This window comes from Sphingobacterium sp. HMA12, assembly GCF_002933815.1.
Lineage (GTDB): Bacteria > Bacteroidota > Bacteroidia > Sphingobacteriales > Sphingobacteriaceae > Sphingobacterium.
In genome coordinates, this window is sequence record NZ_BEYR01000002.1 from 1 (window position 1) to 461,373 (window position 461,373).

Below are 461,373 nucleotides of genomic sequence, written 5' to 3' on the forward strand. Positions count from 1 at the left end.
AGGTGGGAGAGTAGGTCGGTGCCTTTTTTTACACGGAAGCCCTTGCTGGAAACAGTCAAGGGCTTCTTTCGTTTATATCCTTTTTACAGGGCTTCTCTGGTTCAACAGGGCTATCGGCTCCGGGGGAAGTCCGGGGATAGCGGCCCGGAACAGAGGCCTAGAAACCAGTCAGTGCCGACGGAAACGTTTAATTAAAATAGGATATTTTATAGGGACAATCCATCGTGCTGAATGTGCCTACTTATTAGGTATAGCTTATCCAAATAAACATACTCTGATTTGCTCTGGGAAATGCTGAATTTTGGGAATACTATAACCTTCAACGTATCTAGCCTATATGAGGCTATTTGCTTTAGTATCCTGGCCCACTGGCACCTCCTGACCTACTATGGTGATACGCCCCGAATGAATGGCAATCTAGAAATTGGAAGGTATAAATGGATGAAACTAAACTATTCTTTTGGAGTAGGTCGTTAAGAGATACTGTATAATGAAATACTAAAGTTGTTAAAAAGGACTTATTGTAAGGAAACTTTTCTGTTTATGGCATTAGTATAACCATTCAGTAATGACTACAAGTTTTTTCATTAAATAGAGCAACAAAAAAGAGCCTAGCTTTGAAAAAACTTGGCTCTCTAAAGATATTCATTAAAATTAATCTTCTTCCGTATAGAAATCAATTAAAGACGATATATAGGGGTCTTCCCAGCCTTCAGTAATATTTTCGTAATCTTCATCCGGTATATTGGTTTGCCTAATCTCCAGTGAAGTTCCTTTTTTGTGCTCGTGCAACTTTAATGTAACAATTGAAGGGCTGTCAGTTTCTCCAAAATACCATTCCTGTACAATTTTCGTAGAAGGTTCTAATTCTAGGAATCGACCTGTAATCGCCCCATCCCACAAGGAAAATTCACCATTTACTGTCGCATCTATCGAGACAAGATCGCCAGTCCAAAGACGGGCCGTAATTTCGGTTGTTAGGGCGAGATACAGTTCTTCTGGTGTCGCCGGGATAATAGCGTATTTCTTGAGATCTTTCATGGCACAAATTTACTCTTTCCCGTAATTTACTACTTATTTTGACTTCATTTTTATTTATATTAATTTTAGCACAAACTATTAGGACACATGAGTAATTTTCTGCCAAATTCATTAGTAAAAAAACTGGGTGTAAATCCATTATTCGATACAGCTGAATTTATTAGAGTACATGAAGAGGCCAAGAGGGCAACGGCGATACGGTTAAACCGACGAAAATTGAAGGAATGTCCTTTTCCCAGTAGTGGGATAGTGCCCTGGTGCGAGAGTGCCTTTTACCTCGAGGAACGCCCCGTATTTACGCTTGATCCTTTATTTCATGCTGGGGGGTATTATCCCCAGGATGCATCGTCTATGTTTATAGACTATATTATCCGTAAATTGGAAATAGGAGCTAAACCTGTTTATGCGCTGGACCTCTGCGCAGCTCCCGGGGGGAAGTCTACCTTGCTAAACAGTAGCTTACATCCAGAAAGTCTACTAGTTGCCAATGAGATTATCAGGACGCGTGTTAATATCTTACAGGATAACTTAACAAAATGGGGAAATGCGAATACGGTGGTGACAAATAATGATCCTTCGGCTTTTGACCGATTACCAGGATACTTTGATCTTATGGTTGTGGATGCTCCTTGTTCTGGATCGGGAATGTTTAGAAAGGATACGGATGCAATAGACGAATGGTCGGAAGCGAATGTTAAACTATGTAGCGAAAGACAACAACGAATATTGGCTGAGAGTATTGCGGCTTTGAAAACAGGTGGATACCTCTTTTACTCAACTTGTTCTTATTCTGAGGAGGAAAATGAAGAGATAGCAGATTGGTTAATAGGAACGGGAGATTTTGAATCCATTGAGATTGCCATTGAGGATAATTGGGGCATAGAACAGACAAAATCGGCTCAATATGCAGCACATGGGTACCGGTTTTATCCGCATAAGTTAGGGGGCGAAGGTTTTTTTATTACTGTTTTGCGAAAAATAGCCGAGCAATCTACATTTAACAGAAAGCGGATAAAACCGGAAAAGTCAGATATACCGAAAGGAATTCTGGACACTTGGGTATTAGATGATGATGAGTTTTTTCCGTTTATCCATCACGATGATCTCTATATATTCCCCAAAATATATGAAAATGATTTAAAGTATCTTCAGAACGTGCTTTATCTCAAGAATGCTGGAATTAATATTGGAAAACTTAATCGAAAAGAACTCATACCAAGCCACGCATTGGCTCTAAGCAATGTGTTGAATCCTAGCTTTCAAAATCTTGAACTTTCGCTTGAGGAAGCTCAAAACTACCTTAGGAAGGAGAATGTGATCCTAGAGAATATTTCTACTGATATCAAAGGCTGGACACTTGCGAAATATAAAGGGATGTCATTGGGATGGATGAAGGTATTGCCGAATAGGATCAATAATTACTACCCTAAAGAATTAAGAATTGTGAATCTCTAGGGGGAGGGAATTCAGATACCGCTTCGAATTACAGGAGTAATTTATATTTTCGAGGGAATATGTTGTAAGATGAGCGAACAAATATCTTTTGCCACATCTTCCTTCGATTTCAAAGGGAATACACTGCTCTCGCCTGAACGATTGATAATCGTGATTTTATTGGTATCTGTAGCAAATCCGGCTCCCGGATCCTGCATGGAATTGAGAACGATAAAATCAAGATTTTTTCGAACTAATTTGTCTTTTGCGTTTTCGAGCTCGTTGTTGGTCTCTAAAGCAAATCCGATCAGTAATTGTTCTTTCTTCTTTTTGGTCCCTAAAGTGGCGAGAATGTCCGTTGTTTTCTTTAAAGCAATCGAAAATTCATTCTCCTTCTTTTTTATTTTCTGAGACGCGACTTCACTGGGCGTATAGTCCGCAACTGCGGCACTCATAACAATTATTGTTGCATCAGCAAAATACTTCTCACAGGCTTGAAGCATTTCGGCCGCAGAAGTAACAGGAACAACAGTTATTTGATCAGGGCTTGGTAGCGCAGTAGGTCCCGAAACTAACGTGACATCCGCACCAAGTTTTTTTAATTGTTGGGCAATAGCATAGCCCATCTTTCCACTGGAATGATTTCCAATAAAGCGGACGGGATCAATAGCTTCATAGGTCGGACCTGCTGAAACGAGCGCCTTTTGTCCTGTTAAGGGAAGTTTTTGGCTAGAGAAATCTGCTAGGAAACGAAAGAGTTCCTCTGGTTCAGCCAAGCGTCCTTCGCCGACTAATCCACTGGCCAATTCACCTTTTCCAGGTGGGATGATTATATTGCCATAAGTACTCAGCTTGGCAATATTTGATTGCGTGGATGGGTGTTTCCACATATCCAGATCCATTGCTGGAGCAAAGAAAACGGGACATTTTGCTGATAAATATACAGCCATCAATAAATTATCACAGAGCCCATTTGCCATTTTAGCAATGGTATTCGCTGTTGCTGGAGCTACAAGTATATAGTCTGCATTTAGTGCAATTTCTACATGATTATTCCATTCACCTGTATCTGGCTGATAATAGTCAATTAAAACAGGATTTTTAGACAGTGTAGAAAGTGTAAGCGGGGTAATGAACGCTGTGGCATCCTTTGACATAATCACTTTAACTCGGGCCTCTGCTTTTACGAGCAGACGAATGAGATTTGCAATTTTGTATGCGGCAATACTGCCGCATACAGCAATTACAATATTTTTCCCAGCTAAAGCCATCGTTGATTTTTGGGATTAATCTTGCTCTTTCGAAGGATTTCTATAGTACACTTTATCGTGTAAAAACTCATCGATTGCTACCAAAGTAGGTTTTGGCATGCGCTCGTAGTGTTTAGAAATCTCTATTTGTTCGCGGTTTTCGAATACCTCTTCCAAGTTATCGTTATTGCTTGCAAACTCAGCAAGTTTTCCGTTTAGTTCTTCTTTAATATCTACTGCAATTTGATTCGCGCGTTTAGAAATAACTACAATGGATTCATAGATATTGTCAGTTCCTTTGTCCAATTGTCTCAAGTCACGTGTGACTGTAGAATTTGGAATTGAATTGTTATTTTTTTGACTCATCTTTTTGGGTATTTTCTTTTTCTTTTTTCGCCTTTTGTTCTTTTATATAAGCTTCTTGCTCTGCAACTGCTTTGTTATATTCCTTCATGTGGGAAGCGGCTGTTTTAATTCCTTTTTCCGAATCTTCACGAATAGATTCCGCTTCTTTCATATGTTTGCTATTGGGATAAGCGCTAGCAAAGCTACGGTAATAATCCAATGTTTCGTCATATCTGCTTTCCTGTTTTTGCAGAATACTTTTGGAAGCAAAAATGTATTGTGCTTTTAGCGTTAAGAATTCAATTTCTTCAGCGTATTTTGTATCAGGATATTCTTTTAATACATTTTGTAACGCAATGACAGCAGCTCTATAATCATCATTCAATCCCATGTCATAGTAGAGCCTAGCATTCGCAAAAGCCTTGAGCTCGAGTTTGTCCCGTAATTTTTGAATAAGATCTGCAGCTTCTTTGGAGCGTTCAGATTCAGGATACAGGTTAACAAAAAGCTGAAGTGCATCTATTGCCTTCTTCGTGTTTGCCTGATCCAGTGTTGACCGAGGTGAATCCAAATAGTAACAATAAGCATGCATGAAACGACATTCTTCTGCCCGTGCGCTATTCGGGTAAACATCAGCAAAGTCCTTAAAGTGATATGCCGCTGAAGTATAATCTTTTAGACGGTAATTGGCAAAAGCCAAGTAGTAGTAGATATTTTCTGCTTCAGCTTGTCCACGGAATTTTGTCCGCAAATCATCAAACAAAACTAATGCCTTTGTATATTTCTTTTTCTCATATAGTTTTACGGCTTCTTCATACTTTTGAGCGATATTATTGCTTGCGCGCAATTTCTCAAATTTACTCTTGCAACCAGTAAACACCAATAGAAACATCATGCCGGCACAGATAGCCGCTATACGCCTATTTAAAAACATTTTACAAAGATAAGTGAATTTGTTATACTAATCAATTAAATTTTACTGCGCAATATAGTTTAATAATTATTTGATCCCAAAAACAACATTTTTTATTAACATTCTTTAACTCGTTGGATGCAATTTAGTAGCAGTATTGTCATGATCTTGTTGTTTTTCTATTGCGTAAGAAGAGGAAAAATACAGATTTTAAAATATTTGATTATCTTTACATATACAATCATTGAATTTAATAAAGAGTATGACTTTAAAAGAAAAAGTGGAGCAAGCATTGGATACCTTGAGACCTTATTTGGAAACTGATGGCGGAAATGTGAGTGTTGAAGAGATTACAGCAGATAATGTCGTGCGATTAAAATTATTGGGCGCTTGCGCTTCATGTTCAATGAGCATCATGACTTTTAAAGCCGGATTGGAACAAGCAATCAAAAAAGCTGTACCCGAAGTTACTGCGGTAGAAGCAATCAACCTTACCGATCCGGATTCTCCTGATGCGACGATGCCTTCGGCCAATTAGTTTATCTATTAACACAATTTAACTGCTTACTCAGCTGGTTTTGTGTAAATTTGTTCTATGAAGTTGCTGATCCCTATATTATTATTAGTTCTATCTGTTTTTTTTGATTCCTCGGCTTTGAGGGCACAAGAAAGGAAGATTATTCAATATTCCGGTATTGTGACTACCGTAGGATCTGGCCTTCCTGTTGGTTATGCTACGGTTACCAATTTATCTTTCCGTAACGAGGCTATCGCAGCAAATAATGAAGGTTATTTTTCTTTTGTGGCTCACGTGGGGGATACAATTCGTTTTACTTCCGTCGGATTTGACCCGCTCATCATAACTATTCCTGAAGTCTCCGGCGACAAATACACCGCGAATATTGTCATGCAAAATTTGGTGACGGAATTGCCTATGGTAACCCCCTATCCTTGGGCAAGTATCGAAGAATTTAATATCGCATTTATGAATCTGGATGTATCTGAGGATAATATCGTACGTGCAAGAAGATCGCTTTCCTATGAATCGTTGTCTGCTATGGCCGCTGTCGTACCTCGTGATGGTAATGAGATGCGCTCGATTAATAACGCACAAAGTTTTAACACGATGAATAATAAAGTGATCAACCAGCGTTATGCAAATCCATTGTTAAATCCTTTTGCGTGGGGAAGTTTAATCCAACAGATTACCAAAGGTAGTCAAAGCCGTTCCAAAAGTACCCGTTTTTAATCCGTTGCTTTTAGTTTGTTCAATTCTTTTACGCTCACTTTTGCAGAGAAATAGGAAACTAATCCTGAAATACTGGTAACAGTGGTGAAGACCAAAGCATAATCACTCCATCTGCTGACCATAGGGTAGCTGTCTAAAATTGTGTTCGCTCCATCTTCAACCCGTATTATACCGTAAGTTGACTGAATATAATTGAATATTGCGCCGATCAATAAACCCAGAACGCAACCGATAATTGCAATCATTAATCCTTCATAAAAGAAAATACGTTGAATTAAATTATTGTTTCCGCCTAGACTTTTTAAGACTGTCATGTCTTTTTGTTTGTCTAATACCAACATCGTCAATGAACCTACAATATTAAAAATGGCGATAACACTAATCAATGTTAAAATAAAAAATACAACCCATCTTTCTACGCGGACATTTTTATATAATGTTGGATTTTGTTCTTCGCGATTCTTGACGATGTAATCTGTGCCCAGCTTTTTTTGAAGATCTTGTTCAAATAATTTGATATCAGTACCAGTCTTCAGATAAAACTCAATGGACGATACTCGACCATATTCGCCGAGTACTTCTTTGGCAAATGAAATGGGTGTAATTATAAAATTGTCGAAGTCCTGTTGATATCTAAGAACTCCACTGGGGCTAATAGCTCTAATATTAAACTCTTCTGCAGGGTTGGAGGTGTTTTTAACTCCCTTTCTCGGAGAGTAAACCTGGATTAGTTCGGGTTTATTTTGGATTGATATACCAAGATTGGCTTGAACGCTTGCTCCAAGTATAGCCAAGTTGGTTGAGTCCTGCATGAGTCGATATGCTCCGTCCACAAGGATACTATCGCCAAGGCTTTTATTGAGTGATTGAGGCTCGACTCCTTTTATCGTTGAAATATATTGTCGATTCGCATACTGGAGTAATACTTTTTCTTCTAATACTTCAGTATAATGAACTACATTTGGATCCTTTCGAAGCTCATTAAAAATCGGTTTATTTGTTGTAAAAAGCTTTCCTTTTTGAGGTTCTATTTTTAATTCGGGAGCGAATTTACCATACATGGATAGAATCAGCTCCTCCATGCCGTTAAATGAGGATAGGAGTATGATCAATGCGGCACTACTTACCATAACACCGATCACACTAATTGACGAAATGATATTGATCGCGTTGACCGATTTTTTTGAAAAGAGATATCTTTTGGCAAATAGAAAAGGCAAGTTCATATCTTATCCTTGTATAAATGGATTGGAGTTCTTTTCAAATCCTATTGTTGTTGATGGACCATGGCCGGGATAAACAACAGTATCATCAGGTAGGGTGTAGAGTCTTTGCCTGATGCTATTCAAAAGTTGCTGATGGTTCCCTCCAGGAAGGTCAGTACGGCCAATGCTGTTGCGGAAAAGGACATCGCCGCCAATTAAAAATTTCTGTGCAGCAGAATAGAAGCAAATATGTGCAGGTGAATGACCTGGTGCCAGGATCACTTCCAATTCGTCATTGTCTAAATGGATGCTGTCTCCATCATTTAAAAATGCTTCTCCAATAGGAGAGATGTCATAACGGAATCCCATTTGGGGGGCATAGTTCTGAACTGCTACCAAGATAGATAGCTCATCCTCGTGAAATTTAGGAAGAAGACCAAACCTCTCATGAATGAAATAATTGCCCAAAACATGATCAATATGACAATGCGTATTCAATAACGATTGGGGGCTGAGATTATGGTGATCGACAAATGCCAAAAACTCCGCCTGCTCTTTTTCACCATACATCCCAGGATCGATAATTATGGCATTTCCCTGCTCATTATATAATACGTAGGTGTTTTCTTGGTATGGATTGAATGTGAATGTTCTGATCGTTAGCATAAGGTAAAATTACATTTTTTATTGTTGTCTAAATAGAGAAAGATTCGCTATTCCAAATTTCCCAATTCTTCTCCGCTTGAAGCAGTAACATTTCATACCCATTTTTAGTTCGAGCACCTTTTTCTTTACCTTTCTTTAGGAAGGTTGTCTCTTCGGGATTATAGATAAGATCATAAAGCAAATGATGATCATTTATATATTCATAAGGTAAGCGAGGAGATTCAGCTATATTGGGAAAGGTGCCAACGGGAGAGCAATTGATAATTAATGTATATTCAGCTAGGATTGTGGCATCCAATTCATCATAGGTGTAGTTGTCTGTTTGTTTGGTTCTGCTTACAAGCTTGTGTGTGATGCCTAATTGATCCAAAGCATAGGTTACTGCTTTTGCCGCTCCTCCATTCCCTAGAATCAGGGCTTTTTTGTCATGAGGAACCAAAAGAGGTTTTAGTGATGCTTTAAAGCCATAAGCATCCGTATTATAACCTTTAAGATGGGTTGTACCATCTGGTAGGTGCCGAATACGGATACAGTTTACTGCTTGTATAGCCTCGGCTTCTTCTGACAGTTCATCCAAATATTCCATGACTTCTATTTTATAGGGGATGGTTACGTTTACGCCATAGAAGTCCTTATTCGTAAAAATTGACGGAAAATCTGTTATACGTTCAATAGGATATAGATCATACCCTATCTGTTCAATATGTTCCTTTTCAAATTTTTCTAAATAATATTTCTTGGAAAATGAATGTCCTAACGGATATCCTATCAGACCTAATTTTTTCATCGAATGATTTAATACTTTTTTGAGCTGTAAGCTCCATATAATTGTATACCCTCAGTTAAATCTAAAAGATTACCTGAGGGTATACCTATGTTTCCTGTTTTAATTTTTTGGTTTTGTGTATTTTTTTACAATCTCAGTAATGATCTGATTTCCCTGTAATTGCGGGAGGTAGTCAAAGAGAATGTAATGCTTTTCCGGATCTGTGGCTAAGCCTAATTCCAGAAAATTTAAAGCTTCATTATATTGACCATTTGCAAATAGATAAGCAACCACACGATAATATAATTCCGCGGCTTCAGGATTTTGCGTAATCGCATCCGACATGACGTTAATGGCCTCATCAACTTTGCTCTGTTCAAATAGGATGGAGGAATAATCGAGCCAAGCATCTATGTCGGACGGATTTAATGCGACAACTTTTTTATAAGCTTCTTCAGCTTGATCAATTTGCTGTAGCTTATAACGCGCATCAGCAATTGCAAACCAGTAGTCGGGATTTGTGTCTTCCAGTTCCAATGCCTTCTTGTAGAAATGAAGAGACTCAAAATAACGTTCTTCAAAATCAAGTGTGACACCGATACCAAACCATGCGTCGGCTAGTTCAGCATCCAATTTGACCGCTTTTTTGTAATAGTTTCTCGCTTCGTCCATTTGCTCGAGTTTCTCATAACATTCGCCTATGGCACAGTATGTATCGGCACTGGGTTGCTCATATTCGAAGGTTTGTTTATAGACATCCAAAGCTTCCTGATAGCGATCTAAGTTGACAAGTGCATTTCCTTTATTGAAATAAGCTGACGAGAAATCTTCTTTGATCAATATGGCATAGTCATAAGCGTCTAATGCTTCTTCGAATTTGCTGATTTTATGATAGGAGTTACCTAAATTGTACCAGGCATAATACGAATACGGATCGGAGTCGATATATTTTTTATAGAAAGATATACTTTCTTCTTGTCTATCAAGCACATCGTAGCAATATGCCAGTTCATAGAGTGCTTCCTGATAGTCCATATTAAGTTCAAGCGCTTTCTTTAAATAGACAATAGCCTTGTCATAATTCATTTGTGCCTGAAAAATCATCGCAACATGAAAGTAGACTTCATCCTTATTGTCCAATAAGGGCAGTGCTTTGAATAGCTGATCCAATGCTTCGTCGAACTGTCCTATACTTCCCAGTATACCGCCTCTAATCAAAAAGATGTCGCCTTCTGAAGCTTCCAGTAATTCCGCTTTGTCCAAGGCTGCTAATGCATTCTGATATTGCTGAATTGTTGAAAACAATTGGGCCTGCTTCAACAGAAAGGTAATATCAAAGGGGTGTTGGCTTATGGCAAATTCAGTTACTTGTAAAGCCTTTACAGGGTCATTTTTTTCAGCGTAGTAGTCTATTATTCCTTCGAAAGCCTTGGAGTCAAAAAAATACTGATCCTCGTTTCGAAGCATTTCCTCATATCTGTCCACCGAGATTTTTCTTTCTTCGGGGTTTTCAAATTCAAAATCCTCTTCCATTCTCAAAAGTTTAAAACCAGTATTCTGTTCCTTAAATCAAAATACTAATTTCTTATCTAATTTGCTTGAATAAATTTTCCACAAATTGGATATCATCCACAAAGTTAAGGATAAATACTGTCAAAATAAAAAAGCCGGCTCTAGAGCCGGCTTTTAATATAATGGTATAAATTATATACGATTATTTTTTGATCTCAACACGACGGTTTTGAACGCGACCTTCTTCAGTTGAATTAGATGCAACTGGGTTTTTCTCTCCGTAACCGTTAGCAGTGATGCTTGATGAAGAAACACCAGCATTTACCAAGTATTGTTTTACAGAGTTAGCACGGTCTTTAGACAAAGTCAAGTTGTAAGCTTCAGAACCTTCTGCAGATGCATAACCGTCTAAAGTTACAGATGAATTGTTGTCACGTACTTCTTTAGCCAATTTGTCTAAAGTTGAGTAAGAAGAAGTTTTCAATACTGAGCTATCAAATTCAAATTGAATTGGAGCATAGTAACCGTTAGAAGTAACGTTATCTACTACTGGCTCTGGGAATTTGATAGGACATCCTGAACCATCTACTGGAGTACCAGCTGGAGTGTTAGGACATTTGTCAAATTTGTCAGATACACCGTCACCATCAGCATCAGCGCTTAATGTGTTAACAGTACCTTCTAAAGTGCTTACACGTTGTTTCAATGCTTCAACTTCGTTTCTCAATGAAGGATCTTTCAATTCATCATACATTGTAGCAACTGGGTTAGCAAAAGTCAAGTTTTGTTTGTCTTTTGAACCTAAAGTGAATTCTAAACCACCGTATACGTTAGAGAAACGTTGTTTTGCAGTTCCGTTTCTACCTGGTCCATACAATAATGCCTCATCAGTGAAGTTCATTGTGTAACCTAAGTTCAAGGCAACAACTTCAGATAATTTGAATTTAGCACCAACACCTACAGGAACGATCATACCTAAACGGTAATCTTTGTCGCGTGGGTTAGAAGGTGAGCGATCACCGAATACATCTTCACCCCATTTTTGATCGTAAACAGGTTGACCTGTAAAGTCATTAGTTCCAAATTGAACAGGATTGTAAGCGAAAGCTCCGATACCTACTTTAGCGTAGAAATTAACTGAGTTTTCTCTTCTTAAGAAGTCGATTGTACCCAATTGGAATACACCATTTAAGCTAGCAGCCCAGTTTACTTTTGTTTCAGCAGATTGAGCTTTGTATTTGTTCTCAATTGCAGGACCAGACTCATCATGGTTGTAAGTTTTGATCTTACCACGGTTAGCTTCAACTTCTAAACCGAATAGGTGAGAGAATTGTTTACGTACTGTTAAACCATAGTACTCACCAACTTTGTTTTGGAAGTAACCAACTTTTTGACCAAAGTTGTTGTTACCACCGATAACAGCATTAGGAGTAGTAATACCACCTTGAACTCCGATAGACCAAGTTCTGTATTGTGATCTACCACCGAATACTTGTTGAGCTTGTGCTGTATCAGCGAAACCTAAAGCGGCAACTAATGTAGCAGCAACAGCTGTTTTTTTAATTGTAGAATAGTTCATACTCTTGTTTTTAAGGTTATTATTAATTTTAATTGTTTTCAAACTTTAAATTCTCTTGTCTTAACACATGGAACAGTACAATTGCCGTGCCAAAGTCTTAAAATTATGTTAAATTTTTGTTTTTGCTATATTTCGTACTAAAATAAGTATTTAATGTGAAACAACAAAACAAAAATTCGGTACGAAAGTACCAAATTTTTGTTTTGTTTCAATAGCTTTAAGAAAAAAATTAAGAAATTCTTTCTAAAGTAAATAATGAACGATAACTAAAGACAGTCCACCAAGCAATGCCGATACTGGAATTGTCAGTATCCAAGCCCATAATAAACTGATGGTAACTCCCCAACGGACAGCTGATACACGCTTGACGACACCGACGCCGATAATGGCTCCTGTGATCGTATGTGTTGTAGATGCCGGAATCCCGAAGTGTTCGGTTATCCCTAAAGTAACCGCTCCCGCAGATTCAGCACAGACCCCTTCTAATGGTGTTACTTTCGTGATTTTTGTTCCCATTGTCTTAACGATTTTCCAGCCCCCGCTCATTGTTCCGGCGGCAATTGCTGCGTAACAAGTCAAGGGAATCCATTCGGGCATGTGCTCTGTGTTTTGCATATAACCACCGGCAACCATTGCAACAAGGATAATACCCATTACCTTTTGTGCATCATTACCACCATGCGCAAAACTCAAGCCTGCAGAAGAAACCAATTGCAAAACTTTAAACCATTTTTCCGCAACACTTGGGCGTGAATTTTTTGCCAGATTAATTACTATTAGCGTAATTATAATGGATATTGTCATACCGATGATCGGCGCCAGAACGATAAAAGCAATAATTTTTAAAGTTGCGTCGATGTTGATGGCATGAATAGGATCTGCTCCAAGAATGAAAGCATAAGCCATTCCTGATCCCGCGAAACCGCCAATTAAAGTGTGTGAAGAACTGGACGGTACACCGTAGTACCAAGTGAACAAGTTCCAGCCGATCGCTGCGAGCAAGCCCGCGAAGATAACCTCAAGGGTAATATATTCTTCCAATACCGTTTTGGCGATGGTGTTGGCTACTTTGTGATCTGTAAAGTAGAAATAAGCAGCAAAGTTGAATATGGCAGCCCATAATACAGCCATTGCTGGTGTTAGAACTTTTGTTGATACAACTGTCGCAATCGAATTGGCCGCATCATGGAATCCATTGATGTAGTCAAATGCAATTGCTAAGACAATTACAACAACGAGTAATGTTGACATCATAATCTCGTAGAATTTTTATGCACTTATGATCGAATGATTATGCGTTTTTAACTAGAATGCTTTCTAATACGTTGGCAACATCCTCGCATTTGTCTGTTGCATCTTCCATTGCGGATAGCACTTCTTTGTGTTTGATCAATGAGATCGCATCTTTTTCAAATTCAAAAAGATCAGCTACCGCCTTGTCAAAAATATAATCTGCTTTGTTTTCCACGCTATTGATACGTACACATGAATCTGTGATATTGCGGATATTTTTCAGGTCGCGAAGTTCGTGAATTGCTTTTGAGACATGCTCCGTCGCTTCTACCAATAGATCCGCGATTTCTATCATCGGTTCTGTTGCTTTTTCCACTTTGTATAAATCCATTCTATTAGCAGCGCCATGGATAAAATCTGCTACATCGTCCAATGAACTTGCTAACGAGTGTATATCTTCACGATCAAAAGGTGTAATGAAATTTTTACCTAGTTCCAGGTGGATTTGATGTGTGATGTTGTCGCCTTTGTGCTCCAGGTCTTCCATCTTACGCGTAAACTCTTTCTTCTTCTCCGGATTGTTTGAGTTAACAATATCTTTTAACAATTGAGACATTTCGATCAAATTGTTGCCTGCCTGTTCAAACAAAGGAAAGAATTTTTTGTCCTTTGGAACGAAGTATTGAAAAATGCTATTTAAAGACATATCTTAAATTTATTTTTGCAAAAGTAACACCCTAATGTTAAGTTAATGTTAACATTGGTTTTGTTTAAACACAAAAGTGTCATCAATTGTTTAATCTCCGGTCTGAACTTTTTGTAAAGTAAAGCCAAAAGTGGTTCCAATACCCTCGGTACTACGGACATTAACATTTTGTTGATGGGCTTCAATAATATGCTTTACAATGGCGAGACCTAAACCCGATCCGCCAATATCTCGGGATCTACTTTTGTCTGTCCGAAAGAATCGTTCGAATACACGACTGAGGTTTTTTTCTTCAATGCCATATCCATCGTCGGTGATTTCTATGAGTACTTGCTCAAAAAGTGGAAAAATTTTGATTTTTGTGGTTCCACCTTCTTTTCCGTATTTAAGTGAGTTGTCTATCAGATTATACAGTACCTGATGTACTTTATTGCGATCGGCTTTCACCCAATGTGGTGTCCCGGCCTTGGGCTTGAACTCGATTTTGATATTGTGCTGTTTGGCTTTGTCTTCCAATGAGTACGAAGTGTCTTTGATCAGGTCTACAATATCAAATTTTTCGATGTTCAAGACCATTTTGCCAGACTCAAGTTTGGATATTTCATCTAAATCCTGAATCAGGTAATTCAGTCTGTCGAGGTTACGTGCTGCTTTATCCAAGAAATTTTTTGCCATTTCCATATCCTCTTCCATTAATCCGTCTTGCAGGGTTTCAATGTAGCCCTGTGTGGCAAAAAGAGGCGTTTTGAATTCGTGGGATATATTGGAGAGGAACTCCCGCCGGAATTTCTCCTGAGATTTTAACTGTTCGATTTCATTTTTTTTGTCTTTTGCCCAGGCTTTTACGTCGTTTTCTGCATCTGTAATGGGGTCCTCACTAACGTGTTCGCCAATCGCATCTTTAAGATCCTTACCGAGTTTCAGATTGTGAATCAACTTATACATGGTATTAAGACGACGATAGATATATTTCTCGAACAGGTAGTTGAATAGAAGAAAACAGATAACCAGTGCAACAAAAAAGATAATCAGTGCAGTCTGGAGATCATGTTTATAATAAAAGCTGATGGTGGATATTGCAACGCCAACACCCGCGGAGTTTGCCAATAATAATTGTCTAAAATTCATTTGCTGAATAAAAAAGGCCCCTAATTGGGGCCTAAGTTACTTATATTGATATTAATAAATTGTTAAAATTTCCCAATAATGGTCTTAGCTCCGGTAACCTTATCGCCAATGTTCACATTGATCTTTGTTCCTAAAGGCAAGAATAGATCAACCCGCGAACCAAATTTGATAAAACCGAACTCATCCCCCTGAACCACCTGATCATTTTCTTTTACGTACCAAACAATGCGGCGTGCCAATGCGCCTGCGATTTGACGGAAAAGAACTTCTCTTCCTTCTTTGTCTTTCACAACTACTGTAGTTCTTTCGTTATCTGTAGAGGATTTTGGGTGCCAGGCAACCAAGAATTTTCCTGGGTGATATTTGAAAAATGTGACCAAACCGCTGATTGGATTTCGATTCACATGCACATTGACAGGAGACATGAAAATAGAGACCTGTATCCTTCTGTCATGAAAATACTCGTTTTCTTCCGTTTCTTCGATGACCACCACTTTTCCGTCAGCGGGACATAGGATTGTGCCATCTTGTGGAACGACTATTTTCCTAGGGCTTCTAAAAAATTGGACAACGGTAACGAATAGGAATGCTGAAAGGGCATAAATAAACCATTTGACATACTGTGATGCATCATAATAATCCGCAATGGCATTGATGATAAAGATAAAAAGTACAGCAATCGCTAAGGTGGTATATCCTTCTTTATGGAATTTCATATCTATTTATTTCTGCAAAGATAATTATTTACTCGAATTGTCTATTTGTCTTTCGATTTTAATTGAATGCGTATAGATTTTTCCGTCACTTCCTATCGCGATACTTCCAGAAACTTTGATTGTATCGTCCTGAGGTTGATCCTGTTTGTAGGTTGGAAAATAAAAATCTATGCTTTTAGCAATTCGGTTCAAAATATTGTGATAATTTTCATTATTGGAGTCTACATTCAATTTGAGGCTCCGTAAATTGGCCATCCCTGTTTTTTTGACCTCAACATCATAGGAAAAGTTTAGTTGACCGCTAACTTCAATCCCGCTTTTATTGAAGCCCTCTGTAAAGCGTTTGGCAACAAACGTATAAAAATTTGAATAGTCGTCAAAATTACAGGATTTACTCTGTAATAATTCTGCACGGACAAAATAGTCGTAGGGCAGAATGCTCAACGACTGAAAATCTTCGCTTGGGAGTTCCCCATTATCATCATAGGTCGCAATGATTTTTCCATTGACAAATCGTTGTGTCATCGCATAAATAGGCTGTTGTCCCACATTGTAAAAGTAAGTGTTCCAATTTCCCTGTGGTTTACCGCCTTTTACTTTACCTTTGCGAAGGTAAAAATCATAACCAAATTCGGTGAAGCCTTCAAAAGGTATTGCAAATTCATAGTTTCCTTCACCGTCAATAACTTCCTGTTTTCCCCGGTTGTCCCAGTAATCTTTGATAAAATAACCGAAATCACCATAGGAGATCGTCAATAACGGCTTGCCATCAGGATAATAATACTTCCAATCGCCAACAGGATAGTTACCTTTAAAATTTATCGCCCATTTTAGCACACCATTTGGGTGAAAAGCCTGAAATAAGCCCTCCTTTTTACCATCTATATAGTTCCCTATCAGTATGCGATTGCCATTGGGAGCAAAATCGCGGAATTCCCCGTCGAAAATCTGCTTTGTGAAATCAAATTTGCTGACGCGCTCAATTGATTTAAATTCGCATTCTTTTGAAGCCAGATAATAATACTTATCAAAATAGAAACGAATCAATCCCTGATCTAATTTTTCGTAAAATACGGGTTTATCTTCTTGTGCTAAAATAGTTTTAAAGCAGAACGATGATAAAAACAACAGTATATAAATGAATTTTTTAGTCATAACAAAAATTAATGTGCTTCAAGCCAATTTTTACCTTCTCCGATTTCAACGACTAATGGGACTGTCGTTTTTATAGCATTTGTCATTTTATCCAGAATAATGGTTTTGAATGCTTCGATCTCTTGTTTCGGAACATCAAAGACCAGTTCATCATGAACCTGCATAATCATTTTGCCTTTGAGTCCCTGCTGTTCGATTTCTTTTTGTATTGCAATCATGGCAATTTTGATCAAATCCGCAGCAGATCCCTGAATCGGTGCGTTGATTGCATTTCGTTCAGCAAATCCGCGAACGGTCATGTTTGCGGAATTAATGTCTCTCAAATAACGTCTACGCTTTAAAATTGTTTCAACGTAACCTTTCTCTTTCGCAAATTCAACAGCATCGCTCATATACTTTTTTATGCCCGTATATTGGTTGAAGTATTCGTTGATGATGTCAGCGGCTTCTTTACGCGCGATACCTAGATTTTGAGATAAACCAAAGGCTGACTGACCATAAATAATCCCAAAGTTTACGGCTTTCGCATTACGTCTTTGTTCCGATGTCACTTCATCAAAAACCGTTTTATACACTTTTGCTGCCGTAGCGCGGTGGATATCATGTCCTTGACTAAAGGCTTCCAGCATATTTTGATCTTTGCTCAGTTCTGCAATTAAACGCAATTCGATCTGTGAATAATCGGCAGACAGGATCACGTTATCCGATGAGCGTGGAATAAATGCTTTTCTCACTTCCCGGCCTCTTTCCGTGCGGATCGGAATATTCTGCAAATTGGGGTTGGTAGAGCTTAGGCGGCCAGTGGCTGCGACAGCTTGATTGTAGGATGTATGAATCAGACCGGTTTCTGGATTGATCAATTCAGGTAGTGAATCTACATAAGTTGATTTTAATTTCTGTAATTGTCTAAAATTCAAAATGTCCTGAACGATATCCGACTTGTGCGCTAACGTTAATAAAACATCTTCACCAGTTTTATATTGCCCTGTTTTTGTTTTTTTTGCCTTTGGATCCAATTGGAGTTTATCGAACAGCACTTCACCTAATTGTTTGGGAGATGCGATATTAAAGTTAACTCCTGCCTTTTCAAATATAGACTCCTCGAGATTCCGGATGTCCTGTTCTAAGGTTTTTGAAAATTCACCAAGGGCGGGAACATCCACTTTTACGCCGTTACGCTCGATTTCCGCAAGTACATAAACAAGGGGAAACTCAACTTCCTGAGCTAATTGCAAGGTGTCTGTTTCTACCAAAAGAGGTTGAAAAACGTTTTTTAGCTGTAAAGTAATGTCCGCATCTTCCGCTGCATATTCCTTGATTTTCTCGAAATCAACATCGCGCATATTTCCTTGCTTTTTCCCTTTTTCTCCAATGAGTTCGGTAATTGAGACTGGGGTATAATTTAAATAGTTCTCTGCAAGTACATCCATGCCATGCCGCGTATCCGGGTCGATGAGGTAATGGGCTAACATGGTATCGAATAAGGTCCCTTGAACCTTAACGCCATATCTTGCCAATAAGAGAATATCGTATTTGATGTTTTGACCTATCTTTTCAATGGTTGGATTTTCCAGTACCGGCTTAAAGATATCGACGATGCGCTGTGCTTCTTCCCGATCTGCTGGCGTAGGAATATAGTATGCTTTTCCTGTTTCAAACGAAAAAGATAACCCGACAATATCAGCAAGATTCGCGTCTAATCCTGTTGTTTCAGTATCAAAGCAAAAGCTGTCCTTTGTGGCTAGCTCCTTGGCAAGCTTTTCTTGTTCATCACGAGTATCTACTAGCGTGTATTCGTGTGTCGTATTATGGATGTTGTTGAGAACAATATTTTCACTAGATGCTTCTATTTCTATAGCGGTACTTGTGGTTATAGTTGTTGTCTGTACAGCAAATAAATCCATCTGCCCATTTACAGGAGCACTTTTCTCAAGGATGGAGAAATCTTCTCCAAATACTCTTTTCCCAAGCGTTCTAAATTCCAATTCAGCAAAAAGCGGTTCGAGAATCTCTTTATTCGGATCCTCAAGTTCCAATGCCTTTTCGTTAAGTTCAACTGGAACATCCAATAGTATTGTTGCTAGTTTTTTTGAGATCAGCCCCTGTTCGGCAAAATTTTCGACATTTTCACGCATTTTACCCTTAAGCTGATCCGCATTGGCTATAATGCCTTCCACGGAGCCAAATTCCTGAACAAGTTTCTTTGCCGTTTTCTCTCCGATGCCGGGAATTCCTGGAATATTATCTACAGCATCCCCCCATAGGCCCAAAATATCAATGACCTGGCAGACATCAGTAACTTCCCATTTTTCGAGAATTTCCTTGACTCCTTGTACTTCAGCGCCATTGCCCATGCGTGCCGGTTTGTAAATAAAAATATTGTCCGAGACAAGCTGACCAAAATCTTTATCCGGTGTCATACAGTAGACTTGGAAGTTCTCTTGCTCTGCTTTTTTCGCCAATGTTCCGATGATATCATCCGCTTCATAGCCGTCCATTGTAATAATTGGGATATTAAATCCTTCAATCAGGCGATAGATATAAGGAATAGAAGCTGCGAGGTCTTCGGGCATTTTTTCACGATGTGCTTTATAGGCTTCAAATTCAATATGGCGTGCGGTAGGTGCATCCGTGTCGAACACTACTGCTATATGAGAAGGTTGCTGATTTTTCAATACCTCCAATAGTGTATTGGTAAATCCCATGATTGCCCCCGTATTCAACCCTGTCGAGGTGATGCGTGGGGTCTTGCTCAATGCAAAATATGCTCTATATATAAGAGCCATTCCATCTAAAAGAAATAGTTTTTTCACAAAATTGAATTTTAGTCTCCTTACAAAGGTAAGAAATTCATCAAACCGTAAGTTTAATAAATTTTTCCGATTTTTGTGCAATGACACATTTAATGCAACAGGTTCTATGAGAGGATTGGTAACAAAGTCCACGGGTAGTTGGTATCAGGTTTTGGGCGAAGACGGCAAAAGATATGATTGCCGGATCAAAGGGAAATTTCGTACCAAGGGAATTAAAACAACCAACCCGGTAGCTGTGGGCGATTGGGTGCATTTTGATGTAGAGCCGGATCTTGAAAGTGCTGTCATTCGTGAGCTGGAGCCCCGTCGCAATTACATTATTCGAAAGTCGGTGAATCTTTCTAAACAAACGCAAATTATCGGAGCAAACTTAGACCAAGCTTTGCTGGTGGTCACTTTGGCTTCTCCACCAACGTCTTTGGGTTTTATCGACCGTTTTTTGGTCACGACCGAAGCTTACGGCATACCAGCGGTACTTATTTTTAATAAACTCGACCTTTTTAGTGATGAGGGGCTAGAGATATTGGCCGAGTATAAAGCTATTTATGAACGGATAGGTTATCTGTGTTATGAGGTATCGGCCCTGACGGGAAAGAATATTGATGTTGTCAAGGGGTTGCTTCAGGATAAAATTACTTTGGTTTCGGGACATTCCGGTGTGGGGAAATCCACATTGATCAACGCAATTGTACCTGAATATGGTCTGAAAACGGGTGAAATTTCAGACTGGTCTGACAAAGGAAAGCATACAACGACATTTGCAGAAATGTTTGATTTGCCATTTGGGGGAAAATTGATTGATACGCCCGGCATTCGCGAATTGGGAATCGTAGATATCGAAAAACAAGAGCTGTCTCACTTTTTTCCGGAGATGCGCGCGTTGATGAACCAATGCCGATTCAATAATTGTAGACATATCAACGAGCCGGGCTGTGTGATTATGGAAGCCGTTGAGGATGGAGAGATTGAATCCTCTCGCTACGATAGTTATCTCAGTATATATCATAATGAAGATAGCAGAGCTTAATATAAAAAGGCTTTCATATGGAAGCCTTTTTATATTAAGAAGGACGCGAGCGTTTATTTTATGGCTTGTGTTAGATTGAGGTAGTCCCTTAAATAGGTACATTCCTTTGAAGCCATATTGAAAAAAGGTGTGTCCTTATATTGTGTGTTTAGTTCTTTAAAGTATTTATTCTGCAGCGAAAAGCGGTAGAACGGATTTTTCAATGGGGAGTCATAATATTGCCAGCGTGTTTCATCTGTATAAACGAAATCTTTCTGTTCACATTTTGCCAGCATGAAGGTACATTTGGCCTTAAATTCTTTATCTGAGCTCAGTGAACGGGCTTTGGAATACCATTCTTTTGCTGATTTTGTCTGTAAATAATTCCGTTGCCAGTGTATCGTTGAGGCGGCATGACTGTCTGTGGATGACCAGTCGTAAGAAACCAATGACCAGGCATTTCCATAGGTACTGGTCTGATAAATTCCTGTAGCCATCTGAAAATAATAGTCTGCTTTCCTCTGATTGTTTTTTTCGCTTTTTATGGCATTTTCCAATCGCGCCATACGTTCAGCATATTTTAGCTTGGTTGTATTCTCTTTTCCGTATTTTTTGGGATAATCATTGATGGTGACGATGAATGGACTGGGTATAATATTATATTCGTCTTCGCTGTACGAGTTCTTTATTTCTTTTATTTTGTGATCTTTAGGAAGTGCCTGTAGTGTTTTGGCTGCATTTTGGAAGTCTAGTTCCCGTAAATATGCGGTCCCCAGAAGCTCTGTCAGATAGTCTCTATTGAAATGCTTGATATCTTCAAGTAAAAATCGGGACAATGTGTTTTGTTGTGTGTTGTCGGATAATAAAGCGCTTATTTTTAATAATGTTTTAGGTGTAAGGCTATTTTCCCAAAAGTGCATGGTGGACCATTGCATGTTGTCTTCAAGAGAATCCTTTGCAACACCATAATTATAGAAAATATCTGCTTTAACAGCGGCTAAACTCGCCATAGCAGTATCCTGCGTGCTGAGATAGTGTTTGACGACGAGATTCTGGAGTATGTTTCTGGCGATTAAACTATAGTTGCTATATTCGAAAGCACTATAGCTCCATTCGTTTTTCTTGCTTGAACTTTTACCATCCTGTTTGGCCTTCTCCTCCAGCCACGCTAATGTTTTTACAAGTTTTGGTTGGTCTATCTGTTTGCTGGTTTGCCAATCTGCTAACTGTGTAAGTAATGCCGTAATCTGATATTGATCTGCCAGCTTGGGGTTCAGGTCACTTTCCTTTACCCGAGCAAGATATTTTTTTGCAAGATCATTTTCTTTGTTCATCCAGCTTAAATAGGCTGCCGTAACCAAGCCGAGCTGTGGTTGGACGTATTTTTTGTCCTGATAGAGGTTTAAAGCAAAGTTGCGAAGGGAATCCAAGTGTTGTTTAACCGTGTTTTTATCTTCGTTTCGGGAGTAATAATTATAGTTTTCGCCATAGCCGATATAAAAAGACTCATTCATGTCGCCTTCTATTTTATTGACTTCTCTTCCTAGCAAAACGGCATTTACTGTATTAGCTGGATCAAGCTTGTAACAGGCGTTTAGATATTTCATGGTGCGGTCTCCTGTACCGAAACCAATAATGGCGTTAATATTAAAATTGTCGGCATCATTAGCTGCATATTGAAAAATTTCAGTATCGGAAGCTGTGATATAATGAAAATTTGAGTAGGCCAAAACACGTCGTTCGGGACTTGCCGTGAATAATCTGGAAAAAAGGTAGGCCGCTTTGGCTCCATCTCCATTTTTACCGACAGCGCCAGCATAGTTTGAAAGTGCCCAATTTAGAATTGCATCATTCCCTTTAATGGGCTGCAAGTATTTTTCATAAATAGCGATACTTTTCCCGTATTCCTGACCAAATAGATATAAGCGTGCGGCCTGATAGGCATAACGTACAAAAAGGAAGCTGTTTTTTTTATGCTTATTGATCTGCGCTTCGGCGAGTTCAGCATATTGTACGATCTCTTTAAAATTCCGTGTATCGGGATCCCAGTAATTCTGCTGAACATTTGTAATAGGCTCTTGCTTTTTTGTGAAAACAAAGTAAGCTCGTTCTGGCTCATGCTTACCATCAATTAAGGTTTGTAAAAATGTATTTCCTTTGATGGAGTCAGGAAGATTGCTCCAGGATAATTTTTTTTGATTACTGACCAAATCAGCCGTAGCCGAATCGCTGCGGTACATCAATTGTTCGATATCATCTGCATTTACTCCTGGTCCCAAGTGTTTTGCCCAAGCTTTGCTGTTAACGAGGCTTTCCTTAACTGGAGCCTCTTCAGTATAGAGAAATTGATAAGGGATGTATTGAAATGCAGAAAACCCATTGTCCTCAAGATTGGGAAGATAATAAGTCGTTTGGTTGTCATAGGGATCCACTTCGGGACCACAAGCGATATTTGTTGCAATTTCTCCAAAGAAGAATGCAATCGTAGTGCTAGAAAGCACGAATAATTTCCTGTAACTCGGCATTGCCATGATTTGCTAATGTAGCTTGATCTAAATGATAAAAAATAATCTGATGTTTTTTTCCTTTCAACTCTCCCCTCAAAAATTTTGCCGTTTGCAAAAGATCGTTTTGTGTTACTTTCTCAAAGCGCACGACATCCCCTTTTTTGAGGTTTGCTTTGGGGAGATCGATAGTTAAAATATATAAGTTACTATTCGGATTATGGGTAAATAGGGCTGTGTTATTGAGATCCTGCTCGCTAATATATTTTGAAATGCCAATGTAACTATTATTTCTAAAGACGACAAACCATTGAAATAGGGGAAGAGCAATATCCATTTCCATTGGATAATTGCGTAACGTACCACCTAAATAGGTATTTAAGTCCTGTTGATTCAGGATAGAATTTTGGTTTCCGAATTGGCGCAAGTTGCCCATGTTGTAACACATTAACGTCACTTTCTTTACTGGCGGGATACCACTTGTGACGGTATTCTTAACCTGATGTAATCTTAATGTTGAGCTTACTATAATACCCTTTAAATCAGGTAATTCTTGTAGGTACTTGAGCAGGTAGAAGAATTTGTCTCGTGAGGATTGAGTCCAGTCACAGTCCAGTTGTAATTCGTTAAAATTTTCTTTGCCAGCCTGCTTAATTTTTGCAGCGACAAATGGAACAATTTTATTGGCTAAAGCCCTTATCTGTAAACTGTCTATTTCTGAAAAAATACGCTGGTTGATAAACACGACTGGTATTAACGCTTGTCCTTTAGGGAATTGCTGGGAGAAGGTAATGGGGCTTATCGGGATAGCCTGAACACCGGATGGATCAAAGTCTATGTCCATAATTCTTGTATAGATGGATTTGGCGTTGATTTCTTCTAGTGCGCGATGTTCCATCGTGTCCAGTTGAAAGACCGTTTTCCAAAAATAGAAGCCTGTTTCGGGTTTGGAATCTGAACAAGAATTGAATACAAGTAGCCAAAACGGTATAAAAAATAAAAAAAGTCGTGTTCGGAGCTGCATATTTGCTTAATTTAATAGTAGTTGAAACAAAAGGGGAATTGATCTTGTTTGCTATTCAATAAAATAAAGACTAAATTACAAAGAGATTGTGACTTTATGAAGCCTATTTTTAAGTGGATCATTGGAATTGTTGTGTTTATCCTTCTGGCTTTGACCGGAAGCATTATGTATTTTAGCAATAAATGGAAGCCGCTGCTGGATACCAAAATAAAGCAGTTGGTTTTGCAGGCAACAGATAGCCTGTATACGGTTCACTATGATGATATCCATGTTAATCTGGCGTTGGGGAATCTGACCATTGATAACCTTCATTTAATTCCGGATAGCGTAGTGTATAAGAAATTGGAGCTTCTCAAAAAGGCTCCGGACAATCGCTACGCAATAATTATCAATAAGCTTAAGATTAAAAGTTTTGGCATCCGTAAGGTGCTGATGGATAAAGAGCTTTTTTTACATGATGTCACTGTAGATACACCCACTATACATGTCATCAATGAAGTGCATAGTTATAATGACACGGTGAGCCAAGGTCCTAAGAAACCTTTATATGAGAAGATAAAAGATAATTTAAAAAAGATTCATGTTGAAGCGGTCAACTTGAATAATATAGATTTTAAATATACGCAGGTACAAAAGGGTGTACATCAGGACTTTGAAATAAAAAAAGTAAAGGTGCGGATCGATGATGTTCTTATTGATTCAACTTCGGAACAAGATAGACAGCGTTTTTATCATACGAAGATGATAGACATTGAGGTGCCGGGCTTTACTTATCAAACTCCGGATGGATTTTATAAAATCAATTTTGATAAGCTTAAGATCAATAGTAAAGAAAGAAATGTCCTTTTGACTAAAGTGGCTTACCAACCGACCTTAAATAAAGCGGCTTACTATAAGAAGAAAGGTGAAGGCGGGAGTTATGTTGTTTTTAAAATGGACACCCTTAAACTGTCGGAGTTCAATTTTGGACAGCTTTCAAGAGATAAAAAGGTTTATGCACAAAAAGCGTTCTTAAAAAATGGACAACTGTCCATCTATAGTGATAAGCATTATAAAAGTCCTGCTACCCGGCAGATCGGAAATGCACCACACATGAAATTGATGCAGATGTCAACCCGGTTGGGAATTGATTCGCTGATCTTGGATAATATTGGCATTTCCTATTCGGAGATGAGCGATGAATATAGCCAGATAGGAACCATCACTTTCGATCATACCTATGGTACAATATTGAATGTGACCAACGATTCGACAAAGTTGCTGAAGCAGAAGCTCATGCGGGCTAATCTGAGCACTAATTTTATGAATTCGGGAAAGCTCGTGACCAATTTTGTTTTTGATATGACCTCCAAAGTTGGGGCTTATACCTATAAAGGGAGTCTTGGGCCGATGGATTTAAAAGTTGTCAATAAAATGATTCGGCCACTGCTGAATGTTGAGGTTAAATCTGGTAACCTGAAACAAATCGTATTTGATGTCTGGGCTAATGATTACCGGAGTAAAGGAACGTTTAAAATGGATTATGATGATCTAAAGGTTAATATACTCTCTGAAACAGGTGACGACGGACGCAGGGAAAAGAAGGGCTTTCTTTCTTTCATGGTCAACCAGGTTTTATTCAACCCCAGCAACCCCGATCTGTATGGTAAATACACGATAGGGCATATCAACAAACATAGGGATCCCTATCATCCCTTCTTCAAGGCTATGTGGCAAAGTCTGCTGATGGGCATTAAGCAATGTGTTGGCTTAGGGCCGGAGCGTGAGGCAAAATTGATGAACACGGCTGATCGTGTTGAGAAGGTCGTGAGCGGAGTAGAGAAAGCGAAGAAATTATTCTCGGGGATATTTAAAAAGCATAAAACTGCCGAAGAATTGCTAAAGGAGGAAAAAGAACAGGAGGCAAAAGCTGCTGCAAAAATAGAAGAAAAACGAAAACGGGATCGAGAGAAGGCTGAAAGGGAATTGGAGAAAGAGAACCCTGGAGATTAGCAAACCGAGATGGAGCAAAAGTCATCGGCAGATTTCGTTTCACGTGAAAATAAACAGCCAATGAGAGGAGAAGATTGTAGATTGATTTTTGAATAAGGCAAATTTATCTTAGTTTGCGGTTTATAATGGTAGATTCGATATTAAGTTTTGTTCGATTTGTTTTCAAATATAAAAACGGTCTAGTAGATAAGATCATGTTCTACGCCAGCATGATTTGTGCTGCAATTGTGATTTTCAACGTGGGCTATGTCACAGACCCGATGTTAGGAATATTATTGGGCAAGACAATCCATTATCTATTTTTTGTGCTTTTTTTTATGATTGCGTTGCGGGAGTCATCATCCATTTATGCGCTAAAAAAAATTGCCGTTGAACATTACTCGGGACTGCTCATCCTGATTTATTTTATTTTTATTTTAATAGCCCGTTTTGCCGGAATTGAAGCACTAGCGGTCTTTTCCCGCGAGCAGTGGATTTATCTGGGGATTTATATTATTTTTATCGCTGAACTATCCAAAAGTACCCTCTTTTTCGATAATTTTTATTTTAATCCCACCATACTGTTTGTCATCAGCTTTCTCGTACTTATCCTCATCGGAACAGTCCTGTTGATGCTGCCGCGAACAACAATAGAAGCTCCGCTCAGTTTTGTCGATGCCTTATTTATGGCGACCAGCGCTGTCTGCATAACTGGATTATCCGTAGCAGACATTTCGACCAACTTTAGCATGTTTGGCCAGACCGTTATTATTGTATTGATACAAGTCGGGGGGCTCGGAATTATGACTTTTACGGGCTTTTTTGGCTATTTTTTTTCTGGCGGATTTTCATTCAAAAACCAATTGATGTTTGGTGAAATATTGGGGGAAAATAAGGTGGCCTCAGTCATCAAAACCTTATTGACCATGATATTTATCACGCTATTGTTTGAATTTCTAGGTGCGGTATTAATCTTTAGTACCTTGGAAAAGACTAATTTTCCTAATATGGGGAGTATGATTTTCTTTTCGATCTTCCATTCCATTTCTTCATTTTGTAACGCTGGATTCTCGATTTTATCTGGCGGAATCACCAATGAAGCCTATAAGTTCAACTATCCATTTCAGCTGGCTCTCTCTTCGTTGTTTATTCTTGGCGGATTAGGCTTTGGAATCGTATTGAACTTCTATACCTACATCAAGGAGTCGCTATTGCTTTGGTACCACCGTTTGGTTACAAAGAAAAATTACAAACATAAAGCGTGGAGCTTTAGTTTTAACTCTAAATTGGTATTGCTCTGTAATGCGATTATTATCGTTGCAGCAACCCTGTTCTTTTATTTTTTGGAACGCAAGAATACACTTTCTTTGGAAAAAGGCTTTGACGGTGAATGGGCGACATCTTTTTTTATGGCAAATGCTGCGCGTTCGGCAGGCTACAATAGCATCGATCTGAGTTTCGTCGGAGCGCCAACTATCTTTCTGATTATGGTATTGATGTGGGTAGGTGCTTCCCCGGGATCTACTGGAGGTGGCGTAAAAGTGACGACAGTGGCGCTATCTTTTATGAATATCATTTCTTTGGCAAAAGGAAAGGAATATATTGAAATTTTTAAACGGAGAATAGCGAGTGAATCCGTGAATAAGGCTTTTGCGATTATTCTATTGTCATTCCTTGTCGTTGGGCTGAGTTTTTTTGTTCTTATTTTTACTGATCCGGACAAAAGCATGAAGGATTTGCTTTTTGAATCCTTATCGGCATATACGACTTGCGGATTAAGTTTGGGCGTAACTCCTTCCTTAAGCATGGGCGGAAAATTGATCATAGTCGTGACGATGCTGGTTGGCCGTGTGGGAATGTTGACGTTATTGGTTGCATTTATCAAAAATACGACCCGTAGAAATATGATATTTCCAGAGGAAAAGATCCTGTTTTAATTTTGTTTTCTTATGTATAAAGATACAAGAGATCAAAAGGTGTCTGTTTGCAAAACGATTGGACTTGCAAATAAAATAAATTTATCTTAGTTTGAGTTATGAAGTATATTGTTTTAGGATTAGGGCACTTCGGGCGTTCATTGGGTGTCCATCTGACCGAACTCGGTCATGAAGTAATCGGTGCGGATCGAAATCTAAGTATCGTAGAGCAGCTCAAAGATAAGATCACGCATACAGTATGCCTGGACACAACCGATCGGGAGGCTGTATCTTCGCTGCCCTTAAAAGATGCACATGCGGTCATTGTCGCCATAGGAGAGGATGAAGGCGCATCGCTCATGACAGTTGCACTCCTAAAGCAACTAAAAGTAAGGCGTATCATTGGCCGTATTGTCTCTGATCTGCAGAAAACAGTTTTGGAAGCCATGGAGATCAATGAGTATATCATGCCAGAGGAGGAAGCCGCAGAGCGGTTGGCGATGCGGTTGGACAATATTGATATCGTTGATTCATTTAAGGTCTCAGATCGGTATTCTATTGTAGAAACAAAGGTGCCACAGCGTTATGTCGGAATGACGTTGCGGGAAGCCAATCTGACCAACCTTTATAAAATTATCGTGCTGACAACAGTAAAAATTACGGAGACAAAAAAGGACGGAATCACCAAAGAACAAAAGGAAGCATCTGGTATTGCCACCTCTGAAACGGTGATGGCAGAAGGTGATATCTTAGTTGTTTTTGGCGAATTGTCCAATATTAATAAGTTAATTCAAAAAGGAGAATAAAATTATGTTATTAACAACAACAAGTATTATCGAGGGGCATCAGATCGATCGCTATCTGGGTATTGTTTCTTCAGAGGTTGTTTTGGGAGCGAATGCCATTAAAGATATGATGGCCGGTTTTAGAGATTTTTTTGGCGGCCGCTCTAATTCTTATGAGCGTGCATTTCAGGAAACCCGTGAGGCGGCATTGCGTGAGCTTGAAGACCGCGCTAGGGCATTAGGAGCCGATGCTGTCGTTGGCGTTCGGTTGGATTTCCAGACTGTAGGAACAGGCGGAATGATGATGGTCGGAGCAACGGGAACTGCCGTTAAGATGAAATAAATCCAAGCTGGCCCTAATTATAATTAGGGCCTTTTTTGCAAAAAGGCATTTCCTTTCATTGTCAGGAACCGTTACTACGGTCTAAATAAGTTAGGAAATCGCGCCATTGATCTTGGACATTCCGTGATCTTTTCTTTCTCGGCTCAGGCGAAGCATATTTAATAGATTGGTCATAATTATAATTGTATATAAAAACAAATTTATCTAAGTTTGGCTTTTAAGACTTTTAAACAACCTAAGAGGATAAATGAAAAATTGGTTTAAGGTAAATTCGGCACATTTAATCGTTATTGCGTTATTCATTGTGCTAGTATTTTTTTATTTCACGCCCGTTTGGCAGGGAAAGACTCTTGCACAATCGGATGTGGTACAGGCACAAGCTGGGCAAAAGGAATTATTTGACTATAAAGCCAAAGATGGGAAGGCTCCTATGTGGACAAATTCCATGTTTGGTGGAATGCCAACCTATCAGATCTGGCAGGCGAACGAAAATAATATTGGTACCTATTTGCTGAAAGCCGTCAAATTTGTTTTTCCAAGCCCAATGGACACGGTGTTGTTTTATCTTTTGGGAGCCTATTTTCTTTTTAGCGTATTACGCATCAAACCCTGGCTCGCTGCGGTGGGCGCAGTGGCAATAGCCTTTACGTCATACAACTTTATTTATATAGAAGCAGGACATATCACCCGGGCCAATGCTATCGCCTTTATACCGCCTGTCATCGCAGCGGTGATCATGTGTTACCGGGGAAGCAGGCTGTGGGGGCCGGTGCTGCTGGCGTTATTTCTTTCCCTGGAAATTCGTGTCAATCACTTACAGACAACATATTACTTGCTCATGGCGTTGATGGTATATGTTATTTTTACCCTAGTCGATGCGATCAAGCAAAAACAACTAAAGGAGTTTTTTATCGCCTCGGGGAGGCAGGTGATTGCAGTTATCATTGCTTTAATGGTGAACGCTTCCATTTTGTTGCCAACCTGGGAGTATAGTAAGCTGAGTACACGTGGGCATGCTAATATTACGAAGGTCGATAACAATAGTACAAAAGAAAAAGGGCTTGATAAAGAATATGCTTATGAATGGAGCCAAGGTGTTGGCGAGAGCATGACTTTTCTGATTCCGAATGCTTATGGCGGAGCCACAGGTGGTCAATTGGACGAGAAGTCGCATGTGGCGAAATTCTTTATGGAAAGAGGAGGTGCATCGGCAGTTCAAGCTGGACAGATGGCACAGGGAATGCCTACTTATTGGGGCGACAAACGCTTTACTTCGGGACCTTGGTATTTTGGTGCTGGGGTTTTCTTCTTGTTTATCTTAGGCCTTGTCATCGTTAAAAATAAATTCAAATGGTGGATATTAACAACCACTGTATTAGCATTGCTTTTGTCATTTGGAAAGAACTTTACATTGGTTTCGGATTTATTCTTTGATTATTTCCCAATGTACAACAAGTTTCGGGCAGTGGAATCCATCTTGATACTCGTTTCAATTACAGTGCCGCTCATGGCTGTCATGACAGTAAATGAATTGCTAACACGGGCTAAGGAAATTCCAAACCTGGATAAGAAAGTGCTGTATACTTTTGCCGGTGTTGGCGGAGTTTGTCTGCTGATCGGTCTGCTGCCGGATTTGTTCTTGAACTTCAGAAATGCTGGTCATAATAATTTAATTGAGTCGTTTACCCAACAGATTGGTGATAAATCTTTTGCGACAGAGCTGGCAAATCAATTGGTCTTGGATCGTAAAGATATCGCAAGTAAAGATGCTTATCGTTCCTTTGTTATTGTGTTGCTCACATTCGGGGCTGTTTGGTTTTACCTCAAAAGGAAGGTCAGTGAAGGAGCGTTATTGGGGACTTTGCTTGTCCTGTTCCTATTCGATCTGTGGAGTGTAGATAAACGCTTTTTAAATGACAAATCCTTTATGGAGAAAGGAGCGACTACACAGCAGGTATTCCAGCAACGTGAGGTTGATCAATTGATCTTAATGGATAAAGACCCAAGTTATCGCGTCCTTGACCTGACAACAGATCCATTTTCTGATGCCCGTCCTTCCTATTACCATAAATCATTAGGCGGTTATCATGCTGCTAAATTAATGCGTTTTCAGGAAATCTTGGAGAATCAATTCAACGGAGCGCTCAACGAAGATGTGCTGGACATGTTTAATGTGCGTTATTTGATCACAACAGATCCTCAAAACCAGTCACAGCGTATCGTGAGACGGAGCACAGCGGCTGGGAACGCCTGGTTTGTGGATAAAATAACCTTCGTAAAAGGAAATGCAGAAGAAATGCAGGCGATCAGCTCTTTTGATCCGCATAAAGAAGCTTTTGTGAATCAGCAGTATCAGAATGAAATCAAAGCAAAAACGTCAAGCTCGGCTACAACAGGGGAAATTAAACTGACATCTTACCACCCGGATAAAATGCAGTATGAATATACCACGACCAACGATGCTTTTGCGGTATTCTCTGAAGTGTTTTACGATAAGGGCTGGAAGGCCTATGTGGATGGAAAAGAGTTCCCAATTATCCGTGCAGATTATTTGCTCAGAGCCTTACAGTTGCCTGCGGGTACACATAAGGTTGAATTTATCTTTGATCCGGAATCACATAAGATGGGCAATCTTTTGACTTTAATATCGTCGATTATCCTTGGGTTGGGAATCTTAGCGGCAATATATTTCTCCTTTAAGGATACAAAGAAAGAAACAGCTGCCTAGCTGGCTGTTTCTTTTTTAAGTTTGAAGCTTTAGAATAATTTGAGCTGTGGATCAGTTATTCTAAAGCTTTTTCTATGATGTGGTGTTGCGCCATATTCGAGCACTGCAGTTCGATGTTTTACAGTCGGATAGCCTTTGTTGTTAAGCCAATCGTAGGCAGGGTAATCCGAAGCAATATTGTCCATGTATTCATCACGGTAGGTTTTTGCCAAGATGGAAGCCGCTGCGATAGAAAGATATTTTCCGTCCCCTTTGATAATGCAGGAATGGGGAGTCGTCTGATAAGGAATAAACCTGTTCCCGTCCACAATAATATATTCCGCTTTTATCTGTAGCATATCCAAGGCTTTGTGCATGGCAAGATAGCTGGCATTGTGAATATTGATGCGGTCTATTTCTTCCGCTGAAACACTCGCCACAGCGTAGGCCAGTGCTTCCCGTTCAATAATTGGACGCAATGCCATTCGTTTTTTTTCGCTTAGTTTTTTCGAATCGTTGAGAAGCTCATGATGGTAATCGGTAGGGAAAATTACTGCTGCCGCAAAGACCGGTCCTGCCAAGCAACCTCTGCCTGCCTCGTCACATCCTGCTTCAACCTGTTGATCTTGATAATATGATAGTAGCATCTTTTATTCTGTAAATGAACGAAAGTACAAATAAAATTAGAGTTATACATTGTAACTTCTGTGTGAATAATGCCCTTTTACATTAATTAACACTAATAATCTCTTCTTTTGTAAAGATATTGAATGTGCTGTTAAACATGGACAGGGGGTAGAACGGGTTAAACTAAAACAGGAGCATTCGGTCAAAGATTTGTCAATTATAGAAATATAAAAATAAGTATTATGAGAGGCTTCATGCTTTTTTTGTTGAGTATGTTAACAGGATGGACCGTATATGGTCAGACGAGAAGCGTACAAGGGATGTTGAAAGATGATAAAAACCGTGTTATTGCGGGAGCAACAGTTAAGTTGACGTCGAAATTGGATTCCATGACAGCAGGTTCAAATATGGCCGGGATTTTCACTTTCGATAAGATCAAGGCAGATACATTTAAGATTACTGTTTCTAATTTGGGCTTTGAACGTTTTGAAAAAGAGTTCAGCTTTCCAAAGGGAGAGGTAAAATACATTATTCCAAGTCTGACTTTACAGCAGAATTCTCAAATGCTTGAGGAAGTCGTTGTGGATGGAGTGCCGACGGTGGTTGTAAAAAGCGATACCTTGGAGTACACCATGAAGGATCTGAAATTACGTGATGGGGCAGTTGCAGAGGATGCGCTGAAAAAATTACAAGGTGTTGAAGTCGATAAAGATGGGAATGTCACTGCACAGGGCGAGTCTGTCAAAAGGGTCAGAATCAATGGAAAAGATTTCTTTGGCGGAGACGTAAAAACCGCTACTCAGAATCTTCCGGCCAATATTGTGCAAAAAATGCAAATTATTGACGACTATGGCGATATGGCCAATATTACGGGAAATAAGAATGGGGATTCCGAAAAAGTACTGAACATTCAGATTGATCCGAAATATAATCAAGGCCATATGACGACACTCCGTGCAGGCTATGGTACAGAAGACCGTTATCAGGCGACAGGAATGTGGATGGGGATGCGTGAGGGGGAGCAAATTTCTGTTCTCGGAAATTTAAACAATACCAATGCGCCCCTGTTTGATTTCAACACAACAGGTGGTGGTGCCCGACGCGGCCAAGGTGGTGGTGGACGTCGTGGCGGCGGTATGTTTGGTGGCTCAGACGGTCTGACCAAAATAGGCTCTATCGGACTTAATTTTCGTAAAGATTTTTCGGATAAGCTGACAGCTTACGGCAGCTATAGTTATAGCCATAGCAATAATACAACACTCTCACAACGGTATATTGTGAATGCAACCCCAGGCCGATCGCAGGCGGATAGCGTAGATGCGAATTCAAATACCATTGGTGGCAATCATCGCTTTGAGGCAAATGTAGAGTGGAAGCCCACCACGAAGGATTACATTAAGATTGTGCCACAGTTTGGCTATGATGACGGGAATAATAATTCGATAACCAATTCCATTACTTATTTAAGTAATGTTTTGGATAATAAGCAGGAACTAACAACTGGAACAAACTCCACTGCACCAAGGTTTGGGATCAGTGGTTTATATAACCGCAAACTGAATGACAATGGGCGTAACTTGTTTTTCAATTTCAATTACAATAATGCAAAAACAGATAAGGATGTAAATCAGATACTTGACAGGTATATTTCCGATCCATCCAATATCAATCAGTCCATGAGTAACATTTACCAACGCACGGTGCAGGATGCGCTCAATAAGAGCTGGAATGCAGGAGCTTCGGTAAATTATACTGAGCCTTTATCTAAAAATGGGAAATTGGAGGTAACTTATGATTTTAACAAGAATAAATACGACAATAATATCACTCAAAAGGGCTATGATAGAGACAATAATATTATTGAAAATGCATTCGAAAATGCAAAGTTAAACCTTGATTATAATTACGACTATGCTTTTACAACCCATAAAATCGGAGCGAACTATTTATTTAGCAATGACAAGGTGACTTACTCGGTGGGGGTCGCTGGACAACCATCCCAATTGAGGGGATCAGCGATTAATTCGGGCGAGATCATTCCGATTTCCCGTAACAATATGAACTGGATGCCAATTGCACGTTTTGAATATAAATTCTCCCGTCAATCCAATTTAAGCGTAAACTATTCTGGATCGCCAACCGAACCAAGTGTATCGCAAATATTGCCATATAATCTAAGCACAAGTTCAACAAATATCGTGTATGGTAATGCGAACCTGAATCCAGAATTTAATCATCAATTGAATCTGAGATTTCGTAAAAACGACTTTCAAAAAGGTAATAATTTCTTTGTATTCCTCAATGGTTCCCTAACTGACAATAAGATTGTTAGTTTAAACAAATCGTACTATGGTCCTATCCAGAAAGATCCTACAACAGGAAAAATAGATTCTGCATTGGTCTCAGAAACGCGTTATTTGAATGAGAGCGGCGATCGTCCGTATGCGATCAATTCATTTTACCATTATGGTAAATCCTGGAAAGAAAAAACCTTCAATGTGATGTTGATGGGTGGTATTTCGGTGAATAAAACCATTGGTTATTCATCCATAGATGAAAATGATAATATCGGGCAGAAAAATGTTGCGCGAAATTTTGTCCTGACTCAGGGATTAATGTTTCGTTACAATCCATCCGAAAATCTGGAAATTAATCCGGGAGTTCGTTACCAATTTACACATACAGAAAATAGCTTACTACAGCGAAATAGTGATATTCAGACATGGACACCAACATTAATTGGTTCATATAATATTTTGAAGAACACGATCTTTGGCGCCGATCTTTCGAAATCTTTCAATCAGGGCTATGGTCAAGGTTTGTCGTCCAATCCGTTCATTATCAATACCTATGTAGAGCAAAGATTCTTAAAAGATCAACGTGGGACTTTACGTCTGCAGGCATTTGATTTGTTAAATCAGCAAACAAATCTTTCTCGTACTGTGGATGGCTTCTTAACGACAGATAGCCGGACGAACCGTTTGGGACGTTATTTTATGGTCTTGTTTACGTATAAGTTCCAAAAATTTGCCATGGGTAATCCTGAAGGGGAAAACAGATTTCCGGGCGGAATGCGTCCACCACGTATGTAAATCATAACGACCTTACAACGAATAAAAGACGGTCATAGTGATTTCACTATGACCGTTTTGCATTTAAAAATCCCTAGCTTTGCAAAAATAAGCGCGAAATGATTAAGTTTGATGAATTAACAGTAGAGGATATTCCAGCCATTGTAGCAATGATGGAAGCATTTTATGCCATCGATGGGTACGATATCGACCGCAATACAACGATTGACAATTTTGATCTTTTCGTTAATAACCCTCAACTTGGACAAGCTTGGTTGATTCGTAAAGGAGAAGATATTATGGGTTATATAATCGTCGCTTATTTCTTCAGCTTTGAATTCAAAGGAAGAGTCGGGCTTCTCGATGAACTTTTTGTGGGCGAAAAAGCCCGGGGGATGGGGCTTGGAAAATTAGCCGTTGATTTTGTAACTTCCTACCTGGAATCGAAGAATTGCAAAATGATCTTGCTGGAAGTCGAGGAGCATAATGAGCGGGCCATTCATCTGTATGAGAAAAATGGTTTTGCTTTTCATCCGCGCAAATTTATGCGTAAACACATCAATTAGAGAAATCTCATAAACTGAATGGAGTACGAAATCATTAGACTTTCAAATGGAATCCGTGTGGTATTCCAATATCAAAATTTGCCGGTAACCCATGTGTGCATGGTCATCAATGCGGGCTCCCGGGACGAATCAGAAGGTAAATTTGGTGTTGCTCATTTTATTGAACATCTTTTATTTAAACGAACTGAGAAGCGTTCGACCCAGCAGATTATCGATCATCTGGAGTCTGTCGGTGGTGACCTGAATGCTTATACAACAAAAGAATATACCTGTGTCCATGCATCTGTACTACAGCCGTATCTCAACCGGGCACTGGACCTATTTGAAGATATTTTCTTTCATTCTACTTTTCCTGAAGTGGAGATGGATAAAGAAAAATCAGTTATCGTTGATGAAATGGCTTCTTATCTGGATAGCCCAGAAGAATCCATCGCCGACGATTTTGAGGATCTCGTGTTTAAAGACTCCGGTCTAGGACACAATATATTGGGCCTTGAAGATCAGCTTTTAGCCTTGGAAAAGAATGATATCACAGACTTTATGCGCTCAAACTACGATACGCATGAGATGGTGATCGGTATTACAGGTAATTACAGCCTAAAAGAGGTTGAGAAGTCGTTACATAAGGTCTTTGGCGGAATAGAACAACATGCAATTTCGCGTTCCAGAAATGATGTAAAACCAATTACAGTGCAACATCTTGAAGTCCCCAAGCCCATTAATCAGGTGCATTATATGCTCGGATCATTGGCTTACGACTACCGTGATGAGCGCAAAACGGGCCTATTGCTTTTGAATAATATGTTGGGAGGAATGGGAATGGGGTCAATACTTAACCTGTCTATTCGGGAAAAATACGGGATAGCCTATACCATCGAATCCAATTACACGATCTTTTCAGATACAGGATTATTTAGCATCTATCTAGGGACCGATGAAGAAAAGGTTGAAAAGGCTAAAAAGCTCGTATTTAAAGAGCTGCATAAAATGTGTGAGCAACCACTTTCCGAAATTAAATTGAAGAAGGCAAAGCAGAAATTTATTGGCCAAATTGCCCTGACGGAGGAAAATAGAATGAGCATGATTATTTCGGCTGCGAAGAATGTGATGGATTATGACCGTGTTATCTTATTGGATGAGGTGATCGAGAAAATACAACATTTAGATCGCACAAATCTTTTGGCTATTGCACAGGATGTGTTTGATCCCCGGAAGATGCTATCGTTGAGTTTCGTCCCGGAAGATTAATATTTGATAGAATTCTATATATTTGCGGTTACAGTAATTCTTAAATATGAAACCGAGCTTGGGAGCTCTCATCAGCCTTTAAAGAAAAAAATATAACAAATGAAAACAGCATATGTATTTCCTGGTCAAGGGGCCCAATTTGTTGGAATGGGACAAGACCTGTATAATTTAAATGAAGAAACAAAAGCTTTATTCGAGAAAGCAAATGATATTTTGGGATTTCGTATCACGGATATTATGTTTTCTGGTACGGATGAAGAATTGAAACAGACCAATGTAACGCAGCCTGCGATTTTCTTGCATTCTGTTATTTTGGCGAAAGCATTAGGCAACTCTTTCCAGCCAGATATGGTTGCAGGACATTCCTTGGGTGAGTTTTCGGCATTGGTGGCAGCAGGTGCTCTAAGTTTCGAAGATGGATTAAAATTGGTATCCCAGCGTGCAAATGCCATGCAAAAAGCTTGTGAATTGCAACCTTCAACAATGGCAGCAATTTTAGGATTGGAAGACGCCATTGTAGAAGAGATTTGTGCTAAAGTGGATGAGGTTGTTGTTGCAGCGAACTATAATTGTCCGGGACAATTGGTGATCTCGGGATCAATCGAAGGTGTAGATAAAGCCTGTGCCTTATTGACTGAGGCAGGAGCGAAGAGGGCATTAAAATTAAATGTTGGTGGTGCATTCCATTCTCCATTGATGGAATCTGCTAAAGTGGAATTGCAAGCAGCAATTGAAGCTACGGATATTCTATCTCCGAGATGTCCAATTTATCAGAATATTGATGCGCAGCCACAAACGGAACCTGCTATTATTAAGCAAAATTTGATCGCACAGTTGACTGGGGCTGTTCGTTGGACACAGACTGTACAAAATATGCTAGCGGATGGTGCTACAGCATTTGTGGAAGTTGGTCCAGGAAATGTCTTGCAGGGTTTAGTTAAAAAAGTAGATCGTCAGGTGCAAACTTCAGCAGCTTCTGTAACAGCTTAATAATTTCTTAGCTAAATGATATAAAGGGCCGATTATTCGGTCCTTTCTTGGCTTTAAATCCCACAGTACTACCTTCACCTTCACAAAAAGCAAATTAGGGGGCACATCTCCATTTCCTTCTAACGGGAATTGTGCGCTGCTAATTCAATTATACACCTAAAAGATGTTCCTATACCCGTTGCGCATTAACCAAGTAAGCGCAGGACTTAATAGGTATTCAGGGCTATTTATCCTTAAACATGCTATAGTGATCTTTCATGACTTGTAGCACGAAATCATTCGGGGTCATCTTTTCGGGATGTTTAACCTCCATAATTGTTTCTAAACGTTGAACCAGAGCCGTCAGTATGCCTACATCCCGTCTGTCAAATGCAGTTTGATAAACATCTTTGATCACATTAGCGTCTTTGTCGCTTAACTTGATGACCTGGGGAAACAAAATAGGATGATTTTCAAAAGTTTCCTCATAGATGGTATCGCTGAGCTTCAGGCTGGGTTTCAAACTAATGACAGATGTCTCTCCGGCAATATCCCCTATACGCTGACCATTTTTGGAGAGGACAATCGAGGTAATTGCGATACCGCCCATTGTCATCCATATATCGACGATTGATAAGGTCCAGCGGGATAAGTATTGATAAAAATCAGCGCGTGAACCATCTAGCTTCACCACTTTAATTTTCATCATCTTTTTACCTATAGTTTGTCCGCCAAATGCTGTTTCAGTAATCAAGGTGTAAAAAAATGCAGGTAATGTCATCCCCATTATAATGCCATAGAAAAGATAGGGGTCGCTGCTGGTGATATTTAATGCATCCAACAGAAACATACAAAAGAAAAAGTAACAGACAATAATAAAGTAATCGATGGCAAATGCAATCATCCTCGAACCTAGGCTAGCAAGATTATACTGGATTTTTACATTTTGTGCTGTGTTTATCTCAAGCTTATTCATATATTTGGTTTAGCCAGTTAAAAAAATTAATGAGAGAAGCATCATTTGTAGAACGAAATAAAGAAAAATGGACGTTAATTGAAAATAATTTGTCAATTAACATGCAGGTTGACCCAGATGAACTGGCATCGAACTATATTGAGCTAACAAATGATCTGGCTTATGCCCAGACATTTTATCCCAATAGTAAGGTACGAAATTATTTAAATGAACTTGCTGTAACTGCACATCAAAAAATCTATAAGGATCGAAAAGCCTCCAATAGTAAGTTCAAGTCTTTTATCAACGAGGAGATTCCACAGGCAATTTGGTCAATTCGTCGGCAGCTTTTTTATTCCCTATTGATTTTTATTCTTGCATCAGCGATTGGCTTCCTTTCGGCGATGTACGATATAGATTTTATTCGGCTTATTCTGGGGGATTTTTATGTAGATTCCACTATAGAGAGTATTAAAGCAGGCGATCCTGCTGCAGTATATGGTAAAGGAAGTAATTTTGGCTCAGCAATCTGGATTACAATCAATAATGTCCGTGTGGCTTTTATGGCTTTTGCATTTGGGTTGTTTTTGAGTATTGGTACGGGCTATATATTGTTTAGCAATGGCATTATGTTGGGCGCTTTCCATCAGATGTTTTTCCAATATGGTGTGATGGGAAAAGCTATGTCTGCAATCTGGATCCATGGAACGATTGAAATTTCTGTGATTATTGTCGCTGGCGGCTGTGGGCTTGCAATCGGAAATAGCATTTTGTTTCCCAAATCTTATACCCGGATGGCTTCTTTTGTTCAGGCAGCAAAGACAGCCATGAAAGTATTGGTCAGTACAATACCATTTTTTATTGTCGCCGGTACATTGGAAGGTTTTGTTACAAGATATTATAATGTATCTGTCTGGCTCAGCCTATTCGTCATACTCCTGTCCTTGCTGGCAATATTATTCTTTTATGTTATTAACCCCTATCGATTAGCAAAACGATTTCAATGGAAGTAGATTTTGAATTTCAGAAAGAACGAAAGATAGGCGATTTTGTCCAGAGTTTTATTGATCTTTTTAAATTGATCTATAAACATTTTGTGACGACCATATTTGGGCTGTCTGCTTTACCGCTAGCCACAATAGCATTGGTATACTATTTCCTTTCTACAAAAATTACCTTTTCGGCACGCAGTAGTTCATTTGAAGATATTGATGGATTTACCTGGGCAGCATTGTTGATCATGGCACTAATTGCGCTGGGATTATATGTTTATGGCATTTCTATTGAATATTTTATTCTGTTGAAACAACGTAAAAACACATTGTTTACTGGAAAGGAGGTCCTTCAGAATTTTAGGGCAAATATAGGCAGGTATTTTATGTTCTTATTTGCGATGATCTTGGCTTTGATCGTTGTTTCTATACCACTCGCCATCGTTGCAGTAATCTCGGCATTCATCCCTTTTATCGGAAGCTTTGCAATTGGTATATTAATGTCAATGGTCGGAATTTGGTTATTTAGTTCGTTTTTATTTTACCGTGAAGGTTATTCAGATTTGGGAAGCTGTTTTACAGATGCCTATGTTATGCTGAGTAAAAAAATAATCCAATATGGTGTAGCGACTTATATTGTCAATTTTATTTTCCAGATGGCTGTTATGATGATCTCTGTTATTCCCTTAATAATTGTTTCGCTGATATCTTACAATTTTTTGGGGATGGAAGCTGCCTTCTTTGATTCATCTTGGGGAAAATTACTGATGACTTTGGGCGGTATGTTTATTACTCTATTTACGTTATTCTTATATATGTCCGGTGTCTTGGCCAATGGGATAGTTTACGAAACGGCCAAAGATCTCAAATTCGGGGAACGAATCTATGGTATGATTGATCAGATTGGAGGTGGAAATGAATAGGCTACTATTCGTTTTTTCCTTTGTATGCATGTTCTCTTTCAGTGCCTGCGATCCGAAACCGCGCACGGACGATTCAGAAAGCTATGCTGCGGATTCGGTGACTGTAGATTCTGTAGCATCCTTATTGGATTCTGCTGCTTTTACCGTAGATTCTGCTACAGTGGATTCCGTTGCGATAGCTAAGGCTGCGGATAGTAAAGATGACCTTTGGGATCCGCATTTATTTGATTCTATTCCTAAATATAGCCAAGAACGCACTTTTAAGATGGATCCCTACCCGGAAATTATCAGGCGATACGAGCGTGATGATTTTGTGTATTCTGAGAATATCAAAGATAAGATAAGTGTATTGCAACGGATTTTACAACGGATTTCGGAATGGCTCGGGGATATCATGCCTGATAATCCATATAAATTTAACAAAGAATTTGGTTATGTATTTGCCTTCTTGGCGTTAATTGCGCTGGCTTTTGTGCTCTATAAGGTATTATACAATAAAAACCAGTATTTCATTAAACATGAGCAGGAAGCAGACGCTTTGGATACATTGGCTTATGTGGAAAGAAATTTGATGAACAGCGATCTCAGCCAGTATATTAGGGATGCTATCGTGCAGAAAAACTATGCCCTGGGAATTCGTTACCTACAATTATTGAATATTCAAAAGCTGGCACAAGCAGGTTATATCAAATGGAAGCATAGTAAAACAAATGCAGAATTTGCGAATGAGCTCCAAGATAAGGATTTGCGTGCGGGCTTCGAGGAATGTACCCGGGTATTTGACTACGTGTGGTTTGGACAATTTGGATTAAAAGAGTCCGACTTTAGTCATTATGAACAACAGTTTAACCAATATCAAAATCAAATTAAATGAAAGGATCAGTAAAATTTGGATTGATATTGCTGGGAGCCGTTTTGCTACTGATTGGCGTCATTGATATGACGAGCAAAAAACCGATTATTTGGGATCGAACCTTCGATGCAAAAGATAAAAATCCTTTTGGAGCCTATGTGCTTCGGCAAGAATTAAAGCATATTATTGATCAGCGCAATGTAGATGTCAAGCGCCCACTCTATGAATACTTAGATAGTACACAGGGAACTGCAATGAATCTGCTGTTTTATACCTCATATTTTTCCTTGGGTGAAGCCGCCGGCAATAAATTACTTGACTATGTATCCCAGGGGGGAAAAGCAATGATTATTGCGGAAACAATTGACTATACTCTTTTGGATTCCCTAAACATAAAAGTGGAGGATTTCTATGGCTACAAGAAAGGTGTTGATATTAAAAGTCATTTAAGGGTGAAGCTGACCAACGATAATAATAAAATTCATTATGCTAAATCGGACTTAAGTGAGGTTTTTAGTAAGCTGCCAAAAAATGCGACTATTCTAGGGGGGATCACTTATCAAGATTATTTATTGCCAAATTTCGTCGAAGTGAGGGTTGGTAAAGGTCGGCTCTACCTACATTTGACCCCCGATTTATTTGGCAATTATTATTTACTGAACTCGGCTTCTCAATATGCTTATGCTGCCAAAGCATTATCCTATTTAAACGATAAACCGATCGCCTGGTATGATTTCAAGGCGAACATGGATCAATATCGTACTCCATTACGGGTTTTGTTGACCAACGAGGGACTACGGCAAGCTTGGTATGTCCTGTTGGGTGGACTTATTCTTTTACTCGTGTTTAAGAGTAAAAGAGAACAACGTGCTGTGGCAATTGTCAAACCGGAACCGAATCTTTCCAAAGAATTTTGTGAAACAATTGCGACCTTATATTATGAAAACGGCACGCCAGGCAATATGGTTGATAAAAAAATAGATTATTTCCTGCACGACCTTCGAAGCCGTTTTCATATGGATACACTGGATTTAAGAGAAAATGGGTTCTGTGAAGAATTGGCTGAGCGGTCAGGTGTTCCACTCGCTGAAACACAACAGCTCATTGGGTTAATAATTCGAATGCAGGGAATACAAGTGCACGACTTGACCGAATTAAGGCAGATCAATGAAATTATAGAAGATTTTAAACATAAAGCAAAAATGATATGAGTGACTTCGATAGATATATATCTTTTGAAAACCGAATTGATATATCGGGTTTATATGAAAAAATGGCTCAAGTTAAGTCGGAGGTAAAAAAAGTTATTGTAGGACAGGATCAATTGATTGATATGTTATTGATTTCGATTTTGGCGTCCGGACACTCTTTAATAGAAGGATTACCGGGTGTAGCGAAGACTTTATCTGCAAAATTAATTGCCAAGACAATCAGTAGTGACTTTAAACGGATTCAGTTCACTCCAGACTTAATGCCTTCAGATGTGACCGGGTCATCTATCCTGGATCTAAAGAGCAATGAATTTGAATTTCGCAAAGGGCCGATTTTCGCTAATATTGTTTTGATTGACGAGATCAACCGTGCTCCTGCAAAAACGCAGGCCGCGCTTTTCGAAAGTATGGCAGAGCATCAGGTTTCAGTCGATGGAAATACCTATCTCCTGCCTATTCCATTTATAGTTTTTGCTACGCAAAACCCTATCGAGCATGAAGGAACTTATCGTTTGCCTGAGGCGCAGTTGGATCGTTTCCTTTTTAAGATCAATGTGGATTATCCGGAGCTTGAGCACGAATTGGAAATTTTGAAGGAGCATCATGCACAAAAAGCGTCAAATAAAGAGGATCAAGTTGGCAGTGTGGTTTCGGCCGAAGAGATTTTCTCTTTTCAGCGTCTGATCAAATCAATTTTTGTACATGACGAATTGTTAAATTATATCGCTCAGGTGATCATAAAAACACGTACCAATCCGAGCTTAACTTTGGGGGCTTCGCCGAGGGCTTCTATTGCGCTGTTGGAGTCTTCCAAAGCATCTGCGGCGTTGAGCGGACGAGATTTTGTGACACCCGAGGATATTCGGAGAGTGGCTGCTGCGGTATTAGGTCATCGGGTCATGTTGACCCCTGAGCGAGAAATGGAAGGCTTTACAACGGCTTATGTTATAGATCAAATCATTAATTCGGTAGAAATTCCAAGATAATGGGGAAATTAAAGCAGCTCTTTCTGACCAATCAGTTTTTCTATTCCTTGTTGGGAATAGCAACGTTCTTTGCGATTTCTTTTTTTATGAAGGGATTGTTTACTGTTGCATGGATTGTGTTTTGGCTGTGGCTGGCTGTATTGGTTTTTGATTTCATTGTATTATTCTCAGGCAAAGGACGTGTCGAAATCACAAGGATATATCCTGAGAAATTATCCAATGGCGATGAAAACCCGATGAAGTTAAAGATCGATTCCTTTTATCCATTTCCTACTTCCCTCGAAATTTTGGAAGAATTTCCGATACAGTTGCAGATACGGAACAATGAATTTTTTACTCGTTTGTCCGCATATCAAAGCACAGAAATTTCTTATTTGATGCGACCAACACAAAGAGGGGTATATGAGTTTGGCAGATGTATCGCACTGGTGAAGCGGTTTGGTTTTTTTAAAAGGAGGTTTTTAACCAATCAGACGCAGCAGATCCCCTGTTATCCATCATATATTCAATTGAGAAAGTATCAGCTTTTGGCGACGAGCAATAGGCTTAATGAGTTGGGAATAAAACGTATCCGTCGCATTGGCTCGGCCATGGAGTTTGACCATGTCAGGGAATATGTTCAGGGGGATGATTATCGGCACATGAACTGGAAAGCTACAGCGAAGGTCAAAAAATTAATGGTCAATCAATATGAAGAGGAAAAATCACAACCGATCTATTCATTTATAGATTTGGGGCGCGCTATGCGGATGCCTTTTGATGGTCTCACATTACTGGATTATGCAATCAATGCATCATTGGTTCTTTCAAATGCGACAATATTAAAGCAGGACCGTGCTGGATTGTTGACCTTTTCGAAAGATGTGAATGTGTTTATACCTGCTGAAAAGAGAAATAACCAAATGCTCAAGATTTCGGAAGCACTATATCAAGTGACCACAAACTTTGAGGAACCTGAATACGGCAAACTCTATAGCTATGCAAAAGCTCATATCAATAAGCGGTCGCTGATCTTTTTGTATACAAATTTTGAGACACTGGACTCTTTAAGGAGGCAGATGAATTATCTTTCCATGTTAAACCGGAGTCATATCATTGTTGTCATAGTCTTCAAAAATGTTGAAGTAGAAGATTTGGCCAAAAGTGCTCCGAAAAAGACCATTGAAATCTATAATCAAATCATTGCTGAGAAATTTATCTACGAGAAACAGCTTATTGTGCAAGAGCTCATCCGCAATGGATTTCAGACTATCTATACTGCACCGGAAAATTTAACAGTCAATTCAATTAATAAATATCTGGAGATTAAGGCACGCGGACTTATTTAATGATGGAAGTATCTTTGACCATGACTTTCGTCCAAAAATGCTGATATTTTTCGATCGCTTTCAGGTGGATTGGGTGTGTTTCGTATACAGTGATATCCTTAAGGTCCTTGAATGTAACAATTAGCGTATAGTCAAAGCTATTATCTACGACTGCTCGCGCATTTGTCGGTGCTGGAATGCCATAATTGAGCGTTTTGATCGTATCAATTTTTCGGAGTTTTTCAAAGAAACCGACAAAATCTTTTTTATCTTTTTCACTGATATCTTCCTTCAGCCAAAAATTAACAACATGGACAATTGTGCTGGGGTGTAGGTCATTATCTGACTGTGTCGGATTTGCCCATGTGGGTGCGGTGACGAGCACCATCGGTGCAAGTAAAAAATTGCGTCTTTTCATTGATGATATGGTTTAGAACAATTAAGGTACAAAAAAAGGGATACATTTTCTGCATCCCTTTTTTATTTTAGTAGGTAGTCCTTTAAAGACCGAACTCTTCTTTTACTTTTTCGATGTAGTCCAATTTTTCCCAAGTGAATAATTCGACCTCGATTTGTTTCTTTTCTCCAGTTGAACTTTCAAATTCTTTTGTTACTTTTCTTGGAGTTCGTCCCATGTGACCGTATGCTGCAGTCTCGGAATAGATTGGATTTCTTAAACCAAGACGAGTTTCGATGCCATAAGGAGTCATATCAAACAGATGGGCTATTTTATCAGCAATCTGACCGTCTGTGAGATTTACTTTGCTTGTACCATATGTGTTCACATAAATACCCATTGGGTCTTTTACGCCAATTGCGTAAGAGATTTGAACAAGGATTTCGTCCGCTACGCCCGCCGCAACTAGGTTTTTGGCAATATGACGGGTAGCATATGCTGCTGAACGATCCACTTTCGAGGGATCTTTTCCTGAAAAGGCTCCGCCACCATGGGCACCTTTACCTCCGTAGGTATCGACAATGATCTTGCGGCCAGTAAGCCCTGTATCGCCATGTGGCCCCCCGATAACAAACTTACCAGTGGGATTGATATGAAACTTAATCTCATCATTGAATAACAGCTGAAGCTCCGGCTTCAATTGTGCCTTTACGCGAGGGATTAAGATTGTTTTGATATCCTGGGTAATCTTGTCCAACATGACCGGTTCAGTGGCGAAGTCATCATGCTGTGTGGAAATTACAATTGTATCAATTCTTTTTGGTTTGTGGTCATCACCATATTCCAAGGTTACTTGTGACTTCGCATCCGGACGTAAATACTGTATTTCATTGTTCTCCCGACGTAGTTCTGCTAGCTCATATAAAAGGCGGTGGGAAAGATCCAAGGCTAAGGGCATGAAGTTATCCGTTTCATTATTGGCATAGCCAAACATGATGCCTTGATCACCAGCTCCCTGCTCTTGTCTTGTTTTGCGGTCCACCCCCTGATTGATATCTGCAGATTGCTCATGGATTGCAGACAACACACCACAAGAATTTGCCTCAAACATATATTCAGACTTTGTGTAGCCAATTTTTTGGATAACGGAGCGGGCTATTTTCTGCACATCTAAGTAGATGTTCGATTTAACTTCACCAGCAAGAACGACCTGTCCAGTCGTTACCAAAGTCTCAATAGCAACACGTGAGTCTTCATCCCATGCTAAAAAATTGTCTATTAATGCATCTGAAATTTGATCCGCAACTTTGTCCGGATGCCCTTCAGAAACAGATTCTGACGTAAATAAATAAGCCATGCCTTACGTAATTTTAATATTGGATTTGCGCTAGAAATGAAATAACAGCAAAGTGATAAGAGCCGTGATAGCGAAGGGTTTTTAGCACTTTTTTACTGTGGTTGCAATCTCCTTGTCGTTGCTTTGTGTATGCAACAGCACGCAAATCAGTCCACATTCTATTTTTTTGTTGCGACAAAGCTACGATACTTTGTGGGATATTTAAAATCAAATTTGTCTTTTAATTTTAAAAGGCGTGAAAAGCGACGCTAAAATGGTACAAAGATTACATTATTTTAAGAAATTGGTAATTTCCGTTATCTTTGAATATGTCAGAACGTAAACAAATATTGTTTGTTATTAACCCTATTTCAGGAGGAAAACGTAAAACGTCCTTTAAGAAGCAGGTATTGGATGTGCTGGACTTACAGAAATTTGATCCTACATTTCAGCAAACTGCAAGATCCAATCACGCTTATGAAATTGGCTTGCAGGCCGTTCAGGAAGGATATGATGCGGTAATCGCGGTGGGTGGAGATGGAACGATCAATGAACTGGGGTCTGCTTTAGTTGGTTCAGGTATACCTTTGGGCATTATTCCGGAAGGATCCGGTAATGGTCTGGCACTCTATTTAGGTATTCCCATGAATGAAGCTGCGGCTATCCGCCGTATAAATCGTTTTGAATCTATAGAAGTTGATTGTGGTGTTATCAATGACCGCCGTTTTTTTAATATAGCAGGACTTGGATTTGATGCGTCTGTGAGTGAAAATTTTGCCAACGAAAATATCCGCGGTCCATTGGGCTATATGAAATCTGTCTTTAATGTCTTAAGCAAATACCAGCCAGCGCATTATAAATTAACGATAGATGGAAAAGTCTACGAAAGACAGGCCTTTATGATCAGTGTCGCCAACTCGCCTCAGTATGGGAATAATGCTTATATCGCGCCTCAAGCTTCGGTCAATGATGGCATATTGGATGTTTGCATTGTGCATAAGTTTCCTTTATATATCTTACCAAAAATGATTTTTCACCTATTTAATAAATCCGCGGATCAGTCAAGTTATGTCGAGATTATCCCCGGAAAAAATATTGAGATCGAGGTAGATGCGGTCTCACCGGTACATGTGGATGGAGAACCCATTGAACTTGGTGATAAGCTAAATATTTCCATTATGCCAAAGGCAATAAAAATTATTTGTTAAAATCATGAGTAAAAATAAGAAACAGTCTTATGAAGGCGTTGTATATTCAACAGATGATAGTTTTAAATACCAGCTTGCTGATCTTTTTCAGGAAGCGGAGACGTTACCTGTAAACCAACAGAACCTCAAAGTACAGCTGGACCGCAAAATGCGGAAGGGCAAAGTTGTTACCCTAGTGACGGGTTTTATAGGACAAGCGGAAGATCTGGAGGCTTTGGGTAAATTACTGAAACAAAAATGTGGAGTAGGAGGGACGGTCAAGGATGGAGAGATTGTTATTCAGGGTGAATTTAAGCAAAAGATCTATGAGTTGTTACTTAAGGAAGGGTATCGGGTGAAATTAGTTGGTGGTTAAACAACTATATCCTTGTTAATTATAGTAAATCTAATAGGTTGTTTATTAGGTAAATATGATAAAGAATAAACGCGGTCATTTATTAAGAAACATGAGTAATCACTTACTTTTTGTCGCTTAAAATCCTCGTTTTTCTTGCATATCAAAAAAAAAATGGTTTTCATTGTAAAATAATTATTGCTAATAAGCGATTTAGCTGATGGTAATAAGGATTATATACGGGAACTGCTGAGAAAAATGACACTATAGAGTAGTGTATTCAGTTTGAAAAAACAAATTTGATTTTTTTTATATATTTGAGATGAATATTTTAAATTTGACATTAAATATTAAATTTGCTTTGCAAAATTGATTTCAAAAGCGAATAAGAGTGCATATAATTTAAACAACATTATATATTTAAACAACAGTAAAAAACTAAAAATTAGAAAAATGGCAAACGCACCTAAAACTGCTGCAAAACAAGAGAGCAACAACGGAGGATCTTTCTTTGCTCAAGCTGCAATCATCATCTGTTTCATCGTGGGTTTCTGTGTATGGAAATTTGTGATGGGAAATCCGACTAACTTCGTTGACAACAATCCTGAAAATGCTCCTAACCCAGGTAACTACTTAGGAATGGTTTACCATGCTGGGGCTATCGTACCTGTTTTGCTTGGTTTATTCTTAATGGTTTGGGTTTTCTCCGTAGAACGTTTTATCGTTATCAACAAAGCTTCTGGTACTGGAAACGTTGGAAACTTTGTAAGAAAAATCCAATCTTTGATTAATGGTGGAAACATCGATTCAGCTATCGCTGAGTGTGACAAACAAAAAGGTTCAGTTGCAAACGTGGTAAAAGCGGGTTTATTGAAATACAAAGCCGTATCAGCTGATGCTAATGTAGACACTGAAAAAGCTACTATCGCAATTCAAAAAGAAATCGAAGAAACTACAGCATTAGAAATGCCAATGTTGGAGAAAAACTTAAACGTAATCGCAACGTTAGTTTCTATCGGTACACTATGTGGTCTATTAGGTACAGTAACAGGTATGATCAAAGCCTTCTCGGCATTGGCAACCGGTGGCGCTCCAGATTCAGCTAAATTAGCAAATGGTATCTCTGAGGCCTTGATCAATACAGCAACAGGTATCGCGACTTCGACATTCGCTATCGTATTGTATAACATCTTTACTGCAAAAATCGATAAATTAACTTACTCTATCGACGAAGCTGGTTTCTCAATCGTACAAACATACGCTGCAAACCACAAATAAGAACTGTGATGAAAATTTTTGATTTTATTTTATGGAAATCAAAAATCTAAAGCATCATAGGATAGAAGATTGAGTTTTTAATTTAAAAAGAAGAATTTAAAATGGGTAAAGCAAAAGTAAAAAGAGCCAGTACGTCTATCGACATGACAGCGATGTGTGACGTATCGTTCTTGCTGCTTACGTTCTTCGTATTAACGGCGACAGCGCGCCAACCGGAAGCATTGACGGTGGATACCCCAGCATCAACTACGAAAGATAAATTACCTGACTCTAATGTGGGTATGATAACGATCGGTGATGGTGGAAAAGTTTTCTTCGGAACGACGGATCAACAGGTTCGCGTAAAAGCATTAGAAAGAATGTCTGCTAAATACGGCATTGGCTTTTCGCAAGAGGACTACGATCATTTCAAACTGATGGAGAACTTTGGTGTACCAATGTCTAAGTTGAAAGGATTATTGGCTCTGGAAGGCAGCAAGCGCACTGATAAGGGTGTACAAACTGGAATTCCAATTGACAGTACAGAAAATACCTCAAACGAGTTGTATTACTGGGTTCAAAACACACGTTTAGCTGCGGAAGAAGTAAATAAAGAAAAGGAATCATCGGACAAGAACTTTGTTCACCCGGGCCCTTTGAAGATTGCGATCAAAGCTGATGCAAATGAAAAATATCCTTCTGTGAACCAGGTGATCGAAACATTGCGTAATCAAAAGCAAAACAAATTCAGTTTCATCACTGGCATGCGTGCTGAGGAAAAATAATTGACGATTTAATAAGAACAAAAAATGGCAGAATTAAATCAGGATAGTGGTAAAAAAGGCAAAGGCGGGAAAGTTCGGTCCAAGAAAAATGGTGGTAAGGTTGACCTTACAGCCATGGTGGATTTGGCCTTCCTATTGATTACCTTTTTCATGTTGACCACATCTTTAAATAAACCACAAGCGATGGACGTGGCGATGCCAGATAAAAATAAAGTTAAGGATGAGCCTCAGCCGGATTTATTGACTGCTGATAACCGTTCATTAACACTTTTATTGGGATCTGATAACAAAGTCTCTGTGATTTACGGACAAGTAAAAAATCCTATCGAAGGACCAACGACTGTTGGTTACGGAGCTGACGGTATTCGCAAGGTATTGCTGGAGAAAAAAGCCTATGTACCACGCGTTGCTGGCGGTAAAGACTTGATCGTTATCATTAGACCGAGTGATAAGAGCACGCAACGTAACCTCGTTGATATTCTTGACGAAATGAAAATCGTTGATATCAAACGTTACATGATTGCTAAAATCAGTCCAGAAGAAGTGGAGGTTTTAAAACGTGACAATATCTACAATGATTAATCATTTTTAGATAGCACGATAAAGTATAAAAATATGATAGGGTCAAAATTAGATATTTTTAAGAAAGAATGGCTTGAGGTCGTTTTTCAGGGTCGTAACAAAGAATACGGAGCTTATGAGCTACGTAAACTGGCCCCTAAAGCGACTAACAGAGGATTGCTTGTCGTTATCGGCGTAGTCGTTCTTGCCAGCCTTCTTCGTCTTTTCGGAGATAAAATTTTTCCGAAGAAACCTGTTGAAGCACCTCCTGCAGTAACAGAAGTTACCTTGGAAGACCTTGAAGAGATCAAACCTCCAGAACCACCAGAAGAGGAACCCCTTCCACAAGAACCGGAAGAGAAACCTCAGCAAGTGGCAATGGATGTGCCGAAAGAGGATTTGATTCGCTTTCCTGAGCCAAAAGTAGCTCCTGCAAATAAAGTTGTGGAAGAAGTTGCTTCTCAAGAAGAGTTGAAAGATCCAAATAAAACTCCGGCACGTATCACTTTGAAAGGTAGTCCGACAGGTACTTCGGTAGCACGTGGTGAGTTTGGTTCGAAGAAACAAGACGGTGGAATCACCGGTGTTTCAAAAGGAGATCCAAACGGTGATCCAAATGGTGACAAAATCTTTACAGCGGTAGAGGTGAATCCAGAGCCAATTGGAGGTATGAAAGCATTTATGTCATGGATTTCTACAAACTATGATTATCCACAAGCGGCATTAGAAAACGGAATCAACGGTGTTGTGGAAGTTTCCTTCGTCGTGGAAAGAGATGGTAGCTTGACAGATATCAACGTAAAACGTGATTTGAAATATGGTACGGGAGATGCAGCTGTTAAGTTGTTGAAGAAAGCTAAAAAATGGAAACCAGGTATTCAAAATGGTCGTCCAGTTCGTGTAGCTTACACCTTACCAATTCGTTTGAATACTATTCAAAATTAGAATGACAGATTTTAATTCGAATAATAATTCTAATTATAGACAGAAATCGCCTTTAAAGCGATTTCTGTCTATTTTAGGACTATTTATGTTTGCCTTTTATTTTGTTTTGGGCCTACTGATTATTTTTTGGGATAATTTTCCCATTGAGATAAATCCGACGTATAGAACAGTATTTGGCGTTGTATTGATCCTCTATTCTTTTATGCGGTTTGTACGACTTTGGCAGAACAATTTTAATTAGCGGCTAGCGCTCTTTTTAAATTTCAGTAAACTCTCTTCAAAAATTAAACTATTCTTTTATTTTAATTGTCTTATTATATGATGTATCGTATGAGAAAATATAGTGTAATTCTTGTAACGCTTGGGCTTTGTGCGGGATTATTTCAATCCTGCAAAGACAGGACTAAGGAGAAGAGGGAGAGTGATGATATTCTAACAGGCAAATTGCCGGTTTTAGTCGATCAGACGTTATTGCCGATCATTAAAGAATCTGCTGATGTATTTGAGAGTTCCTATCCGAATTCTAGCCTGGAGCTGATGGCGCGGCCCGAGATCAAAGCGGTCAATGCTTTGCTGGCGGACTCTGCTTATGTGGTCGTATTGACTAGAAAACTCACCGGTCAGGAAGATGAATACTTTAAGAAGCGCGGTATTCAGCCTAAAATTTTCCAGATGGCATCCGATGCTGTGGTATTAATCAATAATCGGAGCAGTGCTGATACTATAATGTCTCAAAAGAACGTTAAGTCTTTGTTGGAGGGTAGCTTAAGCGGCCAACGGTTGATTTTTGATAATGCCAATTCAAGTACCTTACGTTTTTTAAAGGATTACTATAAGTTGGAGAAAATTGATCCAAAGGCTATTTCAGCGATGAAGGACAGCGAGGATGTGATGAAGTATATCAGTGAAAATGCTAATGTTGTGGGTGTTATCGGGTATAATTGGTACTTGAAAGCAGTTGAAAAAAATTCGCAATTATTGGATAAAATTCGTACATTGAGCATCGAAAATGTTAGTGCGGGGGCAGACAAGGCACATTTTTATAAGCCATCACAGTCAACAATAGCCGACGGAGTGTATCCGTTCATAAGACCGGTTTACATCATGAATTACCAACCGAATATGGGGTTGGGTCTAGGCTTTAGCGCTTTTTTGACAGGAGATCGCGGTCAGCGGATCATATTAAAAGCGGGATTAGTTCCTGCAACAATGCCGGGACGTGAGATTATTATTAGAGATGAGAGTTATATTAAATAGATAATAAATAGTACAAAAATAGATTATGACAAACAGTAAATTATTATTTAGTCTTTTATTGGCTGGATCTGTGGGCACAGTAAGTGCACAGAGTTTGAAAGATGCTAGAGCAGCCATTGAGGCTGAAAACTATGGTAAAGCGAAAACTATTCTTCAACAGTTAGTGACTAAGCAACCTAAGAATGGAGATAATTATTTCTATTTGGGTCAAGTTTATTTGGTAAACGACAGAGCAGACTCTGCCGCTGCAATTTTCAACCAAGGTTTGACTAATGATCCAAAAGCGACAATTAACAACGTAGGTTTGGGTTATGTTGACTTACTGAAAAAGGATAAAGCTAGTGCTGAATCCAAGTTTGCTTTGGCAACTGCAAAATTAGGGAAAAAAGATTACGAGCCATTATTGGAGATCGGTCGTGCATATATCAATACACCAGAGCCAGACTATGCGAAGGCTTTGGAATATTTGACACAAGCGAAAGCAAAAAATACCAAGGATATTGCTATTCCTTTAGCTTTGGGTGATGCATACCGTGGATTGAGAGAAGGCTCGTTGGCGTATACCAGCTATGGCGATGCAATGGATATTGATCAAAATTCAGTTAAAGCTAAAGTTGGTCAGGCAATTATTGTTCGTGGTGCGCAAGCTTACGACGAAGCTGTAACGCAATTGGAAGCGATTGTTGCTGAAACACCGACGTATGCACCTACTTATCGTGAATTGGCTGAAACCTATTATCAATGGTCGAAAATGCCTGGAACGACAGACGAGAAATATGTTGAGTTGAACAAAAAAGGTGTTGAGCAATACAAAAAATATTTGGAAGTAGCTGGTGACAATACACTCGAAGCAAAAATTCGCTATGCAGATTTCTTGGTTTATGCTCGTCAATATGACGAGTTGAAAACTGTTTCGGAGGAATTGGCTAAAAATCCATCCATAGATCCAAAAATCTATCGTTATTTAGGTTATATCGCTTTCCAAAAATCGAAAGATTATCCAAAAGCGTTGGAATATTTAAATCAAATGTTCAGCAAAATGGAGAAAGACCGTGTAATCCCTCTAGATTATATGTACTTGGGTATGGCCGAAATTGCTACTAATAGTCCGAAACCTGCTGCGCCAGCGGCTGGTGCAGATAGCACAGCAACGGATAGCACAGCTGTAGCCGCTGCCCCTGTTTTGACTCCTGAAAACGAAGCTAATATTCAAAAGGGAATTGCAAATATTAAGAAAGCGATCGAAGGAGATAAAGAGTTGTTGGGTGAAGTGGCGGAATTGGCATTTGCGAAATATCAAGAGCAAGAATTACAGACTGCTGTGTCTTTATTCGGACTTGTAGGTGAATATAAAGATTCTCCATACTATTTCGATTCGCACTACTACGCTGGTGAGGGTAGCTACCAAATTGGTTTCAAAAAAGATACCCAAGCAAAAGATGCTGAAGGGAATTATGTTAATCAAGATTTAAGAAATCAAGCTATTGCTGATTTTGCTACTGCTCAAAAGGAGCTTACGATCATTGAAACTACCGATAATAAGGAGGCACAAGATAAATATTTGGTAAATGCGTTATATTACAAAGCATTTTCGGCTTTGGGTTCAGATGATATGGCGCAACCAAAAGGTGACTTCGTTGCTGCATTCCAAAAATTGATTGATACAATTAATCAAAGAGGTACGCAAGAAAAAAATAAAGCGTATTTGGTGGATGCATATACTTACATCGGTCTTTTCCACTATTTGAAACAAGATACAGTGAAAGCGAAACAAGCCTTCCAGAAAGTGTTGGAAATTGATCCAGCAAACGAGGACGTTAAAGGTTACTTAGACGCTTTAAAATAAGCTTAACTGAAATCATTCTAAATTAGGCGCAGATCGTACGATCTGCGCCTTTTTTGTTTTGATTTTAGTCATGGAATCTCTATATTTAAAGACAGTTACCAATATAAATTTTGATTGAGATGGAGCACGCCAATAGTATGCCGATAGATTACATACCTATATTCATACAGCTCATTGTAGCCGTAGGTTTTGGGGTAGGTACCATTATTATTACACATCTTATAGGACCTAAAGTTAGGACAGAAAATAAGCTCGGGGCTTTTGAGTCTGGTGTTGAAGTCATCGGAAATGCACGGCAGCCTTTTTCAATTAAATATTTTCTGGTTGCAATCCTGTTTGTCATTTTTGATGTTGAGGTTATTTTCATGTATCCGTGGGCTGTCAACTTTAGAGAAATGGGCTTTCAGGGCTTGATCGAGATGTTTATTTTCATGGGATTGCTCTTATTGGGCTTTATCTATGTCATTAAGAAAAAAGCTTTGAACTGGGACTAAACAGTCCTGTAACGATTGGCTACAAGGGCCGATTGTACTTAAACCTTATAAATCGTCTTTTCATGAGTGATATAAAATTGGCAGAAGCTCCTCCGGGAGTAGAAGGCGCAGGATTCTTTGCGACAAGTTTGGATAAAGCGATCGGATTGGCACGTGCAAACTCATTGTGGCCCCTGCCTTTTGCCACATCCTGCTGTGGTATCGAATTTATGGCTACGATGGGTTCCACTTACGACCTGGCTAGATTTGGTGCAGAGCGGCCAAGCTTTTCTCCGCGTCAGGCAGATATGCTGTTGGTCATGGGAACTATTGCAAAGAAGATGGCTCCTGTCCTGAGGCAGGTCTATGTGCAGATGGCGGAGCCCCGTTGGGTGATTGCAGTGGGAGCCTGTGCTTCCAGTGGCGGGATCTTTGATACCTATTCTGTGTTACAGGGTATCGATGAGATTATTCCTGTGGACGTTTATGTGCCCGGTTGTCCTCCTCGGCCCGAGGCTATTTTGGATGGTGTATTACGCTTACAGGATATCGTTAAAAATGAGTCCTTAAATAGGCGAAATACACCTGAATATAGGGCTCTATTAGAAAAATACGGTATACATACAAATAAATAAAGGATGGAGAACAGTTTTTTATTGGAGAAACTCCAAGGAAATTTTCCGGCAAAGATTGTAGAAATTCCAGATGCGCATCACTTATTGACCATTCTTGTGGATGTCGAAGATATCACCGATGTGCTGCGCTTTCTGAAGTTGGACAATGAATTACAGTTTATTCATTTAACAGATATTACTGCGGTACATTATCCGCATCTGGAGAAAGAATTTGCTGTTGTATATCACATTCATAGTTTGATTCACAATATCCGCATACGAGTAAAAGTGTTTTTATATGGTCCAAACCCGGAAATACCAACGGCGACGGTTGTTTGGAAAGGGGCAAATTGGATGGAGCGCGAGACCTATGATTTTTTTGGTGTAAATTTTATAGGACATCCAGATTTGAGAAGAATCCTGAATGTTGACGATATGGATGTGTTTCCGATGCGAAAGGAATATCCTTTGGAAGATCCAAACCGAGTAGATAAGAAAGATTTGTATTTCGGCCGTTAATTTATATGATATGAGCGAGTTTATAAGCAAGATAACATCTAATCAGCCAGTTTTCGAGGATAATGATCCACAGGATGAGCTAATCACCCTGAATATTGGCCCTACACACCCTGCTACACATGGTGTATTCCAGAATGTGGTACAGATAGATGGGGAGCGTATCGTCAGTGGTGTTTCCACTATAGGCTATATTCATCGTGCTTTTGAAAAAATTGCTGAACACAGACCGTTTTATCAGATCACTCCACTGACAGACCGTTTAAATTATTGTTCGGCGCCCATCAACAATATGGGCTGGCACATGACGGTTGAAAAACTGTTGGAAATCGAGATTCCAAAGCGCGTGCAATATATGCGGGTTATTGTTATGGAACTTGCTCGTATCGCTGACCATATCATTTGTAATGGAATTTTGGGTGTCGATACAGGCGCTTTTTCTGGCTTCTTGTATGTGATGCAGGAACGCGAATTTATATATGAGATCTTCGAAGAAATCTGTGGCGCACGCCTGACGACAAATATTGGTCGTATTGGCGGATTTGAACGTGATTTCAATGCTGTTGCCTTTGAGAAAATCCGTGAATTTTTGAAACGCTATCCCCCAGTATTGAAAGAGTTTGAGGAGATGTTTGTGCGAAACCGAATTTTTATTGAACGAACTTCGGGTGTCGCAGCCGTTACTCCTGAGGAAGCATTGGACTATGGTTGGTCCGGACCTATCCTAAGGGCAACAGGTGTAGACTATGATATTCGGGTACAAAACCCTTACTGTTCGTATGAGGAGTTTGATTTTGACGTGCCTGTCGGCGCGACGGGGGATGTATATGACCGATTTATGGTCCGGAACGAGGAAATGTGGCAATCACTTCGCATCATTGAGCAAGCCTTGGAAAAAATAGAGAAAGAACCTCAAGGTGTGTTTCATGCGGAGGTGCCCGATTTTTATCTACCACCGAAAGAACAGGTTTATACCAATATGGAAGCGCTGATATATCACTTTAAAATCGTCATGGGTGAAGTAGACACACCTAAAGCTGAAGTATATCATTCGGTAGAGGGAGCAAATGGCGAACTGGGATTTTATTTGATTCATGATGGGGGACGTTCGCCCTACCGTCTTCATTTTAGACGACCTTCTTTTGTCAATTATCAGATGTTTGCACCCATGAGTGCAGGAATGCTGATATCAGATGCGATTTTAAATATGAGTAGTCTTAACGTTATAGCAGGAGAATTAGATGCTTAGTGTAAAACAACATAATGAAAATGTAACGTTTTCCCCGGAACTATTGGCCAAGTTTGGCGAAGTGGTAGGCCGTTATCCCGAGGGGAAACAGAAATCGGGCCTATTGCCTATTTTACATTTGGTTCAGGCAGAATTCGGCTGGGTTAGTGCAGATGCAATGGATCAAGTAGCTGTTTATCTCCATATTTTACCTATTGAGGTCTATGAGGTTGCAACTTTCTATACCATGTTTCTGCTGGAACCCAAAGGTAAATATGTCTTGGAGATCTGCCGTACCGGTCCTTGTTGTTTAGTTGGCGCAGAGCGGATCATGGGACATTTGGAGCAAAAGCTTGGCGTAAGAGAGGGTGAAGTAACGGCGGATGGGCTTTTCTCCTGGCGTGGGGTGGAATGCCTTGCTGCTTGCGGATTTGGCCCCGTTCTACAGATCGGACCGGAATATACCTTTTACGAGAATTTGGATGAAGCTAAGGTGGATGAATTGATTGATAATTTAAAAGCTAAAACAGAATAATATGGCACGTAAACTTTTGTTGACACATATCGATGTTCCCGGCATCAATACCTTTGAGGTTTATCGTCAAAAAGGGGGCTATGTAGCTGTTGAAAAAGTAATAAAAACAATGTCTCCCGAAGATGTGGTTGAGGAGGTGAAAAAATCTGGACTACGTGGAAGGGGTGGAGCAGGCTTCCCGACAGGTATGAAATGGTCTTTTCTGGCTAAGCCAGAAGGGGTGCCGCGTTATCTGGTCTGTAATGCTGATGAGTCTGAACCGGGTACATTCAAGGACCGTTATTTGATGACACATATTCCGCACGCATTGATCGAGGGGATGATTGTGTCCAGTTTTGCCCTTGGCGCAAATACATCCTATATCTACGTGCGTGGTGAAATGATGCCGCAGATCAGAATCTTGGAGCGTGCCATTGCTGAAGCGAAGGAGAACGGATTTTTAGGTAAGAATATATTGGGCTCAGGCTATGATCTGGAGATTTATGTCCAACCGGGTGGAGGTGCATATATCTGTGGGGAGGAAACTGCATTATTGGAGTCTTTGGAAGGTAAACGCGGCAATCCGCGTATCAAACCTCCGTTCCCCGCTATAGCTGGCTTATATAATTGCCCTACAGTAGTAAATAATGTGGAGTCTATTGCGGCAACTGTTCCCATTATTAATCTGGGCGGTGAGGAGTATGCAACCATTGGTGTCGAGCGTAGCACGGGAACTAAATTGATTTCGGCCAGTGGTAATATCGTTAAACCCGGTGTTTATGAAATTGAACTTGGCCTACCGGTGGAGGAGTTTATCTATTCGGATGAATACTGTGGTGGTATCGCAAACGGAAAGCGGATGAAGGCTGTTGTGGCCGGAGGTTCGTCAGTCCCCATTCTGCCAGCAAACCTTATCCTGAAAACAGCTGCTGGAAATAGTCGTTTGATGACCTATGAGTCCTTATCGGATGGTGGTTTTCAAACAGGAACCATGCTTGGCTCGGGTGGTTTCATCGTATTTGACGAGGATCAGTGTGTTGTTCGTAATACCTGGAATTTTGCTCGTTTCTATCACCATGAAAGCTGCGGACAATGTTCGCCCTGCCGTGAAGGAACAGGGTGGATGGAAAAAGTGTTGCATAAGATTGAAAGCGGACATGGATCTATGTCTGATATTGACTTGCTTTGGGACGTACAGCGTAAGATCGAGGGAAATACAATCTGCCCGTTGGGTGACGCAGCCGCTTGGCCTGTAGCTGCGGCAATCAGGCATTTTAGGGATGAATTTGAATGGCATATACTACATCCTGAGGAGTCGCAAACAAGAAATTATGGATTGGCGCATTATGCGGATCCACTACAACCAATTGTATCATAATAAAAGCTGTAACGATAAATTATAAATATCATGGCAGAAGCGGAAGATGTAAAGTTTAAGGTCACAATCGACGGCATACCAGTAGAGGTCGCGCCGGGGACAACCATATTGAATGCTGCAAGGCAAATTGGTGGGGACATCGTTCCACCGGCAATGTGCTATTACTCTAAACTGGAAGGAAGTGGTGGCAAGTGTCGTACTTGTTTAGTGAAGGTCTCGAAAGGCTCTGAGAAGGATCCTCGGCCAATGCCAAAACTCGTGGCATCCTGTCGAACGACTGTTATGGATGGCATGGAAGTACAAAATATTACTTCGCCAGAGGTCGTAGAGGCCAGAAAGGGCGTCGTTGAGATTCTTTTGATCAATCACCCACTGGATTGCCCGATCTGCGACCAAGCCGGAGAATGTAAGTTACAAGATCTAGGATATGAACATGGCAGCGCCGATACGCGCTATGAGTTTGATCGCCGAACATTTGAACAAATTGACTTAGGTGACAAAATACAATTGCACATGAACCGCTGTATTTTATGCTATCGTTGTGTTTATGTGGCCAACCAGTTGACGGATCAACGTGTACACGGTATTTTGGGCCGTGGGGATCATTCGGAAATATCTACTTATATCGAAAATATCATTGACAATGATTTTTCGGGAAACGTGATTGATGTCTGTCCGGTTGGTGCGCTGACCGATAAAACTTTCCGATTCAAAAATCGGGTTTGGTTTACAAAACCTGTAGATGCACATCGTGATTGTCCAACTTGTTCGGGCAAGGTGACGTTATGGTATAAAGGGGAGGAAGTTATCCGGGTGACAGCGCGGAAAGATGAATTTGGCGAGGTGGAAGAATTTATCTGTAACACCTGTCGTTTTGACCAGAAAAAAACAAGCGATTGGATCTTGGATGAACCGACAGAAATTGATCCACAGTCTGTTATTTCTGCCAATCATTATGAACTATTTAATCCGCCAAAAGTGGTGAAGGAGAATCCGATACTTCAGCAGCAAAATCGCGAACAGTTGGCTAGAACCGAAAAATTGAAATAAGCACAAATCATGGAGTGGTCTTTTGTTATAGAAAAATTAATATTGGTGTCTGTGATCTTCGTGATTACTTTGGTAATTGCGATGTATTCAACCCTTGCCGAGCGTAAAATAGCAGGTTTTATGCAGGATCGCTATGGTCCAGATCGAGCTGGTATATTTGGTATACTACAACCATTGTGCGATGGTGGAAAGTTCTTCTTTAAGGAAGAGATTATTCCTGCAGGTGCACATAAGGTGCTCTTTATAGTCGGCCCGACCATCGCAATCATTACGGCCTGTATCAGTTCGGCTGTTATCCCTTGGGGACAGGAATTACAGATTGGCGATCGTGTGGTCTCACTACAGGTGGCAGATGTCAATGTAGGTATATTGTACATGTTTGGTGTCATCGCATTGGGTGTATATGGCATCATGCTTGGCGGATGGGCATCCAATAATAAATTTTCCTTAATGGGCGCGATTCGTGCGGCATCACAAAGTATCAGTTATGAAATTGCGATGGGACTTTCCATTATCGCATTGTTGATGGTGACACAGAGTCTCTCGCTTAAAGAAATTGTAGCCCAACAATCGGGTTTTGTCAATTGGAATATCTGGGCACAGCCCCTCGGATTTATTATTTTTATGGTCTGTGCATTTGCAGAGTGTAATCGTGTCCCATTTGATTTACCGGAATGTGAAACGGAATTGGTCGGCGGTTATCATACAGAGTATTCCTCCATGAAGTTGGGGCTTTATATGTTCTCTGAATACATCAATATGTTTGTATCCTCGGCATTGATGGCGTCACTGTATTTCGGAGGGTATAACTTCCCTTTTATGAATGACCTTGGGCTGTCTGCAAATTGGATCACAATTATTGGTGTCATTGTATTCTTCCTAAAAATATTTGGATTTATCTTTTTCTTTATGTGGGTACGTTGGACCTTGCCACGGTTCCGTTATGATCAATTGATGAATTTGGGCTGGAAGATGTTAATCCCATTGGCTATTGCCAATATTGTACTTACAGGTGTATTTACATTGATAAAAGATACTTATTTCTCATCATAAGAAAGGATTTTTATGCAACTAAGCAATCGTAAGAAAGTAATCGAACAAAAACCAATGACCTTTTCGGAAAGAATTTATTTTCCGGCAATTGTCAGGGGGTTGCGAATTACATTGAGACATTTTTTTAAGAAAATCCCCACTGTCAAATATCCTGAGGAAATAAGACCTTATTCAAAGAATTTTAGGGGACAACATTCGTTAAAACGGGATGAGGAAGGACGCGAGCGCTGTACTGCATGCGGATTATGCGCGTTGTCATGTCCTGCGGAAGCAATTACGATGACTGCTGCTGAACGTAAAAAGGGGGAAGAACACCTTTATCGTGAAGAGAAGTATGCGTCGGTTTATGAAATTAATATGTTACGTTGTATTTTCTGTGGTCTTTGTGAAGAAGCCTGTCCAAAAGAGGCCATTTATTTGGACGGTCCACATGTGACAGCAGATTACCTACGTAAGGATTTTATCTATGGGAAGGATAAGCTGGTCGAGCCAACTTTTGATATTACCAAATTAACGAGCTAATTCAAGAAATTATGACAGTATTTTATTTTGTAGCCTTCTTGTCTATTTTCTTTGCGCTGATGACCATCTTTACGAAGAATCCTGTGCATAGTGTATTGTATCTGGTCATTACCTTTTTCACATTTACAGTGCACTACATTTTATTGAATGCTCAGTTTTTGGCTGTGGTCAATTTTATTGTCTATATGGGGGCGATCATGGTACTCTTTTTATTTGTACTCATGTTGCTCAATTTAAATAAGGATACCGAACCGATGAAATCCAATCTGGTCAAATTTATGGGGGTAATTGCAGGCTGTTGCTTAGTGGTTACCTTTTTTGGAGTATATCGTGTGTTTGAGATCTCCAACCCTTTGACAGTCGTTAATCCTGAAATTGGACTGGTAAAAAATCTGGGCAAAGTATTGTTTAACGAATTTTTGCTTCCTTTTGAACTGTCTTCTTTGTTATTGTTGACAGCCATGATTGGAGCGATTTTATTAGCTAAGAAAGAACCTAAAAAAATCTAATGGAAACAGTTGTTCAACAGTTGCAGGGCGTACCGATAAATCATTATTTGATTTTTTGCACGATTATTTTTGCTATTGGTGTGATCGGTGTGCTTATCCGTCGTAACGTAATCATTATTATGATGTCTATCGAATTAATGCTTAACGCTGTCAACCTGCTATTAGCAGCTTTTTCGGTGCAGCATGGTGATTCATCAGGGCAGGTGTTTGTCTTCTTTATTATGGCTCTTGCAGCTGCGGAGGTCGCAGTCGGCCTAGCTATTATTATTATGGTATATCGGAATACGAAGTCTGTGGATATCGATTCCTTAAATAAACTTCGTTGGTAGAACTTAAGAAATAAATACGATGAGTGAATTAATTTGGTTGATTCCCCTTTTGCCCTTAATCGGGTTTATAGTGAATGGATTGGGCAGAAATGCATTTTCCAAAGGTATGATCGGTGCTTTGGGCAGTGCCGTGGTTCTTATTTCTTTTATCTGCAGTTGCATCCTTTTTTCTGAAGTATATCAATCAAGACAGGCGGGACAGGCAGGAATTATCGAACAACATGTATTTGACTGGATCTCTGTAGGACATCTCAAAATAAGTCTTTCCTTTCTAGTGGATCCATTAAGTGCAATTATGTTGTTGATTGTCACTGGCATCGGTTTCTTGATCCATATTTATTCCATTGGGTATATGCATTATGATAACGGATTTGGTAAGTTTTTCGCCTACTTGAATCTATTTATCTTTTTCATGCTATTGTTGGTGTTGGGTTCTAACTACCTGGTCATGTTTATTGGCTGGGAAGGTGTAGGACTCTGTTCTTACCTGCTCATTGGATTTTGGTATAAAAACACTTCTTATGCAAATGCTGCGAAAAAAGCATTTGTGATGAATAGAATTGGTGATCTAGGATTCTTGTTGGCGGTATTTTTGATATTGGGGACTTTCGGATCACTCGAATTTTCTACGGTATTTGCAGGGGCAAAGAATTTTGCTGTTGGTGACATCGCTGTCGTGAGCATCACCATATTGCTCTTTATCGCCGCAACAGGTAAATCGGCACAAATTCCATTATTTACTTGGTTGCCGGATGCCATGGCTGGGCCTACACCCGTATCAGCCTTGATACATGCAGCGACCATGGTGACAGCAGGGATCTATATGATCGCGCGGTCTAATGTGTTATTCGTTCTCTCGCCCGTTACATTACAGTTGATTTCCATTATAGCGATTTGTACTGCCTTACTAGCTGCTGCAATCGCAATAACACAAAATGATATTAAGAAAGTACTGGCCTATTCTACAGTTTCACAATTGGGCTATATGTTTCTCGGGCTAGGGGTAGGCGCTTTTACAGGAGCTTTTTTTCATGTATTGACGCATGCGTTCTTTAAAGCTTTGCTCTTTCTCGGCGCAGGATCAGTTATTCATGGGATGAGCGATGAACAGGATATGCGAAAAATGGGTGGATTGAAGAAAGCAATGCCGATCACCTATATTACCATGTTGATCGGGACGATTGCAATCGCAGGTATTCCTCCATTTTCCGGATTTTTCTCTAAAGATGAAATATTGGCTAACGCTTTTGCTGCCAATCCGCTGTTGTGGGGGCTCGGATTTTTGGGCGCATTAATGACGGCTTTCTATATGTTCAGAATGCTATTTATGACATTTTCCGGCTCATTTAGAGGTACGGAAGATCAAAAACATCACCTGCATGAATCACCCAAGAGTATGACTGTTCCTTTAATGATATTAGCGGGGCTTTCTGTTGCTGGTGGAGCAATCAATTTGCCTGCAGCGCTAGGTGGAAACCATTGGTTAGCGGATTTTCTGACACCTGTATTTGCCGAAGGGAAAGCATTGATTCCTGCTGCACATCACTTGGAGCATAGTACCGAATATATGCTGATGGCGGTTTCTGTAGTCGGTGTACTCATTATGGTTGCCCTTGCTTACAATATTTACGTCAAACGTCAGCAGATACCGGAGGGAGATGAAGTTCCGCGTGGTTTTCTGGCAAATCTTTCCTACCATAAATTTTATGTGGATGAACTATATGATGCGGTTGTTGTACGTCCGATCAACTGGCTTTCAAGTTTCTTTGGCAATGTGGTGGATCAGCGTGGGATTGACGGTATTGTCAATGGCGCCGGCAAGGCGACATTTGATACGGGAAAAGTACTGCGTTTGCTTCAGAATGGAAATGTTGGCTTTTATTTATTGATGATGGTAATTGGAGTGATTGCTATTTTCATTTATGGATTTTTGAGTCTTTAATATTTAGTATAATCGATGGATAACCTTTTCTTACTTATTTTACTGCCGTTAATAAGCGCCTTGATTTTAGCGTTATTAAAGACCAATGCCGCAAAGTCAATTGCTTTGATTTTATCAATCGTGTCATTCGCATTGACTATTCCCTTCCTTTGTCAATTTGATCCAAATGGCGGAATGCAATTTGAACAAAATTGGGAATGGATTTCGACATTGCATATTCATTTTCATCTGGGAATAGACGGGATTAGCTTACCGCTGATTTTGTTGACCAACGGATTGATGCCTTTTATTATCGCGACTACTTTTGCTAAGAACTATAAAGGTAATTTTTATGCATTGATGGCATTTATGCAGGCCGGGTTACTGCTTGTATTCATGGCCTTGGATGCTTTTACGTTTTATGTGGGCTGGGAGATTGCACTGATCCCGATATATTTTATCTGTGCGCTGTGGGGCGAAGGTGACCGTATCCGGGTTAATCTAAAGTTTTTCATTTATACCTTTTTGGGAAGCCTTCTGATGTTGATCGGGATTCTTTATCTGTATCAGCAGGTGCCCAATCATGATTTTGAGTGGACTTCCTTTATCGCGTTGGAGTTAGGAGATAATACACAACGTTGGTTATTCTGGGCATTTTTTATTGCCTTTGCGATTAAGATTCCCATTTTTCCATTTCATACCTGGCAACCCAATACATATACAAATGCTCCGGCAGCAGGCACGATGTTATTAGCTGGTATTATGCTGAAAATGGGAGTGTATGGTTTGATGCGCTGGCTATTGCCGGTGGTTCCTACGGGAGTAGCATTGTATGGACAATTCGCAATGATCCTATGTGTCATCGGAATTGTTTATGCTTCTATCATTGCGATTAAGCAGGACGATGCCAAGCGGTTGATAGCATACTCCTCTATTGCGCACGTTGGATTAATCAGTGCGGGGGTCTTCACTTGGAATACGAATGGCCTAAGTGGGGCAACAATACAGATGTTAAATCATGGTATTTCAGTTGTCGGTCTTTTTTATGTGCTGGATATTGTACAGCAGCGTACACAGACCCGTAACCTGTCTGAGCTCGGAGGAATAGCAAGCAAAGCCCCAAAACTGGCCATATTTTTTATGATTATCTGTATGGGAGCAGTAGGATTGCCACTAACGAATGGTTTTATTGGGGAGTTTCTGTTATTAAAGGGTGTTTTTCAATATGGATTCTGGTTTGCGCTTTTCGCAGGACTAACCCTGATATTAGGTGCTGTATATACACTTCGTCTTTATCAGCAGACGATGCTTGGAGAAGTAACGGATAGGACGACACAATTTGAGGATGTAAAAGGGGGCGAGCTCGTTGTATTGGGGCTGATCTCTTTCCTGATTCTTTATATCGGTATATTCCCAAATTTCCTATTGAATCTTTCTGCGGATTCAGTAGAAGTTTTAAGTACATTTTTAGGCAGATAATTAGATATATCATATTGTATGGGAGCTATAATTACACTTTCAATATTAGCATTAGTTGTTCTTTATCTTGGCTTGTTCAAAGCGAAAACGCTGCTTCTGCCTGTTTCTATTCTTGGATTCCTGATTGCCATTGGTTTCTTGATGAATGACTGGACAGCAGACAAAGGACCTCTTTTTAGTGGGATGGTTCATTTTGATCATTATGCGGTTGCTTTTTCGGTCTTATGTATCGCTGTCACATTGTGCATATTTATTATCTCAAAGGGGTATTTTGATGAAGGCGGACAGGTTGCGGAGTATTATTCGCTGTTAATATTTTCATTGACGGGAGCTGTTCTTGTGAACAGCTATCATAATTTTTCCATGCTCTTTTTGGGTATTGAGATCATGTCTGTCGCACTTTATATTTTGGTAGGTATCCGTAAGCGGGATAAAGCGTCAAATGAAGCGGCGCTGAAATACTTTTTGATGGGGGCATTTTCTACCGGCTTTTTGTTATTTGGGATCGCTTTATTGTATGGAGCGACAGGTTCATTTGATTTGGACGAGATAAAGGCTTACGTTGTGAATAACCCTAATACGATCTCACCTTTATTTTATGGTGGTATCTTATTGCTGATTGTTGGTCTAACCTTCAAAGTTGGAGCAGCGCCATTTCACTTTTGGACACCAGATGTGTATGATGGAGCACCTATTCTGATCACAAGTTATATGAGTACTGTAGTCAAAGTGGCTTCCTTTGCAGGGTTATTACGGTTATTTAGCTACAGTTTACTTCCGTTACAAGATTTTTGGACACCGGTATTTCTTGTCATAGCTATTATCACCTTGTTTATCGGGAATATTTCCGCTGTCATGCAATCTTCTTTCAAGCGCATGCTAGCATACTCTAGTATCTCTCACGCAGGTTATATGCTGTTCGCTATTATAGCGGTCGGCGCTACTTCAGCCAATAGTATTTTCGCTTATGGACTAGCGTATTCACTTGCTACAATTGTTGCCTTTACTGGGTTGATCCTAGTCAAGAAAACAACGGGGTCAGAGCATTTTGAAGCGTTTAATGGGTTGGGAAAACGAAATCCAATGTTGGCATTTGCGATCACGGTGGCGATGCTTTCTCTTGCAGGTATTCCATTGACCGCAGGATTCATCGGTAAGTTTATGATGTTCTCCTCAGTAATGGAGAATTACCATATTGTGTTATTGGTTTTAGCGGTTATCAATGCTGCTATCGCAGTCTATTATTATTTGAAAGTGGTGGTTGCGATGTATTTTAGAGACAGCCAAGAATCCTGTGTCAATGTGCAGTGGAATTACTCATTCGTCCTATTGCTTGCGGTTGGGTTGACCATCCTTATTGGGGTATATCCAGACTGCCTTTTGAAGTTAATATAAAATTTCTGTTAAAATACTTGTTGTTTATTAAAGCATAGCGATTTCGTTATGCTTTTTTTATATTTATTGATATAACTCTTGAATACAAATTGTATATTGTAAAAAAGAAATCCTATCAGTTTGAAGATGGTGTTTAAAGTGTGTGTTAAATCTTTTTCAATAAGCTTTTTTAGTGTGTTGCTATTCCTGCTGTTCGGGGGAGATGTGATTGCGCAAGAATTTCTTCGTGGCAAAGTTGTCGATGCACAGACGGGAAAGGGAATTGCTCGCGTATCGATCAACTGGGCTGGAGAGGATGGCGGAGGTATCAGCGATACGCTTGGTTACTTTAAGATTCAGGATATAAAGCAACATCGTCAATTGATATTTGGAGCTGTGGGATACGAGCGGAGAACGATAGATGTACGACGTGGACGTGATTCGCTGATGACTGTTCGGTTAACAGCGAAAGATAATACCCTGGATATGGTCGTTATCAATCGTAAAAACAAGAAACCTAAAGATCCCGCAATCGCACTGATCGAGCAGGTCATTGCTCATCGCGCGCAAAACCATTACAGCCGTATTCCCGAGATTCGTTTTGATGAGTACGAGAAGACGCAATTTGGGTTTGTGAATCCAGAAGATAAAGCAAAAAAATTTCCAAAACCTTTTCGGTTTCTTTTTGAAAATATTGACTCGACGATATTTCGGGGCGTAACGATCGCTCCATTCTACATGGAAGAAAATTATGCAAACGTCTATTCATCTCATGCCCCTAACCGGAGCAAAAAGATTGTCACCAGCCATAACCAGACAGAATTAAATCCCCGTTTTTTTAACAACGACAACTGGCAGACCCGTTTTCAGACGATACTTCGTGATGTTGATCTCTATGATAATACTATTCAGATTACGAATAAGGGGATATTGAGTCCAATAGCTACAGGCGCGACGGCCTTTTATAAATATCGCATACAGGATACCATTCAAATAGCAGGTAAGGACTATATCGAACTTCATTTTGAGGGTAAATCTAAGGTTGATTTACTGTTCTACGGTGTCCTTCTTATTTCAGATGATACACGGTTTGCCGTTCAGCAGGCAACACTGAATATTGGAAAAGCGGCCAATGTCAATTGGATCAACGATGTCCAGATTGATCTGGGTTACAGCGAATTTAAAAATGGAAGTATGATTCCGGTGCATACTGATTTAAAAATGCTGTTTGGGGGAAGTAAGTCCGATGTTTTATATGGACGTAGGGAAACGCAGTACCTAGGACACCGGACAGACTCAATCTCGAATGAGAACTTCGCGGGCGTACCCGTTGAAAAAAGATACCTGCTTCAATCCGCGGCGAATGTTCCGATGATTCAAGTCAGACCTACGCCATTGAGCAAAGCCGAATTGGGGGCCTACCAGAAAGTCGATTCCGTTCAGAATATGCGTTCCTTCAACCAGTTGGTTGCATTGGGATATCTGCTGGCTAAGGGTTATTATAATGCCGGAAAATTCGAGTTTGGGCCATTGGAATACCTCTATAGCCGGAATAATTATGAAGGAAATCGCATCCGACTAAGCGGTCGCACCACACGTATGTTTTCCGAAAAGGCATATATAGAAGGGTATACTGCTTATGGCGATAAAGACAAGGAGATAAAGTATTACCTAAGTACAGCATTTACCTTAAATGGCGAGCGTATTGTCCAGTTTCCTGCAAACTACCTGCGCTTTACGCTACAACACGATGTCATGGAGCCCGGTCGTAATCTAGGCTTTCTAAAAGGCGACGGATTTTTCCGATCTTTTGGAAAGAATAGACCAAATAAATGGCAATTTAACGATATCTATCGCCTTGATCATCTGATTGAGTTTGGTAACCATGTCAGTATTGGAACGGCATTTACCCATACCCGCAGACAGCCGAGGGGTGACTTATTTTACATCAATAGCCTACCCAGCCCCGATACGATCCGTAGGGTAAATACAAACGATCTACAAGTCATCCTGCGCTGGGCTCCAAACGAGGATTTTACCTACCATAACCTGGATCGTGGTACGGTAGAAAATAAATACCCAATTTTTACACTTCAATATAACAGGGGGCTGAAAGGCTTTTGGGGAGCAGATTATAGTTATGACGCTTTGCGATTCAGTATATTCAAGCGACTGTTTTTATCTCCTGCGGGACAGGCGGATATGGAATTTTCGGGTGGAAGGATCTGGGGAAAGCATTTGCCATATACCCTATTGGAGCTTCCTGAAGTGACTAGAGACAAATCTGGACCATTGGTAAACTTTGATTTGATGGCCACTTCGGAGTTTGCATCCGATCAGTTTTTAAAATTGACTTATTATCACAATTGGAACGGATTTTTCTTTAATAGAATTCCTTTGTTCAGAAGATTGAAATGGCGTGAGGTGACAGGATTCAAAGCTTTTTATGGAAAGCTAAGTGATGTAAATAACCCCTTTGTAACGCCTGAAAATATTCAATTTGAAGCAGATAAAAATGGTATTGTCCAAACAAAAGCCTTGCGCAATAAACCTTATGTTGAAGGATTAGTCGGTGTGGATAATATCTTTAAATTGCTTAGATTAGAGTATAAAAAGAGATTGAGCTACAAAGGTGGAGAAGGGGTGCCTTCAGATACCTTCACAGCATCCATACATTTTAATTTTTAGCTTTATGACCCAATATTCGAATTTAAAATATGAGGTTAAAGATAGCATCGGCTATATCATCATAGACCGTGAACCTCAAATGAATGCGCTGAATCAGGAGACACTCGATGAATTGCAGGAAATTTTCAAACAGCTCAATTCGGATAATCATGTCCGTGGAATTATATTGACTGGAGCGGGCCAGAAAGCATTTGTCGCTGGGGCGGATATTAAGGAATTTACAGACCTTTCTGTTGTCCAGGCCCGCTGGCTAAGTGAACGTGGTCATATCATATTTACAGATCTTATCGAGAAGGCCCCAAAACCCGTTGTTGCTGCTATCAATGGCTATGCTTTGGGCGGGGGACTTGAGATGGCGCTGGCCTGTCATATGCGCATTGCTTCTGAAAATGCAAAAATGGGACTTCCTGAAGTTTCGTTGGGACTAATTCCGGGGTATGGTGGGACACAACGCTTGCCGGCTTTGATCGGAAAGGGGCGTGCTATGCAGATGATTTTGACCGGCGATATGGTTGATGCGCATAAAGCCTATGAAATAGGGCTGGTGAACGAAGTCGTTTCACAAGAAAAGCTGATTTCGCGGGCCGAAGAAATACTTCAGAAGATATTTACACGTTCACGTGTCGCGGTTGCCAATGCCATAGATGCCATCAATGCGGCGGCAGATAAAAAGCGGGATGGTAACAAAGTCGAGATGGATGCATTTGGACACTTGTTCGGAACAGAAGATTTTAAAGAGGGAGTTTCGGCTTTTCTGGAGAAAAGACCACCTAATTTTCCGCTATAACACAGTTCGTCTTACTGAGTTAGAAAAATAGAAGACTTCTCCAATTGTTGCGACGTCCTTCTTTTGTCCAAGACTTTACTTAGGCAGTAATCACGTCGAAACAGGGATCGTATAGATTAGTGTTCTTTAGCAGAACTACTATTTGAGGCTTAGGTGCGTTTGAGCGGTTCTCAGTATAAGCTGTGGCTGTTCTTTTGTGTTTCTGCTATCTTAAAGGGAATCTATCGGAATTTAATCCAGGCTACTTTTGATACATCCTGCGATAATCTTGCGGAGACATCTTCATCTCTTTGGTAAAAGCGTTGGAAAAATGAAAGGGATCATAGAAATGCAACTTGAAAGCGATCTCTTTAATTTTCAGTAGCGTAAATTGTAAATATGAGCAGGCTCTTTGCATACGCAATTGATTGTAGTATACCATGGGTGGATAAGAGGTCTTCTGTTTGAATAAGTTGATCAAGTGCGATTTCGAATAATTAAAATGTGAGGCAATCTCATCCAAACTAATGTTATTTTCCAAATTATCCTTCATAAATAGGATGATATCCTGAATGATATTATCGACTTTAATCGGATTGCTTTCTTTGTATTGTGCCGAATATTTGACGGATGCCAAAAAATATTGCAAGCAAAAACTTGTGTATTCTAAATTTTCTGGACTATAGCCCATTTCCAGATTCTGATATATACTTTCAAACAACTGAAGTCGGTCGTTGTGCTTGTTTGTGTGGGCATCATTTATGTGGATGATCTGTCCGATGATATTTTCAAAAAGCGATGCTTCAGTACCTTGGAAGTGGATCCAATAAATACTCCAGGGGTCGTTGGCTCTGGAACCATAAGAATGCGTTGTATTTTTAGGAATGATGTAAAGATCATTTCTGGAGATGTTATAAGTTATTTCATTCTGTTTGATCCACCCATGGCCGTTTTCGCAAAAAATCAAAATATATTCTGCACAGCCTTCTTGACGATCACGATAATGCTTTTTTGCATTCGGATAGTAGCCAATATGTGTGATGTACAGTTTTGAAGTGATATTATTCTGTGCTTGATAGTTGCACACGGAATAAGGAAGCACAATAGCCTTCTCTCCTTTGAATCCTTCTGCCATTACATCCGTATCTCGAATCATAAGTTAGGAAATTTGGTATATGCTGTAAAAATAATAATATTTTACATGTTTATCGTGCTCACTTACATGATTCTCATGTAGTATTCCTGTAATTTTACGTCAATAAATCTAAATTCTTATGCAAAAGACCGCGACGACGTATTTGCTGTTAATCACTTTTGTGGCCGCTATTGGTGGGTTTCTTTTTGGCTACGATTGGGTTGTCATTGGAGGGGCGAAGCCTTTCTATGAAGCATATTTTCATCTGGAATCTGACCCCGCGCTTCAAGGTTGGGCGATGTCGTCAGCGATTGTAGGCAGCTTTATTGGCGTATTACTTTCGGGAGGTTTGGCAGATCGTTATGGTCGAAAACCACTGATTTATATAGCGGCAATTCTTTTTATTATATCTGCTGTAGGAACAGGTATGGCTGCTAACCTTAGTCTCTTTATTATTTATCGTGTACTGGGTGGAATAGGGATAGGTGTAGCTTCCAATCTGGCACCAATGTATATTGCTGAGATAGCACCAGCGGAGAGTCGTGGAAAATTTGTTTCGATCAACCAGCTGACGATTGTATTGGGTATACTCGCGGCGCAAATTGTGAATTGGCTAATTGCAAAACCTGTGTTACCTGACGAGATTATCGCTACAACATGGAATGGACAGCAGGGCTGGCGGTGGATGTTTTGGGCGGGAGCGATTCCAGCAGTTATTTTTTTATTGCTGCTTTTCCTGATCCCGGAAAGTCCAAGATGGCTATACAACAAAGGAAAACATGAAGAGGCCAGACGTATCTTTTTGCGAATGGGTGGTGATTATTATGCTAACGAAAACATGGCTACCATTGACGCTGCCAATAAAAACCATGATAAACTAAAAAAAAGAAATCTATTTAAGGGGAAATTATTGCAGTTGTTGCTGCTCGGAAGTTTTATCGCAGTCTTTCAACAATGGTGTGGCATCAACGTGATCTTTAACTATGCGCAAGAGATTTTTACAGCTGCGGGATACACGGTTTCGGGGATGCTCTTCAATATTATTATAACCGGTGTGATCAATGTCATATTTACTTTCGTAGGAATGTATATGGTCGATAGGGTTGGGCGTCGCGCATTAATGTTGTTTGGTGCGGCGGGACTTTTTGGTATTTATGCGGCTTTAGGTGCTTGCTACTATTTCAATTGCAGCGGCATCTTTGTGCTTCTTCTGGTATTAGCTGGAATTGCGGTTTATGCGATGACATTAGCGCCGGTGACCTGGGTTATCATTGCTGAAATTTTCCCTACGGCAGTCAGAGCGCAAGCTATGGCTATAGCTACCTCGCTATTATGGATAGCATGTTTCGTACTTACCTATACCTTTCCGATGTTGAATCAAAGCTTGGGAGCGGCGGGCACATTCTGGCTGTATGGAATAGTCTGCTTGATTGGCTATGTCTTTTTGTGGGGGCAATTGAAAGAGACCAAAGGCAAAAGTCTCGAGGAAATTGAACAGGAATGGTCTGATGAAGCCATAACACCCTGATTTTTGCATATAGAAATCCATTTTTATAATTAAATCAACTTACAGTATATAACCTAATAGCTCTTTAGAACATGACAGAATTGACACGTTACCTGATTAAATCTACAGTGGATCAGCGCGGCATCGTAAAAGTTTGGGCGGAACCTGTGGCGATACCGACCTATGAGGTCGGTACGATGGAAAAAAATCCGATTTTTGCTGAAAAACGTGTGTACCAAGGTAGCTCAGGTGTGGTATATCCCTATCCGATTATTGAAAAAATTAGTGACGAGAAACAGGATAAGGTCTATCAGGCGCTATTTATTGAAAATGAATATATCAAGGTGATGATTCTGCCTGAACTCGGCGGAAGGATCCACATGGCCTATGATAAATTCCGAGAACGGCATTTTGTTTATTATAATGAGGTGATCAAGCCAGCTCTGGTAGGGCTTACAGGACCTTGGATTTCTGGGGGGATCGAATTCAATTGGCCTCAGCATCACCGTCCGACGACCTTTATGCCAACAGAATATTTAGTTGAGCATAATACAGATGGGAGTGTGACCGTATGGTGCAATGAAATCGAACGTATGTTTCGGATGAAGGCCATGCAGGGATTTACACTTTATCCTGACAAAGCTTTTATTGAAATAAAGGTGCAGGTTTATAATCGCACGGCTCTACCGCAGACTTTCCTCTGGTGGGCCAATCCAGCTGTTGTCGTCAATGATGATTATTACTCTGTTTTTCCACCTGATGTAAATGCAGTGTTTGATCATGGCAAAAGAGAAGTTTCAACATTTCCGATTGCAACAGGAACCTATTATAAATACGATTATTCAGCTGGAGTTGATATAGCACAATACAAGAATATTCCTGTTCCGACATCCTATATGGCTATTCAATCAAAATATAATTTTGTGGGGGGGTACGAAGCCGGAGATACCAATGCGGGGATGTTGCACGTTGCGGATCACCACATTTCTCCGGGAAAGAAACAATGGACATGGGGTAATGGTGATTTTGGTGTGGCTTGGGACCGGAATCTGACAGACGAAAATGGTCCTTATATCGAATTGATGGCAGGTGTTTACACCGACAATCAGCCCGATTTTGCTTGGTTGCAGCCTTATGAGGTGAAATCATGGTCACAATATTTTATGCCTTACGCGGCTGTTGGTCATGTGAAGAATGCAACGAAAGACCTTGTCCTCAATATGGAGGTCCATCAACAGCGTGCGGACATTATTCTATACGCAACAGCTGTATTTGAAGGGCTTCATATTGTTCTTTGTGATAAGCAAGGAAGAGTTTATCTGGAGGAAAAGATTCATTGTTCCCCTCGTAATATTTATAAACAAACTGTTTCTGATTTGCAGAGTGATCCATTTGATTTGATCCTGTCCGTTTATGATAGCAATGGTAATGAAATGCTGCAATATCAATTGGAAAAGAAAAAAGATAGCACAGATATTCCCGAACCGGCACGGGCTGTTTCAGTACCAGAATCCATTCACTCGACGGAGGAGTTATTCCTGGCGGGACAGCATCTTGAACAATACCGGCACGCCACCTATAATCCTGTGGATTACTATCTTGAGGCATTGCGACGGGATCCGCATGATGCAAGATGTAACAATGCAATGGGCGCTCTTTTATTGCGAAATGGAAAGATAGCCGAATCCATCGCTTACTTCCGTATCGCAATTGCGCGACTTACCGAACGTAATCCAAATCCTTACGACGGCGAGGCCTACTATAATCTAGGCTTAGCTTTACAATTATCCGGTGAGCTAGAAGTTGCCTATGCCGCTTTTTACAAGGCGACCTGGAATGCCGCCTGGCAAGATGCGGGTTATTTTGGTCTTTCACAAATAGATTCAAAACGCGGACAATGGGATGCTGCTCTGGAAAAAATAGAGCGCTCAATAAACCGAAATTGGAAACATCATAAAGCCCGGCAATTAAAAACCTCGATTTTAAGAAAACTAGGGCGGGTAGATGAAGCATTGGGTTACATTAAAGATTCTCTAGAAATAGATCTATTTAATATGGGCTGTCAATTTGAATGGTACTTGCTGACAAAGGACGAGACTATATTATCGCCTATTCTAGATTTATGTAAAGTAAATGTACAGAGTGTGCTCGAATACGCGCTGGATTTTGCTCAGGCTGGTCTGTATGAGGAAGCTATCCAATTATTGGAAAAAACGATCGATGATCCGAAAGCAGTATATCCAATGATATATTATGCGCTGGGGTATTTCAATGCATGTACCGGACAAAATGATCAGGCAAAAGCTTATTATGACAAGGGCGGTATTATGGATCCCACTTATTGCTTCCCAAATCGGCTAGAAGAGATCGTTATACTGCAGGACGCGATCCTGCACAATAACAACGATGCAAAAGCCCATTACTACTTAGGGAATCTATGGTACGGGAGGAGGCAACATCAAGATGCGGTGGACTGCTGGGAGCGAGCCATACAATTAGATCAACAGTACCCTACCGTTTTTCGTAATTTGGCTTTGGCTTATCATAATCGGATGGACAGGAAGGCGGAGGCTGTTGCTTTGTTGGAAAAAGCATTCGCATTGGATGAGACAGATGCACGGCTGCTGATGGAATTGCACCAGCTTTATAAGAAACAAGGGTGCAATTACACGGAAAGATTGACGCTATTGGATCGCTATGCAGATCTTGTTGTCAGCCGAGATGATCTTTTCTTGGAACGGATTACACTTTTCAATCTTCTGGGACGATACGAAGAGGCTCGACAATTACTGGCTTCCCGACAGTTTAAACCTTGGGAAGGCGGAGAAGGGAAGGTGTCCCGTCAATATACAATCTGTCATCTGGAACTGACAAAAGAAAGATTAAAAGCCAATGATCCGAAGAGTGCCTTGGTCCTGTTAACAGCCATTGACAGCTACCCACATAATCTTGGTGAAGGTAAACTGATTACGGTGGAAGAGAACGATATTTATTACTATAAGGGAATTTTATACCGTTCGATGGGAGATGAGACGGAAGCAACAGCCTACCTCATCAAAGCTACGCAAGGGACTCAGGAACCTCAGCAGGCTCTATTTTACAATGATCCGCAACCTGACAAGATCTTTTTCCAAGGTCTGGCCTGGCGTGAACTCAAACAAGAAGAGAAAGCTCAACAATGTTTCCAAAGGCTGATTGATCATGGTCAAACCTATTTGGACAGACCTTTTAAAATCGATTATTTTGCCGTTTCATTGCCCGATATGGATATTTGGGAGGATGATCTTGACCTTAAAAATAGGATTCATTGTCTATATGTAATGGGTTTAGGCTACCTCGGTAAAGGAGATTTGGCTTTGGCTAAGGATCATTTTGCACAGGTCAGAAAATTAGACCCTAACCATCAGGGTTGTTTATCTATGTTACGCTCTTATTTGGAGGAAGTCATCCTAAATAATTAATTTCAGACATGCATCGTTATCTCATTTTATTGCTTGCTCTTCTACAGAGTTACTGCGTTTTGGCACTTGGAGGGCATCAGCTCAATCTTGCCGGACAATGGAGTGTACAACTTGACCCAGAGGATGTGGGTGTGAGGAACGGTTGGACGAATAGGTCTTTCACAACACCCATCAAATTACCTGGGACAACTGACGATGCAGGACTGGGAACTGCGAATAGCTTAATACCGGCGCTCACAAAACCCCAACTTTCCCATCTGACAAGGAAACATCGGTATGTGGGGGCAGCCTGGTACAGCAAGGAGCTATTTATTCCGAAAGGCTGGACGGGTAAAGAAATGATCCTGAAACTGGAGCGGATTATATGGGAATCCAATGTCTGGGTTGATGGAGTAGAAATTCCGCAAAAACAGCGCAGTCTTGTAGGTTCACATGAATTTGATTTAAGTTCTTTTTTAAAGGCTGGAAAAAAGCATCGTCTGACTATCCGCATTGATAACCGCAAGAAGTTGGGGATCAGTGTCGATGATATGGCACATGCCTATACAGACCATACCCAGATTATGTGGAATGGTATCATCGGTTCAATGTATATTGAAGCCTTGGATAAAATTCATATCAAACAGTTAAGTACTTTTCCGGTTTTGAGCGCAAAACGTGTAGACCTAAAGGTAGTCCTTACAAATAAAACACAAAGAAATACCAGTAGTACACTCAGGATAAGAACCAAATTTAAGGGTGAGAGCAAGTATCTTCCGACAATAGAAAAGGAGGTTTTATTAGCCCCTGGTGATTCCAGTATACCACTCAGCTATAATATGGGAGCGAATAGCAAAACGTGGAGCGAGTTTTCACCAAGTCTCTATGAAGTTGAAGTGGAATGCCGTTCCAGTGAGGGAGTTAATGTGTTGAGTACATCGTTTGGTATGCGTGAATTGTCAAAGGAGGGGACAGTGATGAACATCAATGGACGGCCTCTGTTTCTCCGGGGGACATTGGAGTGCAGTATTTTTCCGTTGACGGGGCATCCTCCAATGGATAAAGCGGGATGGAAGAAAGTATTTTTGACAGCGAAGCAATGGGGACTCAATCATTTACGGTTCCACTCTTGGTGCCCCCCAGAAGCAGCCTTTGCTGTAGCTGATGAAATGGGGTTCTACCTTCAGGTTGAATTGCCGATCTGGGAAAATAACGTGGGTAAAGATGATGCGGTTTTAGGTTTTCTATATGAGGAGGCTGACAGGATGATCAAACAATACGGTAATCATCCGTCGTTCTGCTTTTGGAGTATGGGGAATGAATTGAGCGGCGACTTTGATGCCCTTAACACACTTGTAAAATACCTAAAAGAGAAAGATAAGAGACATCTATATACGGCGACATCATTTACTTTTCAACAAGGACATGGAATTTCCGGCGAACCCTTTGACGATTTTCTGATTACGCAGTGGACGGCAAAGGGATGGGTGCGAGGACAAGGGGTTTTTAATAGTGAACCTCCTGTCTTTAATAAAAATTACAGTGCTTCATTGGATGGTGTTTCTATTCCTGTCGTTACGCATGAGATTGGACAATATGCTGTTTATCCCAATTTGGAGGAGATTAAAAAGTATACAGGTGTTTTAAAGCCTTTAAACTTTATTGCTGTAGCCGAAGATCTCAAACGTAAGGGTTTATTGCATAAAGCGAAGGTATATATGATGTCTTCAGGCAAATTGGCTGCAATTCTGTATAAAGAAGAACTGGAACGGGCGCTGAAAACGCCGGGTATTAGCGGTTATCAATTATTGGATCTCCATGATTTCCCGGGCCAGGGCACGGCTTTAGTCGGATTATTGGATGCCTTTTGGGATAGTAAGAACATTATTTCAGCGAAAGAATTTAAACAGTTTTGTGCCCCAGTAGTGCCCCTGCTCCAGTTTTCCAAAGCCGTATATACCAATGATGAAGTATTTGAGGGGATTGTAGACATCAGCAATTATGGTGCTGCAACATTGAGCGATCAGTTGGTCGAGTGGTCTATGAAAGATGGTACGAAAACTGTTGCAAAAGGTCACTTTCAAACAGTTGTAGGTCAGGGGTACAACGGGAATATAGGCCGCTTTGAAGTGCCACTGCAGGCGATACAACAGGGCAAAAAGCTGACAGTTCATATTAATCTCAAAGGTACAAACTATGAAAATCATTGGAATATATGGGTGTATCCTAAAGAAAATCAAATTGATTTTGCTGATGTAAGCTATACAAGGGAGCTGGACGAAGCGTTGCGTCTGTTGCGGGAAGGTAAAAAGGTTCTTTTAAATCCTGATTGGAAAAAAATTACCGGCATTGAAGGTAAATTTGTGCCTGTATTTTGGAGCCCGGTACATTTTCCGAAGCAGGCAGGGACAATGGGATTGCGCTGTGAGCCAAAACATCCCGTGTTTGGTAGTTTTCCAACCGATGGGCATACAGACTGGCAGTGGTGGGACTTACAGATCAACTCCACAACAATGGTCATGGACCAGATCAAAGGCGGTGAGGCCCTTGTCGAAATGATAGATAATTTTGCGAACAATAGAAAACTGGCTTCACTCTTCGAGGGATCGGTAGGAAAAGGCAAGCTGATGGTGGCTTCATTTGATCTGGAGACTGATCTGGCAAATAGACCTGTTGCAAAACAGCTGCTACAATCCATTCTTGCCTATATGAATAGCTCGAAGTTTGTCCCAAGTGTTATCGAAAATCCAGAGGTATTGCAGAAGATTTTACAATATAAAGAATTGCAGGAAAAGGCTGCTCCCGGTGCTATTTATTAGCCTATTTAAGGTGCGTGCGCGCCTTCCTAAATGCGGTGATGATCCAGATATTGACCTCGCTGATCGGTATATTTGTTCGAAATAACTGATCATAAATTTGAGAAATTGTATGGTCAAGGTCTCCGAAATCTCTATTCAGACAAGCATTCGCCAATTCGGCCTGTGATTTTATAGCGGGAACTGCTGCAGTAGATCGAATAGGACACAAAAGTATAGGTTTGTTCTGCATCCAATGCGAACTCAGCCGTATTGTCGACTGAATTGGTATAGGTCTTTTCAGTTATAGAACCACCGACAGCTTTGTACACCATGATTTATACTTGATGTAATCTGCAAATGGCGCCCGCTCCCCAGCCACTGCAGCGTGGCTACTGGACGTTGACCGCAACAGGCTGCCACTTGTTACGGAGTGCTCACTGGTAAATATGGCGTCAGATGAACTTGATTTTGTAAATGGATCACTACCGTCTGGGCAGCTGCAGTGCTACTACTCTTACCCGCTTTTTTATTGTGTCGATGGGATTTTTTACGCCGAGTAATTCTTTACTGACACGAGTTTAGCCACTTGCTGAAACATTGTCTTTGCTTTAGAATAAATAGTTGTAAAGGCTAAGGCTGCATTTGAGAACATACCCATGTTGCCTAAACTTCTAAATTTCGATTTCATCTTAATTAACATTGATTTCAGACTATTTATTTTTCTACATTTCAACCGTACGTAAAGAGATGTCGGGAAATTTGCGACTAGTCAACTACAAACAAATACTATTATCAATTAACAAGTGGCCGGTTAGCAAATTTTGCTATGAAAATAACGGGATAAATTAGGGGTAAATAAGAAGAAATATCGCTTAAATAGATAGCTTTTGATTGTATATACCATCTATAAACGCCAGACGGACATGAAATTAAAACATAGATATTGCGCGAAGATTTCGAAGTTCAGATTCGCAAAATTGGGTCGCACAACTAATCGCTTTTCTAAAACCCATATTTTGAAATCTTCCTTAAATTTTGTAAGATTGCACAACCAATCATATAAAGTCTAAAGCAGGATGATCACCAATGCCAATGATTTAAACATGCTATCCTTGTTGGCAGATGGGGATGAAGCCACCTTTTCACAGCTGTACGAAACCTATTGGGAAGACTTATTTAAGTTCGTGATGCGTATTTTAAATGACCTCGATGAGACGGCCGATGTGGTGCAAGAATCCTTTATTAGCTTTTGGGAAATTAAAACCCAGATACCGCGTATACGATCCTTAAAAGCCTACCTTTTCATTTTAGCGCGTAACAAAGCTTTCAAAAGATTAAAAGAGAATCTTAAAAACCAACAGCTGGTGGATAACATGTCGTCGTTTTATGCAGCGCATAGTACGCAAATTCCTGAATCTGTGGAGCTCAAAGAACTTAGTGATTGGATAGATGCTGAAATCAATAAATTGCCCGAAAAAATGCGGGAAATATTTATTCTAAGTAGAAAACAGTATTTATCCTACCAAGAGATTGCCCAACTGCTCAATATTTCCGACCAAACGGTTAAGAAACAGATTTACAATTCCCTTAAGTTTCTGCGTCTGCATATAGACCCAGCCTACCTTCCGTATCTCACTTTTTTTATTGTTCTTGATACTTTTATGTCTCTTTGTAAAAATTAAATCATTGACAATAAGCCTGTTGTGTGTTTTGTAAAAAAAGACCTACCACTCTGTCCGATTTAACATACTCTTCATATTGATTTTACCTTAAAGTCAAAATCTCAATTATGAATCAAGAAGAGTTTAAAATACTTTTTAAACGATATGCGGCAGGTTCCTGTTCGAAAGAAGAGCAGTTGCTTATCGAAAAAATCGTGTTGAAAAATCCAATGAATAGTCGTTGGCAATGGAGCTCCGAGGAGCAGAAGTTGTTGATGAAGCTCAAAATCAAACAAGGAATCGATCAACGCCTGAAAAAGCCCGTAAGATCCCTAAGGCCGTATTGGTTTGCGGCTTCAGCGGCAGCAGTCCTATTGATTGGCTTTTGTTACTTCTTATGGCCTTATCAACACGAAGCACAAACAACTGCTGTGCAGCTTGCTGTCGCGAGCGACCAGCAAGCATCAGGAGTTATTCTCCGCACCGCAGATGGTCGCGCTATTTCTTTAGCTGCCGACGAGGCATCAAGCATCCAAAATATATTAGAAAGGAATGTTGAAAATATGGGTAGCTATACCATTGAGGTCCCGACGGGAGAGCAGTTTAATTTTGCTTTGCCTGATGGGACCAAGGTATGGCTTAATGCGGCGTCGACAATTAGTTTTCCCAAAGCTTTTGCCGCCCATGAGCGTACCATTCAGCTCGAAGGAGAAGCCTATTTTGAGGTGACTAAAAATCCACATAAACCATTTAAAGTGATGGCCAACGGTACCGAAGTGTTGGTGCATGGAACACATTTCAACGTGGCTGCTTATCCAACAGAGAAGCTCGTGAAGACCACACTTTTTGAAGGTGCCGTCACCGTACGTAAGGACCAAAGAGAACTTGTGCTGAAGCCCGGTTATGAAGCGTTAAGCATTATTGGCGAGGCTGATATGCGCTTGCAGAAGGCCGATTTGGATGAGGCAATGGCATGGCGTAATGGTTATTTTGTGTTTAACGATATGGATGTAGCTTCGGTCATGAAAACAGTCGCTCGCTGGTATAATATTTCGGTGGTTACCGACAAAGGGTTGCCGACAAAACGGATCGGTGGCTCATTTCCCATTGCTGGAAAGCTAGACGATCTACTTCAAGATTTAGCGTTATTAAGCGGATTTAAATTTAAAAGAACAGGAAAGGAGGTCCGGATAGTATGGTAAGTTAAGCCTATATATTCGCCTTAAAATATAACCGGAAATGCTGGAACATCTCCGGTCATAAAGCATCAAATGCTAGGGCCTAAATGATGATAGTTATGTGTAACCAATTTAATTCAAACCCATTTACAAATGTATAAAAAATTAATGGCTTGCTATGGCAAGTCCCCTAATAGTGATTCGATTAAGCTTTTGATGATGCTCAAGTTTATACTCCTGCTAGTCGTGCTTTCGACAACGCAACTTACAGCTAAAGTATTTGGACAGCGTGCTTCCATAAACTCAAAAAATATAAGTCTCAAGCGTCTTTTCGAAGACTTGCGCAAGCAGACAGGCTTTCATTTTTTGTATTTAGAAGAAGATTTGGCCGGTAGTAAACCGGTGAGCCTGTCGATGAACAATGCGGAACTAGAAACCATATTGGATAAGGCCTTAAGCCCGCAGTCCTTACGTTATTTTGTGCGTAACAACCGTATTGTGATTGAAAAAGCCCCACTGAAAGAACAACACGTGATGGTTGCTGAAGTGAAAGAGCAGAAAAAAGAAATTTCAGGTGTCGTGGTGAATGCCCAAGGGCTGCCGATGCAATCCGTAACGGTGTTGCTGAAAGGTACAGCCTTGAAGACCATGACGGATAGTAAAGGAGCTTTCAGTTTAGAACTTAACGGCAAGGATGCTGTTTTGCATTTTACCGCCGTGGGTTTTAAAGCACAAGAAGTCCGTGTGACCAACGAAAGATCAATCCGTGTGATGCTGGAAGATCAAGTTTCTGATTTAACAGAAGTCGTGGTTGTTGGTTACGGTACGCAAAAGAAAAGTGTCGTATCGGCAGCAATCAGCCGTGTGACAGCCGATGAGCTAGACCTCGGAAACCCAACGAACGTGCAGAACGCATTGAAAGGTAAAGTTTCTGGCGTACAGATTACCTCGGAGTCTGGACAGCCCGGTGCTAACTCTAAAATTAGAATTAGAGGAACAGGTACAGTGAATGATGCAGGACCGCTATATATCGTGGATGGAATGCCTTCCTACTCGGGCATTAACTATTTAAACCCATCGGATATTGAGTCTATCGAGGTATTGAAAGATGCCGCTTCTGCCGCTATCTATGGTGCGCGCGGAGCAAATGGCGTAATCTTAGTCAGCACGAAAAAAGGAAGACAAGGCAGTCCTACGCAGATGAACTATGAGTTTACCTATGGCATCCAAAATCCAGAGCGTAAAATCAACTTGCTGAATAGCATCGATTATCAAATGCTGATGAATGAAATGGCGCAAAATTCAGGGAAATCACCCTATTTTCCTACGCCTTCTACAGTGAATACCGATTGGCAAGAGGCTTTGACCTACAAAAATGCCCCCTTAAAGAACCATAAATTCTCCCTGTCGGGCGGTACGGATAAAAGCAGCTTCTACGCCTCGTTTTCCAATGTGGAACAATCGGGGATTTTTGGTAAAGGCTATTCCGATTATGAACGCACAAACGCGCGCTTGAATTATTCCACAACGCTGATGGATAAAGATTCCAGAAACTGGTTGAATAAAGTGGTATTTACCACCATTGCCAACTACGCTAAGGAGCGCAGAAAAGGTTCTGATATTGGAAACTCGGAAGCTGGTGGGTTAATTGCATCGATCAACATGTTGCCTCCAACAGAAGCTATTTACCAGACGGATCCAGCAAAAATTAAGCAGTACCAACAAAACTTCCCCAATTATATTGTAGCTCCAAACGGCATGCCTTACAATATTATTGACCTCAATGAGATCAATAATCCCTTGGCAGCGATTCAAGTGAACAACAATCAGTTACGTACACCACAGTACTTCGGGTCGAATATGAACGTGGATGTGTCGATTCTGCCAGGGTTGAAACTCAAAAGTTCCCTAGGCCTAGACTGGGCATTTAACTCGCGCCGTAAAGTGACGCCCGTTTATGATTTGAATACCAATAATAAGAATCTAAACTCGATTGTTGAAGATTTAAAGTCTGATTCCAAGTTTTGGCAAGTAGAGAACGTCTTGTCGTACACGAAGTCGTGGAACAAGCATAACCTTAATTTATTGGCGGGAACAACGATGTCTTCGTATTTCTACTCCGATTTATCGGGCACAGATTACGATTTATTGGTCGTTGACTTAAACAAAGCATACATCGACATTGCTACTGGTGATCGTGCGAATGAGCGCGTGAATGGTGGTGCATCGGAACACAAGTTGGTATCAGTTTTTGGTCGGGCTAGCTACAACTACGATGAGAAATATCTATTTGAAGCCGTGATGCGTCGCGACGGTTCGTCCAACTTTGGGCCAAAGCATAAATACGCTGTGTTCCCTTCTGTATCCGCAGGGTGGGTATTGACCAAAGAAGGATTTATGGCAAACAGACCAGGCTGGTTAGATTTTGCGAAGATTAGAGCGAGCTGGGGACAGAATGGTAATGAGGCTATTGGTGCTTTCGGCTACACCAGCAACATGTCTGTAGGCTACAATGCGGTGATTGACGGTAAAGTACTCACCGGCGCAAAAACATCGGGATACGTGAATGAAGACCTCAAATGGGAAACTTCAGAGCAGACGGATATCGGTTTAGACCTGCGTTTATTCAATGGTAAGTTTAGCTTTACCGCCGATTATTTTGTGAAGAATACCAAAGATATGTTGCTTTGGATGCAACTGCCTGAATATACCGGTTTCCGCAGCATGCGTGTCAACTATGGTGCTGTGCGAAATGAAGGAGTAGAGTTGGAAGCTTCTTACAAAGCGACAATCAACAAAGTGAACTTCGGCATCGGCGCTAATGCTTCCTACGTGAAAAATGTCGTGAGCAACATCGGTCCAGACCGCGTGGGCTTAGATATTATTGGTGGTGGACTTGGTGGTACGGTCACGTGGATGGAGTCGGGTAAACCGTATGGATTTTTCTATGGCTATGTGCACGATGGCATCTTCCAAAATATGAATGAGGTTAACGCACATGTAAACCCCAAAACAGGATCCTTAATCCAACCGAATGCGAAGCCTGGTGATGTACGCTTTAAAGATGTCAATGGCGACGGCAGCTTAGATGGTAACGACCGTCAGATGCTTGGTAAACCAAATCCGGATTGGACCTTTGGGCTTAACCTACATGCCGACTGGAAAGGATTTGATGTGCAAGCTTTCCTACAAGGGGTGGCCGGCAATGAAATCTATAAGTTCTACCGTAGAGTTAATATCACACAAGCTAACTGGGATGGTAGCTGGTTGGATAGATGGCATGGCGAAGGAACATCCAACTGGATGCCTCGTTTAGTCGAAGGAGATCCGAATCACAATACCACCTGGGTATCTAATTTGTTTGTTGAAAAAGGTGATTATGTACGTTTGAAAGTGTTACAAGTAGGGTATTCTTTGCCAGAAGCAGCTGTGAAAAAACTGTGGATGTCTAGACTTCGCGTCTTTGCGCAAGGCGAAAACCTATGGACATGGACAAAATACAGCGGTTACGATCCGGAAGTAGGAACACGTAACGGTTTTGATGGAGGTACCTATCCACAAGCCAAGATTTTCACGATTGGCGCGAGTGTGACCTTTTAACCTATCTATTCACATATTAACAAGAAGCTAATGAAAACAATTATAAGATCAACCGTTATTCTTTCTTTTTTAGTAGGATTGAATTCCTGTAGTAAATTTTTAGAGATTAACCCAACCACACAGGTATCAGAGCAAGAGTTTTATAAAAATGAGCAAGAAGTGATGATGGGCTTGTATGCCATCATGGATGATGCCCAAAATGGATTGATGGAAGTGTTCAGCTATGCTTCCCTGCTGTCGGATGAGTCCGAAACAGGCGGCGGTATTGGTGAAGGGGTTTATAAAGAAAAGTATGATCGTTTTACCTTTGACCCGACGACTTCACCAGCTTGGTGGAATGAGTGGGATTATGGTTTGTACAATGGTGTAACAAGCTGTAATATTCTTATCTCCAAGCTTGGCCAAAGTAGCCTTCCAGCAACGTTCACTAATGCCATATCCGCGGAAGCTAAGTTCCACAGGGCTTTGTTTTACTACCATTTGTTTATGGGCTATGAGCAGTTCCCATTAATCGGTGATCGCTTAGCGCCTTCACAAATCTATTCCGTAAAGAAGGGTACGCGTGAGGAGATCTATCAGTTTATGATGAATGATCTTTCCAATGATGTTATCCAGTATTTACCAGAAAAAGGAAGTACACAGAAAGGTAGAATTAGTAAAGATGCAGCGCGCGTGCTACGTGCAAAAATTGTGTTGTTTCAGCGCGACGAACAGGCATATCCAACCGCTTTAGCCGACCTTAAGTCAATTATTGCGAGCAATCGCTATGCCTTATTACCCGACTATACGAAGCTATGGTTGAAAGAAGGTGAGTTCTCTGCTGAAAATATCTATGACATCACCTATGCCGGGAATAATACGGGAGAAGGAAATGGATTGGGTAGAGCCTTGAGTGGCCGTGGTGTTATTGATCCTCGTTCGGCAGCACAAGGAGGGCTTCTTGAGGGCTATGGACAAAATACCATGCCGAGCACCATCTATAAAATGTTCAAGCCGGGCGATACACGTCGTGAAGGTACTGTAATTGACTATAAGAAAGAAATCGACAAGGTGAATGCCTTGGTGGCTGCAGGACAGTTGGAGCCTAGCGCCGCTTTCCGTATTCAGACAAACCAAGAAAACTTTGAATGGTTAGGACATTACAAATACCACGCGCGTAAAGAGAATGCAACCGATGTGAATCCATTAAACAACTACTCGATGCCGTTTCGCTTTTTTCGCTACGCGGATGTGTTACTCCTAGCGATAGAATTACAGGTGCGCAGTTTAGGACAAGTGGATGCCGAAGGGCAAGCCTGGTTTAATCAAATTAGAGATCGTGCTTTCCAAAATGCAAACAATAGAATTAGCCTACAAGGACTTTCAAAAACGGATGCTTTAAATCGTCTTTTTGAAGAGCGTGGCTATGAATTTATCGACGAAATGCAACGCTGGTTTGATATTATGCGCTTTGACAAAGGCACCGAAATTTTAGCCGCTAAAGGATGGACGGAGAAGTTCCGTTATTTCCCAATCGCTCAAAAAGAGATCGATGCTTCTAAGGGTGCTTTAGATCAAAACCCTGGTTGGAAATAAATTGAAAAAGCTTGAGTCTTTAGTAAGTAGACTGAAGCTTTTTTACTATATTGTGCTGATAACCATGCTATGTTTCTGACCTAGCAAACCTATACCAAGTCAAAATATACATTTTATTTAAAAAGATAAGAATGACATTTAAGCATGTTTTTTACCTCTTTGCGTTTTTGTGCCTCACAAAAACTACGCATGCCCAATATCAAACTTCAGAAGCACGCACCTGGAATGCCTATCCCCCTTCGGTCGTAAAGTCGGGCTACGGATTTAACCAGAGCAAGGTGGTGCTGATGGAAGGTGATGCCGAAGATGTGGAAGTGATTTTATTCTCCAGAGATGCTGGGCATTATCCTTATTTCGACCTCTTTCGTTCCTATTACGTTATTATCGGCTACTACTCCAAAGAAGTAAAGTATACCTCCTCAGAAATCCTATCCGATAAAAGAGAACTTATCCTGGAGGATCGTAATAAAGATGGTTGCTTTGAATTATACCGTCGCTACCTAAAAGATGGGCAGTTTACGGTAGATGAAAATGGCAACAACCTCCGTGGACATTGGGTATACGATCGTATTGAGTTTAACAAAAGCAAATAACCGCAATAGACATGAAATTAAAATACATAGGGCTCCTCTTTGTGGGCTTATTTTTTCTTCAGCTTTTACCTGCCGCTGCGCAGCAAAAATTGAAAGCTTTAATTGTGACGGGGCAAGATGGAAACCATTGGTGGAAGGGGAGTACCGATGCTATTCAAAAAATATTGGAAAATAGCGATCGATTTAAGGTGGAAGTAGCTGTTACTCCTCCTTTGGGACAAGATATTTCCAGCTTTCGCCCTACTTTCAAAAGTTTCGATTTGGTGGTGGTAAATTATGGTGGAACAACTTGGCCTAAAGATACGCAGCGCGATATGGAGCAATACATGGAGGCTGGCGGTGCCTTGGTGGTTATCCACTCCGCTATTGTGCCCATGGCCGACTGGCCGGAGTATAACAAGATGACGGCCTTAGGTGCTTGGGATGGACGTGACGAGCGTGTTGGTCCATATGTATATTATAAACATGACCGCCTAGTCTACGACTATAGCCCAGGTTCCGCGGGACATCACGGCTTGCAGCATCCATTCACCGTGTGTCATAAAAAGATTGAGCATCCCATTTTGAAAGGACTACCTCCGCTATGGAGCCATTTTAAAGATGAATTATATACACGTCTACGTGGTCCCGCTCAGCATATGGAAGTCCTAGCGACGACCATAGATGATACCGATGCGCGTAATGATGGACGTGAAGATCCTTTGATGTGGACGGTAAACTATGGTAAAGGACGCGTCTTTGTTACTGTCATGGGCCATGTCGGGAACGATCCTGAGTTGCGCTATGCGATGGAATGTACAGGTTTCCAAGTAACCTTGCTACGCGGTTGCGAGTGGGCCGCGACGGGACAGGTGACACAACCTGTGCCGAAGGATTTCCCTTCCGACGGTATTCAAACCTTTAGAAAAGAATTCAAAGCTCCATTTAATGCAAAATAAAAAAGATGAATCAATTTAAAATCTTATCCACAAGTATTGCATCGCTGTTCCTCATCCAGTTGGGGTTGGCACAAACGCCTAGGCTGACCAAAGACCCGAAGCTGAATGAAGAAATTTGGCAGACGGGTATTTTACATCGGCCACTGCCTTTAGACACGGTGCTTTCTTTGGAAAATTTAGGATGGAAAAAGAAGGTCCTACAGCGCTATCATCCAAAAGGAATCACCGACTTTAAAAATTGGCGTCAGCAGGGCGTCGGTAAAATATTTTTGGACAAGCAACAGGCACAGTCTAATCAAGGAAGCATAAAGCTGCAAGTGCCTACGGTACGTAATGAATGGGCGCCTGGCGCCCCAGCTGATGGTGACTACGCCAACTATGGAGGTGCCTCGGCTGTCTTTGAAGTGGGCGGTGAAAACTGGGAGAAGTACAACCGTATTGTCTTTCGCATCTATCCCGATTGTGAAGGCGGACGTAATATCCACTTAAACTTACATTATTACAACGATGGTAAGCAGAAGATTCCCGATGAATATTACCGCGAAGGAACGCATGAAATTAACTTGGTGAATCGCGAATGGAACACCTGTTACCTTGAAATAGGCGACTTGCCACGCGATAAGATTACGCGTATAGCTTTTGGTGTGCCCGGTTTTGGTAAAGACCGCACAACGGGTGACTCGCTAAACTTCTTTATCGATGGTATTGAGTTGCAAGAAATCGAACAGCCTGAACGCATGCTCGGCTGGCAGCCCGTCCCTAATCGTATCATCTATTCCTCTTCGGGCTATGATCAGCAAGGCTTGAAAACAGCGTTGCTGAGTGATGACAGCGAGAAAGCTAAGGTATTTAAACTGTTGCATGCGAGCGACGGTACGGTTGCTTACAAAGGAAAGGTGAAGACGGATAAAACGAGTATCGGTAGCTATCAGGTATTGGACTTCTCCGCATTTTCTACGCCAGGGCAATATATACTCAACGTCGACAACAACCGTACGGAGCCTTTTCGCATTGGTGCTAATATCTGGGAAAACTCCGTGTGGCGGGTGCTGAATTTTATCTTCTGCGAGCGTTGTGGACATCCGGTATCCGAAAAACACGGCTCTTGCCATGCTGATATTGGCGCTACACATGAAGGGCTACGCTTAGCCTACAATGGTGGTTGGCACGATGCGGGCGATTTATCGCAGCAGAGTTTGCAGACAGGTGATGTGGTGTATGCCTTGTTAGAAATGGCCAATAAAGTGAAGGATGAAAACCATGCGCTGTATCTACGCTTATTGGAAGAAGCCGAGTGGGGACTCGATTTCGTGTTGAAGACACGTTTAGGAAAAGGGTACCGAGCGAGTAGTGTCGGTATTGTGATCTGGACAGATGGTCTTATCGGCAATATGGACGATATGAAAGCACGAGTGCATGATAGTCCGTTCGACAATTTCTTGTTCTCGGCCTATGAAGCCTATGGCGCGATGAGTGTCGGTAGAGATCCTGCACTAGCGGAAAAATTACGTAAAGTAGCCATAGAAGACTTCGACTTTGCCTTCGCAAAATGGAAAGAGACCGGCTATGATCATTTCCCAATTTTTTGGGAGCATAGCTACAATACTTCGGAAAGTCAATTTATGGCGACCGCTTCTTGGGCAGCTAGTTTATTGTATAAGTTAACCAAAGATCCGAAATATGCGCAGCATGCCGTAGACTTTATGGAAGAGGTGCTGCTGTCGCAGCGCAAAACACCATTAGCCGATGCCGACGGCTTAAAAGGGTTCTTCTACCGCGATAAGCAACAGAACGTCGTCGTACATGCAAACCACCAGTCGCGCGAGCAGGTGTATGTACAAGCATTAGTCGCCCTTGCCGAAGGACAGCCTGGCCATTCACGGCAAAAGGCATGGCGTGAATCTTTGCAGTCCTATGGAGATTACTTGACGAAGATTATGAAATATACCGCGCCTTATGGCATGGCACCTGCCGGTGTGTACCACATTGACGAGGCGAAGGATTCCTTAAGTTTTAATAGACAGCATCTTTTTGCGGGAGCAAAAGCCAAAGATGACTATGTCGATCAATTAAAGCAAGGGGTACATTTGGATAAGGAGTATTACTTGAAGCGTTTTCCGGTATGGTTTTCGTTCCGCGGTAATGCCGCGATTCACCTTAGTCATGGTAAAGCCGCGACTATCGTCGGTAAATTTTTGAAGAATGAAGATTTATTGCAGATTGGTCGCGAGCAGTTGTATTGGACGGTCGGAAAGAATCCATTTGGACAGTCTTTAATCTACGGAGAAGGCGCTAACTTTGCACAGCAATATTGTCCGTTACCAGGCGAAATGGTAGGCGAAATGCCGGTCGGTATTCAGACGCGTTATAACGAAGATGTGCCCTACTGGCCGCAAGCCAACAACGCTACGTACAAAGAGGTATGGATGACCACAGCCGGAAAGTGGCTCTCTTTGACAGCAGAATTTTAATACGTAAACAAGCATAAAGATGTTCCATAAAAAATTAATAACCTTCGGAAAGACCTATCGTTCTTACCGTTATTTAGTAGCATTTTGGTTGCTACTTGGTGGCCTTGTACTGACAGCACAGGCACAAACAAAAGTTCTCGTCTTAACCGAAAGAGGAGGGCAGCATGCTTCCTTCACTGATACCGCCTTAGAGTGGTTGCGGAAGGCAGGAGAGAAGGATGGTTTCCAAATTGAAGAAATCAATAACCCCAAGAAAATTACCAAAGAATACTTAGCTCAATTTAAGACCATTATTCAGCTGGATTATCCGCCTTATACTTGGTCAAAAGAGGCTGAAGATGCCTTCATTGACTATATCGAAAAAGGTAAAGGCGGATGGGTAGGCTTTCACCATGCAGGTCTCCTTGGAGAGTTTGATGGCTACCCACTATGGCAATGGTTTTCTGATTTCTTAGGCGGTATCCGCTTTAAAAATTACATCGCTAAAACAGCATCAGCTACAGTTTATGTCGAAGATAAAAAACATCCTGTGATGAAAGGAGTGAATCCACATTTCCTAATTCCGAACGATGAGTTCTATACTTTTGATAAAAGTCCGAGAGAAAAAACACATGTATTGGCGCATGTTGATGAAGATAGCTATCAGCCACCTTCCGACATTAAGATGGGGGATCATCCTGTTATTTGGAGTAACCCACGCGTTAAAGCACGTAACGTATATTTCTTAATCGGCCATAGCGGTTCTTTATTTGCTTCTGCCGACTTTACCACGATGTTTAGCAATGCTATCCACTGGTCCATAGGAAAGTAGATTCTAAGAGTGAAGCCGTTCCAAATTTTAGTATTGAGACGGCTTCATTATTTTTGTTTTTAGTAGCCCGTAGGGGGATTTAAAATATTGCTTATTTGTGACATTAACATATATTTTTTTTATTCGGGGTTCTTTTTGAGGTTCTTTATATTAGGTGAACTTTCTGCACAGTATAGCGATCTATTGACCTTTGGATCCAACCAAAACTATTTCAAGACCGGTTTTTTGCTTTATGGATTCAAGCTCTTCTTTACTATAAAATCCAAGAACGAAATCTTGCGCACCGGTGTCAAAAATGGTAAGCCGACCTTTGGTTTGGTACTTCTCTGCCAAAAGTTGAACTTTGTCAAATAATTCTACATCAACCCATTCTCCGTCCACTTTTAGTGACCATTTATAGCTATCACCATGACAATTAAAAGAGATCCAAGCTTTTCCCCCTTCTATATCGATATAATCTTGAAGGTTATCAAATATTAACTCCCCATTTATAATTCTGGAAATATGTCGCATTATGTCGATATAGTCACCATTCTTCTCAATTGTCTCGAGATCAACGTTCCAGCATTTATCCGTTATCGATGTCCAAGGCTCTCTTTCTATTGTCTGTCCCAATGTTTGGTACATCAAACTATAGGGCCGGTCTTCAAAATCTCTGTGTCCATTTTGCCAACGATTGATGTCAGAGGTGTCTACACCGTAATTCAGAGTAAATCCAAGATTCTGAAAAGTTTCAAATTGTTCTTGAAATGATATTATATCCTGATGCTCCTCCTTTAATTTGGTCTGCCCATTACAGCTGATTAGACCAAATACGAAGGATATAATGCCAATCATTAAAGGTAAACAGTTTGATTTCATATTTAAGTCTATCTTTGCAAATTCTATGCGATAGGTTGCCTGAGATTCAATAAGGCTAGTGATACCATCCATTGTTAATTATTTTTAAACGACAATTACCTAATATCGATACGTTTAAATCGAAAAAATGAATTGAAGATTTTTCTTATAAACCTTGCGATTCCTTTTTTCCAACCTATGATGCCCAAAATACCTACACCAGAAAGACCGATCAAGAAAAAAATCATCTTAACCACAGCAGGAAAATCTTTTTCAATGGCATTAAGTTTAACTAAGCCATATGATATAGTCGCCATTAGTGAAATAACTATTAGCCAAGAGATAATATTCGCCAAAAGATCCGCTCTACGGTTGAAGGTTGGCAAAAAAACGTCTAGATCGTATTGTTGTTGGGCATTTAACAATGATTTTTTCTCAACTGCAATTTCTATTGCTCTAAGGGATGATAAATTTAAAAAATCGTCCTCATAATATGGGAAAGGCTTCATCCAGTGTGCGGAGAATACACTATTGATCTGCATGGACTGAAACTGTTCATCTCCGGAAATGGACTGGTAGAGCATTGATATTTGGTGAAAATCGTTCTTTGCATTTAGATTGCCGGCCAGGATATTCTTGAAGGTTTCCCTGATCTTTTTATCTTCGCCGAAAGAACCTGACAGAGAAAGATTGATCACCTCCGAAACCCAAGCTGTCTCTAATCCGAATTTTGCTATTGCTGTCACAACGCTGAACAAAAGATAGTTGTCATATATCCAGTGGCTTTCCTTAGTAGGGTGCCTCTTGGACAATATTTGGACATATTTTTTTGCTGCGTCCCCGTTGTTTACTTTTACTGCGATAAGAAGGTTCAGCGCGACATTGCTCGCGTTGGATGTATCATCGGAGTAATTTCCTACCTTGTTGGAGGTAATTTCTTGGATGATCGGTTCCAGTGGAGACTCCCTGAGCCTCTGAAAGAATGCTCCCTGTTCTATAGAAACCATTTTTTATTTCTTAAAGGCCTGACAAATAATGGATCCCATCCAGGGATGTTACTGAGCTTGTTGAGCTGATCCGTAATAAAGGTGGCGTACATCAATGATACCGGTAATTGCGTTGGGTTAAAAGTCCTGAACGAAATGTTGGTAAGGCGATACACCTGCTGAACGATGTAAGTCGGATCCGTAAAAGTCGACCTTGGATGGATCCTTATTAACAATGGCCCGGTAAAGCCCTGCTTACCGGATTTGATATCAGTCGGTCCCTTGAGTTGCAACAGACAGACCCCTGATTCCAACATCAAATTGGTGCCTTTGTTCTCTGCTTCTTTCTTGTCCGTTATATTGATGTACATAAAATTCGTTTGTCTTTTAGCTATAAGAGATCTATCTGTTTTCGTGTTACCCGGACCAGTTCTTCCTTCTCCTTAGCGGACGTCATCATCCCAAAGCCGTCCCTTGTGCGGATATAGTTCTCCAAAATGTACCGGAACTGATCTTTCAGGGCTTCCTTTGTAGCAATGTTGGCCGAGATCCCATCCAGTGAGCCCAACGCCATCTTTATGATATCGGTAAGGCTTTTCTGCCCGTCGAGCATGTCCCTGTCCACTTCCAGTACGACCTTGTTATGTTTCTGCTGGCTGTTAAAAAAATCAACGATATTCTTCTGGCTCCGGGTCATCCGGTCAACTTCCCTTTTGATGGGGATCAGAATGTCATTTTCCTGTGTCCGGATAAACCCGATGTAATCTCTGTGTTGTTTGAGGAGCGTATTCTTGAGCAACTCGTCGTTGACATCCAGCGGGTCCTTTTTGCTGCGATGGAAATAGTCCACCATCTGGGCAAAGACCAGGCGTTGTGGCCTGCCCAGTTTCAGGGCGATCCTTTCCATCTTTACGGCTGTCTGTGCATCGTACTTGATCGTCCTGAGCAGTCCGTTCTTCATTTTCTGTGCTTCCATAAAATGCGTTTGTTCGTCTGACCATATATCTAACTGTCCATATATCCAGTAGGCTATATATCCATATAGCTGTATATGTAGCCTACTGGATATATCGGACCCTGCCGAGGGTTCCTTTTTCTTCTGTTTTGCCGTTCCCAGCGGCCATGGGAACCCCAGGAGGGTTCCCAAAAAGTCCCTCACGGTACCGTGAGGGCAAGCAGGTGAGGCTCTGCCCAACCTCCGCTTGCTCCGATTTTCTCTGGAAAATTGGACCTTCTGACCCGATAGGGTCAGGGGCAGTGCGGTGGAAAAGCGACCGTCGCAAGGCGGTCTTCATCTCCCTCCTTTCATAGGATGCGACTGCTCTCTGTAAGTTTCCTCCCTCCATTTTTTGGAGAGAGGAACAGTATAGGAAGAATAGGTTACCCTCAGCGAGTTGTAAAGGAGCCTAGTAGTTGTAAAACCTAGTAGATATCGGGATATGTGGAGTGCTATATTACTACTGGGCAATATATCGAGATATATAGAATCATGATAGGCTGGTCTACCAGCATCATGAAAGAATGATGTCATGATTTCTTTATATCTTGGTAAGCAGAGCTGATGAAGCCTGTTCTGTAGCTCCATTTTGCTTTCGAAAAATAAAACAGAGATGGTGTGTTGAATTACCAGATCACTTAATAAGCGTATGTACGGAAAATGGGTTTGCGCACCTGCGGAATGTTGGTTAGCCAAGATCATTATTGGCCTCCTTTCCTGCTTTTGAAAGAGCTTCACGGATTGCCGCGTCAGAGAAGAACACTTTCCGACCTATTCTGTGGGGAACCAATATTCCGGCCTTCTCCCAATAGTGCATCGTAGAATAAGCGATCCCTAATAACTTTCGGGTCTCAGGTCTTGTCCTGTAACCAATACCTGAATGATTTTGTGGAGTTTGCTTTTCTTTAACCTCTCCAGATAATGCTTCTTTAACTGCTGATCTGACCTCCTTGGATAGAAGCTCCTTGAACTCCGAATCCGAATAACTTGTAAGTATCTGTGCCATACGAAATACGTTTGTATAGCACAATATTCAAAGGGATTCATTGAGGGACTAATCACTAATTCAAATCTAACTTTGATATAGAGGATCAATTGATTCTGATCTGTGTGTTGAATTTGGATATCGAAAAATATCTTAGTCTACATAGAATGACTTTTGTCATCTACTTTTTTGCTGGTATTTGTGACGAAAATAATCAGGATAAGCAAGATTTGTTTACCCTAAATTATATAGAAAAATCTGCCAAGATGGCGATCCTTGAAAAGTTAAAGCTTTTCTAACTATACTATTGAAAGTCGAACCGACGATATTCTATGTCGTTTTAAGTTAGAAAACCATATTGGTAAAATTAGACTAAACAAAAGAATTCTAAACAAATTTGAACATGGAGTCATTATCGGTCCTTACTGTCTTTTTGAATCAATGGAAGCTTCATAATAATTGCTCTCGATGGCGATAAATTTTTGTGCGCCTATAGCTTCCACCCATCCCTCCTTAATCTTTGAAAAGACCACTGGATTCTCGATATGGAGCATTGTCAATATCTGAATCAGCTTTTGTTGAAAGTCTTTATTAAGAGATTTATTGAACAATACCGGACCAAGTGGAATAGGGTCCGACATTTGGATAAGTCTTATTTTACTGCCATTCCCATTTTTTTCCACATAATCGGTATACTCTGAACTGCCAAACGCTGCCATGTCAGCACGTCCATCAAGGACATGTTCTAGCGCCGACCTGTGTGAACCCGCATAATAGATCTTACCAAAAAGAGATTCAACTGAATGAATCCCCTTTTTTGCCAATACCGCTCTAGGGATCAGGTTTCCTGAGGTAGATTCTGGATTGACCAGTGCAAGGCTAATTCCCTTGAGCATATTTATATCCGTTAGGGACACAATTCTGGAATCATGGGGAACCACAAATGCCGTCCTGTATTTTACGGAAGAATTTTCGGGAACCGATAGGGTAAGGACTTCAGCCATGGGGTGCTCGTGGAGCCCATTATTCAGCAGTAAGTTGCCCATCGTGCTGATGAATGAGATATCGACCCTATCTTGGGTAATTGCTAGGATGAGATCGTTTATATTTTTGTAACTTATGAGTTCGACCTTCGTGCCAAATCTTGTTTCAATAAGATCAGCCAAAGGACGTAGGTTTTCCATTCTCGAGTTATCCCCATAGGTGTAGGTTGCTATTCTGACGGGTTCGGATATTTTATTGCCAGCCCAAGCTTTTAAGGTCATAAAAGAGATCAAAAGGCACAGAAAAAGCATTTTGTATTCAGCCCCGATCCGATTTGAAAAAATTTCCATATTTCATATTTTGATCTAAAGATCGCCGATTTTTTTGAGACCTAAATCATTGAGTCGACAAACGGCCCGAAATGACGATCAAAATGCACTCAGGACCGACAAGCAACCAGACCATAAACCCACGTTACTTTTGGTTCTTTTGTCCGGTTCCTGAGACTTTCGTCCCCCTAATTAACCGCTTGGTCGAAAGAGGATTTCAATAATGAACATTGGAAGTTATAATTGCATAAAAATCATTAAGCAATGAAGTATATATTGTTCTTACTTATTTTTCTTGTCCTTTCGTGCAAGAAGGACAAGGATCCATCGGGAGAGGAACCTGTACCTGTTTTTTCAGATCCGATAAAGCGGGAAAAGGGAACCTCCCTCGGTGACGGGGTTACAAAGAACATCGGTGCATCAGGAGGATTTCTGGAGCTGGGACAACAGGTACGTCTTGACGTGCCGCCCGGGGCGGTGGATGAACCGACGCTATTTAGGATCCAACCCATCAGCAATACCCACGATGAACTGTCTGATAGGCCTGCATATAGACTTACACCAGAAGGTCTCATTTTTAAGAAACCTGTAAAGATCACTTTTAACCACGATCCTCTTGATTCTGGCAATCCTATTTCTAGAATGATTGCTTTTCAGCGCAAGGATGGGGTCTGGTGCGGGGTTTCAACGGCACTCGAAAGTGATACGAAACATGTCAGTACAACGACCACACATTTCAGTGACTGGGTATGGTTGGATCGGGTGACCCTTCGAAAGGACAAAGAATCTGTGGGAAGCGGGGGTGAAGTCAAACTGAAGCTGATGGAACAGATCCTCGGGGCATTAAACGCAAACAACCATATCGACAGTATTCCTCTTGCGGCATTGGAGGACATCGGTAAATCAAAGGATCTCGTGGTAAAGAACTGGAAAATAATATCAGGTGCTGGAAAGCTTTCCCCAAAGATAAATTCCAGTATGGTCTTGGGAGATGCGATATATTATGCACCCCATAATATAACCAAAGCGGAAGATGTCGAAATCCAGGTAGAAGTAGAGAGTAAAAATGGGTATGTCAGTGATCCAAAGGCACCTAATGGCAGACGGAAATTCGGAAAATTAATTTTATTGACCAAGATCCGTTTGGAAAAGGAAACTTATTTCTATCTGACTATTGGAGGTAAGCTTCTGGATCTTTCTGGTGGATTAAGTGGTGCGATCATGGGCGGACAGATATCCGTGGGTTCCCAGGACGAAAAAGGGAATCATCAGGTGACCTTGTTCTGTATGGGGGCGGAGACAGGAAGTTATCCGGGGGGGAACGCGGCCGGTCAATCATTTCTTGGAATTTCTATTTTAGAAGGCGGAACCCCAAAGATGTTTGCCAATATGTACTTGGAATGTAGCAACGGAGAACATAAGTTCGGCGGGAACACTCGAATAACGAGCACGAGGGGTTTTATTACGGGCACCTATAACGGACCTGTGTATTATAGCAACAAGGGGTGCGGGATTACCGAAAGAAGGGATGTAAAAATCGATTTCAAAATAAAATCCTTATGATATTGAGGAAAATGCCACATTGTTCCGGTTGATGTGGATCAATCCACACGGGCTAGAGAAGAAAAGGTTTGATTTTAGGAAGGTAAGACCTACCCACGATAATCTCGGGTCCATCTTCCATAAAGAGAGAGGTACAGGATCCTGTCCTCACTACGCGTTCGATCTTCGACAGGTTGACAATAAAGGATCTATGTACCCGTATGAAGAGGAAAGGATCGAGTTTCTGAACGATCTTCCCGATCCCTAAGGAACTGATCCATTCCCGATCTTCTGTGTATAGTACCGTATAATCCCGGGCGGCCTTGATGTACCGGATCCGGGAAATGTCAATCCGGGAGAATCCGTTTGCGCAGGGCACAAAAAGATAAGGGTGTCGTGGAATGGAATCCTTTTCGCAAGGTACATTTATATTGATGAGCTTTCTGATGGTCCGTTCCAATCTTTCCTTTTTCAAGGGCTTGCACAGAAAGTCCAGGGCTTCCAAGTCGTAAGCGTCCTGGGCATGTAACCTGTCGGAAGAAGTAATGATTATCTGCGGAGAATTGTGGCTATCCTTGCGAATTTCAAATGGCTTAGATCCCCAGAGATTAAGATCGAGAAAGATAGCATCAGGTACCTTATTGGCTATCAACTTGGTAGTTTCCTTCAAGCAGGCCGTTTCGACAATAGTCTTTATTCCTGGGACAAGGGCTAAACTCTCCCGGACTATTATTCTTGTAGTGGGATCAGGATCTGCAATAAGGATTGAGTACATAATATTATTATAAGATCAATGAACAAATTTATCCCTACATAGTGGTATATAATATCGAACAAGTTCTTAATTCCGCGGATTACGTACAATCACGTATAAGAACCTCTTTACAATACTGGGGGGCGGACCATCTACCTTATTTTAAATGATACTTAATAGACCTTTATTGATTTTACTGGCGTTAATGATGGTATTATCACAAGGTAGTGTCTTGGCTAGGGATACTACTATCGTATTGAAATTTATCGACAAGGCAAAAGAACTGCACAAGAAAGGGAAACCAGATTCCGCTGAATATTATTTCAATCAAGCAAACAGGCTTTCCAAGGTTATAGGGCATGATAATGGCAGACTTGCGTTTTTGGGTAACTACAGCGTATTTCTGTACGAGCAGCTTCGGTACGAAGAGGCGCTATCCTTTGCACAGCAGTCCCTTGAGCTAAGCATGAAATTGGGCAACCGGGCGAGAGCAGCAGCAGCCTACAACAATATTTCGCTACAGCTTCAGGCAATGGGGAAATTGGAGGATGCGGCCAAAAACCTGGTAAAGGGATTGGAAATATCCTCTTCGATCAAAAAACCGAGCAATCGCGACCTTTCCGACCGGCGGAAGTATTATAACAACCTGAGTTCCCTTATGCTTGACTTGAATGACGTTAAAAAGGGGCTTGAGTATGCGTGGGAATCCCATAAGCTGGCCCAGAGGTTAAATGACACCCTAGCCATGGGGCGCAGTCTGGTCAACATCGTTGTGGCCGAGGCAATGTCCAGAGATTTTGGCTCAGCTGAGCGGCATGCCGTTCGCTTAAAGGAAATTGCATTGAAGTATGGAGATGTACAGATGGAGATCAAAGCTCATAATAACCTCGGTGATATCTACAGGATGCAGAAAAAGTATACCGAATCATTGCGGAGTTTCAGAAAGGCAGCGTCACTTTTGTCCCCTGAATTTCCTGGCAATGAGGTTTACGTTCTATCGGGAATGTCCTCGGTAAATAAAGATATGGGTAATTTCTCCATCGCAGAAGGTTATTTCCACAGGGCAATGGAACTGGGCAAGGAACAACTTCCCAAGCCACAGCTCCTTGAGCTGTACCTGTCAGGTTCTGAAATCAAAGAAGGCATTGGAAAATTTAGAGAAGCACTTGAATTGCGCAAGATGTACCGATCCCTAGCCGATTCCCTCAAGGATAGGGAAACCCATCGGTCCATCCAGGAACTTGAACTGAAATACAGGACCATGGAGCATCGTAGAAGTATTGCGGAAAGGGATCTTATGATCGCTGAGCAGAACACCGTTCTTGAGCGAAATAGCAAATGGGTCACTGTTTCCATTTCTATTGCTGTTTTACTGGCCTGGGGGATAATGTTCATACGGATAGTTGGAAACCAGAAACGGAAGAGATTGGAGCTAGACTACGAAAGGTATCTCCTGGAAGCACAGCTTAACGGCGAGGAAACAGAGAGGGCCCGAACGGCACGGGAATTACATGATGGGGTTGCAAGTGTCCTTTCCGCTGCAAAAATAAGGATCTACAATGCAGCAGTTACTGGTCGGGAGAAAAAAGCGCTCCCGGAGATCGGGGAGCTGATCGAAGTTGCCGTCCGCGAGATCAGAAATATATCCCACAATCTTGCCCCCGAATTCCTGCTCAGGGAAGGACTTGCATGTGCAGTAGAATCGTTCTGCCATCGGATAAACGGCAATGGACTTTCCATTGATTTTTATCTTATTGGCGATATTCCCCGATTTGAAAGGACTGTGGAATTGACGCTCTATAGAACGGTTCAGGAGACCGTCACTAATATGGTTAAACATTCAGGAGCAACTGAAGGGATCGTACAACTTGAGGCCAATGGAAGTGTCTTACGGATAACCGTCGAGGACAATGGCGTAGGCTTCGACAAAAATAATCCCCCAAGGAAAGGGTTGGGATTGAGCGGACTTGCCTCCAGAGTTTCAAATCTGGGCGGAACAATTGAAATCCGATCTTCTCCCGGCAAGGGTACTACAATCTACATCGAGATCTGTTCAGTCCAATAAAATAGATGGTGAAGCGAACATACCTTAATTTCTTCTATGGGTAGAAGTACGGTAGAAAGAAATACTGACGATTAGTTACTTTGTTGAAAAATTATAGATATGACAACGATAGGAATAGTGGATGACCATCCCCTGATCATAGAGGGACTTGTTCAGATGCTGGACACTTTCCAGCAGTTTGAGGTTGTACTAAAGGCCCATAGCGGAGAGGGCCTTCTCTCTGCACTGGAGAGAACCGTTCCAGATGTACTACTGCTCGATATTGAGCTTCCCGACACCGATGGAACGGCACTCTGTTTAAAGATTCTCGAGATATGTCCTGAACTGCCCATTATCGCTCTTACCAATCATGATGAAGTCCTTTACGTAAGGAAGATGATGAGAAACGGTGCGATGGGCTATCTTTTGAAGGGAACTGATCGGGAAGGGCTTGTTGAAGCTATCATGAGCGTAATATCCGGAAAACAGTTTATCGATAGGGAGATCGAACGGTCCATAATAGATCAGGCTATTACCGGGAGGAATGCGGCGGTGAACGTAAAGCTGACGAGCCGGGAGTGTGAAGTATTGGCATTGATCGCGCATGAACATTCCAATCAGGAAATAGCGGATAGGCTCTTTCTCAGCGTTCGGACCGTGGAGGGGCACCGTTATAGCCTAAACCAGAAGCTGAACATCAGGACTGCGGCAGGTTTGGTCAGGGAGGCCTATTTGAGGGGACTTATCTGATCTGTCCCCTCTGTCCCAGCCCTTTCCTGATGCGGCTCAGACTGTCCTGATGGATACCGAGAAGGGAAGCTATGTATTTTTGGGGTACATTTTGGATCACTTTTGGCTGGGTTTCCATCAACTTGTAGTAGCGCTCTTCGGCGGTCATGCACCTTGATTCTACCTGATTGTCCTGAAGCCAGCCCAGGAGCCTGTCCATGATGGCCATTTCCATGTCTTTCATTCTTGGGACTTCTTCCTTGAGCAAAGTAACGCTCGCCAGATTCCACACAAGCACTTCAATCTCACTGAGTGATTCAAGGGCGCAGGTGGATTCCTGTCCGTTCTGCAGGAGAAGTGGGGTTGAGAGAAAGTAATTGGTCGATTCGATTCCCAGGGTATGGTCCACACCATCGTGGATTCGGAACAGACGGGCAATGCCCCTGATCATGAAATACATTTTTTTTACCAATTTCCCTTGTTCCATCAGGACAGTGTGTGGTGGAAGAACCATGTGTTGTGTGTTTTTTCTAATTATCTCAAATTCATCACGGGTGAAGGAAATGTTATATTGCTGCGCAAAATTACATACTTGATAAAAATGTTTTCTGTCAACCATATCGCTTGTTATATCTGGAACCAAAGAATAATACCACAATATACCAAAATTGCCCAACCTGGCCAATTCCTGACATTTGTCAGTTCAATCAGCCTGTTTTGACCACTAATTTTGACATATATCAAAGTTCAGAAAAATGGTAAAGCAATCAGTGCTCATTGCGGACAGCAATGGTTCTTTTAGACAGGAACTCCGCAAAAAGATCATGTCGTTGGATTTTCCTGCTATATTTCATGAAACCTGCAATGGTCCGGAAACGGTACGATATATCGATTGCCTACAGCCCTCGGTTGTATTCATCAATGCATCGCTACCCAGATTAGCAGGATTCGATGTTCTTGAACGGATCAAACACGATCCGATTTCTGTGGTAATTTCTAATAACCCCGAAGATGCGGTCAGGGCAATCGATCATGGTGCCTCGGGCTACCTGAACAGGCCAATCTGTACAGAAAGTCTTAAACGTACCTTGATCCGTATCGGTACTCCTGATGTGGCAAGACCATTTTCTTCAGCCCAGCAGACCGGATACCCCAATCGTATATTTTTGGAAAAAGGAGGCAGGCTATTAAAAGTGAATGTACCTGAGATCACCTATTTGCGGGCAGACCGGGACTATACCTGGATCTATACCGCCGGCAATAGTGCCTATCTCAGCAACCATGGTATTGGGGTTCTCAGCCAGAAGCTTGATCCCGATAAGTTTATGCGGGTCCACCGGTCCTACATGGTCAATCTGGAACATGTTCAGGAACTCTATAGGGATGTCAGGAGACTTTATCTCCTTGTGACCGGAGAGGTCGAGATCGGGGTGGGAAAGCAGTACGTTCCGATGGTCCGGGAACTTATCTTCTGAATAGGGGGACTCTACTCCAGCCCACGTAATGTCCGTAGTTTTACGCATTTGGGGATTGAGGTAAATGAACGGTCTATCTTTCCATCCAATTGTCGGAATTTTGCGTAGATTTTTTCACCTAAACATGACTAGACTAAAATTGCTCGTTATCCTTGGTGGTCTGAGCCTCATGTCGGAATCTTGCCGGACTGACGCCCCTACCCCAATTTGTCATTCTCAACTAAATAGTTATACCGTTTTCGAAAAAGGGGATACTTCCACTTTTCGGATGCAATACGATAATCTGAACAGGATCGTTTCTTATAACTGCCCGGAGGAGGACGAGTTTATGAATTTTGGCTACGACCTTTCCGGAAGGCTCAACCGGATCGATATGATTGATGCAGGACAAACACAGAAGATGGTAATCACCTATTCCAAAAATGGTGAACCGGTCAGTGCCGTTGTTTCCATAATGAAAGAAGGAACAAACCGGATCTATGGTAGAAGGTTCATCGATTATGAAATGATGGACGGGAAGGTGGTGGGTATGAAAGTTCTTGAGACCGGGGGCTCCTCGCATGAAATTCGCCTGGACTATTCTGGCGATGATCTTGTAAGGGTGACTTTAATCGGAAACGCAGGTTTCGTTTCCCATGAATTTGAACTCGGAAGAAAAAGGTCCCCCTTTGCATCGACCAATTTCAGGCATATCCTCAGTGCTGACCTGCCTCTCATTCTTTGTTCTACCAAAGAATATACGGGCCATACGATAATACTATCCGAAGGAATGACCATACCAACAAAGATTGAAAACCATACGGATCCAAATGGGACCTACATCTGCATAAAGGAACCTATCGAAATACCTTTATCCCTCGGAGTCGAATTAAAGTATAAAGGAACCAATATTTAGTATTTGATGTAGTTTAAGCCAATATTTTCTTTGAAGGTGAGATAGGAAAGTGAGAATATGGACTTCGGCGGTTATTGTCATTGTCCTTTCGTTCTGGGGCGTCGACTTGATGGGGCGTTAGTCCCGGACCGCGGGTTAAATTACATTGACAGGACAGTCAAAACTGTCCTGTTTTGAACCTTTCATCTATGTACGTTGCTGCTCGCTCTGGGCCCCGCCCCCCTGATAACTACGATCGTTCTTGGTACCTTTCGTAAACCGGTATCTAAACGATAGGTTGGCGGTCCTTGAATCGCGCAAAGTAGAGAAGGTCGCATAGGTTCCGGCCAGATAACTAATTTCACCAGCATTGATATCGCTGTGGAAAATATCATTTATCGCGAGATTAAAGGAACATCCGGCATTCATCTTGAAATTGATGGCAGAATTTACCCTTGTGCGTTCCTGCATGGAAAACTGCGCGAATTTCTGACCTCCCTGATAATCTCCATCCAGCTGAAAGGTCCATTTTTCGGAAGGCTTATAGGTGAGCGTTGGTCTGGCGATGATAAATGTTCCCCTGGTATCCATCTGCTGTCCAAAGATCGTACTTTTGGTGTGAAGGTAATGTATGGCCGCATGGCCGATCAGTGTCAACTTCTTTATCGGGCTATAAGTAACATTGAGCGTGGCACTGATTGTCTTCCATGATCCAAGATTGCCTTGCTGACTGTAGTAGATGCCATCCTCGATCCGTATGGTCTCGGTCATGAGGTCTGTTACCTGCGCATAGGCAAGCGTGAAATCGACAAGTGGCTGGAAATTGTAGGAAAGCTCTGTCTGATTTATGAAGGAGGGCCTCAGATAAGGCGTACCTGTGTAATAAGTATATTTGTCAAATGGGGTCACGAACGGATTCAACCAGGCATAATGGGGGCGATCGATGCGTCTTCCATAATTCAGGCTTATGGCATGTTTGCTTTCAGCTGATGGCTTGTACTGCAGAAAAACGGTGGGGAAAAGGTCCATGTGCCGTCTGTTGAACGAAGAATCGGATTGCATTCCGTTGCCGAGCTGGTGGCCACTGGAGAGCGTGCCTTCAAAACGTAAGCCGGCCTGATAGCTCCATTTCCCATATTTCCCATCGATACTCGTATAAGCGGCGTGAATAGACTCCCTGAACTGGAAATGGTTCGTCTTTTCAAGGTCTACGACCATGTCGTCCTCCAGTATCCTGTAAAAGTCCGCGTCGTTATCGGTCAATGTCCTGCTGCTCTTGAGGCCTGACGATACACGTATGGTCTCTCCAAAGGGATGGACGAAATCTGCCTTAGCGGAGTAGATGCGAATATCGTTGGGTACCTTGCCGAGCTGTGATTCGAATGCCACGGTTTCGCCGCTGGGTAGATAAGTGGTATTATCGAAACGCTGTTCGTTGTTTCCCTTATATTTCAGGAAATCAAGGTCAATCGTAAATTTCTGCCCGGACCCCGGTTTTTTATAGCGATAATTAAGGTTTGTTCCCAGGTTCGAAAACGTACGTTCTTCGATATTGTTTGCTATTAGGACAGAGTCCCGGTTTTCTTTAAAGTCCATAAATCGGCTTTCTCCAAAGGATTTCAGTTCAAGCGGAGAGGACCGGAGGCTCAGGTTGACACCAATAGTACTCTTTTCATCCACAAAATAATCCGCTCCGATCCTGCCGGAGATAGCAGTTCCTTTTCTCCTTATCCAGGTATCCTGGGAAAATATCGGTGACATGACCGATTGTCCGCCGTCGAATTTACGGAGAATATCAAGATCGGTATAGGTGTCCGTTGTCGAGAGTGAGGTGCTGACTGATAGGGCCCATTTGTCGCTATTTACTGCAATATCGGCACTATTGTTTGTCTGTCCGTATTTTCCTTGCTGATAAGCAAGGCTCACACCTCCATGTATACCCTTAGATCGATATCGTTTGGTATGGATTGCGATGATTCCCCCGCTTCCCGAAGCGTCGTAGTTTGCAGGTGGATTTGTCATCAGTTCTATCCGGTCGATCTGGGCTACCGGAATAGTACGTAGAAATTCCCGTAGCTGCTCACCAACAAGATTGGTCGGTCGGTCGTCAATATACACGGAAACATCTGATTTTCCCGAGAGACGGATGTTTCCGCTCTGATCGAGCTGTACACCAGGTGATTTTTCAAGGGCCTCTAGCGCCGTTCCACCAGTACTGGACAACATGATATGGGGATTTATTACCGTTCTGTCGTGACGTTTCTCGATATAAGCCCGATCTGCGCTTACGGTCACCTCAGCTAAATTACTGGAGTTGGGCTTCATCGCGATATTCAGTTCTAAAGATGCGGGCTGTTTTATCAGGATAGAATCTCTGGACCAGGCTTCAAAACCAATCATTGTACTTCTGACCTGATAGTATATCCCAAAGGTCAGCTTTTCGAATATATACTGGCCGGAGGAATCCGAGCTGACGGAGGTGATAAGGCTTCGATCGTCCTGTCGGTAGATGTTGATCGTTGCCCCCTGTAGGGGTACGTTCTGGATAGTGGTAACCTGGCCCTCGATCTGCTGTCCGAGAGCCAAAGTCGAACACAAAGTGAATATGGCTAGTAATGGAGATGCTTTTTTCATGAATATTGATAGGTAATCTGTTGTTTGCGAAAGATAGAAAAATGGGTAGGTTCGCCACAGGTATGTTCGACAAACGGAGGAAATTATCGATAAACGTCAACTTTTACACCCGATACATTCTTTTATGGGTACTATCTATACTGTTTTAATTTTTCCTTGAGCTCTTCCATCTTCCCATGCGTCAACCCAAAACCGTCGGTGACATCCCAGATAATGTCTTGGATCTCGTTGTGTATCTTCATCCATTCGGGGACTACGTAATCTTCCTCATGCGCAGCTACGGGATCCCAATGCGCATTGACCTTAAGTCCTGGATGCCCTTTCAGCAGCTCAAGCAGTTTGCGTAAGCTAGGGTCTGAGGTAACTATAAATTTGGGGTAATTGTTCCTCGATATGGGGAATACCTGTTCGGGTCCGATGTTATCGTACCAGGGCATGGATCTGTTTTTGTTCAAACATGCCATTCCGATATAGACCGTGGTCGTATCCCGGCTTCCACCGTACCGTTCAGTCGGCGGGACGGTGATCAGGTACTTTTCTATGCTGAGCCCGTTCTGCTTGTCGTGGATTCTGCTTACCCCGATCAGCCCCGGAGGAAGTTCCACGGTGACGGGAGGAGTGCCCGGCATTCTGTCGTTTACGAAATTGATGTCCACATAGAAAAAATTTGCATGAGCGTACAGCTTTCCCAGATCGGGATCAAAAGGATGGTCCTTTCGCTCTACGATCCGTATGCCCTGCGGTAGTGCTAATGCCACACCCAAAGGTTCCTCTTCGCTGTTGCCAAGGCCCGGGTTTCCATTGGATGGGAGGATAACGATTTTATAGTCGTGCTGTTCCGGCAGAACGGCGTCGTCCTTGGCGCATGATGTCAACAGCAAAATTAATGCAGCGGTTCCAAATAAATATTTTATCATGGTTATCTATTATATTCCAGCTTAAAACAATTGTCACACTGAGCTGCGATCTGCGGCTCAAAGTCTAGGATCAGCTCAGTTGCAAAGCTATCTTCGGTATTCCATCTGCGGAGTTTCAGGCTTTCGCCATTATAGCGGGCGGTGACTTTATATCGACCGATCGGCACATCCAGGATCTGATGTCCGTCCATAGCATACCTTTCCAAGATCTGTCCCTGGGAACCATCAATTAGGTTGCCCTGTGGGATAAGGCTAAACCGTATCTTGTCTGTTTCCAGATAGAGGCCGGTAAAGCTATCGATGGTTACTGTCCCCCCATAATGTCCGGTTAAAGGAGCTGCCTTCTGACCGGAGAGCTTCCAGGTGAAATGACGAACGGCGCCCTCGGGTCCAAACCCCGTTGGTTCCTCGGGATGTAGATAGCACTCATAGGTCTTTCCGTTGAACGGTATCTTGTGGACTGCAAATGCGTACCAGCTCCCGGTTTTTGGGAGCGCCAAAGTGTAATTTCCTTCAGATGTTGTTTTTGTCGACAGGTTGCTGTTGAAGAATATACTGTTGTCCACGATGATCTGGACTCCCGGTATCGGTGAACCCATTTCGTCCCTTACCGTTCCGTAGACTTTTCCGGAATTTTCGGGAGCTGTGTCCTTTTTGCCGCACCCCAGTGCGGAGGCCAAAAATAAAAGATAGAAGATTCTCATGGTAGCAAAAATAGCCTTACCAATAGTCGATTTTTAGGGTAGTATTTCTCAAAAAAGAGACCCCAGTAGTACTACTTAATGAAAGGGCAACAGAGAGGTTCGCACAGTGCCTACGTAAATCTCATGTTGGGTAGTAGTACTTAATTAAAACGTTATGAATCACGATAGCTTTGCCGAGTCAGCTTCGGTATTTTGTTTGCTGACGAGTGAAAAATTTGAATCTTAAATAATGATATATGAATCCAATAAAAACAATCGGAGCGGCGGCTATGGTCTTGCTGCTGGGCAGTAACAATTCTTTTGCACAGTCTTTTAAGCAAGGCGACAAGCTTTTAAATGCCGGTGTGGGCATTGGGGGAGGCTTGGGCATCCCTGTGGGAGTCAGTTATGAACAAGCTGTCTCTGACCGTATCAGCGTGGGCGGCTACCTTGCCTATGCCAGAAAGAAGGAAAGCTATAATGAATACGGTGAATGGAAATATAGCTATATCTTGGCTGCAGGGAGGGGATCTTATCACCTGAAGGTAAATTCGGAAAGGTTCGATCCTTATGGTGGCGCGATGCTGGGCTATAATGTAGCATCTGTTAAATGGTCGGGAGATGGCTCCGAACCTATTTCTGCATCAGCAGGAGGATTTATGTGGGGCATTCATATCGGAACCAGATACTGGGCTTCGCAAAAGGTAGGTGCATTTGCAGAGCTTGGTTACGGCGCTACGGTACTGAACGTAGGCGTTGCATTTAAACTGTAATCATTCTCGTCTAGCCTCCAGCACCTCTATCGTAAAATTAGGGCCGTTAGTCGAAAAGATCGTTTGTCTGTCCAGGTTCATTATATTTTTGTCCTTACAGATTATCAATATCATACCCATATGAAAAATTCAATATCAAAAGCATTCATAGCATCAATTGCATGGATCAGTATATTCACGAGCATATCTATGGATGCCAGTGCCCAGTCCATATTAAGAAAGATAAAGGGCAAGGTAGAGAACACGGTAACCCGAAAAATACTAGAGCAGACCGATAAGGAATTAAACAAAGGTTTGGACAAGGTGATTGAATCTGCGGGAAAAGGCAATTCCAATAATGGAGAGGAGGATTCTGGGGGATCCGTTAATAGGACCGAAGAAGGAAGAAAGCCCATAGGATCGTTCAGTAGGTACGATTTCGTACCTGGAGATACGCTCCTGTATGCGAATGATTTTTCCACAGAAGCTCTGGGCGAACTTCCAGCTGGATGGAACAGCAACAGGAGCTCGGTAATCGTATCCCTGGACGGTATCGGTGGAAAATGGCTTCGACTTGCCCAGAACAGTGTTTCCTTAACGGATAATGAAAAACCATTCGGTAGCGATTTTACCCTTGAATTCGATCTTGTGATGGATATCGATTTCAAGGGTTGGCTCCCCCCTTCGTTCCAGTTCGGACTTCTGGCATCGGGGAAAGAATCGCCGAGTTCCAATAAGCTGCTGGTCGATCCCAAAGGAACCAAGTCGTTCTATATGGAAATCTCGCCGCTCGCGGATGCGGGGAATATGAATCTGGAGAGCCATGTTGGCTATATCCGTCATTTCCACAGCGCTCCCGAGAGGAATCCGGCTGTAAAGAACTGGTATGGACGGCCTGTCCATGTAGCGGTCCAGGGCCAAAAAGAGCGTTTGCGCATCTGGATAGACGGCCAGAAGCTTTATGATGTCCCCAAAGGGATAGCAAAGGAAGGAATCATGAACCAGCTGTTCTTGCGCTTGGGCAGCAGCCCCTATAAAGATGAACAGGTAGGTGTTTTCATTGGTAATATCAAAATTGCAAAGGGCATTGCCGATACTAGACATAAACTCCTTGAGGAAGGGAGATTTGCCACTACGGGCATCCTGTTCGAAACCGCTTCGGCTTCCATAAAGCCAGAATCCACAGGGGTATTGCGATCGATCGCTGCTATCCTGGAACAGGATCCGGCAATCCGTCTCAATATTGTGGGCCACACTGATGGTGTGGGAGATGCTTCGGACAACTTAGCCCTCAGTAGCAAGCGGGCCGAAGCGGTTAAAGATTGGCTGGTGAAAACCTCAGGAATTGATGGTGGAAGGCTGATGACCTCAGGCAAAGGAGAAACGGAACCGGTCTCCGAAAATGCTACGGCATCGGGTCGGGCCAGGAACCGAAGGGTGGAATTTATAAAGATATGACATGTTCAGGAAAGCAATAGTGATTTTTTCGGCCATCATTTTGATCGGGTGTAACGGGAAGGATCCCGAGCCCCAACAGGGTGAGGGAATGAAGATTGATGTACTCGGGGCCGCGAGCACTAAAACGACTTCCAATGGTCTTTCCACCATCTGGATGGCTGACGGCGGAAGCAGCACGGCGTTTATTCCATTGAACCACGATAAGATCTGGCTTAGCGGTGCCCATGAACTCCAGATGGACGGTGGCCGCAATCTGGTCTATTTTGGTACGGAACTCATTGGGGGGAGGGCTCGGGTAGTTCTATTTACCTATGAGGGGAAAAAAGTACTCTCCGATGAAGTGGGCCTTATGCTGATGACGGACCGGCAGGAAAACCTCTATTCCTATCATAGGGATGCCCAGGGGAACCTGTACCTTCACTCCTCCTGTCAGACAGTGGGATATCGAACCATCAGTTACGTATATAAGATTGATAATCTGTTGGGCATTGAAAAACTGGACATGCCAGCGGATATATCATTTGCACTTTTCAAGATCCCTACTGGCCTGATCTCGCTCAAGGCAACGTATCTGCACGACGCTATAGAAATCAGTATAGCGCATCAGATTCGGGGAATCGAGAAGGCGAGGGTCGATCTGGCAGGATTTGGGGATCAGCACGTCCATTCAGCATATTATAACCAGATGGGCAGATTGGTACTGTTGGTAAGTGCTATGAAGAATGAAGATAAAAAACCTGCGTACCTATTGCTAAGCATTGACCCTGAGAGTGGAAAAGTGGTGCGCCACGCGCTCAACTTACCTAAAGAAAGATATAACTTTGGAAAGGGTATAATGGAAGGTAATGTACTTTTTGTACCCGGCTGGGAGAGAAGTACTAACCGGGCCTTTTATTTCCGGATCGATACGCAGACTGACCTGAGTGAACTATCCGTAACCAGGACCGAGCTGGAGACCGATCCACAGTTGCCGCTCACCAAGGCTTCTTTTCTACAGCGGATAAATGGGGAGATATACGTTGGCGGGGAACAGTTCGGCAAAGCTTGCTATTGGAAGGGCGGTAAAATGGTCCGGCTCGAAAGTGATCCGAGTATCGTCCGTTCCTATCCGATACACTTCTTGGCCTATCGAAATTGAATTAAACAGTATGGAAGAAAAGAATAAAGCGCTTGTCAGGGAGCTCTACAGCTCCTTTAACCAAAGGGACGATTGCCGGATTGTTCAGTTGTTATCCCAAGATATACGTTGGAATCAGATGGACGGATTTCCCGGAAGGGGCAGATGCGTCGGAATCACCGAAGTGCTCGGACATGTTTTTGCAGGGCTGCGTTCTGAATGGACGGACTGGCAGTCTGTTGCCAACGATTTTTTTGCCGATGGTGATACTGTTTTTGTAAAAGGGTATTATTCGGGGACACATAGGGTGACCCGGAAGGCATTCAAAGTGCCGTTCATTGGCGAATACAGAATAGAAAAAGGAAGAATTTCCGAATTCAATCAATTTACGGACACTTTCCGTATTGTACAGGCCATGGTTGCAGGCTGACCTTGGTAAAAACTGAAAAACCTACTGAAATGGTAAATTTAAGGATCATTTTACGGAGCATATTAAAACGTGGAACGGTGAGCGTCGTTCACCTTTTGGGAATGTCGGTGGCATTGGCGACGGCGATATTGCTGTTCCTTACGGCCAGGTTTGAACTGTCCTACGATAGCTTTCATGAAGACACGGAGCGTATTGGTTGGCTATATAGTAGGAGTTACGATAAGAACGGCGTAAAGTACAATTCCTCGATGGCAGCTCCCTTGGCTCCTGCCCTAAAGGCGGAGATAGCCGGAATTGAATACATCAGCAGAATGGCCAGCGGAAGTATACTTCTAAAGAACGGTGATAAGGAATTGGGGTCCACCAGCAGGTATGTTGACGATGACTTTCTGTCCATATTGTCCTTTCCTCTTATTGAGGGTGATAAAAATGCATTAAATGATATTGGAAATATAGCACTGGAGGAAACCATGGCCCGTAATCTTTTCGGATCTGTCGACGTACTTGGAAGGATGGTTAGTGTCAACATTGATGGGATTTGGGAGCAGAAGGTCATTTCAGCCGTCCTTGGCGAGATTCCGCAAAATTCCAGCATCCGCTTTAGTTCGCTTTTGAGGTTTGAACTTAAACCAAATTATATTACAGACAGGGATAACTGGACTTCCCAGAACCATGATGTTATCGTTAAGCTCCGGGATAGGACCGTATTGGATAGCGATTTTGCGAGAGAAACCAAGGCGTTCACCGGACTCCATTACAGGGATGAGATTGTTAGGCTGAAAAACTCAGGCGGAAACCCGGATGAACTGGGTAATCTGTTTTCTCTCAACCTGATTTCCATCAGGGACTATCATCTCAACAGTTTCGGTATTTCTGGCGGCCCTCCATCCTTCTATCCCTGGATCTTGCTCACGGTGGCGGGACTTATCCTGATAACGGCATGTACGAATTTCGTCAGTCTTACACTTGCGGGGTCCCTGCAACGCAGCAGGGAGATCGGTACGCGAAAGATACTTGGAGCAACACGCAAAGATCTAGCGGTCCAATTGTGGTTGGAAACGTTTTTTGTATGCTTCCTGTCTTTGACCCTCGGACTATTTTTTGCTTGGCTGATCCTTCCTGAATACAATGCAATGTTAAACTACCGGCTCGGACTATCGGCATTGTTATCTCCCGAAACCCTGATCTTTTCTGTCGGTGTTTTTATATCGGTCACCTTGCTGGCTGGTGGATATCCTGCGTTCAAAATTGCTGGCATGAACGCGAAAGAAACTTTAAGGGGCGACGTTACCATTAGATCGTCCAGGCTAAGGAGCGGGTTGACTGTCCTTCAATTTTCCATATCAGTACTATTTATTATCTCTGCAATTGTCGTCAGTTCACAGGTAGAATATCTGGCAAGCCATTCCCTTGGCTATAATACATCAGAGGTCATCAGCATTCCGATAGGTAAGGGAATCGACAAAGGGCAGGCATTGGAAAGGATGCGTGCGGAGCTCTCGAAGGAGACCTGGGTAAAAGCTGTAAGTGCGTCGGACGTTAATCTGGGACTGGGCAGCGATGGGACCTTGAGAAGTAGCATTTTAAAGTTTTCACAGGAAAACAAGGAATACAGTACCAATTATATGTGTGTAGAGTACGATTTTCTCAAGACTCTAGAAATCAAGTTACTCGAGGGCCGTGATTTCGAACGGACTATGTCTACAGATACTGCTGCTATAATCGTTAATCGTAAGATGGCAGAGCAAATGGGTGGTATTAAACATATTTTAGGGAAAAATATTGCGCTCAACGGAGGAAGTACGGTTATAGGAGTAGTCGACGACTTTCACTTTCAGCATCTCCGGAAGAAAGTGGAGCCATTGAGTCTTTCCATAAATCGGAACGTTTCTGATATTGAGTACCTTTTTGTCAAGGTAGAGACGGATTTACTTCCTAAAACGATGGAGAATATTTGGAAGGTATGGAAAAACGTAAATCCGAATGCGACCATTCCAGCCTCTTATCTGGATGAGAATGCAAATAACTTATACAGAAAGGACCGTACGTTTTCCACGATCGTAATGATAGGCTCCGGTATCGCTATTGTCATTTCCTGTATGGGACTTTTTGCGTTGGCTCTGTCTGCCACCGCAAGGAGGGTTAAGGAGATCGGTATCCGTAAAGTCTTGGGAGCATCGGCCTGGAGTATCATAAGACTAATTTCTTTGAATTTCATTAAGCTGGTCTCTTTGGCATTTGCTATTTCTGCCCCCATTGCCTGGATGCTCATGAACTCTTGGTTGCAAACTTATGCATATAGGATAAAAATGGAGTGGTGGATGATGGGAATTGCTGCAATGATCGTATTTTTAATAACCTTCGTCACCATATTTTGGCAAACTTACCGTGCAGCTATTGCAAACCCTGTCGAAAGTTTGAGAATTTGATCATACTACTCTTGTCTAATTTTGGGCCAAGGACACAATAAACCAAGAAATGGGGATTCCAGTTTCCTGTGTGGATGCGAAATTATAAGAATAACCTCTTTTACAAAGAGGATGCTATCGTTTTTTATATCCATTAACATTGAATCGGTACATAAAAACAAACCAAGTTCAAAATACGCTTTATGCAGGAATTATACATCCAAACATTGATCAGAATGGGAACGTCGCTCAAGGATAAAATACAAAATGTCTATTAAACTTATTTACAGTTTCCACCGAATATGGAAAAATGGTTCAACTTAGTGTTTTTGTGCACTTTTATAGAAGCTAGCTTATTGCGTATCCAAAGTACGTCATAACGCCTTTTCGTTATTCTGGATCCTCCGATTGACTGTAAGCCATTAAAATATTATTCAGTTAAATGAACTTTCAATAAGATGGCAAAAAAGATAGAACCTCGACTGTGAAGTTTGGAGTCGAAAAACTATTCAATTTAGTTTATTCGATTTTTTTGATGATATTTTTTACTCAGAAGGAGGAATGACTGTAAATACTTATCTTTATCAAATTATAAAATTATGATGATGAGATATTTAATAATTATGTTCTTGCTATTCTCTTGCATCAATATATATGGACAGGTTCAGGATTTTAAAGCTATTCCAAAGGATATTTTGGGAAAGCTCGATTCATTGGGAACCGATGGTTCTCTGTTGCTTAATCTTAATGAAAGTGCCTATTTCAATGTGTTATTTGAAAATTCTACACGAAATTTCGATTTTACCAACAAAAAAATCGCTTTTATTGGAGGGAGCAACGGGGCAACTTTAAGTGACAAGTTCAACTATTTTAAAGATGAAAAAGATAGATATAAACGTAGTCTGAGTATAACCCACAGTTCATTGAAGATCTTTAATGCCGAACAAAAAAAGAGATCAGGTGGATATGATGCTGTAATTATATCTTGAAGTAAGATATCAGTGCCGATAGATAAAATTGTTGATAGGCTGAGGAGGAGAATTAATCTGACAAAACCTAACGCCGATTCATTGCAAAAAAAACGGAGATTTGATTTTTGGCAATCTTACTAATTATAAACCTTTATATTTCACAAACTAATCCAAACGCACCAAAGGAGACAAAGAGAAAATTCCACTGGAGATCTTTCCTTCCCATTCATAGAAGTAGGCTTGCCTCCTTTTGATAATTACCTTCTTGCTCCTGGGCATCCTTTCTTTGTCCAAGGGTTGTATGACAGTGATCTCGTAATGGTTGGCTTGGGGATTATTGACTTCAATTTCGATAGCTTTCTCAAAGCCGTACGAATATACCCCTAACTTGGAAACTTCCTGTCTCGGAAAACTAAATATTTTCGTTGAATCGATAACAACCTGCTTTTTTATTCTCGGAGAAAACATGCAATTTCTATTGTGTGGAGAATGGACTATGTTCTGGTAGTCTTTCCTTTTGTTGATATATATGGAAAGTAATTCAAAATTGAATGGAGTTATGCTGACCATCTTATTTTTCTCATAAGTTTCCAAATAATAGCTGATCTTCACTGAAATGGAATCATTATTTTTTTTGACCGATTTTTCCAGTACCGTTACCTTGGGTAATCTTTTTTCCAGATGTGGATTTAAGACTACCGTATCTCCCTGTAATTTCCAAGCACCTATGCTTGTAAAGGTTTCAAAAGTATAAGGAAAAATAGGATCGGTTTCAATAAGCTCAAATGTGCTGTCTGATTTTAGGGTCAGACGGGTAGAATAATCTCCATACGTGCCGGAGAAAGGTTTGGAAGTTTTCTGAGTAAGTATGGGGGACATCAGCAAAAAATAAACAAGCGTTGAAAACAATACCTTTATCATAATATGATTTTACATTGGTTTGTTATGGATATGATACAAATATATCACAAAATTTTCACTGGATTTACTCTCCATTATCCTTAAACGGGATAAGTTATTACCCAAGTGTGTTTCCTTCAACAAATTAAGCGTGTCGAAAGCGAAAGAAATCTCAACTCGATTGTTCCTTCTTATTTTTTTCTCAAGCTGTTGATGAATTCACCATTTTTTAATTCGATATCACATAGACTTTTAATATAGCCAAAAACCATCTTTTCATTTTCGGCCTCATAGGCTTTCAATTCTGCCGAGCCTATGGAATTGAACAGTTTGTAATAACGTAGCGCAGTATCTATTTTCAGCGGCCCTCCTTGCAATATCCTACAAAGTATTTTGACCCGGTGTTCGTAGCCGAGCTTTTCGTTCCAAATGGCATCGTCCAAAAAACCGAGCTTGTAAAGATAATACATCCGAAGCTTGTTGTTTTTTATGGATTCGATTGCCCCTTCGTTGTCACTGTCCACAAACTTTGAGAGTTGCTCCCTAAGATCACTATTGTCTTTTTTGACCGATTGGAGTGTCTCCCTGTCTTCTTCGCTTTTCTTCTTTAGTTCACTGACTTCCGCTCTGGAACCTGAAAGAAGAGTGGTCAGTTCTAAGTTCGTCTTTTCCATTTCCGAAATCCTAAGCTCAAGTTCCCGGATCTTACTTTCCCTGGAATTTCGGGGGCTTTCCAATATTTTGTTCAGACACTGGATCAGATAGGATCTCGTATCTGCCGGTCTGAAATCAATAAAGTACGATTCCCGAATGTCCTCCTCATCCTGGATAATATCGAAGATGATTCCCTTTGCGCTCATCTCCTTCAACGTCTCCCTGTAACGGCCAAATTTCTCTATACCGATCTTTACACCAATCCTCTTGGTCCCTTGCTCTGGTTCTGACTATTCTAAGAGCTCGATGATAGGTAATAACCGTTCAGCGATCTCCTTTACATTCTGCTCGATCGTGCTTCCATTTATCAGGTTATCGACCATGCCCTGGAAAGCGCCGTCATTGATTCCAAAGAAAAAATCCATCCATGCGGTGGAGAAGTATTTTCTTCCCGGGATATCATCCCATGACATACCATTCCTGCTCTGGATAAAGACTCTTGGGTACCACAGTATATCTTCGAGCTGTGATAAAAATTGCTGAAATTCTTTCATGTCCATATCGATCTATTTTTTGTTATTTTGTTCCAAAGCCATCCTTTCGGTAACCGTGTCCAGTATGAACTGGGCATTTTCTTCGGGGGTCATACGAATATATTTAAAGAAGTTGGCCTCTGTGGTATGTCCCGTGATCTTCATGATGGTCTGAGCTGGAAGCCTGTAATGTTTGTACATGTTTGTAGCAAAAGACCTCCTCGCCGTATGCGTACCCATTGCATCATGGAAAGGGATCGTTATTTTGACCCTTTTACCGCCGTCGGGAACCGATATCGTCACGGGATGCGCAAGCCCGGCCATTTTTCCGATGGTCTTTATATAGTCGTTCAACTTCTGGTTGCTGATCGGTTTTGGGTAGCGGTAGGTTCCATCTTCCTCACGGTACCTTTCCAATATTTCACGGGCGGCGGGCAATATCGGTATGGCGACAAATACCCCTGTCTTTTCCGTTTCGATATGGATGAAGTTGCCTACGACCCGGGCCTTTTCCTGAAGTACGGAATAGTCCTGGAAGCGGAGTCCGGTCCATGCGCCCTGTAGGTAAAGGTCCCTTGCATTGATCAGGCCAGGATGCCCCGTAAGGTCCACCGCAGCGATCGCCTCCAGCTGTTTGATATCATTATAGACCGCATCGGTATCCTCCTCAACCTTGATAAAGCCCTTTGACCGATAGATATCCGAACCGTGGAGTTTCTCTTCTTCGGATTCCCGCATGAACAGTTTGATGTGCTTGATGACTTTGCCGAAATAGTTCAGCGAGAAACGGGCGTCCTCAAACATATAGCTCCGGATATCGTGATAGAAATCCATGGTGATATCCTCAAAGTGGAGTCTCTTTTTTTTACGTGTTTTGATATAGTCCTTAAGAAGTTCAAGTGTTCCCTCATATGATAGTATCGTATTCTCACGGTAGGGAAGGCCCTTTCTTGGTCCTTTGATGATCAATCGTTTGCCTTCTCTGCTCAGTTTTATCTGCTTTTCGAAATAGGAAAGCAATGACAGGTCAGCTTTTTGCTCCTCTGGCCTATTTTCTCCATTTCCGTTTATCCCATCTATGACCTGCTGTTTGAAGGACTCCTTGTCGGGATAGGACTTAAAGTTGGAAACATGTTCCCTGTAGCTGGTTTCGACGACCGACCTAACGAAGGAAATTCGCTCGGAAATGGCCTTGGCTTCATGATGGTCAAGCCCTTTCAGCCCACCTACAGGCTTCTCTTTCTCCGGGTTCCATTTGGACGGGACGATCTTGGCTCCTGTTGGGATCTTGACCACGGGCTTGCCGTTGAATTCTACGAAACAGGTGATCGGTGTAGCTTTGGTGGAGCCGGATTCCCTTAGCCTGAAATTGATCCCACATTCTATCTTGACTGTCTTTACCATGGTGATCGTGGTTTAAAACGGTTAAACAATACGACAAGATACCAAATAAAGCGCTCAAAAGGAAGTTTTCAGGGGTCCTTGCCGGGGTTCTTTTTGGTGGATTTAGGAGAATCACAGAGAATCGTAAAAAGCAAAAACCGCATTTAAATATACTTAAATGCGGTTTTTGAATGTTATCGGCTCTCTTTGGAGTCTCTCGGTAGCCCGTAGGGGAATCGAACCCCTGTTTCAAGAATGAAAATCTTGCGTCCTAACCCCTAGACGAACGGGCCATTTCCTTTGTGATGCTGCAAATATAGAAGCTTTTTCAATAAGCGCAAAAAAAAAGTACGCTTATATCGCTAATTCGCTGAAATTGAGAAAAATTATTTTTTTAAGCGACCTTAGCCCACAGCATATGCAAGCATATATTCATTAAATTTTTCATAATGTACGTCAAAAGTCTGCTTGTAGTGATTGCTGTCCAGTTCGAGTTTCAGGACACCTTGCTTTTGGTATTCGAAGGGCTGTATCGTCATGTTGTTTAAGAATGAAACTCCTGAATTCCCCTGAAGTTTATAGATTGCCTCTTTGGCGCACCAACAGGCGTATAGCTGCTCGTACCGTGTATCGCCTTGTGTAATAAAAGCAAGTTCAACGGGTTTGAGGAATTTATGTTGGATCCGCTCCACTTTTGTTTTGATAATTTCCATATCTATTCCTACCTCCCCTTCTGTACTTATCATTGCGACAGCATAGTCAAAGGAGTGAGATAGCGATATCTTCTGTGGGAAATTGGCAAGATAAGGCTTTCCGTTGGCATCTGAAGGGCAGTCAATGTAAAGCGAAGTATTTAGCAAAGTACGCAACAAAACGCGTGTAGCAAGCCAATGCAAGCGCCGTTTGCCTTTATTAAAAGAACCCAGTTTAGCCTTCTCACGCTCGTCCAGCTGAAGTTTGGATAACAGATCATCATCGGATTCTTCAATCCGCCAAATGGCAAATTTGGTTTGCCCATCTATTTCACGTAAATACACTAGACTCATACCCAAATTTAAAAAACAAATTGCAAATTATCGCATGCTCAATAAGGGGCGATTAGATAAATTATTGTGTAAAGCACAGATAGCCGAGGGAAAAGCGGATCTTGGTCCACCCATCAAAATGAACGAACTGCGCTTATCGAAGCTTTAAAAGAGTCAATTGTCAATAAAAACAGCACTTTAAATAAAAAATAGCGTAAAAATTTGTGTGAGAACCGTATTTTTGAATTTATATAGCATGGCCTGATGCTCTTGCTATCTTGATACACATGATTTTATCGGATAAAAGAATTCTTGAAGAGATTGAAAATGGCAGTATTGTCATTCAACCATTTGACCGTAAGTGCTTAGGAACAAATTCCTACGATGTGCATTTGGGTAAATATTTGGCAACTTATGCCGATCGCGTATTGGATGCCAAAAAACATAATGAAATTGATCATTTTGAAATACCAGAGGAGGGTTTTGTATTGGAACCTAATACCTTGTATTTGGGTGTTACTCAGGAATATACAGAAACACATAAACATGTCCCTTTTTTGGAAGGAAAATCGAGTACTGGCCGTTTGGGAATTGACATCCATGCAACAGCTGGTAAAGGTGATGTGGGCTTTTGTAATACTTGGACATTGGAGATATCTGTCGCACAACCCGTCAGAGTCTATGCTGGAATGCCAATCGGTCAATTGATTTATTTTGCTGTAGAAGGCGACATCGAGACTTTTTACAATACAAAAGGGAATGCAAAATATAACGGCAAGACCATCCGTCCTGTCGAATCCATGATGTGGAAGAATAGTTTCTAATGAAAAACGTTGGATGGATTATCTTGGGGTTGCTATTGATTGTCTTAGTCAGTGGGCTGCTCTATTATTTTATCCATCCGATGTTTGGTGGAAATTTGAAAGGTGCCCGACTGGAGCGGATGAAGCAATCGCCTAATTTCAGAAATGGTGTATTTCATAATCTTGAGGTGACGCCTTCCTTGAAGAGTGATGTAAACATCGTCTCTTTAATGTGGGATTTTCTTTTCAACAAAAAACCGGGGCTGAAGCCATTAGGTGTATTACCAGCCCTAAAATGTGATCTAAAAAATTTGCCATCACAAGATCTTCTGATATGGTTTGGCCACTCATCCTATCTACTGAAGATCGATGGTAAATTATTGCTTGTAGACCCTGTATTCAGTGAAAATGCTTCACCCGTTCCGGGGAGTAACAAAGCATTTAAAATCGCAGTGGATTATACAGTAGCAGACTTTCCCAAAATAGATTATCTATTTATTTCCCATGATCATTATGATCATCTTGATTATGAGACCATCATCAAACTGCGTGAGAAGGTAGGTCAGGTCATCTGTGGTTTGGGGGTAGGCGCGCATTTCGAATCCTGGGGTTATAAAACAGAACAAATTGTCGAAGGCGATTGGTATGATCAGGTTACCCTTCATCCTGATTTTCAGGTAACTTTTACCCCCGCAAGACATTTTTCTGGACGTAGATTTACAAGAAATAATACCCTTTGGACTTCCTTTGTCCTGAAAACACCGAAATACAATTTGTTTTTAGGTGGTGACAGTGGTTATGGGAAGCATTTCAAGACAATAGGGGATCGATTCGGCCCGTTTGATCTAGCTATATTGGAGAACGGGCAGTATAATGATGCCTGGCACTATATCCATTCCTTGCCCGAAGAATGGGGGCTTGAAACCAGAGACTTACAAGCCAAAGTCACTTTGCCCGTTCATTCGTCAAAATTTGCCTTAGCAATGCATGGATGGAAAGAACCAATGGAAAAGTTTTATGAAATTGCCCAAAAAGAAAACAGTAAACTCATTACACCGAAAATAGGGGAACTGGTGCATCTGGACAAACTGGATACCGTATACGCTCCTTGGTGGCGGGAAGTCAATTAAATTAGAGCTTGTTCTTTTCAGCAATCCAAAGCGACATATATTTTGTACTCTGTACAGTGTGATGCAGGAGGATCTGGCTGATAAAATTCTGTTGCCGATGTTTGTCCAGCTGCACTTTAAGTAAGGATAGGTTGGTCATAAAATCTGCTTGATATTTGCGTTTTTCGTAGCGTTCGTTGATGATACGAATACCATTGCCTTGCGCTGTTTTCCAGGCAACCTTGTCGTTATAAAGCGCCATGGCTTTTTGGCAGAAAGCTTCTGGGGTATCTTCAATAAAACCATTCCAGGATAGATTGCCCTTCATCGCCTCAGCACCAATGGATGTCGTGACCGAGGGGGTGCCAGTATGCATGGCATCGATAAATTTGCCTTTCACTCCGGCGCCAAATTGGATCGGCGCAATCAATAGTCTGTAGTTGGACATGGTGTCCTTTGCAGAGTCTGCTCTCCCCTTGATATGAAAATTTTCTTTTGGATTATGTAACTGAAGTACTTTTTGTGTCGGATATGCCCCATAGATATGTAACTCTACTTTTGGGAGCATTTTACGAAGAACTGGCCAAATTGTTGTCTTTAGGTATTGCACGGTGTGCCAGTTGGGCTCGTGGATGAAGTTGCCGATGAAGAGCAAATCTTTTCGCTCTTCAAAAGGTTTCCAAGCACGGGTGTCTTCAACGGTAATCTCACTTTCAAGAAAAGGGAGATAATATAAAATGTCGGGTGAAATGCGAAATACTTCTGTAAGAATTTTCATTTCAGACTCTGAGATAATTAAAGATAGATCACAACGCAATATGGAGGCAATCTCCCGCTTTGCCGTGTCTGTAAACAATTCCTGAAAGGAAAAATCGTCTTTATTTTTGACGCAGGTTTGCCGTGCCTGTCGTAAGAAATGGAGATCCTCGGTGTCGAGTACCCGAAGTGCACTAGGGCATTGCTGAGCCACCCTCCAGCCATATTGCTCCTCGACCATAAACCTGTCGAATATAACAATATCAGGTTGTAGCTGTATAATAAACTCGTCAAAACTATCGTTATTGAGCTCAATAGCTTGTTCGATAACACCTTGTGACTTTAATGGTGCGCTATAGGGAGATTTGGCTGCTGCAGAGGCAAAAGTAATTTGATAAGAACGATCCAGGAATGTCTCGATCAGTTGCATCATCCGAAAACCGGCGGCTGATGATGTTGGTTCTGGCCAAACCAGTCCGATGAACAATACCCTTTTCTCTTTCATGGGTGAAAATTACTGATTAATGTCAAAAGAATTGACGAAAACTTAACAATTTGTCATTTTGAAACGATTAGCTTTATTTCGTGTTTATTATACGGTACGGTTATTAGACAATAAACGATAATATGGGCAAGACTATTGTTCAACGCATTAGACATTTTTCACCAAAAACCTATTGGAAGGAACTAATAGCTGTTTTGGTTATTTTATTAGCTTTCGTTTTTTTTAGAAATGAAAGGAAAGAACTCGCCGCCATTATTCCACAGTTAAAAGCAGCAGATCTAACCTGGGTTTCGGTCGGCATCTGTATAACCCTGCTCTATGTCCTATTGCAAGGTGTGATGTACGTGCAGAGTTTCAAAGCCATTGGTCTCTCGATCAATTTGAAAATTGCCATAGATCTATTCTTAAAAAGAAATCTGCTCAGTGTATTTCTTCCTGCGGGCGGAATTAGCTCGCTCGCTTATACAACTACCCAGTTGCGGAAGCGGAATCTAAATACGACACAAATTCATCAAGCAGGCGCGCTGTATGGGTATGTGGGACTGTTAACTGTCTTTATGATTGGTGTGCCAGTCATATTGTATACAATTTGGGATAATAAGAATTTTGGTGATGCCTGGGTTTCACTGTTAATTTTGGGTATACTGCTGGGTATTGTATTCTGGCTCGTATGGTCTTTCCGTACACATAAAGGGATTTACCGTTGGGTAGAATTAAAATTTCCTGCTGTTGCCTCCAATATAGACGAGATATTTTCTGGGGAAGTAAAAATGAGATATCTCCTCGGTACTGTATTGGCGTCAATGGTTGTTGAGTGTTGTGGGATAGCCCATGCTTTTGTCAGCATGTATGCGCTGGGCTTAGATCATTCCTTTGAAGCAGCGGCTATCGCCTATACCGTTTCAGTGGTTTTAATGATCGTATCACCTTTTTTAAGAGGTTTAGGTGCCGTGGAATTAACCATGCTGTACATCTTCAAGGCTTATGGCTACGGTCAGGCAGAAGGCTTGGGAATAACCATTCTTTATCGCGTATTTGAATTTTGGTTGCCGCTATTGTTGGGCTTGATCGCTTTCGCCTGGCGCGGTAGACAGCTTTTGGCGCGTGTAGGGCCAGCGCTGCTGATCTTCTTCTTGGGTATGGTCAATATTGTTTCGGTGCTGACGCCGCCTTTGGCTGATCGCATGAAGCTAGATCGGTTTTATTTACCCCTTGAAGCGATCCATGCATCCAAGTTTATGGTTTTTGTTCTAGGAGTAGGTTTGTTGGTTACATCGGCTTATTTGATCAAAGGTTTTCGTGTAGCCTTTTGGATCGCTGTTGTTTTTAGTGCGCTCTCGTTATTTGGACATGTGTTTAAAGCGTTGGATTATGAAGAGGCATCGGTGGCCTTAATGACGCTCGTTTTCTTGGGGATCAGTTATAAGGAATACCCAATTAAAAGCAATATTCGCTGGGTGAGGATCGGGTTTGTAACATTCGTCGTTGCATTGGTCGGGGTCTGTTTATTTGACGTATTGAGCTTCTACTTTATCGATAAGCAACATTTTGGAGTCGAATTTACTTGGCGGCAATCCATTTATCATACCGCAAAAAGCTTTTTGTTGTTTGCTGATGACGATCTGATGCCACATACCAATTTTGGGCAGGAATTCTTACGCATTACACAGGTCCTGGGGATTTTTTGCTGGTTTCTTCTGATCTACGCGCTTGCTCGCCCACGTCTGATCGCAGATGAGGATTCTAGTAAATCCGAACGTGAACGGGCGCAACAGCTACTGGATGAATTCGGACAGTCTCCCATGGACTTTTTCAAACTCGGGAAAGACAAATATCTTTTTTTCTCTGAGATTTCCGAAGGGTTTACCGCCTATAGATTGGCGAATGAGTTTGCCATAGTATTGGATGAGCCGGTATGTGAACAGGGGGATAAGGAGGAGCTTGTCGAGGAGTTCGATCGTTATTGTTATGCCAATGGGTTAAAAGCAATTTATTATCGGGTCGATGAAAACAGCCTGGTTCATTTCTCATCGCTTCGCAAGCAAAAGATCATCATTGGGCAAGAAGCTGTTTTGGAATTGGAAACATTTACGCTCGAAGGAAAAGAGCGTAAATCATTGCGCAATGGACTGAATGCAATCCAGAAAAAGGGATTTACAACCACAGTGTTAAAGGCTCCGCAGTGTGCAGCAGTCCTTCACGAACTTCAGGTTATTTCAGATGAATGGCTAAGAGAATTCGATAAAAAAGAAATGGTCTTTTCCCAAGGAATGTTCAATACCGCAGAACTGATCGAACAGGATATCATTGTGCTTAAAAATGAAAGCGGTAAAATCGTCGCTTTCTTGAACGTCATCCCCGATTATGCCAAAGATGAATGCACTTATGATATGATCCGAAAATCAGTAGAAGCACCGGGCGGAAGCATGGATGCGTTGCTCGTGGAGATGATCAATTATGCAAAAGCTCAAAAATATAGTTACCTGAACCTAGGAATGGTTCCGATGACGGGGTTGGAAGCAACAGTGAGTCCTGCAGAAAAGATTATGAAATTTGCGTCAACGCGACTTGGAAATTTTAAACATTACCACAGCTTACGTGACTTTAAAGAGAAGTATGCGACTTTTTGGGAAAACAAATACCTTATCTTTGATAATGATTTTGATCTGATACAGCTTCCGGTTGCGTTAGTTAAAGTGATGAAACCGAATGATTAGTATCATCTTGAGCGTTATTCAGCAAGTAATACTATTTCGATGAAAAAATTGACCATTTTATGTATAATCGGCTGCGTGGCATTTCATGCTTTCGCGCAACAACGTTTGATCGAGATGAAATATTGGAACAACAAAACGGTATTGCCGCTTGTGCTTTATTTAAGTGGAGACGGTGGTTTCAATTCTTTTTCGAATAAGATCTGTCAGTTAATTGCCGATGCCGGATACGCTGTGGCTGCGATTGATTCCAAGAACTATTTTTGGAAGAAAAAAACACCTAAGGATATCGCTACGGATATGTCAAATACACTCAAAAATCTGATGTTGTCACGACAGAATCACCAGCTTTTTATTGTGGGATATTCGTTTGGGGCTGATGCTGTACCTTTCATCATCAATCGTGTCGACCCTCAAATAAAGAAAAATGTGCGTAGCATTGTGTTATTGGAGCCATCGGTATCGACCGATCTGGAGATACATATTGCCGATATTTTGGGTAGAAGCAGCACCAAACGCAGCCTTGATGTAGTTGCTGAGATAAACCGGATAGAAGGTGTCAAAACAAGCGTGGTGTTAGGAGATGATGCGGCTGAATTTCCGGTAAAAAAGATTACTTTAAAAAACTTTAATAAGAAATATCTTTCGGGCGGACATCATTTTAGCGGAAATGCGGAGCAGGTCGTTAAAACAACATTATCTCTTTTTTGATATTTCTTATCCTAGATCAAATAAATTACGAAATGGAGCCGCTATTTTTGAATTAGTTTTAAATAGAGAAGACAAATGGAATTAGGAATAGGAATGTTTGGTGACTCCAGGATAGATCCCGGTACAGGTCAGATCCAGGCGCCACAGGATAGAATGAAAGAAATAATCGAAGAAATCAAACTGATGGATGAGGTTGGATTGTATTTCTTTGGTATCGGTGAACATCATCGGGCAGATTATGCCGTTGCAGCTCCGGAGATCATATTGGCTGCTGCTGCTACAGTGACAAAGGACATCAAGTTGGGCAGTGCTGTTTCCGTATTGAGTTCGGCAGACCCCGTCAAATTATTTCAGGATTTTGCGACAGTTGATCTTTTGTCCGATGGTCGGGCCGAGCTAATGGCAGGCAGGGGTTCATTTATTGAGTCATTTCCACTCTTTGGATATGACCTAAAGGATTATTCAGATTTGTTTGAAGAGAAATTGGAATTATTACTCCGGTTGAATAAGCAGAATCCAGTTACCTGGCGCGGAAATTTTAGGGCTCCTTTGATCAATCAGGAGATTTTTCCACGGCCAAAGAACGGATCTTTGCCGATCTGGGTTGCAGTAGGAGGTACCACATCATCTGTTATTCGTGCCGGAAAACTCGGTTTGCCGGTTATGTTTGCTATTATCGGTGGTATGTACGAAAATTTCGACCATTTATTTGAGCTATACCGCCAGGCGTATGAAGATAATGGGCACGATATGTCAAAATTTCAGGTCGGGGTGCATATGCACGCCTTTTTTGGGAATAACAGTGGACAGATTGCAGATTACTATTATCCCATCTACTCGGCACAGATGGATCGTGTTGGAGCTAGCCGCGGATGGCCACCTTATCAGCGCACACAATATGATTTTGGCAGGTCTTCAAGGGGGCATCTTATTGTTGGCGATGCTGAATATGCTGTAGATAAAATTTTGGCAATCCATGAAAAATTTGGATTGACGCGTTTCTCGGCACATATGGATGTTGGCGCACCAGGACACAAGGAGATGTTGCGGTCAATTGAAATTTATGGCGAGAAAATAGCGCCTAAAATTAGAGCGGTACTTAATAAAGATCGCTAAAGGACACATTATCATTTTTTTTAAGCAGAGATATTCCCTACCTTTGTCAATAAAATTATTTTAGATAGCAAGATGCTTGGACTTAAGTTGTTGACAGATCCGCGATGGGCAAATATCGCAGAAGGAAATTTGGAAGAGATCTTGACAGATCATGCGTGGTGTGAACAAAAGGCCGCTTCAAATGCAATATCCTTGATCACAAACAACTCAGAGCACGAGGATTTGGTTCATGAATTGACAGCTATAGCCATTGAAGAGATGGAGCATTTCAAAATGGTTATTGACATTATCAAAGAGCGGGGCTATACATTGGGTCGCGAGCGGAAAGATGACTATGTCGGTCAACTGATGAAATTTTCCAAAAAGGATGGTAGCCGGAATATGGCGTTTATCGACAGACTATTATTTGCTGCAATGATTGAAGCGCGTAGCTGTGAGCGATTTAGGGTCTTGTCCCAAAATATCCAAGATCAGGAGCTTGCTCAATTTTATTACGACCTGATGGTTTCAGAAGCGAATCATTATACAACTTTCCTGAATTTTGCAAGGAAATATTCCGTAGATGTCGATGTGGAAAAACGCTGGAAAGAGTGGTTGGATTTTGAAGGTAAATTGATCCAGTCTTACGGAAATAAAGAAGCCATACATGGCTAAAGAACAGCAAATCTACCTATTTTAAAACACATACATAACAGTTGTCCCGTTCTATTTTCTTTAGAACGGGATTTTTTGTCACTTAATTATTCTTATCTTTGTACCGTGATTGAAAAAAGTAAAATAATAGATATCAGGAGTTTGTCTTTGAGTCAGATCAAAGATCAACTGACCGCGTTGGGTGAACAAGGTTTTCGTGCAAAGCAGATTTATGAGTGGATATGGGAAAAATCTTGTACAGATTTTGATCAAATGAGTAATTTGAGTAAGGCCCTGCGTGAAAAGCTGAAGGAAAATTTTACGATCAATGCAGTCAAAGTTAAAGAATCACAAATCAGTTCGGACAAAACCATTAAAAGCAGCTTTAGGCTTTATGACGGTAATATCATAGAGGGTGTATTAATTCCGGCACCTGAACGCATGACTGCCTGTGTGAGTTCGCAGGTCGGCTGTAGCCTGACCTGTAAATTTTGTGCAACAGGTTATATGGATCGAAAACGTAATCTTAATGCAGATGAAATTTATGACCAAGTGGTCCTTATCAGTAAGCAGGCTGAGGAAAACTATGGTCAGCCTTTGACAAATATTGTTTATATGGGCATGGGGGAGCCGCTATTGAATTACGCCAATATGATGAAGTCTGTTGAACGGATCACCGCTCCAGACGGCCTTAATATGGCTGCGAAACGAATCACTGTGTCAACAGCCGGTATTGCGAAAATGATCAAGAAACTAGGAGACGATCAGGTACGTTTTAACCTTGCTCTTTCGCTACATGCGGCAAATGATAAAAAGCGTAATGAGATTATGCCAATCAATGAGCAGAACTCCTTAACTGCATTAGCTGAAGCGCTAAAATACTTTTATGCGAAGACAAAGAGTCCGATAACATTTGAATATATTGTATTCAATAATTTCAATGACGAGTTGGAGGACGCCAAGGAGCTTGCTAAATTTTGTAAGCATGTCCCCTGTAAAGTAAATTTGATTGAATACAACCCAATTGCTCTGGCCGACTTCCTGAATGCCGAAGCCGACAAGATAGACGTATTTGCGAATTACCTAAAAAGTCAGGGAATCATCACCAATGTAAGACGAAGCCGGGGGAAAGATATTGATGCGGCTTGCGGACAATTGGCCATAAAAGATAAGGATAAGGAAACTTCGGAAGCTTAGTTTGAAAGATTGTTGGTATCTTTAGCTAAGGAAGTTACCTATATCTATATGCAGTTTGATCTACGGAATATCCTTGGGGATTTTGTGTCCATATTCTTTCCCAAAGAATGTGCCTGTTGTGGTTGTGCACTTAAATATCAGGAAAAATACGTTTGTATTGCCTGCGATTTCCATTTGCCTTATACCAATTTTCATACTTATTCGGATAACGATACCGCTAGGCAGCTCTGGGGCAAAGCGCCTATAGAAGAGGCCTGCTCTTTTTTGCTGCTGCAAAAGGGGAGCCGTGTGGAGCAGCTAATTTACCAGATCAAATATAATAATCAACCATTTTTGGCCGAATATTTTGGCTATCAATATGGTTTAAAGCTACTGGAATCAGAACGATATCGCGATTTGTCCGCTATTGTTCCGATACCGCTACACCCAAGCAAACTCCGGAAAAGGGGGTACAACCAATCGGATTATTTTGGACGCGGGCTGTCACGGGCAATGCATATCCCTTTATGGGAAGAAGTACTGTTCCGTAAACGGGCAACCCTTACGCAAACAGGAAAGGATCGCCTAGCGCGTTATGAAAATGTGGAAGACATCTTTATCTGCAAAGAACTTTCAATGCCGCAAGATGCACATATTTTACTCGTTGATGATGTCCTTACAACCGGTGCAACAATTGTCTCGGCCGCAATTACCCTGCAGGAATTCCTGGGATGCAAAGTGTCTGTAGCAACCTTGGCCCGAGCTCAATAGTTTTTATTCGATAGCAAAGTTTACTACCAATCAGTGCCTTCTGTTTACATAATTCAACAGGTAGGCAAATCCAGCCATACCAATCCCTACAGAATCAGCAAATAAATCCCACCAGTCACCACTACGGTAAGTAAAAATATAAAGCTGAAGTAATTCCGTTAATCCTGCAAATAGAAAACCTAAAAAAGAGACAATAAATATGGGTAACCAGCGTGTTGGTTTTCCGCTAAATTGTTGGATAACACCGTTGTACATAAGGGTGCAAAAAACAAAAAACATGCCCGCATGAACGAGTTTATCCATTCCGGGGTAGCTGGGAACTGTATCAAAGTTATTTCCGGGGAGCGTACATAAAACAATGACTATGATGGCCCAAATAAAACACCATTTATAGTCTAGTAGGATTTTAATCATGGGGATAAATATCCAAAAATTTCTTGATAGAAGTGAAATGTAAATAATTTTTAAAAATTATTTGTCTAATAATCAGTGTGTTAATATATTTTGTTTGTTTTGTATGGTACTATGTATTGCATGGTACCATAAAATACATATATCTTTGTATTATTATGATAGCTGAAAATACACAAATCCAAATGAGGAAGGGGATACTTGAATATTGTATCCTATCCATAATTTCTCGAGGAGAAATTTATGCCTCCGATATTATCAGCGAACTGAAGAAAGCTCAATTGTTGGTTGTGGAAGGAACCCTATATCCGCTTTTAACACGTCTAAAAAATAATGGCTTGTTGAGTTATATATGGAAGGAATCGACTTCAGGTCCGCCTAGAAAATATTATGAAATTACCCAAGAAGGACTTGATGTCCTTTCAAGATTGGACATTACCTGGAATGAATTGGTGTTTGCTGTAAACACGTCATTGGTGGGTAGAAACAATGATTCAACTAAACCAGTTAAAGACAATAGCGATGAATAAGACAATAATTATCAACATAAATAGTATCGTCTTCCATATTGAGGAGGATGCTTATGAGGTACTGCGGTCGTACATGATTGATATACAGAAGCATTTTGGCCAGTCGGAAGACAGCCGTGAGATTTTGCAGGATATTGAGAACCGTATTTCAGAGATGTTTACAGAGAAGATCCAGGCAGGAAGTAAAGAAGTGCTCAATATGGAAGATGTAAACGCAGTTATTGATCAAATGGGAAGGGTTAGTGACTTTGAGTCGGAAGATCAGGATGACTATAGTTCCTTTCGGCATGAAGCAAATACCGATGGTTTTAAGGTCGGTAAGAAACTAATGCGGGATCCCGATGACCGTGTTTTCAGTGGCGTCTGTAGTGGTCTTGGCCATTTCTTTGGCATAGAGGCCAAATGGGTAAGGTTGCTTTTTGCACTTTTTGTCATAATAGGTGGATCGGGGCTATTGGTTTATGTGATACTTTGGATCGTGATGCCACCGGCGATTACCAGAGCGGACAAAATGGAGATGCGTGGCGAAGCGCCGAATATCCAGAATTTTAAGCGCTCTTTTGATGAAGAAATGAGTGGTGTGAGAGATACCTTTTCACGTGGATTGGATCGTACAGGAGATGGGGTGACAAAGCTATTGCAAATCATCGTGAAAGCTATCGGTGTCTTTTTTGTCATCCTTGTCGGGGCAACGCTTATCGGATTGATTATCGGGCTGATATTCTTTGCATTAGCTATTGTAAACGTGATCCCTGATGTAATGGATGACTCCGGACCGTTTTATTTAATGGAACCCAGTGATGTACCATTTGCTTTGATAGCGGGCTTTTTGTCTATATTTATTCCGCTAGCGGGGTTATTTTACCTGCTTTTACGCGTGCTCTTCGAGAAGAAACCGATGAATAATTATTTGACAACAACACTTTTCTTGGTGTGGTTGGCATCTATAGGAGCCATTATCTATTATTCAACTTCGGTTGCAAAAGAATTTAGGGAATCGAGTACGATTGTCGAAGAAAAACCTTTACAAAGACAGTCTGTATACTTTTTAAGTGAAAATGATGTTCGGGTTATCCGTTTAAAAAATGGGGTGAAAACTGGTATGGGAATAAAAAGCGAGAACCTTTCGTCCTACCTGAAACGCGACATCCGTATTCGGATAGAACGTATCGATTCATTGCAGGAACCTTATGTACGTTATGAATATTCGGCGAAAGGAAATACCTACAAAATTGCTACAGACAGGGCCGCAAAGATCAATTATGCGCTGAAGCAAGATACAACAGCGTTGATTTTTGATAGTGCTTTCCAATTGAGCGAAGGTGAGCGCTACCGTGATCAGGAAGTGGATGTTACCCTGTTTTTGCCTGTTGGAACAAAATTGGTGATCAATGATAATTTGGAAGGTAAATTACGCGATATTTCATTTTACGATTGCCGCGACCGTTACAGTAAAGATTTAAGGGATGTCAAGGATGTGGAATTTATTGTGACTTCGCTTGGTGTTAAATGTGCTTTGCCGCCAAAAAAATCAGACGAAGAGGAGGCAGAAGATTCTGACCGTAATGAAGTCGTTATTGCCGATACTTCCATTGTAATCCGTCGAGATACGATCATCAACGCGAAAAAAGATGGTGTGTCCGTTCAAATAAAAAATAAATAATAAGCTGTCTTCCGCTTCAACCGGGCGGAAGACAGATCATACAAGCCAACACCATCATGAAGCCATTGAACGCTGAGGTCAACTTGCAAAATAAGATGACTATGGTCCTATTGAAGTTTCATTGCCTTTAAACAAGATTATCCTAATAATGAAAAAGTATTTTTACTTCCTACTGTTAAATTTTTTGATTGTCTCCTTTGCCCATGCACAAGTGAAAGTTACGGGAAAAGTGCACTCGGCGGATCATTTGCCGCTGCCTTTAGCAACGGCCTACCTGATGAAAGCCAATTCTGCTGTTGTCTTAAAGGCTGTGGTCACCAATGAATCCGGAGAATACCAATTTACGGATGTGGGGCCTGGAAACTATCTCGTTGAAGCAAAGATGGTGGGATATACTTCAAACCGAAGTAACTCTTTTGCTATCGATAAGTCCGATTACTCTCTTGCTGTGATCGAGTTGAATGCGGATAACAGAAAATTAGAGGAGGTGACGGTGGAAGGTAAACGTCCTACGGTCGAGAGTAAGCCCGGCAAGTTGATCCTAAACGTAGAGAATTCTCCATTGGCGGCCGGCAACAATGCGCTGGATATAGTACAGCGTGCACCTGGTGTCAGCCTGGACAACAACAATAATTTGCAATTGATGGGACAATCGGGGGTAGCCGTTACTATTGATGGACGGCAGACCTATATGTCTGGGGAGCAGCTTTTGAGCTTTTTGAAAAGCACGGATGGCAATCAGATTAAATCCGTTGAAGTGATTACAACCCGATCCGCTAAAGATGATGCTGAAGGAGCTGTAGGAACGATAAACATTGTCCTTAAAAAGAATCGTATGGAAGGATTTAACGGAACATTTAACCTGACGGCAGGAAGTGGTGAAAAATTCAGGGGAAATAGTTCCCTTTCATTAAATTACAAAAAGAATAATACAACACTGTTTGGCTCCTATGCTTATTCTGATGAAAAGTCTTACCGTAAACTTTATATCGACCGGGTTATACAGAATGAGGGTAAAAAGAAATATTTCAATCAAAAATCAACATTGGATGAAGACGAACGTAATCATTCCTACCGTTTCGGCGTCGAACAAAAAACATCTTCAAGAAATACATTAACCCTACAATTCAATGGGTCAAATAATACCGAATACAATGACAATGATAGTAGGACGAATATCGGTACTTCCTTATCCGCTTATGATACGATATTAAGCTCATCGTCCTCTTTCAAAGAATTGTTTGACCGCTACTCCGCTAATCTAAATAATGAATTTAAGATAGATTCCAACGGTCGGAAACTGACTGTCGATTTGGACTGGAGTAAATTTAGGAGCAGTAAACGTGTCACTTACCGCAATGAATATTTTGATGCTGGTATGAATCCAGTTGCCCCATTGGAAAATGAGCGCAGTGGAATGCCAATTGGTATTGATATCTATGTTGCAAAGTTCGATTACGAACATCCCTTATCAAAAAAGTCAAAGCTCGAGATGGGGGCTAAATATTCGAATGTAAAGTCCGATAATGATCTGCTTTTCGAAAAGCTACAGAAAGACTCCTGGACAAATGATACGACACGTACAAATCATTTTGTCTATAAGGAGCAAATAGCGGCGGGCTATCTCGATTATAATACGAGCATTGGAAAATGGAGTTTAAAAGCTGGTGTGCGGGGCGAGTATACGATGTCGGATGGAAACTCATTAACAAAGAGCAAGCGTGTGAAACGTGATTATTTTCAACTTTTCCCCAACGCTAATTTGACCTATTCGCTAAATGAGCATCATATATTGTCTCTAGGTTACACCAGAAAAGTGACGCGTCCTAATTATCGCCAACTCAATCCATTTGATTATTATATTGATAAGTTGACCTTTGAGCGTGGAAATCCATATTTAAACCCTCAATTTTCCAATGAATTCACATTGAATTATACCTTGTTGCAGCGTTATAATGTAACACTGGGTGTCAATGATGTGAAAGACGCAATCGTAGAAAGCATGGGACAAGATTCTGTCAGAGGTGAAACTTGGGTCGTACGGGAGAATTTAGGGCGGAATCTGACCTCTTATTTAAATCTAAATATTCCCGTCACTGTATTGAAGATCTGGAGCATGAATAATAATATCACTGGAATCTATTTTGATTTTGACGGTATGATTTCAGGTATTCCGATCAAAAGGAAATCATTTCTCCTTCAAGCGAGTTCCATGCATAATCTAAAATTAAGTAAGAGTCTTACTGCTAATGTTAATTTACGCTATTTTTCACCTTTTAAATACAGTGTGTATGACTTGGAGGGAAGATGGGATATGGAAGTGGGCGCGACCAAAACATTTAAAGATCAGCGTAGTTCGTTAAAATTGGCGGTGAGTGATCTGTTCAATACGGGCAATCAAAACCTGGTCACTACTTTCGGTCAATTTGATTCTCAGATCAGGCAACGTCAAGACCGTAGGGTGGTACGACTGACCTATTCATACAAATTTGGAAACCTTAAAAATAATTATCGTAAGAAAGATACAAGCAACGAGGAAAAAGAAAGAGCGCAGTAAAACCATTGCTGTTGTTATGATATGGCACCGTAAGAAAATCGTTTTCTTACGGTTTTTTTATTTCGTGATTGTTGATCAGTTCGGTTGGTAATACACGGGTTTCAAATTCTGTAATAGGGTATTTGGCTTCTATCAGTTTGATCAGCAGTTCGGTAGCAATTTTTCCCATTTCGAAAGCAGGTTGTCTAATTGCTGTGACTTTGGACGAAAATAGTTCGACAACATTGGAGTTTGTAAATCCGGCAATAGCGATATTGCTAGCCGCTTCAAAATTTCTTTTTTTCACGACATGAAGGTATCCTGTGGTCAATTTGTCTCCAGAGATGAAAATGGCATCAAAACCAATTTGGATGAGCTCTTCAATCGCCTTTTCAATTTCGTCTAAATGCAAGCCCCCATATGGAGAATATTTGACAAGATTGGGGTCAAAGTCGATATGGTTTGCCATCAACGCCTTTTTGTATCCTTCTAAGCGATCTCTTGTTATGGACAAGGATTTTGAGCTTGTCAGGTGCGCGATTCTCTTGTTCCCGAGTTTTATGAGGTGCTGCGTCGCATCGTAGGCCCCTTGCTGATTGTTGACGATGACCTTGTAGGTGTTAAACTGTTGTGGGATTCGATCAAAAAATACAATTGGAAATCCACGTTCTTTTAATTGATGGAGATAGGAAATATCCTCGGTTTCTGAAGACAATGCAATCAGTAGCCCATCTATGCCTCTGGATGTTAGATACTCAACATTAAGCCGTTCCCTTTCCGAAGACTCATGTGTCTGTGAAATAATGATCTGAAAATTCTTGTCGTAAGCAATAGATTCGACGCCGTTAATGACTTGGGAGAAAAAATTATTGGCTATTTCACTGACGATAATGCCAATGGAGTGACTTCGGCGTTCCTTTAAGCTTCTCGCAATGGGATTAGCGCGATAATTGATTTTTTCGGCATATTCCAATACAATCTTTTTTGTTTCAGGACTTATTTCATAACTATCTCTTAATGCTCTGGAGATGGTAGAAGTCGATAAGTTAAGTGCTTTAGCAATGTCTTTGATTGTATAGTTTTCGAATTTCATAATCGGCAAAATAGATTATAATATTAATCAAAAAAAATTACAAAACCTAATGGATCCCTGCATGCAAACGTTGCCGGCAACGTTTGCATAACTTTATTAATGATACCGGCATCAAGAAATGAACTATACTTTGTAAACTTGATTCTAGGAAAACCAATTAAATTTCGTTGCAGTTCCTGCAAGCGTGATGTAATCATTTTAATTAAGTACCTAAAATATGAAAAAAATCAGTACACTTATTTCGGGCTGTGTGATGGCAATTTTTCTCTTGGCTTTACAACGAGAACAAATTCGCACAATCTATATAATTGGCGACTCTACAGCTGCGAATAAAGACAGCCGTAGCTTTCCAGAAACTGGTTGGGGAATGGCTTTAGCAAAGATGTTCAATCAGCAGGTGAAGGTGGATAATCGTGCATTAAATGGGCGTAGTTCCAAATCCTTCAAACATGATGTGAGCAAAGATGGAAGTTTTGTGAATCATTGGGAGCCTATTTTTGAAAACCTCCGTCGCGGAGATTATGTGTTCATCCAGTTTGGACATAATGATGAAAAGGTCGATAAACCCAATGTGGGAACTTCGTTGGAAGAGTTCGAACAGAATTTGATTTTCTATATCAATCAAACAAGGGAGAAGGGGGGTATTCCGATTCTTTTGACACCAATAGCACGGCGTAAATTTGAAAATGACGTGCTGGTGAAAACCCATGGAGCATATCCTGCAATTATCCGCAAGGTTGCCCGGGATAGGCAAATAGCTTGTATTGACATGGAGGATAAGACAACAAAACTTGTCATGTCCTACGGAGAAGAGGACAGTAAGAAGTTATTTCTGCATGTGGACAGTGCTGATAAGAATTATCCACAGGGAAAGAAAGACGATACGCATCTGAATACTTTTGGGGCTGATGAAGTGGCAAAGCTGGTTGCCGAGGGGATTCGCGAATTAAAGTTACCTATTCAAAACAATCTGATTCTGAAGTAACTTTAGGGCGTTATAAAATCAGAAAGAACATAAATTCAACTCAATTTAATCGACAGGGGGGCTGTCATAAAAGATGCAGTAGATATGAAAATGTGCTTGGAGAATTTCTGAAAAAATGGATTTTCAGAAAAAAGCGACATCGATCATTTCGATGTCGCTTTTTTATCGGCCGTATACTAGAAAATGTATTTCGTGCTTAAGAAATTTGATTCATTTTCACTCACGATTTCATTTAACAATTTCTTGTTTTCCTCAGTGAACTTTGTGGCCACTAGAGAACGTATGGAGAATGAACGCAAGGCATCAACTACTGACAACGTTCCTTCAGCACTGTCCTTTCTACCTGTGAAAGGGAAAGTATCCGGGCCGCGTTGGCATTGACAATTGATGTTTACACGGCTCACTTGATTGACCAGTGGATCAATAAGCGATGAAACAACAGCTGCGTTATTGCTGAAAATACTTACTTGTTGTCCATGCGAAGAGCCAATTAAGTATTCGATAGGTTCTTCCAGGTCATCAAAAGGAACGACCGGGATAACTGGACCAAACTGTTCCTCTCTATAAAGTTTCATCTGTGAATTGACAGGATAAACAATCGCCGGATAGAAGAACGATTCAGCGGCTTGGCCACCATTCTCATTCACTACTTTCGCACCGTATGCTTTTGCATCTTCAATGCATTCAGTCAAATATGCCGGTTTATTGATTTCAGGAAGCGGAGTCAAAGATACTCCCTTTTCCCAAGGCATTCCATATTTCAATTTAGCAACTTCAGCAGAAAGCCGTTTCAGGAACTCTTGTGCCAAGCTACGGTGCACATAGATAATTTTAAGCGCAGTACAACGTTGACCATTGAATGAAAGTGAACCCAATACTGTTTCAGAAACTGCTAGGTTCAAATCTGCATCTTTGGTAATGATTGCTGCATTTTTTGCGTCCAAACCAAGAATTGCACGGAGACGATTCACTTTTGGATGCAATTTTTTAAGTTCATCAGCTACACGGCTTGAACCGATTAGCGTTAAGACATTGATTTTTCCCGATTGCATTAGACTAGGGACAATTTTATTGCCACGGCCATAGATCGTATTGACAACACCTTTAGGGAAACTTGTTTTAAAAGCTTCTAATAAAGGGTAGTGTAATAACGTACCATGTTTAGGTGGTTTGAATAACATGGTATTTCCCATGATCAATGCAGGAATCAATGTTGTAAATGTCTCATTCAACGGATAATTGAATGGCCCCATACAGAGTACGACTCCTAATGGAGATCTTCTGATTTGGGCAACGATGCCTTGTTCGATTTGAAAACGTGAAGAATCGCGGTCTATATCTTTCAGTGCATCGATCGTTGCATAGATGTATTCTACCGTACGATCAAATTCTTTCACGGAGTCAGCGTAGGATTTGCCAATTTCCCACATAATAAGCTTGACGACAATGTCCTTCTTGGCGATCATTTTTTGTGTGAAATTTTCAACACAAGTAATACGATCGGCAACGCTCATTGTCGGCCATTCTCCACGGCCATTGTCGTATGCTTTTACAGCAGCGTCTAAGGCTTCCATGGACTCTTTTTCTGTACAAACAGGGAAACTACCGATGCGCTTACGTTTCAAGCCATCCTTGGTCTTTACACAAATAGGTGAAAAAACTTCGTTTACTTGACCCGTCCAAGAAATCATTTCTCCATTGGAAAGGAACTCTCTTTGATCGACCTGTTCGTCGAGCGTAAATTCTGCGGGAATGTCTTTCTCCTCGTAGAAGATACCTTCTAAGTTTAAGCTCATTGTTTTTAAAAATGGTTTAGATTGATATTTATAAAGATATTGCTAATATAATATAAATTTTGCAATATATGTTAATTTTTTATTAAAATAAGTTTAGGAACTAGTGTTTTCATTACGACCCATGCAATTAAATAGGCAATGGCACAGAAAGAAAAGATGATGAAATAACCTGCTTCCTCTCCTTTGAAGCCCATAAAAGTCATCTGAGTTTCTTTGGCATAATCAAATAGCCATCCTGATGTTTTGTTGATAATAAAGGCTCCTACACCTCCCGCAAGTCCCCCAATTCCAGTAACGGTTGCAATGGAGCGTTTTGGGAAAGAGTCTCCAATAGTCGAAAAGATATTGGCGGACCAGGACTGATGTGCGGCCCCGGCGAAACCGATAAGAATGACAGGTATCCAATAGGAGATATGTCCCAGAGGTTGTGCAAAGAGTACGACCAATGGTACAAAAGCAAACAACAACATGGCTTTCATGCGCCCTTCGTAAGCGTTCATCCCTTTTTTGTCAACAAAATAGGTTGGTAGCCATCCACCGTAAATAGATAACATGGTAATTGCGTAGAGCACAAAAATTGCGAGCTGTCCTTCTGTATCTGATGATTTTATGTCGTAGACAGCAGAAAGATAAGCCGGCATCCAGAATAAGAAAAACCACCAGACTCCGTCGGTCATAAATTTCCCAAAGACGAATGCCCAGGTTTGCTTATATTTTAAGCATTCAGAGATGGTCGTTCTTGGAAGTTTGGTATCGCCGGCAGGTGTGATCTGCTGTTCATGGTCATCTTGATTGATATATGCCAGTTCGGCCGCATTGACTTTTGGGTTTTCGTTTGGCTTTTTATAGAGAAACATCCAAAAACCCATCCAGACAAATCCTAATGCACCGATGATGATGAAAGACATTTCCCAACCCCAATGTGCGGCGATTACAGGAATGGTTAGGGGAGCTGCTAGTGCACCAATAGTTGCGCCTGAATTGAAGATACTCGTCGAGAGGGCGCGGTCTTTTTTTGGAAAATATTCCGCGGTGGCTTTAATCGCAGCAGGAAAATTCCCAGCCTCTCCGACCGCAAGAACAAAGCGGGCAAAGATAAATAGATTGACACTCACACTGATGATTAAGCCGACATTGTTCACATGAGAAATTGCCTCTTTTGCGCCTTCGAAACCAACGAACCATTCACCAGCAACAATTCCTGATGTCGCTATACCACAGAAGGCATGCAGTATTGCACCAATGGACCAGATTCCAATTGCCCATAGAAAACCTTTTTTTGTGTCCATCCAATCCACAAAGCGACCTGCAAATAACATACTGATGGCATAAAAGATTGAAAACAGTGCCGTAATGTTACCATAGTCCGTATTTGTCCAATGAAATTCGGGGCTAATAAAATCCTTCCAGGTCAGGGATAGCACCTGGCGGTCCAAGTAATTGATTGTAGTAGCAAAAAATAGTAGGGAGCATATTACCCAACGGTAATTACCCTTTTTCTCCGTGTTAATCATAATGGGTTTAATAGTTTATTTTTAGTGTAAGTGTCTGTTTCTTCACGTCAATAAGATCCCTCCAGATATTTGCTTTTTGAAGCCAGTACCAGAGGGATTTTACTGTTATCGTGCCTTCGAGACGAAGTCAAGTGCCTTTTTAGTATTCTCAAATAAATTGCCTGTGTCTTTAGGGTCAATTAACTTGCTGCCCATCCCTACTGCGCATACACCGGATTTGAACCATGCTTTTAAGTTTTCCATTTCGATTTCTACCCCCCCCGTAGGCATAAATTTCTGACCTTTAAAAAGGTCCCGTATGGATGACATAAATGCTGGCCCCAGCATATTTGCAGGGAACAATTTTATAAGAGCTGCTTGTTGCTGTTGCGCCGTATAGATTTCTGTTGGGGTCATACATCCCGGGATCCATAATTTATGTTGCTCATGCACAAGCGAACCGACCAAAGGATTTACAATCGGAGAGACAATAAAATCGGCACCGATTTGCAGAAACTGTTGCGCTTCTTCAACCGATTTGATGGTACCTATACCCAAGTAAAGGTCAGGCATGTCGAGGTTTCTTGCGGCAACTAAGCTTTCAAAAACTGTTAATGCTTCGGGACCACGGTTTGTAAATTCAAAGACACGTATACCGGCCTGGTATAAGGTCCGCAGAATAGCTATACTTTCGGCTTTATCGTGATGGAAGAACAAAGGAAGTATCCCTTGTTCAATGATTTTATTTAATACAATTTCTTTCAAATTCATGCTATCATTCTATTTTTTATATCTTCCACTGTACTTGTTGTCGCATCGCTGGCGATAAACAGTTTATCAAATGCGGCAAGTGTTGCAAACTCTAGGGTCTCCTTCGGAGAAAGGTTGGAGTATAAGCCATAAATCAGGCCTGCCATAAAGCAATCACCACTACCTACCTTATCCAAAATTTCTTCGGCAGTATATTCCGTTGATTTAATCAGGCTGTCTTTGTCAAACAGCGTAGTATAATATTTGATTCCCTTGCTTTGATGGTCAAAACGAAAGGTGTTGGCCACATATTGACAAATCGGATTCACGGAAATGATCTCTTTGCTTGTACGATCTGCTTGTGCCAGTAAATCTTCTTCCTGATACCCGGAAGAAGAAGTTAGGAACTTTTCGTCTAGCTGCGTGCCGAGCATTTGGTGTGCAGCCCAGATATTCCCCATGATTAAATTGCAATATTTGGCAATTTGGGGCATAATTTCTTTCGGTGCTTTCCCATATTTCCAAAGCTTGGCGCGGTAGTTAAGGTCCAATGATACAAAAATACCTTTCTCCTGTGCTTTTATAACTGCTTCCTGGCATAGATCAGCAATATCTTGGCTAATAGCAGGACAGATAGCTGAAAAGTGAAACCATTTGACATCGGCAAAAACCTCTTCCCAATTAATACTGCCTACTTTGAGGTTCGCAAACGAAGAATTCGCACGATCATAGATGACACCGGCATTTTTTAGATCTTTTCCTTTTGGGAGATAGTAAATCCCTAATCTCTCGCCGGTCCAGAGCATAGCCGAGGTGTCTATATTTCTGCGTTGCAGGTAGTTGTCAATACCTTCACAGATGGCATTTTGAGGAATTGCGGATAAATAGGATGATGGTACATTCCACAATGCCAAGGCTGTGGCGACATTTAGTTCTGCTCCCCCCACGTAGAAAGGCAACCGGTGCTGCTCAATCCAATCTTGTTCGATGTCGGGACAGATCCGCAACAACAATTCTCCAAAGCTTAAAACTTTACCCTGCATGTTCATTAAAATTCAAAATATTCTTTCGCGTTATTATAACTGATATCCGTTATGATTTTCCCTACCCATTCGATATCATTTGGTATCTCTCCCTTTTCGATGTCCTGCCCAAAGATGTCACACAATAATCTTCTGAAATATTCATGTCTTGGGAAAGAAAGAAAGCTTCTGGAATCGGTCAACATACCAACAAGGCGGCTTAATAAACCCATATTTGACAGTGTATTGATTTGTTTTGTCATGCCATCTTTTTGGTCTAAAAACCACCAAGCAGAACCAAACTGGATTTTTCCCTTGATAGAACCATCGTTGAAATTCCCAATCATAGTCGCAATAAGTTCATTGTCCGCAGGATTGAGATTATACAAGATTGTCTTGGTTAGCTTGTCATGATTGTCTAATTTATTCAAAAAATTTGACAATGCACGTGCCTGGCTAAAATCTCCGATGGAGTCCCAACCTGTATCTGGTCCGATCAAGCGATGCATACGGGCATTGTTGTTGCGTAATGCTCCTAAGTGGTATTGTTGAACCCAGCCTTTTTCATGATCCCATTCTGCAAAATAAATCAGCATTGCGGATTTGAATTTCAGATTTTCGGCCAAAGAGATCTCCTTTTTTGTACGAATCTTATCAAAGATCGTCACGATTTCCTGTTCGGTATAATCTTCTGCATAGATTTGTTCCAGGCCATGATCCGATACTTTACATCCGTTGGCGGCAAAGAAATCATGTCTTGCTTTTAATGCCTTCAAGTAATCTCCAAGATTATTGATTTGGATATCGCTGACCTCTTCCAGTTTATCGATGTATTGATTCAACGCAATGATATCATCCGAGTTCATGGCTTTATCAGGACGAAATGCGGGAAGCATCTTGAATGATTCTTTCTCCTTGGCGAATTGTTGGTGAAACTCGAGACTATCGATCGGATCGTCAGTGGTACAAACGACCTCAACATTCATCATTTTCAGTAACCCACGAACCGAATGGCTATCTTGTTGTAATAAGGCACCTGTATCGGCGTATATCTTGGCTGCCGTTTTTGGGGATAGCAAATCTGTGATGCCAAAGTAACGTTGCAACTCAAGGTGTGTCCAGTGATGCAATGGGTTGCGCAATGTATAAGGAACAGTTTCCGCCCATTTGATAAATTTTTCTTCATCCGAAGCATCGCCCGTAATGTAGCGTTCATTGATCCCATTGGCACGCATGGCTCGCCATTTATAATGATCACCATGCAGCCACACTTGACTAATGTTATCAAATTTGACATTATTAGCGATCTGTTCCGGAATCAAGTGATTGTGATAATCAATAATCGGCAAATGCTTTGAATAGCTGTGATACAGCTCTTCGGCTGTTTTTGTGTTTAATAAAAAGTTGTCGTCTAAAAAAGCTTTCATACAATATCTTATTTTTATAAACTCACACCTCTTTTCCAAGGTATGAAATCGTCTTGGTTTAATTGGACAGCCTTAGGTGTTATTTCGCCACTAGCTGCTTTGATACAATATTCTAAAATGTCCTCTCCCATGGCCTGGATCGATTTATCTCCGTCTATAATAGGACCGGTATTGATATCGATGATGTCGGCCATTCTGGTGGCGAGTACATTATTTGTTGCGACTTTGATGACCGGACATATTGGATTACCTGTAGGGGTACCTAAGCCTGTTGTAAACAGAATGAGTGTTGCGCCTGCAGCTGCTTTTCCAGTCGTTGCTTCCACATCGTTTCCGGGGGTACAAACCAAGTTAAGCCCAGGCTTTGTTGCTTCCTCGGTATAGTCCAGAACATCCACAACGGGAGAGGTTCCACCTTTTTTTGCGGCGCCATTACTTTTTATAGCATCCGTGATAAGCCCATCACGGATATTGCCTGGAGATGGATTCATATAAAAACCCGAACCAACAGCCTCTGCAGCATTGCTGTAGGCAGTCATGAGGTCAATAAATTTATTGGCAGCCTTTGGATCGATGGTACGGTCTATTAGATTTTGCTCGGCACCACATAGTTCCGGAAATTCGGCCAAAAGTACTTTTCCGCCAAGAGCAACCAAGAGGTCTGCGGTGTAGCCTACGGCAGGATTGGCTGAAATACCGCTGAATCCATCACTGCCACCACATTTCACACCCAAGGTCAATTTGCTCAATGGTACCGGCTGTCTACCGAGTTTGTTAATTTCTGTCAACCCAATAAAAGTTTGTAGTATCGCCTCTTTCAGCAATTGCTCCTCACTTTTTGATTGTTGCTGTTCAAACATGTACAAGGGTTTATCAAAATTTGGATTACGTAGCTTAATGTCATTGACTAGATCATTCAGCTGTAAATTTTGGCAGCCTAGACTTAATACCGTAATGCCTGCGACATTCGGATGGTCGGCGTAGGCCGCAAGCAACTTACTCAAGATGGCCGCATCTTGTCGAATTCCGCCACAACCACCCTGGTGGTTCAAAAATTTGATACCATCCACGTGCTTGAATACACGGTCAGACTGTTCGGTAATCGTGTTAAGCTGGTCTAATGAGGAAAGGCCTAACGTTTCACCTTTTTCATAGGCTTTTAACAGCTGATGGGTGAAGCTCTTGTATTTTCCAGTGACTGAATAGCCAAGTTCATTATACAGCGCCTCTTTGATAACATCAAGATTGCGGTTCTCGCAGAAGACAGTTGGAATAAATAACCAGTAATTTGCGGTTCCAACACGGCCGTCCGGGCGGAGATAACCATTGAAAGTCCTCCCTTCGAATTTTGAAACATCAGGCTTTTCCCAGTGATAGTGTGAAGGTCTGAAATGATAAGGCTCTACCGCATGTTTGGTGTTGTCTGTATTCATGATGCTTCCCTGAGGGATATCAAATTGAGCCTTTCCGACGAGTACACCATACATGTGGATTTCGTCACCAAAGTGCATGTCTTGCATAAAAAATTTATGCTTGGCCGGAATATCTTCCTGTAGAATATAATTCGTGCCCTCAAACGAGATCGCATCCCCTTTTTTGAGATCTTGTAAGGCCACCAAAACATTGTCTTTGGGATGTATCTTTAATACGTTGTTTTTCATCTGTAGCGCTATTTATACCTTTTTATTGTCAAGAACTGATGAGATTTCGAGCGCTTTTAATGCTCCTCCTTCAATGATCTGCTGTAATTTCTGATTGACTGTTTCTTCAAAATGAGGAAATTCCGTTAAATTGGTTCCCCATAAATCCGTATCTGAAAGTACAGTATGGACGAGTTTATCTGGATTGGTCCAGGCGGCATGTAATCTTGGAGCCAATTCGTCCTGAAGTACGATCGTCCGTCCATTAACCACCTGCGTATACTGATCGCCGTTCAGTTTCGATTTTAATAGATAGAGATAAGCCGCAAAGCCAAGTGCAAACAGTTGTGGAGCTTCATTGTGGGCTGTATACCACTTTTTTAGCAGCGGGATATTGCGCATAGCCATTTTTGAGCTGTAATTCAAAGCAATGGATTCCCATTTGTGCTCTAAGTGAGGATTGGCAAAGCGATCGATTACTTTCGACGAGAAATCGTTGGTATCCGCAACTGAAATACTGTCACTTAATATTGCCGGACCAATTTCATCTTGCATTAAAAGACGTATAAATTGATTGAATGCTGCATTTTGCATAGCTTCCTTTACCGTATTGAAGCCCGCAAGAAGAGCAAGGGCACAACTTAACGTGTGTGTGCCATTGAGGAGTCTCAGTTTGATTTCCTTGTATTTTTCAATGGAGGGAACCAGCAATACATTTGAGTCCGCTAGGGCAAAGGACAGACGTTGTTGCACACGTTCAGAAATAGCTTCTATCGCCCACAAGCGAAACGGTTCGGCCATAATCATCAATTGATCTTCGTAGCCCAGTAAGGCACTGGTTTTCGTGTATTCCGCTAGAGGCAATGCTCCAGGGACAATACGGTCTACCAGCGTGTTGCAAAAGTCATTGGCGGTATCAAGCCAGTTCAAAAACTCTTTCGGAAGCTTATTCAGCTCAGCTAGATCCCTTATTATCGATTTCAGTTTAGTTCCATTGTCCGTGATCAATTCGGTGGGAACAATAGTTAAACCCTTATTTTTGTCGGCATTGAAGTAAACAAATCTCCGATATAAAATGGCTAAAAGTTTACCTGGAAAAGAAGCTGGCGGTGCGTCATTGATCGTATCTTCGCTCATGACAATGCCAACTTCGGTGGTGTTGGAAAAGACAATTTCAAGATCCGGATTTTCGGCGCTTTTTAGGATCTCTGACCAATGTTGGCTGGCCGCCAACACACGTGAAATGGAATTGTTGATTTCGTAATGTGAAATTTCCTCACCGTCTTCTATGCCTTTAATAGCTAATGTATATAAGTTGTTTTGCTGTTCGAAAGCATCAGCACCAGCTGAACTTGTTGATTTTACAACAAGGATTCTACCGCAGAACAGGTTTTGTTGATTGGCTTTATGGACAAAATAATCTGGTAGGCCTCTGAGCAGTACGCCCGTGCCGAATTGAAGAATCTTTTCTGGATAAAAGAAAGATGATTCGGTAGGCTTACTGACCAGATCCGAACCAATTGTATTTATAGTATGTTGTGTGAGTAACATCTGGTAACTATTTATTATTGAATTTTATGTTGTTTTTTCCATTTCGGAAAGTCCTTTTCGATCAGTTTCTCTGGCCAGTTGCCGAACCAGGCATAGCCATTTCTACGCTCTTCGGATACCTCCTCAAAATTGTATTTGACGGTATCGTCGCGATCTCCAAAGAGCGGACGATTGTCAACCAAATCATAGAATCGTGCCCAAATTGTTGAACTACTATCAGCCACAAGCCTACGTTCATACTTCCCGGTCAGCTTATCTTGCATGCGGTCGAAACGATAACTTTCGATATCATTTTGCTGAAACCATTGTATTGCGGAATCGATAGCGCTCTGGATCATTGGTGTGACAGGTTGCATCATCAGAAACCGAACGATGGCAACGGATTCACTCGTACTTAATGACGCAGGTTCAAATTTTCTGGCTTGAGCGGGCATTAACGTATTCTGATCGTATTGCGCAGCCCAAATACCCCTTTTTCCGTCTTGTATGACCTGTGTTTTCAGGACACAGGCTATACCTTTTTCTACTGCTGTTTGCGCCTTTGACACAAACATCGGGTTGACATATTCAAAGCCCTCTTGCTTATTGGCAACTTTGTAAAGTACCAATAACGCATTAATCATGGCATTATCGTTGTAGGTTATCTGAGCTCTATAGAGTGATTTATTGGGATAATATTGTGGAAAGCCCCCATTCTCATATTGTGCCGACAAGATATATGAAATACCTTTTTCCGCGGCGGTCAGATAAGCCGGATTTTTGGTCTCCTTAAAAGCCTTGATCAATCCATTTATTTCCCGGCTTGTCGCATTGTTGTCGAGCGTGGCGTGGTCAATAGCTGTTTTTTTAATCTTTTGCAGGATTTCTTTTGTAATTGGCAGCTTGTAGTCAACGACACTTTTGTCGGCCAGCTGTTTAGGCCAGGCTCCATTTGATAACTGGTACTGAAGCATCTTTTCTGCTAACGAATCTTTGGAAGTCGAAGGATGTCCAATACAGTGATGATGAAACACTGATACCGCGATGAAACTTAGGATAGCTGTTTTTCTCATGGCTCTAGTTCTTGATCTGCTTGATTAACCAGCGCACTAAATCATTCGCTGCAGTAAAATTTTCATATTCCTGAGGCAGTTTTCTCCCATCTGTATATTCGTTATACAGCCATGGATCTCCAATTGCAAATACAGTTCCTTTTCCGTACTTCGCCGTGGCAATGATGTTATCGCCGTTCTCTTGAATCAATACTTGGGCAGGAGCTTTTACTTGTAACGTTGAAATCTCCTTGACATATATTTTGGATGTATTTGGAAATACTGTATTACCTTTTGGGATAAGAACTGCCCCGGTCTGGAATTCATTTCCTTTAACACGATTGCGACTGTCTTCATTGAATGTGATGCCGAACTTCTGTGCGAGGGTATTGAATTTGGTAATTTCGCAATTGCCGCTATCATTTAATAAAAGAACGAGTACACCACCCTGTTCAACCCATTGTGCAATCTGCTGGGCATCGGTTCCATTCATGAAATGTGGATGTTCGGTTTCTTTCTCTGTATCGGGATCTACGATAATATAAATATTGGATTTGGAGAGATTCTGTCGTGTAGGAGCTGTCTTTAATGTATTTAATTGCCCCCCGTTTTTTTCAAATATCCTGCCCAACAGCGAAAATCCATTGTTATCATCACCATCCCAAAGATAATGATAGGGTTTAAGTTGCCCCGACGCTGTCTTTTTATATTCGTTGTTGAAGTAATTATCCAATGTGACAGTGCGCCGTTTCTTACCCTTTTGTTCCTGCGCAAATTCAACTTCTGATGCTGCAAGGATAAAAGCACCAACTCCCTTAGGATCATTGGTAATAACGGGTTCGCTCATATAGTAAGCAAAGCTGCCATCGCGATATTTTTTTCCGCCTAAGCCAGACACTTGGACTGTTTTATTGAGATTGACACGGTTTTCTCCAGCAGCGCTAATGAATTCCTTCACAAGCCCTTGGTAACCATGATCGAGATGGCGTTGGAATGAAATCGGGATATAACCTTTGCGTAACGATTTTGCTAATGCAAAGACAAACATACTTGAAGCCGAAGACTCGAGGTAGTTCTCTTTTCTGGTACCTAAGTCTACAATATCATACCAGACACCGGTTTTGGCATCTTGATATTTGACGATTGCCGATAACGTTCTGTTTAAGATAGCAATGAGTTCTTGTCTACGTGGATGCTCTTCCGGGAAATAGTCCAGTACATCGACAAGCGCCATGACATACCAGCCCATGCCTCTAGCCCAGAAATGTGGTGACAAACCTGTTTTCGGGTCAGACCAGCGTTCTTTTCTCGATTCATCCCAACCATGATACAGCAGGCCTGTTTTCGCGTCACGGGAGTTTTTTTCCATGTAGCTAAACTGGTTAGCGATATCGTCAAAAGCGGAAGGAATATTCATCAGGCTAGCATATTCTGCGTAGAAAGGTTGCCCCATGTATAAGCCATCCAGCCACATTTGATAGGGATAGATTTTCTTATGCCAAAAGCCCCCTTCATTTGTTCGTGGATGCTTTTGGAGCTGTGCATATAATTGGTGGCAGGCCTTAAGGTATTTTTCTTTACCGGTCACTTTGTAAAGCGTTAATAATGCTGTGCCATTTTTAATATTATCGATATTGAAATCCTGCGCGTTATAGTTCTTAATAGAATCCGGAATGCTGAGATAAGCATCCATGCGCGTCTGCATATAATTAAAATAAGTAGCGTCTGCCGTATTGCGCCATACATCTGTCAGACCTTCAAAAATAACCCCCATGTCGTATGACCATTTTGGAAATCTGTCAGTCCTGTTGAATAAGGAATCCGGATAGAGCTGTTCAAGTACCGTGTTGGCCATCTGCTCAGAAAAAGGCTTTTGTTGGCCAAATCCTGAAAATGGAACAAGTGCTGTAAGGTTTAAAAGAATTAAAAATAACTTTCTCATCGCGTTCCTAATTTTTGATTGTTAAGGATTTGTTCGTACTTCCTGCTATAAATTGACTGACAGCCTTGGCCGCCTTTGTGTTGGAGTTTGATAGGCGGATATCACTGCTTTTCTCACCTGCGACCTCAATATACAATTCTGGAGCGTCCAATGCTTGGATATTATCTAGATTTATCGCAGAGCTATTGTTGATGGCGATCAATGGATTGCTTTTAGTTGTCTTTAATACAATGTTTTTTAAATTAATCTGAGAAGCTTCAATGATTTCTATACCCTTATTTGCTTCCAGGGTCGCATGCTCAATCCAGATGTTCTGAATATGCATTTCAGGAAGACCACGTAGGAAAATTCCTTTTGATGCTCCTTTTGCCACAATGTTTTTGATATAAAAGTTCTTAAACTGCGGAGTTTCTTCTGTAACCGGAAGCGTTACTGTGTTTACGGAGGATCTTTTTTCTCCAGCCAGTGGAACGGGATCTACCGCCGCATAATACATGTCAAATAGAATTGCCTCACCGGGAATATCAATCATATTGATATTGTTGATGAATATGTTTTCTACAACTCCACCACGGCCTCTTGTCGTTTTGAAGCGAAGTCCAATATCAGTCCCAACAAATGAACAGTCTTCCACCCAAATATTGCGGGCGCCACCGCTCATCTCGCTTCCAATTACAAATCCACCATGTGCGTGATAAACAACATTATTGCGGATAATTACATTTTCGGTTGGCTTGCCACGGTCACGGCCGGCTTTATCCCGGCCTGATTTGATACATATGCCGTCGTCACCAACATCAAACGTACAATCCTCAATCAGAACATTCTTGCAAGATTCGACATCGACACCATCGCCATTTTGGCCATACCAAGGATTACGAATTGAGAGCTTGCGTAAGGTTAGATCTTCACATAGTAGGGGATGTACATTCCATGCGGGAGAGTTTTGTATAGTGACTCCTTCCAATAATACCTTTTTACAGTTTGTAAATACCAAAAGATTGGGCCTTAAGAAATCTTTGACATCTTTGAAGTCAGCGATTGTTGTGCCCGGACGAATTACCCCTGCTTTCTTCTCTTTCGAACCTTTCAATGAACTCGCTGAGGGATACCAAATCTCATTGTTGGTGTCGACCGTGCCACCTGAGGCAACGAGATTTTTCCATTGGGAGGCTGTAAGCTTACTTTTTTTGACCATTCGCCAGGCATCCCCATTGCCATCGATAATGCCATTGCCCGTAATTGCAATATTATATAGGTTCTTGCCTGATATCGGATTTTGATTGCGCCAAGCCGGTTCGCCTTCCCAATTAGATTCAACAAGCTTGTATTGATCAAAGTCCTTGGTGAAAAGCAAGACGGCGTCTCGTTTGAGGTGCAGGTTTACATTGCTCTGCATTTCAATAGGCCCTGTCAGCCAAATTCCGGCGGGGACTAGTACCACTCCGCCACCGCGTTCGCTACACGTGCGGATGGTTTGGTTGATTGACCCCGTATTAAGAAATTGACCGTCACCTTTAGCGCCATAACTGCCAATATTTAACGTGTCTTTCTTAAATTCGACTTGTTGTATAATAGGACGGGCAGGTTCTTGGGCCATACACAGCTGTGGTAGCACGAGCAATAATCCAAGAGCAGATTTCAATGTACGGGAATAGTGCTTTTTAAACGAATTCATTTTTTACATTTTGGTTTAAAAATGGTTATTTGTAAAAGCAATTGTACATTCTTTGTTCCTAACTTAGATGAAAAACTTATGCAATCGTTACCGGTCATTACTTAGCAATTAAATGTAAGATTGGTGTCCAATCCTTGAATAAAAGCCGGGAATTAAGGCTGTCCGCTGTTCTATCTTTTAAAAAATGTTTCCATTTGACACGATTTTGTGACATAGGGCTGGGATTTTTATTCGATACCTGTATGGGTGGGAAATTGCAGCAACTATCTTTCCCAATACATGCATCCTGTCTTTTTGCTACCGGAGCAAGAAGAAAGAAAGAACGTGAAAAAAGTGAAAGTATAATCGTCCGCATTCCAAACTGTTTAATTGGTCAATGAAATTACCAATATTAAAGCCTTAGTTAAAGAAAATTGATTAAAATAAATGCGCAAACGTTATCGGGGATTGTGTTTATAATCCAAATAATTGAGAAGTACATCCCTATTGATTTGAAATCGGGCAGAATGGTTATATTTGTTCATCAAATTTCTAAACATGAACATTCAATCGTTATATCAGACATATAAAAAGTATCCAAATATTACAACAGATACACGTAAGATTGAGAAAGATAGCATATTCTTTGCACTGAAGGGTGCAAATTTTAACGGAAATACGTTTGCAGAACAGGCACTCGAAATCGGAGCGAAGTATGTCGTTATTGATGAAGAAATTTATAAAAAAGGCGAACAGTATATCTTGGTTGACGATGTATTGAAGACCTTGCAGGATCTGGCAAATTATCATCGGAGACAATTGAATATTCCCGTTATTGGTGTAACAGGAACAAATGGAAAGACAACCACAAAGGAATTATTGTATTCCGTTGTCTCGCAGAAATATAAAACTTATGCAACAAAAGGGAATCTAAACAACCATATTGGCGTTCCGTTGACACTGTTAGCTATTGATGCATCCATTGAAATCGCTATAATAGAAATGGGGGCCAACCATTTGGGAGAAATTGCATTTTTATGCGAGGTTGCTGAACCAACACACGGACTGATCTCCAATGTGGGAAAGGCGCATCTGGAAGGTTTTGGCTCTTTTGAAGGTGTTAAAAGAACAAAGGGCGAACTGTATGATTGGTTACAAGATCATCAAGGGACACTCTTTTTACAGGCGGATAACCCGCATCTAAGAGAAATGGCTGCGGCACGGCAAATAGCAGAAAGTGTGACTTATGGGTTTTCCGAAACCAACGATGTCATTGGTAAATTGTTGAAAGCAACTCCGTTGTTACAGATTTCGTGGAGGACGAAAGAAGATCCGCAGACTTATATCATAGATACGCAACTTACAGGTTCATACAACACAGAAAACTTTTTGGCTGCGATAGCAGTAGGTTTACATTTCGATATCTCGCCACAGGAGATCAATTGCGGTATTGCGGGCTACACTCCGACAAATAATCGCTCCCAGATCATGAAAACTCCCCACAACACGGTGATATGTGATTATTATAATGCCAATGCCACTAGTATGGCTGCTGCTTTGGATAATATTCGAATTATTGAGGCCGACAAGAAAGCGGTTATTTTGGGGGACATGTTTGAACTTGGTGCCGAATCTTTTGAAGAGCATCGGAAAATCGTGGATAATGTAGGAAGTATGTTCGCTGAACGAAAGATTTTTGTCGGAAAGGCATTCTTTGAACATAAAAATGATGATGCCGAATTTTTCGAAACGACCCTGGATGCGAAGGCCGCCCTGGAAGAAAGACCGATTATCGGAGCTACGGTATTATTAAAAGCCTCGCGGGGTATGGCCTTTGAAAATCTGATAGATATATTATAGGCGCAGCATAAGTACACTTGAAAAAGGTGGACTTGTGTAGGCTCGACCTGGGCTCAAGGTGCCGCAAACCAAATTTGGTAACAACTTAGACTTGAGTAATTTCCTTATTCCTGTAGATTAAAACTAAAAGGAGTTATAAGTTTTGTCATGTGAGGATTAAATATTGACGAAAATAAGCAAAATAATACCTTGGGGAAATGTAGCTCATTTTGAAAAATGTACCTTTGTGTCGTATAATGGATAAAAAACGTTTTTTTTTAGAAATAGCCTACTTTGGGCAATCTTATCATGGGTGGCAGGTTCAGAACAATGCGATTTCGGTACAGGAAATATTGAATAAAGCATTGGCAACATTGTTACGCGAGCCTATTGAGACCACTGGAGCAGGACGGACGGATACGGGGGTACATGCGAAGCAATTGTATGCTCATTTTGATGCAGCTGCTGTAGGGATATTAACAAAGCCTGACCGTTTTATCCATTCACTTAATGCATTATTGCCTTTTGATGTTGCGGTTAAAAGGCTGATTGAAGTGGCTGATGATGCTCATGCCCGATTTGATGCGACACATCGATCCTATGAGTACCACTTGCATTTCCGTAAAGATCCGTTTATTTATCCTTATTCCTGTTTCATGCGTGACCGCCCTGATGTGGACAAAATGAACGAGGCTGCACAATTTTTATTGGGCAAGCAAGACTTCGAGTGCTTTAGCAAGTCTCATACGCAGGTGTTTACGAATATTTGTGATATTCGTAGGGCTGAATGGCTGTGGCATAATGAGCAGGATCTGGTATTTCATATCACCGCGGATCGTTTCTTGCGCAACATGGTTCGTGCAATCGTAGGGACCTCGCTGGAGATTGGATTGAAGGGTCGACCGGCCTCTTTTATGCAGGAAGTGATCAAAAGCAAAAATCGCGGCAAGGCTGGGGTATCTGTCCCGGCACATGGATTGTATTTAACAGAAGTAGCTTACCCTTATATATAAATATTAACGTGAGTCAAGATAAAATAACAGGTAAAACCTATGATGTCAATTTGTTGCGGCGTATGAGTCGCTATATGCGACCTTATCATGTCGCATTTTGGATATCCGTGGTTTTAACAATACTATTGGCGGCAGTGGCGCCAGCGTTACCGATGCTTATCCAGCATACGCTAGACAACTATATCTTAAATTTTGATACGGCGGGATTGTCCTATATGCTCATGGCCATGCTGGCTTTGGTCGTGGTGCAAACCCTGATTCGTTATTATCATACCCTTATGACAAATACGCTGGGACAGTCTGTTATCCGGGATATCCGCATCCAGGTGTTTAATCATATTGTTCAGCTGCGTCTTAAGTATTTTGACCGTACAGCCTTAGGAAAGTTGATTACACGGACGATATCCGACTTGGAGACACTCTCCAATATCTTCTCGGAGGGATTGATCCAGATAATTGGCGATCTTCTGCAGTTGGCAGTGATATTGGGTGTTATGTTCTATTCGGACTGGAAACTGACGTTAATCGTGCTTATTCCGATGCCTTTGATGATTGCTGCAACCTACGTATTTAAAGAGGCTATGAAAGCTGCTTTTATAGATGTCAGGAAATGGGTATCCAATTTGAATACCTTTTTACAGGAGCATATCACTGGAGTCGGTATTATCCAATATTTTGCGCGTGAAAAGCAAGAGATGGATAAATTCAAAGAAATTAATGCGCAGCATCGGAATGCACATATCCGGACCAACTGGTATTTCTCTATCTTTTTTCCTGTTTTGGAAATTATCATGGCAATTTCTTTGGGCTTGTTGGTGTGGTTTGGTGCCAAACAGATTATGGGCGATGTGATTTCACCCGGTGTAGTCGTAGCCTTTATTATGTATATCAACATGATTTTTAGGCCTATTCGGGAGCTTATTGACAAGTTTAATACACTTCAAATGGGGATGGTGAGTGCCGAGCGCATTTTCGAAGTTCTGGATACCGATGAGATGACTCCTAATCTGGGCACATTAAAACCAGACCATATTAAGGGAGAAATCACATTTAAACATGTATGGTTTGCGTATAACGATGAGAGTTGGGTACTGAGAGATGTGAATTTTAGTGTACAACCTGGTGAGACTTTGGCTTTAGTCGGTGCTACCGGTGCTGGTAAATCGTCTACCATCAATATCCTGAGTCGGTTTTACGAAATCAATAAAGGTGAAATCCTCCTGGATGGTGTAAACATTCGCGATTACGATCTTGATTATTTGAGAAATACTATTGCGACAGTGTTACAGGATGTGTTTCTTTTCTCGGATACCGTCATCAATAACATTACATTGGGCGATCCCTCAATTTCGAGGGAACAAGTCATCGAAGCAGCCAAAGAAGTTGGGGCACATGAGTTTATTATGCGACTTCCCGGTGGATATGACTATGATGTGAAGGAAAGAGGAGCGACATTGTCTGCAGGACAAGCACAATTAATTTCTTTTATACGGGCGCTGGTACATGACCCTAGAATCCTGATCTTAGATGAGGCTACCTCCTCCGTAGATACCGAAACTGAGGAAATGATCCAAAGTGCGATCGACAATTTAATGCGGGGAAGAACCTCGATTGTTATTGCCCACCGCTTGTCCACCATTCAGAAGGCGGACAAGATCATTGTTTTGGACAAAGGGGAAATAAAAGAGATTGGAACACACCAAGAGCTTTTGTCTTTCGAGGGTTACTACAAAAAACTGTACGATCTACAGTTTCACTCTGCGGGAATTTAATCCTTAAACGACACTCTCTTTGGGGATGGTCTCTTCGTCCTCGATATGGGTGTTAGCTTTGATTTCTGAGCCTCGGCCTACCAGTACGTTGGCGCCGATGGAAACATTTGGTCCGATGTTCACAAAGTCTTCAATAATGGTATTGCTTTCGATGACTGCCGATCCTGAGATGATACAATGGTTACCAATCTGTACATCGGGGGCTATTGTTGCTCCAGGAAGAATAATACATCCTTCGCCAATTTCAGCCCTTTTGGAAACATAGGCTTTGGGATGAATTAAGGATTGAAAATTCCATTCCGGATTTTCGGATACTATCCTCTCGCGTAGTCCCGGGTTTTTAACGGCAACAAAGAAATTTTCTGCAGCATCTTTAACCTGATGGTGGAGCTGGACCTCATAATCGAATACATCCTCGATCAGCAGTGACTTGTCAATAAGCCCTCCAATTTCGATTTCCAAATCTTCGGCTACATCTACAGCAGTTTTTGCATGCGCTGTTGCACCATATATATATAGCATGATCTTTTAATTTTGTGTAAAGATAATGCTTTCTGAAAAGATCTCCATGAGGTAACCACTATCGATATGCGAAAAGAGCGCGGGCGGTATGCCCGATTATTGAACTGAAGGAAGATCGCTTTAATGGTTCCCAAGAAAAATTCGGCATCAATACAAATGTGCTGTGGCCTGGAAGGGAGTTTTTTATCTTTTAAAATTTGCAACAAAATAGCGCTTTCGATTGTTCTGATTTCTAAATAGAAAGAAAGCTTATTATATTTGTTGATATACAAAAATTAAAATATGATTCAACGTATCCAAACTGTTTATTTATTAGTGGCAGGATTAATTATATTCGGCTTATTTTTATTCCCTTACGTAAATTACAGTGATTTAGTCGGTTTGGGGAAAAATGTGAAGGTAACAGGTGTTTATGGTGTTACTGCCGGGCAACCTGTCCATGAAGGTGGTTTTGGTTATATCCTGCAGACCATTGTGGCAGCGCTATTGGGATTGCTTCCGATTTTCACCATTTTCAAATTTAAGCAGCGTAAGATACAGCTTTTGTTGATATGGGTGGAGATTGTGGCAATTATATTTTTCGCAATTTGGCTTTATTCATCCGCGAGCACACATCTTGCTACTGTCGGTCAGTTTTTGGGAGCAGGTAATATTGGCGTAGGTTTCTTTTTGCTGCCAATATCCATTATTTTTTGTGCGCTGGCATTGGGCGGAGTACGCCGGGATGAGAAACTCATTCGCTCAGCTGACCGTTTGCGTGCATAATTTGATTTCAATAGATTTTTAATAGATAGAAGCCACGATTAGCGTGGCTTTTTAAATAATATAATATATGGCTAAATTTTTCCATTGTGCTGTCATCCTACTTGTTCTTTGTTTTACTGCTGGCACAGCGCAAGCGCAATCTGCGGATTCATTGCTGGTGGTGGATGATATTCAATTCGATTTAAAAGAGTTTCATGTGGATAAGGAAACAAATGAGCTGGTTATTAATTTATTCGCGATCTCCTATAGTACAGATCCTCGGGAGTATAAAATGAATACGTTCTCCACACAGATTCTGGACCAAAAGAAGCAGCCGCATTTTTTCTCTTCAATTCAGATGGGAAATGTCCGGATCAGCTTTGAAGATAAACAGAACTATTTGCATTACCTGCTTGAGGAGGATAAACCTGTAGATATCCAGGTAATTGTGAAAGACTGGAAGAAGACCGATAAACCCCTTAGTATCAAGCTTGTTTTTGAGAGCAGCCAGGAGGAAGGTAAATTTTTGGAAGTCCCTATCTTGCTGAATAAATAGTTGATCGGACCTAGATAAAATAGAAAAAGCGCTGAATCATAAAAGATTCAGCGCTTTTTTAGCTTTTTGAAATTTATTTCTTATCTATTGTAACGGATCTGTTGTTTATCCAACATACCCATTTGATCTTTCATCATTTTTATTTGATCAGCTAACAGTTTATTTTTGTCTGCTTTTTTTGCTTCTTGAAGTAATTTTTCAGCCTCACGTTTATTACGTTTTGCCATAGCTACGCCTGCTAAGCTTAATTTTGCCAACGCGATATTGTGATCCATATGAAGTCCAAGTGCCAGTGCTTTTTTGAAATATTTTTCGGATTGCATTGGAGCACGTTGAGATTCGATCAATCCGATTAGCATGTTGTAATAACCATGTTGTTGCGGAATTAATTGTTTTTCATAATTCGTGATTTTCCTTAACCATTTTTCGGCAGCAGCCATATCTTGTTTGCGCATGTACCATTGCGCGATAAGCATGTATTCATGAAAAAATACAGTAACAAAACCAAGAATTGTGATCAAGATGCCTAGTATTCCCCATCCCCAATTTCCGGTCCAAAATAAAGCAACTGTCCCAATCAGCAATGCACTGCAAATGATGATTCTAACGAGATTTGACATAAATCTTTGTTTAAAAAATATTTGTGTTCAATTTAATTCTGCAAATATCCGTTAATTTCGTCGTTTAAGCAACTTGTTCAGGTGGTTATTTTGTAAAATTATACATTTCATGTTCATGCCGATCGGCAAAATGATCTTATGGCAGATAACTCCGCGGCTATCGTAAGTGCTTTATGAACAGCGATCGGGGAATAAATTTGCCATTGCATACAACTTTTTCTAAGTTTGGTTTATGGAAAAGCTATATGATGATTCTTGGTCTCCAGTGCTGAAACCTTTGTTCAGCCAGCCTTATATGAAACAATTGTCTGCCTTCGTACAAGAGGAACGTCAACGGGCAAAGGTGTTTCCGCCAGCTAATCTGGTGATGAATGCTTTTAAACTGACGCCGCTCGAAGATGTTAAAGTTGTTATTCTGGGGCAGGATCCGTATCACAATGATGGTCAGGCGCATGGTTTGTCTTTTTCTGTGCCAGAAGGAATCGTATTGCCGCCGTCTTTAAAGAATATTTTTAAGGAATTACAGGATGATATTGAAGGATTTGTAGAACCTCGATCAGGGGATCTGACGGCCTGGGCCAAGCAAGGTGTATTGTTGCTTAATGCAACGCTGACTGTGCAGGCACATTTGGCGGGTTCACACCAGAAAAGAGGTTGGGAAGTTTTTACAGACAGTATTATACATGCGATTTCCGAACGATGTGAGCATGTGGTCTTTCTGCTTTGGGGCAGCTACGCACAAAAGAAAAGTGTATTGATTGACGCGCGTAAGCATCTTATTTTGACAGCCGTACACCCATCGCCGCTTTCAGTTTACAGGGGCTTTTTTGGGAGCAGGCACTTTTCAAAGGCAAATCAATATTTGATAGCGCATGGTAAGACTCCTATTGATTGGCGTTTGGCCTAAGCGTATTTGTCATGGGCGGTAATGCCGGTTTCACCAATTGCCAAAACATGAATATGTTCGACTCGAATGATATTCTTGTTTTGTCGTAGATGACTGAATAGAAAGTGGCTGTCATAGGTGATCTGATAGGAGCTTTCAAAATCCACGGGCTGCTTCGTTTCTCCCAGAACACTGTATTCATGCTCTCCTTGTTGCGTGAATCGATGTATGATAGCCCGATTCGCACTAATGGGGTCTATGTGGAACCAGGCTCCCTCGCCGACACCGCCTAAGTATTGTACGCTGGCTGGGAGATGGCAAGGCTTATCTTGCTGTAGCATTCCACCAATTGTAATATCTTCAGGTAACGCTCCGGCGCAACGAGCGGAAATATTACTTCTTAGTTTTTTAAGAAGAAATAGTAGTGATGTGAGTCGTCCCATTTTTATAAGTTGCAGGTCGCCTGATGTGGTATATCTATAGACTGACTTGTCGGAGGAAGAGTTGACGATATTGCTCAATGGGCTTGCTTTTATGGTTTCCGGGAAATTGATCGGATGCCAGAAATGAAACTTTTTGGAGGCATGGATAAGGAGTCTTACAATAAATCGGGAGCAATTATTGTTATTGTACGCTACGGCGCCATAAGGGTATGATCCCCGGCGCACCCATTGATCAGCAAAAGCTTTTGCGCGATAAAAATCTATTTTTTGGACAATGGAAAAATAAAGATCACCGACGCCCTGCATGGCACCTTTCATTTCTTCAAAATACCGGACAATTTCAGGTAGGTTTAGAATCTGGTTCCGTTCAATTTGTGCTTTAAGTTTAATCGTTAGTTTTGGGTCGGAATCTTCTGAACGTGCTCTTCCGTAGCCTCTTGGGGTGATATATCGGCCAAAATCATAGAAACAAAGCCTGCCTGTAACGCGTTCGATCAGGACGATTCCCGTGTGGCCGACTTTAAAGTTTAAATTTTTAACAAGGCCTATTTTCCTGAAAAACATCATCCATGCTTCGTCACCACGGATCGTAGCATCAGGCCAAGCAAGGATCATTGCAAGATCCTGATATTGGGATGATGTTTTCATAGGCTTTTCTTTAGTATTCCAATGGAATGATTGGTTCCTTTTTGCTTGTGGACATAATCATCATAGTTTGGAATGTCTTTACAAAAGGAATCTTGGCGATCTTTTCCATGATAACACCTTCATAGGCTTTTATATCTTTTACGTAGACCTTGAGAATAAAATCGCAATTACCGGTGACATGGTGGCACTCAGTTACCTCCGGAATCATTTTTACGGCAGCGACAAATTCTGGAATTGCATTGTGTGTATGGAAGTCCAGTGAGATCTGTATAAAGGATTTTATGCCTAGTCCTAATTTTTCTTCGTCAACAAAAGCATGATAACTCTTGATGAAGCCTGAATTCTCAAGTTTTCTTACACGTTCTAAAGTTGGTGCAGGAGAGAGCCCGATACTGGATGCTAATTGCAAATTGGTAATCCGGCCATTCTCTTGTAATAGTTTAAGAATTTTTAAATCTGTTTTGTCTGGTGCAAACGGCATATCTTAAGTCTTAATAATCAATAGTATTTGTAAATATACAAAATTATATTTGGAAATTTAAAAATAAACAAAATTATTGATGATAAATAGATTTTGTTTATATGATATTATTGCTGTTATAAGTTTAATTGATTTAAAATCATTTGACTGTCATAATCGTTTGAAATGTGCGCATTTCAATGAAATGGAGTGATAAATGTCATTTTTTTATTAAAAATACCTGTTTGAGGGTACATAAAATGTATTTTATTGGCTTTGAAATTGTAACTTTGCAGTTCGATAGTTGCGGAGGCTAAACCCCTCCCGAATTAGTTAAACCGTGAGAGCGAAATATGAGTACTAAAGACGACGATTTATTAAAAGAGCTGGAGCTCGAAGAATATAAATACGGGTTCACGACAGATATCGAAATGGAAATCGCAGCCAAAGGCCTTACAGAGGAAACGGTGCGTTTTATTTCGGCAAAAAAGAATGAGCCTGAATGGTTATTGGAGTGGAGATTGAAAGCTTTTCGTCATTTCTTGACGTTAAAGATGCCTACTTGGCAAAATTTCAGAGCTCCAGAGATTGATTTTCAAGATCTATCTTATTATGCTGCCCCAAAGGCAAAACCGCAGTTAAATTCTATGGATGAAGTTGATCCTGAGTTGATTGCTACTTTTGAAAAGTTGGGTATTCCTTTGGATGAGCAAAAGATTTTGGCAGGTGTGGTAGCTGTTGATGCAGTTTTTGATTCGGTATCGGTAAAGACGACTTTCCGCGAGAAGCTGAAGGAGCAGGGGGTGATCTTTTGTTCATTTGGCGAAGCTGTACAAGAGCATCCTGATCTCGTAAAGAAATATTTGGGCACAGTGGTTCCTCAAACAGACAATATTTATGCCGCGCTAAACTCCGCCGTGTTTTCGGATGGATCTTTTGTTTATGTTCCAAAAGGAGTGAAATGTCCGATGGAGCTGTCAACTTATTTCCGTATTAACGCACAAAATACAGGTCAGTTCGAACGTACCTTAATCGTTGCGGACGAAGGGGCTTACGTATCGTATTTGGAAGGCTGTACTGCTCCGATGCGTGATGAGAACCAATTACACGCTGCGGTAGTGGAATTGATTGCAGAGCGCGACGCAGAGATCAAATACTCTACTGTACAGAACTGGTATCCGGGTGATAAAGATGGTAAAGGTGGTATTTTTAACTTTGTAACCAAACGCGGGATATGTAGAGGTGATAATAGCAAGATTTCATGGACACAGGTAGAAACCGGATCGGCAATTACCTGGAAGTATCCAGGTGTCATCCTAAAAGGAGATAACTCAATCGGTGAGTTTTACTCGGTAGCGATGACCCGTAATTACCAAGTTGCTGATACCGGAACAAAAATGATCCACTTAGGTAAGAACACGAAATCTAAAATTGTTTCCAAAGGAATCTCCGCTGGAAAAAGCCATAATAGCTACAGAGGTTTGGTGAAAATCGGACCTAATGCAGATAATTCCCGAAACTTTACCCAATGTGATTCGCTATTGATCGGTGATAGATGTGGTGCACATACGTTCCCATATATTGAAAACCGCAATAAGACTGCAAAATTAGAGCATGAAGCGACTACTTCAAAAATTGGTGAAGATCAAGTGTTTTATCTGAATCAACGTGGTATAGATTCTGAAAAAGCAGTGGGATTAATTGTTAATGGTTATGCCAAAGAAGTGTTAAATCAGTTGCCAATGGAATTTGCTGTTGAGGCACAGAAATTATTGGCGATTTCTTTAGAAGGTTCAGTAGGATAGATAAAAAATAATTGAGCTAGCCAGCTCATACTGGCATATCGTTCAATACTCAATAAGAATAAAATGTTAAGCATTAAAAATTTACATGCGTCTGTAGAAGACAAACAAATATTAAAGGGATTAAACCTAGAAGTTAAAGCAGGGGAAGTCCACGCTATTATGGGGCCTAATGGAGCTGGAAAGAGTACCCTAGGTAATGTATTGGCCGGACGTGAATCATACGAAGTGAGTGAGGGTTCTGCTTTATTGGATGGAGTGGATCTATTGGATCTTTCTCCGGAAGACCGTGCCCGCGAGGGTCTGTTCCTGGCATTCCAATACCCTGTTGAAATCCCAGGCGTATCAAATATCAATTTCCTAAAAACGGCGGTGAATGATATCCGTGAATATAAAGGCTTGCCTCCGATGGAAGCTAAAGAGTTCTTGCAAATGGTAAAAGATAAGCAAAAACTAGTTGAATTTTCAGCCAACTTAGCTAACCGTTCTTTGAATGAAGGATTCTCTGGTGGTGAGAAAAAACGTAACGAGATTTTTCAATTGGCGATGTTGAATCCTAAATTGTCAATTTTGGATGAGACCGATTCAGGTTTGGATATCGATGCACTTCGCATTGTTGCAAATGGTGTGAATGAGCTGCGTTCTAAAGACAATGCTTTTATTGTTATTACGCACTACCAACGTTTATTGGATTACATCGTTCCAGATTTTGTTCACGTATTATACAATGGCCGTATCGTGAAATCGGGCCCGAAAGAATTGGCTTTAGAGCTTGAAGAAAAAGGATACGATTGGTTAAAAGAATATGATACACAAAACGCTTAATCTTTTACACCGGTAAAATAGGAGTGGAAGAGAATTTTGGCGATTTGATTAAAAAATAACATGAGTACATTAGTTTCAGAATCATTACTTCAACAAGTGTTGGGAGCTTTTAAAGAGCAAAGTGTTTCAGACGAACCTGCTTTCTTTGCAGAGGCGCGTCAACAAGCATTCGAACGTTTCGAAGCAGCAGGCTTTCCCACAGTTAAGAATGAAGAATGGAAATATACAAACATCCACAGTATTGTCAATAAGCCTTATGCGCTTGATGTAGATGTGGATATCGAGGGCTTGGATTTTAGTGCGGGAGAGATTCCGAATTTGGATGCGTACCGTATTATTCTGGTTAATGGCCAGTATGTATTGGCCGTGAGTGAGCTGGAAAAGGTAAAAGGACTTGTTGTTATTCCGATGGATGACGCTGCTACTGAACCTGCATTTCAGGCACATTTCGCTAAATACGCTGACAAGTCCGATAATATCATGGTGGCGCTTAACACAGCTGCCTTTACGAATGGTGTATTTATCCATTTGAAAAAAGGAGTTGTGCTTGATAAGCCTATTCAGATTATCCATGTAGCGACTGGGAAAGAAGATTTCTTTGCACAAACACGGAATCTGGTTGTTGTTGAAGCTAATGCTGAACTTGAACTGATTGAGAGCTTTATTACAGCAGATGGTGCTGCAAGCAATGTGCATAATAAAGTTTCGGAAATTGTAGTAAAAGAGAATGCTAAAGTTCAACATTACTATCTTCAAGTAGCTGAGTCTGTAAGCCGTTACTTTAATCATACAGAAGTATACCAAGAGAAATATAGCCTTTACAATAATTACAACTGCAATTTCCCTGGAGCATCCTTTATCCGCAATAATATTAATGTGCGTTTGGATGCTGAAAATGTAGAAAGTCATCTGTATGGTATTAACCTGACTGCAGGGGATCAATTGGTCGATAATCACACTGTTGTGGATCATCTTAAGCCGCATTGTGAGTCTTACGAATGGTATAAGAATATTACACAGGATAAATCTACGGCTGTTTTCAACGGAAAGATCTTCGTTCGTGAAGATGCACAGAAAACCAATGCTTTCCAACAGAACAATAATATGTTAATGTCGGATAATTCAGCGGTTTATACGAAACCTCAATTGGAAATTTTTGCGGATGACGTGAAATGTTCACATGGATGTACGATCGGTCAGTTTGATAATGAAGCTCTGTTTTATTTGAGAGCGCGTGGAATCGGTGAAGAATCAGCACGCATTTTACTTGTACATGCCTTTGCATTTGATGTAACGACTCGTTTTTCAAATGAGGTTGTTCGGAAATATGTCGAAGAGCTTGTGGAAGAAAGTCTAAGAACGAACTAAACAAATCACACAAACTATAAACATAATAAGGCGTTTACTACTTTGGTAAACGCCTTATTTTTTTGGTGAATATTTTTTAGTGAAAATGCTTTTGAGATAGCATGCATCCATTGAGTTGTGTTTTTGCTTCATTTCTCTTACTTTTGTGTCGTTATGAACATATCTTTATATACAGCTTACGCTTATAAACCTTGGGTTTTATAGCTCATTTACGTTTCTAAATTCTCCACTGGCCACATCTATTCGCTTAATGAATGGATTGTTTCTCTCTGAAGTATCTACTTGCAGCTTGTACAAGTCCGATACTCGGCGCGTGCGATCCGGTATTCATTTGTTGATTCGGTATGTGTTATAAACGTTTTATTTTAATGTGCTGGTCATTCGTGATCATACATCTGTTGTATTTTTTTATTTAAAATTTTATGGAAAAAAATAACTGGTTTCGTACCTATAGTTATATATGGATTGGACAGTTTATTTCCTTACTGTCCAGTTCTGCAGTCAACTTTTCGATCATGATCTGGTTGAGTTTGACGCACAAGTCTGCGGAGGTGTTGGCTTTTGCTGCTATTGCCGGTTTGTTGCCACAGGCGATTATCGGACCATTTGCCGGTGTTTATATAGACCGTTGGGATAGAAAGAAAGTCATGATCTTCGCTGATGGCTTCATTGCCCTCTGTACCTTAGGGATGACATTCGTGCTAAAAAGCGATGGTACCAATATGTTTTTGATTTATCTATTGATGGCCTGTCGTTCGATCGGTTCAGCATTTCATTCGCCGGCGATGCAGGCAATCGCGCCGTTGCTTGTTCCCGAAGATAAGTTATTGCGTGTATCGGGGATTAATCAGATGCTACAGTCAGTAAGTAGTATTGCGGGGCCTGCATTGGGGGCATTGGCAATTAGCTATTTCACGATGTCACAGGTGCTTTACCTGGATGTGATTGGTGCCGCGGTGGCCATCACATCGTTGCTCTTCGTCACTATCCCACATCTTTCCCGATCGGATGTGAAGCCTTCGATTGCTGCCGTTTTGGATGATCTCAAACAAGGAATGGGAGCGATCTATCATAATAAGGGCTTAAAGATGTTATTTCTTTATGCTATGGTGGCGACTTTCTGTATTATGCCTGTTGCGATTATGTTTCCGTTATTGACCATTGGTCATTATAGTGGTGGTAAGTGGGAAATGAGCATTATTGAGATTATTTGGGGGATAGGTATGCTCATTGGGGGGAGCTTTCTTGGGCTTGCAAAAGTATCGATGTCCAAAGTGGTATTGGTTAATAGCATGCATATCGTTTTGGGACTCACATTTGCCCTATCGGGTTGGTTTCCCTCCACCTGGTTTATTCCCTTCGTCATTATGACCGGCCTGGGCGGAGTTTCAATGTCCATTTTTTCGGCCTCATTTATGACAATTATTCAGGAACAGGTACCGGCGGAAATGTTGGGGCGTGTATTCTCGCTTTACTTTAGCATTGCAATTTTACCAAGTATGATAGGACTCCTATTTACAGGCTTTATCGCAGATGCAATCGGAGTGGCGATGGCATTTATTATTGCGGGTCTTATTGTTGTATTGGTGGGCTTGTTGTCTTTTTTCAACAGCTCAATTATGAGCTTGGGGGAAGGGCGTAAATTAAGCTAAAAGAATAAATAAAAAAAGCTTCCAAATTTTGGAAGCTTTTTTTATTTGGAGCGAAAGACGAGATTCGAACTCGCGACCCCAACCTTGGCAAGGTTGTGCTCTACCAACTGAGCTACTTTCGCGTTGATGCTACAAAAGTAAGGGATTTCTTCTTATTCTGCAAGAGAAAAAATAAAAAATCTTAACTTAAATCAATAGCGTCAACACAATTAATTCCATCTATTGCGGCCGAGATAATGCCGCCAGCATAGCCAGCTCCTTCACCACAAGGGTAAAGTCCTTTGACCTGAGGGTGTTGCAAATTCTCTTTATTTCGAGGGATGCGTATAGGCGAAGATGTCCTCGATTCTACGCCAACCAGAATAGCTTCATTCGTATAGTAGCCTTTCATCTTTTTACCAAATATTGGAAGGGCACCCCGAAGCGCTTCATGCACAAAAGTTGGTAAAACCTCTCGCAAGTCCGCCGAAGAAGTTCCGGGTTTATACGAATTTTCCGGTAGATCCATGGATACCCGTCCTTCGACGAAGTCAACCATTCGTTGTGCGGGTGCAACAAGACTTCCTCCACCAACCTCGAAAGCTTTACGTTCAATCTGCTTTTGAAAATCAAGTAAAGCAAAGGGATTATTTAGGGCATTAGGTACGTCTTCGAGATTGATCTGAATGACAGTGCCTGAATTGGCATGTGGATTATTCCGTTTAGATGGAGACCAGCCATTGACGACGATTTCATTATAATCAGTTGCACAGGGAGCAATAACGCCGCCCGGACACATACAAAATGAAAAAACACCACGATCATTAACCTGCTCGACCAGACTATAATAGGCTGGCGGCAAATGTTCACTTCTGACCTGACAATGATATTGAGCCTGATCAATAATAGTCTGTGGATGTTCTATGCGGACACCCAGCGCAAAAGCCTTTGCTTCAATCAGCCAGTTGTTGCGATGAAAAAGTTCGAAAATATCACGCGCGGAGTGGCCCGTGGCTACAATAACATGATTGGCTTTGATTTCTTCTCCACTGGCTAATTTTACCCCACGGACCTGACCAAAGGATTCCAATATATCATCTACACGTTGATCGAAAAGAAACTCACCTCCAAATTCGATCACACTCTCCCGCATCGCTTCAATAATATGAGGGAGCTTGTTCGTGCCGATGTGGGGGCGGGCATTCACTAAAATGTCCGTTGTCGCTCCATGAGATACAAAAAGCTTAAGGACTTTGTCCACGTCGCCTCTTTTATTGGAGCGGGTATAGAGCTTACCATCAGAATAGGTCCCTGCGCCACCTTCCCCAAAACAATAGTTGGATTCGGGGTTCACAGTACCCTCGCGGTTTAGCTTCGCAAGATCGCGTCTTCGGTCCTGTACTTTCTTTCCTCTTTCAACGACAATTGGTTTGAGACCACGCTCAATACAGCGGATCGCGGCGAATAAACCTGCGGGGCCAGCACCGATGATGATGACGGGTTTTCCCGTCCGGGCAGATTTAAAATGGTTTTCATATAGCTCAGGCAAAGGGAATTCGTCGATGTAATAAATGACCCGTGCCCTATAAACCACCTGTCTACCGCGGGCATCAATAGAACGTTTGCGAATTTTAAATCCTTTGACCTGTTGTGGTTTTAGGCGTAATGCTTTTACACCTTCTTGTAGGATATATTGCTGATCTTCTATTTTTTCGGGAAGGATAGCAATTTCAATTTCTTTTTGCATAAGATAAAAGGGCTGGGTTTTTATCCCAAAACCGCCACAAAGTTACGGAATATTGGCTGTTTGCCGATTTGGAAATAAAAATATTCTTATCTTAGTAAGAGCTTGGTATATGCTTTGATAGTGTATCCGTATAATTTGAATAGTATTTAATTCTTTGAACAATGAAAATGAAAAGATTTTTAGTAGCCCTATGCGGTTTATTCGCATTAGTATCATTAAACTCATGTGGTTACAATACGATGGTTTCTCAAGATGAGAATGTCAAAGGGAAATGGGCACAGGTTGAAAATGCTTACCAACGTCGGGCGGATTTGGTGCCAAACTTGGTGAACACTGTAAAAGGTGCTGCGAAACATGAGGAAAGCACGTTAACAGCTGTAGTTGAAGCGCGCGCAAAAGCAACCTCGGTTACCATTAATGCGGATGATTTATCAGAAGAGAATATCGCTAAATTCCAAAAAGTACAGGATGAGTTCAGTGGTTCTTTGAGCCGCCTATTGGCTTCGGTGGAAGCTTATCCGGACTTGAAAGCGAACCAAAACTTTTTGGAATTACAGGCACAGTTAGAAGGAACGGAAAATCGTATCTCAACGGAGCGTAGATCATATAATGAAGCTGTACAACAGTATAATACCACTGTACGTAGCTTTCCAAATAATTTAATGGCGGGCATGTTTGGATTTAAAGCCAAGGGCACATTCACAGCTGCTCCGGGCTCAGACAAAGCGCCAACCGTATCATTCTAATAAAATCTTTGTTAGAAGTGGACGAAAGGATGGATGATGCGGCTTGCGTATGGGCCCTTCATCCATTTTTTATAAAGAATGTTTACAGGTAGTCTGGATAGAGGCATCGTCAGTTGGACGGGCGCTTAAACGCAGAAATAACAGAAGATACTATACTATGGCTTTAAATGCTGAAGAACAAGAAAAAGTCGTTCATGCCATTAATGTGGCTGAAAACGAAACATCAGGAGAAATTCGGGTTGTGATAGAAAATCATTGTCCTGATGAAGTTCACGATCGCGCAACATACTATTTTTCTAAATTAGGCATGCATAAAACCGTGCTGAAAAATGGTGTTCTTATTTACATTGCATTGGAGGACCATAAATTTTCTATCATTGGTGATAAAGGAATTCATCAACGCGTAGAAAGCGATTTTTGGAATTGCACCAAAGATGTTATGGTCGAGGAGTTCCGCGGGAATAATATTGTGGAGGGACTGGTGAAGGGAATTGAACATGCGGGCAAACAGTTGGCGAAATTCTTTCCCAGGGAACACGACGATATCAATGAACTTCCAAATGACATCGTTTTTGGTGATCGCTAGTCAATAAAAAATAAAATTTATGTCAAAATTATTTTCTCGGGTTCGAATTCCGGTTATGGTGATGTTGCTTTGGGCGCTGGCTCTCGTGACGGCCGTTGCTCAGGATTTTCCGGAGACACCGAATAGACTTGTCAATGATTACACCAATACATTGACTGCCAGTCAGAGACAGTTACTGGAACAAAAGCTGTTGGCATTTGAAGATTCAACATCTACACAGATCGCTGTGGTTATGCTGAACTCTACCGGGGGGTATGATATTTCAGATTATGCGGTCCGTCTGGCGAAGAAATGGGGTGTTGGTAATAAAAAGTACAATAATGGTATTCTATTGCTGGCAGCATTAGGAGATCGGGCTGTGACAATTCAGACCGGCTATGGGATTGAAGGGGCGGTGCCGGATGCGATTGCTTATCGTATTATAGAGAATGACATCAAACCGGCATTTCGTCAGGGTGATTATTACAGTGGAGTTGACAAAGCAACGAATTCCCTGATTTCCTATGCCAAGGGTGAGTATAAAGCTGATCCTAAACAGCCAAACGGCGGCGGATCGGGATCAATCATATTTGTCATTATTGTCGTCATATTTCTTGTCGTGATGTTTTCAAATCGCGGTGGCGGCGGAAAAGGTGGTGGACGAGTAATGAATGGCCGTGGCTCTTCCGATATTTTCTGGTGGACATTGCTTAATGGCCTCGGTGGTGGCAGCCGAGGTGGCGGTGGCGGTTTTGGCGGCGGATCCGGCGGTGGATTCGGCGGATTTGGCGGGGGTGATTTTGGAGGCGGCGGTGCTTCCGGACGTTGGTAACAACTTTGCTAAATAATGTTAAATAGCATGCCAGTACACAGGAAATGTTTTACATTTATGGGAAGTATATAATTATGAAAAAGGGAATATTAATGGGTTTAAGCTTTTTACCGGCCTTATTGATGGCGCAAGAAAGCTATACGGTGACTGGAAAAGTGAATGCAGCTTCTGACAAAGCGAAAGTATTCATGCAATACGCGAATAGTGGTACCCGTCAGATTGATTCCGCTGCTGTGGTCAAAGGTGAGTTTAAGTTTAATGGACAGGTAGCTACGCCAACTAAAGGTGTGATGATCTACTCGCCGGAAGGACTTTCTTTCGGAGAGTTAAGAGGTGCTCAAAAACAACCCGAAACGGCACAATTGTATTTGTCCAAAGGTGTGATCAAAGTAGATGCGTCCAAAGGGTTTAAAGATGCTGTCATCACAGGTACGGCGATCAATGATGACTTCACACAATACAAAGCTTTTGTGAAACCTTATTCGGATGGATTTGAAGCTTTGAACCAACAATATTTTGCAGCGTCCGAAGCTCAAAAACAAGACCCAAAATTTATTGAGGGTTTGCAAAAACAAGCTGGAGAGATTTCTGAAAAGATGGAGAAGGCTGATGCCGAATTTATCAATAAGAATCCAAAAAGCTGGTATACTTTGGATCTGCTTGCTGAAAATGTAAGCGGCGAAAATGTGAACGAGTATGTAGCTTCTTTCGAGAAACTGTCTCCGGAATTAAAAAATTCTGAAAAAGGTAAAGAATTGGCCGAGCGTATTCAAAAATTGAAAGCTGTTGCGATAGGTTCGGTAGCTCCTGATTTTACATTGCCGGATACTACAGGTAATAATGTATCTTTATCTTCACTTCGAGGAAAATACGTGTTATTGGATTTTTGGGCAAGCTGGTGTGGCCCTTGTCGTCACGAAAACCCGAACGTCGTTGCCGCATTTAATAAATTTAAAGATAAAGGATTTACTGTTTTTGGCGTTTCCTTAGACAATCCGGGTAAAAAGGATGCCTGGCTAAAAGCGATTCATGACGATAATTTGCAACAATGGCCGCATGTGTCCGATTTACAGGGCTGGAAATCGGCTCCTGTGAAATTGTATGAAGTACGTGGAATTCCACAGAACTTCTTAATTGATCCATCAGGTAAAATTGTCGCATCAAATCTAAGAGGAGAAGCTTTGGAAGCTAAATTGGCAGAACTATTAAAATAAACCAATCTTTCGGTCCGGGACTGATATACGAAGGCACCTATTTAGAATCTTTTTTTGTGAGAGATTTTAAATAGGTGTTTTTAGTTAAGAAGCCTGCTATTGATCTTTTAACTATCTTTGTCTGGAGGATGAACTCTCAAAAAAATGTTCTTTACGACCAATCTTGTCGCAGCGAATCATTTATTCGGCTGTTCGTGGGACGATTGAATGGAGTGGAGTGCACTCAAAATGGCATAAAATGAGAAAAAAACTGATATTGGTCATGGCCTTGGCTATTTTTGCTGTTGCCTGTAATTCGAAGAAAGAAAATGGCGTACCAGTGGTAAACCTGGAGGCGCTCAGTGCAATCCCTTTGGATCATTCCATTGAAGCACTGGCGAAGGGGACGGAATTTATAGATGTGACATTACCGCCAAATGCGCGGATAGATGAGTTGTCACAAAACGAACTGGGGCTGTTGAAGGCAGCTGCCTATCGCTTCTATCACCATGTGTCTTTAGCGGATAATCAATATCTAGTTGATATCAAGGACCCGAAGTCTTTGTATATTTCCGATCAGGTTGTCAAAGCCTATGAGCAAGCGATCGTAAATACCAATCATTTTGCGGATTCAATGGCTAAGGCCGGACAGACAATTCAATTACCTGCCGTGAATGAAGAATATCTCAATAGACTCCTGAAATAGGCATTTCAAGATCATGTAAAAGCTGATCGGGTAGTATTGTCCAATTTGAAAGATAAAAAACGCGCATGAAATGAATATCATGCGCGTTTTTTTATACATCCGATTGAAAAACTGCCCTTATAAGGAAAGTATTTCAATGATACGAAGTAGATCTTCGTTAAGTTTTACGTTATGTTTAATCGCGCTCTTGAAAGGCGTGAATCTAACTTCGCTACAGATTAATCCGGCCATTTCTCCTCTACGACCTGCAACAAGCGCTTCTACTGCGGCAACACCAAGTCTACTGGCCAATACACGGTCCATACATGTTGGGCTTCCACCACGTTGGATGTGGCCTAAAATAGAGAGCCTTACATCATAATGCGGGAAATTTTCTTTTATTTTTTCAGAAACAACCATTCCACCTTCTTTGTCTCCTTCGGCAACGATAATGATGCGTGAAGATTTATTCTTCCGGCTCTTATCCAACCTTTTCATGATAGCATCGTAATCCACTTCAAACTCGGGAACCAATACCGCTTCAGCACCGGTACTTATACCAGAACGGATGGCGATCAAGCCAGAATCACGTCCCATAACTTCGATCACAAAAACACGGTCATGGGATTCTGCGGTGTCACGGATCTTATCTACAGCCTGAATAACAGTGTTTATTGCTGTATCATAGCCAATAGTGAAGTCTGTTCCGGCCAGATCATTGTCGATTGTGCCCGGTAGACCGATAATTGGAAAGTCAAACTCGTCAATGAATTTTGATGCACCTGTAAATGTTCCGTCACCACCGATAACAACCATTGCGTCGATTCCATGGCTGCGTAAATTATCATAAGCTTGTTTACGTCCTTCTATGGTCTTGAAAGCTTCGCTGCGGGCAGTTTTTAAGATCGTTCCGCCACGTTGTATGATATTGGCCACAGATTTGGCATCCATGGGGATAATTTCACCATTTACCAAACCATCATAACCTCTGCGTACGCCAAATACTTCAAGATTGTTATAGATACCCGCTCTCACAACAGCGCGAATACCAGCATTCATTCCTGGAGCATCTCCTCCAGATGTCAAAACAGCAATTTTTTTAATGTTACTCATACGTACTCAAACTTAGCTATTTTTGTGCTTATATACAATTATATTTCCGTTATTAAAAGTTCTGAAACACTTAAAAATAATTAAATAATAGCCTTCTGATACGCATTTAATCTAAATGAGGATTAAACTTCATGTAAATTTTATAATAGGGCCTAACAATTATAACAAGCTATTTAAGCAGCCCAAGGATGGGCCGCTTATTTCTTTGCTTTAAAAGCGTCAATACCGCTTTGCAAAAAAGCTTTGTATTGTTCGATATTATAGTTTGCGCCAGTTTGTGGTACTAATACCGTTCCAGAAGCATCGACAATGACATATAAAGGCTGCGAGTTGCTATTGAAAGTTGATGCCTGGAAATCACTGTTTTTATTGCCGATTGTTTTAATTTTCTTTCCACTATACTTCGAAATGGATTGTTCATTCGCAGGCAATTCTGTTTTATCATCAACAAAGAGTTCAGCCATCACAAATTCCTCTTTTAATAGCTTCGCAACAGCGGGGTCAGTCCATACGTTTGCCTCCATTTTTCGGCAATTGACACAGTTCCAGCCGGTAAAATCTATCAACACAGGTTTGTTCAGCTCTTTTGCAGCTTCCAGAGCTTGATCATAATCGTAGTAGGGATCAAACCCTTTAGGTGTGCCACGCTCATGGAATATTTCGGCGTATTTTTTTATTTTGCCATCACTGTGAGCAGGAGCACTTGCAACACCCGCCGAAAGATCAAAGTCCTGAGTTGCGGAAGGTGGTAAGAAAGCAGAGATAGATTTCAATGGAGCACCCCAAAGACCAGGAACCATATAAACGACAAAGGAGAATACAACAATGGCAAGTATGGTGCGTGGTACAGAAAGGAATTTTAGTTCGCTATCATGCGAAAACTTGATCTTGCCGAGGAGGTATAAGCCCATAAGACCGAATATAGCAATCCAAAGGGATAGGAACACCTCACGATCCAACCAGTTCCAATGATAAGCTAGATCCACGTTGGACAAAAACTTTAAGGCTAAAGCGAGCTCTAAAAATCCAAGGACCACTTTTACCGAATTGAGCCATCCGCCAGATTTTGGCAGTGATTTTAGCATGGAAGGGAACATGGCAAACAGGCCGAATGGAATTGCTAAAGCAATGGAAAAACCCAACATGCCGACTGCTGGCCCTAAACGTTCACCTTTTGAAGCAGCTTCGACGAGCAAGGTGCCAATAATTGGACCTGTACAGGAAAAAGATACCAGTGATAAGCTGAACGCCATAAAGAAAAGTCCAATAAGCCCCCCTTTATCTGATTTGGCATCCATCTTATTGACAAAAGAACTTGGTAAAGTAATTTCGAAAGCCCCAAAAAAAGAAGCCGCAAAGACAACGAGCAATAGAAAAAACAAGAAATTAAATATGCCATTCGTCGATAAAGCATTGAGCGCATCCGAACCAAAAGCAATTGTGATAATCATCCCCAAAGCCACATATATCACAATAATAAAAAGACCATAGAGGAGCGCTTTGCTAATGCCGCTTGCGCGGGTACCCGACTGCTTGGTGAAATAGCTGACGGTCAGCGGAAGCATGGGGAAGATGCAAGGCATCAAAAGCGCGGCAAAACCACCGATTAATCCAGCAATAAAAATACTCCAAAGTGATTTTTTTCCTGTATCTGAATTCGAGGGAGAAACATGTGTCGTTGCCTTATCCAATTTGCTGCTATCCTGGCTGAGGGTCGTGTCTGGAGCGTCTGAAAAAGCCAGATCGTCCGGTACAGCCTCCACCGCTGGTGCGGTATCAGGTGAAGTTTCAAATTGAAGCCCTTCTGTACTCGTTAGACTGTCTTGTTGAAATGCAAAAGCTGTCGTTGTAAGCGAAAGACTAAAAAAAGCAATTAAAAGTAGAATAAATGTGTTTTTTAACATGCGTATCTGTTTCTGATGTCAGTTTCAAAAATAGAAAAAGGCGATGAGAATCGCCTTATTATTTTATCCGTGTATGATCATTTTTACTATTTGATTGTCACAGCAAAAGCATATTCGTCTGGGGGAAGACATTGTGATGCATCACAAGCCTGCCATTCTACGGTGCCCTTGACCGTTGCAGTACCTTTATTCAACTTCACTTTTTGTTGAAAGATTACTTCATTTGTGAAGTAACCAACATCCATTTTGAACACGTCTTCGTGTTTTACTTTTGGTTTTGGTTCAGCAGTTTTACCTACCAATGCGTAGTCAGCAGCTTTAGCAAAATTGAATGAGGTGGGGATAGGTCCGCCATCTTTAATATTTTGCGAATAGATGTGCCATCCGTTTTGGATTGTCCCTTTGACATAAACAACAGCTTCGTTGTTGTTCAGTTTTTTGCTGGCTACAGTCCATTTTACAGGCTTGTGAATTTGAGCGAAGGCTCCGGTAACTGCGAAAATTACTGCAGTTATTAACAATACTAATTTTTTCATTTTCCTAAATAATTATTGCAGTTCGTTATACACCTTTGATAACTAAAGTCTATAAAGGTTTAATTTGTCCGCTTCACAAATTTAACATATTCCACCGTGGTTTATCTGGATTTTGTGTAAAGATTAGGATATAAGGTGGCTTATCTCCTTGATGTTGAATTTCTGCAGCTTGTTGTCAATAAGTACTTGCAGTTGGCCATCGATTCCCACGGCTTTGATAATCCCGGTTTTTTTTTCTCCCGCGACCAAAAACGGCTTTTCCTCGCCTTTCCAGAAAAGGAGCTCGTTATAATGATCTAATTGGGAACGCCACGATTGGGTATAAAGGGTATTGTATTCCGTTTGGATACTTGCGAAAAGTTCGGGCGCCAGGTCTTTGATGACATAATCGACTTTGTCCGTAAGAATGGATAACGAAGTAATTGTTGTCGCTGTGTCAAAATTGACCTGATTGATATTTATGCCTATTCCGATAATAGAAGCATCAATTTTATCCCCCTTTAATTTATTTTCAATAAGGATGCCCGCTATTTTTTTGCTGCCGACATAGATGTCATTGGGCCATTTGACGGTCACATCCTGCTTAGTCTTGCGTTTAAGCCAGTTTACTACGGCGATTGCTACTGTCGCTGAGAGCGCAAACTGTTGTTCTATGGATAAAAAATGAGGTTTTAAAAGAATTGATGTGGTCAGATTTTTTCCAGGTTCGCTGACCCAGGTACTTCCGCGTTGTCCTTTTCCTTGAAATTGTTCTTCTGCTAAAATGGCAGTACCCTCTCCGAGTGGCTTGAAATTTGACAATAATTCTCTTAAATAATCGTTTGTAGAGGCAACTTTGTCAAGATATATTATATTTTGACCGATGATAAGTCCCGAAATATTGTTATTTTGCAAACTGAAAGTATTAAATAAATATTAAGTCAAAACTATCATATTTTTTAATGAGTAAAAATAAAAGTTCAGAATTGTCGCAACGTCTATCAGAAATTATCGTTCACGGTATGCAGGAAAAGAAAGCAAACGAGATTGTTCGCTTGGATTTAAGAGATCTTCACAGTTCTGTTTCTGATTATTTTGTGATTTGCCATGCCGATTCCAACATTCAAGTCAATGCTATTGCCAAGAGTGTAGAGGAGGAAGTCTACAAGGCTTTTGGTCAAGAACCCCAATATAAAGAAGGACAATCAAATGGAGAGTGGTTGATTTTGGATTTTGTGGATGTGGTTGTACATATCTTTAAGACCGAAAAAAGAGCGCATTATGCCATAGAGGATTTGTGGGGAGATGCACAAGTTCAGCATTTCCAAAGCGCTTAATAACAGCCTCAATTCAACAATTTATACAGAAAATATAATTACGATATAATGAAAAAAATCCCAAGTAGTAAGGTAAGTCCAAAACCGCCGAAATTCAATTTTGTGTGGCTTATGATTGCCATGTTTTTAGGTTTTTTTGCCTTGCAATATGTTTTTGGAGAGAACCCGGCTAAGGAAATTAGCTATAGTGATTTTGAAACACGCATGTTAAAAACCGGAGCCGTCGAGCGTCTGGAAGCATATAAGAAAAATGATCTTGTCGAGGTAGAAGTTTATCTAAAAAAAGGTTGGAAAGACAATCCAAGTTTTAAAGATGTAACCAAGAGCAATGATCCGATTCCGAGTCTTGCTGGCCAGGAGGAAACAGGCCCCCAATATATCTTTAAGGATGCCTCAGCGGAGGTGTTGGAGAAGAAATTAGCAGCATCACAAGCTGAATTGGCTCCGGGAACACCTAAAGTGCAATTGAAATATGCTGATCGTTCCAATCCTTGGGCGAGCTGGTTTGTGACATTTATGTTACCGTTGTTGGTACTGGCAGCGATCTGGATTTTCTTGATGCGCCGCATGGGTGGTGGTGCTGGTGGCGGCGGTGGTGCGATCTTTAATATCGGCAAATCCAAAGCGCAGTTATTCGATAAAGAATCGCAGATCAACATTACCTTTAACGATGTTGCGGGTTTAGAAGAAGCAAAACAAGAGGTGATGGAAATTGTGGATTTCTTGAAAAATCCACGTAAGTACACGAATCTAGGAGGTAAAATTCCGAAAGGAGCATTACTTGTAGGCCCTCCGGGAACAGGTAAAACCTTATTGGCAAAAGCTGTTGCAGGTGAAGCACAAGTACCTTTCTTCTCTTTATCGGGCTCAGACTTCGTGGAGATGTTTGTCGGTGTGGGTGCTTCACGTGTCCGTGACCTGTTCAAACAAGCGAAAGAGAAAGCGCCATGTATTATCTTCATTGATGAGATTGACGCGATCGGTCGTGCCCGTGGTAAAAATTCAATGATGGGTGGTAATGACGAACGTGAAAATACATTGAACCAATTGTTGGTAGAAATGGATGGTTTCGGTACGGATTCAGGAGTTATTATTTTAGCAGCAACAAACCGTATTGATGTATTGGACACAGCATTGTTGCGTCCGGGACGTTTTGACCGTCAGATTTCTATTGATAAACCAGATTTGATCGGTCGTGAGCATATTTTTAAAGTACACTTAAAGCCATTGAAGTTATCTGCAGAGGTAGATGCCAAAAAATTATCGGCACAGACACCGGGTTTTGCGGGGGCAGAGATTGCCAACGTATGTAACGAAGCTGCGCTAATTGCTGCACGTAAAAACAAACCTGAGATAGATATGCAAGATTTTCAGGACGCCGTGGATCGTGTGATCGGTGGTCTTGAGAAAAAGAATAAAATCATTTCTCCTGAAGAGAAACGTATCGTTGCTTACCACGAAGCAGGACATGCTATTGCTGGATGGTACTTAGAGCATGCAGATCCTTTGGTAAAAGTATCTATCGTTCCGCGTGGCGTAGCGGCGCTAGGATATGCACAATATCTTCCACGTGAACAGTTCTTATATACAACAGAGCAACTGGTAGACAGCTTGTGTATGACTATGGGTGGACGTGTAGCCGAAGATATTACTTTCGGAAGAATATCTACAGGTGCTCAAAATGACCTGGAACGTATCACCCAGCTTTCTTATGCAATGATTGCCATCTATGGTATGAACGATAAGGTCGGAAATGTGTCTTTCCGTGACAGCTCAGAGGCGTCTTTCCAAAAGCCATATTCTGACAAAACGGCAGAGCTGATTGATGCTGAAGTTCGTAATCTGATTACCGATGTCTATGCACGTACAAAACAACTTTTATTGGATAAACGTGAAGGATTGATTAAGATTGCGGAGAAACTATTGGAAAAAGAAATTCTTTTCCAATCCGATCTTGAAGAAATATTAGGTAAACGTCCTTTTGAAACCAAGACAACCTACGATGAGTTTGTCAATGGTGCCGAGGGGGGCGGAGTACCGCAGACTGATTTACCGTTGGATGTCCACCCTGAAGAAGCTACTTCAAAAGATGAACAGCGATTAGACAATAATCCGTCAGGTAGTTTAAACTAATTTAGATTTTGCAGCGCTAGAAAAACTCTAGCGCTGTATTTATATTGCTATTGAGCCATGAACGTGAAGAACGCGACAGCGAAGGAGGTAATGTTAAAACGTATACGACAGGCATTACTTCAAAAAAACGATAATCCACATCCTAATTTCAAAGAAACACCCCTTTACAAAGAAGAGGATGAATTGGTTGATCTTGTTTTTGTTCGTGAACTGACAGCCGCTGGTGGCAAGTTTCTTTATTGCGATGGTGAGATCGGCCTCATTGAGAATTTGATTACGTTGACAGAGGTCAATAATATAAAAAATATCTATGCCTGGGAGCAGGGAATCCAAAATCTGTTAAGTCCCTATGGTTTTCCATTTTTCAAAACAGAGAAAGACTTCGAGTCTGCCAATGCGAGCATTACCTCGTGTGAAGCATTGATTGCACGTAATGGCAGTATTATGGTGAGTAATGCAAATGCTTCCGGACGTCGTCTGAGCATCTATCCGCCGATTCATATCGTTGTCGCTAAAGCCTCTCAATTGGTGTGGGATGTGAAAGATGCCTTGGCTTATATGCAGAAACGTTATGGGCAGGAGATTCCAACGATGATTTCAACGATTACGGGGCCTTCCCGGACAGCTGATATTGAGAAAAGATTAGTTTTGGGGGCTCATGGCCCCAAAGAACTCTATGTTTTACTTTTAGAAGACCGTTTTTAACCATGCTGACTTATTATTTACAGCAAACTCCTGTAGCAAGTGTTATTTTCTTTTTTACGCTTGTAACGAGTATATATACCTTTTCTCATGAGCAGCTCTATAGTAAGTTAATGCTCCATCCGTATAGTATCGCACGCAAACAGCGCTTGTATACCATTCTGACAAGTGGTTTTATCCATAAAGATTGGGGGCATCTCCTGTTCAATATGATCACTTTCTATTATTTTGCGTTTGGATTGGAGCGAATACTGGCGCAGGCCAGTCCTTATGGGCATCTTTTTTTCGCTGTGATTTATTTAGGTAGTTTGCTGTTAAGCGATATTCCAACGATTATAAAACAGAAAAATAATTATGGCTATTACAGTTTAGGCGCTTCAGGTGCGATTTGTGCGGTGCTGTTTAGCTACATTCTCTTTGATCCAACAACCAAGATAGGAGTAATGTTTATCATTGGTATGCCCGCTTATCTATTTGCCTTTCTGTTTTTGGGGTATTGCATCTGGGCCTCCAAAAAGGCCCAGGATGGGATTAACCATGATGCGCATTTCTTTGGTGCATTATCTGGATTGATCCTGACGATCATTTGTTTTCCTTGGGTAATAAAACATTGTCTGGCGCAGTTTTAAAATTTCCCGCCCCAGGTTTCTTTGTCTAAATTTCTGTATTGGATTGCTTCAGCGAGATGGTGGTTTTCGATCGTTGGACTATTTTCCATGTCTGCGATAGTGCGGGCGACTTTTAATATTCGATCGTAAGCTCGTGCAGAAAGATTCAAGCGGTCAATGGCTGTTTTAAGTAATTGCTTTTGCGATTCGCCGATCTGACAGATCGCTCTGGTAAGCTTTGTGCTCATATGCGCATTACAATGGATATCGGTATAGGATCCAAATCGTTGTTTTTGGATTTCTCTTGTTTGAATGACACGATTGCGAACGATCTGACTGTTTTCAACGGGACGGGAGGCGCTCAATTCGTCAAATTGTACCGGGGTGACTTCTACATGCAGATCAATGCGATCCAACAAAGGACCTGATATTTTACTTAAATACCGCTGAACGGTGTTGCTGCCGCAGATACATTCCTTTTCGGGATGGTTAAAGTACCCGCAGGGGCAGGGGTTCATCGCCGCTATTAACATAAAGCTGGCCGGATAATCAATGGATAATTTTGCCCGGGATATGTTGATGGTCCGGGATTCCAGTGGTTGTCGCATGACTTCCAGGACACTTCGTTTAAATTCGGGAAGCTCATCCAGAAATAGTACGCCGTGATGCGACAACGAGATTTCACCGGGTTGGGGGTTGGAGCCACCACCGACCATGGCAACATCAGAGATGGTATGATGTGGTGCGCGAAATGGTCGAGTCGTCAGTAGAGCATCTTTAGCTTTGAGATTTCCCGAAACAGAATGAATTTTGGTAGTTTCCAGAGATTCGGCTATATTAAGCGGCGGTAGAATCGTTGGTAATCTTTTCGCCAGCATGGTCTTTCCTGCTCCTGGTGGACCTATTAGAATGACATTATGACCTCCGGCCGCAGCTATTTCTAATGCTCTTTTAATATTTTCCTGTCCACGAACGTCCGAAAAGTCAACATCATACCTATTTGTTTCTGTGTGAAAGAAGGATTGGATGTCGACTTTAGTTGGAGCAATATTTTTCGAATTATTGAGAAACTGGACCACGTCGCTGAGGTTTTCGACAGCGATCACATCAATTCCAGTAACGATGGCGGCTTCCAGTGCATTTTGTTGTGGAAGTATGATCCCTTTAAATCCATCCTTTAATGCTTGTAGAGCGATGGATAAAACGCCTCTAACGGGTTTTATACTACCATCTAAAGACAACTCGCCCAAAATCAGGTAATGTTCCAATAGATTGCTTATTAACTGTCCAGAAGAGGCAAGTATACCGATCGCAATAGATAAATCGTAGCTGGAGCCCTCTTTCCTGATGTCAGCTGGTGCCAAGTTGACCACAATTTTTTGCCGTGGCATGTGAAGCTGACAGGAAGTAATGGCACTTTCAATACGTCTGAGGCTTTCTTTGACAGCATTGTCAGGAAGTCCGACGATATAATAATGCAGTCCTGTAGAAACTACAACCTCAACGGTAATGGTACATGCCTCAATTCCATAGACGGCACTACAATAGGTTTTGTTCAACATGAATTTTATAATCGGTTGATTTAAAGATACTAAATATTAAATTATAAATAATAATACTTTGGCGAATTATTGTAAATCGATAGAGAATTGTTGGAAAATGACTATATTGTAATTAGATAGATTCTAGTAAATAATGGATAAAATGTGGTATTTGGCAAACGATTTGCTTTATAAATTGTATTATTATCGAAGACTAGATTCATCGTATAATAGAATTAGAACTTTAAAAAGAAAAAGAAATGAATGACACAAGTAAAGTAGCTTTGGCGTTGTTGGCAGGTCTTGCTGCGGGTGCAGCTTTGGGAGTTTTATTTGCTCCGGATAAAGGATCAGATACAAGAGATAAGATCAATGATTCATTAAGCGATTTGAGTGATGCTATTCGTGAGAGAGCTGAAGAACAATTCGATCAATTGAATGAATTTAAAGAAAAAATTGTCTCCACCTTAAAAGGTAAATTAAACCAGGCCGAGGAGATTGTAGACGATGATATCATCGAGCATGCATAGAGTGCAAGTCGTCCTTTGGGATGATTTGATGAAATACATAGGATTATAGGCTATTTCAAAAGACCGAATTCAAACAATTAAGAAGTTCATATTGGGACTTTTGAGATAGCCTACATAAATTTTAGATGAATGGAAGAAGAAAAATTTTCACTTAGTGGTACTTTCCAGAAAACCAAGGAGTACATAGATTCCCAGTTTAAGCTTGTTAAATTGAAGACAATCGAGCGTTCATCGCGCCTGATTGCTAGTTTAGTAGTAGATGCGACCAAATTAATCTTTACTTTGTTTGTTGTCTTTTTCTTATGTTTAGCATTGGGATTTTGGCTAGGTGAACTATTGGGAAGCTATTCATTGGGATTCTTGGCAACAGCGGGTATTTTTATGGTGATTATCGTGATCATACGAGTTTTTGAACCCGCTTTGGAGTCGAAGTTTATGGATCTTTCTATCCGCCGCTTTTTGGCCAAATGGAATGATGAAATCGAGGAAGAAGAGGAAGACTTGAAAAAAAAGGAAAAATTTGATAGAGAAGGGGCTACAAATGAATAATAAGCAGACGAAAATACGCAATTTAAAAGAGCTTAAGGAAGAAATTGCTCGTTTGAAAGAACTTAAAAACGAACAGGAAGCTTACTTGAAAGCACAATTCACTTTGTTTAATAATAAGATTGAAGCTCCAATCCGATTTTTCAATTCATTAAAAAATAATATTCCCGGAGTAAATATCGTTCAGCAATTATTTGCAAAAAGTAATAATCCCGATTCAGATTGGTTGACAAAAACCCTGCGTATAGGTGTTCCTTTTATTATGAACAGATTGTTTCTGAAGAACACAGGCGTACTGAAAAAGGCACTGATGTTGTTGTTGTCTGAGCGTGCTGTCGGTCAGATCAATCAGGATAAAATCAGTGGTTTAATCGGCAAACTCACTAACTTTATTCGTCCCAAAAAGAAGAAGAAGAAAGGCTCACAAATTGAAGGAGACGTTCCACTTAAAGATGAAGTCAACGAATATGGTATTCCTTCCTATAGTGAAACCTATTAGGAGTTTGCTTCCTCTTTTTTCAGGAAGTCAGCATAAGCCAATTTAATTCCCTCGCGGAGATTGATTTTATGCTTCCAACCTAATGCGTGCAATTTGGATACATCCATTAATTTGCGTGGTGTTCCGTCAGGTTTACTGCTATCGAATGAGATTTTGCCTTTATATCCGATAACTTCTTTAATGAGCTCGGCAAGGTCCTTTATGCTGAGGTCTTCGCCGATACCGATATTAACAAACTGTTTTTCATTATAATTATTCATTAGGAAGACACAGGCATCAGCCAGATCATCTGAAAAAAGAAATTCCCTTAGGGGAGTTCCGGTACCCCAGATAACAACTTCATCCAAGTTGTTTACCTTAGCTTCATGAAATCTACGGATCAGGGCCGGTAGGACATGCGAGTTTTGCGGATGATAATTATCGTTGATACCATACAGATTGGTTGGCATCACTGATATAAAGTTACAGCCATATTGGTCACGAAAGGCTTCGGCCATTTTAATACCAGCTATTTTGGCGATTGCGTAAGGCTCATTGGTGGGCTCAAGCGTGCCCGTCAATAATAGATCCTCGTTTAAAGGCTGCGGGGCCATTTTGGGATAGATGCAACTCGAACCTAAAAACATCAATTTTGTAACTTCATTATCGTAGGAGGACTTAATGACATTATTCTGTATTGCCATATTTTCGTAGATGAAATCCGCACGATAGGTATTATTGGCCATGATTCCACCAACTTTAGCCGCAGCCAGGAAGACATAATCAGGTTTCTCTTCGTTGAAAAAATCAGCAACTGCCTGTTGGTTGCGCAGATCTAATTCTTGAGACGTACGAGTTACGATGTTATTGTACCCCAGTTCCGTTAATTTGCGATATATTGCTGATCCGACCATTCCTCGATGGCCTGCTACGTAAATTTTAGCGTCTTTTTCCACGATAAGTTATTGATTCCTGCAAACTTAGATAAATTGCTTTTTATATGCAATATAAATTGCCTGTGTAAAGACATTTTATCGGTATTCCCGCGGGCATCAAGATTTATTTTTTTTAGCGGGAATATAAGGTTATTTTTGCGGGATATTAATTAAAAAATGGGAAAGGATAAACTACGTAAATTTGCCGAAGTAGCGACTTTTGAGAATGTCATCCAGCTCGATGCCGGCAAAGAATATAAAGGAAAATGGGCGGAGAAGCAATTTGGAAATACAAACCCGGTTGTTTTGGAACTTGCCTGTGGTAAAGGAGAATATACGGTGAATTTGGCGCGCTTGTTTCCGGAAAAGAACTTTATTGGTATTGATTTTAAGGGCAACCGTATTTGGCGTGGTGCAAAAACAGCATTGGAAGATGGTATCAAGAATGTCGCATTTTTAAGGATACAGATTGAAACGCTTCTTGAGCACTTTGCTGAAAATGAAATTGATGAAATTTGGATTACCTTTCCAGATCCACAGCCGCAGGACAGTCGCGAAAAGAAACGCTTGACAGGTCCTAAATTTTTGGACCGTTACAAGATTGTCATGAAGCCAGAAGGGATGATGAATCTAAAGACAGATAACGATGGTTTCTATGCGTATACCCTGGAGCAAATAGAGCTACAGAACCTAAAAAAATATAAAGAGACAACAGATCTGTACCGCTCTGACTTGGTCGATAATGTTTTATCAATCAAGACGTACTATGAGAAAAAGTATCTCGCCGACGATAAGAATATAAACTATGTGAAATGGAGCTTTGAGAAACGCTAATATCAAATTTTTCATTATATTAAGAAAGCCCAAACGAAAGTTTGGGCTTTTATATTTAAAAAAAAACCAAGTATATCAAATCTAATCGCCCGAATTTAAGCCTTTTATGTTGACACCAACTGGGGTTAGGTGCTGACTTAGTAGAGATTCAGTGCAGCTCAAGTATTGTTACAGTATTGATTAAGTATCGATAACGTATTTATATCTAATGATGATCCACTACTTTATTGGAACAGGTAGCGCTTTGGAGTGTCATGAATTGCATATCTGATTGAGCTAAAACTTATAAAAGCTATTCTTTTTCTTTTTTGAGTTGAGACCTTTCTAAGCTTGATGCTGATTTTTTGTTGTGTTATTGGTTTTATATAATTTCGATTTATTTCGTTTTTTGTAAAATATTAATTATTTTCGATTCTGTAATAATAAATAACCAACTTATAGTAAGTGCTTTTTAAACCTAATGCATGAAATTCCTATTGATACTGGATTCTTCTGCATTTTTATAAGATGTAAATCGGGAAAGATGTTTCTTAAAGGAAATGATATTCGAAACAATTGTTAACAGAAAGAAAACATTAAGTTAAAACAAACTTTTTGTTAAGAATATACTTTTGTCCCAAATTGAAAATTAACAATTTACACTAATATCTATGTTTAGTATTAACCCTATCCAAATTAATCTAAGGCACTCATCCTCAAAAGTGCTATTTGCAGCATTGATTGTTGCCTGCAATCTGGATGTAGCTTCGGCGGCTGTTCCAATGGAAGACAGTCATGGAGTCATCCATAATTTTAATCAGGGGAAGATTAAAATTAAAGGAAAAGTTGTAGATAGCAAGACGAAAGAGCCACTGGCTTCGGTTTCAATTCTTTCGGACGGAATAGCGAAAGGGACAACAGATCGGAACGGTAATTTTGAAATAGAGGTTGAAGCAGGAGCTTTGATCCGTTTTCAATTAATTGGCTATGAGGGGCAGACGAAGACCTTTGCAACAGGACAGTCTGAGGTGAAAATAGCTTTAGATGTTACTTCCGAGGCCCTGAATGAAGTTGTTGTTACGGCGCTGGGTATTCAACGTGAGGAGAAAGCACTTGGTTACTCCATTAGTACCGTGAAAGGGGAGGAATTGACCAATGCGATTTCAAACAACTGGACAGATGCATTAACGGGGAAAGTTGCTGGTCTAAATTTAGTGAAATCTGGAGCAGGACCATTGGGATCCAATAAAGTTATTCTGCGTGGAGAAACCTCAATGACGGGTGAGAATGATGCGCTTATTGTTGTGGATGGGATTATCATGGGAGGTGGAACGAGAATGACAGGGAACGGAAATTCGGCCTATTTGGATGGTGATTCACCCGTAGATTTTGGATCTTCTTTGGCTGATATTAATCCTGAAGATATTGAGTCAGTTTCAGTTCTGAAGGGGCCTGGGGCTGCTGCATTATATGGGTATAGAGGGTCTCGTGGTGCAGTTATTATTACTACCAAAAAAGGAAAGAGTATACAAAATAGAATAGGAGTTACTGTCAATTCAAATACAGCAATCGGAAGCATTAATCGATGGCCTGATTATCAGTATGAATATGGGCAAGGCGCTATAGGGCAGGACCTGTATTACTCCTATGGTCAATCGGAAGATGGCGCTAGTACATTGAGCACTTCATCTGCTTGGGGGCCCAAATTTGATGGTCAATACTATTACCAATATGATCCCGCTAATTATAGGCAAACGCCTGCCGAGCGTACACTTTGGCGACCTTATGAAAACAATCGCAAGGACCTGTTTCAAACGGAGTTGACTTCGACAAATTCCATTAGTGTTTCGGGATCAACGGAGAAAACAACAGCTCGATTTTCATATACTAATGTAACCAATAAGTGGATTATTCCCAATATGGGCTATAATAGGCACACAATTGCAACGCAATTTAGCAGTAAGATCACTGATAAATTAAACTTATCGACAAAAATTAATTTTAATAATAGAGGTTCCGACAATTTGCCTAATAGCGGTTACAATAATCAAAGCTATATGTATTTTGTTCGGGGGATTGTTCCGAATATAGATGCGGCTTGGTTGGATCAGAATTGGCTTCCAGGTAAGGAGGGCATTGAACAAATGACACCATTCTCCAATTTACTGGATAATCCGAGAACGATTTCTTATGATATGGTCAATGCACAGAATAAAAATAACCTGATTGGAAATGTGCAGTTAGATTATAAGTTTACCAATGAACTAAGTTTGATGCTCCGGACAGGGATTGATATGAGCTACGACAAACGTAAGCAGTCAAGACCTTTTGATACTTATAAATATGCGTTTGGTTACTATCGTGAACAATCTATTTATGCCGAGGAACGAAATTCGGATTTTTTATTACAATACAATAACCAACGTTCGGAAAACCATCGTTTTGGTGTTTCAGCCGGGGGAGCCTTATTAAACAACAAATACATTAAAGATGATGCATCAGCAAATAGTCTGATTTATCCGAATCAGTATAAGTTTGCAAATGCAAGAGAAAGGGTACTTTATGATCCATATAGAGCGGAGTACGCTATTCATAGTGTCTATGGTTTGGCCAATTATAGTTATAAAGAAAGATATTTTATTGACGTTACAGGACGTGTAGACTGGGCAAGTACATTAGCTTCACCTAAAAGAAATGAAGTTAAGCCTTTCTTTTACCCATCGGTTAATACAAGCTTTATCTTAAGTCAAATCTTTGAATTGCCAAGATCAATCAACTATTGGAAATTACGGGCCTCTATTGCTGGAGTAGGAGGAGGAGGAACCAAACCCTTTAATAACTTTTATGGATATAGCAGTGTGATCGGATTTAACGGTGGATTATCTAATCCTTCGACAGTTCCTGACGAAAATTTACAAGCCGAAAATACCTTGTCTTATGAATTAGGAACTGACTTTCGGATGTTTAAAGACCGAATAAAACTGGATTTGACGGTGTATCATACATTGATGGACAAGCAGTTAATCGAAACGCCTGTAGATCCTTCCAGTGGTTATAGACGAAAGTTCACCAATGGTGGGGAGGTTAAAACTCAAGGAATTGAGATTGCTTTATCGGGAGATATTTTGAAAAGTCAGGACAAGTTAAACTGGAATATGTATGGGAATTTTACCCATTATGATTCGGAAGTCGTTTCTATACCCGCTTCGCTTGAAGGGAGACTTATTCTTTCTACATTGTTTGGTAGCCGCGGTACTATAGAGGCCATACCAGGGCGTAGATTTGGTGATATCTGGGGACTAGGTTATGAAAGAAATCCCGATGGAAAGATCATCTATGCTGATGGTGTACCTGTATTGGCACAAGAAAGCCGTTATATTGGTAATCCCAATCCGACCACGAAATTTGGTTGGGGCAATGAATTCAAGTACAAAGGTTTCCGCTTTAATTTCCTATTTGATGGACAGTTTGGCGGGGTGGGTTATTCATTAACGCATGCTGTTCTGATGGAAGAGGGGAAATTAAAGAAGACGCTTCCGGGACGTTATACAGGGATTATTGGCGACGGCGTTGTGCTGAATCCAGATGGAAGTTATAGCAAAAATACGGTCGTTGCAACGGCTGGGGATTATTATGCAAGACATTTTAATCGTGACAATCTTGAATCAAACACTTTTTCTACTGATTTTATCAAACTGCGGGAAGTTAGATTGGATTATTCATTGCCGAAATCTTTTTTAAGCCGTTACAAAATTGAAAAAGCATCTATTGGTTTATATGGTCGCGATCTTTTTGTATTTACTAAATGGCCAGCTTTTGATCCAGAATTTGCTTCTTTGACCGGTAGTGGAATTGAGAAAGGAGCTGAAATTGCTCAATTTCCTTCGACGCGGACAATGGGTGTGAATCTATCATTTTCATTTTAATTATTGACACTATGAAAAAATATATCCGTATAACATTTTTACTCATTCTCGGGAGTATAGTATTCCAGAGTTGTACTAAAGATTTTGTAGAAAAGAATACCGATCCCAATAAAGTTTCTGCAGTAGCACCGCAAAGCTTGATTGCACCAGCTTTGGTAAATGTGTTGAGTACTAATCTATCTCGTAATTTAAGGATCAATAACGAATTGATGCAGGTTACAGTCACAATAAATGATAATTTGGAAATTCAGCGCTATGAGATTCGACCATCGGAATCGGAATCAAGTTGGTCCGGTTGGTATGTGCAACTGACGAATATTAGAGATATATATCAGAGAGCAAACGACGCAAAACAGGTCGGTTATCAGACTTATATGGGCATTTCCTTAGTCATGGATGCATGGGTAAGTTCCCTGATCACCGACATGTATGGTGATGTGCCGTATTTCGATAGTAATAAAGGTTTTTCCGAAGGTAATCTTACCCCTAAATTTGATAAACAGGAAGATATCTACGGAGATATTTTCCGAAAACTGGAGGAGGCCAATACCTTATTGAAAGAGAATGTTGCGGTGGAATCGGCCAATACCGCGATGGATCCAATTTATAATTCAGATGCCACAAAATGGCGAAAATTTGGTAACTCTCTGTATTTAAGATTATTATTGAGAGTTGCGCATAAAACTGAAAGTAATGCTGTCGCCAAGATCAAGGAAATATTAGAGACTAATGTAGCGGAATATCCGATTATGCAAAGTAATGCGGAGACAGCAGCTTTGTATTACACCAATGTACAGCCATATATGAACCCCAATTATAATGTGCGTGATATTGATTTTAATGGCACGAGGGGATATTCTGAATTTTTTATTAATAATTTGATGGACCTTGGCGATCCTCGTTTGAAGATCTGGGCTACTGAAGCTACCCTTGGTATCTATGGCGGTATGCAGTCCGGTTATGCTCGGGGAAATGTTCCTGAACGTCAATCTACACTCCTTGCAGCATTAAAATCAGATGCACGTATGGGAAATATGATGAATTATGCTGAATTGCAGTTTATTATCGCCGAATGTGGTATCAGGGGCTATGCGAATGTCGATGCTTCAGCCGCAAATTTGAAAGGAGTAAACGCAGCCATGGAATTTTGGGGAACAACAGCGCCAGCAACTTATCTTACAAATCCAAAAGTAGCTTTTTCTAACGCTGACCCCGAAACTGAAAAACTGAAAAAAGTGCATCTGCAAAAATACTATGCCATGATGTTTACAGATTTTCAACAATGGTATGAGTATCGTAGAACGCAGTTGTTGGATCTGTATAAGGGGCCTGGTTTATTAAATAACGGGAAAATGCCAGTGAGATTAAATTACCCGATTATTGTCCAGTCTCTTAATAGAGAGAATTACCAAGATGCGGTCAGTCGTATGGGAGGGGATGGGATAAATGAAAAAATGTGGTGGCAACCAACAATCAACTAGTTTATGAAAAAGTTAAAGATAGTAATGTGGGCTGCGTTGGCAATGTCAACGCTCCTAACAGGCTGTAAAGAGGATATCAATGAGGCTATCGGAGAATTAAATCCTGAAATATCATTATATACATTACGTAGTCTTCACAAGAATACGGATTTGCAGCTTAACGAATCCAATGCACTAGGCGCCAAGTATGTTAAAGCGCTCGTGGTCTCACGTGCGGAGAATAAGAATCTGCCTGAAAATACAATTGCTGTTCAGAATATCTGGCGAAATCAACGTAGGGGAATATTGGTTGAAGTCACTGATGCCTCAAGCTTTAAATTTGGTGATTCTGTTCAGATCAATATTAATGGTGCAAAATTGGTCAAAAAATCTGGTCTAATGGTTTTATCTGCAGTGAATAATCAACAGGTCAATGTCTTTGCCTCGAATAGGAATGTTGCCCCGCTAGCCGTATCGGTCGCTAACCTTAAAGCGAAATTCGATGAGTTTGAATCAACTTACATCGATGTTACGGCTGATGTTGAGCCGGAGCCGACATCAGGGACAGCTCTAAAAGGCGATAAGATCTTGATGGATGGGGATAAAAATGAGATTACCTTGCATACAGAGGATGATGCAACATTTGCGGCGCAGTCTATTGCTCCAAGTGCCTCTTTCAGAGGAATTGCATTCAGAGAGGGGGATAAGCTGCAGATTCGCATGCAGGACTATTCCGATATGGCTTATGCGAGTGGCAAATTATATGCCGGATGGCCGGAGACCTTTGAGGCATTAGATGCAAGCGTGAAAGGGAGCTACGATATGGGCGAAAAGAACGATGTGCCTTTTTCAACTGGGCAATGGAAACTATATCAGGCTATTCTAGGAACCACGGCTGGTCGTGATCGGATTGTTTCCGGTAAAAATGCAATCCGTATGCAACAAAACTTGAGCGTAGATGGCTATGTACAAATGAATTTTGATATGCCAAATGGCGCCTCAAAAGTGACACTTTGGTACGGCTCATATTATACGGATCGGTCATGTACGTTTAAGCTGGAATATTCTACGGATCAGGGCGTGACTTGGAAGCAAACAGGTGAATCCATTGCAGACGCACATCCAACTTCGCAGAGTCTGAATTCAAAACAGGCCGTATTCTTAATGAATGTTCAGGGAGCTGTTCGTTTCAGGGTTACTAAACTCGGTCTCGGGACCAGTAATAATGTCATTAATAATGGAAGGTTAGGTCTGGATGATATTGCGATCTATAAGAGTTATTAGATTGAACGATTGATCTTATAAGCCCTGTGTAGTTAACACTCCACAGGGCTTTTTGTTGTTGGCATATATTTTCTAAACTCCTCAGAAAAAATCGTTATCTTCATCATAACTATAAACGAAGACTTATGAACTTAACAGACTTAGTTACAGGCGGAGTAGGCTCGAAAGCAATTGAAGCCATTTCTAAAATGACAGGTGTCAGTGAATCCAAAGCAAAATGGATTGTGGCAGCAGCTGTTCCTTTAATGATCGCAGCATTGAATTACAATGCGAAAAACAAAGGTCAATCGGAAAACATCGATAAAGCGATCGATCAACATAGCGGTGGAGGTATCTTCGATAAGATAGGAGATTTATTCGGTCAGGGCGGATCCGACGACGGGAACAAGATTGTCAACCATATGTTTGGGCAAAATACAGAAGTGGTCACACAGAATATTGCCGATAAAGCGGGTATTAGTTCAGCGCAGGTAACTGGTGTTTTGGCAACACTTGCACCTATTGTCATGGGATATCTAGGGCAACAAAAACAGGCCTCCAGTGGTGGCGGTATTGGTGATCTGATCGGTTCTGTTTTAGGTGGTGGCGGACAGCAAGGTGCCGGCGGTGGTATGCTTGGGGGAATTCTTGGTTCATTTTTAGGTGGTGGACAGGAAGAACCTACCCAAGAAACGCCACAAGCTTCTGCGGGTGGTAGTATGACTGATATGTTGGGCGGTTTGGCCGGTAACTTCTTTGATAAAAGTAACGATGGCCAGTCCAAAGGGAATATCCTCGATTCGATCGCAGGAATGTTTACGAAGTAAAATACAATCTTACAGCATAAAAAAGTCGGTAACTGATCAGTTACCGACTTTTTTTATGCTGTATTGAATTAATTTTCAACCTTCACCTTAGGTGGAAAATTCTTATGTTTTCTCTTGCTGATTTTGTCTACATTGACTGGTTGAGGTACCTTCACATAGTATCCTGTCCCATCATATTCCCGTTTATTTGGGCTTTCTTTGCAGGCAACCGAACAACAACCGTCCATTTCCCAGCCACATTCATCACATTGGGTAAAATGCTCATTACATACCGGATTGGCACAGTTGATCATCTTAGTTGTCTGTTTGCCACAATTGAAACAGGTTGATACAACAGATGGGTTGACTGAGTTAACATCGACTGTGACACGATTGTCAAATACATAACATTGGCCTTCGAAATCTTCGCCACCAGCTTCTTTGCCATATTTAATGATTCCACCATGTAATTGGTACACATCCTCAAATCCCTCTTTTAGCAATAGGGCAGAAGCTTTTTCACATTTGATACCACCCGTACAGTATGTCAGTATTTTTTTTCCTCTATATTGTTCAAGCTCTTTGATCTTTTCTGGAAACTCGCGGAAATTATCAATGTCCAGAGTTACAGCATTTTTAAAGCGACCTACATTATGCTCATAGTTTGAACGCACATCCAATACAACGACATCTTCCTGGTCTTTCATCGCCAAGAAATCTTTTGGCTCCAGATGCACACCTGTTTGGCGGTTTGGATCGATTTCTTTGGGATCTCTTAATCCAGAGTGCACGATTTCAGCTTTGTAACGGCAATGCATTTTGATGAAAGAAGGTTCTTCAACATGATCGATTTTAAATTCCGTTTTGTTAAAACGACCATCCGCATAAATTGCAGCCATATACTGCTGACAAGCCTCACTCGTACCCGAAACGGTACCATTCAAGCCTTCATCAGCAACAATAATACGTCCTACTAAGTCAAGTGATTTACAGAATTCAAGGTGGTCAGCCGCAAATTGTTCTGCGTTTTCGATAGGGCTGTAACAATAGTACAGCAATGTTTGATATTGTGTCATGATATTCATTGATACCGCTGCAAACGGCGTTTAATGCAAAAATAAATTCACTGCAAAGCTACGAAAAATAATAAATGGAAGAAAATGACCTTTGTCACCTTTTCTTCAAAGGTTCCAGGAGGTATTCCAGCCCATTTAGCTTGATCTCATACAGTGTGGCCAGTTGTTGGCCTAATTTGCCTTTAGGAAACCCTTTTTGATTGTACCAGACCAAATAAGGCTCCGGGAGATTGCATAACGTGTAGCCTTGATATTTGCCAAAAGGCATTTTAACCGTTACAAGTTCAGTGAGGATTTCAGGATTTAGCATTAGTCTTGGGGTTTTCCGTAATTAACGCGGTACCAGATCGCTTTTAATGCGATGACCACATGGTTGAATAGATTGGGAATGGCACCGTAATAGTGTTTGAAGATGGCGAAGCGTTCTTTTAGCGACTCCTTATGTTTCTGTTTTGACATCCCGCCGACGAGATAACGCGCTACATATTGATGCGCATTAACCGATTTATTTGCCTTTTTAGCACAGCGAATGACCCAATCTATATCCGCGCATAGTCTGTAATTGAGGTCATAGGGCTCCGCAATACTTCGCTTGATATAGATCGCCTGATGACAGATGTTCATGCCATAGCGAAAGCTCTTCCAGTCAAAATTTGCAGGTACCTTATGTCTTCGCTCACCGATAATATTTCTGTTTTCGTCTATTAGGATTGTTTCACCATAGAGGATATCGGCATCATTACTGAGTTTCGCTAAGTTTTCGATGGTATTGAGATCGTATATTTCATCACCTGAATTCAGAAAAAGAACATAGTCACCTGAGGCTAAAGCAAGACCTTTGTTCATTGCATCATAAATTCCCTTGTCTTTTTCAGATAATAAAACCGCAATTTTGTCCTGATATTTGTGGATAACCGATAAGGTACCATCGGATGATTCGCCGTCAATGACGATGTATTCAATATTGTCGTAGGTCTGGTTAACAACCGATGTAATGGTGTGCTCAATATCCCGCACATTATTGTAAACGACAGTGATGATTGAAAATTTTGGATGAGCAGCCATGTCTATTTATTGAATTTGTTAATTTTCTTTCTGAGGAACCGGATACCCCGGCTGAGTAAAGAACCTTTCCGATGTGCATAGAAATATTTGATAGCTTCATAGGCCTGCCTATTCTCCGCAATTTCTGTTGGAAAGAAAACTACAGGATGATCAGCCAATGTAACCTGATAGGTTGATTCTGCAGCCGTATGGGTGCCTGAACCATCATTGCCGATATTCTGTGTCATCGAATTCCTCGGATACAAAACTAGTCCATTTTTTTTGAATACCGAAGCGTACCAGCGGATTGCCCAGGAATTGATCTTTCCGCTGCGAAGCTCCTGTACCTGCTTCCAAAAGTTCTCTTTTCCTTCAATACTGAATTGGTGAATCTGGTCATCCGAAAAATCGGAAGTAAGCTCATCAATGTCGGGGTTAAAATGTTGCCAGGCACGATCCCAGGTTGCCCAGCCCCAGCTATTGGCGACGCGAAAGAAAAATGTTTCCGGTAGCTCATTCAGATTTTGTACTGGGTAACTGTAGCCACTGATCTGCATGACCTGTTCATCTTCCCGATAACGGTCTAGCGCTTTATTAAAATAGTCGAGCGCAAATGCAGACGTTTCAAGATCATCTTCCAGGACTATAATCTGTCCATGTTCCCGCACAACTTCAGTGACACCATCAATGACATTGGCGGCCAGCCCCCAATTCTTGTCCCGTTCGATAATTTTAATCTGTTTAAAATACCAGGGTTTTTTAATAATCTTACGCACCTCTTCTACAGCCTGAACCGCACGTTCATCCTTTGCTGCGTCCGAGTAAATATAGAGAGCCGTCTGGTCAGCATACTTGTTTTTCTCAAGTGCCGCAAGAGTCTTTAGCGTATGCGCTGGGCGATTATACACAAAGAGTAAAACTGGAGCAGGACTATCCATCGATCAAAAAATTTTGTTAAAAGCTTTTTTATTAGTCCGACGGGTATTACAGACTACCCCGGTCTTACCCAATAGTCTAAAAGCAATATTGAAATAACTTCTTGTTTCAAAAATACGACCTTTACCTAAAGAAGATAGCATTTTCTTTACGCTCGCTAATATAGCCATCGAAAAGGCCTTTGTGAACGTATAATTGATATTGCAATATTCCGTCAGATGATAGACGAATTCGCTTTTTAGAAAAGCTTGGCGATCTACTTGGCGCTGTTGTCTATCGTGATAGGCCCTGGCGTCTTCAGCCAGCACAAAGTTCAGTCCATAATAATGGATGCGGTTGGCATAATCTTTATCTTCTCCATAATGGAAAAAGATCGGAGAAAAACCGCCGACTTTTTTGATGACAGCTTTTGGTATCAACCAAAAAGCAGCATTGACGAATGAACAAGTTCGATAGGAATTTTCAAGCTGTGCATGCTTCGTGTAGACTGAGAAACCATGATCGAGTTTTTTCTCCGTTCCATCGTAGTGGATGGGGGAAATAATTCCGACGTTTGTTGTGCTTACCTTGATCAGGTTAGCGATGCAGTTCCGATCTATCCAGGCGTCCTGATTGACCAAAAAGGCGTAGTCATAATCTTCCTTCAGGGCGATAGTTAACCCCATGTTATTGGCCTTTCCAAAACCGAGGTTTTCGGGACTTTCTATTAGTCTGACTGTAGGGTAAGTTTCTTTGATGATACGGGTAGTATGATCCCCTGAGTTATTATCTATAACAAGGATATCCGTTTGATGGCCCGATGCTAGCAAACTCGGCAAGCATTTGTGAATCCAAGATTCAAAATTATAAGAAACGATTATGGTGAGAATCTTGGTCATCTATTTTTTTCGGATAACTGTGATGAAATAGCTGAATAATTCAAGCAGAATACCTGGTTTAAAGATTCTGTTGACGATGATATATGCACATACGGCGACGGCAATAGTACTAGCAAACCGGAGATAAAGGTTGGCAATGGATGCGGTGGCGTAGTGCGCTGCCAAGCAGCTGATGCCCGCCAATGCTGCATACGAAAAAACATCCTGAGCCAGGTAACTGAATGAATAGGTCATATAGGGTTTGGCCGATGCGTACCAGACAAATATCCATAACGCATTTAATCCAGAAGTCAATGCAATTAGCATTTCAATCCCAAGTGATTTGCCGAAGACTAAAATAGCGATTTGGAGTAAACCAAAAACGACGATATTTCGCATATAGATCTGAGACTTTCCTTTGCTGATAAGCAGGCTGGAGAAGACATTACTTACCGAATCGAAAGCCGCACCGATGCAGAAAATCTGAAGAAAAATAGCACTTTGCAGCCATTTTTCAGTGATTGTTATAATAATAAAATCCTGAGCAACTGTGGTTAAACCAAATAACATCGGAAAGGCTAAAAAAGCCGTGAAGGAGATCAGTTTGCGGAACACACGAACTTGCCTGTCTTTATCGTCTTCTATCTCACGAAGAATCGGTTGTGTGACGTTATTGACCATGTTGGTCAATATGGACTGTGCCATTTGGCTCCATTTATTAGGTTGGACAGTACGTCCTAATTCTTCGGCAGAATAATGTTTTCCCAGGATTGCGGCATATATATTTTTATTGATATTGATAAAAATATTGGTGACTAATATCTTACTGCTAAACCCTAGAATATCTCGGATAGGACTGAAATCAAAAGTAAATGAGGGGTTGAATTTGGAGAAATACCAAAAACCAAGCATATTAAAACTGCTATAGGAAACGATTTGAACAGCAAATGCCCAATAAGCATAACCTTTATAGGCTAAATAAATACCGATAGTATTTGATAGAATAAGGGCCAGAGTCCCTGTGATCACCCTTTCTTTGATCTTTAAATTGCGAAAAAGATAGGCATTATGTGCTATCCCGAAGCTTCCTAACCAAAAGGAAAGAAAGGTAAACCGACTGAGTTCGATAAGTACGGGTTGGTTGTAGTAAAGGGCGATCAGCGGAGCTGAAAAGAACAAAACAATGTAAATAGATGTACCTATTCCGACACTTGTCCAGAATACAGCATTGTAATCTTTGTGTTGGACTTCTTTTTTGTTGACAATCCCATACACAAATCCACTTTCCTGAAATGCCGAGGCAAGAACAGAAAATATAGTAATCATGGCTATTAAACCGTAATCAGCCTCCGTTAGTTTACGATTGAGTAGAATGCCGAAGCCGAAGCTCAAAAACTGCTGAATGATGCTGGCCATGCCACCCCACAGCAGTCCTTTTGTTGTTTTTGATTTTAAAGAGTCATTTCCCGTTTGCGATGACATGCTAAATTAAATGAGCGGCAATATTAAAGTATTGCAATTGTATTCGCAAATTCTTTTAAGGAAACATCAGTCGGATTGATATCAGTAATCAAATAGGAAATATCACGTAGCGGTACTACTTTCATCTTCTGGACGGAATTAAGTTTTTCCGCGATACTGAGTATAGCAACCTTCTTAGAGCATTTGATCATTGCGCGTTTGATCTGTACGACTTCCCAGTCCGAATCCGTTACCCCATCTTCTACAGAGAGCGAGTTGGTGCCCAGTAAACAGAGATCTACTTTTAGGTCTGCCAATTCATTGGCTACCTGTGCGCCTGATACAATGTTTGTATTACGTGACAGCTTTCCGCCGACCAAGATCACCTCGAGGTTGGGCTTCTCCGCCAGTTCCAATGCGACTAATGGACTGATCGTAAAGAATGTACATTGAAGATGGTCTGGAATCGTACGCGCCAGCTCAATCAGGGTTGTTCCTCCGCCCACCAATATGGTCATGCCATTTGAGATCAATGAGCTTGCTTTTTTTGCAATTTCTTTCTTAGCTTCTTTTGCATAGACATTTCCGTCCTGAAAAGGAAACTGAAAAGATTTGGAAAGTGCTCCACCATAGACTTTTAATACTTTGCCATTTTCTGCAAGCTCGTTCAGGTCACGTCGGATGGTATCTTCGGATACATTGAGTTGCACACTTAAATCTGAAGATAAAACTTTGTTGTGTAGATTGATCTGATGTATAATAAATGCTTGTCTTTCTTCCTTTAACATTGGTCTTTGGTTTTAATCGGAGTTATTAAACTAGTTGAAAAAAAATCAGTTTAAATGTAGTGAAAATTATTCTTCCTTTTTATCAATTTTTGTTAAACCCGCTTTAAAGCGAGGTTTGAACCCTGTTGGCTTGTTTGTTGTAGCCTGTTCCTGCGCCGTATCGTCGTTCTGTTGCGGTTCACCAGTCGGCTTGGCCATGTTGCTTTCCGTTAGTGTTGGCGTTGCTTGTGGTGCAGGATCAACGGTCTGCTTCGCGCTCAGGTCTTCTGTTGGTGGAGCCACTTGCTGTTCCGAGTCGGTATTTGCTGCTTTGGTTATCCCTGCTTTAAACCTCGGCCTGAAGCCGGTGGGTTTCGAAATTTCGGTTGCTGAACTGCCCGAAGCCTCTGCAGGTGAGGATGTATCCGCTGGCGTCGCATCCGCTACCGAAGAGCTTGCGGATTGAACAGGTTCAGCCGCCTGTGCGTTATCCGTACTTCCTGTTTTCGTTATCCCTGCCTTAAAGCGAGGTGTGAACCCCGATGGTTTAGCTATTGTTGGTTCCTGCTCACTAGCTTCCTGTTGCTGTTTGTCAACAGTGTTCTCTACAGTCGCGGGCTTTGTTTGCGAAGAATCCGTATTTCCTGTTTTCGTCACACCGGATTTAAACCTAGGTTTGAAACCTGCGGGTTTGTTTGCTGCGGTGGTATCCGTTTCAGCAGTATTCCCTTGTTGTGGTTTAACAGATGGATTAGCTGGGCCAGCTTCATCAAAAGTTGAAGCTGCCGGTTGAACAGGTTCAGCCACCTTTGTCACACCCGGTTTGAACCGAGGTTTAAAACCTGTCGGTTTAGCTGCTTCTGGAGCAGTGTCGTCCGACGGATCTGTCGGGGTAGACGTTTCAGTTGTAGTCGCTGTATTTTTAGTGATGCCTGGTTTAAAGCGTGGCTTAAATCCTGCGGTCGAATTTGTCGGGGCTGTTTTAGGTTCCTCTTTCTGATCAGCAGGCTCAGTCGGGGCCGTCGCTTTAAACCTAGGTTTGAAACCTGTCGGTTTTGCAGCAGTGGTCTCCGATGGGGCCGGCGCCGTCTCAACATGATCTTTCTGGACAGGTTTTTTGATAAGCGAGGCTTCTTCTTCCGCCAGATGGTAGCTCTTACGAAGCTTGTTGAACCAAAACTTTTTGCTATGATCAAAACTTTTCTCCCCCATAGCGTAATAGTGAGCTCTGAACTCTTCGAATAAAGGTTCATCTGCAGCTTTTAAAGCTTTTAAATCAATTTTCTTTTTCGTGAAAAATTCTTCAAATGTCATCCTGTTACGAGTTTGATATAGTCTATTACAAATGTAGTAATTTTTCTGACGGCGCTGAGGAGCCTTTTTATAAAAAAAGAGCGACAAGCGCTCTTTTTAGATATTTTGTGAGATAACAGCTTAAGCCATATTATGGTATACTGCCTGTACATCATCATCCTCTTCAATTTTATCGATCATCTTCAGCACATCCGCAGCTTGTTCTTCTGTAATGTCAGAGTGCGATAAAGCGATACGTTCTAATTTTGCCGAGGTTACTTCGATACCTTTCTCTTCCAGCAATTTTTGCATATTACCGAAATCCTCAAAAGAAGTCTGTACTACAGCAACATCATTACCTTCTTCATCAGCTTCAACGTATAATTCTTCCAAACCACCATCGATAAGCTCTAGCTCCAATTCTTCAAGATCCAATTCTTCTGTAGCCGCAAAACGGAAAATAGATTTGCGATTGAAAATAAAATCCAATGATCCTGTTTTTCCCAATGAACCACCAGCTTTTGTAAAATAGCTGCGGATATTTCCGACGGTACGGTTGGTATTGTCAGTTGCTGTCTCGATCAAAACCGGAACACCATGTGGGCCATAACCCTCATATACATATTCTTCATAGCCTTTTGAATCTTTCTCCGAAGCACGTTTTATAGCCGCTTCGATACGATCTTTAGGCATATTTACAGCCTTAGCATTATGTATTGCTGTGCGAAGTCTCGAGTTGGTTTCAGGGTGCGGGCCGCTTTCTTTAACCGCCATAGCGATCTCTTTACCTAAACGTGTAAATTGTACGGCCATCTTAGCCCAGCGTTTGAATTTCCGCTCTTTTCTGAATTCGAAAGCTCTTCCCATTGTTATATTTTGTTTTTAAGATTCTCAATCATATCGACTGTCATCTTCTGGATGTCAAATGCTGGCTTCCAGTTCCAGTCTTTGCTTGCGTATGAATCATCCAGACTTGCAGGCCATGAATCGGCAATCTGCTGTCTTGGGTCATTCGCTACGTAAGAGATTGCAAAATTAGGAAGAATTTTTTTAATTTCTTGTGCGAGTTCTTTCGGAGTAAAAGTAATGCCACCAAGGTTATAGGCATGGCGGATGCTCAGACTTTCCTGTGGTGCGTCCATTAGCTCGAGTGTGCCGCGGATGGCATCTTCCATATATAACATCGGTAATGCTGTATTCTCAGATAGGAAACATTCGTATGTACCTGTTTTCAGCGCCTCATAGAAGATATCGACAGCATAATCCGTTGTTCCGCCCCCTGGTTCTGTTTTCCAAGAAATAATACCTGGGTATCTTACACTACGGATATCCAGCCCGCGGTGCTCCTGATACCATTCGATGAGGCGTTCACCGGCAAGCTTACTGATGCCATAGATTGTATTCGGATCCATGACACAGTATTGAGCTGTATTCTCCTTTGGTGAATGCGGTCCGAAGACAGCAATGGAACTTGGCCAGAATATTCTCGAAACTTTATATATAACTGCAAGGTCAAGCACATTGAGCAAACCATTCATATTAAGCTCCCAGGCTTTTTCAGGATATTTCTCCCCTGTCGCTGAAAGCATGGCTGCCAATAAATATACTTGAGTAGGTTTATATTTTTGAAATAATGTGTCGAGACCATTCTTGTCAAGTACATTTGCAATTTCAAAATTCTCGTCGGGGCTTTTTGTTTGAGGTTCTCTGATGTCTGTGGTGACAACATTTTCTGCACCAAATTTTTTACGCAGAGCGATTGCCAATTCAGTACCGATTTGGCCGTTTGCACCAATGATAATAATGCTTTCTTTCATGATGCAAATATAACGGCTTTTCATTACCTAGCAACTGTACGGTACGAAGGAAGCGCTTCTAAAAATGTTAATTTATAGACTCTTGGCGCAGTTTTTATGAGATTTTAAACCGTTTCAATCGTTTGTTCTTTTTTTTTGAACGAGCAGCGAAAATTTTTATTTTTTTTGAATTATCCTTACTTCAATTTTTTGGGACTCATCGGGGTGATTAGGGTATGATGATTTTGTGGTTAGAGACAGAAAAAAGAAATTTTTGTGACTTTTTTAGCATAGTGAGCTATATTTTGTTATTTTAATAGTGTAATTAGGGAATATTTTTTAAATTTGAAGAATTCATTCTTCAAGAATCAACTAAAAACAAATCAAATAACAAATTTTATACACACAATTTAAACACAGACAAAAATGAAAGTGGCAGTAGTCGGCGCAACAGGCCTTGTAGGTACTGAGATGCTAACCGTGTTGGCGGCGCGAAATTTCCCAGTAACAGAATTGATTCCAGTAGCTTCAGAGCGTAGCAAGGGTAAGGAAATTGAATTCAAGGGAAAGAAGTATAAGGTGGTTACCCCATCTGAGGCTATTGCTTTGAAACCTGATGTTGCGTTGTTCTCCGCAGGAGGCGATACGTCCAAAGAATTTGCACCAAAATTTGCAGAAGCCGGAATTACGGTTATTGACAATTCTTCGGCATGGCGTATGGATCCGACCAAGAAATTGGTCGTTCCGGAAGTAAATGGCGATGTATTATCCGCTGATGATAAGATTATCGCAAACCCGAATTGTTCAACTATTCAGATGGTGGTGGCGTTAAAACCATTACATGATAAATATAAAATTAAACGTGTTGTAGTTTCGACTTATCAGTCTGTAACAGGCACAGGAGTAAAAGCCGTCAATCAGTTGATGGATGAGCGTGCCGGTAAAGAAGGTGAAAAAGCTTATCCTTATCAGATTGATTTAAATGTCATTCCACATATTGATGTATTCCAAGAAAATGGCTACACCAAAGAGGAAATGAAAATGATCTTGGAAACAAACAAAATCATGCGTGACGATTCAATTAAGGTGACAGCAACAACTGTACGTATTCCAGTTATGGGCGGACACTCCGAATCATTGAATATCGAATTTGAAAATGACTTTGATTTAAATGATGTGCGTGCTGCGTTAGCGGCTCAAAGCGGTTGTATCGTTGTCGATGATCCTGCAGCCCTTCAATACCCAATGCCAAAAGATGCACACGGTAAGGATGAGGTTTTTGTGGGACGTATTCGCCGTGATGATTCACAGCCGAATACATTAAATATGTGGGTAGTAGCCGACAACTTGCGTAAAGGTGCAGCGACCAATGCTGTTCAAGTTGCCGAACTATTGGCAGAAAAAGGATTGATCTAACTCAAGTAGATTCCATAATATTGAGCCCCCATGAAGCAATTCATGGGGGCTCTTTTTGATGGCACATATTTGGTTGATAGCCAGTTACGCACTATGGAGATGTCCAATAAATCTGAAACTACGGTGTCACGGTTTTTGGTAAAATGGAAAAATCAATTTTATCATTCAGCGGTATATAGTTTTCTTTTTGTTGTTCCTCCAGACGATCAGGAAATAATATTCCGAAGAGATGATCCGTTTCATGCTGGAAGATTACCGCGGTAAAGCCCTCAATATTCTCTTCAATTACTTTTCCTTCCTTGTTGATGTACTGTAAACGGATTGCATAACTCCGCAACACATCTTCTTTACGGTTGGGGATCGAGAGACAGCCCTCAGCACCCTTCCGCTTTAGCTTTGAACGCCACAAGATTTTTGGGTTTACATAAAACTCGAAAGGTTGTTCTGGCTTGTCAAACCGCTGCACCCAGATGACATTTTTGTTGATGCCAATTTGGGGAGCAGCTATTCCCACACCTGGGTGATTTGGATCCCGAACGGTCGCAAACATCCGCTTTGAAAGCTTTTCTAACAGCGGGTCGTTGTACTTAACATCATTGCTTGTTGCTTTCAATACCTTTAAATCTTTTTCATCGGTAGTTTGCAATACACGAAGCAGCGTGTTTTCATCCCCTGACAAAATAATCTTCTTATCAGCTTCCGTAAATTCCTGTCCACCATTTAGGTTAACGGGACGCTCATTCTTCGCTTTATGAAAGGCTTTTTCTCCTGCCATAATTTTTGTTTCTAAATTGTTTTCTACTGGGGGAACTGGACAACGATAACCATTACTGTAGGCACAATATGGATTGTAAGCCTTATTAAAATCTATTTCAATGATACTGCCCTTGATGTCATCCGTGGATAGGTCAATATATCGTCCACCACTATAGCTCTCCTGGCCATTTGTCTGATCTAAAAATGGTAAAAATAAATGTTTTTTGTAAGCAGGATTTTGAAATAAGGCCACACTTTGGTAAATATTCAATGTCCTTTCAGCTCCATTCAATTGAAACGTCACTGTCGCATAGCGTTTGTATTCGTTACTGGTGCCGTCATAGGTAGGCATACGAAATACAGGTTCATCAAATAAGACCTCTATCTTGGCTTTAATTTTATAGTTTGCGCTTACGGGGAAGTAATCCAAAGATGCCACTTGTTCCGCCTTCAACGGGCCAAATTGTTCTTTGGCCAACTCCAAAGCCTTTTCCTTGCGCTGCGCCAAAATTTGTTGCTCATAATTGCTCTGGGCATGGGCGTATAGGCAAAATGCAACAAAAAGGCTGGCAATAACTGTTTTTCTCATGTATACTTTTAATAGTCTATCAAAGTTATAGCTTTTTTAATGAATTGAAGTTTTATGGGGCGAAAAATAAAAAAAATCTGGTGCTTCATAGCCCTATGGCCTGTAAAAGCAGAATCTCAATACGCATATCTCAATACTCATATCTAAATTGTACTTTTGTAAAAAAACGATAGTTCCATGAGGTTAATGGCATTTGATTACGGTACAAAACGAATTGGGGTTGCAGTAACTGATCCGATGCAAATTATTGCTACGGCACTGACAACAGTACATCCGCAGGATATTTGGACTTTTTTAACGGATTACCTCCAAACGGAACAGATCGAAACATTTGTTGTCGGCAAGCCCAGACAGCTGGACGGGTCAGACTCCGAATCAGCTTCGCACGTGGTAGGATTTATGCGCAAATTGAAAAAGACATATCCAGCTGTCCCAGTTGTTGAAATTGATGAGCGGTTTACTTCTAAGATGGCTTCCGCAGCCATTGCTCAAAGTGGCAAAAAGAAAAAAGACCGTCAACAGAAAGGCCTGATAGACACCGTGTCGGCGACGATTATTTTGCAGAGTTATATGGATAGACGCAGCTTTTAAATAAGAATTCATGGCATGCCCCATTTCACGATAAATAACAGCTTTATGAATGGGGAAATGCCGATTTGATGATCATAAGATCCATCTAACAGATGGAATGAAGACCGGGCCCCTAGCGCTCAATTAATACTTAGTTACAGATGAAAAGCATATTATTTTTTACAGAGGACATAGATTTCAAACTAAAAGAAAAAGGTAAGATCCGCCAATGGATCGTTGATGCAATTAAAGGCGAAGGGTTTAAGCGTGTTGGCGAATTGAGCTTTATCCTTTGCTCGGATGCCTATCTGTTGGAGATCAATAAAGAATACCTGAACCATGACACCTATACTGACATCGTAACTTTTGATTCGTCAGATGATGAAGATACGATTGCTGGCGATATTTTTATCAGTGTGGAACGTATACAGGAGAATGCGCAAAAATTTAAAGTCGCCGAGCGCGATGAGTTACATCGTGTCATTATTCACGGTGTTATGCATCTTTGTGGATATCCGGACAAAAAACCTACAGATAAAGCAAAGATGACGGCGAAAGAAGATGAGTATCTAGGAAAAAGAAATTTCTAGTTTGTTATAAGACCCAATATGAAGGGGTATCCAAAACCGATCGGATACCCTATTTTTCTTTTATTCTTCACGCCGGAAACTCATTCAGATATGCATGCTTCGTAGCAGCGCTTTTCCTTTTTTGACAGCTTCTCATTTATTTTCGTCATGCAAGTGATCTGTCATCTGCTGTCTCAGATCTCTCCGGATATGCAGAATCAAATTTAAGATCCCCCTCTGTATATCCTGCACGTTTCCACTAAAAAAAAACTTGACTTTTCGATTATATTTAATTAGCTTCAAAATACAAATTGTCTAAACCATTTATAGTGTGTCTAATATGAACGAATTAGAGGAATATTTCCGGAATAACGATGCAAAGCTGATCAACAAATGGATGCACTATTTCGATGTATATGACCGTCATTTCCGCCAATTCAAAGATAAAGAGATCGTCGTGCTGGAAATAGGGGTCTTTCAGGGCGGGAGTCTGCAGATGTGGAAGAAATATTTCGGCGACAAAGCAAAAATCTATGGGGTAGATATCAACCCAAACTGCAAAGCACTGGAAGAGGAGAATGTCGAGATTTTTATCGGATCTCAGTCAGACCGTAAATTCCTGCGTAAAGTGAAAGAATCAATTCCCCCGATAGATATCCTGATCGATGATGGCGGGCATACCATGCTGCAACAGATTATTACATTTGAAGAACTATTTGGGCACGTAAAAGAGGATGGGGTCTATCTATGTGAAGATCTGCATACCTCTTACCAGGTTTTTTATGGCGGTGGACATAAAAGAAATGGCACATTTATCGAATACAGTAAGAATTTTATTGATTACATCAATGCTCACCATTCAGAACAACGCGCGCTGAAAGTCAATGAATTTACACGTTCGGTCAACTCCTTGCATTATTACGATAGTATACTGGTTGTTGAGAAACGTAAAATGCAGCCGCCTACTCATATGAGAACGGGTAACGCTACGGTACAAGATTTTGATGCTGCGCCAACAGGCATAAGCGGATTAAAATGGAAGATTAAGAAACCGGTGCTAACAGCGATCAATAAATTCCTCCGTTTTTTTAGGATTGGTGGATTTATGTGGAGATAAGAAGACGATGATCCATAAAAAAAGCGTTGTACAACAGTAAAACGCTTTTTTTTATAGCACTGCTAATGACTAAAATCTTTCAAATTGAGAGAAAAAGAAGTTACCTTCGATAGCCGCATTCTCATCAGAATCAGATCCGTGGATAGCGTTAGCATCGATAGATTTAGCATATTTATTACGGATTGTACCTTCAGCTGCATCAGCAGGATTCGTAGCACCGATTAATGTACGGAAATCTTCAACTGCGTTGTCTTTTTCTAAGATTGCAGCAACGATAGGGCCTGAAGTCATGAATTCTACCAATTCACCGTAGAAAGGACGTTCTTTGTGCACAGCGTAAAATGCACCAGCAGTTTCTTTTGATAATTGAATGTATTTCATTGCAATGATTTTGAAACCACCAGCAATAATATCGTTTAAGATTGCACCGATGTGACCGTTCGCTACTGCGTCAGGTTTAATCATCGTAAAAGTTCTGTTAGTTGCCATTATTTTAATTTTTTTGCAAACTTAGATAAATTGCTTTTTATATGCAATATAATTAGGCTTATATAAAAACAATTTATTCGCCATAGTGTGTTAATTTAAACTGCTCAGTGTCGTGAAACAAGTTCCGTTTAGTAGTGCTGAACCCATAAGTTTGGCTTTCCTCCTTCGCTGGCAATCTTTTTATCGAACAAAATGTAATAAAATCATAGGTAATTGACAATAAACGGAAATAAAAAATCAGTTGTAAACAAATCTATTCCATAAATATATTCGATATGAATATGTAACTTTGTAATGTTATGGCATTAAATCTAACAGTAGACATCGATAAGGATTCAGGCTTTTGCTTTGGAGTGGTATACGCCATCGATATGGCGGAGGAGATTTTGGAAGAGGATGGTTACCTCTATTGTTTAGGTGATATTGTGCATAATGACGAGGAAGTCGCCCGATTGAAAGCCAAAGGATTGCGCATCATTGATCATGCTGTACTTCCTACTTTGCAAAACGAGAAGGTGCTGATCCGTGCGCATGGCGAAGCTCCCGAGACCTATCGTATCGCTTTAGAAAACAATATTACTTTAATTGACGCTTCCTGTCCAGTCGTACTCAAATTGCAGAATCGGATCAAGACTTCTTTTGATCAGGACGAAAAGATCTTGATCTTTGGGAAACACGGGCACGCGGAAGTCATCGGCTTACAGGGGCAGACAAATAATGAAGCGCTCGTATTTCAGGATATAACTGAACTGGATGATGCCGATTTGCCAAGTTCATTTACCCTCTATAGTCAGACAACAAAAAGCGTGGATAAATTCTACGCCATCAAAGATGAGTTGATCAGGAGAGGTTATGAGGTCAAAGCGAATGATACCATCTGTAGGCAGGTCTCTAACAGGTATGAAGACCTTGGTACCTTTGCCAGACAATACGACAAAATTGTTTTTGTATCCGGTAAAAAGTCTTCCAATGGAAAAGTTCTGTTTGAAGTATGCCAAAAAGCCAATCCTGAAAGTTACTTTATATCCGATCCCGCCGAATTGGAGGCGTCCGTTTTTACTACAGGTGACCGTATTGGCATATGTGGGGCAACCTCCACACCGATGTGGCTGATGAAAGACGTAAAAGCCGCTCTTGAAGCACTCTAGCTTCAGTTACCCGTCATAGATATTTCATATTATCGCGAGTGAATCCGCAATAAGTGCTTTTTTGTTTATTTTTGTAGGCTATGAGCAATAAAGCCAAAAAAGGTATTCTTTTAGTACAATTAGGTACACCCGATAGTCCAACTACTCCAGACGTAAAAAAATATTTGACCGAGTTCTTAATGGATCCTCGCGTCATAGATATTCCTTATTTCCAACGGACATTATTGGTGAAAGGAATTATTGCTCGTACCCGTGCACCAAAATCCGCAAAAATCTACGAAACAATCTGGGATAAGGAAACCGGATCTCCCTTAATGCATTATAGTATATTGCAACGGGACCTATTGCAGGAGTCTCTGGGCGAAGAGTACCATGTCGAGCTGGCTATGCGTTACCAAAACCCTTCTATAGAAGCTGCATTGAACAAAATGGAAGAGATGTTACTCAAATCCATTCGTGTTATTCCCTTATTCCCACAATACGCTTCGGCAACATCGGGCTCAGTCATCGACCGGGTGATGGAGCTGATTCGCAAATGGAACTACCTGCCTGAGATTAGTTTTGTAAGCAATTTCTGTACGGATGAATTAATGGCTGAGACCTTTGCAGATCATGCCCGAAAACACGATCTTACACATTTCGACCATTTTGTTTTTAGTTACCATGGCCTTCCCGTCAGACAGCTCGGCAAAGTAGATCCTACCGGTCAGCTGAAATGCCCTGAGTCAGGTTGTGATTCCTGCAAAACAAATGTCAATACATATTGTTATGTTTCTCAGTGTTATGCAACTACGCGGACCATCGTTGAAAAATTAGGCTTACGGAAGGAACAATATTCCCTGTGTTTTCAGTCCCGATTGGGCAAAGAGCCATGGATACAACCTTATACTTCCGATCTGTTGCATGACCTCGCTAGTAAAGGTTATAAGAAACTATTAGTCTTCAGTCCGGCGTTTGTGGCAGACTGTATTGAGACTATTGATGAAATTGGCGTGGAATATGCTAATGAATTCAAGAATTTAGGTGGAGAGGAAGTCTGTCTGGTGGAAAGTCTAAATGACGATCCAAAGTGGATCACATCTCTGAAGCAATTGGCACTCAATGCCAAAAATTAAAACGAATTGAAGATGTTGTTAGTAAATGCATGTGTTTTACTCATTTTAGATTTTTATATCTTTTTTGCCCTTCGTGCTACAAAGATTAAATTTCCCAAAACAAAAATATTCGCCGTGTTATGGTGGTCGTATTCGGCCCTATTACTGCTGGGCGTTTTTATATCAGCCAAATACAATATTCCATTGATTGTTAGATCTGTTATTTTGGTTGGTTTCTTTCTGACAGCAGCTTCAAAAATATTCTTCTTTTTAATCTTATTGATCGATGATATCCGCCGTGGTGGAGTTTGGGTCAAACGCCTGTTCAGCAAGAAAGAATCTGTCGAGGATGTTGTTGAAGATGCTGGCGATCCATTGCCCGAAAATCCGGTTAAGGGTATCAGCCGATCCGAATTTTTGACTAAAGCCGGTATTCTAATCGGCGCCTCACCACTGATTCCATTAAGTTGGGGTATTATTTCTGGTGCGTACGATTATCGCGTTAGAAGGGTGCCACTATACTTGCCTAATCTGCCAAAGGCTTTCCATGGGATGACCATCGCACAGATATCAGATGTACACTCGGGATCTTTTTATAACAAGACTGCTGTGACGGGTGGGATAGATATGCTGTTAAAAGAAAAGGCTGATGTTACATTCTTTACAGGTGATATCGTGAACGCTCAAGCATCTGAAATGCGTGAATACCAAGATATTTTTGCGCGGGTTAAATCTGATCTGGGGGTATTCTCTACACTGGGTAACCATGATTATGGTGATTACTATTATGGAAAAGAAGATTCGCCCGAGAAGCGGAAGAACTTAAAAGATGTGATCGATGTACATAAAGTGATGGGCTGGGATCTGTTGATGGATGAAAATCGTAAGATCAAAGTGGACGGTGAAGAACTTTGTATTGTCGGCGTCCAAAACTGGGGAACCGGTCGCTTTCCAAAACATGGTGATATCAAAAAAGCATTGCTTGGAACGGAGGAACAGCCCGTGAAATTGCTCTTGTCCCATGACCCCTCTCACTGGCGGGCACAAGTACTGGACACGGATGTGGATGTGATGTTTGCAGGGCATACACATGGTATGCAGTTTGGTGTTCGATCTGAAATGCTGCAATGGAGCCCTGTACAGTATATTTATAAGGAATGGGCGGGACTATATCGTGCGCAGGAAAATAAACGTTTATATGTCAACGTCGGTTATGGATTCTTAGGGTATCCGGGGCGTGTGGGTATCCTTCCTGAAATCACGGTCTTTGAATTGATTAAAGGGCAGGATCCAAAATTTAAGGCTTAGGATGCGGTATGAAGGCTTGGACTCATCTTTAGATAATTTTACTTTTTAATTTTAACTTTTTACTTAAAAAAGCTAATATTGTGTATTCTGTACACCAGTTATACATGACATGCAATCAACTTTAAACTTTGGGGACTCTCCCCACACACGCGTTAATATTCTTACCGGGGAAAAAGTACTTGTGTCTCCACATCGCAGCAAGAGGCCATGGCAGGGACAAGTAGAAGATTTACCGGGTGACAATAGACCTGCTTATGATCCCAAATGCTATTTGTGCCCAACCAATAAACGGGCAGATGGGGATATTAATCCCGATTATAAAGAAAGCTTTGTTTTCGTCAACGATTTCTCGGCCCTATTGAAAGATACCAGCCAACAGGAATTTAATGAGGACGAGCTGTTTATTGCGGAGACTGAAAAAGGAATCTGCAAAGTTATTGCATTTACCCCACGCCACGATCTCACCTTGCCCGAAATGGAACAATCTGCGATAAAAGCTGTAGTTGACCTTTGGCAGAAAGAATTTGAAGAACTTTCTAAGGTGGAATGGATCCGTTATATTCAGATTTTTGAAAATAAAGGAGCTATTATGGGCTGCAGTAATCCCCATCCACATGGGCAGATCTGGTCGCAAAATCATTTGCCCGTTGAAATTCAAAAAGAATGTGTTCAGCAAAAAAGATATTTCGACAAATATCAACGTACCCTATTAGCAGATTATATCGGTGCAGAATTAAGAAAAGAAGAGCGTATTATTGATGAGAACGATTCGTTTGTTTCTTTGGTGCCTTTTTGGGCAGCTTGGCCCTATGAAGCAATGATCGTCAGCAAACGACCAGTGCAGAATATTGCCGGGTTTGATGAAAAGGAAAAGGAAGACTTTGCCGCAATACTTAAAATACTGACCACACGATACGATAACCTTTTCAAAACGTCTTTCCCTTATTCTGCGGGGATGCACCAGGCGCCCGTCAATGATGGAGACCATCCAGAGTGGCATTGGCATATGCATTTCTACCCACCATTATTGCGCTCAGCAACAGTCAAGAAATTTATGGTAGGCTATGAGATGCTCGCAAATCCGCAAAGGGATATTACACCGGAAATTGCCGCCGAACAATTGCGGAATTGTGCCACTATACATTATAAATCTAAGTAAGAATGATCGCAAAAGAAACTATAATAAATAAATTTAAAAGTTTATATCAGGAAGATCCTATTGTGGTATCATCCCCAGGCCGGATCAATATGATCGGTGAACATACGGATTACAATGATGGATTTGTCCTGCCTGCAGCTATTGATAAGGCGATCTATGTTGCTGTCAGCAAGCGTGCTGACGATAATATCGTGTTGTATGCCGAAGACTACGGGGAAAGTCATGAAGTCAAATTAACAGATATCGCTATTTCGGAAAAGCATTGGCCGAATTATATCCTCGGCGTAGTGGACCAATACCAGAAAAGAGGTGCTGCATTGGGCGGATTTAATCTTTATATTGATGGTGACGTGCCATTGGGTGCCGGATTATCCTCTTCGGCAGCAGTGGAATGTGCCGTCACATTGGCACTTAGTGAATTGTTTCAATTAAATGTCGAACAGATTGATATTCCACAGATCGCACAAAAAGCAGAGCATACTTATGCGGGCGTGATGTGCGGTATCATGGATCAGTTTGCTTCGGCCTTTGGTAAAGAGAAAAATGTCATTAAGCTGGATTGTCGCTCCTTAGGATTTGAATACGTGCCGCTTGATCTCAAAGGTTATGAAGTGGTTCTTTTGAATACCAACGTAAAACACTCCCTCGCTTCAACGGCTTACAATACACGCAGAGAGCAATGTGAGCAGGCATCTGCATGGGTAAGGGAGAAATATCCCGATGTTAAAAATCTAAGAGATGTTACAGTGGATATGCTGGATGAACTGGTGAAAGATAAAGATGCAGATATCTACGCCAAAGCAAGTTTTGTTGTCCGTGAAAATGAACGGGTAGAGAAGTCTTGTGAAGCATTACGTTCAGGAGATATTGAACAGCTGGGACAATATATTTTTCAGAGCCATGAGGGCTTGAGTAAAGTATATGAGGTCAGTTGTCCCGAACTGGATTATCTGGTTGATTATGTCAGACAATTCCCCGAAGTGATCGGCGCCCGGATGATGGGTGGTGGTTTTGGTGGCTGCACGATCAATATTGTTAAAGAGGGGGCGGTTGCATCAATTTTACCAAGATTGGAGAAAGAATATCAACAAAAATTTGATAAGGAACTTTCAGTCATTCAGGTGAAAATAGCCAATGGTACGCGTGTACTATAGCGAACAAACGTATAAAAACAGCGGAGAGCGGGCAGTCTATATTAACTGTCCGCTCTCTTTTATTTTATGGGATTAAAGCGGGGCTGCTACCCCGAATTTAGTCAAGTTTCCTCAACGCCTGCTCTAGATCCTCAATTAAATCTGCTACATTTTCAATACCAACAGAGATGCGCAACATGCCCAAAGTGATTCCAGAAGCTTCCTTTTGCGCCTGTGTGTGATGGCCGCCCCACATACTGGCTGGATGTACGATCAATGATTCAACACCACCCAAACTGGCAGCATTGATAAAGATGTTCAGGTTGTTAATTAAAGATTGTGCATTTTTAAAGGCCTGCTCTTCGTCCTGTCCATCAACTTCAATACAGATCATTCCTGAAAAGCCGCGCATCTGACGGGCCGCCAATTCATGTTGGGGATGGCTGATAAGCCCCGGATAACTTACCTTCTTAATCTTAGGATGTTGATCCAGGAAGTTAGCAAGCGCTAATGCATTTGAATTGATTTGTTTGACACGTAGACTCAATGTTTTCAGCCCGCGGAGCAGTAGCCAAGAATCCAGTGGCGCCAGAGATGCACCCAGGGCGACACTGCGTTTCCAAACTTTTGCGATATAGTCTTGACTTCCGCAGACAATTCCGGCCGTTAGATCACTATGTCCACCCAGATATTTAGTAGCACTATGAACAACGATATCAATCCCAAAGTCTCGCGGTGTCTGATTGATCGGAGAGGCAAAGGTATTGTCAACCATGCTCAGGATCTCATGCTGTTTGGACAGTTCACCAATGGCTTTTAGATCCGTAATATTTAAATTGGGATTGGAAGGAGTTTCGATATAGATGAGTTTGGTATTCGCCTGAATAGCCCGAGCAAAGGCATCGGTATCCGTTTGGTCCACAGCCGTGACGGTAATGCCGTAGTCGGTCAGAAATTCCTTAAAGAAAATGGAGGTACCGGAGTAATGGGCAAGCTGTGCAACGATATGGTCACCCGATTTCACAACCGCTAATATGGCGTTACTGATCGCGGCCATACCTGTCGCAAATACAAGTGCATCTGCTGTTTTTTCCAGTTTGGCGACTACCGCCGCAACTTGGCTATTGGTTGGATTGCCGTGACGGTGGTAAAAGTAAGGGTGTTTGGGTTCCGTCGCCGCTTTGATGTATTCTGCAGGATTACTGTCTGCAATATAGGTTGAGGTCTGGAAGATAGGGGCTGTTACTGCAGCAGTTGAATTGAAATGTTGTCCCTCATGGACGAGAATCGTTTCGGTATTGGATGCCATGCTAGTTTTTATTGATCACTGTTCATTTTTCGTTGGTATCAAAAAATTCATGGCATTTGGTTATTGGACCTGCCCGTTCTTGATAGCCAATAAAAACCTTCAATATCCTTTCACTGCACCAGGTGCAGATCACTATAGGAAGGCTTTCTTGTAGACCAAATATAAATAAAATCTACATAATAAGTAGATTTTATTATTGAGGAGAATCCAGCATACTTAAGATAACATCTGTTTGAGGAGGTTTAGCGCATAACTTATTGTATTTACATTGCTTAGCGCCAGGCGAAGCTGCCCTTTGACCTCTTTGAGATTGCTGATTTCAGGATGGGACTGTACAAAAGACAGCATCCGGCCAAATTGATCCGATTCGAAATAGCTTGATTTGGGGTTATTGACAAAATACCCCTTTAAAGTATTCTTCTTATACGATATCTTCTCGAACCCAATTGTTTTTCCAAACCATTGCAGGCGTAAAGTATTGAATAGTTCGAATACTTCGTGTGGAATAGGGCCAAAGCGGTCTTCGAGTTCTTTTTCAAATGCTGCCAGCTGTTGTTCATTTTCGAGTTTGGAAAGCTCCGTATAAAGATTATAGCGTTCGGTGATATTTGTGACGTACTCATCGGGGATTAATACTTCAAGATCTGTGTCTATTTGTGTAAAATTAACATATTTGCGCTCTTGTTCATCCGCAAATACCTCCGAGAATTCATCATCTTTAAGCTCCTGGATGGCTTCATCCAGGATTTTGTGGTACATTTCAAATCCAATTTCAGCGATAAAGCCCGATTGCTCACCACCCAATAAATTTCCTGAACCTCGAATATCCAAATCCCGCATCGCGACATTGAATCCGGACCCTAGTTCCGAGAATTCTTCAATAGCTGAAAGGCGTTTGTACGCTTCGGGTGTCAATGTCGACAGTGGAGGGCTCAATAGGTAACAGAATGCTTTTTTATTCGACCGACCGACACGGCCCCGCATTTGATGCAGGTCACTTAGCCCAAACATATGTGCATGGTTGATAATAATGGTGTTGGCATTCGGGATATCCAGACCCGCTTCAATAATTGTCGTTGCGATAAGTACGTCAAAGTCGTGGTTAATAAATTTGAGCATCACATCTTCCAATTCATCTCCCTCGAGCTGGCCATGGGCAACACCAACACGTGCTCCGGGAACGAGCTTGCGAATCAAATTGCCTAGCTGGGGCAGATCTGCTACACGGTTATGAATAAAGAAGACCTGCCCGCCCCGGTCGAGTTCATAACTGACCGCCTCGCCGATCAATGATTCATTAAAGACATGAAGCTCGGTCTGTACCGGTTGACGATTAGGAGGTGGTGTTGATATAATGCTTAGATCGCGTGCTCCCATCAAAGAGAAATGTAAGGTCCTTGGGATCGGAGTTGCAGTTAAGGTCAGCGAATCGACATTGGCGCGCATAGCCTTTAATTTCTCTTTAGCGGCAACACCAAATTTCTGCTCTTCATCAATAATCATCAAACCCAGATCTTTGAATTTGACATCCTTGCTCACCAGGCGATGCGTGCCGATGATGATATCTATTTTTCCTTCCGCAAGGCGCGCCAAGGTATCTTTGATCTGTTTGGTCGTTTTAAAACGGTTGATGTAGTCAATATTGCATGGAAGTCCTTTTAGGCGTTCAGTAAATGTACGATGATGTTGTAATGCCAGGATGGTAGTGGGGACCAATACAGCGACCTGCTTGCTATCTGCTACGGCTTTGAATGCCGCCCGTATGGCGACTTCTGTCTTTCCAAATCCGACATCACCACAGATCAACCGGTCCATTGGATGTGGCGATTCCATATCTTTTTTTACATCTGCTGTAGCCTTTTCCTGATCTGGGGTATCTTCATAGATAAACGATGCCTCCAGTTCATTCTGCAAATAGCTATCTGGAGAGAAGGCATTACCATGCTGAGCTTTCCGTTTGGCATAGAGCATAATCAGGTCGCGGGCAATATCCTTGACCTTCTTCTTGGTCGTTTTCTTTAATTTATCCCAGGCATCCGTACCAAGTTTGTTCATCTTCGGAACCGTACCCTCCTTGCCAGAATATTTTGAAATCCGGTTCAACGAGTTGATATTGACATAGAGCAGGTCATTGTCAGCATAGATCAGCCGGATCATCTCCTGAGATTTACCGTTGACATCGACCTTCTCCAGACCGCCATATCGGCCCACACCATGATCAATATGGGTGATAAAATCCCCGGGTTTGAGATCCCGTAAATCTTTCAGTGTAATCGCCTGCGAACGTTCGTAAGCTTTTTTCCGTTTGTATTTGTAATATCTGTCAAATATCTGATGATCCGTATAACAGGCCAATTTTATGCTATCGTCCCTAAAGCCTTCACGCAATGCTTTATGAATAGGGATAAAAGTAGCCGCTTTGTCAAGATCCTCTAATATTGTATAGATCCGCTCAACCTGTTTCGTTGAATCCGAAAAGATCAGATTCTGAATCCGATGGCTTTCATTTTCCTTGAAATTATGGATCAGCAGATTAAAGTCTTTGTTAAATGAGGGTTGTGGATGAATGTCAAACTTGAGGATGACTTCCCCCTTATAGAAAAACTGTTTTCCAAATTCTATGATCGGGAAATCAAAAAATAAAGCATTGAGGTTTTTCTCATCGGTAAATTCATACTCGGGATTATGCCAGTCAGGATTATCTTTCTTCTGTTTGTCCGTCAAGCTCAACCACAGTTGTTTTGCTTTTTTTAATCCATCCTTGACAATATCGAGGGTGAATTGGGCGTCTTTGATCCAGATGGAAGCCCCCTGATCGATATATTCCAGTAAAGAAATATGCTGCGAGGTCAGAAATTTGGCCTGGACATTCGGAACAATGGTAACCTTATGGATTTTATTGACCGAAAGCTGAGATTCAATATCAAATGTCCGAATGCTTTCGATATCATCGCCAAAGAATTCGATGCGGTAGGGAAGGTCGTTAGAGAAAGAAAAAATATCTACAATACCCCCTCGTATTGCAAATTGGCCGGGTTCATAGACAAAATCAACACGTTCAAAATCATACTCGATCAAAAACTCATTGATAAAATCGATACTTAGCGCTGTGTTTTCTGTTATCTCCAGCGTATTTTTCTCCAGATCGGTACGATTGATTACCTTCTCAGCAATCGCTTCGGGGTATGTGACCACCATCTTGGGCAATTCCGACGTATGATTGAGCGAACTTAATGTTTCTGCACGCTGTAATACATTTGCCGAATCCGTCTGTGTGAAATCAAAAGCTTTTCGGTAAGAAGAAGGGAAAAAAAGCACCTGCTTGTCCAGAAGGCTTTCCAGGTCACTTAAAAAGTAGGAGGCATCTTCGTGCGTCGGTAAAATAAAGACCATTGGACGCTCCTGCAATTTGTAAGAGGAGACGGCAATAAATGCATCCGAAGAACCGATGAGACCTTTCAGCTGAATCTTTGGATTTTTGGACTGCATAGCTTTTGTAAGCGACTGGACTGATTCGCTTTGGCTGTATTTTTCTAGTATTTCTTGAATTCCCACGAGCAAAAATTTCGAATAATTGCGAATTTAATTAAATCCTCTTAAGTATGTGGTATGTTGTGCTAAATTTTTTGGTAAAAACTTGTCAAGAAGTGAACTTTTGATATCCAGGCAAAAAGACGGTGCCATGAATTGCGGACGAACACGTTGTGGGGAAAAGAAGAGTTATGCTGCCAGTCCCTTAAGATTAGCCGTGGAGGCTCCTCAATGCGCTATTTTGCTAAGTGAAATGTATAGGCAAAGGCCAATAAGATTAAAAGAATCGCTAAATAGATTAATTTATACTGCTCGTAGGCAGTGACACGATAGGATCCGATTTTGACACGGTTTTTGCTGTTTCTCATGATTAATTTAGGTCGAGCTCAATTCGCTGTTCACTAATATAGCTTTTTAATGTTGTATTACCAAAAGCATGCAGGGTGTTTTGAAAATCTTCCCGATAATCGAACTGAAAATCCTCATGGAGTTTGTCATATTTACCGACAGCATGTTTAATACGGCCCGTGATATATTTATGCAATTTATGGGCTGCCGATTGATAGGAGGAATCAAATAGTCGCTCATAATCACCTATGACCCGGTGTAGGATATAAAAACGAAATTCAGCTTCACTGGTTTTGTCTTTGGTGACTTTCTCATGCTCATTCACCAAACCGCTTGCCTGTTTGACCAGCTTGCTCAATGCAATAAAATTGCTGTGATGTGGAGTATTGCCAATCTGACTTGTTCCAACGTCAAACAACTGAGCCAATTGCTTCCGCAATTTAGCGATACGTTCCTCCAGATCATATTCATTCTCCAACAATTGAAAATGCAATTGTTTCATCAGCATTTTGTCCTTACTGATCAGACGGACAAGTAATTTGTCTTTTTCTTTTTGAGGTAATTCAAGGACAGCTTTCTTTAACTCGGCATCTTGATGTAGGGACATAGGGCTTATTTAAAAATTATTTGTTATTAGAGATTAAAGAGCAAAGATGAAGAACTCCTGATTGTTCAGCTAATAGTCTGTTATCCTTGCTCTTTAATCCATATCTTATCCGTGTGCTCAATAGGTAGGCGGATGTTATCATCCTGATCCTACACTATAGATCAGCTGGTTGGTTGTTAATACAATATTCTAAACTTGATGGTGTTTTCAATCTGTTTCAATTGTTTTAATAGATCTTTATCATATTCGCCCTGGATATCTGTAACGGCATAGCCAATATCGCTTTTGGTCATTAAGAACTGTGCAACAATATTGATGTTGTTTTGTGCATAGACCTTATTGATCTGTGCCATAATACCCGGTACGTTTTTATGGATATGCAACAATCGTGTCACCTGTTTTACTTTTGGTAAAACCAGGTTCGGGAAATTGCGGCTGAGATAAGTGTCACCATTATTGATAAATTCGGCCATGCGACGTGGGATAAATTCCGAATTTTTCTTTTTATTTTTCTTATCATCAAACACAACAATTCCCTTGGCGTTGCAGATATCTTTGTTGATATGCCCCTTGATGTCGCCCAAATAACCGATTGTTTTTAATTTATCCGCCTGTTGAAGCTGATCATCGGTAATGTCTATATTGTCGCCTAACAACAGCATGCCGACATCTTTTACATATTTCTCTTCGAAGGTCTCTTTCGTACGGATCGAGAAGCCATCTCTTTTCAAAATATGGGCTGCAATCTCCGGAACATCCCCGACAATGAGGCAAAGGATACGATTTTTAGGATAAGAGATCGCACGTGGCAGATCATTTACATATAAGAATTCATCAAAGCTAGGCGTGATAAAATCCGCTTTTTCGGTCACACTTTTACGTTGGATGTTCTCTGTAAAAGCAAAGAATTTTTCGATCAGACCCGACTCTTTCAGCTGGAAATCCGAATAACCGTCACCGATACCAAAAAGCCTGCCCTCGATGTTCAGCTGTTTTAGCAGCTGTACCTTCCCGCCTTCATTCGATAAAGGATTCTCTTCATCAAAGCCGATGATATTGCCCTCCTCATCGAATCTAAATGTATTTGCGTAGATGTTCTCAGTTTTGATATGATATGGTGTCACTACAGGGGTGATAAATTCCTTAAAGCCACCAGAAACAATCCAGGCCGTATCTGAGTGTTTTTTGAAAAACTCGCGATTACGTGAGAAAGAAGTTGAAACTTTTTTCTTGAGGTGAGACACTAATTTATCCAAGTGGCTTTTGTTCGCATTCAGTAGTTTCACACGACCGGCCAAAGCTTCACGGAAGGAAAGTTTGCCCTCCATGGCAAGGTTAGTGTATCTTTCAATCTCATTGTAGATAGATTCACGATCAGGATGGTTTTCGAGTGAGATCCGGGCGAGCTCATCGAGTGCCTCTACTTGGGTAAATGTACTATCAAAATCAATGATGTAATAGTTTTTCATCTTAATTATTTGTTTTTTAGTGGTGATGAAACTATCATGGGCAACCTATCTATTTCCTCGGCAAGCGGCTGGGGCTTGAGATGGTTTCACAGGAATACTGTTTAACAAATGAAACAATCATAAACACGGAGGCTTAATTTTTAATCGGATAATTTGGTAAGCTCATGATGGGTTCAGGGTTCGGTTGTTTAATATTTTATATTGTTTTTACTGTTTGCTGTATAAATTTGCAATTTCTTTTAATGTTTGTTCCAAGGGGCGGTAACTGTGGTTCAGGAGTGACTGCACCTTCGCGTTGGAGTATTGTAGTTTAGCACTTGATGCAGCGGCCGTTTCTTTGGTCAGGGAAGAATCTGATTTTTTAAAAGCAGCTAAAATACCTGAAACTGTAGAAGCGATCTGGAGGAGCGTTTCTGAAACTTCAATCGTAGGCTCCGGCTTGTTCATCAGGACACTGGCCACACTGAGCAGATCTTTATTGGAGATGTTGAGGTGATTGATGATATAACGTTCAGCGGTAATTTCGCCTTTTTCCATCAACTGGATCATAATCGTCGCGACATCCTCGACATCAACTACACCGACACTTCCCTTTGGATAAAACTTCAATCCCTTATTGATCATCGCGAATATGGCCCCAGATCCCTTGTCTTTTGCGGCTGCCCCCAATATCACCGAAGGGTTCACAATAACGGCATCCAGTCCCTCCGTAATACCACGCCAAACTTCCATTTCCGCCTGATATTTAGAAAGTGAATAGTTGGAGGTTGTGGGGCTGTGCTCCCAATGGTCTTTTTCAGATACAGGTAAGTTGTCTTTGTTTGTACCCAATGCGGCGATTGAACTGACATGGAGCAGACGAATGTTTTTCGCTAAACAAAGATTGACAATATGAGCTGTGCCTTCTACATTGACCTTAAAGACTGATTTGGCATCTTTCTTCTGATAGGAGACCAGTGCGGCACAATGGTACACTTTGGTAACCCCTTCCAGGGCATCTTCCAGCTCAAAATAATTGCTGATATCTGCATCAATCCACTGTATCAATGATGAGGACGACAGGGTGGGCGGAATGGTCGATTGAGCTCTTTTGATGGCAATGACGTCAATTCCGCGGTCTATCAATTGTTTGATCAGCGTAGACCCTAAAAAACCTGTTCCTCCAGTTATTAATATCACTTGATAAAGATACTGTTAAAAATAATGTTTTCAAAAGTTAGTTAATAAATGGATATTTGTGTGAGTTGCATCCCGAAAAAATAAGATGTTTTAAACAAATTATAGCTTATGTCATCATTGTCCGTATTCTTCAGTCCGATCTCAATTGCAAGTATCTCTCCTGAGCATGGTTTCCTAAATTCCCAACTGGGGAATGTCATCCAGGCTTACGAAACTGATTTTCCTGCATGGGAGGAAAATGAACAGCCGCAATTGGCTATCGTCGGTGTACAGGAAGATCGGGCTTCGGTCAATAACAATGGAACGAACAGAGCCCCGGATGCCGTACGCAAGCATCTTTATACCCTCTATCAGGGGGATTATAAAATGAATATTGTAGATCTCGGAAATATAAAAGCGGGTAATACTATTCAGGATACCTACGTTGCCTTAAAATCAGTGGTCGAAGAGTTGGTGAAAGCCAATATCCTCCCGGTTATTATTGGTGGCGGACAGGATTTGACCTATGCACAATACCTGGGGTACCAGAATTTGGAACGGAAGATTGAACTTGCCATTGTGGATGCACGTTTCGATCTCAATCAGGAAGAAGCCGAAAATGTCAGTCTCAATTCCAGGTCTTATGTCAATCACATTATTCTACATCAGCCCGATTACCTATTCAACCTGAATTCTATTGCTTACCAGACCTACCTTGTCAGTAAAGAATCCATCAACATGTACGACAAATTGTTTTTCAATGCAACCCGCGTGGGCATGATCGCAGGTAGGATGGATCAGTCCGAACCACTTATCCGAGCGGCTGATATGATCAGCTTTGACATTGGAGCCATCCGTGCTTCGGAAGCGCCGGGCAACGCCAATGCAATTCCAAATGGGTTGTATGGGGACGAAGCCTGCCAGCTCGCACGCTACGCAGGCATGTCGGATAAATGTACTTCTATCGGCTTCTATGAACTGAATCCAACATTTGACCCGATGGAACAGACCGCCATGTTGGTGTCACAGATGATCTGGTGTTTTATTGATGGCTATTATAACCGCAAGCAAGACACACCATTGTATCCCAAATCATCCTATATTATTTATCGTACCACACTTGAAAATGAGGAACATGAATTGGTTTTTGTGAAAAGTAAGAAGTCTGACCGTTGGTGGATACAAGTACCTTATTTTGGCTCAAAATCTGTCAATGAACGGTACTATCTTGTGCCATGCCGCTATGAAGATTATCAACTCGCCGTTTCCGGAGAGATGCCCGATCTGTGGTGGAAGACCCATCAAAAGCTGCAATAAGCGATAGTAAATGACGGATCACTTGTCATGAAATGACTAAATCATGGGATGTCCCATGTCCATATGCAGTGATACGGGAGTGATTGAAGCGTTCCCGAATTATAAGGGCATATATGCATTGGTCAAAATGGGGTACGATCGCGCAAAACGATCAATGTATACTTCCGTCGGAACTTAAAGTATTCAAAAATTTCAATAACAGTTACACGGTGACAAAAGCCAGAAGCTGTTATTCTCGTAAAATATAAATCATGGAAATATTTTTCTTTGCAGGAATTGTCTTGTTGTTGGTCATTTTGATCATATTGGTGTTGAAAAGAAATGGTGCTCCTGCCGTCGATGTTGGTCAGAATAAAGAAGTGGAGACGCTAAAAATAGAACTGGCGCGTTCGCAGCAACGGGAGCAAAGTTTGCTCGAAGAACGTTTAATGCTAAGAAATGAATTAGATAAAGAGCGCGAGAGTGTATTGGTCGCTGAGCGCTCGCTGGAAAGTACACGTTCATTCTATGAGGCTCAATTGGATAAATTTCAGGAACAAAAAAATGAAATAGCTGAAATAAAGAGACAGTTTAACAATGAATTTCAAGTAATCGCCAATAAAATATTGGAAGAGAAAACGCAGAAATTTACCGAAACAAACCACCGTTCACTCGGCCTGATCCTGGATCCCTTAAAGGAAAAAATCAAGCTGTTTGAAGAGAAGGTAGATAAAAATTACAATCAGGAAGCGGCCGAACGAAATTCGCTGAAAGGTGTCGTGCTGCAGCTGGTCGAACAGAGTCTCAAGATTAAGGATGAAGCTAATAGCCTCACCAAAGCGTTAAAAGGAGATACGAAAAAGCAGGGAAATTGGGGGGAAGTGATTTTGGAAAGAGTCCTGGAACGTTCGGGACTGATGAAAGACCGTGAATTTAGGCTACAGGTCTCCCTGATGGATGCCGAAGGGCGGAGAATGCAGCCCGATGCGATTATTGATCTTCCCGAAGATAAACATCTTATCGTGGATTCTAAAGTTTCCCTGATTGCTTACGAGCGTTGGGTAAATGCCGAGACTGACGAAGACCGTGCGATTTTCGCGAAGCAACATGTACAGTCCGTCGAAAATCACGTGAAAGAACTTTCCGCCAAAAACTACCATGAGCTATATGGGATAGAATCGCCGGAATTTGTCCTGTTGTTTATGCCGATTGAATCCGCATTGAGCATGTCCGTCGCAGAAAAACCGGATCTATTCAGCGATGCTTGGGACCGTAAGGTCGTTATCGTGAGCCCTTCGACGCTGCTGGCGACATTGCGTACCATCGCCAGTATATGGAAGCAAGAACGCCAGACGCGCAATGTGATTGAAATTGCCAAAGAAGCAGGAAGTTTGTACGATAAGTTTGTGAGCTTTCTGACAGATATGGAGCAGGTTCAAAATCAGCTGGAACGCGCATTAAAAAGCCATGAGGATGCGACCAAAAAGCTGTCTACGGGGGCGGGAAATGTCATCGGAAAAGTCGAGAAGCTGAAGCGTTTGGGCGCAAAGGCGAATAAGCAGATCGATGTTAAATTTCTGGACGAAGATGAATAATTAAGCCCTCGTGTCCGACAGGTTTTGTAGGCATAACGACAAAGATTGAAGAGCTGAGCATAAAAGCGCTTGGCTTCTTGCAGATGAGCTCTTCAATCCTCAATCTAAAGTCGTAAGCCGAAGGCTTGTACCTATTAAAGTCTCAGTACTCATATTTCCATAGTAATAGATAAAGCAATAAAGCAAGCTCACTTATAAGCCGTAGGCTTGTACCCACTAAAGTCTCAATACTCACTACTAACTACTTAATACTAAAAATCCTTCATGCGTTTGTTGATCGAAACATCCACATAAGTATCCTTTAGACGATCAACAGCCTCTTTCTCCACAACGAGATTGGTATCCGATTCGTAATCATGTAAGGTTCTTAGATTCTGAATTTCGTTATCATAGGGATCGCGTCCGGCCAACAGTTTGACAATAACAGGAAGACATTCCAGAAACACAAAGAGCAGCGCGATAAAGAATACCGCATTCGCATTGGATTCATTGACTTTACCATTCGCATCGTAGCGCAGATTGCCCAGGGCCGAATTGCGATCAGCGAAACCCGCAACGTTCACGGCGCTGTCCAGAGAAGCATTTGACAAAACTTTTTGATCCAATATCCCTTCAAATTTTTGCTTTTGGCGGATAGCATTTTGTTGTCCTGTTATTTTGTTGCGGAGCGTGTCCAGATAAGCTTCTTTCTTCTTAAGATCTTCTTCCTTCATTTTAGCATAAGGGCCATAACCCATCACGCCCGATGTCTCCGTGGTTTTATTGCCATAGATTTCATAATTCAATTTGGTGCGGTCGGTCTTGATACTAGATTCCAGTGAATCGCGTTCTACACTTATCGCCTTTAATTGATTGACCTCATTGCTGTATTTTTTGTTGAATGTACTATTGAGGGTGTCGATCTTTGCGCGCTGGTCGGCAAGGTAACGTACACGTAAATTCTCGCGGATCTCTTTGTCGAAAATTTTTAGTTCCAAAGGCCGGGAAATGACTAAACCGATTAAAATAGCCAGTAGAATACGGGGCAGTGCCTGCAAGAGTTGCATCCAGCCACCTTTTGATTTGTTGATACTCAATACGATATATCGATCCATATTGAATATTGCCAGACCCCAAATAATGCCAAATACGATGGCCAGCAACCAGTCCAATGTTCCCCCACTAAACACGAAATACATGGCATAGCCGCCGGAAAGACTGGCAAACAGCCCTGTAAAAAAAATAGTAGCACCTATGGCTGTGTACTTACTATGCTCCTCCGGATACTTTTCAAGAGTTTCTTGATGTACACCTGCACATCTCCAAAAGAAACGGTTAATAGCGCTCATTAAAATATTTTTACCCAAATTGACAGATTATTTTTAACAAGGTTTACGAATAAGTTTTTGTTTTACAATAGGATGACGGTTTATTTGCTCGCTTGCGATGCAAAGAAGAGGGCTCCCGTATTTGCCTAATTTTATTATCTTTGAAAAAAAATCAGGAATAATCAGACGATATGAAGAAAAGACAACTTTTGCCATTTATAATGATAGTGGCAACTGCATTTGTTGGTTGTGAGGAAAAAAAAATGATGACAGATAATCCTCTTTTATTAGCCTATGAAACGCCCTTTAATGTTCCACCATTTGACAAGATCAAAACTGAACATTTTAGACCTGCCTTTGAAGAGGCAATAAAAGTACATAATCTGGAGATTGACACCATTGTCAATAACTCCGATAAAGCGACTTTCCAAAATACGATAGTAGCCCTTGAAAATGCAGGAAGCTTGTTAAACAGTGTATCTACTGTATTTCATAACCTAAATAGCGCAAATACCAATGATAGCATTCAGGCAATTGCGAAAGATTTGGCGCCAATATTGTCAAGTCATTCCGATGAAATTTCGATGAATTCCAAGCTATTTGATAAAATCAAAACAGTCTGGAACAGCCGTAATACACTTGGTTTGGATTCACAGGACAATAAGCTTTTGGAAGAGACCTACAAGAGCTTTGTACGTTCTGGTGCAAATCTGAAGGATGCTGATAAAGAAAAAATGAAAAAGATCAATGCCGAACTTTCGACATTGACAACACAGTTTGGCCAGAACCTATTGGCTGAAACCAATGCCTACCAGCTAGTAGTAGATTCAGCAAGCCAATTGGAAGGCCTGCCTGAATCATTGAAAACAGCTGCCGCCGAAGAAGCCGTTAACAAAGGTAAAAAGGACAAATGGGTATTTACCTTACAAAATCCTTCAATCATGCCTTTCCTGCAGTATGCAAAAAATCGTGAGCTGAGAAAGCAGATCTGGGAGGCATATCAAATGCGCGGTAACCATGATAACATCAATGATAATAAAGAAATCATTCAGAAAATTGTTAATCTTCGTCTTCAAAAGGCAAAACTATTAGGTTATGCCTCACATGCAGCCTATGTGCTTGAGGAATCCATGGCCAAAACACCTGAAAATGTATATGCATTATTAAATAAGTTATGGACACCGGCCTTGGCGAAAGCAAAAGGTGAAGAAGCCGATATCGCCAATGAAATTAAAGCTGAGGGGGGGACTTTTGCTGTTGCACCTTACGATTGGAGGTATTATACAGAGATTATCCGCAAAAAACGCTTTGCATTGGATGAAGATGAAATAAAACCCTACTTGAGCCTACCAGCAGTACGTGAAGGCGCTTTTGCTGTAGCAAATAAATTATATGGTCTGACATTCGTTGCCTTAAACAACGTGCCAACTTACCATAAGGAAGTAGAGGTGTACGAAGTGAAAGACAAAGATGGTTCACATCTGGGACTTTTGTATGCGGATTTCTTTCCGCGTGAATCGAAACGTGGTGGTGCATGGATGACTTCTTACCGCGATCAATCCACAAAAGATGGTAAACGTGTTGCACCGGTAATTTCTATCGTATGTAATTTCACAAAACCTGTCGGAAAAAATCCAGCATTACTGACTTTTGATGAGGCAACCACACTATTCCACGAATTTGGGCATGCCTTACATGGTCTGCTTTCCAATGTGCGGTACAGATCAATGGCGGGTACCTCGGTGCCACGCGATTTTGTGGAATTACCATCACAGGTCATGGAAAATTGGGCCGCGGATCCAGAAGTATTAAAAACCTATGCAAAACATTTTAAGACCAAAGAGGCCATGCCAGACTCCTTGATTCAGAAAATGGAAAAAGCAGGAACCTTTGATCAAGGCTTCGCGACAGTAGAATATCTTTCGGCAGCATTGCTCGATATGGATTATCATGCCACGACCAAAGAAATTTCGAAAGATGTCAATGGATTTGAAAAATCGGCAATGAAGAAAATAGGTATTATTGATGCAATTATTCCGCGTTATAGAAGCACTTATTTTCAACATATCTTTGCTGGAGGTTATTCAGCAGGTTACTATGCGTATATCTGGTCAGAAGTATTAGACTCTGATGCTTTTGCAGCCTTTAAGGAAAAATCGCTGTACGATAAAGCAACAGCGGATTCATTCCGTAAGAATATACTTGAAAAAGGAGGGACAGATGATCCCGCAAAAATGTACCGTATCTTTAGAGGAGCAGATCCAGATCCGAAATATTTATTGAAAAAAAGAGGATTGAATTAATCCCATATGAAACAAAAAAAGGAGATATAAAAAAATATATCTCCTTTTTTTGTTTAAATACTTGTTATTCTAAAAACAATGCTTACATTTGAATATTATTTATAATGAGTCTAAATAAATATGTATAGTATGTGTGATACCAAGATCCTAAGTCAACGCGGAGATACCCACATAAGTGTTTGCCATAAGTGCAGAACATATTATATCTGGCAGCAAAGTTTTGTACTGACATTTACGCAGAATAAGTTTTTCGATTTTCTGAACATTATTAAGAGTAATGGTGATGAACTATTCTTCAGTACATTCCCGGATGGGGAGTTTCGTTTGATCATGAAAACACCCTATCCTGACATCGTTTTCTCCTTTGATGAAGAACAATGGCAAAACTTTAGGGATGCTTTACAGGAATCGTATTACATGAATGAAGTTTATGGCATGTTAAACAATTAAGATAAAAAGTCCTGTTGCTTCGCTTGTGTTTCATCTCTCTTTCCTTATGCGTTGCTAACAGGCACAAACAAAACCCTCAGAGCTATCTGTATCAAGATACAGGTAGCTACTGAGGGTTCTTCTTTATTATCAGGTTAGGGTTATTCCCCAATCGCGTAGTATTTAAAATCTAGATCTTCAAGTTGCTTCCGGTTCAGTAGTTTTCGCCCGTCGAATACGAAAGCTGGTTTCTTCATTTCATCCTTGATCTTTTTCCAGTCATAGGTTTTGAATTCATCCCATTCGGTTAATACCGCTACGGCATGTGCATCATCACAGGCTTCATAAGGAGTATTGACCACTTTGACCAGCGTCCTGTTTTCTTCCGATGAGCGGGTGTTCAGATAGTCCAGGTCAGCGTAAATACGTTCTGCAGATACCTTAGGGTCGTATACCGTAATTTCGGCCTGTTCATTTAATAGATAGTCGGCTACATAGATTGCTGCTGATTCACGGGTATCATTGGTGTCTTTTTTAAATGCCCAGCCCAAAAAAGCAATCTTTTTTCCCGATACAGTATTGTACAGCGTTTGGATGATATTGTCGGCAAAGCGGTGTTTTTGATAATCATTCATTATGATGACCTGATCCCAGTATTCGGCAACTTCCGTAAGCCCATAGCTACGCGCGATATAAACAAGATTCAGAATGTCTTTCTGGAAACAAGATCCCCCAAAGCCAACCGATGCTTTTAGGAATTTGGAACCAATACGAGTGTCCATGCCAATGGCTCTGGCCACTTCATCTACATTAGCGCCCGTTTTTTCACAAAGCGCCGAGATGGAGTTGATCGAAGAGACCCGTTGCGCCAGAAAAGCATTTGCGGTCAATTTAGAGAGCTCAGAAGACCATAAGTTAGTAGTCAAGATTCTGCTGTGATCTACCCAGTGCGCATAGATATCCACTAAAGCCGCAATTGCTTCCTCATGCTCACCGCCGATCAGCACACGGTCCGGATTGATCAAATCTTGTATTGCAGTTCCTTCAGCCAAGAATTCAGGATTGGATAGAATGTGAAAATTTACACCATTGCCCGTATTATCAAGAATACTTTTCAAAGCGGCGGCAGTACGTACAGGAAGTGTGGATTTTTCAACGACAATTTTGTCATCTTTGGCGACTGCCGCAATCTGGCGTGCACATAGTTCGATATATTTTAAATCTGCTGCCATTCCTTTCCCTTTCCCGTAATTCTTGGTCGGGGTATTGACAGAAATAAAAATCATATCAGCCTCATCAATAGCTTTGTTGATATCGGTTGAGAAAAACAGATTGCGATCTCTTGCCTCGGCAACGATTTCTTGCAGGCCGGGTTCATAAACAGGAAGATTTTCTAGGTTTTGATCATTCCAGGCGGCGATACGTTCCGCATTCATGTCGACAATGGTGATCTCGATGTGAGGACATTGCTTGGCAACTACAGACATCGTTGGCCCGCCCACATAACCCGCTCCTATACAGCATATTTTCTTGATAGTTTTACTCATTTTGATTATCTTAATCAGCTATAAATTGAAGAACAAATGTAAAGAATTCGAAATTGTTTTTTGTCGATAAAAGTCAATATTTCGTCGCAAAGCTATAAAATACAAATTTATAGGTCATATAACCTGCGAATGGAACCTTTGTGCCGCCCGTCCGCCAGATCGATGGGGAATACTCAGGTCGACAGCACGAAAAATCTCTTTTTCCCGGTTTGAATACGCAGGAATTGAGGTGGCATAAATAATTGGATTGAGACTGAAATCTATCAGATTTATACTAATTTTACATTAAAAATAGGAGCAGGGTTTTGATAAAGCAAGAGGTTATTGATAAAGTACTGGAAACGGCACGGATAGAGGAAGTGGTGGGTGACTTCGTTGATTTAAAGAAGCGTGGCACTTCCTTGATCGGAAACTGTCCATTTCACCACGAAAAAACACCATCGTTTCACGTTTCTGTCTCAAAAGGTATCTACAAATGTTTCGGTTGCGGTGTTGGGGGCGATTCACTCAAGTTTGTCATGGAACTGGAGAAGTTTTCCTATCCCGAAGCAATCCGTTATCTGGCAGATAAATATTCCATTGAGATCGAAGAAGTTGAGCGCTCTCCGGCGCAGTTAGCAGCACAGGATAAGCGTGAAAGCCTCTATGTCTTGAGTGCCTGGGCAGGTAAATTTTTCGTGGAGCAACTCTGGAAAAGTGAAATGGGGCAGGTCATCGGACTGAACTATTTCAAAGAACGGGGATACCGTGAGGATATCATCAAGAAATTCGAACTCGGCTATTCGCCCGAAGAATGGACCGCACTAGTTGATAAAGCACAGGAAGCAGGGTTCCATCCGGATTACCTTGCAGCGAGTGGGCTTGCCATTGAGCGTGACGACAAATCCCTCTACGATCGCTTTAGGGGACGTGTTATGTTCCCTATTCATAACTTGACCGGACGTATTATCGGGTTTGGTGGACGGACGCTAAAGACCGACAAAAAGGTCGCCAAATATGTGAACTCCCCCGAAAGCGAGATCTATCATAAATCAGATGTTCTCTACGGCTTGAATTTTGCCAAAAAGGCAATCATGGAAGAGGATAACTGCTACCTCGTTGAAGGTTATGCAGACGTCCTATCTGTACATCAGGCAGGTGTTGAAAATGTGGTTTCTTCTTCGGGAACTTCCCTGACGACAGGTCAGATCAAATTGATCTCCCGGTTTACGAAAAATGTAACCATACTTTATGATGGCGACGAAGCCGGTATAAAGGCTTCCCTGCGCGGGACCGATATGTTATTGGAAGAAGGTCTGAATGTGAAGGTATTGCTCTTCCCAGATGGAAATGATCCAGATTCCTATGTGCAAAAGTTTGGAGCCACAGCCTTTAAAGACTATGTGAAATCCCGCCAGCAGGATTTTATCTTCTATAAAACAAGTATTTTGCTTCGTGACGCCAACAACGATCCGATAAAAAGGGCCGAAGTCATCCGTGATGTGGTGGAGAGTATTGCTTTGATTCCGGATGAAATTAAAGTCTCGGTATTTATTCGTGAATGTAGCAATTTATTGGATATTGAGGAACGCATCTTGCTCGCAGAGCTGAATAAAATAAGGCTAAATAAAGCAAAGAAGGCAGATAAAGATGCCAACCGCAAAGCGCAGAATAGCCCGGCAAATACGGGAATGCCGCCCTTTGGAATGGATGGGCCACCACCGGATTTCTTTATGACGGATGATGAACGTGGGAGCGTGCCGGCCATGGAGGCTACAGCGGAGCCCACGCAGCTGACAGCTGAGATTCTGCAGGAACGGGAAATCGTCCGCATCCTGATCAACTACGGTGACTATCTGGCGACTTGGGAAGGCGATGGCGACATTCCGGTTGCAGGCGTTTTATTAGGGAACATCGGCGATATCGAATTTAAAGATAAGGCCGCTGCATTTATTCTAAAAGCTTATCGGGATGCCGCTGAAAACTATGAAATCCCAGATGCAAAATTATTTTATTCCAATCCTGATGCTGCTGTTTCCGAACTGGCGATCAATTGCGTCGCAACAAAATATTCGCTCAGCGAAAACTGGAACGACGATAAACGTAAGATCTATGTAAGCCAGGAGTATGAACATCTTAAAAAATTGGTTGTCGAAGCCATCTATCGGATAAAAAAGCAAAAAATCGGAGCCGAAATGCACCATATTCGCGAAGAAATGAAGCAAGAACAGGATGTTGCTAATTTGGAAGTACTTATCTTTAAGTACCAAAAGCTCAAAGAAGCAGAGCGGCTTTTGGGCGGATTTTTGGGTAATACAATCGTAAAGTAACTCGGATGATATGGCGAAACATCTTGAAATAGGAATACAGGGCGAACAATTGGCCATGGAATATCTGATCAAGATGGGCTATAAAATAGTGTTAAGAAATTGGCGATTTAAGAATTTAGAAGTAGATTTGATCGTCATGGATGGGGATACACTGGTATTCGTGGAGGTGAAAACAAGATCGAGGACAGATTTTGGTGAACCCTATGAATTTGTGGATACCCGCAAACAACGGCGACTGATTCGTGCAGCTCAAGCCTATATCTTGAAATATGCCTATGTAGGTGAAGTGAGGTTTGATGTCGTGGCTTTGACACATGGTACGCATTCGGAACTAACTTATATAAAAGATGCTTTTTGGGATAGTTGATCATAGCATTTAGGTATTGGACTGAGGTAGGCGACCCTGGCCTCATAGGCTGTCGGTTACGCGGAGTTTCTGGTTTCGAATCGGACTTTTTAAATCATAATGGTGAGACGATCATGATTTATTTAAACATACTGTTTTATAAAAATAAGATCTTTTCATCAGCGCTAAAAATTAATTATATAGATGAAAAAAATCACGTATTTTATTGCGATTGCAGCACTTGCTTTTGCTTCCTGTAAGTCGAAAAAATCTGCGTTGGAATTTGCATCTCCGGGTGCTAACCAAGCGGTATTGAAGGGTAGTCAAGTGCAATTGAAATTGAAATTTGATGCTATTACCATGGACTCTGTTGCTTATTTTGTAGACGACAAACATGTGGGTTCTTCAACTGATACGGTAGCCATTACTGTTGAGACCAAAGACATGGCCTACGGCACGCGGAATATTTCTGCAACAGTCTACAGCGGTGGTAAGTCTGATTCCGTTTCGAGTACCTTCTATGTGGTTCCGGCGAGTGCTAAGAACTATGGATTCCAAGTGGTCAACAAATATCCACATGATACGACAGCATTTACCCAGGGTCTTCAATTTGCTGACGGTGTATTGTATGAGTCAAATGGACGGTATGGGGAGTCAAACCTTAGAAAGGTAGATCTGACAACAGGAAAGGTACTGAAAGAAATCAAATTCGATGAAAAAACCTTTGCTGAAGGAATGACTTTGGTAGGCAACAAATTGTTTATGTTGACCTGGCAGCAAGGAGAAGGATATGTATTTGATAAAAACTCGTTTACAAAAGAAAGCTCGTTCAAATACGAAAATAGTAAAGAAGGTTGGGGAATTACCTACGATGGAAAGCACCTGATCAAATCGGACGGATCAAACAAATTATTCTTTTTAGATGCAGCTACGGGTAAAGAGCTGAACGCAATTGGTGTATATGACGAGAATGGTCCGGTGGATGAACTGAATGAATTGGAATATATTGACGGAAAAGTTTATGCAAATGTGTACCAGAAAGATGTCATTGTAATCATCAATCCGGAGACAGGTGCAGTAGAGGGGCGTATTAATCTCGTCGGTATCTATGAGCATACTGCAGCTTATGATAATGAGCTGAACGGTATAGCCTATGACCATGCCAATAAACGTTTGTTCGTAACAGGTAAATTATGGAATACGTTGTACGAGATTAAGGCGATTGAAAAGTAATAGCCTACCAATACAAAATACATGTAAAGAAAAGCCGTACCCTTGGATACGGCTTTTTCTTTTGACCCGACGTTGTCGAAGGAGCTTTATTTGGAGCCGAAGCGATGATCCTGCATAGTGCGTTCGGCTAAAGGTAGCCTTGCATCAGTCATGAAGATTTCTATTGGATTACTAATATATACGTGTCTACGAGTGAAATTGATTCGGATATATATATCTGGCCATTTGAAATACAGCATCAATCAGCATAAAAAAAGAGATGAAAACTTAGTTTTCATCTCTTTTTTTATGCTGATCTTAGTTCGATTAATAAATCGGAGTAAACATCCAAGTATCGTCAAAACGGGTAGATCCGTTCAGACCAGTAGTCACATAACCATTGCTTCCTACTGCAAAGCCTATAGCATCTTGACGTGCTGAACCAGCAAAGTTGCCATTGTCATTTGTCCAGTAATCGCCACCGACATTGTATTTCCAAACGGTGTTGATAACAGCATTTTTGTAACCACCAACTACAAATGGGGTGCCGTTGATTGCAAATGCAGCAGCACTTGAGCGGGTTAAGTCATAAGTATATGAATTGTCTGCTCTGTTTAAATCATTTAGTTTAGTCCATTTGCTACCATCAAATTTGTAGAAATCTTTCGGGTAAGAACCATTTGAAATACCTCCACCAATATATGCAACATTACTTACGACAAAAGAAAATGCTGATTTTCTTTTAGAAGAAAAAGGAGCATCACTGATCGCCTGCCAAGTGTTCGCCGTTGGATCATATTTATAGAATTCATTTGTGTTGGTAGTTCCACCGTTGACAACCGTTTCACCTGTTCCCACGTATGCAGCACCATTCAATGTAAACGCAACAGCATTTGATAATGCAATTGGCAAGGGTGCAATAGGAGACCATGAGCCTTTACCTCCGTCAGCTGCTGGATCAAATTTGTAGAAATCTTTTAAGTTGTTGGTTCCATCATTTCCACCACCGATATAACCGATATTGCCGATTGAAAAACCGATAGCACCGTTTCTCGCTACGCCAGTAAAAGGAGCTTTCTCTGCCCAAGTATTGGATGCAGCATCGTATGCATAAGTATCTTGAACACGGAAAGGTTTTCCCCCAGCATTACTTGCTAAACCAGTTGAAACATAAGCAATGTTATTTATCAAAAAGCTCGCAGCAGATGAAGTTTGTGGCCCTTTAAATGCAGCTTTTTCAAACCATTCGTCTGATTTATCAGATTCATCGTCGTCACTTTTTTTACAAGAAGAGAAAGTTGTAACTGTAAATACAAAAGCTAATAAAACGAGTAGCCAATTTTTCTTGTTCATAAATTATTAAAATTTAGTATAAAGGATGTTTAATTTAATTTTAGGATCATTCTCATTGTCTTTTGCCAAGATTAATCTGTTTCCTGTTGAAAATAGCTCCGATGTTGGTAAAGATAGATATAATGAAGTGTTTTTATATGCTGTTGTTTTAATTTTTGTCAAATATTCAATCAAATTGAACGTATACTTACCATTTGAACCGAAATCATTTCCTGGTACTAAAGGTACTTGTTGGGTCGTGGTCCCGTACGGTGTTGTTACAAGATTGATGGGATTACCGTTGTTAGCTGCAACCATCAAGATCAGACTACTTGGCTGTGCAAAATTCGTTGCTGCAGCGTTTTCCACTTCTATTACCAATTCAGCCTTATTTATAGACACCGAGGGATTATTTACTAATTCCAATAACGTAGGAAACTCAATTTTTGCTACAACGCCAGTCGATCCTTCTAAAAATGTATAGCCTTCTGTCTGTTTACTTGCGATCTGTGGATTGGCTATTGACAAGGATGCAAACTTGGTCGCCGAACGGTCCGCCTCGATCTGGTTATATTGGAAAGCTTTGTTATCAATTGAAAAATATTGTTTTCCGTTAGATTTTGTGCCCTCATTGTTCAAAAATGAATAATGGACCTGTAAAAATACGGTATCTTTAAAACCAATTAATGTACTGTTGCTATTGTCCGGAACAAATGCTAAGCCCTTGAAATATTCCTGAAAGCTCGTATTATTTTGAATTCTGTTGTCATTATTTTTAATCATCGTAAACAATTCATTGCCGATGGTATTATTAAATCTAAAATGTAATGAGTCAATTGATTTAACATGAGGCTTGAATGACAGTTCAGCCAACGAAGCATTGTCAAAAGCGAATTTTTGCTTACTGAATATCGCGGCTGAAGTTACAAATACAGGACGTTCATCTACAGGTTTTGTCAGGTCAATCTGTGTTTGCGTAATATCCTCTGAAACACGGTGAACTGAGATTTTTTGAACCTTAGTTGTATCGCCGTAATAATATCTATTTAAAGGGACAACCAAAGTCACCGAATCTAATACTGCATCATCAGGTAAACTTGCACTATTCACTGTACCAATTCCTAGACGCATATAAGACGTTGAGGTAACACTGCCGGTAACGGCATTGCTATTTTTTCCTACCAAAATCATTCCCGTATTTGAGGTCGGAATGTTGTCCAATTGGTAGGTAGAAACTTTGACGGAAACAGTATCAATTGGTACTACGCCAATCGTTTCATCTCTTGAACTATCCAAAGAAAGTGAAATGTCCTTATTACAGCCGACAAAAGCCGCCAACGTAAAAAGTGGAAGTAAAAATTGTATACTACGTCTCTTAAAGTTTTTGATCATATTAAATTTTGAATAGTGCAAAAGTAATCAATGCTTACTGTTAATCAGTGTTATATTTTGTTAAATATGGTTAATTACCACAGCGATTGCAAATCTAGTAATTTAAATTTGTTTTCGTTATGGGTAGGAGATTTAAATTACTGATCAGTTTGATCGTCATTATAGGTACAGGAATTACTATTGTTTTGGGTATCTGGCTGTATGGAAGTTATACCAATCGTCGGGATCTGTTCCTGTCCACCGCCGAGCGCTCACTCTTTAATGCTGTACAGGAGGTGTATCAGGCAGAAAATGGTGATCAACGGCTCGATGGGCCTGAGAGCGAAAGAAATCGCCTGCTCGATGATGTCAAAAGAGAATTTCTACCCCTGCTGCCCCAAGCTCGACTTGAGCAGGCACTGCAAAGAGTGCGCAGCCTTCAGCCCAGAAAAGAACATTCCTTTCGTGACGATCCGGACCGAAAGGGAAAGCTATATGCCAAAGACCGCGATAACCAGAATGCCATTATTCCCCCTTTTTTGTTCCGTGATTTTGACATGAGCAAAACCAATCTGGATCTGATCGACAACAAGTTCAGGGAATCACTAAGCAACAAGAACATCTCCGTATCCTACGAGTTGAGCGTCGTAACCATCCCACGCGAACAGGTAAAGGATGTACGCCGGCAATACCGGGAAAAAAACTTGGCATGGACGCGCCCAATGATGGTCAATCCCTTAAAAAATGAATTTCTCGTGGTCAAATTTCAGGAAGATTGGAAATACCTGCTTTATAGCTTGAGCTGGCAATTGCTGATTTCTTTGCTGCTGATCGGACTTTTGTTGGGTACCTTTTTTTACCTGATGAAAACGATTCTCAACCAGAATAAAATGGCCGAACTACGAAAAAACTTTGTGGACAATATGACTCACGAACTGAAAACCCCAGTATCGACGGTGATGGCAGCGGTTGAAGCGATACAGCTCTATGGTGTGCGTGAGGATAAAGAGAAGATGGACCGCTATCTGGATATTTCAAAAAGGGAGCTTGAGCATCTTTCCGGTATGATTGAAAAAGTATTGCAGATGGACATAGATGCATCAAGGGGAATTGTTTTGCAGCGGTCTGAGTTTGATCTTGTCTCGATGGTGGAGAGTGTTGTTGAAGTGGCACAGCTCAATAAAACCAAAGCTGTTGAAGTAGAACTGCTTGCAGATCCGGAGTCAATCCAGATTCAGGGGGATGAATCTCACTTAAAAAATGTCATCAATAATTTATTGGAAAATGCCATTAAATATGCTGGACAACATGTAAAAGTCAAGGTGGAGATCAAAGGTGGCAAGGAACATGTTCAGATCCGTATTAAAGATAATGGTAAGGGCATAGCTCCCGAATACCATCAGCAGATTTTTGATATGTTTTTCAGGGTGCCCTCCGGTAATTTACATGACGTGAAAGGCTTTGGCTTGGGACTTGCTTACGTCAAGCAGGTCGTGAAGCGCCACGAAGGTAAGATCACTGTTGAAAGTGAATTAGGGAAGGGAAGCACTTTTACGATCCGATTACCATATTAGCGTAAACTATGCTATCTTCGATAGGACGATAGCATAGCAAAAAAATTATTGAACGACAACATTATGATTGATATTTTATACGTAGAAGATGAGCCGAGCCTGGCCATGATTGTGGCGGACAGTTTGGAAGCGAATGGCTTTCGGGTCGTACATTGCATTAATGGTGATGAAGCTTTAGCTTCTTTCAATAGCGCTAGACCAGATATTATGGTGGTCGATGTGATGATGCCTGTCATGGACGGATTCACTTTGGCCACAAAAATCCGGGAGATGGATACATTGCTTCCCATTATCTTCCTGACGGCTAAAGTACAGACCGAAGATGTCGTTCGCGGATTTCGCCTCGGTGGCGATGACTATGTCAAAAAACCCTTTAAAATTGAGGAGTTGGTCGTCCGGATAGAATCTTTGTTAAAGAATAGTCCGAAGATGCTGTTTGGACAAAAACTCATGATCGGGGATTACACACTGGACAGCTTGAAACATCAGCTGATCTATCAGGGGGAAGCGCTCAAACTATCTTTTCGTGAAAGTGAACTCCTCCGCAAACTGTACGAACAGAAAGATAAGGTGATCGCCAGAGAAGAGATTATGCGGGCTTATTGGAGCCATGATAAGTATTTCACTGGGCGTAGCCTGGATGTGTTTATTAGCCGTATTCGAAAGTATTTAAGCCAAGATCCAAGGATCAAAATTACCAACGTCCGTGGCGTAGGATATATGCTGACAGTAGATTAAAAATAGTGTTCCACGTGGAGTTTTTAATCTTTTCGCTGACGGTTTGCTTTTCCGCCCATACCCCTTATATGATACGTAAAGCTTAAGATAGCATAGCGGGTAATGGCATTGGACTGTGATACACGTACCCAAAGGTCATTGACCTGTTGGTTGATGTTTTTATTATCGTTGAATATATCAAAAACAGTCAGATTGATCTCGGCATTTCTCCTTCTGAATAATTTCTTGCCAACAGAAACATTCCACAACAAACTTGTGGTGCTCGGTGCGTTGAGGATGCTACCGTTGTATAGGTAATTGAAAGTCGAATTTAACGTCCAGCTTTTCAACAATGTCAATGCGATGGAATTGCCGATGGTGTGTTTATAAACAGAATAATTGGATTTCTCCGTTGCCGAGTTTTTTGAATAAGATAAATTTCCGTTGTAGTCCAGTCCAATAATGACATCTTTACTGAAAGCCGTATTCACCCCGATGCGTTGATTTATACCGTACGTTTTGGCATTTACTTTTTCCAGGTTCAACAAGGTGTAATTCTGATTGAAATAGAGGTTGTTGTTGAGGTTGATATTTAGTTTTACCGGCTCAATACGATAGCCAAAACTATTGTGCCACTTTAAGTTATAGACGCCATCAAAGTTTTCCGGTTTGATATACTGGCCTCCCGGTCCGAGTATGATATCCTCGGCGATGGCAAATGCGGAATCTGTCGTAAAGATGGTCGTTGAAATCTTATTCTGAATAAAATCTGCCGTAAAATCTGATGTAAAGCTTCTGCCCGAAGCTTTGTTGACAGACCTAAACTGCATGACCAAGTTATGGTCATATTCCTGTTTCAGGTTGGGGTTACCCGAACTGATACGCAAAGGATTTTGATTATCAATAAAATCTTGCAGCTGTTCAATAGCCGGTGTATTGGTTTTGGCATTATAGCGGATCTCTATGCGGGTTTCTTTATTGAAATTGTACTGGAAATTTATGTTGGGTAACAGACTGTTAAAACGGCTCTTTGTTTTCAATATGTTCGGAAATAGTTTGTCGTTCACTTGATTTGCTGTCTGATAATCCAGCCCAATTTGAAACCGTATGCTATCTTTTTTATTGAATAAATAAGAAATCCCGGCGCTGTGGTACACAAAGTCATTACGGAATTCATTTGATAGGCGGTTTTTTAACTCCCCTAATTGTTCGGTTTCCGCAAGAAACTCATAGGTTTTTCGGTCAGAATACCGTGCTGTATTCCTGAAAGTATAGTTTCCCTGCAAACGGGTGTATTTGCTCAACATCTCGGTATAGGCAATCTTCGAGCGAAAACCGTTGTTGTCACCATTTGAATAATTCCGGTTGTCTACGGTGTCAACACGTTGGGGCAGGCCATCCCGATAATAGGAGTTAAGAGCATAATTGGCAGCATGGCTTTTGTTTGTGCTGAAAGAACCATTGAAATTGATGCTGACCGTACGGCCCGGTTTGTTCAGTCTGCGCATATAGGTCAGGTCACCGCCCCAGTTAAAATTCTCACCGAAACTTTTATTGTTGCGGTTTGATCTATTGAGCGTGTCCTGTAAGTTTAATAGGGTATTGCCGATGGAACCACCAAGCCTATCGTTGCTCTGGTAGGAGAAATTAGGCTGTATATCCAGCCTTTGGATAGAATCTATTTTCCAGTTTGCGCGTAGGGAAAGGGCATGATTGTTTGTGTAAGTACTGCCGGATTGCTGCTGATTGTTGATTTGGTTGGCTCTGTTGCCTGCAGTATATTCTGTTTTGTTTTGACTGACCGTATTATTGTCTGTATAGTTGTAGGTGTAGTTAGCGTTGAAATCCATCCGGTCTGCCAAAAAGCGGTCGAGATAGTTAAATCCAGCATTGAACCGTGTTGTAACCCCCTGTCCGGTACGCCCGCGCGCGTTGCCACGCGGCGCAAAGCCATTGGGTTGGTTGAAGTTATTGGTGTTGATATCTATGGAATATTGACGCTTTGGATTCATTTTGGTGACTTGCATATTCACTGCATATTTATTGTTCGGACCGGCTCCGCCGCTGATTTTGCCAAAGTAGGATTTCCTTTTATCCGGTTTGGTCACAATATTGATCACTTTCATCCGTTTGCCGTCGTCAAATCCGCTGAATTTCGCCTGCTCAGTCTTGTCATCAATGAGCTGAACTTTGGCAATGACATCGGCCGGTAAGTTTTTGAGCGCAACTTTTGGGTCAGTGCTGAAAAATTCACGGCCGTCAATAATAATTTTGCTCACGGCTTCTCCCTGCGCCTTGACATTACCGTCTTCATCAATTTCTACACCCGGTATCTGTTTTACCAGTTCGTCAGCATCCGCAAAATCAGGGGTGACATATTTTTTGGCATCAAACTCCAATGTATCGCCCCGCACCTGTATGCTCGTTGGCGAAATGCTGATTTCGTCTAGCACAATCTCCGAACTGTTGAGCTTAAAATTGATGTCTACGGTCTTGCCCATTAATTTTATTTTTCGGATGTCTGCGGTATAACCCATCGGCTGTACTGATACGAGATAATCCCCATTGGGAAGAGCCTTGCTGATAAACTTGCCCAACATATCCGTAGGTGTCTGTAGTTTGCTAGAATCCTTTAGTGCGATGATGGTGACGCTGGCACCTGAAATCGGTTTGGAATTGTTGTTGTCCGTCAGTTTGCCGGATATATACTGCTGGGCAAGCACATTCGTCATTGATAGGATTAAACTAAGCGAAAGGATAACAATGGTCCAGGTCGTGATTTTCATTGGTTGAGGATGTCTGCGTCGTTTAATGCGCTGTTATTGGCCGTAAATTTTTATTTGTCAAATTTATGCGACTATTTGATACAAATTACTATCATTTTAGTTACAATAATCCGAACTGAACGGAAAGATTAGATATATTTGCAATAGAATTAAAATCAACTGAACGGCATAGTATATGAAAGAAAGTGTTTTGAGTAGAAAAGAGCGTATTATGAGAGAAGCATTGTTGCTTTTCTCAGACCAAGGCTATACCAATACCTCTACCAAAACAATAGCGCAGAACGCTGGGGTTTCTGAGGCTTTGATATTCAAACATTTTGGTAACAAAGATGCACTTTTGGTCTATTTAATAAAATCCGGATACCGCAAAGTCCTTACCCATCACCGTGGGATGATGACCTACCGGGAACCGAAAGACTTCTTACGTACAATGATCAACCTTCCCAATAAGTTGGTCAGCGCCGAGCCCATATTCTGGAAATTGCAGGAACGTCTGTCGCACCATCCCTTTTCAAAGCAACAACATGAGCAGTTCATGAAACCGGTACAGCCCATTATCCATCGGGCCTTTGAGGAACTAGGATACGAAAATCCCGAACTGGAAACGCAATTTCTCCTGTTGATAATAGATACCTTGTGGAAGAAGGAGGCGATAGGTGAATTGGAGCATGTGATGGAATTGACGCTTTTTCTTGAGAAAAAGTATAATTTGATATAGTACCTAGTATTTAGTAATGAGTATTTCGATTCATCCCGAAACCGGTTCTCGACAAAATAAACGATAGACAACAGGTAGATCCGACAACACTGCTCAATTGATGGATCATTATATTTTCCTCTGTGGCATTTAAAATGCATCTTTATGCATGTTTATATAAAATTGTTGCAAAAACAATTTTATATTATCCAAAATAATAGCGTTATTAGTATTCTATTTAAGACATTATACAAACTAATTTATGTTCAAAAAATTCAGTCTGGGCCTATTGGCATTGGCCGGTGCGCTATCCATTGCGAAAGCACAGGAGAAGAAAGATTTTGTGAAATACATCAATTCCCAGCACGATTGGGTGGATGCCGTATTTAATACCCTGACGCCAAAGGAGAAGGTCGCGCAGTTGTTCCTCGTGCGGGCACATACCAATCTTGGTCAGAAATACATCGATTCCGTCGCACAGGTTATTCAGGACGAACATTTGGGCGGCCTTGTTGTTTTTCAGGGTGGTCCCGTACGTCATGTGGATATGTTCAATCGTTATCAATCGCTTTCTAAAGTGCCCTTGATGATGACTTTTGATGGTGAATGGGGGCTAGGTATGCGGATGCCGGATTCTACCTTATCTTTCCCTTACCAGATGACACTTGGTGCTGTGCAGGACAATCAATTGATCTACCGCATGGGACGGGAAGTCGCACTGGATTTTCATCGCATCGGCATGCATTTTAATTTTGCTCCAGATGTGGATATCAATAACAATCCTAAAAATCCGGTCATTGGGATCCGTTCTTTTGGCGATAATAAATATAATGTCACCCAGAAAGCAAAAGCGTATATGGACGGTATGGTGGATGGCGGTATATTGGCCTCTATCAAACACTTCCCGGGACATGGTGATACCGATGTAGATTCACACTATGACCTTCCTCAGCTCCCTTTTGATAAAAAGAGACTGGATACGTTGGAAATGTACCCCTTCAAAGAACTTATTAAAGCGGGTGCTCCGGCCGTAATGGTTGCACATATGAATATCCCGATCCTGGATGACACACCAAATATGCCATCTTCTATTTCTAGAAAAGTCGTCACCGACCTACTTCGGAACGAACTTGGCTTTAAAGGCTTGACCGTTACCGATGCCATGGATATGAAAGGTGTCAAAAAGTTCTTCCCGAATGGTGAGGCTGATGTACAGGCCATCATTGCCGGACATGACCTCCTTGAAGTTTCAGAAAATAGCAAACGGGCGATTGACCTTATCCTAAAGGCAATCGAAGCAGGGCGCATCTCGCAGGCAGATATTGACGCCCGCGTGAAAAGGGTATTGGCAGCCAAACTATGGTTGGGATTAGATAAATATCAGGCTACCCCGCAGCAGAATCTGTATGCCGATTTACATCGCGCATCCGCAGTACAGTTGATTGACGAACTTTCCAGGGCTGCCATTACGGCGCTCAACTCGACGGAGAAATTAAAATCCTTCAAAAAAGAACTGCCTACAGCAATTATCAATATCGGTATTTCTGCCAATCAAACATTCCAAGATCAACTTGCAGCTGCCTTGACCAACGAAACACAATATTTTGTACCGGACAGCTTGAGTAAAGACGATATGAAACGTCTTATGAAAGAAATCAAGAAAAACAAACAATTCATTATCGCTGTACACGATACGCGACTACGTCCCCGCCCAACCATGCAGCTGAATGAAAATGTGCAGGGCCTGATGAAGAAGTTTGCGAAAAAATCTGTTTTGACGCTATTTACAAATGTATATGCCTTAGATGGTGTCGAAGCTTCGAAGAAAGCAAAGACAATTTTACTGGCTTACCAAAATGACGCCTTTATGCAGAAGGCTGCCGCTGAAACGGTATTGGGACAGAATACTCCGAAAGGAAAATTGCCCGTTACTATTAACAAGAAATTCAAATACGGACAGGGCAAATAGATTCGCTTTAAAATCACACTAAAATAAAAGAACCCTCCTGAATCGCTGAGCCAACAAGAGCTGCTCAATTCGGGAGGGTTCTTTTTTTACTCCGCTTTTGTTCAATATCTATCACTCTACCTGTTCTAAGTATCTTCGTTTGCCTCCCTGCTATCCGAAGGACGGCTTTCATTTTTCATGCGGTCTATCGCTGTGACAACATACTTATACTGTTGATGCTGTTTGATGTCGTCATCTGTGTACTGAAGTTTATCGGCATCATAGGTGATAAAAATAATTTTTCCGGGATCCTTGATATTGATGCGTTCACCTACCGCAAAGCGATAAACAACATAGCCATACGCAGATTCACCATCACTTGCCGCATCCGGTTTCTGCCAAAAAAGAGTGTTCATTTTCCCATTGCTGGACGATTTTACCAGCAAGCCAAAAGGGGCATTGGGCGGAATGCTATCCAGCCAGGGCATTGTCGGCGGTAGAGCAGGAGTCCGATAGAGGTCATTACGCATGGAATCTTGCAATCCGACCAGATTATCGGTAAGAGATTTGGAACTGAAATATATACTTCCCTCGACATCATGTTCTTCACGCAGGTGACGTACCTGTCGGGGAATCTGGCTTTTGTCAGTCCATCCGATTTTATTTTCCGTTACCCTGTAAGCGCCATGTCCTACATAAAAATGCCGGCCATAAGTATGCCGCTGCCACCAGGATACCAATATTTCATATGCTGCAGCACGATTTTTAAAAGGAAAGTAGATCTGCGGATTGATGTAGTCGATCCAGCCTTCCTGCATCCATTTTACACCGTCTGCATAAAGCTCCCGATACGCACTTAAACCACGGGTTTCCGAACCAATGCTATTGTTTTCCTTATTGTCCCATACGCCACATGGACTGATACCATATTTGACATAGGGTTTTATTCTTTTGATCGCGATGCCGAGGTCCCGCACAAGCATGTTTACATTATTGCGCCGCCAGTCTTCAATATTTTCAATCCCATTATTATATTGGGCAAAAGTCAGCTGATCCGGTACGGATGTATTGCGGCTGTCTGGATAAGGATAAAAATAGTCGTCAAAATGGATACCATCGACATCGTAATTTTTAACAACATCCATGATGACATCAATGATATATTTACGGACATCCGGTAGCCCCGGATTGAAAAGCTTTTTCCCGGCATACGTAAAGAACCATTCGGGATGACGTTTGGTAATATGGTCATCGGAGAAATGAGCAGGATTCAATGTTGTCGAAGCACGATAAGGATTGAACCAGGCATGTAATTCCATTCCTCTTTTGTGTGCTTCCTCAATTGCAAATTGTAACGGATCATAGAACGGGGTCGGGGCCTGCCCTTGTTTTCCGGTTAAATATCGGCTCCAGGGCTCCCTGCTTTTTGCATAAAAGGCGTCTGCAGCAGGCCGTACCTGCAGGATGATCGCATTTAAGCCAGCGCTTCGATGCTGGTCCAGCAGATCGATAAATTCCTGCTTTTGCAACGCTACATTGTTACTCGCTTTGACAGAAGGCCAGTCTATATTACCGATGGTAGCTACCCATACACCACGAAACTCCCGTTTAGGTAGCTGTTGGGAATATGTTCTGATCGAAAATAAACAGATAAAAAAGGCAAAAAAAGAATATAAATATGTTTTTCCCGTCATTCTATAAATTGTAGCCAACAAAGATAGGGAAGGATTTCTTACTTTTTCGCTAAAAAATGTAAGATGTTTGTTGGATACTTGTTAAAAGAATGTCAGCTTGGTTTTCAAAATGATAATAATGCAAATACAGGTAACATTGTACCGTTATTTGTGCTAATTTAGATGCGGTTTTCACAAAAGCTATGAAAAACGAGCTAACCGCAACAATGAAGATTATGAGCAAAGAACAAATATCCGTTTTTGATATGTTTAAGATTGGTATCGGACCATCCAGTTCGCATACTTTGGGGCCTTGGCGTGCCGCCCAACAATTTACCCAAGTCCTTCAGGCAAAAGGTGTATTGAATGAGGTGGAGCAGATCAAGATTTTGCTTTATGGATCTTTGGCCAAAACCGGTGCCGGGCACGGTACGGATATTGCTGTTCTGCTTGGCTTAAGTGGAGACGATCCTGTTACCTTCGATGTTGACCGTGTGACACCAAAGGTGGCCCATATCAAAAGCGTTGGCCAATTGGAAGTGGCCGGTAAACATACCGTTCCGTTCTCTTATCAGGAGGATCTTCTTTTCCTTTACACCGAGAGTTTGCCCTTCCATCCAAATGCCGTTACATTTCAGGCCTTTCTGTCAAGTGGTAAGGCCATTACCGAAACCTATTATTCCATAGGTGGCGGTTTTGTCGTGCAGGAAAATGATACCGAGAGTGTTCTATCCGAAGTAGATCTTCCCTTTCCAGTAGATACTGCGCAGGAACTGCTGCACTGGACCATGAAAACAGGGCTGAAAATATCAGAACTCGTGCTAGAAAATGAATGCGCTTGGCGCGAGGAAAGTGAAACAGTCGCTGGAGTACTGAATATTTATAAAACGATCTATGAATGTATCTATCGGGGCTGTCACACCGGAGGCACATTACCGGGAGGCTTGAACGTGGAGCGCCGGGCGGCGAAACTAAATAAAAAATTGATGCAGGGCCGGAGTTATCAGGATTATGAATCATGGGTGACGGCAATTCGTGAAGGCGGACAGAATTTTCAGTATATCCTGGATTGGGTGAGCTGTTTTGCCCTTGCAGTCAATGAGGAGAATGCCTCTTTTGGCCGTGTAGTTACTGCGCCTACCAATGGAGCTTCAGGAGTTATACCTGCCGTTTTACAGTATTTTATTACCTTCCATGATGGGATGCGGGAAAATAAAATCGTTCAGTTTATTCTAACCGCTTCAGAGATCGGATCAATTTTTAAAAAGAATGCGACAATTTCAGCGGCCATGGGCGGCTGCCAAGCAGAGATTGGCGTATCCTCAGCCATGGCTGCCGGTGCTTTAACCGAGGTATTGGGTGGATCACAACGTCAGGTACTGATGGCTGCGGAGATCGCGATGGAACATCACCTCGGACTGACCTGTGATCCGATCGGTGGACTGGTACAGATCCCCTGCATCGAACGCAATACCATGGGCGCGATAAAGGCCATTACTGCGGCTCAGCTGGCGCTGCAATCCAATCCGGATAAGGCCAAAGTAAGCTTGGATACCGTTGTTAAAACCATGTGGGAAACGGCATTGGATATGAATGCCAAATATAAAGAAACGGCAGACGGAGGTCTGGCTGTCAATATTCCATTGAGTTTGCCAGAATGTTAAGGTCTTACCGAGTGTTTTTGTTTTTCGTATCTTTGACGCTGTTGAACAAAAATACGCTCATAAATTAGTATACGCGAATGAAATACTGTGCGATAGCCTCCGGTAGTAATGGAAACTGTTATTATATAGCCAAAGATGATTCGGCCATCTTGATCGATGCCGGTATCAACAGTAAGCATATTCATCTCCGGATGTATAATCTAGGTATTATCCCTACCCAGATCAAAGCAATTTTCATTACGCACGAACATTCAGATCATATTCGCGGATTATCTGTTTTCGCCAAAAAATACAATTTACCCGTATATATCACCAGAGGGAGTTACGATGGATCCCGCCTGCATTTACCTTCCCACCTGGTTCATATCATTGCGCCAAATGAGGAAGTAGAGATTGGTGGACTTAAGATTTATGGAATTCCCAAATACCATGATGCAAAAGAACCCTGTAGTTTCCTTGTTTCGGATGGTGTCCATAATATTGGTGTGCTGACGGATATCGGACGGCCATGCGAAAATGTACAACAGGTGATTCAACATTCGGATATCCTCTTGTTGGAATCTAACTATGACGAGGATATGCTACGTACTGGGCGATATTCCTATTTTTTGAAAAATAGGATCAGCAGTGGATGGGGGCACCTCTCCAACCGCGTTGCCGTTGAGCTGTTCAACCAATATAGGACAGATCGTCTCAAGCATTTGATTTTAACACACCTTTCGGGTGAAAATAATACGGTCGATCTTGTTCATGCGACATTCGAGCCCCATTGTGAGCATATCAAGCTGCATGTGGCCACACGTTATCAGGAAACGGAATTATTCGATATTGCCCATATCAATAGTGTAGTGGCTGCCCTTTCTTAACTTCCTTAATGCCTAGCATTAGGCAAAAGCCCGAACCCTCCTCATCCAATACCCGTCTGGATAAATATAGCTGCCATTTGCCTGTACGGCAGAATGATAAACGCTGCGACTATTGGTTGCTTTAACCTACCGGTTCGAGATACGTCAGAAGGGAAATCCAGTAAGAGATACGAAAAATGTAAAATATCCTTGATATCCAAAGAATTCCTGTTATATTTGCTCTGTTTTTAATCAGTCTAAATAGTTTTAAGTAATATATTGGCTTGATGAAAAGCAAAAATACCATGTAATAGACGGCAATCTATCACATGGCAAAATCTACAGACAGCGGCAACTGTCTCTAGTTGACTGAAGCAGTAAGCTGCATCAGTTACCTCCGATAAAGGATATGGAAGGACTTGCAAGATAGCGAATTTAAATGATTTTATTCGTTTGAAAGCTCGTTTTTGACGAGTAGAAACCTTCCTGATAAGTTGCAGAACTATACGCATCAATCAACATATTATGAAAATTTTAGTTTCGCTTTTTACATTTCTTGCAGCATTGTTTTACTGCAACAGCAGTTATGCTCACGCACTTTGGATAGAATCAGTACCGTATGGTACGGTTAATCAATCCCATGAAGTTAAGGTTTACTATGGTGAATATGTAACCAATGAAAGAGATCATATAGAGAAATGGTATTCGGATGTGAAGGATTTTACCTTGCTGTTGCATGCGCCCGGAAAGGCACCTGTGCAGGTACAACTGACCAATAAAGGAGATCATTTTAGCGGTTCATTCCAACCGACTGAACAGGGTACATACTTTTTATCGGTCGTAAAAGCGCCCAAAGACCTAGGCGGACAGACTAAATATGAGTTTTCATCACTGGTACCCGTCATCGTCGGTAAATCAGGCAAACTGGATTATAGCGCGATAAAAAATCCACTGCAGGTTGAGCTACTGAATTCAGCCAATGCAAAGAAAGGCGCCAGTCTGCAGGCGAAGATTACCAGTGAAGGAAAAATCGTTCCCAATGCCAAAGTATCTGTTTTTTCATCCACAGGCTGGGGAAAGGAATTCGTCGCCGATGCGAATGGCATAGTGACATTCGATGCGCTATGGTCAGGAGCCTATGTGCTTGAGGCAAGTACGTTTGTTGAAAAAGCCGGTGATCACGGAGGCAAGCCCTATGCTTCGTCCTGGCAGGGAAGCACAACTTTTTTTGAAGTAAAATAAATATTTAATACCTACAACTTGAATGGATTCATTTTAAATCTCAAATTCAAATGAATCCATTCTTTATTACCTATCATCTACATATTGAAACACTAATGAATAAAACTTTAACCTTTCTGGCGATTCCAATGATCAGTTCAATTTTTTCGGTGGCACAGGCCCAGAGCAAATTGAAGATTGAAGGGATCCTTGTTAATGAAAAATCCGAACCGATTTCGGGCGCAACGATTAAACTATCAAATACAGGTGTCACAACGAGCACCGACAGTGAAGGACGCTTTATCTTCGATAGACTTTCTGCCAAAAATTACCGCATGGAAATCAAAGCTTTCGGCTACGGTAAACACTCCATGGAAGTAACCGTAAAAGAGGAAGAAACACACCTGGGGCCCATCATTATGAAAGGCCAATCCGAGTCTATTGATGAAGTTGCAGTATACGGAAAGTACTATGAACATTATAAGTTTGACAGTATATCCGGATCATTGCGTCTCAAAACACCGATTTTGGAACTGCCACAAAATATTCAGGTCATCTCTTCGGATCTGATGGCCGACCAACAGGTCTTTGATATTGTTGATGGTATTACCCGTAATATCAGTGGTGCTACACGTCAGGGACATTGGGACAATCAATATGCCAATATCCGCATGCGTGGATCCAAGATTCCAGCTTTCCGTAATGGTATGAATATCGAAGCTTCATGGGGGCCTACAGCCGAAGATGCAAGCATGATCGAACGGATCGAATTTGTGAAGGGACCTGCCGGATTTATGCTTTCAAACGGTGAACCAGGAGGATTTTATAATGTCGTTACCAAAAAGCCAACCGGAAACACGAAAGGTTCTGTGACACTCAATACTGGTAGTTTTAGTACCTATCGCGCAGCGGTTGACTTGGACGGTAAATTAAGGAAAGATGGTAAGTTACTTTACCGTCTTAATGTCGCTGGTCAACAGAAAGATTTTTATACAAAATATAATTATAGTGATCGTGTTGTGATTGCTCCTGTCTTGACGTATAAGATGGATTCATTGACTTCACTGACGTTTGAATATACCTATCAAGGTTCGACGTACCTGTCGAACGGTAATTATGCATTTTCGCCAAAAGGATTTGCCGATCCGGGTATTTCGAATGATTTCTTTGCTGGAGATCCTTCATTCGCGCCAAACAAAATAAAAGATCACAGTGCATATCTATATTTTGATCGAAAACTAAATTCCAAATGGAATTTCCATGGACAGCTGGCCTATTTTAATTTTAATATGGTCGCCACCAGTTCATGGGTGAGTGCGATGCGTGCCAATGGTGATATGTCTCGAACCTATAATATGGCTGATGAAGCTGGCGAAAATAAATTTGCACAATTCTCGTTTACAGGAGAAGAATATACCGGCAACGTGCGTCATCGTATATTGGCCGGTGCTGACTTTGGTACTAAAAAATTCTGGGGTGATTTTGGGGTATTGGCACAAGATACATTGGTCACAAAACCATTGAATGTATATAATCCTGTTTATGGGATCGCAGCAGCGGCAATTCCTAATCCCGACAGGTCCAAAAGTGTTAAGGTAAGAGCTGGAGGTCAAAATTATGTCAACTCCGTATCGTATTCCTCTTTGTATGTACATGATGAAATGGCATTTTTGGAAGAAAAACTACGTTTGTCTTTAGGCTTACGTTACACGATAGCCGAAACCATTGGGAAAACCGCTACAGCAGATCGGACGGATAAAGCGCTTACACCACGTGTCGGATTGAGTTATTCAATAGACAAATCAACGAGTGTTTACGGATTATTTGATCAGTCTTTTGTTCCACAGGCAGGTACTGATTGGGAAGGAAATGCGTTTAAACCTGTTAGAGGAAATGATTTGGAAGCCGGTATCAAAAAGGAATGGGCTGGCGGAAAGTGGATCTCCACTTTAAGTGCTTATCGGATTAAAAGACAAAACGCTTTAACAGATGATATTGATCATCCAATAGCGGGGACTAATAATTACTTTAAAATCGCTCTCGGTGAAACAACAAGCAAAGGAATAGAGTTTGATATCACTGGTGAAGTGCTCCCAGGATTGAGTGCAAACGCAAACTATGCATTGACTGATTCCAAAGTATCGAAAGATGGAAAACAGGAAAATATAGGCAATATTACACCGAATACAGCCAAACACACAGCCAATGCCTGGTTAACTTACCGTTTGCAACAGGGACCATTGAGAGGCTTGGGATTAACAGGTAGCGTTCAGGGGATGTTCGACCGTGCTATTGGAACAACAAAGGAAAGTAACTTTAAGAATTATATAAGAACCGATGGCGGTATTAGTTTTCAAAATGGAAAATACAGTATTTCCTTGATGGTTAATAACTTGTTAGATAACAGAAAGCTATTAACTTCCGGCTCTATTACTAAAACGAGTGAGGCATTGAAGAAGCAGGGTATAGTAGATTATTATACTTATATCGTTGAGGCAAGACGCAACTTCCGTCTAGGCGTAACTTACAAGTTTTAATTAAGCGATTCTATATAAATCATTTATACGATGTATAGCACACTTTTAATAATCGTACTTATTGGAGCTTACCTCTTTTACAACAGCAGTAAAAAAGTGAAGTTTCAGCATAGACCCGAGCGGCTGAAAAAGCTTTGCGCACAGACTCAGTCTGTGCGTATCTTGAGTATCGGGTTGCTACTTCTCCCATTCGTAGTAATCCTGTATGTACAGGGATTTGGAGCCGGATTCTTTGCTTTTTTCGCCTATGTCATGTGTATGATGAGCCTAGTGGTCTTATTGAATCCGTATCGTTATTTAACAGCTTACCATGTCCTTGGACTGTATGCTGTCAGTCTTTGTGTCGAATTTTTGATATCATAATTGATTCTTTATGCCAGCAAATAAAAAATACCTGAGTTCACCCTTTCAACGGTTTCTGAAAATAACAGCCGGATTTATCGGCGGGTATATTGTTATGCTTTCTTTCCATGTATTGCTGACAGCTGTGTTTGAGAAAAAGGATGTTGTTATGACTGCCGGATTCACAGGTTACCTTCTTTGGGCTGTATTGATGCTCCTTGCCTTTCTTTCCAAAAGCGGATGGAAAATATGGGGAATTTATTTACTCTTGGCTGCGTTTTTTTCGTTGCCTTATTTGTTAAAGATGTAATCAATTATGAACAACAGAAATTATAACATCTATTTTAATACCCATACCATCAGCGGTATTATTATCTGTGCACTCCTCTATGTGATATTTTTTGCAGGTTCATTTGCATTTTTCAGAAATGAGATCGCAGCCTGGCAAAATAATGTGTCGTACAAGACATATAAGGAAAACCATCAAAGCTTTGACAAACTTCTGGATTCGCTAAAGGGTGAAACCAACCTCCATGGACGTGATATCAACTTCTATATGCATCGGGAGGGGACGTCCGCTTATGTGGGCTATACCGCGTCAAACGATACAATACTCAATAAGGAAAATCTATCCAAGATAACGCCTAAACAGAAAGCGGAAAAAAAGAAAGGCCGGAGACGGAGAGGCGGAGATGATGACTCGAAAAATTTTACCTATAATTTTGTCAATCAAAAAGTAGGAGAATATGCGCAGAACTATGATATGGGCGAGTTTTTATTCCGCTTACATTTTCTGGCCCAACTCAATCAAGTCCCCATTAGCGTAGGAATAGCGCCATTTGGATATCTCGTTGCAGGAATTACAGCCTTTATCTTTTTATTTGCATTGATAACAGGTTTGTTATTGCATTGGGACAAATTAGTATCGAACTTTTTTGTTTTTAGGCCATTCAGCAAGTGGAAGACGGTCTGGACAGATATGCACACCGCCCTTGGAGTAATCGGGTTCCCTTTTCAGTTTATTTTTGCCGTTACGGGTACATTTCTGATTGTTAATTCAGTTTTGGCTCTCCCTTTCAGCAAATTACTGTATGCTGGTGACCAGCAGAAGATGTATCAGGATATTGGTGTCTCAGCGAATGAGAGTTATGCTTATAGCTATAAACCCTTAAACAGAGATATGAAGATCGCTCCTTTTTTGGATATGGCAAAGACAAAATGGCCGGAAAGCGAGTTTTTGCGTATTGTGGTAAAAAACTATGCGGATTCAAATATGCATGTTATTATGGAACTTGAACCACATTTTAACAGCAGCTTTGCCGGATCTGGAATTTTGACTGTGAAGGTGGCCGATAATAAAATTGTAGAGGAGAAATCACCATTAACAGGAGCGAGCTATGCCGATTATGTCCGAAGCATTATATACCGTTTGCATTATGGTGACTATGGTGGATACCCGCTCAAAATGGTTTATTTTATTCTGGGCGTAATGGGTTGTCTGGTTATTATTTCCGGAATTCTGATCTGGTTGGTTGCCCGTGATAAAAACAATGTCATTCCGAGAAAACGTAAATTCAACTTTTGGGCGGCCAATATCTTTACAGCGATATGTCTGACGATGCTCCCTGTTACGGCGATTACATTTATCGCGATCAAGATCAGTCCCAAAGTGGACCAGGATTTTATCTATCGGGTCTATTTCTATGCATGGTTGGTTCTCTCCCTCTATTATATCATTCGTCGAAGTATAAGAAGGACAAACCGTGAAACGCTGTTGGTCGGAAGTATCTTTGCATTTATTGTCCCTATAGCCAATGGTCTGGTGACCCATAATTGGCTTTGGAAAACATTTGTGAATGGACAACGCGATTTATTTATTGTCGATTTTCTTTGGTTGATGATCGGTATTATCGGACTACTGGCCTTTTATAAGACAAAAAAATTCTTTCAGAAAATTCAGTAATTAGAATCCGTTACTCTCAACATTTCGTATGATAAAATATATGCCTAAAGGCTGCTTGAATAAAGCAGCCTTTAGGCATATATAAGGTACGGCTAAAGTATCTGTAAAGTACTTTTCGCCTTGCACAATTTACGAGAGGAGGTGGTATTGGACGGGTAAAGCGTTTTCGTTAATCTGTTGTCTCTTGTTCGACAGCTATTCGGATGTTGTTCGGCAATCCTTCGGGCTTCCGTTGCTATTGCTTCGGGACAGCGTTGGGATTGGTCTGACTGTTCTTCGACTGTTGTTTGCCTTGTTGCCGATGAATCACCGAAGCAGAACCGACCAAATATCGAAGCAATCCCGAAGCAGTCCCGAAGTTGGTGCGAAGCATGTGCGGATCGTACCCGAATGTTAATGGCATTTGAACGGACTTGAGGGGACTTTAAGGGAGTTGAAGGGACTTTGTTGTAATTGTCTTGATCTTATTTATGTGTTGTAAAAGGAATTGTTGTTTAATTCATACGATTATTGTAGTTTTAAAGTATACCAGTTTAACTTCATCGTATGAAGAAATCTCCCGGCAAGGGTAAAAAAGAACGAAAGCAAGGGGATGCTTATGATCTAAGTGAAAACAGCAAGTTGACAGGGCGTGATTTTACGTACAACAGTAATCTGGCCAGTCGTTTGTATCAGATTTTAAAACCTATGCTACGAGCAGCCTGTGAACGTACGACCTACATCAGGTTGCAGAATGCGCTTTATGCGGCAGTACGCAACGACTGTGAGCACGGACTCGGAAGCTTACGGCTTGGATATGGATCAGTACTCCCCTTGAAGGGGTTCCGGTACTCCAAACGGGTCAGCTGGAGCAACTTCTTTATGAATCACCCAGCTGCACATTTTGACGAGGCTCAGCAACGAATTCGGGTTCAGCTCCCTTTGGCAGGTCTCCGTAAATTTGATTTAATTCATGAAAGGCTAGCTAAAATAGACATAAAAATATATTGTGTGGTGATTCAACTAGATGATCGCCATACTATATTTTACCATGTTAGCAAAACCTTGGAGCTAAGAAAAGAAGATCACAAAGTGGACCGTGGCATTACTTTCACATTGGAGGACTGTAAAGATGCCGTTATTTTATGTCTGGGCACAGTAAGGTGCTGGCTGAGGAGCCCTGATGGGTGTGACGAATTTATGTCCAATAGTAGTACCCTGATGACCGGTGAAGTTTTCGATGCATTCCTGATCCGTGAGGGTAAGGAAACCATATTTCCTGACGAAAAATTCGATAAATTGCCGCCGCCTATTTTACCGGGCGATGATGATGAGGTAGACTGGGATTAATAGCTTAGATAAGGGCTTTAAAAAAGCGGCCCAACCGCATCAGGTCATGTGCTGTTTTTTCATTCCAGTCAACAGCATAGTTCAGCCGGATACAGTTTTTAAACTGATCATGCTGGGTAAACATTCGGCCGGGGGCAAAGCTCAATTTCTGTTTCAGCGCGTAATCATAGAGTACCGTTGAATCAATTTTTGTATCCATTTCCAGCCAGAGCACAAAGCCACCTTCGGGTTGCGACATCTTTGTATTGTCAGGAAAATGGGTCTCGATACTGTTTCTGAAGTTGATATAATTGTTATACAGCTTCTTTCTAAAGGTATTGAGGTGATGGTCATACCTTCCGATCTGCAGAAATTTGGCCACCGCTTCCTGATAGATAGCGGGCTGCGAGATGGTCTGGACCAGTCGTTGTTTGAGAATCCTGTCTTTGTACTGTCCGGGTTCGACCCATCCGATCCGGAAACTTGGGGCCAATACCTTGGTAACAGATCCACACCACATGACCAAACCTTCTTCATCAAAGTATTTACAGGGTTTGGGTCGTGAGTTACCGAAATAAATATTTCCATAAAGGTCATCTTCGATCAAGGGGATATGATGGAAAGCAAGGAGTTTGACAAGTTCTTTTTTATGTTCATCGGGCATCAACGCGCCCAAGGGGTTGCTGAAATTGGAAACAAAACAGCAGACATCGATTTTATGGATCACTTTTTTCAGGGCGTCCAGTTCAATGCCCGTAATGGGGTGGGTCGGTATCTCAATGGTCTTTAAACCCAACACCTGAAACGCCTGGATAAAGCCAAAATAGAGGGGGCTTTCCACGGCAATGGTGTCGCCGGGTTTCGTGACCGCACGGAGGCAGCTATAAATGGCATTCATGGCACCCGAAGTGATAATCAGGTCTTCGTCGCTTATTTTTCCTTCTAGTACGAGGGACCATTTGGCAATCTCTTTACGTAAAGTCGGACTACCCTGCACCTGCCCGTAATGATCACCGTAATCATGCAGCTCGTGTACGGTCTCCAGGATACATTTGTTGAGCTTCTGAATGGGGAGCAAAGAAGGGCTGGGTAATCCCAAAGAGAATCGCGTAATTTCCTTATCCTCCAATGAGTGGAAAACTTTATCAATCAATGCTGCGGGATCTTGCTTCTTTTCGTCAATCTTAAATGTTGAGATGGACGGTATAGACATCCGGCGTTGACCGGCCAGGCTGACAAAAAATCCCGATTTGGGGCGAGACTCGATCAGAGATCTGCTCTCGAGCTCCATGTAGGCGCTCTTTGCCGTATTTAAGCTCACATTATACAATTTTTGCGCACTACGGACAGAAGGAAGACGATCACCGTAGGTCAAAGAGCCATTTTTGATCTGGTTCTCTACGATGTTTGCAATTTTCTTATACAATTGTTGCTGCTCCATACTTATACTAATTTACTGTTTCCCTTTGGATTTACCCAATCATGAAAATGACGGATTCCCCTTTTTAGCGATTCTTCGTCGCCAAACATATTTAAAAGCTGCTGTTCGAAATAAACCTGCGCTTTGCGCTTAAATACCATTGATAAGTCTTCGGAAACTTCAGTTCGATACGAAATTTCGACAGTGAGGTTGTTGTTTTCGGAGACTGTAGCAGAAGAAACAGCTGCTATTTCCTCGTTTTGGGCAAGCAAGAGAAAAGGCATGTGCTGCAGGTTTTTGTTGGTTACTTCGGACTGAGCCTTTTTTAGTAGGGAGAGATCAGAGAGATCAACCTGTCTGATGGAATACGATTGATGTGTTGTAGTCGACATGGCAATAAATCTTTTTTGCTAATTTAAGAAGGGTACAGGCCGAATTTGAGGTACAGAATTAGGGCAAAACTAGGGTACAGATGAAAAAGTAAAAAATATGACCGGGAGTTGATGGTTTTTAATTTCCATTTAAGATCTTTACAAGAGTTAATGAAATGTCTCAAGACCAATAAATTATGACAGCCTATGCATAACTTGTTTCCGCTATTTATTGCCATGATTACGGCCATCGTTCTACTTGAAATGCTGGCCACGAAACTTCGGGTTGCTTATCCCATTTTATTGGTTTTGGCGGGCTTGATTGTCAGCTTTATTCCAACCTTGCCCGTTGTTGCGATCGATCCGGATGTTATTTTTCTGATTTTCCTTCCCCCCTTATTATGTGAGGCTGCATGGTCGATTTCGTATAAGGAGATGAAGAAATGGTGGCGTATTATTGGAAGTTTTGCCTTTTTGGTCGTTTTCTTCACTGCGCTATCCGTTGCGGTGGTTGCCAATCATTATATTCCAGGTTTCACGCTCGCGATGGGCTTTCTACTGGGCGGAATTGTTTCTCCTCCGGATGCCGTCAGTACGGGTGCAATCATGAAGTTTGTGAAAGTTCCAAAATCTACTTCTGCAATCCTGGAAGGGGAGAGTCTGTTGAATGATGCTTCCTCTTTGATTATTGTCCGTTTTGCCCTGATTGCCGTGGGTATGGGACAGTTTGTATGGCAGGAAGCAGCGGTATCGTTTATCTGGATGTTGGTCGGTGGGGTTGGTATCGGTGTCCTTTTGGGCTGGTTTTTTATTCAGGCACATAAACGCTTACCGACGGATGCTCCATCGGATATTGCTCTGACCTTGATCGAACCCTATTTTATGTATTGGATTGCCGAGCAGTTTCACAGTTCTGGGGTGCTGGCCGTCGTTGCGGGAAGTCTGTTGATGTCCAACCAGCGGCTTAAATTTCTGAACAGTACCAGTCGCGTGCGGGGGCTGAGTGTCTGGGAGAGTTTTGTGTTTATCCTGAATGGCATTGTATTTTTCATTATCGGTCTTGATCTTCCCGAAATTGTAGCTGGTTTGCGCGCAAATGGCACTTCACTGCGGGAGGCGATCGGTTATGGTCTTTTGGTTACAGCAGTCCTTATCTTTGCTCGTATGATCAGTGCCTATGCTGCGATGATTGCGACGCTTATCTTTCGTCCAAGTGTGGCACCTAGGGCGCGGTCTTCAAAACAACGGTTCTTTATGCCACTTTTACTGGGCTGGACGGGGATGCGGGGAGTAGTTTCCCTGGCAGCTGCGCTTTCCATTCCTTTGGTCATGAATGGTACCGTGATACCTCAGCGTCATCTGATTCTATTTATCACCTTTGTCGTCATTCTCTCGACCCTTTTGGTTCAGGGACTCACTTTACCCTACCTGATCAGGCGGACGGGACTCTCTGATTTTTTTTCGGAGGAATCCGAAGAAGTTGCCAAACAGCAGATGAAGCAGGGCTTAAAACAGCATGTCTATCAGTTCCTCAGAGATAAATATGAGAAAGAAGAACACAATCGGGAGGCAATGGAAAGGATTTTGAAACATTGGGAGGAAAAGGTCAATGCTGCGGATGATTCGTGGATGAACGAACGTACGAAAGTGATTTTCATTGAGCTTTTGGATGTACAGCGCGAATACCTGGAAAAATTGAATAGTGAATCGACAATTGATGAGGATATTGTCCGTGCGCAGCTCTATCAGATTGACCTGGAGGAAGAGCGCCTGCGCATGATATAATGCTAATGCAGTGGTATTCTATTGATCGGGATAAATAATAATAGTTGTAGCCCTTTTGGGCTTGGTACATAAGTTGAATTGCGATGAAAGTAATAATAACAGGGGCCACAGGGATGGTCGGAGAAGGTGTTTTATTGGAATGTCTTCAAAATGATAAAATAGATGCAGTATTGAGCATATCACGCCGTACTGCTGATATACAGCATCCAAAGTTAAAGGAGCTTTTGGTTAAGGATTTTACGGATCTTTCCGAAGTTGAGACGGAGATCGGCGGCTATGATGCCTGTTTTTATTGCGCAGGTGTCAGTTCAGTTGGCATGAAAGAGGATAAATACCGCTATATCACCTATGATACGACGTTGGCATTTGCAAAATCGCTGTTGAAGATCAATCCCGAAATCAGCTTTATCTACGTGTCTGGAGCGAGTACAGATAGTACAGAACAGGGACGGGTGATGTGGGCGAGAGTGAAGGGCAAGACGGAAAATGATCTGGCGAAATTGCCATTTAAGAAAGAATACAATTTCCGCCCGGGCGGAATGACGACCGTCGCGGGACAGAAGCATGCCAATCCATTCTCGTTTGTTGCCAAGATTATAAGGTTCTTTGCCCCTTCGGCAGTGTTGTCGCTACATGAAGTGGGGCGGGCGATGATTCATGCCGTGGAGCGGGACGATGTAAAAAATATATTGGAAATCAAGGATATTAGAGCTTTAGCTTAGTGCATGAATGGATATAAGATCTTTCGGCTTTTATTTCCATTTCCAGTCTAGTTCCTCCTGATAGGCGATATGAAGACGTTGGCTGAGCTTTATCAGGAAAGCTTTAAATTCGGCGGTATCTTCGATCTGCTGTTTTGGAAAAAACAGTTGATCGGCCATTTTTAGTTTGATAAAAAATGCGAAGGCCGTTTCGGTCATATATTCAAACTGATCGTATTGATATTTGGACTCCATTTGTGTGCTTTTGATCTGGAGATAATTGTCTTCAAAAGTAATTGTATGGAGGATGCCGATCCGATTTTGAAATTCGGGGCTTTTGACATATTTGCTGAAATAGCGTTTATAGTATATCCCAAGATATTTGGGAAAGAACAGAAAGGCGATTATGCTCACACCGATAATCAAAATGGCCAGTTGACGTTCATAATAGAAAAACGGGATGGCAAGTATCAGCATGAGCAGCATAAACATGAAACGTGATTTTTTGCGTGCTTTAATTATTTGGGGTGATTTGGACATGCTGAACAGCAATGCATCCAGTTGATCTTGCTCGGAAAGGGTCAGTTGAAGTTCTTTCATAACGTAAATGTATTAAATTGGTAAGATAATCGGAATATTTCCGACTATCTGCAAATAATTTGACATGTCTGTTTTTTGCACCAGCGGAGATCCGATAATATAAGGTTGGTATGGTCGCGGGTGAGCTTCCAGGGCTCGACGAATTAGGTAAGAATCATGCTATTCACCAAAAGTAATGCTTTTTGGTGAGTTCGTTCACTGAAAAGCATTACTTTCAGTGAATGGAGTGGTAGGATTTTGATGTAGTGACTGATTAAAAGTAGCCTGACGTATATCGGTATTTATTTCTTATTCTATTTTCTCGACCAGAATAGCGGCCGAGATTTTCTCAAAGTAATCTTCCATCTCTTTGTTACATCTTTCGATAAACAGCTTTGTGAGTTCCTGTAATCTTATAATAGCGGATGGATCCCCCTTATAGTTCGCGTTATACCTGAATTCCTGTTGGGCTTTGATAATTTCTTTAAACAGTTTAACATGGTCGCCGTTGTTCAGACAAAAGGTCGCATGTGCTTCAGGGACAATTAATCGACAGAGGTTCATTAAGAAGGGGAGCCCGACGGTCTGGGGTTTGTATTGAAGAATTGTATTGATAACGCCGAGACAGGTCTGTTCTAAAACTTGTGATAGTGAATGATATCCTGCCTCAACGCTAAAAGTCCAATTATCCTCAAAAGCATAGTAGATGCAACGGGCGTTTTTATAGCGACTATCCCATTGCTTGCGCGCATACTCCAAGTCGAGTTGGGGAACTGCGATGCTGTCTAGTGCTAAGTTTTCTATCGTTGCGTTTTGATACCAGATATCAACGACTTTCATCAGCGATAGGAAGAAGGGATGGCCTTTTGAGAGCTTTTTGATAAAGTAAGCCGTCTCTTCTTTGACCAAGGTGAGTGACACATTTTTCGGCAGCAGATCCATTGTCTTTTGTTGTAGGTTGGCAAGGTCGGTCTTTAGGCTGTCATACGCGATAAAGAGATAGTAAGCATGCGTTATCTGCTCTTCTTTATTGTTTTGGAGCAGACTATTGTACTTATGTTGATCTGAATGATAACCGAAACAGGCAACTAAGGATGGGGTGCAGTATAACTCCAGCATGTTTAAGATCAGGTCACGGTAATTGCTGTTGCAGTTATATTTTTTGTAAATAGCAATGTTATTTTTGAATTTTTCAATCTTACCGAGGTGGATTTGTTTTGGGCTAAGTTTTTCTCTGATCTCTTTGGCCAAAAGATTGGAATAATCGTAGATCCAGTTTAACGCGTTTATGGCAATTTGATAGGCTGTTTCCAGTAAACCTTCGTCAATCGTGTAATCGTGATTATATCTGTAGTCGATATAAGCTTTCTCAATCTTACTAAGCGCTCTTTTTTTATCTTCTGTATCCGCCAATTTTGCTAATTTGGAATCAAATGTTTTGAGATAGTTGATATTTTCTTTAAGCGAATGTGATTTTTTTTCATCACTTATCAATAGATTTTCTGCTGTTCGGAGCGATAGTTCGATGGCTTGGTGGAGCATAAATGCTGCATGTGAGCGGTTGTTACTATCCAGATAGAAAAAGTGTCCATCTATAAACGATCTGATTTTACTTTTCTCTTTATTGATATACACTTCAGTTTTCTCAATGACTTGTTGAGCAGAATCGTTAGGTACTACAAGTCGTGTTTCCTGCGCTGGGTTTTGATAAATGCGGTTCCCGGTTTGACATATGAGGTGGGTGCGGCCCAGTCCTTGGTCGATTTTCTTTTGTATCTCGCGAGGTAAATGCACATTGAAGTAGAGATTAGGGTAGTTTCCGATTGCTTTGTTGATTAGACTACGGGCTTTGTCAAATCTGGTAGCAGAATTTGATGAAAGATTGATTTGAAGCATTTGATATTTTTTGCCATCATGGTCAAACAACCATAAATAGATTTCATCGACAGCAATAGCACGAAGGATGGCTTCGATGATTGGAGTAAGTTCAGTGTTCATAATTGATAGTTGAATTTTATTTTCAAATTTCCTAAGCAATCGATTTGGTGAATGTTATCTCGTTTTTATTGGCTAGAAGATAGCATAGTTCAATCAGTTTTTGGAAATTAAGGAGGAATTCAGGAATATCCAGCTCTCCATAGTATACAGTGCCTTTATCCAATATAAATCCTCTGTGGATAAGATCAGCAAGGTTATCGTGCCAATCAACAATTGAGTAGGTAAATAGCATTTTAATGAGATAATACTCTGGATAACTCGTTTCGAGAAGTGAGAGAGCTTTGAAATTTCCAGTTCTATTTTTGTCCCGGAAAAAATAGTATAAGGAAACCTCTTGATGTGGAGTTAATGTCATTTCTGCATTTCTATCAACAAACCAAAAGATTTCCTCATATAAGATATCTAGGAGTGTTACCGATTGTGTGAATAGCCAAAACCGACTCTCTGGAATATATACTTCAAACGCCTTATCCCAGCTTTTAAAGTTTTTTTCTGCCGAAACATATAGACCGTTAATGAAGGCCTGCCAGTCATGTAAATCTTCCCCACCCAGAATGTTTTTGATTTTTTGGGTGGTCTCAATCTGATGTGGACTTTTCTCAATTTCAGTGGGAGATATATTGATCTTTTCTGAGGTTGTGGCTTCTATAGTCAAATTTTCAGAAGTTTCGTTTTCTACTGTGTCATCGGAAGGTTCTTCCATTGTGTCTGTGCTGTTGATCTGTTCCAAGGACCTTTGGCCTTGGCTTTCCTCATTTTCAATGTCTTCTTGATTGTCTGCAATACTGTCTGGAAGTGATTTATTTTCATATATTTTATGCAGAGATATAGCTAATCTTTGTAATAATTCTCTAACGGCAAGGATTTCATTTCCCTCATTACCTAGAAAATCAGCATTTCTATCGCTGATATTTATCCAGATTTCATCTAGCGTCTCGTACCATTGCCACAACGGTTGATACGAGAAAAATCGGCTGATTCCATCTTCCCGCGATTCAATGTCGTTGACACTGAGACATTCCCCTGAAACATAATTCCAATAGTCTGAATCACATTTAAAAAAATCCAAGGGATTTTTCAGCTTTTTCAAATTACATTTTTTAAAAATAACATAGGCTAATTCTACCAGTTCAATTAATTTTTTTGTGTTGTAGCCTGAAGGAGAATGGGGGATGTTCATGTTTACATTTGAAGCTGCATTGACGAGCAGATTTATATCCATCAAGAGATAATGAATATAGGTCTCTTGTTCAAAAAAATCTTCGAGATATTTCAACGGATCATCAATATACTCCTTGCTTAAATAGCGAAAATGTTTCGCTTTTAGTTTCTTTTGCGTATTTTTCATGCTAGGAATGTTTTTTGGTTAAATAATGGTACTATAATTATCTTCAGTAAAGCTAATTTAAGAACTATATTTCATCAAAACAAATTATTGTATTAAAATTTTCGGAAATGAGTTCTATTTTGAAGAGAATTAAGATTGTTTCAGAAAAAGAGGGGATAAGTGTTTCCGCTTTAGAGGCATCTATCGGGGCTAGTAAGGGCGTTTTTACACGTGCCCTGGCGAATAATACGGATGTTCAAGCTAAATGGTTAGTTAATCTTGCTGAAAAATATCCCCAGTATTCTTCTGAATGGTTATTGAGAGGCGAAGGGGAAATGCTTAAGCCTGTTTTAGCTAAGGAGGATGAAGAGATGTATCTAACGGCTGATCTGGAGGGAGTAACTAACGGGGAGATCATTACATTAAGGCAATTAATTGCTTCTCAAAATATGACTATTAAATCTCAGGAGAAGACAATTATGTCTTTGGAGCGATTGTTATCTTCATTTGAGCGTGAGATTGAATCGCTGCGAAACAAATAGTTTCTAACTGGACTTTTGTTTTTTTTCGAAGTTGGAAGGTTGATTCTTATTTCCATGGGAATAAGTTATTCAATTGCTTGGAATCAATAGGAATTAGTGAGCCTCGTCTTTTGCGGAGATAAACTCGTATATAAAGGGGGAACTTTGTTTGTGGTTTGATTAAAAAATGATAGTCTCTTAAAAGTATAATAATTGTGAACGTAAAAGAACGCGTATTGCTGATCGCTGAAAGAAAGGGCATCAGTAAAACTGAATTTTTTAAAGATGTGGGGCTTTCCTATGCCAATTTTAAGGGCGGTCAGAAAAATACAGCGCTGAGTTCGGATGCAATGATTGCGATATTGACCCGCCATCCGGATATTAGTCCTGCTTGGCTATTGATGGGTGAGGGCAAAATGATACGCAGCGCGGGAACCGTTAGTCCCGAGGCACAGACTGCTACTGTCAGTTCCGAAGGTTCGTCAGTTTCCAAACAATTGGTCGCCGCGCTTGAACAGACGATCAAAGCGCAGGAAAAGACCATTTCCGCCTTGGAGGGACAGGTTGTACTGCTGAACCGGAAGTAAACCCATTCCCCTGTAGGTAAGCCTCGGTTGATTTTTCAATTGTTACCTTAAAAAGCTTTTTCTCAAGGAAGTTCACTAAACTATTTTTCCATAGTACAGCCTCTTAATGATCAAAATCGGAGCAGATCTGCTATTCATTTACGAAATGGCTGATTATAGTGATTTCCTTGGTCTTCTTTTTGCCTATTTTTGTTATAGATAAGTACATTAGCCGGTTGGCCTTATATGCTGAGATGTCCATAAGATACTTCATTTTAATGCCTTTGGTCAATGCTTATCTGCATCGCTATTTAAAGAAATAAAGCTATATGTTTAGAAAAGTATTACTCCTGTGCTGTATCCTATACAGTTGTTTTGTGAACCGAAGCATGGCGCAGCCAGCGGGTGAACGGCCTGTGTATACATCCAAGTGGGGCTATCTCTACCGGGAGGCTGGAAATAACAATGATCCTATGGGGGTATTTAGCACTGAAGCGCCCATTTATCTGCTCGACTCGACCAACATGCAGTATAAGGTGCAGGTCAGCAACGGCGATATCGGCTTTATCGACCGACAACCGCTGAAGAAATTCATGGATGGAAAAAAATCTGCTGGTGAGCCCGCTAAGTATTTCTATCGGGGCGTCGAAGGGTATCAGTGCCCGCACTATTATGTGCAGGTGTCCGAACTGCGTGTCCGTGAAGCACCTACAACTGCAAGCATAGCTGTACGAAGGGCTCCGCTCAATGAGTTGCTGTGCATTGATTATGTCCCTTTATATACCGACGGTTGGGTGTATATCGGTGATCATTTTCATGAGAATCCTGAATATGTTCAATTGAAATTTTTAGGCTCCGTCCTGACCTACGATAAAGTACTGAAAGATTATTTGGCGGTAAAAGGCAAGGATCAAGAAAAAGAACTGGTTCAGGTAGGAAGATTGCGAGAGCTTGCTTGGCGGGAAGAGAAAAACTTAAAACAGGCCTTGTCCTATTGGAAGGAGTCTTATGCCGCCTATGGGGTGGAAAATCCGAAAGTCGATATTGATTTTGAATTGCTGCTGGCGAGTAAACTGGACAAAAAGCCTGATTTCGAAGCGTATGAAAGGAAAATGAAGATGCTGAACTTGCATTTTATCTGGAATGGGGTAGCACTCGTCGACGGCGAGATCAAGGATGCGCAGATGAACCAGTTGAAGATGCAACGTGTTGCGGACATACCGGATATGCCTGAATGTGGCTGGGAACCGCGTTATTTTTATAAAACCCCGAATCTGATCGTGGCTTTTGAGGAGAATTACAAAAAGAAGATCGTCGGTACGGTCTATAAACTATATTTTACGGACGGTGAGATTTTAGCACTAGGGGATCAACGTATGGATGCCAACTATGACGAAAGGGATTTTGTCCATCATTTTGGTGATATGATCTCTACGAATATGGTCGAAGAACCACATGTGTACCGTTTTCAAAATGGCGATGCAGGCCAGCTGATCATCACCTTTAAAGATGGTAAACTGTTTCGTTATGACTGCATGTATTATTGTTAGGGGATCAACGTAAGATCTAAATAGAGAAATGTATGCTCCAGGATTTCCTATTCTTAAGCGTATTGTAAATAGAAAAAGACCTGTGTTGAGCAGGTCCTTGTTCGTTTCTATTATTTCTATTGCTAGATTACTTCCATTTCAAAAAGTCTGGCAATGTGTCCGCGCAGTTTTTCCTTCACTTCTTCCATATCAACTTCTTGGCCAAGTTCACGTTTCAGTGAAGTGACGTCCTTGTCGTCGATACCACAGGGAATGATATTGCTAAAATAGTCAAGATCTGTATTGACGTTAAAGGCAAAGCCATGCATGGTGACCCAGCGTGAGGCACGCACGCCCATCGCACAGATCTTGCGGGCTGTGGGCTTATCCGGTTCAATCCAGACTCCGGTAAACCCGGGGTATCTGCCAGCCGGAACGCCATAATCGGCACAGGTCAGGATGATCGCTTCTTCCAATGTCCTTAAATAAAGGTGGATATCGGTAAAGAAATTGTCGAGATCCAGAATCGGATATCCTACAATCTGACCCGGCCCATGGTAGGTGATATCACCGCCCCGGTTGATCTTATAGAACTTCGCTTCTTTTTCTTCCAGGCCTTTCTCATCCAGGAGCAGGTATTCTTCGTGCCCGCTTTTTCCTAAGGTATAGACATGGGGGTGAGCTGTGAAGATCAGGTAGTTTGGTGTGTCTGTCGTTGTCGCATTGACCCGATTTTCGTGTTTGACGTCTAATACGCCCTTGAAGATGGATTCCTGTCTGTCCCAGGCTTCCTGATAGTCTACAAGTCCCCAGTCCTGGAACTGCACCACTTTATTCATTGCTTATTTTTTTAAGACGACGGATCGTCAGTAACGATCCGTCGTCATGTTAGTCAAATTAATACAACAGGTTGTTGTACGGATAACGTTCATTGTGCATCTTCACGATGATATCATAAAGTGTTTGTTTGAACTCTTCGATATTTGTTTTGTTTGTTGCAGACAGGAAGATCGCCGGATCGGAGTTTTTCGCCATCCATGAATTGCGGAAATCGTCCAATGTAACTTTTACCTCCTCACCATCGTGTCCTTCTTCAACAGCTGGTTTGTACAGGTCAATTTTGTTGAATACTGTAATAACGGGCTTATCTAAAGCTTTCAGATCTTTCAATGTCTCATTCACAGCCTGGATGTGGTCTTCAAAGTTGGGATGTGAGATATCCACCACATGGATCAGTACATCTGCTTCTCTGACTTCATCCAATGTGGATTTGAAACACTCCACCAGGTGATGCGGTAATTTGCGGATAAAACCTACCGTATCGGACAGCAGGAACGGAAGATTGTCGATAACGACCTTGCGTACGGTGGTGTCAAGCGTGGCAAAGAGTTTGTTCTCGATCAATACATCGGATTTGGAGATCATGTTCATGATCGTTGATTTACCGACATTCGTATAGCCCACCAGAGCTACACGGATCATCTCACCACGGTTTTTGCGCTGGGTTTCATTCTGCTTGTCGATCGCCTTCAGTCTTTCCTTGAACAGGGAAATTTTGTCCAGGATGATCCGTCTATCCGTTTCGATCTGCGACTCCCCTGGACCACGCATACCGATACCCCCGCGCTGACGCTCCAAGTGGGTCCACAGTCGGGTCAGTCGTGGTAGTAGGTATTGCAACTGTGCCAGTTCTACCTGTGTTTTTGCCTGTGCGGTCTTTGCATGGCGCGCAAAGATATCCAAGATCAGATTGGAACGGTCCAGGATTTTGCGTTTGAGTTCTTTCTCAATATTGCGCAATTGGGATGGAGATAACTCATCGTCAAAGACAACAATGTCGATCTCTTCTGCTTCGACATAAGCTTTGATCTCTTCAAGTTTTCCGCTACCGACAAATGTCGCTCTATCGGGAAAAGCTAATTTCTGTGTAAACATTCCTTTGGTCTCACCACCGGCAGTCTGCACGAGAAATTCGAGTTCCTCCAGGTATTCCTTTGCTTTTGCTTCAGTCACGCCTTGTGGGATAACACTCACCAAGACGGCTGTTTCGGGTTTTATTGCTGTATCGTGTATTTTAATTCTGGCCATTTTGTACTATTAAGTATATTGTAGCGTATGGAGCGCGTTCGTCTATTCATTCATAGCGACCGTCTGTCTCTTATCATACTTCCACTTTTAATTTTTGTTTTGAAAAGGTGAATTTAAGAAAAACCAATAAGTTTTTTGTGATTTGCTTACCAGGGCAACTCAAAATAAGTAAGCGGTCAGTCGCCATCTTTTGCCTAGTAAAAGAAGGGGATATTTTCTATATCATGTTCATAATGATGCAAAAATAAATAATTTTGATTTTATATACAAATGAATTGAACGCTGTTCGCCCATAAGTTATTTATGACGATCTGAATGCTGCCTGGTTGGTGATCAGGATATTTTGTCCCAGGCAATACCATCTGATTTCCGCGCCAAAAAGCTTCGAAGTAACTTATTTTTCTCGCTTTGAAGTGTAGGGTCTTCTTTGAATATGGCGATCACGGTATTTCTGCATTCGGTCAATAAGGCCTGATCTGTTGCCAGATTGGCCATCTTAAGGTCGAGCACGCCGGATTGCTGTGTGCCGGAGATGTCACCGGGGCCACGCAATTCTAAGTCAACTTCGGCGATTTCAAAGCCGTCATTGGTGCGCACCATGGTATCCAGCCGGAGACGGCCTTCCTTGCTGAGCTTATTGCCCGACATCAGGATACAAAAGGACTGTTCGGCTCCACGGCCCACACGGCCCCGCAATTGATGGAGTTGGGAGAGACCAAACCGTTCGGAGTTTTCAATGACCATGACAGAGGCATTAGGCACATTGACACCGACTTCAATTACAGTTGTTGCCACCATGATCTGTGTTTCATGCTTCACAAAACGCTGCATCTCAAAATCCTTATCTTTTACGGGCATCTTGCCGTGGACAATACTGATTTTATATTGCGGAAGGGGAAATTCGCGCTGTAAATTCTCCAGACCTGCTTCTAAATAAATCAAGTCCAGTTTTTCACTTTCTTTGATCAGGGGGTAGACGAGATAGACCTGTCTCCCTTTGGCAATTTCTTCGCGCATAAAGCCAAACATCCGCAAACGGGAGCTCTCAAAGAAATGCACGGTCTTAATAGGCTTACGTCCTGCCGGGAGTTCGTCAATCACCGAAATATCAAGGTCACCATACATCGTCATCGCCAGTGTGCGTGGAATGGGTGTGGCTGTCATGACGAGCATATGCGGGGGGATGACATTTTTGCGCCAGAGTTTGGCCCGTTGTTCGACACCAAAACGGTGCTGTTCATCGATAACGACGAAGCCAAGATTCTTGAATTGTACTTTGTCTTCAATCAGCGCATGGGTGCCGATCAGGATGTCGAGTGTGCCCTCTTCGAGGGCCTGATGGATCAGCCGACGTTCTTTGGTGCCGGTTGACCCCGTGAGCAGCTTGATGCTGACGAGATCATCACCGACAAGCTGTTTGAGTCCATGATAATGCTGTGTGGCCAAGATCTCGGTCGGTGCCATCATACAGGCCTGAAAGCCGTTGTCGACCGCGAGCAGCATACTCATCAGGGCAACGACCGTTTTGCCAGAACCTACATCGCCCTGCACGAGACGGTTCATCTGCGCGCCGGTATTGGTATCGATACGGATTTCTTTAACAACGCGTTTCTGCGCACCTGTCAACGGGAATGGAAGACGTTCATTAAAGAAAGTATTAAACTTTTCGCCCACTTTATTGAAGCGCTGGCCCCTGAATTTTTGCGTGTTCAGTTGTTTGTTGTTGAGCAGTTTGAGCTGGATGAAAAACAGTTCGTCAAATTTGATCCGTTTGATGGCTTGGTTTAGCTCCTTTTGATTGCTCGGGAAATGAATGGACGCTAAAGCCTGCTGGCGCGAAATTAACTGATGTTTTGCAAGTATTTCCTGGGGAATTGTTTCTTCGATGCTCCGAAATACAGTCTCCAATGCCGTCTGTTGCAAGCGTTGGATACCCTTGGTGTCCAAATTGAATTTTTTGAGTTTCTCCGTGGAGGAATAGACTGGCTGTAAGCTCATGTTACCCGCCTGCTTGACCTGTGGGTTGTACAGGTCCATTTCAGGGTGGGTGATGGAAAGCTGCCCATTAAATTCGCTGGGCTTGCCATAAATGATATAGGCCGAACCTACTTTCAGGGACTTTTGGAGCCAGGGAATGGACTGGAACCAGACAAGTTCCATGGAGCCGGTTTCATCCTTGAATGAGCCAACGAGGCGCTTGGTCCTTTTTTCACCCACGAGCTGCAGTGAAACCAGCCGCCCCAAAACCTGTGCGGCCATCATATCGGGATGCAGCTTCCGAATCTTGTGGAATTCTGTACGGTCGATATAACGGAAAGGGTATTGGGTCAACAGATCACCAATGGTAAATACCTGTAACTCTTTTTTGAGCACATCTGCCTTTTGGGGACCTACACCTTTGAGGTATTCTATTGGGGTAATTAAACTTAATTCAGCCATTCTTCTCGAATGGCTAAATTACGAAAAATTTAATTTTTACGATTTATATACTTCTACAAATGGCTTACCATTCCTGCATTGAACTGATTTTTTTCCTATTTGTACGACTGGTCTGACAGGCTTTTTTTTACGCTCAATGCACTTAGTCTTGTAAAGTTTTCTGTTTTGAATCAGTTTATTCATACTTAATCGTGGCCTTTCCTTCCTTACAGATGACATCAAGCGGTTTTCGATAAGGAGTGCAATTGATCCTTGGAGCCATCATGGGCTGGTATATTTCCATCAGCTTATTATAATCATTGATCATGTTCTGTAAGGTCGTTTTATCAACGGAACGGTGGTAGGGGATATGATTGGTGCCACATACGGTCTGGATGTCTATTATTTTCCAGTCATCGGTATCGGAACACTCTTTAGGGCTTGCCAGCGCTATAATTTTACTGTATTTTTCATTTGAAAGCGTTTCCAATTCCTTTTCGGTTTTTTCTTTGTAGGGATTGTCCAAATGAGATTCGGATTTACAGACGACAAATAACATGGTGCATGCGAGTAGGGACGTGATACCTAGGACGGACAGATTTTTCATAATAGTCTATTGGGTTTTCTGACTGAACGGGTGATTTGGAGGGAGTGCTACAGGAATAAATAAAAATTCTCATTGATGTGATTTTTGGGGATTGTGTGCCTATCGGAACTGCAGTCTCCTATTGGCTTTGGGCATGGTTGAGCGGAATGATCATAAAAAAGCGGCTTAACCTTTTGGTTAAGCCGCCTTAGTATGGAAAAAATCCGTTTTAGAAATTACCTTTCGCAACATCCCACCAGAGACGGGTGCCACCATTGTCAGGGCCACCTAAGAGTGAAATTGCGTTTTGCACTTCAGCTCTATTGGTGTTGTATTCGTTCTGTGGGAACGGCAAGCGACGTATCTGTATTTTTGTGTCAATCAATCCGCCACTGTTGTTGACAACTACTGGAAATAGACGTGGATATCCCGTACGGCGGAATTCGCTCCATGCTTCTTGCCCTTCGGGAAAGATTGCCAACCATTTTTGAGTAATGATGCGTTCTAATTTTTCCTCGTTAGTCGCTCCTTCGTTCCATTTGATTGTTAAGGAACTTGGTGAATCAGCATTGTTGCTTGCATTGAAAGGATCCACATAGGCAGCTGCTTTACTTGTATTGTCATTTAGGTAAGTGCTTACGTCCGATGCTACTCCCCACTGTGTGAAAGATGTCGCGACACCTTTTTCATACAAGGCTTGCGCTGTTCCGCCCGCGTTGTTCCACCCTCTAAGAGCTGCTTCGGCGCGAAGGAAGTATACCTCTGCGGCGGTCATCAATATAGGAGCGGTTGTTGCAACAAAAGTTGGCGTTGTACCTTCCGTATTCAAGGCTGAAAGTTTTTGGTATTTATCTTTTTCAATATCCTCGGCACCGGTACGGATTCCAATGTATTGGCCAGCGAAAGCTGTTGTTGTTGCATCTTTAGTCACTGGAGACATGTATTTGGAAATACGCGGGTCTTTTAACCCAACCATATAGGACGAAAGTGTTGCATTGATACGCGTGTCAGCCCAGTTCTTGGAAATAAACCAAAGCGGGTTGCTATAGGTTCCGTCTGCCGGTACAGTGATCTTGAAGTTTTCGCTATTGCTTTCCAACACACCGCCATTTGCTGGATCCAATGCTTTTTCAGCTTGTGTTTTCGCTAATGTTGCATCGATTTTAACCAAACGCATAGCTAAACGTAGACGTAATGAGTTGGCAATTTTCAACCAATTTTTAAAACGGACCTGATTATCGGAATTGGGAAATACAAGATCGATCTGGTCAATTTTAGCAGCCATAGGACTATCTGCTTTATACGATTTTAATGCAGTTACTGCCTCATCTAGCTCTTTAAAGAAAGCAGCATATACATCGGATTGCTTGTCGTATGGTACAGTGTTGGAGGTGCCTACTTTACTATATGGAATAGGACCATAGATATCTGTAACCCGGCTGGCAGCTTCTACTTTGATGACCAATGCCGAGCCCCATAGTGCTGGATAGGTTTCTGCAAGTCCATTGCCTTTTAGCTTTTCAATGGATTTGATAACGTTAAGATATAAAACCTGAAAAGGTTCGCCATTCCATCCGTTAACCATCGCGTAATTCAGGTTGTTCTGGCCGCTATTAAAAGGTGTAGGGGACATGAAAAAGCCTGAGAAAACGTCCGCATTCAGGTTTTGTTGTACCTGATAGGAGTTAGGGTCTCCGCCGCCTGAAAAGTTATAGATTGACATCTGGGCATTTTTTAGAAAAAGCACAAGATCCTGTCCATCACCTTTTAGATCTTCATCGGTCAATCCAATATTGTTCTTGTTGTAATCTTCGAAATTCTTTGTACAACTGCTCATTGTTCCGCCAAGGAGTAAAATGGCAAGTGAGAATTTAGATATATTTTTTATGTTAAATTTCATTGTTGATCGTTTAGAAAGTTGCATTTAATGTAAGTCCATAGTTACGGGTTGCAGGCATCATAAAGATATCTACCCCGCTTAATGCATTTCCGGTAGACATCGTTACTTCTGGATCGAAAGGAGCCTTTTTCGAAATGTAGAATAGGTTTCTTCCTACAGCATTGACACGCAGTTTTTTGAAGAAGCTATCTTTGATATTGAAGTCATAACCGAAAGTCAATTCACGCAATCTTACGACCGTTCCATCATAAATATATTGGCTGCTAACCGGACCTATACCGCCAGTTGACGTATACCATTTCTCCGCATCTACGACAGAAACAGGGGTTCCCTTTGGTGTGACACCGTTTATAGAAACACCGCCATTTGCACGAGCCGCTCCACTTGCTTCAGATACGCCATAGCCATCCATCACGGACTGTGTAATTGACATGACATCATAATTAAACTTTCCATCAATCAAGAAGCTTAAATTGAAATTTTTGTAATTGAAACTGTTATTCCAGCCCATTTGCCAAATTGGATTTGAATTTCCTAATTTAGTATATGCGCTTGTTTTCTGAGGGATACCGTCTTCTGAAATTAGGATTCTCCCTTGCTCGTCACGAACAAAATCCTGTCCGTAAATATCACCAAAAGAACCACCTACCTCAAGTTTTGAAGCAAAGTTGTTTTGGTTTTCCCCGGTTAAACTAAATTCTGGAACAGCATCAGCTAATTCTTTGATTTTATTCTTGTTGTAGGTAAAGTTGATGCTGGTGGTCCATTTGAAGTTGTCATTTTTGATCGCATCCAAAGATACCAATGCTTCAACTCCTTGGTTTTGGATATTACCAGCATTAATAGCATATTGTTTGTTTAATGATGCTTGGCTTGCCGCGACTTTAAAGAACTGATTAGTTGTGTTGGTTTTGTAGTAAGTTACATCAACATTCAAACGGTTGTTCCACATGCGCCATTCTGTCCCGATCTCAAAAGATTTCGTTTTTTCAGGTTTTAATGTTTTTAAGAACGCAATATCATTCACTGTCAAAACAGCGTATGGATTTACTATATTTGTTAATAAACTCGTGTAGGGAGGTAGGTCATTACCCACTACCGCATATGAACCACGAACCTTGGCCATATTGACAAATTCAGGTAAGTTTAACTTGTCGTTCAATACGATGCCCAACCCCGCAGATGGGTAGAAGAAAGATTTTGTTCCTGTGAACGCTAATGTACTGGACCAGTCATTTCGAGCGGTCAGATCTAAATAGATCCAGTTGTCATAAGCTAAGTTTGCAGACGCAAATACAGATTGCAGCTGTCTCCGGTTCGCGGATAATGTCGAAGTGACAGGTGTTGTTGTGTTTTGAATAAAGAATTGATTCGGGATTTTTAACCCATCAATACCTGTATTAAAATCTACGCCTTCAGTTTTCCAGTCAGTGATGCTTGTTCCGACCAATCCAGTGATCTGAAATTTATCACTGACATTAAAGTTCATGTTGGCAACGACATCACCGTATTGCTGTGTAATGGTGGTATTTGTGTAATTATAGTTTCCATTTACCTTTCCTAAAGGATTTGGTGTGCTAGCGTAGACTTTGCGGTCCCAAACTTCTGAAGTACGATCGACACTTCCTCTAGCCTGAATGCTGATCCATGGAGCTACCTTATATTTTGCGCTACCATTTAAAAGCAAACGGTTTCGGGTTGAACGTGTCGGGTTCCTATTGACGATCCACCATGGATTTTGTTGTGTTGTAGGGCTATCGCTGAGACTGAACCAGTTTTGTTCATTAAGGTTGCGACTCGTATTAAAGGTTTCGTAATTTTTGTAATCTGCGATATTTAAGCTCCGTGGCAACAGATAGGTTCCAACTAATGGGTTGTAATAAAAACCTGAAGAAGGTGCGTTATCCAGTTTTTGGGTAATATAGTTGGCGCTACCTTCAACAGTCAACTTATCATCAAAGAATGTAGCACTTTCCTTGAGATTGAAGTTGTGGCGCATCAGGTCATTTTCTGGAAGTATACCTTTAGCAAGGGTGTTGGCATAAGAAAAGTACGTCTGATTTTTTTCGTTACCTCCAGATAATGTCAATGAATTGGTGAAGTTGCTTCCGGTACGGAAAAATTCACCCGCATTATCATAGTTGGCACCGTTGGTTTTGTCCCCCCAGCTAAATACACTGGTATTACTGTTCTTGCCGCCTGAACCTTGGCCATATTGATTTTGGAATTTAGGTGTCGATACAGCTTGTTCGATCTGTGCACTTGATGAAAAATTAATCGTTGTGCGGCCTTGTTTACCTGATTTTGTTGTCACTAAGATAACGCCATTAGCTGCTTGGCTACCGTATAGGGCAGCAGCAGATGCCCCTTTTAATACGGAGATATTTTCGATATCTTCTGGGTTGATCAATGAAATCGGGTCACCACCATCACGCTGTCCACCGAAAACATTATCCGGCTGGCTTGCTAAAGTTTGATTATTGATCGGAACACCGTCAACAACATACAACACTTGGTTGTTGCCGGAAGCGGACTTGTTACCACGTAAAATGACTTTCGCGGAACCACCTGGCCCCGATGAACTGGAAGCAATATTTACCCCTGCTACCTTACCGTTAAGGTTGTTGGCTAAGTTGGTGCTTTTTACCTTGTTCAGTTCATCCCCGTTGACCTGTTGGGTAGAGTACGTCAATGATTTCTGTGCGCGGCTGATACCGAGTGCGGTGACAACAACACTTTCAAGCTGTTGCGTCTGCTCATCTAAACTTACTGTAACTGTAGTTTCGCCCGGTCCGAGTGTAACGGTTTTATTTTCGTAACCGATCGTGCTGATATTCAGGACACGATTTTTATCGTCAACATTGATCTGAAATGCCCCTTTGCTGTCTGTAGAACTAGCCGTTGACGTACCCAATACTTTGATGGTAGCGCCCACAAGCGGAGCTTTTGTTTTTGCGTCAACAACCGTCCCTTTTACTTGGTTGCTTTGCGCATGGAGTAAAGATGCTGAAAAAAGCATTGTCGGAACAATACTCAGCATCCTCAATGTAGTGTATAATTTGTTATTCATGTAGTATATGTGTTATATTCAGTTTTTTATATACATATTTTTCACAACGGAAGTTATTTTCCACGGTAATGGGCTAATTCCATTTAGCATGTCGGTTAGGGAAAATGATATTGAACTTGGCTGGAGAGCGAAATAAATGATTATTGTGTACTATTCAATACCCTATTTGATGGGGATTAAAGAAAGTGTGATTCCTTAATTAAATACTAATTTACTACTGTTGATGAAAAATCAAAAATTTTAGGAAACAAAGTTGATACAAATGAAGGTATGTTTTCTGTAACTATTTGTTTTTTAGTCATCTATATTTTGTCATTTTTTGTTCCTTGCTGGATATGTATCTACTTTTTTGAAGAAAAAGTAAATCATCCGGCTTACTACCATTACCTATAATGGTAGTAAGCCGGATGATCTATAAAGATTTAATTCCAGGTATAGTTGACCTTTGGTTTTCCGTTTTCACAGGTCAACGATTTAAACTTAGGTATGGGACCTTGTGTACAAGCTGGAGACTCTAAAGAGGTTAGCCTGAGGTAAAGTGCATTGTAAAGGCTCACTGTTTTTTTAATTTCACTGTAATCATTCGCCCGTGAAAAGGGTAAATAAGTAATATAACATCCCGGAATGGGGGTTACGTCCCACTTGTCCGTGCCGGTACAGATCAGCTTATTTTGATAATCGTCCATCTTCTTCTTAAGATCAGGCAAGAGTTCGCGGCATTTTTCAGCGGTGAGATCTTGTGCAAAAATTAATTTGGCTTTTTGATTCTCAACAACTAATTCCAGGGGGGAATAATCATACCAATAGTAGCCATCGCAAAGCTCATAAATAATGCCTTCCTTGATTCCGGCGTCGAATTCTTTTTTTACAAGATCCCGATATTCCTGCCACAGCTTGTCAAAGTCCTTTTCAAGCGACTTGTGCATGGCAAAATAGCTTTCACCACACCAGTAATTTTGTGCTTTTTTGACATACCATTCTTCCTTGTCTGTGGCTTTTTTAGAAGTGATTAACTGTTCGATTTCCGTTCGTTTTTTTGCGGCTAATTCTTCCCAATATCCTGATGAAAGGTTCTCTTTTTTACAGGAAATCAAAGCGATGAACAAAAAAAGCGCCACGTACAATAACTTGTCATGTTTCATGGTTTGTAATTAATTGATTAGTTATTTATGGTATCAATACGTCTGCACTGTTGGTTTCGCTACAGCCTTGCCGAATTTTTTCTGATCTGGCGGAAATTGCTACTATTAAAAAGAACGATCGCAATCAATATTATACCATAAGCTACATACTTGATGAAGGGAACAGGTTCTTGAAAATAGGTTGCTGCCAAGGCGAAGGCGATGATTGGATTGATGTATAATAATACGCCTGTTGTTGTTGAAGAAATACCGATCAGTGCATACATGCTCAAGAAAAGAGGGATAATGGTGAAAATGACTGCAATCAGCATAATTGTACCCCAAAAGATAGGATCTGTAGGGATATCGTGATGATTATAGACCAGTTTAGGAACAACAAATAACGCACAGATGCTCAATTGGACAACCAACTGATTGAGTTTATTAAAACCAGTAGATACGCGCTGTACAATAAGATAGAAAGCATAACAGGTGGCAATGGTCACCGCCCATAGAACATCATGCAGCGATCCTTTGGCTAATAGACATACACTGCCAAATGCAATGAGCAGGGCGACCTTCTGAATTGATCGTAGTTCTTCTTTTAAGATGAAGCAGGCTGCTGTTGCTGTAATCAGCGGGCAGGTCAAATAGGCGAGTGCCGCGGATTGGATACTGATGTGGTTGACGGCATAGATATAGGTAAACCAGTTGCCGAAGATCAGCAGGGAGGCGAGCACGGTAAGGCCGGTCTGCCGAATTTTTCCCTTTTTTGAGAGCTCCCTGAATTTATGAATATCCAGGCGCAGTGTCTTCCTTTGGAAGAGCAGGAGATAGATCCAAAGCGCGGCCAAGGCCGCTACGATCCTAAAATAGAGAATATCTTCGGCAGGATATTCCCGTATCCACCGAACGGGAATGGACATGAATCCCCAAATGAAGGGAGCCAAAAAAGCCGCGAAAAGATATTTTCCGCGGCTTACAGTTTCGTTGTTATTTTCCACGGATTAATCTTTCCAGGCGATCACCGAAATCTCGACATTGACATTCTTTGGTAATGTCTTCACTGCCACACACTCACGCGCCGGTTGCGCTTCTTTGAAATACTCGGCATAAACATCATTAACAAGGCTAAAGTTGCCCATGTCGCTTAAAAAGATGGAGGCCTTGACGACATCCTGAAATGTATATCCAGCATGTGATAGAATGGCTTCCACATTTTTCAATACCTGATGTGCCTCATCTTTTACGCCTGAAGATACCAGTTCCATCGTCTCTGGAACAAGTGGAATCTGTCCGGAAACATAAAGGGTATTACCTGCTTTGATTGCTTGATTATAGGGGCCTATTGCCGCAGGAGCTTTGTCTGTATTGAAAATCTCTTTTTTTGACATGGTTGCTTGTTTAGGATGAAAAAAATATTTTATAGATCAACCCCAATAAAAAGACAATAATAGCCGTTGCATTAATGATATGCATGGCTTTAATATTGCCATTGGTGGGGCGGTCGGCATTGCGCTTTCTGAAAAAGTACATGGAACTAAGTTACAACAGTAAATTAAAAAGTGAAAATTAAAAAGCAAAAATTTTGGGATAGCGCAAAGACAAATCCTAACTTTAACAACAGAAGCGTACGCTGCAAGCTTTTACGCTCAGCAATGCCTGAATGTAAATGACCGAAACAGAGATAAACCTGTTCCGGCTCGGAAAGCGATATCGGGTTTTAGATGAGGACGACAAGCCAAAATTGGTACTGTCAAGCAGCTTAATTTATACTAATTTTTTGATGGAAAAAACAGCATTGATTGGCGGTAGGATTTATACCGGAACTGAAATTTTAGCGCAGAAAGCATTGCTTTTGGACGAAGGGAAAATAGTGGGTATAGTAGATGACAGGGATCTTCCGGAGGGATATCGGCTGCTCGATGTCAAAGGGGCTAATATTTGTGCCGGATTGGTCGACCTGCAGTTGTATGGTGATGGGGAGGATCTTTATTCTGCCGAACTTAGTGTGGAAGCATTGGAACGAATCTCCAACGGATTGATTGATAAGGGTACGACTTCCTATATGATGACTTTGGCAACAAATACAATTCCGGTCTTTAAAGAGGCCATTCGCGTTGCTGAGGATTATCATCATGATGCGTTTTTAGGACTGCATCTCGAAGGCCCTTTTCTGAATGCAAAAAAACGGGGAGCTCATCCCGAAGAACTGATAATTGCACCTACGAAGGAAAGGATCGAAGAGCTGTTACAGGGAAATAAAGTTGTCAGGATGATGACGATTGCCCCTGAATGTTTTTCGGGCGAGACGCTAGCGTATTTGCAAGGTTATCAGCTGCTGCTCAGTGCCGGGCATAGCAATGCTACTTTCGAGGAAGGGACACATGGTTATGATTCGGGAATTCCGACGAGTACACATCTGTTCAACGCGATGTCGCCGCTGCATCATCGCGAAGTAGGTTTGGTTGGTGCTATTTTTAATCACAACAGGGCCTGCGCGAGCATTATTGTCGATGGACATCATGTCAGCTTTGAAGCTGTGAAAATTGCCAAACGGCAAATGGGAGAACGTTTATTTATGATTACGGATGCTGTGGCGGCATGCAGTAAGGGGATCTATCAGCATGTATTGAATGATGGTTATTATGCCTTGCCGGACGGAACTATTTCGGGTGCGGCAATTTCCCTGTTTGAAGGAATCAGAAACTGTGTGGAGCAAGTTGGAATTCCGCTGGATGAGGCGATCCGGATGTCTACGACTTATCCAGCTAAGCTATTGCAGCGAAGTGATATCGGGAACTTAAATGCGGGAAGCATCGCCAATGTCATCGTATTTACGGATGACTTCAGGCTGGAACATGTTATCTTTAAAGGGGAGCTACGTGATTGATCTTCGGGTAGCAAGAGTTCTCAGGTGGTATGAGTTCGTAAATTGAATTAGATTGCTTGGTTGTCTGATAATGAAATATATACAGCTTCTTTTCGTCCGATAGAAATATCTTCTTAAAGCGGATGGGTGACGGCTAAATTTCTTTTCTATTGAAATTTAGCTTAGTTTTGGGGGTTAGTTTGAAAAAAAACATAATATCTATAGCTTGATGAAACGTTCCTTATTATTTTTAACTACGGCACTCTTTCTTTTGTCTTCTTGTTCATCCAAGAAAAATAAAAAGCAAGAACCTGTAAACACGAATACCAATGTTGAAATTGTAAAAAAAGATCCCCCTTCGGTTCCAAAACGGGAGCGGATGAAAAATACGATAGAGACAAAAGAACAGCCTGCGGTTGAAAAAAAGAAGGATATCGTTGTTGATCTTCCGCCTGTGCCCCGTGAGTTTCGTGCGGCTTGGGTAGCTTCTGTTGCCAATATCAACTGGCCGAGCAAAAATTATCTCAGTACAGCTGAACAGCAGCAGGAAGCAATTGGCATTCTGGATTTTTTGAAGAACAATAATTTCAATGCGGTTATCTTTCAGGTGCGTCCTTCGGCAGATGCTTTTTATAAGAGCGATCTCGAGCCATGGTCATATTTTTTGACGGGAACGGAGGGGCAAGCACCGTCACCTTATTATGATCCACTTGAATTTTGGGTTGAACAGGCGCACAAAAGGGGAATTGAGCTTCATGTTTGGCTAAATCCTTATCGTGCACACCATACTGCTGGTGGAGCTGTGACTTCGGCTTCGATGGCCCGTAAGATGCCAGAATCCGTAGTGAAGTTAAAACAGGGCTATTATTGGTTTGACCCGTCCAAACAATCGACACAGGATCATGCCGAACGTGTTGTAATGGATATCGTTAAGCGCTATGATATTGACGGGGTGCATTTCGACGATTATTTCTATCCCTATGCTGAATACAATGGCGGACAGGATTTTCCGGATTCGGACAGCTATAATGAGTTTAAACGTAACGGTGGTACATTGTCACGTGGTGATTTCAGAAGAAACAGTGTGAATACCTTTATTGAGCGGATTTACAAGGATATCAAAAAGGAAAAAAACTTTGTAAAATTCGGTATCAGTCCTTTCGGAATCTGGAAGCCCGGGTATCCTGCTGGAATTCAGGGGTCAAGCCAATACGATATGCTATATGCTGACGCCAAATTGTGGTTGAATAAGGGTTGGATTGACTATTTTGCGCCACAGCTTTATTGGCCTATCCAACCGGCAAAACAGAGCTATACGGCTTTGTTAAAATGGTGGGAAAGCGAGAATACAATGGGACGCCATCTTTGGCCGGGTATCAACACAGTCGGAAGACGCGGGCCGGAGTATGTACAGGAAATTGTCAATCAGGTAGCTGCAGCACGCAATATTTTGCCGGATAACCGGGATGGTGTCATCCATTGGAGTTTGGCCGGACTGACCAAAAATCCTGCAATGACGCAGGCGCTGGTGGATGGACCTTATCAGTTTAAAGCTTTGGTGCCGACAAGTCCATGGCTCAATGCGAATCCTTTGCTGAAGCCGACTTTACTGTTGACGCCGCAAGGAAACAATGTTTTCTTAAAATGGCAACATCAACAAATTGATCAGGTCGCTCAATGGGTATTATACCTGAATTATGGTGGCGAGTGGAAATATGAGATCTTGGAACCCGGAGTAACAACGAAAGATGTACCGACGGCATTGAACAATAAAAAATTGCAGTATGTTGCGGTAAAGGCTATTGATCGTTTGAGCAATGAAAGTCCTTATATCGCTGAAAAAGTCAAATAAAGAATTTTTGTACTATTTGGAAAAGGGGTATCTGACATTTCGGATATCCCTTTTGCTTTTTTATATCTTATTATTATTTGATATGCTTCTATACCGAATGGGAGAACGTATTTGTCTTTTTTAGATCACAAATGTTGGTAATTGTTGAAACACAGTGATTTTGTTTTGAATTTTGATCTGTCCGGGGTAAATTTAGGGATATGGAAGAGATCTATAAAACCGTAAGTGACTCAGTCATTCGGATTTCACAGTTGATGTTGCCGTCCAACGCTAATTTCGGCGGAAAGATCCATGGAGGATATATTTTGTCTTTGATGGATCAAATCGCTTTTGCGGTAGCCTCTAAGTTTTCAGCACATTATTGCGTGACAGCTTCGGTGGGTAAAGTCGATTTTTTGAAACCGATAGAGGTAGGAGAGTTGGTCACATTAATTGCATCCGTTAATTACGTCGGCAATTCGTCCATGGAGGTGGGGATCCGGGTGGAAGCCATGAATATCCAGACGGGTGAAACAAAACATTGCAACTCCTCTTATTTTACCATGGTTGCTAAAGATGAATCGGGTAGACCAGCGCGGGTACCGCGGTTGATTTTAGAGAATGAGAAGGACGTGTTTCGATTTTATCGTTGTGTGGTCAAGATGGAGGTGGATAAAGAGCGTGATCGCGCGATTCATGACTTGGAGCGTGACTCCTTGGAGCAACAGGCTTATATTAAAAAGCATTACGATGTAAAGATCCTATTAAAAACATAATGGGCTATCTTGTTGTGATAGCCCATTATGTTTAGATTGCTGGATCTGCAGGTGTATTCGGATTGCCGATTCTCTCTTGATCAGGATAAGGATAGAAATTTCGGTTTCGTTCTGTTGTATTTTGTGGCGGGGCAGCACGGTCAAATCGTCTGCTATCCTCCAGTCGTAAACCTGACATAAATAATTCCGCGCAGCGTTGTTTATAGACTTCGAGCAGCAGGTCGTTTTTGGTGAGGGCTCCAGCATATGCAGGTAATCCGGCATTGACGTTGAATAGGTCGCCGGCAGTTTGTGTACGCACTTCATTGATCAGATCGCGTGCCTCGGTCAATGAACCGTTGTTCCGTAATAAGGCTTCGGCTTTGATCAATTTCATTTCGTCTGGTAAGTAAACAGGAACTTCTCCGTTCTGTGTTTGGGCAAAGCCTTTAAGTTGTAGCGTAGTGCCACTGACTGTGGTATAGAAGTCAAGACGTTTATCGCCGGTATCGAACAGTCCGGTCGGAAGTCCTAAGTTCTCTCTAACAATGTAATACTTCAGGATACTGGTTTGATTCCAGAGTGGATTGACATTGATCGCGGTATAAGTGAATGTACTTTTCTTGGTCAAATCAACAAGATTAGCCTCGCTATAGGCTTGTTGGTAATTTCCGGCCATGAGGTTGAAGCGGGCGTTGAAAGCGTGTAGGCAATTCAGCAAGTTAATGGTTGAGCCGGTTACCGTCGAGGTAAATTCTGTCGATACGGGGGTTTGTTGCACCAGGGCAATTGCTGTGTTCAATGATTTGATTGCCTCAGCAAGAACTGCTTGTCTATCAGCGAAAGTCACTTTGCCATCCTTTTGAGTCTGTGTATTCGCTTTCTCAAAGCTCGTTGCGAGTGCGCCAAGCGCTATTGCTCGGTATAAGTGAGCATTTGCCAATGTGCCGGATAGTGTTCCGCCAGTTAAAGTACTAATGGATGCGGCATTGTTCAGCACACTTTCACTCATACCAAGGAGTTTTTGCATGCTAGACCACAGTGTCAGGATATTTCCGTTTGCTGTGGGTAATTCGGTGCCACCTGCTTCAAGTTCTAAGGTGTTGGTAAACGTGGCAACACCTTTGAGTTCGCGTGCTGTGACCGCGGGATAAAAATATGCTGCGGCTATCCCATTAGTCGAATAGTACATCTGTAATCCGGCACTAATAGCAATGATCCCTTCCCGAGTTGTTGGGACAGTATTTCCGCTAGGTTGATTTATATTCGGCACATCCATTTTACAGCTAGTAAGACTCATGGTCAGTGCAGTAAATAGGAATAAGTTATAATTGAAAATCTTTTTCATTGAAATATTTTTTAAGGATGATAAGACAGCTGTGAATGATTTTATGTATTCAACGATCTATGGGTGTCTAAACATCATGGTTATCCTATATTGTTAAATTAAAATGTTAGATTAACGCCTGCAATGACCTGTCTTGGGAGTGGGACTTCGACAAAATCGAATCCACGGACGGCATTGCTCTGTCCGGCAGCATTAACTTCAGGATCCCAGCCGCTATAATTGTCGAAAGAGAGTAAATTGCGTCCAGCTAGAGAAAAACGAATATTTTTGATTTTTGAATTTGGACGTGCCCAATTGTAGGATGCTGACACTTCTCTTACTTTGACGAAGGATCCTTTTTCAATCCAATTTTCCATAATGGAGAATAATGCTGCTGAAGTACCTTTGGGAACCTCACCTCTCAGTTCAGGCTCATACCCCGCAAGACCACCATATAAGTCGCGGTCACCGACACGTCTAGTGAAATTAAAGACATCCTGTCCGACAACGGCATCCAATTGAGCTCTAAAAGTCCATTTTGATCCGACATTGATTTCATTGATCAATGAACCTGTCCAGTCTGGATTAGGGTCGCCAATGACTTTTTTAAGTGTGGCGCCTGTAGGGACACCGTTGTTGTCTTTTCCAACTTTGGCTGTTGTCGGAAGGCCAGCGGCGTTGTGATAGATAGACCCGTCTTCATTGCGTGCAAAGTAGGTCGCGTAAAAAGCCCCCAAAGGGTATCCGTTGACCGCTGCAACTTGTCCGAATCCTGCGGAATACATTAATATTCCCCCTGGGACATTATTGACGACGTTTTTGTTATGGGAGTAAACAGCCGTAATATTCCATTTGAAGTTTTCTTTTAATACAGGGACCCCGCGCAATAGAAATTCCATCCCCCGATTGGTCATCGTGCCAATATTTGCATACTGTACACTGTAACCTGTAGAAGGAGTCAGATTGATATCCAAGAGTAGATCTTTCACATTTTTTCGGTAATAGGAGAATTCTAGCCCTAAACGGTCTCTGAACATGCTCAGATCTGTACCTATTTCGAATTCTTCTTGACGCTCAGGTTTTATGCCCTCGTTACCCATGCGATCTGTGGGAATGATCCCATTAATTCCACCGGTATTAAATGGAGAATAATTCGTGTATCTGTCAAAAGGACTAAGTGCGGTTAAATTGCCCGATTGTCCATAAGAAGCCCGGATCTTGAAACTTGAGAGAACATTATTGATGGCCGAATTCTGCCAGAATTGTTCATTGGACAAAACATAGCTTCCACTTACCTTTGGATAGAATTGGCTACGATTCTCGCTTCCAAAAACAGAGGACATGTCATATCGAATAGCACCAGTCAAATAAATTTTCTCCTTAATTCCAAAAGTCTGTTGAAAGAAGGCGCCGAAAATATTCATATCCGAGCGGAGTTCTTTAGGGACAACAACCCCATTGTCTATCGTTTCACCACCATATCCCATCTGCGTGGCTTTCAGGTTGGTGGACATGTTTTTTTCGGTCTGGAAGGTTACGCCTGCACCTGAAGTAGATTCTAGCCATTCTCCAATCTTTGTCTGATAGGAGGCGCTGAAATCGTTATTAAGCATAAAGGTGGTGATATCTGCGCGTTGAGCGTAGCCTTTTTCATAGGATGGGGTGGTGTTACCCGGTGGAATATAGGCCGTTCCAAGGGAGTTGGCATTGTCAAATCCCAAGATGTAATTCAAAGTTAAGCCCTCTAGCGGTTTGGCCTGTAACGATAGATTTCCAATAAATCGGCTTGTGCGTTGCGCAAACTTGAAGTTGTTGATTGCTTCTAACGGGTTCGTCCGTTTTACAATATTGACTGGTGTCGTAGAAGGATAGTTGCCGGTTATAGGATCGCGTTCGGGATTAATAAAATTATTGCTGAAGATAAAACCAGTTAATGCACCATAGGCCTCGTTCATGCCGCCATTTGGCATTTCATTGGAATGGCTGTACACGTAATTCATTCCTGCACCGAGTTTTAGCCAGGAGTTTAGATCTTGGTCCAGACGCGCGCGGAGTCCGCCACGGGTAAAATCAGTATTCTTGATAATTCCCTGATTATTGAGGTAGGTGCCGCTGATATAGTATTTTGTGCCTGCCGTACCTCCGGACATAGAAATGTTGTTATCGGTACCGATACCAGTCTGAAAAATTTTGTCCTGGTAGTCGTATCTTGTGACATCAATCTGTGAAAGATCGGCGACATCTGTCTTGGCGAAAGTTTTGCCATAGGTATTGTAAGGTAGCTTCTTGCGTAAAGAAGAAGTTTTCAAGCTTGTGCTAAAGGTAAAAGTAGGTTTTCCTTCTCTTCCTCTTTTTGTGGTGATCTGTACCACGCCATTGCTTGCCCGTGATCCATAGATTGCAGCCGCGGCGGCGCCTTTGATGATCTCAATGTTCTCAATGTCAGCGGGATTGATGTCGACCAATCTGTTCTGACTATATCCACCTAGGTCCAATAGCTCCGCAGAAGAGTTGTTGACAATGACTCCATCTACGATGTACAGTGGGCTACCACCGCCAACGATGGAACTAGGGCCGCGTAACTGTACGCTAATACCACCGGCTGGATTTCCGGAGTTTTGAGAGATTTGCGCTCCGGCTACTTTTCCGGTTAATGCCTGGTCAATGGAGGTTGCATTACTATTGGCGATATCTTTGGCGTTGACGGTCGATACTGCATTACCCAGGACTTTGCGGCTTGTTCCAACTGCGTTGCCGATAACAATTACCTCATTCATCCGCACTAAATCTTCCTGCAGGCTTGGAGCGAGGGTAAGGGTTGTCTGATTTCCCAGTTCGATACTGGTAGTGTTCGGCGCATAACCCACATTGGATAACAGAAGGTCATACTTTCCAGGATTGATAGACGTGGTCAATGTAAACTCGCCGTTTGCATTGGTGCTGACGGTCTGGTTTGTCCCTTTGAGTTTAATGGTTGTTCCAGGGACGGATTGTCCGGTGCGGGAATCGGTGACTTTGCCTTTTATCGTGTAATTTTTTTGCTGCGCAAATGCGATGGAACTTGCTCCGAGCATCATTAAAAGCGCATAATAACGATAAGGCACTTTGCTGGTTAGTAAGTGTTTTATCATAAAAGTCAGATTTTAATTCAATAGGTCTCCTATTGTGGTTTTATTTGATATAAATATAGAGTTTTAAATGGTCTCCCGGTATAGTTTTGTATTTTTTTTGCTACATTTTGCGGTTTTATGATGTGTTAAAAGGTTTTAAAATCGTTTTTTTTAAGTTTTATGCGGTTTTTTATGGGTTTATCGTGCATGATATTGCATTTGTTATAAAATAGTTTTACATTTAGCAGCAGTTAACTAACAATCGGGAGAGGGCGATCTTTCCTGAAGCAATTATACAAACCAAACATACCTAACATGAAAAGAAAATTGCTATTGATTCTTTCAGGTGTGATGCTTTCATCTAGCCTTTGGGCACAAACGAAGACTATTTCGGGAAAAGTGACCAGTGCATCAGATGGAACTTCAATGTCTAATGTTACCGTGACAATTAAGGGGAAAGCGATTTCCACTCAGACAAACCCGGACGGAACATTTACTATTAATGCGGAGCCGGGAGATATTCTTATTTTTCGAGCTTTGGGCTCTTCCGAAAGCCAAAAACTGGTTGGAAGTGCAAATGTTATTAATGTTGCCCTGACAGGTCGTGAAGAAACACTCGATGAAGTGGTCGTAACAGCGATGGGCATCAAAAAAGAGAAAAAGGCACTCGGTTATGCTGTTCAGGATATTGGTGGCACTGAATTAATGAAAAATAAGTCACCCAATTTAATCAATTCCCTAGCGGGAAAAATAGCAGGGGTTAATGTGACGCAGACAAGTGGCGGTGCGGGGGCAGGTGCGAGTATAATTTTAAGGGGTGGAACTTCACTGCAAAGGGATAATCAACCGTTATTTGTTGTGGATGGATTAATCTACGATAATAACACAGGTATTAATGGAAATAGCGGATTTGATGGTGCTCAATCTACAAACTCTGTCTATAGTAACCGTGTGATGGATATCAATCCCGAAGATATAGAAAATATTTCTGTGCTAAAAGGTCCTGCTGCTGCTGCATTATACGGGTCGCGAGCCGCTTCTGGGGTTATTATGATCACGACAAAAAGAGGAAAAGAAGGAACAGCTTCCATTTCCGTGACATCGCGATTTACTTCGAATTGGGCTAATCGCTTGCCAGAGCAGCAGAATATGTATAAGCGAGGAGAATATCAGCTGGACGGTAGATTGCTTGAAGGAGATGCGACAAAAACGATGGGATCCTGGGGTGCCAGGTTTGGCGCAGGCGAGAGTGTGTATAACAATATCAAAGATTTTTTCAGAACGGGAACAGCCTGGGACAACTCAGCCAGTGTGTCAGGTGGTTATAAAAACGGTAGTTATTATTTCTCTGCTTCTGATTTTCGTCAAAAAGGTATTATCCCGAACTCCGATTATAACAAAACAACATTCCGTTTAAATGCTGATCAGAAGTACGGCATCCTAAAAATAGGAACCAGTATGACCTATTCTATCGCCGATCAATTGAGCTCGTTGACCTCCAGCGGACTCTACGGCGCGAATGGCGAGGGTGCGGTGCAGGGTGCATATATTTGGCCGAGAGATTTAGATATGAAGCATTATCTGAATGAAGATGGTTCAAAATATAGAATGTTTAGTTATGATCTGGTTCAGAATGATTTTGATAATCCGTATTGGGTTATTAATAAAATGCCTCGAACAAGTAAAGTAAATCGCTTCACGGGAACTTTTAATGCGAAGCTGGATATTACGTCATGGTGGGATTTGGTTTACACCGTGGGACTGGACCGTTATACTGAAAATGGTAGTCGGCTTACCTCGGCTGGGTCGGGTGTCGAATTTAGGTATTTAAATGGTTTGATGTCACAAAATACAACAACGTTCCAGTACTTGAATTCTAATTTGATGACAAGTTTTAAGAAAAAAGTAAACGACTTTGATTTTAACTTGATGTTGGGTACGACGGCTGAAAGTATGACCAGGCAGTTTGATGGGTTAAAAGCATGGAATTTTGTTCTTCCTAATTTTTACGTACCTACCAATACTGTAAATACCGACCGAGATATCGCGCAATCGATTAACCGAAACCGCTTGGTAGGTATTTTTGGCGAGTTTAGGGCGTCATATAAAGACATTGCTTATTTTACGGCAACACAACGTAACGACCACTCTTCAACATTGCCTGTGGAGAATAGCAGTTATTATTACCCTTCTCTTTCTGGTAGCGTTATTTTTACGGAACTCATGCCCAAAAGTGATATCCTGACTTTTGGTAAGGTTCGCGCATCCTGGGCGCGGGTTGGTAAAGATGCTTCTGCTTATGTTACCAATACGTATACTGTTGGTCCGGAATTTACACTGTTTAATCAAGGTCAAGGGGTAGGATTCCGGAATGATTGGTTGAAAGGAAATAACAGGTTGAAACCGGAAATTACAGAGGCGCAAGAATATGGTGTAGACTTGAAGTTCCTGAAAAACCGATTGGGGATGGAATTCACTTATTATAAAAACCGAAGTATCAATCAATTGTTGCAGCCTCGGTCAAGTCAGGCGACCGGATATATTCTGATGTGGACAAATGCCGGTGATATTAATAATAAGGGGCTGGAGTTGTCTATCAGCGCTACTCCAATTAAGAATGAAAATTTTAAATGGGATATCATGTTGAATGCCTCCCGAAATAAAGGTAAGGTCGAAAATCTCCTTGATGGGATGGATATCTTATATGTGACGGACGTTCAAGTTGGAACCGCGAAGGCTGCTTCCTTCAATAAAGGGAACTTTATGGCGATATCAGGATCGAAGTGGTTGCGAAGTCCTGATGGACAGCTTGTGCTTAATCCTGAAACCGGTATGCCTACTTCTGATGGGCTGGATACGTACGAAATCGGTAATCGCGAGCCTAAATTATTTGGCGGGTTGAATAATAGCTTTCAATATAAAAATTGGAATTTATCTTTTCTGTTCGATTACCGCATAGGAGGTGATATCTATAATGGTACAGACTATTATATGACGACCATGGGAATGAGTGGGCGATCACAGCAGCGGGATAAACTGTCGATCACCGGCGTGGTCAAGACGGGAGTAGATAATAATCAGATGCCAGTCTATTCTGATTTAAAAACTTTTGAATATGAGGCTGGAAAAATGTATAAGATAGGGGATAAGGATGTTAGTGGTGATTATGTCATTAATAATTATTATTGGCAAAGTGCGTACAATCTGGAGTCTGCAAATTATATGACAAAAACAAACTGGCTACGATTGCGAAGTGTGACACTTTCTTATTCTTTGCCTGAATCTCTTGTCAAACGTGTGAAAGGGGTAAAAGGAGCAACGGCAACATTCACTGGTACAAATTTGTGGCTGTTGACAAACTATAAAGGTATGGATCCCGAAACATCAGCTGCGGGCTCGGGAGCGGTCGGTTCTAGCTCTGTCGGTATTGACTATAATGGTGTTCCAGCGCTTTCCGGAGTTTCCTTTGGTCTGAATGTTACTTTTTAAATTTTGGATTATGAAAAGAATTATTTTAGCACTTAGTGCACTGGCAATATTGAATTTAACATCATGTAAAAAATGGTTGGATATCAACGATAACCCAACTCAGGCAAACGATAAAGTGCCGACGCCTGAATTACGGTTGCGATCAATACAGATGAATTTTGTGGACGCTTACGAATCCTCCGGTACACGTGCGTCCTGGATTACTCAAAACGCGACTAAAATAACCGGACTAACAAATAATGATGCGATTATTCGCTGGGATTTTCCATTGGCATCCACCACATGGCCATATCAGGCTTGGTTCGTATATACAGCATCCAATCTTCAACCCCTGATAGATAAGGCAACTGAGGAGCAGGCTTGGAATTATGTTGGTGCCGCACAGCTGATTCACGCATGGGGATTTATGCTGATGGAAGATATGTATGGGGAAATGCCTTATACTGAAGCGTTGGGAGATGATATCTCTCCCAAATATGATGATGGAAAAACCATATTTTATGGTTGTTTGACGATGTTAGATAAAGCTATTGAAAATCTATCTAAGGTGCAACCAAATTCGGCGACACCATTGTCAAAAGGGGATATTTGGAACGGGGGAGATCCGCAAAAATGGTTGAAATTGGCCTACGGTCTTAAAGCAAGGTGGCTGAATAATTTGACCAAGAAGTCTTTCTACAATCCGGATGAGGTGCTAAAAGCACTGGAGAAAGCGCCGCAATCTGTTGCGGACAATACCGTGATGGAGGCAATTAATACATCTGAGACGGATAAGGCTGGCGTGGTGGCGGCTATGCAATTTTCAAATCTCGGTGCAACGGGTAACCGTTTGTCCAAGTGGTATACCGATTTGTTGCTGAACTCGTTTACCGGTGGCTCCAATGTGCAGGATCCCCGAGCTGTCCGTATGGTTCCCAGTGGCGAATTTTATAATTCCACGGGGACAAAAGAATGGCGGTTGTCTAAAGGAGTTGATCTAATAAATAGCAATATCCGTGTTAATGGACCAGTTTCTTACGAAATTATGGCGACAAAGAAAGATGCTGCAACGACCCATCCATCTGGCTACGTGCGTGCGGCAACCGCGGAGTTGAAGGCAAATGGGGCATACACGAATCGTTGGTATACGACCAGTGTTTCGCCAGTCAGACAGGGCGATTCCGTTTATGTGTCTATCTATTCTGACCGATTGGACTGGATTGTCAATTTCACTGATAATAAAAATGATTATTATATCGCCAGTCGCTATAACGGAATTAGCGAGAGTAATCCCAATTTCAGTAATAAAGTCATCAATATTAATTCAACAGGTAGTTTTTATATTCGGGCGGATGCGCCAGCTCATTTATTGTGCTATCATGAAATGTGTTTTATTAAAGCTGAAGCCTTGTTTAGAAAGGGCGATCGAGGAGGAGCTTTGCTTGCGTACAAAGCCGGTATTCGGGCGCACATGGAGGCAATGAATGTGAAATTGAAAACGTATCCTCAGGTGCGTGGTAAAGAGGTTATTTCGGAAACGGAAATTTCTAATTTCTTGACATCAAAAGCGGTGGCTCAAAATGCAGGAGAACTTACAATGGCGAAGATTATGCAGCAAAAACAAATCGCAATGTCCTATACGGTTCAGAACTGGAATGATATGCGGCGGTTTAATTATTCCGCACCAGATCCGCAATTCGGTGTTGTCTATCCTGATTTTGGCAGACCATTTGAAGTCGATGCCGCAGCGAAGGAATGTTATGCGTCAGCAGATCCCAATAACGAAAGATACTGGCCGAGAAGAATCCAGCAATGTATACATGAGCGAAATTACAATGTAAATAATTGGTTGGAATCTAATCCTGAAGCAAGTAAACGTACCATTCTGTCGTATCCAGTTTGGTGGGATACAAAGGAATAATTTTCGTGAGTAATGATTAATTAAAGGCTCGGTTCTATTTTTTTGGAACCGGGCCTTTTTTCATACCTTCGGGTATGAAAACTATTTTTTTTGTACTGTTGAATTGCCTTTGGACAATAGTTCTGTTTGCCCAATCGCCCAAGATCGTTCAAAAACCAATCACCTGGAATCAAGAGCGAATACAGTTGTCCCTGGATTATTTGAAAAATAGGCATGGTATAAATCAGCCTGTACCGACGATACGGCCCAAAATGGTTGTCGTGCACTGGACGGCAAACAATAGTGTGAAAGCAACATTCAACACCTTTAATCCAGTGAAACTACCGGGAAGACCTGAATTAACAAAAGCCAGTAGCCTAAATGTCTCTTCCCAATATGTCATTGATCGCGATGGAACGATCTATCAATTTTTGCCCGACACAATTTTTGCCCGACATACTATTGGACTCAACTATTGTGCGATCGGTATCGAGAATATAGGTAGCCGTCAGAACCCCTTGACAGATGCCCAATTGAAAGCAAATGAAGAACTTATTCGTTACCTCGGTAAGAGGTATTCTATTGAATATGTGATCGGTCATCATGAATATCAGCGCTTTAAAAAAACTTCCTGGTGGAAGGAAACTGATCCAAAATATATTACTGGTAAAGATGATCCCGGAGATAAATTTATGCATTCTTTAAGGGGGCATTTGGTTGATTTAAGGTTAAAGCGGCTTCCTTAAATTCTATCGTCACTTGCCATATGGGCAGTTTGTGCTATTTAGCTATTCGACACCCTGTTCGTAATTTTTGACTCGTTTTCCTTGAAAATTAGCTAGTCATACTTCTCATAGAACGATGGAGCGTTTTGTTTGGATTTGCCGTGTTTTGCCGTATTGTTAAGGGTTTGTTAAGTGTATCATATATGTTACGTTTGTGTGTTAGTGGTACACTAAGGATCAATTGGCTGCTTGATGTGAATTCTATTTAAATAGTTGATATTCAGTTTTTTGTGTCATTATTTAGTTGTTTTGTTTACTGTTTAGCAAGATGTTGTCTAAGAGGTTGTTTTCTTTTTAATAAGTGAATACTTACTTTCATTTGCGTTTTTATGAGCATTTTTGTTTTAAAAACGAAAAGATTCACTTACTTTTATCCTGATTTTCAATTATCCATGCATAAAACTGCATTTTGTGGATGGTCTAATGTCTATTTATGATGAAACATACCTTGCTAAAATTAACTGTTGCTATCGCTATCTTTTCCCTTATCTGCTGTGGTCATTCCCTAAGATCGGTGCAGGTGGATAAAAAAAACGATGTAAGGGCGGTAGGAGAGACTGCCGGTGCTGTAATTACTCCGGGTGCTGACCAGTTGTCGCTGTATCTGCCGCAGTTGAAAGGTAAAAAGGTTGGGATTATGGGAAATCAGACTTCTATTGTGGGGGCTGACAAAAGGCATCTCGTAGATGTTTTGCTTGAAAATAAAGTCGATCTGAAGTTTGCTTTTGCTCCTGAGCACGGTTTTCGTGGAAATGTTGAGCGTGGGGAGAAATTTGGTAATGATGTGGATCAGAAAACGGGACTGCCTTTATTTACCCTGTACGGAGGAAATAAGAAACAAGATTCGATTGTCAATTCCATTGATGTCATGATTTTTGATTTGCAGGATGTCGGAGCGCGTTTCTATACGTATATTACCTCCTTGCACCGTGTCATGGAATTATGTGCAAAGCACGATAAGAAATTGATTGTCTTGGATCGCCCTAATCCAAACGGTGATCAGGTAGATGGCCCTGTGCGTCACGACGATAAATTTAAGTCTGATGTTTCCTGGCATAAAATTGCTATGATTCACGGTTTGACCATCGGTGAACTCGCGCAGATGATCAATGGAGAAAAATGGCTGGAAAATGGACGTCAGGCTGATGTCAAAATCGTAAAGGTTCGAAATTGGGATCATAAAAAGATGTACGACTTGCCGGTAATTCCATCGCCGAGTCTGCCAAATCAGCTTTCAGTACGTTTATATCTCTCCTTATGCTTGTTTGAGGGGACTGATATTTCGGTCGGTCGCGGTACAGACTGGCCCTTCCAGGTGTTGGGCTATACAAATCCGGTCTATGGATCTTTCACTTTTACTCCAGGGGAGCGTCATGGTATGTCAAAACATGTGGAGGGGAAAGGGGCGACAAACTACGGTATAGATCTACGTGATTTGGATCCGGAAAACCAAAAATTTACGCTAAAATACCTTTTGGACTTCTATCAGAAAACACCGGACAAGTCCACTTTTTTTGCGAGACCTGAGTTTTTTGACAAGCTGGCTGGTACAGACCAGCTGCGCAAACAGATTATTGCGGGAGAGTCTGAGGTGCAGATCCGGAATGCTTGGGCTGCTGATTTAAAGGTTTACAAACAGATGCGCAAAAAGTATCTGCTGTACGCTGATTTTGAATGAGGTACGGCAAACAATGCTAACGAATAACTAACAATACTAACTAGAATCATTTATTTTTAAAACTCTATAATCAATGAGAAAATTTGTACTATTTTCTGTTGCTCTTGGATTGAGTTTTCCTTCTGAATCCTATTCTTTCGTAAAGAAAGAGGGCGCTTTGAGCAGTGCTAACTTGACGGGTGCCCTGCTTCGCTCTTCATCGAAGACTTCGGTTCAAAATACGGTGCAAGGTACTGTAACGGATGGAAAAGGCCCAGTCTCAGAAGTAAGCGTTTCTGTCATTGGCGGAAGTGTGTCTACAAAAACCGATGCACAGGGGCATTTTAAGATCATAGCTGCGGTGGGAAGCAAATTGCGTTTTTCATCCATTGGGTATGTTGCACAAGATGTCACCGTTACTTCGAATACACTTAATGTGACATTGGTTGATGATAATCAATCGTTGGAAGAAGTGGTTGTGGTAGGTTATGGTACCCAAAAGAAAGGGAATTTGACGGGGGCAGTTGCTTCTATTAATATTAAAGAGACGATGCAGGGGCGGCCAATTGCCGATGCTGGTCGGGCCATGCAAGGAAGTACACCAGGCTTGAGTGTCACCATACCTAATGGTGAGGTTGGGTCTGATCCGACAATTAAAATTCGCGGGCAAATAGGGTCCATCAATGGGTCCAGTAATCCATTGATATTATTGGATAATGTTGAAATCCCAAGTATTAATGTTGTTAATCCCGACGATATTGAGTCTATAACTGTTTTAAAAGATGCTGCTGCTGCTTCCATTTATGGTGCTAAGGCTGCATTTGGTGTTGTTCTGATTACAACGAAACAGGGAGCTAAAACCGAAAGCAATACCATCAGTTATTCCAATAATTTCTCTTTTCAGAATCCATTCAAGAAATATGAAATGGGTACGGTGGATGCTTTGAGGTATTCATTAGATGCTGGAAAACGAGAGGGAAACAATTTTGTTGGAGCTTTCTATAAAATCAATGAAGAGAGCTATAAAAGAGCTGTTGAATGGCAAGATAAATATGGTGGTTCTATTGGTAAAAATGATCCGACTTTATATGGGCGTGACTGGTATTTTGATCCTGCTACAGGATATAAATACGGTGTCCGGACTTACGATCCATTTGACTATATGATTCGAGAATGGGCTCCAACACAACAACATAATCTTTCCCTGTCAGGGAAGACTGGCAAAACGGGTTATAACGTGGGGTTGGGAATGCTCGATCAGTCCGGCATGTTAAAAACAAATACAGATCAATTCTCACGTTACAATGCATCAGTAAGAGTTACAAGTGAACTCAATAAGTATATCACGGCACGCGCTGGTGCCATCTATTCGCGGACAAATAAACAATATCCATATGCGACAAATTCAACTACGGCTGACCCATGGCTCTATATGTACCGATGGAGTTCGTTGTATCCATACGGAAATGATGGTGACGGTGATCCGATTCGTAGTCCGGCCTATGAGACCGGAGCGGCAAATGTAGCGAGTCAGGTTAAGAACTATATGAACTTTAATGCGGGTGCTACTGTAAACTTTATGGAAAATTGGAAACTTGATTTTGATTATACACTGTCAAATCAGGAAATGCTCTGGAATCAGCCGGGAACCCGTTTTACAGCTGGTAATTCATGGGGTGCTCCAGTGAAAAAGTTGGATGCTTCAGGTAATCAGATGTATGTGGATGGCACTGGTAATTATGTGGATGCTTCGGCTGCAGGGGCTGTACCAGCGTATGATTTAGATTATTTTACATATACAGCATCGGGCTCTAATCCGGATCATTACCGCAGGGACAATTCGAATATTTTACGTCATACAATCAATGCATTTACGACGTATAATTTAAATCTTGAAGGCGGTCATGATTTTAAATTTATGTTGGGGCTGAACCGTATTGCAGAGAAAACAGAAAATTCTTGGACTCAAGTTACTAAATTACTCGATATTAAGAATCCGCAATTGACATTTGGTTCTGGAACTGTGACTGGCTCGGGGGCAAAATTTTGGGAATCACAGATCGGTTTCTTTGGTCGTGTTAATTATGCTTATAAAGATAAGTATCTTTTTGAGGCGAATTTACGTAGAGATGGATCTTCAAAATTTCCGACGAATTTAAGATGGAAGTGGTATCCGTCGGTGTCCGCCGGCTGGGTAGTTTCGCAAGAGTCTTTTATGGACTGGTCCAGCGATTTTATGAACCAATTGAAAATCCGCGGTTCTTGGGGTAGTATTGGAGATCAATCTGTTTCCAATGCGTTATACACGAGTTTTATGGAAAACTCGCAATCTACATGGATAGGAAATGCGGGTGATAGGAACTGGTATGTAGGGTCGCCAGCGGCAGTTTTATCTGCTATAGGTTGGCAAGATATCGCAACATTAGATGTCGGTTTTGATGCACGTTTCTTTAAAAATAAATTGGGCTTCGTATTTGATTGGTATCAACGGGATACGAAAAACATGATTGTTCCAATGGAAGGTGTCGCGCCAACATTTGGTTCTAAAGCACCGATGGGTAATTTTGGTGCATTGCGTACCCGTGGATGGGAATTCGCAGTAGATTATAATCATCGTTTTGAAAATGGCTTAGGGATCAATTTACGTGCTAACATTTCGGATGCGAAATCTGTTATCACCGAATATGGTACAACATCGATTGTTACTGAAAACTATAGCGGTAAGACCTATGGTGAGATTTGGGGATATGAAACAGACCGCTTATACCAAAATAGTGATTTCGTCTATAATGGAGAAGATTTGGTTACGATAACTGTAGACGGTAAGACAATGAATAAGTTGTCGGATCCGAATGGAGCTTATCAGAGCTGGGTGCAAAATTCCGCTACATTCCGCTTTGGTCCCGGCGATGTTAAATTCAAAGATCTGAACGGAGATGGCAAGATCGATAATGGTAAGAAAACATTGGCAGATCATGGTGATTTGAAAGTGATCGGTAATTCAACGCCACGATATGAATATGGCTTCCGTTTGGGGGCTGATTTTAAAGGATTCGATGTTTCGGCGTTCTTTCAGGGTGTAGGTAGCAGACAGGTATGGGGAACAGGTTTCTTAGCACAGGCCGGATTCAATTCTTCGGATGGAGCTATGCCTGCGGTCATGTCTTCAAATTACTGGACTAAAGATCGTACCGATGCGTTTTATCCTGCTCCTTTTAATAATGCCGGAACTAACGACATCAACAATATGCAGGTTCAAAGCCGCTATCTGCTAGATATGTCTTATCTGCGCGTGAAGAATCTGACACTTGGATATACGGTTCCGGCGGGTACGTTAAAACGGATTGGTATAAGTAACCTGCGGGTTTACACGGCATTGGAAAACTTCTTTACCTGGGATAAGCTAAAGGGGCTGCCCATCGATCCGGAAGCTGTGGACGGTGTGAATATGTTTGTTGATGCGGCAAAAAATAATTACAACAGCGGACGTACGGGGGTTGGAACGCCAACCTTTAAGTCGGCATCTGTGGGTGTTCAATTGACATTCTAATTGAAATTATCATGAAAATAAAAGCAAAATTTTTATATATAATATTAGGGGTTTCCATGGGGTTGACGGGCTGTAACAGCTTGTTGGACCGCCCGGCCCTAGATAAAATTACAGACGGCCAAGGTCTTTATTGGAGAGATGAAAATGACCTCCGGTTGTTTGCGAATGGATTTTATACACAATACTTCAATGGTTATAATAGTTCCTATACGACGGATTATACACCGGTTAGAGGGTATAACTTTTCTGATGATTTGACTTTTAGTGGTCAGCAGACTAGTTTTGAAAACTCGATTCCGGACTCAAGGTATTCCGTTGCTGAAGCAGGAGACTGGTTGAGTGGTTACGCGGGACCTACCTGGAATTTTTCCTGGGTGCGTAAGTCTAATATTTTTCTGGATCGTCTGGAGAATATGGCTAAGCCTAATTTAACGCCGGATCAGTATAACCATTGGACAGCTGTAGCCCGTTTTTTCAAAGGTTTTGAATATGCTCGCTTAGTTTCCGTGTTTGGTGATGTGCCTTATTTCGAGAAAGAAATACCTGCGGCGGATTTTGATACGCAGTACAAAGATCGTATGAATCGTGGTGAAGTGATGGATCACGTGTATGATGACTTTGTATTTGTGCTGCAAAATATGCGTAATGATGACGGGGTGAATGTCTTGAATAAATACGTGGCGGCTTCTTTTATTTCACGCCTGATGTTATTTGAAGGATCTTGGCAAAAATACCATGGTCTGGATCAAGCTAAAGCAAAAAAATACTTGGAGTTAGCGCAAAATGCTGCTGAGGTTGTGATGAGTTCCGGTAAATTTTCCTTTGGTTCGGACTTTAAAAGTTTGTTTTCTTCGCAGGACCTAAATAGTAACAAGGAGGTTATTCTTTATCGTAAGTATGACGCTTCTGTAAATGTATTTCACGCAATCGGTTCTTATCAAAATGGTATAGAAGCACAGGCGTCAGCTCCGAATTTGAATCTGATCAAGGAATTTATTTGTGTTGATGGCAAGCCATTCGCTTCATCTACCGTTGAAAATGCCTCAGATTTCTCCCTGGCAAATTTAGCGAAAACACGCGATCCTCGATTTGAGGCTTCATTTGATACTGATCTAAACTCGAAAGCCTCTACTTTTGTTTATGGAACCAAGTATGTTGCGCGAAATGGCTATAAAATTCCAAGTGCCAATCCGGATTATTCCAAATGGAATTCCAATACAAATACTTCTGATGCTCCTGTTATCCGTTATGCGGAAGTCGTATTGAACTGGTTGGAAGCGAAGCAGATTTTGGCTGAGTTCTTTGGTGGTGCTGCTGTAAGCCAATCGGATATAGATAAGTCGATTAATGCGATTCGTAACAGGCCTCTGGACGAAACAGCGGTGGCAAGAGGGGTGAAGAAAACAGCAGCTCTCCAATTAGGGGCTATTGCAAGTGATCCTTTGCGTGATGGAGATGTGTCACCTCTGATGTGGGAGATTCGTCGTGAACGTCGCATGGAGTTTGTCTTTGAGTATTCGCGCTTAATGGATCTTAGAAGATGGAAGAAACTAAATTATATGGATTTTTCCAAAAATACGGATTACTTTACCGGTATCTGGGTCGATGTAGCAAAACAGGCTCCGGATTTTTTGAAGGCTAACTATGTTAATGTGACTAAAGTTAGAAAGGCGGATGGTACTGTCGTGACCTTCAATGGTTCAAATGCTGCTGAAATGGTCGGATTTATTGTGGTTCAAAATGCTTCAAACAGAAATGCGATTATGGATAAAAATTATTTGGCACCTGTTGGCCAGGCGCAGATGGTCGAATATGAGCAACGCGGTTATAAATTGACTCAAACGAAGGGTTGGTAAAATACCATTGAGCTTTTAAAATTTCTAATCCCTGCTAATTTGTATTAGCAGGGATTTTTTTCGTGTATTGGTCGATAGGTGTATATGATGAATCGGAACGGAAACAGGCGTATATCGCGATGCTCGATAGATTTAAAGCGTTGCGAATAAATGCTGTCTTTTTTTTAAGGTGAAAGCCATGGTGCATGTTTTTATAACTCGCCAAATGAACCTTGAGCAGCATCCATCTCAGGTACTAGAGGAAAAGATCCGGGATATGATGTTTTGAAGTTTTTAATTGATGGTGTTCATTTTGATGTCTATTTCTATCCGGACCGGCAAGTATCGGCCAGCTGGTCTCGGATCAGGCTAATTATGAGAGATATGGTTAGAATTATTCGACGATAGCAGTATTTAGACGGGGTAATGTCGATAAGGTAATACAGATGATTCATGATGCCATAGTGCCAACAAACCGTCGGTTGTGTTCTCTGTTTCGCCTGCTATCAGTAGGATTTATAACTATAATATATAGCATGCTGATATTGAAAAATGGTGCCAACAGGTAAAGAGGGTAAAGTTTCTAATCCCGTCCAGTTTTTATCAAGACGACATTATACCAGTAATGTAAGTGATAGAGTGTATTATTTAGGTTACTAAATTGCGTATTTATGCGTGTTTGTTTTTGATTTAAGAGTAATATCTTTATATTTAACCATGAAATCTAAATTTTTATCCTTTATTATTGCATTATTGTGCGTTATCAATATCTCTTTTGCGCAATCCTTTAAATTTGCCCACGTCACTGACACACATGTTGGTGGTGCAACAGGAGCGGAAGATCTGCGACGTACTGTAAAGGATCTTAATACATTGAAAGACATTGATTTTGTTATTCTCTCGGGAGATATCACCGAATTTGGTGCTGATCAAGAACTTAAAGTAGCAAAACGGATTTTGGATAGCTTGCAGCTGCCCTGGTATGTAATCCCGGGCAATCATGATGGAAACTGGTCTGAAAATGGAGCCAATACCTTCCGTACTGTCTTTGGTGGGGAGACGTTTTTCTTTAAACATAAGGGCTATCAATTTATAGGCACCAATTCCGGTCCGAATATGCGCATGAGTCCGGGGCAGATACCGCGTGAAAATCTGGTTTGGATGGATTCTGTCTTTGCAGCGAACCCTGACAAACAAACGCCATTAATTTATATTAACCATTATCCTCAAGATTCATCCCTGAACAATTGGTTTGATGCATTGAAGCGCGTTAAAACACGCAATGTTCAATTGGCTTTCTGCGGACATGGACATGTGAACAAGGCCTATGACTGGGAAGGGATTCCCGGTGTAATGGGGCGATCCAACCTACGTGCAAATAAACCTGTAGGTGGCTATAATATTGTAACTATTGGTGATGGAAAGGCTTCTTATCAGGAGCGTAATCCAGGAATTGGGACACAAGAAAAACCTTGGTTAGAAGTGCCATTGTTTGACCATCACTATGACCGCGAAACTGCAACTTATCCACGGCCAAGTTATGCGGTCAATGAGAAGTATGCGGATGCTGTTCATGTAAACTGGACGTTCGAAGATGCAAGCGACATTGGCGCAGGGCTGACCATTGATAAGAATAAGGTAATTACTTCAAATACTGCAGGAGATATCTTTGCGCTGGATCTTAAATCTGGAAAAAAACTTTGGTCTTTCAGGACCGGAGGAAAGGTGTATTCCACTCCAGCTGTCTGGAAAGGTATTGTTGTGGCCGGCTCCTCAGATCACTTTATTTATGCCGTCGACGCCGCGGATGGAAAACTCCTCTGGAAGGTAAAAACAGATAAAGCCGTATTGGGGTCGCCGTTGATTCAGGATGGTATTGCTTTTATCGGTGGTTCGGATGGCAAATTCAGGGCATTGGACGTAAAGACCGGAAATTTGAGGTGGAGCTTTGATCAAGTCGAGGGGTTTGTATCCACATTGCCTACTTATTATTTGGGTAATGTGATCTTTGGTTCCTGGGGAAATGGGTTTTATGCATTGGATGGCAAAACAGGTAAACTCGCCTGGAAATGGAACAATGGGCAGACTAATCGTATGTTTTCCGCTGCCGCCTGTAATCCTGTTGGCGTAAATAACCGCATTTTTGTTGTTGCGCCGGATCGGTTTATGACCGCGTTGGATGCGCAGAATGGCGCTGTGATCTGGCGGGAAAAGAAGGATACGATACGTGTGCGGGAATCTATGGGATTGGCAGTAAATAAAAAACAGGTCTATGTGAAGACAATGGACGGCGATTTGCTGGGTGTTTCTTCTACAGGTGAAAAAATGGACGTGATCTGGAGATCAAAGCTAAAATTGCCCTATGAATTGACGCCTTCGGCAATAAAAACAAACCGTAAATTGGTATTTGTGCCGAGTCATTCGGGTTTGCTTTCGGCTGTGGATGCAAAAACAGGCGCGGTTATCTGGCAGTATAAAATTTCCAATGGCATGGTCAACCCTGTTGCTACACATGGTAATAATGAAGTAGTTGCGAGTACGATGGATGGGAAAATAGTTTCTTTGAGGTTTTAAACAACCGTTTGAGTTGATTTTATTAAAAATAAATGCCTTATTATGATAAAAGAATGTCTAAACTTCTTAAATTTACGTCAAGCTTTTTTGCTTGTTTTTGCATGTTTTGTTTGTAACTTTGCGGAAGCACAGCAAAATGCTTGGATTCGAATAAACCAATTAGGCTATACTCCGGCAGGCAAAAAGGTCGCGGTATGGGGCGGGAAATCAATCAGGCAGCTTCGTTCTTTTGAAGTTAAAAATGCAGAGACAGGTAAAACGGTTTATGTTCATCCAGTAGGGAAGGATTTTGGTTCCTATGGCCCTTTTGTTCAGAGTTTTCGATTTGATTTCTCGGCCATGCAGGATACCGGACGCTTTTTCATCCAGGTCGGAGAGGTTAAATCTCCAGATTTTAGAATTGCGCCTGATGTCTATAGGGGGGCGGCAGACTTTGTATTGCGTTACATGCGTCAGCAACGGACGCTGTTCAATCCTTTTTTGAAGGACAGTTGTCATACGCACGATGGTTTTACGCTCTATGCAGGTAAAGTCGGTGTAGCGGATAGTTCACGTATTGATGCTGGTGGAGGATGGCATGACGCTTCCGACTATTTGCAGTATGCAACCACCTCGGCAAATGCGACGTTTCATCTACTGGCGGCCTATCGGGACTTTCCACAGGTATTTGCGGATCAAAAGCAGGCCAATGGCTTAGATGGAAAGAACGGTCGTGCTGATGTGTTGGATGAGGCTAAATGGGGACTGGACTGGTTGTTGAAAATGCATCCAAAGGCGAATCAGATGTACAATCAGATCGCGGATGACAGGGATCATGCCAGTATGCGTATGCCTAAAGAAGATCCGTATTATGACCGTGGATTTGAACGCCCGGTGTATTTTATAGATGGCGAACCGCAACAAAGGGGCAAGTTTATGAATAACACCACAGGGACAAGTTCTACAGCTGGGAAGTTTAGCAGTGCTTTCCGTTTGGGATCTGTGCTTTTTGGGAAAGAGGATAAAAAATATGCAAAATTGCTGTCACAGAAAGCGGAGACAGCTTATGCATATGCAAATATAAAACCTGGGGTGACACAGACGGTTTCGGTCAAATCACCCTATATCTATGCCGAAGACAATTGGGTGGATGATATGCAGCTAGCAGCAGCAATGGGATTTTCGGCAACAAAGAAAAATAAGTTCGCCGAGGAGGCTATGCAGTATGCCAGACAGGAAAAAATAACACCCTGGATGATAACAGATACAGCTGCACATTATCAGTGGTATCCTTTTATCAACTTGGGACATTATGAATTGGCAAAAAAATTAAAAGGACAGGATCGCGAGGAGATTGTTTCATATTATAGGCTAGGTATTGAAGAGGTTAATAAACGTGCGGAACAAAATGCATTTTTAAGAGGGGTTCCTTTTATCTGGTGCAGTAACAATCTAACTGTTTCGTTCGTGATGCAATGCCTTTGGTATAAAGAGCTGACAGGAGATAATCAGTTTGATGAACTGGAACAGGCAAACTTTGACTGGCTCTTTGGTGCGAATCCATGGGGGACAAGCATGGTCTACGGACTTCCCTCCTGGGGTGATACTCCGGTTGATCCGCATTCTGCTTTTACCTATCTGGGTAAGCACCCGATTGACGGTGGACTGGTGGATGGCCCGATCATGGCATCTACTTATCGCAACCTGATCGGTATTAAGCTGAATAATCCTGATAGTTATGCTGAATTTCAGAGTGACCTTGCCGTCTATCATGACGATTATGGTGACTACAGTACCAATGAGCCTACTATGGATGGAACGGCTTCATTGATCTACTTGCTAGCGGCTAAAGAAGGGAAGGCATTGGAGGAGCCTGTGGGAAAAAAGTAAACAGGGATGTATTCGGGGCTATTGTCCGCGGCGATTCTACAGTGAAAAAAGTGGCCCTACTTTTTACGGGGCACGATTTATCGGAGGGGACGGATGCGGTTTTGAATAGTTTAAAGCGGCATCATGTGAAAGGGAACTTTTTCCTTACGGGGGACTACCTGCGGAATGCAGTTTTCAAGCCTTATGTTCGAAGGATGTTAAAAGATGGGCATGTGGTGTCAGGGCATTCTGATAAGCATCTCCTGATCAGTGATTGGGGGAGTCGGGATGAATTGCTGGTCAGCCGGGATTCGTTTCTGCGGGATTTGAAGACCAATGTGGATGAGCTGGCACTTTCGGGGATTGATACATGTCAACTGCATTATTATATTCCTTCTTATGAATGGTATAATAGCCAGACGGTAGCATGGGCAAAGGAAATAGGGTTATCTTCAATCAATTACACGCCCGGAATACGGACTGCCGCAGATTATACCTATCCAGAGATGGGTGAACGTTATCTGTCATCCGTTGCGATTTTGGAGGGGCTTTGGTCTTATGAAGAGAAGTTCGGCCTGAATGGTTTCATGATTTTGATCCATATGGGGACGGATGAAAAAAGGAAAGATAAATTGTATCATCATTTGGATGATATGATCAACATATTAAAAAAGAAAGGTTATCAAATAGTGGATATACCCGGTTTATTGAATTAAGAAATACAATATATATTAAGAATGGTTAATACAACGGAGAAAGATTCGAATTATCAGGATTTGGACAAGATGTCTGTACATGAATTATTGACTAATATCAATAACGAGGATAAATCTGTGCCGCTAGCTGTTGAAAGGTCTATTCCTCAGATCGAAGCATTGGTTAAGGTTACTGTGGAGAAAATGAAGGCTGGTGGTCGGACTTTTTATATCGGAGCCGGTACAAGTGGTCGATTAGGGGTCTTAGATGCATCTGAATTGCCTCCGACTTATGGTGTGCCATTTGAGTGGATCATCGGGTTAATTGCAGGCGGGGATACTGCGATCCGCAAAGCCGTTGAATTTGCAGAAGATGATCTGGAACAGGCCTGGAAGGATATGGAGGCATATGATATCGACGAAAATGATGTGGTTATCGGTATTGCTGCGTCGGGCACTACCCCTTATGTCATCGGTGGCCTGAAGACCGCAAACGAAAAAGGTTTGGTAACAGGCTGTATTGTCTGTAACGGCGGTTCTCCGATTGCTGAAATTGCACAGTATCCTGTTGAGGTTATTGTAGGGCCTGAATTTGTGACCGGTTCTACCCGTATGAAATCCGGTACAGCACAAAAGCTTGTGTTAAATATGTTCAGTACGGCGGTCATGATTCAGCTTGGGCGTGTGAAGGGAAATAAAATGGTCGATATGCAACTGTCAAACCATAAATTGGTCGGTCGTGGCGTACGGATCATTATGGATCAGACGGGGGCTACAGAAGAAGAAGCTGCGGTTTTGCTGGAACAATTTGGCAATGTAAGGCAAGCGATCGAAGCTTATCAGGGGACACATTAAAATCATCAGCTATCAAATCACCTATTAAAAACAAACTATGTCACCAGTTATATTATTATCCTTTATTGTGATCTATTTTGCGGTCTTACTCGCAGTAGCGCACTTCACCTCAAAAGGATCTTCTGATAATTCCACCTTTTTTGTTGCCAACCGAAATTCGAAATGGTATATGGTGGCCTTTGGGATGATCGGTACCGCACTCTCCGGTGTGACCTTTATCTCAGTTCCGGGCGCCGTGGGAGCATCTGAATTCAGCTATTTTCAATTTGTTCTCGGAAATGCAGTCGGCTTTGTCATTATCGCTTATGTATTGCTCCCCTTGTATTATAGAATGAACCTGACCTCCATCTATACGTATTTGGAGGAGCGTTTTGGACATACGACTTATAAAACCGGCGCGGCGATTTTCTTGGTTTCCCGTACCATCGGTTCGGCCTTTCGCTTATACCTGGTCGCTATTGTCTTGCAGCATTTTATTTTTGATGCCTGGAACGTACCTTTCGCAGTTACTGTAATAATCTGTCTGGTGCTTATTTGGCTATATACGAATAAAGGTGGCTTAAAGACGATCATTGTAACAGATACCCTACAGACTACCTTTTTAGTGACTGCCGTTATTCTTTCGATCTATTTTATGGCCAAAGGACTGGATTTTGGAATTGTGGATACTTTCGAAGCAGTGAAAGAAAGCAGTTATTCCAAAATCTTCTTCTGGGATGATTTTGTAGGCAGTAAAGCCAATTTTTGGAAACAATTCCTGGGCGGGGTTTTTGTTACGATTGCCATGACAGGGCTTGATCAGGATCTGATGCAAAAAAACCTGTCCATGGGAACGATCAAAGAAGCGCAGAAGAATATGATTACATTCACAAGCGTATTTGTGGTGATCAATATTTTCTTTTTGGCTGTGGGGGCCTTATTATATATCTACGCCGCAAAAAATGGTATTGATGTCTCACAATTAGCGACCCGTGATTACCTTTACCCGGAGATTGCATTGAATCACCTGGCTATTGTTCCGGCGATCATCTTTATGATGGGGCTGACAGCGGCGACTTTTGCAACAACCGATAGCGCGCTTACGGCATTGACAACATCGTTCTGTGTGGATTTTCTGAACTTCAATAAAAAGGAAAATCCGAATGATCCTGCTCTTGTCAAACAGCGTAATTATGTTCACTTTGCTTTCTCGATTGTCATGTTGCTGGTTATTCTTGTATTTAAGCTGATCAATGACGATTCTGTCGTGAACGCAATATTTACTGCGGCGAGCTATACCTATGGGCCATTGTTGGGGCTGTTTGTTTTCGGGATTTTTACAAAATCGGCTGTGCGAGATAAAGCGGTGCCTTATATTTGTGTGCTTTCGCCAACCCTATTGTATTTGCTGAAAACATATGTGATTGAGGTGTATACGCCTTATGTGATCGGATTGGACCTGATTATTATCAATGGTTTTATCACTTTCCTGATGCTTTTAGTCAGCTCTCCGGGCAAAGCAAGTGAAAAGGCGCTTTCGCATAACTAAGCAACGATATTTGATTTGTACGTACAAAAAAATTAAGTTAAGTTTGAGATACTTAGTTTTTTTGTACGTATGTATCATAGCATAAATGAAACAACGGAGTTTATCCGTAGAAAAATTGGAGATTTTACTCCAGAATTCGGTATCATCCTCGGTACTGGCTTGGGTAAATTGGTTGATGAGATTGAGATCGAATATCAGCTGATGTATTCCAATATTCCTAATTTTCCCATCTCTACAGTAGAATTCCATTCCGGTAAATTGATTTTTGGAAAATTAAATGGTAAGAATGTTGTTGCTATGCAAGGAAGACTTCATTATTATGAGGGGTATGATATGCAACAGATTACTTTTCCTATTCGTATCATGAAAGTGCTGGGTATCAAAAAACTCTTTGTGTCAAACGCTGCCGGTTCTTTGAATCCGGAGATCAGAAATGGGGATCTGGGTATTATTGAAGACCATATCAACCTCTTGCCCGACAATCCATTGCGTGGGCAGAACCTGACTGAATTTGGACCTCGTTTTCCGGATATGAGCGAACCTTATAATCGTGTTATGATTGACCAGGCAATTGAAATTGCATCAAAGCATGGAATTACAGCGCGAAAGGTTGTGTATGTATCCTCGCAGGGGCCAAATCTAGAAACAAAAGCTGAATACCGCTTTATGCGAACTATTGGTGGGGATGTGGTCGGCATGAGTACCGTACCAGAGGTAATTGTTGCCAATCATATGGCTCTTCCGGTGTTCGCGATATCTGTTGTTACGGATGAGGGCTTTCACGATGTGTTAAAACCTGTCTCTTTGCAGGAAATCGTCGCTGTTGCGGAGAAAGCGGAACCTAAGATGACATTAATTTTGAAAGAATTGATAGCTTTGCAGTAAATTTAGACTATATACAATTTTAGATGAAGTTGATCGTACGCGTATTAGCCGCACTGTGTGTCTTACTTGTTTGTTCCATGGATGTTATTGCACAAAGCAAGGAGGAATGGAGCAGCGCATTGGATTCAGCGAGAGCCAAAGAAGATGGAAAAAAAGATTCGGTTATCCTGTCTGCAAAGTATATCCGTTATGCGACATTGGATATGCTGAAAAAAGGAACTTATACAAGGCAAATAGATACTTCACACCATAATTACCAATATTATAATCCCCAAAATACGCCCTGGAATCCCAGTATAAATCTGGGGTCTTACGGTCTTGCCACACGCGATTTATTATTTCAACCCAAAAAGACAATTGGATTTCAGTCTGGATTTACTGCCTTGGAGCGTTATCTATTGAACCCGGATTCTGTTCAATATTTTAGGGCAAGGGCACGCTATTCGGAATTGTCGGCAGTGGGATTCTTTTTTAATGATCAGGTCTTCAGGGCGCGGGTTGCGCAAAATATCAATTCGCAATGGAATATGAATGTGGATTTTCATTCGACGAAAACGGATGGTTTTTATTTAGGTCAGAGCTATTCTGATTTGAAAGCATCCATTGCCTCTTGGTATGAGTCCAAAAATAACCGGTATAATCTCCTAATTAATGCTGTATTCAATCGTTTGGATGCAATGGAAAATGGCTCCATTATCGAAGACCGGCCATTTGCTCCTGAAAATAGGCAAGCTCCGGATCGGTTTATTCCTAAGTTTTATGATGCAGGCAGAACCGGGATACCGCGGTCAAAATGGTGGGATAATTCGCTGTTCCTGCGACAATCTTTATATGTTGGCAGAATCGACACGGTAGACAAAGGAAAACCGACCATGCAGATTTATCCAACAAACAGTATGGCGCACAATACAAGGATCCGGAAGCAGACATATAACTTCTTTAAAAATATGAATGATCAAAATGCTGCGTTACCTTACAATAATCAAGCATTGACGTTGAATAATGATAAAACAGGTATTACGAATGTCTCCAATGAGTTTGAATACAATTTCTTTCTGCGTGGTAAATCAATTTTTAAAAATGAGGCTAAGCTAAATCTGGCTTTCCAGCATGATATGAACTGGGTGGAACAAAGCCAGGTAGACTCCTTGCGTTACTATACCAATCAGGCCGCATACCCTGAGCCATTGAAGAAATTGCCGGATAGTACAACATTTGATCGTTTCTATCAAAATGGGATTGTCAAGGGTGAGCTGGGCTACAAATTTTCTGATCGGCTGGATTTCAGCCTGAAAGCCAACCAAATTGTTTTCGGACATAATATTGGTGATTTTCTCTATGAAGCAAAGGCGGATATTTCCATGGGGGATAAAATCGGAAAGGTGACACTTTCTGCTTATTCACAAAATAAATCACCCGAAATGGTTTTTGAAAACCTGAATTATACCTATGCAAAATGGAATGATCTGGATCTAAAAAAGACCAAAATACAAAATTTGACATTCCAGTACCGTAATCCGACATTGGGATTCAATGGAAAGGTCGAATATTTTCGGATGAATAATTATACTTATTTTGAAGAATTATCGAATCCGCAGAATGATCGGAAGAAAGATAAGTGGATCAATCCTGCGCAATTGGATAACGCGAATTTGCTGAAGGTGAGTGTGGGGCAGAAGTTTAAACTTAATCATTTTACCCTGGACAACCTGGTGGTTTATCAAAAGACGGATCAGCAGAATGTACTGGCGATTCCTGAGCTTTATACCTGGCATAGTCTCTATTATAGTAATCTTTTTTATAAAGTCATTGATTACAGTATCGGTATTGACGCTAAATTTAATACACCTTATGCCAATCCGAATTATTCGATAGGGACAGGACAGTTTTATAACGCGTATCAGCAGATCGAATTTTCTACTTATCCCATTATGGACTTATGGGTCACGGCAAATATACAGCGGGTCAATATGTTTTTAAGTTATAATTTCCTAAATCAGAATTTTTATCCGAATGGCTATTATACGGTAAGGCGTTATCCAATGAATACAGCAAACTTTAGATTTGGTATTTCGTGGAAGTTCTATGATTAATTGTTGCGAAAATTATGTCCGTGTTTTTTAGCTTGTTGCGGTTTTTGCGGTAGAAAATCTTTGAAAATAATTTTGAGAATAGAATTTTTAAGCTATATTTGCACACGCAATTAGGGAACGGCGTTCTTTAAAAAGTATGGAGGCTTAGCTCAGCTGGTTCAGAGCATCTGCCTTACAAGCAGAGGGTCACTGGTTCGAATCCAGTAGCCTCCACCATACAAAGACGGAGAATTAGCTCAGCTGGTTCAGAGCATCTGCCTTACAAGCAGAGGGTCACTGGTTCGAATCCAGTATTCTCCACCAATCCAAAACGGAGGCTTAGCTCAGCTGGTTCAGAGCATCTGCCTTACAAGCAGAGGGTCACTGGTTCGAATCCAGTAGCCTCCACAAAGCATCATCAAATGGTGCTTTTTTTTCGTTAGGGGATTTAGCTCAGCTGGTTTAGAGCACTACCTCGACAAGGTAGGGGTCACTGGTTCGAATCCAGTAATCCCCACAATAAAAAAAGCGTTCTTATGAACGCTTTTTTTATGCAGTTTAAAGGGTGCTTTATAATGCCCCTTATTTTTTTAGCATGCGCAGGTGCTACTAGCAACTGTTAATTGCTGACTGGATTTGCCCGTTTCTTACCCAGCCTAAATCCATACCCTGTTGTCCACTCGATAAAGTCTGCTTTACCGCCATGTGCTTTAATGGAAACTCCGGCAAAGAAATCTTTGTACACTTTATAGCGTACGCCTGCCCTTAGGTATACAGGCGTGCTTTCACCATTGAATTTATTGCGGTGCAAGTATACGCCGACATTTCCATTGATATATAGTCTGGAATTTAATACATGGTCAATGTAGAACGCAGGGCCATAGGAAAATAATGCTCCAAAGCTCCCTGCTTTGTCACCAGCGACTTTCTCATCATTTCCGCTTGCGGAATAAAAAGCATCCATTCCAGCGCCAAGACGCCATTTGTATCCCAAATGCCTGCTATAAAAAGCCCCTAACGTCGATTTAAAATATTGACTGTCATGTTCGCGATCAATCTGTTTGAAACCAAAAGCGTAATTGAAATGCAATTCTTCGGTTTCTTCCATTTTTGGAACGCTAGTTTTCCTGTAATCGAAAGGTTTGCTTGTTGGGGTGTACGAAACCGAAAGACTTAAAGGAAGCAGGTTTATTCCTGTATTTGGCAATGCCAATGCACCATTGCTAAAATGATGGAACGCAACACCTGCACCCACTTGGAATTTTTGACTTAGACGGTAATTGGCCTGAAGTCCAAAGTCAATAAATACATTGTTTTTACTTCCTATCAGGAGGTTAAAAGGGTTATCCTCCTCGTTGTATGGATTGAATCTGCCCGAGAGACCAAGTGCAATCCGGTAGTTGAAATTCCATCTCGAATTTATTTTGGGTTTAATCGGTATCGCTACAAAACCATAGAGTGCGAACGGTCGTCCCAAATGTTCCTGTCCAAAAGTGCTGCTATAGATTCCCACACCATAGATGGGGTAGTTGTATATTTCATTGTAAATGCTCTTTAAGGAGTCTTGAAACTGTGTCTGGAAACCAACCCGAAAATTAAGTCCGCTATAGTAAGAGTCGGCAAGGGTTTCTTTTGAACGCTCATTGAATTTGAGTTCACCACCACTCTCGTGTTCAAGTTGAAATATTAATCTAGTTTTTGCCGGTGTGGGGCTATTTAACGTATCTTTCTGATTTTCTATTCTGGGGGTGACCTGCGCATTTGTACGAAAGGAAAGAAGCGCGAAGATCACAAAAACAAGTATGCTTGATCTCATGAATTAAAACGTTAGCGTTTTTTAAAATTTTTGCAAAAGTAAGAATGATAAATCATTGTAGCAATTTTCCTTTAACAGTTGGTTAATTACGGGGCATAAATTGACGCTTTTCAGCGACAGAGAAACATGTACAACAACAGCGGAGCTTAATAATTGTTTTTATATGTTCGTAATTATATTGCATATCCACAGCAATTTATCTAAGTTTGAGTTGAAAAGAAAAAGGAAATATGATTAAAAATCTATTTAAAATTACCGCTGTAACGTTTGCTCTAACAACAGCGGGGGGAGCTTTGTTTGCCCAAAATGCCAAATTTGACTGGAAAGAAGCTTCTGAGGGGGGGTACGTATACAAGTATGTGACCAATGACCCCACCCATTCAAGATTCTATAAACTTAAAAATGGCCTAACCGTTATTCTAAGTCCAACCAAAAAAGAACCACGTATCCAGACCTACATTGCGACAAAAGCAGGAAGTAAAACCGATCCGAAGGACCATACTGGTTTGGCGCATTATCTGGAGCACATGCTCTTCAAAGGGACCGATAAATTTGGATCCAAAGATTGGGCAAAAGAAAAGCCTTTGTTGGATGAGATTGACGCGCTCTATGAAAAGTACAACGGTACGACTGATGAGACACAGCGGAAAGCAATATACAAGGAAATTGACCGTGTGTCCGGTGAAGCTGCAAAGTATGCAATCGCAAATGAGTACGATAAGCTGATGGCATCCATGGGGGCCGAAGGAACAAATGCATTTACCTCATTTGAACAGACGGTATACCAGGAGCAGATTCCAAGTAATGTGATGGATAAATATCTTGCGGTACAGGCCGAACGTTTTAGAAATCCGATACTGCGTCTGTTCCATACGGAACTGGAGGCGGTCTATGAAGAGAAAAATATCGGATTGGATAAAGACAGCCGCAAAGCTGTTGAGGCTATGTTTGAAGCGGCATTCCCAAATAATAATTACGGAAAGCAGACTACGATCGGTACAGTGGAACATCTGAAAAACCCGTCATTAAAAGCAATCCGTGAATATTTTCATACTTATTATGTACCCAACAATATGGGGGTGATCATGTCTGGTGATTTTGATCCTACGGAGGTTGTAAAGAAAGTGGACCGGAGTTTTGCTTTTATGCAGCCAAAAGAAATACCGCCATATACTTTTGATCCTGAAAAACCTATTTTAAGTCCGATTGTTCGGGAGGTTAAAGGGCCGGATGCGGAATTTATGTTTATGGGATTCCGTTTCCCGGGGGCCGCGACCAAGGATGCCCAACTATTAAATCTGATGAGTCAGATTCTGACGAACGGGTCAGCGGGTCTGATCGATCTGGATCTGGTAAAGAATCAGAAATTGCTGGGTGCAGGAGCCTTCCCCTATGTCTTGAAAGATTATTCCTTATTGATTCTACAGGGCAATCCAAGCCAAGGACAGAGCCTGGAGGAGGTGCAGCAATTGTTACTTAAAGAACTGGACAAATTGCGAAAAGGTGAGTTTTCTGATGACCTGATAGGCGCGATTGTCAATAATGCAAAAAAAGATGAGATCAAACAGAATGAAAGTTACGGTGACCGTGCCGAAGCTTTGATGGATGCTTTCACCTCAGGTCAGGACTGGGCGTCGGTGGTTAGTTATTCTGATGGACTCAATAAGATTACAAAACAGGATATCGTCGATTTTGCCAATAAATATCTAAACGCTAATAACTATGTTGTCGTTTATAAACGCAAAGGGGTAGACAATAATGTCGTTAAGGTTGTGAAGCCGGAAATTACACCGGTCACTGTCAATCGTGACGATCAATCTGATTTTCTGAAGACAGTGGAAGCAATGCCTGAGGATAAAATCCAGCCGGTGTGGGTAGACTACAATAAAGATGTTCAGAAAGCTAGCGCGAATGGCCTGCCTGTACTTGCGGTAAAGAATAATGATAACGAATTATTCTCGCTTTCCTATCGTTTTGATGTAGGTAAATGGAATAATAAATTACTTTCGCTGGCAGCAGGTTACCTGGAGTTTTTGGGGACAAAAGATAAATCCAGTGAGCAATTCAGTAAGGATTTTTATCAATTGGCGTCTGATTTTTCGGTGTCTGCCGGAAACGAGGAGACATTGGTTTCAATTTCGGGTTTAAATTCGAATTTTATCGCTACACAATCTTTAATTCAGGATTTATTGCGCAATTGTGTTGCTGATCAGGAAGCTTTCAAAATGTATATTGCGCGCCTCAAGAAGTCCAGAGCCAATGCTAAGGAAAACAAAGGTGCTATCATGGAGGGCCTAAAATCGTATGCAAAATACGGTGCCAAAAACCCATTCAATAATGTGTTTACAGATGCGGAACTGGATGCGTTGAAGGCGGAAGATTTGGTAAAAGCACTGCATGATCTGGCCAATATGAAGCACACTATGCTTTATTTCGGGCCATTGAGCGCCAGTGAGTTTGTGGCAAAGGCAAAGCCATTGAAACTGGGTACAGGGGACTACGTGAAAGGAGCAAAAAGTTTGGTGTTTACTGAACTACCAACAACTAAAAATCAGGTGCTATTTGCTGATTTTGATATGAAGCAAGCCGAAGTATTCTGGTATAGAACATCCGGTCTGTACTCGAACCCATTAACACCAACAGTGTCGTTGTTCAATAATTATTTTGGCGGTGGCATGGGAAGTATTGTCTTTCAGACTATTCGTGAGTCAAAAGCGCTGGCCTATTCTACTTACGCATTCTATGGACAGCCCTATAAAAAAGAAAATCATTATACAGTAGGCGCTTATGTCGGCACACAGGCTGATAAATTTAATGAAGCGATCAAGGGTATGAATGAATTATTGGATGTGCTGCCTGAAAGTGCGAAAGGGTTGGATATTGCAAAGGTAAGCTTACAGAAATCCATCGCCAGTGAGCGGGTGCTGAACGCATCTATTTTAAGCAGCTATCTGGCAGCTCAACGCCTGGGCAATACAACAGATATCCGTAAAGTTGTTTATGAACAGGCGCCTAAGTTGACTTATGGCGACTTAAATATGTTCCACAAGAATGAAATGAGCCAAAAACCGTATGTGTACTGTATTGTAGCGAAGGAAGATGGCATCAAACAGGAAGATCTTGCTAAATTGGGCGAAGTGAAAAAACTTGACTTAAAAGAATTGTTTGGGTATTAGTTTTTTTAGCTATTCCTATTTTAGGTAGGGGATTTGAAGCCTTCGCTATGTCGAAGGCTTCTTTTTTATGATTCGGTCACCCATTATATCCTTCTCTTGGCAAATGATCCGCACTGTTGCGCGTAAAATATATGAAACGCTCCAATGTACCTGTTGGGGGAATGCGCAAAGGCCAATACCTGCAATAATGGATTAAAACCGTACGATTTCTTCAATCTGTTCGTTGATAAATTGGAGCGTGTCTTCTTTAAATAATTCTCCGTTTTCGTTCAGTTCCTGTTGCACATTGGGGAGGAATATCTTGAGCGGGAGGACATGCATTCTGAGGTAGTGGCATATTCCGGTGAGATGATCTATTCCGCGTAGGTTGCCATATCTTCCAGAAGATAATCCTACCAACGCAACTTTTTTGTGGTAAAAGCTAATTGGGAAGGTACAGCAGTCAATAAAAAGTTTGAGCGCGCCGGGAATACTTCCATTGTATTCAGGGGCGACAAAAATAAACATATCGGCTTGGCTGACCTTTTGCTGGATCGGTTCAAAAGCGGTGCTTCTTTTTCCGTAAAGATCTGTTTCTAAAATATTTGCAGGGAGATCTGATAGCGAAAGGATCTCGTTCTCAACGGATTTACGATTAAGTAACTGTTGGTAGCATTTTGCTATTTTTAACGTCTTACTATGAGGACGGTTTGTTCCGGATATTATTAAAATCATTGTGTTGTTGATACTTATAAAAAGCACTATTTCAAAGTGGATACATATCCTGATTTTTTGTATCTTAGCATCCTGAGGATATGTGCTTTTGATCAATCAAAAGTACAAAATATGCTGAATTTGTTAGGCTAATTTAAATTTAGCGTAAATATTTGGACAAATTGATCTTCAGGAAAGTGAAATGTAGTGTAAAATGACATTTTAATTAAGAAAGGTTTTCATTCAAGATGGGAAAAGTAATCGCAATCGCAAACCAAAAGGGTGGGGTCGGAAAAACCACAACGTCAATTAACTTGGCGGCTAGTTTGGCGGTTTTAGAATATAAAACATTGTTGGTGGATGCGGATCCTCAAGCAAACTCCACTTCTGGGATTGGTTTTGACCCTCGTACAATCAATGAAAGTATATATGAATGTTTGGTTAATGATCTGAACCCAAGAGACGCTATTCAGTCCACTGAAACGCCCAATCTTGATCTTTTACCGGCTCATATTGACTTGGTAGGTGCAGAGATTGAAATGATCAATATGCACGAGCGCGAGTACAAGATGAAAAAGATCTTGGATCAAGTAAAAGATGATTATGACTTTGTCATCATTGATTGCTCACCCTCATTAGGATTAATTACCATTAATGCCCTATCAGCATCCGATTCAGTAATCATACCGGTTCAATGTGAGTATTTTGCATTGGAAGGTTTGGGGAAATTACTGAACACAATTAAAATTGTTCAAAACCGTTTAAATACTAGTTTGGAGATCGAGGGTATTTTATTGACGATGTATGATGTGCGTTTAAGGCTTTCCAATCAAGTTGTTGAAGAGGTGAAAACGCATTTTACTGATTTAGTTTTTGATACCATCATTCAACGTAATACCCGTTTAAGTGAAGCTCCTAGTTTCGGTATCTCTGTTATCATGCACGACGCCTCCTGTAAAGGTGCGATCAATTATTTGAATTTGGCGCGTGAAATATTGCAGAAAAACGGGCATCTTAATGAAATGAATACAACAGTAACCGCATAATATGGCAGCACATCAGCGTAAAACAGGACTGGGAAGAGGTTTAGGTGCGCTATTAAACGATAGTGTAGAAGCTCCTGCTAAAAATAATCAGCAAGTAGAGGAAGCTCCTCTAGTGACGCCCTCTACAGCAAATACAACGAAAGAAAATGGCAGCATCAGCCACGTCCGCGTAGAAGAAATATCGGTGAATCCGTTTCAACCTCGTACGGAATTTGATCCGGTTGCGTTACAGGAACTAGCTGAATCCATTAGCTTACAAGGTTTGATCCAGCCGATTACCGTACGCAAAATTTCGAATGGAAACTACCAGTTGATCTCCGGGGAGCGACGTCTTCGGGCTTCAAGACTGGCGGGAATGACGGAGATTCCAGCCTATATCCGTACGGCCAATGATCAGCAGATGCTGGAAATGGCATTGATCGAGAATATCCAACGTGAAAACTTAAATGCCATTGAAGTGGCATTAAGCTTCCAGCGCATGATCGAGGAATGTAATTTAAAGCAAGAGGAGTTGGGCGAGCGCGTCAGCAAAAACCGTTCGACGGTAACGAATTATTTGCGCTTACTAAAACTTCCACCGGTCATCCAAGCAGCCATACGTGACGGAGCGCTGACTATGGGCCATGCGCGCGCATTGATCAATATCTCAGAAGTAGATAAACAGCTCTATATCTTTAAATTGATCATTGACCAAGGTCTTTCGGTTAGAAAAGCCGAAGAGCTGGTGCGTGAGCTTCAAAAAGGGGGTAAGAAAAAAGCTGGTAAGGACAAAACTCCAATGTCATTTCAGCTGCAGAAAATTGAAGATGATCTGGCTTCGAAATTTTCGTCAAGAGTGAAATTGAATTTAAAGAGCACCAAAGGTAAGGGAGCTATTGAGATTCCTTTCGAATCTGAGGATGATCTGAGCCGTATTCTTGAACTTTTAGATTGGTAATATGACCAAGTTAATTAGTTTGTTTTTTGCCCTATTTGCTGTACTCATGGTGCATGGACAGGCTGTCGATACAATTCCAAAAAAGACGGTTCAAACGATCAAAACAGAAAGCTTGAAGCCAAAATCAGCGCAGGATACAGTAAAAAAGGAATCCCGAAAAGAACGTAAAAAACGTGAAAAGGAGGAAGCCAAAGCGAAGGAGAAGGTCGTATTTAAAGATTCTACGCGTTTAGCGATTGAAGCAAAGAATAAACAGGCCTGGAAACGTTCTTTGGTACTTCCCGGTTGGGGGCAGTATACTAATGGTGGTGTATGGTGGATAAAAGTTCCTGCGATCTATGGCGGATTGGCGACTACAGTGCTCGTATTCGATTTTAATAATAAATATTACAAAGAACTTCTGGGGGTGCTAAAGGCGAGGGAAGACGGGTTGCCGGAGGATCCTTTTTATCAAGGTCGTCCATCAGAAGCAATTATTCGTGCAAAAGATAATGCAAGGCGAGACCGCGATCTGATGGTATTACTCACACTTGGTGTGTACGGATTGAACGTCGCCGAAGCTTATATCGATTCGATGCTAAAATATCGCTGGAGTATCGGGGATGATAAGCCCAAAAAGACGGCTTTTTCTATTGGACCTACATTAATGGATGCGAGTCTTGCATCTGGTTCGTTTACTTTTAAACCTACTGTTGGATTAAAGTTGTCCATGAAATTCAATTAAAACTTCGGGTCGGAGTGCGTATTAAGTATCATTGGATGATGATTTAAGGTTCTTATTGGTCTTTGAATAGGGACACTTTTAATAAAAAATCGTTGTTAACCACGGTTTTGTATCTGTTTTTCACTGGAATTTTTTAATTTTAAAAATAAACTATACTTTATTTTCTAGATATATGAACATCATTCTCTTGGGATATGGCAAAATGGGGCAGATTATCGAAAGGTATGCACTGAAAAGAGGCCATCAGATTTTTTTAGTTGTGGATGAAAATAATCGTCCCGGCCTGACAGTTGATGATATTAAGGGAGCTGATGTAGCGATCGACTTTAGTGTGCCATCTGCTGCTCTGGATAATATGAATCTTTGCCTGGAAGCTGGTGTGCCGATTGTTGTAGGGACAACGGGCTGGTACGATCAACTGGAAAGTGTCAGAGAAAAATGTTTGGACTCAGGGGGAACCATTTTATATGGTTCAAATTTTTCGATCGGCGTGAATGTGTTCTTCCATATCAACCGTATGTTGGCACAGGCTTTACAGCCTTATAAACAATATGATGTTCAGGTAGAAGAAATCCACCATATCCACAAATTGGATGCACCGAGCGGCACAGCAATCACCATTGCGGAAGGTATCTTGGATCACAGTGATGTGAAGACAAACTGGGTCAATACTGTCGTGGGCGAGCAGGATGAAATTATTCCTAAGCCACAAGAACTTCTCATAGAGAGCCATCGAATTGAAGAAGTTCCGGGTACACATACCGTGTTGTACAGTTCCGAAGTAGATCAGATAGAATTTAAGCACACCGCACATAGCCGCGACGGCTTTGCTTTGGGTGCGGTAGTCGCTGCTGAGTGGCTGAACGGTAAAAAGGGATTTTATCAAGTGACAGAAATTTTCGATTTTAATAAATAGTACTAATTAATAGATTATGTGGTTAATTATCTTTGCGGTTTTAACGGCAATAGCAGGATATGGATTGTGGCAATTGTTTGTTAAAGCTGGCAGAAAAGGCTGGGAAGCAATCGTACCTTTTTATAGTCAATATATTCAAGCCAAATTAACAGGACGGCCAACCTGGTGGGTGATCTTATTGCTGATTCCGATCGTTAATATTTTTGTTTTCTATAACCTATATCTCGACTTTATCCATTGTTTTGGCAAGCGTCGCTTTTGGGAGAACGCAGCGGCTGTTTTGGCGCCGTTTATTGTACTGCCAATGTGGGCAAAAGATAATAATGTACGTTTTTTAAATGGCTTGTATGCTAAAAATCTGAAGACTGCCGCACAGGAAGGCGTGGAATTGACTGAGGAAAAGCGTGCAGAAATTGAGCAGGAGTCCTATAAGGAATACAAGATTAAATACCCTTATAAAAAATCTATGGTGCGTGAATGGGCTGACGCCATTGTGTTTGCAACTGTTGCCGCATCACTTATTCGTGGATTTCTAATTGAAGCTTACATGATCCCTACCGGATCAATGGAACGCACTTTATTGATCGGTGATTTTCTATTTGTGAGTAAATTGAATTATGGCCCCCGGGTGCCTAATACGCCGATTGCTTTTCCATTTGCGCATCATACCATGCCGATAACTGGTGGTAAAGCCTACTCTGAGCTTATCGAGCTGCCTTACAAACGTCTGCCGGGCTTTCAAAAGATCGAACGGAATGATGTTGTTGTCTTTAATTTCCCTGCAGGGGATACAGTGGCCCTGGAAAATCAGAATGCAAGTTACTATGATCTTGTAAGAGCATATGGTTGGCAAACAGTTAATGCACAATTCACCATTCAGGCCCGACCAATAGATAAACGTGAAAATTATATCAAACGTTGTGTAGGTTTGCCGGGAGATAAGATCTCAATGAAGGATGCAAAGCTATTTGTCAACGACCAGCCCGGATTTGACCCACCTGAAAGTCAATTGGATTATCTGGTGCTGACCGATGGGACGCCATTGAACATGGATCGTCTTCGGGAATTGAGAATAGAGGCTGTAGGCTCTGATCAACAGCCAGGAGTTTATCAGTTGTTTATGACCAAGGATGAGCTGGCATTGGTGAAATCCTGGTCAAATGTAAAAGAAATCAGAAGAAGTCCAGTAGGGGAGGGGGCCTATCCATATGACCCTCAGTATAAGTGGGATTTTGATAACTTCGGTCCTATACTTATTCCTAAAAAGGGCTGGACGGTTGCGCTGAACGCGCAGACGCTACCAATTTATGAACGTGCAATTCACGTCTATGAAAATAATAAATTGGAGAAACGGGCTGACGGAATTTATATCAATGATGTCAAAGCGGATAGCTACACTTTTAAAATGGATTATTTTTGGATGATGGGAGATAACCGTCACAATTCCCTGGATTCAAGAGGGTGGGGCTTTGTCCCTGAAGATCATATCGTGGGTAAGGCATTATTCACCTGGATGAGCTGGGATGAAATCGGTTCGGGCTTTTCTAAAATCCGCTGGAACCGTATATTTAAGGGTATTCATTAATAAGAACTTCATCTTCTTCTGACGGTGGATTTAAAACAAATAGAAAAGGCTTTCTTCTCGCAAGAAAGCCTTTTCTATTTGTTTTCTCCATATTTTGGAAGGGCTCTTTAACCTTGTCTTTTTTGCGACGATATGCAACTGTGGTTTGGGGGCACCCAGCTGCTTGGACAAAATACATGCGCTGACCGGACCGCTTCCCCCCTTTTGGAGTTATCCTACTCATCCGCTATCTTTAACAACATGTACTTTAGCAGTGCTGTAACAGCATAGCCAGCCTTCATCGCATCGTTTATTTTAAGCAGGCAAGATAGCGTTTGATTGTTTCTTCAAGTCCAAGGTATAGCGCGTCTGAAATTAAGGCATGGCCAATGCTGACTTCCAGTAATTCAGGTATATGCTGATTAAAATACTGGAGGTTGTTTAAATCAAGGTCATGACCGGCATTCAGTCCTAATCCGACTTCGCGCGCTTTCAGTGCAGCTTTGAAATAGGGGCTGATGGCGGCATCTTTATCAAAACCATATTCGCTCGCGAAGCCTTCTGTATATAACTCGATGCGATCTGTACCTGTTTCTGCTGCTGCCTCGACCATCTCTTCAACGGGGTCCACAAAGATCGAAACACGTATACCTGCATCTTTGAACAATTGGCACATGTCCTTTAAGTAGGCTTTGTTTTTGATCGTATCCCAGCCATGATTGGAGGTCAACTGCCCTTCAGCATCTGGGACCAAGGTTACCTGGGCGGGTTTGTTGGCCAGAACAAGATCAATGAATTTCTGTTCCTGACAATTGCCTTCGATATTGAGTTCGGTCTGAATTTCGGCTTTTAAATCAAATACATCCTGGTAGCGGATGTGCCTTTCGTCCGGTCTTGGATGGACAGTGATACCCTGCGCTCCAAAACGTTCGCAGGCTAATGCAGCAGCCACAAGATTAGGATTATTGCCTCCTCTTGAATTTCTGAGTGTTGCGATTTTATTGATATTTACTGAAAGTCTAGTCATTTTTCCTGTATGTTATAGGGTAAAAATACGAATAATATCTATTTTTTTTTAACTTGCATATATGGATGGAATCGATTATAGCTTGTTTAGTGGCTTTCGCCTATTGGACGTTATCGATATTATATTGGTGGCGATTATTATCTACTATATCTATAGTCTGATTCGGGGTACCATTGCAGTGAATATCCTGATCGGTGTAGCTTTATTTTATGGGGTTTATATTGTCGTCAAACAGATGCACATGCGTCTATTGACCGAGATATTCGGCGGATTTATATCCGTTGGGTCCATAGCGCTTATTGTTGTATTCCAGCAGGAAATCAGGCGTTTTTTGCTGCATGTGGGCAAGAACATATCGATGAAGCGAAAAAAGGTTTTCTGGTCTTTTTTGGGAAATAAAAAAGCGATACAGAAGGACCTGACCGAGGATTTAAGGCCGGTTGTGGAGGCTTGTAGAAGCATGTCGCGTACGCGAACCGGGGCGCTATTGGTTTTCTCAAAATATTTTGATGAGGAATACTATCAGAGCAGCGGCGAATATATTGACGCCCACATTTCGAAACGTTTAATCGAGAGCATCTTCCATAAAAATAGCCCTTTGCATGATGGTGCGGTAGTAATCGTCGATTTTAAAATTATGACGGCTTCCTGTGTATTGCCTCTTTCGGATAGTGAGGATTTACCGCTACAATTTGGCTTGCGGCACCGGGCGGCGATCGGGGTGACGGAAATCTCTGATGCTATAGCGGTCATTGTCTCTGAAGAAACCGGAGAGATATCTTTTGCAAAGGACGGCAATGTGAACATGAATGTCTCGCCCGAAGAATTGGAACAACTGCTGAAAGATGAGTTATAGAAGTGAAGTCGGCCAAGGGTAAAAGCGAGCTCCTTGCCCATTGAATGTTTGAGGATAGGCTCACAAATATAAATAACGAAAAATGGGGGGATTCCAATCTTTTGGATCCCCCCATTTTCTTATCCGATTATTACTGCTTTATTTTTTTGCCGCATTGATAATCTGCGTATTCAATTTGATGTATTCGCTATTTTTACCCTCAGTAGCAACTTCGACACCTTTCGTAGCTGTTTCTATGGCACCTTTCTTATCGCCGGCTTTGAGTTGCGCTTTCGCCTTCCAGTACAACACATGGGCTGCTTTAGGCTGTGCTTTCGCCGCTTCGTCAAACCAAGCTAATGCTTTCTTCTCGTCTATATTATTGTTGAAATAATATTGGGCAGCAGCGAAATAAGGCTTTTTCTCACCTTTCATTGCTTCTTCAATGGAAGCGATGATTTTTGCCTGTTGATTGACTTTAAGATCAACTTTTATTGCTGTTTTCTCCCATGCAAGACTTAATACAGCATCTGTTGGTGTGACATTGTCGAAAGAAATCGTAAATGTTTCGACCGGACTGCTTAAATTCTGTGGTTTAACATTGAAACGAAGTGCATCTTCAGACTGATTATAGGTGTAGGCACCCCATTGCTTGGTATTCTTGCTGATAATTACAGTCCACTCGTTCTTGTTAGGGATGGTGAATAGCGCATAGGTCCCAGCAGCGAGTTTATTGCCGTTGATTGTAACATCACCTTCAAAGGTCAACGTTGTATTGGTATTGGCGCCTGTACGCCATACCTCATTATAAGGTACCAGGTCACCAAAGATTTTACGGCCATTCATGCTCGGACGGCTGTAGTTGAGGGTTACATTTTCAATCCCTAATCCCTGTGTAACTGTTTGGGCACTACTTGCTGCCGGTAATTTTAACTGGGCAAAGGATGCATTGGCAGTAAACATTAAGGCTGCTGCAAATGCAATGGCAAAGAATTTCTTTTTCATTTGTTCGATAATTACTTTTTTGGGCCAATTAGCCCGGTGATTTATGAATATAGAATTTTGCTAATTAATAGCTAATGCTTTTTTTGTATAAAAACACGTCGCATGATCTGTAATCGAGAAATCCGTGCTGTAACTGAACTTGGATTTATCTCTTAAAAATAGGAAGAATTTCACAAAAAAGGGCATCTATTTTTAGATGCCCCTTTTTGTGAAATTCTTCGGTATTTGTATTAAGCTTTTTTCCCAATTTTATGACCAGCTATTGAAAAGTACATGATATATAAATATCCGGGAATCATAGCATAAAGGAACGCATGTTGGAAATCAATATGCAAGTGATCTTTTAAATAACCATAGACTAGAGGCCAAATAGCACCACCTGCGATTCCCATAATCATAATGGCCGATCCAGTTTTTGTGAATTTTCCTAGCCCTTTGATTCCTAGTGGGAAAATCGCAGGCCACATTAAGGAGTTTGCAATTCCTAATAAGGCAACAAACACGAATGATGTGGTTCCGGTTGTGAAAACAGATATAAGTGTAAATGTAATTCCTATAATGGTACAGATTCGTAGTGCCATTTGTTGAGATACATATTTAGGAATCGAGATGATACCGATAATGTACCCGATCAGCATACACGAAAGTGTAAAAGCTGTGGCATATGTTGTAAAGAACGGATCTACTTTTAGCTCACGTGCGTAGACACCAATGATATCTCCCGCCATTACTTCAACAGCAACACAAAAGAAAATGGCGAGTGCCCCTAAGAATAGATGTGGGAACTGAAAGATCGAGGTCTTTTTCACTATGACATTACCATTTTCTTCGCCACTTTCTTCTTCTGCATCAACGTCGACTTCAGGAAGATGTGTGAATTTTAAGAAAATTGCGAATGCAACAAAGATTATAGCAAGGGAGATGTAAGGCGTGTGAACGCGTTGGAGGAGGTCATCTAAAATTGCATTTTTTTGCACTAGATCTGCTGTAGCTTCTAATTTAGCCGTCACATTTTGTGCGTCTTTTAAAAAGAGTGTTCCAAATAATATGGGTACGATAATTCCTGCGGATTTATTAAAGAATCCCGCTATAGAGATCCGTTGTGCAGCACTATCTATTGGGCCAATAATACTTAAATATGGATTGACAGCGGTTTGAAGTAAGGCCATACCCGATCCCTGAATAAATATCCCCGTTAAAAATAACCCATAACTTCTGCTATCGGCCGCAGGGATGAAAATCAAGGATCCCAAACCTAATATAACAAGACTGACTACCAGGCCATTTTGGAAGCCAATTTTTTTTATAATAACTGAACTTGGAAGTGCCAGAAAAAAATAAGCAATATAAGATGCGAAGGTTACAAAAAATGCTTGCAAGTCTGTTTCTAAATTACAAGCAATCTTTAAGAACGGAATTAACGTTCCGTTTGCCCAGGTAATAAAACCGAGGATAAAAAATAATCCACAGCAAATGGCCATAGGGCGAAAAGCTGTTTTACCAACGTTAGGATTAGTGGTCATGTTTTATTTTATATATTTAGTTAAGTTATCGTTCACGGATTTGTCCATTCAGTAAAAAATAGCTTTAGACAAACGATTGCATGCTATTTTTGTTGATTTTTAAAATATCCATCTTACAAGACTACTTAATTTTCTTGAATATCGGAAATAAATAAAGCGGGATTCTGATAATTATTTGGCAAAAAAAAGAAGAATAAATTGTGAAAATTATTCTTCTTTGCTTGTTAATATTGTTGATCTCGAATTACATGGGTTGGTAAATCGAGTTAGCAAACCCGGACTTATTTTGGCACGATAGCTACTGTAAGTCTTGAGATACAATTCAACTTATTGAAGCGGTCATACATTTTTATCTCCCAGATATGTGTCGATCGGCCAATATGAATTGGGCTGCATTTTGCCGTAATATTTCCACTGCTTACTGGGCGGATGTGATTTGCATTGACTTCAAGTCCTACACCGCGATATTTATCTGGGTCGACGACCAGATTAGATGCAATGCTTCCTAAAGATTCTGCTAGCACCACGGATGCACCACCATGTAGGATGCCATGAGGTTGTTTCACATTATCTGTGACGGGCATGGTTGCCGTAATGCTGTTGTCATCTATTTCGGTGGCGCTGATTTCCAATAAACCGGATAGGTATTTATTGAAAAAGACATTTATTTCCTCAATGCTGTAAGGCTGAAACCAAATTTTTGACATCGTCTGAGTTTAAATAACGTTCCTGAATAATAATCCGATGGTGATTAAGATGTCCAGCAATCACATATAATAATGCCTTGACACTGGTCAGACGTTCTGACGCCATGCCCTTACGTTCTAACTCCGCATCGTTGAAGCTATTGAATAACATCAGGTTTGCTTTGCGCAGGTAAGTAAACTCTTTGCTTAGGCTTTCCAATGTACGGTCATTGTAACGGGAGTGTTGGATGAAATAGTCTTGATCATAACCGGCCAGCTCTTTCAGGTCGTTGCGTGAAAATCGTAGTGCACGGTAAGCCATGATACGCTCATTGTCAATAACATGACCAACTACTTCTTTGATTGTCCATTTGTCTTCGGCATATTTGAAATTACCTCTTTCTTCTGGAATGGTATCCAGAAATGCTGGAAAAGAGAGTGTTTGTTCTTCCAATACATCTAATACGTTATCGACTACAGTCTCAATATAGGGAGCATATACTGCCGGATATTCGTCAGATTTGAGTGGCTTCATATTTTAAGTTGCTTTTTAAGATTATTCGAAATGTTGTTCCTTTACCTATTTCAGATTCTTTAACAAAGATTTGTCCTTGGTGATACCGCACCATTCGTTTGGTTAAGCTAAGGCCAAGACCCCAACCTCTTTTACGTGTTGTAAAACCCGGCTGGAAGACAGATTCAAAATTTGACCTTGGAATTCCTTTGCCCGTATCACTAATGTCTACAAAAATTTCTTCTTTCGCAATATTTTCTGAAATATTAACAATTATCTTTCCTTCTGTGCCAATTGCATTTACGCCGTTTTTCAATAAATTTTCGATAATCCAGTCGAAGAGTGGAATATTAAGTTTGGCCTCTACATGGGTATCTCCCGTTAATTCGAATGTAATTTTATTACTTGTCCGTATCCGGAAATAATCCATGTAATTTTTGATGACCTCATAGAGGTTGTGATTGGTCAGCACTGGGGTTGAACCTATTTTTGAAAAACGATCGGCGACAATCTCCAATCGTTTAATATCATTTTCCATTTCATTCAGCGTATCGTCTTCCTCAGCATCAAATTTGATACGAATTAGCTCCAGCCAGCCCATTAATGAAGATATGGGAGTCCCCAATTGATGGGCAGCCTCTTTTGTTAGCCCCACCCAGACAAGGTTCTGCTCGGATTTTCGAATGGAATTGAAAACGGTATAAGCAATAATCAGAAAGAGGGCAATAAGGGATAACTGAACATAAGGAAATACCCGTAGCTGTTGCAAAAACCAAGAGTCTTTATAGTATACATGCCATTTTTGACCATTTTCCAATTCCAGGGTAATGGGCGGATGACTTTTTTTCATAAAGGCAAGCTGTTTCTGGAAATAAATTGGATCATAATCCAGATGCTTTGTAACACTGTCATTATGGATAGGCTTGATATTGGTCTTGGTGGAATCCAGATTGCGCCAGAAAATGATATCGTCTTTATCGTCGGTGATGATTGCAGGTAGATTTAAACTATCTCTGACAGCATAGATGAATGTAATGAATTCATCGTCCACATCGGGCATGGTCATGATATTTTTGGTACTCATTGCCCATACTTCAGCCTTGGAACGTTCGGCGTGTGCGAGATTCCGGACAAGATAATTGGTATAAACCAAGGATGCGATGGCAATGATCGCCGCAAAGATGAGTAAAATAAATTTCCAGCGTTGTTGGCTTATCTGAGAGGGTTTCATGATTCCGTATTTTGTACTCAACTGCAAATTAATGAATAAATGTCTGTTTTATGCACTTTTATTTTACCTTAGAAGTCATCCTGTTATCCAAATCAAAAATTTTGTGGTAATTTTGCGACATGAGTTCAGAAAGAAGAGTAAGAGTGCGCTTTGCACCGAGCCCTACTGGTGGTCTTCACCTTGGAGGAGTACGTACAGCTTTGTTTAATTTTCTCTATGCACGTCAGCATCAGGGAGATTTTATTTTACGTGTCGAGGATACGGACCAAACTCGTTTTGTCCCGGGAGCGGAGGAGTATATTAACGAATGTCTAGCTTGGTGTGGCCTGACCCCAGATGAAAGTCCGTTGCAAGGTGGTCAATATGGCCCTTACCGTCAAAGTGAACGAAAGCCATCTTACCGCAAATATGCAGAACAGTTGATCGATAATGGATACGCTTATTACGCATTCGATACAGCTGAGGAATTGGAAGAGCAGCGTAAGCTACAGCCTAATTTCCGTTATAGCCATGAAAACAGGTTGCAATTGCGTAATTCTTTGAGCTTAAGCGAGGCTGAAACACAACGATTACTGGATGCGGGAACACCGCATACCATCCGGATAAAGATCCCTACGGAGGAAACTGTATCATTCACGGATATGATCCGTGGGAAAGTTGCCTTTGATACCAACCTTGTCGATGATAAGGTATTGCTTAAAGCTGATGGAATGCCTACTTACCATTTAGCTGTTGTTGTGGATGATAAGGCAATGGAGATATCCCATGTCTTCCGTGGTGAAGAATGGTTGCCTTCGGCACCGATCCATATTCTGTTGTGGGAATATTTGGGATGGGGTGAGCACATGCCGCAATGGGCACATCTTCCGCTGATCCTTAAACCTGATGGTAATGGAAAATTAAGTAAACGTGATGGTGACCGTTTGGGCTTCCCTGTTTATGCCATGAACTGGACGGATGTCAAATCTGGTGATACGACAAAGGGTTTCCGTGAAATGGGTTTCTTGCCTGAGGCTTTTGTCAATATGCTTGGTGTATTGGGCTGGAATGACGGTACTGAACAGGAATTATTCTCGTTGGAGGAACTGATTCAAAAGTTCAGCGTCGAGCGCATTAGCAAAGCCGGAGCAAAATTTGATTTTGAGAAAGCAAAATGGTTCAATCACGAATGGATTAAACGTTCTTCGAGCGATTCTTTATTCCCTCAGATCAAGGAGGTGTTAGCTCATCATCAAATAGAAGCGGAAGAAGGTTATGTAAACCGCGTATTGGCAGCAGTCAAAGAGCGTTTAACTTTTGTCGAAGATTTCTGGGGACAAGCTGCTTTCTTTTTTGTACAGCCTGTTGAATACGATCTGAATGCCGTAAAACCAAAATGGTCTGCGGAGAAGACAGCATTTTTTGAAAATATCATCCCGTCGTTTGAAGGCTTTTCGGATTGGAAAGCAGCTGAGCTCGAGGCATTTTTTAAAGAAGCGATTCAGAACTCAGGAATGAAGATGGGGGAATTGATGATGCCATTCCGGATTATGCTGGTCGGTGGTAAGTTTGGTCCCGATGTATTTCAAATCGTTGAATTACTCGGTCAGGACGAAGTTATAGAGCGTATAAAGAAGGCTCTTCTAGCGTTTAACGCCTAGTGGCTAAAAAATATACCGTAAAGGAAAGCTGTTGCATTGAATTGCAACAGCTTTTTTTATAAATATGGTATTCTCAACCGCATGAACAGTGCCTTGGCGGGGGCAAATAGAAAAATGATCAAGGTAATGGCACCACCCAATATCCCGAGATAGGTAAAGATCTCCATATTGCTGATCAGGGATGCCTGCTGGCTAATTGTTGTCTGAAGACTTTTACTGGCAAGATTCGTTGCCAATTGCTCACCGGATGTCCCCAAGTATTTTTCGACCAGAGCGCTCCAATAGGTGACTGTGATCGGATTACTCGTATTTAAGTGTTGTTCGATCTGGATAAAATGTTTTTGATTTAAGGTGTAACTGATGTTCTGAATCAGCGCAAAACCAATATTGGTGCTCCAGAATCTAACGGTCGTGCCCATTAAACCCGCATTGCCCGCATGATGTGGGGCAACCCCTGTTATAATATAGATCACAAGTGGCGTAAAGAGCCAGCCCTGTCCGATTCCCTGAATAAATAGCGGAAGGCCTATCGCCCAAACTGTGGTATCGGGATAAAACGTGGGGACAAACAAAAAGCAGGATGTGGTCAATATCAGGAAGCCCAGTCCGAAGATGTATTTGGGTGATACATCGCGTAATAAAAGTATTCCTGAGCTACCTACTCCCACTATGGTCCCCAGTACATTAATGTATTGGATGTCGACAATGTAATGCCAGGGCCATCGCCACACATTGGACATGACAGTGTAAACGTTGTTGAGGCTGCTCCGGATCAGATAAAATAGAAAAAATAGGATCACGCCAAAAATAACGTTCTTATAGCTCAAAATTTCAAAATGAAACAGTGGTCTTCTTACGAGATATTGTTTGATCATAAAAAGCGCTCCGAAAATCAGGAAAAGCGCAAGGTTAATTGCGATCGCGTTATGTTCGAGCCAATAATATTTACGGCCATAAATCAACACATATGCTCCACAGCTTAACGAAAGCAGTAGAAAGAGACAACTAGCCAGATCCAATTGATAAAGTGGGAATTTCCGGCTTAATCTCTTGTTGTTCAAAAGTAGTAAAGCAATCGCGATGACCATCAAATGCCAATAGAGCACAACATGAATCATATCCTCCCAACCATAATCCATAATACTTTCTTTTAAGAGGGATGTCGTTATTGTTCCGCCCGTAAGCATAAAAGTATACAAGAAGAAATAAGCAATGATGCGGCTTTTGGAATGCCTGATCTGCATCATCAACAAAGGAAGAAAACAGGCGCCTTCAAGTACACAGAAAATACCCTCGATCACTCGAAGCACGGCAATGAGGAAGGGATCTCTGGTCATAGAAATGGCCAATAAAATGAGGATGGATACGGTACAGGTCAGCAGGATATATGTCCTTACCCGAAAGAAGGCAAATAGCCGTTGAAATATCAACAGCGCTACGACAATAGCACCATACATCAATGAAAGAAAATACTGAATATCTTCCATTTCGATTGCTAATGTCGAAGCGGTAAAAGCGGTGTTCGAATGAAACAGGGACATCAGCATCAAATGTGGAAACATGGCCAAAATCATCATGGGAAGTTTAAGCCATTCGGGAACCCAGCTGTAATATAAAGATTTGCTTGAACTCATGAATAGTTAGGATTGGTGGGCTGCATGTACCACGACATTCATTCCTGCACGTAGTTTTGTCAAATCCTGTTTTGGTGCAAAAACAATTTTGATCGGTATGCGTTGCTCGATTTTAACGAAGTTTCCGGTTGCATTATCCTGAGGTATGACCGAAAATCTGGATCCTGATGCCGGAGAAAAAGAATGAATTTTTCCTTTCAGATGTAATTTCGGAAAAGCGTCTACCTGTATGGTAACTTCGGTTCCTTCGTTCAGGTCCGCTAATTGTGTTTCTCTAAAATTTGCGTTAATCCATTTCTCTTCGCTGACGACATTAACTAAAGTCTGTCCTTCTTTAACAAATTGGCCCGGTTGGATCGTTTTCTTCCCAACAAAACCGTCATAGGGTGCCGTCACTACGGTATAGGACAGGAAGACTTCGGCATTGTTTTTTGCTGCTTTTTTAATATCAATATTGGCTCTGGCAGGTAGTTCGCTAGCTTTTTCTTTACTTGTATTTAATTGTGCCGAGTTGTATTCTTCCTGAATGGCATTGAGCTGAGCCAGAGAAATGTCGTACGCTGCCTTGGCATTATCGTATTGTTGCCTGGTTGCGGCATCTGCTTCATACAAATTTTTAAATCGCCTGTAATCTTGTTCAGTTTGCCACACACTTACTTTGGCTGCTTCTAATCTTGCTTTTTGGACGGAAATGCTAGTGGCGGTGACATTTGCGCTTTTGGCGATCACTTCGGCATTCCGCTGACTACTTCGAAGTTCGGCATTCGCCATATCTACTTTGGTCTGATACTCGCTGGCGTCTATGCGCAATAATGTGTCTCCACGATGTACATATTGATTTTCTTCAAACCTGACCTCCTTCACAAAGCCTGATATTCGACTTGCTACTGGCGTTACATATTGATCAACCTGAGCATCGTTTGTCGTTACATGTTGACTTGTAAATAACAGATGTTTGCCCAAAATACCGATTCCGACAAGGAGCAGGACCACGGCAAATACGACTAAAACTTTATTAAATCCTTTTGTCCTGTCTTTATTTTCTTCTTTACCCATTCTTGTTTTATGAATATTTATTGCTTTTCCTTCTATTCTCTAGTTAATCTGCCGGTTGCGGTTTGGATGATTGACTCCTAATGTTTCAACGGCAATTTCAGAGTAGGCTGACAAATTGCCGTTGAATCAGGGTCGTCCGGATACGCTGTATAGGCTTGAGCATGGAGGGAAACTTTGCACAAAGATACTGCCGGAGGTGGAGATTTAGTTTTGTATAGTCGGACGGATATCTGTTCATTTACGCCATATAATGAAAAAAGTGTAATTTTAAATTATGGAACAGGAACAACTGGTGGCTATAGATGACGACCGAAACGACTTTTATGTGTGTCATACACATGTAGATCGGATTGATCCGCGTGAATATATACACCAAAAAGCGCGCTTACTTTATGCCGACGGTGGTATTATACATGTGTTTACTGCTACAAAGCATTGGTATTTGCCGGGCCGGTTTTATATGTGGATTCCAGCAAATACTATATACCATCTGGAAAGTTCTAGTTCTCGTATTCACTTGTATAGTTTTTACTTTAAAGAACGGTCGGGAGTTCACCCCGTTATGTTGGAGCCGAATATATTTCTGAGCAATGACCTAATGCGGGAAATGTTTTTGTTTGCGCAGGATTGGGAAGGTGGAATCAGTAAAAAAAACGACTATTCAAAGTTTTGTTTATTACGGGCGATGATGGCTATTATTCCGGAGATGAGTCCGCCGATAGACTCTTTCCCTATGCAACATCCCTATCCTAAGAATGAAAAGCTTCGGCGTATAGCGCGGTATCTAAACACGAATATTGATCAAGCTTTTACAATCGAGCAGGTAGCGGCACAATTTGGCATGAGTAGCCGGTCCCTTTCACGGCTGTTTAAGGAAGATATGGGGATTAGCTATATCCGTTTTTTGAGAGCTATACGCATTGCGAAAGCATTGGAACTGATGGCTGAGAACACTTATTCTATCCTAGAAATTGCGATGCGCATTGGCTACAATGAACTTTCGTCGTTTAGTAATATCTTTATGCGTGTTACGGGTATTCGCCCTTCGGTCTATATGTCGAAAATTAATGAATACAAAAATTGATCGCACGTTAAATTAAGCCAGAAGCTCATGCAAATCTTCCTGAGAAAGTGATTTTATAAAGCTTTCTTCTGTTGTTATGAGGCTTTGGGCAATGGATCTCTTCCGGTTCTGTAATGCCAATATTTTTTCTTCGACGGTATCTTTACTAATAAATTTGTAAATAAATACATTGCGTGTCTGTCCAATACGATGTGAGCGGTCTACTGCTTGTTGTTCTACAGCAGGATTCCACCAAGGATCCAATATAAAGACATAATCTGCTTCGATCAGATTAAGACCAACACCGCCGGCTTTGATTGATATCAGAAAAAGTTTGGTGTTGTTGTTTTTGCGGAATTGGCTAACGGCTTCGTCGCGGTTTTTAGTTCCACCATCTAAGTAGGCATAGTTTGTTCCCTTTTTATCAAAATATTGCCTGAAGATATTAAGCTGTTTGACGAATTGGGAGAAAATAAGGACCTTGTTTCCTCGTTGCATCACCATTTCGAGGGTTTCAATGACAGCGTCAAATTTTCCCGAATCACCTATAAAGTCCTCGTCGACCATTCTAGGGTGATTGGCTAGCTGGCGAAGCTTGGTCAATCCCTGTAATAAAGCAATCTGGGTTGATTTTGGCTTGTTGTCCAATTGCCCGTCGAGAATGGCGTTGCGATACTCGGATTTGACCTTTTCATAAAGTTCCGATTGCTTATCGGTCATTTCACAATACAGTACCTGTTCTGTTTTGGGAGGAAGTTCTGTTGCGACCTGGTCTTTTGTACGTCTTAAGATAAACGGTTTGACGATCGCCTGAAGACGTTGTGCTTTTTCTTCATCCTTTTTCTTTTCAATGGGCTGTACAAATTCTTTTTGAAAGTAGGTGTAACTTCCCAATAAACCTGGATTGGTAAAATGCATTTGTGCCCAAAGATCGGAAACAGAGTTTTCAACAGGAGTCCCGCTTAAAGCCAGTTTATTTTTACTCTTCAGACTTTTTATGGCCTTAAATGATTTTGAGGTCGGATTTTTAATATTCTGACTTTCATCGAGGATAATGTAATTGAAATAAAAGCTACTCAGTATATCCTCATCAATACGCGCGATGCCATAAGTTGTAATAACCAGGTCATACTTAGCAAATAGTGTGGCGTCTTTAATACGGTTATTTCCGGTATGCAAATGGATTTTAAGTTGTGGGGCAAACTGGTGTGCTTCCTTTTGCCAATTGTAAACGAGGGATGTTGGTAACACCAGGAGTGAAGTGTGTACTTCCTGCTGGTCTGCAAGCTGCTCTTTTTGTTGCTGCAACAGGGCTAAAGTTTGTATGGTTTTTCCCAATCCCATGTCATCTGCGAGACAGCCACCGAATTTATACTGTTTTAGAAAGTTAAACCAGTTATAGCCTGCTTTCTGATAGGGTCGAAGATTTCCTTTAAAATGCTTTGGTTCCGGAATATCTGCAATTTCCTCAAACGTCGCAAGATTTTGCAATTTACGATTGAAAACCAATTTGGTGTGTTCGCTGATCTCAAAGAGCAGACCGATATGCACTTTGTTCAATTTAAGTTCATGTCTATCGGCAGAAAACTGAAAGAGATGGTTGTATTGGGCAAACCATTCCTCAGGGATCATGGCGATTTCCCCATTTGGCAGGGTAAATTCTTTGATATTGTTTAGAATATGGTTTCGTAAATTTATAAAAGGGATTTCATATGGGCCGAACTTGGCAATGGCGCTGATATCGAACCAGTCATTATCTTCATCAATAGCGATGTCCAATGAAGTGTGGCCAATGAAAAAGCGTTTCTGTTCGCTGTTTTGTATGATTTCAAATCCCAAGGCTTTTATTTGTTCTTGATGGTTATTTATCCAGTCAAATACAGAGATCCGTTTTCCGGACTGAATAGACGGGGCGAGCAACCCCAGCTGACGGTCCATATCTTCCAGCCCCAGGGCTTTTAAATTCCCCTGTTGTTGTTCTTCCCATTGTAAAGAGCGTTTGACCCGATGGAAGATATACTGGTCTTTCTCCTCATTATATTCCATTCTGACGGTCACTTTATTTTCCGCTCCTGCAGTAAATGTATGCGGGCCATATCTGAATTGCAACTGTAATTGTGAAGCGCCATCTTCCACATAGATCAAGTGCAGTAAGGGGATTGCCTGATGTTGATGTGTTTGTATTTCAAAACCCTCGGCGTAAACATGGTAACGTTCGATCAATCCACAGACAAAAGTTTCAAAATATTTTTTTTCGGTACTTCTCCCCACAGAAATGTATCGTTTATTGAGAAAGGGGCTCAGCTTCTTTCCTTCCAGCGCCTGATCAAAATAGTATAACGTATTGTTTAAAATTAGCCATGCCTGTGCATTGGTTAAAACAATAGCATTCTTAAACATAAACTCCAAGCGTTGGTTTTCGTACTTTATGGTTGGAAAATAACGCGTTTCCTCATCATTTCGACGAAAATGAAATAAGATAGATGCAGCAGATGCCGCCAATTTTATTTCCTGATCTGCCGGGTAACCGTCTTTGCTCATCATAAAGAGTGGTTTATCTCCGATAGACTCAAAAAATTGAATCATCTTTTCATCAATCTTAGGTCGCAGCAGGTCATAGAGTTTTTTGTCAAAGACTTTGGAGAAAAAATCTACAGGTCTGATTGCTTTTTTATAATATTTTTTGATGAGGTTTGTCTGTTCGATATCGTCGAGCAGTCGGATCAGCTTATAATCTACCTCATCCAATTCTGCGGCATAAGCATCTACGGTATTGCTAAATATACGTTGGTATCGTAGTGAGTAGGTCCCGTTCGGATTGAGTTTGACCATGTGTGGCTCAATGAGATAGCCAAGATAGGGGTGCTCACAAATAGAATAAACGATTTTATATACTGGAAATGACTTTGACTGTTGCATTAAAAATAGCGGACCTTGTAAATAAAGGTATCTAATATACGATAAAATAAGGTCAAAAGTGAAAATTAAAATTAAAAGAGGAGAGAGAACGTTCGTATGACGTAGGCTTGTGCAGAGAATCTCAGTACGAACTACTCAATATTAAAAAAGCCCTTCAAAAACAAATTGGGCAGGGCCTTTGAGAAAAACATTTGTAAAGCTATTTCCGTCTCTACGGAAGGAAATGTACAGTTGTCCACCTAATACGCGGATTGGGATAAGAATATCGCCTTGTAAGTTTGTTTCTAACGCTACTGCCATTGCTGCTGCGGTAGCGCCTGTACCGCAGGCGTAAGTTTCGTCCTCTACACCTCGCTCAAATGTACGTAGAAAATAGCCGTTTTCCTCTTGCTCGATGAAATTGACATTGATACCATCTCGGGCGTAGATCGCGTTATTTCGGATTGTGTATCCGTCCTGAAAAACATTTTTTTCTTTTAGGTTTGTAACAAAGCTAACATAATGTGGCGAGCCAGTCTGCAGAATATAAGCATTCCCATCACGTCCAAATTCGTTGACATCGATCATCTGTAGATTGACAAGTTCTTCGGATAAGAAGGCGTGATGCGGACCGTCTACTGCCAAAAAGGCAGTTTTGTCAGTGATAATGCCTAAATCATGAGCAAAGGCGACAATACAGCGCCCACCATTGCCGCACATGCTGCCTTCACGCCCATCTGCATTGTAATAAATCATCTCAAAATCGTAATTTTCTTTGTCCTGAAGTAGCATGAGCCCATCTGCACCTATGCCAAATCTGCGGTCACAAAGCCTTTTTACGAGCGCTTCGTCCGCACGGTCAAATAAATTGTTGCGATTGTCCACTAAAATGAAATCATTTCCCGCTCCCTGATATTTTGAAAATCTTACTTTCGATGCCATTATGTTGGTTTGAAGTAACAAAAATACGTTTTTTTGTTACAAAAAAATCTTATAAAGTTAAGATTTGTTAAAATTATTGCATTTGTCTAGCAATTAACATTTTTTAACGTGCCGGATTTTCCGAAGGCCTTGAAATGGTATTACATTTGAACATATCCGAATAAAATCGGTAATTTTAAGAGCAAAAATTATCAGCTTATATTAAGACATTTTAAAATATAGATAAGTTTATGAATAAGGTCGGTTTAACGCTATTAACAGCTGTTTTCGGTGGAGCAGTAGCATTAGGTGGTTACAAGCTTATTGAGAATAAGAAATTCGATGGCATGTCTTTCGAAGACAAACAGAAAGTTTATTTTGCCAATAATCCTACAGGAGTGATGTCTTCGACAGGCAATCCTGATTTTACACAAGCTTCTGCCGCTGTAGCTCCGGGTGTAGTACATATTAAGACAACATATAGCAGAAAGGGGTCACAACAATCACAAGGGTCTCCTTTCGATATGTTTGAAGAATTCTTTGGTATGCCACAGGGTGGAGGACGTCGTCAGATGCAGGCGCAGCCAGTGCAGGCTTCGGGTTCCGGTGTTATTATTTCGGACGATGGTTATATCGTTACCAATAATCACGTGGTCGAGGATGCGGATAAGATCGAGGTTGTGCTGACAGACAAACGTACATTTGAGGCAAAATTAATCGGCCGTGATCCAAATACAGATTTAGCGTTATTGAAGGTAGCTTCAAAAGGGCTTCCGGTTGTGAAATTAGGTAACTCAGATAATGTGAATGTGGGGGAATGGGTACTGGCCTTCGGCTATCCGCTAGGACTTCAATCGACAGTAACTGCTGGTATTATCAGTGCAAAAGGTCGTCAGATCGGTATTTTGAGTGAAGGGCAACAACAACGTGGTAATCCATTTGGTGGCGGAGCAGAGCAGCCCCTTGCGAGTTCGGCTATTGAGTCTTTTATCCAAACTGATGCTGTGATCAATAAAGGGAATAGTGGCGGTGCTTTGACAAATGCCTCAGGTGAATTGATCGGTATCAACTCAGCTATTGCGTCACCAACAGGTGTATATGCAGGATACGGTTTTGCGATTCCGGTTAATCTGGTGAAAAAGATAGTGGATGATTTTGTTGAGTTTGGTAATGTAAAACGTGGTTATATCGGTGTTACTTACTCTGAGATATCACCGGAATTAGCAAAAGAAAAAGGTTTTACGGATGTTGACGGATTGTATGTTCAGGATGTGGTCGGTAGTGGTGCTGCTGAAGCTGCAGGCATCAAAAAAGGTGATATCTTGACTAAGATCAACGGTAAGACCATCACCGGCTCTCCGGTATTAAGTGAAACGATCGGCCGTCTGCGTCCGGGTGATAAAGTAAATATTACCTTCAAACGCGACGGTAAAGAAAAACAGGTGTCGTTGACCTTGAAAGGTGAAGAGTCTCTAAAATCAGCTTCCGGTGCAAGTGGAAAAGCTTCAAAAAGTGCAACTGAAATTTACAATAAATTGGGTGCAAGCTTTATTCCTGCTTCTGCCGCGAAGAAGAAAGAACTGGGCGTAAACTCTGGTGTTGTGGTAACACAAGTGAACCGTGGTGGTATATTTGACTACTTTGGTGTCGAAAGAGGATTGGTGATCACAGAAGTCAATGGAAAAGCGGTCAACAGTGTCGACGATGTGGAATCTGCATTGGGTACAACACAACGCAATATTGTACGCCTAAAAGGTGTATCTCCACAAGGTGGTGCAGTCCAGTTGAGCTTCCCAGTGGAATATTAAAAATTGAATTAAGAATTGGTTGATTAATATAGTTTAGGTGGCTCTAACCGTGAGGTTAGGCCACCTTTTTTATTCATTAAAGATCGTATTTGTCGGAAGAGAAATCGTAGAAGTCTGTTTGCGCGATGAAACCATGGCGACAGAATTGTAAATTTCCAGTCATCACAAACCATCCTAAGGTTGAAATAGCAATAAGAAAATATGATTTCATCAGGATTGTTTCTTTAATAGTTTAAGTTTAGTTATTTTGTGCAATAAAATCTGATAGACCGATCTTGTTTGGAATCATAGATAGGGATGAGGTCTATGACTTATTGTTACATAGCATCTGTTATGGATATTTAAAGAGTTTTTTACAATAAAAATGTGATCTGGCCTAACGTCGATAGCAATTTAGCCAGCGGACTTGTCGCATTGCTCTTTATGGTTCATAGCTTTATAAAAATATTTTAATGAAAATTTTAATGGTTTGTTTGGGAAATATCTGTCGTTCGCCACTGGCGCACGGGATATTGAAGCAAAAAGTAAAAGATAAGCAATTAAACTGGATCGTAGAATCCGCAGGTACGGGCGACTGGCATATTGGTGAAGCGCCAGACCGAAGGGCAATTGCTATAGCAAAGAAATATGGGGTCGATATATCCGGCCAACGGGCAAGACATTTTCAGCCGGCATTTTTCGAAGAATATGACCTTATTTTTGTCATGGACCGTCAAAACTTTGCAGATGTATGTGCACAAGCTGACAATAAAGAGAGCCTGGAGAAAGTGCAATTGTTTTTAGCTGATGATATTGTTCCGGATCCATATTTTGATGATAATTTATTCGATCCGGTCTTTCAGATGATTGACAAGCGCTGCACGGAGGTGATCGATAAAATCTCGAAGAAGAAGGAATAATATTGGGTTTGTCGTTGCGCTTGCGTTATGGGTAATGACGTTAATGTGTGATTTTTTGTACCGGAGACATGTGACTTGCATACCAAGTTGAAATTGTCTTCGTTTGTTTAAATGAAAAAAAATGAAAGCAGCAGAAGTAAACAAGAAATGGAGCACGCTACAGAGTGAAATCGCGTCTTTATTTGATATGGAAAAACCTGACATCAAGGTGTGTTTATTCCTTATTGGTGTACAGGAATTGGGAAAAGGCCCCCAGAATTTCTCGAAACGCCAGAAAGAGGAACTGATGCATATTGCCACATGCCGTCTGTTCAGTTCGATGGGGTTTTATAACCTCAAAGGATTGGATGAAGAAGGATGGCCACATTGGGAACTGATAAAACCTATTCCCAACTATACATTATTGGAGCAAGAGCTTATCATGAAGTCCTTGATTATTGATTATTTTGAAGAATTAAACGTCATCTAAAGCATGAGATTTTTAAAAGTTTGTTTAGTAGCAGTATTTTGCTTTTTGCAGGTTATGGCATTTGCGGCTAAACCTGAGTATAAATATGTTCAGATTATTACGGATAAGGGAACCTGTGTATTGCGATTGTATAATGAAACACCTCAACATCGGGACAACTTTGTAAAATTGGCAAAAAGTAAATATTATGATGGCACATTGTTCCATCGGGTTATTCAAAACTTTATGATTCAAGGGGGCGATCCGGATTCAAGAAATGCAGTCGGTGGAGCTCAATTGGGAAATGGAGGACCGGGTTATACAATCCCTGCAGAAATCCAGGATGGATTATTCCATAAAAAGGGTGCTATTGGTGCTGCACGGGACAATAATCCCGCAAAAGCATCTTCTGGATCTCAATTTTATCTGGTTCAGGGCAAGGTGTTCACTCCCGAAGATCTTGACCGCCTCGAACAGACGCGGATGAACGGAAAGAAGTTTTCTGAAGCACAGCGCCAGGCTTATACAACAATCGGTGGTGCTCCACATCTGGACTGGAATTATACCGTATTTGGTGAATTAGTGAGGGGAATAGAAGTGATCGACCAGATTGCGCAAGTAAAAACAGACAAGCATGACCGGCCAGAGGTGGATCAGAAAATGACGATGCATCTGTTGACCAGACGTGAGGCACTTAATCTAGAACGTGAACTGAAAGGTCTAAAACCACAGACTGGATTCTTTACAAAGATTGGCGACCTGTTCTCTTCCAAAGATTATTAAATTGTCGTTGATTGATTTCTGTCCTACGAAAGAATGAACTGAGTTTTTCCGTGTTATCGGATCATAACAATCAAAATATGGCGCTGTTTCGTAAGCCTCGGGCTTTCGGATGTAAAGTTTTAAATCTTAAATCTCAATACTCATATCTAAATAATGAAAATAGTAACCTATAATGTGAACGGTTTGCGAGCTGCTTTAAAGAAGGATTGGTTAGGCTGGCTGAAAAATGTGGATGCAGATGTCATATGTCTTCAGGAGATTAAAGCTACTCCGGACCAGATTCCAGAAATTACGCTACTGGAGGAGATGGGGTATGAACATTACTGGTATCCGGCTCAAAAGAAGGGATATAGCGGTGTTGCTCTCTTTACCAAAATTTCGCCAACGCATGTTGAATATGGCTGTGGTCATGAAGACTATGATTTTGAGGGGCGTATTATTCGTGCTGATTTTGATAAAGTTTCGGTAATGAGTACTTATTTTCCATCTGGAACAACTGGAGATGTAAGACAGGATTTTAAATATCGTTTTTTGGACGATTTTCAGTTGTACAGTGATAAGATGTTGGTAGAGCGGCCAAATTTGGTCGTATGCGGGGATTATAATATTTGTCATCGTGCTATTGATATCCATAATCCAAAATCAAATGCAAACTCATCCGGATTTTTGCCCGAGGAACGCGAATGGATGGAAAATTTCATTAATTCAGGATATATCGACTCTTTCCGTCATTTGAATCCGGAACCGCATAACTATACCTGGTGGAGCTACCGTGCGGGGGCACGGGCACGCAATTTGGGGTGGCGCATCGACTATAATATGGTCTCAAAACCGTTGGAAGGGCAGATCAAAGCTTCGCAGATTTTGGCGAATGCCGTCCATTCGGATCACTGTCCGGTTTTGTTGGAATTGGACGTTTAACTAAGGCCTATTTTAATATTATATCAGAAAGGCTTTCAGTTAATGAAAGCCTTTCTGATAAAGTAAACTTTGATAGATCACGTTTAAATAGAGTCGTATGCGCATTAAGCAGCGGTTGTATCGGACAGTTGCCTACAAATGTCGCGCGCTTAGACCTGACTCTGAATGATGGAAAGTTGCTGTGCAACTTTCTCTGCAATCGTTAAAAAGGATTTTGTTACAGGATCTTCCTGATCTGTTGCGATCGGGAAACCATTGTCACCTGCGTCGGAAATGCCTTTAAGCAATGGTATCTCACCAAGGAAGGGTACCTTATATTCTTCGGCCAGGCGTTTTCCGCCGTCTTTGCCAAAAATATAATATTTATTGTCCGGTAGTTCTGCAGGGGTAAAATAAGCCATATTTTCCACAACTCCCAAGAGCGGAATATTGATACTGTCCATTAAGAACATTCCGATTCCCTTGACGGCATCGGCAAGTGCTACATGCTGTGGTGTCGTGACAATGACTGCTCCCGCAATTGGGAAGGTTTGCGATACCGTAATATGGATATCACCGGTGCCCGGGGGCATATCAACTACAAGGTAATCCAACTCGCCCCAATTAGCATCATTAAATAGCTGTTTGATGGCTGAAGTGGTCATTGGACCACGCCATGGAATAGGTTGGTTGGGGTCGGTAAAGAAACCGATGGAAAGTAATTTTAGACCAAACTTTTCAATAGGCTCAATTTTAACCTGGCCGTCTGGCATTTCAACAGATCCGGGTTTTGCACCCTCCAATCCAAACATAATCGGCAGCGAAGGGCCATAGATATCGGCGTCCAAGAGGCCTGTTTTTGCGCCCTTGGCATGAAGTGCCAAAGCCAAGTTTGCTGCGACTGTCGACTTCCCGACACCGCCCTTGCCCGATGAAACCAGAATGATATTTTTAATCCCTGAAACCTGCGCCCCCTGTTTACCGACCACATTGGAAGTCATGTTTATTTGTACTTCAAGATTTTTATCAATAAAATGTGTTATGGCATTGCGGCAAGCATGCTCAATATGATCTTTTAGTGGACAGGCGGGCGTAGTCAATATGACATCAAAGGCTATTTTTTGGCCTTCGATCTGAATATTTTGAATCATATTCAATGTTACAAGATCCTTTTTTAGATCAGGCTCTTCAACATAGGATAATGCATTTAATATTTGTTCTTTGGTAACCATCTATTATTCATTTGAAATCATGGAATACAAAACTACTCATTGCCGATCAATTTCATGTCATTTGTTTGTTTTTAATGGAATTCCATTAGATCACTGTCCTTAATGGATGACCCTGCCACCGTAAAGAAAATTGAAGCAAAGTCGAATTGGCTGAATAATGTGTTTCCGTTTTGGCTCTGCTAGAAAAGTTTTCTTTATTTCAGGAATTGGGTCGACAATTCAGCGTTCAGTTTGACCGGCTTTGATAACGAGACGCAGCTACGCAGGTTTCGGTGTAATTATAATTGTATATAAAGGCAAATTTATCTAAGTTTGACTATTGATATGCATGGATTTGCATGAAATTGTAATTATGTCCAATCGATTTATAACATCTCTGAAGTCCCGCAAGTGGCGATGGCTTTATATTACTTTGGCTGCTTTCTTGATTTTGGTAATCGCAGTAGGTGTTTATGCTTACCAAAAGAGAGATGGGATGCTCATGGGGGCTATCAATAAAGCAAAAGCCAAATTGTTGGAAAAGTATGACATGGATTTGAAAATCCAGTATTATGCTTTTCAGGGGATTAATGCCGTGCAGTTTAAAAATATACAGTTGCTACCTAAAAATAGAGCACCTCTTGCGCAAATTAATGACCTGACTGTATCCGTTAAATTATGGCCTCTTTTATTCGGTGATGTGAAGCTAGGGGAGGTTATAATGGATAATGCCACCGTATCAATGGTCAAAAAAGATTCGATCAGTAACTATGATTTTTTGTTTAAGAAACAAAAGAAGGATACCATTGAGAATGATAACCCAAAGCAGAATTTGGCCGCATTGGCGGACCGCTTGCTAAAAAATGTATTCTTTAAGATTCCGAATGATCTCGATCTCAAAAATTTTGAGCTTTCCTACAAAGATGACAGTACTTCACAACGTATTGTTATTCCTTCCGCCGTTATTGATGGTGGTGATATGGAATCCAAATTTTTATTGAATGATCATGAGGCTGCTTGGAACCTAACAGGGACGATAGATTCGGACAATCAGGAGTGTGACTTACGTCTTTTTTCGGATAAGAAGGAAGTGAATCTCCCTTTATTACAGCGTAAATTTGGCTTAGCAGTTAGTTTTGATGAGATATCCTTTCGGTTGGACAAGGCCGATCGACGAAATAAGGAACTGTTGGAATTGCATGGACAATGGGGATTTAAAAACCTGAAAGTAAATCATTGGCGTATTTCCAGTAAAGACGTTATTTTTCCTGAAGCGACCATGCAGGGGGCGCTCAACATAGGAGCCTCTTCTATTGAGGTAAGCAAAGAAAGTACCGTACAGGTAAAAGATTTTGTTTTTTCTCCTTATATCAAATATGTACATAAGCCTGAAAAAGAAATTTTTCTGGCTATTCACACGGATAAAATTAAGGCGCAGGACTTTTTTGATGCGATGCCCGTTGGGTTATTTCCGGGGTTGGATGGAATTCAGGTTGAGGGACATATTCAATATGACCTAAATTTCGCTTTGGAATTAAAAAGACCCGATAAGCTCCTTTTTTCTTCCAAGATGGACGATCGCGATCTGCAGGTCGTTAAATGGGGTGAAGCTAACATTGGAATGCTAAATACCCCTTTTACCTATACGGCTTATGAAGATGGAAAACCCATGCGTGAGATTGTGGTCGGCCCGCAAAATCCAAATTTTACGCCAATGGATAAAATTTCCCGTTATATGCAGATCAGTCTGATCAATACCGAAGATCCATTTTTCTTTAAACATAAAGGATTTGAGGAGAAGGCTTTCAAACTCTCCATTGTCACAAATATTAAAGAAAAAGGGTTTAAACGTGGCGCAAGCACCATATCCATGCAATTGGTGAAGAATGTGTTTCTAAACCGGAATAAGACCGTCGTTCGGAAATTGGAGGAAATTTTGTTGGTTTGGCTGATGGAACATTCGCAGCAGGTCAGTAAAAAACGGATGTACGAGGTTTATCTCAATGTTATCGAGTGGGGTAATAATGTCTATGGGATCACCGAAGCGGCCCGCTATTATTTTGGAAAAACTCCAGCGCAACTCGGACTTGGAGAAAGTATCTTTTTGTCCAGTATCGTGCCGCGTCCGAAGAAAGGACTTAACTTTTTTGACTGGACAGGGCATCTGAAAGGAAATATGTTGCGTTATTTCAACATCTATGGTCATATCATGACCAAAACAGGGCAGATAGGTGTTGATTCGACCACATCGGCCTATGGTTTCTATGAGGTCGTGTTGCAACCGCATCTGCGGGCTGCCAGACCTGCGGTTGTAGATTCGATAGATACATTGGATATGGGCGATGACCCGCTGCTGTTCGATGACCTGGGCAATGGGGGAGCAGTTGATAATCTGGAAGGCATTTCTCTTCCTAAAACGATAAAAAAGATGTCTCATCCTGAAAAGCAGGACGAGGAAATGGCCGAGCCGGAAAAACATAAAAGATCTATTTTCGATAAGATCCTGGGCCGAAACAAAGAGGAAAAGGAAAAAACGGAGACGGAGACAACCAAAGACCAAAAAAAATCGCAGAAATAGCTTACCGAAAATGGTTGTGGTCGGTTGCCTTACTCTTGAGAAAGCTTTTGATATATTGATTGACATCAGGTGTGGATACTAAAATTCAGCTGGTAGAAGATCTTGGAAACTCTATCTCGGAGATGGAAATGATATCGATAAAAATAATTTAGTGGAATGAAAAAAATAGAAATTGACGGATTGCTTTTTGAACCGCTTTTTGAAGAAGAACAGATCCAGAAAAGGGTTCGTTTGATGGGGATAGACATCAGTCTACGATATGAGCATAAGCAGCCTGTTTTTATAGGCGTTTTGAACGGTTGTTTTATGTTTATGGCCGATCTGCTCAAACAGATAGAAGTTCCCTGTGAGATGTCTTTTATTAAATTAGCCTCTTATATCGGTACAGGCCAGTCTGAGTTAAATGAGCTTCTAGGATTGGGTATTGATCTGGAAGGGCGTGATGTCATTATTGTGGAAGATATCGTCGACTCCGGACATTCGTTGAAGCATACGCTAGATGCTGTGAAGCGGTTGAACCCAGCAAGTGTCATTGCTTGTGCACTTTTGGTAAAGCCAGAAGCATTACAATATCATTTTGAAGAGCTGACTTATATTGGCTTTGAGATTAGCAAAGAGTTTGTCGTGGGATATGGAATGGATTTTAACGGTCTTTGCCGCAACTTACCAGATATCTATAAGAATGTTCCGGTTTAGATTTTAGAATTAAGATAGTGTGATGAGAGATTTGAATCGGGATATTTTGATTTGGTAAGATCGATTTTGGAGTTGAAAATAGATCAAGGAACAATAGAAGCATCCTTCCGCAAGGTCGTCTGTCTTATATCTTTTTTCCTTGATCCTATAATCCAGTTTAATATTTAAAGGAACAGCTTTCAATATGATCATTGACCATGCCTACTGCTTGCATGTAAGCATAGCAAATGGTAGAGCCAAAAAATTTGAAACCTCTTTTTTTCATGTCTTTTGCTATTTTATCAGAAATCACGGTCGTTGCCGGGACCTGTTGTAAGCTCGGCCAATGGTTGATTAAGGGTTGTTGTTCGGGTAAAAATGTGTATAGGTAATTGTAAAAACTACCATATTCAGCCTGGACCTTTTTGAACAGTTGCGCATTGGTAATGGTCGACTCAATTTTATTTCGATGTTTAATAATACCGGAGTCTTTTAAGAGCGCCTCGACATGAGCTGTCGTATAAGCGGCGACTTTATTGACGTCAAAATTAGCAAATGCTTCTTGATAAGCCGATCTCCGACGGAGGATCGTAATCCAGCTTAAACCAGCCTGTGCTGATTCAAGTACCAAAAATTCGAAAAGAGTTTTATCATCTTTTACCTGTCGTCCCCATTCTTTATCGTGATAGGCTACATATTGTTCGTCAGATTTGCACCATTGACAGCGTATTATTTCTTTTGGCATGTTCTATAAAGATTTTTTGAATGCAATATAACTTTTTATCCTAACTTTACGACCATAAAAGAGTTTCGAATCTAAGCGGTCTATGATTTCTGAATGGCCGATAAGGGACAATTTATTTCAATGAAAGTTAACGTCTTTAGATATTATATTGTATTTGTAATCCTCTTTGTGTTTTCAGCTGTAAAGTTGAGTGCGCAGCGGCGGATATCACGACAGCCTGTTCGAGATAGTGTGACTGTAACTGATAGTACACTTATGTTAAGAGATTCAGTGCTGTCGCCAAACCAGGAGGTGTTGGCATCTTTGAATCCGACTCTTCAAGAACAATATCGGATTGTTACGGTGGAAGCAGAAGGGCTGGTTATCCACAATATGTATGATTATGATGTAAAACAATATTTCAAAGGAGAGAAACGTGCTAATGCTCTGGAACGGCAATATGGAACACCTAAGCCGCATCGGGAGAACTGGATATTATTTACGGTGCTCTTTTTGATATTTGGCGTTGGGTTAATCCGTGTATTTTTTCCTTCCGATATAAAATTGGTATTTCAGGGTTATTTTGATGACAGGGTATTGCTATCCGTTAGTAAAGAGGATACGATCTTGACTTCATGGCCATTTATTTTCCTATTTATATTATTCTCGGGAGCAATGGCTTTGTTTGTCAGCCTATTTTATGCTTACGAACTAAACCGTTTCGATTTTATTACCTTTCCCAATTATATGAAGACTGTTGGTATGGTCGGGGGGCTGTTTGCTTTTAAAATTGGGTTTATCAGATTTTTGTCTTTTGTTTTTGAAATCAGAAAACTTGTCAAAGAATATGTGACTGTATTATATCTGATTTATTTTAATACGCTTTTCCTGATGCTTCCGGTGCTATTGATATTGAGTCTTGTCCCTTTATCCTCCGTTGGTGTAGTTTTGCATCTGGCAATTATTGGAGCCATCCTGCTATTCTTATATAGATTTCTTAAGACGGCGGCCCATATTATGTCGATGTATAAATTTTCAATTTCCTATTTAATTTTGTACCTTTGTTGCCTAGAAATAGCACCAATATTAATACTGTTAAGATTATTGAGCTAAAACTGGTTAATATGCAAACTTCAGACGTAGAAAGAGCAAAGAAGGTAAAAAGTGTACTGGTGACTTTACCAAAGCCTGAAAACGATAAGTCCCCTTATTATGATTTAGCAAAGAAATACGGGTTAAAATTAGACTTTCGGGGTTTTATACACGTAGAGGGAGTTCCCGCCAAAGATGTGCGTAGGGATAAAGTAAATTTGGCAGATTATACTGCAGTAATATTTACGAGTAGAAATGCTGTAGATCATTATTTTAGGATATGTGAGGAGATGCGGTTTGAAGTGTCTGCAGAAATGAAATATTTCTGTATTTCAGAAACAATCGCCCTCTATCTTCAAAAATATATTCAGTATAGGAAACGCAAAATATTCTTCGGTAAACAGACGGCTAAAGATTTGGAAGAGGTGCTGAAAAAGCATAAAGCAGAAAATTTTCTGTTCCCTTGTTCGGATGTTGCCAATGAGGAAACAAGCAACTGGTTGCAGCAGAACGGTTACAAATTTACACCTGCAGTTCTGTTTAGAACAGTCGTAAGTGACTTGAGTGATCTTAAAGATGTATTTTACGATGTAATCGTATTCTTTAGTCCTTCCAGTGTGCAGTCTTTATATGACAACTTCCCGGACTTTAAGCAAAACAATACCCGTATAGCTGCGTTTGGAGCTTCGACACAACAGGCCCTTTTGGAGCATGGATTGATATTGGATATTCCTGCGCCCACACCAAAGGCACCTAGCATGACAATGGCCGTAGAAGAATATATCAAAAAAGTGAATAAATAATACCTATCTTAGGTCAATAATATAAAGGGTTTTTTCAAAACCCTTTTTTTGTTGAATCCGGAACCTGTAAGGTAAATGATACTTGAATAGCAGTTGTCAAATACTATGATCACAATAAACATATTAGTTTCGTTTTCACACCGTTGATAAGGAAACTTGACGAAAGTATGATCGGGGCATACAGTTTGTAGATAATTGGAAGAGGTGACAGATGGTACCTCCGATTTGTTAAAATGATTTTTTTAATAGATAAAGGGTCGGATTGTTATAAGGGAAAAATGTATCAAAAGTGACAGGTGTCATTGAGATTTTAATATATTTCCATTAAATTGTATTTGGGTTATTTGTTCCAATTAAAAATAAAGTGTATGCATTATTTTTAAAATTTGGTAGAAATATTTTTTTTATGTTTGTAATTAAGCAAAATTAGTCAGTCGTGAAGTTAAAGCAAGTTGATAAAATTTCGGGCATTCGATCAGAAGACTTTTTAAAAAAATATCTGAAACCTGGGTTTCCGGTGGTTATAAAAGATTTTATTAGTGCTGATAGTCCTGCATGGAAGAAATGGAGTTATGATTACTTTAAGGAAATAGCCGGTGATATTAAGATTGATGTCTATGGAAAAGAAGAAGATTCAATGGATCGTGCTGCCAGTGCTCCCGTGGGGCAAATGACATTTGCGGAATATTTGGATCTTATTACCAAAGAACCTACCGAGCTACGATTGTTTCTGTTCAATCTGCTCAAGATACGTCCCGAACTAAAGCAGGATGTTATCTATAATGATGTAACAGGAGGGAAAGTGTTGCAGTGGTTGCCTTTTATGTTTTTCGGAGGCGAAGGTTCAAGTACACGAAATCATTTTGATATCGATATGTCCCATGTGTTCATATCACAGTTTCAGGGACTTAAACGTATTTGGCTTTTTCCGAATGATCAATCCGATCTGATGTATAAGCTTCCGTATAACTTCCATAGTATTGCTAATCCAAAGTACAGCAATGTGGAAGAATTTCCGGGAATAGAATATCTGGAGGGCTATGAAGCGGTGATCCACCCGGGAGAAACGCTTTATATGCCTGCAGGCTGGTGGCACTACATACAATATGAGACAGAAGGTTATTCTATTTCAGTAAGGGCATTGGCAAATTCGATCAGTGAGAAATTAAAAGGAGCACGTAACCTTTTTATAACTAGACATTTTGATAATACAATGCGTAAGATCTTTAAAGATCATTGGTTTCATTATAAAATAAATACCGCTAAACGGCGAGCGAATAATGCAATTAAGAAAAATAACCGCTAAAACAAAGGGGGACATTCATTTATTCCCCCTTTGTTTTGGTATTCAAGCGCTTTAGATTTCATGAAATAAAGGTTCTGCCTAAACAGATTCTTCATTTTCCGCCCATTTACTGGCTTCTCTATAAAACAAGGTGTAGGGGTCGCTGGGATAGATAACAGCATCCGGATTATGTTTAAAGGAAATTTCGGGATTGAAAATTTCATGAAGTATGTCCCTTAAAAATTTGATAAAATTCTCTTTCTGGAAAGCCAAAAAATCCGCTGTCAATATGCCTTCTTTTCCATTGAATAAAGTTCCTTCTTCACGCATTTTTCGGGCGACATATAGGTGTGGTTCCAGTTGCTTTCGTCCTGTTTTTTGTTCAAATACATAGGCGTAGAAAAGTGTTTGTATCAGCGCTTTATTTTCCGTATTGGGGGCAAAAACCTGATCCATATCTTTAAAGATAACAGAATCACCTCCTGTTTTGTAATCGACAATCCGGCTGATGATCCGGTCGTCATACGTGATGACTTCGTCAACACGGTCAATGATACCATATAAAGTAACCTGTTCCTCTTTACCATTGACTTCAATAGTGAATGGAAGTGTATAGTCGGTGTCGTTTTCCAATTCTATGATGCGAAAAGCCTTGTAGTTGGCTATATCGTATTCAAGGTACATCTTGACATATTCACAGGCAATCTTTAGCATGATGCGCTGTAAACTGTTTAAACCATCTATAGATTTTAATTCCAACTGATACTGTATGCCTATTTCCCGAATAACAAAAGATTCGATCTGATTGAGCTGTTGCTGCAGGATATGGGTCGGGATAAAGTCTTTCTGGCCCTTGAAGGGCAAGAATATTTTCTCCATGACATTATGGATGACAGTTCCCAATTTGTTCATCTCAAACTCCTGTGAAATAGAAGGCGGTTCTTTGATATTTGCAATATGCTTGAGGAAAAACTGCAATGGAGATTGCAAATAAGTTGTTAATGCGGTTGCTGATATTCGCTTCTGATCGACAATAAAGTCCTTGTACATCTTGGCCCAGACTTCGCCCTTTTTTTCGATGATAATCTCTGCCGTTTTATCAGCGAACTGGATCGTCTGTTGCTGGACTTTTCGTTCAAAATTAAACCTGCTCTCAAATTCCAACTGTTTGATAAACCGACTTTCCTCTCCTGTTGAGTTTTCATCTACCAATCCGTTATAAAAGATATGGATGCCCTCACTATATTGAAAGTGCCTGTAAAATAAATAGGCTGACAATGCATCTTGATTTTCCAATATCGGAAGCCCATAAGCTCTTCTCAGACTATTGGGAATAAACGTTGGTGAATTGGATATTTTGGGTAAGATACCTTCGTTGGCCCCCAGGATGTACACGTTGTCAAAATTTAAACATCGGCTTTCCAAAAGCCCCATAATCTGAATGCCTTCTAGCGGATTTCCCTCTATCGCAGAATTTATCGGTGATATGGCCTTTTTAATCAAGCCGATCTGGAAGTTGATGCTCAAAGGTGCAACGGTATCAAATCCCAATAACAACTGGTTGAGTGTCTTTTTGGTTTCTATCAGCAAGTTATTGTCAATTTGACGGATACGTTCATATGATGATATACTGTGCAGCAAGTCTTCAACGATGTTGATTAGCGAAGGAATCAAATGGGCGGCATGTTCAATCGGAACGAAAAATTGGGGTAAGGAACTTTTGAAATGAAGTTCATCCAATGCGATTTCAAATAACTGCCTATCGGCAATTTCTTTCTGAATTTGCAATTTATCTTCCAAAGAGACTTGTGTCAGCGGATGATTGATAAAGGTCTCAATGGTCTGATAAGAGATCTTGCGTTTTTTTAACTGTGATATTTCTAAATGTACTTCCATCCATAAGTCCAATAGTCCATAGATAGGAGATTGGGTTAGGGGATATCCGGTCGTAATATTGGGATTAACATCGGGGAGGCTTTGGAGCAAAGGAACTAATAGATTCTCATCTGCCAATAAGATGGCCGAAGTTTGATCTGTGCTATTTTGCTTTTCGAGGATATCATAAAGCAATTTTGTCTGACTTATTTTTCCTGTACTCGCATATAGGTTTACTGTTGAGGTTCTGTTACCGATAATATTCGGACTATCGCCAAGTGCATTGACAAGCCCAGTCTGAAAGATATTTCGACGAATAAATAGGCCAGCTTCTTGCATATTGTCCTCCAGATAGTAGGCGTCTGCATCGAAGTAGAACAGTGCTTTTCCTTCTTCTTGCCATTTGCGGAATAATTTAGCCTCGGCTTTATTTAATGCATTGAAACCAACAAAAAGGATCTGCTGAAAAGATGATGTAAAGTCCTGATTTGTGGCTCTGCCCTCAACCAGATCACGATAGATTGTAGGATAATTGGTTTGGCCTTCTGCTTTAAGCTTTTCTTTGAATCTAGTGTATAATATCGGGAGTCTTTTCCATAATTGTAAAAAGCGTTCTTGTACACCGCTATGCCCGGCTATGGAAAAAGATTGCCAAAACTGACGGATGAATCCCTGTTGCTCTGGCGTAAGATGTTGAAAAGCAATGTCAATTTTCGTGTTGTCATAAAGTTCCAGATAGATCTGGTCGATCGGAACCAGATCATAATCCAGTTGTCCAAAGTCACTTAATATAATCTCCGCAATAGGGTAGAACTCTTCTAAAGTCTCCGTTTGTTTTCCCTCTGCGGCCAATAGGTCATTATGGATTTTAAAGAGCTGAAAGAATTGTGCTAAGGCATTCGCGTCGGTATCGTTGGTTGATAATTTAAAGAATTCTTGTATGGTGAAAAATTGAGGGGACCAGATGGCCTGTCTGTAGACATCGGCAAGATGTTTTTTGAGGTACGTAATTGGGCGTTTATTGTTAAACACGATGGCAATCTCACTCAAATCGTTTCCAAAACGTTTTTGAATATCCGCTGCTACTAATTTTAAAAAGGCTGTCTGCATCGCGATTGTTTATTTTACTTCAATTAATTGATTTGATTTGGCATAGTATAGATAGGCTTTAACATTATTGTAGCCTAGGTTTACCAAATTTTTTTTATAGTTGTCTACCTGATATTTATGTCCGATGTAGTCTGTTTGCGTAAACTTAAAATCCAGTACAATTGTTTCTTCTTCGGAGGTGAAGACTTTGTCGGGTCGGATGGTTTCTCCTTTAGCGGTAATGATACTGGCTTCATTCCAGATTTTATATTTTCCGGTGAGCCACTGATTGATAGTGGGATGGTGCCAGATCTGGTTGATTTCTTGCATCAGAAAGGGTTCGTCCTCTTTTGAGAGTATACCTTCTTGAATCAGCTGCCGTACCAATCTGGAGATATCTTTTTCTCGAGAAATCTGGGACATGATCTCATGGGCCAATATCCCATACTGAGCTGCTTTCTCCAGCATCATGATGTCGTTCATCGTACGTGTGCTGGATTTTTCTAAGGCCATTTCCAGTTCTTTGGAAATAGGGTAGTGGCTGAGTGAAATGATGTTGTTCTCTTGAATTTGATGATCTTTTTGTTCGATAGTCTGGTCGATCTTAACAGAGGTACCTTCCAATGTAAATGGAGCGGAAGTTGAATCTAATACTTGATATAGTATATCACTTATATACTCATCCTTGATATCATAGCCCGTAATTTCTCCCGTCTTCTTGTCAATGGACTCTTTAAATAAAGGAGCTGTAATATAGAGATGTTCAATAGCACGTGTTGTCGCTACATAGAATGTATTGAGCGCGTCCATATAATTGAATAGCATTTCCTCAAAATACTGTTTGAAAAACACAGATTTTCCAACTGTTGCTGTATATTTTATGGGAATTTTTCCCAATTGGGCAAACGGCGTTTCATGGGTATCTATCCAAAAATCCCCATTGATCATTCCGTCCAGGTCCCAGGAACAGAACGGGAGCATGACAACATCATAGGCAAGTCCTTTTGATTTATGGATTGTCGTTACCTCAATTGCATTGATTTCTCCATTGGATGGTAGTACTGCGCGATTACCATCCTCTTCCCAAAATTCCAGGAATTGAATAATTCCGCGTTCGCCGTTGGAAGAGAAGCCCGAAATCATATCTTTGAATGCCAGCAGGTAAGGCAGATGGATGTTTTGCTCAGTTGTGAAGCCGTAAATTTCGATCAGTTTTTCTATGAGGTGAACCAATGGCTGTTTCTGCCAGGTTTCCCAAGAGTCGATCAGAGGCTGGGGAAGAAAATCTTTCAGCGCACGGATGTCATTTGAAGCAAATGCTAGCCAAGCATTTTGACTGACTGTATTTTTCTGTATAGTCTGATAGAGATAGACCATTTTTGCTTTGTGTATGCTGTGTTTGTCCGAATTGTAGACGAGTGCTTTTAATGTTTCTATCAGCAAAAGAACAGCATCGTTGCCGGCCAGAATCAGTGCATCGCCGGAGATGACCTCAAAGGTCAGATTGTGCTCTTTTTTGAAATCCATTAATTTTTGGATGACCAATTTGGCCTGCGCATTACTGCGGACAAGGATACCAATTTGTTTGGCATGATATCTTCCGGTATGAAACCATTCTTCTATTTTTTTACATAAAAAAAGAAGTGATTCCTCAACGACTTGATTTCTTCTATAGCGGCCATCTGACACGGGGATATATGCTATTTCAATGGAACCCAACTTGTCTAGGTCTCCCTTTTTGTGTGCGGGGATTTCCTGCTGACTGTTTTCGTAGGCTTTGATAAGCATCTTATCATTACCTGAGGCGGCCCACCAACGTTTCCCATTTTCGTCTAAGCTTTCGTCAACCTTTTTATTAAGAACCTCTTGCAAATGTTGAGGAATACTGCTAAAAAGATAATTGTTTAGCTGGATGATATTTGGAAGACTCCGAAAATTGGTGTCAAGACTTCCGTTTTCGATAAAGGTAGTTTTGGCACTTTCATCGAGGTGAAATGCATGACCAATTTGTTGTTCGACCTGATGGAGCAATATACGCCAATCTCCGTTCCGCCAGCGGTATATACTCTGTTTGACATCGCCGACAATCAGATGTTCGCTCAGGGTACCATTTGCATCTGCAAGTGCATTGATCAGTAGTGGGCTATAGTTTTTCCATTGGATACGTGAGGTATCCTGAAATTCGTCAAATAAAAAATAATTGAAGCGATTGCCTATTTTTTCCCAGATAAATGTCGGATCGCTGTTCTCATCGATCCCGAGTTTATTTAACAGGATCTGTGAATCTGAGATTAACTGTGCGCCGTTCTCCTTGCGCCACTGGGTCAGCAGGTCGCTCATTTCTTTAAGCAAGCGCAAGTAATAGAGGTTGTTCTGTACCGCCTGATAGGCAATATAAGCCGGTAGATTCTCCTGTAGCGTCTGAAAAGATTTTAGGATGGGAGTAAGTGCTGACAGAAGATCATGGCGTATATTTTTGTCACTAGCTGTAAATGCGTCTTCATTGTCTATTAGCTGTACATATTTGTCCAATATTTTGGCAATTTCGGAAGAACTTAATTTGTCTGTCTTTTTACTGGTTTTGCTCGCTGATATAATCTTGTTGCGTGATTTTCCCTTGAGCTCATTTTCACTGATGTTGAATCTTTTGAAGGTTTCACTGAAGGCTTCAATGGTCAGCGAAAGTGCTTCTGTAAAGGAATTTATTTTTTGTTCGATTTCCTGGTTCAGGAGATTGAAAACTTCTCTCGGATTGGCCGAATTAATATAGCTGTCAAACTCCTGGAAATTTTCAGAGAAAATGAGGTTGGCCAGTCCCATCAATTGTTGTCGATAGTTCCAGTTCTCATTTTTGGCTATTTTTTTCTCCGCATAGGCGATGATCCAATCGAGTAGGTCCGGGCGTTCATCCAGTAGCTGATTGAGCATGACTGTCAGCTCATTTTTGACTTTATTGACATTCATCTCAATCTTGTATGCCGCATCAAGATTAAGTTCGTAGGTGAATGCACGGATGACTTTTTGGGAAAAACCATCTATTGTACTTATTGTAAAATGGCTATAGTCGTGTAAGATCTGGCGGTAAACGCGATAAGATTTCTCCTGGATCAGATAGGCAGTCCAATCGGGGTGCTGCTGCAGTAATAATTTTCTAAAATCTTCGATTTTGGGACTGGCGTCTCCGATAGCCAGGCCATGGAGTACAGTGAGTATGCGCTCTTTCATTTCTGCGGTGGCCTTATTGGTAAATGTCACAGCAAGTATCTCTTTGTAGCTATTTTCATTGGATAGCAGTAAAGTGATATAATGCAGTGTCAGGCTGAAGGTTTTTCCGGAACCGGCCGAAGCTTTAAGTATTTTTAATGGCGCAACAGATTTCATGGAATGAAGGTAGAAAGTAAAATGTGAATTGGCAAAAATGCCGAAGATTATTTTAACTGAGAAAAATATACTTAATTTGCTTCTAATTTATTGACCAAATTATTGTTTTATGAAATATGTAGTGGGTATTCTTCTATTGTCATGTGCTACCTTTAATTATTCTTGTAAAAAAGACGGATCTGAAAAGGATAATACTCGACTTGTCTTATTTAAAAGTGCGACGCAATTTAATTCAGATATAAGTCAAAGTAGCTATGAGTTTCAATATGATGCCCAAGGGCGGGTAACAAAAGTGAATGAGCAACAGTTTCATTATGGGGCAAATGGGCGAGTCGATTATTCGCGTATTGCGCTCCAAGGTAAAACGGGCGGAATGGAAAGGGAGAAGATCGTGCGTTTAAGCTATCATTGGGATGAACAGAATCGTCTGAAGAGTGTATTTGTTGATAGTTTGTATAGTAAGAACTCGCCGATTAAAGATGGAATTAACAGTATTGGAAGTGAATCGCTCATTAAAGATAAATTATTAACAAGCTATTCTTATACTTCGAACATGTCTGTACCCTTCAAAATTGTCTATCGGAAACTGGAGAAATTCTATGAACAAATTGGAGAGGAGCAGGAGTTGACCTTTACCTATAATGGCGATAATATCCAAAAACTGAAAAGCTTTCTATATTTCTCGTCGCTTTTCGATATTCCAGGAGACCCTAAACTTGAGTTCACCGTATTCTCCTTTTTTCAATATTCCACTACAATAAATCCTCTTTACCCTATTTACAAACAAATGGGGTTTAATCCGATTGATATTAATCAGGTTGTGTCCAAGAATTTGGAAAATGCTTTTTTCTCTACCTCGGTCCAGGGAAAGACCAATCAAGAAATCCAGCCAGATTGGACAAAGAAAACAGCTGTAAAAATTACCTTGGGTGTTGACGGCAAAGCTAGTGCAATGAGTTATGTTGTAAAAGGAGATATTCAGGATGTTAAGGATGTCATTTTCAGCGAAGTTTTATTAAATTATGTCTATGAATAGAAAAAAATAACTATCTTTGCATCCCCTCTAGTATGAAGCTCGGGGGATATGTTGAATACATAAAATAAAATTAAGAAATGGCAACTAAAATCAGATTGCAAAGACATGGTAAAAAAGGACGTCCTTTTTACCACGTAGTCGTAGCGGATTCTCGCGCTCCACGTGATGGTAAATTCATCGAACGTATTGGTTCTTACAACCCAAACACAAATCCTGCAACTATCGTTTTGGATTTTGAAAAAGCTTTGGATTGGATGAATAAAGGTGCTCAACCTACTGACACAGCTCGTGCTATCCTTTCTTACAAAGGTGTTCTTTACAAAAAACACTTACAAGGTGGTGTGAAAAAAGGTGCTTTTGACGAAACTGCTGCTGAAGCTAAATTCACTGCTTGGACTGAAGCTCAAGAAGCTAGAATCTCTGGTAAAAAAGATGGTTTAGCGCAATCAAAAGCTGATGCTAAAAAAGCTGCCTTAGCTGCTGAAGCGAAGAAAAAAGAAGAAAAAGCTGCTGCTGTAGCTGCTAAAAATGCTCCTGTAGCAGAAGAGCCTGCTGCTGAAGAGACTGAAGCTCCTGCATCAGAAGAAACTGAAGGTTAATTCTTTCATAAAGTATTCGAGAAAGCCGACTCAATCTTGAGCCGGCTTTTTTTAATAAACTTGTTTATGGGTTAAAATGGAATGCTGATTGCGCTACGCATACGCAAAGGCTGGCCATACCATTATATCTTCATACAAAAAGGTGAAAATTAAATAGATGCTCGGTATATAGCGAAGCTGATAAAAATAGCATCTCAATACTAATATCTCAAAACGCAATACTACCAAATGACTGTCGATCAAAGTTTTTATATAGGCTACATCAGCAAAACGAGAGGTCTTAAAGGCGAAATGCAATTGTTTTTCGAATTTGAAGACTACGAAAGCCTGGATATGGATGTCGTTTTCCTGGAGGTCAACAAAAAGCTTGTGCCTTATTTTATCGATGCTATAAAACTGCAGAAAAATAGTACGGCCTATGTGACATTTGAAGATGTCGATCACATCGACAAGGCACAGGTACTTGTCCGCAAAAAGGTTTATCTACCTAATGATAAAATGCCAGAACGGGATCCAGATGATTTTAGATATACGGATTTAATCGGCTTTTTGGTGATCGATGAAACTCATGGTGAGCTGGGAGAAATTACGGATGTACAGGAATTTCCACAGCAATTCGTCGCCACAGTTGATATGAATGGTAAAGAATTGATGTTCCCGCTATCCGATGATTTAATTTTAGGAATAGATGGTGAAGAAGAGATTATTGAAGTCGCATTGCCTGAAGGGCTAGTCGATCTCTATAAAGAATAACAGAGACGGTCTTAGCTCTTAAATCCCTTGTCCAGACCGGGATTTAAGAGTATTTCTTGATTCGCGTAAATACCAACAAACAGGTTCAAATTCGTAAGCGAGGTTTTGAACCTATTTTTGTTTCATTGGGTTTAGGTCACAATTATTGGCTGAATTCACTTGTCGAAATGATCTGGTGTATCTTACTTTGACGGATTTTGAGTATATTGGTACTAAATAATCAATATATTGACCATACTAAATGATCCGTGTTGAGACCATTATTGATCCTTATTTCAACGATATTTTTGTCCTCCTGTATTTTTCTGGGAAAGGACAAGGAGTTTCCGACCGGAAATTACCAGGTTATCTGCGGTTATACCAATGAGGTTTATTTAAAGGCTAAAGCCGATAATCCGCTCAATGTTGAGCCTGATGCCCGTTGTGATCATCCGCTTTATCATCGTTCCTTTCTTTCCCTTCAGGATAAAGACCATTTTGTCCTCGCCATAGACGATATCCTGCTGTATGGTAAATACGCATTTAACAGAAATAAACTTGAGCTTATAGATGCTGCAAAGGGAAAACTTTCCTTGGATATTATCCAGGTAAAAAAGGATTTTGTGCAATTGAAAGGTGATTTCTCTCCGTTCAACTCTGCGCATTTGCCAAATACCGAACGATTGTATATCAATTTCGAATTGGACAAGACACCTATTCGCGAGCAGCCAAGTAAATTTGATAGTGGAATCAACCTTTGGCGTAATATTCCAACAAAAGCTGAGAATGACCAAGAGATAAAGGCCCGTGCATTGAATTTTTTAGATTATTCAATTGCCTATTTTCAGCACATCTCTAATTCTGGCGTTCATGATGATTACAAGATAGACGGAGTTGAATCGCCGATTACCTATGCCCAAAATGGAATTGTATTAAAGGAATGGGAAGATGTTCCCGTCTCGTGGAAGGAGCTGTTTTACAATGAGGAGAATGCATTGGTCGCCTATAAATATTTGCTGGCTGGATTTAAGTATGGACAAAAGGAGAAGTATAGTGTGAAGGGGCTGCTATTAATTACATTTTATTTGAAGAATTTACGTAACTCACTATCGACTTTGGGATAATTTAGTTGGATAAAGCCATAAGAAAGACAGCTTTATTGATATAATTTATAGATTTTCGAAAAAATATTTTTGTTGTTTGGTTTTTTAAAACGATATTAGCAACGCTTATAGAGAAAGGCCGAGGGACTAGACCCAGTGAAGCCTTAGCAACCTGTATTGTTCAAGGTGCTAAATTCTACCCTGCTCCATGTGGGAAAGATAAGTTACATGCAGATAGACATATCCTCGACTTGTGCGTTTCGATGTAAGCCAACCCAAACTTAAAACAGTTTTTTAATGAAGATTACCGACCATATCCAGAATGCTAAAGGAAAAACATTGTTTTCTTTTGAGCTATTGCCTCCTGCCAAAGGACAAGGCATCCAAAGTATTTTTAAAACAATGGATGAACTGATGGAATTTAAGCCACCTTTTATAGATGTAACCTATCATCGTGAAGATTACATCTATAAGGAACATGCGAGCGGGCTATTGGAACGTGTATCCTATCGTAAGCGGCCGGGAACTGTCGCGATATGTGCTGCTATCATGAATAAATATAAGGTAGACGCAGTCCCGCACCTGATATGCGGTGGCTTTACCAAAGAGGAAACGGAAAATGCTTTGATCGACCTAAATTTTCTGGGTATTGACAATGTATTGGTGCTGCGAGGTGATGCGCGCAAAGGAGATGCTGATTTTATTCCGACTGAAGGCGGTCATGCTTTTGCAACGGATCTATTGGAACAGGTCACGGATATGAATAAGGGGAAGTATCTCCACGAAGATATAATTACATCTGAAAAAACTGATTTTTGTATCGGAGTTGCGGGATATCCGGAGAAACATTTTGAATCGCCTAATTTCAACACGGACTTTAAATACCTGAAGCAGAAAGTCGATATGGGGGCCGAATTTATTGTGACGCAGATGTTCTTTAATGTAGAAAAATATAAGGAATTTGTGACCAAATGCCGCGACAACGGAATTCATGTACCTATTATTCCGGGACTCAAACCTTTGACGACCAAAAAACAGTTGGTTACATTGCCACGAATTTTCCACTTGGATATTCCAGAGGAATTGAGTGATGCAGTTGCATCATGTAAAACCAATGCTGATGTGAGGCAAGTAGGTGAAGAATGGCTTGTGCAGCAATGTCAGGAACTGATTAAATTTGGTGCGCCAGTGTTGCATTTTTATACCATGAGCAATCCCGGACCAACGAAAAAGATCGTTGAAAAATTGGCCTAAAAATATAAAAAGAGCGAGGGACTTTTCCCTCGCTCTTTTTATTGAATCTCTAGAAGGAATATTTCTATACCTATGTGAAAAAATTCTTATCCATCCAATTGTTGCCCGTCGAGTATATGCCGCCAAAAAATGGCATTCCTTCCCTTTTTGGAAAACTGTTATTTCTCTTTTCATTATAGAAGTAACTTCTTTAGAAAAATATTTTTAGATAAATCATGATGTTAAATAGTGTTAATTAACATTTTTAAATCGATATAACTGTTTAATTTAAAGTGCTAAAAGGAATAAAGATTTAGACCAATTGACCTTATGACGTACAATAAATTAAATACACTATTTGGTTTGAGCTGTGGCCTCATTGCCACGCTTGTCTACATTTCCACTGTCGAAAAGACAGTGAGCTGGTGGGATTGTGGTGAGTTTATTGCCTGTGCCTACAAACTTGAGGTTGCCCATCAGCCTGGCGCACCCTTATTTTTGCTCATCCAGAATGTTTTTTCCAATCTTGCACTCGGTAACACGGGGCAGATAGCCTATTGGATGAATATTGGTTCAGCGATCTGTAGTGGACTGACCGTGGCATTTTTGTTTTGGACAATCACCGCTATAGCCAAGAAGATTTTGAAGGAGCCACAGCAGCCTGCTTTCTCCCACTACCTACAGCTTTTCGCTGCAGGGACAGTCGGGGCAATGGCTTTCAGCTTTAGTGATACATTTTGGTATTCCGCTGTGGAATCTGAAGTGTACGCGATGTCCTCGCTTTGTACGGCAGTGGTTTTCTGGGCAATTTTCAAATGGGAAGCGCGGGCGGATCAGCAAGGAAGCGACCGCTGGTTGATTTTCATTGCTTTTGTCATGGGGCTTTCGATCGGAGTTCACCTATTGAATCTGTTGGCGATTCCAGCCATAGCCATGGTGGTCTATTTTAAAAGAACTTCGCAAATGAATCTAAAAGGTATTTTAACGGCATTTTTATTGGGCTTGTTGGTTTTGGCAGCAATTCTTTGGGGTGTCATTCAGTGGTTGGTGGCTTTTGCTTCCAAAATAGATCTGTTGTTTGTGAATTCGCTCGGACTAGGATTTGGTTCTGGAATTCTCTTTTTGTGCGTATTTATCGGTGGCGGCATTGTATATGGTCTTTTTTATTCACATAGAAACCGGAAGTATACGTTAAATACGGCCTTATTGGTGTTTTGTTTTATTCTGTTTGGCTATAGTTCCTATACCATGGTATTGATCCGTGGAAAAGCGAATCCATCCCTAAATAATAACGCACCTGATAATGTATTTTCGTTTTTGGGCTACTTGGGACGCGAACAGTACACACGGGAACCTTTGGTGAAAGGACCATATTACGATTCGAAAGCGGTAGACATAAAAAGTAAGACTGGTTATCGGAAAGATGAGTCCAATTATACATCATTTACACAGGTGGATAACTATGATTTTGATCGAGAAACATTTTTTCCGCGTATCTATAGCCAGGATGCAAATCACCAAGCTTACTATAGAAGTTATCTCAAGTTAAAAGACGGTGAAAAGCCGCAGTTTTCCGATAACTTTAAGTTTTTCTTTCATTTTCAATTGGGAGAAATGTATGCACGTTATTTCTTATGGAATTTTGTAGGAAGACAGAATGATAAGCAGGGTTATGGAACATATACCGATGGGAATTGGCTTTCGGGATTGAAACCATTGGATAATTGGCGTCTTGGCGGACAATATGACCTTTCGGAATCACAGCAAAATGATCCCAGCCGAAATACATATTTTTTCCTGCCTTTATTATTGGGTATAGCTGGAGCAATTTGGTTATATAGACACAATAAGCCCTATACTTTGGTGTTAACTTTGTTATTCGTTTTCACGGGTATAGCGATTGTCGTGTATCTCAACCAGACACCGTTACAACCCCGTGAGCGTGATTATGCTTATGCGGGGTCCTTTTATGCTTTTGCTATTTGGATCGGACTTGGCGCAATAGCATTGGTGCGCTTTTTTAAGCGTTTCCTTCATACCCGGTATGCCTTGGCTACCGGGTTATCTTTTGCGGTTTTGGGAGGACCGATTATTCTGGTACATCAAAACTGGGATGATCATAATCGTTCCGAAAAATCCCTGGCGCGGGATGTTGCACGTAATTACCTTGAAACCTGCGCACCGAATGCGATTTTGTTTACCTATGGTGATCATGATACCTTTCCGTTATGGTATTTGCAGGAGGTGGAAGGTGTGCGTCCGGACGTAAGAATAGTTGTATTGAGTTACTTAACGGGTGATTGGTATATGCAGCAGGCCAAGAAACCAACCTATCAGGCTGCGGGACTTCCGATTGCGATACCTGCCGAAAAAACAAAAAAGGGTATTCGGGATTATATCCCATTTGTGGATCGACAGTTGAATGCTGCAGTTGATATTCAACAATTATTGCAATTTGTTACTTCCGATAACGCCGATTATAAAGTTCAGCTGAATTCGGGAAATCTGGAGAATTATTTTCCGTCTAAGAAGGTCAGATTGGCTATTGATAAAGCCGAGGTGTTGAGAAAAAACGCCGTACCGGCCAATTTACAGCATGCAGTTGTTTCAACAATGGAATGGGAAATCCCCGGGGATCACTTAAGTCGATCAGATTTGACTTTGCTTTCCCTTCTTGAAAATAATCATTGGGATCGGCCGATCTATTTTTCAAATATGCTGCCCGGTGATATTAAGCTGGGGCTGGATAAATATCTTGTCAATGAAGGATTTGCTTCAAGGCTGATGCCGGTCGCTGCTACCAGTGAACAGCAAACGAATGCTGAGGAAATACCTGCTTTGGTCAACGTTGAAGCCTTATATGATAATATCATGCATAAATATCATTGGGGAAATGTCAAAAATGCGGCCTATTTGGATACTGATTCCTTTCGCTTTACCAGTATGTACGCCCGGGATATTTTTGGAAAGACGGCCCGGTTGCTGTTAGAAAAAGGGCAGGTAAAGCAGGCTGGAAAAGTTGCTAAGAAAGCATATGACCAATTGCCGGATCGTGTATATGCGATGTCGGATGCGATTAACTATGCGGATATCATTGACAGCTTATACCGTTCTGGACAAGGACACCTGGCCGGAAATATCGTAGACAGAAACTTAGACTATGTTTCACAAAATATGGACTATTTACACCAATTGGTATTAGATAAAAAAAATTTAGGCTTTGAATGGAGCGATATGCAGACGGCATTAGACTCGGTCGATCGTTATCGAGATATCTTATTGGCGGCCAAAGATAGCAAACGACTGGCACGTGTCGAGGGACTTAGAAAGCAGTATCAGCAATGGTATGGTATTGAGTAGAAATTCAGAGGCACCTTTTGATCGATCAGAAGGTGCCTCATTTTATATAGGGAGTTTAAAGAAATGCTAGAACTTCATGCCGAAACCGACCCCTAGAAGAAAGGGGTTGATATCAACTTTCGCCGGTATTGATAAGTTCGGAGCCAAATTGGAAGCATCCACTTGAACATCCGTCTTCAAAAGGATATACTTAGCATCCAAATTCAGAAAATATTTTTCTGAAAGCTTGACATCAATACCGAGTTGTGTGGCAAATCCAAACGCATTATCATACTTTACGTTTTTGACCGTGGGGCCCTCATTTGCACTATAGAAAATTGTATAGTTTATCCCTGCACCTACATAGGGCCTGAGGTCTCCATCCGGAAGAAAATGATATTGCGCTGTCAAGGTCGGAGGCAGGAGCCATACACTACCTAAATCTACGTTTGCTGAGGTGTTACCTCCAATGGTACTTAAGTTGGAGCCAACGGTATTGACCTTATGTTTGGTTGTCCCTAAAATCAACTCCGCGGCGATATTTTTGGTAAAGAAATAAGTGAAATCTAGTTCTGGGATAAATTTTGTGTTGATCGCAATGTCGCCACCAATAGTACTGATATTGGCCGATTCGTTGGGCATTACCGCGACTCCTCTAAGACGCATCTGCCAGCGTTGCTCAGGACTGTTCTGTGCCTGTAAATTTAAAGTACCGAATGTAAGTGCAAGAATTAGTAACTTTTTCATATCGTTAATGGTATTTGTTTGCTGTAAAACTATTTGTTTTACGGCATTGAGTGAATGACGATAATCAAGTTAAAAACTGAATGAAATAATTTATTGGCCAACAGAAAAGATGTACCTTTATCATTTGCTGTTCTTCTAAATGTGGACAAGCGGTGTTGTCTGTGTATGTTTAGAAAGAGAGCGATGGCCGATTTAAATGGAACATTATTTTACGATAGAAAAAGCAAAGGGTCGGAAACAATTCCGACCCTTTGCTTTTTCTTGTTTGGTTTACTTAACCATTTTTCTTTACTTCTTTTCCCCAGGAATCTTTCAACGTCACTGTACGGTTAAAGACCAGATGCGCTGGAGTCGAATGTGTGTCTAGCGTAAAGTAACCTAAACGTATAAATTGATATCCTTTACCGGGAGTCGCATTCGCTAAGTCCGGCTCGATATAGGCACGTTCTACCACATGTAAACTTGCCGGGTTGATAGATTCTTTGAAATTTTCAGCTGCAGCTGGATTTTCATCATTGAACAACCTGTCATATAATCTTACTTCGGCTTCCTTTGCATGCGGAACAGAAATCCAATGGATTGTTCCCTTTACTTTTAGTCCAGATGTGTCTTCACCTGATTTAGAATTCGGGACATACGTACAATGCACTTCTGTTATCTTTCCATTTTCATCTTTGACGAAATCGTTACAGGTAACAATATAAGCGTGTTTTAGACGAACTGAAAGCCCAGGGCCAAGACGGAAGAATTTTTTTGGAGCATCTTCCATAAAATCTTCACGCTCAATCCAAAGTTCTTTGGAGAAAGGTATGATTCTATGCCCCTCACCACCTTCAACTTCAGGGTTATTTTCACCGACTAAATCTTCTACTTGGCCTTCTGGATAATTTGTGATCAATAATTTGATCGGATCGAGGACAGCCATTCTACGCCAGGCAGTTTTGTTGAGATCCTCACGGATGCAGAATTCCAATAGACTGACGTCAATCATGTTTTCCCGTTTTTGAACGCCAATCCTATCGCAGAAGTTACGAATACTCGCGGGAGTATAACCTCTTCTTCTTAAGCCAGAGATTGTTGGCATACGAGGGTCATCCCAGCTTTCCACAAACTTATCATTGACCAGTTGCAATAGTTTACGCTTACTCATGACTGTATATGTCATGTTTAAACGTGCAAACTCATATTGTTTGGATGGGAAAATTTCCAATTTGTCAATACACCAATCATAAAGTGGACGATGTGGAATAAATTCCAGTGTACAGATCGAATGTGTGATTTTCTCAATTGAATCCGATTGACCATGTGCAAAATCATACATCGGATAGATGCACCATTGATTGCCTGTCCGATGGTGGTGGGCGTGTTTGATGCGGTACAATAAAGGGTCACGCAGGTGCATATTTGGATTAGCCAAATCTATCTTTGCCCGGAGAACCTTCTCACCATCCTTATATTTTCCTGCTCGCATATCTGCGAATAGAGCTAGATTTTCGGCGATAGATCGGTCGCGGTATAGCGTCGGAACTCCCGGTTCCGTCGGAGTGCCTTTTGCTGCTGCAATTTCTTCCGCTGTGCTATCGTCCACATACGCTAAACCTTTTTTTATGAGCTCAACAGCGTAGCTGTAAAGTGTTTCAAAATAATCCGAAGTATATAATTCTTCCGCCCACTGAAATCCTAGCCATTGAATATCTTTTTTGATGCTTTCAACATATTCGGTATCCTCAGTGACAGGGTTAGTGTCATCAAAACGTAGATTAGTCTTGCCGTTATATTGCTGTGCCAATCCAAAATTTAAACAGATGGATTTGGCGTGACCAATGTGGAGGTAACCATTTGGTTCAGGAGGAAAACGTGTCAATACACGTCCGCCATGTTTTCCTGTACGAAGATCTTCTTCGACAATTTCCTCGATAAAATTTAATGATTTTTCTTCACTCATAATACAAAGTTAATTATTAGAAGCGAGATATTAGCTAGGATATGATAGATATTCAGCTTAGTCTGAGCAGGTAATCAATCGAAAAATACCCACTATAGTCGCGACTGCTGGCGCAGCAATGATCTGAAATAAAAAAGGGACGAAGATCCGTCCCTTTTTACCGATTTGTTACTATTTGAAAGCGAATACCTTTCCAAGGGATTCATTGCTTGTAAATGTACAACTTTGATCAATCAATTGACCTGTTCCGATATTGATTACCATACCATGCACAGCAAGTGCCTGGCCATTTTTCCATGCATTTTGGATGATGGAAGTAGAACAAAGATTAAAAACCTGTTCCTTGACATTGAGTTCAACTAAGCGGTCTATTTTCTTTTCATTTTCTTCGATGCCATCAATCTCTTCGCTATGCAAACGGTAGACATCTTTGATGTGGCCAAGCCAGTTATCAATGATACCGTATTGATTGCGGCTTAAAGATGCGGCCACACCACCACAGCCATAGTGTCCAGCTACGATAACCTGTTTTACTTTTAACACGTTGACCGCATAATCCAGTACACTCAATAAGCTCATGTCCGAGTGGATAACCATATTGGCGATGTTACGGTGCACGAAAACCTCGCCTGGTTTTGTACCGGTCAACTCGTTGGCTGGTACACGGCTGTCTGCACAGCCGATCCAAAGAATTTCTGGATTTTGACCTTTTGCAAGTTGTTGGAAACGTCCTGTGGTATCATTTTTTACAAAATCCATCCACTCTTTGTTCCCTTTAATAATATTGTCAAATCCTATTTTTAAATCTTTATTTTCCATATTCTCTATTTGCCCAAAAGGCGTTTTTTCAATTTTATATTAATACAAATTTCTAAATCTATTGTTTATTCAAACAACTTTATTTTTTATATACGACCTGTAAAAGCTCGATGTCCTTGCCTTTACTTTTTGCGTTCTGTTCGAAGTCCTTGATGACTTCAATAACGTCTTTGTCGATAAATTTACTGAATGTCCCATCGATAAGGATCTTACTTACTGATTTTGGCAAACTATACAGTTTCTGTTGGATAGGAACCTTATTCAGAAATGACACTTCCTCCGCTAATGTGATCACCGCCTTATCTTCTTCGTTGTCTTTTTCGATCTTATACTTAAAGGCATTTTTCATATTTGCCCGGAGAATATAGAACGTAGCCACAACGATTCCGATGCCAACACCCATTAATAGATCTGTCATTACAATCGCTACAATAGTCACAAAAAATGGAATGAATTGATCCAGCCCTTTTCGATACATTGATGTAAATAAGCTTGGTTTAGCTAATTTATATCCCGTATGAAGTAGAATTGCAGCAAGACATGCCAACGGAATCATATTTAACATGGTCGGGATAGCTAGCATGGCGACAAGTAGCCAGATGCCGTGTAGAATTGCGGATTGCCTTGTCTTTCCACCCGCATTGACGTTGGCTGATGAGCGTACAATAACGGAGGTCAATGGCAAACCTCCAAGAAGTCCGCTTGTCATATTCCCGATTCCCTGGGCAACCAGCTCGCGGTTAGTGGGGGTATTGCGTTTATATGGATCAATCTTGTCTACGGCTTCAATACTCAATAGCGTCTCCAAGCTGGCAATAATGGCAATGGTAAATGCCGCAATCCATACTTCTTTATTGACGATCTGGGTGAAGTCAGGTAATGTGAATAGACCTGTAAACTCAGCAAACGATCCTACAATTGGCACGAGCACAAATTGTTTGTCGTGTAATTGAAATGTAGAGCCATTAAAAAGATAAGCCAAAGCGACACCGACAATCACGACTACCAGCGGAGCAGGCACTTTATTCAATTTTGGGATTGCTGGCCAAAAGATCAGAATCGCTAAGGATAGGGCACAGATAATCAATGCGCCAAAATTGATGGCTGAGACCACAGTGTCAAAATATGCACCTATACCGTGTCCGTTGTCCAATTCAAAAGCATGTGTTTCGATCAATCCCAAGGCTAAAGGGATTTGTTTCATGATAATGGTAATACCAATAGCGGCCAACATACCGACAATAACGGCGGAAGGGAAATAATTTCCGATCATACCCGCTTTTAGAATACCAAGAATCACCTGAACTACACCTGCGATGACAACCGCAAGGAGAAAGGTTTCATAAGCACCTAGGCTCTGAATGGCGCCTAGAACAATAACTGTGAGGCCAGCAGCTGGCCCACTTACGCTGAGTGGTGATTTACTGATTGAAGCAACAACGATTCCACCAATTACACCAGTCAATAATCCTGCAAACAATGGCGCACCCGAGGCCATTGCAATTCCCAAACATAATGGAAGTGCCACCAAAAACACCACAACACTAGCAGGGAAATCATATTTTAAGTCTCTTTTCGAAAGTTTCAGAAAAGCCGACGTACGAATTCCAAACATAAAATTTGTGTTTATCTGTATAATAAATCTTCTTGAATCCGCCTATTGCAATAGCAATGGTACCGATTGAAGGCTACTCGATGCTTTGTGCATTGGCATTATCAGGAAAAATCAATAAGAAACCGCATACTGGGATTCAGTATGTGGATAATTTGAATACAATCCATAAGGACGTATTTATTAACAGTTAGGAGGCGGCGTTGGAACCGTAGGATGGAAAGCTAAAATGCTTTTCTCGTTTTTTAGGTAATTCTTTTGTTTTCCTTGGTTCTCAACAATGATTGTTTCGAATACAATGGGTTCGTCAGTTTTTGTATTGAAAAATTTTGAGGCAGTCTCAAGCGTGTCTGTGCTTGCGCCATTGTTGTTCTCGATTTCTATTTGTAAAACAATTTGAAGAATCGTGTTTTGGTCCAGGCTATTGGAAAAAATAGGTGATATAGAGATGGCCATCTTTGTAAAAAAGATGATCGCACATAAGAATGCTGCCACAAATCTAAATCTCTTATTTAACATTTTTTAGTACCTTTAATCGTGTTTGTTTTACATGGTAAAAATAGCAATTCTATGTTAATTTCAAATTAAAAGTGCATAAAAAATGAATTTTGGCACGAAATTGTGACGAAAAGATTATTTTTTGGAAAGTTTTCAATAGTGTTTATGAATTATAAATATTAAGCCTTTTCTATGGCAAATAAAGAACAATTTATCGAGAAGGTTCAGGCTTCTTATAACCCCAAGGGGGCTTTTATATATTTGGGAGCTGGTATTTTGAATGGTGAAATTTTAGCCGAAGCAAAGGTCAATCTGGCGCTGAAAATGATGAATCGCCATGGGCTGATCGCCGGTGCGACAGGAACAGGGAAAACGCGGACGCTCCAATTGATAGCTGAGCAGTTATCGGATGCCTCCGTACCTGTATTTATGCTGGATGTAAAAGGCGATCTTTCTGGTCTTGCCGTCCCCGGCGTTACCAATCAAGCCTTATTGGATCGTGGAAATGCGGTAGGGGTCCCCTTTGAACCCGCAAGTTTTCCGGTAGAATTGTATTCGCTGTCGGGCAACAAAGGTATTCCGATGCGAATTACGATAGATGATTTTGGACCGGTCCTGTTGGGCCGGATCTTGGAGCTGAATGAAACACAGACCGGAGTTTTGGCGGCCATGTTTAAGTATGCGCAAGATCATCAGATGCCATTGATAGACTTTACCGATACCAAGAAATTATTAACTTATCTCTCTGACGGTCCTGGAAGTGAAGAGATCAAGAACGATTATGGTAAGATCAGTTCAGCAAGTTCGGGGACAATCTTGCGTAAGATTGTCGCTTTGGAGCAACAAGGACTTGCCCATATCTTTGGTGAGAAGGAATTTGATATCAATGACTTATTTCAGAAAGTTGATGGCAAGGGTATGATCAGTTTGCTGAACATTTCCGATGTACAGGATCAGCCAGTGCTTTATTCGACTTTTTTATTGAGCTTGCTCGCACAACTGTTTAAGAATATGCCTGAAGTAGGGGATCTGGATAAGCCGAAATTGGTGTTTTTCTTTGATGAGGCACATCTTCTTTTCAACGGAGCTTCCAAAGCCTTTTTAACGCAAGTTGATCAGATTATCCGTCTTATCCGCTCCAAGGGGATCGGTGTGTTTTTCTGTACACAGTCTCCGACAGATGTTCCGGAGTCCGTATTGGCGCAATTGGGAAATCGGGTACAACACGCTTTGCGAGCCTTTACACCCAATGATGCCGAAAATCTGAAAAAAACGGTCAAAACCTATCCCAAATCAGATTTTTACGAGATTGATCAAGTGTTGACTTCTTTGGGTACCGGTCAGGCCTTAATTACCGTGCTGAATGATAAGGGTATTCCTACAGAAGTGGTGGCGACCCATCTGGTACCTGCCCGTGCTGTCATGGGACCAGCGGATGATGCGACAATCAATCAGATTATCAATCAGTCAGACCTGAAGGTAAAATATCAGGAAAGGCAGGAAAATCGTTCGGCGGCCGAGATGATCGATGAAAAAATGCAAGTTGTGCAACAGGAGGAACAGCGCGCAGCAGCAGAGAAAGAAGCAGCCAAAGCCGACAGGCCGACATCGAAAAGACAAACACCACTGGAAGCCGCCCAGCGTACCGCAACAACGACACTCGCAAGAGAAGGGGTCAAGCTTTTAGGGAAATTAGCAACCGGTCTATTGAATGCATTCTTAAAGAAGAAATAACACTAATTTTTTAATAATTTTCGTTCCAATACGCTATTTTTAACAACTGTTTGGTACTTAGCTACATTTGCTTTTAAGGGCAATTTTAGCTAAGTTTGCGGACGAAAAGAAAGTTCTATTAATACAATTTAAATATGAGTAAACCAACCCTTTTGATTTTGGCAGCAGGAATGGCTAGCCGGTATGGTTCTTTAAAACAAGTAGATGGTTTTGGCCCAAACGGCGAGACAATTATTGACTATTCAATCTATGATGCCATTCGCGCAGGATTTGGAAAAGTTGTATTCATTATTCGGGAAGAATTCCTGGAAAAGATGAAAGACGTTTTTGATAAAAAATTGGCAGGTAAAATAGAAGTAGACTACGCTTTTCAAGATTTTGATTTAACGAAATTTGGCGTGAATCACGTCATTGAAAGAACGAAACCCTGGGGTACGGCACATGCTGTCATGAGCGCTAAGGATAAGGTGAACGAACCATTCTGTGTGATCAATGCAGACGATTTTTATGGTTCGGATTCTTTCGACAAAATGGCCAAGTTTTTAACAACTGAAGTTTCAGACGAGCAGATGTCATTGATGGGCTTTCAGGTCGGAAATACAATGTCTGATTACGGCTATGTATCACGTGGAGTATGTGAAGTTAGTCCTACTGGTCATATGGAAAGTGTCACTGAACGTACCAACATCTATTACAAAGGTGATGGCGACGATCGCAAGATTGTTTATGAAGAAAACGGTGTTGAAAACGATTTGGATCCAGAGACACGTGTTTCGATGAACTTTTGGGGCTTTACACCAAAAATATTTGAGGTCGCGCAAGCGATGTTCCCAGCTTTTGTTGAGGAAAACAAAGAGAATTTAAAGGCAGAGTTCTTTATTCCTTCGGTGCCAGATTATATGGTGAAGCATAAACTGGCGGATTTTAAAGTTATCCCAACCTCCTCAAAATGGTTCGGAGTGACCTATAAAGAAGATAAACCTATTGTGCAAGAATCAATTTCTAAATTGGTTGCCGATGGTGTATATCCTGAGAAGTTATTTTAAGAGCTAGTAGAAATAGCTTATATTGAACCTGTATTGGCAACAATACAGGTTTTTTTGTGCTAACCAAGCGATGTTGCGAATGGGAGCTATGTTGTTCTATATTATGATAAAAAAGTGAATTGTTTAAATGAAAAAAATAGGTAAGGTGTTAGGATATATTATTTTAGGAATTATAGGATTTTGTGTTTTATATCTTGTTGCTGAATATTGTCTGTCGCGACTCTCCGCATCATCTAAGGAGGTTTCTACAGATCAGACCATTCAGGTGTTTGTCAAATCCAATGGTGTACATACGGATATTGTATTGCCGGTTGTGATGAAAGAACTGGATTGGTCCAATGTGTTTCCTTATGCCAATACGGTCGGTAAAAAAACGGGCTATCAGTATATGGGTATAGGTTGGGGGGATAAGGGGTTTTATTTGGATACACCAGAGTGGAAAGATCTTAAAGCATCTACGGCTTTTGTAGCAGCCTTTGGATTGGGGCAATCAGCAATACATGTCACCTACTATCATTCCATGCAAGAGAATGATCTGTGTTTTGGGTATAAGATCAATGAGAAGCAATATCGTGCATTGGTAAAGTATATCTATGATTCGCTGGATTTGCGTGAAGGTAGTCCCATATTGGTGCAGACAGATGCACAATATGACGATGCAGATGCCTTTTACGAAGCGAAAGGTGCTTATAGCATGTTCTATTCCTGTAATACTTGGACAAACATTGCGTTGAAAAAAGCGGATATGCCAGCGGGAATCTGGGCGACATTGGATAAAGGCATATTGAGCCATTATCGTAAATAGCGGCAGTCTATTTATTGATCCGCCGAAAAATAGATAGACAGTTCTTTCCTTTTCTGAAAAAAGAGCGAACTGTTCTTAACAGAAAAAAGCTCCGGACATACACATGTCCGGAGCTTTTTGTTTATCAGGAGGAGTGATTATTTCACTTCTTCGTAATCTACGTCAGTGACGTCATCACCACCTTGTTGGCTTCCGCTCTGTGCTTGACCAGCATCTCCTTGTGGTTGCTGCGCGCTACCTTGAGAAGCTGCATACATCTCTTCTGAAGCCGCGTTCCAAGCATTTTGCAATTCTTCAGAAGCTGCATCAATATCGGCGAAGTTTTTCGCTTCGTATGCTGCTTTTAATTTTGTTAAGCCAGCTTCGATAGGAGCTTTTTTATCTGCTGAAATTTTGTCGCCATATTCTTTCAATTGTTTTTCAGTTGAGAAGATCAGGGCATCAGCTGCATTTACTTTGTCAGCTTCTTCTTTCATTTTTTTATCGGCATCAGCATTTGCTTCTGCTTCCTCTTTCATGCGTTTGATTTCGTCATCAGATAAACCTGAAGATGCTTCAATACGGATGTTTTGTTCCTTACCAGTTGCTTTATCTTTTGCTGACACTTTGATGATACCGTTGGCATCAATGTCAAACGTAACTTCAATTTGAGGTACTCCACGAGGTGCAGGAGGGATATCGTTCAAATGGAAACGACCGATTGTACGGTTTTGGCTTGCCATTGGACGCTCACCCTGTAAGATGTGGATTTCCACAGATGGTTGGTTGTCTGAAGCTGTCGAGAATGTTTCCGATTTTTTAGTCGGGATAGTCGTATTCGCCTCAATCAATTTGGTCATCACACCACCCATTGTTTCAATACCTAATGAAAGTGGAGTTACATCCAATAATAATACATCTTTTACTTCACCAGTCAAAACACCACCTTGGATTGCAGCACCTAAAGCAACAACTTCGTCAGGGTTTACACCTTTAGAAGGCTCTTTTCCGAAGAAAGCTTTTACAGCGTCAACAATTGCAGGGATACGCGTAGAACCACCTACTAAGATAATTTCGTCGATATCCGATTTGCTGAAACCAGCATTTTTCAATGCAGACTCACAAGGAGCAATTGTTCTCTTGATCAAGTCAGCTGCCAAAGCCTCAAATTTAGCACGTGATAATGTACGAACTAAGTGTTTTGGACCAGTTGCATCTGCCGTGATATATGGCAAGTTGATTTCAGTAGAAGTTGCACTTGATAATTCAATTTTCGCTTTTTCAGCAGCTTCTTTCAAACGTTGCAACGCCATTGGGTCTTTTTTCAAGTCAAAGCCATTGTTTTCGTTTTTGAATTCTTCATTCAACCAGTTAATGATTACGTTATCGAAGTCATCACCACCTAAGTGAGTATCACCGTCAGTAGATTTTACTTCAAATACGCCATCACCTAATTCCAATACGGAAACGTCATGTGTACCACCACCACAGTCAAACACAACGATCTTCATATCTTTGTGTGCTTTATCCAAACCGTAAGCTAAAGCAGCGGCAGTAGGCTCGTTGATGATACGTTTAACCGATAAACCAGCGATTTCACCAGCTTCTTTTGTTGCTTGACGTTGTGCATCGTTGAAGTATGCAGGTACTGTGATGACAGCCTCAGTTACTTCTTGACCTAAGAAGTCTTCAGCAGTTTTCTTCATTTTTTGAAGAATCATTGCAGAGATTTCTTGTGGAGTATATTTACGGTCGTCTATTTCTACGCGTGGTGTATTATTGTCACCTTTAACGATGTTATAAGGTACGTGTTCAGCTTCTTTTACTGCCTCATCATATGAAAGTCCCATAAAACGTTTAATAGAGTAGATCGTTTTATGCGGATTAGTAATTGCTTGACGTTTAGCTGGATCACCCACTTTACGTTCGCCACCTTCTACGAAAGCTACAATGGAAGGAGTGGTACGTTTACCTTCGTTGTTCGTAATTACTACAGGCTCGTTACCTTCCATTACGGCAACACATGAGTTTGTAGTACCTAAGTCAATTCCTATAATTTTAGACATATCTTGTATTTTAATTTTTTACTTAAATAAATTCTATCACTCTATTATCAACCCTTATGCCAATCCGAATGTTTTGTAAAAAAATCACTATTTGTCATCAATTTGTCGTTAGGTACTGCCAAACTGACATTTTCAATAGACAAGTTGCTCCAAGATCCGTTTTTTTGCTGACTCATTTTGCCGATTGCGTGGCATATATCTGCCAAAGAGCGCTGAAAATTCCTCCAATTTCATCTGTTTTGATTTTTTGTCCCGCCAATCTGTGGGGACGAGGTTATTGGTATAGGCGATATTTGTTGCCCAGTATTGGATGTGCATCTCTGGTATGACCAGTCCCAATATCATCCCCGGAAGACCATGGCTCAGGGCTGGACCAGCAGAGACCGGTATTTCTTCGGCATAGTAGGCAATCAGATAAAGGGAGTCTTTGGTAGCCCCATTTACCCGTCGACAGTTGACGCCAGCGATATTACGAAATTCCTCGGTAAAGCGCCAGGTGATGCTGTCCAAGGTTTCGGAAAGCAAATATTTCTCATCGATATCCAATTGAATGTCTGCTGTTCCGGCTTTTAAATCCTGATAAAGTACTTTTCCATTTTTATTGGCACCACCTCTGAGCATACCGCGTTGGTTTCCGCCCCGTGAACCCCCTTGATTTCGACCGCCTCTGCCACTTGCAGTAATACTGGGGGCCAGCATTTTGCCTTCTCCGTTCTGCTTTTCGGCACTTGTGTTTTCTTCGGGCATAAGTACGGTAGCATTCTCATCAAAGTATAGGTTCATTCGATCCGTATGCGAGTCCGGCATTTTATCGAGATGCTCCATAAAACCCATCCCCCGATCCATCATTTTTGAGCTCATGTCATTGGACATTTGTCGCATGCGTGCTTTTGTATACGTCACCTTGTCAAAACTAATGATCCCTCTATTGCCAAAATAGGCGTATTGCGCCTGGAGAGATAATCCGGTGAGACAGGATATAATAATGGTCAAATATGTTTTAATCATTGCTTTTTCCTAAATATTTATTAAAATCCCATTTGACACCAACTAAAAAATACTGAGTCAATACCTGCTGGGTGGATTCCGAGTAATTGGTATCACTGCCATTCCGACGTGTATTGTTAAATGTATTAAAGAGGTCAAAGGCTTTTAGGCTGACTGTCAAACTTTCGTCTTTCAATACCTTTTTCTCCAGTTCCAGGTTGGTATAAAATTGATTAATTGATTTCTTGTACAATTTAGTAGGCCCGGTATAGCTATAGTAAATGTTTGTCATGATGTTAAATTTCTTCGGCAGAAAATATTTGATATATCCAGAAGCCCCACCTTCAAAGTTAGTTGCGTTATATTGTGTGTTTATTGAATTTTGTTGTGCATTGAGTCCTGCATTCACTGAAAGGTCAAAATCAAATCCTTCTGAATCTTGCTCATTTAAACTCGATCCGAGGCTGAAAGACGTGTTTTTTGAATTGTTCAGGAGAAACTCACCTTGAGATTGGCCGCTTTCAAATTTAGTGTAGCTATAACTATTGTTATATCTGATATTTGCACTTTTATTGAAATTAATGCGACGGTTGGCCAAAGGTTGCATGTGATTGATGTTCAATCCCCCGTTCCAGTTCGATTTGCCGGATAAATTTTCATAGCTACTGATCTGAGCAGAATTCTCCATGACCGTTGTTTTGTTGACAATTGGGTTATTGACAAAAGAGAAATTTCCGTTCACGTTAATGTTGGTTCCCTTCAATAAGCTGAATGCATTATAATTTGCCGAAATGTTGTTGTTGATAGCCCGTTTGAGGTCTTGATTACCGATCTGTTGAAACAATGGATTTGTTTGGGGTTGCAGTGGCTGTAGCTGATCGAACGAAGGAATTGTATTCGAACTCTGGTAGGCCAGGCGGATATTTTTACTGTTTGAAATCCGGTAATTGGCATCAAAGTTTAGATTGTTGTCCCAAAAATTTCTTGAGAGGTCAATATCCCGGTCACTATCACTTAGTTTTTGATTTTTGTAAAATGTCCGGTTGGAGAGATTGACCTCAAATTTATCCTTCCGATAAGACAAATGAACATTGACTCCCTGGTTGGTATTATTGTCGATCTGGTTTTTAGAATATAATGGATCTTTCACATTCGTGGCGATGTCTGTTGATACCTGTTCATTCCTGTTGTGTGACTGATTGAAGCTGTAGCCCAAGGCTAAGTTCATGGCATCATTTAGTCTGTTGTTAAAATTCAGTGAAGTAGAAAAATTGTTGCCTTTGTTATTACTGAGCCTATTTTGATCAATACGTGTTGTATCACTGCTCTGATAGAGAATAGTTTTCGAATTGACTTTGCTATCCGAAGTTGATTCATTATAGTTGTTTCCAACCATTAGATTTAATGAACTGCCCGCTTTGAGTCTTTTTCTATAGTTCAGACGGAAATTGTTGCTTTGGCTCGAAGTATTCGATTCATTTCTTTCATTCAAGGAGCTAACAGCAACACCTGCACCATCGTTGGTGGCACTTTCCGACTGACTTAAACTGAAATTATTCGACCAGTTTCCGTTGACTTGAAGTTCAATATTTTGGGTTGAATCCAATCGCATGTTAAGATTGGATCTTAAACCGTTGCTGCTCGCGTTATTTTCATTATGATTTTTACTGTTTCGCTCTAAAATCGAATTGTCAGGAAGGATATTTTTGTTGTAGTTTTCCGACTGATTTTTGTTGCTGCTGTTATTGTAATTATAATTGGCATTTACTTTTAAGGCCTTTTTGAGAAACTGATTTTCATAGTTCGCGCCCAGGGAGGTATTTAACGGTTGCCCCGTGATCTGGTTGTTCATCCGTAAAGAGCCTTCACGGCTATTGGAACTTCCCATGTTATTGTGATTGGCGGTGATACCAATACGTTCAGTTTGGTTGAATTTAGCTGCGAACAAGTTTCCGGCGTAGAGCTCTTTTGTTCCACCCAATAACTCCGCATTTCCAAAGATACCTTTTCTGGCTTTTTCTTTTAACACCACATTGACTGTCTGAATCCGAACACCGTCATCTATGCCCGAAAGTTCGGCCTCTTCTGATTTTTTCTCGTATAATTGCACTTTGTCCACAGCATCGGCGCGGACATTCCGGATGGCAATTTTAGGGTCATAGCCAAAAAACTCTTCACCATCGATAAAGACTTTCTGTACCGTTTTGCCCTGAGCTGTGATATTCCCATCACCGGACACCGTGAAACCGGGCAATCTTCGAAAAAGATCTTCGAGTTTTGCATTTTTCTCGGTTGCGAAACTTGCCGCATCATATTCTACTGTGTCCCCTTTGAGCGTGATGGGTAACCGACGTGTTATAATAACTTCCTCCAGTACATTTCTTTGCGAATTGATTTTAATGTCGTTGAGATCAATATCCTTATCTCTGATATCAATAGTGTCGCTATAAAGTTCAAATTTGGGATAAGTAGCCAGAATGATATAACTCCCAGGTTTAATGTTTTTGATCTGAAATTTCCCTTCTTCATTGGCCCTGTTAAAATACCGGAGCACGGAATCTCTGTTTAACAAGATGACCGAGGCATTAGTTAAAGGCTTATTGTCAGCTTTATCTAAAATTTTCCCCTTGATATTTGTTTGGGAATAAGCAGTGCTGGCTATGAAAAATAATAGAAATAATTGAATTAATCTTTTCATTTACTGGTTGTATCCGCCAAAGATAATTTAGTTAATTGTTAATAAGTGTGAAATCTTATCGGGGAATGTAAAATCTTTGGTATACAGAATTTTTGAGAAAGTTGGATCTAAAAATTACCTTTGCACAAAATTGATGTTATGACGTTTGAAAATTATTTGCAACAATTCGAAGATATATTGAATCATCCTGAAAATCACCCGACATATCAGGATGACGAATACTATCAATATACTAAAATGAACTGGACAAGAATGGGGCGTTGGTTAAAACGTTTTGAGCCGGGCGAGGAGTTTCAGCAGTTTGTCAACACGATTTCGGAAAGACAACAATGGATCATTATTACTGAACCTTGGTGTGGCGATGCCGCGCATTCTGTACCCATGCTTGCCAAGATGGCTGCCCAAAATCCCAATATTACCGTCGATATCCAATTGCGTGACAGTGCACCCTTTTTGATAGATTCATATCTGACCAACGGGGGGAAGTCTATCCCGATTTTGGTAATTCGAAATCAGGATGGCGTAGATTTGGCAGTCTGGGGTCCGAGGCCAAAAAATTGTCAAGATCTATTCTTGAGCTTAAAAGAGCAAGGAAAAGATTTTTCGGATATTAAAGAAGAGATTCAAAAATGGTATAATGCCGACAAAGGAACGGAGATCCAAAAAGAAATTCGGACACTTTTACAAAAATAGAAAATAGGTGTCAATAAAAGGCGATGCCGAAAATGCTTAGTCCAGGGAGAACCAGATTCAATAGATTTGGTTATCCTTTTTTTATTTTCCATTGCCTTTCGTTTCCAGTAAGGCAACAATTTTATTAAATCCTTTTTTTCTTGCATGCTCAACTGGGGTTATACCTTCATGGTCGGCGATGTTTTTATCACTATTTGCGTCGAGTAATATCTGGACAATATCCACATATTTTTGACTACCATCTCCGAGTATGATTGCTTCCAATAATCCGGTCCAACCCAATCTATTGATGTGGTCGACGGGAAAGCCTTTTGTATGGGCAAGTAACCTAACGGTTTCCACATGGCCGCGTTCACAGGCAGGAATAAGTGCAGTGCCGTTATACCGATTGAAGATCTTGAAGTCTGCACCATGAGCAAGGTAAAGTTTAACCAGTTCGGTATACCCTGAAGCCCCAGCGTATAGGAAGGAGCTATTTAAACTATTGTCCTGAAGGTTGACGTTTGCGCCATGCTCAAGAAGTAACTTTGCCATGGCAAGATCTTTCTTTTCTGTTGCAACTAATAATAACGGCTTGGAATCATTGCCTTTTTGGTTTGCATCGGCGCCAGCTTCCAATAGTTTTTTTACTGTAGTATACTGTCCCTTGGAAACGGCTTCGACGATGTTGTCCTGAGTCATGTTGTCTTGATTTGTATTGTCTATACTTTTACATTGTATTGGGAATGTCGATATAGATATAATGGTGAGTAGAACTATCCTGATATATAATTTTTTCATCTGCTAGCTGTGTTAATGATCTTTTTTAGTCCTTCTAGATTCTTCATATAATTTGACCTATTACAAATTTAATCACAAATTGAGCTGTTGTTTTGTTAGATTTATATTGATTATTGTCAAATTTATACATAAATAGAAGCGTTGGTGGTTGAAAATGAGTTAAATCAAACTAATAAAACATGAATATTGAAGAGTTAAGAGATTATTGCCTGTCCATTGGTCCGGTGGCAGAGGAGACACCGTTTGGTCCAGATACCTTGGTATTTAAGGTGGGTGGCAAGATATTTTTATTGGTGGGGCTGGATCAGATCGACGGGTTACGATTCAATGTAAAATGTGATCCGGAGAAAGCTATTGAACTCAGGGAGCGTTATGATCAAACAGTGTTGCCCGGTTATCACATGAACAAAAAGCACTGGAATACCGTGATTGCAAACCGGGAATTGGCTGACAGTGCATTGGAACAGCTTATTTTGCATAGTTATAGCTTGATTGTTGAAAGCTTGCCTGCTAAAGTTAAACAGGAACTTAAAGGTGGTTAATAGCCACCTTATAAGTGTAAAGAATTAGTTGCTTAGAAGGAAAAGGTGATAGAAATGACTTTTCTTGGGGGCTATAATGGTAGCTTTGCGATCATTTCAATGCGTAATCAGCAGCATTGGAAATATATTTACACTAATACTATTTTTTATGAAACAAAGACGAATTTACCCTTGGGTAATTTGTTTTATGCTACTTTTTAGTCTGGGGAGTTGCATAAAAGAGGAAGCATTAAATGCCGAAGCAGATATTGAAGGAGCTACTATTGCTCAGAGTGACCAATTTCTAAAGAGAAAACCTTCCATTGATAATAATACAGTTGTTTTTCCGCTAAAACGTTTCACGGGAAGTTATGTGCAGTCACCTGAATTTGTACTAACACCTGGGGCGACGATAGAGCCGAAGAGCGGAACCCAACTTGATTTCACTGAACCGCAGAAATACACGGTTACCTCTGAAGATGGAGCCTGGTCCAAGACCTATACTGTCTCATTTGTTATTGATGAAGGGGCAGATTTGTATTCAGCGTTTGAATATGCTGAAGTGGTCGATACCGATAATCCAGAAGGACATTACCATAAATTTTATGAGCTAACAAAACTTGGACAGAAGACATACAGTTGGGCGACAGCGAATGACGGTTATAATATTCTGGCGGCAACGCTTGTTGGGGAAGGAGAAAAATTAGTTCCTAGTTTTTATCCAACATCTCAGATTAATGATGGATATATTGGCAAAGGAGCACGGCTCGTGACCAAGAGTACAGGTTCTTTGGGAGGGATTTTCGGCACTCCACTAGCTGCTGGTAATTTATTCTTAGGAGCATTTCAAACCACTTTTCCCACGATCAAATCTCCACATTTTGGCATATTGTATGAGGAAAAAACTGCGCCATTAGCTATAAAAGGATTTTTTAAGTATAAAGCGGGTGAAAAATTTGTCGTCAATAATAAGCCATCATCGCTCACCAAGGATACCTGGGATGGTTATGCCCTCTTATTTGAAAGAGCTTCACCACCCAATGATGATTTTTTGTCGGGTGACCATGGATTTGTTGATAAGCGAATTGTTGCAATAGCACGGGTCGGAGCCAAAGAACAGATCGAAACTAACGAATGGACCGCATTTAGCTTACCATTTTCTTTTGTAAATGGTAAATCATTTGATCCCAATAAAGAATATATGTATACGATTGTATTTAGCTCGAGTAAAGAAGGAGATAAATTTAACGGTGCCGTGGGGAGTACATTGCTTATTGATGAAGTTGAACTTGTCGTCGATGATGTCAAATAGCCATTGGTTCATATGTTGAATTAAACGATAGATACAAGCAATTTGATATTGTTAGCTAGGTGAATTTACAAGAATGCTCGTCGGAAGGAGAATAGATCGTAGACAGGTCAATAGCTATCTTCAAGACAAACATACATCAAAAGAATATTTAATGAACAGGATACTTTATATAATAGCTATTTTCATGATAGCGACCGGATATGTACAGGCTCAAAATAGTCCGTCAAACCGCAATCCAAATTTTTTTAATACAGATATTGATTACTCGGTACAGGCGCAATTCAGTATTGGTGGTAATAGTCCATTGGGTCTTCCTAAGACAATACGTAAAATAGAAAGTTACAATCCCGGGCTTCAGGTAGGTCTGGAGGCAAATGCGACAAAGTGGCTGCAGGAAAATAAAAAGTGGGGGATTCGTACAGGAATCCGTTTTGAAACAAAAGGGATGAAAACCGAAGCCCGTGTGAAAAATTACCTTACTGAAATTGTGAAAGATAATTCAAAGGTGAAAGGGTACTATACTGGGAAAGTGGAAACAAATGTGGAAAACACTTACCTGACATTGCCTGTTTTAGCTGTGTACAGATTGTCCGATCATTGGAATTTATATGGCGGATTGTATTTCTCGGCATTGCTGGATAATACATTCGATGGCAATGTGTCAGATGGATATTTGAGACAAAATACGCCGGTAGGAACAAAAATTACTTTCGAAGAAGGGAGTCATGCTTCTTATGATTTCTCTGATAATATCCGGAAATTTCAATGGGGAACACAACTTGGAGCGGAGTGGAAGATGAACCGGCATTTCAAATTGTTATCAGATCTTACCTACGGTTTTAATAATATCTTGGAGAAAGATTTTACCTCCATAGATTTTGGTATGCATAATATCTATCTTAACGTAGGATTTGGATACAATTTCTAATAGAAACTGATCGTATAAAATCTGATTATATCATTGATTATTTATAGCATAATTCTATTAGGATAAAATAAAAAAGTCCGTTAGTAATCAAACTAACGGACTTTTTTATTTAGTGCCTAAACGAAACTACTTATATTACATTTTCAACCCGATTTCTCTCAATCTTTCATCCAGATATTCACCTGCGGTATAGTCTTCGTAGGCCTTTGGATGAGCTGCGTCAATACAAGATTCCAAACAGGCTAAGCTCATCGAAGATTTTGGGTGTAAAAAGAACGGAATGGAAAAGCGGGAAGTACCCATTTTTTCACGCGGAGGATTAACAACGCGGTGAGTTGTTGATTTAAGTTTATTGTTGGTCAAGCGCTGCAACATATCGCCTACGTTGATGACGATATCCTCTCCCTTTGCTTTGATCGGAAACCATTCGCCATCTTTCGTCAAGACTTCCAGTCCATCTGCGCTAGCACCGATTAATAGTGTAATCAGGTTGATGTCCTCATGCGCACCTGCACGTACAGCGTCAGGAGCCAAAGCATCAGGATCCGCAATTGGGAAATAATGGATCGCACGCAAGATAGAGTTTCCATTGATCACAAATTTCTCAAAATAATTTTCTTCAAGATCCAGGTAGGTCGCGATTGCTTTTAGTAATTCACGTCCTGTATCTTCTAGTTTTTTATAAACTTCAGCTGTTACACCATTAAAACGAGGTATTTCTTCCACTTGTGGATTGTCTGGAAAGTCAGCTTTCGAATATTCTTCACCAACGATCGTTTGACCACGTTGCCAGAATTCTTTTAGATCCGGAGTTTTCGCATCCTTTGCTTTTTCTCTTCCTTTAGCCGTGTATCCACGTTGACCAGCAAGCTCAGGAAATTCATACTTCTCTTTTGTCTCTGTTGGTAAACCAAAGAATTCTGGAACGACCTGATATAATTCCTCAATTAATTCTTTCGATAAACCATGATTTGCAATCGTTACAAAGCCCGTTTCGTTAAAAGCCTTGCCAATATCTTGAATAAATTGATTTCGTTGTTCTTGGGTTCCTTGTGTATAATGCAACAAGTCCAAGCGTGGTATGTTTACTAAAGCCATACGATGTCAATATTTGTTTAGGACAAATTTAACGCAATTAATTTTGAATATTGCACATTGGTTGTTAATAAAAGTTTTGTGTTTTACTTTATTTGGCTGTATTTCAGTTGTTAAAAGTTTTCCACATTTCGATTTTGGTCATAAAAAAGCAAGAAAAGTAATTCTAGGTAGATGAGGGTGGGGAATTAGCAAAATTTGCATTTTCAAGTTTGTTATTCTAATTCTTAACTATTATATTTGTTATGCAAGCATAATAATGAAATCGCTTGTGAATACGCTATGAACCAAAATCAGACAATCGACTATTTTTTAAAAACAGGTTGGCAGACAATCGCCAATAAATATAATCAAATTGCTTCACAGTATGGTTTTACGCAAGCAGCGGGTTATATTTTAATCAATATCCATAAAGAGGGTACTCCTGTTTCTCAGATTGCGAATTTGACCGGGGTTAAAACAACTAGTTTGTCTCGGGTGTTGAATAATTTAGAGTCCTTGGGATTTATCTATCGGGAGACCAGTACAACGGATAAACGCTCTGTCAAAGTGTACCTGACAGAGTTGGGGCGCGAAAAGAGAAGGATTGCCAAGGATGTAGTGCGCAATTTTAATCAATACCTCGCCGATAATTTTTCGGAAAATGAACGTGATCAATTGATTGCTTCTCTGGCTAAGCTCAATGAGTTGGCAACAAGCTATAAGGAAGAAGTAATCGTGTAGAAGTTAAACCAAATGTACGGATGTGCATGATAAATATGTTATGATGAACAGAAATATTAGAAAAGTGGCAGTTCTCGGTTCGGGTGTTATGGGCTCGCGAATTGCTTGTCATTTTGCTAACATTGGTGTCGAAGTCTTGTTGCTGGATATTGTTCCCCGTGAACTGCTGCCTGCAGAACAAGCAAAAGGCCTAACGTTGGAGAATAAGGCCGTTCGAGATCGGATTGTCAATACTTCGTTAGAAACAGCTTTAAAGACAAATCCTTCACCAATTTACAGCAAATCATTTGTAAAACGTATCAAAACAGGCAATTTTGAAGATAACCTCAAAGATATTGCTCAGGCTGACTGGATTATTGAGGTTGTTGTAGAACGCTTAGATATTAAAAAGTCTGTTTTTGATCGTGTCGAACAATTCCGTAAGCCAGGTACATTGATTACTTCCAATACTTCTGGTATTCCTATTCATCTCATGACTGAGGGGCGTAGTGAAGACTTTAAAGATCATTTCTGTGGCACACACTTTTTCAACCCACCACGTTATCTGCCTTTGTTGGAAGTAATTCCTACACCGCACACAAAGCCAGAAGTTATTGATTTTGTCCTTCATTTCGGAGATAAGATGTTGGGTAAAACGGTTGTTCTTTGTAAGGATACACCCGCATTTATCGGTAACCGGATCGGTGTTTATTCGATGCTGGCAGTGACTCATCTGGTAGAACCTTTAGGTCTTACAGTTGAGGAAGTGGATAAATATACTGGTCCGGCAATGGGACATCCAAAGTCGGCAACTTTCCGTACCGCGGATGTTGTAGGCCTCGATACGCTGGTTAATGTCGCTAACGGTCTGGCGCAGAATGCGCCTGAAGACGAGGCAAAAGGTGTTTTCCAGCTTCCGGCCTTTATCAGTAAGATGGTTGAAAACAAGTGGCTCGGCGAAAAGACAAAAAAAGGATTTTATGAAAAGGTAAAAGCTGCTGATGGTAATTCTGAAATTCTTTCGCTGGATCTTAAAACACTCGCATTTGGTTCTCAGCAAAAAGTTAAGTCTTCAACTTTAGAGGCGACCAAGCCAGTTGAAGATATCCGTAAACGGATGAAAGTCTATGAACAAGGAACAGACAAGGCGGCGGAGCTCTTCCGTGCCATGCATTATCCCTTATTTGAATATGTTTCACGTCGTGTTCCTGAAATCACAGATGATTTCTTCCGTATAGATGATGCTATGCGCGCTGGATTTGGCTGGGAATTAGGGCCATTTGAAGTCTGGGATGCTTTGGGAGTCCGTGAGACATTGGCTAAGATCAAGGCCGAAGAGAAGCGTTTGCCCGGACAAGATGGCGAGGTGGCGTCCTGGGTGCATGAAATGTTGGATTCAGGACATGAATCTTTCTATAAAATAGAAAATGGTGTTCGCCATTACTATGATATTGCATCCAAATCCTATAAACCTATTCCGGGAACCGAAGATTTGATTGTATTGGATCATATCCGTGAAAGCAAAACCATCTGGAAAAATACGGGAGTTTCAATTATTGATCTCGGTGATGGAATCATCAATTGCGAGTTTCATACCAAGATGAATACGATCGGTGGTGATGTGATCCAGGGATTGAATAAAGCAATAGATCTTGCTGAAAAGGAATACCGAGGATTGGTTGTTTCCAATGATGGGAAGAATTTTTCTGCAGGAGCCAATATCGGAATGATTTTCATGATGGCCGTAGAGCAAGATTTTGATGAGTTAAATATGGCCGTTCGAGCCTTTCAAAATACATCCATGCGCTTGCGTTATTCATCTATTCCGGTTGTCGTAGCACCGTTTCAAATGACCTTAGGCGGTGGCTGTGAATTTTCGATGCATGCAGATTTTGTGCAGGCTCACGCCGAAACCTACATGGGCTTAGTAGAGCTGGGGGTAGGTGTTATCCCGGGCGGGGGCGGAACTAAAGAATTTACATTACGTGCATCCGAAGAATTTAAAGATGACCAGATCGTTCAGAATACCTTAAAGGATAAATTCCTGACCATTGGCCAGGCGAAAGTTTCGACTTCTGCTTACGAGGCCTACGAACTGGGGTATCTACAAAAAGATAAGTTTGCGATCACGATGAACCGTGCACGCTTACTTGCCGATGCAAAGGCAAAGGCTTTGGAGTTAGCGGATGACGGTTACGTGCAGCCTGCACCACGAAACGATATCAAAGTGTTGGGTAATCAAGGTTTAGGGATTGTATATGTAGGTGCATCTTCGATGCGTGAAGGAAATTATATCTCTGACTATGATCGCAAAATATCGGAAAAACTAGGTTGGGTGATGTGTGGTGGCAACCTGTCATCGCCAACGGAAGTCTCTGAACAATACCTGCTGGATCTTGAACGAAAGACCTTCCTTGAACTCTGTGCTGAACGTAAAACACTTGAAAGAATTCAATATATGTTGACAAAAGGAAAACCTTTACGGAATTAGGATAGACAAAAGTATTTAGTACATAGTATTTAGATATGCATAATTATAAGGAATTAATACTTTGGCAGAAATCTATCGCGTTGGTATCTGATGTATATAAAGCTACAGCAACTTTCCCAGATCGTGAACGATTTAATCTCATTTCACAAATAAATAGAGCTGCAGTATCTATTCCTTCAAATATTGCTGAGGGTGCAGGAAGAAATTCGAATAAAGAGTTTGTTCAGTTTTTGGCAATAGCACATGCGTCTACATATGAAGTCGAAACACAGTTAATAATATCAAAAAATTTAGGTTATTTATCAGAAGAGGATTTAGAGGGTCTTTTGGAAAAGCTGGGGGAATTACAGAAAATGAACTACATTTTTCAACAAAAGCTATTACTTAAGGTCAAGAATCTAACTACTAATATCTAACTACTAATATCTCAAATAATGGAAGCATACATAGTAGCAGGATTTCGTACAGCAGTAGGTAAAGCTCCTCGAGGAGGATTTCGCTTTATGCGGGCTGATGATTTAGCATCAAATGTGATTAAACATCTCGTGTCCACTGTGCCGAATTTAAATAAAGAAGATATAGATGATGTCATTGTGGGGAATGCAATGCCTGAGGCAGAACAGGGGCTTAACATGGCACGTTTTATTTCCCTGATGGGTTTAGATACAGATAAGGTACCTGGCGTTACCGTCAATCGGTATTGTGCCTCTGGATTGGAGACGATCGCCACAGCGGTTGCAAAGATCAAGACAGGTATGGCTGATGTTATTATTGCCGGTGGTGTTGAAGTGATGTCAGGAATGCCTTTCGGAGGCTGGAAGATTGTTCCCAATCCTGTCGTTGCCAAAGAGCATCCCGATTGGTATTGGGGTATGGGTCTTACGGCAGAGGCTGTAGCGAAGGACTACAATGTCTCCCGTGAAGATCAAGATGCCTTTGCACTGAAGTCCAATCAAAAGGCTGTTGCTGCTATTCAAAATGGCCATCTTAAAGATGGTATTGTGCCGATCACGGTCAAAGAGAACTATCTGAAAGACGGTAAGATTGCGACTCGGGAATACGTTGTGGATACCGATGAAGGGCCTCGTGCAGATACCTCCTTGGAAGCTTTGGGTAAGTTGAAGCCTGTATTTGCTGCCAATGGTTCGGTGACAGCAGGAAACTCCTCGCAGACATCGGATGGCGCAGCATTTGTGCTGGTGATGTCTGAGGCTAAAGTGAAGGAACTGGGTGTTAAACCCATTGCCAAGCTCGTCAGTTTTGCTGTTGCAGGCGTACCGCCACGGATTATGGGAATAGGGCCAATCTATGCAATACCTAAAGCTTTGGAACGGGCAGGGCTAAAAAAAGAAGATATCGATTTGTTCGAATTGAACGAAGCTTTTGCTTCACAGTCTTTGGCCGTTATTCGTGAACTCGGACTTGATGAAGAAAAAGTCAATGTCAATGGTGGTGCGATAGCCTTGGGGCATCCCTTGGGCTGTACAGGAGCCAAACTGACCGTGCAGGTCTTACATGAACTGAAACGCCGCGGTAAAAAATATGGTATGGTGACGATGTGCGTGGGGACTGGTCAAGGAGCAGCCGGTATCTTTGAACTATTGGACTAAATTCGAACACTAAAAATAACAGTATAAACCATTTTATTTGCTAGTCTCATAGCGGGTAAAAATATTTAAAATATTGTGTAACCCTGGGTGGCCAAAAGCCAACTCAGGGGTTGCACCTCAAATCTAAAAAACAATGAGCGAAAATAAAGCAATCAAAGGCGGTGAGTTCGTTATTAGAGAGACTCCCTATACAGCTATTTTTATCCCAGAGGAGTTTGATGAAGAAGCGAAAATGATTCGGCAGACCTGTTTGGATTTCTTGGATACCGAAGTATTAAATAAGCTTGATCGTATCGACGCACAGGAAGAGGGATTGATGCCTAGCCTGATGGATAAAGCTGGTGAGTTAGGTATGTTGGGCGTGTCAATTCCGGAAGAATATGGTGGCTTTGGTAAGAACTTTAATACGTCCATGCTTGTAGCGGAAGCCGTGGGTGGAGGTTTTTCTTTTGCCGTTGCCTTGTCTGCGCATACAGGCATTGGCACCTTACCAATCCTTTATTATGGTAATGCAGAGCAAAAAGCGAAGTATATACCTAAACTCGCGACTGGCGAATGGAAGGCTTCCTATTGTCTGACCGAACCAAATGCCGGATCAGATGCCAATTCCGGCCGTACCTCTGCAAAACTAAATGCCGCAGGAACCCACTATCTGATCAACGGTCAAAAAATGTGGATTACCAATGGTGGATTTGCAGATATCTTTATTGTATTTGCAAAAATCGATGACGATAAAAACCTGACCGCATTTATTGTCGAAAAAGATTTTGGTGGGATCACCATGAACCCCGAAGAACATAAATTGGGGATCAAAGGATCTTCAACACGTCAGATATTTTTTAATGACTGTGCTGTTCCAGTTGAAAATATGCTTTCTGAGCGTGAAAATGGATTTAAGATCGCTGTAAATATCCTAAATATCGGAAGGATCAAATTAGGTGCTGCAACAAACGGTTCGGCTCGTATGGTGATTAATCATGCGGTTCAATACGCCAATGAGCGCGTGCAGTTTAACTTACCGATTTCAAAATTTGGTGCTATTCGATACAAATTGGCAGAGATGGCGACACGTCTATTTGCTGTGGAATCTGCATCCTATCGTGCGGGCCAAAATATCGATGATGCCTATGATGCATTGATTGCAGACGGTATGGATGAAGCAAAAGCCAAATTGAAATCCGTGGAACAATTTGCGATCGAGTGTGCCATTATCAAAGTATGGTGTTCCGAGATGTTGGACTATGTGGTGGATGAAGGTGTGCAGATCTATGGCGGAATGGGTTATTCGGCCGATGCGCCGATGGAGCGTGCTTATCGCGATTCACGTATCAACCGGATCTTCGAAGGTACCAATGAGGTGAATAGGCTGCTTGTTGTGGATATGTTGTTAAAACGGGCGATGAAAGGTGAACTGGATCTGATGGGACCTGCGCAAGCCGTAGCAAGTGAACTATTGGCTATTCCTGACTTCGGTGAAGAAGATGATGCCCCATTCGCTGCCGAGAAGAAAATTATCGCCAACCTCAAAAAAGCAGGTCTGCTCATTGCTGGAGCTGCGGTTCAGAAACTGATGATGTCACTTTCGAAAGAAGAAGAGATCTTAATGAATATCGCAGATATCATCGGCTACGTATATATTGCAGAATCTGTACTGTTACGTGCAGAAAAGCTTGTGCATGCCGGTTCAGAAAAGGGCGAGTACGCGACAGATATGGCGAAGATCTATCTATATGGTGCAATCGATAAAATCAATGCTGCGGGTAAAGAAGCGTTATATTCCTTTGGTGAAGGCGATGAGTTGAATATGATGCTCGTTGGGCTACGCCGGTTCACCAAAGCGCAGCCATTCAACATCAAAGATGCACGCCAGCGAATTGCAAAAAAATTAATAGAAGAAAATAAATATTGTTTTTGATTGATAATGATTATTGGTTTTGGTTGTATGGCCGGAGAGAAATCTTCGGCCATTTTTGTGTTACAATAACCAAAAGTATCCGCAATTATAGTAAATTTAGCCTTTTAATACTAACCAATATATGGCATCGTCAAGATCATTTGCATTTACAGAAGACTGGGTAGTCGTCATTTTGGGACTCGCTACCATTTTTTTAGCACTTTCAGGTATTTTTGCGCCTGTACCTAATTTTTCCTGGACTAATTCTTCCGAACTGGCCGCTACAATTTTTGATCCGGCTAATCTCAGCAAGATTTTTCAGCAGTTTATCTTCGTCTTTGTGACAGGTATTCTGGGTGCATTTTTGCTCGGTAAATCCGTCAAACATCTGCTGATCGTATTTCCGGTAGTGTTTATTTTGACCATATTCGCCCTGATATTAGCAGGTAATTCGACAGTGAAGGAATATAATCTCGAAGCTGTTATTTTTAGTTTGATTATCGGTTTGATCATCAGCAATTGCTTTAAGCTGCCTGCTTGGTTTAAAGAAGCCCTGAGCACGGAACTGTATGTCAAGATCGGATTGATTTTACTGGGTACTACGGTGATCTTTGGCGATATCCTTAAGGCAGGTTCGCTGGGGCTTATTCAGGCTTTGGCAGTTGTACTATCAGTATGGTATTTTGCTTTTTGGATCTGTAAAAAATTGAAGATCGACAAGGAAATGTCGTTGATGTTGTCCAGTGCAGTCTCCATTTGCGGTGTTTCCGCTGCCATAGCTACTTCCGGCGCGATTAAAGGTGATAGCAAAAAGCTCTCCTACGTGATTTCCCTAGTCTTGATCACCGCAATTCCAATGATGATTTTTATGCCCTATATGGCTGAATGGATGGGCTTGTCGCAAGAGGTGACCGGCGCATGGTTAGGAGGGAGTATAGATACCACAGGAGCTGTTGTTGCATCGGGCTCCCTCGTTGGAGAAGAGGCGTTAAAAATTAGTACAATTGTTAAATTCTCGCAAAATGTATTGCTGGGACTCGCAGCATTTGCGATCAGTATTTATTGGACCTATGCAAAATCTGTAGATGATGAAACAAAGCGGGATAAACCGACGCTAAAGATTATCTGGGAACGCTTTCCTAAATTTGTGCTTGGGTTTGTATTTGCATCGCTATTGTTTTCATTTGTCATCTCCCCGGAAAAAGTGGATGCCGTCAAGGGAAGTCTGAAAAATTTGCAGGGCCTCTGGTTTACCCTGGCATTTACTTCGATTGGTCTGGAGACAAATTTCAAAGATCTTTTTGTACAGGATAATAAAAAACCTCTTTACGCATTTTTGATCGCACAGACTTTTAATGTCGTAGTGACCCTGTTGATAGCGCTGGTACTGTTCCGATAATTAATAGGTGAAAAATTGAGCCGAATACTTTCGGAATTAAACAATATTTGCGCAAAAGTCCGCCATCCTTGGCGGACTTTTTTTGTCCTAAGTCTTTTTCATTTGCTCAATCCCACCGGTAGTCATGTCAAATTAGTCCATGAACATGAAAGATCATATTATTCTCGCTAAAACTACCTAGATTTCCGAGTGAGATCATGTTAATTATTTCGGAAAAAGTGAAGCTAGGTGCTGGAAAATAGTTCCTGTGCTGACAGGTAAACGGATGATTATTTAAATATTTTTGGATGTGTAATCCGCTTTTTAGAGTGTTTAAAATGCTGTTAATGAATGTTTATCGAGTATATTTTAAAAAATATTTATTAAATCTATCAAATTAGTAGTCTTTTAAAAAATATTTCTATATTTGTACTGTTATCCTGATTTACAGTACGTCATGAAGGAGTAGCTGAAAAAAATGAATATACTTAATTATGGAAAGAATGAAACAAGATTACTTTTTAAAAATAAGCTTACAGATTACTGCATTGAAAGTGGCTTTTACTTCCCTAGAAAATAATGAAAAACGAATGTGTTGTTAAAATTTCTCTCTTACACTCTCTTATATTAGAAAAGGGAAGCCGAGGCTTCCCTTTTTAAACAAAGTTTTAACAATGAAACAAGTTCTATTGGCGTTGGCACTTGTTTATTTTCACTATTAAACTGAATAAATTTATGAAAAAAAATGCTATTTTTCGAATTAGCGTCATTTTTAGCTTGCTTTTAGCGGCGTCTTATCAGACTTACGCGCAAGTAGAAGATCCTAAACCCATTATAAATGCTTCATTAACAGGTACTGTCGTAGATGCTGTGACCAAAGAACCCCTACAGGGCGTAACCGTACAGCTTGAAGCAGTTACCCATCAGGTGAAGACCGATAGCAAAGGCGTATTTCAATTTGTTACAGGACAAAAATTGCCTTTTTCCCTTATTGTATCCATTGTGGGCTATCAAACAAGACGTGTTGTTGTAGACCAGTCGCCTACCGTGATCGAACTTACTCCACGATTGGAGGCCTTAGACCAAGTGGTCGTTACTGCCCGTAGACGCAAAGAGCAGTTACAGGATGTCCCAATTCCTGTTTCTATTATCCGTGGGGCAGCACTGGAAGACGCCGGGGCTTTTAATGTCAATCGACTAAAAGAACTTGTTCCAACAGTACAGCTGTACTCTTCCAATGCGCGTAATACAACCCTGAACATTCGGGGTCTCGGTTCGACTTATGGCCTGACCAACGATGGGATAGATCCTGGTGTCGGATTCTATCTTGACGGTGTTTACATCGCACGGCCTGCGGCAACTTGGCTGGACTTTATTGATATTGACCAAATTGAAGTATTGCGTGGGCCACAGGGGACACTTTTTGGTAAAAATACCACTGCCGGGGCCTTTAACATTACATCACGGCTACCTCAATTTACACCTGAGGCAAATGTTGAGGTCAGTTATGGCAATCAGGGCTTTATTCAAGCAAAGACATCTATTTCGGGACCTCTAGCTAAAAATCTGGCTGCCCGGGCTTCTTTTTCTGGCACACAAAGGGATGGCAATCTTTTCAACGTCCACACCAATCGAAAGATCAACGATATCAATAACCTAGGATTCAGGGGTCAATTGTTGTTTACACCAACGGAAAATATCAAACTTGTGCTCTCGGGTGACGTTTCCTCCCAAAAGCCGGATGGTTATGGTTGGGCAGTTGCCGGTGTTGTCAAAACTCAGCGGGCTGATTACCGGCAGTTTGATGCCATTATCAAAGATTTAGGCTATGAGCTGCCTTACAAAAGTGCATTTGAACGTAAGATCGATCTCGATACGCAATCCAAGGCGGACAATAAACTCGGCGGCGTAGCGCTGAATGCTGATATTAAGATTGGTGAAGGTACCTTGACATCAACTTCAGCTTGGCGAAAATGGACCTGGGTGCCTCTCAATGACCGGGATTATTTAGGTCTTCCTGTTTACACAGTTTCTGCCGGTAATTCAGTGCATAACCAATGGTCGCAAGAATTTAGATATTCAGGCAAAATCAGCGAAAAAGTGAGTGGTGTGGTCGGTTTATTCGGTCTGTGGCAGGACCTTGGTACCGATCCTGTACATACCGAGGAAACGGGATCCGCATTCTGGCGTTTCCAGAAAAGTTCAACAAGCGCCTTATGGGAGACCCCAGGATTATTTGATAATTTCGGTATTAAGACCGTTTACGGAATCAAAAGTACAAGCTTAGCCGCTTATACACAGATCGATTGGGAAGTGACTTCGAAACTTCATATCTTGCCGGGACTACGCTATAACTACGACAAAAAGAAAGCAAATTACGACAGACAGACCTATGGTGGGCTACAGACATCCGATCCGGCACTCTTGGCTCTTAAAAACGGAGTCTATACCAACCAGACTTTTGATATAAACGCAGATGCAGATAATTTTTCCGGGCAGCTTTCGGCAAAATACCGTTTCAATCCGAAGATTAATGCTTATGCTACCTATTCCATCAGCTATAAGCCAATTGGAATCAATGTGGGGGGATTGCCGACAGCAAATGGAGCGGTACTGCTGGATCTGGCGGAGGTAAAACCGGAAGCGGTACGCCACAAAGAGCTGGGTGTAAAGACCAATCCAACACGCAACTCGATCCTTAACCTATCGATTTACCAGACCGATATCAAAGATTATCAAACTCAGGTGCAAACACCTGAGCCAGGTGTGAATCGTGGCTACTTGGCCAATGCTGAAAAAGTACGTGTCAAAGGGGTGGAGTTGGATGGTAACATCAATATTGGACATTTCCTGCGGCTGAATGGCGCGCTGGCCTATACGGATGCGAAATACGTGAAATTTACAAATGCACCGGTTCCGCTGGAAGAAGTCGGTGGGCCTCAGGCTTTCAAGGATATTTCAGGCGGAGTTCTTCCCGGAGTTTCCAAATGGTCCTGGTCTTTAGGTGGGGAAATCAATCAGAGTGGCAAATTGATCGGAATCAATGGATCCTACTTTTTAGGTGCTGATGTTTTCCATCGTTCTAAGTTTTCCTCAAGTTCATCCCCGTCTCAATACCTGAACATCGATGCTTATACGCTGCTGAATGCAAGACTTGGTTTTAGAGGGTCAAATGGTGTTTCGGTTTTTGTGTGGAGCAGGAATCTGACAAATAAAGATTACTATGAGCAACTGCTGGCTGCGCCGGGTAGTTATGGTCAATATGCCGGCGTTGTTGCTGATCCGAGAACCTATGGTGTAACGCTGCGCTACAATTGGAAACAGGGGAATTAAATAAATCCGTAATTCATAAATATATTTTCATTGACCGTCTCTAATGATTTAGGGACGGTTTTTTTGTGTCCAAAACAAGGGATAATGTCAATGGAAATTTTATTGGCGATAATTCTTGGCCCATGCTTGCTTTATTTATGGAAAACCGTATCTTAATTCATCATTAAGGTGAAAGATTTGCGCATGAACGAAAAAGAGCTATTACAACATTATAAAACAACAGGAGATCTATCTGCGCTGGGAAAATTATATTCACCTTACATGTCTTTGCTTTATGGTGTATGCTTCAAGTACTTACAGGATCCCGATCGTAGCCAGGATGCTGTGATGCAGATTTTTGAAGAATTGATTCCAAAGCTTCGTCATTATGAGGTCGATAATTTTAAAAGCTGGTTGCACGTATACAGTAAGAACTATTGTTTGATGCAATTGCGCAAAGACAAAAGGACAACACAGGTGGATATTGAAGATAATTTGTTTGAGAGCGAACAGAAACTCAATGCCCAAGACGAATCAAAATGGGAAGAAAGCGATTTTGAAAAACTAGAAGGTTGCATGCAGACCTTAAATGAGGAACAAAAAGAATGTGTACGTTTGTTTTATCTGGAACAAAAGTGCTATAAAGATATCGCAGATTTAACAGGGTATGACCTGAATAAAGTCAAGAGTGCCATCCAGAATGGAAAACGCAATCTAAAAATCTGTATGGAAAGGAAAGAAAATGGAAAATAATTATCAATTATCGCGAATTCATAATTACATCCATGGTTTGATGAGTAAGGAGGAAATGTTTCAACTGGAAAAAGAAGCATTGGAAGATCCTTTTTTGCAAGATGCCATAGATGGATATCGATTGCAGAATGGTGTGGATGCGAGACAGTTAAGTTTGTTGCAGCAGCGGCTCAATCGTCGGGTCGAGAATACCATAGCGACAAGGCATGCACAGTATTATACTTGGCAGCGCCTGGCCATAGGAGCAGCAGCAGGAGTTTTGTTTGTCGTGTTATTGGCACTTTTATATTTTAAACATTTCACTGGTAAAACCGAGCGCACCACAGATGTAACCTTAAGTGAACCGGAGAACCTAGTGACTATCGAGCCCCTGCTCGATGGCGGCGATGCGACTCCACTGGGAGGCTGGAAAGCATTTGAACACTATTTAAATAATCAATTGAAAGAAACGGGAATTGGAGGGGATATTATTGTCAATTTCACGATTGGCAAAGATGGGCTTCCGGCTCAGATTCAGGCTGAGGATACTCCTGATCAAGCTCTTGTTGAAGAGACCGTAAGGCTTCTTCGTTCCGGAGTGAAATGGCAAGGCTCCAAGGGGCGGTTGAAGATCACTTTCCCCCTAAAAGAGAGGAAGAATTCATCCCAATCACATGTCATCAAACCACCACATTGTTTTGGAATAGAAAAATCTTAGTGCAAAAAAATGAGCGATTTCCTTCAAGAGAAATCGCTCATTTTTTTGAAAAAATTATCCATTCTTAAAATGCATACCTCAACCCAAGCTGAATTTGAAAGGGATTGCCATTTAAATTGGATACACCAACGCCTGAACTCATATTATAAATATATTGCTGATTGGCGGCATCGAAACTCTTGATCGCATAAAGATTTTGTTTACCTAATTGATGTCCCACACCCCAGCTTTTTTTCAAGAGGTTGGCTACATTGAAGATATCAATAGAGGCTTCAAGGCCATGATTTTTATAGAATTTTACATTCTTTGCCAAATGGAGGTCAAATACGCCATAAAAACCATTGATCCCCCCATTACGTTCTGCTATTTGACCCAAATTGCCATTGATGTAGTTTTTGATGCTTTTCTCCGCATTTGGATCGTCCAGGATTGCTTGAATACCGTTTTTGATATATTCCGGCGTATTTTTGTTGTTGGGATCGTAAATAAAAGCAAGATCGTTGGAATTTACAAAGTCTCCATTGACATTTCCATTGACAGCTAATGAATAACGTGTTCCAGCAATTCCACTGAATCGCAAGCCCATAGAAACACCCCATAAAGAGGGCATTGTTCCATAGAACACGACTTTATGGCGGAATTGATTATCCGAATATGACATTGTACTTAAGTCGCGGGGATCGTCTTTGACCATTAGGGAGAGGGTAGCAGTATTGGCAACATTACCATTATACGAGGTATTGTCTTTTGTATCATTCCAGGTATAGGACATCGTGATTTGTCCATCCTTGTAGTAACGATAAGTTCCGTCCAATACTACGGTATACGAATTGTTTTTTCCATCACTATTCATTTCCAATACCCGACCAACCTGTTTGGTCTTACGGCTATTGGTCCAGTTGGCTGCACCGTTTGTCGTATTGATGCTTGACGCCGGAACATACACGCCACGGTTACCCTCGGCAGTCAACCTAAAATAAGGATCCTCCACCATATTGCGATCCACATACATATAGTTGTTGCGTCCCCAAGTTCCATAAGCACTTAAACCGATGCGTAGCGAAGGCGTGAAGAAATGATTGATAGAAATATTCGCTTTATATACAGTCGGCACTTTCACGTCCTTGCTATTGGTATTGATTGTGACAAGTTTTTCGATCTTTGGATTGTCCAGCAGTTCGCGTCCTGGAGCTGTATCGGGATCCTTGCGATATCCGGCGAAATTTGGCTTAGGGATTAATGTAGGATCCGTGATATCTACGCCAGCAATGCGTGAGCCGTCAAACAACATATTGTTTAACATAGAATATGGGTTGAGTGCCGACCCAAATATACCAGCTCCAAAACGGATGATATTTTTTCTCTCTTCATTGATATCCCAGTTGAATTGCACACGAGGCTGTATTTGAAACGTGTTAATCCCATTGTCGGTTGAAAGACCCAGTTCGTCATAAACTGTCTGGTTGAACATCGCCTTCTTGAGGTATTTAGTGTTGTCTAGACGTAGGCCCCCGACGACGTCCAGACCTCTTGCAATTTTAGCTTCCATTTGCCCATAAACACCTACAGCCAGATTGTTGACCAAAGTGTTTTCCTTGTCAGTCATATAAACATCGCGCGCATAGCGATAAGGGGTCAGGTTATCGAAGTTTTGTAAACCTGTAAAATAAAAACGACCGTTCAATTCACTACCGTAACGAAAATCCATGTTTGTGTACATGATATCGGCACCGAAGGTATATTTAATCTTATCTGTGTTGTAATACAGGTTGTTGACCAACTGCAGCATATTGCCATTGAACCATTCTGGTGAAAAGCGTTGACCACCGAGTTGGATAGAATTGTTGTATTTATTTGTACCATCTACTGATTGGATGGATTCAACGATAGCACGGGGAATACTATGTGACTGGTCAAATCCATCAACATTATGCTGTGCTTCAGAGCGTTCGTAAAAATGCTGGATCTTCAAATCATTCGTCAATCTTGAACTAATCGAAGTACGCAAAGAAGCCATAAGGCTATTGTTTATATACTTTCTGTTGGTGTAAGATTCATAGGCATTAATTCCCGTATTATCCCCTTCCTGTTGATTGTCAGAGTCGTACACAAAGTTATTGCGAATAGTCAATAGGTTCCTTTCATTTAATTGCCAGTCGATTCGAGCGAACGCGGCGTCAGTCTTTTTCTTTTTGTCAAAAGAGCCAAATAGGCGGTCGGCACTAGCACCATATTTACCTACAGCAATTCGAGTGAAATCATCCAAAGTCGTTTGTGTAACTTTGTATCGTGCAATATCTTCGGTTGTTTGTATATCGGCAATCTGAAGCGGACGTGTATCCATTTGACGATCCCATGTAACAAAGAAATGTGCTTTATCCTTAATAATTGGACCGCCAAGCGAAAATCCATATTGATAAGTGGAAAATTTCTGTTTACGTGGAGTTTCATTCAGATTATATTTACTGGAAAGCCAATCTGCCCGGGCAAAAGTAAAGGCACTTCCGGTCAGGGTATTTGTTCCTGATTTGGTCACGGTTGTAATGCTACCGCCGCCACTACGGCCAAAAGTGACATCATAATCGTTGGTGACCACTTTGAATTCGCGAATAGCCTCCATAGAAATTGAATAAGCACCACCGCTATTTCCGCCCGCTACCGTACTGCGCGAGTTCATGCCATCTACCGTAAAATTAGTCGAAGATGCGCGTTGGCCCGCAAGGTTCGTCCCGCTGCTCACTGGCGATAGATCGATCAGCGAAGAAAAATTCCGACCATTTACAGGCATTTTCTTAAGATCATTTGCCGTAATAGCGGTAGAGGCACCTAACGTTTTGATCTTATTTTTAAGATCAGCAGCGGCGCCCTGTACAATCACTTCGTCAAGCGTCGTTTCTGTAGAAGATAATCTAAAATCTACTATAAGCTCATCACCATAACTTAATTTATAGTCTGTTTTCTTTTGCTCGGCATAACCGACATGGTTGACTGATACAGTGTATGGAGAGCCTAAGGGCAGCTGCTGGAAGGTATATACCCCATTTTGATTGGTCAACGTTGATTGTCTAAATCCAGTAGATTCATTCCGCACAGATACTGAGCTGCCCTTGACCGGTCCGGTTCCATCTGTAATACGGCCTGTGATAGTTGCTTCAGTACCTTGGGCCCAGCTTCTGCTTGGAATTTGAAAAAACGTAATAATGGTTAAGAGCATAAACCAAATGATGTTTTTCTGCATAATAATTTCGTTTCTAGTTTAGTTGATTAGTATTTGTCACAAGTATGTTGCGAAATTATTCGTATAGTATTGCTAAACCGTTAAGTCGGTATTATTAAATATTTAAAAAAAAATAGGCCGTGTTAAGATAAAGATAAAGTATGCACTGATAGGGGAATCAATAGCTTGTGCGGACAGTATATGTCCTTTGGTAAGGAAGTCAATTGGTAACGAAGGATCGAAAAACCAATAAGGGCCCGAATGATTCGAGCCCTTGTTCATTTATGATAAGCTACCTTATTCTTCCCAACGAATTTTTTCTTCGATAGGCGTACGTACAGGTTCGCGTGCATCGGATTCATGATGGCCTAAGTAAAATAGGCCGATACATTTTTGGTTCTCTTCCAGATTAAGGAAAGCGCCCAAATGATTAATTAAGCCTGGTGTTGCCCAGTAACCGCCTAAGTTCAACGAATGTGCTGCGAGCCACATATTTTCTACAGCGGCAGCAGTACACGCCAGTTCTTCCCACTCGGGCACTTCACCTGTATAATTGACAATTAGTGCAATGGCAACATTTGATTGTGTTGCTTTCTTGCCCATGGTGACCTCTGTTGCTTCCGTATATTTCTCTGCTGGCGTAACCGATTTATAGATGCGCGATAATTCAGTACCCAAGCGTTGCAGTCCCTCTTTGCGGAAGACGACAAAACGCCAAGGTTGTGTCCGTTTATGTGTAGGAGCAGCATTAGCTGCTTCTAAAATGCTGAGGATATCTTCTTTGCTTACTTCCTCTTCTGTAAAAGAAGCCTGAAATACCGATCTTCTGTAGTGTATTGCTTTTAAAACGTCGTTTTTCATTAAAAATATGTTGATTTTAGAATGTATTTATGCTTTTTCTTCCCATAAAGATACAACATGCAAAATTGTTTTGACTGCTTTTTCCATATCTTGTGCTGATACCCATTCCTGCTTCCCATGAAATGCGTGTCCACCGGCGAAAATATTAGGACATGGTAGGCCCATAAATGAAAGGCGTGACCCATCTGTACCACCACGAATGCTTCGTCTTTCTGCGATCATACCCGCCCTTGTAATCGCTTCCATACCGATCTCCATAATTTCGGGATATTGATCCAGTACCTCTTTCATGTTGCGGTATTGCTCTTTTACGGTGAACGTATAAGTACAATTTGGATAGCGCTCAACAATAGATTTTGCTATCGCTTCCAATTCATTTTCGTGTTTTTTAAGATTAGCTGTCGCATGATCACGGATGATAAATTGGATTTCGGCTTTTTCAACCGTTCCACTGATATTTACAGGGTGTACAAAACCATCTTTCTTATTGGTGCTTTCTGGAGAAAGTCTATCTTTGGGTAAAGCATCGATGATGGCACTTGCGATTTTAATCGCACTTTGCATCTTTCCTTTTGCAAAACCTGGGTGCACCGAGACGCCATGGATTGTTAAAGTTGCTCCATCTGCCGAGAATGTCTCATCCTCGATCGTACCAGCTTTTTCACCGTCCATGGTGTAGGCAAAATCTGCCGCCAGACGTTTTAAATCTGCTTTATCAACTCCGCGGCCGATTTCCTCGTCCGGTGTGAATAAAATCTTGATAGCTCCATGCTTAATCTCAGAGTGTTTCATTAATAGGCGGGCAGCATCCATTATTTCAGCAATACCCGCTTTATCGTCTGCCCCCAATAGTGTTGTTCCGCTGGCTGTAATTACATCGTTTCCGATTTGATTGGCCAGGTCGGGATGCTCTGCATATTTGATCACAATGCTCGTATCGTCCGGAAGTACCAAATCTTGACCTTGGTAATTGTGGTGGACCAGAGGTTTTACATCTTTGCCCGAAGAATCCGGAGAAGTGTCCATATGAGAACAGAAGCAGATCACTGGAACTTTCTTGGTTGTATTGGAGGGGATAGTCGCATAGATGTAACCATTTTCATCCATAGCTGCGTCCGAGATACCCAATGATAGTAATTCCTCTACCAATAATTTGCCCAGATTTTTCTGTTTTTCCGTTGACGGACATGTCGGAGAATTTACATCCGATTGTGTGTCAATCTGTACGTAGCGCTGAAATCTTTCCGAAACTGAAAAGTCACTTATGTTATTAATATCAAATGTGCTCATTTTTATCGCCCTAATATGATAAGGGTGACCAAATTTACAAATTCTAACGGGCTTCGGCCAAAAACAAACAAGACTTGTCAATAAACTGACAAGTCTTGTTTATTAAAGGTAATATCTCGCTAAAATCCTTTATCTTTTTCCGGGACTAATCCTAAGTTTAGCTTATTTTTTTTCATCCGCATAGCCAAATACTTTCTGCAAGATATTTGTATTTCTGCTTCCACCGATATTATTTCTAATTTTTGATTCTTGATCCGCGACCTTAATAAACAAACCATCTATGGCCTTTTGTGTAACATAAGCGGTAAGGTTGGTTTCTACTTTGTTGCCCAGCGGCAGATTATTATAAGCGCTGGTCAGCTGTGTCCAATATTGGTCTACATTGTTCACGCCCATTGCCGATTGAATGACCGGACTGAACTTGCTCGTCAATTCAGCGGATGTATTTGTTTTGAAAAATGTCGTTGCAGCATCCTGCTTGCTACCCAATAGAATATTGGTTGCATCGGTGATGGTCATTTTAGACAATGCATTCACAAATACTGGGGCGGCTTCTTTTACGGCCCCTTCTGCCGCTCTGTTCATGCTTTGGATAAATTGATCGCATAGTTTGCCCATACCCACAGCGCGAAGTGTTTTTTCTACTTTTTGAGCCTCAGCAGGCATTAAAATCTTGACCGCTGCATCACCTAAAAAGCCGTCTTTTTTTGCTAGAGACTCAATACTTACATTAAGACCATTGCTTAAAGCCTGCTTGATACCAAGTGATGCATCCTTACTTGATAAGGAAGCTAAAGTGTTCGATTTATTTGAACCAGAAGTCGGAGATCCAGTAGTTGGAGAATTCGTCGTTTTTGTGCTATCGGTTTGACCCTGGCTTGCCTTGTTCAAGGCTTCGTTAATCTTTTTAAAGATCTGCGCTTCACTGTTGTTGGAGTACAAAAGCCCCGAAACAAATAGGGTACAATATAGTAATGGAAATTTCATCATGATATGTTTTGCTGTCAAAATTAAGGATATCGACCGTTAATTTTTGTAAAAGTTTAAATTGCCGGCTGTTCTTTCCATGAAATTGTCCGTATCCGTAGCAGATGCGCCACAACCCCACTGCAACGAAGATCCTAAATTGTCACAGCAGTCCCTGCCGGCCTATTTCCACGAAAGTGTTGTCACAACAGGGAAGTGGTCAGAAGGGAATTTACTCATGTAAGTATCTGTCAGAATACCATATTTCTTTGCCTGGAAAGGCTTTGTGATAAAAATATGATCAATACGGCCAGATGCCCTGAGACTTTTTCCCCAGCCGTTAAACGAAGAGTTCGGCTCATATTTAAGTGGAGACAGTTCGTGTACATCAGTGACCACTTTACTATTAGCGAGGGTAAAATAAGCTTCATCTTTTTCATCCACATTGAAATCACCGGTTAAGATCAACGGGAGATCCTGTGCAAATTCTTTTGCTTTGGCCAAAATCAATTTCGCACTTTCCGTTCTCGCTATACGTCCGATATGGTCAAAATGCGTGTTCATAAAAATGAATCGCTTTTTATTGGCTTTATCTTCAAAAATCCCCCAGGTACAGATACGCGGTAAGGCCGCATCCCAACCTTTATTCGGATGTTCGGTATCTGTTGCTGAAAGCCAGAACGTGCCACTTTTTATGGCTTTGAACCGATTGGTATTGTAGTAAATTGCGGAGTGTTCACCCTCCTGTGCGCCGTCGTCGCGACCTACACCGACATAGTCGAATCCCGGAAGTAACGTTTTTAGATCCTGAACCTGATCATGAAAGGCTTCCTGAACACCGAATATATCAAAACCGTGGTACTTGATCAAATTAGTCAGAGGCACTTTGCGGTCAACCCACATATTACCAGTATCTACCGTATTTCTTTGTCTAATATTGTATGTCGCTGCAATAAAATCTTGTGCATAGGAAATATACGATAAGCATAATGCTGCTGCGAGAATAAAGTATTTTTTCATCTATATTAATTATTTATAAGTGTTAATCTCATCGGCATAAATGAGCTCGCTTTGCTCGGTTATTCAATCCCTAGTGTGATCGAATAAATCATGATGGTTTCATTGGAATAATTATTTTGGAATACCTGCTCTCTCATCTTGTATAGCTGCGTAGTATTCCATTTTTGTCATTTATTTTTTCAATACCTGAAGCAGCAATTCCGGTTCATCTGTTGTGATGAAATCTATTTTTTGTCCAATTAGATTATTCATTTCTTCCTCCGTATTGACTGTCCAGGCATTTACTTTCATGCCCAATTGATGTGCATCCTGCAACCAGCTCGCATTTTTTTTGAATACCGAAAAATGGTAATCCAGACCGTTGATTCCTGCCGCATTTACATCTGTAGGGGATTTGTCGCCATTCAGGTACTGGATATTTGCTTTTGGAGCGAGCTCATGAATTTTTTGGCAAGCTTCAAAACTGAAAGCGATGTAATCCGTGATTTTATCTGCTTTTAGATTTTTAACCATTTCGACAGATTTTGTTGCGGCCTCAAGCGTGCGCTCAACGCCGAGCTTATTGGTTTTTAATTCCAATATCAGGCGTAATCCTTTCAATTTTTTCCCAGTTTTGATATATTCTTCCAATGTTGGAATGGATTCCCCATTGGGATGTTTTTTGGCGAGGAGCTCCGCATACGTTGCTGTTGCGATGTCGATACCATAAAAATCATTGTCATGGTTGACAACAAGGACATTATCTTTGGTGAGGTGTACATCAAACTCAGATCCAAAAAGTTTAAGTTCATGTGCGGCTTTTAAAGAGGCAATGGAATTTTGAGGAAGATGACTGTTTTTCCATACGCCACGATGTGCAATCGCTTTGGTCTGTGCAAATAATGTTGCCGATGAAATGACCATAGCCAACGTCAGACAGCTAAAAATGTATTTTTTCATATGTGTTAGTTTGAAAGCTGATTTTTACAGCATAAAAAAAGTGGTACTTTTTATCCTGATTTACAAGATCTAAAATACCACTTTTATATTTAGTTATTGTTAACTGTAATTTATTTTTTACCATTCCATTCTGCCATGAACTCATCTAGAAATTCGAGCATATATTGGTGGCGGTGTTCAGCAATTCTTTTTGCGGCCTGTGTATTCATCTTATCTTTCAACAAGAGTAGCTTTTCGTAGAAGTGGTTAACTGTCGGAGCTTCAGAATGTTTGTAGGCTTCCTTGTCTTTATATTCCTGTACGGGGATGTTGGGGTTGTACATTTCCCGGCCTTTATTTCCGCCGAAACTAAATGCACGTGCGATACCTATCGCCCCAATGGCGTCCAAACGGTCGGCATCCTGTACAACTTCCATCTCTTTGGAATGGAAAGAGACCTCACCCAAACTTGCTTTGAAAGACATGTTAAAGATGATTTTTTTGACATGGTCAATAATTTCCGGAGAAATTTCCAGACTTGCCAAAAACTCTCCGGCAACGCGAGGGCCAATTGTTTCGTCACCATCATGGAATTTGCTATCAGCGATGTCATGCAGGAGTGCGGCTAATTCGCAGACCATGACATCAGCTTCTTCATCTTCTAAAATTAACTTCGTATTGTTCCATACGCGTTGAATATGCGACCAATCATGGCCTGCTTCCGCAAATTTCAAACGATCTTGCACAAATGCGACTGTGCGTTCAATAATGTTATTCATACAATACTTTTGTTTTTTCGCGAGTACCCTCGTATAATTCGTATTCTAATAATCTACAATCTAATTTACCGTTATAAAATTCTATACGTCTGGACGCACGGAGACCAATTTTCTTTGCTAGATCCGGATTACCTGTAAATATATAGCCTCTATAACCTTTGCACTCCTGTTTCATAAAATCACCCATGCGTTTATAAGTAATTTCCAACTTGGTATGCGTACCTAAACGTTCACCGTATTCAGGATTGAATAAGATGACACCACCTTCTTTAGGAACGTGTGTTTCGGCAAAATCGCATACTTCAAATGAAATTAATTGTTCCACACCTGCCGTGCGAGCATTCATCTTGGAAACGTTGATCGCTTCTTCGGAGATATCCGAAGCAATAATTTGAGGAGCTGCTTTTTTATTGATCTGATCTTTTAACAAGCGACGTTCCTGAAAGAAAACAGTTTCGTCATAACCGATGAAATGCATGAATGAGTAATTCATGCGCAGTAGTCCTGGTTTTCTATTGGTAGCGATCAATGCCGCTTCAATGGCCAGTGTTCCAGATCCACACATCGGATTGACAAAAGCGGATACACCATCCCATTTTGATGCAATAATTGTTGAAGCTGCCAGAGCTTCCAGCATGGGAGCCTTGCCCGGAATCTTGCGGTAACCATGTTTGGCAAGTGTCTCGCCTGAAGTATCAAGGAAAATTTCCGCACGGTCATCCTTCCAGTAAAGGTGAACGACAGCTTTGTTGTTTTCCGGACCAGAATTCGGGCGCATGCCTTTTTTATCTTTAATACGATCTACAATCGCGTCCTTCACCTTCACATTTGCAAATAGAGGCGTACTGATTGTTTCATTGTCCACATTGGAGCTTACCGAGAAATAGCCATCGAATTGGATCAGTTCTTCCCAGGCAATCCCGCTGAGCTCTTCGTAAAGCTCCGTGGGATTGTTGGCCGAAAATTCCTTTAACGAATATAGAATCTGCGAAGCGGTACGCAAGTTCAGATTGAGCTTGATCGTATCATTTACACTGACTTTCAATTCGACTCCAGTAGGAAATGCTCTGACGATGTCAAAACCTAACTCTTTAACTTCCTGTTGCAAATACGGCGATAAGCGTTTATTGCACGTAATGATAACTTTATTGGGGGTGTTGAAAACTTCCATCATATTTTGTACAAAGTTAATTAAACTCTTCCTCAAAAATTGCTTAATTTTACGCTTTAATATTTATTTTTTTGATTATGGAAATTAGAGGAAAAGTACACGAGATAGGAGCGACACAACAAGTGACAGAATCATTCAAAAAACGTGATATGATTGTAGCTTATGCCGAAAACCCACAATTTGTTGAGTATATCCGTTTTGAATCAACACAAGACAGAACTTCAATTTTTGATAACCTGGCTATTGGCGAAGAGGTAGAGGTGTCTTTTAATCTTCGTGGCCGTCCTTGGACAAATAAAGATGGCGTGACGACATATTTCAATTCACTTGTTGCATGGCGTGTGACAAAATTAGGAAATGCTGCACCGGCACCATCTTCTCCGGGTTATGCGGATATGCCCGCTCCTGTAGATTTGTCTGGCTCATCAGATGATGATGATTTACCGTTCTAGTCTGAAATAAGACATGCAATTCCTGTAGGCACATTGTGCTATAAATATAACATGTTTATGGCATGTATTGTCGTACAGTATACGATATAAATAGGGCTGTCCAACGATTGGGCGGTCCTTTTTATTTTCCTTTGTCAGCCTATGCTACAATCTCAGGGCAACCATAGATATCAGGACCGCCATACCATTCCTATCCGCTTCGTTTTATTTTTTATACACCGCTTCATTATTTTAACGGCGATGCATTTTTTAGATTTGGATAAACATTTCTTGGCGCCGAAATTGCTTGTTACCCGGTAGATTTAACTCAAAATAGCAGAAATATGAAATCATCCGTATTATTTATTTGCCTCGCAGCACTTTCTTTGAGCGCCTGCAATCAGACAAAAAAGGAAAATCAACAAGTGGTAGCGTCAGATTCATCCGATCATACAACGATGACAGCAGATACAACCCATACGTCTCAGAATTCTTTGGATTGGCCGGGCAAGTACGAAGCAACCATTCCCTGTGCTGACTGTGAAGGCATCAAAACAAATATTACCTTAAAGAATGACAACACTTTCTCGATTGTAAGTGAATATATCAATAAGAACACCAAAGTTGAAGATTCGGGTAAGGTGATGTGGCATGATAACGGCTCGGTTGTACATCTGACCGGCAAAGAAACCAACATGAAATTAAAGGTAGGTGAAAATAAACTGATCGGGCTGGATCAGGATGGAAAAGAGATTGAAGGCCCTAATGCACACCTTTATGTCTATAATAAAGTCGAAGGTGAAAAATAAGCACCGGACCAAATTGAACTAACCGCTGACATATTTCCCAAATGGGATCTTTCGCAGACAGTAAGTTAGCAGGGCACTTGAGAGCAGCGTAAGAATTGCTGCTACCGGAATTTTCCATAGCGTGGCTAAGGGAATGAGCGGATGGATATAGTTCAAGAGTAGGATATGGCTTAAATAAATGCCAAAACTATGAATGTCGATAAATTCCCAGAAAGCACTTAACCTTTCTGGGAGCTTTAGACATTGAATAAATACAAATAAAAAACCTGCACTTAATGCAATATTGGGCGATAGATAATTGTATAGTGTGGGGTCAAATTCTCCCTTTTCAAGACTTAAACAATAGGTACCCCAACCTGTAATCAGACAGCAGCCTATAAAGAACAGCATGCTAGACCATTTCAGCTGCCCGAGTTGATGGTTGTAGAGATAATAACCCAAGACAAGATATCCCGTATAGCCGTAAAAGAACATAAGGTCAAAATTTGGTAGGTAGGCATTAAACCATTTATTGCTGAAAAATAATGCAGCAAACCACAGACATAAAAAAATCTCAATCTCTCTTTTTGAACAATTCCGGATCATTTTTCGTAGAAAAGGAATGGCCAGATAGAGTCCGATCAGCATGTAGAGGTACCAAAGGTGGGCGTTGCTTCCTGATTTTAAACGAATTAACACAATGTTAATAACTTGTGGAAAACCCACATACTCAAAATCGATGTACCGGATAAAATAATAGATTAGGTAGACAATGGTCCAAAAGATAAATGGTGGAATAATTTTAAACAGGCGTTTTTTATAACATGTACTTGTATCTTCATCTCTCTGCAAAAGCAATGCGCCGGAAATGATGACAAAGAGGGGGACGGCAAAACGGGAGAAGCTATTGATCCAATTGGCATAATTCCAATCGAAAGAATCGAAATCATTGCTGTTTAAATAGCCCGAAGAGGAGTGGATCAGGATAATCAAAAAGATTGCTATGATACGCAATACACTGATGTAACTGCTTCGGGCCATTTGAATTTTTTTAACTGTTAACTTTTATTGTCGTAAACCTTGAGATAAAGCAGTGTCAGCAGGGCGCCAATACTTGCCATACCTACACCCACCAGTGAAGGGGTATTGTAAGCCAGCCCCAATGTAATGGGAATTCCCCCTAAAAATGCACCGAGTGTATTCCCGAGGTTAAATGCCGCTTGTCCGCCTGCTGCAGCCAACGTTGCAGCTTCTTTGGAAGCCCGAATCAACATCAGTTGTGTCGGCGAGCCGATGGTGAAGGAGACCAAACCTGTAATAAAGGCCAGTGGATAGGCTGTCCAACCTAGCGGTGAGATAAAATACACCATAACGAGGCACAGAGCCATAGCCGAAAAACTTGCAATTGCTGCTTTTGTTGGCGAAATGGTATCGGCTAGTTTTCCGCCGATCAGATTGCCAAAAAACATACCAACCCCAATCAATATCATAATCAGCGGTACACGGTCAGCTGGAACGCCAGAAACCTTGGTTGCCAAAGGAGCAATATAGCTGATCCAGGCAAATAAACCACCAGTACCGATTGCGATAATCGCCATGAGCAGCCACGCAATTTTTTTGTTGAAAAAATTCAGTTGATTGAAAATATTATTTCCTTTAGAGGCCTCAATTTTTGGCATCCAGGCATATATTGCCGCGAAGGTAATCAGGCCCAGTATACTGATAATACCATAAGTCAGGCGCCAGGAATAGTGATGGCCAAGATAGGTGCCTAAGGGTACCCCTGCCAGATTCGCGATTGTCATACCTGTAAACATGATCGAGATGGCCTGGGCCTCTTTTCCCTTTGGGGCGAGCCTAGCCGCCACAACAGATCCTACACCAAAAAAAGCGCCATGTGGGAGTCCAGCCATAAAACGGGAGAGACTGATCAAAAACTGTCCCGGCGCTATGCTGAATAAACCGTTGAAAATAAAAAACAGAAGCATTAAAAAGAGTAAGACCTTTTTGGGAGGATATTTACCCGTAAATAAGACCAATGTCGGGGCACCCACAACCACGCCTAGCGCGTATAGGGCAATAAGGTGGGCCGCAGTTGGGATTTCGATCTGCAAGTCCTTAGCAATATCGGGCAGGATTCCCATCATCGTGAATTCCGTCATTCCGATGGCAAGTCCTCCAAAAGCTAAGGCAATGATTCCTTTGTTCATATGGATGGTTGGAAGTTGATAGGCAAAAGTAAAAATAAAAAACGGGTTATTACATGTTGATTTTTCTATCGATGTAATAATCCCTTGAGGCGAGTCTATCGATCAAGATAAGGTAGAAGTAGACCCGCCAAAGGCTTGCATAGAGAACAAAGTCTAAATCCTAATGTCTCAATACTAATATCTCTTCTTAGGTACACAAGTGATATCCTTGGTCTTTCTGAGCACAATAGGGCGTTGGTCAAACCGGCTTTCCAGTACCACAGAATCCGCAGCATGATAGACGACCTTAAAACGTGGGATATATTGCCCCGAAAGATAGCAGCCCGAAATCTTTTGCTTGCCATTTTCTTTGGTATAAATACCATCTACAATAACAGAGTCGCCACGCAGGACATAAATCCCTTTGGCGTGTTCTGTCCAAGAACCATTTTTATAACAGCTATCGGGAATCGTTTGTACCTTATTGTTTACGTGCATTGTCGCGTAAACGGAATCACAGGTAAATTTAAACTCCGTCAATGTATATTGCAGCATCTTGCCTTGTCCCGGAATACTGTCCTGTACCCATTCGCCCTGTAAAAACGAAGCCCCTTCACCCTGCATATCCGAATTGAATTTGCAGGCGGTAAAAAAGAAAAACATACCTATGGCAAGAGCCGATAGGTATGTTTTTGATGATATATTTTTTATTGAAATTATTGCCACAGCTTATTTTAAACTTCCAACCATTTCTTCAGGTTTCACCCAAGCGTCAAAATCTTCTGGAGTCACATAACCCAAACGTACTGCCTCTTCTTTAAGTGTAGTACCGTTTTTATGCGCCGTTTGTGCAATTTCAGCCGCTTTGTAATAACCAATTTTCGTGTTTAATGCAGTTACCAACATCAATGAGTTGTCAACCAATTCTTTGATGCGTTTGTAGTTAGGCTCGATACCGGCAGCACAGTGCTCTTCAAAAGACACACAGGCGTCACCCAATAAACGTGCAGACTGTAAGAAGTTTGCTGCCATTAATGGTTTGAATACGTTCAATTCATAATGTCCTTGTGTACCGCCAATGGTGATGGCAACATCGTTCCCCATTACTTGAGCAGCGACCATGGTTAAGGCCTCACATTGCGTAGGATTCACTTTGCCCGGCATGATAGATGATCCCGGTTCATTTTCTGGAATAAGAATTTCACCGATACCTGAGCGTGGGCCGGAAGCCAACATCCGGATATCGTTTGCAATTTTATTCAATGAAACCGCTAATTGTTTCAATGCACCATGCGTTTCAACAATAGCATCATGTGCGGCCAAAGCTTCAAATTTGTTTTCAGCCGTAACAAATGGAAGGCCTGTAAATTCAGCGATATATTTCGCAACAACTACATCATAACCATTTGGTGTATTTAAGCCAGTACCTACCGCAGTACCACCTAATGCCAATTCGGACAGGTGTGAAAGTGTATTTCTTAAGGCTTTTAAACCATGGTTTAATTGAGCTACATAACCAGAAATCTCCTGACCTAATGTCAATGGGGTCGCATCCATTAAGTGTGTACGACCGATTTTAACCACATTTTTGAACTCTTCAGCTTTTTTTGCCAATGTATCACGCAGTTTTTCCACACCCGGTATAGTAACTTCAGCAACAGCTTTGTAAGCCGCAATATGCATTCCAGTAGGGAAGGTGTCATTTGATGACTGTGATTTATTGACGTCATCATTTGCTTTTAATACAGGTTCTCCTTCACCAATCTTATGTCCAGCTAATACTTGAGCACGGTTTGCCACAACTTCGTTCACATTCATGTTGGATTGTGTGCCCGAACCAGTTTGCCAGATCACCAAAGGGAATTGGTCGTCTAGTTTGCCTGCAAGGATCTCATCACATACAGCTGCAATGGCATCGCGTTTTTCAACAGGTAAAACACCCAATTCGTGGTTTGCATAAGCCGCTGCTTTTTTCAAGTAAGCAAAACCTGCAACGATCTCATGAGGCATAGAAGCTGCCGGTCCGATTTTGAAGTTGTTGCGTGAACGTTCCGTTTGTGCACCCCAGTATTTATCTGCAGGTACCTGAACTTCACCCATCGTATCTTTTTCAATTCTGAATGACATATTGTTTTGTATAAGTAAAACGTAAAAATTAATCGGTATGTGTGCATGGCACACAACACATCGATCACAAAGTTAACGGATAATACAGTAAAAAGTAAAAATTAAAAGGTAAAAATCAAAAATTGAAATAATTAGTAAGCCATAGGCTTGTATAACCAAAATCTAAATACGCATTACTAAATACTAAATCACTCAAAAACCAAGGCGCTTTGTCAGGGATTCATTCACATGATGAAATACTTGTTTTGGTTTTAATGTACGCCAGGATAGTTCATTCAGTGCTCCGCCAAAATTGATGTAATAGTCGATATTCTGCTGCTGAAACTCTTCGACGACATGTTCCCGGAAGCCCACGCCAGCAATCCAGCCATCGTCAATATCCTGGAACCATTCTTCATAATAAGAGTCATCCGAAGAATGGAAATTCAATACATTCTCACCAATAAGAATAAAATATTTTATCCCCTGACTGACCATGACATCGATAAGTTCCCTTTTCAGTAACATAATGTCATTGTATATGGCATCATTCCACTCGCCGATCAGTTCGATAATGCAGTATTGTTTTTCATAATCGACAAATAACACCTTTAGATAGAGTGTGAGCGACCCGAATTCATCCCATTGGGGATGCAGCAAAAAGTTGTAAATCTGTTTGTCGAAATCGAATTCGCTATAGACAGTACCATAGAATGGTGATTGTTCGTCTTCTGCGGCGATGTAATAGTCACGCCAATTGTAATAAGGTTCGATTTCGTGCATATTTTAAATTCCTTTCCAAGTCCAAACTAAGATAAATTTAAGCTTATTTGCAAGTTTCATGTTTGCTATTTCGTATTTTCTGACAATGCAGAAAGTACTAATTTTTAAGGATGAACAGCTAACGACAATTTTTTGTTTTTAATGTAAAATTATGCAGCTGTGTACGGATTAAACCGAATAAACTTGTTACTTTTGGGAAGTAATTTCATGAACGCGCAAACACAGTTTATCTGTTTATAAACACTGGATTTTTCCTATGCAAAAGAGTATTAAGCGAAATATTTTTGTAGCTGCTACATATGCTGCAGTATTGCTTCTTGGCTTGCTGTTGGGACAAAATTATGCCGAAGAACAGGGGAGCAACCAGAAAACAACCTTTTCCAGTTTAGGTTCCAACGGTAATTCAGACAAATTACAATACTTGATTCAGCTGATTTCCGAAAATTACGTAGACAATATCAGTGTTGATACCGTGCAAGATGAAGCGATAGAGCACGTCGTTTCCCGCCTTGACCCTTTCTCCACCTTTTTGCGGCCTAATCAGGTACTCGCTAAACAGGAGACTCTGGAAGGTTCCTTTGATGGGATAGGTGTGGAGTATTTTCGTTTAAAGGATACGCTGCTTGTGGTGGGAATGGTCTCTGCCGGACCTGCAGAGAAAAGTGGCATGCGGATCGGTGATCGTATCCTAAAAATCGGCAACAAAGATCTGGCGGGGAAAAAGGTGCCTGAGGCGGAAATTGAAAAATTGATCCGTGGTAAGAAAGGAACTGCGGTACTTATTTCGATCCAAAGGAATGGACAGACACTCGTTAATCCGTTGAAAGTCATTCGTGACCAGGTAAACGTTACCAGTTTGGATGCGTCTTATATGATCGCGCCCAAGACTGCCTATATCAAGATCCGTCGCTTTGGACATAAGACCGCAGACGAATTCAAACAGTCGCTGATTGATATGCGTAAAAGCGGGGCCCAGGACCTTATCTTGGACCTACGGAATAACGGTGGCGGATTTGTACATACAGCCATAGATTTAGCTGGGCAGTTTTTTAAAGAAAAGAGGCTGTTGATGTATACCGAAGGAGCCAATGAACAACGTCAGGATTATTATTCAGAGAAACCGGGGGAGTTTGGTGACGGGCGTGTTGTCATATTGATCAACGAAAGCACGGCATCAGCGAGTGAGATTCTGAGTGGTGCCTTGCAGGATTTGGATCGGGCCACTGTCGTCGGAAGACGATCCTATGGAAAAGGCTTGGTTCAGGAACAGTTTGATTTCTCCGATGGTTCGGCAGTGAATCTGACTGTGGCGCGTTATTATACACCACTCGGCAGATGTATCCAACGTAAATATAGCCGCGCTAATTTTGATGCCGCAAAATACATGACCGGATTTGATCTCTGGACACTGGATACCGAATTTGGTCAAAAGGAAATGTTTACGACAAGCAAAGGGAAATTGGTTTTTGGCGGTGGCGGGATATTACCCGATGTGAACATCCCGATTGATACCAATGAAACAAGTGCTAAATATCGTGAGATCTTTCATTCCAATGCAATTGAGGAATTTGTGTACGATCGTTTTACAAAACATCTGCCAGCGTATTCTATCGAAAACTTTATCAGTGGTTACCATTTGCCAGCTGCGGAGTTTGATTTATTTATCGCCTTCCTGAATGCACAGAAAAGGATTTCGGTTAACGCAAGTGAAGCAAAAAACCTACATGATCTGATCCAGTCGGATATCGAAGCTTTGGTTGGGCGATATTATTTTGGTCGGGAAGCCTATTATAAAATAAAAAATAGAAGGGATAAATTCATAGAAATAGGTCTTAAATCGCTGGGCTATCAGATGCCTAAGGTTTAAGCCGTAGATCTGACCATACCGGATAGTGGTCTGATAGCTTTTGTTTGACGACCTGGTAATTCATGACCTGAAATTTAGGGCTGGCAAAGATATAGTCAATTTGAAAAATTGGCAAAAGCGAATGATGTGTTACGCCCCAGCCATTTCCTTTTTCTTTAAAGGCGTTATACATGCCGCCTCCAATTAAATTTACAGAATAACTCATCGGTGTATCGTTAAAATCACCAACAGCGATGTAAGGATATTGACAGTCATTCATATGTTTTTTTAGCGAATGCGCCTGTTCACTACGGAGCTCAAAGGCATTTTTTAGTTTTTTGCTCAGTCGACGTGTTGCTGTATTGTCGTTCTCATTCTTGTTGGACAAGTTTTGGATAAACTCCTTATCTTCATTCTGAAGAGCAAAAGAACGTAGATGGATATTGTAGATGCGAATTAGTGTATCCTGTTTTTTGATGTCCACATAACAGATTCTATTAATGCCGTAATCATTGTCACGGATCGTTCCGGAATCATAGATGGGAAATCGGGACAAAACAGCCATGCCATAGGCTTCATAGTCATTTTTTGAACTAGGCTCAAAGAAGAAATAGTCGTAACCCAGCTTGTCCTTGAACTCCTCGGAAAAGACATGTTTCCCTTTGATTTTACTGATATATTCCTGAAAGCAGATCACATCCGGTGAGATGCTATCAATGATACGCACGACATCAGCCTTAAAGCTTTTTTTTTCATCATTGACCTTTTTGAACAGATGTGCATTGAAGGTCATAATGCGTAGCGTCCGCGTCTCGGGAGGCACTGGCGGATTTTCTTTTCGGATATTCCAATGTTTGGTTAGAAATGGCCAGCCGATTAAGATCGCGACCAGCGAATACAGCGCAACTTTTCGTTTGCGAAGCAGCCAGTAACAGATAAAACCAATATTAACGAGCAGAATGGGGAGATAGCCTAACCCAAGAAATGCGATGGGCCAAAAAGATTTCGGATTGATGAAAGTTGCTGAATAACTCATGAGCAAAGCAATGATCGCAAGCATATTCGCCAGAAACATTGTTTTGCTTATAAATCCCAGTTTTCTTCTTAAAAAAGTCCTTCTATCCATCAACCTTGTCGCCACTATTGCTTGCTCGAAAGAGCGTTTCTTTTTCATGGTGTGTCAGACTTTCGTAACCAGATACTGAAATCTTATCCAAGATGGCATCAATCTCATCCTGATTGGGTAAGTCATAACGATGTTTCCGATTTGTCGGTATATTATTGCCTACAACAACTTTCATTTTTGCAGGTCTTTTTTGTTTTTTCTGAAAAAGTGTAGACCAGTCCATTCCGGATCTGAGGGCATAGGTAAAAGCCATACCAAATAGTACGACTGCAAAATATGAGATCGCTGCAGGTCTATTGCCAAGAGTGAAAAATAAAAATTCCAGTGCAAAATAGACAATGGCTACTATTTTTAATTTAACCGTACCAAAAAGTAACAGCCGTAATTCGTAGTTTGGTACCAAGGTGACAATTGCCGCAAGGACAGCCGCCAACGGATGGGCTCCGCCCATTAAATGCAAGCTTGTGGGTGGCGGTATCAGTGTGCCAAAGCCAACATATAAGGAGCTGCTGAGGAGCCAGGAAGCGATATAAACAAAGAAAAACTGCCTCTTGTTTAAGAAGGTGAAAAATATTTGGCCAACCCAATACAGCCAAAGGCTGTCAAAAATCAAATTTAAAAGCTGTACATAGACAAAGTTGGATGAAATCAATGACCAAGGTTGTGCTAAGAAGCTCGAAAAATTGCTGGGCAAACTCAAATGCTGTACAATCGGCTGTAAAAAACTTTGTGAGACAAGTTTCAGCTCAAAAAGAAGGTCCAGAAAATAGATGAGGACAAATAAACAAACCTGTATACTGATCACAATCGGAATCGGCGAACCAGTCTTATACGTTTGTCTCCAAAAATCTTTTAAACCAATGTTATTCATTACACACGCTATTAATAGATTCCCTTTCTAACCTTCCAGAATTTGAGCAGCAAATAACCGAACAATGCCCCGCCGACGTGAGCCAGATGGGCTACTGAATCTCCCGGTCTGGATAAGCTCATATAGATTTCGATCAAGATAAAGCCACCGATCATATATTTCGCTTTGACTGGTACAGGAATAAACAAAAATTGAAGCGGTATGTTTGGAAAAAGGTATGCAAAAGCAAGCAACACCCCATATACTGCGCCAGAAGCTCCCAACATACGGGAGGTATATATCTCTTGTACTAATCCCGGATTGGAGGTATTTAACATCGACATATCCAGACTTTGGTGTAAAGGGAAGAAGCTTCCTGTGGCATTATATATTTCAACACCCTGAACGCCCATTTGCAATAGCCAGGCACCGATACCCGAAATAAGATAAAAGTTCAAAAAACGTTTTGGACCGAGGACATGCTCGATCATAGGACCAAAGATGACCAAAGAAAACATGTTGAAAAAGATGTGGCCAAGGTCAGCATGCATAAACATATGCGTGATTATCTGCCATATTTTAAAATAAGGCGAATCCGGATAGAAAACCGGAAGATAATTATACGCAATGGGCACGAACTGTGATCCTAAAAAGAATACAATATTTACGATCAGTAAATTCTTGATAACGGGTGTCAATTGTTGAAACATATAGTTTTATCTTCTAGTTTTTGCCAAATTTTTCTGCCAATTCCTGCAAGGTAAATGTTGCGATCACAGGGTTGCCATAGATAGAGATATTCGGTGATTGACAGGCAAAGAGCTTATCAACCAGCTCGGCCATAGCCGTGTTGTCAAGCTGTGTGCCCGGTTTGATCGCTGCATTACGAGCAAGACTTTTCGCCAGATTCTCCCTTTTTGACAGCTTGTACTCGGATTGATTATTCTTAAAATCTTCCAATATCTTTTCAATCATTTTTATCTCATCAAAGCCTGTTCCCAAATCCGCTGGAATTCCGTCAATAATATAGGAATTTTTTCCAAATTCACGAATCTGAAATCCCAGACCATTGATGTCGTCCAATAAATCTTTCATCAATTCATTATCCGAAGGATTGAGATCTATCGTCTGTGGGAATAGACTTTGCTGGCTTAGGCCCTTATGCTGATCAAGTTGTGCCAGAAACTGTTCAAATAAAATGCGTTCGTGCGCAGCCTGTTGATCAATAAGGATAAATCCAGAATGAATCTGTGAAACAATATACTTGTTGTGCAGCTGAAAAAATAATTTGGACGAAGTTTTATCTTCTACCTGGATGGCCTGTGGGCGATCCGTTTCCTGTTCTGAATCCGTATGCAGGGGGAGTTGTACAGACTCTTCTTTTTCCACGATTTCGTATAATGAATCCCAATTGCTTGGTATTCCCCCGGTTTTTTTGGCAAAGCCTTCCGCATAGCTGTCCGATCTGGAATAGGAAGATTTGGATTTGTCGGTGTCAAAAGGGTTGAAGTCCGGATTGAAGGTGACTGTCGGAATAATAATCTCATCCAATGATTTCTTTGTGATCAGATTGGAGAAGCTGGTCTCCTGTTCGAAATCCAAAGAAGGCATGATATTATAGCGTCCCAATGATCTTTTCACCGCTGAGCGGATGATGGCGTAGATCGCTTTGTCATCCTCGTATTTGATCTCAGTCTTTGTAGGGTGTACATTGATATCAATACGGGCAGGATCTATATCAATAAACAGCACATAAAACGGGAAGGTCTCCGCTTGCATGATGTCCTCGTACGCATTCATCACTGCATGGTGCAGGTAAGGGTCGCGTACAAAGCGTTTATTGACAAAGAAAAACTGTTCACCACGTGTTTTCTTCGCAAATTCAGGTTTACCGACAAAGCCTTCTACCTTGATAATGGACGTATCCTCTTCTACGGGAACAAGGCGTTGGTTGTAATTGTTTCCGAAGATATGGACAATCCGTTGTTTCAGTGTTTCGGCAGGCAAGTGATAGATTTCATTCCCATCACTATGCAAGGAAAGGAAAATCTGTGGATTGGACAATGCGATACGTTGAAATTCATCAATGATATGACGCATTTCAACAGAGTTGCTCTTTAAGAAGTTCCTGCGTGCAGGGATGTTGTAAAAGAGATTTTTAACTAAAATATTTGTTCCAGCAGCGACAGCTTCTGGATATTGGTTGACAACTTTTGATCCTTCTATTTCGACAACAGTGCCGAGCTCATCTTCAACACGGCGTGTTTTTAGTTCGACTTGCGCGATTGCGGCAATGGAAGCCATTGCTTCTCCACGGAAACCCATGGTACGGATGGCAAATAAATCTTCTGCTTTCCGGATCTTTGAGGTCGCATGACGTTCAAAGCAAAGGCGGGCATCCGTTACGCTCATTCCACAGCCATTGTCAATGACTTGGATCAACGACTTACCTGAATCTTTAACAATAAGTTTTATTTTGTCAGCTCCAGCATCAATGGCATTCTCAATCAATTCTTTAATGGCAGACGCTGGTCGCTGCACCACTTCTCCCGCCGCAATCTGATTGGCAACATTATCTGGAAGTAATTGAATAATATCCGACATATAATACAAAGTTACGAAAAACCTTTATGAAATCTGTTGCTTAGCTCGTGTCCCAAATGGAATGAGGAACAGGCTCAACCAGCCGTTCTTTAAAATCCTGTTAGGATACCATTCCGAAGCACAACATAGACCCGGACCGCATGAATGCATGAGATCAAAAAATACACATTCTCAAAAATTAGTATCTATTGCATTTCTAATTTTAAGAAACGTGCGGTTTCGCTTTTCTTGTTTTTAATTAAATTTTCTGGGGTTCCCTCAAATAGTACTTGACCACCCTCTTTTCCACCTTCAGGACCAATATCAATCACCCAATCGGCCGATTTGACAACATCAAGGTTGTGTTCAATAATCAATACGGTATTTCCTCGGTCCACCAATCGATTAATCACCCCCATAAGCACGTTAACGTCCTCAAAATGAAGTCCTGTGGTAGGTTCGTCAAGAATGTAAAATGTATTTCCCGTATCTTTCTTGGAAAGTTCCGTGGCAAGCTTCACCCGTTGAGCCTCTCCGCCGGATAAGGTTGTAGAAGACTGGCCTAAGGTAATATAACCTAAACCTACATCTTGCAAGGTCTTGATTTTTCTGTAAATGCTTGGCACGTTTTCAAAGAAATCGACTGCATCATTGATGCTCATGTCGAGTACATCTGAAATAGATTTGCCCTTGTAGCGCACTTCCAAAGTTTCTCGGTTATAACGCTTTCCGTGGCATGTTTCACAAGGAACCTGTACATCGGGCAGGAAGTTCATTTCAATTACTTTCAAGCCTGCACCCTGACAGGTTTCACAACGGCCACCTTTGACATTGAACGAAAAACGCCCCGGTTTATAGCCCCTGATTTTTGCTTCCGGAAGTTGAACGAACAAGGTGCGTATATCGGAGAATACACCAGTATACGTCGAAGGATTGGAACGTGGTGTACGACCTATCGGGCTTTGATCAATTTCAATAACTTTATCAATATGCTCCAGGCCTTCAATCTTTTTGAATGGAAGTGGGGTTGCTTTGGCACGAAAGAAATGCTTATTCAGGATCGGATAGAGCGTACCGGTGATTAAGCTGGATTTACCGGATCCCGAAACCCCCGATACAACGATCAATTTGCCGAGCGGAAATGTTACGGTCAGGTTCTTGAGGTTATGCCCTGTAGCGCCATGAATCGACAGTGTTTTGTGATTGCCCTCACGACGTTTTTCGGGAATTTTAACTTCTTTTTTCCCATTAAGATAAGCTGCGGTCAAGGAGTCTGATTTTAAGATCTCCTTGGGTTGGCCTTCCGCGACAACAGTGCCGCCATGTACACCCGCCGCCGGCCCCATGTCAATCACATAGTCGGCATGAAGGATCATGTCCTTATCATGCTCAACCACTAAGACCGAATTGCCAATATCACGCAAGTTTTTAAGTGCGTTGATAAGACGTTCATTGTCCCGTTGGTGTAGCCCGATGCTCGGTTCATCCAAAATATAAAGTACATTCACCAGCTGTGAGCCAATCTGGGTCGCTAAACGGATCCGTTGTGCTTCGCCGCCGGATAATGTTTTTGCCGTACGATCCAGTGTCAGGTAGTTTAAGCCTACATCCAATAGAAAGCCCAGACGAGCCCTTATTTCTTTGAGTATTTCCGTCGCAATGACCAGCTGGCGTTCATCCAGCTTGCTTTCCACCTGATCGAACCATTCTTTTAATGCCGAGATATCTAATGTCGATAGTTCATGGATATTCTTGTCTGCGATCTTAAAGTGCAGCGATTCTTTTTTTAACCGTGCTCCCGCACAAGTTGGGCAAGTAACTTTGGTTCTGAAATCATCCAACGAAGGTGCTTCATCCGAAGATTTACCGGAAAATTCCTCCAGCATTTTGAAGATCCCCTCAAATTCCACGCGATATTCACGGGCGCCGTAGCTTCCGTAGGAAACGGTGACGACGATCGGTTCTTCTTTATTGCCAAACAAAAGCTGGTCGACCTGCTCATCATTAAGTTTCTCCAATGGAGTTGTGACAGCAAAATCCAATTTTTTGGCTACGGCTTTAAGCACTTCAAACGTCCAGTTCTCCCGGGTAGGCCCCAACGGCGCCAGGCCTCCTTTCTGAATGCTAAGTTTCTTGTCAGGAATGACTGCGTTTTTATCAATCTCGAAAATATAGCCTAATCCATCACATGTCGGACAGGCACCATAGGGTGAATTAAATGAGAATGTATTTGGCTGCGGTTCATCGTAGGAGATGCCGGATTCGGCATCCATCAGGTAACGGCTATAAAATTGCTCCTGATTGTCTTTGGTAGACACTTTGATAATACCTTTTGCCGTTTTCATCGCTTGCATCACCGAGGTCTGCAAGCGCTTCTTATCTTCACGCTCTATTTTCAGACGGTCAACGACAATTTCAATATCGTGAATCTTATAGCGGTCTACTTGCATTTTTGGAATCAAATCCAATATTTCGCCATCCACGCGTACCTTGACATAGCCCTGTTTGCGAATTTGCTCAAAAAGCTCACGATAATGACCTTTACGTCCCTTCACGACAGGAGCGAGGATATTGAGCGCTTGGCCTTCAAACTCATCCAGAATACGTTCGATCACCTGATCGTCAGACATACGCTCCATCTTTTTGCCAGTGACATAGGAGAATGCTTCACCGGCACGGGCAAACAAAAGACGCATAAAATCGTATACTTCTGTGATTGTTCCGACAGTTGACCTTGGATTTTTGCTCGTTGTTTTTTGTTCAATGGAAATCACAGGACTCAAACCTGATATCTTGTCGACATCCGGACGTTCCATACCGCCCAAAAATTGCCGGCTATAGGCACTAAAAGTTTCCATGTACCGGCGTTGACCCTCTGCATAGATGGTGTCAAAAGCCAAGGAAGATTTACCACTACCGCTTAAGCCGGTGATAACAACCAATTCATTTCTCGGAAAAGAAACATCTATATTTTTTAGATTGTGCGCACGCGCTCCAAATACCTGAACTTCACTCTGTTCGCCCAAATCTGGGCTTCTTTTTACTGCCATGAAAACTCCTTAAAACCCGTGTAAAAGGGATAAAATGCAAAACATGCAAAATTACAGATTTTAAAGGAATTATGCGAGCATATCTGACTTTTGGAATAAAATGTGATATACATGTGATTTGGATATCCTGTGATAACTTGAAGATTTAGGAAAGTTACGAAGGTAATTGTTATCTTGTGGTCGGTTAAGGTGACTATGATAACCTTGTAAGCCCTAAGTTTGTACAGGACCTAAAAAATAAAAATAAAACAGGGAGATACTTATTCTTTGTTCTACAATATCAATACAATAATAATGCGAAAATACGACGTCAGCAAACAGGAAAAACAATCCATCGAAGATATTGTCCAATTTTGGAAAAAGGAAAATCTATTGGATGAACAAAAAGCCGACGAACTGATGGATAGCCTCGATGTCAAAAGTTTCGACTGGGGACAATTGGCACGTTACGCCTTTTGGATAGCGCTGGCCTCCCTGGTATTTGCTGTCTTTTCGTTGTTTACGGATGCTTCTTTCCTCGCTTTTGTTGATACCCTTTACGAAGCACCCAATATTTTATTCTGCTTCTTTTTTGCTGCGGTAGCTGTGCTGTTCTATACCTTGGGCTTTCGCTATAAAAAACGCTATCCCTACAAGAACCTGTCCACGGAGACCATGATGCTGATCGGCGTATTCGGAACGGCAGCCTGCATCGGCTTTATGGGTAAGGTATTGGATAAGGATACCATGCATTATTCGCTCTTGTTTTTATTGTCCGTCGCGATCTACGGAATTCTCGCCGTAAAGCTCGATAGCAAGCTGATCTGGACGTTTATGCTATTGGCACTCGGTGTTTGGTTTGCCACCGAGACAGCTTACCATAGCAATTGGGGCTTTAAATTCTGGGGAATGAATTATCCCTTACGGTTCACTATTTTCGGTGCTATAATTACGGCAGCGGCAGTGTGGGCGCAGCCACGCTTCGAACGCTTGCAGATATTTCAGCCGGTCAGCTATATCATTGGTTTGATTTACCTCATGGTTTCCTTGTGGACGCTGTCTATTTTTGGCAACTATTCGGATTTTTATGAATGGACCACCGTACGCCAATATCACATGTTTTATTGGGGTATTCTCTCCACAGCAGTATCGGCATTTCTTGTGATTTATGGATTAAAAGCAAAAGACAATGTCACCCGCGAGGTGGGCTTTGTGTTTTTGGTGTTGAATATCTATACACGTTATGTCGAATATCTGTGGGATAACATCAATCGAGCGGTATTTTTCTTGATTCTTGCAGTTTCTTTCTGGTTTGTAGGCCGTTGGGCAGAGAAATTATGGAACAGGCGAAAAGAAGAGTTTGGAGGATAAATCCGATGGAATGCCTCAGCGTATAATATCGAACTAAAATGCGCTATGCAGCGGTGGGGATGATTTGCTTTGAGCCAACCTGCACATCAAAATTGAACGGTAAATCCTACGCCTCGATTCGAACTGATGCTCAGATTCGGGTCATGACTTAGGTATTTTCGTATGCGGGTGATAAAAACGTCCATGCTTCTGCCGGTAAAAAAATCAGCGCTCCCCCATACCTTTTCAAGGATATCTTCCCGTGTCACGAGCTGACCATTGTGCTGGCAAAGGAACAAAAGTAATTGTGCTTCCCGCTCGGTGAGCCTATATTGTTCCAAAGAATGACTCAGCAACAGTTGGTCGGGAAAAAATAGGTACGAACCAATTGGAATGGAACCTGCGGATACATGTTTTTGATTGCGTTTTAGTATATTCTGTATACGAAGTAACAGTTCTTCGGGATCACAGGGTTTGGTAATATAATCGTCGGCACCGATTTTTAAACCGGTCAACTTATCGATCTTCTGTTCTTTGGCCGTTAAAAAGATAAAAGGAAGTGATGGGAAAAGTGTATTGATCTCTTTGGCCAGCGTAAATCCGCTCACCTGGGGGAGCATCACATCCAGAATAATTAAATCATATTCCACAAGCTGCTGAAAGTCTGCTATAAGATCATTCGGCTGTAAAATCCATTCCACCTGAAAGTCCGACAGCTCGAGGTATTGTTTCAGCATGAATCCGAAATCCGGATCATCTTCTACCAACAATAGTTTATTCTTCATAACCCGATAAATTAGCGTGGCAATAGCACCACAAAAGTTGTTCCTTGCTGCAATTTACTCATCACGCTGATATCGCCCGCATATTTTTTGACGATACTCCTAACCAAAAATAGACCGATTCCTAAACCCTTCGTGTCATGGATATTATTTTTTTGGATACGGTAAAACTTTTCAAAAATATAGGGTAACTCGCTTTCTTCCATGCCCTGTCCGTTGTCTTTGACCTGAATGGATAGCTGGTTTTTCTGCTCTTCAAAACCGATATCCACTTGTGTAGCACCGTATTTGGCCGCGTTATTCATCAGGTTTGAAAATAATGTCGCTGCATCTAGAGGATTAAGGCAAATCTGCATGTTGGAGCTTGGCGCCACAATGAGTTTGACCGTTGGATTGCACAGCTGAAAATCACTAAAAATACTCGCTAGTTCATCCGGAGTTATGGGGGCTAAACTCGTCGTCGTTTGGTGCTCATTCAGCGGATCCAGTGTCTGTTCCAAGCGGCTAACCTGGCGTTCAATAACCGCTATGATCGTGTCATCCGGAGATTTTCGGAGTGTTTTAGCTGCAATTTTAAGGGTAGCGATAGGCGTTTTTAGCTCGTGCGAGATATTGTCCACCACATCGTGCAAGACAGCGATCTGTTTATCCTGTTTTCTGAGATTATTGATTGTTCGATAAAACAACCAGATGAAAGCCGCTAAAATCAATAAAGTGCTCAGTAATAGTGAAGTCAGCTCCCTGAACAAAATCCAGCGCAGATTGACCACTTCAAAAGACGTCTTTCGCGGAACGGAAAAAACATATAAGATTTCTTTGCTCTGGACGCTATCCTGAACTTTGTTTGTTTCAGTTTTCTCTGTAAGCCATTTGCTGCTTGATAATTCCGCAGGGTTGTGAAAAGTGCCCTTTGTGGTATACACGGTGATGGGCCCATTAACCAATGGGGTTGCTACATCCTTATAATAAATACCCAATATTTCCTGCCGGAGGATCACATGCATACCCAGTGGCCGGAATATACTGTCGACATATTTTGTTAGCTCCGGGGACGTTTTTTGCGCATGTGTTTTGTATAAATTTTTTAAACCTTCTGCCGTGATCTCCTTTTTAACCAGTTTAATGTAATAATCACGGGCGATATCCTTGCTTAATAAGTTGTTGTCAAAAATAGAATCGGAGTCTTCTAATCTGTCCAGGTTCTTTTTGACATCAGCGAATACTTCACGTTGTTTGAGCCGATAGGTATTGTACAATTGATAACCTTGTATGCCAATGAGGATGGCAAAAAATAGGGTGAAAAGGATGATATAATTTTTAGGTTTCAATTCCATATACAAATATAACCGCTCCTAACGAAGATTATAGACCTTAACGCAGCATTAACTCTTCATTAACCATATTTAGCTGTGTTAATGGACAATTTTGGAACATTAAATACCGAAATATGAAATGCTTATTATTTTTGCTTGCAGCACCATTGTTCGTGACGGCACAGACTAAACAGGTCGGGGGACAGATCCAGGATGGTAATAAGGAGGCGCTAGCTGACGCATCCATTGTTTTGTTGGACAGTACCTATCAACAGCTCAGCGAAACGAAAACAGATCGTGCCGGAAAATTTGAAGTGTCATTGGTGCAGCATAGCAAATACTATCTTAAAGCCTCGCATTTGACCTTTGGATCCCGGGAGATATTTTTTTACAGCGACACCATAAACAGCCCCCTGATATTGACACTTTTGCCTAAGGCAAAAGAACTTGAAGAAGTGAATGTTGTGGGCCGGCAACCGCGATTGATCCGTAAATTGGACCGCCTGGAATTTAATGTTCAAAATAGTAATCTCTCCGCACTCAACACCTGGGATATTCTTAAACGTACACCTTTGGTGATGGCCAGTGGTTCGGACCTCGTCGTCCGGGGCAGCAAAAAGATTGTAGTACTCATGAATGACCGTAAGGTGATGCTGAGTGGTGACGAACTGAAAACTTATTTGGAGAACACAGCCGGTAACGATGTACAATCCATTGAGGTGATTACCAATCCACCGGCAAAATATGAAGCGGATGGAAGCACGGTCATTAACATCAAGCTGTCCAAATCTACCTTATATGGTTATCGGGGTACCCTGCTAGCTCTGGCCGAAAAGAGTACGACCTGGAAACAGTTGTTTGGACTGACGCAGTATTATAAAAGCGAAAAGTTCAATCTACGGGGGACATACAATTTTGGGCGCGGTACCTATGCTCGTTATGAAACAAACTATGTGTATTATCCCAAGGAACAAACTTCTTGGGAAGGGACAATGGACCGTTTCGATACCAATAATAGCCAAAATAGCTATGTGCTTTCGATGGACTATACGCCAGACTCAACATGGTCGGTCAATGCAGGCTTAAACGGTTATTATGGGCCGAGATCCTATGGTGTTTATGAAGTGCCTACGATAATCTATAACAAAGATCGGGTGCAAGAGTCCAGTTATTTTACAACAAATGACCATGAACGCTCCAACAAGACCAATAACCTCTATCTACAGGTGACGAAGAAACTCAGCCCCAAATGGAGCATCAATTGGTCGTCTTACTTTACGTCCAGCCATGCCAGCAATGATCAGGATGTATTGACAGCATTGCATTTTAAAGGTGAACAGCCGTCGAGCACACGTTTTATTAGTAATAATGTCAGTAAAAATCGCCTTTTTTCCTCGCAAGTTGACGTTACAGGAAAAATAAAGGGACTGGAAGTAGAATTTGGTGGAAAGTTTAGTGCTGTAAAGACAACAAGTGACCTGCTATTTTCAGACGATGAATCCGGTACATTGCAGCATCGGCCCGAAAAGAGCAGTCTATTTGATTACAAAGAACGCAATGCGGCCTTATATACATCGTTGAATTATAGCTGGAAAAAATGGAGCTGGAAAGCAGGATTAAGAGGTGAGTATACCGATCTGGAGGGTATTGTCTCAGAGCCCAAGGATATCAACAAGAAGGATTATGTTGTGCTATTCCCTACGTTCTATATGCAATATGCATTGTCAGACCAGCAGCAATTTGGGTTTTCCTATGGTAAGCGCATCAGCCGTCCCGCTTACTCATGGCTCAATCCTGCGAAATCCTATTATAATCTGTTCTCCTATTTTCAAGGTGACCCACGTTTAAGGGCTACCATTGTACATAACCTCAACCTGACCTGGACAAAGAACAGCTGGAATGTGGATCTATTTTATCGGTTTGAGAAATGGCCTAATATGGAAATCGCCTTGCAGGATAATGTCAATCATCAGCTGATCTTTCAATATACGAACATTAAGAAAGGGCAGGGAGCGGGGATAGATCTGGGCAAGAGTATTCAGTTGACCTCCCGCTGGGGATTAAATCTTCAGCTGGAAGGAATGTACAATGAGAATTATTTTATGGGATCTGATGCCCTACTGCACAAGAATGACGTTTACATCGGCAATGGCAATATAAGTTCAAGCTATGTGCTGGACAAAAATGCCGGCTGGAATGTAGAACTCGGAAACAGTTTTACTTCGCCGACTATTCAGGGGCCATTTCGGATTACAGGTTATTCCAGCACTTACTTGACGACCAACCGTAAATTTTTTAACAAAAAACTGGAAGTCAATCTGGCTTTTATGGATCTTTTCAGGACTGAAAAGATGAGAATCTCGTCAAAGTATGCCGATCAGGATAATTATTTTGACGATTACCAAGATACAAGAAAGGTCAATGTAACGCTGCGCTATCACTTTGGAAATCAAAAAATCAAGAGCAGCAACCAGCCGACCAAGACCGAAGAGCAAAAAAGACTTTAGCCCACAAAAAATGCCTACGCTTACATCCACAGATAGAATTAAAATCTGTAGCTGTAAGCGTAGGCACTATACAAATATTAGTTTATTTTTAGCGAATATGTGATATTAATACCACCCGCAGCAAGCATATCATGTACTGAACAATATTTTTTCACGGCTAATTCCGCAGCTTTTGTTGCTTTGACTTCGTCGATGTCCCCTTTAAGGAAAAAGTTGATATGAATATCCGTAAATACCTGTGGAACCTCTTCGCGACGCTTTCCTTCTACTTCCACCTGGATATCGTCAATTTGCTGACGTTGTTTGACCAAGATACTATGTAGGTCGAAAACGCTACAGGAACCCAATGCCATCAATACCAGCTCCATGGGGCGAACACCTTTTCCTTCACCACCAATTGCTTCAGAGCCATCGATGTTCACTTTGACGGAAGATAATTCACTGCTGGCTTCGAAATGCACAGCTTGATTGACACGGTTTAATTTGATTTTCATAAGAATAATTATTTACGCGTATAACACTTGTTTTTTTGCATTCATTCCATAGCAGCTTCCGCTGTCAAACTCCTCTTATAAAAGAGTTATCGAATGCAACCTTTGAAGCGAATGAACATTAAACAAACATAAACATTTCTAGAACGTTGATGAATGACTTTGCTAAACAAAAATACGCATTGTTTCACAAAAAAAGGTCATCTGAATGTTCAATTCAAATGACCTTTTTTAGCTCTTTTTAGTTCATGTATAACACTAAGGTAAGGCAACACCGCCATACTGGCTGACATTTACTTTTCCTAATTTGGTGCTATATTTTGCATTGATCGCGTCAACAAAAACATTGGCCATAATGGCATAGCCCATAGGCGTTAAGTGAACCCCATCCAACGAGAATATATTACCAGTGATGTATTTATTGCTGATGGCTATACCGTTAATCTGATAGCCTGATTTTACTTTGTTCAAGAAACTATAAATGTCCGCTACTGCAAGTTTTTTACTGTCAGCAACCTGTTTAATAATCGCGTTGAGCGCAACAATACGATCTTGGACCATTTTTGCCTCAGCCTCATCCAAGACAAAATTGTCGCCGACAGGATTTCTCGGATGGAGACCATAAGGAAATGGATTGACAACACCCGTTGCAGGGTCTTTGAGATCTTGCCGACCCAATAAACCTGCTGAAGAAAATGGGAGAATAAACATATCTTTATCCGTTGCTGCCCGAGGAAGGTCAGCTTTTGTTTTGATATAAATATCACTAACAGGATCTTTTCCTTGTGCCTTTAATGCGGCGTTCACCCCTGCCAGTAAGGCTTGACGGGTTACTGTCGTAAAATAAGGTACGGCCGTCACATCCGGGATGGTGGCAACAACCCCTTTCTGTTCTTTGCTGGTCAACTTAGTGATAAAGCTGGTATAAAGCCCTGCAAATGTCTGCTCGGAAATTAAGGTGTTTGTGGCATCCGTGGTCACGGCACCGTTTGTAGCATAACCCAGCACGTCGTTGTTTCCTAATGAGAAGGAAAAGAACGTATGGTCTTTGGTCGTTGCAAAATCTACATACGTTTTGGTTGCCGTTTCATTGTCTGGCAACAGTCGCTCAAAATAGGGATTTAGTTCACCCATACGCGGAGCAAATGCCAAATCCAGTCGCATACCGGGTACGCCCAGATTATTGATCGGACCGGTGTATTTGATATAAAGCGGCTTTTTGTCCGGCGTCTGCCCCCGGATAGCGAGGTGGTCGGTTACGGTGCCTAATTCAGGTTGACCGTTGACCAGCGCTTTTAAATATAAAAATCCGCTGCCATTATAGTTTTCCGCAGGAAAATAAGGCTGCAAAAATTCTCCGCCGCCTACTTTTTTCATTTCTTGCGCGAGCATATTCGGAAAAGATTGTTCCTGCCCCTTAAGACTAAGTCCACTATTGGCATAACCGGAAGTCAGGGAGTTACCGACAGCAATATATTTGCTGAAATCCACATTTTCAGGGTTTCCGCCTTTGGTATCGAGGTCGATAGATGGTTTACAGGACGCAGCCAATGCCAGCGCCGCAAAACCAATATAAAGCTTAATATTTTTTTGAAATCTTTTCATAATCTATTACCATTTATAGGTGAATGAAATTGAAGGGGCATGAATGTTGGTTTTGTAAGCGCCCTCAATTTGTGTGACGGGGCTAGTTACGGTACGCTCTTTCAATTTTTGTAAAACATAAGCTGCGTGAAGGCTAAATTTGTCGTTGATTGCGTAAGACAATCCCAGCGCACCCATGATACGGTCGTTGTCCGGAGTCTCTGCATAAACATGATCTTTGTCAACCGGTGTTTTTACATACCCCATCCCGGCTCGTACAGCCAACTTTTCGTTTGCTTTATAATTCACCCCAACTTTCCCTGAAAATGCATTTTTATAATTTTTTATCTGTTCAGTATCCTGCAGTAGCGGGGTATTGTCTGCATAGTCAAAGACCAGTTTTTTATAGATGTTGTATTGAATAAAAGTTCCGTCGGCAACAATGTCCACTTTGTCACTTACTGGCACCGAAAGACCTAGGTTAAGTGATGCCGGTAAAGGAAGCTCTGCACTGAATTTGGTGTCAGGAAACGAGGCAGCAACCGCGTCAGGCACCGTAAATTCGGCATCGCCCTTTTTCAGCTTTGTAACTACTTTTGACCGGTAAGATAACGAGATCGCGACGTTGTTGTCAAAGTTGTAATGGGCACCGACGTTGTAACCTATACCAGTACCAGTACCTGTTAATTTAGCATTTGCAGAAGATCCGTCCGGTAAAAACAAGGGTAGTGACCTCGCCAGATCGACCATGCCAATGTTGTAAACTAAACCAGCACCTACGCTTAAGTTATCCGTCAGTTTATAACTGATGGTTGGCTGGATATAGATCGCACGCAACTTGAGGTGGTTGAGCTCGTACTTTCCGGGCCAACTGTCTCCCCAGTCCACTGCTCCGCCGTAGGGTGTATACACACCCAGTCCAGCCTTCCAACGGGCATTGTCGGGCCCGAATGTTGCAAAAACGGAAAAAGGAGGTGTAACTTGAGAGCGTGTGTTGTAGACCTGATTGCTTCCGGATTCTTTGAAGGCTGATCGATACATTACCGCGGAAATTCCTCCGGAAACAGCATTATGGTCCATTTTTGCCAGACCTCCCGGATTATAGAATATACTTGTTTCGTCTGTGAACAGTGCAGATCCGGCACCAGCCATGCCTAATGCACGTACGCCCTGCGTATTCACTTGAGACCCTTGTGCAAAGAGCAGTGATGGTGATGCACAAAGTATTGAGAATAATAATTTCTTCATACTAGTGTTTATTGTTGGTTAACGTTCCTCTTTAAAATACAATGCTAACATAATAAATGTTTGGCTAATATTAATAAATGTTGTGTAATATTTTTTTTGCTCGTACCTTTAAGAGCAAGGATACTAAAAATTAAACAATCATATTTTATGGCTACAATCACTTTTAAGGGCAATCCAGTGAATACAAAAGGCAATTTGCCACAGGTTGGTGAGCAAGCACCTGATTTTAAATTAACTGCGGGAGATCTTTCTGATAAATCATTGGCAGACTTCAACGGGAAAAAAGTTGTGTTAAATATTTTCCCGAGCGTAGATACAGGAACCTGTGCGGCGTCGGTACGTGCTTTTAACAAAGAAGCATCTCAATTGGACAATACCGTGGTGTTATGTATATCGAAAGATTTACCATTTGCACAAGGTCGTTTTTGCGCAGCCGAAGGCTTGAGCAATGTAGTGACATTATCCGAATATAAAGATTCAAATTTCTCTGATGCTTATCAATTGGCAATCGCTGATGGACCTTTAGCAGGGCTATTGAGCCGTGTCGTGATTACCTTGGACGAGAATGGTAAAGTTTTGTACGAAGAGCAGGTAGCAGAAATTGCTGACGAACCGAACTATGCTGCAGCAATTGCTTCGTTGAGTTAAGAACGATTTGAGAATAATCAAAAAAGCCTTTGCACTACACAAAGGCTTTTTTGATTTAAAGCTGTATTTATCGATTATTTAGTTTTCTCTAATGCCTGTAAGATATCGTTGATAATATCTTCTTGATCCTCCAAGCCAACAGACAAGCGGATACTGCCCGGTTGTATACCCAGGTTTAAACGCTCATCTTCTGATAATTTGGAATGTGTCGTAGACGCAGGATGTGTAGCAATTGACCGCGAGTCGCCTAAGTTGGATGTATATAAAATCATTTCCAGCTGGTCAACAAAAGCTTTCGCACGCTCAAAACCACCTTTGACAACGAGTGTAACTATACCACCACCGGCTTTCATCTGCTTTTTGGCGAGTTCATATTGCGGATGGCTTGGTAGGAAAGGATATTTTACATCCTCAATCTCGGGGTGATTTTCTAATGCCTGGGCGAGCGCGAGTGCATTTGAACAATGGCGATCCATCCGGATACCCAAGGTCTCCAAACTTTTGGAAATAATCCAGGCATTAAAAGGTGATAGTGCTGGACCCGTATGGCGGATAAAGAACATCAATTTGTCTATCAATTCCTGTTTCCCGACCACAATACCACCCAAAACACGTCCCTGTCCGTCCATATATTTGGTCGCTGAATGGATAACCAGGTCAAAACCGTATTGAATCGGTTTCTGAAGATAAGGCGTCGCAAAACAGTTGTCAATTGAAAGAATGATATTTGGGTATTTTTCTTTGAATTTACCTAACCATTCCAGATCAACCAATTCCAATCCTGGATTGGACGGAGACTCCAAAAATATAATTTTCGTATTTGGCTGTATGGCCTTTTCCCATTCCTCCGGATTAGCCGCATCTACGTAAGTTGTCGTAACACCCCAGCGCGGAAAAAGCTCTGTAAATAACTGATGGGTAGATCCGAATATTGCCCGTGAAGAAACGATATGATCTCCACTTTCAATAATTGCAGCAAAGGAAGCAAATACTGCCGCCATACCCGATGCGAAGGATAAACCTGCTTCGGCACCTTCCATAATACAGACCTTGTTGATAAATTCGGAAGTATTTGGGTTGGCATAGCGGGAATAAATCATTGCATCTTCTTCTCCAGCAAAGACCGCCCGACCTTGTTCAGCACTGTCGAAGATAAAACTTGATGTGAGGTATAAAGGAGTCGAATGTTCGCGAAGTGCGGAACGATCGACCTGTTCACGTATGATTTTAGATTGATCTTTTTTCATGATGTGTAAAGTTACGAGATGAAATTTTAATATGGTATATTTCGCTGCTAAATAACTTCTTTTTGTCGAAAAAAAATCTGGCTATTTCCTTGTCTTGTAATATGGTCTATCTTTTTCATGCTGAGCGATGAGAAAGAGGAGTTTTGATCACTCCAGTAGATAATATAGAAAAGAGCTCAGTTTTCTTTAACAACTGAGCTCTTTTTCTATTTATTATCATACCGGCCAATGCTGGCTACTGTGCCAACTATATTGGTGGATATTGTATTATTTCTTTACAAATTGCATGACGACAATGTCACCAGAAATAAAGGTTAATTCATTATCTCTGACATCGAAATTTGTTGTGGATTTTAAACCATTCATAAATTCGTTATAAGCGGCATTTTCGCAGTGCATCATGGTAGATACCAATTTATCACCGATTTTAATGGAATTGCCTTTTTCACTTTCGTAAGTACCACCGATGCCGTTGCAACCGTTGTTACCTTCGACTTTGTGGTCCTTGGTTGTGAACGTCAATGTCGGAACTTTGTCTTTGAAAAGATCTTTAAGTCCTTTTCCTGCTGTTTCGGGTGTCGTAAGTGACTTAAGTTCCCATGTTCCCTCCAGCGATGCATTGTCCACTACACTTGGTTTTTGAACCGTAGTTGCGGTGTCGCCAGTTCCTGTTGCTTCGGATTTTTTTCCTGTTGTGTTGCATGCTACTGTTGAAAACGCCAACGCAACTGCTAAAATCATTAAATTTACTTTCATAATCATTTTTTAATAATATAAACATTCCTTTTTCTGCCCTAGAACTTATAATTATCATGCCAATCTTGTCCCAATGGCACGCAATAACCTGCCGTAGTACAGCTAACTTCTTTATCCTCTATTAATAACAGATCGGTGTTTTTTGTTTGCACTTCAATGGTGAAATAAGTTCGGTTTGGTGGAATCATACTAAAAAAAGTACAGCGATAATATGGCAAGAGACCATTTTACTCTTTAAGGAAATGTTTTATATCAATCGATTGATATGATTCAATAAGGCTATTTCTTTGCATCAGCATACTTTTTGGGCGTTTTTTTGTCCATTTTGAGTACGCAAATGTTACATGGATAATTTTATAAAACTTCTTATATTAGGACTTTACAACCTAATTTTCGCGTACTTATTAATTAAGAATATGTTCACAATCTTGTTATCCTCCATCTTACTTTCCAGCGGTCATGTCGCCAAACCGGATACCTTAAAACCTTATGGGGCCTTACCGACCGAACGCCAGTTAAAATGGCAGGAGATGGAAACCTATTGTTTGATCCATTATACACCGACCACTTTTCAAAATAAAGAATGGGGCTATGGTGATGCCCAGCCCAGCTTATTTAATCCTTCGGCATTTAATGCAAATCAGATTGCCAAAGCAGCAGCAGATGGTGGTTTTAGAGGTCTGATCAGTGTCGCAAAACACCATGACGGATTTTGTTTATGGCCCACAAAAACAACCTCCTATAGTATTGCCTCCTCGCCATGGAAAAATGGAAAGGGCGATATGGTAAAAGAATTTATGGAAGCGACACATCGCAATGGGATGAAATTCGGTGTGTACCTATCAGCTTGGGACCGTCATGATGAACATTATGGCACACCAGCTTACGCCAATGCCTACAGGCAACAGCTGACCGAATTGATGAGCAATTACGGCCCCTTGTTTACTTCCTGGCATGACGGTGCAAATGGTGGCGATGGATACTACGGTGGACATGAAGGGAAACGGATTATTGACCGCACAACCTATTATGAATGGCATGAAAAGACCTGGCCAATTGTGCGCAAGCTTCAGCCCGATGCGGTGATATTCTCCGATATTGGTCCTGATATGCGCTGGGTAGGCAATGAACATGGTTTTGCTGCTGAAACCTCGTGGGCGACATTTACACCCATAGGTCTCAATGGAAAGGTTGCAGTACCCGGTGCGACAGAATCACATAATGCCGAATCGGGTGACCGGAATGGAAAATATTGGATTCCAGCAGAGTGTGACGTGCCCCAACGTCCGGGATGGTTCTACCATCAGGAGCAGAATAGCCGTGTGAAAACACCGGATCAGCTGTTTGAAATTTACCTTAAATCCGTTGGTCGGGGGGCCTGTATGAATCTTGGGCTTGCGCCAATGCCATCCGGTACGCTACATGAAAATGACGTGAAATCCTTGCAGGCTTTTGGAAAAAAGATCAAAGAAACTTTCCGTATCAATCTCGCCAAAGGTGCAGCCATTACCGCTTCAAATACGCGTAATGGTGATTCCAAAACATATGCGACATCGTTGATTACTGACAATGACCGTTATAGCTATTGGGCAACAGACGACGCGAAAACATCGGCTACGCTTGAAATCAAACTCAAGTCGGCTGCGACATTTGATCTTATCCAATTGCGTGAAAACATCAAATTGGGACAACGGATCGACAGTGTTGTTATTGAGCAATGGACAGATAATAACTGGAAACCATTGGCCAGAGCGACCAGCATTGGCGCAAATCGTCTGATAAAACTTGAGCAGCCAACTACAGCGACAGGCCTACGCTTACATATTTATGCTCCCGTAGCTATTACCTTGAGTGATTTCGGTCTATTTAAGGAATATAACGAAGCTTTCGCTTTTGATACAAAGGAGCTTAAAAAACAAACGGATTTTAAATTGCAGACAGGGACGGCGACCGATAAGGCATATATTACCGACGGCAACCCAAATACCTTTGCAACCGTAGGCAATCAAGGAGTCCTGGTCATTGAAACGAATGGTGCGACCTCGGGTATCGGTTTCCTTCCACGTCAGGATAAAAAGGCTGGCGGCATTCCGACAAAATATGTGATTTCAACCAGCACGGATGGCAAAAAGTGGACAAGTGTTAAGGAAGGCGAATTCTCCAATATCAAAGCAAATCCAATTTTACAACAGGTATTTTTTGATACGAACAACAAGACCAAGTTTATCAAATTTGAACCAAAGCAATTTATTGAAGGTAATGAGCTGACAATTGCGGAGCTTGAACTTTATGCGAAATAGAATTTTAATACTCCTGATGGTCTGCATCTCGCAGACCACGCTTTTGTTTGCGCAGCAAAATCCACTCGGTCTCTGGTATAATAAACCGGCCAAAATCTGGGAAGAGACCCTGCCCCTGGGCAATGGGCTGATCGGGATGATGCCAGATGGTAATCCAACGGTGGAAAAAATTGTGCTGAATGAGATCAGTATGTGGTCCGGGAGCCCGGAGGATCCCAATAACTATGATGCACATAAAAATGTCAGTGCCATTCAGGCGCTATTGAAGGCCGGTAAAAATGACGAAGCCGAAAAACTGGTCAACGAGACCTTCGTCACCAATGGCAAGGGCTCAGGTTTTGGAAATGGCGCCAATGTCCCTTATGGCTGTTACCAGTTGTTGGGCGATCTGCTTTTGCATTATCAATTGCCATCTGCTACTATTACGGATTACACACGATCGTTGGATCTGACCACTGCGACGGCACAGACTTCTTTTCGTGCCGGAAATACAAAAATTCAGCGGACTTACTATACCTCCTTTGACAAGAATGTCGGTGTTATTCAATTACATCAAAACAGCAACGCGAGGCAGACGGTCAGTATTGCTTTCGAGCGGAAGGAAAATATAGACCGTTACACCCTGTTGGACGATGGAATTTTGGTTGAAGGATCATTGCCGGATGGTAAAGGGGACAAAAACCTCAAATTTGCCGGCCTGTTGAAAGTGCAGGGTAAAAATCTGAAGGTCAGTAAAAAAGATCAGGTGCTGGAAGTTTCTGCGGAGGGTAATCTCTCTATTTATGTCACAGCAAGTACCTCATATTATGGACAAGATCCAAACCTTACCATCCGGGCGGCTCTCGCTGCAGTGCAGTTATCCAATGCGGATAAAATGTACCGTAATCATGTGAATGCCTACCAAAAGATTTTTAACAGGGTTGAACTTCACCTCTTTGGGAATAAATCGAATACGCGTATTCCGACCAACGAGCGAATCGCCAATTTTTATAAAGATCCAACACAGGATCCAGATTTGGCAACGATCTATTATCAATATGGCCGTTATTTGAATATTTCAAGTTCGGCGCCGAACATTTCAAACTCCCTTCCGCCAAATTTGCAAGGGTTATGGGCCCATCAGATCCAGACGCCCTGGAATGGTGATTATCATCTGAATATCAATGCGCAGATGAATCACTGGGGTGTGGAGGTGAACAATCTCAGTGAATACCATCAGCCTTTTATTGAGTTGATCAAGCGGATTGCGAAAACAGGTGAGCAAACCGCGAAAGCTTATTATAATGCACCCGGATGGGTTGTGTATATGATGACGAATGTTTGGGGCTATTCTGCTCCGGGAGAACAGGCTTCCTGGGGAGCAAGTACAGCGTCAGGCTGGTTATGCAACCATCTCTGGGAGCACTATCTTTTTACCGGCGACCACGGGTATCTGAAGGAGATCTACCCGATACTCAAAGGGGCGGCACAGTTTTACGATCATACCTTAGTCCAGGACCCAAAAACAGGATGGTGGGTAACCTCGCCATCTGTATCACCGGAAAATGCGTTTCGGATGTCCAATGGAAAGGTGGCAGCGGTAGTGATGGGCCCGACGATCGACAATCAGATTGTGCGTGAACTATATCAGGCAGTGATTCAGGCAGATTCTATTCTGGCGATCAAAGATAGCTTTGCCGTCCGTTTGAAAGGAAAACTAAAAGAGATTCCTCCACCGGTGGTGGTCAGCCAATCGGGGCGTGTGATGGAATGGCTCGAAGACTATCAGGAGGTTGAACCCAAACACCGCCATGTGTCCCATCTCTATGGCCTTTATCCTGCGGCATTTATTTCTCCTCAGACGACACCGGCTTGGGCTGAAGCTGCGCGCAAGACACTGGCTGTAAGAGGAGATGAAGGGACAGGATGGTCAAGGGCATGGAAAATCTTGTTCTGGGCAAGATTACAGGACGGTGATCATGCCCTGGAAATTCTTCGCCAGCTGCTCAAACCAGCTTTTGCCGATGAAACAACGTATCAGGGTGTCGGAGCGGGAACCTATCCCAACTTGTTCTGTGCCCATCCGCCGTTTCAGATTGACGGCAACTTTGGGGGGGCAGCGGGTATCGCGGAGATGCTGATACAAAGCCACAATGGCTACATTCATCTGCTACCGGCCCTGCCTAAAGCTTGGTCTAAGGGACAGGTCAAAGGACTGAAAGCCAGAGGAAATTACACGGTCGATATGAGCTGGGAAAATGGGAAAATTGTCACGCTTAAAATAAAAGGAGAAAAAGGAAATGTTCGCATATTTGAAAATGGAGTCTATAAAGACTATCAGGTTCGTTAACGATCTTTGTTTTCCACTTATTGTTCTGGGAACAGCTGCTTGTTCCCAGAACGCAAACAAGGCCAAAAAAGAAGCACTGTTGAAAACATTCGCTTACTAAAATAACCGGCTGGACAAATGCCGCCGAAGGAAGTCCGGTGACTGTGGATCAATCCGCAGACCTTCAAAATCTTGTCGCTTACTGGCCAAGACCCCACTTTACCGCAGCTCATCGGTCAGGTCAAGGAGTTTTTGGATAAAATTAACGATTATTGTCTTAAAAATTGGTATATTTGAATTAACGGTTTAATATTTGTTATTTCAATAGACGATGAAAGTTGTTCAATTTACGGTTCCGGTGGTCTATCAAGGATCTATTTGTGTGCAGGAGGATATCTTGCCCTCCTTCTATAGTAATTATCATCGGCATAAAGAGATCCAATTGACCTATATCTTAAAAGGGCGGGGAACCTTTATGATCGGCAACTTTACACACAGTTTTGAAGAGGATGAAATCTATATCGTAGATGCAGATGAACCGCACATGTTTAAAACCGGAGAGGATGTCAAGGATGGTATTCATGCCATACATATTTTCTTCGATTATGAACATTTTAAATCTTTTCTGGATTTCCCTGAATTTGATGATGTCAAATATTTTTTGGAACATATCAATGTCAGTAAGAAATTGGATGCCGAACATGCTGTCGCACTAAAAGATAAATTTATCCAGATCAATACAAGTGCCGGGATAGACCGTTTGTTATCCTTTGTCAAACTGATCAATTTTTTGAGCAAGAAGGTAGATCAATGGACCTCCCTATATACAGGTATACCCCAAAAGAAATTTTCTGATGCCGAAGGCCTGCGTATTAATGAAATATTTCAATACACCTTTCAGCATTTTGGCGATAAAATCTCCCTCGAAGATATCGCTGCAGTCGCGCACATGACACCACATGCATTTTGTAAGTATTTTAAAAAACATACCCGAAAGACCTATGTCACCTTCCTAAATGAGATCAGGATTGAACGAGCCTGTAAGATGCTGATTGACGAATCGTCTGAAAGCGTTTCTAACATTGCATTTAAGACAGGGTTCAACAATGTGGTCAATTTTAACAGGGTGTTTAAAAAGATTACAAAACATTCACCGAGTGAATATGTCCACGAGCACCGTATGCGTGATTAGCCGCTGTGGTTGTTAAATCTGAGTGTTTCAGGAAGAACGGGTGGCAAATTGCTGGTGAACGTCTGATCAGTGGACAATATCGGAGAAGCACTCGGCAATAAAGTTTAAAAATTAAGGGTGTGAAAACGCTAATTTTGAAGTCTAACGATTGTTACTCCGATGAATAAAAATTTAATTTTTGTCCTACTTGCGTTATTAGGCTATCTAATCCCGTTAACAGCCCGATCTCAAAATTTCAAGATTGACACCTTGCAATACCAGGGAACAGCAAACAATATGGTGAACCTGGTTATTTTGGGCGACGGTTATACTAAAGATCAACTGGACGATTACGCGGCGGATTCCAAACAGTTTACAAACTATTTCTTCTCAATAGAACCTTTCAAACAATACAGCAGTTTCTTTAATGTGTTTGCTATTCGGACGATATCCGAAGAATCCGGTGCTACGCATGACTGCAAAGCAGATGACTGCGTACACGGTGACACGGATCTTGGCAAATATCCAAGGCGCTATAATAAATTTACCAGAGACCATGCTGTGCCGGTCACCCACCCCAAAACAATTTTTGGCAGCAGCTTTGACAACGGAGGATTGCACCGTCTTGTGGTGCCTCAAAAAAATGACCTTATTGAAGAAGTGTTAAAAACACATATCCCAAACTTTACACAGGTGGTTATCTTAGTCAACTCGCCATTTTATGGCGGATCGGGCGGAAAGTGGGCTACCTCAACGGTCAACTTCAAAAGTAACGATATTGCTGTTCATGAGATTGGACACTCCTTTGCCCAGCTGGCTGATGAGTATTGGGCAGGGAATCAATATGCTATTGAATCTGTTAATCGTTCCCAAACAGCTGATGTAAATACCGTTCCCTGGAAATATTGGCTTGGAAAAGATGGTGTGGGCATCTATTCTTATGGAGGGAAAGGATCGCCTTCAAACTGGTTCAGACCACATGAATACTGCAAAATGCAATACCTTGTAGCACCGTTTTGCCCGGTTTGTCAGGAACAGTTTGTCGCTTCAATAAAACAAAAATCCAATCCTTTTATCGCGGTTAAACCCGTGCTCAACAATGTGTTGACCTTGGATAGTGTTCAGAAATTCTCTTTACATTTAGCAAAACCTTCACCAAATACATTCAAACTGGTATGGTCTCTGAATAATGAAGCCATTGCCCAAGATATTGATTCGATCTATCTGGATCCGGGAATGTTGCATGACGGAACAAATGAACTGAAAGTAATTATCCAGGATACGACAGATCTGCTCCGAAACCCGAACTATGTGAACCATAAGGATTCTATCATCTGGAAATTTAATCAGCTGAAATCCAATGAACTTTTGAAACCTACAAATACCTGGGGCGATACATTGGAAACCTGCTCCGGTGGTGATCAGGTGATGACAGTCAAAAGGCCTATTGCCGGACTCACATATCAATGGTATGAGACAGCGACCGGTACACCTATCGGGACTGGAACCAATGTCTTTATTCGAAACCTCTCGCAATCAAAAAAATATCATGTTGTCGCATATTGGAAAGACAAAGCTTCACAACCATCGGAAATCCTATTGAAAACATTGGCCAAAGTAGAAAAACCCAAGAACATCCGTATCAGGATTGACAAAAAGAAAAATAAGGTGCAGTTGATCGTACAGGAAAAACCGGATACACGTTATAACTATATCTGGTTGAATGCAGATGGTAGCCCGATTTACGAATGGGATGCGTTCAATGGGGAATATGTACGGCCTACGGGTGCAAATAATATGCTTGTGTTGGACCGGACTGCTACCAAACGCAAAGTCTACGTCCAAAAGGTCGATAAGGAAACAACCTGTAAGAGTGATCAAACGGAAGTAATTTTTTAGTTACAGTGTTGATGGCTAATGATTTATAAGTTAATTTTAATCTGCCGGTTAGTTAACTTATAAATCATTCATAATTATGAAAACGAAAACCCAATCTACTTGGGGAATTTTTTCATGCCTATTCATCGTGATGCTAGCCGTAACATCCTCCTGTAAGAAAAATGCAAAACTTCCTCCTGAAGAAAGCAATGAAAAAACACACGCAGTAACATTCAAAATCAAAGATTTTGAAACGATCGTTACCCCCCTGAAAGCACAATCGTCCAGGTTTAAAAGTGCTTCGACCACGGGAAGCACCACAGCAACTCAGCTCCTCTACCATTGGAATTTTGATAATGGTAACGCGGATCCCACCATGGCGCTTGAGGAAGCGGCTGTCATCGATTACAACAGTGGTAAAACCGACTATAGCTATGTCGCCGGTTGGCCGACGTCTGGAAAAGGGATTAGTTTCAAAGGAGCCAAAGAGGTTCTGATCAAAATACCTAGTTCGGGCATTGCTACTTTGGCAAACCTGACTTTTGATGTCAATAGCTCCGGAACTGGCCCCCGTGCTTTACTGTTAAGTTATTCAACAGATAAAGGTGCAACATTCAAAAATCTCACGGATACCTTACATTATCCGCCAAATCTCACGACCTCGGCAAAGTTTGTAGTGGAACAGTCACTCCAGTCGATTAATCTGCTCGCAGCTCAAAGCTGTTGGTTAAAAATCGCCTTATTTTCGGGCAATAGAGAAGGTGGAAATAATTACAACGAGAGTACAGGGACTTTCAAAATGGACAATGTCAAAATTATGGGAACAACAGATCAATCCGTTTTGCCTGATAAGTTGTATTACCACATCTTCGATGCCAGTACCAAGCTGCTGGTGAAGGCGGGGACACTCAATGCGAAAGAAAAGTTTAATATCGTTTTGCCGATGGGGACTTACTACCTGAGTCTATTATCCAAAAATTCAGGTACCCCCTTATTGATTCCGGCATCAGTGACGGATCTTAGGAGTCTTTCGGTGTCTAATGCTTTCAGTGAGCAGTCTGCTGCGATATTTGCGGTACGTGATACTTTTGATGTGAAAGAATCCATGGAAAGAGTGTTGACGATGGCTCGTATCTATAGCGAAGTGAAATTTGAATGCACGGATGCCGAGGGACTGGATCTTGTTGACAGCATCCAGATCAAACAGCAGCATAAAGCCTTTCAATATTATCCTTTTGCGACATCGTCAGATGAACAAGATGATAAGACCATCTTACGTATTATTCCCAATTTCACTAGCAGCTCGAAAAATTTTGTATTTAATCAATTTATGGGTGACGTCCCAGAAAATAAGACAGTCAGCTATGAGCTACGTATTTTCCGAAAGGGAGAGCTTATGCGCACATTTGAATTGGGCAGTGAAATTAGGAATAACGTACAGCTTCTATTCAAAGGAAAACTGCTCGATGGCGCGAGTGGAAGTCAAGGTTTTCAGGTGGTCAAAAATGAAAATTGGCGCGATAATATTGTGGTAGAATACTGATTTTAAACCGATCAAACCCGCTAGCCAGAATACAGCTGAAAAAATAGCTACAAAAAAAGGTGTCCATATCGGACACCTTTTTCTGTCTGATGACAGATTAAATCTATATTAATTTCTTTAACAAGGTATTCCAACCCGCTAAATCATTTACGATACGTTCAAGATCGCCGATTGCTACGCGCTCCTGTTCCATGGTATCACGGTGGCGGATCGTAACGGTGTTGTCTTCAAGAGAATCGTAATCAACAGTAATACAGATTGGCGTACCAATTGCATCCTGGCGACGGTAACGTTTTCCGATCGCATCTTTTTCATCATATTGGACATTGTAATCCAATTTTAATGTATTAAGGATCTCACGCGCTTTTTCTGGCAAACCATCTTTTTTGGTTAATGGCAAAATCGCCGCTTTTACCGGAGCCAATGCTGGAGGGAACTTCAACACAACACGAGAATCTTGTTTTTCTGCTGTAGAAAGATCCTCTGTTACCAATGAATTACATAAAACCGTTAAGAATAGACGATCCAATCCGATGGAAGTTTCGATGACATAAGGAATGTAATTTTGATTGATCTCTGGATCAAAATATTGCATTTTCTTTTTGGAATATTCCTGATGCTGTTTCAGGTCAAAATCCGTACGGGAGTGAATACCCTCCACTTCTTTAAATCCAAAAGGGAAGTTAAACTCGATATCTACAGCGGCATTGGCATAATGTGCCAATTTATCGTGGTCATGGTAACGGTAGTTAGCAGGATCAAATCCTAACGCTAAATGCCATTTTAGACGCGTTTCTTTCCATTTGTTGTACCATTCCAATTCGGTACCTGGGCGGCAGAAGAATTGCATTTCCATTTGTTCGAACTCACGCATACGCATGATAAACTGGCGCGCAATGACTTCATTACGGAAAGCTTTTCCGATCTGTGCGATACCAAAAGGAATTTTCATACGACCCGTCTTCTGAACGTTCAGGAAGTTGACAAATATACCCTGAGCAGTTTCTGGACGAAGATAAACTTGATCTGCTCCATCTGCCATGGCACCCATCTGTGTGGCAAACATCAAATTGAATTGACGCACTTCAGTCCAATTCTTGGTGCCTGAAACCGGACAAACGATATTGTGTTCTTCGATGATTGATTTTAATCCAGCAAGATCATCAGCATTTAATGCAGTATTCAACGCTTCCAAAAGCGCTGCTGCTTCTGCCGTTTTTCCGTCTCCTTCATAACGTGCAATCTTATCTTCGATCAATTGGTCCGCACGGTAACGTTTTTTTGAATCTTTATTATCGATCATAGGGTCATTAAACCCATCCACGTGTCCGGATGCTTTCCACGTTGTCGGATGCATGAAAATTGCGGCATCAATACCGACAATATTTTCGTGCAATTGCACCATAGATTTCCACCAATAAGTCTTTAGGTTGTTTTTAAGTTCAGAACCTAATTGACCGTAATCGTAGACGGCACTTAGTCCGTCATATATTTCGCTCGATTGGAATACAAAACCGTATTCCTTCGCGTGTGATACTACACTTTTGAAAAAATCGTCTGTCTGTTTGCTCATAAGTGGCAAATATAGATATTAGTATTTAGATTTTTGATATAAGATTCTAGATATGAGATATGAGATCCACATTGCCATCCAAATGAAGTTAACATCATAAAATGGCATTCGAACCCCGACATCAATATAGGCTATTAAATGCTCAAATCGCGTATCTGTTGGGATGCATTCTTATTGTCCACTTTTTTGATGATGTGCTGAATAATACCCTGCTCATCGATCACAAAGGTCGTCCGTGCCGTACCCATATATTTTTTTCCATACATATTTTTTTCTACCCATACGCCATAGGCCTCCACAAGGCTTTTGTCTTCATCTACAAGAAGTTGAAACGGCAACTCGTGTTTTGTGATAAACTTTTGATGAGAAGCTTCATTATCCACACTTACACCGATAATTTCAAAGCCCTCTTTTTTTAGTGATTGGTAGTTGTCCCTAAAATTGCAGGCCTCGGTTGTACATCCGGGCGTATTGTCCTTGGGGTAAAAGTAGAGAATTACTTTTTTCCCTTTGAAATCCGAGAGATGGACTATTTCACCATTTTGATTTTTTGCACTGAAATCCGGTGCTTGTTGTCCTATTTCTAGTGTTGCCATATATATAATCTATTTAGCCTATTAAGATACGATATTATCCGATAAAAATCCATCATGCACTGTAGACTTGATCACAAAAAGATCCGGGAATAAGAGCCCATGACGGAGATTTCTCCCGTAGGAGTTAAACTATCTGCTGAATGAGGCTTCGTATGTTCTTAAATTTCCTTTATTGTCTTTCACTTCCAGTTTGAAGCTGTGCGTGCCACTGCCAAGATTGGATTCGAAGTCATGCCACAGGTGTCTTGTTTTGGGATCATATTTCATTAAAGCCCATTTTCCATCTATATAGGCATCGAAGGTATCTATTCCCGAGAGATTATCGCTGATGGTAAAATCTATGGATCGTTGATTGGATACATTCTTACCGTCGGTCAGGTTACGTGCGGTGATATTAGGGGCAATGGTATCCACAGCAACATAGAACCCACCAAATTCACGTACATTGGCGACAACCCAGCCATTTTCATATTTACCACCTTGCGCTCCGCCGTCTGTGGAGACGATCAGTGCTTTGCCGTATAGACTTTCCGGTAAGCTATAGTCCGGCTTGATCATCAGTTTGTAATAGCCAAATACAGGTGTGTAGCCATTGTGTATGTAATGCGTCGCCGAATAGCCTTTAGCTGGCTTAGTACCTTGGGAATAATTAAAATAAAGGTCATTGTAAAGAATATTTTTGCCCATATAGACGCGCGCATTTTCAGCCTCATATTTGTTTTCATCGGCGTAATGAAACATCTTGAGACCCTCTGCCGGCTTACGGCTGATCGCTAAAGACGGGTTGTTCTGTACTTTGAAATTGAGCTCGCTTTTATTGCCCTGCACATCCTTGACCACATATTTTATGTCATGGACTTCATTGTCCTTCAACTCGATCATACCCAAGTTGTCCAGGTTTTTGTAAATATTGATCGGGTTATTGGGATCCTTGAAGCTTTTCTGTACGCGGACGCCCGATTTCTTGAGGTAAGGGTAGTCGACATAAGATTGAATCGCCCGGGTCTGGTCAAAAGGGATGGATTCAAAAAGAACGGTACTAATGTTTTTATTGTCCAGGAATAGTTCGATCGAATAGACACCATAGGTAAACGAAATGCCACCACGTCGGTCTACCGTGTTGATGCCTAGACCAAAGTTGCCATTGACCGGAATAGGGGCGCCAGATGCTAAACTATAATTGCCGTCGCCTATGGATCGGATGGTCTGATGTCTGCGTGGCGTGTTTTCGTCGAAGATTTCACGGCCAAGGTCATAAACGGTTATACCTCGGATCAATGGTTTCACACCATCCGGAAATAACAGCCCGAATAGTTGGGGATTTAGGGGCAGCTGTGCCTTGGTATCACGAATTTCGAAATGTAGGTGCGGTCCCGCTGAGCCCCCTGTATTTCCAGAGTTGGCGATAAATTCACCTTTTTTGACCGGTACTTGGTTAGGTTTTAAAAATACATCAACATCAAAGCGTTTTTGTTTGTACTGCTCATCTTTTATAATACTTGCCAGGTCGGAATTAAAGCTCTCCAGATGCATATATACAGAGGTATATCCATTAGGATGGTCAATGTATACATAATTGCCACCGCCGCCGATCTGTACACGTACACGGGAGACAAAGCCTTCCGCTGCCGCATGAACGGGGATATTGATACGCTGTTGGGTACGATAATCATCGCCACCGTGGAAGTGTGTCGCCCGTAACTCCCCAAATGACCCCGAAGCTTGGGGAGCAATATCCATCGGTCGCACAAAATAATTTTGAGGATAATTGCGGCTTTTGATAATATCCTGGGCCCGGACGAGACCAATGGCCAAACTTAATACGCTAAATAAAAATGTTGTCTTTTTTATCATGTCTACTTCCTCTATTTGATCTTGCAGCTAAACATTTTTTGCTCTCCAATATACCCTTCCAACAGATCCCCTATTGCCACAGAGCCAACACCAACAGGCGTGCCTGTATAAATCAAATCACCTTTGCGGAGCGTGATAAACTTTGATGTATACACAATCAGTTCTTCATAGGAGAAAATCATATCCTTGGTGTTACCCTGTTGCACCGTTTGTCCATTTTGTTGTAAGGAAAATTCAATCGCATTTACATCCGCCAACTCCTCTTTTTGAATCAAATTGCCAATCACTGCCGAGTGGTCAAAGGCTTTTGCCAATTCCCAGGGAAGACTTTTTGCTTTTAATTCCTGTTGTATATCTCTTGCGGTAAAATCGATTCCCAAACCAATCGCATCGTAATAGGTTGAGGCAAATTTTGGCGTAACATGTTTACCTTCCTTACAGATTCGGAGAACAACTTCGGTTTCGAATTGGATGTTTTGGGAAAATTCGGGGTAATAGAAATCTTTGTTATCCTTTAAGACCGCGGTGTCGGGTTTTAAAAATATGATGGGATTTTCAGGGATGGGATTATCGAGCTCTTTCGCGTGGTCGATGTAATTTCGGCCAATGGCAATTATTTTCATTGTGTAAGTCTTTTAAGGCGATGAAGCTTTCAGATTTCTTGCGCTATATTATGATGGCAACGATTCACCATTTACTTTTTAGTCAGTGATGAATTTATCATACTCACGCCGAATAAATCATGAAGATTTCATGCGTGTCTATTTTTTTTTTAAAATAATATCGAAACATTTCTCAAGAGAACGACGAATTTATGGGCATGTTATGCCCGCTCGGTTGCTTGAAAAAACAAACTTAACAAATGTCCTAAGCTTATCCAAAAATGATCGACAGCAACTGGAGATATCATGCATATAGTCTTATTTATTTATATAGGTTTTACTTAGGGTTTGTTTAGGTTTTAGTTAGGTTTTAGTTAGGTTTAGTTTAGGTATTAGCTAACTAAAACCTAAACTAAACCTAAGCTAATATTAACTTAAATCTAAACTAATGAAAACCTTAATACGAATTATTTGTTGAGCTGGAATTAGAGAAATTATAATTAAACCAAAAAATTTAACAAATGGCAATATTAGAGGATGGTCCCAATGGTGGTTTTCGGGGCAAAGTAGGATCGGTATATGGATATAATCTCAAAGGACAATGGATTATTCGAGGCGCGAGGAGGAAAAGTAATAAACCTCCTACTGAGGCACAGCGTTTACATCGCCAAAAACTAAAATTGGTAGGTGAGTTTTGTGGGGAAAATAAGCCTGTTTTCGATTTCGGTTATCGGTTTAAAAAAGACAAAGAATCTAAATATGGAGCATTTCAACTTGCTCAAAAACATGTTTTCAACGAGGTCGTGTCATTTGATGCTGATAATAATCCGGTTGTGAATTTTGAAAACCTAAAGGTGTTTGCTGGGGAACTACTATCTCCCAAGAATGCAAAGGTAAGTTTCAATGACGGTCGTATAGATTTGGAATGGATGCCAACCCCCGCTTATAATGACAGAATCTATAAGTTGAATCTGGCATTCGTTAGCTTAAAGGATTTGAGTTCAATAAAGTTGGCAATTGCAAATGCGGCCGATGGGAAATGTTCAATGGAGGTACCAATTGAGCTAAACGTGAAAGCAGAGTATCATGTGTATATCGGCTTTTGGAACACATTTCATGATGAAATATCTGATTCTACTTATTGCGGGTTGCTTCGATAGGATTTTTCAACCGACTTGTGTATCTTTAACACTATGAATAAACTACAAGCCGTATTGTTTGATTTGGACGGTACTTTAATTGATTCGGAATATTTCTATTTTAAAAACTGGGCGCCGATCCTAAAACAGGAATTTGATCTGGAGATAACTTATGACGATTGGATTCGTGATTTTGCCGGGCACACCTTGGCGCATAATGTAAAACGTCTGGTCGAAGATTATGGATATGATACGAGCGAAGAACACATGTGGAAAAGGACGCGTGCTGCTTATGCCGATTCGAATATGAGCGATATTGAGTTAATGCCTTTCGCAAAGGATATTTTAGTTTACCTAAAAGAGAATAACATCCGCATAGGCCTGGTAACCTCGAGTTACCGCAGTACGGTGGATACAGTTTTGGGGAAACATGAACTGCTGGATTACTTTGAATTTTTTGTGACAAGGGAATGCGTGGAGTTCCCGAAGCCAAATCCGGAGCCTTATCGTTTGGCGCTGACGAAATTGGGCTTAACGGGAGACTCCTGTGTTGCGATCGAAGATACCATCACGGGGAGTAGATCTGCTTTGGCTGCTGGTTTACAGTTGATTGCTGTAACGAAACAGGAGGTGGAACGTGCTAGACTAACAGATGTTGATAACATTGTGGAAAACTTGCAGGGGGCAAAACGGCTTTTATCCGGCTGGATTAAAGGTTGATCATATAATTTAATCGTTTTAGCATTTGTAATTTTATTCGGATATATGTAATATTACCGAATTGTAAAGGGAACTCAGATTATGAACCGTAGAACCGCAATAAAGCAATTTTTCATTATCGCAGGCGGACTGACTATTTTGTCGTCCTGTCTGAATGATGGTGGTGCATCGATAGTATTGAATAAGCTGAAATTATCAGCAGAGGATGAGCAATTTTTGGGAGATCTTGTGGATGTGCTTATCCCAAAATCGGATACTCCGGGAGGGAAGGATCTAAACCTGCACCTGTTCGTGATCAAGATGGTGGATGACTGTGAATCACCTGAAAATCAAGAGAAATTTGTCTCTGGTTTTAATAAACTAAGAAAACAGCTTAATCTGGCCAATGCTAAGGAAACAGAAAATTCCTTGGCCAACCTGAAAGAAAAAACGGACGAAAAGATCTTTTTTGAGATCTTTAAATCGCGTGCGATCCAAGGTTATATGAATTCAGAATATGTGATGAAGAATAAGGTGATTTACAAGCTTATTCCGGGACCGTACAACGGAGCGGTGAAAATTAATGGATAAATCCAACATGGCGAATCTAAATATTGACAGTGGAAAAAATAGAACCTATGATGCGATAGTGATAGGTTCGGGAATTAGTGGTGGCTGGTCTGCAAAGGAATTGTGTGAGAAGGGGCTAAAGACCTTGGTATTGGAGCGAGGACGCGATGTGCAACATATTAAGGATTATCCGACCACGAATATGATGCCCTGGGAGTTTGAACATCGGAATGAGATGCCTTATAAAGTGAAGGAAGAAAATCCGATTGTCAGCAAATGTTATGCTTTTCATGAAGACGCAGCACATTTCTTTGTAAAAGACAAAGAGCATCCTTATATACAGGAAAAACCTTTTGACTGGATCAGAGGATATCAGGTGGGGGGAAAATCTTTGCTATGGGCGAGACAGACACAACGTTGGTCAGACTTTGACTTTGACGGCCCAGCGCGTGATGGTTTTGCAGTAGATTGGCCTATTCGCTACGCGGATTTAGCTCCTTGGTATGCTTATGTAGAAAAATTTGCAGGTATTGCCGGGGATCATGATGGACTTCCAGAATTACCTGACGGGGAATTCCTGCCAGGTTACCCATTGAATATTGTAGAGAAGTATTTTAAAGAGAAAGTTCAGAAAAAATTTCCGGAACGCAAGGTGATCTCGGCACGCTGTGCACACCTTTCTAAACCCAACCAGATTCATATTGAGCAAGGCCGGGTACAATGCCAAAATCGGGTGCTTTGTCAAAGAGGATGCCCTTTTGGTGGATATTTCAGCTCCAATGCAACGACAATTCCTTGGGCCGCTAAAACTGGAAATATGACCCTTCGTCCACATTCGGTGGTTCATTCTATCTTATATGATGAACAAAAAGGAAAAGCCGTAGGTGTTCGTGTCATCGATACAGATTCCAAGGAGGAAATCGACTTCTATGCAAAATTGATTTTTGTCAATGCAGCTGCGATCAATACTAATCTGATCTTATTGAATTCCAAGTCAAACCGTTTTCCGAATGGTTTGGGAAATGACAGCGGTGTATTGGGAAAATATGTCGCTTTCCATAATTATAGTGCACGTATTTATGCAGAATACGAAGGTCTACTGGATTTTACCGCAGAAGGCAGAAATCCTGCTGGCGGAGGATACATCCCTCGTTTTCGTAACCTCCATAAACAGGAGACAGACTTCTTGCGGGGCTATGCAGCAGGGTTCGGCGCATCCCGAGGCAAAGAATCAGACCGTTCTGGCTTGGGCTTAGGACTTAAAGAGAATCTGTTAAATCCGAAGCTTGGGATCTGGCAGGTGGGTTCGCACATGATGGGCGAGACCATACCAAAAGAGTCGGGTATGGTGTCCCTGGATGGCAGTAAAAAAGATGATTGGGGCATCCCATTGTTAAAGATTGCCGTCGATTATGATGAGAACGATGAAAAAATGAAAAAGGATTACATCGCGGTCATGACGGAGATGTTTACCGATGCTGGTTTTACGAACATCCGTCCGGATACACATTGGCAGGCCCCGGGGTTAGACATCCATGAGATGGGTGGCGCACGTATGGGACATGATCCGAAAACATCCGTCTTGAACAAATGGAATCAGATGCATGCGGTAAAAAATGTATTTGTGACAGATGGTGCCTGTATGACTTCGACATCAACACAAAATCCTTCATTGAGCTATATGGCCTTTTCAGCACGTTCAGTTGATTATGCGGTCAGCGAAATGAAGAAAGGAAACATATAGTTTTAACGGAGAAAGATTTTGCGAATAAATCTTTCTCCGTTTCAATTTAAAGTACTAAATTACAACCTAAACTAAAATTTTAAAACGCAAAAACATAATCAAAACAAGAAAAGAAATAATATAACCAAACGAATAACCAGATTAACATACAATTTTTTTTGTAAGAAAAGCAAAAGCGATTTAGCATTTCTTGCGTATATAAGTGCTTGACAAAATGGGCTATAGCCCATTTTTTGAAGGTAACACGTGTTAAATTGGAAGAATTTATAAGGGAAGGGTTAAAGACCTAAAACCTTTTATTATAATCAATTACAGGGAAAACTAAATTAAACTAAACGTTTTTAGAATCTTTTTGCTAAAACGTTTTTATAAACCAAATCACTATTAATATGAGCACAGTTGACGTAAAATCGTTTGCGCAGCTTGGGAAAAATTCAAAGCTATTTTTCTCATTGGCTGTTATTGCTGGTACTTTTCAACAAGTTAATGCCGCTGTAGCAACTTCATCAAATTACGGGGGCAACCTCCTCGTAAAAGAAGTCCGTAATCTGCAGCAGCAAGTTAAGGGAAAAGTACTGGATGCTGCTGGAAAACCTCTTATAGGAGCATCTGTAGCAGTTAAGGGGACCTCAAATGGTGCCCAATCGGATGCGCAGGGAAATTTCTCTGTGGAAGCTAAATCCGGTGATGTGTTGGTGGTCTCTTCTGTCGGTTATAAATCGAAAGAGGTGACTGTCGCCGGTACTACCATCACCGTGCAATTGGAAGAAGATCAGAGCCAATTGGAAGAAGTCGTTGTTGTCGGTTACGGTACGATGCGCAAATCAGATGTAACCGGTTCCATTGCCATGGTCAAAGGCTCGGATATGATTAAAGACCAGAGTTTTAGTGCTTTGGATGCTTTACGGGGTAAGGCATCAGGGGTAAACATTTTTTCCAACTCCAGTCAGCCGGGTGCTAACGCGAATAGGGTCGTTATCCGTGGTGTTGCGACAATCAACTCCTCTTCAAACCCGCTATATGTGGTGGATGGTGTTGTGATGGAAGATTTTAATTTGCTGAACCCAAATGATATCGAAAACATTGAGGTTTTAAAAGATGCTTCTTCTGCAGCGATTTATGGTGCGCGGGGTGCAAATGGTGTGATTTTGGTAACCACAAAACGTGGTAACAAAGATGGGTCTAGAACAATCAGTTACCAGGGATCGGCAGGCGTAAGTTCTGCGCAACGCTATATGGATCTACTGAATGCACAGGAATGGGTAGATGCCTTTATGATCGGTCTTGAAAATGAAAATAAATATCAAAGTGAAGTACTGAAAAGCAAGAATGATAAATGGAAACCATGGTCATTGAATAAAAAGGATTGGTTCAATGATAAAAATTATTTTGATGCCAATGGTAATCCTTTATATGATACAGATTGGCAGCGCGAAGCAACACGGACGGCTATTTCACATAATCACCAATTAAATGTACAGCAAGGTGATGAAAAGTCATCCGTCGGCGCATTTTTGAATTATACGGATCAACAGGGAATCATGAACAATACCTGGAATAAACGGATAAATGCAAAAATGGCCTATGACGCAAAACCAACATCCTGGCTCTCTACGGCAATAAATTTAACAGTGAACCACACTTGGGGGCGCTATACACCAGAAGACGGTGGTGGACAAGAGGCTCGCCGTACGATGATCGAGATGATTCCTTGGTATCCGGTTTATGATAAGAATGGTCTTTACACGAATTCAGCTTCATCTACCGTAGCTGAACAGCTGAGTTTTGAAGGGATGGCAAATCCGGTTTCCATTCTGGATTTGCAAAAACGCTTGCGTTATAATACGCAGATTTTTGGAAATGCGGCATTGACATTTCATCTGGCCGATGGGTTGGACCTGAAAACACAATTAGGGATTGATCACCATAGGAAAGATTATAAGGGATACTCTTCAAAGCTCTTGAATAATATTTCCAGACCGAATGGATGGGCGGAACGCACGCATACAAATACCTTGTATTGGCAGGAAGAGACGTATTTGACCTATAATAAGCAATTCGATAAACACCGAATCAATGCGATGGCGGGTTTGTCTTGGCAAAAGAAGACGTATGACTTTGATAAAATGCGGACGGAAGGCCTTCCGGATGATTTCTATGAGTATAATAGAATGAATTTAGGTGTTACGCCAGCTACGCCCGAATCTTTTTACAATGATTGGGCGATGAATTCGTACTTCTTGAGGGCAGCCTATTCCTATGACAATCGTTATTCTGCCACAGTAACCAGTCGTTATGATGGTTCATCCAAATTTGGTAGGAACAATAAATATGCATTTTTTCCGTCATTAGGACTCGCCTGGAATGTTTCCAATGAGGAGTTTTTAAAGGGTAATCAGACCATTAGTAACCTGAAATTACATACCAGCTATGGATTGACCGGTAACTCTGAAATTGATCCTTATAGGTCGTTGGCGATCGTAGATGCGGGAACAATCTTATTGAATAATGGACGGGCTCCCTGGTCTTATGTCAGCACGATTGAAAATGAAGATCTAAAGTGGGAAAAAACAGCACAATTTGATGTTGGGGTGGAGTTGGGCTTACTTCAAAATCGCCTAAATTTCGATGTTTCTTATTATCGTCGAAAAACAACAGACCTCCTGTTGGAGACTCCGCTACCAAGAGCGACCGGTTTTAAATCCGTCATGAAAAATATCGGTTCCGTTCAAAATCAAGGCTTGGATATGATGATTACTGGTACGATTGTGACCAATGAGAATTTTGAATGGAAAGCATCACTGAACGCCAACTATAACAAAAATAAAGTATTGACTTTAGGTGAGAACAATGCCGATATTCTAAAGAACGATTGGGTTGGTGGGGCGAATAGTGTGATCCGTGTTGGCGAAAACTTAAATAGCTTCTACGGTTATAGAAGGTTGGGCGTGTACACGCAAGCAGACGTGGATGCGGGTAATGCGCAAGTAAAAGACATCGGACGGGCAAAACGTACGACAGAAAAAGAAATTATCGGAAAAGGTCTGCCAGATTGGACCGGTAGTTTTGTAAATAACTTACGTTATAAAAATTTCGACTTTACGTTGGATCTCCAGTTTGTGAAAGGTGTAGATGTCATGCAACAGTTCTTCCACTCAACTTACGATCGTTTTGGCATCACCAATGGTCTGAAGGAAATTTTGACCGATGCGTATAATGGATCGAATCCGAATACGATGCAGCAAGCGATCTATTTGACCAATGGGGGGCATGCTGGCCAGGATACCAACGTGGACGATTCTTGGGTTGCGGACGGTTCTTATGTGCGCGTAAATTTGATCCAATTTGGCTATACATTTAATGCGGATGTATTAAAGCGGATGGGCTTGTCCAGACTACGGATCTATGCGAATGCGAATAATCCATTTTTATTTACGTCAAAAGATTTTAAAGGTTATGACCCCGAAAGTACTTCTCAGTATGATCCAGAAATGACTTCTCAATTTACTGCTCAAGGGAATGGAAAATTTGGACAAAACATGACCTTTTTCTCCTATCCTAGAGCGAAAACATTCTCTTTGGGTGTTAATGTTACATTTTAATGCTTAGAATTT

Annotated in this window: 371 protein-coding genes, 6 tRNA genes, 1 pseudogene and 1 riboswitch; of the genes and pseudogenes, 215 read left to right on the top strand and 163 right to left on the bottom strand. The window is 41.2% G+C overall.

Annotated elements, in window-relative coordinates; all coding sequences use genetic code 11:
- The coding region (locus HMAT_RS27440; protein ID WP_233789307.1) for a hypothetical protein at positions 1 to 195 on the top strand (195 nt) is incomplete at its 5' end.
- Positions 196 to 654: 459 nt separating this feature from the next.
- On the opposite strand, the gene HMAT_RS13700 is transcribed toward HMAT_RS27440, so the two are convergent.
- Entirely contained in the window at positions 655 to 1,041 is a 387-nt protein-coding gene (locus HMAT_RS13700; RefSeq protein ID WP_104383440.1) for an SRPBCC family protein, read from the bottom strand.
- An 87-nt stretch (positions 1,042 to 1,128) separates the two neighbouring features.
- On the opposite strand from HMAT_RS13700, the gene HMAT_RS13705 reads away from it, so the two are divergent.
- Positions 1,129 to 2,496 (top strand): RNA methyltransferase, encoded by a 1,368-nt coding sequence (locus tag HMAT_RS13705; RefSeq protein ID WP_104383441.1) that lies wholly within the window; start codon positions 1,129 to 1,131, stop codon positions 2,494 to 2,496.
- A gap of 41 nt (positions 2,497 to 2,537) precedes the next feature.
- Here the strand turns inward: HMAT_RS13705 and coaBC are convergent, their stop codons facing one another.
- From coaBC to HMAT_RS13720, 3 genes are read right to left on the bottom strand one after another with little or no spacing between them, the layout of a single operon-like run.
- Entirely contained in the window at positions 2,538 to 3,746 is a 1,209-nt protein-coding gene (gene coaBC / locus HMAT_RS13710) for a bifunctional phosphopantothenoylcysteine decarboxylase/phosphopantothenate--cysteine ligase CoaBC (RefSeq protein ID WP_104383442.1), read from the bottom strand.
- Between the two features lie 15 nt (positions 3,747 to 3,761).
- Entirely contained in the window at positions 3,762 to 4,091 is a 330-nt protein-coding gene (locus HMAT_RS13715; protein ID WP_028070932.1) for a DNA-directed RNA polymerase subunit omega, read from the bottom strand.
- Positions 4,075 to 5,004 (bottom strand): outer membrane protein assembly factor BamD, encoded by a 930-nt coding sequence (locus tag HMAT_RS13720; protein ID WP_104383443.1) that lies wholly within the window; start codon positions 5,002 to 5,004, stop codon positions 4,075 to 4,077. The genes HMAT_RS13715 and HMAT_RS13720 overlap by 17 nt, the downstream gene beginning before the upstream one ends.
- A 241-nt stretch (positions 5,005 to 5,245) precedes the next feature.
- Between HMAT_RS13720 and HMAT_RS13725 the strand changes: the two genes are divergently transcribed.
- Positions 5,246 to 5,521: a NifU family protein gene (locus HMAT_RS13725; protein ID WP_104383444.1), complete on the top strand. Its 276-nt coding sequence runs from the start codon at positions 5,246 to 5,248 to the stop codon at positions 5,519 to 5,521.
- Between the two features lie 57 nt (positions 5,522 to 5,578).
- Positions 5,579 to 6,232: a hypothetical protein gene (locus tag HMAT_RS13730; RefSeq protein WP_104383445.1), complete on the top strand. Its 654-nt coding sequence runs from the start codon at positions 5,579 to 5,581 to the stop codon at positions 6,230 to 6,232.
- Here HMAT_RS13730 and HMAT_RS13735 read toward each other — a convergent pair.
- The 11 genes from HMAT_RS13735 to polA form a co-directional block, all read right to left on the bottom strand.
- The gene (locus tag HMAT_RS13735; RefSeq protein WP_104383446.1) at positions 6,229 to 7,458 is read right to left on the bottom strand and encodes an FtsX-like permease family protein; all 1,230 of its coding nucleotides are present in this window, start codon (positions 7,456 to 7,458) and stop codon (positions 6,229 to 6,231) included. The genes HMAT_RS13730 and HMAT_RS13735 overlap by 4 nt on opposite strands.
- Positions 7,459 to 7,461: 3 nt before the next feature.
- Complete coding sequence (locus HMAT_RS13740) at positions 7,462 to 8,103, bottom strand: MBL fold metallo-hydrolase (protein WP_104383447.1); 642 nt, start codon at positions 8,101 to 8,103, stop codon at positions 7,462 to 7,464.
- A 28-nt stretch (positions 8,104 to 8,131) separates the two neighbouring features.
- Positions 8,132 to 8,890 carry a shikimate dehydrogenase gene (locus tag HMAT_RS13745; RefSeq protein ID WP_104383448.1) on the bottom strand — a complete coding sequence of 253 codons (759 nt, stop codon included), beginning with the start codon at positions 8,888 to 8,890 and terminating at the stop codon, positions 8,132 to 8,134.
- A gap of 99 nt (positions 8,891 to 8,989) precedes the next feature.
- On the bottom strand, positions 8,990 to 10,402 hold the full coding sequence (locus HMAT_RS13750) for a tetratricopeptide repeat protein (RefSeq protein ID WP_104383449.1): 1,413 nt from the start codon (positions 10,400 to 10,402) through the stop codon (positions 8,990 to 8,992).
- A 181-nt stretch (positions 10,403 to 10,583) separates the two neighbouring features.
- Positions 10,584 to 11,960 carry an OmpA family protein gene (locus tag HMAT_RS13755; RefSeq protein ID WP_104383450.1) on the bottom strand — a complete coding sequence of 459 codons (1,377 nt, stop codon included), beginning with the start codon at positions 11,958 to 11,960 and terminating at the stop codon, positions 10,584 to 10,586.
- Positions 11,961 to 12,203: 243 nt separating this feature from the next.
- Positions 12,204 to 13,214, bottom strand: coding sequence for an inorganic phosphate transporter (locus tag HMAT_RS13760; RefSeq protein ID WP_104383451.1), 1,011 nt, complete (start codon positions 13,212 to 13,214; stop codon positions 12,204 to 12,206).
- Positions 13,215 to 13,251: 37 nt separating this feature from the next.
- Positions 13,252 to 13,899 carry a DUF47 domain-containing protein gene (locus HMAT_RS13765; protein ID WP_104383452.1) on the bottom strand — a complete coding sequence of 216 codons (648 nt, stop codon included), beginning with the start codon at positions 13,897 to 13,899 and terminating at the stop codon, positions 13,252 to 13,254.
- A 90-nt stretch (positions 13,900 to 13,989) separates the two neighbouring features.
- Entirely contained in the window at positions 13,990 to 15,027 is a 1,038-nt protein-coding gene (locus HMAT_RS13770; RefSeq protein WP_104383453.1) for a cell wall metabolism sensor histidine kinase WalK, read from the bottom strand.
- A 62-nt stretch (positions 15,028 to 15,089) separates the two neighbouring features.
- Positions 15,090 to 15,743, bottom strand: a complete 654-nt coding sequence (locus HMAT_RS13775; protein ID WP_104383454.1) for a phosphatidylserine decarboxylase family protein — start codon at positions 15,741 to 15,743, stop codon at positions 15,090 to 15,092.
- A 24-nt stretch (positions 15,744 to 15,767) separates the two neighbouring features.
- Positions 15,768 to 16,898 (bottom strand): toxin-antitoxin system YwqK family antitoxin, encoded by a 1,131-nt coding sequence (locus HMAT_RS13780; RefSeq protein WP_104383455.1) that lies wholly within the window; start codon positions 16,896 to 16,898, stop codon positions 15,768 to 15,770.
- 8 nt (positions 16,899 to 16,906) lie between these two features.
- Positions 16,907 to 19,711, bottom strand: a complete 2,805-nt coding sequence (gene polA / locus HMAT_RS13785; protein ID WP_104383999.1) for a DNA polymerase I — start codon at positions 19,709 to 19,711, stop codon at positions 16,907 to 16,909.
- A gap of 106 nt (positions 19,712 to 19,817) precedes the next feature.
- Between polA and rsgA the strand changes: the two genes are divergently transcribed.
- Positions 19,818 to 20,738 (top strand): ribosome small subunit-dependent GTPase A, encoded by a 921-nt coding sequence (rsgA, locus tag HMAT_RS13790; protein ID WP_104383456.1) that lies wholly within the window; start codon positions 19,818 to 19,820, stop codon positions 20,736 to 20,738.
- A gap of 53 nt (positions 20,739 to 20,791) precedes the next feature.
- Here rsgA and HMAT_RS13795 read toward each other — a convergent pair whose 3' ends face one another.
- Positions 20,792 to 23,248, bottom strand: coding sequence for a hypothetical protein (locus tag HMAT_RS13795; RefSeq protein ID WP_104383457.1), 2,457 nt, complete (start codon positions 23,246 to 23,248; stop codon positions 20,792 to 20,794).
- Positions 23,208 to 24,245: a hypothetical protein gene (locus HMAT_RS13800; protein ID WP_104383458.1), complete on the bottom strand. Its 1,038-nt coding sequence runs from the start codon at positions 24,243 to 24,245 to the stop codon at positions 23,208 to 23,210. The genes HMAT_RS13795 and HMAT_RS13800 overlap by 41 nt, the downstream gene beginning before the upstream one ends.
- A 96-nt stretch (positions 24,246 to 24,341) precedes the next feature.
- Here HMAT_RS13800 and HMAT_RS13805 point away from each other — a divergent pair, with 96 nt between their 5' ends.
- The 5 genes from HMAT_RS13805 (at position 24,342) to HMAT_RS13825 (ending at position 31,988) form a co-directional block, all read left to right on the top strand.
- Positions 24,342 to 26,237: a hypothetical protein gene (locus tag HMAT_RS13805; protein WP_199768671.1), complete on the top strand. Its 1,896-nt coding sequence runs from the start codon at positions 24,342 to 24,344 to the stop codon at positions 26,235 to 26,237.
- Positions 26,238 to 26,362: 125 nt separating this feature from the next.
- On the top strand, positions 26,363 to 28,153 hold the full coding sequence (locus tag HMAT_RS13810; protein WP_233789308.1) for a TrkH family potassium uptake protein: 1,791 nt from the start codon (positions 26,363 to 26,365) through the stop codon (positions 28,151 to 28,153).
- A gap of 98 nt (positions 28,154 to 28,251) precedes the next feature.
- A complete protein-coding gene (locus HMAT_RS13815; RefSeq protein ID WP_104383459.1) occupies positions 28,252 to 28,938 on the top strand; it encodes a TrkA family potassium uptake protein in 687 nt (228 codons plus the stop codon).
- 4 nt (positions 28,939 to 28,942) lie between these two features.
- Complete coding sequence (locus HMAT_RS13820; protein ID WP_104383460.1) at positions 28,943 to 29,260, top strand: YbjQ family protein; 318 nt, start codon at positions 28,943 to 28,945, stop codon at positions 29,258 to 29,260.
- A 247-nt stretch (positions 29,261 to 29,507) separates the two neighbouring features.
- Entirely contained in the window at positions 29,508 to 31,988 is a 2,481-nt protein-coding gene (locus HMAT_RS13825) for a YfhO family protein (protein WP_104383461.1), read from the top strand.
- A gap of 29 nt (positions 31,989 to 32,017) precedes the next feature.
- On the opposite strand, the gene HMAT_RS13830 is transcribed toward HMAT_RS13825, so the two are convergent.
- A complete protein-coding gene (locus HMAT_RS13830; RefSeq protein WP_104383462.1) occupies positions 32,018 to 32,614 on the bottom strand; it encodes a ribonuclease HII in 597 nt (198 codons plus the stop codon).
- Positions 32,615 to 32,836: 222 nt separating this feature from the next.
- On the opposite strand from HMAT_RS13830, the gene HMAT_RS13835 reads away from it, so the two are divergent.
- The 4 genes from HMAT_RS13835 to fabD all read left to right on the top strand — a co-directional run bounded on the left by HMAT_RS13835 (position 32,837) and on the right by fabD (position 38,469).
- Positions 32,837 to 35,686, top strand: coding sequence for an outer membrane beta-barrel protein (locus HMAT_RS13835; RefSeq protein ID WP_104383463.1), 2,850 nt, complete (start codon positions 32,837 to 32,839; stop codon positions 35,684 to 35,686).
- Between the two features lie 98 nt (positions 35,687 to 35,784).
- Positions 35,785 to 36,231 carry an N-acetyltransferase gene (locus HMAT_RS13840; protein WP_104383464.1) on the top strand — a complete coding sequence of 149 codons (447 nt, stop codon included), beginning with the start codon at positions 35,785 to 35,787 and terminating at the stop codon, positions 36,229 to 36,231.
- Between the two features lie 18 nt (positions 36,232 to 36,249).
- Complete coding sequence (locus HMAT_RS13845; RefSeq protein ID WP_104383465.1) at positions 36,250 to 37,479, top strand: pitrilysin family protein; 1,230 nt, start codon at positions 36,250 to 36,252, stop codon at positions 37,477 to 37,479.
- Between the two features lie 99 nt (positions 37,480 to 37,578).
- The gene (gene fabD / locus HMAT_RS13850) at positions 37,579 to 38,469 is read left to right on the top strand and encodes an ACP S-malonyltransferase (RefSeq protein WP_104383466.1); all 891 of its coding nucleotides are present in this window, start codon (positions 37,579 to 37,581) and stop codon (positions 38,467 to 38,469) included.
- Between the two features lie 223 nt (positions 38,470 to 38,692).
- Here the strand turns inward: fabD and HMAT_RS13855 are convergent, their stop codons facing one another.
- Entirely contained in the window at positions 38,693 to 39,424 is a 732-nt protein-coding gene (locus HMAT_RS13855; RefSeq protein WP_104383467.1) for an RDD family protein, read from the bottom strand.
- Positions 39,425 to 39,453: 29 nt separating this feature from the next.
- On the opposite strand from HMAT_RS13855, the gene HMAT_RS13860 reads away from it, so the two are divergent.
- From HMAT_RS13860 to HMAT_RS13885, 6 genes are read left to right on the top strand one after another with little or no spacing between them, the layout of a single operon-like run.
- A complete protein-coding gene (locus HMAT_RS13860; RefSeq protein WP_104383468.1) occupies positions 39,454 to 40,416 on the top strand; it encodes a stage II sporulation protein M in 963 nt (320 codons plus the stop codon).
- Positions 40,407 to 41,318 carry an ABC transporter permease gene (locus tag HMAT_RS13865; RefSeq protein ID WP_104383469.1) on the top strand — a complete coding sequence of 304 codons (912 nt, stop codon included), beginning with the start codon at positions 40,407 to 40,409 and terminating at the stop codon, positions 41,316 to 41,318. Before HMAT_RS13860 ends, HMAT_RS13865 begins: the two co-directional genes overlap by 10 nt.
- Before the next feature lie 28 nt (positions 41,319 to 41,346).
- Positions 41,347 to 42,192, top strand: coding sequence for a DUF4129 domain-containing protein (locus HMAT_RS13870; RefSeq protein ID WP_158655880.1), 846 nt, complete (start codon positions 41,347 to 41,349; stop codon positions 42,190 to 42,192).
- Entirely contained in the window at positions 42,189 to 43,382 is a 1,194-nt protein-coding gene (locus tag HMAT_RS13875) for a DUF4350 domain-containing protein (protein ID WP_104383471.1), read from the top strand. Before HMAT_RS13870 ends, HMAT_RS13875 begins: the two co-directional genes overlap by 4 nt.
- Complete coding sequence (locus tag HMAT_RS13880) at positions 43,379 to 44,368, top strand: MoxR family ATPase (protein ID WP_104383472.1); 990 nt, start codon at positions 43,379 to 43,381, stop codon at positions 44,366 to 44,368. Before HMAT_RS13875 ends, HMAT_RS13880 begins: the two co-directional genes overlap by 4 nt.
- Complete coding sequence (locus HMAT_RS13885) at positions 44,368 to 45,696, top strand: DUF58 domain-containing protein (RefSeq protein WP_104383473.1); 1,329 nt, start codon at positions 44,368 to 44,370, stop codon at positions 45,694 to 45,696. The genes HMAT_RS13880 and HMAT_RS13885 overlap by 1 nt, the downstream gene beginning before the upstream one ends.
- On the opposite strand, the gene HMAT_RS13890 is transcribed toward HMAT_RS13885, so the two are convergent.
- Entirely contained in the window at positions 45,689 to 46,093 is a 405-nt protein-coding gene (locus tag HMAT_RS13890) for a Dabb family protein (RefSeq protein ID WP_199768672.1), read from the bottom strand. The genes HMAT_RS13885 and HMAT_RS13890 overlap by 8 nt on opposite strands.
- 82 nt (positions 46,094 to 46,175) lie before the next feature.
- Complete coding sequence (metK, locus tag HMAT_RS13895) at positions 46,176 to 47,429, bottom strand: methionine adenosyltransferase (RefSeq protein WP_104383474.1); 1,254 nt, start codon at positions 47,427 to 47,429, stop codon at positions 46,176 to 46,178.
- Positions 47,430 to 47,737: 308 nt separating this feature from the next.
- Here metK and HMAT_RS13900 point away from each other — a divergent pair, with 308 nt between their 5' ends.
- The 24 genes from HMAT_RS13900 (at position 47,738) to HMAT_RS14020 (ending at position 72,036) form a co-directional block, all read left to right on the top strand.
- Positions 47,738 to 48,616 (top strand): diacylglycerol kinase family protein, encoded by an 879-nt coding sequence (locus tag HMAT_RS13900; RefSeq protein ID WP_104383475.1) that lies wholly within the window; start codon positions 47,738 to 47,740, stop codon positions 48,614 to 48,616.
- Between the two features lie 4 nt (positions 48,617 to 48,620).
- Complete coding sequence (locus HMAT_RS13905; RefSeq protein WP_104383476.1) at positions 48,621 to 48,971, top strand: translation initiation factor; 351 nt, start codon at positions 48,621 to 48,623, stop codon at positions 48,969 to 48,971.
- A gap of 432 nt (positions 48,972 to 49,403) precedes the next feature.
- Positions 49,404 to 50,228 carry a MotA/TolQ/ExbB proton channel family protein gene (locus tag HMAT_RS13910; protein ID WP_104384002.1) on the top strand — a complete coding sequence of 275 codons (825 nt, stop codon included), beginning with the start codon at positions 49,404 to 49,406 and terminating at the stop codon, positions 50,226 to 50,228.
- A 101-nt stretch (positions 50,229 to 50,329) separates the two neighbouring features.
- Entirely contained in the window at positions 50,330 to 50,992 is a 663-nt protein-coding gene (locus HMAT_RS13915; RefSeq protein WP_104383477.1) for a biopolymer transporter ExbD, read from the top strand.
- 24 nt (positions 50,993 to 51,016) lie between these two features.
- Positions 51,017 to 51,574 carry a biopolymer transporter ExbD gene (locus tag HMAT_RS13920; RefSeq protein WP_104383478.1) on the top strand — a complete coding sequence of 186 codons (558 nt, stop codon included), beginning with the start codon at positions 51,017 to 51,019 and terminating at the stop codon, positions 51,572 to 51,574.
- Between the two features lie 33 nt (positions 51,575 to 51,607).
- Complete coding sequence (locus HMAT_RS13925; RefSeq protein WP_104383479.1) at positions 51,608 to 52,498, top strand: TonB family protein; 891 nt, start codon at positions 51,608 to 51,610, stop codon at positions 52,496 to 52,498.
- A 330-nt stretch (positions 52,499 to 52,828) separates the two neighbouring features.
- A complete protein-coding gene (locus HMAT_RS13935) occupies positions 52,829 to 53,755 on the top strand; it encodes a PstS family phosphate ABC transporter substrate-binding protein (protein ID WP_158655881.1) in 927 nt (308 codons plus the stop codon).
- 25 nt (positions 53,756 to 53,780) lie between these two features.
- The gene (locus HMAT_RS13940; protein ID WP_104383482.1) at positions 53,781 to 55,601 is read left to right on the top strand and encodes a tetratricopeptide repeat protein; all 1,821 of its coding nucleotides are present in this window, start codon (positions 53,781 to 53,783) and stop codon (positions 55,599 to 55,601) included.
- 119 nt (positions 55,602 to 55,720) lie between these two features.
- Positions 55,721 to 56,095, top strand: a complete 375-nt coding sequence (locus HMAT_RS13945) for an NADH-quinone oxidoreductase subunit A (protein ID WP_104383483.1) — start codon at positions 55,721 to 55,723, stop codon at positions 56,093 to 56,095.
- 62 nt (positions 56,096 to 56,157) lie between these two features.
- Entirely contained in the window at positions 56,158 to 56,709 is a 552-nt protein-coding gene (locus tag HMAT_RS13950) for an NADH-quinone oxidoreductase subunit B (RefSeq protein WP_104383484.1), read from the top strand.
- 3 nt (positions 56,710 to 56,712) lie between these two features.
- The gene (locus tag HMAT_RS13955) at positions 56,713 to 57,207 is read left to right on the top strand and encodes an NADH-quinone oxidoreductase subunit C (protein ID WP_104383485.1); all 495 of its coding nucleotides are present in this window, start codon (positions 56,713 to 56,715) and stop codon (positions 57,205 to 57,207) included.
- 10 nt (positions 57,208 to 57,217) lie between these two features.
- A complete protein-coding gene (locus HMAT_RS13960) occupies positions 57,218 to 58,453 on the top strand; it encodes an NADH-quinone oxidoreductase subunit D (RefSeq protein ID WP_199768673.1) in 1,236 nt (411 codons plus the stop codon).
- The gene (gene nuoE, locus HMAT_RS13965) at positions 58,446 to 58,967 is read left to right on the top strand and encodes an NAD(P)H-dependent oxidoreductase subunit E (RefSeq protein ID WP_104383486.1); all 522 of its coding nucleotides are present in this window, start codon (positions 58,446 to 58,448) and stop codon (positions 58,965 to 58,967) included. The genes HMAT_RS13960 and nuoE overlap by 8 nt, the downstream gene beginning before the upstream one ends.
- A 1-nt stretch (position 58,968) precedes the next feature.
- On the top strand, positions 58,969 to 60,324 hold the full coding sequence (gene nuoF, locus HMAT_RS13970; RefSeq protein ID WP_104383487.1) for an NADH-quinone oxidoreductase subunit NuoF: 1,356 nt from the start codon (positions 58,969 to 58,971) through the stop codon (positions 60,322 to 60,324).
- A gap of 30 nt (positions 60,325 to 60,354) precedes the next feature.
- Positions 60,355 to 61,374 (top strand): 2Fe-2S iron-sulfur cluster-binding protein, encoded by a 1,020-nt coding sequence (locus tag HMAT_RS13975; protein ID WP_104383488.1) that lies wholly within the window; start codon positions 60,355 to 60,357, stop codon positions 61,372 to 61,374.
- Between the two features lie 9 nt (positions 61,375 to 61,383).
- Positions 61,384 to 62,427 (top strand): NADH-quinone oxidoreductase subunit NuoH, encoded by a 1,044-nt coding sequence (gene nuoH / locus HMAT_RS13980; RefSeq protein WP_077437309.1) that lies wholly within the window; start codon positions 61,384 to 61,386, stop codon positions 62,425 to 62,427.
- Between the two features lie 12 nt (positions 62,428 to 62,439).
- Complete coding sequence (locus HMAT_RS13985; RefSeq protein WP_104383489.1) at positions 62,440 to 62,949, top strand: NADH-quinone oxidoreductase subunit I; 510 nt, start codon at positions 62,440 to 62,442, stop codon at positions 62,947 to 62,949.
- An 11-nt stretch (positions 62,950 to 62,960) separates the two neighbouring features.
- Positions 62,961 to 63,458, top strand: a complete 498-nt coding sequence (locus tag HMAT_RS13990) for an NADH-quinone oxidoreductase subunit J (protein ID WP_104383490.1) — start codon at positions 62,961 to 62,963, stop codon at positions 63,456 to 63,458.
- Positions 63,458 to 63,787, top strand: a complete 330-nt coding sequence (gene nuoK, locus HMAT_RS13995) for an NADH-quinone oxidoreductase subunit NuoK (protein WP_077437306.1) — start codon at positions 63,458 to 63,460, stop codon at positions 63,785 to 63,787. The genes HMAT_RS13990 and nuoK overlap by 1 nt, the downstream gene beginning before the upstream one ends.
- Positions 63,788 to 63,806: 19 nt before the next feature.
- Complete coding sequence (gene nuoL, locus HMAT_RS14000; RefSeq protein WP_104383491.1) at positions 63,807 to 65,729, top strand: NADH-quinone oxidoreductase subunit L; 1,923 nt, start codon at positions 63,807 to 63,809, stop codon at positions 65,727 to 65,729.
- Between the two features lie 15 nt (positions 65,730 to 65,744).
- Positions 65,745 to 67,187 carry a NuoM family protein gene (locus tag HMAT_RS14005; protein WP_104383492.1) on the top strand — a complete coding sequence of 481 codons (1,443 nt, stop codon included), beginning with the start codon at positions 65,745 to 65,747 and terminating at the stop codon, positions 67,185 to 67,187.
- A gap of 18 nt (positions 67,188 to 67,205) precedes the next feature.
- A complete protein-coding gene (locus tag HMAT_RS14010; protein ID WP_104383493.1) occupies positions 67,206 to 68,582 on the top strand; it encodes an NADH-quinone oxidoreductase subunit N in 1,377 nt (458 codons plus the stop codon).
- A 174-nt stretch (positions 68,583 to 68,756) separates the two neighbouring features.
- Positions 68,757 to 71,249 carry a DUF5686 family protein gene (locus HMAT_RS14015; protein WP_158655882.1) on the top strand — a complete coding sequence of 831 codons (2,493 nt, stop codon included), beginning with the start codon at positions 68,757 to 68,759 and terminating at the stop codon, positions 71,247 to 71,249.
- 4 nt (positions 71,250 to 71,253) lie between these two features.
- Positions 71,254 to 72,036 (top strand): enoyl-CoA hydratase/isomerase family protein, encoded by a 783-nt coding sequence (locus tag HMAT_RS14020; protein ID WP_104383495.1) that lies wholly within the window; start codon positions 71,254 to 71,256, stop codon positions 72,034 to 72,036.
- A 241-nt stretch (positions 72,037 to 72,277) separates the two neighbouring features.
- Here HMAT_RS14020 and HMAT_RS14025 read toward each other — a convergent pair whose 3' ends face one another.
- Positions 72,278 to 73,171 carry an AraC family transcriptional regulator gene (locus tag HMAT_RS14025; RefSeq protein WP_104383496.1) on the bottom strand — a complete coding sequence of 298 codons (894 nt, stop codon included), beginning with the start codon at positions 73,169 to 73,171 and terminating at the stop codon, positions 72,278 to 72,280.
- A gap of 118 nt (positions 73,172 to 73,289) precedes the next feature.
- Here HMAT_RS14025 and HMAT_RS14030 point away from each other — a divergent pair, with 118 nt between their 5' ends.
- The 3 genes from HMAT_RS14030 to HMAT_RS14040 all read left to right on the top strand — a co-directional run bounded on the left by HMAT_RS14030 (position 73,290) and on the right by HMAT_RS14040 (position 80,916).
- Positions 73,290 to 74,678 carry a sugar porter family MFS transporter gene (locus HMAT_RS14030; protein WP_104383497.1) on the top strand — a complete coding sequence of 463 codons (1,389 nt, stop codon included), beginning with the start codon at positions 73,290 to 73,292 and terminating at the stop codon, positions 74,676 to 74,678.
- A 71-nt stretch (positions 74,679 to 74,749) separates the two neighbouring features.
- Positions 74,750 to 78,118 (top strand): DUF5107 domain-containing protein, encoded by a 3,369-nt coding sequence (locus tag HMAT_RS14035; protein WP_104383498.1) that lies wholly within the window; start codon positions 74,750 to 74,752, stop codon positions 78,116 to 78,118.
- Between the two features lie 8 nt (positions 78,119 to 78,126).
- Positions 78,127 to 80,916 carry a sugar-binding domain-containing protein gene (locus tag HMAT_RS14040; protein WP_104383499.1) on the top strand — a complete coding sequence of 930 codons (2,790 nt, stop codon included), beginning with the start codon at positions 78,127 to 78,129 and terminating at the stop codon, positions 80,914 to 80,916.
- Positions 80,917 to 81,047: 131 nt separating this feature from the next.
- Here the strand turns inward: HMAT_RS14040 and HMAT_RS14045 are convergent, their stop codons facing one another.
- Positions 81,048 to 81,227 carry a hypothetical protein gene (locus tag HMAT_RS14045; RefSeq protein WP_104383500.1) on the bottom strand — a complete coding sequence of 60 codons (180 nt, stop codon included), beginning with the start codon at positions 81,225 to 81,227 and terminating at the stop codon, positions 81,048 to 81,050.
- Positions 81,228 to 81,971: 744 nt separating this feature from the next.
- Between HMAT_RS14045 and HMAT_RS14050 the strand changes: the two genes are divergently transcribed.
- From HMAT_RS14050 to HMAT_RS14085, 8 genes are all read left to right on the top strand, one after another.
- Complete coding sequence (locus HMAT_RS14050; protein WP_104383501.1) at positions 81,972 to 82,577, top strand: RNA polymerase sigma factor; 606 nt, start codon at positions 81,972 to 81,974, stop codon at positions 82,575 to 82,577.
- A 107-nt stretch (positions 82,578 to 82,684) separates the two neighbouring features.
- Positions 82,685 to 83,758 carry a FecR family protein gene (locus HMAT_RS14055; protein WP_104383502.1) on the top strand — a complete coding sequence of 358 codons (1,074 nt, stop codon included), beginning with the start codon at positions 82,685 to 82,687 and terminating at the stop codon, positions 83,756 to 83,758.
- 129 nt (positions 83,759 to 83,887) lie between these two features.
- The gene (locus HMAT_RS14060) at positions 83,888 to 87,334 is read left to right on the top strand and encodes a TonB-dependent receptor (RefSeq protein WP_158655883.1); all 3,447 of its coding nucleotides are present in this window, start codon (positions 83,888 to 83,890) and stop codon (positions 87,332 to 87,334) included.
- A gap of 30 nt (positions 87,335 to 87,364) precedes the next feature.
- Positions 87,365 to 88,909 carry a RagB/SusD family nutrient uptake outer membrane protein gene (locus HMAT_RS14065; RefSeq protein WP_104383503.1) on the top strand — a complete coding sequence of 515 codons (1,545 nt, stop codon included), beginning with the start codon at positions 87,365 to 87,367 and terminating at the stop codon, positions 88,907 to 88,909.
- A gap of 131 nt (positions 88,910 to 89,040) precedes the next feature.
- Positions 89,041 to 89,502 carry a hypothetical protein gene (locus HMAT_RS14070; RefSeq protein WP_104383504.1) on the top strand — a complete coding sequence of 154 codons (462 nt, stop codon included), beginning with the start codon at positions 89,041 to 89,043 and terminating at the stop codon, positions 89,500 to 89,502.
- Between the two features lie 11 nt (positions 89,503 to 89,513).
- Positions 89,514 to 90,440: a ThuA domain-containing protein gene (locus HMAT_RS14075; RefSeq protein WP_104383505.1), complete on the top strand. Its 927-nt coding sequence runs from the start codon at positions 89,514 to 89,516 to the stop codon at positions 90,438 to 90,440.
- Between the two features lie 5 nt (positions 90,441 to 90,445).
- Entirely contained in the window at positions 90,446 to 92,911 is a 2,466-nt protein-coding gene (locus tag HMAT_RS14080) for a glycoside hydrolase family 9 protein (RefSeq protein ID WP_104383506.1), read from the top strand.
- A gap of 19 nt (positions 92,912 to 92,930) precedes the next feature.
- Entirely contained in the window at positions 92,931 to 93,722 is a 792-nt protein-coding gene (locus HMAT_RS14085; protein WP_104383507.1) for a ThuA domain-containing protein, read from the top strand.
- A 180-nt stretch (positions 93,723 to 93,902) separates the two neighbouring features.
- Here HMAT_RS14085 and HMAT_RS14090 read toward each other — a convergent pair whose 3' ends face one another.
- From HMAT_RS14090 to HMAT_RS14115, 6 genes are all read right to left on the bottom strand, one after another.
- A complete protein-coding gene (locus tag HMAT_RS14090; RefSeq protein WP_104383508.1) occupies positions 93,903 to 94,655 on the bottom strand; it encodes a hypothetical protein in 753 nt (250 codons plus the stop codon).
- Between the two features lie 23 nt (positions 94,656 to 94,678).
- Positions 94,679 to 95,569 (bottom strand): hypothetical protein, encoded by an 891-nt coding sequence (locus HMAT_RS14095; RefSeq protein ID WP_104383509.1) that lies wholly within the window; start codon positions 95,567 to 95,569, stop codon positions 94,679 to 94,681.
- Positions 95,557 to 95,919 (bottom strand): hypothetical protein, encoded by a 363-nt coding sequence (locus HMAT_RS14100; RefSeq protein WP_104383510.1) that lies wholly within the window; start codon positions 95,917 to 95,919, stop codon positions 95,557 to 95,559. Before HMAT_RS14100 ends, HMAT_RS14095 begins: the two co-directional genes overlap by 13 nt.
- A gap of 20 nt (positions 95,920 to 95,939) precedes the next feature.
- Positions 95,940 to 96,524 carry a BfmA/BtgA family mobilization protein gene (locus tag HMAT_RS14105; RefSeq protein WP_371412049.1) on the bottom strand — a complete coding sequence of 195 codons (585 nt, stop codon included), beginning with the start codon at positions 96,522 to 96,524 and terminating at the stop codon, positions 95,940 to 95,942.
- A 709-nt stretch (positions 96,525 to 97,233) separates the two neighbouring features.
- Entirely contained in the window at positions 97,234 to 97,551 is a 318-nt protein-coding gene (locus HMAT_RS14110; RefSeq protein ID WP_104383512.1) for an AlpA family transcriptional regulator, read from the bottom strand.
- A 401-nt stretch (positions 97,552 to 97,952) separates the two neighbouring features.
- A complete protein-coding gene (locus HMAT_RS14115) occupies positions 97,953 to 98,864 on the bottom strand; it encodes a phosphate/phosphite/phosphonate ABC transporter substrate-binding protein (RefSeq protein ID WP_104383513.1) in 912 nt (303 codons plus the stop codon).
- A 243-nt stretch (positions 98,865 to 99,107) separates the two neighbouring features.
- Between HMAT_RS14115 and HMAT_RS14120 the strand changes: the two genes are divergently transcribed.
- The gene (locus HMAT_RS14120; RefSeq protein WP_104383514.1) at positions 99,108 to 100,406 is read left to right on the top strand and encodes a hypothetical protein; all 1,299 of its coding nucleotides are present in this window, start codon (positions 99,108 to 99,110) and stop codon (positions 100,404 to 100,406) included.
- Positions 100,407 to 100,458: 52 nt separating this feature from the next.
- Here the strand turns inward: HMAT_RS14120 and HMAT_RS14125 are convergent, their stop codons facing one another.
- Positions 100,459 to 101,160 (bottom strand): LytTR family DNA-binding domain-containing protein, encoded by a 702-nt coding sequence (locus HMAT_RS14125; RefSeq protein WP_104383515.1) that lies wholly within the window; start codon positions 101,158 to 101,160, stop codon positions 100,459 to 100,461.
- Positions 101,161 to 101,305: 145 nt separating this feature from the next.
- On the opposite strand from HMAT_RS14125, the gene HMAT_RS14130 reads away from it, so the two are divergent.
- Together HMAT_RS14130 and HMAT_RS14135 are read left to right on the top strand one after the other, a co-directional pair.
- The gene (locus tag HMAT_RS14130; RefSeq protein ID WP_104383516.1) at positions 101,306 to 103,204 is read left to right on the top strand and encodes an ATP-binding protein; all 1,899 of its coding nucleotides are present in this window, start codon (positions 101,306 to 101,308) and stop codon (positions 103,202 to 103,204) included.
- Between the two features lie 99 nt (positions 103,205 to 103,303).
- Complete coding sequence (locus tag HMAT_RS14135) at positions 103,304 to 103,933, top strand: response regulator transcription factor (protein ID WP_104383517.1); 630 nt, start codon at positions 103,304 to 103,306, stop codon at positions 103,931 to 103,933.
- Here the strand turns inward: HMAT_RS14135 and HMAT_RS14140 are convergent.
- Positions 103,926 to 104,597 carry a Crp/Fnr family transcriptional regulator gene (locus HMAT_RS14140; protein WP_233789310.1) on the bottom strand — a complete coding sequence of 224 codons (672 nt, stop codon included), beginning with the start codon at positions 104,595 to 104,597 and terminating at the stop codon, positions 103,926 to 103,928. The genes HMAT_RS14135 and HMAT_RS14140 overlap by 8 nt on opposite strands.
- 70 nt (positions 104,598 to 104,667) lie before the next feature.
- Between HMAT_RS14140 and HMAT_RS14145 the strand changes: the two genes are divergently transcribed.
- Together HMAT_RS14145 and HMAT_RS14150 are read left to right on the top strand one after the other, a co-directional pair.
- On the top strand, positions 104,668 to 105,387 hold the full coding sequence (locus HMAT_RS14145; RefSeq protein ID WP_104383519.1) for a LytTR family DNA-binding domain-containing protein: 720 nt from the start codon (positions 104,668 to 104,670) through the stop codon (positions 105,385 to 105,387).
- A gap of 124 nt (positions 105,388 to 105,511) precedes the next feature.
- A complete protein-coding gene (locus tag HMAT_RS14150) occupies positions 105,512 to 106,282 on the top strand; it encodes a hypothetical protein (RefSeq protein ID WP_158655885.1) in 771 nt (256 codons plus the stop codon).
- A gap of 186 nt (positions 106,283 to 106,468) precedes the next feature.
- Here the strand turns inward: HMAT_RS14150 and HMAT_RS14155 are convergent, their stop codons facing one another.
- The 3 genes from HMAT_RS14155 to HMAT_RS14165 all read right to left on the bottom strand — a co-directional run bounded on the left by HMAT_RS14155 (position 106,469) and on the right by HMAT_RS14165 (position 110,516).
- Positions 106,469 to 108,895: an outer membrane beta-barrel protein gene (locus HMAT_RS14155; protein WP_104383521.1), complete on the bottom strand. Its 2,427-nt coding sequence runs from the start codon at positions 108,893 to 108,895 to the stop codon at positions 106,469 to 106,471.
- Between the two features lie 131 nt (positions 108,896 to 109,026).
- On the bottom strand, positions 109,027 to 109,812 hold the full coding sequence (locus HMAT_RS14160; protein WP_104383522.1) for a hypothetical protein: 786 nt from the start codon (positions 109,810 to 109,812) through the stop codon (positions 109,027 to 109,029).
- A 2-nt stretch (positions 109,813 to 109,814) separates the two neighbouring features.
- Positions 109,815 to 110,516 (bottom strand): carboxypeptidase-like regulatory domain-containing protein, encoded by a 702-nt coding sequence (locus tag HMAT_RS14165; RefSeq protein ID WP_104383523.1) that lies wholly within the window; start codon positions 110,514 to 110,516, stop codon positions 109,815 to 109,817.
- A 236-nt stretch (positions 110,517 to 110,752) separates the two neighbouring features.
- Between HMAT_RS14165 and HMAT_RS14170 the strand changes: the two genes are divergently transcribed.
- The 6 genes from HMAT_RS14170 (at position 110,753) to HMAT_RS14190 (ending at position 117,649) form a co-directional block, all read left to right on the top strand.
- Positions 110,753 to 111,268, top strand: a complete 516-nt coding sequence (locus HMAT_RS14170) for a hypothetical protein (protein ID WP_104383524.1) — start codon at positions 110,753 to 110,755, stop codon at positions 111,266 to 111,268.
- A gap of 120 nt (positions 111,269 to 111,388) precedes the next feature.
- Positions 111,389 to 112,705 carry an OmpA family protein gene (locus HMAT_RS14175; protein WP_104383525.1) on the top strand — a complete coding sequence of 439 codons (1,317 nt, stop codon included), beginning with the start codon at positions 111,389 to 111,391 and terminating at the stop codon, positions 112,703 to 112,705.
- 1 nt (position 112,706) lies between these two features.
- The gene (locus HMAT_RS27070; protein ID WP_158655886.1) at positions 112,707 to 113,843 is read left to right on the top strand and encodes a hypothetical protein; all 1,137 of its coding nucleotides are present in this window, start codon (positions 112,707 to 112,709) and stop codon (positions 113,841 to 113,843) included.
- Positions 113,844 to 113,853: 10 nt separating this feature from the next.
- Positions 113,854 to 114,252: a nuclear transport factor 2 family protein gene (locus tag HMAT_RS14180; protein WP_158655887.1), complete on the top strand. Its 399-nt coding sequence runs from the start codon at positions 113,854 to 113,856 to the stop codon at positions 114,250 to 114,252.
- Between the two features lie 29 nt (positions 114,253 to 114,281).
- The gene (locus HMAT_RS14185) at positions 114,282 to 116,681 is read left to right on the top strand and encodes an ABC transporter permease (RefSeq protein ID WP_158655888.1); all 2,400 of its coding nucleotides are present in this window, start codon (positions 114,282 to 114,284) and stop codon (positions 116,679 to 116,681) included.
- A 578-nt stretch (positions 116,682 to 117,259) separates the two neighbouring features.
- Positions 117,260 to 117,649: a hypothetical protein gene (locus tag HMAT_RS14190; protein ID WP_158655889.1), complete on the top strand. Its 390-nt coding sequence runs from the start codon at positions 117,260 to 117,262 to the stop codon at positions 117,647 to 117,649.
- 147 nt (positions 117,650 to 117,796) lie between these two features.
- Here the strand turns inward: HMAT_RS14190 and HMAT_RS14195 are convergent, their stop codons facing one another.
- The 6 genes from HMAT_RS14195 to HMAT_RS14220 all read right to left on the bottom strand — a co-directional run bounded on the left by HMAT_RS14195 (position 117,797) and on the right by HMAT_RS14220 (position 122,147).
- On the bottom strand, positions 117,797 to 118,552 hold the full coding sequence (locus HMAT_RS14195; protein WP_104383529.1) for a hypothetical protein: 756 nt from the start codon (positions 118,550 to 118,552) through the stop codon (positions 117,797 to 117,799).
- A gap of 170 nt (positions 118,553 to 118,722) precedes the next feature.
- The gene (locus HMAT_RS14200; protein WP_104383530.1) at positions 118,723 to 119,391 is read right to left on the bottom strand and encodes a hypothetical protein; all 669 of its coding nucleotides are present in this window, start codon (positions 119,389 to 119,391) and stop codon (positions 118,723 to 118,725) included.
- Between the two features lie 84 nt (positions 119,392 to 119,475).
- Complete coding sequence (locus HMAT_RS14205; RefSeq protein WP_104383531.1) at positions 119,476 to 119,745, bottom strand: hypothetical protein; 270 nt, start codon at positions 119,743 to 119,745, stop codon at positions 119,476 to 119,478.
- Positions 119,746 to 119,751: 6 nt separating this feature from the next.
- The gene (locus HMAT_RS14210; RefSeq protein ID WP_104383532.1) at positions 119,752 to 121,122 is read right to left on the bottom strand and encodes a tyrosine-type recombinase/integrase; all 1,371 of its coding nucleotides are present in this window, start codon (positions 121,120 to 121,122) and stop codon (positions 119,752 to 119,754) included.
- 200 nt (positions 121,123 to 121,322) lie between these two features.
- A tRNA-Glu gene (locus HMAT_RS14215) sits at positions 121,323 to 121,394 on the bottom strand.
- Between the two features lie 111 nt (positions 121,395 to 121,505).
- Positions 121,506 to 122,147, bottom strand: coding sequence for a 4'-phosphopantetheinyl transferase superfamily protein (locus HMAT_RS14220; RefSeq protein ID WP_104383533.1), 642 nt, complete (start codon positions 122,145 to 122,147; stop codon positions 121,506 to 121,508).
- A gap of 266 nt (positions 122,148 to 122,413) precedes the next feature.
- Between HMAT_RS14220 and dcd the strand changes: the two genes are divergently transcribed.
- Both dcd and HMAT_RS14230 read left to right on the top strand, forming a co-directional pair.
- A complete protein-coding gene (gene dcd, locus HMAT_RS14225) occupies positions 122,414 to 122,950 on the top strand; it encodes a dCTP deaminase (protein WP_104383534.1) in 537 nt (178 codons plus the stop codon).
- Entirely contained in the window at positions 122,950 to 124,059 is a 1,110-nt protein-coding gene (locus tag HMAT_RS14230; protein WP_199768674.1) for an MBL fold metallo-hydrolase, read from the top strand. The genes dcd and HMAT_RS14230 overlap by 1 nt, the downstream gene beginning before the upstream one ends.
- A 1-nt stretch (position 124,060) precedes the next feature.
- Here the strand turns inward: HMAT_RS14230 and HMAT_RS14235 are convergent, their stop codons facing one another.
- Positions 124,061 to 125,299 (bottom strand): glycosyltransferase family 4 protein, encoded by a 1,239-nt coding sequence (locus HMAT_RS14235; RefSeq protein ID WP_104383535.1) that lies wholly within the window; start codon positions 125,297 to 125,299, stop codon positions 124,061 to 124,063.
- A 122-nt stretch (positions 125,300 to 125,421) separates the two neighbouring features.
- On the opposite strand from HMAT_RS14235, the gene HMAT_RS14240 reads away from it, so the two are divergent.
- The 6 genes from HMAT_RS14240 to HMAT_RS14265 all read left to right on the top strand — a co-directional run bounded on the left by HMAT_RS14240 (position 125,422) and on the right by HMAT_RS14265 (position 132,420).
- Positions 125,422 to 128,016, top strand: coding sequence for a phosphatidylglycerol lysyltransferase domain-containing protein (locus HMAT_RS14240; protein WP_104383536.1), 2,595 nt, complete (start codon positions 125,422 to 125,424; stop codon positions 128,014 to 128,016).
- Between the two features lie 39 nt (positions 128,017 to 128,055).
- A complete protein-coding gene (locus tag HMAT_RS14245; protein WP_104383537.1) occupies positions 128,056 to 128,724 on the top strand; it encodes an AcvB/VirJ family lysyl-phosphatidylglycerol hydrolase in 669 nt (222 codons plus the stop codon).
- Positions 128,725 to 128,799: 75 nt separating this feature from the next.
- The gene (locus HMAT_RS14250; protein ID WP_104383538.1) at positions 128,800 to 129,840 is read left to right on the top strand and encodes an Atu2307/SP_0267 family LLM class monooxygenase; all 1,041 of its coding nucleotides are present in this window, start codon (positions 128,800 to 128,802) and stop codon (positions 129,838 to 129,840) included.
- A 72-nt stretch (positions 129,841 to 129,912) separates the two neighbouring features.
- Complete coding sequence (locus tag HMAT_RS14255; protein ID WP_104383539.1) at positions 129,913 to 130,494, top strand: tRNA-(ms[2]io[6]A)-hydroxylase; 582 nt, start codon at positions 129,913 to 129,915, stop codon at positions 130,492 to 130,494.
- Positions 130,495 to 130,602: 108 nt separating this feature from the next.
- Entirely contained in the window at positions 130,603 to 131,670 is a 1,068-nt protein-coding gene (gene rlmN / locus HMAT_RS14260; RefSeq protein ID WP_199768686.1) for a 23S rRNA (adenine(2503)-C(2))-methyltransferase RlmN, read from the top strand.
- A 48-nt stretch (positions 131,671 to 131,718) separates the two neighbouring features.
- Positions 131,719 to 132,420: a ComF family protein gene (locus tag HMAT_RS14265; RefSeq protein ID WP_104383541.1), complete on the top strand. Its 702-nt coding sequence runs from the start codon at positions 131,719 to 131,721 to the stop codon at positions 132,418 to 132,420.
- 30 nt (positions 132,421 to 132,450) lie between these two features.
- On the opposite strand, the gene HMAT_RS14270 is transcribed toward HMAT_RS14265, so the two are convergent.
- Entirely contained in the window at positions 132,451 to 132,834 is a 384-nt protein-coding gene (locus tag HMAT_RS14270; protein WP_104383542.1) for a VanZ family protein, read from the bottom strand.
- Positions 132,835 to 132,989: 155 nt separating this feature from the next.
- Here HMAT_RS14270 and HMAT_RS14275 point away from each other — a divergent pair, with 155 nt between their 5' ends.
- The 3 genes from HMAT_RS14275 to HMAT_RS14285 all read left to right on the top strand — a co-directional run bounded on the left by HMAT_RS14275 (position 132,990) and on the right by HMAT_RS14285 (position 137,581).
- The gene (locus HMAT_RS14275) at positions 132,990 to 133,361 is read left to right on the top strand and encodes a PadR family transcriptional regulator (RefSeq protein ID WP_104383543.1); all 372 of its coding nucleotides are present in this window, start codon (positions 132,990 to 132,992) and stop codon (positions 133,359 to 133,361) included.
- Positions 133,354 to 135,024 (top strand): PspC domain-containing protein, encoded by a 1,671-nt coding sequence (locus HMAT_RS14280; protein ID WP_104384006.1) that lies wholly within the window; start codon positions 133,354 to 133,356, stop codon positions 135,022 to 135,024. The genes HMAT_RS14275 and HMAT_RS14280 overlap by 8 nt, the downstream gene beginning before the upstream one ends.
- A gap of 148 nt (positions 135,025 to 135,172) precedes the next feature.
- Complete coding sequence (locus tag HMAT_RS14285) at positions 135,173 to 137,581, top strand: TonB-dependent receptor domain-containing protein (protein WP_104383544.1); 2,409 nt, start codon at positions 135,173 to 135,175, stop codon at positions 137,579 to 137,581.
- A gap of 46 nt (positions 137,582 to 137,627) precedes the next feature.
- Here HMAT_RS14285 and HMAT_RS14290 read toward each other — a convergent pair whose 3' ends face one another.
- On the bottom strand, positions 137,628 to 138,653 hold the full coding sequence (locus tag HMAT_RS14290; protein ID WP_104383545.1) for a LacI family DNA-binding transcriptional regulator: 1,026 nt from the start codon (positions 138,651 to 138,653) through the stop codon (positions 137,628 to 137,630).
- A 217-nt stretch (positions 138,654 to 138,870) separates the two neighbouring features.
- Between HMAT_RS14290 and HMAT_RS14295 the strand changes: the two genes are divergently transcribed.
- Positions 138,871 to 139,638 (top strand): rhamnogalacturonan acetylesterase, encoded by a 768-nt coding sequence (locus HMAT_RS14295; protein WP_104383546.1) that lies wholly within the window; start codon positions 138,871 to 138,873, stop codon positions 139,636 to 139,638.
- A gap of 176 nt (positions 139,639 to 139,814) precedes the next feature.
- On the opposite strand, the gene HMAT_RS14300 is transcribed toward HMAT_RS14295, so the two are convergent.
- The 10 genes from HMAT_RS14300 to HMAT_RS14345 all read right to left on the bottom strand — a co-directional run bounded on the left by HMAT_RS14300 (position 139,815) and on the right by HMAT_RS14345 (position 153,968).
- Complete coding sequence (locus HMAT_RS14300) at positions 139,815 to 141,434, bottom strand: NADP-dependent glyceraldehyde-3-phosphate dehydrogenase (protein ID WP_104383547.1); 1,620 nt, start codon at positions 141,432 to 141,434, stop codon at positions 139,815 to 139,817.
- 71 nt (positions 141,435 to 141,505) lie between these two features.
- The gene (locus HMAT_RS14305; RefSeq protein ID WP_371412050.1) at positions 141,506 to 142,948 is read right to left on the bottom strand and encodes an MFS transporter; all 1,443 of its coding nucleotides are present in this window, start codon (positions 142,946 to 142,948) and stop codon (positions 141,506 to 141,508) included.
- A gap of 105 nt (positions 142,949 to 143,053) precedes the next feature.
- Positions 143,054 to 143,698 (bottom strand): bifunctional 4-hydroxy-2-oxoglutarate aldolase/2-dehydro-3-deoxy-phosphogluconate aldolase, encoded by a 645-nt coding sequence (locus tag HMAT_RS14310; RefSeq protein ID WP_104383548.1) that lies wholly within the window; start codon positions 143,696 to 143,698, stop codon positions 143,054 to 143,056.
- Positions 143,695 to 144,720 carry a sugar kinase gene (locus tag HMAT_RS14315; RefSeq protein ID WP_233789311.1) on the bottom strand — a complete coding sequence of 342 codons (1,026 nt, stop codon included), beginning with the start codon at positions 144,718 to 144,720 and terminating at the stop codon, positions 143,695 to 143,697. Before HMAT_RS14315 ends, HMAT_RS14310 begins: the two co-directional genes overlap by 4 nt.
- Before the next feature lie 5 nt (positions 144,721 to 144,725).
- Positions 144,726 to 146,126, bottom strand: a complete 1,401-nt coding sequence (uxaC, locus tag HMAT_RS14320; protein WP_104383550.1) for a glucuronate isomerase — start codon at positions 146,124 to 146,126, stop codon at positions 144,726 to 144,728.
- A gap of 14 nt (positions 146,127 to 146,140) precedes the next feature.
- The gene (locus tag HMAT_RS14325) at positions 146,141 to 147,787 is read right to left on the bottom strand and encodes a UxaA family hydrolase (RefSeq protein ID WP_104383551.1); all 1,647 of its coding nucleotides are present in this window, start codon (positions 147,785 to 147,787) and stop codon (positions 146,141 to 146,143) included.
- Between the two features lie 12 nt (positions 147,788 to 147,799).
- A complete protein-coding gene (locus tag HMAT_RS14330; protein ID WP_104383552.1) occupies positions 147,800 to 149,317 on the bottom strand; it encodes a tagaturonate reductase in 1,518 nt (505 codons plus the stop codon).
- 14 nt (positions 149,318 to 149,331) lie between these two features.
- Complete coding sequence (gene pelA, locus HMAT_RS14335; protein ID WP_104383553.1) at positions 149,332 to 150,369, bottom strand: pectate lyase; 1,038 nt, start codon at positions 150,367 to 150,369, stop codon at positions 149,332 to 149,334.
- Positions 150,370 to 150,373: 4 nt separating this feature from the next.
- The gene (locus HMAT_RS14340) at positions 150,374 to 152,290 is read right to left on the bottom strand and encodes a glycoside hydrolase family 88 protein (protein ID WP_104383554.1); all 1,917 of its coding nucleotides are present in this window, start codon (positions 152,288 to 152,290) and stop codon (positions 150,374 to 150,376) included.
- Positions 152,291 to 152,297: 7 nt separating this feature from the next.
- Entirely contained in the window at positions 152,298 to 153,968 is a 1,671-nt protein-coding gene (locus tag HMAT_RS14345) for a glycoside hydrolase family 28 protein (RefSeq protein ID WP_104383555.1), read from the bottom strand.
- 537 nt (positions 153,969 to 154,505) lie between these two features.
- On the opposite strand from HMAT_RS14345, the gene murF reads away from it, so the two are divergent.
- From murF to HMAT_RS14360, 3 genes are all read left to right on the top strand, one after another.
- Positions 154,506 to 155,807 (top strand): UDP-N-acetylmuramoyl-tripeptide--D-alanyl-D-alanine ligase, encoded by a 1,302-nt coding sequence (gene murF, locus HMAT_RS14350; RefSeq protein WP_104383556.1) that lies wholly within the window; start codon positions 154,506 to 154,508, stop codon positions 155,805 to 155,807.
- A gap of 236 nt (positions 155,808 to 156,043) precedes the next feature.
- Complete coding sequence (gene truA / locus HMAT_RS14355; RefSeq protein ID WP_104383557.1) at positions 156,044 to 156,799, top strand: tRNA pseudouridine(38-40) synthase TruA; 756 nt, start codon at positions 156,044 to 156,046, stop codon at positions 156,797 to 156,799.
- Positions 156,800 to 156,807: 8 nt separating this feature from the next.
- Entirely contained in the window at positions 156,808 to 158,571 is a 1,764-nt protein-coding gene (locus tag HMAT_RS14360; RefSeq protein ID WP_104383558.1) for an ABC transporter ATP-binding protein, read from the top strand.
- 3 nt (positions 158,572 to 158,574) lie between these two features.
- Here the strand turns inward: HMAT_RS14360 and HMAT_RS14365 are convergent, their stop codons facing one another.
- The gene (locus HMAT_RS14365) at positions 158,575 to 159,093 is read right to left on the bottom strand and encodes an acetyltransferase (protein WP_104383559.1); all 519 of its coding nucleotides are present in this window, start codon (positions 159,091 to 159,093) and stop codon (positions 158,575 to 158,577) included.
- Positions 159,094 to 159,375: 282 nt separating this feature from the next.
- On the opposite strand from HMAT_RS14365, the gene HMAT_RS14370 reads away from it, so the two are divergent.
- Both HMAT_RS14370 and HMAT_RS14375 read left to right on the top strand, forming a co-directional pair.
- Positions 159,376 to 159,858, top strand: coding sequence for a DUF4293 domain-containing protein (locus HMAT_RS14370; RefSeq protein WP_104383560.1), 483 nt, complete (start codon positions 159,376 to 159,378; stop codon positions 159,856 to 159,858).
- A 67-nt stretch (positions 159,859 to 159,925) separates the two neighbouring features.
- Positions 159,926 to 160,393: a hypothetical protein gene (locus HMAT_RS14375; protein WP_104383561.1), complete on the top strand. Its 468-nt coding sequence runs from the start codon at positions 159,926 to 159,928 to the stop codon at positions 160,391 to 160,393.
- Between the two features lie 80 nt (positions 160,394 to 160,473).
- Here the strand turns inward: HMAT_RS14375 and HMAT_RS14380 are convergent, their stop codons facing one another.
- Positions 160,474 to 161,013, bottom strand: coding sequence for a lipopolysaccharide assembly protein LapB (locus HMAT_RS14380; protein ID WP_104383562.1), 540 nt, complete (start codon positions 161,011 to 161,013; stop codon positions 160,474 to 160,476).
- Positions 161,014 to 161,245: 232 nt separating this feature from the next.
- Here HMAT_RS14380 and ung point away from each other — a divergent pair, with 232 nt between their 5' ends.
- Positions 161,246 to 161,920, top strand: a complete 675-nt coding sequence (gene ung, locus HMAT_RS14385) for a uracil-DNA glycosylase (protein WP_104383563.1) — start codon at positions 161,246 to 161,248, stop codon at positions 161,918 to 161,920.
- On the opposite strand, the gene HMAT_RS14390 is transcribed toward ung, so the two are convergent.
- Positions 161,917 to 162,990 carry a DUF6695 family protein gene (locus HMAT_RS14390; protein ID WP_104383564.1) on the bottom strand — a complete coding sequence of 358 codons (1,074 nt, stop codon included), beginning with the start codon at positions 162,988 to 162,990 and terminating at the stop codon, positions 161,917 to 161,919. The genes ung and HMAT_RS14390 overlap by 4 nt on opposite strands.
- 10 nt (positions 162,991 to 163,000) lie before the next feature.
- On the bottom strand, positions 163,001 to 163,471 hold the full coding sequence (locus tag HMAT_RS14395) for an Lrp/AsnC family transcriptional regulator (RefSeq protein WP_028071042.1): 471 nt from the start codon (positions 163,469 to 163,471) through the stop codon (positions 163,001 to 163,003).
- A gap of 332 nt (positions 163,472 to 163,803) precedes the next feature.
- Here HMAT_RS14395 and sufB point away from each other — a divergent pair, with 332 nt between their 5' ends.
- From sufB to HMAT_RS14415, 4 genes are all read left to right on the top strand, one after another.
- Positions 163,804 to 165,255, top strand: coding sequence for a Fe-S cluster assembly protein SufB (sufB, locus tag HMAT_RS14400; RefSeq protein WP_104383565.1), 1,452 nt, complete (start codon positions 163,804 to 163,806; stop codon positions 165,253 to 165,255).
- Positions 165,256 to 165,318: 63 nt separating this feature from the next.
- Entirely contained in the window at positions 165,319 to 166,077 is a 759-nt protein-coding gene (gene sufC, locus HMAT_RS14405; RefSeq protein WP_104383566.1) for a Fe-S cluster assembly ATPase SufC, read from the top strand.
- A 60-nt stretch (positions 166,078 to 166,137) separates the two neighbouring features.
- Positions 166,138 to 167,445, top strand: coding sequence for a Fe-S cluster assembly protein SufD (sufD, locus tag HMAT_RS14410; protein ID WP_104383567.1), 1,308 nt, complete (start codon positions 166,138 to 166,140; stop codon positions 167,443 to 167,445).
- Positions 167,446 to 167,867: 422 nt separating this feature from the next.
- Positions 167,868 to 169,097: an MFS transporter gene (locus HMAT_RS14415; protein ID WP_104383568.1), complete on the top strand. Its 1,230-nt coding sequence runs from the start codon at positions 167,868 to 167,870 to the stop codon at positions 169,095 to 169,097.
- A 46-nt stretch (positions 169,098 to 169,143) separates the two neighbouring features.
- Here the strand turns inward: HMAT_RS14415 and HMAT_RS14420 are convergent.
- Together HMAT_RS14420 and HMAT_RS14425 are read right to left on the bottom strand one after the other, a co-directional pair.
- A tRNA-Gly gene (locus HMAT_RS14420) sits at positions 169,144 to 169,219 on the bottom strand.
- Between the two features lie 59 nt (positions 169,220 to 169,278).
- Entirely contained in the window at positions 169,279 to 170,823 is a 1,545-nt protein-coding gene (locus HMAT_RS14425) for an NAD(P)/FAD-dependent oxidoreductase (protein WP_104383569.1), read from the bottom strand.
- A gap of 167 nt (positions 170,824 to 170,990) precedes the next feature.
- Here HMAT_RS14425 and HMAT_RS14430 point away from each other — a divergent pair, with 167 nt between their 5' ends.
- The 5 genes from HMAT_RS14430 to HMAT_RS14450 all read left to right on the top strand — a co-directional run bounded on the left by HMAT_RS14430 (position 170,991) and on the right by HMAT_RS14450 (position 174,865).
- Entirely contained in the window at positions 170,991 to 171,569 is a 579-nt protein-coding gene (locus tag HMAT_RS14430; RefSeq protein ID WP_046673163.1) for a LemA family protein, read from the top strand.
- A 157-nt stretch (positions 171,570 to 171,726) separates the two neighbouring features.
- Positions 171,727 to 172,155 carry a TPM domain-containing protein gene (locus tag HMAT_RS14435; RefSeq protein WP_104384008.1) on the top strand — a complete coding sequence of 143 codons (429 nt, stop codon included), beginning with the start codon at positions 171,727 to 171,729 and terminating at the stop codon, positions 172,153 to 172,155.
- A gap of 19 nt (positions 172,156 to 172,174) precedes the next feature.
- Positions 172,175 to 172,966, top strand: coding sequence for a YgcG family protein (locus HMAT_RS14440; RefSeq protein ID WP_233789314.1), 792 nt, complete (start codon positions 172,175 to 172,177; stop codon positions 172,964 to 172,966).
- Between the two features lie 74 nt (positions 172,967 to 173,040).
- A complete protein-coding gene (locus tag HMAT_RS14445; RefSeq protein WP_104383571.1) occupies positions 173,041 to 174,180 on the top strand; it encodes a TlpA disulfide reductase family protein in 1,140 nt (379 codons plus the stop codon).
- A gap of 238 nt (positions 174,181 to 174,418) precedes the next feature.
- Complete coding sequence (locus tag HMAT_RS14450; protein ID WP_104383572.1) at positions 174,419 to 174,865, top strand: hypothetical protein; 447 nt, start codon at positions 174,419 to 174,421, stop codon at positions 174,863 to 174,865.
- Positions 174,866 to 174,982: 117 nt separating this feature from the next.
- On the opposite strand, the gene pfkA is transcribed toward HMAT_RS14450, so the two are convergent.
- The 4 genes from pfkA to HMAT_RS14470 form a co-directional block, all read right to left on the bottom strand.
- Positions 174,983 to 175,957: a 6-phosphofructokinase gene (gene pfkA / locus HMAT_RS14455; protein WP_104383573.1), complete on the bottom strand. Its 975-nt coding sequence runs from the start codon at positions 175,955 to 175,957 to the stop codon at positions 174,983 to 174,985.
- Between the two features lie 197 nt (positions 175,958 to 176,154).
- Positions 176,155 to 177,861 carry a protein-disulfide reductase DsbD gene (locus HMAT_RS14460; protein ID WP_104383574.1) on the bottom strand — a complete coding sequence of 569 codons (1,707 nt, stop codon included), beginning with the start codon at positions 177,859 to 177,861 and terminating at the stop codon, positions 176,155 to 176,157.
- A gap of 86 nt (positions 177,862 to 177,947) precedes the next feature.
- Complete coding sequence (locus HMAT_RS14465; protein WP_104383575.1) at positions 177,948 to 178,397, bottom strand: protein-disulfide reductase DsbD N-terminal domain-containing protein; 450 nt, start codon at positions 178,395 to 178,397, stop codon at positions 177,948 to 177,950.
- 123 nt (positions 178,398 to 178,520) lie between these two features.
- Complete coding sequence (locus HMAT_RS14470) at positions 178,521 to 179,291, bottom strand: biotin--[acetyl-CoA-carboxylase] ligase (protein ID WP_233789322.1); 771 nt, start codon at positions 179,289 to 179,291, stop codon at positions 178,521 to 178,523.
- A gap of 47 nt (positions 179,292 to 179,338) precedes the next feature.
- On the opposite strand from HMAT_RS14470, the gene rsfS reads away from it, so the two are divergent.
- The 4 genes from rsfS to HMAT_RS14490 are packed head-to-tail and all read left to right on the top strand — an operon-like array spanning position 179,339 to position 183,177.
- Positions 179,339 to 179,713, top strand: coding sequence for a ribosome silencing factor (gene rsfS / locus HMAT_RS14475; protein WP_104383576.1), 375 nt, complete (start codon positions 179,339 to 179,341; stop codon positions 179,711 to 179,713).
- A 48-nt stretch (positions 179,714 to 179,761) separates the two neighbouring features.
- A complete protein-coding gene (gene ftsH, locus HMAT_RS14480) occupies positions 179,762 to 181,846 on the top strand; it encodes an ATP-dependent zinc metalloprotease FtsH (RefSeq protein ID WP_104383577.1) in 2,085 nt (694 codons plus the stop codon).
- 57 nt (positions 181,847 to 181,903) lie between these two features.
- Complete coding sequence (locus HMAT_RS14485) at positions 181,904 to 182,551, top strand: lactate utilization protein (RefSeq protein WP_104383578.1); 648 nt, start codon at positions 181,904 to 181,906, stop codon at positions 182,549 to 182,551.
- A gap of 2 nt (positions 182,552 to 182,553) precedes the next feature.
- Entirely contained in the window at positions 182,554 to 183,177 is a 624-nt protein-coding gene (locus HMAT_RS14490; protein WP_104383579.1) for a rhomboid family intramembrane serine protease, read from the top strand.
- Here the strand turns inward: HMAT_RS14490 and HMAT_RS14495 are convergent.
- Positions 183,174 to 184,718, bottom strand: a complete 1,545-nt coding sequence (locus HMAT_RS14495) for a YifB family Mg chelatase-like AAA ATPase (RefSeq protein ID WP_104383580.1) — start codon at positions 184,716 to 184,718, stop codon at positions 183,174 to 183,176. The two genes, HMAT_RS14490 and HMAT_RS14495, sit on opposite strands and share 4 nt — an antisense overlap.
- A 239-nt stretch (positions 184,719 to 184,957) precedes the next feature.
- Here HMAT_RS14495 and HMAT_RS14500 point away from each other — a divergent pair, with 239 nt between their 5' ends.
- The 3 genes from HMAT_RS14500 to HMAT_RS14510 all read left to right on the top strand — a co-directional run bounded on the left by HMAT_RS14500 (position 184,958) and on the right by HMAT_RS14510 (position 186,272).
- The gene (locus tag HMAT_RS14500; RefSeq protein WP_104383581.1) at positions 184,958 to 185,227 is read left to right on the top strand and encodes a YtxH domain-containing protein; all 270 of its coding nucleotides are present in this window, start codon (positions 184,958 to 184,960) and stop codon (positions 185,225 to 185,227) included.
- 129 nt (positions 185,228 to 185,356) lie between these two features.
- Positions 185,357 to 185,776: a hypothetical protein gene (locus HMAT_RS14505; protein ID WP_104383582.1), complete on the top strand. Its 420-nt coding sequence runs from the start codon at positions 185,357 to 185,359 to the stop codon at positions 185,774 to 185,776.
- Positions 185,769 to 186,272 (top strand): hypothetical protein, encoded by a 504-nt coding sequence (locus HMAT_RS14510; RefSeq protein WP_104383583.1) that lies wholly within the window; start codon positions 185,769 to 185,771, stop codon positions 186,270 to 186,272. The genes HMAT_RS14505 and HMAT_RS14510 overlap by 8 nt, the downstream gene beginning before the upstream one ends.
- Here HMAT_RS14510 and HMAT_RS14515 read toward each other — a convergent pair.
- The gene (locus tag HMAT_RS14515) at positions 186,269 to 187,207 is read right to left on the bottom strand and encodes a GDP-L-fucose synthase (RefSeq protein ID WP_104383584.1); all 939 of its coding nucleotides are present in this window, start codon (positions 187,205 to 187,207) and stop codon (positions 186,269 to 186,271) included. The two genes, HMAT_RS14510 and HMAT_RS14515, sit on opposite strands and share 4 nt — an antisense overlap.
- Before the next feature lie 156 nt (positions 187,208 to 187,363).
- Between HMAT_RS14515 and trmB the strand changes: the two genes are divergently transcribed.
- The 5 genes from trmB to HMAT_RS14540 all read left to right on the top strand — a co-directional run bounded on the left by trmB (position 187,364) and on the right by HMAT_RS14540 (position 195,475).
- Positions 187,364 to 188,020 (top strand): tRNA (guanosine(46)-N7)-methyltransferase TrmB, encoded by a 657-nt coding sequence (gene trmB / locus HMAT_RS14520; protein WP_104383585.1) that lies wholly within the window; start codon positions 187,364 to 187,366, stop codon positions 188,018 to 188,020.
- A 650-nt stretch (positions 188,021 to 188,670) separates the two neighbouring features.
- A complete protein-coding gene (locus HMAT_RS14525) occupies positions 188,671 to 191,925 on the top strand; it encodes a SusC/RagA family TonB-linked outer membrane protein (RefSeq protein ID WP_104383586.1) in 3,255 nt (1,084 codons plus the stop codon).
- 11 nt (positions 191,926 to 191,936) lie between these two features.
- Entirely contained in the window at positions 191,937 to 193,406 is a 1,470-nt protein-coding gene (locus tag HMAT_RS14530; protein ID WP_104383587.1) for a SusD/RagB family nutrient-binding outer membrane lipoprotein, read from the top strand.
- Positions 193,407 to 193,409: 3 nt separating this feature from the next.
- Positions 193,410 to 194,669 (top strand): DUF5689 domain-containing protein, encoded by a 1,260-nt coding sequence (locus HMAT_RS14535; RefSeq protein WP_158655890.1) that lies wholly within the window; start codon positions 193,410 to 193,412, stop codon positions 194,667 to 194,669.
- Between the two features lie 125 nt (positions 194,670 to 194,794).
- Positions 194,795 to 195,475, top strand: a complete 681-nt coding sequence (locus HMAT_RS14540) for a DUF937 domain-containing protein (protein WP_104383589.1) — start codon at positions 194,795 to 194,797, stop codon at positions 195,473 to 195,475.
- A 68-nt stretch (positions 195,476 to 195,543) separates the two neighbouring features.
- On the opposite strand, the gene HMAT_RS14545 is transcribed toward HMAT_RS14540, so the two are convergent.
- The 10 genes from HMAT_RS14545 to HMAT_RS14590 all read right to left on the bottom strand — a co-directional run bounded on the left by HMAT_RS14545 (position 195,544) and on the right by HMAT_RS14590 (position 204,705).
- Entirely contained in the window at positions 195,544 to 196,530 is a 987-nt protein-coding gene (locus HMAT_RS14545) for a rhodanese-related sulfurtransferase (protein WP_104384010.1), read from the bottom strand.
- A 94-nt stretch (positions 196,531 to 196,624) separates the two neighbouring features.
- A complete protein-coding gene (locus HMAT_RS14550; RefSeq protein ID WP_046673143.1) occupies positions 196,625 to 196,840 on the bottom strand; it encodes a DUF3820 family protein in 216 nt (71 codons plus the stop codon).
- Positions 196,840 to 197,595: a glycosyltransferase family 2 protein gene (locus HMAT_RS14555; protein WP_104383590.1), complete on the bottom strand. Its 756-nt coding sequence runs from the start codon at positions 197,593 to 197,595 to the stop codon at positions 196,840 to 196,842. Before HMAT_RS14555 ends, HMAT_RS14550 begins: the two co-directional genes overlap by 1 nt.
- 2 nt (positions 197,596 to 197,597) lie before the next feature.
- Positions 197,598 to 198,512, bottom strand: a complete 915-nt coding sequence (locus HMAT_RS14560; protein WP_104383591.1) for a glycosyltransferase — start codon at positions 198,510 to 198,512, stop codon at positions 197,598 to 197,600.
- Between the two features lie 3 nt (positions 198,513 to 198,515).
- Positions 198,516 to 199,388 (bottom strand): glycosyltransferase family 2 protein, encoded by an 873-nt coding sequence (locus tag HMAT_RS14565; protein ID WP_104383592.1) that lies wholly within the window; start codon positions 199,386 to 199,388, stop codon positions 198,516 to 198,518.
- On the bottom strand, positions 199,389 to 200,849 hold the full coding sequence (locus HMAT_RS14570; RefSeq protein WP_104383593.1) for a lipopolysaccharide biosynthesis protein: 1,461 nt from the start codon (positions 200,847 to 200,849) through the stop codon (positions 199,389 to 199,391). It lies immediately after the preceding gene.
- 23 nt (positions 200,850 to 200,872) lie between these two features.
- The gene (locus HMAT_RS14575) at positions 200,873 to 201,616 is read right to left on the bottom strand and encodes a DeoR/GlpR family DNA-binding transcription regulator (RefSeq protein ID WP_104383594.1); all 744 of its coding nucleotides are present in this window, start codon (positions 201,614 to 201,616) and stop codon (positions 200,873 to 200,875) included.
- Positions 201,617 to 201,682: 66 nt separating this feature from the next.
- Positions 201,683 to 202,909 carry a hypothetical protein gene (locus HMAT_RS14580; protein ID WP_104383595.1) on the bottom strand — a complete coding sequence of 409 codons (1,227 nt, stop codon included), beginning with the start codon at positions 202,907 to 202,909 and terminating at the stop codon, positions 201,683 to 201,685.
- A 120-nt stretch (positions 202,910 to 203,029) separates the two neighbouring features.
- The gene (locus tag HMAT_RS14585; protein WP_104383596.1) at positions 203,030 to 203,755 is read right to left on the bottom strand and encodes a YebC/PmpR family DNA-binding transcriptional regulator; all 726 of its coding nucleotides are present in this window, start codon (positions 203,753 to 203,755) and stop codon (positions 203,030 to 203,032) included.
- Between the two features lie 2 nt (positions 203,756 to 203,757).
- Positions 203,758 to 204,705: an NAD-dependent epimerase/dehydratase family protein gene (locus tag HMAT_RS14590; RefSeq protein ID WP_104383597.1), complete on the bottom strand. Its 948-nt coding sequence runs from the start codon at positions 204,703 to 204,705 to the stop codon at positions 203,758 to 203,760.
- Between the two features lie 405 nt (positions 204,706 to 205,110).
- Here HMAT_RS14590 and HMAT_RS14595 point away from each other — a divergent pair, with 405 nt between their 5' ends.
- Positions 205,111 to 206,100, top strand: coding sequence for an aspartate-semialdehyde dehydrogenase (locus HMAT_RS14595; protein WP_104383598.1), 990 nt, complete (start codon positions 205,111 to 205,113; stop codon positions 206,098 to 206,100).
- A 118-nt stretch (positions 206,101 to 206,218) separates the two neighbouring features.
- On the opposite strand, the gene def is transcribed toward HMAT_RS14595, so the two are convergent.
- On the bottom strand, positions 206,219 to 207,445 hold the full coding sequence (gene def, locus HMAT_RS14600; RefSeq protein ID WP_104383599.1) for a peptide deformylase: 1,227 nt from the start codon (positions 207,443 to 207,445) through the stop codon (positions 206,219 to 206,221).
- A 177-nt stretch (positions 207,446 to 207,622) separates the two neighbouring features.
- Between def and ruvX the strand changes: the two genes are divergently transcribed.
- The 3 genes and pseudogenes from ruvX to HMAT_RS27775 all read left to right on the top strand — a co-directional run.
- Complete coding sequence (ruvX, locus tag HMAT_RS14605) at positions 207,623 to 208,036, top strand: Holliday junction resolvase RuvX (RefSeq protein ID WP_104383600.1); 414 nt, start codon at positions 207,623 to 207,625, stop codon at positions 208,034 to 208,036.
- Between the two features lie 140 nt (positions 208,037 to 208,176).
- Complete coding sequence (gene ybeY / locus HMAT_RS14610; RefSeq protein WP_104383601.1) at positions 208,177 to 208,605, top strand: rRNA maturation RNase YbeY; 429 nt, start codon at positions 208,177 to 208,179, stop codon at positions 208,603 to 208,605.
- Positions 208,606 to 208,981: 376 nt separating this feature from the next.
- Positions 208,982 to 209,329: pseudogene (locus HMAT_RS27775) on the top strand (SAM-dependent methyltransferase); the annotation flags it as partial.
- 441 nt (positions 209,330 to 209,770) lie between these two features.
- On the opposite strand, the gene HMAT_RS14620 reads toward HMAT_RS27775, so the two are convergent.
- A complete protein-coding gene (locus HMAT_RS14620) occupies positions 209,771 to 210,190 on the bottom strand; it encodes a nucleoside-diphosphate kinase (protein WP_077437233.1) in 420 nt (139 codons plus the stop codon).
- 299 nt (positions 210,191 to 210,489) lie between these two features.
- Between HMAT_RS14620 and HMAT_RS14625 the strand changes: the two genes are divergently transcribed.
- The 5 genes from HMAT_RS14625 (at position 210,490) to galK (ending at position 216,053) form a co-directional block, all read left to right on the top strand.
- Complete coding sequence (locus tag HMAT_RS14625) at positions 210,490 to 211,338, top strand: 4-hydroxy-3-methylbut-2-enyl diphosphate reductase (protein ID WP_104383602.1); 849 nt, start codon at positions 210,490 to 210,492, stop codon at positions 211,336 to 211,338.
- Positions 211,339 to 211,418: 80 nt separating this feature from the next.
- The gene (gene hemH / locus HMAT_RS14630; protein ID WP_104383603.1) at positions 211,419 to 212,453 is read left to right on the top strand and encodes a ferrochelatase; all 1,035 of its coding nucleotides are present in this window, start codon (positions 211,419 to 211,421) and stop codon (positions 212,451 to 212,453) included.
- Positions 212,454 to 212,465: 12 nt separating this feature from the next.
- The gene (locus HMAT_RS14635; protein ID WP_104383604.1) at positions 212,466 to 213,740 is read left to right on the top strand and encodes a metallophosphoesterase; all 1,275 of its coding nucleotides are present in this window, start codon (positions 212,466 to 212,468) and stop codon (positions 213,738 to 213,740) included.
- A gap of 109 nt (positions 213,741 to 213,849) precedes the next feature.
- Positions 213,850 to 214,899 (top strand): UDP-glucose--hexose-1-phosphate uridylyltransferase, encoded by a 1,050-nt coding sequence (locus tag HMAT_RS14640; RefSeq protein WP_104383605.1) that lies wholly within the window; start codon positions 213,850 to 213,852, stop codon positions 214,897 to 214,899.
- Positions 214,900 to 214,901: 2 nt separating this feature from the next.
- Positions 214,902 to 216,053, top strand: coding sequence for a galactokinase (gene galK, locus HMAT_RS14645; RefSeq protein WP_104383606.1), 1,152 nt, complete (start codon positions 214,902 to 214,904; stop codon positions 216,051 to 216,053).
- A gap of 97 nt (positions 216,054 to 216,150) precedes the next feature.
- Here the strand turns inward: galK and HMAT_RS14650 are convergent, their stop codons facing one another.
- The 6 genes from HMAT_RS14650 to HMAT_RS14670 form a co-directional block, all read right to left on the bottom strand.
- Positions 216,151 to 217,341: a PLP-dependent aspartate aminotransferase family protein gene (locus HMAT_RS14650; protein ID WP_104383607.1), complete on the bottom strand. Its 1,191-nt coding sequence runs from the start codon at positions 217,339 to 217,341 to the stop codon at positions 216,151 to 216,153.
- 216 nt (positions 217,342 to 217,557) lie between these two features.
- Complete coding sequence (mfd, locus tag HMAT_RS14655) at positions 217,558 to 220,896, bottom strand: transcription-repair coupling factor (protein ID WP_104383608.1); 3,339 nt, start codon at positions 220,894 to 220,896, stop codon at positions 217,558 to 217,560.
- 212 nt (positions 220,897 to 221,108) lie between these two features.
- Complete coding sequence (locus tag HMAT_RS27590) at positions 221,109 to 221,240, bottom strand: hypothetical protein (protein ID WP_262508767.1); 132 nt, start codon at positions 221,238 to 221,240, stop codon at positions 221,109 to 221,111.
- A gap of 2 nt (positions 221,241 to 221,242) precedes the next feature.
- Entirely contained in the window at positions 221,243 to 221,827 is a 585-nt protein-coding gene (locus tag HMAT_RS14660) for a hypothetical protein (protein WP_104383609.1), read from the bottom strand.
- Positions 221,828 to 222,003: 176 nt separating this feature from the next.
- On the bottom strand, positions 222,004 to 223,296 hold the full coding sequence (locus HMAT_RS14665; RefSeq protein ID WP_104383610.1) for an HAD-IB family phosphatase: 1,293 nt from the start codon (positions 223,294 to 223,296) through the stop codon (positions 222,004 to 222,006).
- 207 nt (positions 223,297 to 223,503) lie between these two features.
- Entirely contained in the window at positions 223,504 to 224,475 is a 972-nt protein-coding gene (locus tag HMAT_RS14670; protein WP_104383611.1) for an NAD-dependent epimerase/dehydratase family protein, read from the bottom strand.
- A gap of 108 nt (positions 224,476 to 224,583) precedes the next feature.
- Between HMAT_RS14670 and HMAT_RS14675 the strand changes: the two genes are divergently transcribed.
- The gene (locus HMAT_RS14675) at positions 224,584 to 225,771 is read left to right on the top strand and encodes a formimidoylglutamase (RefSeq protein WP_104383612.1); all 1,188 of its coding nucleotides are present in this window, start codon (positions 224,584 to 224,586) and stop codon (positions 225,769 to 225,771) included.
- A 251-nt stretch (positions 225,772 to 226,022) separates the two neighbouring features.
- Positions 226,023 to 227,345 carry a DNA recombination protein RmuC gene (gene rmuC, locus HMAT_RS14680; RefSeq protein ID WP_104383613.1) on the top strand — a complete coding sequence of 441 codons (1,323 nt, stop codon included), beginning with the start codon at positions 226,023 to 226,025 and terminating at the stop codon, positions 227,343 to 227,345.
- Positions 227,346 to 227,596: 251 nt separating this feature from the next.
- Here rmuC and HMAT_RS14685 read toward each other — a convergent pair whose 3' ends face one another.
- Entirely contained in the window at positions 227,597 to 228,673 is a 1,077-nt protein-coding gene (locus HMAT_RS14685) for a DUF4407 domain-containing protein (protein ID WP_104383614.1), read from the bottom strand.
- Positions 228,674 to 228,843: 170 nt separating this feature from the next.
- Here HMAT_RS14685 and HMAT_RS14690 point away from each other — a divergent pair, with 170 nt between their 5' ends.
- Both HMAT_RS14690 and HMAT_RS14695 read left to right on the top strand, forming a co-directional pair.
- Positions 228,844 to 230,955 carry a M3 family metallopeptidase gene (locus HMAT_RS14690; RefSeq protein ID WP_104383615.1) on the top strand — a complete coding sequence of 704 codons (2,112 nt, stop codon included), beginning with the start codon at positions 228,844 to 228,846 and terminating at the stop codon, positions 230,953 to 230,955.
- A 129-nt stretch (positions 230,956 to 231,084) separates the two neighbouring features.
- A complete protein-coding gene (locus tag HMAT_RS14695; protein WP_104383616.1) occupies positions 231,085 to 231,405 on the top strand; it encodes a hypothetical protein in 321 nt (106 codons plus the stop codon).
- A gap of 140 nt (positions 231,406 to 231,545) precedes the next feature.
- On the opposite strand, the gene HMAT_RS14700 is transcribed toward HMAT_RS14695, so the two are convergent.
- Complete coding sequence (locus HMAT_RS14700; RefSeq protein WP_104383617.1) at positions 231,546 to 232,931, bottom strand: nucleotide sugar dehydrogenase; 1,386 nt, start codon at positions 232,929 to 232,931, stop codon at positions 231,546 to 231,548.
- A gap of 305 nt (positions 232,932 to 233,236) precedes the next feature.
- On the opposite strand from HMAT_RS14700, the gene dnaG reads away from it, so the two are divergent.
- From dnaG to HMAT_RS14715, 3 genes are all read left to right on the top strand, one after another.
- Entirely contained in the window at positions 233,237 to 235,240 is a 2,004-nt protein-coding gene (gene dnaG, locus HMAT_RS14705; RefSeq protein ID WP_104383618.1) for a DNA primase, read from the top strand.
- A 10-nt stretch (positions 235,241 to 235,250) separates the two neighbouring features.
- Positions 235,251 to 235,607, top strand: a complete 357-nt coding sequence (locus tag HMAT_RS14710) for a YraN family protein (RefSeq protein ID WP_104383619.1) — start codon at positions 235,251 to 235,253, stop codon at positions 235,605 to 235,607.
- A 183-nt stretch (positions 235,608 to 235,790) separates the two neighbouring features.
- The gene (locus HMAT_RS14715; RefSeq protein ID WP_104383620.1) at positions 235,791 to 236,819 is read left to right on the top strand and encodes a glutaminyl-peptide cyclotransferase; all 1,029 of its coding nucleotides are present in this window, start codon (positions 235,791 to 235,793) and stop codon (positions 236,817 to 236,819) included.
- Positions 236,820 to 237,125: 306 nt separating this feature from the next.
- Here the strand turns inward: HMAT_RS14715 and HMAT_RS14720 are convergent, their stop codons facing one another.
- Positions 237,126 to 238,151 (bottom strand): kelch repeat-containing protein, encoded by a 1,026-nt coding sequence (locus tag HMAT_RS14720; protein WP_104383621.1) that lies wholly within the window; start codon positions 238,149 to 238,151, stop codon positions 237,126 to 237,128.
- A 6-nt stretch (positions 238,152 to 238,157) separates the two neighbouring features.
- Positions 238,158 to 239,522 (bottom strand): DUF4270 family protein, encoded by a 1,365-nt coding sequence (locus tag HMAT_RS14725; RefSeq protein ID WP_104383622.1) that lies wholly within the window; start codon positions 239,520 to 239,522, stop codon positions 238,158 to 238,160.
- A gap of 119 nt (positions 239,523 to 239,641) precedes the next feature.
- On the opposite strand from HMAT_RS14725, the gene HMAT_RS14730 reads away from it, so the two are divergent.
- Positions 239,642 to 241,075, top strand: coding sequence for a cell wall metabolism sensor histidine kinase WalK (locus HMAT_RS14730; protein ID WP_104383623.1), 1,434 nt, complete (start codon positions 239,642 to 239,644; stop codon positions 241,073 to 241,075).
- A gap of 63 nt (positions 241,076 to 241,138) precedes the next feature.
- On the top strand, positions 241,139 to 241,813 hold the full coding sequence (locus tag HMAT_RS14735) for a response regulator transcription factor (protein ID WP_104383624.1): 675 nt from the start codon (positions 241,139 to 241,141) through the stop codon (positions 241,811 to 241,813).
- Positions 241,814 to 241,836: 23 nt separating this feature from the next.
- Here HMAT_RS14735 and HMAT_RS14740 read toward each other — a convergent pair whose 3' ends face one another.
- Complete coding sequence (locus tag HMAT_RS14740) at positions 241,837 to 244,578, bottom strand: outer membrane beta-barrel protein (protein ID WP_104383625.1); 2,742 nt, start codon at positions 244,576 to 244,578, stop codon at positions 241,837 to 241,839.
- A 175-nt stretch (positions 244,579 to 244,753) separates the two neighbouring features.
- On the opposite strand from HMAT_RS14740, the gene HMAT_RS14745 reads away from it, so the two are divergent.
- Positions 244,754 to 245,296 carry a TetR/AcrR family transcriptional regulator gene (locus tag HMAT_RS14745; protein ID WP_104383626.1) on the top strand — a complete coding sequence of 181 codons (543 nt, stop codon included), beginning with the start codon at positions 244,754 to 244,756 and terminating at the stop codon, positions 245,294 to 245,296.
- A gap of 241 nt (positions 245,297 to 245,537) precedes the next feature.
- Positions 245,538 to 247,244 carry a glycoside hydrolase family 3 N-terminal domain-containing protein gene (locus HMAT_RS14750; protein WP_104383627.1) on the top strand — a complete coding sequence of 569 codons (1,707 nt, stop codon included), beginning with the start codon at positions 245,538 to 245,540 and terminating at the stop codon, positions 247,242 to 247,244.
- Between the two features lie 125 nt (positions 247,245 to 247,369).
- Here the strand turns inward: HMAT_RS14750 and HMAT_RS14755 are convergent, their stop codons facing one another.
- Positions 247,370 to 248,917: a glycoside hydrolase family 10 protein gene (locus tag HMAT_RS14755; RefSeq protein ID WP_104383628.1), complete on the bottom strand. Its 1,548-nt coding sequence runs from the start codon at positions 248,915 to 248,917 to the stop codon at positions 247,370 to 247,372.
- A 215-nt stretch (positions 248,918 to 249,132) separates the two neighbouring features.
- Here HMAT_RS14755 and HMAT_RS14760 point away from each other — a divergent pair, with 215 nt between their 5' ends.
- The 7 genes from HMAT_RS14760 to HMAT_RS14795 all read left to right on the top strand — a co-directional run bounded on the left by HMAT_RS14760 (position 249,133) and on the right by HMAT_RS14795 (position 257,468).
- Positions 249,133 to 250,560, top strand: coding sequence for an L-serine ammonia-lyase (locus tag HMAT_RS14760; protein ID WP_104384011.1), 1,428 nt, complete (start codon positions 249,133 to 249,135; stop codon positions 250,558 to 250,560).
- 77 nt (positions 250,561 to 250,637) lie between these two features.
- On the top strand, positions 250,638 to 251,426 hold the full coding sequence (locus tag HMAT_RS14765; RefSeq protein WP_104383629.1) for an MBL fold metallo-hydrolase: 789 nt from the start codon (positions 250,638 to 250,640) through the stop codon (positions 251,424 to 251,426).
- Positions 251,427 to 251,930: 504 nt separating this feature from the next.
- A complete protein-coding gene (locus HMAT_RS14775) occupies positions 251,931 to 252,647 on the top strand; it encodes a DUF4198 domain-containing protein (protein WP_104383631.1) in 717 nt (238 codons plus the stop codon).
- A 95-nt stretch (positions 252,648 to 252,742) separates the two neighbouring features.
- On the top strand, positions 252,743 to 255,163 hold the full coding sequence (locus tag HMAT_RS14780) for a TonB-dependent siderophore receptor (RefSeq protein ID WP_104384012.1): 2,421 nt from the start codon (positions 252,743 to 252,745) through the stop codon (positions 255,161 to 255,163).
- A 30-nt stretch (positions 255,164 to 255,193) separates the two neighbouring features.
- Positions 255,194 to 255,526 (top strand): hypothetical protein, encoded by a 333-nt coding sequence (locus HMAT_RS14785; RefSeq protein ID WP_104383632.1) that lies wholly within the window; start codon positions 255,194 to 255,196, stop codon positions 255,524 to 255,526.
- Between the two features lie 10 nt (positions 255,527 to 255,536).
- Positions 255,537 to 255,815, top strand: coding sequence for a hypothetical protein (locus HMAT_RS14790; RefSeq protein ID WP_104383633.1), 279 nt, complete (start codon positions 255,537 to 255,539; stop codon positions 255,813 to 255,815).
- 6 nt (positions 255,816 to 255,821) lie between these two features.
- Positions 255,822 to 257,468 carry a PepSY domain-containing protein gene (locus tag HMAT_RS14795; protein WP_104383634.1) on the top strand — a complete coding sequence of 549 codons (1,647 nt, stop codon included), beginning with the start codon at positions 255,822 to 255,824 and terminating at the stop codon, positions 257,466 to 257,468.
- Positions 257,469 to 257,703: 235 nt separating this feature from the next.
- Here HMAT_RS14795 and HMAT_RS27075 read toward each other — a convergent pair whose 3' ends face one another.
- Positions 257,704 to 257,871, bottom strand: coding sequence for a hypothetical protein (locus HMAT_RS27075; protein ID WP_158655892.1), 168 nt, complete (start codon positions 257,869 to 257,871; stop codon positions 257,704 to 257,706).
- 143 nt (positions 257,872 to 258,014) lie between these two features.
- Here HMAT_RS27075 and HMAT_RS14800 point away from each other — a divergent pair, with 143 nt between their 5' ends.
- Positions 258,015 to 258,797 carry a hypothetical protein gene (locus HMAT_RS14800; protein ID WP_104383635.1) on the top strand — a complete coding sequence of 261 codons (783 nt, stop codon included), beginning with the start codon at positions 258,015 to 258,017 and terminating at the stop codon, positions 258,795 to 258,797.
- A gap of 4 nt (positions 258,798 to 258,801) precedes the next feature.
- Here HMAT_RS14800 and HMAT_RS14805 read toward each other — a convergent pair whose 3' ends face one another.
- Together HMAT_RS14805 and HMAT_RS14810 are read right to left on the bottom strand one after the other, a co-directional pair.
- A complete protein-coding gene (locus HMAT_RS14805) occupies positions 258,802 to 260,217 on the bottom strand; it encodes a PLP-dependent aminotransferase family protein (protein ID WP_104383636.1) in 1,416 nt (471 codons plus the stop codon).
- A gap of 2 nt (positions 260,218 to 260,219) precedes the next feature.
- A complete protein-coding gene (locus HMAT_RS14810; RefSeq protein ID WP_104383637.1) occupies positions 260,220 to 260,588 on the bottom strand; it encodes a hypothetical protein in 369 nt (122 codons plus the stop codon).
- 186 nt (positions 260,589 to 260,774) lie between these two features.
- Here HMAT_RS14810 and HMAT_RS14815 point away from each other — a divergent pair, with 186 nt between their 5' ends.
- Positions 260,775 to 262,352: a Na+/H+ antiporter gene (locus tag HMAT_RS14815; protein ID WP_104383638.1), complete on the top strand. Its 1,578-nt coding sequence runs from the start codon at positions 260,775 to 260,777 to the stop codon at positions 262,350 to 262,352.
- 83 nt (positions 262,353 to 262,435) lie between these two features.
- Positions 262,436 to 263,074, top strand: coding sequence for an NAD-dependent epimerase/dehydratase family protein (locus tag HMAT_RS14820; RefSeq protein WP_199768675.1), 639 nt, complete (start codon positions 262,436 to 262,438; stop codon positions 263,072 to 263,074).
- Between the two features lie 30 nt (positions 263,075 to 263,104).
- On the opposite strand, the gene HMAT_RS14825 is transcribed toward HMAT_RS14820, so the two are convergent.
- The 3 genes from HMAT_RS14825 to HMAT_RS14835 all read right to left on the bottom strand — a co-directional run bounded on the left by HMAT_RS14825 (position 263,105) and on the right by HMAT_RS14835 (position 266,978).
- Positions 263,105 to 263,653, bottom strand: coding sequence for a YcxB family protein (locus tag HMAT_RS14825; protein ID WP_104383640.1), 549 nt, complete (start codon positions 263,651 to 263,653; stop codon positions 263,105 to 263,107).
- A gap of 288 nt (positions 263,654 to 263,941) precedes the next feature.
- Positions 263,942 to 265,630: a HEPN domain-containing protein gene (locus HMAT_RS14830; RefSeq protein WP_104383641.1), complete on the bottom strand. Its 1,689-nt coding sequence runs from the start codon at positions 265,628 to 265,630 to the stop codon at positions 263,942 to 263,944.
- A gap of 31 nt (positions 265,631 to 265,661) precedes the next feature.
- Positions 265,662 to 266,978 carry a hypothetical protein gene (locus HMAT_RS14835; protein WP_104383642.1) on the bottom strand — a complete coding sequence of 439 codons (1,317 nt, stop codon included), beginning with the start codon at positions 266,976 to 266,978 and terminating at the stop codon, positions 265,662 to 265,664.
- Between the two features lie 107 nt (positions 266,979 to 267,085).
- Between HMAT_RS14835 and HMAT_RS14840 the strand changes: the two genes are divergently transcribed.
- From HMAT_RS14840 to HMAT_RS14850, 3 genes are all read left to right on the top strand, one after another.
- The gene (locus tag HMAT_RS14840) at positions 267,086 to 267,499 is read left to right on the top strand and encodes a hypothetical protein (RefSeq protein ID WP_104383643.1); all 414 of its coding nucleotides are present in this window, start codon (positions 267,086 to 267,088) and stop codon (positions 267,497 to 267,499) included.
- Between the two features lie 194 nt (positions 267,500 to 267,693).
- A complete protein-coding gene (locus HMAT_RS14845) occupies positions 267,694 to 268,065 on the top strand; it encodes a hypothetical protein (RefSeq protein WP_104383644.1) in 372 nt (123 codons plus the stop codon).
- Positions 268,066 to 268,373: 308 nt separating this feature from the next.
- Positions 268,374 to 269,594: a hypothetical protein gene (locus tag HMAT_RS14850; protein ID WP_158655893.1), complete on the top strand. Its 1,221-nt coding sequence runs from the start codon at positions 268,374 to 268,376 to the stop codon at positions 269,592 to 269,594.
- A 122-nt stretch (positions 269,595 to 269,716) separates the two neighbouring features.
- On the opposite strand, the gene lipB is transcribed toward HMAT_RS14850, so the two are convergent.
- The 10 genes from lipB to HMAT_RS27780 all read right to left on the bottom strand — a co-directional run bounded on the left by lipB (position 269,717) and on the right by HMAT_RS27780 (position 282,292).
- Positions 269,717 to 270,412, bottom strand: coding sequence for a lipoyl(octanoyl) transferase LipB (lipB, locus tag HMAT_RS14855; protein WP_104383646.1), 696 nt, complete (start codon positions 270,410 to 270,412; stop codon positions 269,717 to 269,719).
- A gap of 58 nt (positions 270,413 to 270,470) precedes the next feature.
- Entirely contained in the window at positions 270,471 to 271,661 is a 1,191-nt protein-coding gene (gene hflX / locus HMAT_RS14860; RefSeq protein ID WP_104383647.1) for a GTPase HflX, read from the bottom strand.
- Positions 271,662 to 271,994: 333 nt separating this feature from the next.
- Positions 271,995 to 274,100: an ATP-dependent DNA helicase RecG gene (recG, locus tag HMAT_RS14865; protein WP_104383648.1), complete on the bottom strand. Its 2,106-nt coding sequence runs from the start codon at positions 274,098 to 274,100 to the stop codon at positions 271,995 to 271,997.
- Between the two features lie 175 nt (positions 274,101 to 274,275).
- A complete protein-coding gene (locus tag HMAT_RS14870) occupies positions 274,276 to 274,686 on the bottom strand; it encodes a hypothetical protein (protein ID WP_158655894.1) in 411 nt (136 codons plus the stop codon).
- Between the two features lie 208 nt (positions 274,687 to 274,894).
- Positions 274,895 to 276,565: a RagB/SusD family nutrient uptake outer membrane protein gene (locus HMAT_RS14875; protein ID WP_104384013.1), complete on the bottom strand. Its 1,671-nt coding sequence runs from the start codon at positions 276,563 to 276,565 to the stop codon at positions 274,895 to 274,897.
- Between the two features lie 10 nt (positions 276,566 to 276,575).
- Positions 276,576 to 279,635: a SusC/RagA family TonB-linked outer membrane protein gene (locus tag HMAT_RS14880; RefSeq protein WP_104383650.1), complete on the bottom strand. Its 3,060-nt coding sequence runs from the start codon at positions 279,633 to 279,635 to the stop codon at positions 276,576 to 276,578.
- 422 nt (positions 279,636 to 280,057) lie between these two features.
- Positions 280,058 to 280,777 (bottom strand): hypothetical protein, encoded by a 720-nt coding sequence (locus HMAT_RS14885; RefSeq protein WP_104383651.1) that lies wholly within the window; start codon positions 280,775 to 280,777, stop codon positions 280,058 to 280,060.
- A gap of 59 nt (positions 280,778 to 280,836) precedes the next feature.
- Positions 280,837 to 281,760, bottom strand: a complete 924-nt coding sequence (locus HMAT_RS14890) for an EamA family transporter (protein WP_233789326.1) — start codon at positions 281,758 to 281,760, stop codon at positions 280,837 to 280,839.
- A 3-nt stretch (positions 281,761 to 281,763) separates the two neighbouring features.
- Entirely contained in the window at positions 281,764 to 282,150 is a 387-nt protein-coding gene (locus HMAT_RS14895) for a RidA family protein (RefSeq protein WP_104383652.1), read from the bottom strand.
- Between the two features lie 10 nt (positions 282,151 to 282,160).
- Positions 282,161 to 282,292 carry a DUF6728 family protein gene (locus tag HMAT_RS27780; protein ID WP_371412051.1) on the bottom strand — a complete coding sequence of 44 codons (132 nt, stop codon included), beginning with the start codon at positions 282,290 to 282,292 and terminating at the stop codon, positions 282,161 to 282,163.
- Positions 282,293 to 282,542: 250 nt separating this feature from the next.
- Here HMAT_RS27780 and nagA point away from each other — a divergent pair, with 250 nt between their 5' ends.
- The 3 genes from nagA (at position 282,543) to HMAT_RS14910 (ending at position 286,235) form a co-directional block, all read left to right on the top strand.
- A complete protein-coding gene (nagA, locus tag HMAT_RS14900; protein ID WP_233789335.1) occupies positions 282,543 to 283,649 on the top strand; it encodes an N-acetylglucosamine-6-phosphate deacetylase in 1,107 nt (368 codons plus the stop codon).
- Between the two features lie 208 nt (positions 283,650 to 283,857).
- On the top strand, positions 283,858 to 285,480 hold the full coding sequence (locus HMAT_RS14905) for a glycoside hydrolase family 10 protein (protein WP_104383653.1): 1,623 nt from the start codon (positions 283,858 to 283,860) through the stop codon (positions 285,478 to 285,480).
- Positions 285,481 to 285,680: 200 nt separating this feature from the next.
- Positions 285,681 to 286,235: an acyl-CoA thioesterase gene (locus HMAT_RS14910; RefSeq protein WP_104383654.1), complete on the top strand. Its 555-nt coding sequence runs from the start codon at positions 285,681 to 285,683 to the stop codon at positions 286,233 to 286,235.
- 31 nt (positions 286,236 to 286,266) lie between these two features.
- Here HMAT_RS14910 and HMAT_RS14915 read toward each other — a convergent pair whose 3' ends face one another.
- Entirely contained in the window at positions 286,267 to 287,562 is a 1,296-nt protein-coding gene (locus tag HMAT_RS14915) for a RagB/SusD family nutrient uptake outer membrane protein (protein ID WP_104383655.1), read from the bottom strand.
- A 98-nt stretch (positions 287,563 to 287,660) separates the two neighbouring features.
- On the bottom strand, positions 287,661 to 290,672 hold the full coding sequence (locus HMAT_RS14920; protein WP_199768676.1) for a SusC/RagA family TonB-linked outer membrane protein: 3,012 nt from the start codon (positions 290,670 to 290,672) through the stop codon (positions 287,661 to 287,663).
- 294 nt (positions 290,673 to 290,966) lie between these two features.
- Here HMAT_RS14920 and HMAT_RS14925 point away from each other — a divergent pair, with 294 nt between their 5' ends.
- The 17 genes from HMAT_RS14925 to HMAT_RS15000 all read left to right on the top strand — a co-directional run bounded on the left by HMAT_RS14925 (position 290,967) and on the right by HMAT_RS15000 (position 314,820).
- Positions 290,967 to 294,140 carry a SusC/RagA family TonB-linked outer membrane protein gene (locus HMAT_RS14925; protein ID WP_104383656.1) on the top strand — a complete coding sequence of 1,058 codons (3,174 nt, stop codon included), beginning with the start codon at positions 290,967 to 290,969 and terminating at the stop codon, positions 294,138 to 294,140.
- A gap of 10 nt (positions 294,141 to 294,150) precedes the next feature.
- Entirely contained in the window at positions 294,151 to 296,040 is a 1,890-nt protein-coding gene (locus tag HMAT_RS14930; RefSeq protein ID WP_104384017.1) for a SusD/RagB family nutrient-binding outer membrane lipoprotein, read from the top strand.
- 74 nt (positions 296,041 to 296,114) lie between these two features.
- Positions 296,115 to 296,765: an N-acetylmuramoyl-L-alanine amidase gene (locus HMAT_RS14935; protein WP_104383657.1), complete on the top strand. Its 651-nt coding sequence runs from the start codon at positions 296,115 to 296,117 to the stop codon at positions 296,763 to 296,765.
- Between the two features lie 472 nt (positions 296,766 to 297,237).
- Positions 297,238 to 298,482: an exo-beta-N-acetylmuramidase NamZ domain-containing protein gene (locus HMAT_RS14940; RefSeq protein WP_233789341.1), complete on the top strand. Its 1,245-nt coding sequence runs from the start codon at positions 297,238 to 297,240 to the stop codon at positions 298,480 to 298,482.
- A 73-nt stretch (positions 298,483 to 298,555) separates the two neighbouring features.
- Entirely contained in the window at positions 298,556 to 302,011 is a 3,456-nt protein-coding gene (locus tag HMAT_RS14945; RefSeq protein WP_104383659.1) for a TonB-dependent receptor, read from the top strand.
- 11 nt (positions 302,012 to 302,022) lie between these two features.
- Positions 302,023 to 303,867 (top strand): RagB/SusD family nutrient uptake outer membrane protein, encoded by a 1,845-nt coding sequence (locus HMAT_RS14950; protein WP_104383660.1) that lies wholly within the window; start codon positions 302,023 to 302,025, stop codon positions 303,865 to 303,867.
- Between the two features lie 696 nt (positions 303,868 to 304,563).
- A complete protein-coding gene (locus tag HMAT_RS14955; protein ID WP_104383661.1) occupies positions 304,564 to 306,420 on the top strand; it encodes a PQQ-binding-like beta-propeller repeat protein in 1,857 nt (618 codons plus the stop codon).
- A 42-nt stretch (positions 306,421 to 306,462) separates the two neighbouring features.
- Positions 306,463 to 308,289, top strand: coding sequence for a glycoside hydrolase family 9 protein (locus HMAT_RS14960; protein ID WP_233789343.1), 1,827 nt, complete (start codon positions 306,463 to 306,465; stop codon positions 308,287 to 308,289).
- A gap of 41 nt (positions 308,290 to 308,330) precedes the next feature.
- The gene (locus HMAT_RS27445; protein WP_233789347.1) at positions 308,331 to 308,984 is read left to right on the top strand and encodes a polysaccharide deacetylase family protein; all 654 of its coding nucleotides are present in this window, start codon (positions 308,331 to 308,333) and stop codon (positions 308,982 to 308,984) included.
- 21 nt (positions 308,985 to 309,005) lie between these two features.
- Complete coding sequence (gene murQ, locus HMAT_RS14965) at positions 309,006 to 309,818, top strand: N-acetylmuramic acid 6-phosphate etherase (protein WP_104383662.1); 813 nt, start codon at positions 309,006 to 309,008, stop codon at positions 309,816 to 309,818.
- A 37-nt stretch (positions 309,819 to 309,855) separates the two neighbouring features.
- Entirely contained in the window at positions 309,856 to 311,346 is a 1,491-nt protein-coding gene (locus HMAT_RS14970; RefSeq protein WP_104383663.1) for a sodium:solute symporter, read from the top strand.
- A 69-nt stretch (positions 311,347 to 311,415) separates the two neighbouring features.
- Positions 311,416 to 312,231 (top strand): purine-nucleoside phosphorylase, encoded by an 816-nt coding sequence (locus HMAT_RS14975; RefSeq protein WP_104383664.1) that lies wholly within the window; start codon positions 311,416 to 311,418, stop codon positions 312,229 to 312,231.
- Positions 312,232 to 312,254: 23 nt separating this feature from the next.
- Positions 312,255 to 314,324: a putative porin gene (locus HMAT_RS14980; RefSeq protein WP_104383665.1), complete on the top strand. Its 2,070-nt coding sequence runs from the start codon at positions 312,255 to 312,257 to the stop codon at positions 314,322 to 314,324.
- Positions 314,325 to 314,462: 138 nt separating this feature from the next.
- Positions 314,463 to 314,540 (top strand) — tRNA-Val (locus HMAT_RS14985).
- 9 nt (positions 314,541 to 314,549) lie between these two features.
- Positions 314,550 to 314,627, top strand: a tRNA-Val gene (locus HMAT_RS14990).
- A 9-nt stretch (positions 314,628 to 314,636) separates the two neighbouring features.
- Positions 314,637 to 314,711, top strand: a tRNA-Val gene (locus HMAT_RS14995).
- 34 nt (positions 314,712 to 314,745) lie between these two features.
- Positions 314,746 to 314,820 (top strand) — tRNA-Val (locus HMAT_RS15000).
- 102 nt (positions 314,821 to 314,922) lie between these two features.
- Here the strand turns inward: HMAT_RS15000 and HMAT_RS15005 are convergent.
- The gene (locus HMAT_RS15005; RefSeq protein WP_104383666.1) at positions 314,923 to 316,119 is read right to left on the bottom strand and encodes an acyloxyacyl hydrolase; all 1,197 of its coding nucleotides are present in this window, start codon (positions 316,117 to 316,119) and stop codon (positions 314,923 to 314,925) included.
- 230 nt (positions 316,120 to 316,349) lie between these two features.
- On the opposite strand from HMAT_RS15005, the gene HMAT_RS15010 reads away from it, so the two are divergent.
- Positions 316,350 to 319,295 carry a pitrilysin family protein gene (locus HMAT_RS15010; protein ID WP_104383667.1) on the top strand — a complete coding sequence of 982 codons (2,946 nt, stop codon included), beginning with the start codon at positions 316,350 to 316,352 and terminating at the stop codon, positions 319,293 to 319,295.
- 192 nt (positions 319,296 to 319,487) lie between these two features.
- Here HMAT_RS15010 and HMAT_RS15015 read toward each other — a convergent pair whose 3' ends face one another.
- A complete protein-coding gene (locus tag HMAT_RS15015) occupies positions 319,488 to 320,009 on the bottom strand; it encodes an NADPH-dependent FMN reductase (protein WP_104383668.1) in 522 nt (173 codons plus the stop codon).
- Positions 320,010 to 320,236: 227 nt separating this feature from the next.
- On the opposite strand from HMAT_RS15015, the gene HMAT_RS15020 reads away from it, so the two are divergent.
- The 5 genes from HMAT_RS15020 to lepB all read left to right on the top strand — a co-directional run bounded on the left by HMAT_RS15020 (position 320,237) and on the right by lepB (position 325,196).
- The gene (locus HMAT_RS15020) at positions 320,237 to 321,034 is read left to right on the top strand and encodes a ParA family protein (RefSeq protein ID WP_104383669.1); all 798 of its coding nucleotides are present in this window, start codon (positions 320,237 to 320,239) and stop codon (positions 321,032 to 321,034) included.
- A gap of 1 nt (position 321,035) precedes the next feature.
- On the top strand, positions 321,036 to 321,971 hold the full coding sequence (locus tag HMAT_RS15025; RefSeq protein WP_104383670.1) for a ParB/RepB/Spo0J family partition protein: 936 nt from the start codon (positions 321,036 to 321,038) through the stop codon (positions 321,969 to 321,971).
- Between the two features lies 1 nt (position 321,972).
- Positions 321,973 to 322,695 (top strand): DUF5683 domain-containing protein, encoded by a 723-nt coding sequence (locus HMAT_RS15030; protein WP_104383671.1) that lies wholly within the window; start codon positions 321,973 to 321,975, stop codon positions 322,693 to 322,695.
- A gap of 172 nt (positions 322,696 to 322,867) precedes the next feature.
- Positions 322,868 to 323,611, top strand: a complete 744-nt coding sequence (dapB, locus tag HMAT_RS15035; RefSeq protein WP_104383672.1) for a 4-hydroxy-tetrahydrodipicolinate reductase — start codon at positions 322,868 to 322,870, stop codon at positions 323,609 to 323,611.
- A gap of 16 nt (positions 323,612 to 323,627) precedes the next feature.
- Entirely contained in the window at positions 323,628 to 325,196 is a 1,569-nt protein-coding gene (gene lepB, locus HMAT_RS15040) for a signal peptidase I (protein WP_104383673.1), read from the top strand.
- On the opposite strand, the gene HMAT_RS15045 is transcribed toward lepB, so the two are convergent.
- Together HMAT_RS15045 and HMAT_RS15050 are read right to left on the bottom strand one after the other, a co-directional pair.
- Positions 325,180 to 325,419: a hypothetical protein gene (locus HMAT_RS15045; RefSeq protein ID WP_104383674.1), complete on the bottom strand. Its 240-nt coding sequence runs from the start codon at positions 325,417 to 325,419 to the stop codon at positions 325,180 to 325,182. The genes lepB and HMAT_RS15045 overlap by 17 nt on opposite strands.
- Before the next feature lie 66 nt (positions 325,420 to 325,485).
- Positions 325,486 to 326,202, bottom strand: coding sequence for a pyridoxine 5'-phosphate synthase (locus tag HMAT_RS15050; protein WP_104383675.1), 717 nt, complete (start codon positions 326,200 to 326,202; stop codon positions 325,486 to 325,488).
- A 61-nt stretch (positions 326,203 to 326,263) separates the two neighbouring features.
- Here HMAT_RS15050 and cdaA point away from each other — a divergent pair, with 61 nt between their 5' ends.
- Complete coding sequence (cdaA, locus tag HMAT_RS15055) at positions 326,264 to 327,058, top strand: diadenylate cyclase CdaA (protein ID WP_181390572.1); 795 nt, start codon at positions 326,264 to 326,266, stop codon at positions 327,056 to 327,058.
- Positions 327,059 to 327,196: 138 nt separating this feature from the next.
- Here the strand turns inward: cdaA and HMAT_RS15060 are convergent, their stop codons facing one another.
- The 5 genes from HMAT_RS15060 to HMAT_RS15080 all read right to left on the bottom strand — a co-directional run bounded on the left by HMAT_RS15060 (position 327,197) and on the right by HMAT_RS15080 (position 331,996).
- Positions 327,197 to 328,042: a DUF2911 domain-containing protein gene (locus tag HMAT_RS15060; protein ID WP_104383676.1), complete on the bottom strand. Its 846-nt coding sequence runs from the start codon at positions 328,040 to 328,042 to the stop codon at positions 327,197 to 327,199.
- A gap of 230 nt (positions 328,043 to 328,272) precedes the next feature.
- A complete protein-coding gene (locus tag HMAT_RS15065; protein WP_104383677.1) occupies positions 328,273 to 329,565 on the bottom strand; it encodes a sugar MFS transporter in 1,293 nt (430 codons plus the stop codon).
- A 281-nt stretch (positions 329,566 to 329,846) separates the two neighbouring features.
- The gene (locus HMAT_RS15070; protein WP_104383678.1) at positions 329,847 to 330,272 is read right to left on the bottom strand and encodes a hotdog fold thioesterase; all 426 of its coding nucleotides are present in this window, start codon (positions 330,270 to 330,272) and stop codon (positions 329,847 to 329,849) included.
- Positions 330,238 to 330,786, bottom strand: coding sequence for a DinB family protein (locus HMAT_RS15075; protein ID WP_104383679.1), 549 nt, complete (start codon positions 330,784 to 330,786; stop codon positions 330,238 to 330,240). Before HMAT_RS15075 ends, HMAT_RS15070 begins: the two co-directional genes overlap by 35 nt.
- A complete protein-coding gene (locus tag HMAT_RS15080; protein ID WP_104383680.1) occupies positions 330,767 to 331,996 on the bottom strand; it encodes a HAMP domain-containing sensor histidine kinase in 1,230 nt (409 codons plus the stop codon). The genes HMAT_RS15075 and HMAT_RS15080 overlap by 20 nt, the downstream gene beginning before the upstream one ends.
- Positions 331,997 to 332,115: 119 nt before the next feature.
- On the opposite strand from HMAT_RS15080, the gene gltX reads away from it, so the two are divergent.
- Complete coding sequence (gene gltX / locus HMAT_RS15085; RefSeq protein ID WP_104383681.1) at positions 332,116 to 333,636, top strand: glutamate--tRNA ligase; 1,521 nt, start codon at positions 332,116 to 332,118, stop codon at positions 333,634 to 333,636.
- A 56-nt stretch (positions 333,637 to 333,692) separates the two neighbouring features.
- Here gltX and HMAT_RS15090 read toward each other — a convergent pair whose 3' ends face one another.
- Positions 333,693 to 335,270: an MFS transporter gene (locus HMAT_RS15090; protein WP_158655895.1), complete on the bottom strand. Its 1,578-nt coding sequence runs from the start codon at positions 335,268 to 335,270 to the stop codon at positions 333,693 to 333,695.
- Positions 335,271 to 335,276: 6 nt separating this feature from the next.
- Positions 335,277 to 336,326, bottom strand: a complete 1,050-nt coding sequence (locus tag HMAT_RS15095) for an HlyD family secretion protein (RefSeq protein WP_104383683.1) — start codon at positions 336,324 to 336,326, stop codon at positions 335,277 to 335,279.
- A gap of 274 nt (positions 336,327 to 336,600) precedes the next feature.
- On the opposite strand from HMAT_RS15095, the gene HMAT_RS15100 reads away from it, so the two are divergent.
- Positions 336,601 to 337,410, top strand: coding sequence for an AraC family transcriptional regulator (locus HMAT_RS15100; protein WP_104383684.1), 810 nt, complete (start codon positions 336,601 to 336,603; stop codon positions 337,408 to 337,410).
- A 12-nt stretch (positions 337,411 to 337,422) separates the two neighbouring features.
- On the opposite strand, the gene HMAT_RS15105 is transcribed toward HMAT_RS15100, so the two are convergent.
- Both HMAT_RS15105 and dapF read right to left on the bottom strand, forming a co-directional pair.
- The gene (locus HMAT_RS15105; protein ID WP_104383685.1) at positions 337,423 to 340,308 is read right to left on the bottom strand and encodes a DEAD/DEAH box helicase; all 2,886 of its coding nucleotides are present in this window, start codon (positions 340,306 to 340,308) and stop codon (positions 337,423 to 337,425) included.
- A 141-nt stretch (positions 340,309 to 340,449) separates the two neighbouring features.
- Entirely contained in the window at positions 340,450 to 341,229 is a 780-nt protein-coding gene (gene dapF, locus HMAT_RS15110; RefSeq protein WP_104383686.1) for a diaminopimelate epimerase, read from the bottom strand.
- Between the two features lie 230 nt (positions 341,230 to 341,459).
- On the opposite strand from dapF, the gene HMAT_RS15115 reads away from it, so the two are divergent.
- The 5 genes from HMAT_RS15115 (at position 341,460) to HMAT_RS15135 (ending at position 346,067) form a co-directional block, all read left to right on the top strand.
- Complete coding sequence (locus tag HMAT_RS15115) at positions 341,460 to 343,016, top strand: Do family serine endopeptidase (protein ID WP_199768677.1); 1,557 nt, start codon at positions 341,460 to 341,462, stop codon at positions 343,014 to 343,016.
- 452 nt (positions 343,017 to 343,468) lie between these two features.
- Positions 343,469 to 343,915: a low molecular weight protein-tyrosine-phosphatase gene (locus HMAT_RS15120; RefSeq protein WP_104383688.1), complete on the top strand. Its 447-nt coding sequence runs from the start codon at positions 343,469 to 343,471 to the stop codon at positions 343,913 to 343,915.
- Positions 343,916 to 344,036: 121 nt separating this feature from the next.
- Positions 344,037 to 344,384, top strand: coding sequence for a hypothetical protein (locus HMAT_RS15125; RefSeq protein ID WP_104383689.1), 348 nt, complete (start codon positions 344,037 to 344,039; stop codon positions 344,382 to 344,384).
- Positions 344,385 to 344,387: 3 nt separating this feature from the next.
- Complete coding sequence (locus HMAT_RS15130) at positions 344,388 to 345,146, top strand: peptidylprolyl isomerase (protein ID WP_104383690.1); 759 nt, start codon at positions 344,388 to 344,390, stop codon at positions 345,144 to 345,146.
- Between the two features lie 153 nt (positions 345,147 to 345,299).
- On the top strand, positions 345,300 to 346,067 hold the full coding sequence (locus HMAT_RS15135; protein ID WP_104383691.1) for an exodeoxyribonuclease III: 768 nt from the start codon (positions 345,300 to 345,302) through the stop codon (positions 346,065 to 346,067).
- Between the two features lie 149 nt (positions 346,068 to 346,216).
- On the opposite strand, the gene HMAT_RS15140 is transcribed toward HMAT_RS15135, so the two are convergent.
- Positions 346,217 to 347,278: an Mrp/NBP35 family ATP-binding protein gene (locus HMAT_RS15140; RefSeq protein WP_104383692.1), complete on the bottom strand. Its 1,062-nt coding sequence runs from the start codon at positions 347,276 to 347,278 to the stop codon at positions 346,217 to 346,219.
- 352 nt (positions 347,279 to 347,630) lie between these two features.
- On the opposite strand from HMAT_RS15140, the gene HMAT_RS15145 reads away from it, so the two are divergent.
- On the top strand, positions 347,631 to 349,835 hold the full coding sequence (locus HMAT_RS15145) for a transglycosylase domain-containing protein (RefSeq protein WP_104384019.1): 2,205 nt from the start codon (positions 347,631 to 347,633) through the stop codon (positions 349,833 to 349,835).
- Positions 349,836 to 349,991: 156 nt separating this feature from the next.
- Positions 349,992 to 350,531 (top strand): phosphoribosyltransferase, encoded by a 540-nt coding sequence (locus HMAT_RS15150; protein ID WP_104383693.1) that lies wholly within the window; start codon positions 349,992 to 349,994, stop codon positions 350,529 to 350,531.
- A 157-nt stretch (positions 350,532 to 350,688) separates the two neighbouring features.
- On the opposite strand, the gene HMAT_RS15155 is transcribed toward HMAT_RS15150, so the two are convergent.
- The gene (locus HMAT_RS15155; protein WP_104383694.1) at positions 350,689 to 351,255 is read right to left on the bottom strand and encodes a DNA-3-methyladenine glycosylase I; all 567 of its coding nucleotides are present in this window, start codon (positions 351,253 to 351,255) and stop codon (positions 350,689 to 350,691) included.
- A 120-nt stretch (positions 351,256 to 351,375) separates the two neighbouring features.
- Between HMAT_RS15155 and HMAT_RS15160 the strand changes: the two genes are divergently transcribed.
- From HMAT_RS15160 to HMAT_RS15170, 3 genes are all read left to right on the top strand, one after another.
- Positions 351,376 to 352,347, top strand: a complete 972-nt coding sequence (locus HMAT_RS15160) for a DUF4271 domain-containing protein (RefSeq protein WP_158655896.1) — start codon at positions 351,376 to 351,378, stop codon at positions 352,345 to 352,347.
- Positions 352,348 to 352,358: 11 nt separating this feature from the next.
- Complete coding sequence (locus tag HMAT_RS15165) at positions 352,359 to 353,129, top strand: uroporphyrinogen-III synthase (protein ID WP_165309272.1); 771 nt, start codon at positions 352,359 to 352,361, stop codon at positions 353,127 to 353,129.
- A 436-nt stretch (positions 353,130 to 353,565) separates the two neighbouring features.
- Entirely contained in the window at positions 353,566 to 354,435 is an 870-nt protein-coding gene (locus HMAT_RS15170) for a cupin-like domain-containing protein (protein ID WP_104383696.1), read from the top strand.
- A gap of 78 nt (positions 354,436 to 354,513) precedes the next feature.
- Here the strand turns inward: HMAT_RS15170 and HMAT_RS15175 are convergent, their stop codons facing one another.
- On the bottom strand, positions 354,514 to 357,399 hold the full coding sequence (locus HMAT_RS15175) for a PD-(D/E)XK nuclease family protein (RefSeq protein WP_104383697.1): 2,886 nt from the start codon (positions 357,397 to 357,399) through the stop codon (positions 354,514 to 354,516).
- 9 nt (positions 357,400 to 357,408) lie between these two features.
- A complete protein-coding gene (locus tag HMAT_RS15180; protein WP_104383698.1) occupies positions 357,409 to 360,759 on the bottom strand; it encodes an exodeoxyribonuclease V subunit beta in 3,351 nt (1,116 codons plus the stop codon).
- 109 nt (positions 360,760 to 360,868) lie between these two features.
- On the opposite strand from HMAT_RS15180, the gene HMAT_RS15185 reads away from it, so the two are divergent.
- The 6 genes from HMAT_RS15185 (at position 360,869) to HMAT_RS15215 (ending at position 368,822) form a co-directional block, all read left to right on the top strand.
- Positions 360,869 to 361,795 carry a hypothetical protein gene (locus HMAT_RS15185; protein ID WP_104383699.1) on the top strand — a complete coding sequence of 309 codons (927 nt, stop codon included), beginning with the start codon at positions 360,869 to 360,871 and terminating at the stop codon, positions 361,793 to 361,795.
- Positions 361,796 to 361,872: 77 nt separating this feature from the next.
- Positions 361,873 to 362,394: a 30S ribosomal protein S16 gene (locus HMAT_RS15190; protein ID WP_077437135.1), complete on the top strand. Its 522-nt coding sequence runs from the start codon at positions 361,873 to 361,875 to the stop codon at positions 362,392 to 362,394.
- Positions 362,395 to 362,622: 228 nt separating this feature from the next.
- A complete protein-coding gene (gene rimM, locus HMAT_RS15195; RefSeq protein WP_104383700.1) occupies positions 362,623 to 363,147 on the top strand; it encodes a ribosome maturation factor RimM in 525 nt (174 codons plus the stop codon).
- A gap of 251 nt (positions 363,148 to 363,398) precedes the next feature.
- Positions 363,399 to 364,250 (top strand): hypothetical protein, encoded by an 852-nt coding sequence (locus tag HMAT_RS15200; RefSeq protein WP_233789350.1) that lies wholly within the window; start codon positions 363,399 to 363,401, stop codon positions 364,248 to 364,250.
- A gap of 102 nt (positions 364,251 to 364,352) precedes the next feature.
- Positions 364,353 to 364,455, top strand: a riboswitch (SAM riboswitch).
- 71 nt (positions 364,456 to 364,526) lie between these two features.
- Complete coding sequence (gene metF, locus HMAT_RS15205; protein WP_077437133.1) at positions 364,527 to 365,483, top strand: methylenetetrahydrofolate reductase [NAD(P)H]; 957 nt, start codon at positions 364,527 to 364,529, stop codon at positions 365,481 to 365,483.
- Positions 365,484 to 365,792: 309 nt separating this feature from the next.
- A complete protein-coding gene (locus tag HMAT_RS15215; RefSeq protein ID WP_104383703.1) occupies positions 365,793 to 368,822 on the top strand; it encodes a protein O-mannosyl-transferase family in 3,030 nt (1,009 codons plus the stop codon).
- Between the two features lie 66 nt (positions 368,823 to 368,888).
- Here HMAT_RS15215 and HMAT_RS15220 read toward each other — a convergent pair whose 3' ends face one another.
- From HMAT_RS15220 to HMAT_RS15240, 5 genes are all read right to left on the bottom strand, one after another.
- Positions 368,889 to 369,548 (bottom strand): OmpW family protein, encoded by a 660-nt coding sequence (locus HMAT_RS15220; RefSeq protein WP_104383704.1) that lies wholly within the window; start codon positions 369,546 to 369,548, stop codon positions 368,889 to 368,891.
- Positions 369,549 to 369,822: 274 nt separating this feature from the next.
- Positions 369,823 to 371,493, bottom strand: coding sequence for a glutamine--tRNA ligase/YqeY domain fusion protein (locus HMAT_RS15225; protein ID WP_199768678.1), 1,671 nt, complete (start codon positions 371,491 to 371,493; stop codon positions 369,823 to 369,825).
- Between the two features lie 171 nt (positions 371,494 to 371,664).
- Positions 371,665 to 372,312 carry a carbonic anhydrase gene (locus HMAT_RS15230; RefSeq protein WP_104383706.1) on the bottom strand — a complete coding sequence of 216 codons (648 nt, stop codon included), beginning with the start codon at positions 372,310 to 372,312 and terminating at the stop codon, positions 371,665 to 371,667.
- A gap of 79 nt (positions 372,313 to 372,391) precedes the next feature.
- Entirely contained in the window at positions 372,392 to 373,927 is a 1,536-nt protein-coding gene (locus HMAT_RS15235) for a SulP family inorganic anion transporter (protein WP_104383707.1), read from the bottom strand.
- Positions 373,928 to 374,107: 180 nt separating this feature from the next.
- The gene (locus HMAT_RS15240; protein ID WP_223581658.1) at positions 374,108 to 374,443 is read right to left on the bottom strand and encodes a hypothetical protein; all 336 of its coding nucleotides are present in this window, start codon (positions 374,441 to 374,443) and stop codon (positions 374,108 to 374,110) included.
- Positions 374,444 to 374,614: 171 nt separating this feature from the next.
- Between HMAT_RS15240 and HMAT_RS15245 the strand changes: the two genes are divergently transcribed.
- The 3 genes from HMAT_RS15245 to HMAT_RS15255 all read left to right on the top strand — a co-directional run bounded on the left by HMAT_RS15245 (position 374,615) and on the right by HMAT_RS15255 (position 378,007).
- Complete coding sequence (locus HMAT_RS15245; protein WP_104383708.1) at positions 374,615 to 376,156, top strand: helicase HerA-like domain-containing protein; 1,542 nt, start codon at positions 374,615 to 374,617, stop codon at positions 376,154 to 376,156.
- A 134-nt stretch (positions 376,157 to 376,290) separates the two neighbouring features.
- Positions 376,291 to 377,202: a sugar phosphate nucleotidyltransferase gene (locus HMAT_RS15250; protein WP_104383709.1), complete on the top strand. Its 912-nt coding sequence runs from the start codon at positions 376,291 to 376,293 to the stop codon at positions 377,200 to 377,202.
- Between the two features lie 127 nt (positions 377,203 to 377,329).
- Positions 377,330 to 378,007, top strand: a complete 678-nt coding sequence (locus tag HMAT_RS15255; protein ID WP_104383710.1) for a TIGR02117 family protein — start codon at positions 377,330 to 377,332, stop codon at positions 378,005 to 378,007.
- Positions 378,008 to 378,144: 137 nt separating this feature from the next.
- Here HMAT_RS15255 and dnaK read toward each other — a convergent pair whose 3' ends face one another.
- The 3 genes from dnaK to HMAT_RS15270 form a co-directional block, all read right to left on the bottom strand.
- Positions 378,145 to 380,052, bottom strand: coding sequence for a molecular chaperone DnaK (gene dnaK / locus HMAT_RS15260; RefSeq protein WP_104383711.1), 1,908 nt, complete (start codon positions 380,050 to 380,052; stop codon positions 378,145 to 378,147).
- Positions 380,053 to 380,184: 132 nt separating this feature from the next.
- Positions 380,185 to 381,060 carry a GLPGLI family protein gene (locus tag HMAT_RS15265; protein WP_104383712.1) on the bottom strand — a complete coding sequence of 292 codons (876 nt, stop codon included), beginning with the start codon at positions 381,058 to 381,060 and terminating at the stop codon, positions 380,185 to 380,187.
- Positions 381,053 to 383,737, bottom strand: a complete 2,685-nt coding sequence (locus tag HMAT_RS15270) for a TonB-dependent receptor (RefSeq protein ID WP_104383713.1) — start codon at positions 383,735 to 383,737, stop codon at positions 381,053 to 381,055. Before HMAT_RS15270 ends, HMAT_RS15265 begins: the two co-directional genes overlap by 8 nt.
- A gap of 138 nt (positions 383,738 to 383,875) precedes the next feature.
- Here HMAT_RS15270 and HMAT_RS15275 point away from each other — a divergent pair, with 138 nt between their 5' ends.
- Positions 383,876 to 384,430, top strand: coding sequence for a thioredoxin family protein (locus HMAT_RS15275; protein WP_104383714.1), 555 nt, complete (start codon positions 383,876 to 383,878; stop codon positions 384,428 to 384,430).
- Between the two features lie 81 nt (positions 384,431 to 384,511).
- On the opposite strand, the gene HMAT_RS15280 is transcribed toward HMAT_RS15275, so the two are convergent.
- A complete protein-coding gene (locus tag HMAT_RS15280; RefSeq protein ID WP_233789352.1) occupies positions 384,512 to 385,111 on the bottom strand; it encodes an ankyrin repeat domain-containing protein in 600 nt (199 codons plus the stop codon).
- 278 nt (positions 385,112 to 385,389) lie between these two features.
- Between HMAT_RS15280 and HMAT_RS15285 the strand changes: the two genes are divergently transcribed.
- From HMAT_RS15285 to HMAT_RS15295, 3 genes are all read left to right on the top strand, one after another.
- Positions 385,390 to 385,752 carry an MmcQ/YjbR family DNA-binding protein gene (locus HMAT_RS15285; RefSeq protein ID WP_104383716.1) on the top strand — a complete coding sequence of 121 codons (363 nt, stop codon included), beginning with the start codon at positions 385,390 to 385,392 and terminating at the stop codon, positions 385,750 to 385,752.
- 148 nt (positions 385,753 to 385,900) lie between these two features.
- Entirely contained in the window at positions 385,901 to 387,043 is a 1,143-nt protein-coding gene (locus HMAT_RS15290; protein WP_104383717.1) for a PCMD domain-containing protein, read from the top strand.
- Between the two features lie 151 nt (positions 387,044 to 387,194).
- On the top strand, positions 387,195 to 387,971 hold the full coding sequence (locus HMAT_RS15295; protein WP_104384022.1) for a porin family protein: 777 nt from the start codon (positions 387,195 to 387,197) through the stop codon (positions 387,969 to 387,971).
- Positions 387,972 to 388,106: 135 nt separating this feature from the next.
- On the opposite strand, the gene HMAT_RS15300 is transcribed toward HMAT_RS15295, so the two are convergent.
- On the bottom strand, positions 388,107 to 389,069 hold the full coding sequence (locus HMAT_RS15300; protein ID WP_104383718.1) for an isopenicillin N synthase family oxygenase: 963 nt from the start codon (positions 389,067 to 389,069) through the stop codon (positions 388,107 to 388,109).
- Between the two features lie 279 nt (positions 389,070 to 389,348).
- Here HMAT_RS15300 and HMAT_RS15305 point away from each other — a divergent pair, with 279 nt between their 5' ends.
- The 9 genes from HMAT_RS15305 to HMAT_RS15345 all read left to right on the top strand — a co-directional run bounded on the left by HMAT_RS15305 (position 389,349) and on the right by HMAT_RS15345 (position 401,903).
- Positions 389,349 to 389,789, top strand: coding sequence for a MarR family winged helix-turn-helix transcriptional regulator (locus HMAT_RS15305; RefSeq protein ID WP_104383719.1), 441 nt, complete (start codon positions 389,349 to 389,351; stop codon positions 389,787 to 389,789).
- Between the two features lie 40 nt (positions 389,790 to 389,829).
- Positions 389,830 to 392,259, top strand: a complete 2,430-nt coding sequence (locus HMAT_RS15310) for a 3-hydroxyacyl-CoA dehydrogenase/enoyl-CoA hydratase family protein (protein WP_104383720.1) — start codon at positions 389,830 to 389,832, stop codon at positions 392,257 to 392,259.
- Between the two features lie 35 nt (positions 392,260 to 392,294).
- Positions 392,295 to 392,675, top strand: coding sequence for a four helix bundle protein (locus HMAT_RS15315; protein WP_104383721.1), 381 nt, complete (start codon positions 392,295 to 392,297; stop codon positions 392,673 to 392,675).
- An 18-nt stretch (positions 392,676 to 392,693) separates the two neighbouring features.
- Positions 392,694 to 393,869 (top strand): acetyl-CoA C-acyltransferase, encoded by a 1,176-nt coding sequence (locus HMAT_RS15320; protein ID WP_104383722.1) that lies wholly within the window; start codon positions 392,694 to 392,696, stop codon positions 393,867 to 393,869.
- Positions 393,870 to 394,002: 133 nt separating this feature from the next.
- Positions 394,003 to 395,784 carry an acyl-CoA dehydrogenase family protein gene (locus tag HMAT_RS15325; RefSeq protein WP_104383723.1) on the top strand — a complete coding sequence of 594 codons (1,782 nt, stop codon included), beginning with the start codon at positions 394,003 to 394,005 and terminating at the stop codon, positions 395,782 to 395,784.
- Between the two features lie 121 nt (positions 395,785 to 395,905).
- Entirely contained in the window at positions 395,906 to 397,162 is a 1,257-nt protein-coding gene (locus HMAT_RS15330; protein ID WP_104383724.1) for a YeiH family protein, read from the top strand.
- Between the two features lie 714 nt (positions 397,163 to 397,876).
- Entirely contained in the window at positions 397,877 to 400,474 is a 2,598-nt protein-coding gene (locus HMAT_RS15335; RefSeq protein WP_104383725.1) for a TonB-dependent receptor, read from the top strand.
- 183 nt (positions 400,475 to 400,657) lie between these two features.
- Positions 400,658 to 401,206 (top strand): RNA polymerase sigma factor, encoded by a 549-nt coding sequence (locus HMAT_RS15340; protein WP_104383726.1) that lies wholly within the window; start codon positions 400,658 to 400,660, stop codon positions 401,204 to 401,206.
- Positions 401,196 to 401,903 carry a hypothetical protein gene (locus HMAT_RS15345; RefSeq protein WP_199768679.1) on the top strand — a complete coding sequence of 236 codons (708 nt, stop codon included), beginning with the start codon at positions 401,196 to 401,198 and terminating at the stop codon, positions 401,901 to 401,903. Before HMAT_RS15340 ends, HMAT_RS15345 begins: the two co-directional genes overlap by 11 nt.
- Positions 401,904 to 401,967: 64 nt before the next feature.
- Here the strand turns inward: HMAT_RS15345 and HMAT_RS15350 are convergent, their stop codons facing one another.
- The 8 genes from HMAT_RS15350 to HMAT_RS15385 form a co-directional block, all read right to left on the bottom strand.
- Positions 401,968 to 405,141, bottom strand: a complete 3,174-nt coding sequence (locus tag HMAT_RS15350; protein ID WP_104383727.1) for a TonB-dependent receptor — start codon at positions 405,139 to 405,141, stop codon at positions 401,968 to 401,970.
- A gap of 276 nt (positions 405,142 to 405,417) precedes the next feature.
- Positions 405,418 to 405,981, bottom strand: a complete 564-nt coding sequence (locus HMAT_RS15355) for a nitroreductase (protein ID WP_104383728.1) — start codon at positions 405,979 to 405,981, stop codon at positions 405,418 to 405,420.
- A gap of 27 nt (positions 405,982 to 406,008) precedes the next feature.
- A complete protein-coding gene (gene pepT / locus HMAT_RS15360) occupies positions 406,009 to 407,271 on the bottom strand; it encodes a peptidase T (RefSeq protein WP_104383729.1) in 1,263 nt (420 codons plus the stop codon).
- A 162-nt stretch (positions 407,272 to 407,433) separates the two neighbouring features.
- Entirely contained in the window at positions 407,434 to 408,261 is an 828-nt protein-coding gene (locus HMAT_RS15365; RefSeq protein ID WP_233789357.1) for a DUF4197 domain-containing protein, read from the bottom strand.
- 159 nt (positions 408,262 to 408,420) lie between these two features.
- On the bottom strand, positions 408,421 to 409,257 hold the full coding sequence (locus HMAT_RS15370; protein WP_104383731.1) for an endonuclease/exonuclease/phosphatase family protein: 837 nt from the start codon (positions 409,255 to 409,257) through the stop codon (positions 408,421 to 408,423).
- 171 nt (positions 409,258 to 409,428) lie between these two features.
- Positions 409,429 to 410,196, bottom strand: a complete 768-nt coding sequence (locus tag HMAT_RS15375) for a glycerophosphodiester phosphodiesterase family protein (RefSeq protein ID WP_104383732.1) — start codon at positions 410,194 to 410,196, stop codon at positions 409,429 to 409,431.
- 110 nt (positions 410,197 to 410,306) lie between these two features.
- Positions 410,307 to 410,954, bottom strand: a complete 648-nt coding sequence (locus HMAT_RS15380) for an HD domain-containing protein (RefSeq protein ID WP_104383733.1) — start codon at positions 410,952 to 410,954, stop codon at positions 410,307 to 410,309.
- Positions 410,947 to 412,125 (bottom strand): class I SAM-dependent RNA methyltransferase, encoded by a 1,179-nt coding sequence (locus HMAT_RS15385; RefSeq protein ID WP_104384023.1) that lies wholly within the window; start codon positions 412,123 to 412,125, stop codon positions 410,947 to 410,949. Before HMAT_RS15385 ends, HMAT_RS15380 begins: the two co-directional genes overlap by 8 nt.
- Positions 412,126 to 412,202: 77 nt before the next feature.
- Between HMAT_RS15385 and HMAT_RS15390 the strand changes: the two genes are divergently transcribed.
- Positions 412,203 to 412,577, top strand: coding sequence for a DUF3127 domain-containing protein (locus HMAT_RS15390; RefSeq protein ID WP_077437102.1), 375 nt, complete (start codon positions 412,203 to 412,205; stop codon positions 412,575 to 412,577).
- 323 nt (positions 412,578 to 412,900) lie between these two features.
- Positions 412,901 to 413,365 carry a copper resistance protein NlpE gene (locus tag HMAT_RS15395; RefSeq protein WP_104383734.1) on the top strand — a complete coding sequence of 155 codons (465 nt, stop codon included), beginning with the start codon at positions 412,901 to 412,903 and terminating at the stop codon, positions 413,363 to 413,365.
- Between the two features lie 18 nt (positions 413,366 to 413,383).
- Here HMAT_RS15395 and HMAT_RS15400 read toward each other — a convergent pair whose 3' ends face one another.
- From HMAT_RS15400 to HMAT_RS15420, 5 genes are all read right to left on the bottom strand, one after another.
- Complete coding sequence (locus tag HMAT_RS15400) at positions 413,384 to 414,385, bottom strand: acyltransferase (RefSeq protein WP_104383735.1); 1,002 nt, start codon at positions 414,383 to 414,385, stop codon at positions 413,384 to 413,386.
- Between the two features lie 17 nt (positions 414,386 to 414,402).
- Positions 414,403 to 415,554, bottom strand: coding sequence for an MFS transporter (locus HMAT_RS15405; protein ID WP_104383736.1), 1,152 nt, complete (start codon positions 415,552 to 415,554; stop codon positions 414,403 to 414,405).
- A gap of 174 nt (positions 415,555 to 415,728) precedes the next feature.
- The gene (locus HMAT_RS15410) at positions 415,729 to 416,259 is read right to left on the bottom strand and encodes a fumarate hydratase (protein WP_233789358.1); all 531 of its coding nucleotides are present in this window, start codon (positions 416,257 to 416,259) and stop codon (positions 415,729 to 415,731) included.
- 3 nt (positions 416,260 to 416,262) lie between these two features.
- The gene (gene fumC / locus HMAT_RS15415) at positions 416,263 to 417,660 is read right to left on the bottom strand and encodes a class II fumarate hydratase (protein ID WP_104383737.1); all 1,398 of its coding nucleotides are present in this window, start codon (positions 417,658 to 417,660) and stop codon (positions 416,263 to 416,265) included.
- A gap of 192 nt (positions 417,661 to 417,852) precedes the next feature.
- A complete protein-coding gene (locus tag HMAT_RS15420; RefSeq protein ID WP_104383738.1) occupies positions 417,853 to 418,422 on the bottom strand; it encodes a hypothetical protein in 570 nt (189 codons plus the stop codon).
- 256 nt (positions 418,423 to 418,678) lie between these two features.
- Here HMAT_RS15420 and HMAT_RS15425 point away from each other — a divergent pair, with 256 nt between their 5' ends.
- On the top strand, positions 418,679 to 420,289 hold the full coding sequence (locus HMAT_RS15425; RefSeq protein ID WP_104383739.1) for a S41 family peptidase: 1,611 nt from the start codon (positions 418,679 to 418,681) through the stop codon (positions 420,287 to 420,289).
- On the opposite strand, the gene HMAT_RS15430 is transcribed toward HMAT_RS15425, so the two are convergent.
- The 5 genes from HMAT_RS15430 to uvrA form a co-directional block, all read right to left on the bottom strand.
- Positions 420,279 to 421,442, bottom strand: coding sequence for an endonuclease/exonuclease/phosphatase family protein (locus tag HMAT_RS15430; RefSeq protein WP_233789359.1), 1,164 nt, complete (start codon positions 421,440 to 421,442; stop codon positions 420,279 to 420,281). The two genes, HMAT_RS15425 and HMAT_RS15430, sit on opposite strands and share 11 nt — an antisense overlap.
- Positions 421,387 to 422,265, bottom strand: coding sequence for a rhomboid family intramembrane serine protease (locus HMAT_RS15435; protein WP_104383741.1), 879 nt, complete (start codon positions 422,263 to 422,265; stop codon positions 421,387 to 421,389). Before HMAT_RS15435 ends, HMAT_RS15430 begins: the two co-directional genes overlap by 56 nt.
- A gap of 11 nt (positions 422,266 to 422,276) precedes the next feature.
- Positions 422,277 to 422,954 carry a rhomboid family intramembrane serine protease gene (locus HMAT_RS15440; protein WP_104383742.1) on the bottom strand — a complete coding sequence of 226 codons (678 nt, stop codon included), beginning with the start codon at positions 422,952 to 422,954 and terminating at the stop codon, positions 422,277 to 422,279.
- A 13-nt stretch (positions 422,955 to 422,967) separates the two neighbouring features.
- Positions 422,968 to 424,848: a DNA mismatch repair endonuclease MutL gene (gene mutL / locus HMAT_RS15445; protein WP_104383743.1), complete on the bottom strand. Its 1,881-nt coding sequence runs from the start codon at positions 424,846 to 424,848 to the stop codon at positions 422,968 to 422,970.
- A gap of 185 nt (positions 424,849 to 425,033) precedes the next feature.
- A complete protein-coding gene (gene uvrA / locus HMAT_RS15450; protein ID WP_104383744.1) occupies positions 425,034 to 427,877 on the bottom strand; it encodes an excinuclease ABC subunit UvrA in 2,844 nt (947 codons plus the stop codon).
- Positions 427,878 to 428,171: 294 nt separating this feature from the next.
- Between uvrA and HMAT_RS15455 the strand changes: the two genes are divergently transcribed.
- Positions 428,172 to 429,227 carry a DUF2157 domain-containing protein gene (locus tag HMAT_RS15455; protein WP_104383745.1) on the top strand — a complete coding sequence of 352 codons (1,056 nt, stop codon included), beginning with the start codon at positions 428,172 to 428,174 and terminating at the stop codon, positions 429,225 to 429,227.
- 86 nt (positions 429,228 to 429,313) lie between these two features.
- Here the strand turns inward: HMAT_RS15455 and HMAT_RS15460 are convergent, their stop codons facing one another.
- The gene (locus HMAT_RS15460; RefSeq protein ID WP_104383746.1) at positions 429,314 to 429,991 is read right to left on the bottom strand and encodes a response regulator transcription factor; all 678 of its coding nucleotides are present in this window, start codon (positions 429,989 to 429,991) and stop codon (positions 429,314 to 429,316) included.
- Positions 429,992 to 430,002: 11 nt separating this feature from the next.
- Positions 430,003 to 431,322, bottom strand: coding sequence for a sensor histidine kinase KdpD (locus HMAT_RS15465; RefSeq protein WP_104383747.1), 1,320 nt, complete (start codon positions 431,320 to 431,322; stop codon positions 430,003 to 430,005).
- 113 nt (positions 431,323 to 431,435) lie between these two features.
- Between HMAT_RS15465 and HMAT_RS15470 the strand changes: the two genes are divergently transcribed.
- On the top strand, positions 431,436 to 433,808 hold the full coding sequence (locus HMAT_RS15470; protein WP_104383748.1) for an outer membrane beta-barrel family protein: 2,373 nt from the start codon (positions 431,436 to 431,438) through the stop codon (positions 433,806 to 433,808).
- 77 nt (positions 433,809 to 433,885) lie between these two features.
- Here the strand turns inward: HMAT_RS15470 and HMAT_RS15475 are convergent, their stop codons facing one another.
- The 3 genes from HMAT_RS15475 to HMAT_RS15485 all read right to left on the bottom strand — a co-directional run bounded on the left by HMAT_RS15475 (position 433,886) and on the right by HMAT_RS15485 (position 437,131).
- Positions 433,886 to 434,302: an OsmC family protein gene (locus tag HMAT_RS15475; protein WP_104383749.1), complete on the bottom strand. Its 417-nt coding sequence runs from the start codon at positions 434,300 to 434,302 to the stop codon at positions 433,886 to 433,888.
- Between the two features lie 255 nt (positions 434,303 to 434,557).
- On the bottom strand, positions 434,558 to 435,904 hold the full coding sequence (locus HMAT_RS15480; protein WP_104383750.1) for an SGNH/GDSL hydrolase family protein: 1,347 nt from the start codon (positions 435,902 to 435,904) through the stop codon (positions 434,558 to 434,560).
- A 6-nt stretch (positions 435,905 to 435,910) separates the two neighbouring features.
- Positions 435,911 to 437,131: an OmpP1/FadL family transporter gene (locus tag HMAT_RS15485; RefSeq protein WP_104383751.1), complete on the bottom strand. Its 1,221-nt coding sequence runs from the start codon at positions 437,129 to 437,131 to the stop codon at positions 435,911 to 435,913.
- 147 nt (positions 437,132 to 437,278) lie between these two features.
- Between HMAT_RS15485 and tpx the strand changes: the two genes are divergently transcribed.
- Entirely contained in the window at positions 437,279 to 437,779 is a 501-nt protein-coding gene (gene tpx / locus HMAT_RS15490) for a thiol peroxidase (protein ID WP_104383752.1), read from the top strand.
- A 74-nt stretch (positions 437,780 to 437,853) separates the two neighbouring features.
- Here the strand turns inward: tpx and HMAT_RS15495 are convergent, their stop codons facing one another.
- Both HMAT_RS15495 and HMAT_RS15500 read right to left on the bottom strand, forming a co-directional pair.
- Positions 437,854 to 439,026: a PLP-dependent aspartate aminotransferase family protein gene (locus HMAT_RS15495; RefSeq protein WP_104383753.1), complete on the bottom strand. Its 1,173-nt coding sequence runs from the start codon at positions 439,024 to 439,026 to the stop codon at positions 437,854 to 437,856.
- A gap of 267 nt (positions 439,027 to 439,293) precedes the next feature.
- A complete protein-coding gene (locus tag HMAT_RS15500; RefSeq protein WP_104383754.1) occupies positions 439,294 to 439,782 on the bottom strand; it encodes an META domain-containing protein in 489 nt (162 codons plus the stop codon).
- Between the two features lie 416 nt (positions 439,783 to 440,198).
- Here HMAT_RS15500 and HMAT_RS15505 point away from each other — a divergent pair, with 416 nt between their 5' ends.
- The 5 genes from HMAT_RS15505 to HMAT_RS15525 all read left to right on the top strand — a co-directional run bounded on the left by HMAT_RS15505 (position 440,199) and on the right by HMAT_RS15525 (position 448,982).
- Complete coding sequence (locus HMAT_RS15505) at positions 440,199 to 442,082, top strand: alpha-L-fucosidase (protein ID WP_104383755.1); 1,884 nt, start codon at positions 440,199 to 440,201, stop codon at positions 442,080 to 442,082.
- Positions 442,072 to 444,411 (top strand): glycoside hydrolase N-terminal domain-containing protein, encoded by a 2,340-nt coding sequence (locus HMAT_RS15510; protein WP_104383756.1) that lies wholly within the window; start codon positions 442,072 to 442,074, stop codon positions 444,409 to 444,411. The genes HMAT_RS15505 and HMAT_RS15510 overlap by 11 nt, the downstream gene beginning before the upstream one ends.
- Before the next feature lie 310 nt (positions 444,412 to 444,721).
- Positions 444,722 to 445,582, top strand: a complete 861-nt coding sequence (locus HMAT_RS15515) for an AraC family transcriptional regulator (protein ID WP_104383757.1) — start codon at positions 444,722 to 444,724, stop codon at positions 445,580 to 445,582.
- Between the two features lie 159 nt (positions 445,583 to 445,741).
- Entirely contained in the window at positions 445,742 to 447,460 is a 1,719-nt protein-coding gene (locus HMAT_RS15520; protein ID WP_104383758.1) for a M64 family metallopeptidase, read from the top strand.
- A gap of 76 nt (positions 447,461 to 447,536) precedes the next feature.
- The gene (locus tag HMAT_RS15525) at positions 447,537 to 448,982 is read left to right on the top strand and encodes a hypothetical protein (RefSeq protein ID WP_158655898.1); all 1,446 of its coding nucleotides are present in this window, start codon (positions 447,537 to 447,539) and stop codon (positions 448,980 to 448,982) included.
- A 103-nt stretch (positions 448,983 to 449,085) separates the two neighbouring features.
- Here the strand turns inward: HMAT_RS15525 and HMAT_RS15530 are convergent, their stop codons facing one another.
- The 4 genes from HMAT_RS15530 to HMAT_RS15545 all read right to left on the bottom strand — a co-directional run bounded on the left by HMAT_RS15530 (position 449,086) and on the right by HMAT_RS15545 (position 453,628).
- A complete protein-coding gene (locus HMAT_RS15530; protein WP_104383760.1) occupies positions 449,086 to 450,555 on the bottom strand; it encodes a glycine--tRNA ligase in 1,470 nt (489 codons plus the stop codon).
- Positions 450,556 to 450,689: 134 nt separating this feature from the next.
- Positions 450,690 to 451,151, bottom strand: coding sequence for a thioredoxin-dependent thiol peroxidase (gene bcp, locus HMAT_RS15535; protein ID WP_104383761.1), 462 nt, complete (start codon positions 451,149 to 451,151; stop codon positions 450,690 to 450,692).
- A 129-nt stretch (positions 451,152 to 451,280) separates the two neighbouring features.
- Positions 451,281 to 453,005, bottom strand: a complete 1,725-nt coding sequence (locus HMAT_RS15540) for a M23 family metallopeptidase (protein ID WP_104383762.1) — start codon at positions 453,003 to 453,005, stop codon at positions 451,281 to 451,283.
- A gap of 11 nt (positions 453,006 to 453,016) precedes the next feature.
- Entirely contained in the window at positions 453,017 to 453,628 is a 612-nt protein-coding gene (locus HMAT_RS15545; RefSeq protein ID WP_104383763.1) for a fumarylacetoacetate hydrolase family protein, read from the bottom strand.
- Positions 453,629 to 454,128: 500 nt separating this feature from the next.
- On the opposite strand from HMAT_RS15545, the gene HMAT_RS15550 reads away from it, so the two are divergent.
- The 5 genes from HMAT_RS15550 to HMAT_RS15570 all read left to right on the top strand — a co-directional run bounded on the left by HMAT_RS15550 (position 454,129) and on the right by HMAT_RS15570 (position 461,361).
- The gene (locus HMAT_RS15550) at positions 454,129 to 454,767 is read left to right on the top strand and encodes a DUF6266 family protein (RefSeq protein ID WP_104383764.1); all 639 of its coding nucleotides are present in this window, start codon (positions 454,129 to 454,131) and stop codon (positions 454,765 to 454,767) included.
- Positions 454,768 to 454,800: 33 nt separating this feature from the next.
- A complete protein-coding gene (locus tag HMAT_RS15555; RefSeq protein ID WP_104383765.1) occupies positions 454,801 to 455,466 on the top strand; it encodes an HAD family phosphatase in 666 nt (221 codons plus the stop codon).
- 81 nt (positions 455,467 to 455,547) lie between these two features.
- Positions 455,548 to 456,036: a gluconate 2-dehydrogenase subunit 3 family protein gene (locus HMAT_RS15560; protein WP_104383766.1), complete on the top strand. Its 489-nt coding sequence runs from the start codon at positions 455,548 to 455,550 to the stop codon at positions 456,034 to 456,036.
- Between the two features lie 7 nt (positions 456,037 to 456,043).
- A complete protein-coding gene (locus HMAT_RS15565; protein WP_104384025.1) occupies positions 456,044 to 457,759 on the top strand; it encodes a GMC oxidoreductase in 1,716 nt (571 codons plus the stop codon).
- A 389-nt stretch (positions 457,760 to 458,148) separates the two neighbouring features.
- Positions 458,149 to 461,361: a TonB-dependent receptor gene (locus HMAT_RS15570; RefSeq protein WP_104383767.1), complete on the top strand. Its 3,213-nt coding sequence runs from the start codon at positions 458,149 to 458,151 to the stop codon at positions 461,359 to 461,361.
- The last annotated feature ends 12 nt before the right edge of the window (positions 461,362 to 461,373 follow it).

Bases quoted from the DNA above. Each gene is read 5' to 3' on its own strand.
- pelA (WP_104383553.1), bottom strand. From the start codon at position 150,369: ATGAGAAAAACAGCTATCCTAAGTTTCATCGCGGTATCAGTGTTTCAT.
- HMAT_RS14905 (WP_104383653.1), top strand. From the start codon at position 283,858: ATGAAACGTTCCTTATTATTTTTAACTACGGCACTCTTTCTTTTGTCT.
- HMAT_RS14530 (WP_104383587.1), top strand. From the start codon at position 191,937: ATGAAAAAATATATCCGTATAACATTTTTACTCATTCTCGGGAGTATA.
- HMAT_RS14030 (WP_104383497.1), top strand. From the start codon at position 73,290: ATGCAAAAGACCGCGACGACGTATTTGCTGTTAATCACTTTTGTGGCC.
- HMAT_RS15275 (WP_104383714.1), top strand. From the start codon at position 383,876: ATGACGTTTGAAAATTATTTGCAACAATTCGAAGATATATTGAATCAT.
- HMAT_RS13700 (WP_104383440.1), bottom strand. From the start codon at position 1,041: ATGAAAGATCTCAAGAAATACGCTATTATCCCGGCGACACCAGAAGAA.
- HMAT_RS14640 (WP_104383605.1), top strand. From the start codon at position 213,850: ATGCAATCAACTTTAAACTTTGGGGACTCTCCCCACACACGCGTTAAT.
- HMAT_RS14510 (WP_104383583.1), top strand. From the start codon at position 185,769: ATGAATAATAAGCAGACGAAAATACGCAATTTAAAAGAGCTTAAGGAA.
- HMAT_RS14875 (WP_104384013.1), bottom strand. From the start codon at position 276,565: ATGAAATTTAACATAAAAAATATATCTAAATTCTCACTTGCCATTTTA.
- lepB (WP_104383673.1), top strand. From the start codon at position 323,628: ATGTGGTTAATTATCTTTGCGGTTTTAACGGCAATAGCAGGATATGGA.
- HMAT_RS14665 (WP_104383610.1), bottom strand. From the start codon at position 223,296: ATGAAAAACTATTACATCATTGATTTTGATAGTACATTTACCCAAGTA.
- HMAT_RS14730 (WP_104383623.1), top strand. From the start codon at position 239,642: ATGGGTAGGAGATTTAAATTACTGATCAGTTTGATCGTCATTATAGGT.
- HMAT_RS14110 (WP_104383512.1), bottom strand. From the start codon at position 97,551: ATGGCACAGATACTTACAAGTTATTCGGATTCGGAGTTCAAGGAGCTT.
- HMAT_RS13835 (WP_104383463.1), top strand. From the start codon at position 32,837: ATGAGAGGCTTCATGCTTTTTTTGTTGAGTATGTTAACAGGATGGACC.
- HMAT_RS14575 (WP_104383594.1), bottom strand. From the start codon at position 201,616: ATGTTAAAGGAAGAAAGACAAGCATTTATTATACATCAGATCAATCTA.
- HMAT_RS14950 (WP_104383660.1), top strand. From the start codon at position 302,023: ATGAAAATAAAAGCAAAATTTTTATATATAATATTAGGGGTTTCCATG.
- HMAT_RS13915 (WP_104383477.1), top strand. From the start codon at position 50,330: ATGGGTAAAGCAAAAGTAAAAAGAGCCAGTACGTCTATCGACATGACA.
- HMAT_RS14465 (WP_104383575.1), bottom strand. From the start codon at position 178,397: ATGAAAAAATTAGTATTGTTAATAACTGCAGTAATTTTCGCAGTTACC.
- HMAT_RS15340 (WP_104383726.1), top strand. From the start codon at position 400,658: ATGAACGAAAAAGAGCTATTACAACATTATAAAACAACAGGAGATCTA.
- HMAT_RS14120 (WP_104383514.1), top strand. From the start codon at position 99,108: ATGAAGTATATATTGTTCTTACTTATTTTTCTTGTCCTTTCGTGCAAG.
- HMAT_RS14390 (WP_104383564.1), bottom strand. From the start codon at position 162,990: ATGAAAACATCATCCCAATATCAGGATCTTGCAATGATCCTTGCTTGG.
- HMAT_RS15480 (WP_104383750.1), bottom strand. From the start codon at position 435,904: ATGAAAAGATTTCAAAAAAATATTAAGCTTTATATTGGTTTTGCGGCG.
- HMAT_RS13750 (WP_104383449.1), bottom strand. From the start codon at position 10,402: ATGGAAGAGGATTTTGAATTTGAAAACCCCGAAGAAAGAAAAATCTCG.
- HMAT_RS14040 (WP_104383499.1), top strand. From the start codon at position 78,127: ATGCATCGTTATCTCATTTTATTGCTTGCTCTTCTACAGAGTTACTGC.
- HMAT_RS14660 (WP_104383609.1), bottom strand. From the start codon at position 221,827: ATGTCCCTACATCAAGATGCCGAGTTAAAGAAAGCTGTCCTTGAATTA.
- HMAT_RS13775 (WP_104383454.1), bottom strand. From the start codon at position 15,743: ATGAAATTCCATAAAGAAGGATATACCACCTTAGCGATTGCTGTACTT.
- HMAT_RS13920 (WP_104383478.1), top strand. From the start codon at position 51,017: ATGGCAGAATTAAATCAGGATAGTGGTAAAAAAGGCAAAGGCGGGAAA.
- HMAT_RS14250 (WP_104383538.1), top strand. From the start codon at position 128,800: ATGGAATTAGGAATAGGAATGTTTGGTGACTCCAGGATAGATCCCGGT.
- HMAT_RS15310 (WP_104383720.1), top strand. From the start codon at position 389,830: ATGATGAACAGAAATATTAGAAAAGTGGCAGTTCTCGGTTCGGGTGTT.
- HMAT_RS15540 (WP_104383762.1), bottom strand. From the start codon at position 453,005: ATGATAAAAAAGACAACATTTTTATTTAGCGTATTAAGTTTGGCCATT.
- HMAT_RS15015 (WP_104383668.1), bottom strand. From the start codon at position 320,009: ATGATTTTAATAATATCCGGAACAAACCGTCCTCATAGTAAGACGTTA.
- HMAT_RS14445 (WP_104383571.1), top strand. From the start codon at position 173,041: ATGAAAAAGGGAATATTAATGGGTTTAAGCTTTTTACCGGCCTTATTG.
- HMAT_RS14835 (WP_104383642.1), bottom strand. From the start codon at position 266,978: ATGAAAAATACGCAAAAGAAACTAAAAGCGAAACATTTTCGCTATTTA.
- pepT (WP_104383729.1), bottom strand. From the start codon at position 407,271: ATGAGCACATTTGATATTAATAACATAAGTGACTTTTCAGTTTCGGAA.
- HMAT_RS13730 (WP_104383445.1), top strand. From the start codon at position 5,579: ATGAAGTTGCTGATCCCTATATTATTATTAGTTCTATCTGTTTTTTTT.
- HMAT_RS15130 (WP_104383690.1), top strand. From the start codon at position 344,388: ATGAGATTTTTAAAAGTTTGTTTAGTAGCAGTATTTTGCTTTTTGCAG.
- HMAT_RS13925 (WP_104383479.1), top strand. From the start codon at position 51,608: ATGATAGGGTCAAAATTAGATATTTTTAAGAAAGAATGGCTTGAGGTC.
- HMAT_RS15335 (WP_104383725.1), top strand. From the start codon at position 397,877: ATGAAAAAAAATGCTATTTTTCGAATTAGCGTCATTTTTAGCTTGCTT.
- HMAT_RS13715 (WP_028070932.1), bottom strand. From the start codon at position 4,091: ATGAGTCAAAAAAATAACAATTCAATTCCAAATTCTACAGTCACACGT.
- HMAT_RS14960 (WP_233789343.1), top strand. From the start codon at position 306,463: ATGATAAAAGAATGTCTAAACTTCTTAAATTTACGTCAAGCTTTTTTG.
- HMAT_RS15125 (WP_104383689.1), top strand. From the start codon at position 344,037: ATGAAAGCAGCAGAAGTAAACAAGAAATGGAGCACGCTACAGAGTGAA.
- rsgA (WP_104383456.1), top strand. From the start codon at position 19,818: ATGAGAGGATTGGTAACAAAGTCCACGGGTAGTTGGTATCAGGTTTTG.
- HMAT_RS13990 (WP_104383490.1), top strand. From the start codon at position 62,961: ATGACAGTATTTTATTTTGTAGCCTTCTTGTCTATTTTCTTTGCGCTG.
- HMAT_RS13745 (WP_104383448.1), bottom strand. From the start codon at position 8,890: ATGAAAAAATTAGGTCTGATAGGATATCCGTTAGGACATTCATTTTCC.
- HMAT_RS14450 (WP_104383572.1), top strand. From the start codon at position 174,419: ATGAGAAAAAAACTGATATTGGTCATGGCCTTGGCTATTTTTGCTGTT.
- HMAT_RS14505 (WP_104383582.1), top strand. From the start codon at position 185,357: ATGGAAGAAGAAAAATTTTCACTTAGTGGTACTTTCCAGAAAACCAAG.
- HMAT_RS15095 (WP_104383683.1), bottom strand. From the start codon at position 336,326: ATGGGTAAAGAAGAAAATAAAGACAGGACAAAAGGATTTAATAAAGTT.
- HMAT_RS14975 (WP_104383664.1), top strand. From the start codon at position 311,416: ATGTATCATAGCATAAATGAAACAACGGAGTTTATCCGTAGAAAAATT.
- HMAT_RS14200 (WP_104383530.1), bottom strand. From the start codon at position 119,391: ATGAGCGCAAAGGGAATCATCTTCGATATTATCCAGGATGAGGAGGAC.
- HMAT_RS14080 (WP_104383506.1), top strand. From the start codon at position 90,446: ATGAATCAATTTAAAATCTTATCCACAAGTATTGCATCGCTGTTCCTC.
- HMAT_RS13765 (WP_104383452.1), bottom strand. From the start codon at position 13,899: ATGTCTTTAAATAGCATTTTTCAATACTTCGTTCCAAAGGACAAAAAA.
- HMAT_RS15440 (WP_104383742.1), bottom strand. From the start codon at position 422,954: ATGTTTCAACAATTGACACCCGTTATCAAGAATTTACTGATCGTAAAT.
- HMAT_RS13810 (WP_233789308.1), top strand. From the start codon at position 26,363: ATGGTAGATTCGATATTAAGTTTTGTTCGATTTGTTTTCAAATATAAA.
- HMAT_RS15025 (WP_104383670.1), top strand. From the start codon at position 321,036: ATGGCAGCACATCAGCGTAAAACAGGACTGGGAAGAGGTTTAGGTGCG.
- HMAT_RS15120 (WP_104383688.1), top strand. From the start codon at position 343,469: ATGAAAATTTTAATGGTTTGTTTGGGAAATATCTGTCGTTCGCCACTG.
- HMAT_RS15100 (WP_104383684.1), top strand. From the start codon at position 336,601: ATGGAACAGGAACAACTGGTGGCTATAGATGACGACCGAAACGACTTT.
- HMAT_RS14555 (WP_104383590.1), bottom strand. From the start codon at position 197,595: ATGGCTGCTCATCCAAAATTTTCAATCATCACTGTCGTTTACAATAAT.
- ung (WP_104383563.1), top strand. From the start codon at position 161,246: ATGGAAAAGCTATATGATGATTCTTGGTCTCCAGTGCTGAAACCTTTG.
- HMAT_RS14175 (WP_104383525.1), top strand. From the start codon at position 111,389: ATGAAAAATTCAATATCAAAAGCATTCATAGCATCAATTGCATGGATC.
- HMAT_RS14800 (WP_104383635.1), top strand. From the start codon at position 258,015: ATGAAGAAATCTCCCGGCAAGGGTAAAAAAGAACGAAAGCAAGGGGAT.
- HMAT_RS14095 (WP_104383509.1), bottom strand. From the start codon at position 95,569: ATGGTTTCTATAGAACAGGGAGCATTCTTTCAGAGGCTCAGGGAGTCT.
- HMAT_RS14570 (WP_104383593.1), bottom strand. From the start codon at position 200,849: ATGTCATCGCAAACGGGAAATGACTCTTTAAAATCAAAAACAACAAAA.
- HMAT_RS13905 (WP_104383476.1), top strand. From the start codon at position 48,621: ATGAGTAAAAATAAGAAACAGTCTTATGAAGGCGTTGTATATTCAACA.
- HMAT_RS14635 (WP_104383604.1), top strand. From the start codon at position 212,466: ATGTTGTTAGTAAATGCATGTGTTTTACTCATTTTAGATTTTTATATC.
- HMAT_RS15460 (WP_104383746.1), bottom strand. From the start codon at position 429,991: ATGAAGAATAAACTATTGTTGGTAGAAGATGATCCGGATTTCGGATTC.
- HMAT_RS15330 (WP_104383724.1), top strand. From the start codon at position 395,906: ATGGCATCGTCAAGATCATTTGCATTTACAGAAGACTGGGTAGTCGTC.
- HMAT_RS15105 (WP_104383685.1), bottom strand. From the start codon at position 340,308: ATGCAACAGTCAAAGTCATTTCCAGTATATAAAATCGTTTATTCTATT.
- HMAT_RS15030 (WP_104383671.1), top strand. From the start codon at position 321,973: ATGACCAAGTTAATTAGTTTGTTTTTTGCCCTATTTGCTGTACTCATG.
- HMAT_RS14785 (WP_104383632.1), top strand. From the start codon at position 255,194: ATGTATAGCACACTTTTAATAATCGTACTTATTGGAGCTTACCTCTTT.
- HMAT_RS14545 (WP_104384010.1), bottom strand. From the start codon at position 196,530: ATGACACAATATCAAACATTGCTGTACTATTGTTACAGCCCTATCGAA.
- HMAT_RS14155 (WP_104383521.1), bottom strand. From the start codon at position 108,895: ATGAAAAAAGCATCTCCATTACTAGCCATATTCACTTTGTGTTCGACT.
- HMAT_RS15245 (WP_104383708.1), top strand. From the start codon at position 374,615: ATGGCAAATAAAGAACAATTTATCGAGAAGGTTCAGGCTTCTTATAAC.
- dapF (WP_104383686.1), bottom strand. From the start codon at position 341,229: ATGGCATCGAAAGTAAGATTTTCAAAATATCAGGGAGCGGGAAATGAT.
- HMAT_RS15285 (WP_104383716.1), top strand. From the start codon at position 385,390: ATGAATATTGAAGAGTTAAGAGATTATTGCCTGTCCATTGGTCCGGTG.
- nuoK (WP_077437306.1), top strand. From the start codon at position 63,458: ATGGAAACAGTTGTTCAACAGTTGCAGGGCGTACCGATAAATCATTAT.
- HMAT_RS15345 (WP_199768679.1), top strand. From the start codon at position 401,196: ATGGAAAATAATTATCAATTATCGCGAATTCATAATTACATCCATGGT.
- HMAT_RS14725 (WP_104383622.1), bottom strand. From the start codon at position 239,522: ATGATCAAAAACTTTAAGAGACGTAGTATACAATTTTTACTTCCACTT.
- HMAT_RS15140 (WP_104383692.1), bottom strand. From the start codon at position 347,278: ATGGTTACCAAAGAACAAATATTAAATGCATTATCCTATGTTGAAGAG.
- HMAT_RS14035 (WP_104383498.1), top strand. From the start codon at position 74,750: ATGACAGAATTGACACGTTACCTGATTAAATCTACAGTGGATCAGCGC.
- HMAT_RS14595 (WP_104383598.1), top strand. From the start codon at position 205,111: ATGAAAGTGGCAGTAGTCGGCGCAACAGGCCTTGTAGGTACTGAGATG.
- HMAT_RS14235 (WP_104383535.1), bottom strand. From the start codon at position 125,299: ATGAAAGAGAAAAGGGTATTGTTCATCGGACTGGTTTGGCCAGAACCA.
- HMAT_RS14275 (WP_104383543.1), top strand. From the start codon at position 132,990: ATGATAGCTGAAAATACACAAATCCAAATGAGGAAGGGGATACTTGAA.
- HMAT_RS15080 (WP_104383680.1), bottom strand. From the start codon at position 331,996: ATGAAACCCTCTCAGATAAGCCAACAACGCTGGAAATTTATTTTACTC.
- HMAT_RS15220 (WP_104383704.1), bottom strand. From the start codon at position 369,548: ATGAAAAAGTTACTAATTCTTGCACTTACATTCGGTACTTTAAATTTA.
- sufB (WP_104383565.1), top strand. From the start codon at position 163,804: ATGAGTACTAAAGACGACGATTTATTAAAAGAGCTGGAGCTCGAAGAA.
- nuoH (WP_077437309.1), top strand. From the start codon at position 61,384: ATGGAGTGGTCTTTTGTTATAGAAAAATTAATATTGGTGTCTGTGATC.
- HMAT_RS14760 (WP_104384011.1), top strand. From the start codon at position 249,133: ATGAGCAAAGAACAAATATCCGTTTTTGATATGTTTAAGATTGGTATC.
- HMAT_RS13950 (WP_104383484.1), top strand. From the start codon at position 56,158: ATGAGTGATATAAAATTGGCAGAAGCTCCTCCGGGAGTAGAAGGCGCA.
- HMAT_RS15395 (WP_104383734.1), top strand. From the start codon at position 412,901: ATGAAATCATCCGTATTATTTATTTGCCTCGCAGCACTTTCTTTGAGC.
- HMAT_RS15270 (WP_104383713.1), bottom strand. From the start codon at position 383,737: ATGAAAAGATTAATTCAATTATTTCTATTATTTTTCATAGCCAGCACT.
- ruvX (WP_104383600.1), top strand. From the start codon at position 207,623: ATGAGGTTAATGGCATTTGATTACGGTACAAAACGAATTGGGGTTGCA.
- HMAT_RS14160 (WP_104383522.1), bottom strand. From the start codon at position 109,812: ATGATAAAATATTTATTTGGAACCGCTGCATTAATTTTGCTGTTGACA.
- HMAT_RS15470 (WP_104383748.1), top strand. From the start codon at position 431,436: ATGAAATGCTTATTATTTTTGCTTGCAGCACCATTGTTCGTGACGGCA.
- HMAT_RS27590 (WP_262508767.1), bottom strand. From the start codon at position 221,240: ATGAGAAACAGCAAAAACCGTGTCAAAATCGGATCCTATCGTGTCACT.
- murF (WP_104383556.1), top strand. From the start codon at position 154,506: ATGAACATTCAATCGTTATATCAGACATATAAAAAGTATCCAAATATT.
- HMAT_RS15300 (WP_104383718.1), bottom strand. From the start codon at position 389,069: ATGGCTTTAGTAAACATACCACGCTTGGACTTGTTGCATTATACACAA.
- HMAT_RS14550 (WP_046673143.1), bottom strand. From the start codon at position 196,840: ATGCTAAATCCTGAAATCCTCACTGAACTTGTAACGGTTAAAATGCCT.
- HMAT_RS15225 (WP_199768678.1), bottom strand. From the start codon at position 371,493: ATGAGTGAAGAAAAATCATTAAATTTTATCGAGGAAATTGTCGAAGAA.
- HMAT_RS13705 (WP_104383441.1), top strand. From the start codon at position 1,129: ATGAGTAATTTTCTGCCAAATTCATTAGTAAAAAAACTGGGTGTAAAT.
- lipB (WP_104383646.1), bottom strand. From the start codon at position 270,412: ATGAATAAAGTGGTGCAGTTCCAGGACTGGGGACTTGTAGACTATCAG.
- HMAT_RS15230 (WP_104383706.1), bottom strand. From the start codon at position 372,312: ATGGAAAATAAAGATTTAAAAATAGGATTTGACAATATTATTAAAGGG.
- HMAT_RS14130 (WP_104383516.1), top strand. From the start codon at position 101,306: ATGATACTTAATAGACCTTTATTGATTTTACTGGCGTTAATGATGGTA.
- HMAT_RS15135 (WP_104383691.1), top strand. From the start codon at position 345,300: ATGAAAATAGTAACCTATAATGTGAACGGTTTGCGAGCTGCTTTAAAG.
- HMAT_RS14255 (WP_104383539.1), top strand. From the start codon at position 129,913: ATGCTTGGACTTAAGTTGTTGACAGATCCGCGATGGGCAAATATCGCA.
- HMAT_RS14945 (WP_104383659.1), top strand. From the start codon at position 298,556: ATGAGAAAATTTGTACTATTTTCTGTTGCTCTTGGATTGAGTTTTCCT.
- HMAT_RS15250 (WP_104383709.1), top strand. From the start codon at position 376,291: ATGAGTAAACCAACCCTTTTGATTTTGGCAGCAGGAATGGCTAGCCGG.
- nuoE (WP_104383486.1), top strand. From the start codon at position 58,446: ATGCTTAGTGTAAAACAACATAATGAAAATGTAACGTTTTCCCCGGAA.
- HMAT_RS14490 (WP_104383579.1), top strand. From the start codon at position 182,554: ATGCTGACTTATTATTTACAGCAAACTCCTGTAGCAAGTGTTATTTTC.
- HMAT_RS14415 (WP_104383568.1), top strand. From the start codon at position 167,868: ATGGAAAAAAATAACTGGTTTCGTACCTATAGTTATATATGGATTGGA.
- HMAT_RS15555 (WP_104383765.1), top strand. From the start codon at position 454,801: ATGAATAAACTACAAGCCGTATTGTTTGATTTGGACGGTACTTTAATT.
- HMAT_RS13760 (WP_104383451.1), bottom strand. From the start codon at position 13,214: ATGATGTCAACATTACTCGTTGTTGTAATTGTCTTAGCAATTGCATTT.
- metK (WP_104383474.1), bottom strand. From the start codon at position 47,429: ATGGCTTATTTATTTACGTCAGAATCTGTTTCTGAAGGGCATCCGGAC.
- nuoL (WP_104383491.1), top strand. From the start codon at position 63,807: ATGAGTGAATTAATTTGGTTGATTCCCCTTTTGCCCTTAATCGGGTTT.
- HMAT_RS14765 (WP_104383629.1), top strand. From the start codon at position 250,638: ATGAAATACTGTGCGATAGCCTCCGGTAGTAATGGAAACTGTTATTAT.
- HMAT_RS14280 (WP_104384006.1), top strand. From the start codon at position 133,354: ATGAATAAGACAATAATTATCAACATAAATAGTATCGTCTTCCATATT.
- HMAT_RS13935 (WP_158655881.1), top strand. From the start codon at position 52,829: ATGAGAAAATATAGTGTAATTCTTGTAACGCTTGGGCTTTGTGCGGGA.
- HMAT_RS14075 (WP_104383505.1), top strand. From the start codon at position 89,514: ATGAAATTAAAATACATAGGGCTCCTCTTTGTGGGCTTATTTTTTCTT.
- HMAT_RS15215 (WP_104383703.1), top strand. From the start codon at position 365,793: ATGACGTACAATAAATTAAATACACTATTTGGTTTGAGCTGTGGCCTC.
- HMAT_RS14870 (WP_158655894.1), bottom strand. From the start codon at position 274,686: ATGAAAAATCTGTCCGTCCTAGGTATCACGTCCCTACTCGCATGCACC.
- HMAT_RS14245 (WP_104383537.1), top strand. From the start codon at position 128,056: ATGAAAAAATTGACCATTTTATGTATAATCGGCTGCGTGGCATTTCAT.
- HMAT_RS14315 (WP_233789311.1), bottom strand. From the start codon at position 144,720: ATGCAGGGTAAAGTTTTAAGCTTTGGAGAATTGTTGTTGCGGATCTGT.
- mutL (WP_104383743.1), bottom strand. From the start codon at position 424,848: ATGTCGGATATTATTCAATTACTTCCAGATAATGTTGCCAATCAGATT.
- HMAT_RS14485 (WP_104383578.1), top strand. From the start codon at position 181,904: ATGAACGTGAAGAACGCGACAGCGAAGGAGGTAATGTTAAAACGTATA.
- HMAT_RS14055 (WP_104383502.1), top strand. From the start codon at position 82,685: ATGAATCAAGAAGAGTTTAAAATACTTTTTAAACGATATGCGGCAGGT.
- fumC (WP_104383737.1), bottom strand. From the start codon at position 417,660: ATGTCATTCAGAATTGAAAAAGATACGATGGGTGAAGTTCAGGTACCT.
- HMAT_RS13910 (WP_104384002.1), top strand. From the start codon at position 49,404: ATGGCAAACGCACCTAAAACTGCTGCAAAACAAGAGAGCAACAACGGA.
- HMAT_RS15495 (WP_104383753.1), bottom strand. From the start codon at position 439,026: ATGAAAAAAGATCAATCTAAAATCATACGTGAACAGGTCGATCGTTCC.
- HMAT_RS15180 (WP_104383698.1), bottom strand. From the start codon at position 360,759: ATGAAATCTGTTGCGCCATTAAAAATACTTAAAGCTTCGGCCGGTTCC.
- HMAT_RS14325 (WP_104383551.1), bottom strand. From the start codon at position 147,787: ATGAAAAACAACGTATTAAAGATACATCCCAAAGACAATGTTTTGGTG.
- HMAT_RS14005 (WP_104383492.1), top strand. From the start codon at position 65,745: ATGGATAACCTTTTCTTACTTATTTTACTGCCGTTAATAAGCGCCTTG.
- def (WP_104383599.1), bottom strand. From the start codon at position 207,445: ATGAGAAAAACAGTTATTGCCAGCCTTTTTGTTGCATTTTGCCTATAC.
- HMAT_RS14145 (WP_104383519.1), top strand. From the start codon at position 104,668: ATGGTAAAGCAATCAGTGCTCATTGCGGACAGCAATGGTTCTTTTAGA.
- HMAT_RS14190 (WP_158655889.1), top strand. From the start codon at position 117,260: ATGATGATGAGATATTTAATAATTATGTTCTTGCTATTCTCTTGCATC.
- HMAT_RS15045 (WP_104383674.1), bottom strand. From the start codon at position 325,419: ATGAGTAGGATAACTCCAAAAGGGGGGAAGCGGTCCGGTCAGCGCATG.
- HMAT_RS14330 (WP_104383552.1), bottom strand. From the start codon at position 149,317: ATGTTACTCACACAACATACTATAAATACAATTGGTTCGGATCTGGTC.
- tpx (WP_104383752.1), top strand. From the start codon at position 437,279: ATGGCTACAATCACTTTTAAGGGCAATCCAGTGAATACAAAAGGCAAT.
- HMAT_RS14585 (WP_104383596.1), bottom strand. From the start codon at position 203,755: ATGGGAAGAGCTTTCGAATTCAGAAAAGAGCGGAAATTCAAACGCTGG.
- HMAT_RS15145 (WP_104384019.1), top strand. From the start codon at position 347,631: ATGTCCAATCGATTTATAACATCTCTGAAGTCCCGCAAGTGGCGATGG.
- HMAT_RS14560 (WP_104383591.1), bottom strand. From the start codon at position 198,512: ATGGATAGTCCTGCTCCAGTTTTACTCTTTGTGTATAATCGCCCAGCG.
- HMAT_RS15255 (WP_104383710.1), top strand. From the start codon at position 377,330: ATGAAAAAAATAGGTAAGGTGTTAGGATATATTATTTTAGGAATTATA.
- HMAT_RS14970 (WP_104383663.1), top strand. From the start codon at position 309,856: ATGTCACCAGTTATATTATTATCCTTTATTGTGATCTATTTTGCGGTC.
- HMAT_RS15185 (WP_104383699.1), top strand. From the start codon at position 360,869: ATGAAATATGTAGTGGGTATTCTTCTATTGTCATGTGCTACCTTTAAT.
- dcd (WP_104383534.1), top strand. From the start codon at position 122,414: ATGATTTTATCGGATAAAAGAATTCTTGAAGAGATTGAAAATGGCAGT.
- HMAT_RS14565 (WP_104383592.1), bottom strand. From the start codon at position 199,388: ATGACCAAGATTCTCACCATAATCGTTTCTTATAATTTTGAATCTTGG.
- HMAT_RS13870 (WP_158655880.1), top strand. From the start codon at position 41,347: ATGTTCTCTTTCAGTGCCTGCGATCCGAAACCGCGCACGGACGATTCA.
- HMAT_RS14940 (WP_233789341.1), top strand. From the start codon at position 297,238: ATGATGAAACATACCTTGCTAAAATTAACTGTTGCTATCGCTATCTTT.
- HMAT_RS15510 (WP_104383756.1), top strand. From the start codon at position 442,072: ATGCGAAATAGAATTTTAATACTCCTGATGGTCTGCATCTCGCAGACC.
- HMAT_RS14425 (WP_104383569.1), bottom strand. From the start codon at position 170,823: ATGCAAAAAGAAATTGAAATTGCTATCCTTCCCGAAAAAATAGAAGAT.
- HMAT_RS15175 (WP_104383697.1), bottom strand. From the start codon at position 357,399: ATGCAGACAGCCTTTTTAAAATTAGTAGCAGCGGATATTCAAAAACGT.
- HMAT_RS15435 (WP_104383741.1), bottom strand. From the start codon at position 422,265: ATGAATAACATTGGTTTAAAAGATTTTTGGAGACAAACGTATAAGACT.
- rmuC (WP_104383613.1), top strand. From the start codon at position 226,023: ATGGAAATATTTTTCTTTGCAGGAATTGTCTTGTTGTTGGTCATTTTG.
- HMAT_RS15420 (WP_104383738.1), bottom strand. From the start codon at position 418,422: ATGCACGAAATCGAACCTTATTACAATTGGCGTGACTATTACATCGCC.
- HMAT_RS14795 (WP_104383634.1), top strand. From the start codon at position 255,822: ATGAACAACAGAAATTATAACATCTATTTTAATACCCATACCATCAGC.
- HMAT_RS15400 (WP_104383735.1), bottom strand. From the start codon at position 414,385: ATGGCCCGAAGCAGTTACATCAGTGTATTGCGTATCATAGCAATCTTT.
- HMAT_RS15405 (WP_104383736.1), bottom strand. From the start codon at position 415,554: ATGAACAAAGGAATCATTGCCTTAGCTTTTGGAGGACTTGCCATCGGA.
- uvrA (WP_104383744.1), bottom strand. From the start codon at position 427,877: ATGGCAGTAAAAAGAAGCCCAGATTTGGGCGAACAGAGTGAAGTTCAG.
- HMAT_RS14135 (WP_104383517.1), top strand. From the start codon at position 103,304: ATGACAACGATAGGAATAGTGGATGACCATCCCCTGATCATAGAGGGA.
- gltX (WP_104383681.1), top strand. From the start codon at position 332,116: ATGAGTTCAGAAAGAAGAGTAAGAGTGCGCTTTGCACCGAGCCCTACT.
- HMAT_RS15560 (WP_104383766.1), top strand. From the start codon at position 455,548: ATGAACCGTAGAACCGCAATAAAGCAATTTTTCATTATCGCAGGCGGA.
- HMAT_RS15545 (WP_104383763.1), bottom strand. From the start codon at position 453,628: ATGAAAATAATTGCCATTGGCCGAAATTACATCGACCACGCGAAAGAG.
- HMAT_RS15520 (WP_104383758.1), top strand. From the start codon at position 445,742: ATGAATAAAAATTTAATTTTTGTCCTACTTGCGTTATTAGGCTATCTA.
- HMAT_RS15155 (WP_104383694.1), bottom strand. From the start codon at position 351,255: ATGCCAAAAGAAATAATACGCTGTCAATGGTGCAAATCTGACGAACAA.
- HMAT_RS14165 (WP_104383523.1), bottom strand. From the start codon at position 110,516: ATGAGAATCTTCTATCTTTTATTTTTGGCCTCCGCACTGGGGTGCGGC.
- hemH (WP_104383603.1), top strand. From the start codon at position 211,419: ATGAGCAATAAAGCCAAAAAAGGTATTCTTTTAGTACAATTAGGTACA.
- HMAT_RS15570 (WP_104383767.1), top strand. From the start codon at position 458,149: ATGAGCACAGTTGACGTAAAATCGTTTGCGCAGCTTGGGAAAAATTCA.
- HMAT_RS14440 (WP_233789314.1), top strand. From the start codon at position 172,175: ATGTCAAAATTATTTTCTCGGGTTCGAATTCCGGTTATGGTGATGTTG.
- HMAT_RS14265 (WP_104383541.1), top strand. From the start codon at position 131,719: ATGCAGTTTGATCTACGGAATATCCTTGGGGATTTTGTGTCCATATTC.
- HMAT_RS15240 (WP_223581658.1), bottom strand. From the start codon at position 374,443: ATGTTAAATAAGAGATTTAGATTTGTGGCAGCATTCTTATGTGCGATC.
- HMAT_RS14285 (WP_104383544.1), top strand. From the start codon at position 135,173: ATGAAAAAGTATTTTTACTTCCTACTGTTAAATTTTTTGATTGTCTCC.
- HMAT_RS14380 (WP_104383562.1), bottom strand. From the start codon at position 161,013: ATGTCAAATCTCGTTAGAATCATCATTTGCAGTGCATTGCTGATTGGG.
- HMAT_RS14750 (WP_104383627.1), top strand. From the start codon at position 245,538: ATGTTCAAAAAATTCAGTCTGGGCCTATTGGCATTGGCCGGTGCGCTA.
- HMAT_RS15370 (WP_104383731.1), bottom strand. From the start codon at position 409,257: ATGAAAAAATACTTTATTCTCGCAGCAGCATTATGCTTATCGTATATT.
- HMAT_RS13875 (WP_104383471.1), top strand. From the start codon at position 42,189: ATGAAAGGATCAGTAAAATTTGGATTGATATTGCTGGGAGCCGTTTTG.
- HMAT_RS14295 (WP_104383546.1), top strand. From the start codon at position 138,871: ATGAAAAAAATCAGTACACTTATTTCGGGCTGTGTGATGGCAATTTTT.
- HMAT_RS14700 (WP_104383617.1), bottom strand. From the start codon at position 232,931: ATGAGTAAAACTATCAAGAAAATATGCTGTATAGGAGCGGGTTATGTG.
- HMAT_RS15235 (WP_104383707.1), bottom strand. From the start codon at position 373,927: ATGTTTGGAATTCGTACGTCGGCTTTTCTGAAACTTTCGAAAAGAGAC.
- HMAT_RS15565 (WP_104384025.1), top strand. From the start codon at position 456,044: ATGGCGAATCTAAATATTGACAGTGGAAAAAATAGAACCTATGATGCG.
- HMAT_RS14825 (WP_104383640.1), bottom strand. From the start codon at position 263,653: ATGAAAGAACTTCAACTGACCCTTTCCGAGCAAGATCAACTGGATGCA.
- HMAT_RS14675 (WP_104383612.1), top strand. From the start codon at position 224,584: ATGTCATCATTGTCCGTATTCTTCAGTCCGATCTCAATTGCAAGTATC.
- HMAT_RS15150 (WP_104383693.1), top strand. From the start codon at position 349,992: ATGAAAAAAATAGAAATTGACGGATTGCTTTTTGAACCGCTTTTTGAA.
- coaBC (WP_104383442.1), bottom strand. From the start codon at position 3,746: ATGGCTTTAGCTGGGAAAAATATTGTAATTGCTGTATGCGGCAGTATT.
- HMAT_RS14525 (WP_104383586.1), top strand. From the start codon at position 188,671: ATGTTTAGTATTAACCCTATCCAAATTAATCTAAGGCACTCATCCTCA.
- HMAT_RS13725 (WP_104383444.1), top strand. From the start codon at position 5,246: ATGACTTTAAAAGAAAAAGTGGAGCAAGCATTGGATACCTTGAGACCT.
- HMAT_RS15305 (WP_104383719.1), top strand. From the start codon at position 389,349: ATGAACCAAAATCAGACAATCGACTATTTTTTAAAAACAGGTTGGCAG.
- HMAT_RS15295 (WP_104384022.1), top strand. From the start codon at position 387,195: ATGAACAGGATACTTTATATAATAGCTATTTTCATGATAGCGACCGGA.
- HMAT_RS13800 (WP_104383458.1), bottom strand. From the start codon at position 24,245: ATGCAGCTCCGAACACGACTTTTTTTATTTTTTATACCGTTTTGGCTA.
- HMAT_RS15425 (WP_104383739.1), top strand. From the start codon at position 418,679: ATGCAAAAGAGTATTAAGCGAAATATTTTTGTAGCTGCTACATATGCT.
- HMAT_RS14115 (WP_104383513.1), bottom strand. From the start codon at position 98,864: ATGGAAATTTTTTCAAATCGGATCGGGGCTGAATACAAAATGCTTTTT.
- HMAT_RS14045 (WP_104383500.1), bottom strand. From the start codon at position 81,227: ATGGTGTACAAAGCTGTCGGTGGTTCTATAACTGAAAAGACCTATACC.
- HMAT_RS14060 (WP_158655883.1), top strand. From the start codon at position 83,888: ATGTATAAAAAATTAATGGCTTGCTATGGCAAGTCCCCTAATAGTGAT.
- HMAT_RS14790 (WP_104383633.1), top strand. From the start codon at position 255,537: ATGCCAGCAAATAAAAAATACCTGAGTTCACCCTTTCAACGGTTTCTG.
- HMAT_RS14930 (WP_104384017.1), top strand. From the start codon at position 294,151: ATGAAAAGAATTATTTTAGCACTTAGTGCACTGGCAATATTGAATTTA.
- HMAT_RS14685 (WP_104383614.1), bottom strand. From the start codon at position 228,673: ATGAGCGCTATTAACCGTTTCTTTTGGAGATGTGCAGGTGTACATCAA.
- HMAT_RS15365 (WP_233789357.1), bottom strand. From the start codon at position 408,261: ATGATGAAATTTCCATTACTATATTGTACCCTATTTGTTTCGGGGCTT.
- HMAT_RS14300 (WP_104383547.1), bottom strand. From the start codon at position 141,434: ATGAGCTTAAACTTAGAAGGTATCTTCTACGAGGAGAAAGACATTCCC.
- dapB (WP_104383672.1), top strand. From the start codon at position 322,868: ATGAACATCATTCTCTTGGGATATGGCAAAATGGGGCAGATTATCGAA.
- HMAT_RS14820 (WP_199768675.1), top strand. From the start codon at position 262,436: ATGAAAGTAATAATAACAGGGGCCACAGGGATGGTCGGAGAAGGTGTT.
- HMAT_RS14025 (WP_104383496.1), bottom strand. From the start codon at position 73,171: ATGATTCGAGATACGGATGTAATGGCAGAAGGATTCAAAGGAGAGAAG.
- HMAT_RS15550 (WP_104383764.1), top strand. From the start codon at position 454,129: ATGGCAATATTAGAGGATGGTCCCAATGGTGGTTTTCGGGGCAAAGTA.
- HMAT_RS14435 (WP_104384008.1), top strand. From the start codon at position 171,727: ATGGCTTTAAATGCTGAAGAACAAGAAAAAGTCGTTCATGCCATTAAT.
- HMAT_RS13825 (WP_104383461.1), top strand. From the start codon at position 29,508: ATGAAAAATTGGTTTAAGGTAAATTCGGCACATTTAATCGTTATTGCG.
- HMAT_RS13795 (WP_104383457.1), bottom strand. From the start codon at position 23,248: ATGGCAATGCCGAGTTACAGGAAATTATTCGTGCTTTCTAGCACTACG.
- HMAT_RS15515 (WP_104383757.1), top strand. From the start codon at position 444,722: ATGAAAGTTGTTCAATTTACGGTTCCGGTGGTCTATCAAGGATCTATT.
- HMAT_RS14710 (WP_104383619.1), top strand. From the start codon at position 235,251: ATGGCGAAACATCTTGAAATAGGAATACAGGGCGAACAATTGGCCATG.
- HMAT_RS15320 (WP_104383722.1), top strand. From the start codon at position 392,694: ATGGAAGCATACATAGTAGCAGGATTTCGTACAGCAGTAGGTAAAGCT.
- HMAT_RS14125 (WP_104383515.1), bottom strand. From the start codon at position 101,160: ATGTACTCAATCCTTATTGCAGATCCTGATCCCACTACAAGAATAATA.
- HMAT_RS15115 (WP_199768677.1), top strand. From the start codon at position 341,460: ATGAATAAGGTCGGTTTAACGCTATTAACAGCTGTTTTCGGTGGAGCA.
- HMAT_RS15050 (WP_104383675.1), bottom strand. From the start codon at position 326,202: ATGACTAGACTTTCAGTAAATATCAATAAAATCGCAACACTCAGAAAT.
- ftsH (WP_104383577.1), top strand. From the start codon at position 179,762: ATGAAAAAAATCCCAAGTAGTAAGGTAAGTCCAAAACCGCCGAAATTC.
- HMAT_RS15390 (WP_077437102.1), top strand. From the start codon at position 412,203: ATGGAAATTAGAGGAAAAGTACACGAGATAGGAGCGACACAACAAGTG.
- HMAT_RS14310 (WP_104383548.1), bottom strand. From the start codon at position 143,698: ATGAATTTGAAAGAAATTGTATTAAATAAAATCATTGAACAAGGGATA.
- HMAT_RS14375 (WP_104383561.1), top strand. From the start codon at position 159,926: ATGGCTAAATTTTTCCATTGTGCTGTCATCCTACTTGTTCTTTGTTTT.
- HMAT_RS14345 (WP_104383555.1), bottom strand. From the start codon at position 153,968: ATGAATTCGTTTAAAAAGCACTATTCCCGTACATTGAAATCTGCTCTT.
- HMAT_RS13885 (WP_104383473.1), top strand. From the start codon at position 44,368: ATGGGGAAATTAAAGCAGCTCTTTCTGACCAATCAGTTTTTCTATTCC.
- HMAT_RS15060 (WP_104383676.1), bottom strand. From the start codon at position 328,042: ATGAAAAAGAAATTCTTTGCCATTGCATTTGCAGCAGCCTTAATGTTT.
- HMAT_RS14580 (WP_104383595.1), bottom strand. From the start codon at position 202,909: ATGACATTTGAAGAATTTTTCACGAAAAAGAAAATTGATTTAAAAGCT.
- HMAT_RS13780 (WP_104383455.1), bottom strand. From the start codon at position 16,898: ATGACTAAAAAATTCATTTATATACTGTTGTTTTTATCATCGTTCTGC.
- trmB (WP_104383585.1), top strand. From the start codon at position 187,364: ATGGGAAAGGATAAACTACGTAAATTTGCCGAAGTAGCGACTTTTGAG.
- HMAT_RS13975 (WP_104383488.1), top strand. From the start codon at position 60,355: ATGGCAGAAGCGGAAGATGTAAAGTTTAAGGTCACAATCGACGGCATA.
- HMAT_RS15375 (WP_104383732.1), bottom strand. From the start codon at position 410,196: ATGAAAAAATACATTTTTAGCTGTCTGACGTTGGCTATGGTCATTTCA.
- HMAT_RS14745 (WP_104383626.1), top strand. From the start codon at position 244,754: ATGAAAGAAAGTGTTTTGAGTAGAAAAGAGCGTATTATGAGAGAAGCA.
- HMAT_RS13855 (WP_104383467.1), bottom strand. From the start codon at position 39,424: ATGAATAAGCTTGAGATAAACACAGCACAAAATGTAAAAATCCAGTAT.
- HMAT_RS15385 (WP_104384023.1), bottom strand. From the start codon at position 412,125: ATGGAAGTTTTCAACACCCCCAATAAAGTTATCATTACGTGCAATAAA.
- HMAT_RS14340 (WP_104383554.1), bottom strand. From the start codon at position 152,290: ATGAGAAAGTTATTTTTAATTCTTTTAAACCTTACAGCACTTGTTCCA.
- HMAT_RS14370 (WP_104383560.1), top strand. From the start codon at position 159,376: ATGATTCAACGTATCCAAACTGTTTATTTATTAGTGGCAGGATTAATT.
- rsfS (WP_104383576.1), top strand. From the start codon at position 179,339: ATGAGTAAAAATAAAAGTTCAGAATTGTCGCAACGTCTATCAGAAATT.
- HMAT_RS14150 (WP_158655885.1), top strand. From the start codon at position 105,512: ATGACTAGACTAAAATTGCTCGTTATCCTTGGTGGTCTGAGCCTCATG.
- nagA (WP_233789335.1), top strand. From the start codon at position 282,543: ATGGAAAAAACAGCATTGATTGGCGGTAGGATTTATACCGGAACTGAA.
- HMAT_RS15010 (WP_104383667.1), top strand. From the start codon at position 316,350: ATGATTAAAAATCTATTTAAAATTACCGCTGTAACGTTTGCTCTAACA.
- HMAT_RS14195 (WP_104383529.1), bottom strand. From the start codon at position 118,552: ATGATAAAGGTATTGTTTTCAACGCTTGTTTATTTTTTGCTGATGTCC.
- HMAT_RS13890 (WP_199768672.1), bottom strand. From the start codon at position 46,093: ATGAAAAGACGCAATTTTTTACTTGCACCGATGGTGCTCGTCACCGCA.
- HMAT_RS15505 (WP_104383755.1), top strand. From the start codon at position 440,199: ATGTTCACAATCTTGTTATCCTCCATCTTACTTTCCAGCGGTCATGTC.
- HMAT_RS15190 (WP_077437135.1), top strand. From the start codon at position 361,873: ATGGCAACTAAAATCAGATTGCAAAGACATGGTAAAAAAGGACGTCCT.
- HMAT_RS15020 (WP_104383669.1), top strand. From the start codon at position 320,237: ATGGGAAAAGTAATCGCAATCGCAAACCAAAAGGGTGGGGTCGGAAAA.
- HMAT_RS14210 (WP_104383532.1), bottom strand. From the start codon at position 121,122: ATGGTAAAGACAGTCAAGATAGAATGTGGGATCAATTTCAGGCTAAGG.
- HMAT_RS15065 (WP_104383677.1), bottom strand. From the start codon at position 329,565: ATGACCACTAATCCTAACGTTGGTAAAACAGCTTTTCGCCCTATGGCC.
- HMAT_RS14535 (WP_158655890.1), top strand. From the start codon at position 193,410: ATGAAAAAGTTAAAGATAGTAATGTGGGCTGCGTTGGCAATGTCAACG.
- HMAT_RS14460 (WP_104383574.1), bottom strand. From the start codon at position 177,861: ATGTTAAAAAACACATTTATTCTACTTTTAATTGCTTTTTTTAGTCTT.
- HMAT_RS14720 (WP_104383621.1), bottom strand. From the start codon at position 238,151: ATGAACAAGAAAAATTGGCTACTCGTTTTATTAGCTTTTGTATTTACA.
- HMAT_RS13955 (WP_104383485.1), top strand. From the start codon at position 56,713: ATGGAGAACAGTTTTTTATTGGAGAAACTCCAAGGAAATTTTCCGGCA.
- HMAT_RS15485 (WP_104383751.1), bottom strand. From the start codon at position 437,131: ATGAAGAAATTATTATTCTCAATACTTTGTGCATCACCATCACTGCTC.
- bcp (WP_104383761.1), bottom strand. From the start codon at position 451,151: ATGGCAACACTAGAAATAGGACAACAAGCACCGGATTTCAGTGCAAAA.
- HMAT_RS14290 (WP_104383545.1), bottom strand. From the start codon at position 138,653: ATGAAATTCGAAAACTATACAATCAAAGACATTGCTAAAGCACTTAAC.
- HMAT_RS27075 (WP_158655892.1), bottom strand. From the start codon at position 257,871: ATGCCATTAACATTCGGGTACGATCCGCACATGCTTCGCACCAACTTC.
- HMAT_RS14830 (WP_104383641.1), bottom strand. From the start codon at position 265,630: ATGAACACTGAACTTACTCCAATCATCGAAGCCATCCTTCGTGCTATT.
- HMAT_RS15070 (WP_104383678.1), bottom strand. From the start codon at position 330,272: ATGTCAAAAATTTGGTTTCAGCCTTACAGCATTGAGGAAATAAATGTC.
- HMAT_RS13735 (WP_104383446.1), bottom strand. From the start codon at position 7,458: ATGAACTTGCCTTTTCTATTTGCCAAAAGATATCTCTTTTCAAAAAAA.
- HMAT_RS14920 (WP_199768676.1), bottom strand. From the start codon at position 290,672: ATGATAAAACACTTACTAACCAGCAAAGTGCCTTATCGTTATTATGCG.
- HMAT_RS14840 (WP_104383643.1), top strand. From the start codon at position 267,086: ATGAGTTCTATTTTGAAGAGAATTAAGATTGTTTCAGAAAAAGAGGGG.
- HMAT_RS14100 (WP_104383510.1), bottom strand. From the start codon at position 95,919: ATGTACATCAATATAACGGACAAGAAAGAAGCAGAGAACAAAGGCACC.
- HMAT_RS14895 (WP_104383652.1), bottom strand. From the start codon at position 282,150: ATGTCAAAAAAAGAGATTTTCAATACAGACAAAGCTCCTGCGGCAATA.
- HMAT_RS13985 (WP_104383489.1), top strand. From the start codon at position 62,440: ATGCAACTAAGCAATCGTAAGAAAGTAATCGAACAAAAACCAATGACC.
- HMAT_RS13840 (WP_104383464.1), top strand. From the start codon at position 35,785: ATGATTAAGTTTGATGAATTAACAGTAGAGGATATTCCAGCCATTGTA.
- HMAT_RS14395 (WP_028071042.1), bottom strand. From the start codon at position 163,471: ATGCCGTTTGCACCAGACAAAACAGATTTAAAAATTCTTAAACTATTA.
- HMAT_RS14935 (WP_104383657.1), top strand. From the start codon at position 296,115: ATGAAAACTATTTTTTTTGTACTGTTGAATTGCCTTTGGACAATAGTT.
- HMAT_RS15280 (WP_233789352.1), bottom strand. From the start codon at position 385,111: ATGACTCAGGACAACATCGTCGAAGCCGTTTCCAAGGGACAGTATACT.
- HMAT_RS13865 (WP_104383469.1), top strand. From the start codon at position 40,407: ATGGAAGTAGATTTTGAATTTCAGAAAGAACGAAAGATAGGCGATTTT.
- HMAT_RS14735 (WP_104383624.1), top strand. From the start codon at position 241,139: ATGATTGATATTTTATACGTAGAAGATGAGCCGAGCCTGGCCATGATT.
- HMAT_RS13945 (WP_104383483.1), top strand. From the start codon at position 55,721: ATGGAGCACGCCAATAGTATGCCGATAGATTACATACCTATATTCATA.
- HMAT_RS15500 (WP_104383754.1), bottom strand. From the start codon at position 439,782: ATGAAAGTAAATTTAATGATTTTAGCAGTTGCGTTGGCGTTTTCAACA.
- uxaC (WP_104383550.1), bottom strand. From the start codon at position 146,126: ATGAAAGCTTTTTTAGACGACAACTTTTTATTAAACACAAAAACAGCC.
- HMAT_RS14180 (WP_158655887.1), top strand. From the start codon at position 113,854: ATGGAAGAAAAGAATAAAGCGCTTGTCAGGGAGCTCTACAGCTCCTTT.
- rimM (WP_104383700.1), top strand. From the start codon at position 362,623: ATGACTGTCGATCAAAGTTTTTATATAGGCTACATCAGCAAAACGAGA.
- HMAT_RS14090 (WP_104383508.1), bottom strand. From the start codon at position 94,655: ATGGATGGTATCACTAGCCTTATTGAATCTCAGGCAACCTATCGCATA.
- HMAT_RS15465 (WP_104383747.1), bottom strand. From the start codon at position 431,322: ATGGAATTGAAACCTAAAAATTATATCATCCTTTTCACCCTATTTTTT.
- HMAT_RS15475 (WP_104383749.1), bottom strand. From the start codon at position 434,302: ATGAAAATCAAATTAAACCGTGTCAATCAAGCTGTGCATTTCGAAGCC.
- HMAT_RS15430 (WP_233789359.1), bottom strand. From the start codon at position 421,442: ATGAAAAAGAAACGCTCTTTCGAGCAAGCAATAGTGGCGACAAGGTTG.
- HMAT_RS15530 (WP_104383760.1), bottom strand. From the start codon at position 450,555: ATGAGCAAACAGACAGACGATTTTTTCAAAAGTGTAGTATCACACGCG.
- HMAT_RS13720 (WP_104383443.1), bottom strand. From the start codon at position 5,004: ATGTTTTTAAATAGGCGTATAGCGGCTATCTGTGCCGGCATGATGTTT.
- HMAT_RS13960 (WP_199768673.1), top strand. From the start codon at position 57,218: ATGAGCGAGTTTATAAGCAAGATAACATCTAATCAGCCAGTTTTCGAG.
- HMAT_RS27070 (WP_158655886.1), top strand. From the start codon at position 112,707: ATGTTCAGGAAAGCAATAGTGATTTTTTCGGCCATCATTTTGATCGGG.
- HMAT_RS14065 (WP_104383503.1), top strand. From the start codon at position 87,365: ATGAAAACAATTATAAGATCAACCGTTATTCTTTCTTTTTTAGTAGGA.
- pfkA (WP_104383573.1), bottom strand. From the start codon at position 175,957: ATGAGTAACATTAAAAAAATTGCTGTTTTGACATCTGGAGGAGATGCT.
- HMAT_RS14810 (WP_104383637.1), bottom strand. From the start codon at position 260,588: ATGTCGACTACAACACATCAATCGTATTCCATCAGACAGGTTGATCTC.
- HMAT_RS13815 (WP_104383459.1), top strand. From the start codon at position 28,252: ATGAAGTATATTGTTTTAGGATTAGGGCACTTCGGGCGTTCATTGGGT.
- fabD (WP_104383466.1), top strand. From the start codon at position 37,579: ATGAAAACAGCATATGTATTTCCTGGTCAAGGGGCCCAATTTGTTGGA.
- HMAT_RS14365 (WP_104383559.1), bottom strand. From the start codon at position 159,093: ATGCTATATATATATGGTGCAACAGCGCATGCAAAAACTGCTGTAGAT.
- HMAT_RS15350 (WP_104383727.1), bottom strand. From the start codon at position 405,141: ATGCAGAAAAACATCATTTGGTTTATGCTCTTAACCATTATTACGTTT.
- HMAT_RS13880 (WP_104383472.1), top strand. From the start codon at position 43,379: ATGAGTGACTTCGATAGATATATATCTTTTGAAAACCGAATTGATATA.
- HMAT_RS14105 (WP_371412049.1), bottom strand. From the start codon at position 96,524: ATGGAAGCACAGAAAATGAAGAACGGACTGCTCAGGACGATCAAGTAC.
- HMAT_RS14010 (WP_104383493.1), top strand. From the start codon at position 67,206: ATGGGAGCTATAATTACACTTTCAATATTAGCATTAGTTGTTCTTTAT.
- HMAT_RS13900 (WP_104383475.1), top strand. From the start codon at position 47,738: ATGTCAGAACGTAAACAAATATTGTTTGTTATTAACCCTATTTCAGGA.
- HMAT_RS14910 (WP_104383654.1), top strand. From the start codon at position 285,681: ATGGAAGAGATCTATAAAACCGTAAGTGACTCAGTCATTCGGATTTCA.
- HMAT_RS15075 (WP_104383679.1), bottom strand. From the start codon at position 330,786: ATGAAGCCACTCAAATCTGACGAATATCCGGCAGTATATGCTCCCTAT.
- HMAT_RS14270 (WP_104383542.1), bottom strand. From the start codon at position 132,834: ATGATTAAAATCCTACTAGACTATAAATGGTGTTTTATTTGGGCCATC.
- HMAT_RS14620 (WP_077437233.1), bottom strand. From the start codon at position 210,190: ATGGCAACTAACAGAACTTTTACGATGATTAAACCTGACGCAGTAGCG.
- HMAT_RS13830 (WP_104383462.1), bottom strand. From the start codon at position 32,614: ATGCTACTATCATATTATCAAGATCAACAGGTTGAAGCAGGATGTGAC.
- HMAT_RS15265 (WP_104383712.1), bottom strand. From the start codon at position 381,060: ATGATTAAAACATATTTGACCATTATTATATCCTGTCTCACCGGATTA.
- HMAT_RS14590 (WP_104383597.1), bottom strand. From the start codon at position 204,705: ATGAAAGAAAGCATTATTATCATTGGTGCAAACGGCCAAATCGGTACT.
- sufD (WP_104383567.1), top strand. From the start codon at position 166,138: ATGAGTACATTAGTTTCAGAATCATTACTTCAACAAGTGTTGGGAGCT.
- sufC (WP_104383566.1), top strand. From the start codon at position 165,319: ATGTTAAGCATTAAAAATTTACATGCGTCTGTAGAAGACAAACAAATA.
- HMAT_RS14955 (WP_104383661.1), top strand. From the start codon at position 304,564: ATGAAATCTAAATTTTTATCCTTTATTATTGCATTATTGTGCGTTATC.
- HMAT_RS13755 (WP_104383450.1), bottom strand. From the start codon at position 11,960: ATGAACTATTCTACAATTAAAAAAACAGCTGTTGCTGCTACATTAGTT.
- HMAT_RS15325 (WP_104383723.1), top strand. From the start codon at position 394,003: ATGAGCGAAAATAAAGCAATCAAAGGCGGTGAGTTCGTTATTAGAGAG.
- HMAT_RS14540 (WP_104383589.1), top strand. From the start codon at position 194,795: ATGAACTTAACAGACTTAGTTACAGGCGGAGTAGGCTCGAAAGCAATT.
- hflX (WP_104383647.1), bottom strand. From the start codon at position 271,661: ATGGCCAGAATTAAAATACACGATACAGCAATAAAACCCGAAACAGCC.
- nuoF (WP_104383487.1), top strand. From the start codon at position 58,969: ATGGCACGTAAACTTTTGTTGACACATATCGATGTTCCCGGCATCAAT.
- recG (WP_104383648.1), bottom strand. From the start codon at position 274,100: ATGGCTGAATTAAGTTTAATTACCCCAATAGAATACCTCAAAGGTGTA.
- HMAT_RS13845 (WP_104383465.1), top strand. From the start codon at position 36,250: ATGGAGTACGAAATCATTAGACTTTCAAATGGAATCCGTGTGGTATTC.
- HMAT_RS13860 (WP_104383468.1), top strand. From the start codon at position 39,454: ATGAGAGAAGCATCATTTGTAGAACGAAATAAAGAAAAATGGACGTTA.
- HMAT_RS14625 (WP_104383602.1), top strand. From the start codon at position 210,490: ATGGCATTAAATCTAACAGTAGACATCGATAAGGATTCAGGCTTTTGC.
- HMAT_RS14915 (WP_104383655.1), bottom strand. From the start codon at position 287,562: ATGAAAAAGATTTTCAATTATAACTTATTCCTATTTACTGCACTGACC.
- HMAT_RS14020 (WP_104383495.1), top strand. From the start codon at position 71,254: ATGACCCAATATTCGAATTTAAAATATGAGGTTAAAGATAGCATCGGC.
- truA (WP_104383557.1), top strand. From the start codon at position 156,044: ATGGATAAAAAACGTTTTTTTTTAGAAATAGCCTACTTTGGGCAATCT.
- HMAT_RS15160 (WP_158655896.1), top strand. From the start codon at position 351,376: ATGAAAGTTAACGTCTTTAGATATTATATTGTATTTGTAATCCTCTTT.
- HMAT_RS15380 (WP_104383733.1), bottom strand. From the start codon at position 410,954: ATGAATAACATTATTGAACGCACAGTCGCATTTGTGCAAGATCGTTTG.
- HMAT_RS14070 (WP_104383504.1), top strand. From the start codon at position 89,041: ATGACATTTAAGCATGTTTTTTACCTCTTTGCGTTTTTGTGCCTCACA.
- HMAT_RS14170 (WP_104383524.1), top strand. From the start codon at position 110,753: ATGAATCCAATAAAAACAATCGGAGCGGCGGCTATGGTCTTGCTGCTG.
- HMAT_RS15165 (WP_165309272.1), top strand. From the start codon at position 352,359: ATGCAAACTTCAGACGTAGAAAGAGCAAAGAAGGTAAAAAGTGTACTG.
- HMAT_RS14495 (WP_104383580.1), bottom strand. From the start codon at position 184,718: ATGTTGAACAAAACCTATTGTAGTGCCGTCTATGGAATTGAGGCATGT.
- HMAT_RS14305 (WP_371412050.1), bottom strand. From the start codon at position 142,948: ATGATTAACACGGAGAAAAAGGGTAATTACCGTTGGGTAATATGCTCC.
- HMAT_RS14695 (WP_104383616.1), top strand. From the start codon at position 231,085: ATGTGTGATACCAAGATCCTAAGTCAACGCGGAGATACCCACATAAGT.
- HMAT_RS15355 (WP_104383728.1), bottom strand. From the start codon at position 405,981: ATGAAAAACGACGTTTTAAAAGCAATACACTACAGAAGATCGGTATTT.
- HMAT_RS13770 (WP_104383453.1), bottom strand. From the start codon at position 15,027: ATGAATTTTAGACAATTATTATTGGCAAACTCCGCGGGTGTTGGCGTT.
- HMAT_RS14650 (WP_104383607.1), bottom strand. From the start codon at position 217,341: ATGGCATCCAATACCGAAACGATTCTCGTCCATGAGGGACAACATTTC.
- cdaA (WP_181390572.1), top strand. From the start codon at position 326,264: ATGGATGGAATCGATTATAGCTTGTTTAGTGGCTTTCGCCTATTGGAC.
- HMAT_RS14850 (WP_158655893.1), top strand. From the start codon at position 268,374: ATGTTTAGAAAAGTATTACTCCTGTGCTGTATCCTATACAGTTGTTTT.
- HMAT_RS15290 (WP_104383717.1), top strand. From the start codon at position 385,901: ATGAAACAAAGACGAATTTACCCTTGGGTAATTTGTTTTATGCTACTT.
- HMAT_RS14430 (WP_046673163.1), top strand. From the start codon at position 170,991: ATGAAAAGATTTTTAGTAGCCCTATGCGGTTTATTCGCATTAGTATCA.
- HMAT_RS15315 (WP_104383721.1), top strand. From the start codon at position 392,295: ATGCATAATTATAAGGAATTAATACTTTGGCAGAAATCTATCGCGTTG.
- HMAT_RS15005 (WP_104383666.1), bottom strand. From the start codon at position 316,119: ATGAGATCAAGCATACTTGTTTTTGTGATCTTCGCGCTTCTTTCCTTT.
- HMAT_RS14050 (WP_104383501.1), top strand. From the start codon at position 81,972: ATGATCACCAATGCCAATGATTTAAACATGCTATCCTTGTTGGCAGAT.
- HMAT_RS14880 (WP_104383650.1), bottom strand. From the start codon at position 279,635: ATGAATAACAAATTATACACTACATTGAGGATGCTGAGTATTGTTCCG.
- dnaK (WP_104383711.1), bottom strand. From the start codon at position 380,052: ATGTCTAAAATTATAGGAATTGACTTAGGTACTACAAACTCATGTGTT.
- HMAT_RS14805 (WP_104383636.1), bottom strand. From the start codon at position 260,217: ATGGAGCAGCAACAATTGTATAAGAAAATTGCAAACATCGTAGAGAAC.
- HMAT_RS14085 (WP_104383507.1), top strand. From the start codon at position 92,931: ATGTTCCATAAAAAATTAATAACCTTCGGAAAGACCTATCGTTCTTAC.
- HMAT_RS14815 (WP_104383638.1), top strand. From the start codon at position 260,775: ATGCATAACTTGTTTCCGCTATTTATTGCCATGATTACGGCCATCGTT.
- HMAT_RS14755 (WP_104383628.1), bottom strand. From the start codon at position 248,917: ATGACGGGAAAAACATATTTATATTCTTTTTTTGCCTTTTTTATCTGT.
- HMAT_RS14715 (WP_104383620.1), top strand. From the start codon at position 235,791: ATGAAAAAAATCACGTATTTTATTGCGATTGCAGCACTTGCTTTTGCT.
- HMAT_RS14740 (WP_104383625.1), bottom strand. From the start codon at position 244,578: ATGAAAATCACGACCTGGACCATTGTTATCCTTTCGCTTAGTTTAATC.
- ybeY (WP_104383601.1), top strand. From the start codon at position 208,177: ATGAAAAGCATATTATTTTTTACAGAGGACATAGATTTCAAACTAAAA.
- HMAT_RS13820 (WP_104383460.1), top strand. From the start codon at position 28,943: ATGTTATTAACAACAACAAGTATTATCGAGGGGCATCAGATCGATCGC.
- HMAT_RS13805 (WP_199768671.1), top strand. From the start codon at position 24,342: ATGAAGCCTATTTTTAAGTGGATCATTGGAATTGTTGTGTTTATCCTT.
- HMAT_RS14205 (WP_104383531.1), bottom strand. From the start codon at position 119,745: ATGGACATGAAAGAATTTCAGCAATTTTTATCACAGCTCGAAGATATA.
- HMAT_RS14780 (WP_104384012.1), top strand. From the start codon at position 252,743: ATGAATAAAACTTTAACCTTTCTGGCGATTCCAATGATCAGTTCAATT.
- HMAT_RS15525 (WP_158655898.1), top strand. From the start codon at position 447,537: ATGAAAACGAAAACCCAATCTACTTGGGGAATTTTTTCATGCCTATTC.
- HMAT_RS14980 (WP_104383665.1), top strand. From the start codon at position 312,255: ATGAAGTTGATCGTACGCGTATTAGCCGCACTGTGTGTCTTACTTGTT.
- HMAT_RS14690 (WP_104383615.1), top strand. From the start codon at position 228,844: ATGAAGAAAAGACAACTTTTGCCATTTATAATGATAGTGGCAACTGCA.
- metF (WP_077437133.1), top strand. From the start codon at position 364,527: ATGAAGATTACCGACCATATCCAGAATGCTAAAGGAAAAACATTGTTT.
- HMAT_RS13940 (WP_104383482.1), top strand. From the start codon at position 53,781: ATGACAAACAGTAAATTATTATTTAGTCTTTTATTGGCTGGATCTGTG.
- HMAT_RS14775 (WP_104383631.1), top strand. From the start codon at position 251,931: ATGAAAATTTTAGTTTCGCTTTTTACATTTCTTGCAGCATTGTTTTAC.
- HMAT_RS14500 (WP_104383581.1), top strand. From the start codon at position 184,958: ATGAATGACACAAGTAAAGTAGCTTTGGCGTTGTTGGCAGGTCTTGCT.
- HMAT_RS14240 (WP_104383536.1), top strand. From the start codon at position 125,422: ATGGGCAAGACTATTGTTCAACGCATTAGACATTTTTCACCAAAAACC.
- HMAT_RS14925 (WP_104383656.1), top strand. From the start codon at position 290,967: ATGAAAAGAAAATTGCTATTGATTCTTTCAGGTGTGATGCTTTCATCT.
- HMAT_RS14185 (WP_158655888.1), top strand. From the start codon at position 114,282: ATGGTAAATTTAAGGATCATTTTACGGAGCATATTAAAACGTGGAACG.
- murQ (WP_104383662.1), top strand. From the start codon at position 309,006: ATGGTTAATACAACGGAGAAAGATTCGAATTATCAGGATTTGGACAAG.
- galK (WP_104383606.1), top strand. From the start codon at position 214,902: ATGATCGCAAAAGAAACTATAATAAATAAATTTAAAAGTTTATATCAG.
- HMAT_RS15455 (WP_104383745.1), top strand. From the start codon at position 428,172: ATGCGAAAATACGACGTCAGCAAACAGGAAAAACAATCCATCGAAGAT.
- HMAT_RS27780 (WP_371412051.1), bottom strand. From the start codon at position 282,292: ATGTACTTTTTCAGAAAGCGCAATGCCGACCGCCCCACCAATGGCAAT.
- HMAT_RS15090 (WP_158655895.1), bottom strand. From the start codon at position 335,270: ATGAGTTCAAGCAAATCTTTATATTACAGCTGGGTTCCCGAATGGCTT.
- HMAT_RS13740 (WP_104383447.1), bottom strand. From the start codon at position 8,103: ATGCTAACGATCAGAACATTCACATTCAATCCATACCAAGAAAACACC.
- HMAT_RS14230 (WP_199768674.1), top strand. From the start codon at position 122,950: ATGAAAAACGTTGGATGGATTATCTTGGGGTTGCTATTGATTGTCTTA.
- HMAT_RS14220 (WP_104383533.1), bottom strand. From the start codon at position 122,147: ATGAGTCTAGTGTATTTACGTGAAATAGATGGGCAAACCAAATTTGCC.
- HMAT_RS14885 (WP_104383651.1), bottom strand. From the start codon at position 280,777: ATGAAACATGACAAGTTATTGTACGTGGCGCTTTTTTTGTTCATCGCT.